The following is a 461,373-nucleotide window of genomic DNA, read 5'->3' as shown; positions in this document are numbered from 1 at the left end:
TGCGACTTTCGTCGCATACCCCGCACCGAGTCGGAGCGGCTCAGGGATGCAGGATGATCTTGGCGGCACCGGTGCGTCCATTGGCCAGTGCATGGAAGGCGTCGCCCCCCTCGCTGAGGGACCGATGCTCCACCCAGCTCAGCTCTCCCAGCGCCGACGCGTCCAACAGCGCTACCGCAGCATGCAGATCCTCGAGGCTGTAGGTGTAGGCGCCCAGAAAGCTGAGCTCCTTCAGGGTGATGGCACGGGTGTCGGTGACGCCTGCATTATCCTGAAGCCCCAGGTGCATGATCGCTCCGCCAGGACGGGTACAGGCCACCGCCATCTGGCGAGTCGGCCCCGCCCCCACGCAGTCGAAGACGGCCTCCACGGAGTTTTCGCCTGGCGCGGTTGAGAGTGGATCCAGCGCCTCGAGTCCCGCTCTTTCCGCCGTCTCGCGCCGCAGTGGGTTGAGGTCAGCGATGCGCAGGGAGCGCACCCCACGTCCGCGCAGTACCAGTGCGGTGATCAGCCCGATGGCTCCGGCACCGATGACCAGTACGCTGGACTCGGCCAACGGCCGATCGAGCACTCGCTCAAGACGGTGAATGCCGTGCAATGCCGTTGCCACGGGCTCGGTCATGGCCGCTACCTCGGCACTCAAGGTGGCAGGCAGCTCGATCAGGCTGCTGTCGGCGATAGTGACCGACTCGGCAAAGCTTCCCGGCCGGTTCATGCCAATCATGCTGCGGTTCTCGCACAGATTCTGGCGCCCAGAGCGACAGTAGCGACAATGTCCGCACACAATCAGCGGGTTCATGGTGACTCGTCGCCCCTTCCAGGCACCTTCGACCACTCTTCCGGCCGCCTCGTGACCCAGAATCATCGGCGGAACACGGCGCGGATCATGGCCATGATAAGCATGCAGGTCCGACCCGCAGATACCGGTTGCTTCAACCTGCACCCGTGACTCGCCCGGCGCCAGGGGCTGAGGTTCCGCCTGCTGCAGCGCCATGCGCTCATGCCCGGTATAGAACAAGGCTTGCATCCTGTTTCTCCTGGTTTACTTGGCGGTGAAACCGCCATCGACATGCAAGATCTGCCCGGTGACATAGGCCGATGCCGGTGATGCCAGAAAGACTGCCGGCCCCGCGATGTCCTCGAGCCGCCCGTTGCGTCCAATGGCGGTCTGGCGTGCCAACGCCTCGGATCGTTCAGCGTCGCCGAATACCGGCGAGGTGAGTTCGGTGGGGAAGAAGCCAGGCGCCAGCGCGTTGGCGTTGACCCCATGCCGCGACCAGGCCTCCGCCATGGCGCGCGTCAGCTGGGCAATTCCCCCCTTGGCCGCGCCATAGGGGGCGCTGTCGGGAAAGGCGCGACTCGACTGCAACGAGGCCAGGTTGATGATGCGGCCGTAGCCTGCCCGGCGCATGCCAGGCACCAGGGCTCGGGACAGGAAGAACGGGGTTCCCAGGTGCAACTGCAGCGTCAGTTCCCAGGCGGCAAGATCGACCTCGCCCATCGGCTGGCGCAAGTTGACCCCTGCCGCATTGACCAGAATGGTGGGCTCGCCGAAGGGTTCAGCGGCACGCCGCGCCACCTCGTCCAGCCCATGCGGGTCGGCCAGATCGGCAGCAAGAGCGGCCGCCTGGCCGCCCTCCCGACAGATCTCATCAACACCGTCGGCCAACACCTCTGCTCGCCTGGCCGTCAACACGACCCGAGCACCACTCGCCGCCAGTGCTTCACCGATGGCGCGCCCCAGACCACTACTGCCCCCAGTGACCAGCGCCACCCGACCGGCTAGATGAAAGTCAGGACGCATGCTCATACCTCGTCTTCTACCGCCAGCTGGAAAGTCTCGTCGGGATAGTACTTGGCCAGACGGATGTCGCCGGTACGCGCGTGACCCTCCATGCCCTCACAGCGGGAAAGCCGCGCGGCGGTAGCGGCAACGGTACGCGTGGCCTCACGGCTCTGACGCTGGTAGGTCACGATCTTGAGGAACTTCTGGGCGCACAGCCCGCCGGTGTAGCGCGCAGCGCCCTTGGTCGGCAGGATGTGGTTGGTGCCAGAACACTTGTCACCAAAGGCCACCGACGCTTCCTCCCCCACGAACAGCGACCCGTAGCTGTTCAACCTCGCCATCCACCAATCCAGGTCCTCGACCTGCAGCTCCAGGTGCTCGGAGGCATAGCGATCGCTGACCTCGACCGCCTCTTCACGGCTGTCGCAAATAATGATTTCGCCGTAGTCGCGCCAGGCGGCATCCGCGGCCTTGCGCTGGGTGTCAGGCAACGCATCGATACGTGTCTGGATCCGCGCATCCACCGCTTCGGCCAGACGTCGGGACGTCGTGAACAGCCAGGCGGGGGAATCCGGGCCATGCTCTGCCTGGCCCACCAGGTCCTCCACCACGATGTCGGGGTCGGCGCTGTCATCGGCGATGATGCCGATCTCGGTAGGCCCGGCAAACATGTCGATGCCACAGCGGCCAAACAGCTGGCGCTTGGACTCTGCCACGAAGCGATTGCCGGGACCGACAAGGATGTCGGCAGGCTTGCCGGTGAACAGACCAAAGGCCATGGAGGCAATGCCTTGAACGCCACCCATCTGCAGAATGACGTCCGCTCCGGCCAGATCCATGGCATACAGGATCGCCGGATGAATGCCGTTCTCGTCACGGGGCACCGAACAGGCCACCACATTCTTGACGCCAGCCACCTTGGCCGTCGCCACGCTCATGATCGCCGAGGCGATATGGGCGTAACGTCCCCCTGGTACGTAGCAACCGGCCGTTTCCATGGGAATCAGCTTCTGGCCGGCAAACAAGCCGGGCGACAACTCGGTCTCGAACCCTTGAATGCTGTCACGCTGGGCAGCGGCGAAGCGGCTGACTCGCTCGTAGGCGAAGTGAATATCCTGCTTGAGCTGTTCTGGCACCTTTTCCTTGGCCGCTTCGATCTGGTCACGGCCGACGATCACATCACCGCTCCAACCATCGAGTTCGCGACAGTACTCCCGCGCCTTGTCCTCTCCTCCCGCTTCAATCTCGGCGAGCATGCGCGACACCACCTCGCGGGTCTGGTCGTCGTTGCTGGAGGCATTCTTGTCGGCTTGCTTGTAGTAATGAATTGCCATGATGTTTCTCCTAGAGGTGATCGGCCAATGTGGATCACCGCGCCTGCCTGGGCATGCGCAGCTCCAAGTAGGTGCCACCGGCTCGGCCGTCTAAGCCAGTGGCGTTGCTCACGTTGTGACGCATCAAGTCGTTGCGCTGCGGTACGTCGCATCCAATGTAAGCGCTTACAAATGACGCCTTAAAAGAGGGAGGCACAGGCGTCCTCCCTCGTCCATGTCGCTGTACCGTTATCCCAGCGCCCAGGTGGACAGCCACGGCAGATAGGCAATCATCAACACGACGATCAACATGCCGAGCACGAAGGGCACCGCGTAACGGGCAATCGCCAGCACCGAGCAGCGGGTCAGTCCTGACACCACGAACAGGTTGAGCCCCAGCGGTGGCGTGATAAAGCCAAGCCCCAGGGTGGTGACCATCAAGATGGCAAAGTGGAAGTCGTTCATGCCGGCCTCCTGAGCGACCGGCAACAGCAGCGGCGCCAGGATGACGATGTTGGGAGTGGTCTCCATGACGCATCCCGCCAGTACCAGAATGCCGATCATCAGCAGGATCATCAGCCATGGTGCATCGGTGAGTCCGCTGATGCCGCTTACCAGCGTCTGGGGAATATCGAGACTGGCCAGGCTCTGCGCCAGCGGCAGCGATACCGCGATGATGGGCACGATGACGCCGCACACCCTGGCCGAGCTTTCCAGCATGCGCGGGATATCTCCCAGCGTCAGCCGTCCCTGGCGCAGACCGATGATGACCACTACCACCACGGCCACCGCGGCCGCTTCGGTAGGGGTGAAGATACCGGTATAGATGCCGCCCAGGATCACCACCGGCACAAACAGTGCCCAACGGGCATCCCATACGGTGTCGAGCCAGCGCTTCCAGGAAAATCGCTCTCGATCGCCTTCGAAGCCATAGCGCCGATTGAGCACCATATTGGTCGCCATGACCGAGATCATGACCATGACCCCGGGAATGGCCGCAGCCAGAAACAGCGTCGACGCCGACATGCCAAGTACCAGCCCCATGACGATGTAGGCAATCGAGGGAGGAATCAAAATGCCGGTACAGGCTCCCGAGGCGACCAGCGCACAGGCCGCCGGGAGCGGGTAGCCCCGCTCCACCAGGCGAGGAATGGTCATGCGGCCAACCGCCGCCGCGCCTGCCGCATCGGAGCCTGAGATACAGGCGAAAAAGCCGCAGCCCAGGGTGGTGGAGTTGCCAAGGCCCGTCTTGAGCCCTCCGACACTGGCCTCCGCCACATCGAGCAGTTTGCCGGACAGCCCTGAGCGCACCAAGGCGTCACCGGTGAGGATAAACAGCGGCACCGCAATCAGCGCGAAGGCATTGATCCCCTCGAACAGTGACTCACCGAAGACGGACAGTGGCAATGCCTCGGTGAAGGTCAACATGCCAAGCGTCCCGAGCCCTATGGCCACCCAGATGGGCACGCCAACCAGAATCATCACGACCAGGGCGGTCAGCGGCGCGTAGAAGGTCCAGTCAAGCGAGGCCGCAGCCTGCTGAAGTTCCATGAATTCCATGACGCATCACCTCAGTCGAAGAGCTTCTGGCCATCGAACACGGGATCACCGCGTTGCATCCGACGGACATCGGCCAGCATGCACTGGATCACCCGCCAGGCGATCAGCAGAAAGCCCATGGGAATGGCGGCGAGAAACAGCGCCTGGGACACCCGCAGGCCCGGCGTCACCGATCCGAAATGGATGGACGTCAGGACCGGTGCGACAGACAGGTAGAGCGCCCATACGGCCAGTACCAGCGTGCACACGTCGGTGATCCACCATCCCAATCGCTTCATCCTTGGGCCGCCCAGATTGATCAAGACGTCGATGCGAATATGGGCACGGTCACGCACCGCCGCCGCTGCGGCCAGCCAAGCAAGATAGATGAAGGCATAGCGGGCCAGCTCTTCGCCCCACACCGAGGAGTAGTTGAGGACGAAGCGGCGGATGACTTCCACCGCGATAGTCAGGATGATCAGCGCATAAAAGGTCAGCAGCAGCCAGCGCTCAGTGCGCCGATCGACAGCATCCCAGCGCAGTCTGAGCGCGTGCCAGCGGTTGTCCTTAGGCGTTGCTGTCGACGTAATAGCCATTTGACACCTCCGCAGCTTCCAGCAATGAATCAAAGGCTTCCAGTGAACCGGCCAGCTCGCGCTTGGTCGCATCCCAGGCCGCCAGCTGGTGGCCACACTTCTCCTTCCACTGGCTGCGCTCATCCTCATCCGGGATATAGACCTCCACTCCCGCCTGGCGCATCTGGTCGTAGGCATAGGCTCGCGCCGCCGGCACCTTGGCCAGATTCTCGCGGAAGGTCACATCGGCTGCTGCCAGCACGCTTTCCTGCAGTGCCGCATCCAGCCCATCGAACCAGGCCTTGTTGCAGGTGTAGACCTGGGCGTCGGGTACCGACTGGATAGTGGAGATGCTCGACAGCACATCGGTAAACCCGAACACCAGCAATGCCTGCACACTGGGATCCAGGGCATCGGCCACGCCCTGCTTGATGGCAGAGGAGGTTTCGCCCCAGGCCACCGGCGTGGGGTTGGCACCGGCCAGACGATAGACCTGCTGAAGAATCTGGGAAGACGGCACGCGGAACTTGATACCGGCAATGTCGTCGGGTACGCGCACGGGACCGTCTAGCAATCCCTCACGCACGGCAACGGTGCGCGGGTCGATACAGATATACGACAGCACCTTGAAACCGCGCTCCTCCACCTTGTGATGGACCACCTCACGCCATGCATCAGAAGTGACCAGGTTTACCAGCCGCTGGTTGTCACCGCACCAGTAGGGGATATTGATCAGGTCGACCTCGGGGGCAAAGGCGGAGAGGTTGGACAGCGAATGCTGGGCCATGGCGATGGTGCCATTCTGGACCTTGGTGATCAGACCTCCCCCGGCGCCCAGCTGACCACCGGGTGCCAACTTCACGTACAGGCGACCGCCGGAGAAGTTCTGCAGGTTCTCCTTGAGGTTGAGTTGCATGATGGGATACGCCCGGGATGCCCCCAGCGTGTAGCCGGTGGCCATGACCAGGGTCATCTCCGCGGCAGACTCACGCTCGGACTCTTCCTTGGCGGTGGCCGCCATGGCGCGCTCGGAGAACAGCGTTCCTCCCACCGCGCCGACAATGGCAGCAGTGAAGCCGAAACGCGCAACGCTGCCGAGGAAGTGGCGTCGTTCCGGCTGGCTGGGCGCTCCGTCGGCCGTGGTGTCGAAGTGGCGTGCAAGCATGATTATTGTCCTTGTTGTTGTGCGGTAGACGTCGCCTCCGCCTCCGCCTTCATGCCAGCCTCGAACTTGAGGCAGGCCGATACGAAGGTGGCGGTGGCAGCAGCGAGCAGAATGCCCTCCTCCGCCGCCCCCATGGTCCATAGGCCCGGCAGATAGCGTTGGATGGCAACGTTGATGAAGAACGCGGCGAATAAAAGAATGGCTAGCCAAAGCAGTGGCTTGGCAGCAGATGACGACCTGGACATAAGAGGCGGCTCCGGTCTTTCGTTGGCATTGTGTCGAGTGTTGGCCAGCGCTCCAAACGACGTCAGCAGGCATGGACACTCGGTGCTACACTTTGGTCAGATTATTTTTGTAAGCGCTTACAAAGCGTACTACTCAAGGTAGATTCCTCTATAGGACCTGTCCAGAAAAAAGTCCTCTATAGGACTAAAGGCCAAACCGGCTGTACCACCGAGCGAGGACACCAGATGAGTGAGCGCCAGCGAAGAACCCTATTGGAAGACGTCGCCCGGGAAGCCGGCGTGTCCACCGCGTCGGTATCGCGCGTGCTCAACCAGGCCCCCCACGTCAGCGAGCGACTCAAGGCCAAGGTCGAGTCTGCAGTGGCTCGGCTGGGTTACGTGCCGGATGGCTCGGCCCGGGCACTGGCATCGCGGCGCATAGGGGCAATCGGCGCGCTGGTGCCCACGCTCGACAACCCGATCTTCGGCACCATGGCCGACAACCTCGAGCGCCAGCTCAAGGGACATGACTGTCGCCTGCTGCTGGCGACCTATCGTTACGACCTGGATGACGAGCTGCAGGCACTGCGCACGCTGGTCCAGCATGGGGTCGACGGCATTGTGCTGATTGGCCACGAGCATCACGATCAGACATATGCACTGCTACAGCAACGACAGCTGCCCTTCGTGACCTCCTGGCAGACCTCAAGCACGGCCCAGGGGCCGTGTATCGGCTTTGACAATGCCGCAGCCGCCCGCCAGCTGGTCCAGCATCTGCTTGGCCTGGGCCACCGACGCTTTGGCATTATCACGGCCCCCTTCGGCCAGAACGACCGCGCCAGGGCACGTCTTCAGGGGTTTACCGACACCCTGACCGCCGCGGGATGCCCGGCACCTCAGATAGAGGTCGTGGACTATGGCATTGCTGAGGGCGCGGCGGCCTGCGCGCGTTTGCTGACGTCCGACCGCCCACCCAGCGCCCTGCTGTGTGGCAACGACACCCTGGCGTTAGGGGCCTTGCTGGAAGCACAGCGCCGTGGTGTCAGGGTGCCCAATGCCCTCTCCATCACCGGCTTTGATGACCTGCCCCAGGCGGCGTTCATGACGCCCGCCTTGACCACCGTCTCGGTTCCCGCCAAGGACATCGGCATCCAGGCGGCCGATGCGCTGATGGGGTGGATACGCCACGGACATCGACCAGCGGATATCACCCTGGAGGCGCAGGTGAAGCTGCGCCAATCCACGGGGCCTGTTCCTGACTAGTACATCCCTAGCCCCCGGAGAAGCTCCTGGCGATGTCTGAAAGCTCTGCCACCAACCCGGCGGGCAAGGAAATGCGGTCTCCACCCTGCTGCCGAAGCTGGCGGCGGCGGTCACCTGGCAAGCGCACCCCCGGCTGGTCGAGCATCGCCGCAAACAGGGTTTCACAACGCGACAGCACGTTGGGCGCAAAGCGAGCCGCATCGAACAGCAGGATCAGGTGGCCCACTTCGGGGGGCTCACCTTCGGCTTCAAAGAACGACCCCGCCTCAAACCCGAAGCGACTGCCGGAAAGGCCCGCGCAGAGCAGTTCGACCATCATCGCCAGGGCTGCACCCTTGGCATCTCCGGCGGGCACCATGCTGCCCTGAATGGCCAGATCCGGGTCCGTGGTCGGCAGGCCATCGGGCCCGACCGCCCAGCCCTCGGGGATAGGTTGCCCGGCCTTGCGGGCCAGCATGACCTTGCCTCTGGCCACCTTGGACAGGGACAGGTCGAGCACCATCGGTGGGCCAGAGCATCGCGGACAGGCGAAGGCAATCGGGTTGGTACCAAACAGTGGCTTGTGACCGCCCCAGGGCGCCATGGCCGAAGGTGCGTTGCTGAAGGCCAGTGCCATGAAGCCGTCCATGGCAGCGCTCTCCACCGGAGCGCCAGCGACGCCGAAATGGTGTGAGCGTCCGACGGAGACAGCGCAGACCCCCAACTCGGCAGCCACCTTCTGGCCTTCTTCAAGGCCGCGAGCCACCGCAGGAAAGGCGAGCCCCTGATCAGCATCTACCCGCACGACGGCTCCGTCTCGCGTCACCCGGGGCACCGCCCTGGCATTGACCTTGCCGGTGGCGGCTTGATCGAGATAGAACGGCAGTCGCGACAGGCCGTGAGACGGCAAGCCGTCGCGCTCGGCGTCCAGCAATGCTGTTACCGTCAGCGTCGCCTCGCGCTCGGCGAAGCCCCTGGCCAGCATTGCCTGCATGGCGAGGTGGCCGGCCTGCTCCCGGCTCAGCGCTGTGGTCTGCGGCAGCGTGCCCTCGCTGGGTTGTTCAGCTTGCTTCATGACACCTCCTCAGACGTCAGCATGATGGCCACGTTCTCTGCCGTCATCTGACTGATACGCTGATTGGATTCCTCCGTCACTCCGGCAATGTGCGGTGTCAGGATCAGGTTGGGCGCCCCCTCCAGCACCGATCCCGCCGCCAGAGGTTCCTGTTCGAAGACGTCCAGCATGGCGCCCGCCAGATGACCGCTCGTCAGCGCTTCCGCCAGGGCCGCTTCGTCGACCACGCCACCCCGCGCCGCATTGATCAGCACGGACTGGGGTTTCATGCAGAAAAGCCGCTCGCGATCCAGCAGGTGGCGCGTCTGATCCACCAGCGGTACATGCAGACTGAGCACATCGGCACGCCCGAGCAGATCGTTCAGCGTGTCGCACCGATCTATCGTCTGCCACACGGGGTCACTGGCCGGCACATGCGGATCGTAAGCCTGTACCTGCATGCCCAATCCCATGGCGAGTCGAGCGGTCGCCCGGGCAATCACTCCAAGCCCGACCAACCCCAGTACCGCGCCCTTCACCTCGCAGCCCATCAGTGCCTGACGGGGCCACTGTCCTTGCAGCATCGCCTCAGTGGACGCGTACGCCCGGCGTCTCAACATCAAGGCGCCGGTCACCACGTACTCGGCCACCGAATCGGCGTTTCCGCCCTGGGCGGGCTTGACCTCGATCCCGCGCCTTGCGCACTCGTCCAGGGCGATGTTGTCGAGTCCCACCCCGAGGCGTCCCACCACCTTGAGATGGGGGGCTGCCGCCAGCAGCGCACTATCCACCTGGGTGCGGTTGCGAACGATCAGCGCCTCGCACTGGCTGACGGCTTCCCGCAGTCGCTCGGGCTGATCGACCAGCTGAGGGTCCATCACCACGTCATGCTGTTGAGCGAGCCAGGCCACCGCCCGCTCGTCCATGAACTCCGAAATCACGATCCTGGCCATGACGATCTTCTCCTTGTTGCCTGCCCACCCCTGCTGCGGACATCTCGCCCGCCACAGGGGACGACAGGGTGTGGGTGGGGTCATGCCGCAAGCCAGCGTCCCGTAGGTAGTGGCACGTTGAGTACCACGGCGAAGAGCACATAGAAGAACGCCACCAGCAGACAGCCGGCCAACAGGTGTCCGGCCAAGCGCTTGAGCGTCCATTGCTGATACTGCGCCACCGCCATCAAGGCCACGAAGCTGCCAAGGCCAGTCAGCAGAAACCCGAGCCATGGCAGTGCCAGGGCCCACACCGACATGACCCCGACCAGCGCCAGGCGTCGAGGCCTGGAACCTCCCCCCGCCGGGCTCCCTGCGACCACCCCGCGCAGCAGTAACTGCGCCAGCCGCAGTGCGGCGGCTACCATCACCCCTGCAGAGATGACCGCAGGAAACACTGCGCCCAACTGGCTCATCTGGCGGGTTTCCCACAGGCAAAGGCCAGCGCCCACCATAAACAGCACGGGCAACAGCACCTCACTGGCGCGAGAGCGGGCGGCCGGTACGGCACGCATCGACTTGTCAGCCGTCATGACGACACCTCCTCGTTAAGGCTGTTGTTGCCTTGTCGCTTGGCGACGCGGCGCGCCTTGACCAACGGGTAGAAGACGCTCAACAGCGATAGCGCGATGATGGTCAGGCTGATCGGCCCTCCGAAGAAGGTGCCGACCACGGAGCCGCTGGCACGTCCCATCAAGAACCCCTGGACAAATCCCTGCTCGGCGATGGGGCCCAGAATCAGTCCCAGCACAATGGGTGAGGGCCGAAAGCCATAGCGGTTCAGCACCCACCCCACCACGCCCAGGCAAAGCATGATCATGACGTCGCTGGCGCTGTTGCGTATGGCGTAGGTCCCGATCACCGTCATGAAGGCAATGGTGGGTACCAGCAGCGCCTTGGGAATGGCGATGATCGACTTGAAGGCGTAGCGCCCGATCAACAGGCCCAATGGCAGCAACAGGCAGGTCGCCAGGAACAGCCCCGCCACAAAGGTGTAGGTGATGCCGGCGTTGGTGGTGAACAGCTCCGGCCCGGTACGAAATCCCTGCACCAGCAAGGCCCCCAGGATCACCGCATCCGGCGGCGTGCCGGGAATGCCCAGAACCAGCGTAGGAATGAACCCTCCGCCCACGGTGGCATTGTTGGCAGACTCGGTCGCCAGCACGCCCTGTGGGTTGCCCTTGCCGAAGGAGCCTGGGTCCCTGGCCACGCGACGCGCCTCGGAGTAGGACACCAGACTGGCGATGGAGCCACCGGCACCAGGCAGGATCGCCACGCCGGTGCCGATGGTCGCAGAGCGCAGCAGGTTCCACTTGCCCCTGATCGCCTCACCCAGGCCCTCGCGGAAGCGTACGCCGCGGGATGCGTCGTCGACTTTGAGGTGAGCGGCTGGGGTCGCCACCAGGTCGATCAGTACCGGAATACAGTAGAGTCCGATCAGCGCCGACACGGTCTCAATGCCGCCGAGCAACACTGGCATCCCGTAGGTGTAGCGGATATCACCACCAATCACCGCGACGCCGACCGTGGACAGCAATAGTCCCAGGCCAGCCCCCATGAAGCCCTTCAGGGTCGAGTCCTCGGACAGCGCAGAGATCAGGGTGAGCCCGAAGATCGCCAGCCAGAAGTACTCGACCGGGCCAAAGCTGAGAGCCACCTGGGCCAGCAAGGGGGCCAGCAGCAATAGCGCCAGCACCCCCACCAGCCCCCCCACCACCGAGGCAATGGTCGACAGGGTGACGGCCAGATCGCCATCACCCCGCTGCGCCATGGGATAGCCGTCGAAAGTGGTGGCAATCGCCGAGGGTGTCCCAGGCGTGTTCACCAGAATGGCGGAATAGGAGCCGCCGTAGATGGCGCCGGTATAGATGGCACCGAGCATGATCAGCGCGGATTCAGGTGCCATGCCGAAGGTGACAGGGACCAGCACGGCCACCGCCATGGTGGCAGATAGCCCCGGCAGCGCGCCGATCACGATGCCGGCGGTGACGCCCAGCAAGGCCAGCGCAAGATTCAGCGGCGACAGCGCGCCGAGAGCATGAGTGATGAGCTCCATGATCGTAACCTCAATCGATCAAGCCGAGTTCTCGTGCACTGGTCTCGTACTGGGCGCTCTGTTCCACCAGAAAATCCGCTACCTCATCATTGCCGACATCCAGCAGGACGAACCCCAGATCCTCCATTTCCTGGCGGAACTGCGGGTTCTGATTGATCTCGCCGAAGATCTGCGACAGCTTGGCCGTGACCGCGTCGGGGGTGCCAGCAGGCACCGCCATGCCACGGTAGGCACCGCCTACCATGTCGTAGCCCAGTTCCTGAAAGGTCGGAACATCGGGGAACAGCGGATGCCGCTCGTCAGCCGCGACCGCCAGCATGCGCACCTTGTCCTGATGATTGGCGGCGACCGTGGTGTAGCCCCACTCCGCCTGAACCTGGCCACCGAGCAGCGCGGTGACGGCAGCGCCGGTGCCCTTGAAGGGAATATAGGTGGTGGTCACGTCCGCCAGCTGCTGAAAACGCGTATTGGCCACGTCATTGGCGCTGTAGGTGCCGCTGCCCGAAAAGGTCACGGCGCCAGGGGCCTGGCGCGCCGCTTCGACCAGCTCTTCAAGGGTCTGATAAGGGCTGTCGGCATTGACCAGAATGGCATCCGGTGAATAGTGGAAGAAGGTGAAGTTATGGATGTCCTGGGTAGCGAATCCAGCATCCTTGCCCATGGGTTTGAGCACAATATGGGGCAGGTTGGTCCCCATGATGGTATAGCCATCGGCAGACATGTCATTGAGCTGCGACCAGCCGACCGCTCCGCCGCCTCCGGGCATGTACTGGATGACCAGTTGCTCGCCGGTCAGCTCCTGAAAGTACTTTTGCTGCAGGCGGGCGCTGATATCGGACTCGCCCCCGGGACCAAAGGGAATGACATACTGGATATCCTTCGACGGAAAGTCCTCGGCTTCCGCCATCGCCAGCGGAGCGACAAGGGAGGATGCTGCCAGCATCGCAGTCAGTGTGAAGGTAGTGGAAAGGCGCATGACGTGACTCCTGATATTGTCGTTATGGGGTGGTCAGGATCTGAGTGGCGAGCCCACATCGCTCGCCGTTCTTGCACAACTTTCTTTTCCAAACGCGTCGAACCTCCCGACCACTGCCGGGAGGACCTTGCACTAGCAGTGTCGCGGTCTCAGGCGCTTTCGTAGAGACGCGTCAACACGAACTCCCGATGACCCAGCGCTTCGGCGGCGGTATGTCGGCCGTTGGCCGTGCGCACCATCATCTCGAGCAGCTGATCACCCGCTTCTTCCATGTTGATCTCGCGCTTGAGGATGGAGGATACATCCACGTCGATATGCTCGCTCATGGTGCGCACCGTGCGCGGATTGGCGCAGATCTTGACGACCGGCAGGATGGGATTGCCGATCACGTTGCCCTGGCCGGTCGGGAAGAAGTGCACCACATAACCGGCAGCCGCGCACAGCGTGACCATTTCGGCGGCCGCGGACGAAGAATCCATGAACCATAGCCCTGGCTTGTCCGGGGTCTCGGCCTTGTCGAGCACACCATCGACCTTGCAGCGACGACCGATCTTCTGAATGTTGCCCAGCGCCTTCTCTTCGATAGTGGTCAGGCCGCCCTCGATGTTGCCCTTGGTCGGCTGGGACTCGGACAGGTCACTGGTCTTGTGACGATCAATCATGGCGCTGTAGCGATCGAACATGGCCTGGAACTGCTGGCGTACTTCCGGCGTTGCGCAGCGCTCGGCCACCAGGTGTTCACCACCAGTCAGCTCTGACGTTTCACCGAACACCAAGGTACAGCCCGCGTCATACAGCTTGTCGAACGCATCACCGACGGTAGGGTTGGCACCGCAGCCGGAGGTGGTGTCCGATTCGCCGCACTTGGTGGACACCCACAGCTCGCTGATGTCGCACTCTTCGCGCTGGATCTCGCTGGCGTACTGGACGAATTCCTTGGCCTTCTTGGAGGCGGCGCAGATGGTGTTGTGATCGCCATTCTGTTCGATCCAGAAGCCCTCCACCGGCTTGCCGGTGGTCTTGATGCCATCCACCACCTTGTTGGTCCAGCCCGGCTCGATGCCGATGACGATCACCGCTGCCACGTTGGGGTTGCAGCCTGTACCAATCAGCGTACGAAAGTGGAGATCCAGGTCAGCACCGAACTGCAGTCGGCCATAAGGGTGCGGCAGCGCCAGCGCGCCCTTGATGTTATTGGCCACGGCCTCGGCGGCAGCGTTGGAGATATCATCCACCGGCAGCACGATCACGTGGTTACGTACGCCCACCCGGCCATTCTCGCGACGATATCCCTGAAACTTGCGTCCCTTGATTTCCATGCTTACCACCTCTTGGTTTTGACGTTGTGGACGTGAAGGTGCTCACCCTGCTTGATCGGCTTGACCACCCGACCGATGTCCACCCCGTACTTGATCACGGTGTCGCCCTCGGCCAGATCTCGCGTGGCCAGCTTGTGGCCAATTGGAATGTCATTGCTGACGGCAAAGGTCACGGTCTGGTCCTGGTGCATCACCCAGCCGGTCAGGGTTTGCCCTGCCTTGATTCCCTCCACCACCACGACCCCGACGCTGTCGTCGGCATCGTGAACCACAAAATCGATGCTCATGCTGTGCTCTCCTGAACGAATGTTATTGACGTTGTGATATCGCCAGCTAACCGGACGGCCTGATCATGGCCGGGTGGTCTCGGGCGACGCTTGCCGCCCTCACAACTCATATATAGGACATAGAATATAGTACAGTCAAGTATCATCTACAGGTGGCCACCGCTATACTGTCGAGCAAGCACCGGACCTCGCGGAACGAAGAAAGGACATCCGATGGAACAACCCAACCTCAGCTATCGCCCGCTCTATCAGCAGATCAAGGACGTCCTGCTGCAACGCATCGTGTCCGGCGAATGGGCGCCCGGCACGTTTATTCCCAGCGAATCCGCGCTCGCCAACGAGTACAAGGTCAGCGTGGGCACACTACGCAAGGCACTGGACTCCCTGGCCAGCGACAATGTGGTCATTCGCTATCAGGGCAAGGGAACCGTGGTCGCCACCCACGATCAGGACAGCTCGCTATTTCGCTTCTTCCACCTCACACGACTGGACGGCACGCGATCCCTACCGACGTCGCGAATCCTGGTCAGAACGAAGCGCCAGGCAAGCGAACAAGAACGTGAGGCACTGGCACTCGCCCATGGCGCTGAGGTCATTCACATTCAGCGGGTACGAGAGCTCGAAGGCACCCCCGCACTGCTTGAGGATGTGGTGGTATGTGCCAAGCGATTTGCCACGCTGGATAGCCATCCGGAAACCCTGCCCAACACGCTGTACCAGCTGTATCAGCAGCGCTTTGGCAGCAACGTAAGCCACGCCGAGGAGCGCCTGTTTGCGGTGGCGGCAAGCAAGGATGAGCAGACCCATCTGGGCATTGCGGAAGGAACACCGATTCTGGAGATTCGGCGCATTGCCAAGGATATTCAGGACCAGGCACTGGAATACCGCGTATCCCGTTGCGAGACACGCCATCATTGTTATTTCAATGAGCTGTAGAGTGGCTAACAGCAGCTAATGGGCGGGTCAAAAAGACAAAAAAGGCCGGCATCATTGCCGGCCTTTTACGGTCTTGCTGCTTATGCCCCGAAAGGATTACGCAGGACGATGGTCTCGTTGCGATCCGGGCCGGTGGAGATGATGTCGATAGAGGTACCGACCTGCTCCTCAAGGAAGCTGATGTAGGCACGAGCGGCACTGGGCAGGTCTTCGACGCGTTTGACGCCGAGGGTGGACTCGCTCCAGCCGGGCAGGTCCTGGTAGACCGGTTCGACGGCCTCGTAGCCCTCGGAGTCCACCGGGTTGTCGAGCACGTCGCCGTCCTTGCTGCGGTAGCCGACGCAGACACGGATGTTCTCGAGGCCATCGAGCACGTCCAGCTTGGTCAGGCAGATGCCGGAGACGGAGTTGATCTGTACCGCATGGCGCAGGGCCACGGCGTCAAACCAGCCGCAACGACGGGCACGACCGGTGGTCGCACCAAACTCGTGGCCCTTCTCGGCCAGGTGACGGCCGTGCTCATCGAACAGCTCGGTCGGGAAAGGACCGGAACCCACGCGAGTCGTATAGGCCTTGGTGATACCCAGCACGTAGTCCAGGTACAGCGGACCAACGCCGGAGCCGGTGGCCGTTCCACCCGCGGTGGTGTTGGAGCTGGTGACGTAGGGGTAGGTGCCGTGGTCGATGTCCAGCAGCGAGCCCTGGGCGCCCTCGAACAGGATGTTTTCGCCATCCTTGCGCAGGTCGTGCACCAGGCTGACGGTGTCGGCCACCATCGGACGCAGCTCTTCAGCCATCTGCATGGCGCTCTCGAGCGTCGCCTGGAAGTCCACCGGCTCTTCACCGTGATACTTGGTCAGCACGAAGTTGTGATAGTCCAGCACTTCGCCCAGCTTGGAGGCAAACCGCTCGCGGTGCAGCATATCACCCAGGCGCAGGCCGCGACGGGCAACCTTGTCTTCGTAGGCCGGCCCAATGCCGCGACCGGTGGTGCCGATCTTGGCGATGCCGCGCGCTTTCTCGCGGGCCTGGTCAAGGCGCACATGGTAGTCGAGGATCAGCGGACAGGCCGGCGACAGGCGCAGACGCTCGCGCACGGGCACGCCCTTGCTCTCGAGCTCACGGATTTCCTTGATCAGCGCTTCAGGAGACAGCACCACGCCGTTGCCGATGACGCAGGTCTTGTCTTCGCGCAGAACGCCGGACGGAATCAGGTGGAGGACCGTTTTCTCACCGTCGATCACCAGCGTATGGCCGGCATTGTGACCGCCTTGAAAACGCACCACGGCGGAGGCAGATTCGGTCAGCAGGTCAACGACCTTGCCCTTGCCCTCATCGCCCCATTGGGTACCCAGTACGACTACGTTCTTGCCCATTGCTCTTCTCGTCTCTCTTGGTTGCGCCTTGGGGAAACACTGCACAGCTCGCGAATCGCGACTGGAGACAGCGTTTGCGTGGCGCCACTGTCGGTGTCAGCGCCAGACCCCGGCGCCCCGATTCGGCCTTCGTGAGAAGGCATCACCCTACTCTGGCGTTACGTGGTGAGGGGTTCTAGCACCCACTCCTGTCCTCTAGCGACCAGCTGCTCGCTGCAGTCGTGCCCTGGAGCACGCTGTCCCGGCAGGCCCTGGATCACGCGGCGGCCCTGTCGCCTAAGCTTCTGTACCGCCTCGTCGAGCCCTGGAGCGCCCTCATCAGCAGGCGCCCACACGCTGTCTCCGTCCGGATCCTTGGTGGCCAGGGTAGCCAGCAGCTTGAGGTCCATGGAGAAGCCTGTCGCCGGACGGGCGCGGCCAAAGGCACGACCGGTATCGTCATAGCGACCGCCCTTGGCCAGTGCCTGACCATATCCCGGCACATACGCGGCAAACATCATGCCCGTGTGGTACTGATAGCCACGCAGCTCAGCCAGATCAAAGTAGCAGTCTACCTCGGGATGCTCGCGCTGCACGCCCTGGTACAGGTCATAGAGCTTGTCGAGGGCATCATTGACGGCCTGTGGCGCCTCGGCAAAGGCTTCGCGGGCCTGGTCGAGGACCTCGGGGCCGCCGTGCAATTCGCCGAGGGTACGAAACATGGTGGCCAGCGCCGGATCGCTGACGGTGCGCGCGACCTCGGCCTCCAGCTGACCGGGTGACTTGAGCGCCAAGGCCGCGGAAATCGCATACTCCGCCTCCGCATCCAAGCCAGCCACTTCCACTAGATTACGGTAGATACCCACATGGCCCAGCGCCAGGTGAACTTCACCGGCACCCGAGGCCTCCAGGCTTTCCAGCGCCAGGCGCAGAATCTCGAGGTCAGCGGCCAGGCTGGCACTGCCGAACAGCTCGACACCGACCTGCACCGGGCTACGTCCGCCCTGATGCTTGTCGGCCTTGGCGCGCAGCACATTGGTGCAATAGCAAAGGCGTACCGGCCCCTCGCGTTTCAGCGAGTGCGCGTCGATCCGCGCGACCTGTGGCGTGACGTCCGCCGTCACCCCCATCATGCGGCCGGTGAGCTGGTCGGTAAGCTTGAAGGTCTGGAGATCCAGGTCCGTGCCGGTACCCGTCAACAGGGAGTCGAGAAACTCCACGGGAGGCGGCATCACCTGGTCGTAGCCCCAGAGATGAAAGAGGTCGAGCAGCGCCCGGCGCAGCTCCTCCATCCGGCTGGCCTGAGGAGGAAGCACCTCGTCCATGCCGTCGGGCAGAAGCCAGCGGTCAGCGATGGTCATGTCGATATCCTGCCTGGTCGATATCTTGCTGTGACGTTTTGCTTGTCCCGCACGCACGCCAAACCTCGCGCACAGGTGAATTCCGGTGATTCGTCTTGGGACAAGAATCAAGGACTTCGGCGTGCAGGCGAACGCGTTGAACTCAGCGATGTCGGGGAATGTCGGCCACAAAAAAACCGGGCCACGCCCGGTTGACGGATTCTATCACGTTTGGCCGCCAGTTGAACCCCGCAGGGGCGTCTTTCGCCCCTGCGAGTCGCAGCCATCTGATCTAGTTCACCACCCGAGGCGTACTGCCAGCATCGGGATTGGCGCTTTTCAGGTAACGGAAGAAGTCACTGGACGGGTCCAGCACCATCATGTTGCCGTCACCTTCCGCGAAGGAATCACGGTAGGCATTGAGGCTGCGCCAGAAGCGGTAGAACTCGGTGTCGCCCTGGTACGCCTGGGAGTAGATCGCGGCGGCTTCAGCGTCACCTTCACCGCGCAGTGTCTCGGCACGCTCGTTGGCCTGGGCCAGCAGCACCTGACGGCGACGATCGGCGTTGGCGCGAATACGCTCGGACTCTTCCTGACCCTGAGCGCGCCATTCCCGTGCCTCGCGCTCACGCTCGGAGCGCATACGGTCGTACACCGCGGAAGACACATCCTCCGGCAGATCGATACGCTTCACGCGAACGTCGAGAATGGCAACACCCAGCTCGTCCTGCATCAGGGTATCGAGCTCTTCGGTGGGGCCAGACATCAGCTCATCACGCTTTTCAGAGATGATCTGCTGCAGATTCAGCTGACCGAATTCGTTACGCAGGCTCTCGTCGACACGGGGCTGAATCAGGCGCACCGCCATCAGCTCATCCCCTGCCGTCGCCTCGTAGTAGCGGGTGGGGTTGACCACCTGCCACTTCACGTAGGAATCCACGATCACCGCCTTCTGTTCCTGGGTCAGATAGCGGCTGGCATCAGTATCCAGCGTCAGCACCCGGGTATCGAACTTGCGGATGGTCTGGGTGATCGGCACCTTGAAGTGCAGACCCGGCTGAATGTTTTCCTCGATGACTTCACCGAAGCGCAGCTTGACCGCACGTTCGGTCTCGTCGACCACGTACAGGCTGTTGCTGGCTAGCCAGGCCACGGCGGCCAGGCCACCGACGATGAGCAGGGATCGGTTATTGATCATTTAGCGACCCTCCCGCTGAATACCACTGTCGCGGCCGCTGCGACTGGAACTTGAATTGGCGCTCGAAGAGCCGCTCTCGGCGCGAAGGCGCTCCAGCACCTGCGGATCGAGCGAGCTGGCGCTTTCGGATGAGGACTGGCTGCTGCCGCCACGACCAAGGCGGTCCATCGGCAGTACCATCAACGGACTGTTCTGATCGACGTCCACCAGTACCTTGCTGGTCTGGCCGAGCACCTCGGAGATGGTGTCGAGGTACAGGCGCTCACGCATGATCTCTGGCGCATCACGATATTGGGTCAGCAATGCCGTGAAACGGTTAGCCTGACCGCGGGCCTCGGCAACCACCGACTCACGATAGCCCTGGCCCTGCTCAACGATACGCTGTGCCTGACCCTGTGCTTCCGGGATGATGGCATTGGCGTAGGCCATGGCCTGGTTGATCGTACGCTGACGATCCTCACGCGCCCGGATAACGTCATCGAAGGCATCCTGCACCGCATCGGGGGGCGAGGTGGACTCGACGTTCAAGGTCACCAGACGGATACCCGTGCCATAGTTGTCCAGGTAGGTCTGCAGACGACTGGCCACGGCGCTGCCGAGAATCTCACGACCGGAGGTCAGGATGTCGATCATGTCGGTGCCGCCGACCACATGGCGCAGGGCCGAGTCGAGGGCATTTTCCAGCGACAGCTCCGGATCACGCACGTTCAGCACGTAATCGCGGGGATCTGCGACCTGGTACTGGGCCGACATTTCCACGGACACGATGTTTTCGTCTTGTGTCAGCATGGACTGGGTCTGGCTGACAGAGCGCACGCGGGTCACGTTGACCATGCGCACATCGTCGATCAACGGCGGATTCCACTGCAGACCCGGCGTCACGACTTCCTGGAACTTGCCGAAGCGTAGAACCACGCCACGCTCGGACTGGTCTACCAGATAGAAGCCACTGGCCGCCCAGACAGCCAGACCGATAACGATCAGCAGGCCCGGCAGCGCAAAGGTGTTGCGCGGACGATTGCCGCCGCCCTTGCCACCGCTGCCACCGCCACGCTTGCCGCCTCGGCCACCCAGCATGCCATTGAGCTTGTCCTGAAACTTCTTCAGGGCTTCATCCAGATCAGGTGGTCCCTGGTTATCGCCGCCACGGTTGTCACCGCCGCGGTTACCGCCACCATTGCCGCCTCGACGCCCCCCGCCACTCCAGGGATCGTGCTGGTTGCCGTTGCCGCCACCAGGCTCATTCCAGGCCATACGTCGTCTCCACTCTGTGCCCCCGCGTCACGAGGCGCATCGATTGCGATCCTTGGGTCACGCTGCACAGACCTCTGCGCTCGACGTCCATCCAGCGTTTCCCTTGTGGCGTCGCCATCCGGGCGACGCTCTAGCCGACCCGTCTGACGGATCGGTTCACGCTTCCCAGACGTCACGCTCCTTGAGTGCGTCGGGAAGGTAATCATTAACACGCTCACCCAGGCGAGCCATCAACTGATTGAAATCGCGCCGCGGCAAGCGAATCTCCAGCTGAGTCCTGCCCTGTTCATCGAAGGACTCTTCCCGCACCGCGTTCACCTCGTGCAAGGCGGCGCGCAGCTTGCCCTGCTCCGGCGTCAGGGTCAGGGAAAAGTCGATGATGTCCTCAGCCAATCGCTCGGTCAGGGCCTGCGTCAACAGGTCCAGCCCCAACCCCTTCTGGGCAGACAGCCATACGGTCTGAGGCACACCATGCTCATCACGCTCGATGCGCGGCGAGCTGTCGAACAGGTCAATCTTGTTCATCACCTTCAGCGACGGCACATCCAGCGCACCAATCTCGTCGAGCACGGCGTCCACCTGGGTGACGTTGAGCTCACGATCCGGGTCCGCCGAGTCGATGACATGCACCAGCAGACTGGCCTCGGCAGCCTCCTGCAGGGTGGCCTGGAAGGCTTCCACCAGCTTGTGCGGCAGGTGCCGGATAAAGCCGACCGTGTCCGCCAGTACCACCGGCCCCACGTCCTCGACGTTCAAGCGCCGCAGCGTAGGGTCGAGAGTAGCGAACAGCTGGTCCGCCGCATAGACCTCAGACGCCGTCAAGCTGTTGAAAAGCGTTGATTTACCGGCGTTGGTATAACCCACAAGCGAGACGCTCGGGATTTCCGCACGAGAACGTGCCCGCCGATTTTGCGTGCGCTGACTGCGCACCTTGTCCAGCCGCTTGTGAATCGACTTGATCCGTGCCCGCAACAGGCGACGGTCAGTCTCGAGCTGGGTCTCACCCGGGCCACGCAGGCCGATACCCCCTTTCTGACGCTCAAGGTGCGTCCAGCCTCGCACCAGGCGCGTGGACATGTACTCCAGCTGGGCCAGCTCCACCTGCAGCTTGCCTTCATGGGTACGCGCGCGCTGAGCGAAGATATCAAGGATCAGGCCCGTGCGATCGAGCACCCGGCACTTGAGTGCCTGCTCGACGTTACGCTCCTGAGAGGGGCTGAGCGCGTGATTGAAGATCACCAGTTCCGCCTTGTGCACTGCCAAGGCCTCGCCGATCTCCTCCAGCTTGCCCGACCCCACGAAACTCTTGGGGTCAGGACGCTTCCGCGAGCCGGTGACGAGCGTCGCGGGCTCGGCACCCGCAGACCTCACCAGCTCGTGGAACTCACCGGGATCTTCGCGCTCCTTCTCGTCCTGGAAATCAATATGGACGAGTACCGCCGTTTCACCGGCGTCGGGACGTTCAAAAAACAATCAATACCTCACGAAATATCAGCTCTCCGGCTGCGCCGCAGGATCCTGGGCCGGCAGACGCACGTTGCGTGACGGCACCACCGTGGAGATAGCGTGCTTGTACACCATCTGGCTGACGGTGTTGCGCAGCAGGATGACAAATTGGTCAAAGGATTCGATCTGGCCCTGGAGCTTGATGCCGTTGACCAGGAAAATCGATACCGGAATGCGCTCCTTGCGCAGAATGTTCAGGTACGGGTCTTGAAGGGACTGCCCTTTGGACATGTTGCTCTCCCTGAAGGTGTCTTAGGGTTTTAGGTTATGGTGGCGCCCGCTCCTGCCTTCAAGGCGACGGACATCACAGTATTCTGCGGGACCCTGAAAGCGGCCACACGAAATCGTTATCTTACGCTAAGTCCCAGCGCTGCGCACGAGTTTCAGGAGCCGCTCGGCGGGCTTGCCCGCCAGCGGATCCACCCATGTCAGTTCAGGCCAACTCCGCAGCCAGGTCAATTGACGCTTGGCCAATTGACGGGTGGCGACGACGCCCCGGTGGACGAAGGTGTCACGATCAAATTCGCCGTCCAGGTACTGCCAGGCCTGACGGTAGCCGACGCTCTTCATCGAAGGCATCGACAGCGACAGGTCTCCTCGTGCCTTCAAGGCGGCGACTTCGTCGAGGAAGCCCGCATCCAGCATGAGCGAAAAACGGCGCTCGATTCGCTGGTGCAGCACCGAACGGTCGGCAGGAGCGAGACCTATGGACAACAGCCGAAAAGGAAAGGTTTCACGGCGCTGTTCACGCCACAGCTCACTCATTGGCCGACCCGCCAACGCGTAGACCTCCAGGGCACGCATCAAACGCTGGGGGTCGTTGGGATGGATCCGCGCCGCCGAGGCCGGGTCCACCTCAGCCAGACGCCGATGCAACGCCTCCAGCCCCTCACGCTCAGCGTCTTGCTGCAGCTGGCGTCGCACCTCGTCGTCCGCCGCCGGCAAGTTGGCCACGCCCTCGACCAGGCGCTTGTAATACATCATGGTGCCACCCACCAGCAGCGGCAGCTTGCCGTGGGCCGCGATATCGTGCATTTCGGCCAGGGCATCGTCGCGAAACTGCGCCGCGGAGTAAGACTCGGCAGGGTCACAGATGTCGATCAGGCGGTGCGGCGCCCGCGCCAGCTCCTGCGCAGACGGCTTGGCCGACCCGATATCCATGTCGCGGTAGATCATGGCCGAATCGACGCTGATGATCTCTCCGTCGAGACGCTCGCGAATGTCGATGGCCAGGTCGGTCTTGCCCGCCGCGGTGGGGCCCATCAGCAGCACTGCCAGCGGCCGCTGATCCACTGTCGCGGCCGCTTCTGCGGCCATGTCCTTGCTCATCATTGGCCTCGCAGGAACAGCTTGTCCAGATCCTTGAGGCTCATCTGGGTCCAGGTGGGACGGCCGTGATTGCACTGACCGCTGCGCTCAGTGCGCTCCATGTCCCGCAGCAGCGCATTCATCTCGGCGACGGTGAGCTGACGATTGGCGCGCACGCTACCGTGGCAGGCCATGGTCGACAGCATTTCGTTGATATGCGCCTCGATCCTGTCCGAGCGGCCATAGCGCTCCAGGTCAGACAGCATTTCACGCACCAGCGGCTCGACATCCGCATCGGCCAGCAGCGCCGGCACCTGGCGCACCAGCAGGGTCTCAGGACCGGCGGCATCCAGCTCCACCCCCAGTCGCACAAAGGCGTCACGCTCTCGCTCCGCGGTCTCCGCCTCGGCCCCGCTGACCGCCAGTGACACCGGCACCAGCAGTGGCTGGGCATCCAGCGCCCCACCGTGCACTTGGGTCTTCATGCGTTCGTAGACAATCCGCTCATGGGCGGCGTGCATGTCCACCAGCACCAGACCCTGGGCGTTCTGCGCCAGAATGTAGATACCGTGCAGCTGCGCCATGGCATAGCCCAGCGGCGGCGCCTGGGTGGCGTCTTCCTCGGGCATCTGCGGGGCGTTCATCCCATGCTGTCCGGCGACCTGGCCATCGCGAGGCATGCTGATCGGTTCAGGCCTGCGTCTTTCGGCCAGCGCTGTCTCGGCGGCCATCCCCCCTGCGCCTGGGGCACCAGGCTGCGGGTTCAACAGGCTCTCTTCATGCTCGGGATGGAGCTTGCGATAACCGTCCATGAACGCCCGCACCCGATCCGGGGTCACGTTCGACTCTCCCTCTTCCCTGCGCGGGTGCAGCGCCATGGGCTGCTGCTGCCAGGAGGGCGACGACGCCTCGGCTGACCTGGCCTGGGAGGATGCTGCAGCTGGTTCGCGAATCTCGCCGGTCTCCGGGTCAACGTCCAGGCCATCATCGCGCTTGGCGTAGCCCTGGTCGTGTCCCTCGGCGCCTCCATCGCGCTGGCCAGCACGAGCTTCTCCCAGCGCGCGATGCAGGCTCGAGAACAGAAAATCGTGCACCATGCGACCGTCGCGAAAACGCACTTCGTGCTTGGTCGGGTGAACATTGACGTCCACCACGGTCGGGTCGACGTCGAGATACAGCACGAACACCGGATGACGGCCATTGAACAGCACGTCGCGGTAGGCCTGGCGAATGGCGTGAGCCACCAGACGGTCTCGCACCACACGTCCATTGACGAAGAAGTACTGCTGATCCGCCTGGGCCCGCGAATGGGTCGGCAAGCCAACCCAGCCCCACAGCCTGAGACTGCCGGTGGCAATATCAAGCGTCAGGGCGTTGTCCAGGAAGTTCTTGCCCAATAGCGAGGACAGGCGTCGCTCCACCGAGTGATCGTCCCGTGCCACCGGCAACTGGTGGATCGTCTTCTGGTTGTGGCGAAGCGTCCAGCCGATATCAAAGCGCGATAACGCCTGACGCCGAAACGCCTCTTCCACATGATTGAATTCGGTTTTCTCGGTGCGCAGGAACTTGCGCCGGGCCGGCGTATTGAAGAACAGATCCCGCACCGCGACCGATGTCCCCCTGGGGTGCGGCGCCGGTGTCACGCGGGGTTCCATGCGGCGGCCCTCCGCCACCACCCGCCAGCCACCTTGGGGGTCGTCCTGTACATTCGAGGTCAGCTCGAGCCGTGACACCGAACTGATCGATGCCAGCGCCTCCCCCCGGAAGCCCAGACTGGCCACGCCTTCCAGCTCTTCCAGCGAAAGAATCTTGCTGGTGGCATGCCGCGACAGCGCCAGCGGCAGATCGTCCTCCCCGATGCCGGAACCATTGTCGCGAATGCGGATCAGCCGTGCACCGCCCGACTCGATATCCACTTCGATGCGCGAGCTTCCCGCATCGATGGCGTTCTCGATCAGTTCCTTGACCACGGACGCTGGCCGCTCGACCACCTCACCGGCGGCAATCTGGTTCGCCAGGCGCGGATCGAGGATCTGAATACGCCGGCGGGCATCCTGCTGTGCCTCCGGGTCGCTCAAGCGATGCCCACCGCCTGGGGTCTCGTCCTGAGCACCACGGCGGCCGACATCGTTGCTGGATACGTGCTGGGGATCATTCATGAACTGGGAATCCTCAATACCTGCCCCACACGAATCACGTCGCCAGACAGCTCATTGACCTGCTTGAGCGCATTCAACGCCACGCCATGACGCGAGGCGATGGCCGACAGAGTGTCGCCGGGCTGAATACGGTACTCGTTGGACGCCGTCGAGCGCCCCTGGTCACGCTGCCAGGCCAGCAGGCTGGCCGGCGGCGGGTTACGCTCGAAGTGCGCGCGAATCCCGCCGAAGACAGCGCTCATCATGCGCTGCTGGTAGGCGCCATCTCTCAGTCGCCGCTCTTCTTCCGGGTTGGAGATGAAGCCTGTCTCCACCAGCAACGAGGGAATGTCCGGCGACTTCAGCACCACGAAGCCAGCCTGCTCGACGCGGGGCTTGTGAAGATCGTTGATGCGACCAATACGGCTAAGCACCTCATCGCCGATCGTCAGCGAATCATTCAGCGTCGCTGTCATGGTCAGGTCCAGCAGCACCCCGCGCAGCACCTGGTCCTTGTCATCCAGCGACAGGCTGCCATCGACACCGCCGATGAGGTCGGACCGGTTCTCGGCAGCGGCCAGCCACTTCGCCGTCTCCGACGTCGCGCCACTCTGGGACAGCGCAAACACCGAGCTGCCGTGGGGCCTGGGGCTATTGAAGGCATCGGCATGAATCGACACAAAGAAGTCCGCTTTCTGCTCCCGGGCGATCAAGGTGCGCTGGCGCAGTCCGACGTAGTAATCGCCGTCACGAATCATCACCGCCTTGAAGCCGGGAGTGTCGTTGAACTGGCGGGCCAGGCGATCCGCCATCTGCAACACGACATCCTTCTCGCGGGTGCCACTGGGGCCCATCGCGCCAGGATCCTCGCCGCCGTGGCCTGCGTCCACCGCGATGATAATGTCACGCTTGGGGTGCGGCTGGGCGGCATCCACCACCGGCGCAGCGGCCACCGGATCGCGCCCTTCCGCCACCGCTACGGTCTTGGCACGTTCCGCGGCGATTTCCTGCTCACGGATCATCGACTCGATCGGGTCGATGGGGTCTTCCACCGCACTTTCGCCCGGATATTCGAGATCCACCACCAGGCGGTGGCCATACTGATTGTTCGGCGCCAGCGAGAAGTGACGCGGCTCGATGGCGCGGCTCAATTCAAGCACCACGCGCAGATCGTTGCCTTCGCGCACGCCGGTGCGCACAGCGCTGATCGCGCTGTTCGACAGGTCCATGCTGTTGGGATCGGCCGCCAGGCTGGTATCCCCCAGGTCGATGACCAGCCGGCGCGGGTTATCGAGCTCGAATACATTGGCGGTGGCCGCGGCAGACAGGTCAAACACCAGACGCGAATGGTCCGGCGCCGCCCACAGACGCATGTTATCGACGCTGGCGGCATGGGTCGCCGCGCAGACCACGGCAAGCCCCAGCCCCCCGACCAGAGTCAACAGCTGACGCATCATGCCTTGCCCCCTGCCAACCGCACGTCGCCGCTGATCTGCTGCGCCAGGCGTTCGAGCACCTCGCTGCCATAGGCGGTCAGCGCGCTGATGTGGGCCCGGCGCCCCCGGGGCTCCGCGTGGCTCAACGCTACCTCCAGGTCCGGCGGGGTCAGCCAGCCTTCACCGCGCTCGGCCCATTCGACCAGGCACAGGTTGCCCTCGGCGAACAGGTCCCTGCCACCAATGAATTCCAGCTCTTCAGGATCGCCAAGGCGATACAGATCGAAGTGATAGAGGGTAAGAGGCTCCTCACGCAGCGCCAGCTCGTAGGGTTCTACCAGCGTGTAGGTCGGACTCTTCACCGCGCCTTGATGGCCGTATGCGCGCAGCACGCCACGTGCCAGCGTGGTCTTGCCGGCGCCAAGCTCTCCCGACAGGTGGACACGCCCACGCCCATCCAGGGCTCGTCCCAGGCATTCCCCCAGTGCGACCTGGCGGTCTTCATCATCGAGTCGCAGCTGCATCTTCCTCGCCCATCGTCGGATTGACTAATTTTCGTGCACAGGATGCCAGATCGCTGGCCAACAGACCACGCTCGCCGCCCTCTCGCGCTGCCATATCCCCGGCCAGGGCATGCACCAGCACTCCCACTCTCGCGGCACGCTCGAGTGACCAATCGAGCGAGGGACCCTGGGCAACCAGGCCAGCAATGATGCCGGTCAGCGTGTCGCCCATGCCACCACTGGCCATGCCGGGGTTGCCGAAGGGACACAGCGCGAGTCCCTGGGAACCAGCGATCAGGGTGCCAGCCCCCTTGAGCACTACCACCCCGCCCCAGCGTTCACGCAGGGCCCGTGCGGCACCCGGGCGATCCGCTTCAATCTCGGCCACGCTGCACCCGAGCAGGCGTGCTGCCTCCCCCGGATGCGGCGTCAATATCCAGTCATCGCGGCGCTGACCGGAGAAGCGCGAGACCAGCAGGTTAAGCGCATCGGCATCCAGGACCAGCGGAATGGAGCGCCCCAGCGCGGTCTGCAGCACCGACTGGCCCCAGCTGCCCTGGCCAAGCCCCGGGCCTACCGCCAGCACCGTCAAGCGCTCCAACAGTTCGTCCAGTTCACTGGCATGGGTCACACCCCGCGCCATCACCTCAGGACAGCGCACCAGACTGGCACCGACATGCTCGGGAGCTGTCGCCAGCAGCACTCTGCCCGCTCCGACACGGGCACAGCACTGTGCCGCAAGTAGCGCAGCACCGCCCAGGCCGGGCGCACCGCCGAAGATGCCGGCGAAGCCCGCAGCGCCCTTGTGCATGTCACGCTCTCTCGGCGGCAGCGCCGACTCGATCAGGCCGGACTGCAGTCGCCAGGCGGTCGGCTCTATGTCGTCATGAGCTAGCGCATCGACACCCAGGGGCTCCACGACCACCTCGCCGGCCAACGCCGCGCCGCGGCCAGTGTGCAGGCCCAGCTTGTCGCCGATAAAGGTCACTGTCATCACTGCCTTGACGGCGAGACTCGGCTCGGCACCACCATCGGCGGTAATTCCCGATGGAATATCCACCGCCAGCACCGGCCGCCCACTGGCATTGATCGAGGCAATGCAAGCGGCGTAGTCGGCCCTGAGCTGTCCGGTAAAGCCGGTGCCCAACAGCGCATCGACCACTACCTCACCGTCCACCACGAGCTCGTCATTCCATTCAACAAAGGCCACGCCGGCATCATCTGCCATTTGCGCCGCACGCAAGGCGTCTCCTTTCAGCTGCCCACGTGGACACATCGACACCCGCTGCACCTGGCGCCCCTCGGTGGCCGCCAAGGCTGCCAGTACATGACCATCGCCACCGTTGTTACCGCCGCCACACAGCACGCTCAGCGACTTGGTGGCTGGCCAGCGCGCCTTCAACCAGCGCCAGGCGACACCGGAGGCGCGATGCATCAAGGCAAAGCCGTCGGTTTCTCCGGCAATCGCACGCCGGTCGAGCTCACGTACCTGTTCGGCGGTGTACAGCGGCGTCTGACCTGGCTCAGGCGTGCCGACGTCGACGTTATCCATGCGGTTCTCCCTACGATCCGGATGCTTTACCATGGCGACCCTTCTTCCAGTCTAAGCGGTTCCCGTGCTGAGCAAAGCTCGGTGGCCCGCCGCTACGCCATCTTGCCAGGGTTGTCCTCATTCATGTCCGCATCGTCTCCGCGCGCCGACGTCGATTTTCACGAGCTGGCAGCCCGCATTCGCACCTGGGGGCGCGAGCTGGGATTTCAGCAGCTCGGTATCACCGATGTGGACCTCAGCGAAGACGAGGCCTATCTGGAGCGCTGGCTGGCGGCTGGCTACCACGGCGAAATGGGCTTCATGGCCAAGCACGGTACCAAGCGTACCCGGCCTGCGGAACTGGAGCCCGGAACCATCCGCGTTATCAGTGTACGCCTGGACTATCTGCCGCCGGAGGTCGAGACCACCAAGGTGCTTAGCCAGCCTGACCGAGCCTACGTGTCACGCTATGCGACCGGGCGCGACTACCACAAGCTGATGCGCAAGCGCCTGCAGCGCCTGGCGAAGATGATCGAAGCAGAAGTCGGCACCTTCGGTTATCGCGCCTTTGTCGACTCGGCCCCGGTGATGGAGCGTGCCCTGGCCCGCAAGGCAGGTCTGGGCTGGTTCGGCAAGAACGCCATGCTGCTCAACCCCAAGGCGGGGTCGATGTTCTTTCTGGGCGAGCTGTATACCGACCTGCCGCTACCGCTGGATGCGCCCTTCGAGCAGGAGCACTGTGGCAGCTGCAGCGCCTGCCGCAGCGCCTGTCCCACTGGCGCCATCGTCGACGACAAGGTGGTCGACGCCCGAGCCTGTATTTCCTACCTGACCATCGAGCTCCATGGTGCCATTCCTGAACGCTTTCGGGCCGATATGGGCAACCGGGTGTTTGGCTGCGATGACTGCCAGCTGGTCTGTCCGTTCACCCGCTTCACCCGAGTCAGCCACGAAACGGACTTCGCCCCGCGTCATGACCTCGACAGGGTCTCGCTACTGAGCCTGTTCGGCTGGAGCGAGGAGGAGTTTCTCGAGCGTACCGCCGGCAGCCCGATTCGCCGCATCGGCTACGAACGCTGGCTGCGCAACCTGGCCGTGGGGCTTGGCAATGCGCCATGGAGTTCCGCCATCGAAAGTGCGCTACTGGTGCGCCTGTCCTACCCCTCCGAGCTGGTGCGCGAGCACGTGCGCTGGGCGCTGGATCGTCAGCGCCGTCAACGCCCAGCGCTGATTCCGACCCAGTAACCCGTGCCGCTGGCACGCCCTCGTGGTTGGCCGAGCACACCAGCGAATCAGGACGGCGTCGTCAAAGCCCCCTGAGCAATTCAGTCGTTGATGTTCGCCTTGAGGAATGTCTTGCGATAGTGCGCAAGCTCCGCGATGGATTCCTTGATGTCATCCATGGCCAGGTGCACGTTGCGCTTGGAGAATCCTTCAAGGGCCTCGGGGTTCCAGCGCTTGGCCAGTTCCTTGAGGGTCGAGACATCCAGATTGCGGTAGTGGAAAAAGGCCCAGAGTTCGGGCATTTCACGCTCCAGAAATCGCCGATCCTGGTGGATCGAATTGCCGCACATGGGCGAGCTGCCCGGTGCGACATGGGCCGCCAGAAAGGCCAGCGTCTGGCGTTCGGCCTCGGCGGTGTCGACGGTGCTCTTGCGCACGCGCTCCACCAGCCCGGACTCACCGTGGGTGCGGGTATTCCACTCGTCCATGCCGGCCAGCAGCGCCTCACTCTGGTTAACCGCGATGACAGGCCCCTCAGCGATGACATTGAGATCGCCATCGGTGATCAGCGTCGCCACCTCGATGATCCGCTCTCGCTGCGGATCCAATCCGGTCATTTCCAGGTCAATCCAGATCAGCAGATCGTTTCGCGGTGTGGTGGGAGCCTGTGCGGCAGATGCATCAGCCATGATCGTTTCCTTGCGTCGTAGGGCGCCCGCTGTCGGGACAGGGGGCGTCCGGGTAGGTACAATGCCGCCCATTGTACCGACCATCAGGTGCTCATGAGCAAACGCAAGTTGAGCCGTCAGCAACGCTGGCGCATCGAGAAGATCCAGGCCGAACGTGCCGAGCGAGCCGCCAAGAAGGCTGGCCGGGACGACGAGAAGTTGGCGGCTGGCGAATACGGCGCGGAACGCGACGGCCGAGTGATTGCTCACTTCGGACGCACGCTGGATGTCGCTGAGCGGGCCGGTGATACCCCGACTCGCTGCCATCTGCGAGCCAACCTCGAGGGGTTGGTCACCGGAGACCGTGTCATCTGGCGCGCCGGCGAGGACGGTAGCGGTGTGGTGGTCGCCAGGGGCGAGCGCGACAATGTGCTTGAGCGCCCGGACATGCGCGGGCTGCTGAAGCCGGTGGCCGCCAACATCGACCAGATCCTGATCGTCTTCGCGGTAGAGCCCGAGCCCCACGCCGGTCTCATCGACCGCTACCTGGTCGCCGCCGAAGCCACCGGCATTACGCCGGTGCTGGTTCTCAACAAGACCGATCTGCTGCCCGAGCAAGGCGGTGAACTGCGCGCGCTGCTCGACCGCTACCGCCATATTGGCTATCAGGTGGTCGCCACGACCACCGCTCACGCGGGTGGACTGGACGACCTGTATGCTCAGCTCGCCGACCGAACCTCCGTATTTGTCGGGCAAAGCGGGGTTGGCAAGTCCTCGCTGATCGATCGGCTGCTACCGGATGAGGAGCTGCGTATCGGCGCCCTCTCCGAGGACTCTCGCAAGGGCCGGCACACCACCACAACGGCCCAGCTCTATCGCCTTCCGCCACCCAGCGACAGCCTTGCCGCGGGAGAGCTGATCGACTCCCCCGGTATTCGCGAGTTTGGCTTGACGCACCTGGACGAGCGCCAGGTGACCGAGGGCTTTATCGAGTTCGCCCCCTACCTCGGCCTGTGTCGCTTCCGCGATTGTCGCCACCGGCAGGAACCGGGCTGTGCGCTGCTCGATGCTGTCGATGCTGGCGCTATTCACCCCGATCGCTTTGCCAGTTATCGTCGCATCGTCGATAGTCTGGATAGCCCGACCTAAATCCGCTGCCGCTATCGTCAGGATGATCCAGAAGGAGACCCCCATGAGCTCAGAAGACAATCTGCTGCCCCTGATCGCCGAGCCAGAGGACCTGGCGAGCGTGCTGGATCACGAGGATATTCTGGTGATCGACGTGCCGCTCAAGGCCGACAGCTACGCCCAGGGCCATGTCCCAGGGGCGATCTTCCTGGACCACCGCCGACTGCTGAAAGGCAGTGGCGACGTGCCCAACGACGTACCCGACGTTGAGGCCTTGTCAGCCCTGTTCTCGTCGCTCGGGCTGACCCGCGACACCCACGTGGTGGCCTACGACGACGAAGGGGGTGGCTGGGCCGGGCGCCTGCTGTGGACGCTTGAGCTGATCGGCCATCGCCGCTACTCCTATCTCAATGGCGGGATTCATGCCTGGCGGGCCGAGGGGCTGCCCCAGTCCACCGAGGAGCACGCCGCCACCCCCTCCGACTACCAGGCCGAGATCCTGAATCCGGAGGTCGCCATTGACCGGCTCGAACTGCAGGAGCGACTGGGCAGCGACCACTTCGCTATCTGGGATGCCCGCTCCGTTGGCGAGTTCGAGGGTACCAAAGGCGACAACAAGCGCCGTGGTCACCTGCCCGGTGCGGTCAACATGGAGTGGACGGACGCCATGGATCGTGAGCGCTCACTTCGTCTCCGCGACTATGCGGAGCTGATTACAGAGTTGGACGCCATGGGCATTACGCCAGACATGGAAGTGGTCACTCACTGTCAGAGCCATCACCGCAGCGGCTTCACCTGGCTGGTGGCCAAGGCACTGGGCTTCGAGCGCATCCGCGCCTATCCCGGCTCATGGAAGGAGTGGGGCAACCGCGACGATACGCCCATCGAGGGCTGACGCCGCCGCCTCATTGCGCCAGAGCCACCCGCACGTCTCACACGCTCAGGCTCACCGCCACGGCGACCTGAGCCTGTTCCAACCCGTTTATCCGGAGCCGTCATTTCGTGACCCTCGCCAAGCTGTTTGCCCTGATCCAGTACCCGATCCCCCAACACCTGCTGTCCAGGCTGGTGGGTCGTCTCGCCGACTGCCGTATCGGCTGGCTCAAGAACCTGTTGATCCGTGCCTTCATCAAGCGCTTCAACGTCGACATGAGCCAGGCCGTCGAAAGCGATCCTGGTGTCTACCCAAGCTTCAATGCCTTCTTCACCCGAGCGCTGACCGCCGACGCTCGCCCGCTGGAGGACGGACTGCTGTGTCCCGCCGACGGCACGCTGTCACAGTGGGGCGCCATTGATCGTGGCCGCCTGGTGCAGGCCAAGGGGCATCGCTTCAGCGTCTCCGAGCTGCTGGGGGGCGATCCGCTGTCCGCAGCGCGCTATCAGGACGGTAGCTTCGCCACCGTGTATCTGTCCCCCAAGGACTACCATCGCGTGCACATGCCGCTGGCGGGCACCCTGACCGAGATGGTCTACGTCCCCGGACGGCTGTTCTCGGTCAATGACGCTACTACCCGCCATGTGCCTGGCCTGTTTGCTCGCAACGAGCGCCTGGTCTGTCATTTTGATACCGAGCAGGGGCCGATGGTGATGGTCCTGGTCGGAGCGATGATCGTCGCCGCAATCGAGACCGTCTGGGCAGGTCAGGTCACGCCTCAGTCCGGCCGAGTCGAGCGCATACGCTTTGACCGCCCGGTACATCTGGAAAAAGGTGCGGAAATGGGGCGTTTCAAGCTGGGCTCCACGGTGGTGATGGCCTTTGCCGAAAAGGTCGACTTCGACGCCCTGCACGGCAAAGGGGGCAACGCCGTAGCGGTTCGCATGGGTCAGCGCCTGGGGGCACACCCCGGTCAGCAGGCAACTCCAGCACCGGAAGACGCCAGCGAGGCGAAGGCAGAGGACCAGCCCGGCGCGGCAACAGACGGCGCTGAATGATACTAAGGGAAGTGGCAGTGGCCCCGGTCAGCACCGGGGCGTGGCAAAGGCCATGACCTCATCAATACGCGACTTGCCGAGCGCCAGCTGAATCAGCCGGTCGAGGCCCAGGGCTACACCGCTGCCCTCGGGCATACCGGCCTCCAGGGCCGCCAACAGGCGCTGGTCGACATCCACCTCCGGCAAGCCCGCCTGGGCTCGAGCGCGATTGTCTTCGGCAAAGCGCGCTCGCTGCTCCTGAGCATCAGTCAGCTCATCGTAGCCGTTGGCCAGTTCGAGTCCCTGCAGGTACACCTCGAAGCGTGAGGCGACCCAGGCGCCATCCTCGGGATCCCGATGGCGCCTGGCCAGGGCTGCCTGGCTCGCCGGATAGTCCAGCACCACATCGATACCGTCACGGCCAAGCGTCGGCTCGATGACCAGGCTCATCAGCAGGTCCAGGCAGTCATCACGCTCCGCTGTGCTCATGTCCAGTCCGCCGGTCGCGGAGGCCAGCCTGCGCAGTGCATCCAGCTCGACCACGAAGGGGTCGATCGACAGCTCACGTGCAAACAGCGCTCGGTAGCGGTGACGACGGGTAGGGCCAGGATCGCCTGGCAGCAGGGTGCGAATCAGCTGCTGGGTCTCCTCGATCAGTTGATCCAGTGACCAGCCAGGGCGATACCACTCCAGCATGCTGAATTCGATGTTATGACGCCGCCCGACTTCACCATCACGGAAGCTGCGGGCAATCTGGAAGACAGGGCCTGCCCCTGCCGCCAGCAAACGCTTCATATGAAATTCTGGTGATGTCTGTAGCCACAGCGTTTCAGCACCCGCGGGAGTGCGGGCCTGGCAGGACAGCGAGGCCAGGTGCACATCGGTACTGCCAGCATGCCCCAGGATAGGCGTCTCCACTTCCAGCACATCACGCTCGGTAAAGAACACACGCACCCTTGCCAGCAGAGCCGCACGGCGCCGCAGCGTGTCCAGCGTGGCGGAAGGTTGCCAATCGTTCATGCTTGCCTACCTTGGGTAAAAGACGAAGGGCCACGCGATCGCGTGGCCCTCGTTTAGCTATCGATCACTGCAATCGATCACTGCAATCGATCGCTGCTGTCGATCGACGGCGTTCACCCCGCCTCAGGCGCGGGAGACGTACTCGCCCTTGCGGGTATCGATCTTCAGCACTTCGCCCTGGTTGATGAACAGCGGCACGCGGACCACCGCACCAGAGGACAGCGTCGCCGGCTTGGAACCGCCCTGGGCCGTATCGCCCTTCAGGCCCGGATCGGTCTCGACCACTTCCAGCTCGATGAAGTTGGGCGGGGTAACGGAGATGGCGTTGTCATTCCACAGGGTGATGGTGTAAACCACCTGCTCCTTGAGCCACTTGTCGCTGTCACCCAGTGCCTTCTTCTCCACCGCATACTGCTCGAAGGAACCATCGGTCTTCATGAAGTGCCACATGTCACCGTCGGTGTACAGGTACTCCATGTCCAGATCCATGACATCGGCGCTTTCCAGGGAGTCGCCGGACTTGAAGGTACGCTCCCACACGCGGCCAGTCATCAGGTTGCGCAGCTTGACGCGGTTGAAGGCCTGGCCCTTGCCGGGCTTCACATATTCGTTCTCGACGATGGCGCAGGGGTCGCCGTCGAGCATCACCTTCAGACCGCCCTTGAATTCGTTGGTAGAATAGTTCGCCATGAAATCTGTTCCCTTTTGGTGCCCGTCCCGGCCATCGGCCCCGGTCGGCACACGACTGACATTCCACGAGGGCCAGCCCCTCGCGCCTATCGATGGATGGCCCGCATGATAACCCGAAGCCCGTCGCTTTTGCATTGCTCTGCCCCGGATGAGCCGGACCTTCCCGCCCCCGGTGGCTGGCAGCGCCAGCTGGCCGGAGCCATTCGCGACCCTGCCGAGCTATGCCGCCGCCTTGGCCTGGATGCCAGCCTGGTGCCTGGGGCCGAGGCCGGCCACGCCCTGTTCGAGGTGCGCGTGCCCGAGGCCTTTGCCGCCAGAATGCGTCACGCTGACCCGCAGGACCCCCTGTTGCGCCAGGTACTGCCCCTGTCCGACGAACAGTCGACGCCATCAGGCTACGTCACGGACCCGCTGCAGGAGGCGCAGCACACCGCCAGACGCGGACTGATCCACAAGTACGCTGGCCGGGTACTGCTGATCACCAGTCCCGCCTGCGCGGTCAACTGCCGCTACTGCTTCCGTCGCCATTTTCCCTATCAGGACAATGCGCCTTCGCGCTCTCAGTGGGACGATACCCTCGACTACCTGCGCGACGATGTCAGCCTGCGGGAGGCCATTCTGTCCGGCGGCGATCCCCTGGCCGCCAGTGACCGCCAACTGTCCTGGCTGGTCGAACGGCTGGACGCCATCAGCCATCTCAAGCGCCTCCGGATGCACACCCGGCTGCCGGTAGTGATCCCCGATCGGGTCGACGGACCGCTGCTCGACTGGCTTGGCAAGACGCGCCTGCAGAAGGTAATGGTGCTGCATATCAACCACGCCAACGAGATCGACGACGCGGTGATTCGCGCCTGCCAGCGACTGGCTCGAAGCGGCGTCACCCTGCTCAACCAGAGCGTGATCCTGAAGGGCGTGAACGACTCGGTCGATGCCCTGGAGGCCTTGTCAGAACGGCTGTTCGAGGCGGGCATCCTGCCCTACTACCTGCATGCCTTCGATCCCGTGGTCGGCGCCGCCCATTTCGATGTCAGTGACCAGCGGGCCGATGCCCTGGTCGATGAGCTACGCACTCGACTCCCCGGCTTCCTCATGCCAACGCTGGTGCGTGAGATACCCGGCGAGGCCAGCAAGACACCGCTGTAATAACAACAGAAAAAGCGAACGGAAAGGAAAGCGAGGAAAGCGAGAAGGGAGAAGAGCAAGGAACAGGGATCGGTGACACCCGGGCGCCAGTGCCCGGGCCAAGGAAAAGGCCCCCGCCACAGGGAAGCTGCGGCGGGGGCCTCGTCATCGCGGCTGGCGGCGCTTAGGCTTAGGCTTAGGCTTAGGCTTAGGCCACGCTATCGGCGGTGACGTTGGGTGCCACCTCCTCGGTAGACAGGCAGCGGTTCACCGCGCTCATCACCCCCTTGATCGAGGCACTGGTGATGCTCTCGTCGGTACCAACCCCAAACACGGCTTCTCCCTTCACCCGCACTTCAACGTAGGCGATGGCTTCTGCGTCGGCGCCCTGGCCACGGGAGTGCTCGTGATAATCGATGATTTCGATGTCATGGCCCTCACCGCGCAATGCCTTGACGAAGGCCGCCAGGGGGCCATTGCCCTCACCGCTGATGGTGTGGCGCTGACCGTCCTTGGCGATGCAGGCCTCAAGCATGACCGTCGGACTGTCCGGCTCGGACGACAGACGGTGACTGACCAGGCTGTAGGGCTCGGTCTTGGCCAGGTACTCGTCGACGAAGGTCTGGTAGATCATCGCCGAGGTAATCTCCTTGCCGACCCGATCGGCCACCTCCTGCACCACCAGGCTGAACTCCATGGACAGCCGGCGCGGCAGTTCGATGCCGTGCTCCTGCTCCAGCAGGTAGCTGACGCCGCCCTTGCCGGACTGGCTGTTGACGCGGATCACCGCCTCGTAGCTGCGGCCCACGTCGAGCGGATCGATGGGCAGGTAAGGTACCGCCCAGACGCTGTCCGGATCTTCCTTGCGCAGCGCCATGCCCTTCTTGATGGCGTCCTGGTGAGAGCCGGAGAAGGCCGTGAACACCAGATCACCCACGTAGGGGTGGCGCGGATGCACCGGCAGCTGGTTGCAGTGCTCGACCTCGCGCATGATCGGGGTGATGTTCGAGAAATCGAGCCCCGGATGCACACCCTGGGTGTAGAGGTTCATCGCCAGGGTGACGATGTCGACGTTACCGGTACGCTCGCCGTTGCCGAACAGGGTGCCTTCGACCCGATCGGCGCCGGCCATCACCGTCAGTTCAGCGGCGGCCACGCCGGTACCCCGGTCATTGTGGGGATGCACGCTGACGATCAGGTGATCACGGTGCTCGACATTGCGGCAGAACCACTCGATCTGGTCGGCATAGTTATTGGGGGTCGCGCACTCCACCGTCGCCGGCAGGTTGACGATCATCTTGTTGTCGGCGCTTGCACCGTAGGTCTCGCGCACCGCATTTACGACTTCAACAGCAAAGTCCATCTCGGTGGTGGTGAACAGCTCCGGTGAGTACTGGAAGGTCCACTGGGTGTCGGGCGCCGCCTTCATCAGGTCGCGAATCTGGGTGGTGGCGTCAACCGCAATCTGGATGCACTCGGCCTTGTTGACGTTGAACACCACACGGCGGAACACCGGATCCGTGGCGTTGTACACGTGCACGATAGCCTTCTTGGCGCCCTTCAGGGCCTCGAAGGTGCGCTCGATCAAGTGCGGACGTGCCTGAGTCAGCACCTGAATGGTCACATCGTCCGGCACCTTGTTGTCTTCGATCAGGCTGCGCACGAAGTCGAAGTCAGTCTGGGACGCTGACGGGAAACCCACTTCGATTTCCTTGAAGCCAATCTTCAGCAGCAGGTCAAAGAAACGCTGCTTGCGTTCCTGGTCCATCGGATCGATCAAGGCCTGATTGCCGTCGCGCAGGTCGACGCTGCACCACTTCGGCGCGGCCTCGATACGCTGGTTGGGCCACTGCCGATCAGGCAGGTCCACGGCGACGAAGGGACGGTACTTGCTGGAAGGATCGTTGAGCATCATGGCGAATTCTCCGGATACGGGCTGTGTCTAGCGATCGTTGGTACGATCTTGCTCGCGGTATTGTCGAGCTATTGTTGGCAGGCCTGACATGCGCCTTATGGGCTGTGGCCAGGCATAAACGGCGACGCCCCGCTCACCAAAGGAGAGCGGGGCGTCATAAGTCGTAGCGCAGTGACATCAATATCGGCACCCACACAAACCGTGACGATCCTCGGCTCATGACGAGCACAGGCACCTGAGCGAGCAGGGGCATGCTGATCCATCACAGGACGTTCCATCCCAACGCTGTCAAGGGCTGGGCGGTCGGTGCCGGGGCGATTCGTGGAGGGGTAAGAGACACTGACTAACATGGTTCAACCTCGATTCGACTAACTCTTGGCAACAAGCTCCAGGCGATGAAGGCGGCTCGGGAAGAGCCAGGGCAGGCGCCATCGCCACGCGCATTTACACGCGTAGTAGTAGTCGTAGGTCGAGGAGTCGAAGTGTCATGTTCATGCGCCTAGAAAATCAGTCTTGGCTGCCCTTGTCAACCATTCCCCTGCATGACCCCGCCCGCAACGCAGCGGCCAAGCCCCCTGTCATCCCTCGCAGAAGCGTCGCCAGCGGTACGCGAGAACGACGCTTTTCTGCTGATTTGCTGACCTACCTCGCTGTCACGCATTTGTCCTCTACCCCGTCTAGAGTAAGTGTCAGGTCACAGGCCCCGATACGGCCGCAAGCCATGGACAAGGCGGCACGCCACCGGTTGTCTCCCGGCCGCGGCTTTACGGTCCCTACACCCTATCTGGACGATTTCGGGACGCCACGCCTCGCACCCATAGCCATTCAATCCCCCACGTCATTCCTACACTGCTGGAGACACAAGATGGTTGCGCTGAACCACAGCACCCCAGTTGCTATTACGCGATATCGCACACCAACCGCCCCCCTGGACCGCAGTCCCCACAGGCCCCGTCACGCCGTTCTGAGCACAGCCCTGTGCTTGAGCGTTGGCATCAGCCTGCTGACGATGGCCCTGTCTTCCTCGGCGGTGGCAGCATCCGACCCCACCAGCGCATCGAACTCTCTACCGGTCAGCGTCGGCCCGCGGCCCTACTTCCTGATCGACGACATGGATGAGGACAACGCTCAGTCCGCCGAGCTCAAGGCCACACTTCAGCAGTGTGCGTCGTCCCTGGACCAGCTTGAGCCCAGCGACTTTTCGATTGGCCATCGCGGTGCGCCTCTCATGTTCCCGGAGCACACGAAAGAGTCCTACCTGGCGGCGGCAAGAATGGGTGCAGGGGTGCTCGAGTGTGACGTGGCCTTCACCGAAGACAAGGAGCTGGTGTGCCGCCACTCCCAGTGTGACCTGCATGGCACCACCAACATTCTGGAAACCGAACTGGCCAGCCAGTGCAGCGTGCCGCCAGCCTTCAATGCCGATGGCACCCTGAGCAACGCCAGCGATATCCAGTGTTGTACCAGCGATATCACCCTGGCCGAGTTCAAGACCCTGGAAGGACGCATGGATGGCGTCGACACCAGTGCCGACACCCTGGAAGCCTATCTGGCCGGCAACCCCCGCTGGCGCACAGAGCTCTACGCCGATCGCGGCACCCTGATGAGCCATGCCGAAAGCATCGCGCTGTTCCAGCAGCTCGGGGTCAAGATGACGCCGGAGCTGAAGACGCCTAGCGTGGAGATGCCCTTCGACGGCATGAGCCAGCAGGACTACGCGCAGAAGCTGCTCGATGAGTACGCCGAGGCAGGCGTGGCGCCAGCCGACGTCTTTCCGCAGTCATTCGTGCTGGACGACGTGCGCTACTGGGTCGACAACACCGAGTTTGGAGATACCGCCGTCTATCTGGACGACCGCTATGACGTGGAAGGCTTTGACGTGACCGACCCCAGCACCTGGCAACCGTCCATGCAGGAGCTGGCGGATATGGGCGTCAAGATTCTGGCCCCGCCGATGTGGATGCTGCTGGCCGCCGGCGACGACCCTGACAAGCCCATCGTGCCATCGGTCTACGCCGAAGAGGCCAAGCAGGCGGGACTTGAACTGGTCGCCTGGTCCTTTGAGCGCTCGGCACCCTTGACCCGGGATGGCGCCTGGTACCACCAGACCATTGATGACGTGGTAGACAACGATGGCGACAAGATGGTCGCGCTGGACGTCATGGCCAGGGATATCGGCGTAAAGGCAGTGTTCTCGGACTGGCCCGCGGCGGTCACCCTGTACGCCAACTGCATGGCGGACGAGCTGGCGCTCTAGGCTCTCGGCAAGAAGATTAGCGCCCACCACGTAAAAACGGCCGGGTGGCAAGCCACCCGGCCAGAACGCCTTCCGTGGCGTTGGCGCCCCTAACGCCATTCCGAGGGTTCCATCCTAACGACCCTGCCTGGCTGCGGCGCTCCCCCATCGGCGGTACCCAGGCCCCCTCAGACGAGGGGACCAGCAGCGGCACTGCCATCTCGCCAAGTCCATCACCAGCCAGGGGCACTCCCTTGCGGCAAGCCATTCAGGCGAAGGACAAGCCCTGCGCCTCAGCAGTAATGCGGGTGCCGGCACGTCCCGCCACGATGGCCTCGATATCAGCGAGTGCTCCGATCACCGCCGTCTTGCCGCTGGCTCGCACAAACTCACAGGCCGCCTGCACCTTGGGGCCCATGGAGCCGCTAGCGAAGTCGAGTGCTTCCAGGCTGTCAGGATCGGCCTCCGCCACCCGCCGGCTCTGGGGCGTTCCCCACTCCAGATAGACACCGTCAACATCCGTGGCGATGATCAGCAGATCACTGGCGAGCTCTCGAGACAGCAGCGACGAGCACATGTCCTTGTCGATGACGGCCTCGATGCCCTGAAGCTTGCCGTCCTCAGCGTACACGGTGGGAATCCCACCGCCGCCGGCACAGATCACCACCGTGCCCTGCTCGAGAAGCCAGCGCAGTGGGCGAATCTCGAAGATACTTTTGGGCCTGGGACTCGGCACCACCCGGCGATAATGATCACCGTCCTTGGCCATGGCCCAGCCCTTGAGCTCCGCCAGACGGCTGGCCTCTTCCTTCGAGTAGATGGGACCGATCGGCTTGGTAGGATGAGCAAAGGCCGGGTCAGCGGCATCGACTTCCACCTGGGTCAACAGCGAGGCGAACGGCACCTCGCCAGGCAACAGATTGCCCAGCTCCTGCTCGATCATGTAGCCGATCATGCCCTCGGTCTCGGCCCCCAGCACATCCAGCGGGAAGGCATTGTCCTCGTCATAGGCCGCCCCCTGCAGCGCCAGCAGGCCTACCTGGGGCCCGTTGCCGTGGGCAATCACCAGCTCATTGCCCGATGCGATTCGCGCGATCTGCTCACAGGCGATACGAATGTTGGCGCGCTGGGCGTCCCCATTCATGACTTCGCCTCGTCGCAGCAGTGCATTACCGCCAAGCGCTATGGTGATACGCATACGCTACTCTCCCGGTTCAGGTTGGCGAGCGGCACCAGGCCACTCGCCAGGTTCAGCCCAACATCGACGCCAGCGACTCACACATCTCCCAGCGTCGACACCATTACCGCCTTGATGGTGTGCATGCGGTTTTCCGCCTGCTCGAAGGCAATGCAGGCCGGGGATTCGAACACCTCCTCGGTGACTTCAATACCGTTCTTGAGGACCGGATACTGCTCGGCGACCTGACGCCCCACCTTGGTGTCGCAGTTGTGAAAGGCGGGCAGACAGTGCATGAACTTGACCCGGGGGTTGCCCGACGCCGCCAGCAAGGCCTGGTTGACCTGATAGGGCAGCAGCTGGTCGATGCGCTCGGCCCAGGCCTCCACCGGCTCACCCATGGAGACCCACACATCGGTGTGAATGAAGTCGACGCCCTTGACCGCTTCCTGGGGATCTTCGGTCAGGCAGAGTCGTGCCCCACTCTGCTCGGCAAAGCGACGACAGTTGGCCAGGTGCTCTTCATCCGGCCAGAGCGCCCTTGGCGCGGCGATACGCACGTCCATGCCCAGCTTGGCGCCGATCAGCAGCAGCGAGTTGCCCATGTTGTTGCGCGCATCGCCCAGATAGGCGAAGGAGATCTCGTGTAGCGGCTTCTCCGCGTGCTCACGCATGGTCAGCACGTCAGCGATCATCTGGGTCGGGTGGTACTCATCGGTCAGCCCGTTGTACACCGGCACCCCAGAGAAGGCCGCCAGCTCCTCCACCACCTCCTGGCTGAAGCCGCGATACTCGATGGCGTCATACATGCGTCCCAGGACCCGAGCGGTATCACGCATGGACTCCTTGTGACCGATCTGGGACGAGGTCGGGTCGATGTAGGTCACATTGGCGCCCTGGTCATAGGCGGCCACTTCAAACGCACAGCGGGTGCGGGTGGAGGTCTTCTCGAAGATCAGCGCAATGTTCTTGCCCTTCAGCCGCTGGGTCTCGCAGCCGCTGTACTTGGCGCGCTTGAGATCACGGGACAGGTCCAGCAGGTAGCGCAGCTCGCGCTCGGAGTGATGCATCAGTGACAGCAGGTGACGATGGTGGATGTTGAACGCCATGAGTGTCTCCTTGACGGCTGCCTGGCAGCCGTCGATGGGAAGCCAAAAGAGAAAAAGACGGATCCGCTGACGTCAGCGATCGACGTCACAAGCCGGTATCAGTAGTCGACGGCATCGCGGGAAATGGGGCAGGTCATGCAGTGACCGCCACCACGTCCGCGCCCCAGTTCGCTGGCACTGATGGTGATGACCTCGACGCCCGCCTTGCGCAGCAAGGTGTTGGTGTAGGTATTACGGTCATAGCCGACCACCACACCGGGCTCGAGGGCGACCACATTGTTGCCGTCATCCCACTGCTCGCGCTCGGCCTCGTAACTGTCGCCGCCGGTCTCCACCACACGCAGCCTGGGCAGACCAAGGGCCTCGGCCACGACCTCGATGAAGCCTTGATTCTCGCGTCGCACGTCGATGCCACTGGGCTTGCTCTCGTCCGGGCGCAGGCTGAACGGCACGATATCCTTGACCACCTCCGGGAAGACCGTGACCAGATCGCGATCACAGAAGCTGAACACCGTATCCAGATGCATCGCGGCACGAGAACGCGGCAAGCCCGCCACGATGACACGTTCGGCTTCACCCGCCCGGAACAAGGCGCTGGCCACCTGGCCGATGGCCTGATGCGAGGTACGCTCCCCCATACCGATCAACACGACGCCGTTGCCCACCGGCATAACATCGCCACCTTCCAGCGTTGCAGCACCGTGGTCCTGATCAGGGTTGCCGTACCACACCTTGAAGTCGGCGCCGACAAACCTCGGGTTGAAGCGATAGATGGCTGACGTCAGCAAGGTTTCCTGACGTCTGGCCGGCCAGTACATGGGGTTGAGGGTGACACCACCGTAAATCCAGCAGGTGGTATCGCGAGTGAACAGGGTGTTGGGCAACGGCGGCAGCACAAAGCTCGAGCGCCCCAGATAGTCACGGAAGGTCTTGAGGGTCTCGCCACCATGACTCTCGGTGATATCCGCCCAGGACACCCCGCCGATCAGAAAGTCGGCGAGACGCCGAGGCTCAAGGTCGGTCAGCCAGGCGCGAACTTCATCCGCGAGACCATGGCCGACCAGGTTGGAGGTGATCTTGCGGTCCAGAATCCAGCGCACCGCGTCACGATTTTCCAGTGTTTCGGTCAGCAGATTGTGCATCTCGAGCACTTCGACATCACGCTCACGCATCTTGGTCACGAAGTCGAAGTGATCACGCTTCGCCTGATTGGTCCAGAGCACATCATCGAATAACAGCTCGTCGCAATTACTGGGCGTCAGCCTGAGGTGAGCAAGCCCCGGTGAACACACCATGACCTTGCGAAGCTTACCCACTTCCGAGTACACACCCAATCGAGAACCGCCTGTCTTCATCGCTTTTCTCCTTCCCCTATAAACAAGGGAATTCGTATCAGAAAGTCACTCTCCAGAACCTCTTTCACCTACTCTATTCGACTCCCCCTAGAGGCTTAACCACCCCTGATAAAGACCTGCCACTGCCAAGGCAAAAGCACCGACAGTCGCCATAAAAATGATCATCTCGTAGCGCTTGAAGACGGCCTCACCGCGCTCACGCTTAGCCCAGATAAACAGGATCGCGCCTGGCGCGTAGAGAAGCGCCGAGAGCAGCAGATACTGGATACCTCCCGCATACAGAAGCCAAAGGGCATACAGCGTGGCCAAGCCACTGATGCAAGCATCCTTCAGGCGATCTTCCGGGGAGCCCTCGTACCCCTCGCCCTTCAACGTCAGCATGAGGGCATAGGCAGCGGACCATAGGTAAGGCACCAGAATCATCGAGCTGGCGAGATACAAGAGACTGAGATAGGTCGACTCGCTGAGCAGCGTGAGCAGAAGAAACACCTGGATCAGGCCATTGGATAGCCATAGCGCCTTGACCGGCACCTTGTTGACGTTTTCCCTGCTCAAGGCCGCGGGCATGGTGCCGTCACTGGAAGCGGCACGAAGTATCTCGGCGCACAGTAGCGTCCACGACAGCAAGGCTCCCAATAGCGAGATCGCCAAGCCTGCGCTGATCAGGTATCCCCCCCAGGGTCCCACCACATGACTGAGCACCAGCGCCATGGAAGGGTTTTTCAGGCCCGCGAGCTCAGGCTGGGACATGATGCCCATGGACAGGACGTTGACCATGACCAACAGCAGCAGTACGCCGAGAAACCCGAGCACAGTGGCCCGCCCCACATCGCGACGCTCCCGAGCCTTCGAGGAATAGATGCTCGCGCCCTCGACGCCGATGAACACCCACACCGTCACCAGCATCATGTTGCGCACCTGATCCATCACGTTGCCAAGATCAGGGTTGGCCTGCCCCCAGATATCCAGAGTAAAGACGTCCAGCCGAAACCCAATCGACGCCAGCACGATGAACATCACCAGCGGAACCACCTTGGCGACGGTGGTCACGATATTGATATATGCCGCCTGCTGAATGCCCCTCGAGACAAGCCAGTGAACGCTCCATAGCAGCATTGAGGCGCACAGCACCGCGAGCGGCGTATTGCCATCACCGAAAGCGGGAAAGAAGAAACCGAGGGTACTGAAAAGAAGAACGAAATAACTGACATTTCCGAGCCAGGCGCTGATCCAGTAGCCCCAGGCAGAAGAGAAACCAAGGTAGTCGCCGAACCCCGCCTTGGCGTAGGCATAGATACCGGCATCCAGTTCCGGCTTTCGATTGGCCAGCGTCTGAAAGACGAACACCAGCGCCAACATGCCGACCGCCGTAATACTCCATCCGATCAGCATCGCTCCGGGAGACGCACTTGCCGCCATGTTCGGCGGCAGTGAGAAGATTCCTCCACCAATCATCGAACCAACGACCAGCGCAAGCAGTGCACAAAGCCCGAGCTTATGTCTGGGTGTTTCCATGGAGGCTTCCTCGAAGGAAAAAAGTTTGCCGATTCAGCCTACGCTCTTTTTTCTCCGCGATAACGCCCCAAACCGAGGTATTCCCTTCTTCGGTGACTCGTATCAACAGCGTGAAGTAAGACGAATTTATTCGACATCGATCATGAAATGCGGCTCCACAACACATCATTGATCTGCATGCCTGGACGGCAACGATAGCCACCTCATGTGACCACCACTTGGGTCAAGCATTGGGCACTTTCACGAACGTCCACTCCTCTGCCTCAGGACACCATAAAAGAGACACCTGCACCAGAAAGCCGCCCAAAGGACGTCGTGAACAGAACAACACACAGCATGAGAGAACGCGCAGAGAATACGAGAACGCGCCGAGACACGACGAACACGCAGGGAGAAAGCACAGGACAAACGAAAAAGAGGAGTCCGAAGACTCCCCTTTCGAGTGTGCTGGCATGGTGCCCCATCCAGCGTGATGTCCTTTCCGATCAGTCTTGGCCGGTCAGTCCTGCGCCAAATCCGCCTGGCGATAGCCGATCAGGTACAACACGGCATCAAGACCAAGGGTCGAGATACTCTGTCTCGCCTGGGCTCTGACCATGGGCTTGGCCCTGAAGGCAATTCCAAGGCCGGCTGCCGCCAGCATCTTGAGGTCGTTGGCACCATCTCCCACGGCGATGGTCTGCTCCATGGAGATGCCCTCGCGCTGGGCGATCTCGCGCAGCAGCAGCGCCTTGCGATCGGCGTCCACAATCGGCTCACGCACCTCACCGGTGACCTTGCCGTCCTCGATGACCAGCTCATTGGCGTGGATTTCATCGAAGCCGAGGCGTTGCTGGAGATAGCGCGCGAAGTAGGTAAAGCCACCGGACAGGATGGCGGTGCGATAGCCCAAGCGCTTGAGCTGAGCCATCAGTGTCTCGACGCCGTCCATTAACGGCAGCTCAGCGGCGATCTCGGCCAGCACGGACTCATCCAGCCCCTTGAGCTTGGACATGCGCTCGCGGAAGCTCTCCTGGAAGTCCAGTTCACCGCGCATGGCCCGCTCGGTGACCTCCGCCACTTCGTCATAGACACCGTGACGCCTGGCCAGCTCATCGATGACCTCGGCCTTGATCAGGGTCGAATCCATGTCGAAACACACCAGACGACGGTGGGTACGCCAGATCGAGTCCTCCTGCAGCGCGATATCCACCCCGTGGGCCGCGCCCAGGGCCAGGGCCTTCTCGCGCAGCGACTCGAGATCGATCTGTTCGCCGCGTAGCCAGCATTCGACGCAGCTGCCCTGGGCCGGTGCCTCGCCGTCCAGCGGCTCGCGTCCGGACAGGCGATGCATCAACTCCACCGTCAGGCCATGCTCTGCCGTCAGCGCGCCCACTTCGGCCAGGATGCCGGCAGGCAGTCGCGGCGCCAGCAAGGTCATGATCCAGCGCGGCTGACCCGCGGTCTGGCTCCAGCGATGGTACTCCTCGGCGCTGATCTGGATCGCCTGCACATCGAGCCCGAGCTCGTCGCCGGTGTGGGCCAGCGCACCTTCCAGGTCCGCCTCGTGATCCAGCGCCACCAGGGCCTCCAGCGAGACGATGCCAAAGGTCACGCTTTGGTTGATATCGAGAAGTCTTGCCCCGCTGCGGGCCAGCGCCTTGCCAAGTCCGGCCAGCTGGCCAGGACGAGCCTGGCCGGTGGCACGCATCAAGATTCTTCTGGTCATGTAGTCTGTCCTGTAACCTCACCGCCTTGTATGGGGTGGCGACAACGTGAACCCCCACCGAGGATCAGGCCTCGACGCGCTCCAGCCGATCAACCTTTTGCAGACCGCGCGGCAGCTTGCTGCCCCGACGCCCGCGTTCGCCGCGATAGTAGTCGAGTTCGCCATTCTTGAGCGATAGCTTACGTTTGCCAGCATGGACCACCAGGGTATCTCCCGGGGCCAACACGACCAGTCCACGCACGAATTCTTCACGCCGGGCGGCCCGGGCGCCAGGAATGTCGAGCATCTTGTTGCCCTTGCCCTTGGACATCTCCGGCAACTGCTCCAGCGGGAACAGCAGCAGCCGCCCCTCGTTGGATACCGTGGCCACGGTCAGCTCTTCGGCCGCCGGCAGCTCCACCGGGGGCAGCACGTTGCAGCCCTTGGGCAGTGACAGCACCGCCTTGCCGGAGCGATTCTTGCCGGTTAGGTCCTCGAGTCGCGCAACAAAGCCATAGCCGCCGTCGGAGGCCAGCAGGTAGCGGGAGTCGCCGGGAGCCAGCATGACCCCGGCCATATGCGCACCGGCCACCACGTTGACCTTGCCGGTCACCGGTTCGCCCTGGCCACGGGCGCTGGGCAACTGATGGGCCGGCAAGGTGTAGGCACGGCCGGTATCGTCCAGCAGTACCAGCGGCTGGTTGGTCTTGCCCCGGGCGGCCAGATGGAAGGCATCTCCCGCCTTGTAGGACAAGCCAGCCGGATCGATATCGTGGCCCTTGGCCGCGCGAATCCAGCCCTTCTCGGACAGCACCACGGTGACCGGGTCGGCACCGACCAGCTCGACTTCGGACAGCGCCTTGGCTTCGCCACGCTCGACGATGGGCGAGCGACGCTCATCGCCGTGTTCTTCCGCCGCCTGTCTGAGCTCCTGCTCAATCAGATCGGTCATGGCCTCGTCGCTGCCCAGCAGCTCCTCGAGCCGCTTGCGCTCCGCCTCGAGCTCACTCTGCTCGGTGCGGATCTTCATTTCCTCCAGCTTGGCCAGATGACGCAGGCGCAGCTCCAGGATGGCCTCGGCCTGACGGTCGCTGAGACCGAAGGCCTCGATCAGGGCGCTCTTGGGCTCATCCTCTTCACGGATGATCCGGATCACCTCATCGATATTGAGGTAGGCGATCAACAGACCTTCCAGCAGGTGCAGGCGATCGTTGACCTTGCCCAGCCGATGCTCCAACCGCCGGCGTACCGTGGTACGGCGGAAATCGAGCCATTCGCCCAAAAGCTCCGGCAGTGGCATCACCCGCGGACGGCCGTCGAGACCGATCACGTTGAGGTTGACCCTGACGTTCTTCTCGAGGTCGGTGGTGGCAAACAGGTGCGCCATCATCGCCTCGATGTCGACCCGATTGGAGCGGGGCTCGATCACCAGACGGGTCGGCTCCTCATGGGTAGACTCATCGCGCAGGTCGGCCACCATCGGCAGCTTCTTGGCCTGCATCTGGGCAGCGATCTGCTCGAGCACCTTGGCCCCGCTGACCTGATACGGCAGCGCGGTGATGATGACCTGGCTTTCTTCCTTGTCGAACTCGTAGCGGGCGCGCATCTTGACGCTGCCACGGCCACTTTCGTAGATCTTTCTGAGATCGGCGCGGGGAGTGATGATCTCCGCCTGGGTGGGAAAGTCCGGTCCCGGCAGGTGCGCCATCAGATCCGCCGTCGTCACCGAGGGGTTACGCAGCACCTGGCAGGTGGCCTCGACCACCTCGCGCACGTTATGGGGCGGAATATCCGTGGCCATACCTACGGCAATCCCGGTGCCGCCATTGAGCAGCACGTGGGGCAGCCGTGCCGGCAGCACCACCGGCTCATTCATGGTGCCATCGAAGTTGGGCGCCCAGTCCACGGTGCCCTGACCCAGCTCACTGAGCAGCACCTCAGCAAACTTCGACAGCCTGGCTTCGGTGTAGCGCATCGCCGCGAAGGACTTGGGATCGTCTGGGCTGCCCCAGTTGCCCTGGCCATCGACCAGCGGATAGCGATAGCTGAACGGCTGCGCCATCAGCACCATGGCTTCATAGCAGGCGCTATCGCCATGGGGATGAAACTTACCCAGCACGTCACCGACGGTACGCGCAGACTTCTTGTACTTGGCATTGGCGTTCAGCGACAGTTCACGCATGGCGTAGACGATGCGCCGCTGTACCGGCTTCATGCCGTCGCCAATATGGGGCAATGCCCGGTCGAGAATGACGTACATCGAATAGTCGAGGTAGGCCTTCTCGGTGTATTCGCGCAGGGACAGTCGCTCGACGTCGCCCTCCGCCACCTCAATGTCCAGAGTCATGTTCCCTCGTTCTCATCCTGGTCGCCGCATGCGACGACATGGTATTCCCAGGCGCAACCGGCGCCGCCCGCTCTGCCTCGGCCGGATCAGACGTCGATATCGGCCAGGTTGCCGTAGTCTTCAAGCCAGCTCTTGCGGTCCGAGGCGCGCTTCTTGGCCAGCAGCATGTCCATCATCTCCAGCGTGCCGTCGCCATCTTCCCGGGTCAGCTGCACCAGGCGGCGCGTCTCTGGCGCCATGGTCGTCTCGCGCAGCTGCAGCGGACTCATCTCACCCAGGCCCTTGAAGCGCTGAACATTGGGTGTCCCGCGCTTGCCTTCCAGAGAACGCAGAATGGCGGCCTTCTCGCTCTCGTCCAGGGCGTAGAAGACCTCCTTGCCCAGATCGATGCGGTACAGCGGCGGCATGGCGACAAACACATGGCCTGCGTCGACCAGCGAGGGGAAGTGGCGCACGAACAGCGCGCACAGCAGTGTGGCGATGTGCAGCCCGTCAGAGTCAGCGTCGGCGAGGATGCAGATCTTGTGATAGCGCAGCTTGGACAGGTCAGCGCTGGCCGGGTCGGCACCGATGGCCACGGCAATGTCGTGGACCTCCTGGGAGCCGTAGATATCATGGGAGTCGACCTCCCAGGTATTAAGGATCTTGCCGCGCAACGGCAGGATCGCCTGGGACTCGCGGTTGCGTGCCTGCTTGGCGCTGCCGCCGGCGCTGTCGCCCTCGACCAGGAATAGCTCGCTCATGGCAGGGTCCTGACCGCTGCAGTCGGCCAGCTTTCCGGGCAGTGCAGGACCAGAGGTCACCTTCTTGCGGGCCACCTTCTTGGAGCTCTTCTGGCGCCGCTGAGCCGCGCTGATGACCAGCTCGGCCAAGGCCTCTGCCTGATCCACATGGTGGTTGAGCCACAGCGAGAAGGCGTCCTTGACCACCCCGGACACGAAGCCCGCCACGGTGCGCGACGACAGCCGCTCCTTGGTCTGTCCGGCGAACTGCGGATCCAGCATCTTCACCGACAGCACGTAGGCGACGCGCTCCCACAGATCTTCGGCGGTCAGCTTGACGCCACGGGGCAGCAGGCTGCGGTACTCGCAGAATTCCTTAAGCGCGTCGAGCAGGCCGGAGCGCAACCCATTCACATGGGTGCCCCCCTGGGCGGTGGGGATCAGGTTGACGTAGCTTTCCATCAACGAGTCGCCGCCTTCGGGAAGCCACTGGATAGCCCAGTCCACCGCCTGCTCGTCGTCGGCAAAGTGACCGACGAAGGGCGAGCTTGGCAGGACCTCGTAGCCGTCCGTGGTCTGGGCCAGGTAGTCGCGCAGACCGTCCTCGAATTGCCAGGTGGTGGCGGTGCCATCGGCCTCGACCAGCTCCACCTTGAGCCCGGGGCACAGCACTGCCTTGGCGCGCAGCAGGTGCTTGAGGCGGCCCACGGCCAGATTGGGACTATCGAAATAGCTGACGTCCGGCCAGAATCGCACCACCGTGCCCTTGGCCCGCTTGGCCGCAGTACCGATGACGTGCAGATCCTCGACCTTGTCGCCGTGCTCGAAGGCCATGGCGTGGCGCTCGCCATCGCGCAGCACTTCCACTTCCAGGCGCCTGGACAGGGCGTTGACCACGGATACCCCTACACCGTGAAGACCGCCGGAAAAGCGATAGCTCGATGAGGAGAACTTACCGCCTGCGTGCAGGCGCGTCATGATCAGCTCGATCCCCGACACTCCGTGCTCGGGGTGCACGTCGATGGGCATGCCACGACCGTTGTCCGACACCTCGATGCCGCCATCATCGCGCACCACCACGCGAATCTCGTTGGCGTGCTCGGCGAGGGCCTCGTCGACACTGTTGTCGATGACCTCCTGCACCAGGTGATTCGGGCGGGAGGTGTCGGTGTACATGCCGGGGCGCTTGCGAACGGGCTCCAGCCCGGAAAGCACCTCGATCGAACTGGCACTGTATTGGGTCATGCGTGGTCCATCATCAGGATGACTGGAATCGTCTCTTTTCTGCCTTGGCGCCAGTCGCGAGGGCCTGCGCCTAATCCATCACCGGCGCCATCACGCCTGGTTCAAGGCGATGCCCGGCGTGGGCGAACACCGCTGGCAGGTAATCGGCCAGGGCATTGAAGCCGTGCTCCCCTCCGGGATGCAGCACCGCTCTGGCGCCGCGATAGGCCTCGAACGCATCGTGACTGTTCAATGTCTCGTCCTGGGTCACCAGCAGCAGCAGGTAACGCCATGGGGTCACGCTCTCGGGCGTCAGCTGGGCCACCTGGTCACGATGCCCCTGCTCGACCACGAAGCGTTCTCCGGTGTAGGCGTTCACAAAGTTCTGGCCCAGCATAGTATCGACCAGCCGCGCCGGGCGCACCGCCGGATTGACCAATACCGCCTTGAGCCCGTGTCGCTCGGCCAATATCGTGGCCAGAAAGCCACCCATGGAACTGCCCATGACCAGCGGCTGCGGCCCAAGACGCGACATCAAGGACTCACCCAGCGCCAGCGCATCGACGGCACGCGACGGCAGATCCGGGGTCTCGCAGGGCAGGTCCAGTGCGTCGCAGGCGGCCTTGACCAGGCGTGCCTTTGGCGACGCCCCGGCGCTATTGAACCCGTGCAGGTACAAGATGCCGGTGGCGACTGGCGACGTCTGAGGCGTCATGGGGCTCAGCATAACGGAAAACCTGTATAAATGGCCAGTTTGCTGACAGGACCGCCCCGCTGACCCACTGCGGGAGGCAGGGAGCCAGCGGGAACTGTCATCGCTTCAGCGCTCCCGCGAGGCCTGCCAGGTTGCCTCGATCAGGCCTCGGGTGGAATCGTCCATATCATCAAGACCCTGACGGCCTTCAATGATGTCACGGGTCTCGTTGGCGATCTTCTTGCCCAGTTCAACGCCCCACTGGTCGAAGGGGTTGATGCCCCAGATGGTCGCCTGCACAAACACCTTGTGCTCGTACAGCGCAATCAAGGCGCCCAGGGTCTCCGGCGTCAACCGCTCCAGCAGCAAGGTGGTCGAGGGCTGATTGCCACGATAACGCTTGTGCTCGGGCCGTGGGCCGTCCTCGGCAATGGCGTCATCACCCAGCATCAACACGCGCGACTGGGCAAAGCAGTTGGCCAGAGTCAGGCGGTGCTGACCCATCAGGTGCTCACGGGTGGCCGGATCCTCGACATCCTCGTAGCGCGCCAGGGGCGCAATGAAGTCACACTCCACCGCCTGGGTGCCCTGGTGCAGCAACTGGTAGAACGCATGCTGGGCGTTGGGACCGAGCTGTCCCCACAGCACCGGGCAGGTGGAATAGTCCACCGTGTCACCGTCATTGGTGACCGACTTGCCGTTGGACTCCATCTCAAGCTGTTCGAGATAGGCGGCGAAGTACTCCAGTCGGCCGTCGTAGGGCAAGATCGAGTGGGCGCGGATGTCCAGGAAGTTGTTATTCCAGATACCGGCCAGGGCCAGCAGCACCGGCAGATTGTCGGCCAAGGGCGCCTTCTGGAAATGCACGTCCATGGTATGGGCACCGGCCAACAGCGCACGGAAGCCCTCCATCCCGATCACCAGTGCGATGGGCAGGCCAATGCCCCCCCACAGCGAGTAGCGCCCGCCGACCCACTCCCAGAATTCGAGCTGGTGGTCACAGGCGATGCCCCACTCGGCCATCTTCTCGGGACTGGCGGATACGCCGATGAAGTGCTGACGCAGTACCAGCTCATGGTCGACGCCTTCCTGGCGCGAGCCCACCAGCCGGGACAGCAGCCAGTCCCGCGCCGTATTGGCGTTGGACAGGGTGTCGATCGTGGTGAACGATTTTGACGACAGCACGAATAGCGTGGTTTCAGGATCGAAGCGCGTCAGGTAGTCGACCAGCTGCGAGCCGTCCATGGTCGAGGCGAAATGGACCTCCACCGGATGAGTCCCCTGAGGACGATAGTCGGCCAGGGCGTGGGTCACCATCAGCGGCCCGAGGTCGGAGCCGCCCACCCCCAGGTTGACCACATCACGAATCGGCTTGCCGGTGGCGCCGCGCCACTGCCCCGAGTGGAAGCGCTCGACCATGGTGGCCATCTTGTCCAGGGTGGCATGCACCGCCGGCACCAGGTCTTCCCCCTCGACCACCAGCGACGCATCGGCGGGCAGGCGCAAGGCGGTATGCAAGGCAGGCCGATCCTCGCTGATATTGACCTTCTCGCCGGCCAGCAGACGCTGAGTGGCTGCCGGCACCCCTGCCTCCTCGGCCAGGTGCAGCAAATCCGCGAGGGTGTCCTGATCCCAACGCTGCTTTGACAGGTCCAGCTTGAGGCCAGCCGCTTCCCGGCTGAAGGTGGCGAAACGCTCCTGGTCCTGACGGAACATGTCGCACAGGTGGCGCTGTCCCACCTGTTGGGCCTTGTCCTGCAGGGACCGCCAGGCCTGGGTTTGGTCGATCGTCGGCATCTATCCTCTCCTTGGGCATAGTCTGGGGAGCGGCAGCCTTGGCTGCATCCATGTCACGTCTGCGACGGTTCCCCAGGTCAAAGGTGTAACGGGTCAGCGACGGCAGCTGCCTCATCGTGCAGCGCGGGCCCAGGACGCGTACAATCACAGCCCCCGAGCCCGACAACACTGGCAATCCATGAGTGACGCATCTTACCGTGACGCCATCTTTTCCACACCCCTGGACAAGGTAGCGCGCTTTTCGTTCGACGAGCGTGTCGTCGCCTGCTTCCCCGACATGATCCGCAGGTCCGTTCCCGGCTATGGCCAGATCCTTGGCATGCTGGGCGTGCTGGCCGAGCGCCATCTACGCCACGGCGCCCACGTCTACGACCTTGGCTGCTCGCTGGGCGCCGTAGGCCTGGCGCTGGCCGGCCAGCTTCCGCGGGACGCCTTCACCCTGACCGGTATCGACCTGTCCCCGGCCATGGTGGAACGGGCACGTCAGACCCTGGCAGAGGAGTGTCCCGAGCACGCCATCGAGGTCATCGAAGGGGACATCCGTCACATCGATTACCGCCCCAGCGGCATGATCGTGCTCAATTTCACGCTGCAGTTCCTGGCACCGGAAGATCGCAACGACCTGCTGGCACGGCTGTATCAGGCGCTGGAGCCCGGCGGCGTGCTGGTGCTGTCGGAAAAGATCAAGTCCGGCGACGAGCAGGACAACGCCTGGCTGGTGGAGCGCTACCATGATTTCAAGCGGGCCAACGGCTACAGCGACATGGAAATCAGCCAGAAACGCAACGCCCTCGAGAACGTGCTGATTCCCGATACCCTTGAGCAGCATCATCAGCGCCTGGCGGATGCCGGCTTCGGCCGCTCGCTGACCTGGTTTCAGTACCTGAACTTCGCCTCCATGATTGCCTTCAAGGAGGCTTGAGTGATCCCCGAGCATCAGCGTGATCTGTATCGCGCCTTCCTTGAACACTCCTTTCGCCATGCCGGCATGGGCACTTGGCTTGCCAGACTGCCCGAACAGTTTGCCAGCGGTCTGGACCGTCAGCGTCATGGTGACCTTCCCGCCTGGGAAAAGGCCGTGGCCAAGCTCCCGGCGCTACCGGACAAGCGCCAGGTCCACCTTGACCAGGACACCGTCGAGGTATCGCTTGAGCTGGATGAGAGCCGTAAGCGTCAAAGCGAGAACCTGCTTCGGGCGCTGATCCCTTGGCGCAAGGGGCCCTACCGGCTGGCTGGCATCACCATCGATACCGAATGGCGCTCGGACTGGAAATGGCAGCGCCTGGCGCCGCACCTGGCACCGCTGCGGGGCCGCAAGGTGCTCGACGTCGGTGGAGGCAATGGCTACCACGCCTGGCGCATGGCCGGGGCCGGGGCCGACTTCGTGCTGGTCATTGATCCATCGCCGCGCTTCTACTGGCAGTTCCAGGCCGTCAAGCACTTCGTCGGCGAGGCCGATGGCGGACGCACCCATTTCCTGCCGGTCGGTATCGAAGACGTCCCTGATCGGCTCGGCTTCTTCGACACGGTGTTTTCCATGGGCGTGCTGTACCACCGTCCATCACCGCTGGAGCACCTGATACAGCTACGGGATGCCCTGCGTCGCGGTGGCGAGCTGGTGCTGGAAACCCTGGTGGTCGAGGGCGATGAAACCCGCGTGCTGGTGCCGGGAGACCGCTACGCCGCGATGCCCAACGTCTACTTCCTGCCGTCGTCCAAGGCCTTGGTTGGCTGGCTTGAAAAGGTCGGATTCTGTGACGTGCGCGTTGTCGATGAGGGCCCCACCAGCCTGGACGAACAGCGCGCGACGGACTGGATGACCTTTCAATCACTGAATGATTTTCTTGATCCAGAGAACCCCCAACTCACCCGAGAGGGACATCCGGCACCACGGCGTGCGGTGATCATCGCCACCCGGCCAGCATGACCGACGGCAAGACGCCCTGCCGAGTCTATCGGCAGGGCGTCGTCATGCAGCACGCCATCGCGACTGCAGGTGTCAGACGAAGTCCAGCACCATGAAATGAGGGTTGTCGACCAGCACCTCCATGCGGGTGATGTCATCGAGCACCACCAGCCGGTCACCTCCTTCGGTGCGCAGCGACAAGCACTCCTCATGGTCCTCGTTGAACGAGGTGTCTACCGCTTCCCCCTGTTTTTCGACCCCACCCTTCAAGGAAAGCTTGACCGGAAAATGGTACAAGCAAGCAAGTTCAATATTATCGTAGAGATGGCAAGCCACCATGCTCATGCCCTCCCCTGTTGATCAACTCACTCAGGTGTTCACTCACCTAGGTAACAACTCACCTAGCTATCAACTCGCCTAAGTATTAACTCACCAGTGTCGAGATCTGTGGATCACGTTGAGATTGCCGATATGCGTCGCCCTGTCGATGCCGTGACATGTGACATATCTCACATGCGAGGCATCCTGCCTTTGGTCTAGCCCAGATACCAGCGCGGCACCATTTGGCTGCACAAACCGCGTTAGTTTCACCGAAAAGCACGAGCCTTGCCGCTCAGAAAGAGCGCTGGTATTGCGCCAGTTCGAGCTACCATTCCTGATCCAGCGGATGCTTCCATCGGCTATCCAGAACGGGCATCCAGAACGGCCATCCCCGCACATAACAAAGGCTCCTGCGTCAGCACGCAGGAGCCTTATTCGCACTGCCTTGACGGCGTCAGCGGTTCAGCAGGTCACGTACATCCTTGGCTTCCCAGTGGGGGAAGTACTTGCGAACCAGGGCGTTAAGCTCCAGCTCGAAACCTGCCCAGTCGACTTCCCCGACAGACGCACCCTCGGCACTGGCGGCACCCCGAATCATGCCGGCGCCGACGGTGACGTTGGTCAGACGATCGATGACGATAAAGCTGCCGGTGCCGGCAATCTTCGCATAGTCATCGATGGGCACTTCGGCTGTCAGCGCTACCCGGCAGCGAGCGATGGCATTGAGCTCAAGCTGCTGCGCCTGGTGACGCTCCAGGGTGTTGACGTCGACCTGGTAGTGAATCGCCTCGACCTGTCCGGACACGGCACGCCCGGCCATGCGGATATCGTATTGGCGACCAGGCACCAGCGCGTCGTCATGCATCCACACGATATCGGCGTCGAAGGCACTCGACAGGGTGATGTCGGCATCGGCTGCCACCAGCCAGTCGCCACGAGAGATATCGATCTCGTCTTCCAGGGTCACGGTGATCGCCTGCCCCGGATAGGCGTCATCCAGGTCGCCGTCGAAGGTCACGATGCGCTCGACCTTGCTGAGCTTGTTGGACGGCAACACCTTGACCGACTGGCCAGGGCGCAGGATGCCCGCCTCCAGGGTGCCCGCATACCCCCGGAAATCGAGATTCGGACGATTGACGTACTGCACCGGGAAACGCAGGTCACTTAGGTTCTGGTCGCGGCTGACTTCCACCGTTTCCAGCAGTTCGAGCAGGGCCGGGCCCTGGTACCAGTTCAGGTTGTCACCGCGCTCGACCACGTTGTCGCCCTTGAGGGCAGACAGCGGTACGAAACGAATGTCCGACGCCGACAGCTGCTCGGCAAAGGCCCGATACTCGGCGACGATCTCGTCGAAGCGCTCCTCGGCGTAGTCGACCAGGTCCATCTTGTTGACCGCGATGACCAGGTGCTGAATGCCCAGCAGGTCAGCGATAAAGCTGTGGCGACGGGTCTGGGTCTGCACCCCGTAACGGGCGTCGATCAGAATCACCGCCAGGCCCGCGGTGGATGCACCGGTGGCCATGTTGCGGGTGTACTGCTCGTGCCCCGGGGTGTCGGCAATGATGAACTTGCGCTTGTCGGTGGAAAAGAAGCGATAGGCCACATCGATGGTGATGCCCTGTTCGCGCTCCGACTGCAGACCATCGACCAGCAGCGCCAGATCCACCTCCTCGCCGGTGGTGCCCTTGGTCTTGGAGGCCTGGGTGATGGCCGCCAACTGGTCATCGAAGATCATCTTGGAATCGTGCAGCAGGCGACCGATCAGGGTCGACTTGCCGTCATCGACGCTGCCGCAGGTGATGAACCTGAGGAGGTCCTTGTTTTCGTGCTCGTGCAGATACTGCTCGATGTTGTCAGCAATCAGACTGGACTGGTGAGACATGCTGTACCCCTATGGGTGACCCGACGTCGCGCTGGACGTCCGGCCCTTGATCTGTCATCTGCGTCCTTGTCCCCGGTCACTGTCGGCCGGGGCAAGGCGCGTGGCTGCGTGCGGTCGGTGCCGTCGTCAGAAGTAGCCTTCGCGCTTCTTCTTCTCCATGGAGCCGGCCTGATCGTGGTCGATGGCGCGGCCGGAGCGCTCGCTGGTACGGGTCAGCAGCATCTCCTGGATGATCTCAGGCAGGGTCTGGGCCTTTGACTCCACCGCACCGGTCAGCGGGTAGCAGCCCAGGGTCCTGAAGCGCACCCACTTTTCCTCGGGCTGCTCGCCCTCGGCCAGGGGCATGCGGTCGTCGTCGACCATGATCTGCATGCCGTCACGCTCGACCACCGGACGCGGGGCCGAAAAGTACAGCGGCACGATGTCGATGTTTTCGAGATAGATGTACTGCCAGATGTCCAGCTCGGTCCAGTTGGACAGCGGGAAAGCGCGAATCGACTCGCCCTTGTTGATGCGAGCGTTGTACAGGTTCCAGAGCTCGGGGCGCTGATTCTTGGGGTCCCAGCGGTGATGCTTGTCACGGAACGAGAACACGCGCTCCTTGGCCCGGCTGGCCTCTTCATCACGGCGGGCGCCACCGAAGGCAGCGTCGAACCCGTACTTGTCCAGCGCCTGCTTCAGCGCCTGGGTCTTCATCACGTCGGTGTAACCGCTGGACCCATGGTCGAACGGGTTGATCCCGGCAGCCTTGCCTTCCTGGTTGGTATGGACGATCAGCTCCATGCCCGCCTCTTCGGCCATGCGGTCACGAAAGGCGATCATCTCGCGGAACTTCCAGGTGGTGTCCACGTGCATCAACGGAAACGGCGGCGGCCCCGGATAGAAGGCCTTGCGCGCCAGGTGCAGCATCACCGAAGAATCCTTGCCGATCGAGTACAGCATCACCGGGTTGGAAAACTCGGCGGCCACCTCACGGATAATGTGGATGGACTCGGCCTCAAGCTGCTTGAGGTGAGTCAGTCGCTTCGGCGTAAGAGAAGCCTGAGCGGCTCTCTCGCGGGCTGGTGCGGAAAGGCTGGTCATGACCGGGACACCTCGCATGACGGAAATAAGGAAGATGCCAGCGAGGATACTGCGAAGGGAATAATAACGTAAAAGAATTAATAACTATCTTTTTAGAACCATAAGAACTTTTGCCCGTACGCGCTCAACGACCATCTGCGCCCAATGACCTAATACGCCCAACGACCCTCTGCGCCCAACGACCCTCTGCGCCCAACGACCATCAGTGCCCAAGCAAGCGACACTGGACGTGGGCGCAGGTATGTCAGCAGCGCTTGGCTACAGCTCGACCCGTTCCACCCAGGTCAGCCACTCCCCCCCTCGCTTCAGGTCCACCACGCGATAGCCTGGCCGGGACGCCTCATCCACAGCGAACTCATCGCTGCCAGGCAGAAACTGATCCGAGGTAGCCGGACAGGCATACACCTCTACCTGACCATCAGGCAGTGCCCTGGTGCCATGGAAGGCCTGGTGCACATGACCGCACAGGACCATCTTTACCTGCGGATATCGTCCCACCACGTCCCAGAAGTCATCGGCATCCTCAAGCCCCAGGGCGTCGATCCAGGCACTGCCCACGACCATGGGGGGATGGTGCATGACGATCACGGTGGGACGAAGCTCCTGGCCTAGACGCTGATCGAGCGCAGCCAGGGCATCTTCGCCCACCCGGCCGCTGGCCTCGCCCGGTATCTGGGTGTTGAGCTTGAGCACTCGCCAGGCTCCCGCGTCGACCTCTGCCAGCACCTCTCGCTCTGCACTCATCAGCGCCAGATCATCATGATTGCCGGGCAGCCAGAACCACGGACAGTCCAGCGCTGCCAGACGCTCTGTGGCCAGGCGGTACGCGCCTTCGGATTCGTCCTGGGCGATGTCACCGGTCACCATCACCAGGTCTGGCCGGTCCAGATCCACTGCGGCGATGACCGCCTCGAGCTGGCGAGCGGGCAGGCCCCGTCGGGAGCGAGCCATGGGATCGGCATATAAGTGGCAATCGCTAAGCTGGATCAAACGCATGGCAGTGTCTCGACAGCCCAAACCAAGGAAAGCCCTCCGCCAGGAGGGCCAGCGCAGGGTCAGGGTATCGCAGACAGCGTCGAGCGCAAGCGATCGAGATCAGAGGTTGGGCCCGGAGCTGTGGTCAGGGCAGCTGAGGAAGGTCCAGGGAGTGGCCATGGGCCAAGCCGTGATCCAGCCATTCGCCGAGGAAGCGATTGATCTGCAGCTTTTCATCCGGCTGATGCATGTGCGCGTTGGGATAGCGATAGCGCCCATCGAAATGCCGCCGACGCTGAAAGTCGGTGACTTCTGCCATGCGCACGTCGTGGTACAGGTGCACCCGCATGCGCGGGCTGTCGATGACGCTGTCGAGAACGCCTTCCTGGGTCACGCGAACAATGGTGGTGTAAGGAGCCAACTCTTCGACGTGCAGACGCAGCGCGCCCAAGCGCCGCTCACCATTACGCAGCTCGACGTCGCGAATCTCGCCCTCCTCCAGGTCACCCAGAAGCCGAGACAGACGGATGTAATTGGCGGTGCACTCGCTTTGCAGGGTGCGCAAGTCCGTTACATAAGCGCTGCGATGGGTCACGTTACCTCCTTGCTCTCAACGATGCGCGTTCGGCAGCCAACCAATGGAAACCGATCAGGCACATGGCGTTATCGAGTCGTCCCTGGCCGAGAAGTTCCCAGGCCCGCTGGAAGGGCAACACATGCACGCGAATATCTTCATGCTCTTCATCAAGGCCATGCACCCCGCCCAGCCCACGGGTGTCGACCAGCCCGCAGAACAGCGTCACGCGTTCGTCGCAGGCACCAGGACTAGGATAGTAGCTATGCAGCAGGATGAGGTCACCGACCTCGCAGCCCGCCTCTTCCAACGCTTCGCGACGAGCCACATCTTCCAGCGACTCATCCTTGTCGACCAGTCCGGCCACGCATTCCAGCTTCCACGGGGTGTGGGGGTCTTGCAGCGCTCCCGCGCGAATCTGCTCCACCAGCACCACGCTGTCGCGCTCGGGATCATAAAGCATGACGCCCACCGCATCGTGACGACTGTGGACTTCCCTCACCACGGGCTCGCTCCAGCCGCCTTCGAACTTGCGATGGCGGTAGGTCAGCTTGTCCAGGCGGAAGAATCCCTGGTACAGGCAGTCCCGTGACACCAGCTCGACATCCTGAACGGTGAAGGGGGCATCAATGTGGCTCGTTTCCGGCATGGGGGCCTCCGCTGACAGATCGGCCCATTATCCGGATCGGTCATGGGCCCCACAAGGCGAGTCCAGGTGGGGCCTCCTGTCAAGGCGGAAAACAACAGGGAAGTCGGCGGGGTTCAGAGCTCGTTGAGCAGTGCGCGCGCCTCGGCCTTGAGCGCCTGGTCCGAGGCCTCGCGACCGGCGCGAACCGCGCCATTGATGGCCTTTTCGGCGTGCTGGCGGGCCTCGGCGTCGCGGCCTTCATCGGCCAGGTAGGCGGCATAGTAGTAGTTGACGTCCACCCCACCCGGGCGAATCGCCAGCGCGCGCTTGAACATCTCCTCGGCCTTGTCGTCATCGCCAAAGGCGACCGGCCAGCCCGGCGCGCGGTCGTACAGTGCTCCCAGGGTCACGTAGGCCGAGCCTTCGAGGCCGTTGGCATCCAGTGCGATGGCCCGCTCCAGCGCGCGGCGCGCTGCCTTGGCGTTGTCCAGCGCACCGAGCCCGCCCTTGGCCTTGGCCAGCGACGCCTCGATGATGCCCTCCCACACCAGCAGTTCGCTGACGTTGGGATTGGCCGAACTCAACGCCCGGGCCTCGGCGGCCAGCGCCGTCAACGGGGCTTCCTGGGCCGACAGGGCGCTCGAGGTGGTAACGCTCTCCCAGCGATTCTTAATCTGGTCGAGCTCACCCTGCCAGGCCAGCGCCACACCACTGGCGAGGCAAGCGGACAGGGTGACAAGCGTCAGCGCCGTTGTGGCCAGCAGCCGACGCGGACGTTGGCGCAAGGACACGGATGGAACATCAGGCGAGGTGGAAAACAGAGTTCGTGACATTTGGCGGCTCCGGATACTGTTATTGTGATGCACCCTGGTGCTGGGTGGTCATGGTGGGCGGCCGAACTGAGCGATCAGGCCCAGCATTCAGGCCGAGCACTGACCGGCTGGGGTGTAGCCCGATACGAGAAACCACATCGCGTTCTGGCGCCCTCCTCGAAATGTAACGAACGTTTGATTTATTCGCCAGTCGCATTCTGGCTGAACGCTCACTGCATCGCTCTCCCGGCCTTTCCCCACCACCCAAGGCGCTTGCGCGGCGGCCCAAGTCGCGGCACCCTCGTGGACCTTGTCTGTTTCAACGACTCACCGAGGATCGCCATGAAAGGCCGCAACATGACACGTTGGCGTGACCCGGCCAAGGACCCGCGCCAGGAACCCAAGAGCAACCTGATCACTCAGGAAGGCGCTGATCGCCTCAGGGGAATCCTTGACCACCTGAGCCGGGTCAAGCGACCACAGCTGTCGGCCAAGGTGGGGGAAGCGGCAGCGCTGGGGGACCGCAGCGAAAACGCCGACTACACCTATAACAAGAAGGAGTTGAACCGCGTCATCGGGCGCATTCGCTACCTGACCAAGCGCCTGGACGAGCTGCAGGTCATCGACCGACTTCCCGCCGACACCGACCGGGTGTTCTTCGGTGCCTTCGTCACCCTGGAGGACGAAGACGGCGAAGAGATGTCGCTGCGCATCGTCGGCCACGACGAGACCGATACCAGCAAGCGCTGGATCAGCGTAGATGCGCCCTTGGCCAAGGCCCTGCTGGGCAAGTCACTGGATGACGAGGTGACGGTGGCCGCGCCGGGCGGCGAGACCACCTGGTTGATCACCGAGATTCACTACCGCGCGCCAGGCAAGACCGCCGGCCGCTGACCGAAGCTCACAGGCGCTTCAGCGACGCACCGCGCGGTACACGCGAAAGCGTCCGTTGTCGGCCAGGATCTCGAAGCTACCGAAGGCCCGCTCAAGAGGGTCTGCATAGGGCAAGAAGGCGTTGGCCACGAGGATCAGCTGGCCGCCAGCATCGAGATGGTCCGGCGCCTGCTGAATCAACCGGGCCGCCGGGCCGTAGTCGATGGACCGCTCCTGGTGAAAGGGCGGGTTACTGACAATCGCTGTGAAGCGCTGGCCGTCCAGCGCCGAATAGACATCGCTTTCCAGCACCTCCCCCGTCAGCCCATTGGCCTTGAGCGTGCGCCGCGTGGCTTCTGCCGCAAAGGCGCTGACATCCACCGCCGTGACATCACGCCCCAGCTGCGCCATCCAGGCCGCCAGAATGCCGTCACCGCAGCCCATGTCCAGCACCTTGCCCTGGGGTAGCTGCTGCTCCAGCTGTTCGATCAGCAGTTGCGTGCCCTCATCAAACTTGCCGTGGCCAAACACCCCCGGATGACTCGACAGCTGCAGGCCCGCCGCCTCGAACGAGGTCCAGACCGCTTCAGGGTCCAGCGCCAGTGCGCTGGTGCGCGTCTCGAACAGCGAGCAGCGGCGTGCACTGTCGAGCTTGCGACAGCCCATGCCCAGCGCCGCCAGGACCTTGAGCACTCGCTTGATGCCCCCCTGGTGCTCCCCCACCAGCTGCAGCGGCGTGCCCTCGGGCAGGGTCCGGCACAACCACAGCAGCCACCATTCTCCCAAGGCGTGTGCCTTCGGCCAGAACAGTACCGCCCCCGGGGGTGACGCAGGCTCCGTACTGAAGGGCGACAGCGCCGAACGCTGGCGCGCTTCCCAGGCAGCCCGTACCGAGACGTCAGCGCTGACCAGACAGCCCTCCCCGGCCTCCAGCCAGCTATCTCGCGGCGGCGCGACCCACCACCAGCCACGATAGTCCGCGTCTTGACGCTCAAGCAGCTGGCATACAGCAGTGTCGGCACTCATGGTGTTATCTCCTGACGCTTGGCGTCTGCCGGCAAGGGGCGGCGAAAGGTGTAAAGCAGATAGCGCCCCAGGCGCCAGTGTGGATCCATCTGGCAATAGCGGTGTTCCAGCGCCACCAGCTTTTCCAACTCTCGATCGTCCTGCGGGGGGCGACGTAGATAGTCGTGGAACACCCGGATACCGGCCACGTCCTGACAGACAAGCCCTTCCTGCTCGGCCCAGTCGGTGACCTGAGCATGGGTCAGGGGAGAAATCGGTGTCAGCCGCTGGCGTTGGCCCTTGCCTTCCAGGCGATCTTCCAGCGCCTTGTCCAGGTTGCCCTTGACCACATTGGACAGCCTCAGCGCGTCGCGATTGAACACCATCAGTGACAGCTGGCCGCCTGGGGCTAACAACGAGGCCAGGTGAGAGATCGCCTCGCGAGGGTTGCCCAACCATTCCAGCACCGCGTGACATACCACCAGGGGCCAGGGACCCGGCACCTCGCTGGCCAGTTCCTGCAGCGGCAGCGGCTGATAGCTCGCCTTGTCGGCCACCAGCTCGCGACCGGCTGCGGCCTGCTCGATTCCCGCCTGGGCCCGCTCCAACATCTCGGCAGAGGGCTCAGCCAGCGTTACCTGATGGCCCCGTTGCAGGAACCACTGCGCCTGCTGGCCAAGGCCAGCCCCGACGTCTAGCACCGGCTGCTGCGCCAACTCGAGCATCTCGGGCAGCAGACGATCCAGCAGGGACAGGCGAAGCTCACCGCGCAGGTGGCCGTAAAGTGAGGCCGAGAACTTGTCGGCCAGACCATCGAAATGGCGGTCGCCACGGGGCGACAGCGAAGAGGACGCTGCGGGCGTATCGACCGCTGGCGACGAGCAGGTCGCCTCGGAAAGCGAAGCAGCGGGGCCGTGTGACGGTTGGGACATCGACAGAAACCAGTGAGATCGCACAAAAGGCGCATTCTACCGAGCATGGCAGGCGCTGGCACCCACCCACGCCCTTCACCGGGCAACTGCGGGTTTATCTTGTGGAGTCAGCCGCTTATAATGCCGCCCCAACGCCCTCTTAGCTCAGCAGGATAGAGCAGCCGCCTCCTAAGCGGCAGGTCGCAGGTTCGAATCCTGCAGAGGGCGCCACCACTGCATCCCGCGCCCCCGCTCCTTCCTCGCAAATTCTCGTAACGCCCCGCTCCGTCTGAATTTATCCTGCAAGCCAAGCCAGAACCCAATGCTCCGACCCCGTCGAGTCTTGTAGGGTCACATGTATGGTGACTGCTCTCCATACATAGAAGCTGTACGTGGACGCCAACATGGACGCTATAAATAAAGCGCTACGTTATGACCTAAAGACGACTGAAGGAGCTGGAGGCCACTCTGGCAAGCGCTTCAGCCTAAGGGCAGTTGCCAAGCACCCGGGCCCTATCAAAAGCGCTGCCCTGGGCGTCCTTGAGTAACCAGCTGTCCTGGCTCACCAGCGCCCAGTTGCCACCATCCCCCACCTCCCCCGTCCGCCACCCTGGCGCGCTGTCGACACCTCGCCCCGCCTGCGCGCTAAACCCGTCGGTTTTAATGCACTCATGCGCTGGCCGCCAAGACGCACCACCACTGAGCTCTGCCAGTAATAGAGGTTCACCAGAACTCATGCGGAATCATGCGAATTTATGCTGAGGATACGACGCGTTGGAGTAGCGTCAGTAGCGGAAAGGGTAAATCTGTGCCAAGTTCGCAACAGTATGGTTTCACACAGACCTGACTGGTCCAGATCCTGCTTACGACCCAAAGAGGCCATTTCTGATGGCGCATTTGTCATGCCAAGGTTCTTAGCGCGGATCTGACTCATAGCTCATAATCAATGAGACCAAGGGATAGCAATGGCTAGACAATCAAGCGGATTTAGAACCGTAGTTAAGATAGCAAAAACTATAGACCGAGCGGCAAAACAAGCAGAGCGGGATAGGCAGCGCCGTAACAGGGAAGTTGAGCGTGAATATAAAGCTCGACAGCGCCGTGCCGAGCAGGAAGTTCGTGCTAGAGCAAGGGCGGAAGCACAAGCGATTAAAGACGAATTTCAGACCGCAAAGGAGTGCTTTAAAGATCGGGCTGAGGAACGTCGTCTCGTAAAAGCAGACATCATCAGTGAATATATGAGGTGAAAAATGGATGTAACCATCATTGGCTCGGCACTAATTATATATTTCGCCTCATTGGGCATGGTGTATCTACTGACTAGAAAGCGAGCAAATAATAAAATTCAGCGCTACAAGAGCATCAGTGAAGCTATCAACACAGCCACAATCGAGCAACAGCAGGTAGAAAAAACACTCACGGATGTTCTTGAACGGCTAAAAAAGGCAAATAAAACCCTGCAAATCATTGATGCCGACACTAAAGACCTTCAAGCGCTCCGGAGTGATGCAACTAGCATTGCAGCCCAACTGAAAAAAGATAAAAAAGCCTTAGATGAGATTGAAGCCCTAATTTCGCAGCGCCAGGAAACTGTAGATGCAAAAGAGGCTTTACTTAATGGTCTTATGTCAAAATTAGACCTCTACAGCCGCTTGGATGAATACGTAGAATACGGGCACTTTGAAATGCCGGAGTATCTATTTGAAACGGGGGAGCGATTTTCCGCCGAGATTAAGATTCTTCGAGAAAAACAAAAGGCCATGATAAAAAATGGCACAGCCTTTACTCAGGAAGGAGAAGTCAGCCTCACGGGAGATAACCGTGTTGACAAGAAGATCATCGATGGCCAAATGAAGATGATCCTCCGGGCCTTCAATATTGAATGTGACATGCTTATAGGGAAAGTAAGCCCTTCAAATTTCGATCGTACTCTGGGTCAAATCGAAAAGCTGGCTAATGACCTAGAGAAGCTAGCAGCCTCCCTACGGTGTGGCATCAGCATTGATTACGTCACCTCAAAGTACGAAGAATGTGGAATTCAATATCAATACACACTCAAGAAAAAAGACGAGCAGGAAGAGCAGAAGCTCATCCGCGAGCAGATGCGCGAGGAAGCCCGTGCTGAAAAGGAATACCGTGATGCTTTAGCTGCGGCTCAGAAAGAAGAGAAACTCTACCGTGATATTCTAGAGAAAGCTCAAGAGGAACTAATTCAGAGTTCTGCAGAAGAGCGAGCCCTTATCGAGGCAAAAATCTCTGAACTTGAGCAGCGTCTCGCCGAAGCTGAAGCTAAAGAGCAGCGGGCCAAGAGTCTAGCCGAGCAAACCCGCCGTGGACATGTGTATGTCATCAGTAATATAGGATCTTTTGGTGAAAATGTGTACAAGATCGGCATGACTCGACGTCTGGACCCGATGGACAGGGTAAAAGAACTAGGTGATGCTAGTGTCCCATTTCCTTTTGATGTGCATGCAATTATCTATTCCGATGATGCACCTGCAATGGAAACAACACTTCATCGAAAATTCAGGAATCATCGTGTGAATGCTGTTAATCTTCGCAAGGAATTCTTCCGCGTAAGGCTTGATACGATTCGGGATGCTGTTGAAGAAATTGGTGGTGAAGAGGTCGGTTTCAAGAAAACGATTGTTGCAGAAGAATTCTTTGAAACAAATCGATTGCGTGAAAGCTCGGCTGCCTAATACTATGCGACAGGTATTCTTAACTGTAGCGCCAACAAGCTGCAATCGTGCCTAAGTGGCCGTGTCGGCACATACTGTCGGCACGCTCGCTCGTGTTATGCAGCATGCACGATGATTGGTACTATATAGCCGAGCCATATATTCTTATATAATTCAGTGTAATGGCCCACTCCTTCCTTGCAGATTCTCTTCGAGCCTCTCTCCTTTTGAACTTATCCCACCTGCCACACAGGCGCGCTATCCACATGTCCAGTTACACCCACGGTGTCACAAGAGCAAAGGCAATGTAGAGCTAATGCCATGCCGACTCAGCGCGCACCTAGGGTAGATACTTGATGTCAACATGCCGGTAGCAGGCTGATCATTTCGAAAAGTCTAAAGCGCCTGCTTCGAACCGCTGCCGTCCCATTAGGCCAGTTGTGCAAGGGCAAGCATCTGCCGACGCTTCAACATTCGCTGTAGTGCAGCTCGTGATAGCGTGGGACGAAAGAGTTCCCGCACCACCACGAGAATGTCGTCTAGTCCAAGGCGGAGGAACGCTGGTGCCGCGATGAGCGCCTCGTCTTGATTGCTATGGAGCGAGGCTTTTAGGTTGCGGCAAGACTGCGGACAACCGTAAACGTCATCCCGGTGACGCCGGACCGTCATGTCGCCCACACCATAGCGCTCTGCCAAGGTCGTGACAGTGATATGGGCAAGACCTGCCTGAATCTCTGCCCGGGCCTTTGGCACTGTTATCGCCGGTTTATGAAGTTTGATATTCACAGTCGCAGTCCTGGAGGAACCGAGGAAGAAACCTCCGGGCGACAATCAAAGGATAGCTTACTCTCAACAAAAGAATATCTAAGACGTACAAACTACTGTTAAAGCTTTTCCCGAGAAACAAGATTTTCATAGACTTGATGTAACATCAGGATGATGACATGAAGCGCACCAAGGATTGGACTAAGGTATCAAAACCCACTGCAAAAATTGAAAGAATGGAGGCTTTCTTTTCAAGCCATGGATTCACTCCTCATAGACATGACACCTACGCTCTAGGAGTGACCCTTAGCGGTATACACCGCTTTAGCTACTGCAAGTCCATGCGATATAGCATGCCAGGGAACGCGGTAGTCATACATCCTGACGAGTTACACGATGGTGAGGCAGGCACTGATGAGGGATTTCATTACAAAATACTATATATTTCGCCAGAGACAATTCAGCAAGTCCTAGAGGGTAAGCCTCTACCATTTATTCTCGGAGGCGTTTCGTCAGACCCTCGGATCGTCTCCGCTATTTCCTCGATGCTAAACAATCTTGACGCTCAATTAGATAGCCTGGAAGAAGATGATGGAATCTATGATATCGTCTGGGCGCTCAACGACATCTCCGGAAAAAAAACACAGCGAAAGAAACTCAATTACCGGGCCGCCAATCTAGCCAGACAATTCATGCTTGAAGCCTCCGCTGAAGATGTGACCATGGAACGCCTTGAACACGTCTCGGAGACAGACCGGTGGAGTCTGTCGAGAGATTTCCGAGCTCTATTTGGAACAAGTCCCTATCGGTTCGTGACTCTACGACGCCTCGATAGAGCCAGAAGCATGATCAGCGATGGAATGGCTTTGGTCGATGTCGCAGCAGCCTGCGGCTTCACAGACCAAAGCCATATGACGCACCACTTTTCCAAAGCGTACGGCTTGCCCCCTGGTCGGTGGGCGGATCTTATTCTCCGCAACTAGCTGCAGCGCCACTACAAAGCTGCACGATCATACAAGACGACTTCATATCCCAATCGCTAGAATCGCTCAGGCCCCTAAACCAGAGCCAGATGGAATGTAGGCAAGCCCTGGTCAAATTTTAGGCGTCAGTGAAAGGCCTTTTGTCATACCGATAAGGCGAAGGCTTTCAACATTTGAACATGCTATAGGAACATCCCATGAAACTAAAAAGCAACGTTAACCCCGTAGTGTGGACTGCTGGTGGAACCGTTGGCGGTACTATTACGCTACCACGCTCACGAATGCTTATTACTGGCACGACTATATGAATAATCCTCCCAATCTTGACATACCTAACGACCGGACCCGAGGGAAGATGTCGTCTTACAGACAACCTTTCCTCAGGAGCCTAGCCCCCGCTGTTGCCATTATTCCGGTGAGTATGCTTTTCGGTGTGATCGCTTATCGGGCAGACTGGAGCATGCTTGAGGTTTTTGCCGCCAGTTTTCTCGGTTTTACGGGTAGCGGGCAGTTTGCCGTATTACCGCTGGCAGAGTCCAATGCCAGCTTCGTGACCATGCTGATTATCTGTGCATCGATTAACAGTCGTTACTTTCCAATTGCCTTCACCACGACCAACAGGTTACCAAAAAGACCATTCCTCAGAGCATTTGTTTCACACATGCTTGGTGATGAAGCCTACGCTACCGAGAGAAGCACCGATAGTATTAAAGAAACCCTGATTATCAGGTTAACGATCTTCGTATTCTGGGTGTCCTCCGGTGTGATCGGTGCGATAATTGGAAAGGCCATTCCTAACGCGTGGCTAAGTGCCGATATCCACTTAGGATTTCCAGCCAGCGTTGTGCTTGTCTACCTATCAGTTTCACAAATACGGATGCGGGCATATGGTATTTACTCCATGCAGCTGGTGATGGTGGCAACCTGCATGTTATTAGCTGGCACCTGCTACTGGTGGTTAGGGCCAACCTATTTCTGGGTCCCTAGCGTCATCATGACAGCTGTTATCTTGAACAAATGGAAAAAACATGAATGACGCGGTCATCATGGCCATCGCGGCCCTATTTCTCACCAGTTTGCTGGTACGAGTGCTGCCAGCCACCTACAACTTCAGATTCTCTGATGGGGTAGTGAATTGGCTAGAGACGATTCTTCCTTCGGCTATTTTCCTTAACTTCATTGCGTACATTTTTTTGCAGGAGATGCAGATCGCCATCGGTCCCGCACTGTTTTCATTAAGCGTTACGGTAATGTTGGCTTATTGGAACCTTGGCGGACTTTTTGTTGGTGTGCTCGGCGGGTCCGTGTCGTACTATCTATTAACGGTACCGTAACCGACACAGCACCCTTGAATATTTGAGACGTAATATCTACCTTAGTTCTGTCTACATTGATTGGTCTATCATCGATGATAAAAGAAAAATCTGGATAGCCAGTCCTGCTTCAGCAAAAGCTACTTTTCAAAATAAAATCTTCTACAGGGAAAAGTAACGCTCCGACATTAGTCATTTTGCTCCTTAAGCTCGTAAGACATCGACGCAAAACGGATAATGCCCCCACCTTCAACCCTCTGTTTTCATATGAAAGCGCTCTCGATAGACCCCAGGGCTAAGTCCTACGCGTTGGCGAAACAGCCTCGTAAATGAGCTCACGTCGCTATAGCCAACCTGAACCACAATTTCCTCAACACTATGGGAGCTGCTATCGAGGAGCGCACGGGCTGTTTCCAGCCGCAACTCCTGCAGGTAGACCAGCGGTGTCTGGTTCATGACGGCGCGAAAGCGCCTGATCAGCGTTCTATCGCTGACAGCAAGTGCTTTTGCAAGATCCGTCATCCGCACACGTTTCGACATATGGCGTTGCAGCCACTGCTGAGCCCGGCTTACCAGAGCATCTGAGTGCTGCTTCCTCGCCAGCAAGGGGAGGTAGGGAATCTGACTCACCTGACTCACATCTATCAGCATGGTCTTCGCACATTGCGATGCGATAACAGGTCCGGCACAGCGCTCGATAACACGTATCGTCTGAATCAAGTACGACGCTGAGGCGCCTGCGCACATCAGGCGATCTTCTTCCGTCACTACGGACTGAAGCTGAAGGTCCACCTCTGGGAACCTCTCACGAAACTGGCGCTCAAGCCACCATGTGGTAGTGGCCACTCGCTCATTCAGCAGGCCTGTTTGTGCAAGAACAAACGTACCGGTGCAATTGGCTGCCACCCAGGCCCCTGCTTTCCATTGCTGCAACAGCCACTCACTTGCCCCCGCTTGCTGTGCGAGGAAGTGATCGAACTCACGCGAACCGCCGTAAAAAACGCTAGGCACGAACACCAGATCATAATGCTGCCGTGTGTCCAGCGGATACGTTTGCAAAGGCAGGCCATTGCTCGCGGTGACGGGGCCTCCCGCGGCTGAGACAAAGTCCCAGTGAAAGTAAGCCGACACCGGCGCCTGAGCAAGACGCAGATGGGAATTTGCCACATTCAGGATGTCGGCAAAGCCCGCCGCAGTCGATGCATAGCACTGATCAAGAGTGAGAATGGCTGCGTGGGGCATAGGATGTCGTAAATCGCATACTTTATGTCATTTTACACACTGTATGTGGATGCCATAGGCCTGTCCAATGTCGATGACCACCGTCGTATCCCATCTACCGGAACAGGACCCTTCCTCATGGAGCGAAGCGAAGCCATTCAGTGCAGTGTCCAGGACAGCATCATGCACATACGTATTGACCGGCCTGAAAAACGCAATGCGATCACCATGCCGATGTTCACTTCACTTACCGCAGCCCTGAAGGATGCCGAACAACGGGATGATGTGCTCTGCATTGTGGTAACAGGCAATGGTGAGAGCTTCTGCGCAGGACATGACTTGAAAGCCTTCGAGGAGTGGCCTCAACAGCCCGAAGACCCGGTGCCATGTTTTTTGCATGCCATCGCCAACGTGCGCAAGCCGCTAGTCATCGCTGCGCATGGCTCTGCTGCGGGGATAGGCGTCACCTGGCTTCTGCATGCTGACTGGGTCGTCACAAGCGCTGAAACGACGTTCAAGCTACCCTTTGTTGCCCTGGGCATCGCTCCCGAGGCGGCAAGCTCTATGCTGCTTCAGCGCGCCATAGGGCTTCCGCGTGCCAAGCGTTTGATCTTCGGTGGAGAGGCCTTCACAGGTGAAGAGGCGTATCAGTGGGGGCTCGTCGCAGAGCTATCACCGCCTGAAGAGCTGCAAGAACGGGCATTTGAGCGCGCAAGAGATTTCGCATCAAAGGACCCCATCATACTTCGGCGCATAAAGGACTGGTTGCATCCCGGCGATGAGTATCACCAGCGCATTGACCAGGAAGTGGAAGAAATCAATGCGGCGGTGGTTCGCAGGACGGCATCCAAAGAGCATTAGGGAGTCAGACACGCAACATTGAGGCGGACAATTCCCTCCCCCTGGGCTATCTCTTCGATATGGGGAGAACCCGGGTCCAAGGATGAAAAGTACACCTGGGAGTCAGTCGAGCGGGACTACCCTCGAGATAACTCCCGCACTACGTCCAAGCAAACGATAAAGGCGCGCCCCTCGGCACGCCTTTCACTGCGATTCTTCTACGGCTCCAGTTGATCAACGCTTAGCGCAAATCAGCCTTCGCAGCTTTCGCCCAACCAGCGGCCTTCCTGATGGATGGTGACCTGCTGGCCGTTATCCATGTCGATCACGCTGGCGAAGTGCTCGTCGCTGTGGAGGGTGATGTCCGCATCGAAGCTGGTGCTGCGTGCACCCGCGGTGCATGAGGCCTGGGCGTCGATGGCGTTGCCATCACGGTCGATGGTGATGCCCTCACAGCCAGATTCGGTCCAGTCCTTGCGCATGGTGGCGGCCAGGTCATCGGACTCTTCTGCGGTCATGCACTGGGTAGTGGTTCTTTCTTCGGTCATCTCGGCGGGCAGCTGTGCGCCTTCCATGCTCTGAGTGATCTCCCACTGGCCCGGCTTGAGATCTGCAGCCAGGGCGGTGGATGATACGGCAACGAGCAGTGTCGCAAGCAGAAGGTGACGTGACATGGATCCATCCTGTCGATAAGTGAAGCTCAGTATCCTATCAACGCCAAGGACACACTGCATAACTTACGGCGCTCGGCATCTCGACTGCTGGCGGTGCTCAAGATCCTTATTTTACCGCATGTAAACTCCGGTCTTTCCGCTCCGGAAGCGACCGACCTGTCATCGCTCGAGACATGTATTCAGCGTTTCCCTAAGACACTGTGAACACCGTGTTCGGCAGGATCACACTGCTAGCTCGACCGCGCCTTCTCTGGGCCTTCTCTGGGCCTTCTCAGGGGCTGCTCAGGGGCTACTCAGGGCCTGCTTATGCCAGGCTGACGGCGGCGGCACCTGCTGGAGCGATGACGTGGCTCAGCATGGAGGCCACCTTGGCGGAGTGGGACTGCGCCATGCGTGTCGCGGTTTCCTCGACGTAGGGTCCCATCTCGTGCGGGTCCAGCGCACGCTGCACCATTCCCAGGTACTCGGCCTGATCGGCACCATAGTCACGGTTGCCCAGGGCTACCTGGCCGACGCCGTAGTCACGGCCGAAGGCGCCGAGATAGATCGATGCCAATGAATCGCGCGCGTCACTCTGTTGGAGACCCGCCATGGCGGTTTCCATCGGCATGAAGCGGGCTTTGCCTCGGGCAGCGATACAACTGTCACAGGCCATGGCCAGCTCGTGACCACCGTAACGGGCAATCCCTTCTACCCGGGCGATGGTCACCTGGGGCAGTTGACCAATACGGGTCAACAGTGCCTTGAAGTCCTGATAGGCGTATTCATTGCGGACGTTGAACTTTCCATCCAGCTGCTGGCAGCTGCTGCCACCAATCTGGGCGTTGAAAATATCGGGATGACGCGACTGAAACACCACGACGCTGATAGTGACGTCCAGTTCCAGCTGCTGTACCACTGTGGTCAACTCTTCCAGTGCCAGCTCACTGGAGTGTTCGGTGGGCGCATCGCTGAAGCTGATCCAGGCGATGGCGTCGTCGATCTGAACATCTAGGGTGGCAAGCTTCTGGTAGCGCATGGGGTGTCTCCGCTGGCATGGTCGCTTGGCGATGTTGGCTTAGCGATACTGTTCTGTTGTCGTCGTTGTCTAAGCCAACTTAGCGCGCCGTTGGTCCAAGCAGAATAGCTACTTTCCGCTTTCAGAATTTAGATTTTCTATATAATGCCAGAGCACTTGATGTAAACGCTTGAAGCCGCGCGATAATACCCTCCCCCTCATCTTTCAGGAGTCAGCGCATGGATACCGACGGCTTGCGCCTGTTTGTCCTGGCGGCAGAAACGCTGAATATCAGCGCAGCCGGACGTCAGCTGGGAATCGCCCCCGCCGTAGCCAGTGCTCGACTGTCGAAGCTGGAAACCCAGGTGGGGGCCGACCTGCTGCACCGCTCGACCCGCAAGGTCTCGCTCTCACCGGAAGGTGCCGCCTTTCTGCCTTTTGCCAGGGAAATGCTGGCCCAGGCAGATGCCGGGCTTGAGGTGCTTGGCAAGGACAGCGAAGACGTGGTCGGCCGACTGCGTTTTGCCGCCTCCAGCACCTTCGCCCAGCAGTACATTGCTCCTATCCTCCCGGAGTTTCTGGAACGTTATCCGGGCATCAGCGTCGATCTCCGGCTCTCCGATACCCAGATGAACCTGATCGAGGGCGGTTATGACCTGGCCCTGCGCAACTATCCCATCGAGGACAGCAGTCTCAAGGCGCGCAAGCTGGCCGACGATCGCCGTATTCTGTGCGCCTCCCCCGGTTATCTGGAGCGCTACGGGATTCCCACGTCCCCCCAGCAACTGGCCGAACATAGCCTGTTGGTATTCCAGGACGGGGCGCCCCGCGCGCTGGCCAAGCATGGCGTCAGAACCCCCCACACCTTTCCCCCCGCCGGTATCAAGCCGCGGGTGTACTGCGATGACGGCGCCAGCATGAGATACGCCGCGCTGGCGGGAGTCGGCATCACCATGCATGCGCTCTGGAGCGTTCGCCACAACCTCGACCAGGGCAATCTCATTCGCGTGCTGCCGGACTACGAAGTGGACGATCGATCGGCCATCTGGCTGGTCTACCCAAAGTCCAGCGTGGTCACGGCCAAGGTCCGGGTGTTTATCGATTTTCTGCTGGAAAAGATCGGCGACCCGCCGGTCTGGGAGCGCTAACGACGGCGCGGGCTATGTCGTCACGGGCCAGCTTCGCGAAATGGAAGAAACTGATTCCGGCCTCATGGCGTTTTTCTGCCGTGGCGATTCGGACATCCTGAGCAGCAACTCACCCCCTGACTCAGGAGTCACACCATGCCCGCAACTACTCTCTCTGCCAGCACCCTCTCCGCCAGCACCCTCTCCACCAGCACCATGCACGCCATGGTCCTCAACAGCTACGGCCCCGACGCACCCTTTGAGCCGGCGACCCTGCCGCGCCCCACGGTGACACCGGGTCACGTGCTGGTGCGCGTCAGCGCCACCAGCGTCAACACTATCGACACCATGATCCGGCAGCTCGGCCAGGAAGAGCTGCCCATCGCGCCGGCCCTTCCCGCCGTGCTCGGCATGGACTTCGCCGGTACCGTGGTCGAGGTCGGCGAAGGCGTCACCGACGTTGCACCGGGGGATGAGGTCTACGGCTGCGCTGGCGGCCTGGGTGATCTGCAAGGCACCCTTGCGGACTACATGCTGGCAGATGCTCGGCTGATTGCCCGCAAGCCTGATCGCCTGTCCATGCGCCAGGCAGCAGCACTGCCGTTGGTGGCGATTACTGCCTACGAGGGTCTGACGCGGTCAGGCGCAGGTAACGGCCACAAGGTGCTGGTCCATGGCGGCGCCGGTGGTGTTGGGCATGTGGCAGTGCAACTGGCCAAGCACTTCGGCTGCGAGGTCTTCGCCACCGGGTCTGGCGCCGCCCAGCTGGCCCAGATCGAGGCCCTCGGCGCGACCGCCATCGACTTCAAGGAACAGTCCGTCGAGGACTACGTGCAGCGTTACACCGACGGCGCCGGTTTCGATGTCATCTTCGACACCGTCGGGGGGAGCAACCTGCTCAACTCCTTCAATGCCGTAGCGCTGAATGGTCAGGTGACCACTACCCTGTCTCTGGCAGAACTGGACATGTCGGCGGCGCACTTCAAGGGCGCATCGCTGCACGTGATCTTCATGCTGATTCCGATGATTCACAATGTCGGCCGCGAGGTTCATGGCACGATCCTGGCGCGCCTGGCAGAGATCATCGATGCCGGTGCACTGACCCCATTGGTCGATGACCACCGCTTTGGCCTTGGCGATGTCGGCCAGGCGTATGCTCATCTCACCTCCGGCAAGGCCGTGGGCAAGGTGGTGGTAGAGCTGGACGCCGAAAGCGACGCCTGATCGCCTCGCCAGGTGCCCCGGCCATCCATGCCTGGGCCACCGCGCGATCATTGCGTCCTGAAAGACAAAGGGCTCGCCTGATGGCGAGCCCTTTGTCTATGGCAAACGCGAGTGGCGACCTGTACAGCATACGCAGGGGCCAACCCCGGCTCCTGTCCTGTCACCGCTCCACTCTCTTGCTCTAGGAAAACCACCGCGCCAGCTTGGCCCGCGCCAGTTGTCGATGCTCTTCCTTGACGTAGGAGGCCACGGTGATCAGTGCCACCGCCAGCATGCCCATGTCGTCGGTGTAGCCGATCAGCGGGGTCAGATCCGGCAGCGCGTCGATGGGAGAAATAAAGTAGCCAAGCGCCCCATAGATGGTGGTCTTGGCCCACACCGGGGTGTCCTTGTCGCGAGCGGCGTAGTACAGCGTCAACGCCCGTGACAGGGTGACCTCGCCAGCGGCCTTGGCATAACGGCTGACCTTGGCCCAGAAACGTTCGTCCGAATAGTGTTCCGCGTGATCTGGTTCATCGGCCAGGATCACTTCTTGCCTGGTGTTGTCATTCATCTCATCAACCTCCTGATCAGCTACCGGCAGCCTGGCCTCATTCCGTGAGCCAAGCCAGCACTGCGTCAATGCCTGCCTGGACGAGTCGCTGGATAGCACGCCATTGAATGCCTTACCTGCACCGCATGGGCTGCGGGGTCTGCACCGCGGGCGCCGGGCACCGCTCGGCTAAGGTATGCAGCGCTTGCTTAGTGAAGCAGGACTGCCGCGGCGACTTCAATGGGTCTGCTGGGCGGGCACTGGCATCGATCTGCGTCCGCCCAGGGCTCATCCATTACCTGGGGTCCAGTATGACGCCAGCATAGCGCGATCTTCTTTAACCCCGGATAGATTGTTGTCGCAAACGAAAAAGTGTTTCGGCCCCAGGTGCCTTTTTCCCGTCAGCTTGCGACAGCACACTCGTGCCATGACCCTTCTGTTGATGCCTTACATAAGGCAGGAGCCACAATGAGCTTGCAACGTTTGACCCAGGGGCCTCTCACCATTGGTCTTGAGCTCCCCCTGGATAACGACTGGAGCCAGCCGGGCGAGGCGTCGAGACGACGGGACGATCGCCCCTTCGGCGTACCGGATCTGAGCGCTCACCTGGAGCGCGCCCAGCTGGCGGACCAACTTGGCTTTCGCGCGCTGTGGCTGCGCGATGTTCCGCTCTACGACCCCAGCTTCGGTGACGCCGGCCAGGTGTTCGAGCTGTTCACGTACCTGGGGTATCTCGCGGCATCTACCCGGCAGACCCTGCTGGGTACCGCGGCAGCCGTGTTGCCGCTGCGCATGCCGTGGCTGGTAAGGAAGGCCGCCGCCAGCGTGCAACACCTCAGCCACAACCGCCTGCTGCTGGGCGTCGCCAGCGGAGACCGCCCGGTGGAATACCCCTTGTTCGGTGTGCCGTTCGAGCAGCGAGGTGAGGCCTTTCGCGATGCGGTAGCGGTGCTCAAGGGCGACGCCGACCAGCGCCTTGACGCGGGACAGGCCCTGCTGCCGGAGGCAGAGCAGCCACCATTGCTGGTCGCCGGTCTGGCTCAGCAGCGCCCCGACTGGGTCGGGCAGCACATGGACGGCTGGCTGGCCTACCCAGGCACCCCCGACGACCACGTTCGAAGAGTCGACCTGTGGCGCAGGGTGGCCGGCGACAAGCCCTACGTCAGCTTCATCCACCTGGACCTGGCCGAGAACCCTGAGGAACCGCCACGCCGACATCGCTTCGGCCTGCGGGTCGGCAGCCAGGGCCTGATTCAAGAGCTGACGGCCATGCAGGCTGCAGGTGTCAACCACATCGGGCTTAACCTGCGGCGCACCCAGGCCCCGATCGAGGATACCCTGCAGCGCCTGGCTGCCGAGGTACTGCCCACCTTTCACCAGGACGCTGAGGCGTCGTCGTCTTCTACAACGCAACAGGATGTTACCCATGCCCCAGCATGACACCTTCATGGCCTGGACTTGGCACGAGCCAGGGGAGCCGCGGTCCCTCACCCTGGAAGATCACGAGATGCGCCCCGCCGAGGGCGGTGAGGTCATCGTCGATACCAGGGCCATCGGCCTGAACCCGGTCGACTGGAAATTCATCGCCATGGAAAGTCGCCTGTGGCAGCCCGGTCAGATTCCCGGTGTCGATGCGGCCGGCGTGGTGATTGACGCCGGCCCTGGCGTCGACCACCTGGCACCTGGCGACCGTATTGCGGTACACACCTCTCTGGCCGGGCCCGGCACCTTTGCCACCCGACTCAGGCTGCCCGCCCGTGCGGTCATGCGGCTTCCGGATGGTATCGACTTCATCACCGCGGCGGCGTTTCCGTGCCCGGTGTTGACCGCCTGGCAGGCCATCGAAAAGCTGCCCGTCACGACCGGTGCGCACCTGCTGGTGTCCGGCGGCTCAGGCAGTGTGGGGCGTATCATCGTGCAGCTGGCCAAGGCGCGTGGCTTCCACGTGATCGCCATGTCCTCTCCCGAACGTCATGAACTGCTGTACGCCCTGGGGGCCGATGAGGCCATCAGCTCACCCCATCAGCTGACGGCACCGCTCTTCGCCGTCATCGATACCGTGAACGGCGAGCACGCCCGCCAACTGTCACAGCATCTGGGCGCCAATGGCCATGTCGTATGTGTACAGGACCGCTTGGACGGCCCAGTGGCGCCGCCGTTCGAGCGCGCCCTGTCCCAGCATGAGGTGGCGTTGGGCGCGTTGCACATGACCGGCACCGACCAGGACTGGCAGGCGCTGGTCAACGCTGGAGAGACGCTGCTGAATCAGGTGGCCGAAGGCGCCCTGTCGCTGTCCGACGTGGCGGTGGATGAGTTTGATGCGCTGCCGACCCGCCTGAGCGAGCTCAAGCACGGCCCGCGGCAGGCAGGCAAGCTGGTCATCCGTGTAGACGGCTAGGCAGTAGACGGCTTAGCGGCGCAAGGGCTGGCGACAGAGCGTCGCCCGCCCCTTTCAGACGGTGCGGTCAGACGGAGCGGTCAGAGGGAACGTTCAGGCGGAGCGGTCCGCCACTGGGCCAAGGGGTCCGGCCGCCTTGCCGTACATCTCGGCAAAGCCTGGGATATACGCCTCCCACTTGGGGGGCGTGCCGACCATCTCGCGCAGAATCTCGATAAAGCGTCGGGTCCGCAACGGCATCTCGCGATGGGGATACAGCAAGGTGATGATGCCAAAGGCCGGTAGCGGCAGGTCGGTCATCAGCGGCACGATATTGCCCTCCTTGACCTCATCATTCATGGCAAAGGCTGGCAGCACGCCAATGCCCATCCCGGCCATCACGCCCCGTTTCACCACTTCCGCCTCACTGGTACGCATCTGGCTGTTGAGCGGCAGCTTCTGCTCTCGTCCCTGTTCGTCCAGATAGGGCAGGTAGTCCACCTGAAACTCGAGGGAGCTGAAGGTCAACGCGGGTAGCCGCGACAGTGTGGCGAGATCGCGGGGCTCTCCATGGCGCTCGATAAATTCCGGGCTTGCACCAATCAGCAGATGGTTCGGTGCCAGCGGCGAGGATACCAGCGTCGAGTCCTGAATATCCCCCACCCGCAGGACCAGGTCGTAGCCCTCCCCGATCACGTCGACCCGACGCTCCTCCAGCTGCAGGTCCACTTCGACGTCAGGATAGTGTTCGCGAAAGCGACGCATGGCCTCGAAGCCCAGGCAGCGACCAAGAATGCCGGGAGCACTGATCTTCAACCTGCCGCTGGGTGCCTGCTGCAGGTTCTCTGCCAGCGCCTGGGTGTTATACATCCATTCCCGCAGCTCGCGGCCCTGCTGCACCATGGCGAAGCCGGCCTGGGTCAACGACAGCGAGCGGGTAGAACGATTGAGCAGGCGGACGCCCAGCTCCTGCTCGAGCCTCGCGATATGCTTGGACACGACGGACCGATCCAGCTCACGCCGCTTTGCCGCCTCAGAGAAACTGCCAAGTTCCGCTACGTCTACCAGCAGCAGCAGTCGGCTGGGTTGGTCCATCGTGTCTTTCCTCGTGTGGGGGTTGGGAGCAGGGATCTCGGGGCTGGGATCTCGGCCTGAGACTGTGGGGGCGATTGATTCAGCATAAAACCGTGCATATGTGGCAACAATAATGTGCGACCAACCGGTCTAATACAACCCCCAATCAACGATTACACTGGCCAACCTTTTTTCGAGGAGTCGCCAGATGTCACATCTCAGCCCCCCGCGCGACCCCCAGGTGGCGTCGCAATCTCCCTCTCGCACCCTGCCCAGTGCCAGCATTCCCTCTGCTGGCCGTCTGTTTCTCGGGGTGCTGGGGATGGCCAGCCTTGGCCTGTTGCTGGCGGCTTGCCAGCCCAGCGAGGGCCAGTCGAACCAGAATGCCTCAGGCGCGGCCAGCGAGGCCCCCGCCGTCGAGGTCGTCGAGGCCGTGCGCCAGCCGGTCTCGAACTGGTATCGCTACACCACGCGCCTCGAGGCACCGGAGCGGGTCACCCTGCGTCCCCGGGTGACCGGCCAGGTCGCCGACATTCTGTTCGAGGAAGGCAGCCTGGTCGAACAGGCACAGCCCTTGGTGCGCCTGGACCTGGCACCCTTCGAGGCACGTGTGCGTGAGCTGGAAGCCCAGCTCGCCCGAGGCAAGGCAGAGCAGGTCCGGGCCAACGGCGAGGCCAATCGCGCCAATCAGCTGGTTGGCCGCAACCTGATGGCCCGCGAGGAAGCCGAAGCACGCCGGGCAGGCGCCCAGGCCCAGGGTGCACAGGTCGCGTCCCTGCAGGCCCAGCTCGACAGCGCGCGCCTGGACCTGGCACACGCCGAGGTCACCGCGCCGATCAGTGGGCGCGTCTCGCGTGCCGACCTGACCGTGGGCAACGTGGTCAGCGCCGGGCAAAGCGTGTTGACCACGATTGTCAGCACCGACCAGGTCGACGCCTACTTCGATATCGACGAACGCACCTGGAATCGCGACTTCGCGGCGGTGACAGCCGACCAGGGCTGGCCGGTGGAGCTGCAGCTCGCTGGCCAGGATGAGTTTGCCTTCGAGGGCCAGCTCGACTTCATCGACAACCAAGTGGATGAAGCCACCGGCACCCTGCGAGTGCGTGCCCGCTTCGATGCGGCGCATCCGTCCCTGCGTCCCGGCGCCTTTGCCAGGGTGAGACTCGCCGCTGCACGTGACCGCGAGGGTGTGCTGGTGCCCGACCGTGCCATCGGCACCGACCTGGACGCCAACTTTGTGCTGGTGGCTGGCGATGACGGCACCCTTGCCTACCGCAAGGTGACCACCGGTGCGCGTTTCGGCGCCTGGCGCGAGATCACCGAAGGCCTGGAGGGTGGCGAGCCGGTGGTCGCGGCAGGACCGTCGAAGTTTGGCCCCGGCATGGCGGTGTCTCCCCAGGTCATCGACGGGCCGGACCGCTCCACGCTGCAACAGCTGCGCCAGCGCACCGAGCGCCTGGCCCAGCGGCTGGGCGGTTCGTCCGGCGAGATTGCGGACACACAGCCAGCGCCGAGCGACGAGGGCCCTGCTGACGCGCTTGCCGCGGACAGTGCCGCGGGCGGCGATGAAGCACAGGAGCGTTCATGAATCTGTCGAGTTTCTTCATTCGCCGTCCGGTGTTCGCGGCGGTCCTGTCGATACTGATCGTGGTGGCCGGAAGCCTGGCGCTGGTCAAACTGCCGATCTCGGAGTATCCCGAGGTGGTGCCGCCCACGGTCGTGGTCAAGGCCAACTATCCAGGCGCTAACCCTGAAGTCATCGCCAAGACCGTGGCGACTCCTCTGGAGCAGGAGATCACCGGGGTGGAGGGAATGCTGTACATGGATTCCCAGTCCACCGCCGATGGCAACCTGACGCTGACCGTGACCTTCGCCCTCGGCACCGACCTGGACCAGGCCCAGGTCAACGTCCAGAACCGTGTTGCCCGCGCCACTCCCCGCCTGCCCCAGGAGGTTCAGGCCCTGGGCGTGACGACCGAGAAGTCATCTCCCAACCTGACGATGGTGGTCCATCTGACCTCACCCGACGGTCGCTACGATCAGCTGTGGCTATCGAACTTCGCGCGGCTGAACCTGCAGGACGATATCGCTCGCCTCGATGGTGTCGGTGATGTGCAACTGTTCGGTGCCGGCGAATATGCCATGCGGGTGTGGCTGGATCCTGACGCGGTGGCTTCCCGTGGCCTCAGCGCCAGCGATGTGGTGGCCGCCCTACGCGAGCAGAACCAGCAGGTCGCGGCGGGTAGCCTGGGCGCACAACCGGCGCCCAGCGAGAGCCAGTTCCAGCGCCTGCTCAACGTCAAGGGACGGCTGTCGTCACCGGAGGAATTTCGCGACATCGTGATTCGCGTGGACGACGATGGCCGCATTACGCGCCTGGGTGACGTGGCGCGGGTCGAGCTGGGGGCTGACCAGTATGCCCTGCGCGCTCAGCTCGATGGCAAGGACGCGGTCGCCATGCCGGTCTTCCAGCGCCCCGGCTCCAATGCCATAGCGCTGTCCGATGGCGTGCGCGACTACATGTCCGAGGCGGCCAAGGCCTTCCCCGATGGCGTGGGTTACGACATCGTCTATGACCCCACCGTCTTCGTGCGCGGCTCCATCGAGGCGGTGGTCCACACCCTGCTCGAGGCGGTGCTGCTGGTGGTGGTCGTGGTCGTGCTGTTCCTGCAGACCTGGCGCGCCTCCCTGATCCCGTTGATCGCGGTACCGGTCTCGCTGATCGGCACCTTTGCGGTGATGCAGTTGATCGGGGTATCGATCAATACCCTGTCGCTGTTCGGACTGGTGCTTGCCATTGGCATCGTGGTGGATGACGCCATCGTCGTGGTGGAGAACGTGGAGCGTAACATCGAGCTCGGCCACTCCCCCTACGAGGCGACTCAGATCGCCATGCGTGAAGTGACCGGTCCGATCATTGCCATCGCCCTGGTACTGACCGCCGTGTTCGTGCCGACCGCGTTCATCAGCGGTCTGACGGGCCAGTTCTACCAGCAGTTCGCCCTGACCATCACCATCTCGACGCTGATCTCGGCCTTCAACTCGTTGACCCTGTCACCGGCGCTGTCGGCCCTGTTGCTCAAGCCGCATGGGGCGAAGCCGGACTGGCTGACCCGGGTGATCGATGGCCTGTTTGGACGCTGGCTGTTCGCCCCGTTCAACCGTGCCTTTGCCGCCATGTCGCGGGGCTATACAGGTCTGATTCGCCGCCTGCTGCGCTTCGGTCTGATCGTCGGCCTCGGTTATCTGGCGCTGCTGGGACTCACCGGCAAGCTGTTCCAGGAAGTGCCGGGCGGCTTTATCCCCTCCCAGGACAAGCAGTATCTGGTGGCGATGGCCCAGCTGCCTGACGCGGCAAGCCTTGAGCGCACCAGTGAGGTCATCAGCGAAATGCAGGAGATTGCGCTGTCGACCCCGGGTGTCGCCCATACCGTGGCCTTCCCTGGGCTATCGGTGAACGGCTTCGTCAATGCCTCGAATTCGGGCATCGTGTTCACCCCGCTGGATGCGTTCGAGGATCGCCAGTCGCCGGAGCTGTCTGCCAGCGCCATTGCGGCTCGCTTGAACGCCCAGTTCAGCCAGATCGACGAGGCCTATGTGGCGGTCTTCCCGCCGCCGCCGATTCTGGGACTTGGCACCACAGGTGGCTTCAAGTTGCAGCTGCAGGACCGCGGCAACGTGGGGTTCACCGGCCTGTTCGACGCTACCCAGGCAGTCGTGGCAGCGGCCAACCAGGACCCGCGCTTGGCCGGCGTGTACTCCAGCTATCGGATACAGGTGCCGCAATTTGACGTGGAAGTGGACCGCGAGCAGGCGTTGGTGATGAATGTCTCGCTGGATGCGGTATTCGACACCCTGCAGATCTATCTGGGCTCGCTCTACGTCAATGACATCAACCGCTTTGGCCGCACCTATCAGGTACGCGCCCAGGCCGATGCCGAATATCGCCTGGATGCCGAGGCCATTCGTCAGCTCAAGGTGCGCAGCAACGACGGTCGGATGATCCCGCTGGGCAGCTTCGTCGACGTCAGCCCCACCACGGGACCTGACCGGGTGATGCACTACAACACCTTTGTCAGCGCTGATATCAACGGCTCACCCGCGCCCGGCATGTCCAGCGATCAGGCCAAGCAGGCCATCGAGGAAGTGCTGGCCGACACCTTGCCTTCCGGTGTGGACTACGAGTGGACCGAGGTGACCTATCAGCAGGTGCTGGCAGGTAACACCATGATCTACGTCTTCCCGCTGGTGGTGCTGCTGGTGTTCCTAGTGCTGGCGGCCCAGTACGAGAGCTGGTCACTGCCCTTCTCGATCATCCTGATCGTGCCGATGACACTGCTGTCTGCCATGGCCGGGGTGTGGCTGACCGGGGGAGACAACAACATCTTCACCCGTATCGGACTCATCGTGCTGGTGGCGCTGGCCTGCAAGAACGCGATTTTGCTGGTGGAGTTTGCCAGGGAACAGCAGGACCAGGGGCAGTCGCGCCTCGACGCCGTGCTGACCGCTTGCCGCCTGCGCCTTCGTCCGATCCTGATGACCTCGGTGGCCTTCACCGCGGGTGTTATCCCGCTGATGCTGGCTAGCGGCGCCGGCAGCGAGATGCGTCAGGCCATGGGCGTGGCGGTGTTCTACGGGATGATTGGCGTCACCGTCTTCGGCCTGCTGCTGACCCCGCTGTTCTACGTTGGCGTGCGCCGCATGGTGGAACGCAAGCGAGCCAACGCTAGCCCCAGCGCTCCCGCACTGGAGGGCGATGCCCCTCATCAGTGACCGCGCGCAGTGCGCGAGCACTGCAACGAGTTCCAATGCTGTTTCGATGACAGCCCTCTTGCCCCGGCCTACCCCAGCCGGGGCTTTTTTGGTCCATCGCCGACCAACGGTAAACAGGTAAGGCTTGGGACAAGGGGAACGCAGAACTGGCGGCGCGCCCACGAAAGCCCATGCCGGCCACCTCGGCGAGGCGGCCCACAAAGGATGTATCAGGAAGACCTGCTCAGGAAGACTGAATCAGGAAGGATAGATCAGTGCGGACGATCCTGGCGCAGGGCTTCAATGGCATCGGCCATATCCTCGGCGAGGGCGTGCACCGCAGCGCTGTCGACATCACGCTGAGCAAAGGCCCGCAGCCCCATCACTTCGGCCTGCATCCGGCGGCCGAGGCGCACCGGATCAGCCCCAGCGGGAAGCTCCTGGGCATCACGCGCTGCTTCAAAACGTTCGACAAAGCGCTGCTCCATCGCCACCAGCAGGGTCTCCGCCTTGGACAACGCCACCTGTTCACGCTCGCCCAGCTCCAGCAGACTCTTCATCAACATGCAGGCGCGGCTGGGCACTTCGCTGTCACGCAGGCCTCCCAGCTTGCGCAAATAGGCGGCAAGCCCGGACAGCGGTGACGGGTGCTCGGCCATGATGCGTTCCAGCTCTACCAGGGCCAGACGGGCATAGCGTTCAAGGGCTTCCTGAAACAGCGCATCCTTGCTGCCAAAGGTGGCGTAGATGCTGCCAGGACGCATGTCGAGCACCCGTTCCAGATCCTTGAGCGAAGTCGCATGAAAGCCTTTCTGCCAGAACAGGTGCAGCGCTCGTTCCAGTGAGTCCTGGCGATTATGCAGTGTGGCTCGCGGCATGGTGAATCCGATGTTCCCGGTCAGTGGCTGACCTTCAGAAAATTGAGTGTTCGCTCAAATTTTATCTTGAGTGATCGCTCAGGTATAGCTAGAGTGTGCCGGAACGGCTTTCAGCACGGTCTGCTGGCGGCCAATTTTGAGCAATCGCTCAACAAAACGGACTCAATGGCGCGTCAACGCTTTAGGCTGCCACGGCCTGCGCCCTGACCACAGACGCCATCACACAGGAGGCAACATGACTCGCTTCACTCTCCATGACAAGCAAAGTGCCCCAGCCGACAGCCAGGCACTGCTCGACAACTCCGTCAAGGCGTTCGGCATGGTCCCCAACCTGCATGCGGTCATGGCCGAGGCGCCGGGCCTGCTGGAAGGCTACCAGCAGCTGCACCAGCTGTTCCTGGACTCCAGTTTCGATGCGGACGAAACCACCGTGGTGTGGCAAACCATCAACGTGGAGCACAACTGCCACTACTGTGTGCCGGCACACACCGCCATCGCCAAGCAAATGGGCGTGGACGACGCGGTCAGCGATGCCCTGCGCAACGAGACCCCGCTGCCCAACGAGCGCCTCGAAGCCCTTCGCACCTTCACCCTGAGCATGGTACGCGAGCGCGGTTTCGTGGATGCCGATGCGGTCCAGGCCTTCCTGGATGCCGGCTACACCAAGCGCCAGGTACTCGAGGTCGTGCTGGCACTGTCACAGAAGGTGATGAGCAACTACACCAACCACCTGGCCGACACTCCAGTAGACGAACCCTTCGCCAAGTTTGACTGGCACAAGGCAAAGTAAGTCGTGACTAGGCAACGGGCCACCCTGCGATGCCCCCTTTGGCCCGTTGCCCATCACACTGCCCTCCTCGCCATCTGTGCTGCTCTCAAGGACCGATCGTCCATGATGCAGATCGCGCCTGAAACCGATAGCTTAGAGAAGAGACAGCTGAGGAATAGCGAGTCAAGGCAAGCTCGTCCATTGCAAGGAGGTGATATGAGTGATCACGCAATTCCCAAGGTGCTGGTCTTCGACGTCAACGAGACGCTGCTCGACCTGACCCACCTTGAACCACTGTTCGAGCGGCTGTTCGACGACCCTGGAATGCTGAGGGAGTGGTTTGCCCAGCTGATCCTTTACTCACAGACCATGACCCTGTCGGGGCTCTACACCCCGTTTGGACAGCTCGGCGCTGGCGCGCTGCAGATGACAGCCGATATCCATGACATCGCCGTTGAGCAAAGCGATATCGATGAGCTGGCATCTCGCATCGGCTCCATGCCCGCACATCCGGATGTGGCCCCAGCGCTTGAACGGCTGAAGGCAGCAGGCTTCCGCCTGGTGACCCTGACCAACTCTGCCCCGGGCGCCTCACCGTCGCCACTGGAAAGGGCCGGGCTGAGCGACTATTTCGAGCGCAGCTTCAGTGTCGAGCCGGTCAGGCAATTCAAGCCCGCCGCATCCACCTATGCTCAAGTCGCCCAGGAGATGCAGGCCGAAGGGCATGAACTGTGCCTGATAGCGTGCCATTTGTGGGACACCATTGGCGCCCAAGCATGCGGCTGGCAAGGGGCACTGGTCCTGCGTCCCTACAACGCTCTGCTACCGGCGCAGAACGTGCCGATGCCTGACTATGTCACCGATAACCTGTCACAACTGGCAGATCAATTGATTACTTAACCCTATGTTATATCTTGGTTTTTAAATTCGAAGCAATAACAGGACAGTGCGGACTCAATGAGTAAGTGCAATAGTCACTACACCGACGATTTGCTCCACCGCACGTTACGCGAACGATGCATCTGTAGCTGAAAAGACTTAAGGGTTTGCGCTGGCGTCGCCCGACGACTTCAGCGCTTCTCTCATTCAGCGCTTCTCTAGGCACCAGAGATAACCTGGCGTATTGATAGACGGCTATCGACAGGCGGCTATCGACAGAGCGATTAGCCCATATGTGACAATTGTCACCTCAAGATACCGCGACTGACTTTTTTCTTTTGCCTGGTCTTGCCAGATCTTCACGCTTTTCATCTCTCTCGTTTTTTCTTGCGCTGTTGCCCCCCTCTTTCTCTCTCCCCCTCTTTCTCTCCCGTGGCGCCTCTTACAGCGCCTCGCTTCTCCGACATCTGGTCTCCAAGATGCAGGTGTCCTTAGGGGCACTAGGAGCATTCGAAGCATTAGCGGCATTTACAATAAACCTACAAAGTGACAATGCCGTCGATCTCGTCAGTAAATACCGGGAAATAATAGGGTTAATCAACGAATCGGAGTCATTCTCACCTGTGGCCGTAGCGGAGATCTGGCTCAGCCGAGGTTTTCAGCACATAAAGTCAGCGAACGTTATCTATACTCGGCCTGGGAACAAATAAGAACCCATCGCTAGATTTCGTGATTCAGAGCAAGCGCTATCGTCAGGGAGACGTCAAGGTGTTCAAAAATCCTAAGTTGCCAACAGGCTCGGCCCACTGGTGCCACTGGCTGACAGCCAGTCTGGCGCTGTCCATGTCGGCCTCTGCCCTCGCCCAGGACGACAGTGCGTCACAGGAACAGGACTCCGAGAGTTCGGGCAAGCCGAACATTCTAGTGCTGTGGGGTGACGACATTGGCCAGTCCAACATTTCCGCCTTTACCCACGGACTGGTGGGCTACCAGACCCCCAACATCGACCGCATTGCCGACGAAGGCATGATGTTCACCGACTACTACGGTGAGCAGTCCTGTACCGCCGGCCGCTCCTCGTTCATCACCGGGCAAAGTGTGTTCCGCACGGGTCTGTCCAAGGTGGGCCTGCCGGGTGCCGAACAGGGTATCAGCGAAGAAGATCCGACCATCGCTGCCATGCTCAAGGCAGAAGGCTATGCCACCGGTCAGTTCGGCAAGAACCACCTGGGTGATCGCGACGAGCACCTGCCCACCAACCACGGCTTTGATGAGTTCTTCGGCAACCTCTACCACCTGAATGCCGAGGAAGAGCCGGAACATCCCGACTATCCTGGCGATCTGGAAATGGCAGACGGTCGCACCTTCCGTGAGACCTATGGTCCCCGCGGCGTGATCAAGTCCACCGCCGATGGTCAGATCGAAGACACTGGTCCGCTGACCAAAGAGCGTATGGAAACCGTCGACGACGAGACCTCCGCTGCGGCACTGGACTTCATCGAGCGCAAGACCGCTGAAGGCACCCCGTGGTTCGTCTGGTGGAATGCCACGCGCATGCACTTCCGTACCCACGTCAAGGACGAGCTGCGCGGCGTCTCCGGCCAGAACGAATACGCCGACGGCATGGTCGAGCACGACATGCATATCGGCCAGTTCCTCGAAAAACTGGACGAGCTGGACATCGCCGACAACACCATCGTGTTCTACTCCACCGACAACGGGCCGCACATGAACACCTGGCCTGATGCGGGCATGACCCCGTTCCGTGGTGAGAAGAACACCAACTGGGAAGGCGGCTGGCGTGTTCCGGCCATGGTGCGCTGGCCGGGCCACATCGAGGAGGGCGCGATTTCCAATGAAATCATGCACCACATGGACTGGATGCCCACCCTGCTGGCGGCGGTCGGCAACGACACCGTCAAGGAAGACCTGATGGAAGGTGGCGTCGAAGCCATCGGCCGGGAGTACAACGTTCACCTGGACGGCTACAACTTCCTGCCGCTGCTGACCGGCGAGACAGAAGAAGGTCCACGTAACGAGGTGTTCTACTTCTCGGACGACGGTGACCTGACCGCCCTGCGCTACGACGACTGGAAGCTGGTGTTCATGGAGCAGCGTGTTGAGGGCACCTTCGAAGTCTGGGCCAACCCCTTTACACCGCTGCGCGTGCCGCTGATGTTCAACCTGCGCCGCGATCCCTATGAGCGTTCACAGCTGACGTCCAACACCTACTATGACTGGCTGCTGGAGCACTCCTTCCTGCTGGTGCCGGCCCAGGCCTACGTGGGCACCTTCCTCGAGACCTTCAAGGACTTCCCGCCCCGCATGAAGGCGGCAAGCTTCAGTCTCGACCAGGTCATGGAGGCCCTCGAGCAACCCGCCAGCGTTCAGTAACGCTGCATTGCCAGGATACAGGCCGCTCCCCAGGGAGCGGCCTGTTGCGTCATGACAACCGATCGCACCAGCGACCTGCCCTTCATCGAGGATGCTTCGCCATGAAAAGCTTCATTACCACACGCGTGCTGCCTGCCTTGCTGGTGGCCGCCCTTCCGGCACTGGCTCAGGCGGATCCGCTGCCGTCCTGGAATGCGGGTCACAACAAGAGCGCTATCGTCGACTTTGTCGAGGCCGTCAGCGATCCCACCAGCGACGACTTCGTGCCGCAACAACAGCGCATTGCGGTATTCGATAACGACGGCACCCTATGGGGCGAACAGCCCGCCTACTTTCAGCTGATGTACGCGCTGGATCGCGCCAGCGAGGCAGAGCCGGAGCAGCTGACCAGCGAGCTGCACCAGGCCGCAGCCGAGGGCGATATCGAGACCGTTCTGGAAGCCGGCGAAGAAGGCATTCAAGCGCTGCTGTCCTTGTCCCACCAAGACGTCTCCCTCGACGAGTTCGAGGAAGATGTGTCCGACTGGCTGGCCAACGCCACCCACCCGGACACCGGTCGCTTCTACGCCGACATGATCTACCAGCCCATGCTGGAACTGTTGAGCTACCTGCGTGACAGCGGCTTCTCCACCTATATCGTCTCCGGCGGCGGACTCCACTTCATCCGCACCTTCGCCGAGGACGTCTACGGCGTTCCCCCGCAGAATGTCATCGGCAGCACAGGGGGCCTGGAGGTAAAGGATCTGGACAGCGACCCCAGCCTGTACAAGCAAGAGGGTGATACCTGGATCAACGATGGTCCTCTGAAAATCGTGTCGATCGAGCGTCATATCGGCCAGCGTCCGATCATGGCGGTGGGCAACTCCGACGGCGACGTGCCGATGCTGATCTGGACGACCCAGGGAGATGGTCCGCGTATGGGCGTGCTGGTCCACCACACCGACGCCGAGCGCGAAGTGGCCTACGACAGGGACAGCCATATCGGTCGCCTGGCCGACGGCCTGGACCAGGCAGAAGACCGCAGCTGGCAGCTCATCGATATGGCCAGCGATTGGCAGCGGGTCTATCCGCAAGCGCCCTGAGTGCCAGTTCCACGATGAAACACGTCATCCGTCGGTTCAACCAAACGACGGATGACGTGATGCACAGTCCCTATGTCTTGCGCCGTCGACCACTTTGCTCTAACATGCGCCCCCTCTTGACGTCACCGCTCGTGTGACGACTGTGCGCCCGTAGCTCAGCTGGATAGAGTACCTGACTACGAATCAGGTGGTCGGAGGTTCGAATCCTCCCGGGCGCGCCACTTTTTTACTTCTCCCTTATTTACTGCTCCCTTATCCCTCCTGCCATCTGCGCCGTGCCCTGCGTCTTTTCTCCTGCACCTTTTCCCGAACCGTTCTCCTGCACCTTTCTCTTAACCGTTATCCTGCTTCTGTCTCGTGCCCCCACGGGAACCGAGACAACACCGAGAGGAAGCCGAGAAAACTCGGAAACGTCGCGCCAGTATTGATGTACATCATTTGAGCCTCTAGCCCGGCCCGTGACAGCAAGAAAACTTACATTTTGCTACCAAAAAAGACATTCCCATTATTTACCGCTATCGAAGATAACCACGGCGAACGTGTCGATAAACATGCGACAACGTGCGACATGTCGAAAACTCCCTCGGCAGGAGCCACGGATAACTCTCCCCTCTGACGTAATGACGTCAGCTCGGACCCTCTTATACTGCGACAGGCAGTCGACAGGATATGACGCGTCATAGTAGTTACCAGGGTAAATATAGTCCCGACAATAGTTCCGACACGAGGCATACTGAATCATTCTTCAGGTCGCGATGCTTCGCTCACCGGGATCAATAACGACGATAAAACGAGATGTTAGCAACACAGCTGAACAGTAGCCTCAAGCTCGCTGATAACGCACTTTCTGACGTGCGGTAATCATCGCCACGCGAGGCCAAGCGGTGTCGGCATCCACGGTGGCCATATCGATGTGGTCGCGGAACGTGACCACTGTCTCAAGGATACGAGCACATGGGCGCAGCCAGTTACCTGCGGCAGAACCCTCTTCATACAAGCGCAGACGGTGATATCGCCTGCGCTCGGCAAAGCCTGTTCGGGCATCGCTACAACATGGTCTCGACGAGGCCGCTGCACGCCATTGGCAAGTGGTCGACATGGCCACGGACTGGCAAACCATCTACCCGGAGGTTCCATGAGTCTGCTTGAGGATATTCGGGGGCTCGAAGCCGCCGTTGGAGAGTCCATCGTTGGCCAGCGCGAGGTGATCCGACGCCTGCTGATCGGCCTGCTGGCGGGGGGCAACCTGCTGATCGAGGGACTGCCAGGCCTGGCCAAGACCCGCGCGGTCAAGGCCATGGCGCGCAACCTGGAGGCTGACTTCAGCCGTATTCAGTTCACGCCAGACCTGTTGCCCTCCGACGTGACCGGCAGCGAGATCTATCACCAGAGCGAGCAAGGCTCGGTGTTCCGCTTTCAGCCGGGGCCACTGTTCGCCAACCTGGTGCTGGCCGATGAGATCAACCGGGCCCCAGCCAAGGTGCAGTCCGCCCTGCTGGAAGCCATGGAAGAGCGGCAGGTGACGGTGGCGGGCAAGACGCACCTGATGCCGGAGCTGTTCATGGTGCTGGCGACCCAGAACCCCATCGAACAGGAAGGCACCTACCCGCTGCCCGAAGCGCAGATGGATCGCTTCATGATGCACGTGCGGGTGGACTACCCGAGCCGCGAGGAGGAAGTCGACGTCATCCGGCTGGTGCGCCAGGAAGAGCAGGCCAAGGCCGCCAGGGATGCCGCAGCGGAAGGTGATCGCCCCGTGGCGGCGACGCCGGCGCCGCTGGCCCAGTCAGCCATCTTCGCCGCGCGCCGCGAGATCGCCATGCTGCATGTGGCCGAGGCCATGGAGCAGTACATGGCGACGCTGGTAGATGCCACCCGCCACCCCGCCGATTTCAGCGAGGAGTTGGGCCGCGCCATTGAACTGGGTGCGAGTCCACGCGCGTCACTTGCCCTCGATCGCTGCGCGCGCACCCACGCCTGGCTCGAGGGGCGCGACTATGTGGATCCCCAGGACGTGCAGCAGGTGGCTCCCGATGTGCTGCGCCATCGAATTGCACTGAGCTTCGAGGCCCAAGGACAGGGCATGACCAGCGATGACGCCATCGCCACCCTGCTGGGCTGCGTCGCGCTGCCCTGAACCGTCCAAGGAAGGTCACCATGCGCAACCCACACACCGCCAGGAAGGCTGACCATCGCCCCGGCTCTGACCGGCGCGTGCACGTCGACCTGCAGCATCTGGCAGGCCTGGAGCCCCACGGCAACCGCCTGGCACTGCTGCCGCGACAACCCGCGCGCAGTGTGCTCAATGGCCGCCACGGCTCACGCCTGCGCGGTCGCGGCCTGGACTTCCTCGAGCTGCGTGACTACCAGCCGTCAGACGACGTGCGCAGCATCGACTGGCGCGTCACCGCTCGCACCGGTTCCCCCTACGTTCGGGTGTTTACCGAGGAGCGTGACCGTCCTGCCCTGCTGGTGGTGGATCAGCGCATGTCGATGTTCTTCGGCAGCCGCCATGCGATGAAGTCGGTGGTCGCCGCCGAAGCCGCCGCTCTGCTCAGCTTCGCGGTGCTGCATCAGGGAGATCGACTGGGAGGCATCGTGGTGACCGATGACGGTGTCGAGGAGTTCAGGCCGCGCCGCTCGCGTGCTCAGGTCATGCGCTTCTTGACCTCTTTGGCGAGTGCCAACCAGCGCCTGGAAGCCCGTCGTCCGGCCCCCTCGCCCACTTCTCTCGATCAGGTGCTGGTCTCGGCGTCACGCCTGGCGAGTCGCGATCACCTGGTCATTGTATTGAGCGACTTTGACGTGCCAGGGCCGCGCACCGAGGCCATGCTCAGCGCGCTGCGGCGCCATAACGATGTCATCCTGGTCGCGGTCAGCGACCCGCTGGCCGATGCCCTGCCAGACGACATGAGCTGTCTGGCCACCGATGGGCGCCAGCACGCGCGCCTGGACACCGCAGAAGCGGCCCAGCGTGAGGCGCTGGAAGGTGTCGCCCAGAGGCGCCGAGCCGCACTGGACGCCTGGTCGCGCAAGTTCGCCATCAGCCTGGTGTCACTGTCCGCCGGTGCGCCGACGCTGCCCCAACTACGCCGCCTGTTGGGGCTCGCTCCGACCCAGGACGACGGCCAGACCTCGGGCAAGGAGAGGCGGACATGACGCCGAGCGCTGACGTAAACGACATTACCCTGCTGTCGGATTTGATCGATCAGCTGTCACCGGCGCCGGAACCGGCGCCGATTGCCTGGGTCCCTCAGACCTGGGGCTGGGCTTTGCTGGCCGTGCTGCTGCTGGCCCTGCTGCTGTTTATCGGAGTGCGCCGGTGGCGTCACTGGCAGGCCAATGCCTATCGCCGAGACGCGCTGCGGGAGCTGGATCTTCGCCTCTCCCAGGAAGGCACCTCCGTCTTGGCGGAGGTGCTCAAGCGAACCGCCCTGAGCGCCTATCCCCGGGAGCGGGTCGCCGGGCTCAGCGGGGCCCGCTGGTGGCAGTTCCTGGACCAGACGCTGCCGACGACGCCCTCGCCCGCCTCTCGGCGTTTTGATGGTCCGCTGGGGCAGGAGCTGTCGGCAGGAGCCTATCGCGACAGCGCCGCTTCGCCGTCCGCGGCACTGACGCAGCTTGCCCGTCAATGGATACGCAAGCACCGCACGGATGCCCCGACGCCGCATGACGACCAGGGAGCCGACCAATGATGGAGCTGGCCAATCCCTGGGCCTTCGCCCTGCTGCCCCTGCTATGGCTGGTCCGCTGGTTACCCGCCTATCGCCGCCCCTTGGCCGCCCTGCGTCTGCCCTTCTTTGATCAGCTGGTGGAGGCGGCGGGCAGCACGAAGGCGGGCGAACAGCGTCGCTCTCCCTTGAGCCGTCTTTTGCAGCTCACGATCTGGGTGCTGATCGTGGTGGCGCTGGCGCGCCCGGAAAAACTCAGCGAGCCCATTGTCTGGCAGAGTGCCGCCCGCGACCTGATTCTGGCGGTGGATATCTCCGGCAGCATGGACGAACGTGACCTGGTCGACAGTGAAGACCAGCCGCGCCAGCGCCTGGCGGCGGTCAAGGACGTCATCCGCGACTTTGTTGCTGACCGCGAGGGCGAGCGTCTGGCGCTGATCGTGTTCGGCACCCGCGCCTACGTTCAGGCCCCGCTGACCGAGGATCTTGACACCCTCACGGCGCTGCTCGACCAGACCGAGGTGGGCATGGCCGGCCCCCACACCGCCTTGGGCGATGCCATGGGTCTGGCGATTCGGCAATTCGAGGCCAGCGAGGTGGAACAGCGCCTGTTGGTATTGCTCTCTGATGGTGCCGACACCGGCAGCAGGATGAGCCCGATCAATGCCGCCAACATCGCCGCCCAGCGTGACGTTCGGGTGGTCACCATTGCGATCGGTGACCCTGACGGCAGCGGCGAGAATCGGGTCGATACCGACACCCTCAAGGTCATCGCCGACACCACCGATGGTGCCTTCTTCACCGCCGCGGACCAGCAGGCCCTGGCCGCGGTGTACCAGCGCATCGATGAACTGGCGCCGCGCAAGGTGGCGACCCATAGCTACCGCGAACACCGCTCACTCAGTCACTGGCCGCTGGCGCTTGCCGGCCTGCTGGCGCTGCTGATGCTGACCCTGGATCGTCGTTCGCACGCGCCTGCTACGACCGCGCAACCCGCGTCGGCAAGACCAGAGGAGGACGCCGCATGAACGATTGGATGGCGGGTCTCGCTGACTTCCACCTGCTGCGTCCGTTGTGGTGTCTGCTGTTGCCGGTGGTCGCCGCGCTGTGGTGGTGGCGCCGTCGCATACCGGCCGACCAGCTGGGTGGCGGCCATGTTGCGCCACACCTGGCCGACGCGCTGCGCACCGACGGTAATCGCCGCAAGCACCTGTCACCGGTAGATACCCTGGCACTGCTGGCCTGCCTGCTGATCCTGGCGGCCGCGGGTCCTTCCTGGACCCGCCTGCCAAATCCGCTGGTGGCCCATAGCGCTCCCCTGGTGGTGGTGTTGAAGGTGACGTCGAGCATGGAGGCAACAGATGTCCCGCCCAGCCGTCTGGAGCGCGCCAAGCACAAGATTCAGGACCTGCTGAAGCGCAGGGATGGTGCCCGCACTGCCCTGGTGGCCTACGCAGGCAGCGTCCATCAGGTCGTGCCCCTGACCGACGACCCCACCTTGATGGCGCCCTACCTGGAAGGGTTATCAACAGATGTCATGCCGAGCGGTGGCGGCGATGCGGGCGCTGATGCATTAGCCCTTGCCAGTGATATCCTCGCCAAGGCACAGCAGGGCGACGGCAGCGCGGCGGGTTCGGTGTTGCTGGTAACCGATGCGCTGCCTGACGCGCCCAGCGCGGGCACGTCCACGCCTTCGCCAGACTCGCTGAACCAGCTGATCACCCTGGCCGTTCAGCCTAACGGTGCGCCGTCCCTTGGCGACATGGCGCCGGGCCCGCTGTTCGCCGATGTGCAAAGCGTCAACCTGAGCACCGACGACAGCGATCTGGACCAGATCGTGGCCAGCCTGGATGCGACGTACCAGCAGGCGCTCAACAATGACGAGCGACTGTCCTGGGAAGATCGCGGCGTGTGGCTGGCCTGGCCGGCGGCACTGCTGGCCTTGCTCGGGTTCCGGCGTGGCTGGCACCTGACGCTGGCCGGCCTGGTGCTACTGCCGAGCCTGTGGTTGGGTCCCGTCCCGCAGGCCTTCGCCCAGGAGGCCTCCCGCGCGGTGGACCAGCATGTGGCGACGCCGCTGGAGCGCGCGGCGCAATCTGTCGCCAATGCGTTTCTGACGCCGGACCAGCAGGGCCGCTGGTGGGCAGATCGTGGCGACTACGGCCGCGCCGCCGAACACTTCCAGGATCCCGCATGGAAGGGCTATGCGCTCTATCGCGACGGCCAGTACGACGCTGCTGCCGAGTGGCTGGGACGCCAGGACAGCGCCGACGCCGCCTTCACCCAGGGTCTTGCGCTGATCAAGAATCGTCAGTATCGCCCCGCCATCACCGCCTTCGAGACCGTGCTCGAACGAGATCCCGACTACCCAGAGGGTGAGCGCAACCTGGCCCTCGCCAGGGAAATTCTCGAGTACGTCGAAAAGACCCGGGAACAGTCTGACACCGGCGAGGATCAGGGAATCGGCGCTGACGACGTGGTCTTCGACAACAAGGAAGCCCGCGGTGAAGAAACCCAGACGCCCGTCGATGAGCCCAGCGGCCAGATCAGTGCCGAGCAGTGGATCGAGACTCTCGACAGCGACACCAGCGACTACCTGCGCCAGCGCTTCGCTATTGAGGCGTTGCAGGATGGCCAGGCGAAGATGTCGAGCGATACTCCCTTTCTGGACCTGGCAAGGACGACGCCATGACTGCCACGCAACGCTCAAGCGTGTCCTCCGCCCTGCTGCTGACGCTACTGCTCACCTCTGGCAGCCTGGCCATGACCGCCCTGGCGGCGCCTGAGCCTTCTGCAGACCCAGTGGCGGCATCAGCGAGCCCTGACGCCGCAGCGGACAGCGCGGACGCCAGCCAGACAGCCGCTACGCAGCCCCGCGTTGAGGCGAGTCTGTCCGAGGACAGCCTCGCCCCCGGGGAAAGCAGCGAGCTGCGCATCACCGTGCTGGTGCCCACCTGGATGCCAACACCGGTCGAATTCCCCACCCTCGACCAGCCTGGCCTGAGGGTGACCCTGGGCGAGCGCTCGACCACGCCCGTCAGCCAACAGGTCGACGGCAAGACCTGGTCTGGCGTATCGCGCCGCTATCAACTGACGCCGCTGAGTGTGGGACGCTTTGAGCTCGGCGGCGGCACGCTGGATGTCAGCGTTGCCACCCCAGGCAGCCAGCAGGCCAAGGTTCAGCAGATGGTCCTGCCGCCTATCAGCCTCACCGCGAGCCTGCCCGAGGCCGCCCGTGGGCTGGAGCCCTACCTGGCGGCGACGCGCATCGACCTGGAGCAATCCCTCGAGATCACCCGTGCCGATGGCGATAGCGAGACGCTGGATGAGATTGACCCGGACACACCCCTTGAGCTTGCCCCCGGGGACAGCATCCGCCGCACGGTAAGCGCCACCCTGGAAGGGGGCAGCGCCCTGTTGTTGCCCACGCTGCTGGAGGCACCAGACAGCAATGATTCAGCCAGCTTCGCTAACCTGGGCGTCTATCCCCAGGCGCCGCGCCTGGAAGAAAGCCGAGGCGGCGGTCGCCGCACCGACACCCTGACCTATGTCGCCGAAGCCGGGGGACAGACAGAGCTGCCGGGCGTCACGCTTCGCTGGTATAACCCGATAGAGCAAGAGCTCGATAGCACCAGCCTGGAGTCGGTCCCGGTGAGCGTTTCGGGTTCCGCCGCGATCGGCAGCCAGCTCAACAACCGTGCCCCCCTGCTGGTCGGCCTGAGCCTGCTGGCAGCGGTGCTGCTCGGACTGGCCGTCTGGCTCTATCGCCGTCTGGGACCCCGCGGACGCCTCTTGCTGGAGCAGCGCCGTCGCCGTCAGCAGGCACACAGGGAAGCCAACGGTCATGCAGACCGTGAACGACTCAAGCAGGCAATCGCTGGCCGCGACCTGGTCGCCTGCCGGCGCCACTGGCAAGCCCTTGGCAGCAAGTTGCCGGTCGACAGTCGCGCCCACCAGCAGGTGAATGATGCGCTGGATCGCCTGTGCAGACGAAAGCTGGGCCCGGATACCACGGCGTCGTCAGACCCTGACCCAGGCGTGGCTGAGGACTGGCAACGTCTTGAGCAGGCGCTCCCTCCCGTGCGCGAGCTTGCACGGCACACGCAGGGAGCCTCCCCCTTTTCCCCTGCTTCCATGAAGCCCTTGAACCCGATGGCAGAAGTGACTCGACGTAATGCATAGACCCCGTGGCTATTTCTCGACGCGCCCGCCCCTCATTGTCGCTCTGCTCGGCTGGAAACAGCGCTCTATCGGCCTGCTGGTGGGGCTGACGGTACTGGTGGCAATGTCAGGACTGGGATTTCCCCCCACAGCTGCGGCCAGTCAACCCCAGGGGACCTTGCCCACCCTCGCCAGTGCCACCCAGGGCTATGCCCCGGAAGGCAGCTGCGCCTCCTGTCACGAGGCCGAGACCCAGGCGTGGCAGGACTCGGACCACGGTTGGGCCATGCGCGAGGCCACTCCGGCCAATGTGCTTGGCGACTTTGATGATGCGGTATTCGAGGATGGCGAGGTAAAAGCGCGCTTTACGCGTGACGGCGAAACCTTTCTGGCGACCCTGGAAGGTCCCGGTGATCCCGCCGAGACCTTCGAGATTCTCTACACCTTTGGCTTCTCCCCACTGCAACAGTACCTGGTGGCTCAACCGGGAGGACGCTTGCAGGGGCTGACCATCGCCTGGGACTCACGCCCCGAGAGCGAAGGCGGGCAGCGCTGGTTCTCGCTCTACCCCGGCCAGGCCTTCACCCCGGACGACCCACTGCACTGGCGCGGGCGCTATCAGAACTGGAATGCCATGTGCGCCGACTGCCATTCCACCAACCTGGAAAAGCACTACGATCTGGAGAGCGACAGCTTCGCCACCACCTGGCACGAGCAGAGTGTGGGCTGCCAGAGCTGCCATGGGCCCGCCCAGTCACACCTGGATTGGGCCGAGCAGTGGAGCGCGGAGGACAACGCACTGGATGCAGCTCAAGCATCGGCTAATAACGGCGACAAGGGCCTGCCGCTATCACTGAGTGAGATGCCTGGGCCTGAGCTGGTCGAGCAATGCGCACGCTGCCACAGCCGTCGCCAGATGCTCGGCGCCGGGCCGGTTCACGGGGCTCCGCTGACCGATGCCGCTCTGCCCAGCCTGCTGAGCGACGGCATGTACCACGCCGATGGCCAGATCGAGGGAGAGGTCTATGTCTACGGCTCCTTCACCCAAAGCCGTATGTATCAGGAAGGGGTCAGCTGCGTCGACTGCCATGACCCACACACCAACAAGGTCAGGGTCGAGGGCAACGGTCTGTGCATGCAGTGCCACAACCCGTCACCCCCGCCGCGCTTTCCGACGATGAAGGCCGCTCACTACGATACGCCGGAGCATCACCATCACGAGCCCGGCAGCCCCGGCGCTCAGTGCGTCAGCTGCCACATGCCGGAAACCACCTACATGGTGGTGGACCCCAGGCGCGATCACAGCTTCCGCGTACCGCGCCCGGACCTGGCCGCCGCCACGGACAGTCCCGATGCCTGTACCCGCTGCCATGAGGACCTTTCCCCGGAACAGGCAGCCGACCAGATTCGCGACTGGTTCGGTGACCAGCGTCGGGCCGCCAGCGAATCCCACTATGGCGTGGCGCTGCAATCGGCCCGCCAGGGGCGTCCCGAAGCCCCGGACTACCTCAAGGCGCTGATAGATGACAGCGATACCCCTGACATTGTCAGGGCCACCGCCGTCGACGAACTGGCGCCATTTGCCAGCGAAGCGCTGCCCACCCTTGAACAAGCACTCAGCGATGACAGTGCTCAGGTCCGGGCTGCCGCCATCCCGGTGTTCGCCCAGGCGCCAGAACATGCTCGGGTCGAACTGCTGCTGCCGCTGGTCGACGACCCCCGCCTGGCGGTTCGCGATGAAGCCGTCAAGGCCCTGGCAGGGACCTCGTTGATGGTCATGCCCGAAGACCGGCGCGACGCCTTCCTCGAGGCGCGACGGGACTATGAGCGACGCCTGCGCGAAAACGCGGACCTGCCCGGCAATCGCCTCAACCTGGCGGTGCTGCTGGCACGTACCGCCCGTGAAGACGAGGCCGAAGCGCAGTATCGGGCGGCGCTGGAGATGGACCCCTACTTCCTGCCGGCCCGTGCCAATCTGGTGACTCAGCTCAGCGCTGAGGGCCGGCGAGAGGACGCCCAGGCGGTGCTGCGCGATGGCATCGATAGAGACGCCATGCCCGCGCCGGACCGTGGTCATCTGGCCTACCTGCTGGCCCTGTCGTTGTCGGAGAGCGGCAATATGGAAGAGGCGGTGGAGTGGCTGGAGAAAGCCGCCGAATGGCGCCCGGGACACGCCAGAACCCACTACAACCGCGGCCTTATGCTGGACCGTCTGGGCAGGAAGGACGAGGCCCGGGATGCGCTGATGCAAGGGCTTCGCCAGGCTCCCGGCGATGCCGACCTGCTGTACGCGCTGGTCTACGTCAACGCTACCAGCGGCCGAATCCCCGAGGCCTTGGCCGCACTGGCGGAGTTGCGAAGGCTGCGACCTGACGACCCCCGGCTTGGCCAGCTGGAGCGCCAGCTAAGGGCCAACTGACGGTCAGGCGTCGACAGACCTCATGAGCGAACAAAGCGAGCGAACAGGGTGAGCGAAAAAGGCGAGCGGAGACGACATACTCCGCCGCCTTGGCACGCGCCTCAGGCGCTGCTGGCATCGACCACCAGTCGGTTGCGGCCTTCCCGCTTGGCGGTATAGCTGGCCGCATCGGCTCGCTCGACCAGCGCCGCGACATCGACATCACCAGGGCGAAACTCGGTGATACCGAGACTGGACGTCACCCGATACTCGTGGCCTTCATGCACCACACAGGTCCCGTGAATGGCAGAAAGGATGGCCTCGCCGATGCGTCTGGCCTGAGCCAGGGAACAGCTTGGCAGAAGCACCGCGAACTCGTCTCCCCCCTGACGGGCAACATGATCACTGCTGCGCACACAGCCCGACACTTCCCTGGCGATACGCTTGAGCATCTCGTCGCCCAGGGGGTGGCCGCCTTCATCGTTGATCGGCTTGAAGCGATCCAGGTCGAACAGGATCAGCGCAGAGGGCGTCGACGTCTTGCGCCAGTCCACCATGGCCTCCTCCAGGCGCCGCTCGAAGCCACGCCGATTGAGTAGTCCGGTCAGCGGGTCATGCTCGGCCTCCCATTGACTCATGGCCTCCTGCTGGCGGCGAGCCGTGATGTCCTTGACGGTACCCACGAAACCGAAGATATCGTCGTCAATCGCCACCTGGCTGGCATGCACCTCAAGCCACAGCAGTTCTCCGTCTTCACGCCAGTAGCGATACTGACGCAGGAAGGTCTGACCAGACATCAGGCTGTAGCGCCACAGCTCGATGGCGGACTCGCGATCTTCTGCATGTATGGCCTGAACCCAGGCCGAACGGTCCATGTCATCCGGCGAACGCCCGGTCAGCTGCACCAGGGCATCGTTCACATAGGTGATACGGCCCTGGGTATCCGTCACGAACATGCCGATGGGGGAAGACGCCAACACCCCATCCAGAAAGGCTTCACGACCGCGCAGGTCGGCCAGCGCCTTTTCGCGTTCCACCTCGACGGCATTGAAGGCCGAGGCCAGCTGGACCAGTTCCTTCATCTGGGTATCCAGCACCACGCGACCGCGGGTGCCCTTGCCCACCTGGGCGATCTGCGACTGCAACTGATACAGCGGTCGCAGCAGCAGCCAGACCATCCATCCCAGCAACGGCAGCAGTAGCAAGGCAATCCCGATGCCCACCGCTCCCAAGCGCTCGAGTAGTCCTCGTAGCGGCGCGAGTACCTGGTTTTCCGGCAGGAAGACTCCCACCACCCAGTTGGCAGGCCACACCTGACGATAGGACTGGAAGGTCATCTCACCACTGAAAGCGGGACCGTAGCGCTCTCCCTGCCAACCATACAAAGCAAGGTCGAGGGCCGGATTATGATTGAGATCACCCTCGCGCCCCAATTCCCCCATTACCTGGCGTTGGTCCGGGTGGTAGAGCACCTGACCGGCGGCGGAGAATACCGCAGCGTAGCCGTCATTGCCGATTCTGACTCGACTCAGGCGGCGAAAGATGCCTCCAGCGTTGACTTCCACCACCCCCGCCAGAGCGCCCTCGAAACGCCCATCGTCGGACACCAGCGGTACCATGAGCAGAACCAGCGGCAGCCCGATGACGCGTCCATAGATGGGCTCACTGACGTAGGGGCGGCGCACCTCGCGCATAAAGCTGAAGTACTCCCGGTCACTGATATCAAGGCCCTGGCGCCCTGGCGTAGGCGGCCAGTCGGCGGCCACCTTGCCGGTTGCGTCCATCACGACCAGAGCATCGAACAGCTCGAGCAGGGCCCCACTATCGCGAAGCGCCTCACTGGAGGCGTCCAGCAGAGCCCGGTTATTACGCAGCGCTGCCAGTCGACCGAGCATATCGAGCCGGGTATCAATTTCCTCGGTCACCTCATCGGCGATCAGTCGGGTTTCGTAACGCAGGTGGGAAAAGTTGACCTCGCGAACCAGATCCTTCCCGGTGTACCAGCCCCAGACCAGCAGAATCGTGATCACTACCAGCCAGGTGGCTGCTAGACCGATCAACATTCTCACTTGTAGTGACAGCGTTGCCACGACACTGAACAGCTTGGCCACGAAGGTTGGTCCTCAGGATATGTCAGCGAGTTATCACATCCGTCGTGAATAACATAAATACTACTCCTAAACACTCATTTCCTATAACCGAAATAGAAAGGAATCATTGTTCCCATGAGACATCAGTCTCTATCTTTAAGACGTAGACCGTGATCAGTGAACAATGGAGACGCCTCATGACCCGCAAGACCATGACCACCAGCGCCGGAGCTCCCATCGGCGACAACCAGAACAGCCTGACGGCCGGTCCGCGTGGGCCCTTGCTGCTTGAGGACTACCAACTGCTGGAGAAGCTCGCCCACCAGAACCGCGAGCGCATCCCCGAGCGTACCGTCCACGCCAAGGGCTGGGGCGCCCACGGCACCCTGACCATTACCGGTGACATCACTCGCTATTCCAAGGCCAAGGTCTTCACTCCGGGCAGCCAGACGCCGATGCTGGCGCGTTTCTCGACCGTTGCCGGTGAGCAAGGCGCTGCCGATGCCGAGCGCGACGTTCGCGGCTTTGCGCTCAAGTTCTACACCGAGGAAGGCAACTGGGACCTGGTCGGCAACAATACGCCGGTCTTCTTTATCCGCGACCCGTACAAGTTCCCGGACTTCATCCACACCCAGAAGCGCCATCCCCGCACCAACATGCGCTCCGCCACGGCAGCCTGGGACTTCTGGTCACTGTCGCCTGAGTCACTTCATCAGGTCACCATGCTGATGTCGGACCGCGGTCTGCCCACCGATGTGCGTCATATCAATGGTTACGGCTCGCACACCTATTCATTGATTAATGCTGACGGCGAGCGCGTGTGGTGCAAGTTCCATTTCCGCACCGCCCAGGGCCACCAGCACTTTACCGATGCCGAGGCGGAGGAAGTGGTCGGCAAGAGCCGTGAAACGACTCAGGAAGATCTCTACAACGCACTCGAGAACGGTGATTACCCGCGCTGGAACGTCTTCATTCAGGTGATGACAGAAGACGAGGCCAAGCGCTGCCCCTTCAACCCGTTCGACCTGACCAAGGTATGGCCCCACGGCGACTATCCGCTGATCGAGGTGGGTCACTTCGAGCTCAACCGCAACGCCGATAACTACTTCGCCGAAATCGAGCAGGCCGCCTTCTCACCGTCCAACAAGGTGCCGGGCATCGGCTTCTCACCGGACAAGATGCTGCAGGCCAGGGTCTTCTCCTATGCAGACGCCCACCGCTATCGTCTCGGCACCCACTACGAGGCGCTGCCGGTGAACCAGCCGAAATGCCCGGTCCACCACTACCACAAGGATGGCCCGATGCGCTTCTTCGCCAATGGCGAGGAAAATCCGGACGCCTACTACGAGCCCAACTCTTTCGGAGGCCCTCAGGAAGACCCCAGCGCAGTCGAGCCGCCGCTGCCGCTGGACGGTGACGCCTGGCGCCACAACCATCGTGACGGCAACGACGACTACAGCCAGCCGCGGGCCCTGTTCGAGCTGATGAGCGACGGCCAGAAGCAGCGTCTGTTTGGCAACATCGCCCGTCATATGCAGGGGGTTCCAAGCGAGATCAAGGAACGCCAGCTGGGCCACTTCGAGAAGTGTCACCCGGAGTATGCTGCTGGCGTACGCGAGGCTATTGGCAGAATCGGGGACTGATCAACAGTCCTGACGACGCATTCACCACTAAAAGGACGGGCCCCGAGGGGCCCGTCCTTTTATTACTCTTTGCCACAACCGGCCCATCGGGGCTCAGTTGTCGAGCACAACCTTCAGCTCGTAGTTGTTGGGGCCATCCATCGAACTGCCGAACTTCTGTCCAGTGACGCGGATGTGGTAGGTGCCCGGATCCAGCTGGGTGGACAGGTCCACGTTACCGTTAAAGCCTTCACCAGCGCCTTCGGCAACAATGCGACCGGAGCCATCTGCCACTTCCATGGTCAGACGATAGGTGTCTTCATCTCCCGGCGGGAAGGTGGAGGTGGTGATGCGCACCTGGCTTGGCTCGGCCACGTTGAAGGACAGCACCTCACCACGGGCACGAATCTTGACGTCGGTCTTGACACTCTGTACCTGACGTTCGTCAGGGTTATTGCTGCGTGCTTCACTGCCGCTGACGCTTTCGGAGGCCCCGGCAACCGCCGCCGTACCGGCCACCGCAGCACCGCCGGCCGCTGCACTGGTGGCGCCAGCACTGGAGGCAGCCGCGCTGGAAGCCGTCGCGCTTGACGATGCAGCCGACGCACCGCTCGCCGTCGCGGAGGCAGAAGTCGCAGCGGCAGATTCGCCACCCAGGGTCACCACGGCGTCACGGCTGGTGACAAAGGCGCTCTGATTGCCGTCACGATCAGCCCCCACGAACTGCAGCCCGACTCCATCATCGACTTCGATCCGGTTACCCTGGCTATCCAGGCCCACCACGGCAATGCTGTAGCCATCGCCGGCGCGGCCGCGACGGCCAAAGCGGGTGCCCTTGACCTGCAGTTCATACTTGCCAGGAGTTAGGCGGCTTTCGAGCTGCAGCCCGCCTTCCTGGCCGTAGCCCTGACCACGAGCGATCACATTACCGGCATCGTCTTGCAGTACGGCTTCAATCTGGTAGGTATCCTCGTAGCCGGCGCTGACGCGGCTTTCGAAACGGTAGACACCCTCTTCCTCTACCTCGAAATCATGCGCGTGAGGAGTTCCGAACAGAAAGGTCTGGCTGCGCGCGTCGCTTTCCGGCTTGAAGAAGCCGGTCAGGTCGAGCTGACGATTCTCCTCGCGGAAGCGCTCGGTCATGACGCTATCGGATGCCTGGACGGTGGAGCTGGCCAGAGCAACGCCAAGCGCCAGCAGCGCCGCGGGTAGGGTGACGTCTTTCATGGATCCTCACATGCTTGCGGTAGAGTGCAGAAAAAAGCCGATCCCGGAGGATCGGCTTTCGTTTATAGCGTCACAACGCTAGGGGGGTCAAACCTGTTGGATTAGAACAGGTAGGTCAGACCCACGGCGTAGCCGTCACCCTGGTCGTTGTCACGGTCACGCCAGGCGCCTTCCACGTAGGTGTACATGGCGTCGGAGATGTTGTAAGTCACGCCGCCAACCACTTCGTTGAAGTTGTCGTCGTCGTTCTCGTCATCGTTGGCGCTGGCCAGGTCGCTGAAGCCGCTGCCGCCGAAGTCGATGTACTGGTAGGCGCCGTAGACATCGCCCATGCCGTTGCCGTAGCCGTAGCGGGCACCGATGGCGTAGTAGTCAGCGTCCTTCAGGAAGTCGTTGTCAGACTCGAAACGCTCGTACTTGAGGGCAACGCGCAGGCTATCCCACTGGTACTGCATGGTCACACCGTACTGGTCGCCCAGATCTTCGTCATCGATGGTGACGGTGTTCTGAGTGGTAGTGACGGTGTTGTCAGCTGCAACAGTAGTAGTGTTGTAGGTGACGGTCTGGTCTTCGATGTCGTAGATGCCCAGATCGTCGTACACACCAGCGATAGAGAAGCCACCGTAGGTGTACTTCAGACCACCGAAGAAGGAAGCTTCGCCGCCGTCAGACAGGTTTTCGTTCTCGGCGTCGCCCTTGTACTGGCTACCGACCGCGAACTGGAAACCGCCCCAGACCGGAGAGGTGTAGGTGATCTTGTCGCCTTCGGGATCGCCAGCAACAACGTCGGCGTCGTCAGCATCTTCACCCGGAGCACCCTTGAAGGTGTTGGAGTCAGAAGCGTCGAAGTATTCGTTGTTGGTGATCGGATCCTGGATCCAGTCATCCAGCAGGGAGTCGTAGGAACCGACGCGAGCGTCACCGAAGTTGCCCTTCAAGCCGATGTAGGCGGTGTCGCCTGCATCACGGCCAGCAACTTTCATCTCGTCGGCCTTGAAGTCGTCGATTTCGATCTTGGCGTAACCGATCAGACCGTTGTAGATGACGTGCTCAGCGGCGAAACCGAAGGTAGAACCGTTGTCGGCGATTTCGTCACGAGTCTCGCCGTCTTCGTCTTTAACGCCGGCGTAAACCAGCTGGACGTTACCGTAGATGTCGAGCTTGGTGCCGTCTTGGTTGTAGACGGTAGCAGCCTGGGCGCCAACGGCGGTGAAGGCAGCAGCACCAGCGATGGCAGTCGCTAACAGTGTCTTTTTCATTGCTGAGTTCCTTTTGACTAGCTTGCTGTTTCGATCGTTGCTGCGCTTGGCAGCCTTGGCTTGCCGGTCATTGCCGGCTCGTATTTCTGTCCTGACGGGTTCCTGGCAGGGAACCTGAACAGCGAGCCTGACAGCGGCGAAGCCTTGTTATAGTCCAATGCTCGCAAGGGCAACCATATACCGGGTTTCTCAGGAGCGCAACAAGAAAAAAACACTGTTTTCGTTCCAGCTGCCCATCGCTTCGACACCGATCCCTGCGAAAATGCTACCCGAGCAGAAACTGCAAAAGGCAGTTAACGAACAATGTTCGCCAACTGTTTACCGATTCTGCATAGAAAGCTGCATCGGGCGTAGCGCTAACATCATGCCCCGCTGATGTGACGCTTTCAAGTCAATGAGAGAGCAAACGGGTTGAACAGCCGGTCCTGCTATCAACGGCATTGGGCTACCATCGCAGCGACGCCAGCACCGGCGCGTCACTGCGTTGCGTTGTGTTGTGCTGTGTTTGTGCTTCACGGATAGGCTGGTGCTGGGCGGCAGGGGTCAGGCATTGCTCGACGGCTGCCGTCAGCGCTTCTTTAGCGGCTGCTGTTGTGACGCGCCAGCAGTTCATCCAGCTTTCGCTGAAGGCGCGTTTCCTCGCCATCCCCCTGACGATCCGGAGTGACGGCAGGTATATCGCTGTCTGCAGGACGAGCGGGCTTGGCGCTCACACTGTCAGTGTCCCGGTGGCCAGCGTGAGTCGACGCCTTGGCGGATGCGGAGGTGTCGCTGTTGCCGGTGCCTGAAGGCTTGCCGGAATCGGAACCCTTGTCGGAGTCTGAGTGGTTGTCGGAGCCTGAGGGCTTGTCGTTGCCGTGCCCCTTGTTGCGCCGACGGCGCGACATTGTGCCGCGCCCACGCTGCTCCGCCTGCAGTCGGTCCAGCTTGCGTTTGGCATGCTCCGCCGCCTGGGCATCGACCTGGCCGACCAGTTCGCCGTCCAGGCCAATCCGCTCCGCCCCTTCACGCACGGACTTGAGGTAGCGAGGCAGGTTCACATAGCAGGCCAAGGCCCGGCGGACGAGCTTTTCCGGCCAGGGTTCCCGGGCGGCCAGCTCCTCGTGGATGCCCACCTTAAGTGGCCGGGTGTGGCCCTTGAAGAAGGTCTGGTCATAACGACGATACCAATCACCCAGCAGTGCCTGGGGAGACGGCGCCTTGTCAAAGGCGAGGTCGCCCTGCACTCCCACCTCTGTATCAGGCTTTTCTGCGACCTGGTCATCGCTGTGACTGGACAGCGCAGCCGTGTCGGCCATCGCCGTTGGGGGGTTCTCGGTAGCAGTCACCTCGGCAGCAGTCGACTCCTGTGCCCTTTCATCTTTCACCGGCTCGCTGCCATGGCCCAAAGAGGCCGGGCTGTCCTGGCCGGGCTGGGACGCGATCGTCGGCGCGCTGGACGAAGCGCCCTGCTCTCGTTCATCGCGTGCAGGGCTATCTATGGCAGGGCTATCTATGGCAGGGCTATCGATAACAGGGCTATCGCCGACAGGACGTGGACGATGCTGCATCAGGGCAGCCAACCCCTGGGCTCGGCGCTGGGGGGGACGGAAGGCAGTAATGTCAGGTTCGTGATCCGGGTGCTCGACGCGGTCACGCAGTCGGGCATTGTGCGCCTCAAGCTCGCGATTCTGCTCATCGAGTTCGCGGTTTTCTTCCTTGAGCTCGCTATTTTCCTCGAACAGCGCGGTGCGCTCTTGGATCAACGACGCGCGCTCCTCAATCAGCGACGCGCGTTCCTCGATCAACGACGAGCGCTCCTCAAGTAGCGACTCACGCTGGGACGCCAGGGCACGATGCTCGGTTTCCAGGGTCTGCTGCGCTTGCCGCAGGGTGTCGAGCTGTGCTTCCAGATCACCCAGGCGCTCCCGTGCAGCGTTCAATTCGCTGGCCAGGCGCTGCTTGTCATCCAGCAGCTGGCGCTGGTCGCTGGACAGCTGCCGCTCGCGCAGGCGACCTTCACGCAGTCCGTCCAACAGCGACGCCGTTCGTTGCTCAAGCGCCTCCAACGGGTGTTCTGCGCGTGTCTCGCTCACGTCGACTCCTCCAGGCTCACCAGGTTACTGCGATGACGGGGCCGCTGATGTCAGCGCCCGCTATTGTCGGGATTATCGACACAGTCTGTGCCAGGCCCGGCGATGTGGCAATTGTCGCCTGTCTGCGACGATCGGCACCCACTCTATTTACCGGACGTTCAGGCTGACATGCCGTCTTGCGAGCGGGACCGCTCGTAGCGCACAAAACGATAGTGGGGCTGGCCTTCGGCGGGCGTACCGGCGTCGCTTGCCTGTTCGGTCCAATCGTCATCAAGAGCCGGGAAGAAGGCATCCCCCTCGATCTCGATATCGACCTCGGTCAGATACAGTCGCGACGCCAGCGGCATGGCCTGGGCATAAATCTGAGCGCCCCCCATCACCATGATTTCCTCAGCGGCCTCGATGGTGGCCTGCTGGTCTGCCAAGGCAATGGCGCTGGCCAGATCGTGACATACCCTGACGCCGTCATGGGCGAAGGTCTTGTCCCGCGTCACCACGATGTTGAGACGATTGGGCAGCGGGCGGCCAATGGACTCGAAGGTCTTGCGCCCCATCACCAGGGGCTTGGCCTGGGTCATGCGCTTGAAGAACTTGAGATCCTCCGGCAGGTACCAGGGCAGCTGGTTATCCACACCGATCACTCGGTTGCGCGACATGGCGGCGATCATGGCCACCGGCACAAAGGTGTCGAGCTCCGCGATCCGCTGGGCATCACGGTCAGGATGAGACTGTTCCGTCGTAGGCGCCTGGGTCATACCGCCACCTCTGCCTTGATATGGGGATGTGGTTCATAGTCTTCGATGGCAATGTGTTCGAAGCGGAAATCGAACAGGTTGTCGACGCTCGGGTCCAGCACCAGCCTGGGTGCGGACGTCGGCTGACGACTCAGCTGCAGCTCGGCCTGCTCCAGATGATTGAGGTAAAGGTGGGCATCTCCCAGGGTATGCACGAAGTCGCCGGGCTTGAGCCCAACCACCTGGGCAATCATCTGCGTCAGTAGTGCATAGCTGGCGATATTGAACGGCACGCCCAGAAAGATATCGGCGCTGCGCTGGTAGAGCTGGCACGACAGCTTGCCGTCAGCCACATAGAACTGGAACAGGCAGTGGCAAGGAGGCAGCGCCATCTCATCCACCAGGGCAGGGTTCCAGGCAGAGACAATCAGGCGACGGGATCCGGGATTCGTGGCGATCTGTTCCAGCAGCGTTTCGATCTGGTCCACATGGCCGCCCCGCGGGTCGGGCCAGCTGCGCCACTGATAGCCATACACAGGCCCGAGGTCGCCATCCTCATCCGCCCACTCATCCCAGATACGGACACCGTGTTCCTTCAGGTAGGCAATATTGGTATCCCCCTTCAGAAACCACAGCAGCTCGTGAATGATCGAGCGCAGGTGAAGTTTCTTGGTCGTCACCAGCGGAAAACCACGGGACAGGTCAAAACGCATCTGGTGACCAAAGATCGAGCGGGTGCCCACGCCGGTGCGGTCTTCCCGCTCGACGCCGTTGTCCAGCACGGCGCGCATCAGATCCAGGTACGGCTGTTCCAAGGCGGGCAGAGAGGCGGTTTCAGGGGCGACGACAGACATGGGCAATCACTCGTTGGAACGTTTCAAGACGAAGCTGGCCGGTCATTCTACTGACCGGCCAGCCGTGATACCAGAAGCGGCAGCGCTCGTCCCGAAAGCGATTCGTCAGCGCCGATCGTCAAGCAACAGGCGCGCCCTCATCCGGCGCTCGGGCTAAGCCTGGCATCCACTGGCTGACGACGGGACCAGGCCACCAGCAGCACACCAAAAACGATCATCGGCAGGCTGAGCAGCATGCCCATGGTGACCCAGTCGAAGGCAATGAAGCCTAGCTGGGGGTCGGGTCTGCGCACGAACTCCACCGAGAAGCGGAAGGCGCCGTAGCCCAGCAGGAACAGACCCGATACCAGGCCCCGACGTCTGGGCGTGGCCGACACCCACCACAGCACCACAAACAGCACCACGCCTTCCAACAAGGCTTCGTACAGCGACGACGGATGGCGCGGTTCAGGGCCATAGCCGGGAAACGGCATGCCCCAGGGCAGGTCAGTGACGCGCCCCGGCAGCTCGTGATTGATGAAGTTACCGATACGTCCTGCCCCAAGGCCGATCGGTACCAGCGGCGCGACGAAATCGGTCAGCGTGAAAAACGCCAGCTGCTTGCGACGGGCAAACAGCAAGGCTGCCAGCAGCACCCCGATCAGGCCGCCGTGGAAGCTCATGCCACCATCCCACACCTTGACGATCCACAGCGGATCCGCCAGCCACTGGTCCAGTCCGTAAAACAGCGCGTACCCCAGTCGTCCCCCTGCCACGACACCGATGGCGGCGTAGAACAGCAGGTCGCCCACATCGTCACGGGTCAAACCGATCCGATGCGCTCGGCGACAGCCCAGCCACCATGCCGCGACAAAGCCGACGACATACATCAGTCCATACCAGTGGACCTTGAAGGGACCCAGCGCGATGGCCACCGGGTCGATTTGAGGGTATGACAGCATGCTCGGTTATGTCCCTGATCAGTAAGAGAGTGAAATCGATATGGCGGAAGACTCATGTGACCGCGAAACCCTGCTCGGGTTCGCTACAGCAGGAAGCCGAGTCCGACTACCGTCAGCAGCAGTGCGAATGACAGTTTGAGCACCCGTGCCGGCAGCCGGTGGGCCAGGCGCACACCCAGCCTGGCGCAGGGGACGCTGGTCAGGGCAATGCCGAACAGGGCAGGCAGCATGAGAAAGCCTACCGCCCCCTGAGGTAGCCGAGGATCGCCCCAGCCCACCGCGACAAAGGTCAGGGCCCCGACCAGCGCAATCGGCAGGCCACAGGCAGCCGAGGTGCCCACCGCCTGGGTCATGGTGGCGCCACACCGAATCAGCCAGGGTACGCTCAGAGTGCCCCCGCCGATACCGAACAGTGCAGAAATCCCCCCGATGACGCCGCCAGCGACGATCATGCTGCGCCGCCCCGGCGCGCTGCTGCCGGCCTTGGGTGAGCGCCCCAGTACCAGCTTCAGCGCAACCAGCAGCAGGAACACCCCAAACAGCGTTCCCAGCATGCCGCCGGACAGGGCTCCCGCCACGAAGACCCCTGCGATGGCCCCCAGCACCAGCCCTGGAAGCAGGGCTACCAGCCAGTCGCGGCGAATGCTGCCGCGCCGATAGTGTCCCAGGGCCGAGGAAGAACCGGTGATGACGATACTTGCCAGGGAGGTGCCTACGGCCAGGTGCATGGAAATCTCCACAGGCACTTGCTGCAGTGCAAACACGGCCATCAGGCTGGGAACGATGATCAGTCCTCCGCCCACGCCATACAAGCCGGCAAGCGCCCCAGCGACCGCCCCGAGCGCCAGATAGGACATGATGGCCATGAGCATCAGGACAGCCTCGCGGATTGAGGCAGCCAGGTGTCGAGCAATTCGAGCAATGCCTGGGGACGATACGGCTTGGCCAGGAAGGCATCCATGCCGACCTCCTTGAAGCGCTGTTGGTCTTCATCGCTGGCATTGGCCGTCAGCGCGATCACTACCGCACGAGGGCGTTCCGGGTGAGCGGCCTCGACAGCGCGCAAGCGACGAGAAGTCTCGATACCGTCGATATCAGGCAGCACGATATCCATCAGCACCAGGTCCACCACATGGGCATCTAGCCACTCCAGGGCCTCTTCGCCGCGGGTTGCGGTAACCACGTCCACCCCACGGCGTTCCAGCACTTCGCGTGCCAGCATCAAATTGACCGGGCCATCGTCGACGATCAGAACTTTCGGTGCCTGGTGTCGCGGGGATGAATCCCGAGCGGCGCTTCTCTCTTCCTCGTCGCCCGCCTCCAGATTGTCCAGCAGCAGGCGTATATCGCCCAAGCGGCGCAGCAGCTCGCCGGAGGGCCTTGCCACGCCATCGACGGTCTCAGTGTCGGCTGCCTGACGGCTTTCCTGCTGACAGTCGGCCTGCGCCTGCGGTGAAGGGGTGCTATCTGCTTGCATCAGTGATTCCAGCTCGACCACCAGCGGCGCCAATGCCTTGCTCAGGTGGCTCAGATAGCTCGACTTCAAGCGCGATTCCTCGCGAGCACGGGATAGTGCAGCTTCCAGCCGGCGGCTTTCCTGCTGCCAATTGCTGACTTGATCGGCATGAATGATCGGCCCCAGGCCAATCACAGGGGGCGGAGCTTCCGCCACGGGAGGAGCGCTGGACTCGAAGGCATCCAGCAGCGTTTCGACTCGGTCAACGGGAGCGCCGGCAGCCTCAGCGGGCTTTCCTGTCCTCGTCTTGAGTACCTGATGCAGGCATGCCTCGACTCTGTCGAGCAGCCCGCCAAGATCCCGCTCCACCTCGGCTAGTCGATGCTTGAGCAGCACCAGGAACACCATGATATTGAGCGCGGTGCCCACCAGCAGCCCCGTGATCATCCACAGCGTCGTGCTCCAGCTGGATGCCGCCGGCATCAGCCAGTGCAGCGATAGCGCCAGCACCAGGCATAGCGCCAGCAGTACCCCCTGGGCAGCTGCCACTGGCCACAGGATGGGAATGACCAGCCTGCGCCACAAGCGTTCCTTGCCGTCGTCGCCTAGCATCATCCCTACCGTTATGTGAAGGAACCACGAGTTTACGTCGCCAGCTGCCGACTGTCATGGTGGCACAGACGACGACATAAACGCTGTCCTCGCGGATTCCCATCGGCGACATATGCCGCTACCCTGCATTGATGTGTCTTATCGCCCTGCACCACGCCCCAGCTGACAGCGTCCCCGATAGCCGGCACGCTGTTGTTCTCATCGCCAATCGCGATGAGCTACACGCTCGCCCGACCGCCCCGCTGGCGGCCTGGGACGACGCTCCCGGTCTGGTCGCAGGACGTGACCTGGAGGCCGGAGGCACCTGGCTTGGGGTGCACCGCCGCGGGCGCTTTGCCGCCATCACCAACGTCCGCGACCCCGACTTTATCCCCGAGCCTCCGGTGGCGAGCCGCGGCCTACTGGTGCGACAAGCACTGGAAACCGACGACCTAGAACACTGGCTGCACCGTCAACAGTGCGACCATGCCCTGGCATATGCCGGTTTCAACCTGCTGGTCGGTGATGGGGAACATCTCTGGCATCTGCGCCGGGATCGTCATGGCGCCACCCTTGACCGGGTCACGCCAGGCACCCATGGGCTGTCCAATGCGTCACTGGATACGCCATGGCCAAAACTCGAGAAAGTGACGCAGGCCCTGACTGACGATGTCATCCACCAACGGGTCGGGACACTTCCTCAGGCCCGTCGAGGGTTCAGTGACCAGCGGCGCCCGGAGGACGAGCGACTGCCCGACACCGGCGTCGGGCTCGACCTTGAGCGCTTCCTGTCACCTGCCTTTATCGTTGGCGATGACTACGGCACCAGGGCGACCACCAGCGTGGTGCTCGTGCGGGGCGATGTGAACAACGGCGTCGATGAGCACTTTGTCATCCACGAACAACGTTTTGGCCCTGGTGGCAGCTTCCTCGGGGAAACGCGGCTGACATTGCCCATCAGCCGCCGCTAACCCAGCGCAAGCCAGCAGGTACCCGGCACTGCGCCTAAGTATCTCGATCCCGTGGCGGCCTCAATCCCGTGGCGGCAGCAGATGGGCCAGCTGCCAATCTTCCATTCGCTGCGTCAGGTGGGCACGCACCTGGGCCGGGGTATCCAAGGCCAGCGTCTGCGTGACCAGCTCTGCCGCGTCCTGACGGGTCACGCGACGGATGGCAGCACGCACCCTGGGCAGGTTCGGGCCGTTCATGGACAGCACCCTGAATCCCATTCCCATCAGCAGCAGTGCTCCCGCAGGATCACCGGCCAACTCGCCGCACACCGACGTTGGCACACCCAGCTCGTCACTTTCTGCTGCCAGACGATACAGTGCCGACAGCACCGCCGGATGGCAGGAGTCATAGAGGTCCGCCACGCGTGGATTGTTGCGATCCACCGCCAGCAGGTACTGGGTCAGGTCGTTGCTGCCCACCGAGAAGAAGTCGACCCGAGCTGCCAGTGCCTTGAGCTGATACAGGGTCGCCGGCACTTCCAGCATCACCCCCAGGCGCGGACGACGCACATCGACGCCTTCTTCGCCCAGCTCGACGATGGCGCGCTCGATCAACCTCAGGGTGTCGTCCACCTCGTTGACGTTGGTCACCATCGGCAGCAGCAGCTCCAGGTTGTCGAGGCCTTGTGAGGCTCTCAACATGGCCCGCAGCTGCACCATCAACACTTCGGGGTGATCCAGGGTCACGCGGATACCGCGCCAGCCCAGGAACGGATTGGCTTCCTCGATCGGGAAATAGGGCAGATCCTTGTCGCCACCGATGTCCAGCGTGCGCATGACCACGGGCAGAGGGGAAAAGCTCTCCAACTGCTCGCGGTAGAGGCGTGTCTGTTCCTGTTCGCCGGGGAAGCGCTCGGTGATCATGAAAGGCACTTCCGTGCGATACAGCCCCACCCCGCCGATGCGCGTCTTCAATGACGCCACGGTATCGACCGTCAGGCCGGTGTTGACCATCAGGGTCATGGCATGGGCATCCGGCGTCACGCTGGGCAGGTCCTGCTCGTGCTCGAGCATGGCCGCCAGGGCCTTCTCCTCGTTGATCAGGCTCTGGTAATGGGCCACCAGCTCCGGCCCGGGCCGCACGAACACACGCCCGCGGTGGCCGTCCATGACAAGTGGGGCACCGTCCAGGCGAGGCAGCGGCAGGTCGACCATCCCCGACACCAGCGGAATGCCCATTGCACGGGCAATGATGGCCACATGGGAGTTGCTGGAACCCCGCACCGAAATCAACCCACCGAGGCGCTCCCGCGGGACCTCGCCCAGCAGGGCAACGCTGATCTCGTCACCGATAAGAATGGCGCCCTTGGGATAGTGCTCCGGCAGGCGTGGGGATTCCTCCTGGAGGTGCGCCAGCACGCGCCGCCCCAGGTCACGCACATCCGCCGCGCGCTCCCGCAGGTAGTCGTCATCCACGCGCTCCAGGTACTGCACGTGACGGCGGACCACGTCGGCCAGCGCCCCGGGCGCCCATTGCCCCTCGCGGATGCGCTTTTCGACTTCCTGGGATAACGCCGCCTCTCCCAGCATCTGCTGGTACACATCGAACAGCGCCAGCTCCTGGGTAGAGATACGATTGGCGAGGCGCTCGCCGGCCGCGCGAATCTCGTCACGCACCCGCGCGATGGCCTCCTTGAGGCGAGCGATCTCGTACTCCACATCGGTGGGAATCAGGTCAGGCACGCTATCCAGATCCGCCGGGGGTGACAGCACCACCGCTTCACCGATGGCCATTCCCGGGGATGCCGCCACCCCGACAAAGGTTGCCTGGACACCGGGAAAGGCCGGACAGGTCAGACCACCGGTGGCCAGCGCATGGGCCAGCACACCCGCCAGCTGAGCGCCCATGGTGACCAGAAAGGCCTCATCGGATTCGTCATAGCGTCGTCGTTCGGTCTGCTGCACCACCAGTACGCCGAGCATGCGCCGCTGGTGAATGATGGGAACGCCAAGGAAACTGGAGTAGCGCTCTTCGCCGGTGGCCTCGAAATAGCGGAAGCTGGGATGCGCCTGGGCATCTTCCAGGTTGAGAGGCTCTTCCCTGCGTGCAACGGTACCCACCAGCCCCTCGCCCACCGGAAGCGCCACCTGGCCCACGGCCTGGGTACGCAGGCCGATGGTCTCCATCAGGACCAGGGCTTCACGTTCGCTGTCGTAGAGATAGAACGAGCAGACATCGGTCTGCATCGCCTTGCGCGTGCGCCGAACGAGGGTCGCCAGCGCAGCGTCCAGGCTGCGCGCGCTGTTGACCTCTTGAATGATGCGTTGAAGGACCTTGAGCATGAAAGGCCTCACCCCTGTTCTTGTACTGGTCCGGTCAAGGGGCGACCGAACAATGATTGGGGACCATCTTGCCAGGTCAGCGGGCTCGCCGGACAAGATCGCCACACGCGCCGGATCATCCTTTCTCCAGCACCAGGCTCTGGGCACGGGGTAACAGTTCCCGTAACGCCCTGCGGTAGACCTCCCTCTTGAACGGCACTACCTGTCCTAGCGGATACCAGTAGCTGACCCAACGCCAGCCGTCGAACTCCGGCTTGGCGGTGCCATCTACACAGATGCGGTTTTCCTGACAGCGGATACGCAACAGGAACCACTTCTGCTTCTGTCCAATGCACACTGGGCGCGAGTGTGTGCGAACCATGCGTCGCGGCAGGCGGTAGCGCAGCCACCCCCTGGTGCAGGCCAGAATCTCCACGTCCTCGGCGGTCAGGCCGATCTCTTCATGAAGCTCTCTGAACAAGGCCTGCTGTGGCGTCTCATCAGACTTGATGCCTCCCTGGGGAAATTGCCACGCGTTCTGCCCTACCCGACGCGCCCAAAGCAGCTGCCCCAGGTCGTTGACGATGATGATGCCAACGTTGGGGCGAAAGCCGTCTGCGTCGATCACGGGCTTCACCTTTTTAATCGGTATTGACTGCATTCTTCCACAATGGCTTGAAGCGCATCAATACGACATCTCGAACCCCTGGCGACCTTCTGACATAATCGCCCCTTTTGCGGCCTCCCCGAACCACACGGCCATGGGTCCCTTGAGCGCTATCGTCGCGGGCGGATCCACCCACAATGCCGGGGCAGGAGGCCATGTCACGCATGCGCTGGGAGACACCGAGTGAGTCTGGCGATCTTCGATTTGGATAATACCCTGCTGTCGATCGACAGCGATCATGCCTGGGGCGAGTTTTTGCTCGAACAGGGCGCCGTGGACCCGGTGGCTTACCGCGAGGCAAATGATCGCTTCAAGGCGGACTACGATGCCGGACGCCTGGACATGATGGCGTTTCTCGAGGTGGCACTGAAGCCACTGGCGGACAATTCCATGGAGCAGCTGGCCGCCTGGCACCAGCAGTTCATGGTCAGCAAGATCGAGCCCAACATCCTGCCCCTGGCGGAGGAGCTGATCGCCCGTCATCGCACCCGCGGTGACACTCTGTTGATCATCACCGCCACCAATCGCTTCATCACGGCTCCCATCGCCGAGCGCCTTGGCATCGACGAGCTGATCGCCGTCGAGCCAGAAATCCAGGATGGCCGCTACACCGGTCGGGTCAGCGGCACGCCCAGCTTTCAGCAAGGCAAGGTCACCCGGTTGCAGCAGTGGCTCGATACCCGCGACGACACCCTGGACGGTGCCTGGTTCTACAGCGACTCCCACAATGACCTGCCGCTGCTGGAAATGATCGACCATCCTGTGGCGGTGGACCCGGACCCGGCCCTGCGCGAAGTCGCCGAGGCCCGCGGCTGGAAGATCATCAGCCTGAGAGACTGAACCGACCGGGCCTTTATCTCAGGGGGGCTGTCTCAGGAGCCCTGTGTCAGGGCCCCTGTCTCCGCCCCCTGCCGCTCTGGTTCCTGGTTTCTGGTTTCCGCCGACAGGCACGCCCTTCAGGCAAAAAAAAGCCCCATCGCGATGCGATGGGGCTTTTGCGTATCAGACAGTGCATCCAAGACAGTGCATGGCTGACGGGCACCGCCTGGGGCTGATCAGCCCAGCAGGTGCTCGACAGCAGCGCGCTCCTCGCGCAGCTCGTCTTCGGTAGCCTTCATCTTGCCACGGCTGAACTCGTCGACTTCCAGACCCTGGACGATCTCGTACTTGCCGTCCTTGCACACCACCGGGTAGGAATACATGATGCCCGGCTCGACGCCGTAGCTGCCGTCAGCGGGGATACCCATGCTGACGATGCCGTCGCTGCCCAGCGCCCAGTCGCGCATGTGGTCGATGGCGGCAGACGCTGCAGAGGCAGCAGAAGACGCGCCACGGGCCTTGATGATGGCCGCACCGCGCTGCTGTACGGTGGGGATGAAGTCGTTCTCGTACCAGTCACGCTCGACCAGATCGAATGCCGGCTTGCCATCCACCTTGCAGTGGGACAGGTCGGGATACTGAGTGGCGCTGTGGTTGCCCCACACGATCATGCTGTCGACGTCGGTGACGTGCTTGCCCGCTTTCTGGGCCAGCTGGGTCTTGGCACGGTTGTGGTCAAGACGCATCATCGCGGTGAACTGACCCGGATCGAGGTCCGGTGCGTTGCAGGATGCGATCAGTGCGTTGGTGTTGGCCGGGTTGCCCACCACCAGCACGCGGATGTCACGGCTGGCGCTGTCATTGATGGCCTTGCCCTGGGCCGAGAAGATGGCCGCGTTGGCTTCGAGCAGATCCTTGCGCTCCATGCCCGGTCCGCGCGGACGAGCGCCGACCAGCAGAGCAAAATCAGCGTCCTTGAAGGCCACGTTGGCATCGTCGGTGGCAACGATGTCCTGAACCAGCGGGAAGGCACAGTCATTGAGTTCCATCACGACGCCATTCAGCGCTTCCATGGCCGGAGTGATCTCGAGCAGCTGCAGGATGACCGGCTGATCCGGGCCGAGCATGTCGCCGGCGGCAATACGGAAAGCGAGAGAGTAGCTGATCTGACCGGCGGCGCCGGTGATGGCAATACGGACGGGGTCTTTCATTTTGGCTCCTTGGGATTGTCGCCGTGGAAGGCCCGGGATCGACAGGGACATCTCTCGGCCGTCACCGGCGGCAAAGGCTGCTGACGGTCACTGCGGTAGATGCCCTGACTGCCCAGGCGGCGTTCAGGACGCGGAAAATCTTATGCCTGCAGTGCACAAAACTCAATCGACCCGGTACGAATGGACCACAAACACCCCGACTTGACCGGCAGCATGACGCCGCCAATGGCAGCGGGGCGTGACCGGCGGCCACGCCATGGCCACGCTTCATGGGGTCAGGAAACACCCTCGGCAGGCGCGTGAGCGTCGTGCAGGCGCGATATCAACTGATCTTCCAGGCCAAAGCGCTCGGATAGGCCCTTCTTCAGGCGCTCGAGCCAGGCCGGCAGGCGCGGCAGGAACCGCTGACAGCGCACCGGGGTAGAGTAATCCTCGTCAAACGACAGCACCAGTTCGGTGGACATTTCGAGCCGTTCCAGCAGACGATCCGCGAGATTGAGGGCAGCGGTGTCATCGAAGGCACGGGCCTCTTCCCGCAGCTGCGGATAGACCTCGAAATGCCCCGCGCTGATGTAGTCCATCAACGTCTCGCTGAAACTGTCGATACGCTCCTTGGTGATGGTCTCGAGATCTGCATCACAGGACTGTTCGAGCTCGCTCAGCACCTCCAGCAGATGCTCGCGCTGCTCAAGCCAGCGATCGATCAGCTGATGGACTCCTCCCCAGCGTTCGCTGGCAGACTTACAATCTTCCAACATGGCGGCCTCCCTAGCGCTGCCTCACCACGAAAATGCGCGGATCAACAGACTCACTCCAGAAGACCGCCCTGTCAACGCATGCATGCCAAGTACCTGATTGGCCGTTGCCGATTCCCCCTGCTCGGCACAACAGCGCCGCTCAACTTCTCCTCAAGGGGACCGGGCGACGAGCGCTGTCAACCGTTCCAGCGATAGCCGGTAGAGCTTCTGCGAAGGGTCGTCAGCATGGCAATCGGCACCACCAGCAATACGACAAAGCCGATCAGCGTCCAACCGGGCAGCGACAAGCCCAGCAGCCGCCCACCCACTTCAGCGCACTCACCAGAACCGGTCAGGACCATGGACACCACCTGGGAAAGCGGCAGGATCTCCACCATGTAATCGAGGCCAGGCCCACAGCTGGGCACCTGATCAGCGGGCAACGATTGCAGCCACAGATGGCGCATGGCCAGCCCCGCCCCCGACAGTACCGCGATGGCCGCCACGATGCTGTAGACAGCCCCAGCAAGACGCCCCTCGGGCCCATGCAGCGCAGCAATGGCAAACACGACCCCCGCCGCGATGACCGCCACTCGCTGGAACACACACAGCGGACACGGCTCGAGTCCCACCACGTGCTCCAGCACCAGCGCTACCGCCATCATCATCACGCAGAACCCCAGCCCCACAAGGCTCCACTGCCGCAGACTCCATTCGCTCATTTAAGACGTTCTCCAGTCGGTGGCGTCATGTCCATCGGGGTCAGGGCACGGGTTTCTCGAGCCCGTGCAAAGTAATCTTCCAGAAAATCGGCAAAGGCCGTGCTGTCGTCCGCCTCGATGTCACGCTGCTGCTGATGCGAGGTCTCGACCAGCTCGTCCAGCATTCCCTGGCGCGAGCGATTGAGCGGTGTGCTCGCCAGCGTCTCGGCCTGCTCTCGAGCGATCGCCAGCATGGCATCGACGAACTCCTCGCCGGTCTCTTCCAGACGGGACAGCAGACGCGCTGACGGCGTCAGCGAAGGGTCGTCAATGCGCGGCGCAAAGGCATCGACGGCATCCAGGTGAGGACTGCCCTCCTCCAGCTGGTCGAGCAGCCTGGCGACCTCACGCATGTCGGCGATGATCCCATGGCTCCACTCGGCCATTTCTCGGACCTGCCCTCGGTCATTGAGTTCAAGTCCCGGCTTGCGCCCCTGCTCCACCACCAGACGACGATTGTCGTCCAGGTGATCGCACTCCTCATCTGAAATCCACGGGCTGTCCGACAGCAGGCACCAGACCAGGAAGGTATCGAGGAAGCGCGTCTGCTGCGCATCGATTCCCAGGGTCGCGAAGGGATCGATATCCAGGCAGCGCACCTCGATGTACTCGACGCCCCTGGCCTCGAGCGCCTGGCTCGGGGTTTCGTCGTGGCGCGTCACCCGCTTGGGCCGAATATCGCTGTAATACTCGTTTTCGATCTGCAGGATATTGGCGTTCAGCTGGTTCCAGCGTTCCCCGTCACGGACACCAAGGGCGGCGTAGTCTGGCCAGGCGGTGGAGATCGCGTGACGCAGCGTGTTGACGTAGTTCGACAGCGAGTTGAAGCAGATCTTCAGCTGATCCTGGACCTTGTTCTGATAGCCCAGATCCGACATCCGCAGGCTGGTGGCATAGCGCGATACCAGGGTGTTCTCACCCAGTCGCTCTAGACCTTTCGGCACGCTGCCATCGGGCAGGAAACTGGTATCGAGCGCCGGCGAGGCCCCAAACAGGTACAGCAGCAACCAGCTATGGCGGCGGAAATTACGAATCAGACCGAAATAGCGCGCCGAACGGTACTCGCCCATCGACATGGCTTCCTGCTCGTCCAGCGTCTTGAGCAGAGTCCACAGGTCATCCGGCAGGGACACATTGTAGTGAATCCCGGCGATCGACTGCATGATGCGTCCATAGCGGGCGTCCAAGCCACGCCGGTAGACGTGCTTCATGGTGCCGACATTGGACGTGCCGTAGTCAGCGATCGGCACGCTGTCATTGCCTTCCAGCCGGGACGGCATGCTGGCAGGCCAGATCCACTCCCCATCGAGCTGGCGATAGGTATAGCGATGGAGGTCGGCCAGAAATTCCAGGGCCTCATCCGGACGGCTATAGACCGGCGTGATGTACTCCAGCAGCGATTCGGAGTAGTCCGTGGTGATATGCGGATGGGTCAGTTTCGAACCCAGCGCCCGTGGGTGAAAGGTCGCCGCGATACGACCGCGGTCATCGACCCTTAGCCCCTCTTTTTCGATGCCTCGGCGCAGACGGCCGAAGCGTCGCGCAGCCGCGGGGCCGCGCAGTCGTTCGAGGAGCGAGGAAAGCTGAGTGGACAAGGTGAACACCCCGTGTCATGGAAGGGCCCGGGGGCCTGCTTCGTGTGGCGGCGACGGCAGCGGGCGCTACTGCGCCCGCCCTTGTGGTCGCCAGATTATGGCGATCCGTCGACAGGATTCAAGAACGCCCCTGCTTGGCCTTGAGCAAGGCGGCCCCCAGTGCGCCCATCGGCGCAGCGGAAGCGTCCTCCTTGCCGCCACCGTTGCCCCGCTGGCGGCGCCCCTGTCCAGGGTGGCTCTTGCCACCGCCTTCGCGACGACGAGGTGCCTGCCTGGAGTCGCCTGCCTCGGCGTCCGGGGTGTCATCCAAACGCATCGACAGTCCAATGCGAGCGCGCGGCAGGTCGACGTTCATCACCTTGACCTTGACGATATCCCCGGCCTTGACCACGCTGCGGGGATCTTCGACGAAGCGGTCGGACAGTGCCGAAATGTGCACAAGGCCGTCCTGATGGACGCCGATGTCGACAAAGGCCCCGAAGTGGGTGACGTTGGTCACGGTGCCTTCCAGCACCATGCCTGGCTCCAGATCCTTCAGCGTTTCGACGCCTTCACGGAACTGCGCCGCACGAAACTCCGGACGCGGGTCGCGACCCGGCTTGTCGAGTTCCGAGATGATGTCGCTGACGGTGGGCACACCGAAGCGCTCATCGGCGTAGTCGGCGGGTTTCAGCGACTTCAGCGTCGTGCTGTCACCGATCAGTCCAGCCACCTCTCGACCACTGCCAGCGGCAATGCGTTCGACCAGCGGATAGGCTTCCGGGTGAACCGCGCTGGCATCCAGCGGGTTGCTGCCGTTCATGATGCGCAGAAAGCCGGCACACTGCTCGAAGGTCTTGGGCCCCAGCCGGGACACGTCCAGCAGGTCGCGACGATCGCGGAAGACACCCTTGGCATTTCGCTGCAGCACGATGTTCTCGGCCAGCCCCGGATTGAGGCCCGCCACCCGTGACAGCAGCGCCGACGACGCGGTATTGAGGTCCACCCCGACCGCGTTGACACAGTCTTCGATAACCGCTTCCAGACTGCGGGACAGCTGCACCTGGGACACGTCATGCTGGTACTGGCCGACACCGATGGATTTCGGCTCAATCTTGACCAGTTCCGCCAGCGGATCCTGCAGACGACGGGCAATCGACACCGCACCACGAATGGTCACATCGAGATCCGGCAGCTCTCGGGCGGCATATTCCGACGCGGAATAGACCGAAGCCCCGGCCTCGGACACCATCACCTTGGACAGGCCAGGATCCTTCATCGCCTTCAGCAGGTCGCCGGCCAGGCGGTCGGTCTCCCGGCTGGCGGTGCCATTGCCTACCGCGATCAACGCCACATCGTGCTTCTTGACCAGCTTTGCCAGTTCGGCCAGAGAGGCGTCCCACTGATTGCGCGGTGCGTGAGGGAAGATGGTCGCCTGCTCGAGGAACTGCCCCGTCGCATCGACCACCGCCACCTTGCAGCCGGTACGCAGACCCGGGTCGATGGCCAGGGTCGACTTGGGCCCCGCCGGCGCGGCCAGCAGCAGGTCCTTCAGGTTGGCGGCAAAGACATCGATGGCCTCGCCTTCGGCACGTTCGCGCAGGCGCCCCATCAGCTCTGTCTCGAGGTGGGTATACAGCTTCACTCGCCACGTCCAGCGCACGACTTCGGCAAGCCAGCGATCCGCCTTGCGGCCCTCATCGGTGATGCTGACATGCTTGGCGATGGCTACCTGCGCAGGATGCACCGGTGCCTCGTCCTCTCCTGGCAAGCGCAAGGACAGCGCCAGCACGCCCTCGTTGCGGCCGCGGAACATGGCCAGGGCCCGGTGAGAAGGCACCTTGGCCAGAGCTTCATCATGCTCGAAGTAATCGGAGAACTTCGCGCCTTCCTGCTCCTTGCCGGCAATCACCCTGCTGGACAGCTCGCCTTCGCTCCACAGGCGCTCACGCAGGCGACCCACCAGTTCCGGGTCCTCGGCAAAGCGCTCCATCAGGATCTGCTTGGCGCCATCCAGGGCTGCCTTGGCATCCTCGATGGCGGGCGTCTCGCCTTCCGCCGGACGCAGGTAGGCCTGAGCCTCGTGCTCGGGGTCCAGGGTAGGATCCGCCAGCAGGGCGTCAGCCAGTGGCTCAAGGCCAGCCTCACGGGCAATCTGGGCCTTGGTCCGACGCTTCTTGCGATAGGGAAGGTACAAATCTTCCAGGCGCTGCTTGGTGTCGGCCGAGCGAATGCTGGCGGCCAGCGCGTCGGTCAGCTTGCCCTGCTCGTCGATGGCGGCGAGCACCGCTTCCCGGCGCTCCTCGAGCTCACGCAGGTAACCTAGCCGTTCTTCCAGCGTGCGCAGCTGAGTGTCGTCCAGTCCGCCGGTGACTTCCTTGCGGTAACGTGCGATGAAAGGCACCGTCGCGCCGCCATCCAGCAGCTCGACGGTAGCAGAGATCTGAGATGCCTTGACCGCGAGCTCTTCGGCCAGGCGGGCAATGATCTTGGCGTTAGCGTCCATGAAATCCTTGGCAATACGACGTCAATGATCCCGCCAAGGTATCACAAAGCGACTGTCGACGCCGCCGCTACCCACTGCCGAGGATCAAGGACAGAAACCCTGATGAAACGGGCGCCGGGGCATGCCGCCAATGGCTATCCGGTACACCCCGGCAGCCTCCCTGGCATGCGCCCAGTCGCCTCGATGGGAGGTCAGGCGGGCACGAACTTCAGCGCGACGCCATTGTTGCACCAGCGCAGACCGGTAGGATCCGGGCCGTCCTCAAAGACGTGACCATGATGACTACCACAGCGGGCACAGTGATATTCGGTGCGCGGCCAGAGAATCTTGTAGTCCGCGCTGGTCAGCAAATGCCCCTGCACATGGTCAAAGAAGCTTGGCCAGCCGGTACCGGAGTCATACTTCATCGCGCTGGTGAACAGCAGCAGGTCGCAGCCGGCACAGCGGAATTCTCCCTCACGCTTCTCATTGTCCAGAGGGCTTGAGCCTGCAGGTTCAGTGCCCTCCTCGCGCATCACGTCATATTGTGCCGGCGTCAGGCGCTCGCGCCATTCGTCCTCGCTCAGCTCCAGCGGCTCGATATCCGGGCTACGCGTCAAATCCAGCTCAGGGCGAGCGTTAGCCACGGCTGGCACCATACTGGCCAGGCCGCCAAGCCCGATAAGCGCCAAGAAGTTGCGTCGTTTCATTGTGCTGTCTCCTGCGTCAGGGTCGCTGCTCAGTCGCACCGATATCACTCGACCTTACAGCCGCACGGTCATGCCGTTGTCATTATCGACTCACAAAAAAAGGAGAAGGCCTTCGCCTTCTCCTCTCTCGACCGCGCCGCTTACCCAAGGTTCCTCTCTGGCAAGGTTCCTGCTGGCTGCGCCGGTGCAGCGTCTAGACCAGGCTCGGCCCGGCCTTGACGATGGCGTCGCTGACGCCGTCGAACTTCTTGAAGTTCTCGACAAACTTGGCCGCCAGCTCGTCGCGCTTGCGGTCGTAGGCCGCGAGGTCTTCCCAGGTCTGACGGGGATCCAGCAGACGCGACTCGACGCCGGGCACCGCCGTGGGTACAGACAGGTTGAGGCCGTCGATCTGGCGAGTTTCGACGTCGCGCAGTACGCCGGATTGAATGGCGTGGATGATGGCGCGTGTCGTGGGAATGGAGAAGCGCGAACCGCCTTCACCATAGGCACCACCGGTCCAGCCGGTGTTGACCAGGTAGACCTGGGCATCCTTCTCTTCGACGCGCTTGATCAGCAGGTCGGCATACTCGCGCGCAGGGCGCGGGAAGAACGGCGCACCGAAGCAGGTGGAGAACGTCGCCTCAAGGCCGCTGGAAGAGCCCATTTCAGTCGACCCTACCTTGGCGGTATAGCCGGACAGGAAGTGATAGGCAGCAGCTTCCTTGGACAGCACGGATACCGGCGGCAGGACGCCGCTCATGTCGCAGGTCAGGAAGACGATGGCGCTTGGCTCGCCGGCACGGTTTTCCGCCACACGCTTTTCCACGTGCTCCAGCGGATACGCCGCCCGGGAATTCTGGGTCAGGCTGTCGTCGGCGTAGTTGGGCTCACGACGGTCGTTGAGCACCACGTTTTCCAGCACGGTGCCGAACTTGATGGCATTCCAGATGACCGGCTCATTCTTCTCAGACAGGTCGATGCACTTGGCGTAGCACCCACCTTCAAAGTTGAACACGGTACCTACGCCCCAACCATGCTCGTCGTCACCGATCAGGAAACGCCCCGGATCCGCCGACAGGGTGGTCTTGCCGGTGCCGGACAGACCGAAGAACAACGTGGTCTCACCGTCCTCGCCAACGTTGGCGCTGCAGTGCATCGGCAGCACGTCGAGCTCGGGCAGCAGGAAGTTCTGCACCGAGAACATGGCCTTCTTCATTTCACCGGCGTAACGCATGCCGGCGATCAACACCCGGCGCTTGGCGAAGTTGATGATCACGCAGCCGTCGGAGTTGGTGCCGTCACGGCTTGGGTCACACACAAAGTGCGGTGCGTTGAGAATGGCCCACTCGTCCTTGCGCGAAGGGTTATAGGCCTCGGGACGCACGAACATGGTACGGCCGAACAGGTTGTGCCATGCCGTCTCCGTGGTCACCCGCACCGGCAGGTAGTGAGTCGGGTCGCTGCCCACGTGCAGCTCGCTGACGTAGCTGTCCTGCTCACCCAGATAGCCTTCCACTCGCGTCCACAGGGCATCGAAGCGCTCGGCGTCGAAGGGACGGTTGACGTTGCCCCAGTCGATCTTGGCGCTGGTGGACGGCTCATCGACGATAAAGCGGTCCTTGGGCGAGCGACCAGTGCGTTCGCCGGTCTTGACCACGAGGGCTCCGTGGGAGGCCAGACGGCCTTCGCCATTGGCCACCGCGCGCTCGATGAGTTCGGCAGTACTGAGGTTGACGTGAACGACGGGAGACTGCTGGGTGGTGGTCATAGGATTCCTGGGCCTTCGGCTTCTCTCTCGTGGACTGGCACCGCCTGGTCAGAGGAGCGATGCGTTGGATCCGGCGCGTCGGCTACGCGGTTAAACCGTCTTCTGCGATGACGTGGCATCGTCCGAGCAACGACACGGGCAGGATCGGCGGCGATTATGACAAAAAACTTCAGCGCAGGAAATGCCCATTTTTCAAGACGTTATTGTAGTTTAACTACAACATCATGAAGCTTTTCGGGCATTTCCTGTCATTTGACTACACGCCCTGTTCCGCTACGAGCAGCCGTGCCCGGTGCCGCCCCCCAAGGCCACAGCCTCAGTGCACCGTGGCAGTATCCGCGTCGGGATTCTCCAGCAGCGACTCCACATCGGCAGCAGTGAACACGTAGCGGGTGTGACAGAAGTGACATTGGGTCTCGATGTCGCCCTGCTCCGCGACGACGTGTCGCAACTCGTCTTCCCCGAGGGACAGCAGCCCCCCGGCAATACGTGCCCTTGAGCAGGTACAGCCGAAGCGCAACGCCTTGGCGTCGAAGACGCGCAGAGATTCCTCATGGAACAGCCGTGTCAGCAGCGTCGATGCCTCCAGGGACAGCAGTTCCTCGTCCTTGAGCGTTTCGCCCAGATGGCAGGCGCGATCCCAGGCGTCATCATCCTGATTCAATGATTCATCGGGCAACCGCTGCAGCAGCATACCGCCGGCGTTGACCCCGTCCGCTGCCAGCCACAGACGGGTAGGCAGCTGCTCCGACTGGGTGAAGTAGGCTTCCAGGCATCCCGCCAGGCTGGCGTGCTCAATGCCGACGATGCCCTGATAGCGGCGCCCCTCACGAGGGTCCAGGGTGATCACGATCTGGCCGTCGCCTACCAGCGAACGAAAGCCCTCCTGGTCTCCAGGCAGGGCCGCCCCCTCTGCCAGGCGAGCGATGGCCCGAAGCTCACCACCGGGGTTGGACTCGGCCATGAGCAGGGAAACGTCACCGCTGCCACGCACTTCGATGGTCATGGTGCCGTCGAGCTTGACGGTGTCGGTCAGCAGCGCGACGGCAGCCAGCAGCTCGCCGAGCTGACGATTGATGGCAGCGGGATACTCGTGCCGTGCCAGTACATCGGCGTAAGCCTGTTCCAGGCGAGTCACCTCGCCGCGCACATTGGTGTTATCGATGATGAATCGCTGAATCTGATCAATCATGTAAAGCGTCTCGGTAGGCGCGCCTCACAGGACGCGCTTAGAAAAAGAAGGATGGACCGTGCGTTCGGACATTTCGAGCTGACGCTCGACGGGGCAGGCTCAGGACCCGCCTTCGCGCTGAAAGCGCTTGATGTCTCTGCGGGCGCGTTTGTCCGGCCGCTTGTGGGGATGCTGAAAGACCTCGTTGGCCTGGCGGCGCTGCTCGGCCTCGCGCTCTCTGCGCTCACAGCTCTGCTCGGTCTCCTGATACAACAGCCTGGCCTCGGGTGCGCCACGACGCTGCTCACTGACCTGAACCACCTCGACCTCCCAGACATCCCACCCCTGGGGCGCACGAATGCGCATCCCGGGACTCACCAGCTTGCTGGTCTTGGCCTTGGCCCCATCGACTTCCACCTTGCCGCCCTCAATGGCCTTCTTGGCCAGCGCGCGGGTCTTGAAGAAGCGTGCCGCCCACAGCCATTTGTCGAGTCGAACGCTATCCACGAGAAACGCCTCCCGGGACCTCAGGCATGATCTCGGCAAAACGACCAAGCGCCACGAAATCCTTGAGCGTCTTCTCGGGCCGGCGGCTGTCCGGCTGACGAATCCCCAGCAGATGACGGATGCCGTACTCACGTGCACTTTCCAACACGTGAGCGTTGTCGTCGATGAACAGCGTGCGTTGACGGTCGAAGGGTTCGATCTCGTTCAGCGCATGCCAGAAGGCTTGCTCTTCCTTGGGTTCGCCAATATCGGCAGACGACACGATGGCATCAAGATACTCGTCGAGGCCGGTCAGCGGCAGCTTGAGCGCCAGACTCTCGCGGTCTGCATTGGTGGCCAGCACCACCCGCGGGTGGGCACTCTTGAGCCAGCCAAGAAAATCCAGCGCATCGCCACGCAGGCCGATAAGATGCTGTACCTCTCGCTTGAGCGCGACGATATCCACATCAAGCTCGCGACTCCAGTAAGACAGGCTGTACCAGTTGAGCGTGCCCTGCTCGCGGATAATGCGCTCGCGCACGACGTCCTGAGTCGCTTCATCCAGCTTATGCAGTTCCACATAACGACGCGGCAGGTGCTCGAGCCAGAAATGGCTGTCGAAATGCAGGTCCAGCAGGGTGCCGTCCATATCCAGCAATACGGTATCGATGGTGTCCCAATCGATCATTACGTCTCTCCAGCTCGTGTGCCGCCCGGTTGCCGTGACCCGGTCGATACCGCCAGGCAAAAGGCTTCCCGGAAGACCGTCAGCGTAACGTGTTAGTGTACCTCAAAGGCATTCGGGCTCGCATGCGCTCCGGCGCAGGCCGGACCCTGTGGCCAAGGCCAGGACGATCGACTCGGCCAGCACGAGAGCCCCCGCCTTCCCATTGACGCCAGGAGAAGCCATGGAAGACCGTACCCGGGAGAAACCCCACATTCTGTCGCGCAAGACCGTCGCCGAAAGCCGCCTGTTTCGCGTGGAGGAGCTCGACCTGCGCTTTTCCAATGGCGCCGAACGACGCTTCGAACGACTGCTGGGTAATGGACAGGGGATTGGCGCGGTGATGATCGTGGCCATGCCCGACCCTGAACATGTCCTGCTGATTCGCGAGTACGCTGCAGGGTTCGAGGACTACGTGCTGACCCTGCCCAAGGGCGTCGTCGACCCAGGTGAGGACATCGTCACCGCGGCCAATCGGGAGCTGATGGAGGAGTGCGGCGTCGGCGCGAGACGCATCGAACCGCTGATCGAGCTGTCACTGTCACCCAACTACATGCGACAGCGCATCCAGGTCATGCTGGCCAGCGACCTCTACCCCCAGCGCCTCGAGGGAGACGAACCGGAGCCGCTGATCGTCGAAACCCATGCCCTGGACAGTCTTCCCGCCCTGCTGGCCCGGGAAGACTTCCATGAGGCGCGTGCCATCGCCGCACTCTACATTGCACGGGACCGGCTGCGCGGCGATCAGCCTGACAACCGGCTCTGGTGAACGCTGCTGGAGGCAACCTCAGCGCCTGGCGTGCAGACGCCTCAAGTTGCTGTTGCCCTCTTTCAGACGTACCCAGCGCCCTTGACGATAGCTGTCGAGCCCCGCCTCAAGCAGCGTCATGACATCCACCGCCTGCTCTCCGGTGACGGGGGGCGGGTCGCCATGCAGCAGGGTCTGAGCAATGCCGGCGTAGAAAGCAGGGTAGTTGCCGGGCACCGACGGACAGGATTCGCTGATCAACTCAGGTTCCTCGGCACTGCCGCGGTTCAGCGTCAGCTGACCCGGAGAGTCGTCGACACCCCAGTTGTCGCTTGGCGCCATCCCCTGCTTCAGCCAGCCCTCCTGGGGATCCAGCCCGTAGACCGAATAGCTGCCCTCGGTGCCGTGCACCACGAAGCGCGGGCTCGCCTCGGCCACCAGGGAGCTGGCCTGCAGCGTCACCCTCAAGCGGTCGTACTCGAGCAGCGCAAGAAAGTCATCATCGACCTCTGCACCCTCTCGCGCCGTCGCCAGCTCCAGCAGGATCGCACGAGGCATTCCGAACAGCTCCCTGGCCTGGTCCAGCAGGTGGGGGCCAAGGTCGTACCAGATGCCGCCTCCCGGCTTGTGATGATCGCGCCAGCGGTTGGACACCGCCGGGCGATAGCGATCAAAGCGGGACGTGAACGACGTCACCCGCCCAAGCCGTCCTTCCTCCAGCAACTGACGCACCGTCAGAAAGTCACAGTCCCAGCGACGATTGTGAAAGACACTGAGCAGAAGTTCCGACCGGTCGGCCTGGGCCCGCAGCTGACGCGCTTCAGAAGCTGAAACGGTCACAGGCTTGTCCACTACCACGTGCTTGCCAGCCGCCAGCGCCGCCTTGGCCATGGCGTAATGCTGTTCATTGGGCGTCGCAATCACCACCAGGTCCACGTGGCGCACATCGAGCAACTCGCTGAGCTTGCCATGCACCGTGACATCCGGCAGGTCGTTCAACACCTTGGACGCATCGGAGCTCACCACCGCCGTCAACTCAAGTCCAGGCGCAGCCTGGATCAAGGGCGCATGGAACGTCCGTGACGCCATCCCGTACCCCACCAGCCCCACGTTAAGCGTCTGTGTCTTCATGTTCGGCCCCTGTGCCCGCGTTGCGCCCGTCTTGTCGAGGGCTTTATTGATCCGTCGATATCTATTGCTCCCAGCATGACCAAATCCTCGGAATTAATCGAGTTCCAGCACTCACGCTAGCCCCCGGGCGAACGCAGGACGCCGGTCGCCACCCTCCGAGGCAGCCCACTGGGGTAGAAGGCTCAGTAACGTTGAAGGCCGGCATCAGCCGGCCTTCGATCACCTCGAATACTTGCCAGCGGTCTGGATCAGGCGTCCAGCTTCTCGAGGTCGCGAACCGCGCCCTTGTCGGCCGACGTCGCCAGCAGCGCGTAGGCCTTGAGTGCCGGTGTCACCTTGCGCAGTCGCGTGATACGAGGCGTCCAGGCCTCCTTGCCACGCTCATCCTGACGCTGGCGGCGGGCGGCAAGCTCCGCATCATCCAGCAGCACGTTGATGGTACGGCTGGGAATATCGATGCGGATCAAATCGCCATTTTCGACCAGACCGATCGCGCCACCTGCCGCCGCTTCTGGCGATACGTGGCCGATCGACAGTCCCGAAGTGCCCCCTGAGAAGCGGCCGTCCGTCAGCAAGGCACAGGCCTTGCCCAGCCCCTTGGACTTCAGGTACGAGGTCGGATACAGCATTTCCTGCATGCCGGGACCGCCCTTGGGTCCTTCGTAGCGGATGACCACGACGTCGCCTTCCTTCACTTCACCGCCAAGGATGTGCTCGACCGCCTGATCCTGGGACTCCACGACGTGGGCCGGCCCTTCAAAGACCAGAATGCTGTCGTCGACACCGGCAGTCTTCACCACACAGCCGCTTTCGGCGATGTTTCCGTGCAGCACGGCCAGACCGCCTTCCTTGGAGAAGGCATGGGCGTAGTCACGAATACAACCGGTAGCGCGGTCGCCATCGAGACTCGGCCAGCGCGCGCTCTGGGAGAATGCCGTCTGGGTCGGGATGCCGCCGGGCCCGGCCTTGAAGAAGTTGACCACTTCCGCCGAGGGATTGCGCATGATGTCCCACTCGTCCAGTGCCTCGAGCAGGCTGTCGCCATACACGGTGGGCACGGACGTATCGAGCACGCCAGCCCGGTCAAGCTCGCCGAGAATCGCCATGATACCGCCGGCACGATGGACGTCTTCGATGTGGTACTTCTGGGTGTTGGGCGCCACCTTGCACAACTGGGGCACTTCACGGCTCAGACGATCGATATCCGGCATGTTGAAGTCGACGCCTGCTTCCTGGGCCGCGGCCAGCAGGTGCAGAATGGTGTTGGTCGAGCCGCCCATGGCGATGTCCAGGGTCATGGCATTCTTGAACGCCGCCTTGGAGCCGATGGCGCGGGGCAGCAGGTGCGCCTCGTCACCTTCGTAATAGCGCTTGGCCAATTCCACGATGCGCTCGCCCGCGGTCTCGAACAGACGACGGCGATCCGCGTGGGTTGCCAGCACCGTACCGTTGCCGGGCAGCGCAAGACCTAGCGCTTCTGTCAGGCAGTTCATGGAGTTGGCGGTGAACATGCCGGAGCAGCTGCCGCAGGTGGGGCAGGCGCTGCGCTCGACCTCGTTCAGGGTTTCCTCGTCCACCGAGTCGTCGGCGGCCATGACCATGGCATCGACCAGGTCGAGACCGTGATCCAGCAGCTTGGTCTTGCCGGCTTCCATCGGACCGCCGGAAACAAAGATCACCGGGATGTTGAGGCGCATGGCGGCCATCAGCATTCCCGGGGTGATCTTGTCGCAGTTGGAGATGCACACCAGCGCATCGGCGCAGTGGGCATTGACCATATACTCGACACTGTCTGCGATCAGGTCACGGCTGGGCAGTGAATACAGCATGCCGTCGTGGCCCATGGCGATGCCATCATCCACGGCGATGGTGTTGAATTCCTTGGCCACGCCGCCGGCTTTCTCGATCTCGCGGGCGACCAGCTGCCCCATGTCCTTGAGGTGTACGTGGCCCGGGACGAACTGGGTGAACGAATTGGCCACAGCGATGATCGGCTTGTGAAAGTCGTCATCCTTCATGCCGGTGGCGCGCCACAGGGCGCGGGCGCCGGCCATGTTGCGACCGGCGGTAGTGGTTCGGGAGCGATACTCTGGCATGGAATCCTCGTCATTTTTTGTCCACCTGTGGGGCCCTTGGCCGCCAGGCGGTGTCTCGTGTCCAGACCATCGATTCTGTCACGCCGGGGCAGCACTGGAAAGCCTTGCGCGGATACAACGCGTCGCCCCCGGCAAGACACCGGGGGCGAGTAGACATGCTGGAAGCAGCAAAGTGATTGACGTGCCGTTGATCGTCCTCGACACCGGACAAGCGCTGGCTACGAAGGCGCTGGGGCCTGTCAGACAGAGCCCCAGCGTCCTCGCTCAGTCCATCAACCGAACACGACCTTGGCCACGTCCTGATAGCGGCCGGCAAAGTGTACGGTCATGCCCTCCTTCAGATAGTCGGGCAGCTCGTCATAATCACGCCGATTGGCCTCGGGCAGAATGACTTCGAAGATCTCGCTGCGTCGAGCGGCGATGACCTTCTCCCGAATACCCCCCACCGGTAGCACCTGCCCCGTCAGGGTCAGTTCACCGGTCATCGCCAGATTGCGGTCAATCGGCTGCTGGCGGGCCAGCGACAGCAGCGCGGTAGTCATGGTCACCCCAGCCGAGGGACCATCCTTCGGGGTCGCCCCCTCGGGCACGTGCATGTGCACGAAGCTGGCGTCAAAGAATCCGGCATCCGCACCGTATTCGCTCAGGTGCCCCTGCACGTAGCTGTAGGCAATGTTGGCGGACTCCTTCATCACGTCCCCAAGCTGGCCGGTCAGCTTGAAGCCGCGATCCAGCCCATGCACCTTGCCCGCTTCGATGGATAGAGTGGCGCCGCCCATGGACGTCCAGGCCAGTCCCGTCACAACGCCCTGCCCCTTCATCACCTTTTCCTTACGGAACAGCGGCGCACCGAGAAATTCCTCCAGGTTCTTGAGCGATACCTTGACGGTTTCCTGGTCATTCTCGAGCAGCTTTACCGCAGCCTTGCGCACAATGCGGTGAAGCTGCTTCTCCAGCTGGCGTACTCCCGCTTCACGGGCATAGCCCTCGACCACCTGGCGCAGCGCCGCCGCTGTCAGGTTGATGCGCTTCTTCGGGATGTTGTCCCGCTTCAGCAGCTTGGGCCACAGATGATGGCGGGCAATCGCCTGCTTTTCCTCAGCGATATAGCCAGACAGCCGAATCTGCTCCATCCGGTCCAGCAGCGCCGGCGGAATCGAATCCAGCGTATTCGCGGTGCACACGAACAGCACCTTGGACAGGTCGAGGCGCACGTCCAGATAGTGATCGAGGAAGTCGACGTTCTGCTCAGGGTCCAGCACCTCCAGCAGTGCCGAGGCAGGGTCACCCTGGAACGACTGACCCATCTTGTCGATCTCGTCGAGCATGATCACCGGGTTCTCGACCTCGACCTCCTTGAGTGCCTGTACCAGCTTGCCCGGCATGGCCCCCACGTAGGTCCGGCGATGGCCCTTGATCTCGGCCTCGTCACGCATCCCGCCGACCGAGAAGCGGTAGAACTCGCGACCGAGTGCCTCGGCGATGGAGCGCCCGATAGAGGTCTTGCCGACCCCGGGTGGGCCGACCAGCAGCACGATAGAGCCCCCGACATCGCCCTTGAACGTACCTTCGGCAAGAAACTCCACGATCCGCTCTTTCACGTCGGTCAGTCCGTCATGATCGCGGTCGAGGACCTTGCGGGCATGGGCCAGATCAAGCTGATCCTGGCTCTGCTGGCCCCAGGGCATGGCCGTCAGCCAGTCCAGATAGTTGCGCGTGGTGCCGTACTCGGGGGAGCCGGTTTCCAGCACCGACAGCTTGCCCAGTTCGTCATCGATACGCTCTTGAACCCGCTCCGGCACCTCGCGCCCTTCCAGGCGAGCCCGGAAGGTATCCACATCGTTCTCGCGATCGTCCTTGGAGATGCCCAGCTCGCGCTGGATCACCTTCAACTGCTCACGCAGGAAGAACTCACGCTGACGCTCCTGCATCTGGGCGTTGACCTGCTCACTGATCTCGCTCTGCAGTTGCGCGACTTCAATCTCCTTGCGCAACAGCGGCAGCACTTTTTGCATGCGCGGAACCACTGGCAGCGTCGCCAGCACGTCCTGCAGCTCCCCCCCCTGCGCCGAGGTGATGGCCGCCGCAAAGTCCGTCAGCGGTCCAGGCTCGTGGGGGCTGAAGCGATTGAGATAGTGCTTGAGCTCTTCGCCGTAGAGGGGATTGATCGGCAGCAGCTCCTTGATGCCATTGATCAATGCCATGGCGTAGGCACGGGTCTCGTCGTCCTCGGTATCCACCGGCTCGCGGGGATACGACACCTCGACCAGAAATGGCGGCTTGCGCGACAGCCAGCGCTCGATCTTGAAGCGCCGGACGCCCTGGGCGATGAACTGGATCTGCTGATCCTCACCCTGCAGCTTGTGCGCTTTCACCGCCGTGCCGATGGTAGGGAAGTCTTCGGAGGACAGCTCTTCCACGCCCGCTTCCCCGACAAACGCAAGGCCTACGGTGTCGTGGGGGGTATTGGCCACCCTCTCGATGGTCTCGGACCAGCGCTCGCGGTTGATCACCAACGGCTGAACCTGGGCCGGAAAGAAGGGACGATTATGGATCGGCAGCAGGTACAACCGCTCCGGCAGACTCGCACTGGCAGGAATCACCGCATGGCTTTCAAGCTGGGACTGACTGTCATCGTCATCGTTCTGACCGTCGTCAGCAGCACCGCCAAGGGGAATCCAGTCCAGCTCATCAGACCGGGAATCACGATCATCGCTCATGGTCACCTCATCCTGAAGTTGGGGCCTTGCCCATATGCTACTCAGGAATGTGGGCGATCGACGCCAAGTTCAAGGCGTGGGGTGACAACCAAGCGCGTTAGTGCGTGCCGGTGCGACAACGCGGGGAGCCACCATCTGGCGTCAGCGGCCCAGCAGCGGCGGCAGCGGGCGTCCATTGATGCGCAGCTGGCCCTTGACCACATCGATGCCCAGCATCGACGTATCCAGCGGCAATCTCAGCCACAGCGCCACTACGGCAGGGGGTTCACGCCACTCGAAATCGCCGTCCAGGCGCTCCCGGAACTTGGCGCGCATCGAGGGATCATCCAGCGCCAGGGGACTCAACTGATCCAGCTCACGCGGATCAAACACGACAACGCCATCCCCATGCAGGCTCAGCCCGAGCATGGGGCTATCCAGATTGACGTCGACCAGGTCCAGTCGCGGGGAGTCCTTGAGCAGCTGAGCCAGCGCCCGATCCATGGCCGAATCCGCCGCGGCGTCGTCCAACGACACCGTGCCCAATGCCGTCTTGTGGCGCGCCAGCTCAACGACAGAGCGCAGCGCGTCGGCATTGATCCGGGACAGCTCGATGCTCAGCTCGCCATCCACCAGCATGTCGTTGCCGGAGCGAATTTCGCCAAGCGTCAGATTGCTCTTCAGCCTGAGTTCACTGTCATCCAACTGGGTGTCGGTCTGCAGCACGATCGAGGTGCCGTCCAGATTGACCTGCGGATGACGCAGGCTCAGCGCCTCGATGGTCAGACTGTCCTGCTGATTGAAGTGAAGCGCCCCTGGGGTGTAGGCATAGCGGCTCTGATACTGAAGCGGACCGACCTCGAGTCGGGCCTCACCATCACGCAACTGTACGGAATCGACGGTCATACGGGTTCGCCAGTCACCGTAGATGCCATCGAAGGCGATCCGCGCACCCGAGAAATGCAGCGAGCGGGGGCCGCTGCGAGGGGGCGACTGGCTGACAATGAAGGGCGCCAGCGCCAGCTCACCCTGGAGGGTACCGCCCAGGGTACGATAGTGGGCTTCCCAGCGCGGCGGGGCAGCGGGAATGGCATCGCCAAACAGCCGCTCGTCGGCCTCGCCGACATGCAGCTCCACAGTACCGATGACACTGGTATCGAGGACGCCGTGGCGCGCATCGTAGGGCAGCGACAGGTGCCAGGCGTGGCCGATGAGGGGGGCGATATGCAGTACGCCGGAAGAGCTCAGCCAGCCTTGCCGGACATCGCTGCGCGAGATGCGCAGGTCGCCCCTGGCTTCCAAGTCGGCCAGCGCACGCGCAAGCTCACGCTCGAACAGCAGGCTGGCGAGGTACTGAGCCACGGCCCAGGCCACCGCCAGCACCACCACTACGGGTACGATCCATCGTTCCTTGCGCATGTTCCTTCCTCTCAGCCAGCGAACGTCTTCCTCTGACGCACCGCTCGCTCAGTGCAACCAGAACCACAGGTGCATGGTGCACCAGGAGTAGACCCCCGCCAAGACGTCATCGACCATGATGCCAAAGCCGCCGGCAACACGCCGATCCGCCCAGCGAATCGGCCAGGGCTTGATGACGTCGAAGACCCGGAAGACAACAAAGCCCCACAGTGCCGCCTCCCATGAGAAGGGCACCGCCGCCATGGTCAACCAGTAGCCGACGAACTCATCCCAGACGATGCCGGAGTGGTCGTGGACACCCAGGTCGCGGGAGGTCTTGTCGCATAACCAGACGCCCCACACGAAGGTGATGGCGATCATCACCAGGTACCAACCGAGGGTCAGTTCTGACAATAGCCAGTAGAACGGAATGGCCGCCAGGGTGCCGAAGGTACCTGGAGCAAAGGGCGCCGCCCCACTGCCAAGCCCGAAGGCAAGAAAGTGGGTCGGCCGGTGCCAGACGCTAGCCGGTGCTTTGTTCACGATGTCCCTCCGTGGAAATGTTGCCAGCCAGCCCTGGATGGGATCTTCACGCCCTGTATGCCCGGCGTCTCGGTCAAATGACCGATCGGCGTCAGCTCGATGCCCAGAGCCAGCAGCGCAGCCTTCGCCTGGGCGACCCGTGACGGGGGCAAGGAGACCAGCAACTCATAGTCATCCCCGCCGCATAGCGCCGCCTCAATGGCGGCATCCTGGCCCAGCCTCGCGGCCAGACCGTCGGCCAGAGGCAGCGACGCGCTGTCCAGGACAGCACCGACGCCCGAGGCGCTGAGCACGTGATCCAGGTCAGCCAGCAAGCCATCGGACACGTCGATGGCCGCATTCGCCAACCCGCGCAGGACTTCACCGGCCTGCCAGCGCGCTTCGGGCAGCAAGTAACGCTTCAGCAGAGGCTGCTCCATATCTCGCGCTCCGCCTTGCCATGCGGCAAGACCGCCGGCGCCTCCGCCGAGGGCTCCGGTCACCGCCAGCACGTCACCGGCCTTGGCCCCATCACGGCGCAGTGCCTGCCCGGTCGGCACCTCGCCCATGACGGTGACACTGATGGCGCGCTGACCGCGGGTCACATCTCCGCCGACCAGCGCCATACCGGCGCTATCGCACACAGCATGGAAGCCACGAGCGAATTCTGCCACCCAGTCGTCGTTGGCGTCAGGCAGGGTCAATGCCATCAGACACCAGCGTGGTCTGGCGCCCATGGCCGCCAGATCACTGAGACTGACAGCCACGGCTCGATGCCCCAGCGCAGCGGCGGGCGCACCAGGCGGAAAGTGCTGCCCCTCGACCGACGTGTCGACGCTGACCACCAGCTCATGGCCCGGGGTGGGCTGCATCAGGCTGGCATCGTCACCGACGCCCAGGCTTACGCCGAACGCGTCAGCAGCCCCGCGTCTCGCCGGTGCCAGCCAGCGCTGGATGAGTTCGAATTCTCCGTACATCAGCAGCGACCTTCAGCGGCGACGGGCACTGACCTCGGCACTTCTCAGCTTGATCGCCAGCTTGTCGAGAATGCTGTTGATGTACTTGTGCCCATCCGTCGCACCGAACGACTTGGCCAGCTCGACCCCTTCGTTGATGACCGCACGGTACGGCACTTCCAGGCGCCGTGACAGCTCGTAGGCACCGAGACGCAAGATGGCCAGCTCGATCGGATCGATGTCCTCGAGACGACGGTCGAGCAAGGGAGCGATGTCCGCGTCGAGCTCCTTGCGATAGCGAGCGACGTTGTGCAGCAGCTCATGGAACAGCGCCAGGTCGGCGATTTCCATCACCTTGAGCCAGTTCTCATGGGTTTCCAGGTCATCATCCGGCACCTGGCTGCGGAACTCGGCTTCCACCGCGCTGATCGATTTCTCGGTCATCTGCCACTGGTAGAGTCCCTGCACCGCCAGCTCGCGGGCGGCACGACGGGATTGCTGAGCCTTGGTCGGCGCACGCTGTTCACGGCTCATGCGGAGGTCTCCTCGCCATCGTCACCAAAGTGGCGCAGCAGGGAGACCATTTCCATGGCGGCCATGGCCGCTTCGGTTCCCTTGTTGCCTGCCTTGGTACCGGCACGCTCGATGGCCTGCTCGATGGAGTTCACGGTCAGCACGCCATTCGCCACCGGCGTGTCAAAGTCGAGCTGAAGACGCGACAGGGCCGAGTTGCACTCGCCGGCCACGTGCTCGAAGTGAGGCGTGCCACCGCGGATGACGGCGCCCAGGGCGATCACCGCGTCGGGCTTGGCCACCTGCAACACCCGCTTGACGGCCAGAGGCAGTTCCCAGGCGCCAGGAACATGAACGATATCGATCATCTCCATGTCCACGCCATGGCGCACCAGGCTGTCCACAGCGCCTTCCACCAGAGAGTCCACCACATGGTGGTTGAAGCGGCCCACGACGATCACGTAGCGGCCCTGAACCTCGACAAAGCTGCCTTCGACTTGGGAGATAGGTTGCATCTTGAAATTTCCTGAATTCGCCGGCACCTGGCCGGCAGTCGGGGATAATCCCCTAATGGATAGCCGAATCCCCAGGTGATGCCTTGGGGCATCGCCTGGGAATCATCATGCGTCTAGATCAGTGGGCGACACGATGTCCACCACTTCCAGGTCAAAGCCTGACAGCGCCGAAAACTTCCAGGGGGAGCTAAGCAGGCGCATCTTGCCCACTCCAAGCTCGCGCAGGACCTGGGAGCCGGTGCCGATGGTCAGGTAGTTGCCCGACCCGTCCGACTCACTGCCGCGGGCAGTGCGGCGGCGCTCGAGAAAGACCTGCAGCAGGTCGTTGAGGTCCTGGCGGGAGCGCATGTCATCGAGTAGCACAAACACGCCGTGCTCGGCTCGCGCCACCTCTTCCAGGGCCTGATGCGCACGCCAGGATGCTTCTTCACCCTTGACCAGGCACATCAGGTCACGCATCTCGTTGGCCAGATGGACGCGCACCGTGGTCACGCCATCCGGTGTCGGGTGTCCCTTGACCAGCGCCAGATGGTGCACCTTGTGGATGCGGTCGGCAAAGACGTGGGCCGTCAGCTCGCCATAGGCAGTGCTGACCGGCAACCGCTCTACCTCCTCCACCGTCTGCTCGTTATGGATGCGGTAGTGGATCAGGTCGGCGATGGTGCCCATCTTGATGCCATGGGTCTCGGCAAAGCGCTCGAGCTCCGGCCGGCGGGCCATGGTGCCATCTTCGTTCATGATTTCACAGATCACACCGCTGGGGTCGCACCCGGCAAGCGCCGCCAGATCACAGGCCGCCTCGGTGTGGCCGGCACGCCGCAGCACGCCACCCGGCTCCGCCATCAGCGGAAAGATATGGCCCGGCTGAACGATATCCTCGGGGCGCGCATTGCGAGCGCTGGCCGCCTGCACGGTGCGTGCGCGATCCGCTGCAGAGATGCCGGTGCTGACGCCCTCGGCGGCCTCGATGGACAGGGTGAACTTGGTGCCGTAACCAGAACCGTTATCCTGCACCATCAGCGGAAGCTTGAGCTGCTCGCAACGCTCGCGGGTCATCGGCATGCAGATCAGGCCGCGAGCGTGAACCGCCATGAAATTGATATGGCTGGCCTCCACCTTCTCGGCCGCCATGATGATGTCACCTTCGTTTTCCCGATCCTCATCATCCATCAAGATGACCATGCGGCCTTGACGGATATCCTCGACGAGTTCGGCAATAGGGGCCAGGCCCCCGCTGGAAGACTGCGACATGTGTGCTCCCTGGATCTGAAGTGGCCACACGGCGACGGCGGCCAGAAACGGCCGTCAGGGTACCGTGGGACGCGCCTGGGCGCCAGTGGCGGCGAATGAGAGGGTATGCGGAGAACCACGTATCCACGCGGGCACCTGCACCCGGCCCCGTATCAGGGCGCTAGAATAATCAGGGCTCTAGGTCATCAGGGCTCTAGGTTATCAGGGCTCTGTCATTACCAGGGCGTTAGCTCAGCGCCCTGTGCAGGCAGGCAGCGCGGGGCGAGCCAAAATTCGCCAGTCCTGGCCCAAGGCGCGAATATCGATGATCTCGAGCGGTCGCTGATGAGCCATCTGGTCAATCCCGCTCAACGACATCAGTCCACGAGCCTCGGGTCCAAGCAGCGTCGGCGCCATGTAGAGGCGCAGCTCATCCACCAGACAGGCATCCATCATGGCACCGGCAAGGGTCGCACCGGTTTCGACCAGCAGCTCGTTGCATCCTTCTTCACGCCCCAGCCAGTCGAGCAGCGTCGGCAGATCTACGCGACCGTCCTCGCCGGCCGGCATTTCCAGTACTCGGGCCCCGCTGCGCTCCAGCGCTTCCCGGCGAGGAGATTCGACGCCTTCGACGCAGACCACCAGGGTCTGACCGGGCTCGCTCAGACAGGCAGCCGCCAACGGCATGCGCAGACGCGAATCGACCACCACGCGCAGCGGCTGGCGACGGGCAATGGTGTCAGCCTGATCGAGCCCCAGTTGCTCGGCTCGCACCGTCAGTCGCGAGTTATCGAAGATGATGGAGTCGACGCCAGTCAGAATCGCGCAGCTCTGGGCACGCAGGCGCTGCACATCGCGGCGTGCCGCAGGGCCGGTGATCCACTGGGACTCGCCGGAGGCCATGGCGGTACGCCCATCGAGGCTCATGGCCAGCTTCAGGCGCACCCGCGGGCGCCCCTTGGTCATGCGCGATACGAAGCCCGCATTCAAGGTCAGCGCATCGTCCTCAAGACAACCGACCAGCACCTCGATACCTGCCTCACGCAGCCTCTGGATGCCGCGCCCAGCGACCTGTGGGTTGGGGTCCTGCATGGCCACCACGACCCGGGCGACGCCCGCCTGGATCAAGGCATCGCAGCAGGGGCCGGTGCGACCATGATGAGAGCATGGCTCCAGCGTCACATAGGCGGTTGCGCCACGGGAGCGCTCACCGGCGCCGTTCAGCGCATGGATTTCCGCATGGGGCTCACCGGCACGCTCATGAAAGCCCTCGGCCAGCCACTCGCCGTCCTTGACCAGCACGCAACCGACACGCGGATTCGGCATGCTGGTGTAGCGGCCATGCTCAGCCAGGCGAAGCGCTCTCGCCATCCAGTGGGCATCATGGCCAGGGGCTGACGCCGGAGGTGCATCGTCGCGGCTCATGACGGCTCCTCATTGTCGGGGGTGAAGTTCGGCTCCTGAGCCAACCGGTCAATCTCGGCACGAAACTCGTCGATGTCCTGAAATCTGCGGTACACCGAGGCGAAGCGAATGTAAGCCACCTGGTCCAGGCGCTTGAGCGCGTTCATCACTTCCTCACCCACGACCCGCGCTTGGACCTCACGCTCCCCTCGGGCCCTCAGGTTCTGGCGTATGCGCTCCACCGCCGCTTCGATGGATTCCGCACTGACCGGGCGTTTTTCCAGAGCCCTCAGCATGCCCGCTCGCAGCTTGCTCTCGTCAAACACCTCACGGGAGCCATCGGCCTTGACGATCCGCGGCATCACCAGTTCGGCGGTCTCATAGGTAGTGAAGCGCTCCCCGCATCCCGCGCACTGCCGACGTCGACGCACCTGGTCGCCTTCGGCAACCAGCCGGGAATCGGTCACACGAGTCTCTTGAGCGCCACAGAAAGGGCAATGCATAGCGGGCAGTCCGGCAGGAGAAAATGTCGCCATAGTGTAACGGTTGCGGCCTTTTTCGCCCAGCGCAACCGTCCGCCAAGCCCTTTGCGCGATGCCAGTTGGCACGCCCTGTGCTTGATGTTGTGCATTATCCTGCCAATAAGACGTCGGGCACAGGCGCAACCTCCCGCCTCGCCCGCCCAAGGAGGACGCCATGGCCCCACCCCTCACAGCGATGGACGCAGACCGCTTCCAGCAGCATGCCAAAGCCTTGCTGACACCTCTGTATGGAGAACGTAGCGAGGAAGTGCTGCGCCGCCTGCTGCGCCTGATCGAAGCGCAGGGCGCCCGTCTTTCGCACCGTCATGGTGCAAGAAACGAACTGTGGAGTGAAAAGGATCAATGGCTGATTCTGTACGGTGATTCGCTGATCGATGAGCACGAATCACGCTCGGACAGCGGTCAGGAGACGTCGCCCAAACCTCCCCTGGCCGTGCTCGATGACTTTCTTCACAGCCGACTGGCTGGCGTGTTCAGCGGGGTTCACGTGCTGCCCTTCTTTCCCTGGAGCAGCGACGATGGCTTCTCGGTCATTCACTACCGCGAGGTCGACCCGGCCCTGGGCGAGTGGCGAGACATCAGGCGGCTGGCCAGCCGCCACGACCTGATGGTGGATCTAGTCTTGAATCATGTCTCAAGGGAGTCGCTGTGGTTTGCCGACTACCTGGGCGGCAACCTGCCCGGTCGCGACTACTTCATCGAGATGGACCCGGAAACGGATCTCAGCGACGTCGTCCGGCCACGCAGTTCTCCACTGCTGGTGCCGGTCAGTACCCGTCGGGGGGTACGCCATCTGTGGGCCACCTTCTCGGAGGACCAGATCGACCTGAACTTTGCCAACCCCGACGTGCTGATCGAATTCATCGGCATACTGCTGTTCTATCTTCAGCAGGGCGCGCGGATCGTGCGCCTGGACGCCGTCGCCTTCCTGTGGAAACGGCCCGGCACCCGTTGCATTCACCTTCCCGAAACCCACGCTGTGGTGCGTCTGCTTCGCGCCATCGTCGATCATGTGGCTCCCGGCACCTTGATCATCACCGAGACCAACGTGCCTCACGCCGAGAACATCAGCTACTTTGGCCTGGAGCGTGAGCACACACCACCGGATGAAGCCCATCTGGTCTATCAGTTCCCGCTGCCCCCACTGCTGCTGCATACCCTGACCAGCGGTGAGGCCGGCACCATCGCCCGTTGGCTGAACACGCTGCCCGAGCTTCCAGAGGGCTGCAGCTATCTCAACTTCACCGCCAGCCACGACGGCATCGGGGTACGACCGCTGGAAGGCTGGCTCGAGCAACACGAAATCGATGCTCTGGTTGGCTTGATGCAGCGCTTCGGCGGCTTTGTCAGCATGCGCCGCCAGAGCGACGGCAGTGACAGTCCCTACGAACTGAACATCACCTGGTTCGATGCCATGAGCGGCACCCGCCGAGGCCCCGACCCCTGGCAGGTCGAGCGCTTCTTGTTGAGTCAGCACCTGATGCTGGTCCTGAAGGGCATACCCGGGGTCTACATTCACTGTCTGACGGCTACCCAGAATGACCATGATGGCGTCGAGCGCAGCGGGCGCCTGCGCTCCATCAACCGCAAGCGCTGGCAGCGCCAGGAACTGGGGATGCTGCTTGACAGCCGGCACACGCCGACCCGTGAGGTATTCGTAGCCCTCACGCGTCGCCTTGAACTGCGCCGCCGAGAGCCTTGCTTCCACCCCGACGCCGCTCAGACGGTGGTGCCAACCGCGCCACAATTGCTGGCCATTCAGCGTGGGCCGATTGCCAGCGGCCGTCGCCTGCTGGCGATCCATAATGTTACCGACCGCCCGCAACCTCTGGCCATGGCGGAACTCGAACGTCCTGGCTGGGAGGACCTGCTGGAGGGCGGCGAATGGCGCCATTGCGATACCCTGGCGCCCTATCGCTCTCTATGGCTGGTGCGTCATGATTGAGCGTTCAGGAAACACTGCATCACTGCCTGCACCAACGATTCGCTGCGTTGCGCGCCCCTCGAACGCCTCACCTGTAGCGCAAAGGCTCCGGCGTCTGCGCTGCAGGCGCCTGGCGCTGCTCGGCTGATGACTGCAGCGTTTCCTTTATCCGTAACCCCACCAACCGGGCCGGCCACCGAACTGACCTCTCATCCTGTTGTCCCAGCTGGTGTCACAGCACTGGCCGCCCTACCACCGGGATGATCAGGTCACCTCTGCGCGCCCCTCCGACAACGACATGCGAGCCCGAACACCGATGAGTCAGGACACCCCCCGCCGCCCCGATGCCCCATCGCGCCCGCGTTACCCGCGATCCTTCATGACCCTTGCTGCGGTGGCCTTCGGTCTGCTGCCGCTATCCAGCGTCGAAGCCAAGGATTACCCCGCGCCTATCGAGGCCCTAGAGAAAGAAGGCCTGGAAGTGCATGGAGAATTTGATGCCCCTGGAGGCCTGGAGGGCTACGCTGCCAGCCACCGAGGCCAGCCCATGACAATCTTCGTGACTGCCGATGGCGAGCACGCCATTGTCGGCAACCTGATTGACGGTGAGGCCAACAACCTGTCGGAAGAGCCGCTGGAGCGACTGGTGCAAGGACCTCAGGATGAAGCGGTGTGGCAGGACCTGGCTGACAGCGCCTGGATCGCTGATGGCGACCCGGACGCGCCGCGCACGGTGTACGTCTTCACCGATCCCAACTGCCCATACTGCACCCGCCTGTGGCAGATGACCCGCCCCTTCGTGGAGAGCGGAGAGGTCCAGCTACGCCACGTCATGGTGGGCATACTGGATCCAGCGAGCCCACGCCAGGCGGTCACCATGCTGGCCGCGGACGACCCCTCTGCCGCCCTGGCCGCTCACGAAGGGGGTGATCCGATTACGCCGATGCGCCAGCTACCCCGCGACCTGGAACAGCGTCTACAGAGCAATCATGAGCTGTTCCGAGGCTTCGGCATGGTGGCCACCCCAGGCATGGTCTATCGCCATGATGGCAAGGTCGAAATGACTCAGGGACTGCCGGGACAGGCCCTGTTCGAGACCATCATGGGAAGCGCCAGCCCTTGAGGGGCTGGCACCAAAGCGGATCAGCTCTGTCATCACCGGGGCCTTGCCATGGCGAGGCCCCGTGACAGTCACTCTCCCTCCTAGACATCTCCGGCGTTGTCGGCTTCCACCGCCTGATAAAGGCGCTGTGGAAGATCCGGCAGCGCCGCTCTTACCCTGTTCCAACTGGGAATGAAGGGCTTCTCCCGGGGGTTGTCGAGGAAAGCATTTCCCGCCTCGATCAGATTCGCCGCAAACAGCTCTACGGCCTGCTCTTCGGCGTGGCGATCGAGACTCAGGCCATTCATGGTGGCATCGTGGTCGTAGGACTCGATCAAATCCAGAGCGAGTCGGTAGTAGGTCGCCTTCAGCGTGCGAAAACCCTCGGAGGAGAACCCCACCCCCTGCGTTGCCAGCTTGCGATACAGCGCCTTGGCAATATCCAGACTCATGCGGTTGAGCCCCGCACTGGCATCATCGGCAGAGACCGGCTGATGCTTATGATCGTAGACATCGGCAATGTCGACCTGACACAGACGGTTGGTCGAATGGTCACGGTGCACCTCGGACAGCACCCCGATCTCCAGTCCCCAGTCGGCGGGTATGCGCAGGTTGTCGAGCACCTCCGTGCGCATGGAAAACTCGCCTGACAGCGGGTAGCGATAGCTATCGAGATAGTCCAGATAAGGCAGCGGCCCGTGCATGATCTTCAGCGCCCGCAGCAGCGGCGTGACCAGTAGCCGGGACACCCGTCCGTTCAGCTTGCCTTCGGCGATGCGCGAGTAGTAGCCCTTGCAGAACGCGTAGTTGAAGCGTGGATGCGCCACGGGGTACATCAGTCTGGCCAGCAGCGAGCGGTCGTAGGTCAGAATATCGCAATCGTGCAGTCCCACCGCTGCTGTGCGCCCCGATGCCTGGACATAGCCCGCACAGAACCAGACGTTGCGCCCCTTGCCCGGCTGCTGTGGGGCAAGCCCCTCGGCAGACAGGTCGGCGTCGAGCTCGCGCAGGCGAGGTCCATCATTCCACAGGATGCGGTGGTGCTGGGGCAGGCGGGAGAAGAATTCCCGAGCACGCAGAAACTGATCGCGGTCGGCACGATCCAGGCCGATGACAATCTCGGACAAGTAGTCGGCACTCGACAAGGTCTCGACGATCGCATCCAGTGCCGGCCCTTCCAGTTCAGAATAGAGCGACGGCAGGATCAGCCCCAGCGGCCGCTGTCTGGCGAACTGCTCAAGGTCCGCCTCAAGCTCTTCGGCAGAACGACGCGTCAGGTTGTGAAAATCGGTAATGATGCCGTTCTGATGGAAATCGCTCATGCGTCGTCCTCTTTTCCGCCAAGATGGTGATGCTGATCGTCTGTCTGCACGCCCTGGTCTCCCCTGGCCGCTGCCTCGAGGGCCTGAGGGTTCGCTCCCCAGCAATGGGCTACCCCTTCGGCCCAGCCCCGTGGCCCCATCGCTTCACTGCGGTAGAGGTTTGGCTGATCCGGCCGGACATCCAGACCATGCTGGCCGCGAATGACCACCGCGGCGTCGGTTGCCTCCAGCATGGCCACGTCATTGGGGCCGTCGCCCAGGGACAGGGTGGTCGGTCGCTTGCCCTTCAACGCTTCGTAGCGCGCACACAGCCAACGCACCGCCTGGCCCTTGTCTGTGTCCCCCAGCACATGCCAGAAGCGTCCGCCACGGGTCATGCGCAGGCCATCGCCTGCCAGACCTTCGCGAAAGCGTTGCAACAGCGCATCGTCGTCCTCCCACAGCAGCGGCTCGCTGCCTTCGCGCAGGCGCGCCAGGCGTGCCTCCTGTTCATCCAGGCCGGTGAACGCCACGACGTCCTCCAACGCCATTTCACTCATGGTCAGAAAGCGCGCCGACAGACGCTCCCGCCAGATCGCCACGCGCCGACGAATCAGTCCGATATCGACACCCAGGGTGCGAATGACCAGGCCATCGGGGCCCACTGGCCCCTCGCGCCTGGCATGGCACCAGCTTTCGGGCAGGGCGATGACCGCTCCGTTCTCGGCAATAAAGGGCTGATCAGCAAGTCCCAGCGCCTGGCGCAAGCCAAGCAGCTCACTGCGCGTCTTGCTGGTCACCGGAATCACCCCGACACCGGCCTTGCGCAGCGTCTCGAGCCACGGCTGGGCAGGCGCCCAATCGTAGTCATGGTGGTCAAGTAGAGAGCCATCCAGATCGGTAAACAGAAGGCGGGGTTCAGCGCTGTCGCCCAGGCAGGGCGTGGCAGTGGCGTGCATGGCAGGGCCTTCGCATCAAAAGAGTTCACCTTGACTCATAGCAAGGGGTACGCCACCGCGTTAAGGAAGATAAATAAAACAGTCACATGCAAAAACATGTGCACAACGAAGCATCCACCGAGGTCAGGACAGGTGCACACCCAGGCACCAACATGGTGCAGCAGCAGCCGGCAGGCTTGGCCAGCCCCTGGATGAGCCTGCCGCCAGCATAAAAATGCCCCCACGAGCAGGGCTCATGGGGGCATTCCGTCGTGCAGGCTACGTCATCAGGCTACTGTTCCTGATGGTGCTTACCCTGCCGCTATCAGGCGTAGACCGGAAGACGAGCGCAGACTGCCTCGACCTTGGCTTTCACGTCCGCTTCAACGGCTTCGCTGGACTCACCGCTGGCCATGACGTCGAGAATGTCGCAGATCCAGCCGGCCAGGTCGCCGCACTCGGCCTCGCCAAAGCCGCGAGTGGTCACCGCCGGGGTGCCGATACGCAGGCCAGAGGTCACGAACGGGCTCTGGGGATCGCCAGGCACGGCGTTCTTGTTGACCGTGATATGAGCGCGACCCAGAGCGGCATCCGCATCCTTGCCGGTCAGGCCTTGCTTGATCAGGGAGAGCAGGAACAGGTGATCTTCGGTGCCACCGGACACCACATCGTAGCCGCGCTCGATAAACACCTTGGCCATCACCTGGGCGTTCTTGACCACCTGCTGCTGGTAGGTCTTGAACTCGGGCGCCATGGCTTCCTTGAAGCAGAGCGCCTTGGCCGCGATCACGTGCTCGAGCGGCCCACCCTGGCCACCAGGGAAGACGGCGGACTGCAGCTTCTTCTCGATGTCGGCATCGTTCTCGGCGGACAGAATCAGGCCACCGCGGGGTCCGCGCAGCGTCTTGTGGGTAGTCGTGGTGACCACATGGGCGTGGGGCAGCGGAGTCGGGTAGACACCCGCCGCCACCAGACCCGCCACGTGGGCCATGTCGACCAGCAGGTAGGCGCCCACTTCGTCAGCGATCTTGCGGAACTGAGCCCAGTCGATGATCTGGGAGTAGGCAGAGAAGCCTGCGATGATCATCTTCGGCTGGTGCTCGCGGGCCAGACGTGCCACTTCCTCGTAGTCGATACGTCCGGACTCGTCGATGCCGTACTGGACGGCATTGTAATGCTTGCCGGAGAAGTTGGGACGTGCGCCGTGGGTCAGGTGGCCCCCAGCGTCCAGGCTCATGCCGAGGACGGTATCACCCGGCTTGACCAGCGCCTGGAAGACCGCGCCGTTGGCCTGGGAGCCGGAGTGCGGCTGAACGTTGGCGTAGCTGGCACCAAACAGCTCCTTGGCGTAGTCGATGGCCAGCTGCTCGACAATGTCGACGTACTCGCAGCCACCGTAGTAGCGCTTGCCGGGATAGCCTTCCGCGTACTTGTTGGTCAGCTGGCTACCCTGAGCCTCCATCACGCGGGGGCTGGCATAGTTCTCGGAGGCGATCAGTTCGATGTGGGCTTCCTGACGAGCCACTTCCTTTTGCATGGCATCGAACAGGGCATCATCGAAACCGGCAATCTGCATATCACGGCTGAACATCGGCGGCATAACCTCGCGGCAGGGGAAAGACGACAGAGAATCGTATAAATCGGGCCGCCATAATAGCGCAGCCCATGACCGCTTTCACATGAAAGACCGTCATGAGCTGTTCCATGATTTCTCATCTTGGGGTTAGTTTTACTGAACCACGCCTGAACAGGCCGGTTATTTGTACGCCGACGACGTGGCCGCCGTCGGCGCAGCGACTCATCCTTCCCTTGCGATGCGCCGCTTTACCGCGATTACTCCACCGTGACCTGCATCGACAGCGCGTCCGGCAGACCCATCGGGTCTTCCTTGGCCAGTTTCTGAATATGCTGGCTGGGCGGAAGCTCGGTGGTGATCTGCATGCTGCTGGCTTCGCCCGCCATCATCTTGACGATACCGCTGAGCACCGCCCCGATCTGGGGCCCCATCATGATGCCGAAGCCTTCCGCCTGGGTCCGGAACTGCTCAAGCAGCGCGTCCTCCGAGACTCCCTGGGTCGCCGCGATCACCGGGGCAATCCGTCCGAAGACGCCGAGATCGCCGATATCGAGCGACACATCGCCGCCCTGCAGATCCAGCTCGGTCCAGTCGTTCAGGCCCGCGAAATAGGTCGCGGGGTCCTGGCCCTTGGGAAGATTGACGGGCAGGTCGCTATCGAAACCGATACGCAGGGCGTCACGGGCCGTCATGGTAAAGCGACTGGCCACCTGGCCATTGGATCCCTGTGCTTCCCAGGTGCCGTCCATGTCGGCATCCAGGGTCAACTGCCCGGTGCCTCCGGTCAGCACATTGGCGACCATGCGCAGCTGGGTGCGCTCATCCGCCGGCGCCAGCTCGATCATCTTCGCCAGGTCCAGGGCCAGTCCTTCCATGCGACCGCTGTAGGCCCCATCCGTCATGTCGCCATCCGCCACCAGGCTGGCCAAGGAGGCCACCACACGATCGGAATCCAGCGAGAAGTCGGACAGCTCAAGCGCGTCGACGGTCGGCGAATCGCCTTCCATTCCCTTCAAGCCGGTCAGGCTCAGCGACGGCAGGGCAAAGGTCCCGGTGCCCAGGTCTTCGTCCCCCTGGAACGCCCCCGTCAGGCCCGACAGCACCAGACTACCGATGGCATCCTGGCTGAGTTCAGTCGCTTCCAGGCTGTCGATATTGATCTGTCCGGGAAACTCGCCCCAGGGCAGGTCCGCGCCCACCGATCCTTCGCTCTGGTCCATGACCAGGCCTTCCAGACGTAGCCCCGCCAGGGGATTGTCCTGGCCCCAGGGCAGTTCACGCAGGTCCAGAACCGCCTGACCGGGCTCCTCGAAGCTTAACCGGGTGAGGGTCATGCTCGCGCCACGGTCAATCAGTTCCACCTCTTCCAGCACGACTTCGTCGGGCGACTCGTAGTCACCTTCGACCAGATAGCGAGCAACACTGAGCCGCTCTCCATCAGGGCCCGTCAACACCAGATCCTCGGCGCTGGTGGTGCTGCCGAAGAGTTCATCGGACACGTCACCGATCTCCAGCGTGCCCTCGCCTCCCAGCATCGTCTTAAGGTCCGCCTCAAGACGCTCGGCATCGGCCTGCGCCATACCGGACCCCAGCGCCAGCAGCAGCGCAAGTGGCGCCCCATGGCGCGGTTGAATCAGATACTTCATCGAGGTTCACCTCCCCTGTGAATTCGGTTATCAGCCTTTCAGCCATCTCAACAATTGGCTGTCGCAACGTCTGTGTCGTCCGACCGGTCCATCCGTCCGGTCGCCAGCAAGATGGGCCTGAGTGAATCACTGTAGCCTGTCGTCATGACCGCCGACAGCCTTGTTATGACGCCAACCCTGACGCCACACTGCTATCACACCACTCTTACACCTCTCGACGACACCTCTCGACCGACTCAGGCACCGTCGCTGTGGTACCCGGTAGACCCGAAGGGATAATCATGCCAAGGGCAGCCTGGCGGCAAGCCGCCGACTGACTTCCTGGATCACCTCCAGCCGCGCCCTGCGCTTGTCATTGGCGTCGATCAGCGTCCACTCGGCACCGGGCACATGAGTCTGGCTGAACATCTCGTCGATCGCCTGCTGGTAATCGTCCCACCGCTCGCGGTTACGCCAGTCCTCATCGGTCAACTTGTGGCGCTTGTGGGGCGTGGCGGCGCGAGCCTCGAAGCGGGCCAGTTGCTCATCCTTGTCGATGGCAAGGAACAGCTTGACCACTACCGCCCCGTGCTCCAGCAGACGCGCCTCGAACTGGCGTATTTCTTCGTAGCCTCTACGCCAGTCATCTTCCACGGCCAGGCCCTCCACCCGCTCGACCAGCACGCGGCCGTACCAGGAGCGGTCGAACACCGCGACCCTGCCATCCCTGGGGAGTCGCTGCCAGAAGCGCCATTGCCAGGGATGCAGCAACTCTTCCTCGGTCGGTGCCGCGATCTGGTGCACCTGATAGAGCCGGGCATCCAGGGCAGACGTCAGGCGGTGAATGCCACCGCCCTTGCCCGCCGCATCGTGGCCTTCAAACATGACCACCAGCGGGACTCGCTGGCGCGCGGCGCTGCGGGCCAGTTCCGCCAGGCGGGCCTGAGACTCGGACAGGCGTTCAACATAGTCGCGCTTCTTTAGCCGCGCAGGTGCTTCTCGCTGCACCAGCGCCGCCAGGGAGGGAGGCTGAACCGCCTCCAGCGCCGGTGATGGCTCCACTTCCAGGGCGGGAGGAGGCGTTGTCATGACGTTCTCGAGAAGCTTGGCCACCTGGGGCAGCAGCGAGCCGCCAGAACTGGCATCCAGCTCTATCCAGGGGCTGTGGCGGCGGTGGGTGCGCTTGCGCAGGTCCCGCGCCAATTCATCCAGCAGCCCGTGCTGAGCATGTCGCCGCCACTTGTCTTCGGTGACCTGCCAGCGAGTGGCCGGGTCTGCCGCCAGCATCTCGAGCCGTCGGCGTTGACTCTCGGCGTCGATCTGCAGCCACAGCTTGACCAGCTGCACCCCATCGGCCGCGAGCTCGGCTTCGAACTGGCGCATCTGCTCGATACGGTCACTGTAAGCGCCTTCGCCCAGCGCCCTGGAAGCCCGCGCGAGGACCGCGTCGCCAACCCAGCCGTGCACGAACACTCCCAGCCGTCCGCGCGTCGGCAGGCGATGCCAGAAGCGCCACCAGTAGGGACGACAGCGCTCCTCGTCTCCTGGCGCCAGGGCGTGCACCTCCGTCAGCCGGTTCTCCAGCCAGTGGTTGAGCTGATTGATCAGCTCGCCCTTGCCGGTCGCCGCATGTCCCGCAACCAGTACTAACACCGCCCGATCCGCCTGCTGAGCCAGGGTCAGTTGCGCAGACAGCAGGCCGAAGCGCAGCCGCTCTTCGGCCGACATCTTGTTGCTGGCCTGTCGTTTGTCCGGCTTGGCGCGCTTGCGCTTTACGCTCGCCCCTGAAGCGCTCTGCATACCATCGCCACTGGCTCCCTTCTCGGTCGTTCCCTGCGCAGACTTGCCCATGTTCACTCCTTCGCGGCGGTCGCGACCGCTGCGCTGATGTCGCTTGCCCAGGAACCACTGTGCGCCCTGCCCTGCTCGACAGCTACTCAGCGCTTCCCAACAGCCCAAGGCTTGCCGCAGGCGCTTGGCGCCGCAGGCCTCGAGACAACAGGTGCCCTACCGCCCCCAGGATCAACGCGCCAGACAACGGCACCACCAACCAGATCCATAGATGAAAGCGGGGAGGAAGGTCCAACCACAGCAGGTATAACGCCGCAGTGGCGACCTCGGCCAGCAGTGCGGCCATCAGTCCACTGGCCAAGCCCAGAACGGCAAACTCGGACCACTGCACGCGGTCCAGCAGCCGTCGTCCCGCGCCAAACACGCGCAGTAGTCCACTTTCGTGGGCCCTTACCGGCTGACTGGCAATCAGAGCGGCATAGAGCACGCTAACCCCCGCCAGCAGCACGAACGCCAATACCACCTCGACGGCGCGAGTCACCTGTCCCAGCACGTCGCGCACCTGGCCCAGCAGCGCATCCACATCCAGCAAGGTCACGCCGGGAAAGGACGCCACCAGCTGCCCCAGGTCAGCCTTGCGATCCGCCTCCAGATAGAAGGCGGTGATGAAGCTGTGTCCGAAACGCTCCAGCACTCCCGGCGGGAAGATCACATAGAAGTTGGGCTTGAAGCTGTCCCAATCGAGATCACGAAGGCTGGTGATTTCTCCGACCAGGGTGTCGGCCCCGATACTGAAGCTGAGTCGATCCCCAAGCGTTAGCCCCAGGCGCTCTGCCAGCTCACGTTCCACAGAAATGGGGGCTGTCACTGTCTCGGGAGACGACGCGGCTGGCTCCGCGTCCACCTGCGACAGCCAGTCATCTGCGTTGGCTGACGCGGCGAACCACTCACCAGCCACCAGCCGATTGCCGCTTGGCAGTGACGCTCGCCAGGTCAGGTTAAGCTCCCGGCGCAGCGCATTCTCTCCCTGAGCGTCGGCGGGGACGGCCTGCCGCGGGGGCTCGCCATTGATCGCCGTGATTCTTCCTCTGACCATGGGATAGAGGTCACTGGTGGTCTGGGCAATATCACCAAGCTGTCGTTCGAAGGCATCTCGCTCGGTCGGCTGGATATTGATCGCAAAGTGGTTGGGCGTGTCGTCGGGCAGTTGGGCCTGCCAGGTGGTCAGCAGATCCCCTCGCACCAGAGCAATCATGGTCATGGCAAAGAAGGTGACCGCGAAGGCGAGCATCTGTCCAAGACTCGCGGTGCGGCGACGGGCCAGCTGGCGGGCGCCGAGACGCAGGGCATTGGCGACGCTGTCAGGTCGGCCATGTTGCCACCGGGAGACGAGCTTCAGCACTCCGTCAAGTATCAGCCCGGCCAGCCCCCACAGCAGCGCCAGTGCCAGCATTCCGCCCACCAGCAGTCCTGCCGCCAGTCCCAGACTGCCAGAATACAGCCACAGCAATCCGCCAAAGGCCAGCGCTGCCGCCCCCAGCAGGGTCCAGCCGGAGGCCGGCAAGGGGTCAAGCTCACGCCGCAGGACCTTGAGTGCACTGACACGCTTCAATCGCAGCAGCGTCGGCCCGGCGAAGCCCGCCAGCACCGCGACGGCGGTCAAGATGCCAAGCCATAGCGGCAAGATGCCAGGAGGCGGCAGCTCCAGCGGCAGAAAGCGTTGCATCAAGGCGAGTAGCGCCGCCTGGCCTGCCAACCCCAACGCTGCTCCCAACGTACTGGCGACAACAGCCAAGCCCGCCAGCTGCAGCGCAAAGACACGGGTCAGGTCCTGCTGCGACGCGCCGAAGCAGCGCAGCAACGCGGCGGTATCCAGGTGTCGGTCCACATAGCGACGGGTTGCCATGGCAACCGCCACGCCAGCCAGCAGGACAGCAGCAAGGCCGGCCAGGCTGAGGTAGGTCTCCGCCCGCTCCAGGGCCGAGCCAAGACGCGGTCGATCCACACGCACATCGCGCACCTCGACACCTTCGGCGCGAAGCTGCGCCAGCCAACCGGACAGGGAGGCCACTGCATCAGGCGAACCGGCCGCCAGCATTTCGTACTCGATACGTGAGCCTGGCTGAATCAGGCCGGTGGACTCGACGTCATCGACGTGCATCATCACCCGGGGATTGAAACTGCCGAACCCGGCGGACTGGTCGGCCTCGCGTTCGATCCAGCCAGATACGCGAAAGCTCCCCTGCCCCAGGTCCAGCTGATCGCCAAGTTCGATATCGAGCAGGGTTTCGAGCCTGGGGGCCAGCCACACCTCTCCTGGAGCCGGGCCCGTGGTCAGTTCCTCGGTACCCTGGCCCAGGTCGACCCGTGACGCCCCGTAGAGGGGGTAATCCTGATCAACGGCCTTGATACTGACGGGTTGAAAGGCACCGTCACGACTGGCCATGGAGACCAGGTCGACCTGGTCGCTCAGCGTCATTCCTGCCGTTTCGAGGCGCTGACGCACCTCAGCGGTAAAGGGATCGGACTGCTCCAGCACCACGTCCCCGCCCATCATCTGGCTGGCCTGGCGGGTCAGGCCTCGCTCGAGACGATCGAGAAAGAAGCCCATCATGGTGGAGGCAGCCACCGCCAGGGTGAGTGCCACCAGCAGCGCGCGCACGTCCCCGGCCCGCAGATCACGCCGCAGCGAGCGCAGTGCCATCAGACACTGCCGCATGAACACCCGGGCATGACGGCTTCCCATCCCCTCGGCGGCTGACGCCGATGCTGTGCTGCTTGGCTGGTGGGAGCCTGCGCTCATGACGACACCTCCGCGGCGGGACCCAGCTGCGACAGGGGCATGTCGACCAGCTTGCCGGAGGCCAGCTGCAGGCAGCGATCGCAGCGCCGTGCCAGGGCATGGTCATGGGTGACCAGCACCAGCGTGGTTCGCTCGGAACGGTTGAGCTCAAACAGGGTCTGAATGATGCGCTCCCCGGTCTCGGGGTCCAGATTTCCCGTGGGCTCGTCCGCAAAGACCAGCTCGGGCCCAGTCACAAAGGCGCGCGCCAGGGCGACACGCTGCTGCTCGCCACCGGACAGCTGCTTGGGCAGGTGAGCAAGCCGCTCACCCAGGCCAACCCGCTCGAGCCACTGGCGGGCACGCTGCTCGGGGCGATCCAGCGGGGTTAGCTCGGTAGGCAGCAACACGTTTTCCAGCGCGGTCAGGGTCGGCAACAGCTGAAAGTTCTGGAACACGAAACCGACCCGGCCGTTGCGCAGCGCCGCTCGGCCGTCTTCATCGAGCGCGGTCAGTGACGTACCGAACATGTCGAGCTCGCCAGCACTGGGCGTATCGAGACCGGCGAGCAGCGCCAGCAGCGTCGACTTGCCGGCACCGCTTTGCCCGAGAATGGCCAGGCTTTCCCCGGACTGTACCTCAAGCTCCAGGTCGCGCAGGATAGTCAGTTCGCGACTGCCGCTGGCGACATGCTTGGACAGGCCACGCGCCAGAAGGACCGGAGCAGCAGCAGAGTTGACGGATTCACACGTGGGAGACAGCGACATGGTGATAGCAATTCCTCGGACGATGGCAAGAATAGGAGCGTCGTTCGCCGGCTCTTGCGTGAGGGCCACCAGGCGTAGGTGGCTGCCGGTCTTGTCGGGACTTGTGCTGGCGCTGCCCCTGTCGGGGGCACTATGGGCCCAGTCTGACACAGCACCACCGACTCTGCTGGTGGTCGGCGACAGCCTTAGCGCCGCCTACGGCATAGAGCGCGAACAAGGCTGGGTGGCCTTGCTGGCACAACGCCTCGATCAGCGCGCCGATGTCGTCAATGCCAGTATCAGCGGCGAGACCACCAGCGGTGGCGCCACGCGTCTGCCCGAACTTCTGCGACAGCATGACCCGGATTTGGTTCTGCTGGAGCTGGGCGGCAACGACGGCCTGCGAGGCCTGCCCCCGGCCCAGATGTCCGCCAATCTCGAGAGCATGATTGAACGTAGCCAACAGTCTGGGGCCGAGGTCCTGCTGCTGGGTATCGACATTCCCCCCAACTACGGTGATGCCTATCGTGAGGCCTTTACCGGTGTGTTCAGAGAGCTGTCGCAGCGTCATCAGGTGCCTCTGGTCCCATTCCTGCTCGAGGGGGTGGCGCTGACACCGGAACTGATGCAGGACGACGGCATTCACCCCACCGCAGAGGCGCAGCCCATCATGCTCGACAACGTCTGGCCGGCCCTGTCACCGTTGCTGGATGGCGCCGCCACGACCAGCGAAGCGGGAGACCCGGCGTCAGCGGAGACCTCATAGGCCAGTCCGGCATCAACGCCAGCGCAGGCGAATCGCTGCCTTGCCTCATTCGCTGTCTTGCCTCACTCATTGGCAGTAGCGACCGCTGGCGCCTTCTGCCACTGCTGCAGGCCGAGCCCTCCCAGAATCAGCACCAGCCCCAACAGGGTCGACGCCTGGATAGGCTCTCCGACCACCAGGTACAGCAGCATCAGCGATACCGGCGGCGACAGAAAGATCAAGTTGGACACCTTGGCCGTGCGCGAGACCCGCTGTATGGCCGCCTGCCACAGGACGAAGGCAATCCCCATCTCGAACAGGCCCACGTAGATGCCGGCGGCGAAGGACACCGTGCCATGCCATTCCATCCCTGGTCCCAGCACCAGCAGCACGGTCAGCACCGGCACCCCAACACTGAAGTTCTGCCATTGCGCCACCAGCGGAGGACGCTGATCGCGAGCATTGAGCAGCCAGTAAAGGGCCCAGAGCAGGGTTGAGGCCAGCGCCAGCGCGACCCCCAGGGGGTCGGCAAAATCCACATTGAATACCTGGCCGCGGGTGGCAATCACCCACACGCCGGCGTAGGCCACGAGTCCGGCTACCATGTCCATGCGGGTCAGGCGCTGCTTGAGGATCGGCACCGCCAGCAGCGCCATGGCCAGCGCCCAGGTGTAGTTGAGCGCCATGGCTTCCTGGCCGGGCAGTCGGTCATAGGCGGCGAACAGCACCAGGTAATAGGCCACCGGGTTCATCAGTCCTGCCCAAAGCGCCGTCTTCCAGCCCCTCTTCAGCGCGTGGCGAAGCTGACCGCGATAGATCACCAGCCCCCCCATCAGCGCCCAGGACACCAGCGCCGCCAGCCACATCAATTCCAGCGGGCTCATGTGCGTCAGGGCCAGCTTGAAGGCAGTGGCCACGGTGGACCACAGCGCTACGGCGCCCAGCCCAAAGGCCATCGCCTGTCGATCAGAAGTCATTGCAGTTCCTTGCATCATGGCGCAGCAGTGGCAGCGACAGCGGGGCTACGCAAGATCACACGCGAGACCACACGCGGACCACGCTGATCGCACTGCATTCACAGCAGCAGGCCGGTTTCCCATGGCCTTCGGTGATTAGGCGGGGCGCACCCGCGCCCCCCTGCTAGCGGTCGATATGTCCCAGGTCGCGCCCTGGGGCGATGGCATCCCGAACACGCTGTTTCAGCGACTTGATATCCGGGAAGCCGCCATCTTGCTTGCGCTCCCAGATTACCTCGTCATCAACATGGATCTCGAACTGCCCCCCATGAGACGGCACCAGGGTGACTTCTGCCAACTCCTCGCCAAAGGTGGACAACAACTCCTGAGCGTACCAGCCGCTACGCAAAAGCCACTGACATTGCGTACAGTAGATAATTCGGATTCGTGCCAAGTTCAGTCTCCCTGTTCAAGCACGTGGATACCTTTAGCATCTTATCAGCCAGGAACCCTCACATGGCCATAGGCGAGACCCAGACCCGACTCTACGAATGGCTGACCGGCGACGAGGACAGCCGGCTGTGCAAGGACATCCCCGACAGCGCCTGCAACGAACAGCCCCGCAACTTCTTCCTGCACCTGTTCGCCGCTCTCGGCAACAAGCTGGCCGACGAGCTGTCCAGCGCACGTCTGGTACTGCCCTGGCTGCTGGGCGCGATTGGCGCGCCGACCTGGATGGTCGGCCTGCTGGTGCCCATCCGCGAAGCGGGCGCCCTGCTGCCCCAACTGTTTGTGGCTGGCTTCATTCGCCTCAAGCCCCAGCGCAAATGGGTGTGGGTGGTCGGGGGCTTGCTGCAGGCGATCGCCGCCGCCGTCCTCGCGGGACTGGCACTGTGGGGGTCCGGCAGCCTGGGCGGCAGTCTGGTGCTGCTGACCCTGATCGTGCTGTCGCTGGCCAGGGGGCTCTCCTCCATCGCTACCAAGGATGTGCTGGGCAAGACCATTTCCAAGCAGCGGCGCGGCACGTTGATGGGCTGGAGCGGAAGCGTAGCGGGCGCAGTGACACTGGCAGCGGGTGCGGTGCTGGTCCTGTTCGATGACCGGCCAGGTCAGCTGGCCCTGGCCATTCTGCTCAGCGTCGCTGCACTTGGCTGGACGCTCAACGCCTTGTGCGCGGCGGCCATCGAGGAAGCCGAAGGGGCCACCGACGGCGGCGACAGCGTCTGGCACTCGATCAAGACCGGGGTAGCGCTGATGCGTGACGACGTCGCCTTCCGGCACTTCAACCTGACTCGGGCATTGCTGCTGTCCAGCGCCCTGGCACTGCCCTATGTCGCGCTCATGGCCCAGAACAATGGCAGCGCCGAGCTGGGTGGCCTGGGCCTGCTGATCCTGGTATCCGGTGTCGCCGGCATGGTCGCGAGCCCCATCTGGGGCAAGCGATCCGACGCTTCCAGCAGAACAGTGATGCGCGATGGCGCCATCGGCACCACACTCTGCTGTCTGCTGGGCGCGGGGCTGGCCTGGGCGCCGGCGGCCGTTGCCGCCAGTACCTGGCCCTATGCCCTGGTCTACGGACTGCTGGTCATCGTCCACTCCGGTATTCGGCTCGGCCGCAAGACCTACGTGGTAGACATGGCTGGCGCCGATGACCGGGCACTGTACATGGCACTCTCCAACACCATCACCGGTGTTCTGATGCTGGCCGTCGGTGCGTTCATCGGCGGCCTTGCCCAGTGGCTCGGCACGGGGCCATTGATGCTGGTACTGGCAGCCACGGCAGGCCTTGCGGCGTTAAGTGCACGCAGGCTCCCTGAAGTCGAGGAGTGACGAGGGGTTGCTTTGCTCTGGGTGACCCACAAGATGTCTTCGACAGACATTGATTTAAATGACATGCATCCCCATGCTAGGGACCCAACTATGCTGAAAGTGACACCACTTCCCTCGGCCTTCCGGGTGAAGCCCCCGTGCAGCCTTTAACAGGACGTCCCATGAAACGACCCAGCATGATCGACCCGGAACTGCTTGAACGCATCATCAATGCCTCTGAGGACGGGATCGTGGTGGCCGAAAAGGAAGGCGACGAACACATCCTGATCTACGTCAATCAGGGCTTTGAGCGTCTTACCGGCTACAGCGCAGACGAGATTCTCTACCGCGACTGCCGCTTCCTGCAGAATGACGATACCGACCAGCCTGGCCTCGATGCGGTCCGCGAGGCGCTGCGCGAGCTGCGCCCCTGCCGGGAAGTCCTGCGCAACTACAAGAAGGATGGCACCCTCTTCTATAACGAACTCTCATTGACCCCCGTCTTCGATGAAAGCGACGAACTGGTCTACTTCATCGGGGTCCAGAAGGACGTCTCGGAGCGCGTTGCAGATCACGAGGAGCTGGGACGCCTACGTTCAGCCGCCAGCAGCGCCTGACAGCCCATTGCTCTTCCCCTCTTGCACTTTTCTCGATTCGCGCTTATATAGCCAACAGAATCCAAGGATTCTGTTGGCGCTTTCCGGGTACCGGAAGCATGGAGTGATATGACGCGCCCCGGCGCTCTGGCCATGGGAGACTCCACATGAGCCGCGATTCCCTTCTCGATGATGCCTATCTCGACCTGTCCGATCAGGACGCGGTCAACGACGAAGACTACTCACGCAGTCGATCCTCAAGCCGCAGTGATACCCTGCGCGCCAGGCGACGAGTCGAAGCCCTGCTGGAAGAACGCCGATTGCGCCAGGCCATCGACGATGACTGGGACTACGACGAGGAAGAATAGGGCAAGTCTCTGACGCGCAAGTTGCCAAACGAGCCACCGAGGCCATAGGGATGCCGATCGGGCTTGCGCGTACTGCTCTTGCGTCTCTCTCGGTGGGGCTTGCATAAGCCCTTCCGCTGCCGGCAGGCGGTGAATCTTGGTTGGTGGCTGGCGTTCGCTGTGCTCCGGCTCTATCATCTGTGGCCAGCATTTTTTCCGCGAACCCAACTGAGGAAGCCGGACAACATGAGCGCTGACGACGTCCAGGTACGCCGACAGCCCTGCATGGCACCGCTTCCCAACTTTAGCGAGTTCCCATGGCGCAATACGTCTACACCATGAACCGGGTGGGCAAGGTCGTGCCCCCCAAGAAGCAGATCCTCAAGGACATCTCTCTGTCCTTCTTCCCGGGGGCAAAGATCGGCGTGCTCGGCCTGAACGGTGCCGGTAAATCCACCCTGCTGCGCATCATGGCCGGCGTGGATACCGAGATCGAAGGCGAGGCTCGTCCGATGCCCGGCCTCAACGTTGGCTATCTGCCGCAGGAACCCGAGCTCGACGACAGCAAGAACGTGCGCGAGACCGTCGAAGAGGCACTGGGCGAGATCAAGGACGCTCAGACTAAACTGGACGCCGTCTACGCTGCCTATGCTGAACCGGATGCCGACTTCGACGCTCTGGCCGCCGAGCAGGCCAAGCTGGAAAACCTGATCGAAGCCGCCGACGCCCACAACCTCGAGCGCAAGCTGGAAGTGGCCGCCGACGCTCTCAGGCTTCCACCCTGGGAGGCCAACGTCGGGCACCTGTCTGGAGGTGAACGCCGCCGCGTAGCGCTGTGTCGCCTGCTGCTGTCAAGCCCAGACATGCTGCTGCTGGATGAGCCGACCAACCACCTGGATGCCGAGTCCGTGGCCTGGCTGGAGCGCTTTCTCCACGACTATTCCGGCACCGTGGTGGCCATCACCCACGACCGTTACTTCCTCGACAACGTGGCCGGCTGGATCCTGGAGCTGGACCGTGGCCAGGGCATCCCCTTCGAAGGCAACTACTCCCAGTGGCTGGAAGCCAAGGAAAAGCGCCTCGAACAGGAAGCCAAGGCCGAGGCCTCTCGCCAGAAGGCGATCAAGCACGAGCTCGAGTGGGTGCGCTCCAATGCCAAAGGCCGCCAGGCCAAGAGCAAGGCGCGTCTTAACCGTTTCGAGGAAATGCAGTCTGGCGATTTCCAGAAGCGCAACGAGACCAACGAGATCTATATTCCGCCTGGCCCGCGCCTCGGCGACAAGGTCATCGAATTCCACAATGTAACCAAGCGCTTCGACGACAAGCTGCTCTACGAAGACCTGAGCTTCACCATCCCCCAGGGTGCCATCGTCGGTATCGTCGGCGGCAACGGTGCCGGCAAGTCCACCCTGTTCAAGCTGATTCAGGGCAGCGAGTCACCGGACGCTGGCGAAGTGGTCAAGGGTGACACCGTCGATATCGCCTACGTCGAGCAGATGCGTGATGCCCTCGACGACAAGCAGACCGTGTGGGAGGCGGTGTCCGACGGACAGGACATCCTCAACATCAACGGTTACGAGGTGTCTTCTCGCGCCTACGTCGGTCGCTTCAACTTCAAGGGCAACGATCAGCAGAAGTTCCTGCGTGACCTGTCCGGCGGTGAGCGTGGCCGTCTGCAGCTGGCGCAGACACTCAAGCAGGGCGCCAACGTGCTGCTGCTTGACGAACCGTCCAACGACCTGGATATCGAGACCCTTCGCGCCCTGGAAGAAGCCCTGCTGGCCTTCCCTGGCTGCGCCATGGTGATCTCGCACGATCGCTGGTTCCTGGACCGCATCGCGACGCATATCCTGGCCTTCGAGGGCGACTCGCACGTTGAATTCTTCGATGGCAACTACACCGAGTACGAGGCGGACCACAAGAAACGTGTCGGCGACGACACCCCGCACCGCATGAAGTACAAGCGCATCGACGCTTGATCTGACAGGTTGTTGACCTGACACCTCGACGCCACCGGTAGCTCCGGTGGCGTCGCTGTTTGTGACCGGCTCACGGCCTCTGCAACGCCCCCTGCCTTGAGCGCTCACTCCCCCTGAAACAGATAGCGCTTGCCAGCTCCCCCCTTCCGGCGCCATAAACGTCAGGGTAAATGCATCATTGCCTCGTCCTGACGCCGAGGTGATACCAAGGATCCGCCGGGACGCTTCCATGTCATCTGTCAGTCTGAATCCAGTGCGCCTGTTGCGTGCCTTCTACACCAGCATCGCCTATCTGCCGACACTATCTGCCTTGATCTATGGCGCACTCGGCCTGCTGGCATTGATGCCGCCCATCAGCGATACCTCCTTGCCCGACGTCATTCAGCGCTTGAGCCTGACCGCGCCAGGAAGTGCTCAATCGCTGCTGGCTGCGCTGCTGGGGGGCATGATCTCGCTGATGGTATTCAGTTTTTCGATGGTCATGTCCGTGCTCTCCCAGGCCGGCGGAAATTTCTCCCACAAGCTGGTCTTCGGCCTGGTGACCGAGCGCGCCAATCAGTGGGTGCTTGGCCACTATCTCGGCACCATCCTGTTCATCCTGATTCTGCTGATCGTCCCGGAGGTCGATGAAGGCGAGGCCGCCTGGCGATCACTGGCTCTGTACCTGGCCTGCGCCATGGTCCTGCATTGCCTGGCACTGTTCGTCTACTTCATCCATAACGCCTCGCAGTCGATCCAGGTCGACGCGGTGATCTCCGGCCTGCATGCCGCCACCCAGCGCAGCATGGAGCGCAAGCGTCAGACCGAAGCCTCAGACCCCTGGCGGTATCTGCCCGCCAGCGCCCCCGCTCAGGGGTCGTGGCATCCCCTCAGGGCCCAGATGACCGGCTACGTGCAGAACGCCAATCTCGAGCGCCTGGCAGCGCTGGCGGAGAGCATCGGTGGCACCCTGCACCTCGATTTTCGCTTTGGCGACTACGTGGTGGAAGGCACGCCGATCATGATTCTGGAATGCGACGATGCGCCCAACGAGGAGTGGTGCAGCGAGGTGCTTGCCACGCTGACCTACCTCGACGGCGAATCCATTGATGAGCACTTCGTGCACGGCATGACCCAGATGATGGAGGTCGCCATCAAGGCGCTGTCACCGGGTATCAATGACCCTGGGACCGCCAGGCTCTGCCTGCATAGGATGACGGATCTGCTATGCCGCTACATGTCCTGGCAACCCGCCAACACCTTGGTCGATGCCCAGGGCAGGCGCAGGGTCTGCTGGCCGGTGGAACGCTTCGATAGCCTGCTGCATCGCCTCTTCGTGCCCCTGCTGCACTACGGAGCAAACGACCAGAGCATTCTCCTGGGGCTGCTCAAGTCATTGAAGTCGCTATCGCTGTTTGCAGAACCTCATCATCTCGAGACCCTGCAACTGATGACACAAAGAGTTGGCCAGGCGCTGGCTCATGACAGCGCCCACCGCATGGACCTGACGTTCGTTCTCGAGCGGCTGGATCAAGGGGCCCACCGCCTCGACATGGCCCCGGTTCGGGACCAGTTGACGGCGCGACTGCATGAGATTGCGTGAGGCGAGGGCTGCCGGCCAGGGGCACTGTCCTGGCTAGCCTGCCTAGGGCTTCTACGAAAAGTGCCTGCGCTTGGTGATCCGGCGTTAAAAATCGCATCAAAATGCTCATTTACACCTCGTAAACTGCGCTTTCTCACCGATTTTTGCCTTGTCTAACCTTCGCTCGTCGACTTTTCGGACAAAGCCTATCGAATCAGTAGATCTTGGCCTCGCCCCTGGGCCTGGTCTTGAAACGTCGATGCATCCACAGATATTGCTCCGGGTGACGGCGAATCGCCTGTTCGATCACCTGATTGATCCGGGCCGCATCGGCAACTTCATCTCCGCTGGGAAAGTTATCCAGCGGTGGCAGGTATTCCAGACTGTAGGTCCGCTCGTCGGGATTGCGATGGAAGATCAGCGGCATCACCGGCGCCCCGGTCATCTTGGCGATCTTGGCGGTCAACTTGATCGACGCCGCCTCGACGCCAAAGAAGGGAGCAAACACGCTGGCATCGCGGCCGAAATCCTGATCAGGGCTGTACCAGACGTGGTGCCCCGTCTTGATCCGACGCACCACGCCACGCAAGTCATGGCGGTCGATGGCGGTGCCAAAGATGCCGTTGCGCGCCCGGGTCATGAAGCGTTCGAATACCGGGTTGTCATGGGGACGGTAGACCACATCGGCGGGGAAAAACAGCGAGTGCAGGGCACCGCCAAGATCCAGCGTGGAAAAGTGAATGCCGATGATCAGCGCGCCCTTCCCCGCCTCCTCGACCCGAGCCATATGCTGCTGGCCCTTGAACGTCACGCGGTGGCGCAGGTGCTCGGGATCGCGACACCAGCCCGTCGCGGTCTCGAAGATGCCGATACCGTTGGCCATGAAGCTGTCCTTGACCAGGCGGGCCTGGGCCGCCTCGTCCAGCTCGGGAAAGCACAGACGAATATTGGTCTCGGTGATCTGGCGACGGCGCTTGGCAAAGCGCCAGGCGGCAAGCCCCGTCAGGCGCCCAAGCCCGAGCTTGACCCGCCAAGGCAGCCAGGCACTGACACGCATGCCGGCAATCGCCAGGTAAGTCGGCCAGTAGCGGGGCTGGGTCCAGTAGCGTGGCTTGGTCGATGTGTCCTCTGACATGCGATCCCTCGTCGGTCGGTCCAGGCGACCAACGGAGGCAGGCCGTCAGTCGATATGGCCGCCATTGTAACGCCTGGGCACCCTGGGCAGCACCCCGGTCAGCAAGGTATAGCTGATGGTATCGCAGTAGGTCGCGACCTCATCCACGGAGAGCACAGTACCCGCCTGGCTGCGCCCCCACAGCACCACCTCGCTGCCGATATCGGCCTGAGGCATGTCGGTGAGGTCCACCGTCATCATGTCCATGGATACCTTGCCCGCCAGACGACAGCGCTGACCATCGACCAGCACAGGGGTGCCATCTACCGCGTGTCGGTCGTAGCCATCACCGTAGCCGCAGGCCACCACACCGATGCGAGTCGGCGCAGAAGTGACAAAGCGGCCGCCGTAGCCAACCGGTTCACCTGCGCCAAGTTCGCGCACCGCGATGATCTCGCTGCGCAGCGTCATGACCGGAGACAGCTGCTGGCTGGCGTCATTGGCCTGTTCGAGGGGATCGGAACCATACAGCATCACCCCGGGCCGGTTGATCGCCCCGTGGGCCTCGACGTGGGCCAGAATGCTGGGAGAGTTGGCCACGCACAGCGGAGCATCAAGCTGTTCCGCGAGCGCCATGATGATCTCTCGCTGCTGCGCGAAGTAGCGGTCGTCGCGACTATCGGCGGTGGCAAAGTGACTCATCAGATGCAAGTCCCTCACCACTTCAGGTGCCGCCTTGAGCGCCTTCCACACGGCGGCGGCGCGGTCGGGAGAAAAGCCGAGCCGATGCATGCCGGAGTCCACCTTCAGCCAGGTCATGACCGGCCTGGCCGGCCGCCAGGCCAGCACCGCTTCGAGCTGCCAGTCACTGTGAATGGCCATACCCAGCTCCAGCGACTCCACCAGCGCCAGCTCATCGGCGCTGAAGATTCCCTCGAGCAGCACGATAGGCTCGCGAATTCCGGCCTCACGCAGTGCCATGGCCTCCTCGATCGCCGCCACAGCGAACATCGGCGCCAGGCCCGCCAGCGCCTTGGCACAGGTCACCGCCCCGTGACCATAGGCATCCGCCTTGAGCACCGCCACACTCAGGCTGTCGGGAGCAAGCCCGGCCGCCAAACGGTAGTTATGACGCAAGGCGTCCAGGTCGATATGGGCGATGAGCGGGCGGGACATGGGGGCTCCGATGACAGGATTCAGGGATGGTTCGCCACCACATTATGCTCGATACTCGGAGCCATTTCATGGCATTAAACGCCATTAAATCCTGTGTGCCTAGCTGTTCTTTCTCAACAAATAGAGCTCTTTAGAAAAATCCCATAAAAAACGCCGGGAGTGCATCTGGAGTGATCCAGAGCAGCGCCCGGCGCTTGAGCAAGTCGGTTGATGTTTCCACGCCGCACTGGCGTTCACTGAGCGATCTCTTCGCTCAACCGCCGTCCATCCGGCGGCGTCAAGCGACTCGGCTTACTCGAAGATGGCGTCCAGGGACAGGCCCTGCTTGTCGAGCATGCGACGCAGCTTCTTGAGTGCCTCGACCTGAATCTGGCGCACTCGCTCCCGGGTCAGGCCAATCTCTTCACCGACCTGCTCCAGGGTTGCCGCCTCGTGCCCGCGCAGGCCAAAGCGACGTACCACGACCTCGCACTGTTTCTCGGTCAGCTCGGCCAGCCAATGATCGACGTGGGCCTTGACGTCGCCATCCACCAGCGTCGACTCGGGCCCCTGATCGTTGTCATCGGTCAGGGTCTCGATCAAGGGCTTGTCGCTCTCGCCGCCCATCGGGTAGTCGACCGAGGATACGCGCTCGTTAAGCCCCATCATCTTCTTGACCGTATCCACCGGCTTGTCCAGATGCTCGGCGATCTCTTCGGCGGTCGCCTCGTGATCCAGCTTCTGGGTCAGCTCACGGGCCGCGCGCAGGTAGATATTGAGTTCCTTGACCACGTGGATGGGCAAGCGAATCGTGCGGGTCTGGTTCATCAGTGCCCGCTCGATGGTCTGGCGAATCCACCAGGTGGCATAGGTCGAGAAACGGAAGCCGCGCTCGGGGTCAAACTTTTCGACAGCGCGAATCAGGCCGAGGTTGCCCTCTTCGATCAGGTCGAGCAGCGTCAGCCCACGGTTGAGGTAGCGGCGCGCGATCTTGACGACCAGGCGCAGGTTGGACTCGATCATGCGAGCCCGCCCCTGGGGGTCTCCCTTGCGCGCCAATCGCCCGAAATAGACCTCTTCCTCGGGCGTCAGCAGCGGGGAGAACCCGATCTCGTTCAGATAGATCTGGGTGGCATCCAGACTCTGGCGCGCGTAGCGATCCTCACGGCCCAGAGCCTTCTCGAAGGCCTCGGAATCGTCATCGGCGTCCTCGATGTCATCGGCCTCGTCTGTCACATCCTCGACAGCGTCATCATCGGCCTCGTCTACGGTATCGAGGTTCACATCCTGAAGGTCCCGTTCAAGCATGCTCATCGTATAACTACCCCGTGGTTGCGACCCGGCGTTGTCGTGAACCTCCACGATCAACGCCAAAGATTATTATTGTGTGACGCTCATCCGGGAGAAACGTGGAGTTTCTCAACGGGAAGGAAGATATTTCGTCGGATCCTGTGGTTGGCCATCCTTGCGCACTTCAAAGTGCAGGCGAACATCCTCGGCGTCGCTGTCTCCCATCGTGGCGATCACCTGACCGGCCTCGACGACGTCATTCTCGCTGACCTTCAGGCTGTCGTTATGGGCGTAAGCACTGAGATATTCGTCGTTGTGCTTGAGCAGGATGAGCTTTCCATAGCCCCTTACACCGCTGCCCGCGTAGACCACCTTGCCTGGACCCGCCGCTCTGACAGGTTGCCCCTTTTGACCGCCGATATCAATGCCAGCGGTGATGCTTGAACTTTCGCCAAATTGGCTGACCACCTGGCCATCGGCAGGCCACTGCCAGGGCACCTCGTCCACTGGCGTGTAGGTACGCGTGGTGCTGGCTGAAGCGCTACCGGAGCCGCTGCTGGACGCTTCCTCGGAGGCGGCTTGAGCAGTGCTGGAATCCGCTTCACTGGCCGAGCCAGATTGTGCAGATTCGCTATTTTCAGACATCTCACGCGCCTCTTCATCGGCGGCGGCCACCACCGACTCCTCGGCCTCGCGTCTGGCCCGCTCGGCCTGGTCACTGTCGCTCAGGCCTTCGGCTCCGGGGCTGTCATAGTCATAAACAGGACCCGGGCTGCCAGCGCTGGCTCCCGCCACACCGGCAGCGCCCTGCACGGCCGCTGACGATACCTGCTCAGCGCCATTGCTGACCGTTTCCGTGCTGCCGTCCGGCAACAGCCATTCGAGATCTTCACCAGAGGGCTGGCTGGCCGGAGTGGATTGGCCCAATGGCGTGGCCACGGCGCCCTCGTTGGCGCTGGCGACAGCACCGGTGGCCGCCATGCCTCCTGCCTGGGAGCCATCGGCGGACAGGCGCAGCGTCTGGCCGACGTCGATCCGATAGGGCGGTGTGATGTTATTGAGACGTGCCAGCTCACGAAAATCCATGTCATGCCGCCAGGCGATACCGTAGAGCGTGTCGCCGGACTGCACGGTGTACTGAGCCGGCACCTGGGCCGCTCTGGCCGAGGACAGGTCCTGGACCTGAACCGGTTGACTGGCGCCCTGCTGATTGGCACAGCCTGCCAGGGCCAAAGCCAGGCTGGAGATGACGAAAATCTTGTGCATCGTGTGATGTCTCCTTGTCGGCAGTCCGCTAGTGGCGGCCGGCGATAGTGTCTTTGCGAGTGGCTGAGGTGTCTCCGACCCTGGCGACGATGATCACCAGCAGCATGCCGAAGATAGCCAGCGCGGTCACCCCCACCAACTGCGCGGAGTCTCCGGTAACCGCAGAATAATCCCAGGGCGCCAGATAGCGGTAGTCCAGCGGTATGACCTGGCCATCGGATCCCAGCTGATAGCGGGTCAGCTCGCGCCACGGCCACAGAATCGGCAGTGAACCCACGATAAATCCTACCAGCAGTTGCAGCGTGGCCGTGTGATGACGTTGCAGCAGCCAGGACAGGACCCGGGAAAAGGTGAACAGGCCAATCAGACAGCCCAATGCGAACAGTCCCAGCAGCGGAATGTCGAATCCGCGTATCCCCTGCATCACGACATCGTAGAGGCCCATGCTCAGCAGCAGGAAGCTGCCGGAAACCCCGGGTAACAGCATGGCGCTGATGGCGATGGCACCGCCCACGATCAGCACCAGCGCCGGCGTGCCCAAGGCATTGACCAGCGGCATCAGCGACGGCAGAGCCTGGGCCAACACCAGCCCGAGCGCCAGCGGCAAGATGTGCCACCAGCGCCAGTCGGCAGGGTGCTTGCCCACCACCAGCGCGGAGGCCGCGACCAAGCCAAAGAAGAAGCCATTAAGCAACAGCGGGTGCGCGTCCAGCAGCCATACCACCAGGTGGGCCACCGTGATCAGGCTGGCCAGGATGCCCGCCATCAGCGGAAGCAGGAAGCTCAGGTTGAGATGAACCACCAGCCCCTTGAGGCCACCGCTACGCAGCGCACCGAAAGCGCTCGGGCCGAAACGCTTGATGGTGTGGATCAGTTCTTCATAAATACCGGTGACGAAGGCAATCGTGCCCCCCGAGACTCCCGGTACGGCATCTGCCGCCCCCATTCCCGCCCCTCGCAGGAACAGGCCAAGCGAATGTTTCAACGAATCACTCCTTCCAATAAGGGCACGAAGCGCACCGGCTCCAACCGTTCGTATTCATAGCGTTCTCCATGGCGGCGCACCCGCGTCAGCCACTGCTGTCCGTCCTGCCCCTCCAACGGAGCGATCAGTACCCCCTGATCGACCAGCTGTGACAGCAAGGGCTCCGGCAATTCGCTGGCACAGGCGGTCAACAGGATGACATCAAAAGGGGCCGCTTCCGGCCAGCCATGCCCACCGTCGGCCAACCGCAGCCTGGCGTTGTGGGCTTTCAGCAGGCGCAGTCGAGATGCCGCCACGCGATGCAGAGCATTGATCCTCTCCACCGACCAGAGTTCCTCGACAAGGCGCGCCAGGATCAAGGTCTGGTATCCCGACCCGGTACCTACCTCGAGCACCCGCCGGGGAGACTCCTGCAGCACCAGCTCGCTCATGCGCCCGACTATCCATGGCTGGGACAGGGTCTGACCGTGACCGATGGGCAGCGCCGTGTCCTCGTAGGCGCGGTGCGACAGCGCTTCATCAAGGAAAAGATGGCGCGGCTCGCTAGCCATCACCTCCAGCACCTGGGATGCACACACCCCTTGATCGCGAAGCCGCTGGACCATCCGGTCCCGCGTTCGCTGGGAGGTCATGCCGACGCCTTTGAGATCAGGTGAGCGCATCAAGCCAATCCTGCACATCGTTGCGCGCGGCGTGGCGCGTCAGGTCGGTCTGCAGCGGGGTAATGGACACGTAGCCCTGCGCCACGGCAGCAAAGTCGGTGTCATCGGCATCGTCTGCGTTGTCCCCGACAGGAGCAATCCAGTAGCGCACGCGGCCGCGGGGGTCTCGCGCCTCAATGGGACGCTCGGCGGGTCCACGATAGCCCATGCGGGTTACCCGGAAGCCCTTGATCTCCTCCCAAGGGAGATCAGGCACATTGACATTAAGCAAGCTGCGCGGCGGCAGAGACAGTTGCTCGAGCCCTCCCACCAGGCTCGCCGCGACCCTTCCCGCAGTGGCAAAGTGGTGCTCGCCGACCAGTGACATGGCAATCGCCGTCATGCCGAGGTTTCTGCCTTCCATGGCGGCAGCCACCGTGCCCGAGTAGAGCACGTCATCGCCAAGGTTTCCGCCATGATTGATGCCGGAAATGACCAGATCCGGCGTCTCGTCCCACACCCCATTGGCGCCAAGATAGACGCAGTCGGCGGGGGTCCCATCGACACTGTAGAACCCATCATGGGTCGGGGTCAGCGACAGCGGCCGCGACAGCGTCAGCGAGTTGCTGGCTCCACTGCGATCACGGTCAGGGGCCACGACCCTGAGCCTGGCGCAGGGCACCAGCGCGTCATGCAGCGCCTTAAGGCCAGGCGCATGGACGCCGTCATCGTTCGATAGCAGCAGTCGCCTCATGGGGTATCTCCTTGTTCGTCAGCGATGTTCCGCCCACCTGCGGTGGCCTCTGACGCAGTGCGAAACTGCAGGCTCGGGTGGGTCATCAACTCGCGCAACACGGCGGTGGCAAAGGCACCGGCGGGTAGCCGAAAGCTCAACCACACGGCCTCCCCTTCCCGCACCAGGCTGGCCTCACCAAGCATCACCCGCAAGGCCCTGCGCGATGCCTGCACGCCCGCCTTCTCCAGGCCCTGACACAGTGCGGGGGCGGCGCCAAGCACGTCCTTCTCCCACGCGCCGGCATCGGCCCGGGCGCGGCTTCCGCCGCGGCCCCACAGCACTGCAGTAGGATGAATGTCACCCTGGGCGAGCCGCAGGGACAGGTCATCATCCGACGGCCCCTCGCCACTACCTGAGTCGGCGCTCGCTGCGTGGCTGCCTGCTGGCGCGCTGTCTGCTGAAGTGGCTGCGAGCGCCTCGCTGGCGCCGACCTCGAACAGACTGCGGCTGCCTTCCAGCATCATCACGTCACCCGAGAGAACCTGACGCCACTCTCCCCGGCGCAGTCGTTCGGCGAGCTGGGCGTTGAACAGGTAGCTGCGCGCGGCGGACAGCAGCATGCCATCGCGATCATCACGCTTGCGCCAGCCTCGCGCCAGCACCGCCACGGCGCGGCTGAGGTTACGTCCCTCTGGACCAAAGCGCTGCGGGCCAAAGTAGTTAGGCACGCCATCCTTGATGACCGCGTCAAAGCGCGCCGCCAGCTGTGTATCCTGCACCACCGGCCCCGTCACCTTCAGTCGAAACCGGTTGCCGCGATGCACGCCACGCTTGAGCTTGCGCGGGTGACGGGCGCGCGCTTCCACCTGGTAGCCCTCGGCGGCCAGGCGCGCTTCCAGGTCGGCGGGAGCCTCCTTGCCGGGCAGGTGCACCGAGAACCACTGGCGCGTCACCGCCACCCGGTCCTTCATGCCGGCATACCCCACGTCACGGCGAGTGACGCCGCATAGATGGGCCAGGGACGAGGCGACCCGGGAGGTGGTGGCATCACGCTTGGCGATCCACAGCCAGAGATGTTCCCCCTGCCCTTCCGGCGCGAAGCCCAGGTCCTCCTCGACCAAGAAGTCGTCCGGCGTCTGCCGGTACTCACCCGGCTGGGGTGCACCCAGGCGATCATCCAGATAACGAGGCCACTCTGGCGGCCAGACAATGGCGTCGGTCATGGACGCTCCTGTCCCTGAGCCCGCTCCCGCTCTCCCTGCTGGTCGATACCGACCGCCTCGATTGCGGACAGCAGCACCACCGCCTCGGCGGCGATGCCCTCGCCCCGGCCGGTAAAGCCAAGGCGCTCTGTCGTGGTGGCCTTGACGTTGACGGCGGCGAGATCGATTCCCAGGTCTTCCGCCAAGTGCCCCCGCATGGCCAGGAGATGAGGCGCCATCTTGGGCGCCTGAGCCATCAAGGTGGCATCCAGGTTGGCCACCTGATATCCCGCTGCGGTCACTTCCTGCATCACGCGCCGGAGCAGGTCGCGACTGTCGGCACCCTTCCAGGCCGGATCGGTATCGGGAAACAGGTGGCCAATATCTCCCAGCGCACAGGCTCCGAGCAGCGCATCACTGACGGCATGGAGTAGCACGTCCCCATCGGAGTGAGCAACAAAGCCGTAGATAAACGGCAGGCGCACGCCGCCGATCATCAGATGGTCGCCGTCGCCAAAGCGATGTACGTCAAATCCGTGGCCTATCCGCAAAGGCAGTAGCATAGTCGATGAGTCTCTTACGTTTCCCGCGGCGCGCCCGCGCTGGAGAGCAACAGCTCTGCCAGACGCAGGTCCTCGGGATGGGTGATCTTGATGTTGTCGCGGCGTCCTGACACCAGCCGGGGCGAGAGGCCCAGCGCTTCCACCGCGGAGGCCTCATCGGTGATGCGCGCAACGCCGATGCCATCGGCGGACAGCGCCTGCCCCAGCGCGCGCTGCAACAGCGCAAAACGAAAGGCCTGCGGCGTCTGGGCCTGCCACAGGCCGCGACGATCTTCGGTGCCGGCGATGTGCCCCTGACCGTTGTCACGCTTGATGGTATCCGCCACCGGCGAGGCCAGCAGGGCACCCTCCGTAGCCTCCAGTGCCGCCTGATACAGATGCTTCAGGTCCTCGCTGCTGACACAGGGACGGGCCACGTCATGCACCATCACCAGGTCATCCGGTTGGCACTGGGTCTGGATCGCTGCCAGCGCATTGACCACGCTGTGCACCCGCTCGGCACCGCCTGGGACACGCTGCCAGTGTGGAAACGGCACCAGCGCTGGGTCGAACCAGGCATCCTCCGGCGACAGGCAAAGACACAGGTGGGCATCGGGAAAGGCCTGATACAGGCGTTCAAGGGTATGCGCCATTACCGGACGCCCGGCCACCTCCCGGTATTGCTTGGGCATATCGCCCCCGACTCGACGCCCGACGCCGGCGGCTGGCACGATCAACCACAGTCGTGGAGCGGCAGCACTCATTGGCTACTCGCTCCCTGCCCGCTGCCTGGCTCAGGCTGGGGAGACGGCGCGACGTCCGTCTCGACCCCGGGCACCCAGAAGAACTGCTCGTCGGTGCGCACCATCCCGACATCGCTGCGCGCACGCTCCTCGATGGCATCCAGACCGGTCTTGAGGTCCACCACCTCGGCGCTCAGCCGCGAGTTACGGTCACGCAGCGGCTGATTCTGGGCTTCCAGTGCTTCCACACGCCCGCTGACTTCATTCATTTCCATGACACCACCCTGGCCCAGCCACAGTCGATACTGAAGCAGGGCGAGCAGTGCCAGCAGCACTATCGCCAAGGTCTTGAGCATGAGGGTACCGTCGACATTCGATTCGGCGCCTAGTATGCCATCGCCCGCCCATCCGGGGCGAGCCGCAGGGCCATCCGGAGCGTGCGGCGGCTATCCTAGGTTCGATGTCGCCACAACACACCGCGGCCATAGCCACTCGCTACCGCAGCAGACGGATATGACAGGGAGTCGATATGCCAGGGTGCCGATACGACAGCGGCCGCCATATCATGGCGGCCGCTGGGTCACGGGTCCGACTACTGTTGCATCCGACTACCGTTACAGCTGGAACGGCATGCGGAAGGTCAAGCTGATGTCCGAGGCGTCATCGGTCATGCCGATGCCCAGGTTGGTGACCACCGAGGTGGAGTCGGACATGGCGTAGGTACCACCAATATTGAACACACCGATGTTGGCATCACTGCCGATGACGTCGGTCTTGCGACCGCCATCCGGGGTGATCTCGGTCTTGCGGATGTACTCATGTGAATACGACAGCGCAAGGCTCAAGCGCTCGTTCAAGGCAAACGCCGTACCAAAGCCCGCGCTGATGCTGTCCCCCAGGTCCACTTCGGCCTTCTGGTCTCCCTCGCCTGCCGAAATGTCGTCGAACTCTTCCTCGATATTGTAGGTGTACCCCAGGTTGGCAAAGACGATGGCGGGATCCAGGGTCTTCAACACCGAGACCCCAGCCGTCACGCCCCAGACCCCGTTACCGGTAGGCAACTCCTTGGGCACCGAGAGGTTACCCGCCGAGTCGACCTGCTCGATCTCGATCCCGTAGGGGTCCTTGCCGGTCGGTGCGCGCACTCCGAGACTCACCACCACGTCGGGCCGCTCCGTGGTCTCGGGCAGCAGGCGATAGGACAGACTCGCCGAGATGTCACCCAATCCGGCCTCGTCGACATCCTCCTCGACATTCTGTTCGGTGGAAAACTCGCCACCGATGGACTGGATGGTGGTCGTCCGATAGACGAAGGGCACGTTGATGCTGGCCTCCAGCCTGTCGGTCAAACCATAGCGGGTGTTGATATCCAGCGTGGTGATATGGGTCTCGACATTATCCAGATTGAGCTCGCCGAGGAAGATCGCATCGAGGGCCAGAAAGCCGCGTAGGGCCAGGCTGTCGCGATCAGAGTAGGTATAGGTGATGCCCGGCTCGATGGTCAGTCGGTCCGAGAACAGCGCGTGTTCCTCACGGAAGATATCCTGCACGCTGCGCGAGGCTTCCTGAGACTCCAGCGCCTGCTGCTGCTCGGCACCCACGGTCTGCTGGGCGAAAACCGGTGTCGCGGCACCGGCAAGCAAAAGGCCCGCCAGGGGCGGGCAGAGCGTCCTGTTGATGACGATATTCACGTCGTTCTCCTTGTCCCCGAAATGGTCGCTTGTCGTTCTTCACTCTTTCTCGAGGGGCTACCTGCAACCGGTCGTCTGGCGCGCCCGTCAGGGGGAGGCCTGGCCCACCTGCATGCCAGTACCAGCGTGCCTCCCGTGCTCCTCTCCCGGCAGGAGTTCCCTGTCACCCCTGCTCAAGCGTAGTTAATGTGTACGTTAAAAGAGTCTTAAATACCGCGATTCGGGCATTTATTGTCAACGCAAGGCGGCTGCCGCCTTGATTCCACTCAGCATGCCGGGCGTCGCACGATCCCCCACGCCGGACTGATTGCCCATATACAGCTGCAGCCGGGTGAGGTTTCGCACCTGCTGCAGGCTGCTGGACAGCTGAATCGCCTGACTAAGCCCACTGCCTGGCACGATGGCCTGACGAATGTTGCCCATGCCCGGCATGTCGATGGACACGCTCATGTCGTTGCCCACCGCGGACACCGCGATGGTGCTGCCAGCGACCTGGCGGGTTCGGGTACCTCCCCCACTCGCGCTGCTGGTGCTGAAGCTGGAGGCATCCAGCACATCGATCACCAGGTCATTGGCGGCCACGTTGAAGTCACCGCCGGCCTGGATCGACTGCACGACCCCGGAGGCATTGGCGGTCCCCTGGTCGACCACCCGGGCGCCATTGCCAAGTCGCGCCAGACCCGCTCGGCTTTCCACGACGGTGATCGTGGGTTCAAAGCTGACACTGGGCTGCTGCCGGCTGAGATCCCCCAACATGCGAGCGCCCGCGGCCAGCTGGTCACCGGCGGCGGTGCGCCACTCACTGACCATCTGCACGCCAAAGAACATCAGCCGCCCCTTGTCGGCAAAACGGCCTCGCTGCACGCCAAGCTCGTTATCCGAAAGCTGGCGTGCACTGGCGAAGCCTTCAAAGGTGGTGAAATCGGTGGTGGCGGCCTGTGCCGCCGGTATCGACAGGGACAACGCCAGCGCCAACAGCATGGCGCCCCTGCCTGCCCCTGTTCCCTTGTCCTGTCCCATCATGTTCGTGCCCCCTGATCGACGGCGCCTCACCACGCCGCAGAGCCTTGCCGCTTTGTGATCGTTGTTGTCAGAACAGCTCGGCGTGACGGAAACCGAAGTCGATCATCTGTTCGCGTGATACGGGAGAAAACACGTCCTTCATACGATGCGCCGTCAACGGCTGGCGCGGATCCAGCAAGGCGGTATAGCGGTCGAAACCGTCTCCCACCACCGCGAAAATGATGTTGTTCCAGGCGGCCAGGAAGTCGTCACGGGTCATTACCCGATTGCCCAACGCCGGATCGCCGATGTAGACGCGATCCCCGCTGGCCTTCTTCATGACCACGAAGTGTCTGTATCCGTTGAGGTCCAAAAGGACGATCACCGGTATCGATACCTGGTCCAGGGTGTCGCCATCGACTTCATAGCCGCGGCCCCTGAGACCCAGCGTCTCGACATAGTTCTTGAGATCCAGCAGAGAGAAGCCCTGCTGCTGCACCAGCTCCAGATCGGCCACCTCGAGCATGCCCGCCAGGACATCGTGCTCGGTGGTATCGGACATCTGGTAGGCGTACTTGAGAAGCGTGGCCAGTGACGCGGCACCACAGGAAAAGTCGGTGCGCTGCTCCACCAGGTTCTCGTAGCGACGTTCACGGATGGACTGGACGTCCTTGTTGATCACCGTCCCCGGCACAATGCCGCCCAGGCGGATGGTGGCGGCGTGCCCGTCGAGGGCGGGCAGTGCCAGGCCAAGGGCGATTGCCGTGGCCAGCGACCAGCGTGGCAGCGTCATGGTCGGTCTCCCTTCGTGCTGAACGTCGTGGTGAAAGAACCCCGGCCCGCAAGGGCCGGGGAGTATCACGCGAGTGATGTTGGCTTAGTTCTCGCCACCGCCACCACCCATGGAGGTGCCACCCATGCTGGAGGCAATGGACAGCGAGTTGCGCTGCATGTTGCCGCCGCCAGCGGCGATGTTGACGCCGATGTTGCCGGTGGCCCCGGCCAGGGCGTTGGTGCCGAGAGAGGCGTTGTTTTCCTGGTAGACCAGGCGCTGGCGTGTATCGATGCTGAAGCCAGCGGAGACGCCACCCAGGCTGATCCGGCCGCGCTCGCGGAAGCTCAGAGTGCCGCTTTCCTCACCCTCGAACTTGCCTTCGTTCTTCAGGCCGCCAATGGTCGGACCATTGTCGTCGAAGTCGATGTGGCCCCACAGCACCTCGCCACCAGAGTGTCCAGCGCCGCCCTGCCAGATTTCCGGATAGACGTCGTTGGTCTGTGCCCAGTCACCTTCGTAGGAGCCGCGACCGCCACCCACATAGCCACCGCGCAGTGCGGTCTTCTCGAGATAGGCAGAGGTGTTGGTCAGAGTCACGACTTCGCCGCCTGTCATAGAGGTGTTGCCAAAGCTGGCCTGGACGCCGCCGGATGTGGCATCGGCGCTGCCGCTGGCAGTGTTGACCGACGCGGCCAGACTGTTGTGCTGGGCGTTGCCGATACCGGCGGCCACGTTGACACCCACATTACCGCTGGCATTACGCAGCGCGTTGGTGCCCATGCGTGCATTGTTCGGGCTAGCGCTGATGTCGGTAGTGTTGTTGGAGGCGGACTGGAAGGAGAACGACGCAGACTGGCCGAACACGGTGGCGGCGTCAGAAGATGACAGCGCGGCATCGTTGGCCTGCTGGTTGTTGTCACCGGCCGCCACGTTGACGCCGACGTTACCCGAGGCGCCCTGGAGGGCACCGCTGCCCAGGGTGGCATTGTTCTTGGTCAGGCTCTGAGAGGCTTCGTTGTCGTCGCTGAACTGCTTGCTATCCACAGTCGCGCCAGAGTAGTTGGGATCATAGAAGATCGACCCGCCCAGGGCGCCCAGGCGCTTGTAGGTGTGGGAGTCGTTCTTGATATGAACGTCGTAGCGGTTGTTGACGTCGGAATCCATGTAGGAATCGGTGTCGAAACGGTTTTCCGCCATTGCCGCGGGCGCGGCCAGAAGTGCAGAGATGGCCAGAGCGAGCGGAGCTTTTTGGAAAGTTTTCATGGTCGTTCTCCTGAATGAACCGTACTGCCTATTCACTGCTGTTATTGACGTCACCCTTTGCTTCGTATCTTGACGCTATTGGTTGAAGCGAAAGCTGAAGCTATTGCGAGTGGCGTTCCCCGTGCCGGCTGACTGGTTGACTTGAATCACTCCTCTGGCCCCCGCAAAACTGCTCTCGTCAATGTCGAGATTGCGGGTCACGCCGTTGGAGTCACTGCCGTCCCCCCCGTTCAGCCCCTGCCTTGGAGCCAGCACCTGTTGCAGACTGTCGTCGCTCAGGCCGCTGACCGTGCTCCCCAGAGCCATGCCGAAGCTGTTGCTCTGAAGGTTGCCTACTCCCGCCGTCTGGTTGACGGACATCCATCCGGAAGATTGCCCAAAGGCCCCTTCTCTGATGGCCGTCCCTACCTCCATGTCGGCGAGTCGCTCGTCGATGCGCACCTGCTGCACCAGACGATTGTTGATCGTGGCAGCGTCACCGGTTGCCAGTGAGCCGCTGCTGGATTGAAGATTCTGACTACCGGCGGCCAGATTGGCCGACGTCACACCGCTGACACCGCTGAGCGCCTGTCCACTGATGACGCTGCTGTTTCTCAGCACCCCCAGGTCTTGCCCCCTGGCCGAATCCGGGCTGACCATCACCAGGCCCAGGGCCGTGGCGAACATCACCACCCGTGTCAGCCGCAGCGGTATGGAGGACAACTCTGACATCTCGGCTGAGGCGTCCATCGCAGGCTTTAGTTGTTGAGTCAGCATGCTCAGCGCCTCCCGCCGGTCAGGGGCGCCAGCGCCCCGGTGACGGTGTTGGCGATACCTGAGGTGGCTCCGATCACGCTGCCACCGGTGGATCCGCCGCCTACGGATGTCGCCACTCGATTGCTCGAGCCGACGCCACCACTGCCAAGATGGGTGCCGGTGCCTAGGGCGCGGTGCATCTGGTTCATGCCTTGCCCGACGCCGGCACTGATGCTCGCGGCCCGGGTATCGTCGAGAACGATGGCGGTGACGCCTCCCATACGGCTGTGGACGCTACCGGTCGCGCTGCGCGCCATATTGCTGCTGCGCATCAGGTCAGCCCGCGCTCGGATAGGGCCGCTGTCGCGATTGACGTATCCGAAGGGTGCTGTCTCGACTTCTCGCAGCACGATGATTTCACCCGGCTGGACCCCAGGGCGTAGCTCGGCAGCCTGACTCTGACCGGTCCCCACACCGGTCAGAGCCGCCACTGCTGCAGCTGCCAGCATCACACGCCACTGGCAGGCCACGGCCACGCCGCCCCCTTGCCCTGCTTCCATCCCCTGCCCTTCGTTGATTTTCAGGTGTCCCATGGTGATCACCAGTCCCGTTGCGTAGTGACGGTGGCGCTCTGCCGGTTGTTCAGGCCGTTGGCGACACGATGGCTGCTATCGCCGCCACCGCCCCCTGCGCCGCGCCCTGGACGCTCGTCCCAAAGAATGACGCCGTCAGCGTCTATTGCTGTGTCGGGAACAAAGCGTCCGCGAATCTGGTCCAGCGCTCCGTCATTGACGATGTGCTGTTCTATCGGAGTGGCGAATACCTGGGTCGCATCCGTCAGCGAGTTGTCGGACTGGGCCTGACCTGCCGCGGCTAGCGCAGCGGTCGCAATGATCGCGCTGGCTACGCAGCGAAACTGAATTCGGCCTTTCGCGATCATCTGGTTCATGTCGGCATCTCCTGCGGATGTTGATCCCTGCGCCCCTTTGCTCCTCGCCAAGTACAGAGCAAATGGCGTGCCAACTTTTAAACCATTGATATTTAATAACTTTTATATTCCACGCTGTCGGAAACTGTTAACTGGCTGATACAACGAGCCGAGACACCACCTGAAGGACCTGCACAAAATGAGATTTAATCCATTGTTTTTAAATGGATTTAAGGGATAAGTAACAGGACTGGTACAGCCTTGGGCGTGACCGAGCTCGCCGAGGCCAAACGCCAGGAGCTGAACAGGAAGGGAGTGCACGCGAACCCGCACAAATCGTAGGTTTCAGCGCACAGGAAAAAAAATCGACACACCGGTGAACAGGCTGTTGGCATGCGTTACGCCAACGTCGCCCCCGCGTCAGCAAGGGTGTACTCATGGGCAGCCGATATGCTGTCCAATGCCTTCCGAGAACCAAAAGCCATCGACAGGTAACTGTTTTTATTGGATAAAAAAAGAATCGAAGGACATGAGGCGGGATGCAATTATGCTGTTTCACTCACGATACAGTTTCTGTTTCGAGCCCCTTCAGGCTCACTTCAGCTCACTGCATGGCTTTCACTACCTGGCTTTCACTAGCAGGTTTTCACTACCTGGCTTTCACTACATGGCCGCCATTGGACGGCCTTCACTTCGCGACCTCCACCTGGGGGGCGGTATCAGCAGGTCAACCTCGGGAGAAAGTGGCTTGCCAGACACGCAAAGGCCCCGCCATCGCGGGGCCTTGCAGGGTATCGGCCCTGAGCCAGTGTCACCCTTGAACGCCGGGACAGTCATGTCGGCGCGGGGCATGGGAAAACGGCTAGACAGCGCCTGTGTGGCCTCACTGTCCACCGACATGGGGTTAAGGAATCGACAGCTTCAGGCGAGAAAAGGGGCACCGCCTCCCTAAGAGAAGGCGGCCTCCTGGGGCGGGGATCGGGAAATACCGTGCTTGTCGAGCAGGCGATAGATCGTCACTCGAGAGACTCCCAGCTCCTTGGCCGCGGCATTGACCCGGTACTTGTTGCGCCCCAGCGCCGAGAGCAGGGCATCCCGCTCGGCTTCTTCACGCACCTCTTCCAGGGTCATCTGGTGCCTGTTCAGGCCACGACGTTCGATCCCGAGGTCTTCCGGCTGAATCAGCCGGTTTTCGCACATCACCATGGCCCGCCGCACCCGGTTGATCAGCTCACGCACATTGCCCGGCCAGTGGTAGCGCTGCATCACCGACAGCGCCTCGCGGGAAAAGCCTTTCAGACAGGAGGCCTTTTCGCTGGAAAAGCGTTCGAAGAAGAACCGCGCCAGGATCTCGATATCTTCGGAGTGCTCCCGCAGCGCAGGCACCTTGACCTGGAGCACGTTAAGACGGTGGTAGAGGTCCTCGCGAAAGCGCCCCTCCTTGACCGCCAGGTCCAGATTGACATGGGTCGCCGCCACGATGCGCACATCCACGGGGATATCGTCGAGTCCCCCGACACGCTGGATGCAACGCATCTCCAGAAATCTCAACAAGTTGACCTGCAGCTCCAAGGGCAAGTCGCCAATCTCATCGAGAAACAGGGTGCCCCCGTCAGCGGCCTCGATGCGTCCAATCTTGCGCTGGGTGGCCCCCGTGAATGCGCCCTTTTCGTGACCGAACAGCTCAGACTGAATCAAATGCTCGGGCAGGGCTCCACAGTTGATCGCATGGAACGCTTCTCGTGACCTGGCCGAGCGCTCGTGGATGGCCTGGGCGGTCAGCTCCTTGCCGGTGCCGGATTCCCCGCTGATAAAGACAGGCGCATCGACCACCGCGACCTTGCGGATGGTCTTGAACAGATTCCACATGACCGGGGTCGTGCCGACAAACTCGTATTCGGAATCTTCTGCGCTGGTCGACATGCTCTGCTCTTCTCGATCGCGCTGCTGCAGGCGCGCCAGCTCTGACGCATGCTCCAGAAGAATCGACAGACGCAAGATATCGACCTGGGGTGACACCAGCGAATGGCTGAGATGGGCCATGATACGGCGCTTGTCGGCATCGCCTATCTGTTCTTCCGAGCCCACCGCAATCCAGGGCCTTTCGCTCTTGAGAATCAGCGGCTCCAGGTGCCTGAGATCATGGCTGGACAGATCCCCCAGCACCATCACTCCTACCTGGCAAGGATCATCTACCTGTAACCGGCAATCGGACAAGGGGGTGATCAGGGGATGCATCTGCCATCCACTGCTCTGCAAGCCTTTCAGCAGATGACCGGCGTCCCCCTCTGGATTGCCGATCCACCAACTGCACCGCGGCATCACATCCATCGTGTGTCCCCTGAACCCGACGCCTCGCCCAGCAGGCCATGATCACGGCAATCGCGCGATCCATGGCCCAATCGGCACAACCTTGACACGCTGCGCCGGCACCAGCCCCATGGACATCACGCTCGTTACCTTGCGACATCACGCCGGGTCGGTACTGCCGTCCGGTAAGTGACGGCCAAGATGGCCACTGGGTTGCCTGGATACGCTTCGTCGGTATGTCGTCGTTGTCTTACATTCTTATCGGTTGAATCATAGCACCGTATCACTCGCTGCCTCGAAACGGTAATCCACGCTCGGCAGCCTTGACGTAGCCGTCCACATGCAGGGCCTCTTCTCGACAAAAGCGCTGCACCGCGTCAGCAAGGCGCGGGTCGGCGATGTGATGCAGGGAGGTCAAACGCCTGGGGGCGAAGCCGCGAGCCACCTTGTGCTCGCCCTGGGTACCGGGATCGAAACACGTCAGACCTTGCTCCAGGCAATGTTCGATCCCCTGGTAGTAGCAGGTCTCAAAGTGCAGGCAGTCTGCCATGACCTCACTGCCCCAGTAGCGGCCATACAAGGTGTTGCCACCTTGCAGGCACAGCGCTGCGGCGACCGGGCGTTCGTCAACCAGCGCCTGAATCAACACCAAGCTGTCCGGCATATTGCGCCGTAGCTGCTGGAAGAAGGGTTCACTGAGATAACCGGCGCTGCCTCGCTCCAGATAGGTGATGCGGTAGCAGCGATAGAAATGGTGCATCGCGGTCTCATCGATGTCGCGACCCTGAAGCCGGCGCATGCGTATGCCCTGATCGGCGACCCGACGCCGTTCTCGCCGCACTTCCTTGCGGCGCCTTGAGGTCATGGCAGCAAGATAGCCATCGAAGTCGCCAAATCCCCGGTCGCGCCATTGAAACTGCTGTCCCTTCCTCGGGATGAGCTCAGGGCAGGCCTGTTGCCAATGAGCGATTTCATCGTCTTCGGCGAACAGCAGATGCCAGCTTGATAGGCTATCGTCGGCCTCCCACTGGCTGGCCAACAGCCTTATGGCGGCACCAGGGTCTTCGCCTTCGGCCAGGGCTAGCCTCGGCCCAGGAGCTGGGGTGAAAGGTATGGCGCTGATCGCTTTCGGATAGTAGCGACCTCCTGCTCGCTCCCAGGCATCGGCCCAGGCCCAGTCGAACACATACTCGCCCCAGGAATGCTCCTTGTAATACCAGGGCAACGCCCCGACGAGACGATCTCCTCGCCACAGGGTCAGGTGCGCGGGCAGCCACCCCGTTCCCTCTCCCACCGCCGCAGTCGCCTCCAGCGCATGCAGAAACTCATGGCGCGCAAAGGGATAGTCCGGCCCGACGACGGCGTTCCAGCGGTGGGCCGGTATCTCCGCCATGGCCGTCAGTCGGCGCAGCTCCAGCGCCGGTTCCTGATCGTTGCTGTTGGCCAGAGGGGGTATTGGCATCACAACTGCCTCCTAGCGCTTTGCGATTGCGCCACAGAGTGCCAGACTTTACGGCAGGACGCCGCTGCTCACCGGTAAAGGTGAGAAACCCACCCTTCACTCCCGTAAAATAACTACATATTCGACCAAAGCATTCGGTTAAAAGGGAGGAATGCGGTCAAATGTTTGGTAAAGTTACGTACCTGACCCGCATCAACACGTCTGAGGTTGACCATGGCTAGCCAGCAAGCTTCTTCGCTCGATCCCACTGTTGCCCGCGTTACCGAACGCATCCGCGAACGCTCTCGTGAGAGACGTGCGCTCTACGTGGAGCGCATGGAGGCCCAGCATCGTCGCGGAGTTCATCGTGCGGAACTGTCCTGCGGCAACCTTGCTCATGGCTTCGCGGCCTGCGGTAGCGAGGACAAGAATCAGCTGAAACTGATGAACAGCGCCAACCTGGGAATCATTTCGTCCTACAACGACATGCTGTCCGCCCACCAGCCGTTCGAAACCTTTCCCGAGACCATTCGGGAGAGCGCTCGCCAGATGGGGTCCACCGCACAATTCGCCGGCGGCGTGCCCGCCATGTGCGACGGGGTCACGCAAGGCCAGCCAGGCATGGAGTTATCACTGTTCTCCCGTGACGTGATTGCCATGGCGGCCGCCGTCGGCCTGTCCCACAACATGTTCGATGCCGCACTCTACCTCGGGGTGTGTGACAAGATCGTGCCGGGCCTGTTTATCGGCGCTGCGCGCTTCGGCCATCTGCCCACCACCTTCGTTCCCGCCGGCCCCATGCCAAGTGGCCTGCCCAACAAGGAAAAGGCGCGGGTCCGCCAGCTGTACGCCGAGGGCAAGGTGGGTCGCGACGAACTGCTGGAGGCCGAGTCCGAGAGCTATCACAGTCCGGGCACCTGCACGTTCTATGGCACCGCCAACTCCAACCAGCTGATGATGGAATTCATGGGGCTGCACCTGCCCGGGGCTTCCTTCGTCAACCCCGGCACCCAGATGCGCGAGGCGCTGACGCGGTTTGCCACCGAACAGACCATCCGTAACACCGAGCCCGGCGGCAACTACCGCCCCTTCTATCGGCAGATCGATGAACGCGCCATCGTCAATGCGATGGTCGGGCTACTGGCTTCCGGTGGCTCCACCAACCACACCATGCACCTGGTCGCCATGGCGGCTGCCGCTGGCATCACGATCACCTGGGACGACTTCTCGGAGCTGTCCTCGGCGGTACCCAGCCTGACGCGGGTCTACCCCAACGGCCAGGCCGACATCAACCACTTCCAGGCCGCAGGCGGCATGAGTCTGTTGATTCGCGAGCTGCTTGGCGCGGGCCTGATCCACGGCGACATTCCCACCGTGTTCGGCGACGACCTCACCGCCTACACCCAGGAACCCTTCCTGGAAGACGGCAAGCTGGTGTGGCGTGAAGGCCCATTGGAAAGCCTCGACACGGATGTGCTGCGTCCGGTGGCCAATGCCTTTGCCCCCACCGGAGGCCTGAATGTGCTGCAGGGCAACCTGGGCCGCGGCGTCATCAAGGTCTCGGCAGTGGAGCCCCAGCACCGCATCGTGGAAGCCCCGGTCAAGGTCTTCGAGGAGCAGAATGACCTGAAGGCGGCCTTCGATGCGGGGGAGCTGGACCGGGACGTGATCGTGGTGGTGCGCTTCCAGGGGCCAAAGGCCAACGGCATGCCCGAGCTGCACAAGCTGACCCCCTACCTCGGCGTGCTCCAGGACCGCGGCTACAAAGTGGCACTGGTCACCGATGGCCGTATGTCGGGTGCATCAGGTAAAGTGCCGGCAGCGATTCACATGACACCGGAAGCACTGGACGGTGGCCCCCTGGCGAAACTGCGCGATGGCGATATCGTCCGCCTTGACGCTGACAAGGGCGAACTGTCCGTGCAGCTCGATAATGCCGAGTGGCAGGATCGTCCGAAGCGCGTGGCCGAACTGGACCACTATCATGTGGGCCTGGGACGTGAACTGTTCGGCGGTTTCCGTCATCTGGCCATGGGCGCAGAGGAAGGTGCTGGCGTATTTGGCGGTTTCGAGGCCGACGACCTGGTGCGCCAGCAGCAACAGATTCACGACGAGGACGCCTGACCACGCCATGACACGTCAAGCGCTGATCGGGGATATCGGCGGCACCAACGCGCGCTTTGCGCTGGTGTCGCCGGACCACCCTGCCCCCCACCACATCATGACGCTTCCCTGCGCCGACTATCCGGGAGTGGTCGAGGCCGTTCAGGACTACCTGAGCCAGGCAGGTGCCAGCGGCCAGGATGCGCCGAAGGAAGCCTGTCTGGCCTTCGCCTGTCCGGTACACGCCGAACGGGTCAGCATGTCGAACAATCACTGGGATTTTCTCAAGAGTGATGTACGACGCGAGCTGGGGCTCGATAACTTCAAGGTCATCAACGACTTCATGGCACAGGCCCTGGGCGTCCCCCATGTCGCTGCCCATGAGCTGGTCAGCATTCAGACGGGTGACGAGGTCGAGCATGCCGCGCGCCTGGTGATCGGCCCGGGCACTGGCCTTGGCATGGCGGGTGTGTTCCCGGCGCGGCGTGCCTGGGTGCCCTTGCCCAATGAGGGCGGACACGCAAGCTTTGCCCCCACGGATGAGCTGGAGCTGGACATCTATCGCCACTTTCACCGCCGCTACGGGCGGGTCAGCGTGGAGCGCATCCTGTGCGGCCAGGGTCTGCTGGACCTGTACCGCGTGCTGGCCGACATGGACGGCCAGCCGGCACTGGCGTCATCTCCGGCGGAGGTGACCAGCGCGGCCAACAGCGGTGACCCTCTGGGGCGTGATACCATCCTGCGCTTTCTCAAGATCCTCGGTGATGTGTCAGGCGATGCCGCCCTGACCCTGGGAGCCAGAGGGGGCGTCTATCTGTGCGGAGGTATCGTGCCGAGACTGGTGGACTGGCTACCCCACAGTGGTTTTCTCAGCGCTTTCAGCAGCAAGGGCCGTATGCGCCCCTACAACGAAGCCATCTCCATACAGGTGGTCAAGGCCCCCTGGACGGGCTTGCTGGGCGCCGCCGAGGCGCTCCACAACGAGGAGGTCGAATGATTCCGGCAACGCTGCAGAGTTTGATCAATGACGTGCAAGGCCAGGGCCGTATCCACTGGGCCGGTCGTGAGGTCTGGGTGGCCAACGAGTCCTGGGGGCAGCTGGCGATCTCGCTCCAGGGGGCCCAGGTACTGCACTATCTACCCGCGCCCGACCCCGCGCGAGCCGCAGGCGCTTCTTCTTCCGCGTCCGGCCCCGCGTCAGCCGCTGACGGCGGTGTCGATAGCGGCGCGGATGACGCGCTAGTGCCCGGGGGTTGGCTGTGGGTAACGCCGACACCCCAGCAGGTGCCGGGTGCCATTCGCGGCGGGATTCCGCTGTGCTGGCCATGGTTTGCCGACGAGAACACGGCGGACGAGTCTGCCGATCGTTCTGGGCCGATGCACGGTCCGGCGCGCAAGGCTGACTGGCAGCTGGATGCGGTGGATGAGCACGAGGACGGCGTCGAGGTGCATCTGTCGCTGCCTCAGCGACTGCACAGCCAGCTTCATCCCCGCGCCGTGGTCCAGGCCAACGCCCAGCGCCTGCATGTCGAGCTGATCACCGAGCACCTGGGGGAAACCCCGGTCAAGATGACTGCCGCGCTGCATAGCTATCTGGCCGTGGATCAGGTCTTTGCCTGCCGCGTCGAAGGACTGGCTGGCGCCCGCTACCTGGACAAGCTCAAGGGCTTTGCCGAGAGCGAGCAGATCGGCGAGCTAGGCGTGCGCGAGGGCATTGACCGGATCTACCACTCCAACGCCGAGGTGGTGCTGGATGACGGCCACCGGCGCCTGCGCATCGCTCGTCAGAACAGCGACTCCGTGGTGGTGTGGAACCCGGGCGAGTCTCCCAACCCGGACACTCCCCTCGACGCCGCACGTCGCTTCCTGTGTGTGGAATCCGCCAACACCCGCCTTGACCCGGTGTGGCTGGTACCTGGAGGCCAGCACATGCTCGGCACCACCCTATCATTGGCCAACGACTGATCGCCGAGGAGCCTCCCATGACCCCTGTGATCGCCTTCGGAGAAGCGCTCGTGGATATGCTGTCCAGCCGGCTGGGCAGCAGCACGCAAGGTCCAGAGACCTTCACGCCCTACGCCGGTGGCGCACCGGCCAACGTCTCGGTGGCCTGCGCCCGCCTGGGTCTCACCAGTCGTTTTCTGGGCATGCTGGGAGACGACCACTTCGGTGACTTCATCGCTGCCGAGCTTCAGCACCACGGTGTCGATGTCAGCGGCGTTGCGCGCACGAAAGAGGCCCGCACCGCCCTGGCCTTCGTCTCACGTGATGACCAGGGTGAGCGCACCTTCGACTTCTATCGGCCGCCTGCCGCTGACCTGCTCTACCGCACGGAACACCTGCCCCAGGGCGTCTTTGCAGAGCCTGCCATCGTGCACCTCTGCAGCAACAGCCTGACGGATGAGGACATCGCCGAGACCTCGCTGGCCATCACCGAGATGGCCGCGCGAGCAGGCTGCCTGGTCAGTGTGGACGCCAACCTGCGCCATAATCTGTGGCCAAATCATCAGATCGACATAGGCCTGGTCACCCGCCTGCTGGACCAGGCGGACCTGATCAAGCTGTCGACCGACGAACTCGACGCCCTGCGTGGCGATCACCCCCGGGAAGACTGGTTGGCCGAACGACTGGCGGCCGGAGCACGCCTGATCGTGATCACTGATGGTCCCGGCTCGGTGGCAGCCCATACGATTCGCGGCGTGACTCACATGACACCGCCAGCGGTGACGGCGGTTGACACCACCGCTGGCGGCGATGCCTTTATCGGCGGCCTGCTGGCGGCCCTTGCCGACCACGACTGGCAGCAGCCCGACTGGGCCCAGGACGGCGCCTTTCTTGAGCGCGCCCTGACCCTGGCATGTCGCTGCGGCGCCCATGCCGTGACGCGCCCCGGTGCGTACTCGGCGCTGCCCCGGCGAGAAGATGTGATCGACTGAAGCGATCCGCTACGGTGACTGCCCGACTCCGGGGCCGTCGCCTGATGTTCCATGCGCGCAGCGTAGTGTCACGTCAGCGCATGGATGCAGATGCAGTGTTTGCTCAGGCCAGATCCCTGGCCTCGACAAGGTGACGCCCAGCCGGGGCCAGGACGGCACCGTCGACCAGCGCCTGGGCAATCCTTGATACCGGACTCGGGCGCCACTGCCTGGGCAGCAGCGGCCGCAGCAGACGCGACGCGGCCAGGCCCAGGCGCTCGCCGCGACGTACCTCGAGGCGCTGGCCATCGATCAAGCCAGGCCGCACTATCGTCAGGCTATTGAAGTCGAGTCCCCCTAGCGCGTCTTCCAGCTCACCCTTGACCCGGGAATAGAAGAAGCGTGAGTGGGGGCTGGCGCCCAACGCCGAATTCAGAGAGAAACGCTGGGCCCCTCCAGCTCGCGCCTGGCGGGCGAACCACAGCGGTAGTTCCAGATCGACCCAGCGAAAGGCGTCGCGAGATCCTGCCGCCTTGAGGGTGGTACCCAGGGCGCAGATGACGGCGTCGACGTGCCACCGTTCACCGCCTTGTTCGAGCTGGGCAAAGTCCACGACAGGACTCGTCAGGCAGGAGTGCTCGCGCTGCAGCGGTCTACGCACCGGCGCTACCACGGCACTGACCTGCGGATGATCCAGCAGCCTGCTCAGCACCTCCTGCCCCACCAGTCCCGTCGCTCCCAGTAACAGCACCTTCATGTCGCCGCCTCCGCCGCGTTGAGAATGCCCTGCATCTTGCCATGCCGGGACGATATCCGAAGCCATATCCGTGGCTATAGCGACATTGTGTGGACGAGCTCACGACGAAGCAAAAAAAATCCGGCCAGAGGCCGGATCAAGGACAGCACCAGCTGTCGAGAGAGAGCACATGGATCATCATCCAGTGCAGAGAGCTCAGTGGTGGAAGCGGTCAGCGGCTTCCTTGGCCAGGGCGCGAATGGCATCCCAGTCACCGGCATCGACCAGCGACTTCGGCGTCAGCCAGGAACCGCCAACGCACATCACATTCGGCAGTGCCAGATACTCGGAGGCATTGCCCAGATTGATGCCGCCGGTAGGACAGAAGCGCGCTTCGCCGATCGGGCCACCGAAGGCCTTGAGCGCCTTGACGCCTCCGCTGGCCTCCGCCGGAAAGAACTTGAAACGACGGTAGCCATACTGCCAGCCGGTCATCAGCTCGGAGATGGTGGCGACACCGGGCAGCATGGGCACCGGGCTTTCCACGCCATAGCGATACAGTGCATCCGTGGCGCCGGGGGTGACCACAAAATCCGCACCGGCCTGCTCGACCTGACGATACTGGGCCGGGGTCAACACCGTTCCGGCGGCGATGCTGGCCTGAGGCAGTGCCTTCTTGAGGCGCGCGATGGCCTCGATGGCGCAATCCGTGCGCAGGGTGACTTCCAGCACGCTGAGACCGCCTTCCACCAACGCACGCCCCATCGGCACAGCATCCTCGATGCGGTCGATGACGATGACGGGAATGACCTCTGCCTTGAGGCAGATGCTGTCCAGTTCAGTGGTACGAGTGGAGGGAAGCTGTTTTTCAATGGTCATGAGTGACTCCAGAATTCAGGGTGCCCAGTAGACGGCCAGCGGGCAGCTCAGGAAGGCGCGGATGGGCAGTTCCCGCACGTCGTCTCCGGCCATGGCGGAGGCCAGCACCGAACGCTTGTCGTCGCCGGTAAGATGCAGCACGTGGCGACGTGCATGGTGCAGTCGCTCGGCACTGAGGGTGATGCGAGCCTGAGGCTGACTGGGGGTGCGCACCGCCACGGTCAGTGCATCGGTGCTCAGGGCCAGGTCCAGCTCGCGGCTATCGGGGAACAGCGACGCGGTGTGCCCATCACCGCCCATGCCGAGGATGACCACCGACGCCGGCCAGGACAGACCGGCCAGCCGCTCGGCCACCTCTTCAGCGCCCTGCTCCGGGGTGGCATGGTCTGTCGTCAGCGACACGAAGTTGGCGCTTTGAGCGTGATTGACCAGCAGATGTTCACGCACCAGACGGGCATTGGCGTCATCTGCATCAGCCGCGACCCAACGTTCATCAGCCAGCGTCACGTCCACTCGTTGCCACTCCAGCGACTGTCGCGACAGCGCATGAAAGAAGGGCACCGGAGTCGAGCCCCCGGAGACCACCAGCAGAGCCCGCTGCTGCACCGCCAGGTCTTCACGCAACGCCGCCGCCACACTTTCGGCCAGCTGATGGGCCAGTTGCTCGCGCGGCGACAACTCGGAACCTTGTGCACTCATATCAGTAGTCCTCGTACCAGCTGCGACCATCCTGGGTGATCATGGCGATCGAGGCCACCGGCCCCCAGGAGCCCGCAGGATAGCGACGCGGCGGTTCATTGCGGTCTTCCCAGGTGGCGATCAGCTCGTCGCACCAGCGCCAGGCATGCTCGACTTCGTCACGCCGCACGAACAGGTACTGCTGCCCCTTCATCACCTCGAGCAACAGCCGCTCGTAAGCATCCGGAATACGGGCCTTGGGGAAGGCGCTGTTGAAATCCAGATGCAGGGGCCCCCGGCGCAAGCGCATGCCCTTGTCGAGGCCGCTGTCCTTGGTCAGCACCTCCAGGCGAATGCCTTCCTCAGGCTGCAGCCGGATGATCAGCTTGTTGGCGGCGATCGCGCGCTGATCCGGGTCAAAGATGTAGTGCGGTTGCTGACGGAAGTGGATCACGATCTGCGACAGCTTCTCCGGCATGCGCTTCCCGGTGCGCAGATAGAAGGGCACGCCCGCCCAGCGCCAGTTGGCCACTTCGGTCTTCATGGCCACGAAGGTCTCGGTGTAGCTTTGGGTATTGGCGCCCTCTTCCTCGAGATACCCCGGCACACCCTGGCCGTTGCTGGTGCCCGCCGTGTACTGGCCCCGCACCACGTCGCGACCAATCATGTCATCGGTAAACGGCTTCAATGCCTTGAGTACCTTGACCTTCTCGTCACGAATGGCATCCGCGTCCAGGTTGGCTGGCGGGTCCATGGCGATCAGGCAGACCAGCTGCAGCAGGTGGTTCTGGACCATGTCGCGGAGCTGTCCGGCCTGGTCGAAATAGCCCCAGCGCCCTTCGATCCCGACCTTCTCGGCCACGGTAATCTCGACGTGAGAAATATGGTTCTGGTTCCACTGGGTACCGAACAACGGGTTGGCAAAGCGCAGTGCAATCAGGTTCTGCACGGTCTCCTTGCCGAGGTAGTGATCGATTCGATAGATGCGCGACTCCGGGAATACCGCTCCCACCGCATCATTGACCTCACAGGAGGACTCCAGGTCGTAGCCGATGGGCTTTTCCACCACCACGCGGCTCTCGTCATCCAGGCTGCCACTGGCCTCGAGATGTCGACAGATATCTCCGTACAGGCTGGCACCCACGGCAAGATAGACCACCAGCGGGCGCTGCTGGGCCTGCTGCTTGCGCCAGTCGGCAATCGCCGTGTAGCCCTCCACCGTGGTGAAGTCGACGGTCAAGAAGGACAGGCGGTCCAGGAAGCGCGACACCACCTTGTCATCCAGCTCGCTGGCCTTGACGTACTCCTTGAGCGACGCATGAATGCGCTCCCGGAAGGCGTCGAGATCGATATCCTGGCGTGCCAGTCCCAGCAGCCGGGTATCCGGATGCAGCAGACCTTCACGATCGAGCTGGTAGAGCGCGGGAAACAGCTTGCGGCGAGACAGGTCGCCCAAGGCGCCAAACAGCGCCAGATCAATGTCGGTGCGCCCGGCGTCACTGGAGCGGGAGTGTCGTGTCATAACCGTCCTCGTGTGCTGGTAGACTCCTGACGGGCGGTGCCAAGGCATCTAATGGCTGAGTGACTCGCCGCAGGAATATCTAAGTTTACAAAAAAATAGTCGAAATTCCGCGGCGAGTACACACAATATTTTGTAAACTTACACAAAATTTGAGCTCGCTGCGCTTATACATTCGGTGTACATTGCGGGGACATCGAATGTGGATTGGATGTCGTCGGCGAGACAGCTAGGATAGCTGGCATTGTGTAGTTAAATCACCACATCCCCTGAGGGAGTCGCCCTGGCTACCCCTTCACCCCACCGTCCCATTCACCCACGCCGCTACGGAGCCACTGCCGACCATGGTTCGCCACGATCTTATCGAACGCATCCGCGCCCGCCTGGACGAGCTGAATCGCTCCGAACGCAAGGTCGCCGATGTCATTCTGGCCGACCCTGCCGCCGCGACCGGCATGAGTATCGCCAGTTTGGCTCAAGCCGCATCGGTCAGCGAGCCTACCGTCAATCGCTTCTGTCGCAACTTCGACGCCAAGGGCTACCCGGACTTCAAGATTCAGCTGGCCCAGAGTCTGGCAGGGGGCACCCCCTATGTCAGCCAGGCAGTGGAACCCGATGACAGCGCCGAGGCCTACACCGGCAAGATTTTCGGTGCCACCATCGCCGCACTCGATCTCGCCAGCCGCGAGGTCTCGCCCGAACGTATCGACCGCATGGTCGACTATCTGATCCAGGCCAAGCAAATCCATTTCTTCGGCCTTGGCGCCTCCGGAGCCGTCGCCCAGGATGCTCAGCACAAGTTCTTCCGCTTCAACCTCCCGGTCAGCGCCTACGTCGATGTGCTGATGCAGCGTATGGTGGCCTCGGCCTGCCACACCGGGGACGTCGTGGTGGTACTCTCCTACACGGGACGAACGCGAGAACTGGTCGATATCGCCGCCATCGCGCGGGAACATGGTGCCGTGGTGCTGGGCATCACCGCCCCGGATTCCCCCCTGGCTCGCCAGTGCACCGAAACCCTGACGGTCAGCGCCCCGGAAGACACCGATCATTACATGCCCATGACGTCGCGGATGGTGCAGCTCGCCCTGATCGACGTCCTCGCCACCGGGGTCACACTGCGACGCGGCGAGGACTTCCTTCACCACCTCAAGAAGATCAAGGACAGTCTGCGCGGCACTCGCTACAGCGTGGACGACTGAGTCGAGCCGCTGTCGCGGCATGCGGCTTGCCTCAAAGGGGTATTGGCACAACAATAGGCGCCCTGCCCCGCGGGAATGCCCTCGCGATGGCTGACCATGCACCTCATTGCTCAAAGGCTGCCCCATGCGCTCACTTGCTTCGCTGACGTCGTTGCTGGCTATCGCCACCGCCGGCCTGATTGGCCTGCCCTCCGTCGCCGCCGCGGACACCTTCCGCTTTACCGCCATTCCCGACGAAGACGAGTCGCGCCTGGTTGAGCGTTTTTCCAAGGTAGCCGACTATCTCTCCGACACCCTTGAGGTGGACGTGGAGTATGTGCCCGTCAAGTCCTACGGCGCCGCCGTCACAGCCTTCCGCAACGATCAGGTGCAGCTGGCCTGGTTCGGCGGACTTTCCGGGGTACAGGCACGACGCCTGGTACCTGGCTCCCAGGCCCTGGCCCAGGGCGTCGAAGACGCGGCCTTCGAAACCTATTTTCTGGCCCACGCCAGCACCGGCCTGGAACCCGCTGATACGCTCCCGGACAGCATCGAAGGCAAGACCTTCACCTTCGGCGCCAAGACGTCCACGTCAGGCCGCCTGATGCCCGAGCACTACCTGCGCGAGCGCTTTGATGCCGCCCCGGAAGAGCTGTTTACCCGGGTGGGCTTCTCCGGTGACCATTCGCGCACGATTGCGCTGGTAGAAGCTGGCACCTACGACATCGGTGCGGTCAATTTCAAGGTCTGGGACGCGGCGCTGGCCAACGGCGACGTGGATACGGACAAGGTCGACGTGATCTGGTCCACACCCAGCTACCCGGACTACCAGTGGACCCTGCGTGGCGACGCCGATGAGACCTTTGGCGCAGGCTTCACCGACAGAGTGCGCCAGGCACTGCTGAGCATGGATGATCCCGAGCTGCTCGAGAGTTTCCCGCGCTCAGGCTTTATTCCTGCCGACAACGACATGTACGCCCCCATCGAGAGCGTCGCCGAGAACCTCGGCCTGCTGCGCTGATGTCACAAGGCCCCAAAGACACTGCCGCGATGTCCGAGGCAGTGGACTTCACTGGCCTGAGCCTTGACGGCGAGGATCTCGGTCACGGACAGCAGATCGTGTTAAGGGATGTCCGGCTGCGATTGGAGCCAGGCCAACGAGTGGCGCTGCTCGGGGAGAGCGGCGCCGGCAAGTCCACCCTGCTGGCCACCTTGCGTCAGCGTCTGGGAGCGCACGCTGCCTGGTGTCCACAACACCATGGTCTGGTGCCCCAGCTCTCGGTCTACCACAACGTCTATATGGGACGACTGGAGCACCACTCGGCGCTGGCGAACCTGTGGAACCTGGTGCGGCCACTGGCCAGCTGCTGGAAGGACATCACCGCGCTGTGCCAAGCGCTAGGCCTCGACGGACTCGCCCGAAGACCGGTGGGCCGCCTTTCCGGCGGCCAGCGCCAGCGCGTGGCCATCGCCCGGGCCCTCTACCAGCAGCGGCCGGTGTTCATTGGTGACGAGCCCGTCGCCAGCGTCGACCCCCATCAAGCCATGTCCCTGCTCGACCGGATTGACGCCCAGCACACCACGACGGTCATGGCGCTGCACCAGCGGGAACTGGCCCTGAGCCACTTTGACCGAGTCTGGGGCTTGGCTGACGGACAACTCGTGCTGGACGCCCCCAGTCAGACCCTGAGCCTTGCAGACCTGGACGCCCTGTACCCTAGTGCGACGACCACACCTGGTGCGACCACCGCTGCCCATGAGTCCGTGACCCCATGATGGCCGGCGGTGACTCCCGTCCCGGTCTGCTCGCCGGCGACGGCATCGGCGCTCGGCTGACCCGGCATAGCCTGTGGCTGATCGCGCTGGCCCTGATCGCCATTCCGCTGGCGGACCTCGAGATTCTCAGCCGTAACCCCTGGGCGGAGCTGGGACGCATGGCGCTGGGCCTGGCGCTGCCGGATCTCGGTGCCATCGAAACGCCACTCCAGGCCATCGGCCTGACCGTCGCGGTGGCGTTCTGGGGAACCTTGAGCGGTGTCGTGCTCGGCTTGCCACTGGCATTGGTCTACTCGCGCTCGCGCTGGGTACGCGCTGCCTCGGCGGGTGTGCGCGCGGTGCACGAGTTGTTCTGGGCCCTGCTGTTCCTGCAGGTGTTTGGCCTGTCGGCGCTGACTGCCCTGGCGGCACTGGCGATCCCCTATGCTGGCATCTTCGCCAAGGTCTACGCGGAGATTCTGGAGCAGACCCCGCGGGCCGCCCAAGAGGCCCTGCCGGAGGGCACAAGCCGGCTGGCCAGGCTGGCCTATACCGAACTGCCGCTGGCATTCGCCCAGTTGGCCGCCTATACCCGCTACCGCTTCGAGTGCGCGCTGCGTGCCAGTGTCCTACTGGGCTTCGTCGGCTTGCCGACGCTTGGCTATCAGCTCGAGAGCGCCTTTCGCGAAGGCCGGTATCACGAGGCAGGGGCCCTGCTGTGGCTGTTCTACGCCTTGATCGCCACCTTGCCCTGGTGGGCCCATCGCCGCCTGCTGCTGCCGCTGGGTATCGCCAGTGTCACCCTGCTGGGACCATGGCCGGAGATCGATGGAGGGCTGCTGTGGCGCTTCGTCAGCCAGGATATCTGGCCTCGTGCCCTGCTGACGGGAGATATCAGCGGCCTTGTCGACTGGCTGATGAGCTTGCCTGCCCTGGTGACAGCGGTCGCCAATACCCTGCTGCTGGGCTTGCTCGGCACGGTGGGCGCTCTGCTGATCGCACTGGCGCTGTGGCCGCTGGCTTCACGTCACTTCGGCAACCCGCTGACACGGGGCGCAGGACGGGGCATTCTGATCCTGCTGCGCTCTACCCCAGAGCTGATGCTGGCCTTCATCTTTTTGCTGCTGCTGGGTCCGTCGTTGCTGCCCGCCTGGCTGGCACTGGCACTGCACAATGGCGCATTGATTGCCTTTCTGGTCAGCCGCCACGCCCATGCCATCGAGCCCGGCATGGCAGGGCTGCCGGCATCAGGACGGCTGGCCTACGAGCTACTGCCCCGGGTCTACCCAGGCATGCTGGCCCTGGTCTACTACCGGGCCGAAGTGATTCTGCGGGAGAGCGCGCTGCTGGGCATGCTCGGGGTGGCCACCCTGGGTGACATCATCGACGATGCCTTCCAGATGCTGATGTTCGACGTGGCCTTCGCCCTGCTGGTGGTGACGGCACTGCTCAATATCCTGGTCGACGCCCTGGCGAGGCGTCTGCGTCCCTGCGAGCCGCCCATCGACGATCCCTGCCTACGCTGACCTCATGCTGGAAACGACGACGCCGACCCAAGGGTCGGCGTCGTGGCTCACGATCTGCTGCACAACGGGCTGAACCAGTGTCGAGCTCAGCCGTTCACCGCAGGATGGCTCACCCCTTGATGGCAGCGGTCACGGTAATCTCGACCTTCAACTCGCCCGCCGGCATCGGCGCACAGACGCAGGTGCGAGCCGGAGCGTGACCTTCCGGTACCCAGGCGTCCCAGACCGCATTCATGGCCGCGAAATCCTCGCCTTCTTTCAGGTAGATGGTCGCGGTCAGCAGGTGCTCGCGATCACTGCCGACTTCGGCCAGCAGCTCGTCCACGCGCTCAAGCATGCTGGTGGTCTGGGCGGTGATATCGCCCTCACGCGCTTCGGGGCCGGCTACCTGGCCACACAGGTAGGCCACTCCCTGATGAATGACACCACGGCTCATGCGGGTCTTGGTGTCATGACGCTGAATGCTCATCGCGCTCTCCAAAAAAAGTGATATCGACTGTAAATTAGCAACAAGGAAGATGTTTCATCCGAGGTCTTCCCGGTAGTCTCGCCGGCTGCCTTGGGCCGGCGTTCAATATAGCCAACTTTCGCCTGCACGAGATAGCCCGATCGGGCGTTTTTGGCGGCACAACAGTGTCAGGTCTCTCTCATGAGGACGACTGAGTGATGACAGCCCGGCTGTCACCTTGTCTAAAACATGAGGGTTTACCAATGAAGCGTTCCATCATGATGGCAGCAGTGCTGTCGACCGCCATGGCACAAGCAGGAGTGATCGCTACCGCCCAGGCCGCCGACGGCGACATGGAAAAGTGCTACGGCATCTCACTGGCAGGCGAAAACGACTGCAAGGCAGGCCCAGGAACCACCTGTGCGGGCACCTCTACCGTCGACTACCAGGGCAATGCCTGGACGCTGGTTCCCGAGGGGACCTGTACCGGCATCGAGACCCCCCACGGCAATGGCAGCCTGAGCGAAGTCGAACGCCCCTGACGTCGAGTCAGACCTTCGACCACCGCGGGGCCAGTCGGACATGACCCCGCGGACTTCTTCCGCTTGAGGCCAGAAGCCACGTGGCTGAAGACCTCAGCTCGCCGTAAGGTGCCGACCGTCATCGACAGCTGGCGCCATGCAGGCGGCAAACGCCGCCAACGCGGAGTTCATCATGACGACACCCTCCACGCCCCCCGCCAAGACATCCTCGCTCACAGACTCGGTGTCGTCGGCCTGGACGCCGCCAGGGTCGTCCCGGGCGACGGCACTGGCCGCCAAGGCGAGCGCGCCAGCGGCGACCACCGGATTGCCGCTGCCACGGGCTGCCATGGGCATCGGCCTGAAGTTTCAGCATCTACAGGAACTTGCCGCGCTGGAGAGCGGGCCTGACTTTCTCGAGCTCCACGCAGAAAACTACATGAATGCGGGAGGCCCGGTACAGGAACAGCTGGCGGTGCTGTCGCGTCGCTATCCGCTATCGGTGCATGGTGTGGGGTTATCCCTGGGAAGCGCTGAAGGCATCGACCCGGAGCACCTCAAGCGCCTGACAACGCTGGTCGAGCAGCTCAAACCGGCACTGGTATCCGAGCACCTGGCCTGGAGCCGCCTGGATGGGCACAGTTACAACGATCTACTGCCCGTGCCTCTGAACCAGGAGTCTCTCAGGGTGATGCGCGACAACGTGGCACGCACCCAGGACAGCCTGGGGCGCCAGCTGCTGGTAGAGAATCCGAGTCTGTATGTCAGGCTGGATCAGACCATGAGCGAGACACAGTTTCTGCAGGCCCTGGTGGAGGCGACTGGCTGCGGGCTGTTGTTCGACGTCAACAATGCCTTTATCAGCGCCGCCAACCTGAATCGTGACCTGGACAGCTATCTGCAGGAAGTGCCCTGGCACGCGGTAGGTGAATGGCACCTGGCCGGCCATACCCAGGACAGCACCAGCGACCTCTATATCGACGACCACGGCAGCCCGGTGGCAGACCCGGTATGGCAACGTTATCGGCAGGTGGCCCGCCTGCGCCCGGAACTTCCCACCCTGGTGGAATGGGACAACAGAGTGCCACCGCTATCTCGTTGGCTGGAAGAAGTGGCCCTGGCACGACGCCATCATGCCAGCGCCCAGGATGCTCCACCCTCGCAACAGGCGAGGCCTTTACCCGCTAGCGGAGCCTTGCCATGAGCCGCCTACAGGACTGGCAGCGCCACTTCATCGACGCTGTGCGCCAACCCCACCGCCCTTCCTCGCCGATAGCCGATACCCCAGGCCTCGATGTCTATCGCAATAACATTCGCTCGAGTCTGATCGAGGCGCTCAAGGACACCTTTCCCCACGCACTGACCCTGCTGGGAGAGCGCTGCTTCGTCGGTGAGGCCTCACGCTTCGTCGCCCATCATCCTCCCAGGGACCCTCGTCTGGCCCACTACGGCGGTGACTTCGTCACTGCGCTCAGGCAGTCACCTGACGTGTCGCGCTATCGCTTCGTTGCCGATATCGCGGGTCTTGAGCATGCCCGACTCAGGGTCAGCCATGCCGCCGACAGTGTCCCACTGGAAGCCTGTGAACTGGGCGCCTGTCTCGACAGCGACAGCTGTCTGGTACAGGCCTTGCCCGCCAGTCGGTGCGTCTCTTGCGAGCACGATGTGGAAGGGCTATGGCAGGCCCTGGAAAGAGGAGAAGGCAGCGCTCCGCTAGGGTCACAGGGACCCAGACATTGGCTGCTGGTGCGCCACGGCCAACGCGTCCAGATGGCCCCCATCGATGACGTGACCGCAAACCTCCACCGGCGGCTTGATGGGACGACGTCACTGGCCCAGGCCCTCGGCGAAATGGAGCAGGAGCTGGCCGGGGGGCTACGTGCCAGCGACTCACTGGACGACCTGCTGGGGCGTGCCCTCGGCACACTGGTGGGTCAGGGGGCGCTATGCAAGCCCGCTGAGGCGTTTCACAAAACCGCTGAGGCTCTCCATCAACCCGCTGAGGCTTTTCATAAAACCGCTGAGGCTCTCCATCAACCCGCTGAGGCTCAACCACCCAAGGAAGCGTCACACAACGCCGGTGCAACACCGCCACTCGTCTGAGCCAGCCGACGTTCAGGTGTCGCTGACAGCGTCTTTCTCGACCGCCAATGAGGATCGCCATGAGCATTCATACCACCCTGCTGACCACCTACGGACAGGCCTCGCGATGGCTGGACCATCGTTCGCTTGATCTTGTTCTGGTCCTCATGCGACTGGTTGTCGGCACCGTCTTCTTTCAGTCCGCCCTGACCAAGGTGGACGGTGTTGGCCTTGCCGACAGCACGTTCTTCCTGTTCGAGCACGAATACGCGCTGCCACTGATCTCTCCCGTGCTGGCCGCCTATCTGGCGACACTGGCAGAGTTTTCCCTGTCGCTGCTGCTATGGGCGGGACTTGCTACGCGGCTTGCGGCCACGGGACTGCTGATCATGACGCTGGTCATCCAGACCTTCGTCTACCCAGAAGCCTGGGTCACTCACGGGCTATGGGCTGCCAGTCTGGCCACCCTGGTGCTACGCGGGGCGGGGCGACTCTCGCTGGATACGCTGCTGTGCCGACAGCTGTGCAAGCGGCCGGAGAGCGGGCAGCCGTAGCGTCAGCCACTGATGCCAAGAAGACGGGTCGGCAGGAGACAGGCTGGAAGGAGACAGAACGGAGGGAGACGGCAAGACGAACGACGGGAGCAGCCTTCAACAACAAGACTGCTCCCGGCTTCCTTCTGGGAACTTCTCTAGATACGTAGCGGCCTAGCGCGGCTCTCGTCCCAGAACGCAGCGCAGCTCTTGGTGCAGAACACAGCGCAGCTTTAAGTGCAGAAGTCAGCGCAGCAATAGCACCGGCAAGCTGGTACGTCTCAGTACGCTGGTCGTGGTGCTGCCCACCAGCAGGTGCCGAATACGCGAGTGGCCGTAGGCACCCATCACCACCATGTCGATAGCATGTTGCTGCTGGTAGTCGCACAGGGCCTCTTCGACGTCGCCCGCGTAGATGCCACCTTCGGCCTCATGACCGGCCTCTCGCAGGGTCGTCAAGGCCCACTCCAGCTGACTGCGATGGTCGCCGGTATCGGCTCCCACCATCACCACATGGCAGTCAATGCCATTGAACAGCGGGCTACGCGCCAGCAACTCAACCCCCTTGCGGGTGGTATTGCTGCCGTCGAACGCGATCATCACTCGCTTGGGCACGCTGAACGACTCAGGCACCATCAGGATCGGCCGGTGCAGTCCGCGAACTACCCGCTCCAGATTCGACCCAAGGTGTTCGCTGGCCTGTTGGGCGCTCTCGCCGCGCTTGCCGATCACCAGCAGACGAATCTCATTCTCAAGCTCGAGCACTGTCTCGACCAGGGTGCCATTACGCTGGCGACAGTGGGGCTCGGAGATGCCGGCCGCCATGACGCGATCCTTGGCCGCCTTCAGCATCAGCCGGCCATGCTCCTGGGCCACCTTGGCACGCCGCTCGTCCAGGCTCGCCAACTCTTCCAGCAGGTGTTCGCGGGCACCCAGTCCCAGATTTCCAGACAGGTCTGCCTCTGCTGTCTGAGGGTGATTGTCCACCACATGAAGGAAGGTCAGCGGCGCACCCAGGGCCTGACTGGCCCAGGCGGCTACGTCGCACACGCTTTCGGCAAACTGCGACCCATCGATGGCAGCCATCACCTGTTCTGTCATGATTCTCATCCTGCCTGGCGTTGATGGATAAAGGGCCCCGAAAGACGGCGAGGCGCCCCGATGTCCTTGCATGATGCCGCGTGGCAGCGCGACCCGTCTCGTCACTCTCTCATGCCACACGTCCTTGTGTCTCGGTGCCCCACCTATCGTGCAGCACCTGTCACCGTGATCAGTGTCCGCCCATCAGCTTTTCCACCGCTGCGGGATTATCGTGGATGGCATAGCGATCAACGATGGTCGCGCTGGCTTCATTGAGACCGATCAACTCCACCTCGGTGCCCTCACGACGGAACTTGATGACCACCATATCCAATGCCTGCACCGCCGTGATATCCCAGAAGTGAGCGCGAGATAGATCAATCACCACTTTCTCGACACTTTCCTTGAAGTCGAAGGCAGCGGAGAAGCGCTGGGAAGAGGCGAAGAAGACCTGTCCAATGACCCGGTACCGGCGCCCCTGACGCTCGTCACCTTCGAGTTCCTCACTGGCAACGTAGAGGAAGTTGCCCACCTTGTTGGCGAAGTTGAGCGCAGCGATCAACACTCCTACGAAGACCCCAATGGCCAGGTTGTGGGTCCACACCACCACGGCCACTGTCGCGATCATGACAACATTGGTCGACATGGGGTGTTTCTTGAGGTCGCGCAGAGAACTCCAGCTGAAGGTACCGATGGACACCATGATCATGACAGCGACCAGGGCGGCCATGGGGATACGCGACACCCAGTCGGACAGGAACACCACCATCAGCAGCAGGAAGATGCCTGCCAGAAAGGTCGACAGGCGACCGCGACCGCCTGACTTGATGTTGATGACCGACTGGCCGATCATCGCGCAGCCTGCCATGCCACCCAACAGGCCTGTGCCGATGTTTGCCATGCCCTGGCCCTTGCACTCACGATTCTTGTCGCTGGGGGTGTCGGTCAAATCATCGACGATGGTGGCGGTCATCATCGACTCGAGCAGGCCCACCACGGTCAGCATGATCGCGTAGGGGAAGATGATGCCCAGGGTCTCCAGGTTCAGCGGTACGTCTGGCCACAGGAACACCGGCAAGGTATCCGGCAACTCGCCCATGTCGCCGACCGTGCGGATATCCATGCCGCTGAGCAGATACACGGCGGTCAGTACCAAAATGCACACCAGCGGAGACGGCAGCAGCTTGCCGATGCGCGGAACGTAAGGAAACAGGTAAATGATGCCGAGCCCCGCTGCCGTCATCGCGTAGACATGCCAGGTGACGTTGGTCAGCTCGGGCAGTTGCGCCATGAAGATGAGAATGGCCAGGGCGTTGACGAAGCCGGTGACCACAGAGCGCGACACAAAGCGCATCAAGTCAGCCAGTCGCAGGTAGCCCGCCACGATCTGCAGTACCCCGGTCAGCAGAGTGGCCGCCAGCAGATATTGCAGGCCATGCTCTTTCACCAGGGTCACCATCAGCAGCGCCATCGCGCCGGTCGCCGCGGAAATCATGCCCGGCCGACCGCCGGCAAAGGCAATGATGACGGCCATGGAGAAGGAGGCATACAGGCCGATCTTGGGATCGACGCCAGCGATGATGGAAAAGGCGATGGCTTCGGGAATCAGCGCCAGCGCGACGACGATGCCGGACAGCACGTCGCCCCGAATATTGGAGAACCAGTCTTGTGTGATCGATCGCATCATGAGGCGGTCCAGGGGATGAGTGTGAAATGAGGCCGCGGTCAGCCGGCGCCAGCCGCTTCTCCACGAGGAAGCAGCGCTCTAGGCATGGTGCCTGGCGCTCGCTGATCGTGTCTGACGGGAAGTGGCGCAGTCTACCAGAAGCACACCCGCAAGGCGACGCCAGGCACGCTGCAAGGCCTGACCTGCACGGCATCGCCCATTGGCCAGCGGCGAAAAAAACCTGTAAGGATCGAGCAGGTGGTTCGACTTATGACAAAACGTCCAAGGAACGCGACATGGAAAAGTGCGCCCCGCCCAAGCCTAGCGAGCGTGATGGCCCTCCCCTGGCTGCGCTCAAGCAGAGCTTGTCGAGGCACGGTTGGCCCTTGCCCCAGCCCCCTGCATGCACGGACTCACTGCTGCAACCGCTAGCCGATACCGGTCTGGCACATTGGCACGTTCGATTGCCCCACAGCAGCGAAGACGGCGCCTGGCTGGCACGACTGCCCAAGCAGAGTCAGCTGGGTCTGGATGCCGCCAGCAACCTCAACTACCAGGTGGCCTGCTTCACCCGGGCGCAAGCCAGTGGCCATACCCCAAGACTCAACGACTGGCTACCCTGCGACGAGCTGTTGCCCAGGGGTGGCCTGGTAGTGGAAGCCATTGACGGCCGTTCGGCCAGGTTACCCAGCGACCTGCCCGCCATGACCACCGCCCTGGCCAGCTTGCACAGCCTGCCGCTGCCTGCCCTTGAGCAACGATCACCGTTGATATCACCTGCCGACCCCTGGCGGGATATGCTCGATGATGTGCGGGCCCAAGCTCGGCACCTGCCCGACGCCAACCTGAGCCGCCACAGCCTGCCGCTGATCGAAAAGGCCCTGTCACAGCTGCCCTCGCAACTCCCCGTCGCCAATGCCGCCGTGAGCCTCATCAGCTTCGACGCCCACCCCGGCAATTTCCTGATCACGCCAGAGGGCCGGGCAGTGCTGGTGGATCTGGAAAAGTGCCGCTACTCACTGCCGGGATTCGACCTCGCGCACATGAGTCTGTATACCTCTACCACCTGGGACCTGCACAGTCGCGCGGTGCTGTTCATCGAAGATCTGGTGGCGCTCTACCAGCGCTGGCGGGCGCGCATGACCGAAAGCGGGCGCGACACGCATTGGCGCAACCTGATGGCCTGTCGCCATGCCATGTGGCTGTGGTCACTGACCTGGTGTGCCAAGTGGCGCGCGCAGCAGCATCAGCAGATAGATCGTCGCCATCGCGGTGAAGACTGGTCCGCTCAGCTCAGCCAAGCCGCGCTGGTCGATCACGTGGCCGACCGCGTGGATCACTACCTGTCCGCCCCCATCATCCAACGAGTCACCGACGAGCTGGCGGAGCTGGCCGATGCGGGCTGACTCGACTCCAGCGTTTTCGCCCGCTCATTGCACAAGGATGCGATCATGACCCGCTTTGCGTCACGCACACCCCTATCCGCCGTTGTCCGTCGACTCGCCGTCACCATGCTGGCGCTGGCTCCGGTCCAGGCCACTCTGGCCCAAGAGACTCAAGCACCAGGCACTCTTGCCCAGAGCTCACCGCCACCACACCCGCTGCTCCAGCAAGACTGGAGCGACGTCGAGCAGCAGGCTGAGGGTCAGACCGTCTACTTCAACGCCTGGGGAGGCGATCCCAACGTCAATGGCTATCTCGATTGGGTGGCAGGTCAACTCGATCAGCGATACGACGTGGAGCTGGTGCACGTCAAGCTGGAGGACACTGCCGCCGCCGTATCCCGCGTGTTGGCGGAAAAGTCCGCAGGCAACGTCGACCAGGGAGCCATTGACCTCATCTGGATCAATGGCGAGAACTTTTCTGCCATGAAGGAAAATGGGCTACTGCTGGGCCCCTTTGCCCAGCGCCTGCCCAACTTTGCGCTGACCTCCCCCGACGCGAATCCCGAAATGACCACGGATTTCACCGTGCCGACTGACGGCTACGAGTCGCCTTGGGGAAAAGCACAACTGACGTTCTACTACGACAGTGACCGTGTCGACTCCCCCCCGCAGTCTCTTGATGCACTAATGCAATGGAGTCATCAACATCCAGGCCGCTTCACCTATCCGCTGGTCCCGGATTTCCATGGCTCCACGTTCCTCAAGCAGGCGCTTCTCGCATTGGTCGACGATCCCGCCGTGCTCTCCCGCCAAGCCAGCGAGGTTGATGCCGAGGCGGTCATGACGCCACTGTGGGACTATCTCGATGCCTTGCACCCGCAGCTGTGGCGTCAGGGACGTGACTTCCCCGCCTCCGGGCCTGCCATGCGCAGCCTGATGGGTGATGGCGAGCTGTCACTGGCGTTCACCTTCAACCCGGCGGAACCCGCGGCGGCGGTCAGCTCCTACCAGCTGCCCCCTTCGATCCGCAGCTACGTGCTGGAAGGGGGCACCATTGGCAACGTTCATTTCGTGACGATTCCGTTCAACGCCAGCCATGTGGCCGGCGCCATGGTCACCGCCAACTTCCTGCTGTCCCCGGAAGCTCAGGCGCGCAAGCAACAGCTGGATGTGTGGGGCGACCCCACGGTCCTCGACCTCAAGCGCCTGGACAGCGACCAGCGGGATGCCCTGACGCCCATGGATGACCAGCCTGCGCGCCTGCCCGTTGCCGAGCTGCAAAACACCTTGCCTGAACCCCATCCGAGCTGGATGGAAGCCGTCGAGGCCGGCTGGCTGGAGCGATATGGCACGCGTTGACCAGCGTATCCTGGCCGCCGACTCCTGGTTTGTGAGATTGACACGCTGGGCGCCTCTACTCACCGTGTTACTGCTTGTCGTGCCGGTCATGGTGGGCGTTGCTGGCGTCACGGCGCCAGCCTTTGGCTGGCTGCCTGCGCTGGGCGGGGAAAGCCTCAGCCTGGCGCCTTGGGTCGCGCTGTGGCACACCCCAGGCCTGGGCGAGATGATCACGATGAGCCTTTCCACGGGCTTGATCAGCACGGCGGTGGCGCTGATCATCGTCACCCTGTTTCTCGGGGCCTTCGCCGACAGCGCGGCCTTTGTCTGGCTCAAGCGCCTGCTATCGCCACTGCTGGCCGTGCCTCACGCGGCAGCGGCCATTGGCCTGGCCTTTCTGCTCGCCCCGTCGGGACTGGCCATGCGGCTCGTTTCGCCCGGTTTGAGCGGTCAACAGGTGCCGCCGGACTACCTGTTCCCCGGTGATCCTCACGGCATTGCCCTGATCGCTGGGCTGGTGGTCAAGGAAGTCCCCTTCCTGCTGCTGATGAGCCTGGCGGCGTTGCCTCAATGCCAGGCCCATCATCGCCGCCATCTGGCCCTGTCGCTGGGCTACTCTCCCGTCACCGCCTTTCTCAAGGGCGTCTTGCCGAGCCTGTATCCATTGATTCGGTTGCCGGTCTATGCGGTGATCGCCTTTGCTTCGTCCAACGTCGATGTCGCCATGATTCTGGGCCCTTCGACTCCGCCACCCCTGGCCGTCAGCGTTGTCCGCTGGCTAGGGGACCCGGACCTTTCCATGCGTTTCATGGCATCCGCGGCAGCGCTCACCCAGCTGGCGGTCACGCTGATGGCGCTCGGCATATGGTGGTGCATCGAGCACGCTATTCGCCTGCTGGCCACACCCTGCTTGACCGATGGTCAGCGCCACCTTGGCCAGCGTTTGGGAGTGGTGCTTGGCGGTGGACTGACCTGGCTCAGTGCGGGCCTGCTGTGTGCCAGCTTGCTGGGGCTGGTGCTGTGGTCTCTGGCCGCCTACTGGCCGTTTCCTGCCAGCTGGCCAACCCCGCTGACCCTGGCCAACTGGCGCGCTGCACTGCCGGGACTCCTGCCCGCTGCAGGTACTACGCTGGCCCTGGCAGTGGCTGCAACCCTACTGTCGACGATACTGGTCGTTGGCTGCCTCGAAAGCGAATCCCTGCATCAGCGCAGCATGGGCAAGGGCGCCACCCTGGTGCTCTACCTGCCACTGCTGGTACCGCCCGTGGCCTTTCTCTACGGCCTCGTTCAGCTCCAGGCTCAGCTGTTTCTGATGCCAGGATTTGTCCTGGTCGTGGTCGGCCACAGCCTGTTCGTATTGCCATATGTGTTTCTGTCCCTGGCCGAGAGCTACCGCCGCCTGGATCCCCGCTGGAGCCAGGTCGCTGCCAGCCTTGGCAAGAGCCACGCCAGCATCTTCCTGAGGGTACGCTTGCCCCTGCTGCTCGCGCCGATGGCGACCGCCATGGCGGTGGGTCTGGCCGTCAGCATCGGCCAGTACCTGCCGACCTTGCTGTTGGGCGCGGGCAGACTGACCACGCTGACCACGGAGGCGGTTTCTCTGGCGTCCGGCGGCGACCGCCGGCTGACCGCTATCTATGCCCTGGCTCAATTGGCACTACCCGCCATTGGCTTTGCCTTGGCCATTGGCCTGCCTCGTCTGTTGCATCGACGGCGGCGAGCCCTGTTGACCTGACTCCACACAACCCGCGAGACCGCTATGCCCGAACTACGAGACACCGCTGGTACGTCGCGCCGCCCGTTGATCTTTGACGGCGTCAGCATCAGCCTGCAGGAGACACCGCTCGTCTCTCTGTCGGCGCGCATCGACGCCGGAGAGGTCGTCAGCGTGATGGGGCCTTCTGGTGTGGGAAAGTCCACCCTGCTGGCGTTTGCCGCGGGCTTCCTCGCTCCGGCCTTTCACGCCAGCGGGGACGTTCGCCTGGGCGATCAGTCGATCACGTCACTGCCGACGTCCGCTCGTCGACTTGGCTTGCTGTTTCAGGATGCCCTGCTCTTTCCCCACCTTAGCGTTGCTGGCAATCTCGCCTTTGGCATGCCTCCGTCTCGACATCGCCGCCAGCGCCGAGAGGTCATCGATCAAGCCCTGTCGGACATCGGCCTGGAAGGTTTCGGCGAGCGCGACCCCGCCACCCTCTCGGGGGGCCAGCGTGCTCGCGTCGCCCTGATGCGTACGCTGCTGTCGCGCCCCCAGGCCATGCTACTGGACGAGCCATTCTCGAAGCTGGATGCCACCCTGCGCCAGGAGATGCGCGAACTGGTCTTTGGCCGCATACGGGAATACGGACTGCCTGCACTGCTGGTCACCCACGACCGGGCCGACGCCGAGGCCGCCGCAGGACCGATCATTGAGCTGTCGAGTGCCAGCACGGGACAGACCACCAGCACATGGCGGAGCGCACAGCATGCCCGACGCTGAGGCACTTGCCACGACGCCGCAACTCACCGTCATCATCCCCACCCTGAATGAGGCCAACATCATCACCGCTAGCCTTGACCGACTGGATGGCTGGCGCCGCGCAGGGGCCGAGATCATCGTCGTCGATGGTGGCAGCAGCGATGGCACCTGTGCGCTGGCGACATCACAGGCAGACCGGGTGATCTCCGCCGCTGCGGGGCGAGCCCGGCAGATGAATGCAGGCGCCGCCTCGGCTCGCTCGTCGGTACTTCTGTTTCTCCACGCGGACACTCAATTGCCGCCCGACGCCATGCCAGCGGTGTTGAAGGCCGTTGAAGCCCGTGCCTGGGGACGCTTTGACGTTCGCATACGCGGCCACTCGCCGATGCTGCCGATAGTGGCCGCCTGCATGAACCTGCGCTCACGACTGACGGGCATCGCCACCGGAGATCAGGCCCTGTTCATGCAACGCGCCACCTTTGTCGACCTGGGCGGCTTCCCGGACCAGCCCCTCATGGAAGACATCGAAATGTCCAGGCGACTCAAGCGTTCCTCCCGTCCCGCTTGCCTCAGGCTAAAAGCCACCACCGATGGACGTCGCTGGGAAAAAAGAGGCATCGCTGCGACGATCTGGCTGATGTGGCGGCTGCGCTTTCGCTACTGGCGTGGCGCCAGTGCTGTAGATCTCGCCAAGGAGTATCACCATGTGCGATGACAGCGCGCACTGTCAGGGGCCGGGCACCACCGATGGCGACCTGCCTGTCATCTCGATTCTTGCCAAGGCCCCACTGGCAGGACTGGCCAAGACACGCATGATCCCTGCACTAGGCCCAGAGGGGGCGGCGCGCCTCCAGCATCGATTGATCGAGCACACGTTGAAAGTGGCACTGGAGGCGACTTCTGCAAGTCGGATTACCCTATGGACAGCACTGGATCATCAACATCCCTGCTTTTTGCAGGCGCAGGATCGCTACGGTATTCGCCTTGCCCGCCAGCCCGACGGCGACCTAGGAGCGAGGATGTATGCGGCACTGGCCGCGACTGACGCCCCAAGCCTATTAATCGGCACAGATTGCCCGTTAATGGATAAGAAATTACTGAAAACTTGTCAGAAACGACTCAAACAGGTAGACAGCGTCTTTCTTCCCGCGGAGGACGGCGGCTATGCTCTGGTTGGAGTTCGCCGACATGACCCACGGCTCTTTGAGGGAGTCGACTGGGGCACGTCCGGGGTCATGTCCCAGACGCGTGCACGTCTGGCGGAGCTTTCTTGGACATTTGAGTGTCCAAGCACGGTCTGGGATCTGGATACCCCCCAGGACCTGGCTCGACTAGCCGACATGGAAGCCCTCTCGCTGGAGATTATGCCGTGACCGAAGACACACTCACTGACCGACACAAGAAGCTTGCCGCGGTTCGCCCTCGCTTGCTGTCCTTTGCACGCATGCACCTGCGCGACCATGCCGCCGCCGAGGATGCGGTGCAGGAAGCGATGATCGCTGCCATCGAGAAAAACGACAGCTTTTCAGGACGCTCCGGCTACGAGACCTGGGTCTTCGGCATCCTCAAGTACAAACTGCTGGATCAGATGCGCCAGCAGAAACGTCACGGTCGCTGGGAACCCTTTGACGAAGAAACGACGGATGATGCCATTGATCGCATGTTCCAGCAGGACGGGCATTGGACTCACGAGGCCAAGCCCCAGGCCTGGGACACGCCAGAGCAGGCATTCGAGAACGAGCATTTCTGGAAAGTATTTGACGCCTGTATGCTGGGCCTTCCTGACAACGTGGCACGGGTATTCACTCTGCGCGAATTAATGGGCCTTTCTACCGAAGATATCTGTAAGGAAGTGGGCATCAAAGAAAACAACGCATGGGTGATCCTGCACCGGGCTCGCCTCAAGCTTCGCGCTTGTATTGAAAAAGGTTGGAAGGAGGATGCGGCATGATGATGTGCAAGGCCGCTACCAAGCTGATGTCGAAGCAGCTGGATGCGCCCCTGACGACGCGAGAGAAGTTCTCGCTTCGTTTTCACCTGATGCTCTGTTCGGTCTGCCGTCGATGTGACAAGCAATTCGAGATGTTAAGAAAGGCGGGACGAGCCTATGGGGGGGCCTCCGCTGACAAGGCTGAACACCACTGCATGGCTAGCGAAGAGGACATGAAGAAGGTTCAGGAAGCGATTGCCCAGGCGGAAGAACGCCGCCAGGGATAATCGCCAGCCTATCCCCCGGCGGATCGCGTAGCGCTCGAGCTTCGACGGCTACAGAGAAAGCTTCAATGAACTACAGCAGAAGCTTCGACGACTACGGTATCAGCCCCGTTTGTCACACTCTTGTGAACCCCGCCTACAGGCTATCTCTCCTACCTGCTACCGAGACAGCCTGACGGCGGTATTCCGCATCACGCGTACCGCCAGCAATCAACCGCACGGATCTGCGCGCCGGCGACTGCTGGCTAGTCACCCGCCGCTTCCTGTGCCAGCCCCGACAAGGCTTCTGCGATCTGGTCGATGGGCAGTTCACAGTCACCTAGCCCATGCCGCTTTGCCAGGTAATGCGGGTCATTCCACTCGAGCACCAGGTGATCGTCCTGCTGGCGAACCACCATTTTCTGGGGCAGATCCAGTGCCGTGCTGCCGTGACACTGCATCAGGCGTGTCCCTACCTCGGGCTTGCCGAAGATGTAGGTGCGCGTCGGCGGCAGTTCAAGGCCTACACCCTCCGCATTAGCCTGGTGGTCTACCATCGCCATCAAGCCCATGCCACGCTTCTCCAGACCCTGCCTGAAGCGCGCATCGACATCTTCTACGCTGTCCTGTGACGTCAGGCTGGCCACACCCGACTCATCGATCTGGGACTCTGCCGCTACACTTCCTGATCCGGCCAATACCAGACCCATGATCAGGCCCCCGACCCACTTCCTGCTGTAGTGACGCTGCCTCATACGATGGTTTCCTTGTTCAACGAGTGACACTGTGAGCTTGCCCATTGCCAGCGTGGACGACGCAAGCTTGATCAACGTAAGCATGGACGAGGTAAGCATGGACAAAATAAGTGCCGCCCGACAAGTCGACATATGCCAATGACGCTGCGTGGTCGTGTAAGGATCGCGGAGTGCCAACCGACTCTGCAAAGCCTACCAACACTGCAGAGAAAGTAGGCTTTTGGCTAGCCATGTTTGCCCTACCGTCGCTATGGAGCCCGCCATCTATGCCTATATCCCACCGCCGTGCCTCTATCACGCTGCTATTGACCGCCTGTGGCGCCCTCTCGTTCGCTTCGACGCTCCAGTCAGCAAGCTTTTCGCCCCAGGTCTTGCTCTCCTGGCCAACCCGATCCTTCGAAGGCGAGACGTCGTATCGCGTAACAGCGCTAGAGGGCACCCAGGCACTTGAAGCACGTGCCAAGGGACAGGCGTCGGCCAAGTACCTGGAGCGTGAGATCGACCTGAAGGAGACACCTTATCTGCGCTGGTGCTGGCGCGTCTCGGGGGTCTATGCCAACGTCAATGAGCGCAGCAAGGCAGGCGACGACTACCCTGCCCGCGTCTATGTCGCCAGAAAGACCGGACTGCTTCCCTGGCAGGTAGAGTCGGTCAACTACGTGTGGTCATCGAACCAGCCCCGTGGTAACAGTTGGCCCAATGCCTTTACCGATAGAGCCATCCTGCTGGCCTTGCAGGGCGGTGACGAGAAGGTGGGTCAATGGGTGGCAGAAGTCCGCGACGTGGCCGCCGACTATCGCAGGCTGTTCGGCACTCAGCCCGACAGTATCGATGGGCTTGCCCTGATGAGCGATGGCGACAACGCAGGCGGTGATGCCACCGCCTGGTTTACCGGCCTTGAAATGAGCGCCTCGGCCTCACCGCCCAGCTGTCCGTAGAACAGCATTTATCATCGCTGAAACACCACCGTGCGGTTGCCGTTGAGAAACACCCGCCTCTGCAGATGCAGGGCAACCGCTCGTGCGAGCGTCAGACATTCGATGTCACGCCCTCGGGCGACCAGGTCATCCGCTGTATCGGCGTGGGTGACCGGCTCGACGCCCTGGCTGATGATCGGCCCCTCATCCAGGTCGTCATTAATGTAGTGCGCCGTGGCACCGACCAGCTTGACCCCTTTCTCGAAGGCCTGGTGATATGGCCTGGCCCCCTTGAACCCTGGCAACAGCGAGTGATGAATATTGATTGCTCGGCCGGCCAGACGCTCACTCATGTCGCTGGACAGTACCTGCATGTAACGCGCCAGGATCACCAGCTCAGCACCGCTATCCTCGATAATCTGCCACACCTTCGCTTCCTGCTCGGACTTGGTGTCCGCGCTGATCGGGCAATGGTGGTAAGGCAGCCCGTGCCATTCGGCCAAGGGCGCGAGGTCCGGGTGATTGGACACGATGGCCTTGATCTCGACCGGCAGCTGTCCGGTACGATAGCGATAGAGCAAGTCATTGAGACAATGATCTGCCTTCGACACCATGATGACCACCGGCGTCCGTCGATCAGGGGCCGTCAGCTCGAAGGTCATGGCAAACTCGGCGGCACGCTCGGAAAAACGTTGCTCAAAATCCGTGGCCGAAAAGCCCCCGTCAGCCGAGCCGGTGCTGGATGGCCCGCCCCCACCCGGGGGGCGAAACTCGGTGCGAATGAAGAACCGGCTGGAGCTGGCATCATCAAAGGACTGCTGCTCAGTGATATAGCACCCTTGCTCGCGCAGGAAGCGGGTCACCACGTCCACGGTGCCAAGGCGGCTTGGGCACTGGGCGGTCAGAATCCAGTTGGCAAGGCCCGTCGGGCGGTCAGTGCTCATGAACGCTCCCCATCAACGGCATCATCGACGTCACGCTCGACGCCGATGGCAAACTCCTCACCAGCATCCAGCAGCCACCGATAAACGTAGTCGACGAAGCTCGCCCGAACCACCAGCTCCCAGCCTTTGTCGTCAGGCCGCCTGAGGATCACGCTGGACTTGGCGAACACCGTCGTCACCCCCTTGCCAGGGGGAAAGTGACGCGGGTGAACGTCGTAGACGACCGATTTCATCAGTAGCTCGCGCATGGCGTCGTCATCCCCGCTCAAGGCGATCACCGTCTGTCCTGCACTGACATCGGTGAAGGCGACGCTGGCATCCCCCAGCACCGCGCGCAGACCGAGCTCGACCCGATGGGCATCACCCGGGGGCAGTATCGCCAGCCATTCATCCGGCGACAGCCATTGCAAAGACGCCGCGTCACCCTGCACCAGTTCGTGGGGACGCGCCGGCAGCGCCAGCCCCAGCACGCTGCGCACGGCTTCATCCAGCAAGATGGCCCCACCCCGCAGAATGAGGTGGTCGTGCCGGCGTTCTCGCATCACGACGCGAGACGCCGTCGATGGTGCCGGGACACCGACATGCTGATAGGACCAGGCCAACGGAGACGTCATGACCGATCTGCTGTGGGGATAGGCATCAAAGACATGCACAGTAGGCATCACTTCAGACATTCTGGCGCTCTCCCTTCGGATCGAGGAACACGGTAGAGACGATGCGCGCCTCGTGAGTCTTGCCATCCACACAGGGAAGATAGACGGTCTCGCCCAGGCGCTGATGACCTCCCTTGACCACCGCCAGGGCGAAGCCGGTCTCGAGGGTCGGGCTGTAGTAGCTTGAGGTGACGTGGCCCACCATGGGCATCGGCACCGGATGCTGGGGGTCGAGCACAATCTGCGCGCCCTCTTCCAGCACCACCTCGGGGTCGACGGGGCGCAGCCCTACCAGTTGCTTGCGATCTTGCCGCGCGGTATCAGTGCGGCTCAGGGCGCGCTGTCCGACCCAGGAGAACGGCTTGTCATAGCCTATCGCCCACTGCATGCCGAGATCTTCCGGCGTCACCGAGCCATCGGTATCCTGGCCGGCGATGATGAAGCCTTTCTCCGCCCGCAGCACGTGCATGGTCTCGGTACCGTAGGGGGTGAGGTCATACTTTTCGCCATGGGCAAACAGCGTCTTCCACACATGCAGGGCGGCGTGGGCCTGCACGTTGATCTCGAAGGCCAGTTCACCGGTGAAGGAGATTCGGAAGATGCGCGCTGGCACCCCGGCCACCCGGCCCTCTCGCCACTCCATGAACTTGAACGCCTCGCGATCCAGGTCGATATCCTCGACCACTTCGCTCATCAGCTCACGCGCCTTCGGTCCCGTCACGGTCATGGTCGCCCAGTGATCCGTAACCGAGCTGAAGGTCACGTCGAGATCCTGCCACTCGGTCTGGTGCCACAGCTCCAACCATTCGAGAACGCCAGCGGCACCGCCGGTTGTGGTGGTCATCAGGAAATGGTTGTCGGCCAGACAGCTGGTCGTACCGTCATCCATGACCATGCCGTCGTCCTTGCACATCAGCCCGTAACGCACCTTGCCCACGCCCAGCTTGGCCCACTTGTTGGTGTAGATGCGGCCGAGGAACTCGCGGGCATCGGGGCCCTGGATGTCGATCTTGCCCAGGGTCGAGGCATCGAGGATCCCGACGCCCTCGCGGACCGCCAGGCATTCACGCTTCACCGCCTCATGCATCGTTTCAGGCTGGCCATTGTGGCGCCGTGGAAAGTACCAGGGGCGCTTCCACTGTCCGACATCCTCGAACTCGGCCCCTCGCTCCACGTGCCAGGAGTGCAGCGCACTGTAGCGCTCAGGATCAAACAATGCTCCACAGTGGCGCCCCACCACCGCGCCGAAAGTGACCGGCGTATAGTTGGGCCTGAATACCGTGGTACCGACCTCGGGAATCGAACGACCCAGGCAGCGAGCGGCGATGGCCATGCCATTGATGTTGCCCAGTTTGCCCTGATCGGTGCCGAAGCCCATAGCGGTATAGCGCTTGACGTGCTCGATGGATTCAAAGCCTTCACGGGTGGCCAGCTCGATGCCGGCAGCGGTGACATCGTTCTGCAGATCCACAAACTGCTTGGGGGCACGCAAGGTCGGTTTATCGTGGGGCACCTGGAACAGCGCCACCGCCTCGCCCTGGCGCACTTCCGTCACTCTGGGAAGCCGGCCTTGCGAGCCAGCGTGGCTGTCATTGCCGTCAGTGCCGTCGCTGTCAGAACTGTGGTTGTCAGAACTGTGGCTGTCAGTACCGTTGCTGTCAGTATCATTAAGCGTCGTACCCTGACCGCCGACATCCAGGTTCGCCTCTGCCGCCGCCTGGCGACCCGCCTCCTGCCCCTCGGCCAGGGTGGCCGCCAGGGTAAAGGTGCCACCGGCACTGCCCGCCACCAGCATGCCCTGGGGCAAGCTGGGCACGAAGGCGATCAGGTCGTCGCGCCAGCTCGGCCGTGCCCCGGTATGCGACGCCAGGTGAATCACCGGGCTGAATCCGCCGGACGTCGCCAGCGTGTCGCAGGCCAGGGTCTCAGCGCTTCCGGCGAGGCCGAAGCCGTCGATATCGATGGCCGCCACCCGCACCGAGGCAACGCGCTGCTCGCCGCGTGCCTCGATCACTGCCGAGCCTGGCAGGATGCGGACACCTCGTGCTCTGGCCTGCTCGACCAGCTCTCCGTCAGGAGCAGAGCGGGCGTCCGCCACCGCGACCACCTCGCGGCCAGCGTCGAGCCAGTCAAGCACCGCACGATAGCCGTCATCGTTACTGGTGGACACCACCAGGCGCTGTCCCGGCACTACGCCATAGCGACGAATATAGGTCGACACCGCCGAGCACAGCATATTGCCTGGCACGTCATTACCGGCATACACCAGCGGTCGTTCGTGGGCTCCTGTGGCCAGCACCACCCGAGCGGCACGCACGCGATGCAGGCGTGAGCGCGCCTGGCGCCGCCCCTCGATTCGAGGAGCACAGTGCCCAAGATGTTCAGTGCGCCGCTCATGCAGCGTGACGAAATGATGGTCGTGGTAGCCATTGGCCGTGGTGCGGGGCAACAGGGTCACATCAGCACAGGCGGCGAGCTCTGCTACGGCCTCCTCGACCCAGGCGCTGGCCGGGCCATCATTGAGTCGCTCACGGCAATCCAGCAGCGAACCACCGAAGGATTCCTGCTCGTCACACAGGATGACCCGAGCCCCCGAGCGGGCAGCCTCCAGGGCGGCGGCAAGACCAGCAGGGCCCGCCCCAATCACCAGCACCTCGCAATGACGGTTGATGTGGTCATAGATATCCGGATCGGCTTCCATGGGGCTACGCCCCAGGCCCGCACTCTTGCGGATATAGCGTTCATAGGTCATCCACAGCGAGGCCGGTGCCATGAACGTCTTGTAATAGAAGCCAGGGGGCATCAGCTTGCCACCGACCTTGCCCAGCATGCCCATCAGGTCCCGCTGGACGCTTGGCCAGCCATTGGTGGAGCGAGCGTAGAGGCCATCGAACAGGGCCTGCTGGGTAGCCCGCACATTGGGCACCTGCTCGGCCTCATGCTGGCCAAGCTGGACCACGGCATTGGGCTCCTCGGCTCCGGCCGCAACGATGCCGCGGGGCCGCGCGTACTTGAAGCTACGATTGACAACATCGACCCCGTTAGCCAGTAGCGCCGACGCCAGCGTATCGCCCTGATAGCCGGTGTATGACTTGCCGTTGAAGGTAAAACGCAGGGGCACGCTGCGATCGATCAGCCCCCCTGTCTCGAGGCGGTTGAGCTGGCTCATGCGCGCACCTCCCGGGTATAGGAAGAATCGTGGGACGCGTCGTGGGATGAAGCGTGAGACGAGAGCTGGGACGTGGCACGGCCCGCGCCGCCTTGGCCGTCATCACCGGCGTCAGCTGGTGCCGTCTTGCCGTCAGGATTGGCCTGGGTGAATCGCGGCGCCTCTCCGATGCGGTAGGTCTCGAGAATCTCGTAGGTCTGGGTGTGACGCGTCATGTTGAAGAACTTGCGACAGCCGACCGCATGAACCCACAGCTCGTGATGAATGCCCCGCGGATTGTCACGAAAGAACAGATAGTCCCCCCAGGCTTCATCCGAGCACTGGGCAGGATCCTCGGGCCGCTGAATATGGGCCTGTCCCTTGGGGTGAAACTCTTCTTCCTCGCGCCACTCATTGCAGTGGGGGCAATGGATGTAAAACATGCAAACCTCCTGGACTCAGTGGGCGACACCCGCGGCGCCGTGCTCATCGATCAGGGCACCACTGTGGAAACGGTCGATGGAAAACGGTGCGGCCAACGGATGCATCTCGCCCTTGGCCAGACTGGCGGCAAACACATGCCCAGACCCCGGCGTGGCCTTGAAGCCGCCGGTACCCCAGCCACAGTTGAAGTAGAGTCCCTTGATGGGGGTCTTCGACAAGATCGGACAGGCATCCGGACAGGTATCGACGATCCCCCCCCACTGCCGGTTCATGCGCACCCTTGAGAAGATCGGGAACATCTCGACGATGGCCTGCAAGGTGTGTTCGATGGTGGAGTAGCTGCCGCGCTGTCCATAGCCGTTGTAGCCGTCGATCCCGGCGCCGATGACCAGGTCCCCCTTGTCGGACTGGCTGATGTAGCCATGCACGTGGTTCGACATGACCACAGTGTCCAGCACCGGCTTGAGTGGCTCGGACACCAGCGCCTGCAGCGGATGGCTTTCCAGCGGCAAGCGCAGGCCGGACAGACCGGCCAGGACACCCGAGTTGCCCGCGGTCACGCAGCCTACGGTGGTGGCCTCGATGTCACCACGGTTGGTATGCACCCCGAGGATGCGCCCATCGCGGATCTTGAAGCCGGTGACTTCGGTCTGCTGCAGAATATCCACACCCAGGGCGTCGGCACCGCGGGCATAGCCCCAGGCCACCGCATCATGACGCGCCACCCCAGCGCGGGGCTGCCATGAGGCGCCCATGACGGGATATCGCGCGTTTTTTGAACAGTCCATGATGGGCACAAGCTGTTGCACACCGCGGGCATCCAGCACCTCGCCATCGATGCCATTCAGCCGATTGGCATTGACCCGGCGCTGGATATCGCGCATGTCCTGCAGGGTGTGCCCCAGGTTGAGCACCCCTCGCTGGGAGAACATCACGTTGTAGTTGAGGTCCTGGGAAAGGCCTTCCCACAGCCCCATCGAATGCTCATAGAGGGCCGCCGCCTCATCCCACAGGTAGTTCGAGCGCACGATGGTAGTGTTGCGAGCGGTATTACCGCCCCCCAGCCAGCCCTTCTCGATCACCGCGACGTTACGTACCCCGAACTCCTTGGCCAGGTAGTAGGCGGTCGCCAGGCCGTGCCCGCCGCCGCCAACGATGATCACGTCATAGGCCGCCTTGGGAGTGGGGTTACGCCACTGTCGCTGCCAGTTCTCATGGTGGCTGATGGCATGGCGCGCCAGCGCAAATCCGGAATAGCGTTGCATGATGTCTCCTCAAGGATCTCTTTTTCCGCTCAGTGGCATCAGCCCAGTAACGTCAACCCAGTGCCACGGCCACTGCACCGCCAGCTCGCGCCTGGGGTTCCACTACCTGACTAGGCGGACTGCAGCTCGGATGGGTCGGCCATCGCGTAGACCGGGTGACGCGCACACAGCTCAGCGACCCGAGCTCGTACCTCGTCTTCGATGGCGGCGCTATCGTCGCCCCGGGTCAGGGCGTCCAGAACGTCACAGATATCACCGGCAAGCTGTGCACACTCCGCCTCATCGAAGCCCCGGGTGGTAACAGCAGGGGTGCCAATCCGCAGGCCCGAGGTAACGAAGGGACTTTGTGGATCGCCTGGCACGGCGTTCTTGTTGACGGTGATGTGGGCACGGCCCAGCGCCGCGTCAGCATCCTTGCCGGTAATGCCCTGGCGGATCAAAGAGACCAGGAACAGGTGGTCATCGGTGCCACCGGACACCACGTCATAGCCACGCTCAAGGAACGTCGACGCCATGGCTCTGGCGTTGGCGATCACTCGCTCTTGATAGCGCACGAAATCCTGGCTCATGGCCTCGCGGAAGGCGATCGCCTTGGCCGCGATGACATGCATCAGCGGGCCTCCTTGCTGACCAGGAAACACGGCGCCATTGAGCTTCTTGTAAAGCACCTCATCACCGCTGGCCGACAGGATCAGGCCACCGCGAGGACCGCGCAGGGTCTTGTGGGTCGTCGTGGTCACGACATGGGCATGGGGCAATGGACTGGGGTACAGGCCTGCCGCCACAAGACCGGCAACGTGGGCCATATCGACCAGTAGCCAGGCTCCGACACTGTCGGCGATGGTGCGAAAACGACGCCAATCCACCACCCGGGAATAGGCCGAAAAACCCGCCACGATCAACTTGGGACGATGTTCGCGTGCCAGGCGTTCGACCTCGGCGTAGTCGATGTGGCCCGTCGCTTCATCCAACCCGTACTGCACCGCCCGGTAATGCTTGCCAGAGAAGTTGGGCGCCGCACCATGGGTGAGGTGACCGCCATGGGCCAGACTCATGCCAAGTACGGTGTCACCCGGCGAGACCAGCGCCATGAAGGCGGCAGCATTGGCCTGGGCACCACTGTGGGGCTGAACGTTGGCATAGTCCGCCCCAAACAGGGCACAGGCTCGCTCCATCGCCAGGCGCTCGACCACATCCACGTGCTCGCAGCCACCGTAGTAGCGCTTGCCGGGATACCCCTCGGCGTACTTGTTGGTCAGTTGGCTGCCTTGGGCCTCCATCACCGCCGCACTGGCGTAGTTTTCCGACGCGATCAGCTCTACATGCTGCTGCTGGCGAACCTCCTCCGCGGCAACGGCCTCAGCTATCTGGGAATCGAATCGTGCAAGACAGAGCGACGTCCGCGATGAATGCGCCGTGAACAGATGGGACATGGGGTGCCTCCCGCTATGGCAAGCAACGGTTAAGCGACCGCACTCGCCTGATCAGATTTATCGTTGTCATTGCAGGCACGGGCCGGCAGTCTCACTCGCGAGGTCATCCTCGACCTCCAAGGTAAGCTGCTGCCACAACGCAATCGTTCTGAAAGCGACATCGACGTCTTCAACAAGGACATCTGTCACTCCCGCATGGGTGTCGGCGTTGTCGGCAAGGTCACCGCCTGCTGCCTGGTGCTGTCATTGAAGCCGACACGCCCCGGCGTGACTTGAACAAATGCGACAGCTTTATTGGACGCGGGTGACCGAGACGGTCTGTGTTTGCGAGAGGGTCAGGCTGGGTCGAGAAGGTCAGGCTGGGTCGAGACGCTCAGCCTTGGCCGAGACGAGTGCCAATATGCAGAAAGAAGGGGTCGACGCCGGCTTCCTCGCGCCCCTTGGGATCGCGGCGCAATTGGGAGGGAGACTGGCCATAGGCGGCGCGAAAATGGCGGGAAAAGTGTGCGGTGTCGGCGAAGCCACAGCGTTCACCGATATCGGTGATGCTGTGCTCGGTGAAGTACAGTAGCCACAGGCCATAGCGCAGTCGCAGGTCACGGGCGAACTTCTGTGGCCCGATGCCAAAGCTGTCCTGAAACTTGCGCTCGAGGCCGCGACGGGAGGCGCCTACGCGATCGGCCAGCTCATCCACGGAAATGACCTCCCCCAGATGCTGCTCCAGGATCGTCACCGCCCGGCGCACGATGCGGTCCTCGATACGCTCGAATACCACGGGCTGTGGCTGGCCATGCTCTCCGCCGCGGTGCCCATCCAGCAGCATGATGTTCAGACTCTTGCGCGCCCAGGCGCGGCCCAGATGACGCTCCACCAGGTACGCCGCCAGATCGGCCGCCGCGGCGCCACCCGCACAGGTCAGACGATCGCCATCATCCACATAGAGCCGATCGGCCACCGCATTGACCTGGGGAAAACGGCGCACCAGGTCCGCATGGTGATACCAGCTGACACAGCAGCGTCGCCCCGCCATCACGCCAGCCTGGATCAGTGACAGCACACCCGTGCAGACGCCGACCAGTGGCACGCCAAGCCGAGCCGCCTGACGCAGGTACTCTGACGCCGCAGGATCGTCCGTCGGTGAGCCGTCGAGCACTCCGCCAATGACCACCAGATAGTCGAACTGACGCGGGTCAAAAAAGGGCGTGGCAAAGGGTTCACAGGGTGAGATGACCGCACCGCAACTCGACGGTGCATCCTCCCCGTCTGCCGTAAGAAAGCGCCAGCGGCAGCGCAGTTGACGACTGCGGTCGCCCTCATCGGAAGCCAGCCTGAGGCAATCCACAAAGGCAGCAAAGGGCAACAACGTAAAACGACGCAGCAACACGAAACCTACCGACAGCGCCGGCGGTTGGGCCACCGACGTTGACACCTCAGACTCAGCCTCAGAGTCAGACAGGGGGGAGGAAGAATCGGTAGGAAACATATCGCTCGTATGCCAGCGGAGGTGGCTGACCAGCGTACCCGATTCCCCCCGACCGCCTCCACTGGGCGTGGATTTTGCTACTGGCACGCCTCGCTACCAGTCGACAGTGACATTGCCTCGGGGCCGACTGCAGCACGACAGAATGTAGCCCTCGGCCACGTCTTCGTCGGTGATGCCGCCGTTGTGGTCCATCTCCACCTCGCCTGCCACCAGCGGCACTCGACAGGTGCCACAGATCCCCATGCCGCAGGCCTTGGGAATGTGCAGCCCCAACTTGGCGGCCGCTGCGTGCACGGTCTCACCTGGCTGGATACGCACACTTTTCCCTGCAGCCGCGAACTCCACGCAGTGCATGTCCGCGACATCCAGCTCCTCGGCGAGCGCTTCGGCCTGCTCGGCCAGCTCGTGCACGTCCTCCTGAACATCCACCGGCGTCGCGCCAAAGGACTCCTCATGGTAGCGGCTCATATCAAAGCCGCGCTGAACCAGCAGCCGTCGCACCGCCGCCATGAAGGGGGTCGGCCCACAGCAAAAGACCTCGCGATCCATGAAATCCGGCGCCATCAACTCCAGCATGGCCTCTGACAGGAAACCGCGGTACCCGGCCCAGGACTGGTTCAGCTCACTGTCACGCTCGCACACGATGTGCAGCCGAAATTCAGGAAGTCGAGAGAAGATATGGTCGAGCTCTCGGCGAAAGATGATATCTCTGGGAGTTCTGGCACAGTGGACAAAATCCAGATCCACCGCCGCATTGGTGTCGAAAAACCAGCGCGTCATCGACATCAGCGGCGTGATGCCCACCCCACCTGACAGCATCAGCACCTTGTCGGCCGCATGATCGATACAGTTGAACTCGCCCACGGGGCCGTGCACCGCCAGTTCGTCGCCGACCTTGAGCGACTCATGCAGCCAGTTCGAGACACGCCCTCCCGGCACCCTCTTCACCGTGATCGAGAAGCTGTAGGGAACCGAGGGGGCACTGGCGATGGTGTAGGAGCGAAACACGCACTCATCGTCGATCTCGAGCTCCAGGGTGACAAACTGCCCCGGCTTGAAAAAGAACATGACCGGCTGCTCCGCCATGAAACAGAAGGTGCGCACGTCCCAGGTTTCCTGAATCACCTTGACGCAGCGCACCACGTGGCGTCCGTTGGACCAGGTCTGGGTCGTCACCGGGCTGAGAAAATTCGTCACCATGGCGTCGTCGCTCGCAGCTAGTGGTGGCTCTGATGACCGGGCAACGGCTACCGGCCAGGCTAATGAGGGAATTCTGCCCCTCGTCCTCCCGCCATCACTTGTCTAATCACGACATCAGCATGCTCGATTCCCCCGGGCATGCTCGTCACGGCAGCGATAGCGTCGCAACGGCATCATCTGGTGTCGTCGCCAGACAGCCCTGCTTCGAGCCCTTGTTCCAGACTGCCAGCACGCCACGCCCCACATGCCAGCCACCAGAGGCGTCCATCGCCCGTGACCTGCACGCGCACTGGGCCGTCACCCAGTACCCATTCGATGAGCAAGGACGACGTTCACCGCGAGCGTCTACCGCATGACCTGGAGAGCAACATGGACCCCATTGCATCACCCCGTCTGGGGGACCCTCTGGAAGAGGCCCGCCACTTCGCCCTGGAAACGGCCATGCATCATCCTCACGGATTTTCGCTGCCCCAGGCGTTCTACAACGATGACCGCCTGTTCAGACTGGACATGCGAACCATCTTTGAAAGGGAGTGGATCTTTGCCGGGATGAGCTGCGAAATCCCAGCGAAGGGGCAGTTCATGACCCTGGATATCGGCGACAATCCGATCATTATCGTGCGCGGAGACGGCGGCAGCCTGCATGCCTTCCACAACACCTGTCGCCATCGAGGCTCACGCCTGTGCGCCACTCAAAGCGGCAAGGTGGCCAAGCTCGTGTGTCCCTACCATCAGTGGACCTATGAACTCGATGGCCGCCTTCTGTTTGCCGGCACGGAGATGGGCGCAGACTTTCGCCTGGAAGACCATGGTCTGGCCCCTGTAGCCCTCACCGAAGCCGGTGGCTATCTGTTCGTCAGCCTGGCCAGCGAGCCACCGGATGCCAGCGATCTCAAGGCCGCCTTTGACAGCTACCTGAGCTTCTACGACATGGAAAATCTCAAGGTGGCGGTTACCACCACCATCGAGGAACAGGCCAACTGGAAGCTGGTGCTGGAAAACAATCGTGAGTGCTACCACTGCAACGGCTCACATCCAGAGCTGATCAAGACGCTCTACGAATTCGACGATACCGAGGACCCACGAGCGACCCCGGAATACCGTGCCCTGGTGGAGCGCAAGCAGCAGGAATGGGACGCGCTCGGCATCCCCTGGAAAATGCGCTGGGCAGGCGGCAAGCGCAATCGGCTGACCCGCACGCCACTGGTCGAGGGCACAGTGTCGATGACCATGGATGGACGTCCCGCCTGTTCAACGCCGCTGACCCACCAGGGAATCGAGGACATGGGGTCACTGCGTCTGCTACATCTGCCCAACAGCTGGAATCACTTTGTCGGCGACCATGCGGCGGTGTTTCGTGTGTTGCCGCTGGGCCCCCAGCGCACCCAGGTCACGACCAAATGGCTCGTCCACAAGGACGCGGTGGAAGGCGTCGACTACGACCCCGAGAATCTGCGGCGGGTGTGGGATGCGACCAACGCCCAGGACCGTCGCCTTGCCGAGGAAAACCAGCGTGGCATCAACTCACTCGCCTATCGGCCGGGACCTTACTCCCCCACCTACGAATACGGCGTGATCGACTTCATCGACTGGTATCGCAGCACCTTGACCACCAACCTCTCGGACACCCCGGAACTGAGCCTGGTACGCGCATGATCGAGGTATCCAGGACCTGACCAGCAGGCGGCCTGGCTAAGGCGGCCTGACTAAGGCCATCTGACTAGGGCCGCCTGACTAGGGCCGTCTGCTGTCCGTCGCCACCAGCGGGATAACCTCGCCACTCTCGGCGGCCGTTGGTGGCGTCAGATGTTCACGGCGCAACAGTGCATCAAGCTCACGAAACGGCACCGGTCGCGAGAACAGATAGCCTTGGAATGTGGCGCAGCCCAACTGCTTCAAGGTGTAGCAGTGTCGCGCGGTCTCCACGCCCTCGGCCAACACTTCCAGGTCCAGCTCTCGGGCCAGTGAGATAACGCTCCTGCACACGGCAAGGTCTGGCTCGCTATCGAGACAGTGAGCGACGAACCCACGGTCAATCTTGATCTTGTCGATGGGCAGCGACTTCAAGTAGTCAAAGCTGGAATAGCCGGTACCAAAGTCATCGATCGCAGCCGTCACGCCGCGGCGGGACAATTTTTCAAGGGTCTTGGCCACACCCGGCTTGTCTTCCAGCAGCATGCCTTCGGTGATTTCCAGCTCCAGCCAGTCCGATGGCAGCTGAATGTCATCCAACGCCTGGCACACACTGGACAGGAAGTCCTCACGGTGGAATTCCAGTGGCGACAGATTGACCGCCACCCTGCCTGGCGATAAACCCAGCTGTAACAATCGCTTGGCGTCCTGACAGGCTCTACGCAGAATCCAGCGGCCCAGCTCGATGATCTGGCCCGTTTCTTCCGCCAGAGGAATGAACTCGGCAGGCGATACCCAGCCCAGGTCCGGATGGCACCAGCGCGCCAGTGCCTCAAGTCCCGTGACACGCCCAGCACCATCCACCTGGGGCTGGTAAAAGACCTGCAACCGCTGCTGGTCCAGCGCCACCCGCAGTGCATTGCGCAGCATGACATGTCGACCGGAAGCTCCCTCCAGCGTACGCGAGAACAGCTGGCACTGGTTTCGTCCTCGCTGCTTGGCCTGGTACATGGCCAGGTCCGCCTGCTGGATCAACCGCTGAGAGCTCACTGCCGACTCACTGTCCAGCATCGCAATCCCGATACTCGCGGAGATATGCAGCTGGTGGCCATCCACGCGGAAAGGCTCATGCAACTGCTCAAGCAGCCGTTCGGCCACCACCACCGCTTCCTCTCGCCCACCAATGTCCACCAGCACCATGACGAATTCATCGCCACCGAGTCGTGCCAGGGTGTCCGAGCGGCGCTGTCCTCGCCCCAGCCGCTTGGCGACCTGCACCAGCACGCGATCACCGGTTTCATGGCCCAGACCGTCGTTGATCGGCTTGAATGCATCCAGATCCAGGAACAGCACGGCCAGCCCCTTCTCATGCCTCTGCGCAAGCGCCACATCATGCTCCAGTCGGTCTGACAGCAGCAGGCGGTTGGGCAGACCGGTCAAGGCATCGTGGGTGGCCTGATGGGCCAGCATCTCCTCCTGGGCCTTGCGCTGAGTGACATCGTCGACAATGCCGATGAAGTGGCTGACACCCTCACGACTGGCGTGTACCGGAGACAGGGTCATGTCATACCAGCGGCAAGCCCCCACGTCCTGCGTTGCCAGCACCGTGACGGAGCCGGCCTGCCGAGTCTTCATCCAATGACAGATTTCGCCTTCCGTTACCGGGTCAAGTCCCATACGCCGCGCCAGCTCACTGGCCTTGAGGCCGATCAAGTCAGCGTTGCGCGCACCCAGCATGCGACACACCGCGGCATTGACGTAGATGACCGGCCCGCCCCTGGCGATGGCATCGAAAATGACCACACCATTGGTGCTTTCGGTCAGACAGCGTTCCATGATCGAGAGCCTGGCCTGCTCCACCTGACGCTGAGTCACGTCGGTGAAGCTCGCAAACAGGCCTGCACAGGCCCCCTCGACCCGAATCTGCTGCAGCCTCACCAGGAAGCAGGAGTGCTGCGTATAGCACTCGAACTTTACCGACTGCTGGTGCCCGGACATGACCTCGTCGAAATGCTCATGCAGCTCAGACGGTGGCGTGTCGCAGCCCATCAACCGGCAGGCGATGTCACCAAAAGGCTGACCGATGGCAGTGGTTTCCGATGAGCCTGCCGACACCGAGACGGCGCCTACCGATGCATGCTGATTCAGGGCACGCTCTGCCGATGCATTCAACTCGGTGACCAGTCCCGAGCGACGTACCTGCAACATGGGATCAGCGCTCAGCCCGAACAGGGAGCGGAACTCCTGCTCTCTTGCCGCCAGGGACATGGCCTGACGACTGCGGATCTTGGCCAGGGAGATCCACACCATCAATTGGTAAGTCGCGAACAGCCCCAATGCCGCCAGCATCGCCGGTAGCAGGACGCCCACCAGCTTTAACGGCAGCGATGCCTGAATACGCAAGGTGCCGCCACCCGACATGGCGATGTCCTCCCGCATCAGCCCAGCAAGACGACCGTGCTCTACCCAGACCTCGCCGGGCCTATGCTCCACCAGCATGCTTTCATTCCAGCCGATCAGCGTCATTCTGGCTTCCAGCCCCTCACTCATGCGATCGAGCCATGGCCCCATACTCACCAACGTCACCAGCCTGGGGCCGAAGCTGCCAAAGCTATTGACCTCCAGCAGGGCGTCTCCCTCGGCGAGTATCCACCAGCGCATGGGTTCATCACGCCGGCGAGCGAGCCAATCGCGAACCTGAGGCATGTCGAGCAGCTCCGCCAGTCGGCTGTCGGCCGAGCCTGAGTCAGGACCAAGACGACGCAACACCTTGCCATCCTGCCACCAGACATAGTCAACGATCTCTTCGTGGCCTGAAGACCCTGTCGGTTCAGGCGACCCTCCGGCCTGGGTCAGCGGCATACTCCATTCGCTCCAGCCTTCGCTGTAGCGTTCCTGCCATTGCGCAATACGACTACCGAGGATGTCCAACTGGGAGGCGAGATTGTCACTGAGACTGCGTGAATAAAGGTGGTATCCCCCAAACGCCACCAGCAGACTGAGGCTGGTGCCTATCAGTCCAGCCCACACGGCACGAGGAGCAAGAACACGGAAGTTGATCACATCAGGGCGTGGCAGCAGCAGCAAGATCACCCCGAAGATGATGATCATCAGGGTCCCCAGGGGGCGCGTCTCGAACAATAGCTGCCGCCAGCGCGGCACGTCCTCGGCATCGCTGATCATCAACAGGGTCAAGCTGCCGCAAGCAATACTCATCCCGCCGAGGCACTGCAGCAACCAACGCTTCCAGCGATCCGAAGACTCAGTCTCCCGACTGTCCTGCCACACCGATACGGCCAACAGCATCAGCAGCAGCGAGGACATGCCCGGCTGGGCGGTCACTCGCCCCTGGTGTTCCCAGGCCTGGTCCAGCAGCCATAGCGCCTGGAACAGGCCATAGCCAAGCAGCAGCAACGCTGCTCCAAGTTTGATGACGCGCCGCTGCTGGATCAGCGCAATGATGCCAGCCGTCGCCAGCAGCGACGCCAGGGCCCCCGAGCGACTGAAGGTCAACAACTCGAACAGGAACAAGGCTGGGGATGGAGGCGCAATCAGCGCATGCAGAGCCACCAGCCCACCAAACGTCAGCAGCACCACCACCAGCAGCGTGGTCGCCAATCCCGCCCCTTCTTCCTTATGCCGATCCATCATTCGTCAACCTCGCTCGCGGCTGACTTTCCCGGCGATCCTGTCTGCTGGCTTCCTGCAAACGCCAGTATTAACTGCCATGGCGCCCCTGCTTCAGCGGATACGTAGCTTGCGCGTCGGAAAGTCCATCGTTATTTCTGCCTTTGCTAACTATCCTGCACAAGTTGGTGACGTCGCTCTTGGTAACAATATCGTAAACTCATGTAAGAATAATGCTACAAACTTTACAGTCACATCCTACTTGAGAGGAACAACGCCTGACGGCAGTGAGGCCCTATCACCGCGGTCGTGGAGCGTTGCTGTGAGCCGGCAGTCCTGTGGCCAGGAGCATCGAGCGCCTTGCAAGAGGCCATATGCAGGCGAAAAAGGCAGGTAACAACAGCAGAGACAAACAGTAGGTACTCACCATCGGTACAAACAACAGATAAAAAAGAGGGCAGGCCATTGGCCTGCCCCGTATCGGATCATCGTGACGTGCAGTTAGAGCATCACCAGTGACAGCAGATAGACCAAGGCCATCGCCGTCACCCCCTGCACCAGGGTCGCCAGGGTCTGGGCGCGATAGGCCAAGCCCACGCTCATCCGACTGAACTGAGACACTACCCAGAAGAAACTGTCATTGGCATGGGATACTGTCATCGCCCCTGCGCCGATGGCCATGACGGTCAGCACCCGTCCCATGTCACTCTCGAGACCGAGATCTCCCAGCATCGGGGCCACCAGGGCAGACGTTGTCACCAGCGCCACGGTAGAAGACCCTTGGGCAGACTTGAGCGCCGCAGACACGATAAAGGGCATGAAGATGCCAACCCCCAGTGCGGAAAGCGTTTGCCCAAGGTATTCACCCAGCGCCGTCGCCTTGAGCACCGCACCAAAGGCACCGCCGGCACCGGTGATCAGCAGAATTGGCGCGGCAGCGACAATACCTTCACCGATACGCTGGCTAAACTCTTCGATCTTGCTCTCACTCTTGAGCAGCATCGTGGACAGCAACAAACCGATGACTAGGGCGGTCAACGGCTGTCCCAGGAAGCTGAGCACGGTCAGCACATCACCCTCACCGAAAGGAGCCGCCGGCAGGCGCGCCACCGAACCGATGCAGATCAGCAGGATCGGGATAAAGATCGGAGCAAACGCCGCCATCGGGCTGGGCAGACGGCCGTAGCTGGCACGCAGCGCCTCCCAATCCTGATGGTGGTCGCCGTCCTCGAGGGCCGGATTGGCCACGTCCGGCTCGGTATGACGGAAGCGACGCGCCCACAAGGTGCCAGCCAAGGCGGCAACCGCGGCGACGAAGACCCCCACACCAATCACCAGGCCCAAATTCGCCTCGAGCCCAAGGTTGCCCGCGGCAGCAATCGGACCGGGAGTCGGCGGCACGAAGGTATGCGTGGCATAAAGCCCTGTTGCCAAAGCGACACTCATGGCAATGGGCGATGTCGTCAACTTGCGGGCCAGGGACTCTTTCAGCGAGTTCAGAATCACGAATCCGGAGTCACAGAAGACCGGAACCGAGACGATATAGCCGATAATCGACATGGTCAGCGTCGGAAAGCGATCCCCGAGCTTGGCGATGATCACATCCGCCATGGTGATCGCGGCACCACTCTTTTCCAGAATGATGCCGATGATGGTGCCCAACACAATGACCAGGCCGATATAGCCAAGGATGCCGCCAAAGCCCGATGTGATCGTACTGACCACCGAATCGAGTGGCAGCCCGTAGGCAAAGGCCGCGATAAAGGCCGACGCCAACAGCGCCAGAAAAGGGTGAACCTTTAACTTGCTGGTCGCGATCACGATGAACGCAATCACCAGCAGCAGGATGACAACCAGACTCATGGCGTCTTTGTCTCTCTATGTGGATGAATGGAAGACACCGCCAGCGGACGTGGCAAACGCTCACATCCCGCGACTCACGAGGTGTCCTGCTCCCTGAGGGCCCGGGACCTGCGGAGCTGAGGGGCCTGAGGCCTGACAACGGAAGATTTGATCCCAGTGGGCCAGCATTTCCCCGTGGGAGTATGCCTGATCCGGCCGCGGATAACGCCGTCATCTTGCACAAAATCCGCTGTAAATTGACCGCCCAGGTTGTGCGGATCACCAACTACCCATCATCGATGGACAGCTGAAGTCCCAGGTACAGCTCCACCAGGCCGGTGAAGCGGTGAGGAGAGATACCGGTGATGTCGTGGATCCGATCGAGACGATAACGCAAGGTATTGCGGTGTATATGCAGCGCGTCGGCACAGCGACTCAGATTGCCCTGGTGCTTGATCAGACTGTTCAGCGTCTTGAGCAAGCGCCCGCCGCTGTCGTTCTGGTGAATCAGGTCAATCGCAGAACGAAGCTCATGCCCTTGCCACCCATCCGCCAAGGGCGACAGCAGCACCGGCAGGTGAAGGTCATCGTAGTAGTAGGTCGTTCGCTGCGGGTAGTGCTGCTTGCCGACCTGCAACACCTGCTGGGCACTTTCCACCGACAGGTGCAGGTCCTTGGGGGCATCGAAGGCCCGCCCTACGGCGACCCTGACATCGTCGATGCCATGCCCCCGCAGTCGTTCCAGCAGGTCATTGATCCGCCGCTGTTCATCTGCCATGCCCTCCGCGCCGCCGGACGCCCTGCCGCGCCCCCGATTCATCATCGGCCGTGGCTGCTCTGTCGAGCTCTCACCCCTCGAGCTCTCATCCCTCGAGCACTCACCCCTCGAGCACTGACCCGCCGAGGACCGGCCTGACACAGGCTTGGAGCTAAGCGGCTTGAGGACGAGGATACGGTGCGACGACACCAGCGACACCAGGTTATCCCGCTGAGGTGTGGCCAGCAGCTCCATCAAGCGCTGCATATCGGTCAGGCGCGACGTGGGACTAGCGCGATCCAGCTCAATCAAAACCGCCACCCGAGGCACTCTTACATCAATGCCTAGGCGCTCGGCCCAATCCAGCAACTGGTCGGGAGCAAGCTCATTGTTGATCCAGGAAAGGATGAACCCTTCGCGGTGGCGCTTGGCCCATTCCAGTCGCGCCAGCATATCGGCTTGCTCCACCAGCATTTCAGCCGCGACCTTGACCAGTCGCGCAGACTGGCGGACCCGTTCCGGCTGGCCCGTGATGCCCAGCACACCGACCGTTTTGCCGGCACACTCCAGCAACAGGTTGATGCCAGGGCGCGCGCCCTTGAAGGCCGCCACGTCGGCATCACCGATTTCGAGCGCACTGCCACGTTTCAACGCCAGCACCGCTCCATCATGCAGCGTCCCCAGCCGAGCGGCATCGCCACTGGCGATGATGACCCCGCGTGCATCCATCACATTGATGTTGGCATCGAGGATATCCTGGGTCTTGTCGATGATCTGCTGTGCGAGCTCAGCGCTCAGAATCATGGGGCCACCTGCCACCGTTGGCGAATAGCCTCCATCTTCTCCGGCGCTTTAGCGGGCTGCAAGCCAGGTGTGAACGCTCAATGGGGGGCAACCAGTCCCCCTTCGTCGTTCAAGCCCATCAGGTGGGCATGGATGGCCTGATACACGGATGGCAGTACGATCTCACGCTGGCCCAGCAGCTCTGTGACCAGGGGCGCCAGCCCGGGCAGGCCGCCTTCACGGGCCTTGAGCCGCGCCATACGGGCGCAGGTCTCGGGACAGGCGTCTTCCGGCAATCTCAGCCCAAGAGCCACCAGGCGATCTCGAAAATCACGGCCATCCACCAGCTCGGCAATCATCATGTTCGTGCCCTCTTCTTCATCAGCTCGGCCACGGAAGCGAGGCATCCGGAGCGGATCGCAACGGCACAGGGCCCGCTCTCGCCGTCCAGACCCAGTACGAGCCCTCAGCCCTCAGCCCCAACAGGACCCTAGGACTCTACGGTATCAGCGACAGGCTCGGCGCGGGTCAGACGACACGCTGCATACTTGAACTCCGGAATCTTGCCGTAAGGGTCGAGCGCCGGGTTGGTCAACAGGTTCACCGCTGCTTCAACATAGCAGAAAGGCACGAAGACCATGCCGTCCGGCATACCGTCATCGAGCCGGGCCACCAAGGTGATGGCACCCCGCCGAGTGGAGATCGTCAGCCGCTCACCTGGTTGCATGCCCAGGCGTGCAAGCTCTCCCGCCGACAGGCTGGCCACCGCTTCGGGCTCGAGCTCATCAAGGACACTGGCTCGTCGGGTCATGGACCCGGTATGCCAGTGTTCGAGCTGACGCCCGGTAGACAGCACCGTCGGGTAGTCATGGTCGACAGGCTCGTCGGGGGGCATAGGTAGCGCCGGAGAGAACGTTGCCTTGCCAGTGGCCGTAGGGAAGGCGTCAGAGAACACCACATCGGCACCTTCGGCGTCCGGTGCCGAGCAGGGATAGGTGACCGCCCCTTCCTGTTCAAGGCGCTCCCAGCTGATGTTATCGAACGAGGCCATGCCCTTCTGCATCTCGGCGAAGACGTCACGGGGGTGCTGATACTGCCAGTCGAGCCCGAAACGTCGCGCCATTTCCTGAATGATCCACCAGTCCGGTCGGGCATCCCCTGGCAATGGCAGTGCCTGACGCCCCAACAGCACCTGGCGATTGGTGTTGGTCACGCTGCCGTCCTTTTCCGGCCAGCTCGAGGCCGGCAGGATGACGTCGGCGAACTGAGCGGTCTCGGTCACGAACAGGTCCTGCACGACCAGGTGCTCCAGGCGGGCCAGCGCTCCCCTGGCATGAGCCAGATCCGGGTCGGACATGGCCGGGTTCTCGCCAAGGATGTACATGCCACGAATAGTACCGGCGTGAATGGCATCCATGATCTCGACCACGGTGAGGCCCGGCTCGGGATCAAGGCCGTTGCTGTCCAGGCCCCATAATTCCTCGAAGGATGCCCGCACCTGGGCATCCGAGACCGGCTGATAGTCAGGCAGGACCATCGGAATCATGCCCGCATCAGAAGCCCCCTGAACATTATTCTGGCCACGCAAGGGGTGCAGTCCGGTACCTGGACGGCCGGTGTGGCCACACGCCAGCGCCAGGGAAATCAGGCAGCGCGCATTGTCGGTGCCGTGGGTATGCTGGGAGATCCCCATGCCCCAGAAGATCATGGCCCGCTCGGCGCTGGCATACTCCCTTGCCGCCGCCCGTATCTCCTCGGCGGGAACCCCGCACAGGTCCGCGACCGACTCCGGTGTCTGGCCTCGCACGGCATTGGCCAGCCGCTCGAAGCCCTCGGTATGGTCGCGAATATAGTCCTCGTCGAACAGCGCTTCCTCGATGATGACCTGCAGCATGGCATTGAACAGGGAAACGTCGGCACCGGGGGTAAACCGCAGCACCCGGTGGGCATGCGCTCCCATGGCCTGACCACGGGGGTCGATAATGATAAACCGGGTACCGCGCAGGGCGGCCTGCTTGAAGAAGGTGGCCGCCACCGGATGATTGACCGCTGGATTGCAGCCGGTAAGGATCACCACATCCGCCTGCAGCGCCTGCATGAAAGAGGCCGTTACCGCACCAGAACCGATACATTCCATCAGGGCCGCGACGGAGCTTGCATGACACAGGCGCGTGCAGTGATCGACATTGTTGCTGCCGAAACCAAGACGCACCAGCTTCTGGAACAGCCAGGCCTCTTCATTGGAGCACTTGGCGCTCCCGAAGCCCGCCAGCGCCCGCGGACCGTGGCTTGCCTTCAATTGCGTCAGGCCACCCGCCGCCAGGGCCAGCGCCTCTTCCCAGGACGCTTCGCGGAAATGGGTCAGCGGATTGGCGGGATCAAACGCCGGGTCCAGCCCCTTGGGCACGCCCTCACGGCGTATCAAGGGGCGCGTCAGGCGCGATGGGTGACGTGGATAATCAAAGCCGAAGCGCCCCTTCACGCATAGCCGCCCCTGATTGGCCGGCCCGTCACGCCCCTCGACAAAGGCGATGGCATCATCCTTGATGTGGTAGGTCAGCTGACAGCCAACGCCACAGTAAGGGCAGACCGAGTCGACCTGGCGATCGACATTGGCACGACTGCCCCTGCCGTGGTCGTCGACCATGGTCGCGGGCATCAGGGCACCGGTAGGGCACGCCTGGACACACTCTCCGCACCCCACGCAGCTGCTGTCGCCCATGGCATCGTCAAGGTCGAACACGACCTTGCTGGCAGCCCCACGATGGGCCATGCCAATGACATCGTTGACCTGTACTTCTCGACACGCCCGAACGCACAGGTTGCAGGTAATGCAGGCATCCAGATTGACGGTCATGGCCGGATGACTGGCATCGTGACCCGCCGCCCCTTTGGCTGGCGTCATCGGTGATGTGGGAGGTGAGACAAGGTGCCGCCCTTCGGCCCCATCGCACCGGCCAGGCGGGGTCGGTAAGTGCTCACCGGGGAGGCGATAGTCTGGGGCGTGTCGCACCACATCGCGGCGCCTGCGCGGATAGCGCGCCCGCGCCTGGGTGGCATCCACCGCCAGCCGCTCGGCCATTTTCCACAGCTGACTCGAGCGATCAGGGCTGTCTTCCTGGGCGGGCTGATCGCTGAGCAGCAGCTCCAGCACCCCTTCCCGCGCCAGGCGGGAACGCTCCGAGGTGATGCTCTTTACCACCATGCCTGGGCGTGCCTCGCGCAGGCAGCTGGCAGCGAGTACTCGCTCACCTTCAATTTCCACCATGCAGGCACGGCAGTTGCCATCAGCGCGGTAGCCGGGGGCCTCCTTGAAACACAGATGGGGGATCGTCTCACCGGCGCGCTTGGCCACCTGCCAGACAGTCTCGCCTGGGTAGGCGCTCACTTCGGCGCCGTCCAGCGTCAGCAGAAAGGCCTCTGGCAGGGCCTCGTCCGCGGCGGTGGAAGCGCCCGCGGTCTTGGTGACCTTGGTCATGATGTGGCTCCTTCCGCTGCGTCGCTGACAATGATGTCATGGCGGGAGAGGTCATCGCGGAAATGCCGCAGCAAGCTCAGCACGGGATTGGGGGCAGCCTGCCCGAGCCCGCAGATGGAGGCGTCCTGCATGATGCGCGAAAGACGTTGCAGGTCTTCCACCACCCAGTGCTTGCGCTCCAGCAGGCTCAGCATCTTCTCGCTGCCTACCCGACAGGGCGTGCACTGGCCGCAGGACTCATCGGCGAAAAACGCCAGCAGGTTCACGGCGACGGCGCGCAGGTCATCCTGATCGGACAGCACGATGATCGCCGCAGAGCCGATAAAGCAGCCTTCTGCCTGAAGGGTATCGAAGTCCAGGGGAAGGTCCGCCTTGGACGCGGGCAGGATGCCGCCTGAAGCGCCCCCTGGCAGGTAGCCGGCCAGCCGGTGACCGTCAGCCATGCCGCCGCCGAATTCCTCGATCAGTTCGTTCAGGCTGATCCCGGCGGGAGCCAGATAGACGCCGGGACGACGCACCCGTCCTGACAGCGAGAAGCTCCTCAATCCGCTGCGCTGGCGTCGTCCTTCCCGCGCGTACAGCGCCGCCCCTTCACGCCACAGCACCGGTATCCAGTAGAGCGTTTCGACGTTGTTGACCAGGGTCGGTCGACCGAACAAGCCCTGCTGGGCGACCAGCGGCGGACGGTGGCGCGGCTTGCCGGGCTTGCCTTCCAGGGATTCGATCATGGCCGACTCTTCGCCACAGATGTAGGCACCGGCCCCTCGGCGCAGTATCACCTGCCCAGGGTTGATCAACCCCTGGTCCTCGAGTTCAGCGATGGCCTCGCGCAGCACCCGATGCGCCCCCGGGTACTCGTCGCGCAGATAGATATAGACACCTTCCGCCTGAACCGCCCAGCAGGCCACCAGGGCGCCTTCCAGCATCTGGTGCGGGGCTCGCTCCAGGTAGTAGCGATCCTTGAAGGTGCCGGGCTCGCCTTCATCGGCATTGACGGCACACCAGCGAGGTCCGGGCTGTTCGCGCACGGTGCGCCACTTGCGGTGTGTCGGGAAACCGGCACCCCCCAGCCCGCGCAGGCCTGAGCGCTCAAGCAGCGTGGCCAGGTCCTCGAAATCGACCTGCCCCGCCTGGCATCCCTTGAGCAGCTCGTAGCCCCCTTCCTGCTGGTAGCTGGCCAGGGTCTGCCACACCACCGCCTCTGGGTGGGTACGCCCGGTATCCAGCAACACTTCCACCGCTTCCACGCTGGCATGCCCCAGATGATGATGCCCTACTTCCACTACCGGGGACTGATCGCAGCGACCCATGCAGGGAGCGCGGGTCACACGCACCTGTGCGGGATCCAGGCCGTCCGCCAGTGCATCAGCGAGCCGCTGTGAGCCCGCCAACTGACAGGAAAGCGAGTCGCACACTCGAACGGTCAAGGCAGCAGGCGCTGGCTCATCGTCGTGCACCACGTCGAAGTGGGCATAGAAGGTGGCTGTTTCATACACGGCCGCCATGGGCAGCGACATGTAGCTGGCCAGCGCTCTCAGCCACTCCAGCGCAAGATAGCCATTGGCATCCTGAATCGCGTGGAGGTGCTCGATCAACAGCTGTCGCTGGCGCAGCAGGGGTTGCTGACGCTCGTCCCCGAGCAGATGGCGCAGTGCTTCCAGCACCGAGGGAGTGGTCTGGCGCCCCTTGAGCGTCTTGCGGGTTCGCCTGGCAGGACTGGCGGTCACGGTTTCTGCGGTCATTGTTTGACTCTATTTATGTGGCGTTAAGGTCACCTGGTGACATGCTGGCACCAGCGGCTCTCAGCGTCCATTACCTTGTCGCGCATTAGTGACAGCTGCGCGACTAACCACACCTTCGGCATCAAGAAAGTCAAGAATCGCCGTCGCGCCCTCTGTGGCGGACACCTGCTCGAGTACCCGCCCGCTGCCCGACTCTGCCTTTGCCGCAGCTGCCTTGAACCGTTCGCGCGCATTGGCCGAGGTGACGATCTTCAGCCGCTTCGGCCTTGGCGTGGCAGGCATGAAGGGCCAGGTCGCGCCGGCGGGGTCTGTCGGCGGCTCTGCACCGCTGTCGAGCTGCAGCAGCTGCCCTCGCCGGGCCGGGCCGAAAGCGCTCTGGCGAGGCGCTGGTGCTGCTGCCTCGACCCCGAGAATGGCCGGGAGCCTGACCGCGATGCGCCGACGCTGGCCCCTTGGCAGAGCCTGCAGCACGACGGCCTGGGCCACGCCGGACGATATGGGCTCGATGGCCTCGATCGCGACCACCCCTGGCACCCAGCGCCAGCCCAGACGCTCGGCCAGGGCGATCGGCAACAGACCACTGCCCTCCCCCTGCTCGGCGTGCATGCCACACAGCACAAGTCGTGCGTCGGCGTCGACGGGTGCCCGCAACGCCTCATGCAATGGTGCAAGGGCATCCCCTGCTGGCGCCATATGCATCCAGCGGATGGAAGGTAGCCCCATGCCCAGATAGGCGCGCAGTGCTGTTTCGGTATCCTGTTCCGCCGGGCCAGCGTGCCAACAGGACAGGGTGGTATTGCCAGGCTTGCCCTTGTGCTGGAAGGTCAGCGCCATCTCCAGCGCACGCGCGTCTAGATCGGCCCGTCGAGGGCGCTGGGTCAGGCCATGACGGCCCAGCGACAGCAGCACGTCCAGGCATATCGACGCCGGCTCTACAGCTGCCGGGGCTCGCGGTTCAAGCGACATGGCGGCTCTCCTTGATACGGTCGGAAAGAAGCGAAGACATGTCGGGGCTCTCGGTAGGGTCTGTCGGCGACGATGCCTCTGGACCAACCCCCAGCTGCTGCCGGCTGTCCCTTTGTTCGACCAAGGAGGGTTCGACCAGGGAGGCCAACTCGGCCAGGATCGCATCGCCGTCACCGATCACCGAGAGGTCCGCACGCTTGACCATGTCGCAACCGCCATCAGAGTTGATGGCGATCACCTTCTCGCAGCGCTGAATTCCCTGCAGATGTTGAATCGCACCGCTGATGCCGACGGCCAGATAGACGCGGGCACTGACGAAGGTACCCGTGGCGCCCACCTGACGCTCTCGCGGCATATGCCCTTCATCCACCGCGACCCGCGAGGCGCCTTCGCTGGCCCCTAGCACCCTGGCCGCATGATGGAAGCCGTCCCAGTCACCGACGCCGTTTCCACCCGCAAGAATAAAGGGTGCCTCGGCCAGGGCAATCGCCGCCGGATCCACCGCCACGGCACCGAGATCTTGCATCGGCAGCGGTGCCTCCGGGTGATCGCAGGACGTTCGAGACAGCGGCCATTCACGGGCTTCGTGCCGGGTCGCCGTCACCGGCTCCGCGCATTGTGCGGCAGCCACCACCACACGCGGCAGCGGACGCGCCAGGTCCTGGCGGCCCGAGCCCGAGCGGCATAGGCAGGACCAGCCGCTGTCACTGGCGTCATCCGGCTCCACGCGCCACAGCCCGCAGGCAGGCCGCTCGCCCAGACGTACCGCCAGGCGGCGGCCCAGGTCTCCGCCCTCCAGGGTAGCGTCCGGGAACAGCCAGTGCCGCGGTGACAGCGCCCGGTCCGCCGCCAGACAGGCTGCAAGGCGATCCTCAGGGGAATATCCCGGCGCTACTGGCAGCACGATGACCCGATCTGCTCCGGCCTCGGCCAGCGCATCGTGCAGGGCGCTTTCGAGGGTTGCCGACGGCGATGGCAGCAACAACAGCGCCGTCACGGCAAGCGAGCTGCCGTCGATGTCAGCCCTGTCATCGGCCCTCTCATCGGCCCTCTCATCAGCCCTCTCATCAGCCAGTCGTCGGGCCAGGCCAAACACGTCGCGGTCGTGTTCGCTCAACCGACCTGAGGCGAGATCCGGCACCACGGCAATGACCCCCGCGGGATCGGCCACCACCACGTCGCGACGCTGATCTCGCTGCGTTGCTGTTCGACCCTGTTGTGGTCCGGCGGCGCCGACCAGAGCACCACTGCGATCAATCCGCCGCCGTCCGTTGGGACCCATGACGCCGACAAGGTGGGGATTGCGGCGCATGCGTCCGTTGGGCCCCATCCAGAATGCCTGGCCCTCACCGCCTTGACCGAGGGCCGCCAGCACGGCGAGATGCTCCGGGTGACGTCGATTGCGAGCAATCCCTTCCAGCCTGGGATCTCGGCGGCGGCGAACATCGTGTTGCTGATGCTGGGACGTCGAATGAACATCACTCATTGGCTTGCCTCCTCGACGAGTCGACCAGGATGCCCCGTCTGGCGCGGCCGCCGCCGAGCACCTGTGGCGATCGACGATGCCTCGGAAACCGATTCCTCGAAAACCGATTCCTCTAACACCAAGGCCTCAGCCACCAATTCGGCGATGTCCCGAACCTCCGCCTGGCGATCCACCACCCCCTCCAGCATCGCCGTACACTGGGGGCAGCCCACCGCTACCACATCGGCCTCTACCTCGGCCACGTCGGCCATGCGCATGTCGGGAATCCGCCGTTCACCAGGGATATCGGTGACCGGGGCACCCCCTCCTCCTCCGCAACAGCGTGAGCGAAAGCCAGAGCGCGCCATCTCGGTCAGCTCGATGCCCAGGGCAGCCAGCACCCGCCTCGGCGCATCGAACTCACCGTTGTAGCGCCCCAGGTAGCAAGGATCATGGTAGGTCACACGGGACCGCGGGCGTGGCGCTATCTTGAGCCTTCCCTGCTGCAACAGCTCATCCAGGAAGGTGCTGTGATGACGCACGCAATAGTGGCCGCCAAAGGCTGCGTATTCGTTGCCAAGAACGTGAAAGCTGTGCGGGTCACAGGTGACGATGGTCTGGAAGCCATAGCGCGACAGCGTTGCCACATTGTCCCTGGCCAGGCGTTGAAAGGTGGCCTCATCGCCGAGCCGTCGCGCCACATCGCCGCTGTCACGTTCTTCATCCCCCAGCACCGCAAAGTCCACCTGGGACGCCCGCAGGATCTTCACCAAGGCTCGCAAGGTACGCTGGTTACGCATATCGAAGGCTCCATCACCGAGCCACAGCAGAACGTCCACCTGGCCCAGTTCACGCATCAGCGGCAAGTTCAGGTCTGCCGCCCAGTGCATCCGCGAGTCCGGCGCGAAGCCCCCGGGATTGTCCGTCGCGATCAGGTTGTCGAGCACCGCCGCCCCCTTGCCCGGCGTGGCGCCATGTTCCAGGGTCAAATGGCGGCGCATGTCGACGATGGCATCGACGTGCTCGATCATCATTGGGCACTCCTCCACGCAGGCCCGGCAGGTCGTACAGGACCACAGCGTGTCCGCATCGACCAGCGCCCCGCCTGAGGTCACGACCATCGGGCCGCCAGGCTGGCCACGGTGCTCACCAAGTGGCTTGCCCGGATAGGGCGAGCCATGAAAGCCTGCGTCGCTGCCGCCGGTCATGCCAAGCACCATGTCCTGGATCAGTTTCTTGGGGTTGAGTGGCTGTCCCGCCGCGAACGCCGGACACACTGCCTCGCAGCGACCGCATTGCACGCAGGCATCGAAGCCCAGACGCTGATTCCAGGTGAAGTCCTCCGACGTTTCCACCCCGAGCGGAGCATCAGGGTCGTCAAGATCAAGCGGCTTTAGCCCCGTCGACCGCGGCGATACACCGTCGCGATCGCTCTGCCGGGTCGAGAAGCGTTCGGCACGCCGATGCCACGCCAGGTGCAGTGCGCCGGCAAAGGCATGTTTCATCGGACCGCCCCAGGTCATGCCGAGAAACATCTCGCCAAGCCCCAGCGCCAGCCCAGCCAGCAGCACCAGCGCCAGCGTCCCGCCGAGCACCCCCGTGAGCCACGCCGCAGGCAGCCAAGTGACCATCAGCATGATCAGAGACAGGCCTGCCACGCTGGCGGCAAATACCGTCAGACTCCTTGGCAGTCGCTGCCAGGGTCCGCGGGATAGCCGTGACGGCGGACGTCGACGGCGCCTGGCTACCCGCCGGGCACCGCCCAGCATGACCAGACTCATCACCAGCATCAGTCCTGTCAGCACCATCTCTCCGCCCGCGGGCAGGGGCGCCAGGGTCACCAGCAGCAATAAGCCTGCAGCAGCGACAAACCCGCCTGCGGTAGCCACATGGGTATGAGCAAACGCTTTGTCTCGCGCCACCACATGATGCAGGTCCACCAGGTAGCGACGGGGCATGGCAGCAAGTCCCCCGAGCCATGCCACTGGCGACGGACGACCACGGCGCCACAGCAAAAAGCGCCTGGCAGCCCCCACCAGCGCCAGCAGCAGAGCAGCAAGCACCAGCCCCGTCAGGGAACCGTAAAGAAGCGTCGCGGACATGGGTGGCCTCCTGAACAATGTGGTGAAGAAAAGCGGTGATGAAAGGCGGTGGTGAAGGGCGGCGAAGAAAGACGCTGAGGAAAGGAAGCGCCAGAGAGGCAACGAAAGATCGACAGAGACAGGGGCGAGGACCCGCCGACGGCCTCTGCCGAGGTGCCGCCTACACGTCCTTGCACAGGCGGAGGGCATCATAGATGGCGGCATGCACGTTACGCGGGGCGACCCCATCCCCCAGCCGGAACAGCACGTATCCACCCTTGTGCTCATCGGCCTCCAACTCCGCCAGACACGGCTGGGGCTGGGCGGCATACAGCGCCTCCAGATCCACCTGTCCACGGTTCAAGGAAGCGGCCTTCATCGCCAGGTACAGGGTTTCGTCGGGGCGTACCCCGTTTTCCACCACGATCTGATCGACTACCCGCTCTTCCTGCACACCGCTGTACTCGTTCTCCAGCACCGCGATCAGGTTGCTGCCCTCTCGGTACACCTCATGGAGCATCATGTCCGACGTCATGATGACCTCCTTTTCATAGAGACTGCGGTAATAGGTAGGAAAGGTGGTTCCCCCAACGGCGGCCCCCGGCTTGATGTCATCGGTGACGATCTCGACCTTGGCGCCCTTGTCGGCCAGGAAGTCTGCCGCGGACACCCCGGCGAATTCGCAGATACTGTCGAACACCAGCACGTTCTTGCCCGGGGTCACCTTGCCAGACAGAACGTCCCAGGTGCTGACGATCAGGCTTTCCTCGGCATCCGCGGAAAATCCCCAGGCCGGATACTGGTCGAGGAACGGTCTTCCCCCGGTCGCCAGCACCACCAGGTCCGGGCGCAGATCCTCGATGGTGGCCACGTCGGCCCGGGTTCCCAGACGCAGGTCGACCTTGAGGCGTGCCAGCTCGAGCTGATACCAGCGAGTGATGCCAGCGATCTGATCCCGCGCAGGTGCCTTGGCCGCAAGGGTGATCTGGCCACCGAGGCTGTCGGAGGCTTCAAACAGGGTCACCTGATGGCCGCGCTCGGCCAGTACCCTGGCGGACTCCATGCCTCCGGGGCCTCCTCCCACCACGACCGCGCGCCGTGTCGGTCCCTCGCTCGGCGTGATGATGTGCGGCAATCCCATGTATTCCCGCGAGGTCGCGGCGTTCTGGATGCACAGCACATCGAGCCCCTGGTACTGACGATCGATGCAGTAGTTGGCCCCGACGCACTGGCGTATCTGGTCCACCGCTCCCATCTTGATCTTGGCGATCAGGTGGGGGTCGGCAATGTGTGCTCGGGTCATGCCCACCATGTCCACATACCCACCCTCGAGAATGCGATTGGCCTGGGTCGGGTCCTTGATGTTCTGGGCGTGTATGACGGGCACGCTTACCACTTCCTTGATGCCCGCCGCCAGGTGCAGGAACGGCTCCGGTGGATAGGACATGTTGGGGATGACGTTGGCCAAGGAGTTGTGGGTATCACAGCCAGACCCCACCACGCCAAAGAAGTCCACCTGGCCCGTGGCGTCATAGAAGGCGGCGATGGCCTTCATGTCATCGTGGGTAAGACCGTCGGGATGAAACTCGTCGCCGCAGATGCGCATGCCCACCACGAAGTCGTCGCCGACCTCGGCGCGCACGGCCTTCAGCACCTCGAGACCGAACCGCATGCGCCCTTCAAAGCTCCCCCCCCATTCGTCCTCACGCTTATTGACCCTGGGACTCCAGAACTGATCGATCAGGTGCTGGTGCACGGCGGACAGTTCGACACCATCGAGGCCGCCCTGCTTGGCGCGACGAGCCGCCTGAGCAAAGTCACCGATGATGCGCCAGATTTCCTCCTCCTCAATGGTCTTGCAGGTGGAGCGATGGACCGGTTCGCGGATACCCGAGGGGGACACCAAGGTGGACCAGTGATGGCCATCCCAGCGGGAGCGGCGCCCCATGTGCGTGATCTGGATCATGATCTTGCCGCCGTGGCGATGGACCGCCTCGGCCAGGTTCTGGAAGTGCGGAATGATCCGGTCGGTGGACAGGTTGACCGAGCTCCACCAGGCCTGTGGGCTATCGATCGAAACGACAGAAGATCCGCCGCAGATACACAGGCCGCAGCCCCCTTTCGCCTTCTCTTCGTAGTAGCGCACATAGCGCTCGGTGGTCATCCCACCCTCGGTCGCATATACCTCGGCGTGGGCGGTGCTGACCACCCGATTGCGAATGGTCTGGCGGCCGATGGTGATCGGCTGAAAGATCGCGTCGAAGGCCATGAGAAGGCTCCTCTGCCTGAACGAGGACGACAGGAGTGGCGTATCCGATGGACACCTTGCCTGTGCGTTCTGTGGGAGATGTGGCGTGATGCCCAATCAGCGGGATTCGCGGCGGGAGCGGGCCCGCCGTGCGCCCCGCTCGGTCAGTCTCGACGAGGCTCTGGCCTCACCTCGAAACGACCGACGTCGCAACCCGGTTCGGCGGCGCTCTGGGTCTGTTCGGCACGGGTGCGCAGGGGGGATCCCGACGCTGCCAGAATCTGGTCCATGGCGCCGGCAAACCAGCCGGTGAACATGTAGTCGACCCGAGTTCCGGTCTTGCCCAGCTGCAACACAAAGGCACTGTGCTCCAGTCGCACCGTGGCGCTGCCTTCGGTCAGCGCTATGGCTTCAGTGACAAAGCGTCCCCAGCCACGCTGGGACAGGCGGCTCATGTAATGCTGAAAGACCGCCTCACCGCTCAACCCATGCAGCTCGGCTTCCTTCTCGCACCAGTGCCAGGCGCTCTTGTAGCCGGCGTGGTACAGGATGTCGGCGTAGACCTCGACCCCAAGGGCCTGTTCCACCGCGATGTGGTTGTTGATAAAAAAGTGGCGCGGCACGTAGAGCATCGGCAGGGCGTCGGTGGTCCAGACCCCGGTATCGGCGTCTACCTCGATAGGCAGCTCGGGAGCGATGGTCGTCACGGTAAAGTCCTCGGCAGCGGTCAGTGGTGTGGTCTTGGAGCTGTCGTTGTGGTTTTCGTTGTGGTGTTAGTTGTCGTTGTCGTCCGCAGTGACGATGGGACGGGGAGGTCTACTCTCCCCAGACATCTGCCAGTACCCGCACCCAGTTCTCGCCCATGACCTTGCGCACCTGGGTCTCGCTCAACCCATGGCGCAGCAGCGCCTCGGTAAGGTTGCCGAACTCGCCGATGGTGCGAATCCCCTTGGGATTGATGATCTCGCCGAAGGAGGTCAGACGACGGGCGTACCCCTTGTCGTGGGTCAGCCACTCGAAGAAGGCCTGATCCTGCCCCTGGGTAAAGTCGGTGCCGATGCCGATGGCATCTTCACCCACGATGTTCATGACGTAGAGAATGGCTTCGACGTAGTCATCGACGGTGGCATTCACCCCCGCCCGCAGAAACGGCGTGAACATGGTGACACCGACAAAGCCGCCGTGATCGGCGATGAAACGCAGCTCTTCATCGGACTTGTTGCGCGGGTGCTCCTTGAGGCCCGACGGCAGACAGTGGGAATAACACACCGGCTTGTTCGAGGCTTCGATGACTTCACGGGAGGTGTTGGCCCCGACGTGGGACAGGTCGCACATGATCCCGACGCGATTCATCTCGGCGACGATTTCGTGCCCAAAGCCGGACAGTCCGCCGTCCCGCTCGTAGCAGCCGGTTCCGACCAGGTTCTGGGTGTTGTAGCAAAGCTGGACGATACCGACGCCGAGCTGCTTGAAGACCTCGACGTAGCCGATCTGGTCCTCGAAGGCGTGGGCATTCTGAAAACCGAAGATGATGCCCGTGCGGTCCTCCTGCTTGGCTTTGCGAATATCGGCGGTGGTACGTACCGGGCGCACCAGATCGCTGCATTGCTCCATCAAGGTCCGGGTCGCCACGATATTGTCCACGGTCGCCTGGAATCCTTCCCACACCGAGACCGTACAGTTGGCCGCCGTCAGGCCGCCTCGTCGCATGTCCTCGAGCAGCTCTCGCTGCCACTTGGCAATGATCAGGCCATCGATGACTGTGGCTTCGCGGTGCAGCGAACGAGCGTCGATGGAACGAGTGTCGGATTGCGTCAGGGGGGAGTTCATCACGATAGCCCTTGCCCGGTGGACGAATGGACCGGACTCGAGCCGGCGTCATGGAGGCAGGATAGCGCTGCCGGAAGCGGCCACGACGCCTGATTGCGACGGCAAGAATTCCAAAAGCGTCACGTCATTCCGATAACGACAACAGCCCCCGACGCATGGCGCCAGGGGCTGTGCAGGAAGGATTATCTGGCGGGTTCAGCATGGCGGTCGGAAAGGACGCAAGGAGAGGGATTGAGAAGAGGTCTTGAGGAGGAAGCTTGAGGAGAGCGCTGACGCCATTCGGCCAGGCACTCCGTGCTTCCCTCACGCCAGTGATTCCCTAGCGCCAGAGATTCCCTAACGCCAGTGATGCCCTAAAGCTTATCGAGATACCTGAGCCCCAGGTTATTCATCTGGCGCTGAATCCAGGCGGCACGATTGGCGGTACGAGGCCCGGGACGAGAGGCGCTGCGTTCGAGGGGATTAGGCAGCACAGCCGCCAGACGGGCAGCTTGCACCGCATTCAGTTGGTCGGCACCGACCCCAAAGTAGTGCTGGCTGGCGGCCTCCAGCCCGAACACGCCGCGATCGAACTCGACGATATTGAGGTAGACCTCAAGGATACGTTCCTTGGGCCACAACAGCTCCATCAGGGTGGCGAACCAGGCCTCAAACCCCTTGCGCACCCAGTCACGCCCCGTCCACAGGAACAGGTTCTTGGCGGTCTGTTGGGTAATGGTGCTGGCACCGCGCAGCGATCCCCCGTTTCTGGCGGATTCCACGGCACGTTTCAGCTCCACCAGGTCGAATCCGTTATGCTCGGGGAAACGCTGGTCCTCCGCCGCAATCACCGCCAGCTTGGCGTTGTTCGACAGTTCGTCCCAAGGCCGCCACTGCTGCTGAATGTCCAGCGGTTCCCCTGAAAACCAGGAAGACACCTCTCGCTCCAGCATGACCATGGAGCCAAAGACCGGCACCACACGAAAGAACAGCACCAGCACAACGGACCCCAGCACAAAGGCAAGAGTGGCGCGAAGCAGAAGTCGTAGGATGGGGCGCCACCGGATATGCATGCCTTGAGCTCTGTTGAAGGACGTGCCCGCAGTATATCAAGGCATTGGGCTAGCGCGACAAATGCGGCGCAGGCTGCGGCGACAGCCTGGCCAAGGGGAGCGACAGACCAGCGAGACGAGCCTAGATGACACCCCGCTGGCATGCATCAAGCGTTTTCGGACTCAGGCTCTCTCGTGTTCAGGCTCGCCTGGACTCACCTCTCTTGGTCTCACCTCTCTGGGCCTCAACCTATCTTGGACGTGACCCGGAAGCTGCCATAGGTTGGCTCTCCCCGGGCTTCTTCCAGCGCCGACAGGGCGCGGGATACCGGTTCCTGCACCGCTCCCGACACCAGCGGGGGTGCCAGGGTGCCCGCCACGACAGGAGAAAAAGCGCTCCATCCCAGGCGCTCTTCGCGGGGAGGCAGCCCGAAGCACTCGCGGTAGCACTTCGAAAAGTGGGGCGTCGAGACAAACCCGCAGGCGGCGGCGATATCGATGATCGACATTGAGGTCTGCTTGAGCAGTTGCCGAGCCCGGTTGAGGCGCAGCCGCATGTAATAGCGTGAGGGTGAGCAGTGCAGGTTACGCTGGAACAGGCGTTCGAGCTGGCGCCGGGACAGGCTGACATAGCAAGCCAGTTCGTCCAGGTCGATGGGTTCCTCCAGGTTGTTTTCCATCAGGGCCACGATTTCCTGGAGCCTTGGCTGGGCGGTCCCCAGCATATGCTTGAGAGGCACCCGCTGCTGGTCCTGCTCACCACGCACCCGGTCGCACACAAACATGTCGGAAATCCCGGCCGCCAGCTCGCGCCCGTGGTCCCTCCCGATCAGCGTCAGCATCATGTCCAGCGGCGCGGTCCCGCCGGAGGCGGTACAGCGATCCCGGTCCATGGAAAACAGCTTGGACGTCAGGCCGATACAGGGGTACGCCTCTTGCAGGGCCGCCTGACATTCCCAGTGGGTGCTGACCTCATAGCCGTCAAGCAGCCCGGCACGTGCCAGCGCCCAGGCACCGGTACAGATGGAACCAAAACGCTTGAGATGTCGCGCCTGGGACTTCAACCAGCTGACATGGCCCTGGTGCACGTGACGGGTGGGTGCCACCCCACCGCACACCACGACCATATCCAACGACAGGGGGACGCTGAGCGACGAATCCGGGGTGACGGTCAGCCCGTCGCTGGCTTCCAGCGGCGCACCGTCGAGACTCAGTGTGAACCAGCGATAAAGCTCCTGGCCGGACAGCTGATTGGCCATGCGCAATGGCTCGATCGCCGACGCCAGCGAGATCAGGGTGAAGTGTTCCAGCAACAGGAAGCCGATGGTCTGGGGTCCTTCGTGGCCCCCCTGGGATACAGCCCGTCCGGGCTTGTTGGGCAAGCTCATGGTCACCTCCTCGACACGGTCGGTCTGCCCCTCGTCTGATCTGCTCCGCAGAAAGAGGCACCGCCGCGATCCATTATTGTTATGGCGGCATCATCTAGATGTCAGCACCGGCACTGAGCCTCGACATCGAACCCGGTTTTACATGACTTTAGGTCGTACCGACGTGTCATGACATCACAATAATCGCTATCGACATGCCCTTGACCAGTCGTCTGCGACAATGATGTCGCGAATAGCTACGTCAATGTCGCCATGGCGCCTAAAAGCGACGATCTCTTCGTCGCATGACGATTTTCGCGACATGCCTGGTTCCCAACGCGACCCCCTCGACCAATGGCGACTTTGCAAGGGGCGTCAATTGCGCCTGGCCATTCTTCGGCCAGATACAACGCGGCCCTCGTCACAGGACGAGGGCCGCGTTGTCCGCGCTCTTTCGCGTGCAGCTTGTCGCTGCTGTCAGCGCTTGGCGTAGAGCTTCTCCGCGTGGTAGCGCAGGTGGTCTTCGATGAAGGTCGCGATGAAGAAGTAGCTGTGATCGTAGCCGGGCTGACGACGCAGGGTCAGCGGATGATCGCGCTCAGCGCAGACGGCCTCCAGACGCTCCGGGCACAGCTGCTCGTCCAGGAAGTCATCGGCATCCCCCTGATCGATGAACAGGGGCTGGCGGGACGCCCCGCGCGCTACCAGTTCACAAGCGTCGTACTGGGTCCACTTGCTGGTGTCCTCCCCCAGGTAAGCCGTAAAGGCCTTGCGGCCCCAGGGGCACTGGGTCGGATTGACGATAGGCGAGAACGCCGAGACCGAGCGATAGTGGCCAGGCTTGCGTAGCGCCAGAATCAAGGCCCCATGACCGCCCATGGAGTGGCCGCTGATGGACTCACGCCCATTCAATGGGAAGTGCTGGCGTACCACCGACGGCAGCTCCTCGGTCACATAGTCGTACATCCGATAGTGAGCCTTCCAGGGCTCCTGAGTCGCATTGACGTAGAAGCCGGCACCGGAACCCAGGTCATAGCTGTCGTGCTCGCCAGGCAGGTCCGTCCCTCTCGGGCTGGTGTCCGGGCACAGGATGGCGATACCCAGTTCGGCGGCCAGACGATGCGCACCCGCCTTCTGCATGAAGTTCTCGTCGGTGCAGGTCAGCCCGGACAGCCACCACAGCAGCGGAACCTTCTCGGTCTCGGCCTGGGGTGGCAGGTAGATGGCGAAGGTCATCTCGCAGTCCAGCGCCCGCGAGTGATGACGATAGCGCTTGTGCCAACCGCCGAAGCTGCGGTTGGCGCTGACCAGTTCCAGATGCTCGCTCATGGACATGGCGAATCTCCTTCGACAATGATGCCCCGCCAGGCGGGGCCGTGAATCGACAAGGGCTCGCGCGAACCACAGCATCGCCATGGTGGCTCGAGCGCCTGTGGCAAAGCGCCGCTAGCCCGGCGTCGACCGAGCCAGCAGGCGTGGGCGTCAGTAATGCAGCACGGTACGGATACTCTCGCCCGCATGCAGCAGGTCGAAGGCCTCGTTGATCTTGTCGAAGGCCATGTTATGGGTGATGAAGTCGTCGATGTTGAGCTCGCCGTTCATGTACTGCTCGACGTAGCCAGGCAGCTGGCTGCGCCCCTTGACCCCGCCGAAGGCCGAGCCTTTCCAGACACGACCGGTGACCAGCTGGAACGGACGGGTGGAAATTTCCTGACCGGCTCCGGCCACACCAATGATGATCGACTCGCCCCACCCCTTGTGGCAGCACTCAAGCGCGGAGCGCATGACATTGACGTTGCCGATACATTCGAAGGAGTAGTCGACGCCGCCATCGGTCAAGTCAACGATGACCTGCTGGATGGAGTCGCTGTAGTCCTTGGGATTGACGAAGTCGGTCGCCCCAAACTGCTTGGCCAGCTCGAACTTCTCGGGGTTCACATCGATGGCGATGATACGGCCGGCCTTGGCCATCACCGCGCCCTGGATGACGGCCAGGCCGATGGCGCCCAGACCGAACACGGCAACGGTCGCGCCCGGCTCCACCTTGGCGGTGTTCAGCACCGCACCAATGCCGGTGGTCACGCCGCAACCCAGCAGACAGATCTTGTCCAGCGGTGCCTCCTGGGAGACCTTGGCCAGGGACACTTCAGGCACCACCGTGTATTCGCTGAAGGTCGACGTGCCCATGTAGTGGTAGAGCGGCTTGCCCTCGAAGGAGAAGCGGGTAGTGCCGTCAGGCATCAGGCCCTGGCCCTGTGTGGCACGCACGGAGCTACACAGGTTGGTCTTGCCAGAGCGACAGAACTTGCACTCGCCACACTCAGCGGTGTACAGCGGAATCACGTGATCACCCGGCTTCAGGCTGGTCACGCCCTCGCCCACCTCTTCGACAATACCGGCGCCTTCATGGCCCAGTACCGAGGGGAAGATGCCTTCAGGATCCGCCCCGGACAGGGTGAACGAATCGGTGTGGCAGACACTGGTGGCAACGATACGAACCAGCACTTCCCCCGCCTTGGGACCTTCCACGTCGATCTCTGTCAGGGTTAGCGGCTTGCCGGATTCCAAAGCAATGGCGGCACGTGATTTCATGGCAACATCCTCGAATAACGTCGATTAACGCAATAGGGCGCGTGTCCCCGAGCAGCGATGGTGGCACCAAGTGGCAGTGCCGACACGATATGGCCGGCCGCCACCGCTGACGGTAGTGGCATCAGTCTAGACCTCGCCACGGGCTGGGATAAAGCACGCAGACGACATAACATTGTTGCCATATAGCAATAATGGAGACGACCATGCACCCATGGGCCGGTATCGAAGCGTTCATTGAAGTCGTGCGGCTCTCGTCGTTCGCTGCCGCGGCAAGGCGCCTGGGCGTGTCCAGCTCCCACATCAGCCGCCAGGTCGCAGCGCTCGAAAGTCGCCTCGACACTCCCCTGCTCTACCGCACCACGCGTCAGATCAGCCTGACCGAGGCCGGGCGTCTCTACTACCAGCAATGCGAGGCGCTGGTAGACGGTTTTCGCGAGGCCGATGCGGTCGTAAAAGACTTTGAGGCCCAGCCCCGGGGGGAACTCGCCCTGACCTGCGCAACCACCTTTGGCGAGCGCTACGTGGCGCCGTTGATCAATGACCTGTTGATACAGTATCCGCAGCTGGGGGTACGCCTGCACTTTACCAACCGACAGGTAGACCTGATCGAGGAAGGCTTCGACATCGGCATACGCATGGGCACCCTGGAAGACAGCACCATGCTGGCGCGCCGACTGGCTGACCGACGCGAATACGTGGTCGGCTCTCCGGCCTACTTCCAGCGCTTTCCCCAGCCCCATGCCCTATCGGAATTGAAGCACCACCGCTGCCTGCATGGCTCACGTGATCGCTGGCGTTTCGCCGTCGACGGCATACCCCGGGAAGTGTCCATCAAGGGGCCGTGGCAGGGCAATTCAGGTCCGGCCCTGCTGGACGCCGTGCTCAAGGGCGTCGGCCTGGGACAATTGCCGGATTATTACGTCGAGCACCATCTGGCCAAGGGTGAGCTGGTCTCGGTGCTCGACACCTACCGACACAGTGATACCGGCGTCTGGGCCGTCACCCCACACCATCGCCAGCGCTCGCCCAAGGTGCGCGTCGTCATCGACTACCTGGCAGAACACCTGGCCAACCAGCTGCCACCCCGCTATCACAACCGCCGGGAAGTGGACGAGCCAAAGACACAAATCTAAAGTTACCCGCACAATGAAGAAGCCCGGTACTTTTACCGGGCTTCTTTAATGCCAATCATCAATACCAAAGTGCAGCTACTTGAAGTTCTTGCGCACCATACGCTGAATCTCACCTACGATTCCGCTTCTAAAACTCAGCACGCACAGTACGAAGATGGCACCCAGGATGACGCTGACCCAGTTCCCCAGCGGTGACTGCGCCAGCTGAGTCTGTAGGCTGACCACCAGGCCAGCGCCCACCAGCGGGCCAAACAACGTCCCGACACCGCCGACCAGGGTCATCAGAATCACCTCCCCCGACATGTGCCAATGGGCGTCGGTCAGCGATGCCAGCTGAAACACCACTGTCTTGGTCGCGCCAGCAAGCCCGGCAAGTCCTGCCGACAGCACGAAGGCCACCAGCTTGTAGGCGTCCACGTTGTAGCCCAGGGACACCGCCCGCGGTTCGTTCTCGCGAATGGCCTTGAGCACCTGCCCGAAGGGTGAATGCACCGTTCGCTGAATGATGGCGAAGCCGATCACAAAGATTGCCAGCACCACGTAGTACATCGCCAGGTTGTTCGACAGGTCGATCAGTCCGAACAGCTTACCCCGGGGCACACCGTGAAGGCCGTCCTCGCCGCCGGTAAATGGCGCCTGAATGTAGAAAAAGAACATCATCTGCGCCAGCGCCAGCGTCACCATGGCGAAATAGATCCCCTGGCGGCGAATCGCCAAGGCACCAAACAGGGTGCCGAGAATCACCGCAGCGACAGTGCCAACAATGATGCCGAGCTCCGGCGTCAGGCCCGGATAGCTCGACAGCAGGAAGCCCGTCACGTAGCCCCCTGTAGCGAGAAAGGCGGCATGACCGAAGGACAGCAGCCCCGCGAAGCCAAGCAGCAGATTGAAGGCACAGGCGAACAGTGCGAAGCACAGGACCTTCATCAGGAACACCGGATAGGCGAACAGGGGAGCCACCAGCGCCAGTGTCAGCAGCGCCACCAGCAGCACGCCCCTGCGGCGGCGGGCGGCGCGCGCCCGGGCCTTCCCCACCACCGGGGAAGCCGTTGTCGTCGTTGTGGTCATGTCACGCCTCCTTACCAAACAGGCCAGCAGGCCTGAGCATCAACACCATGATCATCACCAGGAAGATCACGGTATTGGCCGCTTCCGGGTAATACACCTTGGTCAGTCCCTCGATCAGCCCCATGGCGAGACCGGTGAGGATAGCCCCGAGGATGGAGCCCATGCCGCCGATCACCACCACCGCAAAGACCACGATCAGAAGACTCGATCCCATGGTCGGCGACACCGGGTACAGCGGCGCCGCGAGCACGCCGGCAAAGGCCGCCAGCGCAACGCCAAATCCGTAGGTCAGGGTGACCAGCAGCGGCACATTGACGCCGAACGCCTGCATCAGCGCCGGGTTTTCCGTGCCCGCACGCAGGTACGCCCCCAGCCGAGTGCGTTCGATGATGAACCAGGTTCCCAGGCATACCACCAGTGCCGCCACCAGCACCCAGCCACGATAGGTGGGCAGGAACATGAATGGCAGCTTGATGCCACCCGCAAGGGCCTCGGGAACCGGATAGCTGGCCCCAGAAACGCCGAACAGGTTGATCAGGCTACCCTCGAAGATCAGCGCCAGACCGAAGGTCAGCAACAGTCCATACAGATGATCGAGGTGAGCGATGCGCCGCAGCACGAGTCGTTCCAGCAGAGCGCCGAAGGCACCGACGACCAGTGGTACCAGCAGCAGCGCCAACCAGTAATTGATGCCCAGATACTGGGCTCCCAGTAGAGCGGCGAAGGCCCCCAGCATGTACTGGGCCCCGTGAGCAAAGTTGACGATTTTCAGAAGGCCGAAGATCACCGCCAAACCAAGGCTCAAAAGTGCGTAGAAGGCGCCGTTGATCAGCCCCAGCATCAGCTGGCCCATGAATACCGCCAACGGTACGCCAAAGATCATGGTCATGAGGACATCCCTCGAGAAGGGGCGGTAGCGAGACCGCCCCGGAATGATTCAGCGCTTCCTGGAAACACCGTGGCATCGTGCCAACTGACACGGTTTAGTTGCTGACCAGCTTGCAGGAGCTTTCCGACAAGGGGCGATAGGCGTCTTCGGCAGGGATGGTTGCCTTGATCTCGTAGAGATCCCACTCACTCTCGGAATCGGCAGGCGCCTTGACCTCAGCCAGATACATGTCATGGACCATGCGTCCGTCTTCGCGAATGCGTCCATTGCGGGCAAAGAAGTCATTGATGGGTGTCTCACCCAGCTTGGCGCGCACCGTGGCAGGATCATCGGTACCCGCCGCCTCGACCGCCTCGAGATACTGTGTGGTGCTGGAATAGATGCCCGCCTGAACCATGGTTGGCATCTTGCCGACCCGCTCGAAGTAACGCTCAGCCCATTCGCGGGAGGCGTCGTCCATATCCCAGTACCAGCCGGTCGTCAGCAGCAGTCCCTGGGTGGTTTCCAGACCCATGGCATGTACGTCATTGAGGAAGATCAATAGGCCCGCCAGCTGTTGCCCGGTCTGCGTCAGGCCAAACTGGCTGGCCGTCTTGATCGCGTTGACGGTATCGGAACCGGCATTGGCCAGGCCGACAATCTTGGCCCCAGAGCCCTGGGCCTGAAGGATGTAGGAGGAGAAGTCGCTGGTCGGGAAGGGGTGACGAACGCGATCAACGATGGTGCCACCATTGTCCGTGACGACCTTCTCGACATCGCTTTCCAGCGCATGACCGAAGGCGTAGTCCGCCGTCAGCATGAACCAGCTGTCACCGCCCTGCTCTACCACCGCCTTGGCCGTTCCGTTGGCCAGGGGATAGGTATCGTACACATAGTGAATATGGTTGGGAGTGCAGTGCTCGTTGGTGATGCTGGAAGCCGCAGAGCCTGAAATGATCGCCAGTCCGCCGGCTTCTTCCAGCACCTTGGTCACGGCGATAGAAACCGATGAGGCCACCATGCCGGCGACCAGGTCCACGTTTTCCTGATCGACCCAGCCACGCACGGTGTTGGCGCCCACATCGGCGCTGTTGCGGTCATCGGCATTGAAGATCTCGATAGGTGCATCACCGACGCTTCCACCGAAATCTTCCACCGCCATCTTCATGGCTTCAAGACCACCCGGGCCAGCCAGGTCGCGATAGGTGCCTGACATGTCCGCGAGATAGCCGATACGGATCTCGCCATCGCTGATTCCGTCCTGGGCCAGCGAGGGTGCGGCCATTCCCAGCATACCGGCGACCAGCAAGGTGTTGGCGGCAACGGCGCGAGCCAGCGGCAAACGGCGGAAAGAACGGGTCTGTGACATCATGGAAGGCTCCTGGGCCCATGGCCCTTGTTGTTGTTGAATATGTCGTTGTTGGATATGTTGCTGAACGTGTTGTAGAGCAGGTGCTGCGGCGTCGGTACTGACCGTCCACACAGCGCCGTCCGCGCTGGCGGCAACGGCCAGTGGGAACGGCTTCGCGAAGGAATGGGTGACGCGCCTGGCGAATAGCACGCTAGACCCCCAGCAGTGCATTGAGGTCGTCGCGCCGGGCGTCGAGATCGGCGGCTTCGATGGTATCGATGATGCGGCCGTGCTCCATGACGAAGTGGCGATCGGCTAGGGGGGCCGCGAAGCGGAAGTTCTGCTCCACCAGCACGATGGTCATCCCGCGGGATTTCAACGTCACCAGCACCTCGGCAAGCGCCTGATTGATGACAGGAGCCAGCCCCTCGGTAATTTCATCGAGCAACAGAATGTCGGCACCGGTGCGCAGGATGCGCGCCATGGCCAGCATCTGCTGCTCGCCACCGGACAGGCGGGTCCCCTGACTGCGCCGGCGCTCGTAGAGATTCGGAAACATCCCGTAGATATCGTCAAGGCTCATGCCACCGGAGCGTACCGTAGGCGGAAGCAGCAGGTTCTCCTCGACGTCCAGGCTGGCAAAGATACCCCGCTCTTCGGGGCAGTACCCCACGCCAAGGCGCGGTATGTGGTGGGGCTTCATGCCCAGCGTTTCCTGACCATTGATGACAATGGAACCGCTGCGCGAGCCGACCATGTTCATGATCGTCTTCAGCGTGGTACTGCGGCCTGCGCCATTGCGTCCCAGCAGCGTCACCAGTTCACCCCGCTTCACCCGCAGGTCCACGCCGTGCAGGATATGTGATTCACCGTAGAAGGCGTTGACGCCCGCCAGGCAGATCGCTTCATCGCTGCTGGTGCTGATCCCATGGGGGGAGCGGGTAGCGTTCATCACAGAGGTCATGTGGTGGCCTCCTCGGCAACGCTGGCTTCGCTGCCCATGTAGGCCTCGCGCACTGCTGGGTCCGCCGAGACGCTGGCATAGTCACCCTCGGCCAGCACAGCGCCCCTGGCCAATACCGTGATGCGATCGCATAACCGGCTGACAACACTCAGGTTATGCTCCACCATCAGCACCGTTCTGCCCGCCGAGACCCGGCGAATCAGCGCGACGATGCGATCCACATCCTCCGCCCCCATGCCTTGGGTGGGCTCATCCAGCAGCATGACAGTGGGCTCAAGGGCCAGGGTGGTGGCGACCTCCAGCGCTCGCTTGCGGCCGTAGGGCAGTTCCACCGTCAACACATCTGCGACGTCCGCCAGACCGACCTCCTCCAGCAGCTCCATGGCGCGCTGATTCAGCGGCTCCAGCGAACGCTCCGACTTCCAGAAATGAAAAGAGGTACCGAGCTTACGCTGCAAGGCGACTCGCACGTTCTCCAGCGCCGTCATATGACCAAACACGGCAGAAATCTGAAAGGAACGCACCAGCCCCAAGCGTGCGATTTCATTGGCACGCATGCGGGTGATGGGCTTGCCGCGGTAGAGGATATCGCCCCTGGTAGGCGGCAGAAATTTCGTCAACAGGTTAAAGACCGTGGTCTTGCCCGCTCCATTGGGGCCGATCAGAGCATGGATATGCCCCTCCGTGATCTTCAGATCCACGCCGTCCACGGCGGTAAAGCCTCGAAACGACTTGGTCAGGCCACGGGTCTCTAGCACGTACTGCTGGCTCATGTGGCGTCCTCGCCGGGACCGTAGCCCCTGTCTTGAGGTTGTTGTGGTTGTTCGACTCAGTACTGGAGACGCTTAACTTTACGTTTACGTAAGCTAGAAGAGACGTGCGTCCGACGCAATTCACCATGCGTTGAACTCGACCAAAGATGTATCCCACCGAATTTCAATAGGTTGCTTACTTAAAGCCCACAAGGTTTCCGCCCTGGCCCTCTGCGGCAGGACACAAAGCTTCGGTACGTCGCTGACACTAGGGCAAAAAAGCGCGGCCCGGGGAGACGATCCCCGGGCCGCTGCTGGCATACGAATGGTCAGGTGGACGTCAGCACTCGATGACGTTGACGGCCAATCCTCCCTTGGAGGTTTCCTTGTATTTCTCCTGCATGTCGGCGCCGGTATCACGCATCGTGCGAATCGCCTTGTCCAGAGACACGAAATGTTCGCCATCCCCACGGCATGCCATCAAGGCGGCATTGATGGCCTTCACCGCCGCAATCGCATTGCGTTCGATACACGGCACCTGAACCAGCCCGCCTACGGGGTCACAGGTCAGCCCCAGGTTATGCTCAAGGCCAATTTCAGCGGCGTTCTCGACCTGAGGAACGTTGGCCCCCATCACCTCGGCCAGACCGGCAGCCGCCATCGCGCAGGCAGACCCCACCTCCCCCTGGCAGCCCACTTCGGCCCCGGAAATGGAGGCATTCTTCTTGCACAGGATGCCAACGGCACCCGCCGTCAGCAGAAAATTGACGACGTCCTTCTCCGATGCGCCAGGCTGAAACTTCATGTAGTAGTGCAACACGGCAGGGATGATGCCAGCAGCGCCATTGGTAGGCGCGGTCACCATGCGCCCGCCGGCGGCATTTTCCTCGTTGACGGCCAACGCATACACATTGACCCAGTCCATCGCGGAAAAGGTCGAGGCGATCAGACCCACATCGTCAGACATGGCTTCCAGGCGACGATACAGCGAGGCGGCGCGGCGCTTGACGTTCAGCCCGCCAGGCAGCACGCCCTCTGCCTGGATGCCCTGGTTCACGCAGGCCTGCATCGCCTGCCAGATGTCCCACAGGCCCGCGCGCACCTCAGCCTCGCTGCGCCAGGCCTTTTCGTTCTCCAGCATCAGTTCACTGATGCTCAGACCATGCAGACGGCACAACGCCATCAACTCAGCGCCGCTGTTGAAGTCATAGGGCAGCGCCGTGTTATCGGCGTCCAGCGCGCCATCTTGTGCCTGGGCCTCGTCCACCACAAAACCCCCGCCGACCGAATAGTAGGTCTCGCGCCGGATGTCACCTGCGTGCCCCTTGGCGACCAGGGTCATGGCGTTGGGGTGATAGGGAAGACTCTCCTCATGCCAGACAAGATCACGAGCCCACAAGAAGGGCACGGCGACCTGCCCTCCCAGCATCAGGGTCTGGCTCTCCAGTAGCTCCTCGATGCATGGCCCGATCACCGCGGGATCAATGCGGTCAGGGCGCTCCCCCATCAGCCCCATGACACAGGCACGATCCGTGGCATGCCCCTTGCCCGTGGCAGAAAGTGACCCATAAAGGTGAATCTCGACCGCTGCGACCCGCTCCAGAGCGTCATCGCGTCGTAGCGCCTCGACGAAATCATGGGCTGCCTTCATCGGGCCAACGGTATGCGAGCTCGATGGGCCGATGCCAATCTTGAAAAGGTCGAAAACGCTGATGGCCATGAGGTGCCTCTTGAAAGTAGATTCGCGTCTTGAAGGGATGCTGGTAGACGACGATAGAACACTGCGCTGTCAGACGTTCCGATCAGTCTCGCTAAAGCGACAGGATGTCGTCGCATGCCATTATGGGTATGCTGGCTGCCAAAAAGCCCTGGGACAAGGCAGAATATCTTGTCTTCAATATAGCTCAGCTAAATCATAAGCCCACAAGAGCGCATCCATGAGCCGACTTCTCAATGCCCAGACCCATGCCTGGCTCAAAGGCTTTGCGGTCAGTGCAAGACACCTCTCGTTTACCCGCGCAGCAGAAGAGCTGCATGTCACCACCGGGGCGGTCAGCCAGCAGATCAAGCAACTGGAGGACAGGCTGGGATTCAAGCTGTTCCGGAGGTTGCCACGCCGGCTGGAGCTGACTGAGGAAGGCAAACGCCTGGCTGCCGTGGTCGATGACGCCTATCAGGCGGTCGGGCTCGAAGTCAGCCGGCTGCGCAGCGGTGTCATGAGCGGCGTGATCCGACTACGCTCGATCCCCTCGTTCCTGAACAAGTGGCTGATGCCGAGACTGCCGCGACTGCAGGCACGATTTCCGGATATCGAGCTGCACATCAGCTCGGAAGACAGCAACATTTCCCTGCGCGACGGGGATTTCGACCTGGCCCTGGACCTCAACGACGGCCACTATCCGGGACTATCGATCACCCCCTTGATGGAGGAGCGAATCTTTCCGGTATGCTCGCCCAGCCTGCTCAAGGGGCGCCCTGCCCTGCGTCGTCCAGAGGATCTGTCCTGGTATCCGTTGCTGCACGACATCACCGCCTGGCGCGGCAGCCAGGAGTACGGTGAATGGCGCCACTACCTGTCTGCCATCGGTGCGCCCTCGATCAATCTTGAAAGAGGCTATACCTTCAACCGAAATCACCTCACCATGGAGGCGGCTATCGCCGGCATGGGCGTCGCCATTGCCAGGGAAACCCTGATGACCAGCGAGCTCAAGAGTGGTGCCTTGATCGCTCCCTTCAAGTCACGGGTCGATACCGGCAAGCACTACGGCATTGTCCACGCACCGGGGGCGACCGATGATCGCCGGATCAAGGCCGTGCACGACTGGCTGGTGGAGGAAGCGCGGCGATAACGTGCAACGAGCGACAGCGCAAACGAGTCAAGAATACCTCGGGGAATTTCACACACACATGCAAAGCTGTAGGTATAATCCCCGCCTGATACACGCCTTACCTGGAGATTGAGAGGGATGCTAGATACCCCCCCATCCGCCGCGCCCACGATCAGTTTCCGCGCGACCTGCGCCAGAGCCCTGCTCTACCTCCTGGTCATCGGCGCCATGATGCAGGGCGTGCTGTGGGAAACCGGCCTGCCGGAAGAGATTCGTTTCAGCGAGACGGGCTTTACGGAAAGCATGCAGACGCTTTGGCTGACGATCAGCTGTCTACTGCTGGTGTATGCCCGGCAAGTGCTGGGCGGGCTACCGCGGGTGACGCTACTGATGTTTGGCCTGCTGGCCGCCGCCCTGATTCGTGAGCAGGATGCCTTTCTCGACGCCTATGTGTTCGACGGCGCCTGGCAGACGCTGGTAACGCTGCTGCTGCTGCCGATCCTGTATATCGTCCTGCGCGAGCGCCACGCCTTCGTGCGCGAATTCGAGGGCTACGTCGAGAGTTTTTCCTTTGGCCTGTTCGCCGCAGGCTTTCTCGGCACCTTTGCCTTCTCGCGGCTCTACGGTCGCAGCGAGATGTGGGAGTCGCTGCTGGCGGAGCGCTATATCCGGGTGTTCAAGGACGCCGCGGAGGAAGTGACCGAGCTCTTCGGCTATACCCTGCTGCTGTTCGCCATGATCGAGCTGGTGCTGTGGATTCGGCGTCGCCAGGCCAAGCAGGCCTGAGCCGCCGCGAGTCCCTACCCCGCACTACAGCCGCTACAGCCCCAGACGTCATGACAACGCCCGCTCATCGCGGGCGTTGTCATGTTGGTGGTACCCACATGAAGAGCGAGGGCAGGCGCCAACATCCGCATGGCGCGACAACCCCAGCAGATTGGCGAAGGGACACATAACCAAAACGCCCGCGGCATGTGCCGCGGGCGTCTTGTATGACGGCTGTCTGACCAAGGGCGTCGTCAACGCCCTCGGCCGACAAGGCGTGCGCTGAGCTTACTCGTCGAGGAAGGAGCGCAGCGGCTCCGAACGCGTCGGGTGGCGCAGCTTGCGCAGTGCCTTGGCCTCAATCTGACGGATCCGCTCACGGGTGACATCAAACTGCTTGCCCACTTCCTCGAGGGTATGGTCAGTGTTCATGTCGATCCCGAAGCGCATGCGCAGCACCTTGGCTTCGCGAGCCGTCAGGCCGCCCAGCACGTTGCGCGTGGCTTCCACGAGCCCTTCCCCGGTGGCCGAGTCGATCGGCAGCACCATGGTGGAGTCCTCGATGAAGTCGCCCAGATGCGAGTCGTCATCATCGCCGATGGGCGTCTCCATGGAGATCGGCTCCTTGGCGATCTTGAGCACCTTGCGGACCTTGTCCTCCGGCATCTCGAGACGTTCGCCCAGCTCTTCCGGGGTCGGCTCACGCCCCATTTCCTGCAGCATCTGACGCGATACGCGGTTGAGCTTGTTGATGGTCTCGATCATGTGCACCGGGATGCGGATGGTGCGTGCCTGGTCCGCAATCGAGCGCGTGATCGCCTGACGAATCCACCAGGTCGCATAGGTCGAGAACTTGTAACCGCGACGGTACTCGAACTTGTCCACCGCCTTCATCAGGCCGATGTTGCCTTCCTGAATCAGGTCCAGGAACTGCAGGCCACGGTTGGTGTACTTCTTGGCGATCGAGATGACCAGGCGCAGGTTGGCCTCGACCATTTCCTTCTTGGCACGGCGCGCCTTGGCTTCACCGATGGACAGGCGACGATTGACTTCCTTCACCTCGCTCACCGGCAGCTGGATCATCTCTTCCTCGAAGGCGATCTTGCGCTGAGCGCGCTGCACGTCGGCCTTCAGCGGCTCGAGGCGGTCGGCATAGCGAGCGTTCTCGGCCATGAAGTCGTCCAGCCAGTCCAGGCGCGACTCATTGCTGGGAAATGCCTTGATGAAGGCCTTGCGCGGCACCTTGGCCTGCTTGACCAGGAGCTGCATCACGGTCTTTTCCTGAGCCCGCACCTGCTCGACGCTGATGCGAACCTGCCCCACCAGACGCTCAAAGTGCTTCGGCACCAGCTTGATCGGCGAGAACAGCTCGGCCAGACGCGCCAGCTCTTCCTTCGCCTCGGGTGACTGGCGCCCACCGCGTTCGATAGCGGCATTGGCAATGCCGCTCTGCTCGCGGATCTGCTCGAAACGGGCACGCGCTTCCTCGGGATCCGGACCGCCGCCAGAGTCGTCCTCTTCGCCCGCGTCCTCGTCGTCATCCTCGTCGGAGCTGCTTTCCTGCTCCTCCACTTCCGGGACTTCCGCCTCGGCAACGCCGGGGATTCCCTCATCAGGGTCGATGAAGCCGGAAAACAGGTCTGACAGGCGTCCAGGAGCCTCTTCGTCCTGAGTGGCGTCGTAGGCGTCAAGAATGGACTCGACCGCGCCCGGCACGTAGGCCAGCGCCGACATCACCTCGCGAGTCCCTTCTTCGATGCGCTTGGCGATCTCGATCTCGCCTTCGCGGGTCAGCAGCTCGACCGTCCCCATCTCGCGCATGTACATGCGCACCGGGTCGGTGGTCCGACCGACGTCGCTTTCCACCGCTGCCAGCGCCGCTACCGCCTCTTCGGCAGCGGACTCATCGGTTGAGTGATCCGACATCATCAGGGTATCTTCGTCGGGAGCTTCCTCGACGACGTTAATACCCATGTCATTGATCATGCCGATGATATCTTCCACCTGGTCGGGGTCGGCGATATCTTCGGGAAGGTGGTCGTTGACCTCGGCATAGGTCAGGAAGCCCTGCTCCTTGCCGCGCGCGATCAACTCCTTCAGACGTGACTGCTGCTGCGCATTTCCAGCCATAGAAACCCTATCTCGACGAAGAAGAATGAAGCACCTGAAGCGCTAAGGTGGAGAAAACTCGGTAAGCCGGACAGTATAGCGGTTTTGGGGCCACTTCTGCCAGTCTGGAGTGTTTGCGCGATGTCTCAGGTGTGTTAGCTTATCTGGTTGCGCCCAATATCAGCGCCTAGTCCCTTAGATGGTGATAGTAGTTGAGAATTCAACCCTGACACCTTCTATACCTCCTATTCGTCGCCAGCAAAGCGTGAAGGCTTACCTCAGAAGGTAGACCAGTGACGCTGAGGGATCGTTCGCTGCGACGTCTTCAATCACGTGCGGCCAGCAGACTCATCAGTCGCGAGCGCTCCTCACTCGAGAGACGCTCCCCTGATTGCTGCTTTGCCAGCAACGTATCAATCTCCTGCTGTCGCGACGGGGTCTTGCAGGCCCGTTGAAAATAGCTCACCAGACCGTCCAGCTCCGCCGCCCTTGCCGGCCCAGGGATCAACAGCTCCTTGCGCGCCAGTGCGGCCAGACGCTCGCCGTCCTCACTGCCATGGAAGTGCATCAACAGCACCTGAGCACTGGAATACCCCCCAGCCCGCAACAGCTCGATCACGTCGCGACAGAGTCGCGCATCGTCGCCCTGACCGTCACACCACTCAAGCGACTCGGGGAGACGCTCCACCAGGCGCGGCTCGTGCACCAGCAGCTGCAGGGTACGGCCCATCAGGCCCAGCGCCGCGGAGGACTTTCTGCGCCGCTGCGGCGACTGGCCCTCATCAACAGCGGGCTCCATGGCGTCGTCGAAGGGCATCAGCTCGGGCTCTTCGGCAACCACGGGCGCCAGAAGCGCTTCAAAACGCGACTGTTCGACCCCGGTGCGTCGCGACAGCTCCGTCAGCATCAACGACTTGAGCACTCCCTGGGGCATCTTCTCGATGGCCGACAGCACTTGGCTGACGTAGCGTTCGCGCGACTCCAGCTGCGCCAGGTCACGCCCCTGGGCGGCGTGCTCGAACAGAAACTCCGACAGCGGACTGGCACACACCACGCGATCTTCGAACGCACTGGCACCCTCACGCCGCACCAGACTGTCCGGATCCTCGCCCTCAGGCATGAACAGGAAGCGCGCCTGACGCCCGTCGATCATCTCGGGCAACACGGTTTCCAGCGCCCTGGCCGCCGCCTGACGTCCGGCCTTGTCACCGTCGAAGCAGAACACGACTTCACTGACCAGGCGAAACAGGCGCCGCAGATGATCTGCCGTGGTGGCCGTACCCAGGGTAGCCACCGCATTATGGATGCCGTACTGCGCCAGCGCGACCACATCCATATAGCCTTCGACGATCAACAACCGTTCCAGTTTCGGGCTGGCCTGGCGGGCTTCGTACAAGCCATACAGCTCGCGCCCCTTGTGGAACACGGGGGTTTCGGGAGAGTTCAGGTACTTGGGCTTGGCATCCCCCATGACCCGACCGCCAAACCCCAAGGTCCGCCCGCGAATATCGCGGATCGGGAACACCACTCGATCGCGAAAACGGTCATAGCTGCGACCACTGTCTTCGTGGTGAACCAGCAGGCCATACTCGATCTGCACAGACTCATCGACGCCCTGCCCGCCGAGGTGCCGCTTCAGCGCCTCCCATTGGGCCGGCGCATAGCCAATGCCGAATAGCTCGCGGATCTCGTCTGACACCCCGCGCTGCTCCAGATACTCTCGGGCAACCTGGCCCTCCGGCATCTTGAGCCGCTCGCGAAAGTAGCTGGCAGACATTTCCAGCAGGTTGACGCCTTCCTTGCGCTTTTTTTCTCGCGCCTGGGCTCTGGGATCGTCGGCACCCTCTCTGGGCACCTCCATCCCCAACCTGGAAGCAAGCTGCTCGACCGCTTCCGGGAAGCGTAGCTTGTCGTACTCCATCAGGAAGCGCAGCGCGTTGCCGTGGGCACCACAGCCAAAGCAGTGATAGAACTGCTTGTCCGCGCTGACCGTGAACGATGGGCTCTTTTCCTGATGAAACGGACACAGACCAGAGTGGTTGCGCCCGGCCTTTTTCAGCTTGACGCGCTCACCCACCACCTCGACCACGTCCACGCGCGCGAGGAGGTCATCAATGAAGCGCTGGGGAATCTGGCCGGCCATAGTCTCCTCGACAGGAGCGGTATCCTGAGAAGAACAAGAATCGTCCAGAGGTCTGGACGGGACACCCTCATCGGATGTCAGAAAAACAAGCGGCCACCTCAATGGCGGCCGCTTGGCGTCCTCCTGAATCGAGAGCGGCGAACCACGCTCGACTCAAGTACGGATCAATAGAGCCGTTCGAAACGCTTGCGCTCACGCTGGAGCTTCTTGGCGTGACGCTTTACAGCGGCAGCGGCCTTGCGCTTGCGCTCGGCAGTCGGCTTCTCGTACTGCTCACGACGACGGACTTCAGACAGAACGCCGGCTTTTTCACAGGAACGCTTGAAGCGACGCAGAGCGACGTCAAACGGCTCGTTATCACGTACTTTGACAGAAGGCATTAAGCACTCACCTACCTTAGGTAACTTGAGTTCGGTTTGTACGCACACCTTCAAGGCCAATACCCCACGACACTTCGTTCGACTGCCTTAACTCATACAGGAAGGCAACGCTATCGCGAATGCCATAATCAGCAAGGAAACGAAACAGTGACGGGGGACAGCGAGCCCTGGATGCACGACCCAGTCTTGCAGCGGACGGTATTTTAGTGAGCGAAGCCGAGCCTTGCAAATTCTTTTTGGAAAGATAGCGCCTACCGGCCACCCAGCGCGCACCACGATGTGGACGCCACTCTGTCCATAGGATCAGGCGAAAACAGCGAGTTGCAGGACACAGGTTCGCCCGTGAGACGGCATCACGCTGGCCGCCGCCACACTTTCCCTCGCGCGCCCTCGCGCGCCCACTGTCGCAGCCACTCTCAAAACGGCGTAGAATCACGCCCCTTCCCGCTTTTGCTTCCCGAGTCGACCCATGCGAGTACTAGGCATCGAAACCTCCTGCGACGAGACCGGCGTCGCGCTCTACGACACCGAGTGCGGTCTGGTGGCCGACGCCCTGCACAGCCAGGTTGCCATGCACGCCGACTATGGCGGCGTGGTGCCGGAGCTGGCTTCCCGCGACCATACTCGACGCCTGCTGCCATTGATCGACCAGGTTCTGGAGCAAGCCGCTATCGGGCGCGAACAGCTGGATGCTATCGCCTACACGGCAGGCCCGGGGCTGGTAGGCGCCCTGATGGTGGGTGCCAGCACCGCACACGGCATGGCCCGAGCGCTCGATATCCCGGTTCTTGGTGTCCATCACATGGAAGGCCACCTGTTGGCCCCCATGCTCGAGGATGAGCCTCCGGCCTTCCCCTTTGTGGCGCTGCTGGTGTCCGGGGGCCACACGCAGTTGGTGGAGGTCGCCGGTATCGGCCAGTACCGCTTGCTGGGCGAGTCCGTGGATGATGCAGCGGGTGAAGCCTTCGACAAGGCAGCCAAGATGCTCGACCTCGACTATCCGGGCGGCCCCCGGGTCGCCGCATTGGCGGAAACCGGTGATCCGGGACGCTTCCAGTTCCCGCGTCCCATGACCGACAGGCCGGGACTCGACTTCAGCTTTTCGGGATTGAAGACCCACACCCTCACCACCATCCGCCAGCTGGAGAGCGCGGGACAGCTGGATGCACAGGCCCGTGCGGACGTGGCGCGTGCGTTCGAGGAAGCCGTGGCGGACACCCTGGCCATCAAATGTCGCCGTGCCCTCAAGCAGACTGGACTGAAGCGTCTGGTGGTCGCTGGAGGCGTCAGCGCCAATGTCCGCCTGCGCGCTCGGCTTGAAGACGCCACCGCCAAGCAGGGAGCCAAGGTGTACTACCCCCGCGGCCGTTTCTGTACCGATAACGGCGCCATGATCGCCTATGCCGGTGCGCAGCGCTTGCTGGCGGGCGAGCGGGACGTGGTAGGTCAGATGCAGGCCGTGCCGCGCTGGCCGATGGACCAGCTGAGCGCCCCTGCCTGATCGGGCCGGGCTTGGCCGGTCCAGGTCAGGTCAGGTCAGTCCCGACAAGAACAGGGCAGGATCATGCCCAGGCCAGCGCGCTAGCTGCCTCGGCGCCCTAACATGTCAAAGCCGCGTAAAAGCCGCGTCAAAGCCGCATCACAGCCGAGGCTCCTTGCCACGGCGCAGTCGATCTATATTGAGCGCATGCCGGGCCAGCACCAGCGCGGCAAACACCAGCACCACCCAGGCAAAGTCGGGGGACAGCCACAGGCTCAGCAACGGTGCCAGGGTGGCACTGGTCAGTGAGGCGACCGCCGCGGTATGCACCCGCCAGGCCAGCAGCCCCCATATCATGGCACATGACAGCGCGACACCGGGGGTCAGCAGCAGCATCACGCCAAAGGCACTGGCAACAGCCTTGCCGCCGCGAAAGCGATACCAGGCGGGATAGCAGTGCCCCAGCAGCACCCCCAGGCCCACCAGTCCGAGCCCCCAAGGCGTCAGCCCCTGGTGCATGCCCAACAGCAGCACGGGCCAGCCCTTGAGCGCATCGATGGTCAGGGTTGCCAGCGCCAGCACGGGCCCATGCAGCCGCAGCACATTGGAAAACCCCGGATTACATGACCCGCTCAAGCGCGGGTCAGCAAGCCCCGCCACCCGGCATACGGTGATCGCCCCCAACCAGGTTCCACTGAGATAGCCCAGCGCCGTCAGCGGCAGTAATACTTCTATGGTCGGACCCACAACGACTCCTGCGCCATGAGGACGCCTCGGTGCGCACATGGTAGCCCCATGCGCGCGATCATGCTGGCAGCGCCGCTGCACCAGCGACGCCGGGAACCGCGACAGTGTCCTGGTGGTGCCAGACGATTGGCGTCCGGCCAAACCTCCAGGGAAGTACCACGCAGGCCGCCCCCTTTGAAGGACCAGTTTGCCAGCCCGGGCTCGCTGTCGCCATCTGCGGCCTGTTTCGCGACCGCCTGGTCAAGTACAATTGGCCGCCTTGTTCATTCTGCGTTCCCGGCCACGACCGGGACACCACGACCGGGAAACATCATCGATGGATCAGGTGCTGATCGAAGGCCTTGAGCTGGACACCGTCATTGGCGTCTACGACTGGGAGCGCTCCATTACCCAGCGTCTGATAGTGGATCTCACGCTGGCGACGGATATCCGGGCAGCGGCCGCGGATGACGACCTGAGCAAGACGCTCGACTACGACGCCATCAGTCGTCGCATTGGCGTCTTCGCCTCGGAGCATGACTTCCAGCTGGTAGAAACCTTTGCCGAGCGCCTGGCGTCGCTGCTGATGCAGGAATACGGGATCAGCTGGCTGAGAATGACCTTGCGCAAGCCCGGCGCTGTGGCCAATGCCGCCTCGGTAGGCGTGCGCATCGAGCGTGGTACACCAGCGGGAGGACATTGATGCGACTGGTCACCCTGAGCCTGGGCAGCAATATCGAACGGGAGCACCACATCACGGTGTGCCTGGATGCCTTGGCCGACACCTTTGGCCAGTTGGCCGTTTCCCGCGTATTCGAGAGCACACCGGTGGGCTTCGAGGACGGCCGCAATTTCTTCAACCTGGTGGTCGCCCTTCACTGCGACTGGAGCGTCGGCGAGCTGCAAGCTTGGTGCAAGCGATTGGAGAGCGCCAACGGCCGCAGCAAGGACAGTCCAAAGTTCAGCCCCCGCACCCTTGATGTCGATATTCTTACCGTCGACTCGCTGACCGGGGAGGTCGACGGCGTGAGCCTGCCACGCGGCGAGATCCTGCACCACGCCTTCGTCCTGTGGCCGATGGCAGAGCTGCTTCCCGACCATCGCCATCCCGTCGTGGGGCGCCGGTATCAGGAGCTCTGGCAAGCGTTCGGCGACGGCAGCCAACAGCTGTGGCCCGTCGAGTTTCACTGGCGCGGAGAAGCGCTACCGCTGCCCTCCCGTTGAAGGATCAGCGCCCGCCCTGGTGAAAGCACGCCAGGCGACGTCGCCTCAGCTCCTGCCCCAGCTCCGCCCCTTTGAAGCCCTGATCAAGCAGCTCTCGCGGGGCAAGCGAGCGCGCCTGATCGACCCCACGCGCCAACCAGGCTGCCTGCTCGGGCACCTCCATGGCCAGCAACGACAGCAGGGGCGCGACTCGCTCGCTGCGCCGCCAGGCATCGATGCCGTCACACCAGGTCATGGCTATCCTGCTGGCCTCTTCTGAGCCTGCACCGTCGGCCAGCTGCGCCTTGAGCTCACGGGTCAGCGCCAGCTGGTGTCCCAGATCACGATACGGATTGGGCACCTTCAAGGCCTGTTCAAGCTGGCGACGCTGCTCAGCCGGCAGGGCCTCCACCAAACGACCCCAACGCCATACGGGCTGGCCCGCAAGGGCCGGGGGCAATGCGCTCATTCTCTCGCAGGCGCGCTTGAACTCGGCCGCTCCTGGCTGCACCAAGCCAGGCATCAGCCGTGACAGTGCACCGCATGAGTCCAGCGCTTCGAAGTAGCGCCGGGGCTCTGGCTCGCCCAGCGCCTTCTCGGTTTCCACCCAGACTCGCTCAGCCACCAGGTGATCCAGCTCGCCGCTGTCAGCCAGCTGTTTCATCAGCGCTTGCGTACTCTCGTCAATGGTAAACCCGAGGCCGGCGTAGCGAGCGAGAAAGCGCGCTGTGCGCAACACCCTCAGCGGATCTTCGACGAAGGCCTGACTGACATGACGCAAGCGCCGCTGCTGCAGGTCGCGACGCCCGTTGAAAGGGTCCACCAGGTGCCCATCGAGCGACTCGGCCATGGCATTGATCGTCAGGTCGCGCCGCCCAAGGTCCTCCTCCAGGGTGACATCAGGACTTGCATGCACCTCAAAGCCGGTATATCCGTGCCCGGACTTTCGCTCGGTACGGGCAAGGGCATACTCCTCATGGGTACGGGGATGCAGGAACACCGGAAAATCCCGGCCTACCGGCGTGAAACCACGCTCCCGCATCGACGCTGGGGTCTCGCCAACGACCACCCAGTCCGTGTCCTTGACTGGCCATCCCAGCAGCGCGTCACGCACCGCACCCCCCACCCGGTAACGTTCAAGACCGGCACAAGGGTCTGTGCTGCCGTGGTGCTTTCCCGGCATCTCAGGGGCCATGTTCAGCCCTTGCTGACGCGTTCAGGCAGAACGTGCTGCCACTGGGTGAAACCGCCGTCGAGGCTATAGACCTGGGTAAACCCCTGAGCGGCCAGCCAACTCGCCGCCTGCTGGCTGGAATGGCCGTGATAGCACACCACCACCAGCGGAGTATCCTTGGCGGTTTCCGCGACAAGCGGGCCCACGCTGTCATTGTCCAGGTGGCGGCTACCGGGGATATGCCCTTGGGCAAAGCTGCCCGGATCGCGAATATCGACAAGGCAAAGCTCACTGCCCTGATCCAGCCATTGTTGAAGGCGTTCGATATCGAGGTGCTCGAAGGTCGCCGGTGTCATGCAAAACTCCAGAAGGCAAAAGCAAGAGGCCCATGGGCAACGCCGCACATGAGCGTGGCGGATGCCGCACAACGGGCTTGGTATCGGTTATCGCGTGATCTGCTGGCGGCTCGGAACGCTGATTCGCTCTCCGCTTGCCATATCCAGCGCGGTCAGGCTGCCGCCCCAGACGCAGCCGGTATCCAGGGCCTCTGCCCTCACCCTGCGATCTGGCGCAGTGCCATTGAGCGCCGCCCAATGGCCGAACAGCAGCCACGGATCGTCGTCACGGGGATACTGAAACCAGGGGGAAAATCCCTCAGGGGCACTATCCAGGCCTTCCTTGGCGTCAAAATCGAGACGCCCCTCGGCGTCGATGAAACGCATCCTGGTGAGGGTGTTCACGATGGCCCGGTAGCGATCTACGCCCTCCTGATGGGGCTTGAAGCGTCGCGGCCGGTTGCCATACATCCGCGACAGGAAGTCGCCGGACTGCTCTCCCGTCAGCACCCAGGACACCTCTCCGGCGAGCCCCTCGGCCTGCTCCACCGACCACTGGGGCGGTAGCCCGGCATGGGTCATCACGGCCTCTCCGTCACGCAGCAGCAGCGGCCTGGCCTGGAGCCAGTCGAGCAGCGTATCGCGATCGGGCACTGCCAGAATGTCGTCAAGGGTGTCCTTGCGCTTGAGCGAAGCCCCACCTCGTGCCACCGCCAGCAGATGCAGGTCATGGTTGCCCAGCACCACCTTGGCAGCAGAACCGAGGGCCATGACGTCCCGCAGGCAATCCAGGGATCCGGGCCCGCGATTGACCAGGTCCCCCGCAAGCCACAGTTCATCACGACGCGGATCGAAGCTGAGCGCCTCCAGCAGCTCGACAAACTCCTGATGGCAGCCCTGCAGGTCTCCAATGGCGTATCGGCTCATGCGTCTCCCGCTGTCGTCAGACATTCAATGAATCTGGTTGGGCGTGGCCAGGCGGAACACCGAGATCGGCACCTCGAACGGTCGCTGGCTGGCCGTATCGACGCAGGTGTAGGCGCCTTCCATAAAGCCTACCGGCCCATCGAGTATCGCCCTGCTGGTGTACTGAAATGTCTGGCCAGGACCAATCATCGGCTGCTTGCCGACCACGCCCTTGCCACGCACTTCCTGCACCTGCCCGCTCGTCTGGGTGATCTTCCAGAACCGGGCCATGAGCTGGATATTACCGCTTGAGTGATTGTGAACCGTGACCGTATAGCTGAACACAAAGCGATCTTCCAGCGGCGCAGACTCGTCCTCACGAAAGGCCGGTGTCACGTCAACGCGCACGTCGGGGTGCTCGTTCATGCGGGTGTCTCCTCCCCAGTGTCCTGATCCCCCTGTGTGTCATGATCCGCTGAAGCATTACCTTGCTGCTGGTACACCGCATTGGCGATCGCGACAAACTCTGCCACCTCCAGGGTCTGCGGACGGCGACCAGGATCAATCCCAAGTTCGGCCAGGGCATCGCCATCAATGCGCCCCTTGAGGTTGTTGCGCAGGGTCTTGCGGCGCTGGCCAAAGGCCTCTCGCACGATATCGAACAGCAGCGTCTCATCCTGGGCCGGCGCGACCTTCTGCTGACGCGGGGTCATGCGCACAATGGCAGAGTCTACCTTGGGCCGCGGGACAAACGCCTCAGGGGGAACCACAAACAGTGACTCGACCTCGCAGAAATACTGCGCCAGCACCGACAGTCGGCCACGATCTCCGCCACCGGCGGGAGCGGCCAGACGATCCACCACTTCCTTCTGCAGCATGAAGTGCATGTCCTGGACCGCAGAGCCAGCGCGCAGCAGGTGTGAAATCAGCGGAGTCGATATGTTGTAGGGCAGGTTACCGACAACACGCAGCGGCTGTCCGTCGCCACGCAGCGCCTGGAAATCCATCTTGAGGGCATCGCCCTCATGGATCACGAACGCCGGGTGATTGAAGAACTGCACACGCAGGCCCGGGATCAGGTCGCGGTCCAGCTCGATAACCTCCAGGTGCCCTTCGGTCGCCTCCAGCAATGGCTCGGTCAGCGCTCCCTGACCGGGGCCGATCTCGACCACGCGCTCACCAGGGCGCGCGCCGATGGAGCGAACGATGCGGGAAATGACGCCATGGTCACGCAAGAAGTTTTGACCGAAGCGCTTGCGAGCCCGGTGCGCCGTAGGGCGGGATGACATGCTTGAATCCTTTATGAAACCAAGGGGAGCGCCAAATCAATATAGCGAGCGATGATAGGGCGCTGATGGCCAGAGCGCAAAGGCTGGCCAAGGTCGGGCTGGGGAAAACGGCCAGTTCAGCCCGCCTGGGCCAGGGCCCCCATCTGTTCGGCCAGGCTAATCGCCACTGCCAGGCTCTGCGGGCTGGCCTGCCCGGTCCCTGCCAGGTCAAGAGCCGTGCCGTGATCGACCGAGGTGCGCGCCAGCGGCAACCCTAGCGTGATGTTGGCGGCCTGACCGAACCCTGAATACTTCAGGACAGGTAGACCCTGGTCGTGGTACATCGCGAGCACGGCATCGACGCCGGCAAGGTGTCGAGGCGTAAACAGCGTATCCGCGGGCAGCGGACCATCGAGGCAGAACCCTTCGGCCCGCAGCCGCTCCAGCGTCGGGGTGATTACCTCTATTTCCTCACGCCCAAGGTGGCCACCCTCTCCCGCGTGGGGGTTCAAGCCACATACGGCGATGCGCGGAGCCTTCACCGCGAAGTAACGGGTCAAGTCCTGCGCCAGGATCCGCAAGACCCGCTCGAGGCTTGCCTGGGACAGGGCGTCGGCCACTTCTCGCAGCGGCAAGTGAGTCGTGGCCAAGGCTACCCTAAGGGGCGTCGGGAGCGTGTCACTGGCTGCTTCCACACGTCCATGCAAGGCGTGGTCGGTCGCCAGCATCATGACCACCTCCTCTACCCCGCATGCATCGCGCAGGTATTCGGTGTGGCCGGTAAAACCGTCATGACCGCCGTCGCAGATCACGCCCTTGTGCAGGGGCGCGGTGACCATTGCGGCAGCGTTGCCCGCCAGACACTGCGTCACCGCAAGGTCCAGGGTCGCCAGCACATAGTCAGCGTTGGCGGGATCGAGCACCCCGGGAATGCAGCGGGCTTTCATGTCCACCGGCCACACCGCCAGGCGCCCGACCCTGGGGCCCGGATGCGGCTGACCCGGCGCCGTGACGGCCACCTCGATGTCCAGCGCCAGCGCCTCGGCCCGCTCCCTCAACAGCACTGGGTCGCCAATGGCGACCCAGTCAGTGGCATCTGCCGCCGCCAGCATCAACGCGAGCTCGGGACCAATGCCCGCAGGCTCTCCGGTGGTGACTACGATAGGCGCTTTCACTTGCCGCTCACCTGTTGCGCTTTCACATCCACCTCATTGGCCTCTTCACGACGGTGACATTCGCTTGCTGACGCGCCTTCACCCCTAGTTCAGGCGCTTCTCGACGAAGGCTTCGCCACGAATTTCCTGCATCCACTTCTCCAGCTCATCACCCACCTTACGCTGGAAAATCGCCTGACGTGCCTGGTCGCGGGTAGCACCCACGCCTTCCTGCTGCAGGAAGCGCTCGACTTCAGCCTCGGAAATATTGACGCGGCTGGATACCTGAGCCTGCTGGACCTTCATGATCAGCATCTCGCGACGGATCTGGTCACGCACCTGGGCAAGGCTGGTGCCCTGTGACTCTAGTCGATCCGCAAACTGCTCCAGTGTGGCGCCATTCTGGTTGGCCACGGAGCGTACCTGGCGATTGAGCTCGGTCTCGTCGACACTCAGGTTCATGCGCTCGGCCAGCTGCACCTCGATTTCCTCGACAATCATGCGATCGAGAATCTGCTCACGCAGCGCCTGCTCCGGGGGCAGCGCCATGTCGCTGGTGCGCAGGCGTGCCATGGCCTGGTCGACACGTTCGTCCAGGTCCGATGCCATGATGGCGTCTTCATTGACCACAGCAACAATGCGATCCAGCGACTGACGGTAACCGTCCTGGGCATTGGCAGCCACGGTGGTCAGCGCCAGACAGGCGGCCAGCGCCACGGCGGCAAGGGGTCGGCTACGCATAATCTTGCTTCCTCGTTCACTCAGAAATTCGATGCGGCAGGCGTGTTAGAACCCGCCTGCCGCAGGATAGTTCGCAGGAGATACTCAGTTCAGGCCAGGACGATAGCCGGGCACCGCTGACTGGAAGTAGGTGTCGGCCTCGCCACCGAAGCCACCCAAGCCCTTGAGCACGAAGCGCAGGAACAGACCGCGATCCGTGGTGTCATCCTCGATATTGTTGGCCGTGTCCTCGTCCTCGATCCACTCGCGCCAGACGACCTGCACACCATAGCAGCAGTCGTTCCACTGCACACCCGCCATCTGGTCGAGGGCGCGATCATTGGTGTTGTCGTAGAGGACTCGCCCAATGATGTCGAAACGATCCGTGGCCTTGTAGGCAAACGACAGGTCGTATTCTTCCCTGTTGTAGTTACGGATGTCGTCGGCATCGTCCGCGTTGTCGAAGCCTTCCAGCTGCCAGCGGTAGCCAAGGTTGAGCACGTGGCCTGCATCGGCGCGATAGTGCACCCCGAGACCGGTGCTCTCGGTACGGCTCTTTTCATCGTCGTACAGCCACTGCCAGCGGGTGCTCCAGTTGTCGTTGATCGACCAGTTGATCCGTGTCACCCAGGGGGAACGGTCCCGCGTGGCATCGTAATAGTCGAACGACTCTTCGTCTCTGGGCAAGGTATCCGGGTCGCCAGCCATATCGATGTTGCGGTCCTCGAAGTAGGCTGCCTGACCCACACCGATGGAGAGGCGCTCACGGCCGCTCTGATCTTCCAGGAAGCGACTTTCCACGCCGTAGGACAGTCGGTTCAGGTCACCGAGCCGGTCACCCCCAGAGAAGCGGTAAGGCGACCACAGCTGCCCCCATGAAAACGACAACTCTTCAGTGTCGAAGTCGGGGAAGTCGCTCTGGTCCCTTTCCGGCACGTAAGCGTAGTTCAGGCGTGGCTCCAGGGTCTGGCGCCAGTCATCACCACCGAAGGCGAAATCACGTTCGAAGATCAGGCCAGCGTCGATGGTGGTGACCGGCGCCGTCAGCGACGGACTCTCGGTGTTATCGGTGATGCGGTCATCGTAATCGAGGTCATAGCTGGTGTGCTGCAAGGCCACGCGCGGCTCGAAGAAGCCCCAGCTCGGGTCAAAGCGATAGCCCACCGCAGGCGTCAGGTCGAGGCGTGCCCCCTTGACGTCCTCGCGCAGGGGAATGCGCCGAACCGTGTCCTCGTAGTCGTAGAAGCCGTTCTCATCGCCTTCGATATCACGCCAGAAGTAGGTCGCGTTGGAATTCCACTCCTGATAGAAGCCAAGGTCCTGGGACCAGCGACCGTTGGCCGTGAGGCTAGGCAGACGGTAGAACGGCTTGTCACCTTCGTCGACCGGATCATCAAGCAACTGATAGCCCTGGGCCTTGGCCTGGAGCGACCAGGTGTCACCCAGATAGTCGATCTGGGCCAGGCGAGGCATGTTGCTGGTATCGGCTTCGCCGAAGGTGCGCCCAAAGTCATCGAAATAGCGGCCATCACTGGCGGCCCCATAGCGCAAGCGATACGGAATCCGCGAACTGAACCGACCGTAATGGCTGTAGTCGAAGTACCAGCGCTCGTCCCCGTTCTCGAGCTCGGTGGTCGAATCGTCATCCCCGGCGGACTTGTCGTCGCCGATGTAGGCGCCCTCGACGGTACCCTGGTCCGAGGGAAACAGGTAACGGAACTCACCGCCCAGCAGCAAGCCGCTGTCCTGAATCCAGCGAGGGGTGATGGTGGCGTCATAGTTGGGCGCCAAGTTCAGATAGTAGGGCTGGGCGTAGTCCACGCCGCCGTCGGACACCCCGATGGTGGGCCAGAGAAAACCGCTCTGTCGGCGTTCATCGATCGGGAAGCGTACCCATGGCCAGTAGAACACCGGCACATCGCCGACTTCCAGGCGGGCATGCTTGGCCGTACCAAAGCCCTGATTGCGGTCCAGCAGAATGTCGTTACCGACCAGCCGCCAGGTGCTGTCACCGGGTTCACAGGTGGTAAAGCTGGCTTCTCGCAAGCGGAACACGTTGTCGCTGACGCGTTCCAGCTGAATGGCATCGCCGCGCAGGCGCGCCTCGTGGGCCACGTAATGGGCTGAGTCGATGGTCGCCTGATCGCTGTTCAGCGACACCTGGGCGCTGTCTCCACGTACCAGCAGGCCCTTGTCACGCAGGGTCAGGGGACCACTGGCATTGGCCAGGTCGCGCTCCGGTGGCACCTGGACGCGGGAGGCCTCCAGCTGGGTGTCGCCCTTGCGCAGGATAACCTCGCCATCCAGCACGGTATCGCCATCCGTGCCGTAATTGGCGGTGTTGGATTCGCTGTTGACCTGACCATCAATGGCCGGCGCAGGCAGTCGGTAGTCTGGCTCGACATAGTAGCCTCGACACACGGTCCCCGCGGGACGATCATCGCCCCAGGGCTGCCAATCCAGTTGGCCTGCCGGCAGGGAATCAGGGGGAGCCGCCCACAGGGGCGACGACACCAGACTAGTGGTGGCGAGGCCCGCCAGGGCCGTCCATGCGTATCGCTTGGCCATGTTGCACGCTGTCCTCGACGGGGTGAATCGGTATTATACAGGCCGCGGCCGGCCTGTAACGCCGATCTGCTCCAGCAGGAGTTGCGCCACAGCCGCCCATGATCCATGCACAGCATGCGGTGAGGCCAACGGAGCGTCAACCGACTTTGCCAACCGTCGCCCTTCCGCTATCAGGAGTTCTCTCAGCAATGTCCCAGGCCGAATGCCCCAGCCGACTCGAGCAACTGCGCCATTGGGCACACTCCCAGCACCCGCACGACCCTGGCGCAGGCCAACTGGTCCTGGCGGCAGGTGACGCCAGCTTTCGCCGCTACTATCGTCTGACCTTGAACGATGGCCAGACGCGCATACTGATGGACGCGCCCCCACCTCAGGAAGACGTCGCCCCCTTTGTCGATATCGCCCGTCGCTGGCGCTCCGCGGGACTGCCTGCCCCAGCCATCCATGCTGTCGACCCCCAGCAAGGATTCGTCGAGCTGGAAGATCTCGGCGACGAGCCGCTGCAGCTCGCTCTCGAACACGCCGATTCAGCCGCCACGCGCAGCCACTTCGACGCTGCCATCACCCTGCTCGAGCGACTGCAACAGCTGGCGCCTGACGGGCTGCCGCCTTATGACGAGGCGACCCTGGCACGAGAACTGGACCTGTTTCCCGAATGGTGTACCGGACGATGGCTTGAGCAGGACACCGACATCCCTGGCTGGCAGGCGCTGCGCCAGGCCCTGATCCGCGAAGCGCTGGTGCAACCTGTGGTCACGGTGCACCGAGACTTCGATGCCATGAATCTGATGCGCCACGCGGATGCGCTGTGGCTGATCGACTTTCAGGATGCGCTCGCGGGCCCCATCACCTATGACCTGATCTCACTGCTGCATGGCCGCTATCGACGCTTCGATGCAGCACAACGCCGACAGTGGTGCGACGGCTTTTGCGACAGGGCCATCGCCGATGGCCGCCTCACTGACAAGGTCGACCACGACACCTTCTGGCGCTGGACCAATGCCATGGCCGCCCAACGCTCGCTCAAGGTGCTGGGCATTTTCTGTCGGCTTACCCTGAGGGACGGGCGTGACGGCTATCTCCAGCGTCTGCCGCACTTCCTTGATCACCTTCAGGACAGCTTGGTGGAACTCGAAGGCCTGGAAGGCCAGGCCGACTTCCTGGCATGGACCCATCAAAGGCTGCGCTCGCAGCTGTCAGACCGGCTGCAAGGAAGCGCATCATGAAAGCCATGATCCTGGCCGCGGGCTTGGGCAAGCGCATGCGCCCGCTGACCGACCACTGCCCCAAACCGCTGCTTCCCGTGGCGGGCGAACCATTGATCGGCCATCACCTCAAGCGGCTTGCCGCCGTGGGCATTCGCGATGTGGTGATCAATGTCAGCTACCGGGCTGACCAGATCGTGGAGGCGCTCGGCGATGGTACCGATTACGGCGTATCGATTGCCTTCAGCCATGAGTCACAGCCATTGGAAACCGCCGGAGGCATTGCCAAGGCGCGACCGCTGCTGGGTGAGGCGCCCTTTCTGCTGATCAGTGCGGATGCCTTCTGCGATATCGACCCCGCCACCCTGTCCTTGGCAGAGGGTGATCTCGCGCATCTGGTGATGGTCAATAATCCGCCGCATCACCCACAGGGGGATTTTCACCTGACAGCCGCCGGCAGAGTGCAGGCAACGGGAGCGCCACGCCTGACCTATTCGGGCATCGCGCTCATCGATCCGCGACTGGTGAACGAGCTACCCGAGCCCTGTTATCCTGTGGCACCACTGCTTCGTCAGGCCATGGCAAGTGACCGGGTAGCCGGCACCCATCACCATGGCGAATGGGTCGATGTGGGCACACCGGAACGCCTCGAGGCGCTCAACCAGCGCTTGAGCTCCGGCCACCGCTCCAGCCGACCCTAAGGTTGTCAATCAGAGGGTTGTCACTCATAGGGTTGTCAACCACAGGGTCGGCCGCAACCGACGACACATGATGTTCCCTGCGCACCTTGGCGGTGCGCACCGACAGCAAAACAGAAGGAAGTCCCATGAAAGCCAGCGTCAAATGGACCAGCGGTCGCCAGTTCGTGGCCGAATCCGGTAGCGGCCACAGCGTGGTCATCGACGGACCGCCCGATCACGGTGGTCGCAACACCGGCCCGCGCCCGATGGAGATGCTGTTGATGGGCATGGGAGCCTGCACCTCATTCGACGTGCTGGAAATCCTCGAGAAATCTCGCGCACCGGTGGAAGACTGCGTGGCCGAGATCGACGCAGAACGTGCCGACAGCGTGCCCTCGGTGTTCACCAAGATTCACGTCCATTTCACCGTGACAGGCAACGGACTGAAAGAAAAGCAGGTGCAGCGCGCCGTCGAACTGTCCGCCGACAAGTACTGCAGCGCATCCATCATGCTGGCCAAGGGAGGCGTCGAGGTCACCCACTCGTACAGCATTGTGGAGTCGTGATCCGGCCTACTTTCTCTATCGCGAAAGCGCCCAACGGGCCTTGGTGAGAAGCTATAGAGAAGGGTACTAGAGCACCAAAGCATCAGAGTGCACGCCGAACACGACAATGCCCCGCCTCAAGCGGGGCATTCCGACCACGGCATACAGCCTGATAGCACCCCACGACACGCTGCGGAAAACAATGCCCCAGCGAGTGCTGGTGGGAGTTAGAAGCGATAGACGCTCTTGGTCATGACCTTGGACATCAAGGTCATACCGGCCTTTACCGGCCCAGGAAAGCGCGCACCGCCTGCCTCAAGCGCCTGCTGGGCATGATGCGCTTCATCGATTGCCATCTGCCGCAGAACAGCGCGGGAGCGACGATCACCCTCCGGCAACGTTTCCAGATGCTCGTCCAGATGCTTGCCCACCTGCTCCTCGGTCGCGGCCACGAAACCGAGACTGACACGATCACCAATGGCACCCGCCAATGCTCCCATGCCGAAAGATGCCGCGTAGAACAGCGGGTTGAGCCGACTGGTATCGGCATTCAGCTCGCGCAGGCGATCCTCGCACCAGGCAAGATGGTCGATTTCTTCCTGGGCCGCCTCTTCCATCTGGCCACGCACCTCCGGCAGCTTGGCCGTGAGACCCTGGCCCTGATAGAGAGCCTGAGCACACACTTCACCGGTGTGATTGATCCGCATCAGACCGGCCGCATGGTGGCGATCTTCGTGGCTCATCTCGCCGTCATCAACGCTGCTGTCTGCAGGCGTCGGACGTGAGGCTCGGGCCGCACCCGGCACCAGCGTGCGCAGCACATTATCGAACTGATGAATGGCGCGATCAGCGGGGGAAAGAGAGCGTGGCATACCTGCATCCTTGGGCGGCGGTAGGAAAGTCGAGTCGCTGAGGCACTATTCTACGCCAGCCCGAGCTCTACGCCAGCCCGAGCTCTACGCCAGCCTGAGCTCGACTTAAACCACTGCGCTATCCGCCCAGACATTGGCGGCGCCCCGCGCACGAAGGCGAGCGGCGCAACGAGCGGCGCCGTCCGGGTCATACCCACCGGACGGCGCCATGGAATGCACGGATGCGTCGATCGCTTGAGATGCCGGAAGAGTCTCCGTCAAGCGCCAGCTAGCCAGCCGGCCAAGTGAAGCGTCGACCGCCCATCACGTGCATATGAATATGATAGACCGTCTGTCCGCCGTCTTCATTGCAATTCATGACCACTCTGAAGCCGTCTTCGGCGAAGCCCTGCTCCTTGGCCAGGCGCGAGGCGATGAACGGCAATCTTCCCACTAGCGCAAGGTCATCCTCGCTGATGTCGTTCAAGGTGGCGATATGCTTTTTGGGAATGACCAGCATATGGGTCGGCGCCTTCGGATCGATATCGTTAAAGGCTAGAACCTGGTCATCCTCGTAGACGATATCAGCGGGAATCTCGCGATTGATGATCTTGCAGAACAGGCAATCCATGGCGGGCTCCGTGGGTGCTCATGACAACAGAGATAGAGTGCCGAGGTTACCGGGCATTATCCTCGCTGTCAGTCTTCCTGTGATCGACGGCTGACCCACGCCGTATGGGGATCGTTCCCAGCCCGCTTGCTGTGCAACGTTGAGCTTTGCGCCCAGGGCTCGCACGCGCCTCGCCCATCGTGGTTGCTGCTGTGATACAACCTACACATTCGATACTTCTTTGGAGTACCGCCGCACATGCATCATGCCGCCTTGCTGCTGATACTGCTGGTCCTCGTGACATTCGCGCTGCTGTCACGGCGCATTTCCGCGTCGCTGATCAGCCTGCCCATGGTGTTCATGACCACCGGCATGGTGCTCGGAATGATGACGCCCGACCTGGTCCCGGTGCACATCCAGCAGGAGCTGACCCAGGTTATCGCCGAGATCACGCTGATCATTGTGCTGTTTGCCGACGCATCGGTGGTCAAGCTGAAGTCGCTGCGCAAGGATCTGTCGATTCCCCTGCGCATGCTGTTGATCGGCATGCCTCTGACCGTGCTGCTGGGTACCCTGATGGCAAAGTGGGTATCCCCCGAGGCCGCCTGGGCCACCGCCATGCTGGTCGCTGCCATCCTTACTCCTACTGACGCCGCGCTGGGCCAGGCGGTCGTGTCGAGCCCCAGCGTGCCTGAGCGCATTCGGCAATCGATCAATGTCGAAAGCGGACTCAACGATGGCCTGGCGGTGCCGGTCATTCTGGCATCTGCCCTGATGGCAGCAGCGGCCACCGGTACAGACGTCGCCCATGCGCCAGACAACCTGCTGACCTTTGCCCTGCTGCAGCTGACGCTGGGCCCCCTGGTCGGCGTCCTCTTCGGCTGGGGGTTCGCGCGCATGCTCGACGCGGCCATTGATCGGGGAACCGTCACCGTGGTCTACCAGGGCATTCTGTTTCTGGCGGTGGCGTTCCTGACCTACCTGACCGCTGAATCCGTGGGAGGCAACGGGTTTATCGCCGTGTTCCTGGGTGGACTGACCTTCGGCAACCTGCTGCGCCACGAGACCACCTTCATCGAAGAGTTCATGGAAAGTGAGGGGCAACTGCTGACCATCGCCACCTTCCTGATCTTTGGTGCGGTGATGGTACCGCTGGCGTTCTCTCACGCCTCGTGGAAGACCGTGACACTGGCCCTGATGTACCTGACGGTCATCCGCATGCTGCCCATCTGGGTGTCGTTGACGGGTCTGGGGCTGTCGACCTATGAGAAGACCTTCCTCGGCTGGTTTGGCCCCAGGGGACTCGCCAGCATTCTGTTCGCCTTGCACGTCTACACCGAGTACCCGATTCCCGGCAGCAACGAAATCCTGGCCTGCGTGGTGTTGACGGTGATGATCTCGGTGGTGCTGCATGGCGTCAGCGCACAACCCATGGCGAAACGCTTTGCCAGGGGACGTGCTGCGAGCTCTCCAACGTCGGAGAAACCACATTGAGAGTGGCGGTGAGAGTGGCGGTGAGAGCGGCGGTGAGAGCGGCGGCCGTCAACGCATCCCCTCTCCCCCTCCAGAGGGTGCCCTGACACATCTCGCCTGCTGGCGACGGAGGTCATGACAGCCGGTCTGACTCACTGCTGTCCGGCGACGCGCTCAAGGGTGCTATCGAGCAGGTCGAACACCTCGGGGCTGGTACACTGGGCGACGTTGAAGCGAAGATAGCGACTGGCCTTGCCATCAGCACTGAAGACCTCTCCAGGCGCCAGCACCAGGCCCACGTTCAGGGCTTCCCGCGCGACCTCCTTGGCCAGCAGCCCGTTGGGCAGGCTCGCCCAGACAAACATCCCACCCGCTGGCTCGATCCACGGCTCAAGGCCTGACGACCTGAGCCGCAGGTTGACTCGCCCCATGGCGTCGCCCAGGCGCGCCCTGAGCAGGTTGAGGTGGCGTCGGTACGCCCCTTCTCTGACCAACTGCAGCACCAACTCCGCAGACAGAGCGCTGGCACCAAAGGAGGTGGCAAGCTTGAGGTCCACGAGTTCTTCGATCCACTCGCCGCGTGCCGCGATGTAACCGCAGCGCACCGAGGCCGACAGGGTCTTGGAAAAACTGCCCACCTGAAGCACCCGGTCCAGTCCATCCAGCGCCGCCAGCCGAGGCGCCTGCTGAATGTCGAAGTCGGCAAAGATATCGTCTTCGATGATCAACAGATCATGCTGTTCGGCCAGGCGCAGGACGCGATGGGCCACCGCCAGCGTAAGGCCGGCGCCGGTGGGGTTATGCAGCCCGGAGTTGGTGATGTAAAGACGTGGTCGGTGCCGCTCGAGGGCGTGGCCAAGGTGGACCAGATCTGGCCCCGACGGGGTGAAGGGAACTCCGATCACGGTGACGCGATGGGCCCGCAGCATGGCATGAAAGTTGAAGTAGCAGGGATCATCCACCACCACGCAGTCACCCGGCTCCAGCAAGAAACGACAGAGCAGGTCAATCGCTTGAGTGCCCGACTCCGCCAGCATGATCTGCTGTGGTGACGCCTCCACCCCGCGTTCCGCCAGGCGGCGCGACAGCACCTGCCGCAATGCCCCCAGGCCTTGGGGCGGAGCATAGTCGGTCAGCGTCGGCAGGGCGCAGGAGCGGCGAGCCAACTGCCTCAAGCCTCGCCGTATATCGTCATGCGGCATCCATTCTGCCGGCAACCAGCCACAGCCTGGCCGCCAGCGGGCCTGATCGCTTTCGAGCGCTTGCCGGGTCAGCCACAGCGGATCGACTTCACGGGCACGGGGAGGACCGAGCTCGGCCAGGGAGAGAGGTGGAAGACGATCCCCCACGAAGAATCCCGCCCCGGGACGAGAGTGAATGGCGCCCTCGCTGACCAGACGGTCGTAGGCGTCGACCACGGTAGAACGCGAAATCGACAGCGACTCAGCCAACGCCCTGATCGATGGCAGTCGAGCCCCTGGAGCCAGCTGACGCTGCGCCATCCGCCGATGCACCAGGGCCACCACTTGCTCTACCAGAGGAACGGCCGACCGGCGGTCAATATCAGACAGGTGCATCCTTCCCCCTCGACATAGCAAGATGCGTAGTGCAGACCAACGCCATCGGATCGATCCTCAGGGTGATCATTTCAGTCGACACGGCGGCGCACTGTATTGGTCACCGCACCATAACAGTTTTCCCAAACTGTACTGAACTGTATCTCGATACCGCCGACACTCCAGCCCAACCTAAGCAGATCATTTCGGCACGGAGCCTCGCGCATGTCTTCCCCCCACCTTGGATGGGCCTACGGCTTTCTTGGAATGGCCATCTTCAGCGGCTCGCTGCCGGCAACGCGCATCGCCGTCGGAGCCTTCGATCCCCTGTTCCTGACCTTCGCCAGGGCTAGTATCGCCGGTGCGGTAGCGCTGATGCTGCTGCTCTGCATCGGCGGACGTCGCCCAGCACTCGGCGAGCTGGCCTCGCTCGCGCTGATCTCGGGCTGCGTGGTGGTCGGGTTTCCGCTGTTGACCGCGCTGGCTCTCGAACAGGTCAACGCCGCCCACTCTCTGGTCTTCATCGGCCTGCTGCCGATGGCCACTGCCCTGTTCGGTGTGCTGCGCGCAGGCGATAGGCCACGCCCGGTGTTCTGGCTGTTTTCCCTCTGCGGCGGCGGCGTCATTGCCCTGTTTGCCCTGAGCCAGCATGGCTATGGCAACAGGTCGGGAGATCTGCTCATGGTAGGCGCTGTACTGGTCTGCGGGCTTGGCTATGCAGAAGGCGCACGTCTATCGAGACGCCTGTCTGGCTGGCGCGTCATTTGCTGGGCGCTGGTTCTCGCACTTCCCGTCATGCTGGCGCTGACAGGACTGTCTCGCCCGTCATCCTTTGCGAATATCGACATCGCTGCCTGGGGGGCCATGGGCTATGTGTCGCTGTTCAGCATGCTGATTGGCTTTGTCTTCTGGTACCAGGGGCTGGCTCAGGGTGGCGTCGCCGCCGTCGGACAGTTGCAGCTGCTGCAACCCTTTCTGGGACTGGGGCTAGCCGCCTGGTGGCTGCACGAAAGCATCAGCCTGATGATGCTGGTCACCTGTGCCATCGTGGTGCTGTGTGTCGCGGGGGCCAAGCGCTACGCGGCCCCCCTGGCGGCACGATGAACGCCGTGGTGAGGTGATTCAGCGAAAGCGACGCTGCGCCAGCAAATGGCGTACCAGTGGCCCCAGGATCAACTCCATCGCCAGAGACAAGCGCGAACCAGGCACGACCAGGGTATGGGGGCGACTCATGAAGGCATCTTGAATCATCGCCAACAGATAGGGAAAGTCCACCGTGGCGGGATCACGAAAGCGGATCACCACGAAGGACTCGGCATCGGTAGGAATGTCCTGCACCTCGAAGGGGTTCGAGGTATCCACCGTGGGCACCCGCTGAAAGTTGATATGGGTGCGCGAGAACTGGGGCAGAATATAGCGAACGTAGTCGTCCATGCGCCCAAGAATGGTGTCGATGACCGCTTCCTGGGTGTATCCCCGAGCATGCATGTCCCGATCAATCTTCTGAATCCACTCAAGGTTCATGGTCGGGGCAACGCCTACCAGCAGGTCGACATGCCGAGCGATATCCACCTCACTGGTCACCAGACCACCATGCAGGCCTTCATAGAACAGCAGGTCGGTGCCCGTCGGTAGCGGCTGCCACTCGGTAAAGGTACCGACCTGATAGCCAGCCTCGATCATCTTCTTGTCTTCGGCATGGATGTAATGGCGGAATGTACCCGAGCCACTATCCCCGTACTCCTGAAACAGCGTTTCCAGACGATCGAGCAAGTTGGCTTCGACGGCAAAGTGGGACAGCTCATCCTTGCGCTCGGGCTCCTCGCGGAAGATTCGCGCCAGCTCCTGCCGGGTATAGCGATGAAAGGCATCACCGTCGACGAAGGCCGCATGCACGTCTTCGCGCGCAAACATGCGTTCAAAGGTCCTCTTGACGGTCGTGGTACCCGCCCCGGATGAACCGGTGACCGCGATGACCGGATACTCCCTCGACATCAGCGCACCCTCTCCAGCGCAGCATGCACAGCATCGGGCACCGCCACCGGACGAGCCGCCTGGGGATCCACCACCATCAAGTTGATGCGGGCGGTAGCCACAAGGCGCTCGTCACGCTCTCGGCGAATCCGGTGGTAGACCGTGATGGCCTTGCGTCCCGGCACCGGAATCGCCGTGTCGATAACCAGGGCATCCGGCCAATGGGCTTCCGCCTGATACTGGATGGCCAAGTCCGCCGCCACGCTGGGGTAGCCCCCCAGGTCGCCCTCGTGCAGACCAAGTTCGGCCAGGGCGGCTGCCCTGGCCTCGTGCATCAGCGAAATCACCGCATCATGGCCAAGATGTTGGCCGTAGTTCATGTCGGTGATGCGCACCGTCAGCGGGTGGCGATGCACGATCGACTGCTCGGGGAAGTCGAGTTTCACACGTTCCATGCTCGCTCCTTGGAAATTGTTATTGGCCTGGCCACGGGGCGAGTCGGGCATGTTGCCCCATCAGCCCTGGCGAGCCATGGCGCGGTGGGCAATATCGGTTCGCCAGAACGCCCCATCGAATCCGACGCGATCCACGCCGCGGTAGGCAAGCTCGCGCGCAGCCGCAAGGTCATCGCCCAGCGCCGTCACGCACAGCACCCGCCCGCCAGACGTTACCACCTGACCGTCGCTGTCTGCGGTACCCGCGTGGAAAACCTTGAGCCCCAGCGCCTCGGCCTCATCACAGCCAGTAATCGCATCGCCCTTGCGGTAGCCTGCCGGATAGCCCTCGGCGGCCATGACCACACCAATGGCAGGACGCGGGTCCCACTGACACTCATGACCGTCAAGGCGTCCCGTGGCACCCGCCAGGCACAGCTCGGCCAGGTCACTGTTGAGGCGCATCATGATCGGCTGTGTCTCAGGATCACCGAAACGGCAGTTGTATTCGATGACCTTGGGTTCACCGGCTTCGCTGATCATCAGACCTGCATACAAGAACCCGGTGTAAGGGTGCCCTTCTGCGGCCATGCCTTGCACCGTAGGACGAATGACCTCATCCATGATGCGCGCATAGACCTCATCGGTGACCACCGGCGCGGGGGAGTAAGCCCCCATGCCGCCAGTGTTGGGGCCAGTATCCCCATTGCCAACGCGCTTGTGGTCCTGACTGGTGGCCATGGGCACGATGGCGGCGCCATCCACCATCACGATAAAGCTGGCTTCCTCGCCCTCGAGAAACTCCTCGATCACCACCCGTGCACCAGCGTCGCCAAAGGCGTTGGCTTCCAGCATATCGCGGATGGCGGCCTCGGCTTCTGCCTCGCTCATGGCCACGATGACGCCCTTGCCGGCCGCCAGCCCGTCGGCCTTGATCACGATAGGAGCGCCCTGCTCTCGCAGATAGGTCAGGGCCGGCTCGACCTCGGTAAAGGTACTGTAGGCGGCGGTGGGGATGGCGTGGCGTGCCAGAAAGTCCTTGGTGAAGGACTTCGACCCCTCGAGCTGGGCAGCGCCCTGGGTCGGACCAAAAATCGCCAGCCCTGCCGCGCGGAAGCGATCGACGACGCCCTCCACCAGCGGTGCTTCGGGGCCTACGATGGTGAGATCAATGCCTTCGCCTTGGGCAAAGGCAACCAGGCCATCAAGATCAGCCACGCCGATATCGACGTTGGTCAGGCCTGCCTCGCGGGCGGTACCCGCATTACCTGGCGCGACGAATACCGCAGAAACGCTGGCCGACTGAGCCACTTTCCAGGCCAGCGCGTGTTCGCGGCCACCGCCGCCGATGATCAGGACCTTCATCCGCTCAACCACCTATCATGTACCAAATGAGGCGGCATTATGGCAGAAAAAGGCCCGGCCCGCGCGATAACGTGCGGCACTGCCGCCCCCCGCTGGACGACTCAGGACGATCGTTCGTCGTCATCCGAACGGGTGGTACCTCCTTGACTGATGGTGTTCTGCCAGAAGCGCATATTCTCTTCCGCCAACTCCCGCATCAGCTCCATCGGGGAATGGCGCATGGCCTGCTGCCACTGATCCTGCATCTTCTTCTGCTGTTCCATCATCAGCCGCGTGCCCTGTTCCAGATAGCGCGCCAGCGGCAGCGGCTGGGACATGGCGTACACCCGAATCAGCTGCTGCAGCAGGTCATTGGAGAAGACCTCGGCGTCGCTGTCAGCCTGTTCCTGTTCGATGATGATCGACAACAGAATGGTACGTGTCAGGTCTTCGCCACTCTTGGCGTCCTCGACACGGAAGGGCACTTCTTCGAGAATCAGACTGCGCAGATCCTCGAGGGTCACATAGCGGCTCTGTTCGGTATCATAGAGCCGGCGATTGGCATACTTGCGAATCACACGCACGGCGCTGCTCCTTACATTCTGTGGGAAGCCACCTGACCGCCATCACGGTCATTCGGCTTCGTTCGCATCCATTTTGCACCGCGACACCGCCCTTGCAAGACAAACCGGCATTCGAGGCTCCATGAACCTGATTCTTCTCACCCAGGACGACGTCAATGACTCACGGCTGGCCAGGGTCCGCGACCCCAGACGCCTGGCACACCTGCGTCAGGTTCACCGCGCCCAGCAAGGTGACGTCATGACCCTCGGGATAGAGAATGGCCCGCTTGGTCGTGGAACGCTGCTTTCGTTGGACGAAGATGAAGCTTGCTTCGACGTATCAGGCCTGGACCAGGCACCTCCCGAGGCGCTGCCGGTGCATCTGGTGCTGGCCCTGCCTCGCCCGCGCATGCTGGCAAGAAGCATAGAGCATGCCACTGCGCTGGGGGTGAAGCACATCACGCTGCTGCATAGCCGGCGCGTGGAAAAAAGCTACTGGCAGTCGCCGGAACTCGATCCGGCTAAGATTCACCAGCACCTGGTGCTGGGATTGGAGCAAGCGCGTGATACTCGCATGCCCACGGTGGATACGGCGCGCGGCTTCCGTCCATTTGTCGAGGACCGGCTACCGACTCTGCTGGAGGGGCGGCGAGGCCTGCTGGCTCATCCAGGCATGCCGCAGGCATGCCCTCGAGGCATCGATGATCCGGTGGTGCTGTTGATTGGCCCCGAAGGTGGTTTCATCGACTGGGAGGTGGAGCAAATGCTGGCCGCCGGATGTGAGGGCATTCACCTGGGACAACGCATACTCAGGGTGGAAACCGCCGTGACTGCCCTGCTGGCGCGACTGTTCTAGTGGGCCGGCCCAGGTGTGAGCACACCCTGAGCCACCACCGCTGACGCCGGAATGACGGACCCTGGCAACGCACACAGGCATGGCAGCGGCAGCCGCCATGCCGTGACGTACTGGCCAGCAGACGGCGATCATTCAGCGTCCTGGTCCTCTGCGTCCTGGTCGTCGGTCTCTTCGGCCCTGCGATTGGTGCCGAACTCCCCTTCCCCATCGTGCTCGATCACCGGTGAATTCTCGTCACAGGTCGGCGCGATCAGGAAGGTTTCTCGCACATCGAGAAGGCCGAGCTCACCGATGGTGCGACGTCCCAGCAGCATCGGATAGTTCATTTCCTCGCGATTGCGCAGGCTGAACTGCTCTTCGTGAATGGTATCGCCCATGCACACCTTCATCAGCACGACCAGACGTTCGTCCCGGCCGCCGGCCCCACGTACCGTCATGTCACGATACAAAGGCCGCTCGAGCTCCTTCTTGAAGGTCTCGCCTGTCTCTTCATCTTCCAGCTCGAGCGCAAACCGTACCCAAGGCTCACCGTCCTTGTCGAACCGCTCGATATCTCGCGCATCCAGCGAGGATGTCAGCGCACCGCTGTCCAGCTTGGCCTTGACCTCCACGTCCCAGGGCTCCAGCGTCGCCTTCTCCACCCAACCAAAGACATCGGGTCCGTCATCAGCCAGGGCGGCGTTCATCGGCATCAAGGTCAACGGTAGCGCTGCCAGCGCCACGGCACGTATCCGGCTCGCACACCAGCGTTCAAGCGATTCCTTCATCCTGCAATTCTCCCTGTGATGCGGCGCTGTCAGCCAGCGCCGATGTGCCGGGTGCCCAAACCGTCGCTTGGGCACGTCTGAAGAGGATCAGCGATTCAGCTGTTCGAGCAGGCGCAGGGTGGCAAAGCCATCCGGAACCAGTCCCTGATCACGCTGCCAGGCTCGCAGACCCGCGCGAGTATTGGGACCCATGATGCCGTCAGGGGTTCCCACCCCGTACCCCAGAGCCTGAAGCCGTGCCTGCAGCTGGCGCACTTGGGTGCGACTCAGGGGCTGCTCGTCCCTCGGCCATCCTCCCTGAATGCCAGGCCGGCCTGCGATGCGCTCGCTGAGGGAGGAAACCGCCAGGGCATAGCTGGTGGCATTGTTGTAGCGAAGGATGGCACGGAAATTGGGACCCACCAGGAAGGCCGGGCCGCGGGCACCCGCGGGGGTAATCACCGAGGCCTCGGCAAAGGCCGGCAACTCGCCACCACCGAGCCGGCGCACCCCTTGTTGGCCCCACTCAGCGGCACTCTTGCGGGTGTCGAGCTCAGTCTGGGCGTAGTCGAAGCCAGTAGGCAGCTCGACCTCCACGCCCCAGGGCTGGCCGGGCTGCCATCCGGCACGATTCAGATAGTTGGCGGTAGACGCCATGACGTCTGGAATGCTGGCCCAGATATCCCGGCGACCGTCTCCATCACCGTCCTTGGCATAGGACACAAAGCTCGACGGGATAAACTGCGTATGTCCCATGGCTCCCGCCCAGGACCCTTTCATGCGCTGGGGCGTGATATCCCCGGCCTGGATGATCTTCAGCGCGGCCAGCAGCTCCCCGCGGGCAAAGTCTCGACGGCGACCGTCGTAAGCCAGTGTGGCCAACGCTTCCAGAGTGGAGAAATCACCAAAATTCTGGCCGTAGTTGCTTTCTATGCCCCAGATAGCCGTCAGCACTTCCACCGGCACGCCATAGCTTGACTGGGCACGATCCGCTGCACTGCGGTTGGCTGCCAACTTGTCACGCCCTTGGGTCACCCGCGCGTTTGACACGGCGGTATCAAGATATTGCCAGACCGGACGCACGAACTCGGGCTGCGAGCCGTCGAGCTCAATCACCCTGGGACGGTAACGCACGCCATCCAGGGCCCGCGCCAGTGTGTCTTCGCTGATACCTTCACTACGAGCCTGGCGACGGAAGTCGGCGAGCCACTGGTCGAAGGTACGACCGTCATGATCGTCAGCACTGGCGTCCTTGGCGGCGGGCGTTGCCGCGTCGCTGTCAGAGCTGGCACTCTCTGTCTCCGAGGCAGCAGGGCTGGCAGGTCCACTCTCTGGGGCGGCAGACGTCGTCTGGCAGCCGACCAAGGCGATAAGAAGAAAGGCGGGAAGCAGTCGCGTCGACATGTTGAAGGCAATCCTTGGCAATCAATGTGCAGGCATGATGACCCACTCCCCGCTGCGGCGCTAGATGCAAACGGAGGGAATCGGCGTCGACCACAGGAGGGGGCTGGGGCTGTCCTTCGATACCACCATGTCACCGCACTTCCCGCCCTTTCGTCCTGCCAGCGCATGGCTCTGATCGCTGCGAACTGAGACGCCGATGGTCCTTCTTCTCGTCCTCATGACACCCCCTGTCGCCGTTCAGGCTCGTCCTTCTCGAGCCAGTGTTGGACGTATCGCAACTCGGGGTCGTAACGCCAGACCTGATCATCCATGTCGAAGACCTTGGGCCGAGTGTCACGCCCCACGCCCGCGATGTACTTCCAGTTACCCCAATTACTGGCCACGTCATAATCCATCAGACAGTGCTCGAACCAGGCGGCTCCATGACGCCAATCTCCGCACAGATCGTGCACCAGATAGCTGGCCGCCCACTGACGCGCACGGTTGGATATCCAGCCACAATCGCGCAGTTCCTTCATGGCCGCATCCACCGCCGGCTGCCCCGTCTCTCCCTGCTGCCAGCGTGTGAACGCCTGTCCTGGCGATGGCGCCCGCTTGCCAAACAGTGCGCTCCCCTCCTGCCACGCCGCCCAGTGGAAGTATTCTCGCCATAGCAGCTCGCGATAGAAGTGCTTCGTCGAGGCATTGGCCCCGTGCTCCTGCTCCCAACGCGTCAGCGCGCCCAGCACCTGGGTGGCAGAGATACACCCCGTGGCCAACCAAGCCGACAGGCGTGACGAGAAGTCCGGCCCCACCAACCCGTTACGGGTGTCTTGATAGACACCGATCGCTTGCTGCTTCCAGAAATACTCATCAAGGCGGTCAAGTCCACTCGCTGCGCCGCCCGCATAGCCAAGGCCCAACGGGTCAGGGTGATCATCGAGCGCCGCTGCCGCCGGCGAAAGACGCTGCAGCGACGGCAGCCCGCGAGGCGCCCGATCGGGCCAGGCGGGCTGAGTGGCTGCCGCTGGTAGTGCCTTAGCAGATGGCTTGGCCTCGCCCAGCTTGCGCTTGAACGCGGACCAGCTGCCCGGAACCTCCTCCACTGCAATAGGCAAGGTTGCATGCGCCCAGAGCGTGGCGGTACTGAACGTGTCGAGCCGACAACCAGGATGCAATAGCTGTGACAGGCGCTGCACCTGTTGCTGCTCTTCGCTACCGGGATGCTCACCCACACGCACTGCCGAGGCGCCGATACGCTCGGCCAGGTTTGCCACCAGCGTCACCGGCTCGCCCACGGTGACCAGCAGATCGCTGCCACACTTGAGCAACTCGCCTCTCAGCTCCCGTAGGCTCTGCCACAGGAATCGCAGCCTGCGCGCCCCCATTCTGGGGATGTCCAGCGGCGCCTGAGGCTCAAGGAGGGCAGCGTCGATCACGTACACCACGAGCCGCTCGCTGATCCCTCCCGGCGATGCCAGCAGCGGGTTATCCGCCAACCTGAGCTCCCCGCGCAGCCAGACCAGATCTGTCTCCATGCCAACTCCACTCACCATCCATTACGTCGGCCGATAGCGGCCCCTTCCGCCTTCTGGCGCCAGGTATTCGATGGTCCAGCGCCATGAGGATCTCTAAAATATAGGACTTGTACACTTATCGTACAAGCCTGTAAGAGAAGACCGAGGTCGTTGAATCCGAACAGGGCAGCGGGGCGTCCATCTTTCGGGTAAAGTGGGGCGGCGCTTCAGGGTAAGGTGACCGCCACTCCAGGGGTACTCATAACACCTTGTAGTCGAACGGCTTTTACAGGCGCGTCAGGGCTTACCACGTTCAAGGACAGGCAGGATGACCAACAGATGACTTTGCTATGGATTCCCTTGCTACCGCTTCTCGGTGTGCTGGTACCCGCATTGACCGGATCTCGAGGCCGCTTACTCTGCACCCTGGCCACCGCTTGCCTTCCGGCAGTGGCGCTGGCCCTTACCCTCAGTTATCTGCCCGCCATCGAGGCAGGCAACATTCCCCGTGCAGGCCTCGAGTGGGTGCCGCAGATCGGCCTTGACCTGGCCTTCCGCCTGGACGGTCTGTCGCTGCTGTTCAATCTGTTGATACTGGGTATCGGCCTGCTGATCATCCTGTATGCCCACTACTACCTGGACGCCAGCGAGAACTACGCCAAGTTCTACGCCTACCTGATCCTGTTCATGGCCTCCATGGTCGGCATTGCCATGGCCGACAATCTGCTGGTCCTGTGGATGTTCTGGGAGCTCACCAGCCTGTCGTCGTTTCTGTTGATCGGTTTCTGGTCACACCGCTCCGAGGCCCGCAAGGGTGCGCGCATGGCCATGACGGTCACCGGTGCGGGCGGTCTGGCCCTGCTCGCTGGCCTGCTGCTGCTCGGCGACATCGTCGGCAGCCTGGATATGCAGGTCGTGCTAGACAGCGGCGCCACCATTCTGGCGGACCCGCGCTACCCCATCATGCTGGTGCTCGTGCTGCTGGGCGCCTTCGCCAAGTCGGCGCAGTTCCCCTTCCACTTCTGGCTGCCCCACGCCATGGCAGCGCCAACGCCGGTCTCCGCCTACCTGCACTCGGCCACTATGGTCAAAGCCGGCATTTTCCTGATGGCTCGCCTGCACCCGGCCATTGCCGGCAGTGAGCTGTGGTCGGCCATCGTGACCGTGGTCGGGATCGTCACCATGGTCTACGCGGCATGGTTCGCGCTGATCAAGGCAGACCTCAAGGGCATCCTGGCATTCTCGACTGTCAGCCATCTTGGCCTGATCACGGTACTGTTGGGGATCGGCAGCCCCATGGCGGTGCTCGCTGCGCTATTTCATATTCTCAACCATGCGACCTTCAAGGCCGCGCTTTTCATGTGCTCGGGCATCATCGACCACGAAGCGGGAACGCGGGACCTGGCCAGGCTGGGCAGGCTTTCCAAGGCCATGCCGATCACCTGCATCGTGATGAGTATCACAGGCGCTGCCATGGCAGGCTTCCCGCTGCTCAATGGCTTTATCTCCAAGGAGATGTTCTTCACGGAAACCCTGGACTCCCAGGCCTTTGGCGGTTTGAGCCTGGTGCTGCCGGTACTCGCCACCATCGGCGGTGTGCTGTCGGTGGCCTACTCGATCCGTCTGGTCCATGCGGTGTTCTTCGCCGAGCCTCGTCACGCTCCCCCCAAGGCTCCTCACGAGCCTCCTCACCTGATGCGCGCTCCGTCGGAGTTGCTGGCAACACTGTGCATCCTGGTCGGCCTGTTTCCCGCGGTGATGGCCACCTGGCTGCTGGCACCGGCGGTGGCCGCCGTTTTGCTTGAGCCCCTGGATTTTCACCTGGCCATCTGGCACGGCTTCAACCTACCGCTGGCGATGAGCATCATCGCCACGCTGGCCGGCCTGACAACCTATCTGCTGCACCGCAAGATCCGCCAGTTTGTGCGTGACTTTCCGCCCCGCGATGCCAGCCGCATCTTCGAGGGCGTGGTCCAGACGATCGGCGATCGCGCAGAACGCATCACCGAGTGGTTCGACAATGCGTCGCTGCAGCGCTTCATGACGCTGCTGTTAGGCGCCTCTCTGATCGCCGGCGCCGTGGGTCTGGCGCGCATGGATGCGCTCACGGGAGCCAAGGGCAATCAACCGGTCGACGGTGTCCTGCTGGTCGGTGCCCTGCTGCTGATCTTTACCGGCATCGGCACCGCCATCACCCACCGACACCGCCTGATCTCACTGCTGATGCTGTCGGTGGTCGGTCTGCTGGTATCCCTGACCTTTGCCCGCTTCTCTGCGCCTGACCTGGCCCTGACCCAGCTGTCGGTAGAGGTGGTGACCATGATTCTGCTGATGCTGGCGCTGTTCTTTTTGCCACAAAAGACGCCAAGAGAGTCGACTCCGGCACGAGCCTTGCGCGACCTGCTGCTGTGCATGGGGCTTGGGGGCGTGATTGCGGGTCTCAACTACACCGTTCTGACCCGCGATACGGAGAGTATTTCTCAATTCTTCCTCGACAACAGCGTGCCAGGAGGAGGCGGCCACAACGTGGTCAATGTGATTCTGGTCGACTTCCGTGGCTTCGATACCCTGGGCGAGATCACCGTCCTGGCCATCGCGGGACTGGCCATCTTCAAGCTGCTCAATCGCCTGCGCCTGTTCATGCCGCACAGTGACAGCGAAGGCCGGATCTGGGCACCCGATCGCTATCCGATGATCCTGACAACCATCTCGCAGACGGTGTTGCCGCTGGCGCTGCTGGTGTCGGTCTTCATCTTCCTGCGCGGTCACAATCAGCCCGGCGGCGGTTTCATCGCTGGCCTGATCACTGCCGTCGGGCTGCTGCTGGTGTATATGGCCAGGGGGGTTGCCTGGACCCAGCAGCGACTCGACTTCCCCTATCAGCCCGTCGCCATCCTTGGCGTCGGCGTGGCGGCATTGACGGGCTTCGGCAGCTGGCTGTTCGGCGCGCCCTTCCTGACATCGTCCTTTGGCCACTTCCACATCCCCTTGATCGGTGACATCGAGCTGGCCACCGCCATGCTGTTCGACCTTGGCGTCTATCTCGCGGTAGTGGGCGCCACTCTGATGATCCTGGCCAACCTGGGCAAGGTCACCACGCCTCACCGCCCGGCCAAGGAAGACCATGACCAAGGTTCGGTAGAGCAGGGATTGCACCGAACCGCTGCCCCCTCCGACGGCAAGGAGACCGTGTGATATGGAAATGCTCTATGCCATTACCACCGGCGTGCTCGCCGCCAGTGGCCTGTACCTGATGCTTCGCGGGAGAACCTTCCCGGTGGTGGTCGGCCTTACGTTGCTGTCCTATGCGACCAACCTGTTTCTGTTCTCCATGGGCGGGCTCACGGCGGGAGGCTCCGCCATCATCGACGGCAAGAGCCACTACAGTGATCCGCTGCCCCAGGCGCTGGTACTCACCGCCATCGTCATCGGCTTTGCCATGACGGCCTTCGCGGTCATCCTCGCCATGCGCGCCCGGGGCGACATGGGCAATGACCATGTCGATGGGCGCAAGGCCGAGGACAAGGAGGAGCGACGTTGATGTCCCACCTGATCGTGATGCCCATCGTCCTGCCCCTGGCAGCCGCGGTGGCACTGTTGATGACGCGCTTCGGCAACCCGTCCTATAAGCGTGTTCTGGGCCTGGTGACCACCTTTGCCTTGCTGTTGGTCAGCCTGCTGCTGTTGCGTCAGGCCGCCGCTGGCGACATTCACTACTATGCGCTCGGTGACTGGCAGCCACCCTTTGGCATTGTCATGGTGCTTGATCGCCTGTCTGCGCTGATGATTTTCGTGACGTCCCTCCTGGCCGTTGGCGCCGTGCTGTTTGCCTGCGGCGGCGACGACGAGAAGGGCAGCAACTTTCATGGCCTCTTCCAGCTGCAGCTGATGGGGATCAACGGCGCCTTCCTGACCGGCGACCTGTTCAACCTGTTCGTCTTTTTCGAGGTGCTGCTGCTCGCCTCCTACGCCCTGCTGGTGCATGGCGGAGGCAAGGGTCGCATCCAGTCCGCCGTGCATTATGCGGTCCTCAACCTTGCCGGATCGGCACTGTTTCTATTCGCGGTTGGGCTGCTCTACGGTGCCACGGGCACCCTCAACATGGCCGACATGGCCCAGGCGGTGAGCCAGCTACCCAGCGAACGCCAGGGCATGGTGGTGGCCGGCGCGCTGCTGCTGCTGGTGGTCTTTGGCCTCAAGGCGGCCATTCTGCCGCTGTACTTCTGGCTGCCACGGGCCTATGCCAGCGCTCCGCCTCCGGTCGCCGCCCTATTTGCGGTAATGACCAAGATCGGGGTCTACGCGATATTGCGGGTCTACTGGCTGATCTTCGGCGACCAGGCCGGCCCCCTCGAGGCATTGGAGCAGAGCTGGGTATGGTGGCTTGCCCTTGGCACTCTGGCGATTTCCGGCATCAGCGTGCTGGCGGCGCGTGACCTGCGCCTGTTGGTGGCCTACCTGGTACTGGTGTCGGTGGGTACCCTGCTGGCCGGCGTCGGCATGCGCTCCCCTGCTGCGGTATCGGGACTGTTGTTCTATCTGGTCCATACCACCCTGGTCACCGGTGGTCTGTTCCTGCTGGCCGACATGATCGGCACCCAGCGTGGCAAGGCAGGCACGCGCCTGGTGCGGGGCCGTGTCCCCCACAATGCCACGGCCCTCGGGCTGATGTTCGTCATCGGTGGTATGGCCGTGGCAGGCTTGCCGCCGCTGTCAGGCGCCTTTGGCAAGGTCATGCTGATGAGTGCTGGCGATAGCGACCAACGCCTGTGGTTCTGGCCTTTACTGCTGGGCACCGGGCTGTGTGCCATCGTGGCGCTGTCCCGGGCCGGCTCCACCCTGTTCTGGCGCAGTCAGGCCAGCGATGACGGAGAGCCGTTGTCGGCCTGGCAGTGGGCCGGCACTGGCTGGTTGCTGGCCGCCTCCCCCCTGCTGGTAGTGCTGGCCGGGCCCCTGGCAGGCTATACCGAAGCCACCGCCGAACAGCTGACCAATCCTGAACCCATGCTCCGCGCCGTGCTGATGCAACAGGGAGACGCTCCATGACCACCCGCTCTCGTTCGTTGTTGCCCACCCCGCTACTGAGCCTGCTGTTGCTGGTTGTCTGGCTGCTGCTGGTCAATGATGTCTCTGTGGGCCATCTGCTGCTGGGCAGCGTCCTGGCGGTGCTGATCCCCTGGCTGACCTACCCCTTCTGGGACTTGCAGCCCGGCGTCAAGAAACCCTGGAAACTGCTGCGCTTCTTCTTGAGGGTCATCGGTGACATTGTGGTGGCCAACCTGCAGGTTGCCTGGATCATCATCAATCCCTGGCGCCGCACTCGGCCGCATTTCGTCGAGTATCCGCTGATGCTCGAAGAACGCTTTACCATCACGCTTTTGGCCAGCACGATCACGCTGACACCGGGTACGGTCTCGGCGAACCTGCGCATGGATGGGAAGACGCTGCTGATACACGCGCTGGACGTGCGCGATGAGCAAACCCTCATCGACACCATTCGGGAACGCTATGAGCGGCCGCTGAAGGAGATCTTCGAATGATCGATATCGCGTTGACCATCAGCCTGACGCTGGTCTCCCTGGCGCTGTTGCTGAACCTGTACCGGTTGACGGTGGGACCTGACATGCCCGACCGGATTCTCGCGCTGGACACGATGTATGTGAACTCCATCGCGCTGATCATCCTTATGGGCATCTGGCTCAACACCAAGACCTATTTCGAGGCGGCGCTGTTGATTGCACTGCTGGGCTTCATCAGCACCATCGCAGTCTGCAAGTACTTGCTGCGCGGCGACATCATCGAGTAATTCAGGAGAGTCTTCATGCTATACGTGTTTCTCGAGGGCCTGATCTCGGTACTGCTGATCGCTGGCGGGCTGTTTGCCTTCATCGGCTCGCTGGGCATGGCCCACCTCAGGGACTTCTATATGCGCCTGCATGGTCCGACCAAGGCCACCACCCTGGGCATGGGCTGCATACTCGCAGGCTCGATGGTGTACTTCAGCGTCACTCAGGGCGGCCTGCACCTGCAGGAAATGCTGATTACCCTGTTCCTGTTCATCACAGCACCTGTCAGTGCCCACATGCTGGCCAAGACCGGCCTGCATCAGCGTCTTAACTACCTGGACAAGACCCGGGGCAAGCCCCTCGAGTTTCGGGAAGAGGAAGTCGGTGCAAAGCCGGTCCCCCACCCCGATCCGGAGTAGGCCAGAGCGGTCTGCTAAACGACAATGGGCAGCCAGATGGCTGCCCATTTTGCGATGGCGTCTAGGCTCTCATAACCATCCGGCCAACTCTCGCCTGACGATGCCCGCCAGCGCGTCGATGTGATCGTCGCGATCATTCAGGCAGGGAATATAGACAAACGTCTCTCCGCCGGCCTCGATGAAGGCATCCCGAATTTCCTGCTGGATTTCTTCCAGGGTTTCTACGCAATCGGCACTGAAGGCAGGCGACAGCACTGCAATGCGCTTATGGCCCTGGCGTGCCAGTTCGGCCACCTTGTCGACCGTTGCGGGCCCGACCCACTCCTCTGGACCAAATTTCGACTGGAAGGCGGTAACGACATCCTCTTCCGGCATGCCGAGCCGCTCTCGCAACAGCCGAGTCGTCTTCACGCATTGGCAGTAGTACGGGTCGCCTTCTGTCAAAAAGCGCTTGGGTACCCCGTGATAGGAGGCCACGATCCTGGTGGGCGGCTGGGTCTCCTGCGCCAGGCGCTCCCTCACCGAGGCCGCCAGAGCGTCGATATAGGCCGGCTCATCGAAGTAGGCCGACGCGGTCCTGATGGCCGGCTGCCACTTCCGTTTCATCAACTGGCGAAAGAACTGGTCGCACGCCGTCGCGGTGGTCGGTGAGCCATACTGCGGGTAAAGAGGAAAGAACAGGATACGCCGACAGCCCTTGTCCTCCAGCTCCTTGAGCGCCTTTTCTGTCGAGGGATTGCCGTAGCGCATGCCGAAACTGACCTCGATATTCTCCCCCACAGCGTCACGCAAGCGCACCGCCAGCTTGTCCGCCTGGTTGCGGGTGATCGTCAGCAACGGACTTTCGTCCTTCTCGGTGTTCCAGATGCTGCGATATGCCTCCCCTGAGGCAAACGGCCGACGGCTGAGGATCACCAGCTGCAACAGCGGCTGCCACAGCCAACGAGGGTAATCGACGACCCGCTGATCCGATAGAAACTCGCTTAAGTAGCGGCGCATGGACCAGTAGTCCGTATCATCCGGCGTCCCCAGATTGGCGACCAGCACCCCGATCTTGTCACGAGGAATGACAGGGTGGTCCGCTGGGGCATGTGGCGGACGGCGTACCTGCTCGGATGACGGGGAATCAGACTGATCCATGAAAATGGCTTCCTCTTGGCGGTCTCGGTAAGCAAAAAGACTAACACCAGCAGGTGTCAGGCTCGAATCAAGTGTTACTATAAAGAAGATTTGTACAACTGTTGGAAAACTTATGTCCAGATCCTTGATTCTGCTTGCCGGTGATCAGCTGAGCCACGAGCTGGCAGCACTGGAACACGCCTCGGATGACGACGTGTTCGCCCTCTGCGAGGTCGCCGAGGAAGGTCGCTATGTTCCCCATCATCCGCAAAAGATTGCGATGATGCTGTCGGCCATGCGCCACTTTGCTGCCAGCCTGCGTGACAAGGGATATCGGGTCCATTACAGCGCGCTCGATGACCCGGACAACGCCCACTCGCTGCTGCAAGAGGCCGAGCGGCTCGCAAAGCTCTATGACTGTCAGCGCATCGTGACCACTCGCCCGGGGGAATGGCGCCTGCTGCAGGCGATCGAGGAGCGTCGCAGCGACGTGCCCTGGGAATGGACTGAAGACACTCGGTTCTACTGCACCCCCGAGGCATTCGCGAAGTGGCTGTCAGGGCGTAAGCAACCCCGCATGGAGGCCTTCTATCGCGAGATGCGGCGCCATACTGGGCTACTGATGGAAGGCGACGAGCCGATGGGCGGTCAGTGGAACTTTGACAAGGACAACCGCAAGCCACTCGACCAGCGCCTCGATGTGCCATCACCGCCTGAGCATGGTATCGACGACACCACCCAGGCAGTGCTCGACCTGGTGGCAGAGCACTTTGGCGATCACTTTGGCGATCTTGACGGCTTCCACTGGCCGGTGACGCGGCGGCAGGCGCTGGTCGACCTGCGCCATTTCATTGATGCGCTGCTACCCGACTTTGGTGACTACCAGGACGCCATCAGCGATGACGACCCCTACCTCTTCCACTCGCGCCTCTCGGCGCCGATGAACCTGGGGCTGATAAGCCCGAGAGAGGTCTGTGAGGCAGCCCAGAATGCGTATCTTGAAGGCAAGGCCCCGATCAACGCGGTCGAGGGCTTCGTGCGACAGATACTCGGCTGGCGCGAGTACGTGCGCGGCGTCTACTGGTCTCAGATGCCAGACTACAAGCGCGGCAACGCCCTCAAGGCGACTCGTGGCCTGCCTCGCTTCTACTGGACCGGAGAGACGGACATGCGCTGCCTGCAGCGCGCTATCGCCATGACTCGCGAGAATGCCTACGCCCACCATATTCAGCGTCTGATGGTCACCGGCAACTTTGCCCTGCTATGCGGCGTCAGTCCGGAGGCACTATGCGACTGGTATCTCGCCGTCTATGCCGATGCCTGCGAGTGGGTCGAGCTGCCCAATACGCTGGGCATGGTGCTGCATGCTGACGGAGGCATCATGGGGTCCAAGCCCTACTGTGCATCTGGCAAGTACATTGACCGCATGTCGGATCACTGTCGCGACTGCCACTACGATGTAAAGAAGACCACAGGCGAGACGGCCTGCCCTTTCAACAGCCTCTACTGGCACTTCCTTGAGCGCCACGCCGACACCCTGAGCAACAACCACCGAATGAAGTTGATCTACGGTTCCTTGAGCCGCATGAGCGATGACAAGCGCACCGCCATGCGTGAGCAGGCGGAGTCCTTTCTCGCCACGCTGGAGCTCGAGCCGAGCTACGGCCAAGGCGAACATGTGGCAGGCTATCGTGCCCGGGGGTCATCATCTTGAAGCGCTTCGACGACATCATCCCGCCGGTCACCCTGTTCCACGACGGCGGCTGCCCGCTGTGTCGCCGGGAAGTCGCCTGGCTGCGCGGCCATCCCAGACGGGACCGTATTCGCTTCGTGGATATTCGCCATCCCGACTTTGATGCCGCGCAGTGGGGCAAGCGCATCGAGGACATGATGGGCAAGCTGCACCTTCTCGACGCAAGGGGCCACTGGATCGTCGGGATGGATGCCAGCAGAGCCCTGTACGCGACCTTGGGCTACCGGCGCTGGCTCTGGTTCAGCATGCTACCGGGAATGCGGCAGGCGCTGGACCTGGGCTATCGCCTGTTTGCCAAGCTACGTCCCTGGCTGGGGCGACACGGGTCTGGCTAAGACCAGACTGGCAACGTACAGACTGGCCAAGCGCGGTCTGGATAGGGTCGATCTGGATAGGGTCGGTCTAGATAGGGTCGGTCTAGATAGGGTCGATCTAGATAGGTTAGGTCTGAACAGTTTCGATCTGGAAGGGTTCGACCTGGAGAGGTTCGAACAAGACCGTCACGGGCCCTGGCTATCAGCGCCAGGGACTTGTATCGGTCAGAGGAAGGCAGGAACACCCTGGGGTGTCAGAACGTCAATGGTGGGGGTCGGGAGGCCAGCGTCAGAAGACCAGTGGCATGCGCGATGCCAGTGGCTGCGCATAGTGGGTCTCGCGGCCAATCACCTCGTCGTGAGCGACGTGCTGCACCAGGTAGGCTCGATGAATGCCTGCTCGCTTCAGCTCAAGGTAGACATCGTCCAGTGAACGGAACAGCACAGGCTTGCCGCGTCGGCAAAGCATATGACGCGCCCCTTCGACGTCTTCCAGCTCGACTTGATAGAAACGGCTACCCGCGTGGCTGATGACGCGGATCTCGAAGTTGTCGTGTCGGCCCACAAAGGCCTTCAGCTCCTGAAATTCCATAATATCTTTCGCCTCTTTTCATCCTGTAGTGGCGGCCAGCGTCTTGCCACCGCCTTGCTGATTAGCGCTATCTGTCACACCAGTCCATTCTCACCACCGTCTGGCGCGGGTCATCGTCTCACAGCCTGCTCGACACTAGCGCGATGGACGGTGCGACGGTTTGATCATGGCACAGCCTGACGATGGAGAGTGACATTCTGGTTACGCTAACAATAATTTCTCTGACCTGGATACACACCTGCCGTTCCCTGCGCGATGCAATCAAGCACGCTCCAGCAGAAGACAGCCCCATGCCGTCAAGAAACTCAGTAAAAAGAGAAGGCTAGAACGAAAGGTGACGCAGCAAGGGAAGCGCGCACAGCGACGAACGGACAGAGGGAAGAAGGAACAGAAGAAAGAGAAAACAGAAGACACCAAACCCAGAGATGCGAGAGGCGAAGGAACGAGCACACACCAGGCAAAGGCCACCCCTTCGGTGGCCTCGCGGGCAACCAGACGCCCAACAGGCCAGCCTGTCATGCGCTACAGCGTCACCCTACAGCTGTCCCGACGCCTACTGATACTCGGAAGGATCGATAGCCTTGCCCAGGGAATTTCTGTCGACCCAGTTCCCTGCCTTGGTTTCCTTGTAACGAAAGACCACCTTATCCCCTACAGCCACCGGAAGTTCGGCATCTTCTGTCTGATAACTGTAGTCGACGCCGTCCACCACCAGGTGGTAACGGTACAGATCGGGCATGCCCAGCCATTCCTTGAAAGGACCTTCACGTTCCACCGAAGTCAGCTCACCTCGGGCTTCCAGCTTGGGCGCGCGGCGCCGATTGCCGCGTCGAAATCCACCTGCCATGTCAGGGTCCTCCAGAGTCGGGTTACAAAGTGCAAGGGGCGGCATTATACGAGTCCACCGGTTCAGCTCAAGCCGCACCTCTTGCGCAGGGCCTATTCACCGAAGGTGTCGCCGTAGCTATCTGGTGCAAGATCCTCGAAACGGGTGTATTTGCCGATAAAGGCCATGTGAACCGCGCCGATCGGACCGTTACGCTGCTTGCCGATGATAAATTCGGCCAGCCCCTTGTTATCGGGGTTATCAGGATTGTAGACCTCATCACGATAGACGAAACCGATGAGGTCGGCGTCCTGCTCGATGGCCCCGGACTCACGCAGATCCGACATCACCGGGCGCTTGTTGGGTCGCTGCTCCAATGAACGGTTGAGCTGCGACAGGGCAATGACCGGGCACCCGAATTCCTTGGCCAGCCCCTTGAGAGACCGTGATATCTCGGAGATCTCACCGGTACGGTTGTCACCGAACCCTGGCACCTGCATCAGCTGCAGATAGTCGATCATGATCATCGCCAGGTTGCCGTGTTCGCGCACGACTCGACGAACTCGCGAGCGCATTTCGTTGGGGGACAAGGCTGCGGTGTCATCGATAAACAGCTGCTTGTCCTTCAGCAGGTTGACCGCGGAGGTGAGCCGCGGCCAGTCCTCGTCTTCCAGCTGACCGGAACGCACGCGAGTCTGATCGATACGACCCAGTGACGACAGCATACGCAGCATGATCGAGTCTGCCGGCATCTCCATGGAAAACACCATGACCGGCTTGTCGCTGGAGACTACCGCATGCTCTACCAGATTCATGGCAAAGGTGGTCTTACCCATGGAGGGTCGACCGGCCACAATGACCAGGTCAGAAGGTTGAAGGCCCGACGTCATGTCATCCAGGTCACGAAAACCCGTCGACAGACCGGTCATCTCGCCCTTCATATTGAACAGTTCGTCGATTCGATCGACGGCCTTGGTCAGCAGTTCGCTCATGCCGATGGGACCACCGGCCTTGGGGCGATCTTCGCTGATCTGGAACACCAGACGCTCGGCCTCGTTGACCAGCTCGTCAGCGGGACGACCGTTGGGGCTGAACGCGCCATCGGCGATCTGGTTGGCTGCCTGAATCAGTTTGCGCAGGGTGGCCCTTTCGCGAACGATATCACCGTAGGCGCGGATATTACTGGCGGAAGGCGTATTGCGGGCGAGCTCCGCCAGGTACGCCAGTCCACCCACGGTATCGAGTTGATCGCGAGCCTCCAGCGCCTCGGACAGGGTCACCACGTCCAGCGGGCGACTGGACTCCGCCAGCGCCACCATGGCGTTGAACACCAGACGGTGTTCATAGCGATAGAAGTCATCGGCGACCAGGCGGTCGGCGATGCTGTCCCAGGCCTGATTGTCCAACATCAGACCACCCAGCACCGATTGCTCGGCCTCGACCGAGTGGGGCGGAACCTTGAGCGCTGCGGCTTCCTGATCGATGGTCTGGACGTCACTCATCTGCTTGTCTCTCGCAACACATGTACTGCCGGTCGGTAAAGGGCTTCCAGTCTAGCCGATCTCCACCCTCTCGCAAGACCGTAGCTCCGCGGATCGCGGGCATAAAAAAAGGCGCGGGATATCACTCCCGCGCCCTTGCTGTTGCCGTGGGAGATGACCTTATTCGGCCACCACCACCACGCGCACAGCGGCGTCGACGTCAGCGTGCAGGTGCAGCACGATGTCGTACTCACCGGTCTGACGGATCGGGCCTTCCGGCATACGCACTTCGCTCTTGGCGACATCGATTCCAGCGCTGGAGATCGCTTCCGCCAGGTCACGCGGACCGATGGAACCGAACAGCTTGCCTTCGTCACCGGCCTTGGCGACCAGAGACAGCTCGATATCGTTGAGCTGCTCGGCGCGGGCTTCCGCCTCGGCCTTGCGCTCAGCGGCCTGGGCTTCAAGCTCGGCGCGCTGTGCTTCGAAAGCAGCGATGTTGTCCTTGGTGGCCGGCACGGCAAGGCCGTAAGGCACCAGGTAGTTACGGCCGTAGCCAGGCTTGACGGTGACCTTGTCACCAAGACCGCCCAGCTTGCCAATGTTGTCGAGCAGAATGACTTCCATCTCGTAAACCTCTATGTCAGTTGCTGTGACCTAGACGACCGCGGAAATCCGCGAAGGTGTCGATCAAGGCCACAACCAGCACGATGAGAATCATGGGCCAGGTGGTGATCAGCAGCAGATAGAACGCGACCAGCCACAACCCGTTCATTCCCTTACGTCCAACTACACCATGTGTCAGGCCGATGCCCGCCATCAGTAGCGGTATCCAGGCCAGCATGCCGATGCCAGGCAGTCCAAGCAGCGAGCCAGCAATCACCAGCACCACCAGCAGAATCAGCTCCCGAGGGCTGAGCCGCATGGCGTGGAACTCTTCCCGAAAACCACCGGGGTTGTAGAGTCCCGCCTGCCAGCTACGGGCCAGTGCCAGGCAAGCCACGGAGGCCAGCATGACAACCAGGCCGGTGACCCCGCTGATGACCAGCTCGGCCAGCTGTGTGGGGTCGACGCCCTGGGCCGCCAGCTCGTCGAGCATGGCCGCTACCTCGGACGAGCTCTGACGCAGCTGATCCAGCATCAGGGCGGTGTCCGCCCGGGGCAGAAACACCCCGATCTGGATCATCGCCGCGCCCGCCAGAGATCCCAGGATCAGTGCTTCGCTCCAGCGCATGCGAGAGCGCAGCACGACCGCCATCAACAGCGCCAGCAAGGTCGTCGCCAGAGGAATCGGATCCCCTTGCGTCCACCACCAGCCCGCAGGAACCGCTGCGGCAGCAATCACCGGCAACGCCGGCGCCATGCCCTTGCGCAGCGTCACCAGAGCGGCGATAGCGGCCCCGAACCAGAACAGCCAGGGCACCGCAGACGCCACCAGGGCGACCAGCGCCGCCTGGGGCGTCCCTTTCATCGACCATCGGGCGACAGGCAGCATCGGTTGATGACTTACTGGTGGCTGTCGGTGTAGGGCAGCAGAGCCAGGTAGCGTGCGCGCTTGATCGCGGTAGACAGCTGGCGCTGGTAACGGGCCTTGGTACCGGTGATACGGCTGGGAACGATCTTGCCAGTCTCGGTGATGTAGGCCTTCAGGGTGTCCAGATCTTTGTAGTCGATCTGCTTCACGCCTTCAGCGGTGAAACGGCAGAACTTGCGGCGACGGAAAAAACGTGCCATGGAAAGACTCCTTATACGTGCGTTGCAGAACTAGCGATGCGCGGCTTAGGCGGATTCAGCGGTGCGCGGCTTTTCTTCGCGACGGGCACGCTTCTCTTCCACCGGCTTCATCATCGGAGACGCTTCGGTGATGGCTTCCTTGCAGCGCACCACCAGGCTGCGGATGATGGCGTCGTTGAAACGGAAGATGTTCTCGATTTCCTCGAGAGTCTCGCCGCTGCACTCAACGTTCATCAGCACGTAGTGGGCCTTGTGGATCTTGTTGATCGGGTAGGCCAGGTGACGGCGCCCCCAATCTTCGAGACGGTGAACGGTACCGGAGTTCTCGGTGACGATGCTGGTGTAGCGCTCGACCATGGCCGGAACCTGCTCACTCTGGTCCGGGTGGACCATGAAGACGATCTCGTAGTGACGCATGGATTCTCCTTTCGGTTTGGCAGCTTCCGCAGGGGCCTGAGCGGGTGTCAAAAACATCGCTCGACGCCGGGGGAAGCAAGGAGTGAATAACAAATAACCTGTCCCGCGCAGAACGCACGGGCGCATGGATTCTACGGAGTCAAGCGGCGTGATGCAACCTGAACATCACTTTCCTCTCTTTTAGCCAGGGTGGCGAGGACAGGAGGTCTTGCTACCGCTTCTTTCTATCACCTCTTTCTACCACCTCTCTCCACCCTCCCTACCATCCCTATCTACCACTATCAGGACGATGAACGCTGTCGCACTGCCTCAAACAGGCAGATACCGGTAGCAACGGAGACGTTGAGACTGGAGACCGCCCCGGCCATCGGCAGCTTGACCAGCGTGTCACAGGCTTCGCGGGTCAAGCGGCGCATGCCCTTGCCTTCAGCCCCCATGACCAGCGCCGTCGGGCCGCGCAGATCCGCCTCGAAGACGCTGCCTTCGGCTTCGCCTGCCGTTCCAGTGATCCACACGCCCTCTTCCTTCAGCCGCGCCATGGCCCGCGCCAGGTTGGTCACCTGATACACCGGCACACTTTCAGCAGCACCACAGGCCACCTTGCGCACCGTGGCATTCAGCGGCGCCGACTTGTCCTTGGGCACCAGCACCCCATGCACGCCAGCGGCGTCGGCGCTGCGCAGGCACGCTCCCAGGTTGTGGACGTCAGTGACCCCGTCAAGAATAAGCAGCAGCGGCGGTGTTTCCAGCGGCCATGCCTTCAGCTTATGCCAGAGCGACTCCTCGCTCTCCGGTGCCAACGGCGGACAGAAAGCGACGACTCCCTGATGAGAAGCCCCCTGGGAGAGGCGGTCCAGCTCGTCTCGGGGCACCGCTTTGACACGTGCCCCACGCTGACGCGCCAGCTCGACCAGGTCGTGCAAGCGTCGGCCCGCTTCACCTTCCTGCAGCCACAGTTCGCGAGGGGATTCGCCGCGATCCAACATGGCCCGGACGGCATGCACGCCGAAGACGCCATCGAGACCTGCGGGCGCCGCGGCGCCAGAACCACCCCGTGGCTGACGCTGACGTTGACGCTTGGATTCATGCTTGGCCACGCAGGCCCTCCTGTAAACAGATCACGCTGGCGTTACCCCTTATTGCCATTGCCACGCGCATTGCGCCGAGGGCCACGACGACGACGCCCACCCTTCTTCTTCGGCGCCTCGGCCTCGGACGAGGCGCCATCCTTGCCACGCTTGCCGGCCTTGGCGTGACCGGTCTCGCTGGCCTTGCTCGCAGGCTCGCCACGACGCTTGCGCGGCGCGCGCCGAGGACGTGGCTTGTCATCGGCCATCTCGAAATCGATCTTGCGCTCATCCAGGTCGACCCGCGCCACCTGAACGGTCACTCCGTCGCCGAGACGGTAGCTGGTTCCCGTGCGCTCGCCCTTGAGGCGGTGCTTTTCCGGCTCGTAGTGGTAATAGTCGGAAGGTAATGAGGTGACGTGCACCAGCCCCTCGACGTAGACATCATCCAGCCGCACAAAGATACCGAACTGAGTGACGGAGGCGATGGTTCCGTCGTAGACCTCACCGAGCTTGTCGGACATGAACTCACACTTGAGCCAGTCCTCCACGTCGCGAGTGGCGTCATCTGCCCGACGCTCTGTCATCGAGCAATGCTCCCCCAGCTCCAGCATCTGCTCGAAGGTGTAGGGGCACCACTTGGTCGGCGGCTCCACCGGCGCACCCTCGGCCCGCAACACGGTATTGGTCTGGCGCGGACCGCGGATGACCGAGCGAATGGCGCGATGCACCAGCAGGTCGGGGTAGCGGCGAATCGGCGAAGTAAAGTGGGCATAGGCCGGATATGCCAGGCCAAAGTGCCCTTCGTTGTGCGGCGAGTAGACCGCCTGGCTCATGGAGCGCAACATCACTGTCTGAATGATGTCCGCATCGTCACGGCCCTTGATGGCTTCGGCCAGGTCGCGATAGTCCTGAGGCGTGGGCTCATCACCGCCACCTAGCGACATGCCGATCTCGTTCAGGAACAGCCTCAGCTTGTCCAGGCGTTCCGGCGATGGCCGCTCGTGAATCCGGTAAAGCGCTGGCAGGTCGTGCTTGTCCAGGAAGCGCGCGGTGGCCACGTTGGCGGCCAGCATGCACTCCTCGATGATCTTGTGAGCATCGTTGCGCGAGCGCGGCACAATCTTCTCGATCTTGCGTTCGTCGTTGAAGACGATCGCGGTCTCGGTGGTCTCGAAGTCGATGGCGCCCCGCTCGGTGCGCGCTTCCCGCAACAGCTGATACAGGCTGTACAGGTTCTTCAGCGACGGTACCAGCGCCTTGTACTGCTGTCGCAGCGCATCACCCTCTTCTCCGTCATCCTGGAGGATGGATGCCACCTTGTTGTAGGTCAGCCTGGCGTGGGAGCGGAAAACGGCCTCATAGAAGCGATAGCGACTGATCGCGCCGGTCTTGGAAATGTTCAGCTCGCAGACCAGCGCCAGTCGATCCACGTCAGGGTTCAGCGAGCAGAGCCCATTGGACAGCAGCTCTGGCAGCATCGGCACCACCTGCCCCGGGAAGTACACCGAGTTGCCCCGAGCAATGGCCTCCTGGTCCAGCGGGCTGCCGGGACGCACGTAGTGCGATACATCGGCAATCGCCACCAGCAGCTTCCAGCTTCCGGAACGCGTCTTGTAGGCACAGACAGCGTCGTCGAAGTCCTTGGCGCTTTCATCGTCGATGGTCACCAGCGGCTTGTCGCGCAGGTCGATGCGGTGAAGCTTGTCGTCTTCCGCTACCTCAGCGGACATGCTGGCGATCTGATCGGTGACATCCGGCGGAAACTCAGAGGGAATCTCGTAGCTTCGCAGCGCAATATCAATTTCCATCCCGGGGTCCATGCGCTCACCCAGCACCTCGATCACTTCACCGACAGGCTGGACCCGGGTCTCCGGCTGCTTGACGATACGCGCCGAGATGACCTGCCCGTCCTGCGCGCCAGCGCAAGCACTGTGGGGAATGATGACTTCCTGGGTAATGCGGTTGTTCTCGGGAATCAGCACGCCGAACTCAGGCGTGTTTTCCCGATAGACGCCAACGATCGTCTGGGTGTTGCGCGCGATGACTTCCACCACCGTCGCCTCGTCGCGACCACGACGGTCACGCCCGCTGACCCGCACCAGCACATGGTCACCGTGAAACACTCGGCGCATCTGCCGAGGAGGCATGACCAGATCAGGCTTCTTGCCATCATCGCGGATCAGGAATCCAAAGCCGTCGCGATGACCCAGCACCTTACCCTTGATCAGGTCCAGCTTGTCGATCAGCGCATAGGCGCCCCGACGATTGCGCAATACCTGGCCGTCTCGCTCCATGGCGGAGAGGCGCCGGCGTACCGCTTCTCGAAGGTCTTCATCATCCAGGCCAAGCTGATCGCTCATCGCCTCGTGGGTCGTCGGCGTACCGATTTCCTCGAGTCGATTCAACAGATATTCACGGGAAGGAGCAGGCTTGTCGTACTTATGGGCTTCGCGGCTGGCGTGTTCGTCGGCGTCGAGCGTCCAATGGTTCATGCGGAAGGCATCCTTGACAGGGGCGAGGACGGCAGGAGTGCGCCGCCACCCGGGCGCGAGCGTGCGGTCTTTTCGAAATTGTCTCTTAACATGCGCGCAGTATAGCGCCAGCAGCGCCGTCACCCAACCATAAGCGCCTCCGGATACAGAGCTCGCGCCATCAGTACGACGTTTTTTTCTCCCAGCAGCGACGCAAAAGGCTTGCAATATGCCAAAGTTTCGGTAACATACGCGCCACTTGCCCAGATGGCGGAATTGGTAGACGCGCTAGCTTCAGGTGCTAGTGTCCTTACGGACGTGGAGGTTCAAGTCCTCTTCTGGGCACCAAGATCCTTCGGGATCACGACGATGGAGATCGTCACGCTCTTTGATACATCGTTATCGGCAAAGCGCACGTGTTCGCCCAGGTGGCGGAATTGGTAGACGCGCTAGCTTCAGGTGCTAGTGTCCTTATGGACGTGGAGGTTCAAGTCCTCTCCTGGGCACCAACGATACATGCTGTGGCATGCATCGATGAACACAGGCCGAGCAGATAACGTAGATCACGAGCACACAACATGACATGCCCAGGTGGCGGAATTGGTAGACGCGCTAGCTTCAGGTGCTAGTGTCCTTACGGACGTGGAGGTTCAAGTCCTCTCCTGGGCACCAATGTCATGCAGTAACAGGATCAGACAGATCCAACAAGAATCCGCGCCCCGTCGCGGTTTTTTTGTGCCTACCGTTCAAGCACCCAGCGTGTTAGCACCCGGTCTTTAGTCCCTGGCCCGTCGCTCAATCGAAACGCGACGGCAACTCAGCCACCTGAGACAGCGCCCAGTCGCCCACCCCCGCACGAGCCTCCCAGGCCGCCTCTTCCTGCGGGCCCAGCCGCGGAAAGAAATTCAGTCCCGTGACCGCTTCCACCTCGTCGATGCTGACAAGATAGCGAGACAGCGATTCATCTCCACGCACGTTCTGGGGCATCACAAAAGCGACTGCCAGAGGAGTCTCTCCGGGCACCACCACCACCTTGTAGAAGCCGATTGGCACCTCCACAAAGCTGACGCGATCCAGCAATCGATCCAGGGAGAGATCGCTGACTCTGGTTTCTGCATAGACAGGCCCGGTGACGACCTGCAGGCGACCGAAGCGCGGCAGAAAATGGTCCATCACGACTTCTTCCAGGCGCTGCCATAGCTGACGGTTGAGGGCAGGCTTCTGCGGCATCATATTGCTCATCAGGAAGCTGTCATGCTGAGCCTGCTCCCCCCAGACCTTGGCCATGGCATAGTTGGGAGCCAGGTGCCCACGGTCATATCCACTGCCAGCGTAGCTGGTCGTGCTGACGGGCCACAGCGTTCGCCAATCCTGCTTGAAGCCGGGGCGAGGCCCCACCCGGTGATCCGCCGACTGCCGCAGTTCATAGCTCGCCCACAGCGCACCAACGCGCAGATCAGACCATCCCAGCAGGTACCCTTCATTACGCAGCACACGGGTGAACGCCAGCGTGGACGGTTCCGCCCACTCGGTCACCCCCATCCAGCTCATGCGGTCGCGATAGCCCTGCTCGGTGGAGTACCACAGGACAACCCCCAGCACGGCGATGGCCAGCGAGGCCAGGAAATGCCGCGGCCGAGGTATCAGACGATCAAGCGAGAGATCCACACACTTCCTTGTTGGCAATGGTCAGGACGAACAATGGTCAGGACGAACAATGATCAGCAGGGCCTGCCCTTACCAACCCAACGAAAACATGGTTTCCAGATCGTGGCGCGAGTGCACCTGAAGCGCATTGAGCGTTTCCGTGTCGGCAATGCCTTCTACTGCATTCAGGCGTCCAGTGACCAGCTCCGCCAGACTCTCGAAATCCCGTGTACGGGCAATGGCCACCAGATCATAGCGACCGCAGGTCGAATAGACCTCGCTGATCCCTTCCACCTCGGCCAGACGCTCGGCCACCGCCTTGACCTGCCCTTTCTCGGCATTGATCAGAATCACAGCATTCTGCATGATCACGCTCCTTTCCCATCGCTCCACGCCAACGACTCAGGACGCGGATGTTAAACATGGTGGTTTGGCAACGCAGTATATCAGCGCCTCCTCACCACCTGCACCGCCGACTGCGCGGACCGCTTTTTTCGCGGCGGATTGCCGCACTCACAACGAGACGATTCGCCAAGGCTCAACGGCTTAGCTAATCTTGCAAGACAGCGCCATCAAGAGCGCAGGAGCAGGCTGCCAAGGCATCCTGACTCACCAAGACCGGCCCATCGCGGGCCCGACCATGACCGTATGACGCTCATCTTCCGACAATGAGGAGTCCCCATGACCAAGCACAGCCGTCGTGCCTTCCTGCGCACCAGTCTGCTGGGCATCGCCGCTCTGCCGCTGGGTGCTGGTGTCCTGTCTCGCACTGCGCTGGCGCAGAGCCTGCCTCGCCTGAGTACCGACAATGCCCAGGCCAAGGCTCTGGGATACGTCGAAAAGGCCAGCGATGCCAGCGGCAATGCCGCCTACGAAGACGGAGAGCTCTGCTCGAACTGCATGTTCTTCAATGCCGAAACCGAGGGCTGCCAGCTATTCCCGCAGAATAGCGTCGCCCCAGGCGGATGGTGCCAATCCTGGACGGCCAAGCCATAAGGCTGCGTGCCGAGGTCCGGTACTAAGTAAGAAGAAAGAAGGCAGGCAAGAAAACACGCCGCCGCAAAGCATCGCTTTGCGGCGGCGTGTCGGTTATCTGCTGTCGGCGTCAGGCGGATTCTTCGCTGTCCGGCAGCGGCCACTGGTAACGCCGCACCACTTCATCACCATCGAAGGACTCCAGCTTGACCGGAAAGCCCCATAGCTGGTGAAGGTGTCGGATCACAGGGTAGACGCTACGCGCCAACGGACGCCGCTGATCCTGCACGTGCCTGAGTGTCAGCGAACGATCTCCTCGAATATCGGCCTCGAACACCTGAATATTCGGCTCCCTGAGTGACAAGGCGTACTGCGCGGACAGCGCCTCACGGACCCGCCGGTAGCCCCGCTCGTCATGAATCGCTGCCACCTCGAGCATATCCTCCTGATCATCATCGACCACCTGGAACAGCTTGAGCTGACGAATCACCTTGGGTGATAGAAACTGCTGAATAAAGGACTCGTCCTTGAAGTTGCGCATGGCGAAATTCAGCGTTTCGCGCCAGTCGCTTCCCGCAATGTCCGGAAACCACTCCCGGTCCTCGTCATCAGGAGACTCGCAGAGGCGCTTGAGGTCGGTGAAGATGGCGAAGCCCAGCGCATAGGGATTGATTCCGTTGTAGTAAGGGCTGTCAAAGGCGGGCTGACTGACGACGGCGGTATGGGACTGCAGAAACTCCAGAATCAGGCCTTCGTCCACGGCCCCTTCGTCGAACAGGCGATTCATCAGCGTGTAGTGCCAAAACGTCGCCCACCCTTCATTCATGACCTGGGTCTGCCGCTGAGGATAGAAGTACTGGGCCAGCTTACGCACAATTCGCACGACCTCCCGCTGCCAAGGCGCCAGCAAGGGTGCATTCTTCTCGATGAAGTACAGCAGATTTTCCTGTGGCTCGGGGGGATAACGCCCGCCACCGTGTAGCCCCAGCGGGTCATCGTCGGAAGACACAGGCGGCACCTCGATGCCGGCGTCACCCATGGGAATTGTCCGCCACAGGGTATTCACCTGAGCCTGGAGATAGTCTTCACGCTCCTTCTGCCGTCGAGCCTCCTCCTCCGGCGATACCGGAGACGGCCGCTTGTAGCGATCCACCCCATAGTTCTGCAGCGCGTGACAGGCGTCGAGCAACTGCTCGACGGCCTGCACACCGTGACGCTCCTCGCACTGACTGATGTACTTGCGGGCAAACACCAGGTAGTCGACGATCGAAGAGGCGTCGGTCCAGGTCCGAAACAGATAGTTGCCCTTGAAGAAGGAATTATGGCCGTAGCAGGCATGTGCCATGACCAATACCTGCATCATCAGGGTGTTCTCTTCCATCAGATAGGCGATGCAGGGGTCGGAGTTGATCACCAGCTCATAGGCCAGCCCCATCTGCCCACGACGATAGGCCTGCTCGACGGCCAGGAACTGCTTGCCGAACGACCAGTGATGGTAGCCCACAGGCATGCCCACGCTGGCGTAGGCGTCCATCATCTGCTCCGTGGTGATGATCTCGATCTGATTGGGGTAGGTGTCCAGTCGATACTCGTCCGCAAGCCGAGCGATCTCGGCCTCGAACTCGGTCAGGTCGTCGAAGCTCCAGTCCGAGCCGGTCGCAATGGGCTTGGCGTGACGTTTGGTCAAGGCGGTCATGGCAATTCCTCTTCGTCCAAGGCGCTGCTCGTCCAACATGCTTCGCTTGCAAGGGAGTCCGCTTGCAAGACACGGCTGTGGCTAGGGGCTTACCTGGCGAGGTGCTTCAACACACGGCACGCCCTTCACCGTGCTCCCCTTTGCCAGTCCCGCTGCCGCCGTAGGGCAGACCTGCGCCTGCCTACCCCCTTGCCGCACTGTCCGCACGGCGCTTGAACAAGGCCCGGAACACCGGATAGATGTCCCCGGGTTCAACAATCTGACGCATGGCAAAGCGGTCGGGATAGGCGGCCTCGACCCGCTCGTATTCTTCCCATAATGCCTGGTGAGCGTGAGGCGTGATTTCCACATAGGTGAAGTACTGCAGGCGCCCCATCAGCGATTTGGTCAGCAGCTCACGACAGTTGACCGAGTCATCGTCCCAGTTATCGCCATCCGACGCCTGGGCCACGTACAGGTTCCACTGGCCGGGGGGATAGCGCTTGTCGATGATCTCGTCGACCAGGGTGAGCGCACTGGAAACGATGGTGCCGCCCGTCTCCCGTGAGTAGAAGAATTCCTCCTCATCGACTTCCTTGGCGGCAGTGTGGTGACGCACAAAGACCAGCTCGACCCGCTCGTAGCTGCGCTCGAGAAACAGGTAGAGCAGCAGGAAAAAGCGCTTGGCGATATCCTTGTGGGCCTGGGTCATCGAGCCCGATACATCCATGACGCAGAACATCACGGCCTTGCTGGACGGCTGAGGCTGGTTGATCAGATGGTTGTAGCGAAGATCATAGGTATCGATGAAGGGAACCGCCTCCAGACGCCGCTCTAGGCGCTCGATCTCGGCCTTCAACTCCTGGATGCGAGCGGGATTCTTGAGCACGGGATCCTTGCGCTCCTCGACTTCCAGCGCTTCCTGAGCTTCCCGCAGCGCGCGACGAATCGGTGCACGCATGGCAATTCGACGGGCCTGAGCTTCTCGCATCGAACGCACAATGTTGATCCGAGCCGGCACGCCATCTCTCGAGACCCCGGCACGCACCGGGCGCACTTCTTCCACATCCACCAGCGGCTTGCGCTCCAGATGGGGCAACTCGAGGCCATCGAAGACAAACTCGAGGAACTCCTCCCGGGTCAGGGTGAAGGCGAACTCATCCATGCCCTCCCCCTGGTTGGAGGCGCCACCCTCTCCACTGCCATCGCCACCACCGCCCCCGCCGTCTGGGCGACGCAGGCGATCACCTTCCTGAAACTCGCGATTACCGGGTGCGACAATCGAACGTCGCCCACCGCTGCCGTGCTGGAACACTGGCTCGGAGATATCGCGACTGGGGATGGAAACCTTTTCGCCTCGCTCCATATCGGTGATGGAGCGACGGTTGACGGCCTCCTCGACGGAGCGCTTGATATGGGTGCGATAGCGGTCAAGAAAGCGCTGGCGATTGACCGCGCTCTTGTTCTTGGCGTTCGCTCGTCGATCGATGAAGTAGGTCATGGGACCTCCTGGGCGCAGTCGACAAGGGTGTCCGGCGCCGGGCCTGGCCCGGCGCCTTCACGGCTACTGCGACTTGCGCACTCTCAGGTACCACTCCGACAGCAGGCGCACCTGCTTCTCGGTGTAGCCTCGATCCTTCATCCGTGCCACGAAATCCTCGTGCTTCTTGATATCCGCAGAGGACGCCTTGGCATTGAAGGAAATGACGGGCAGCAACTCCTCGGTGTTGGCAAACATCTTGTGCTCGATGACACCACGCAGCTTCTCGTAGGACTGCCACCCCGGGTTCATGCCGTTGTTCTGGGCACGCGCCCGCAGCACGAAGTTGACCACCTCGTGACGGAAGTCCTTGGGATTGGAGATGCCCGCCGGCTTCTCGATCTTTTCCAGCTCATCGTTAAGCGACTGGCGGTCGAACAGCTCGCCGGTCTCGGGATCCCTGTACTCCTGGTCCTGAATCCAGAAATCCGCATAGGTGACATAGCGATCAAAGATGTTCTGACCATACTCGGAGTAGGACTCCAGGTAGGCGGTCTGAATTTCCTTGCCAATGAAGTCCACATAGCGCGGCGCCAGGTACTCCTTGATATAGCGCAGATAGCGCTCGAAGGTCTCCTTGGGCAGCTGCTCCTGCTCAAGGCGCTGCTCGAGCACGTACAACAGGTGCACCGGGTTGGCCGCCACCTCGTGATTGTCGAAGTTGAAGACCTTGGACAGGATCTTGAAGGCAAAGCGCGTGGACAGACCATCCATGCCTTCATCGACGCCGGCGCTGTCGCGATATTCCTGAATCGACTTGGCCTTGGGATCGGTGTCCTTGAGATTTTCACCGTCATAGACCCGCATCTTCGAGTAGACGCTGGAGTTTTCCGGCTCCTTGAGACGCGACAGCACCGAGAACTGGGCGAGCATGCGCAAGGTATCCGGTGCACAGGGCGCCTCATTGAGCGACGAATGCTCCAGCAGCTTCTTGTAGATGTTGATTTCCTCGGACACCCGCAGGCAATAGGGCACCTTGACGATATAGACGCGGTCGAGGAACGCCTCATTGTTGCGGTTGTTGCGGAACGCCTGCCACTCACTCTCGTTGGAGTGCGCCAGCACGATGCCATCGAAGGGAATCGCGCCCATGCCCTCGGTGGGGTTGTAGTTCCCTTCCTGGGTCGCCGTCAGCAGGGGGTGCAGCACCTTGATGGGCGCCTTGAACATCTCGACGAATTCCATCAAGCCCTGGTTGGCCCGGCACAATCCTCCGGAAAAGCTGTAGGCGTCGGGATCATCCTGGGAATACATCTCCAGCTGGCGGATATCGACCTTGCCCACCAGGGACGAGATATCCTGGTTGTTCTCGTCACCCGGCTCGGTCTTGGCGATGGCGATCTGGTTGAGGCGCGAGGGGTACAGCCTGACCACCCGGAACTGCGAGATATCACCGCCTGACTCCTTCAGCCGCTTGGCGGCCCAGGGCGACATCACGCTGCGCAGGTAGCGAGCAGGGATACCATACTCTTTCTCGAGCAGCTCTCCGTCTTCCTCGGGCGAGAACAGCCCGAGCGGAGACTCGTGCACCGGCGACCCCTTGATGGCGTAGAACGGCACACGCTCCATCAGCAGCTTGAGGCGCTCGGCCAGGGATGACTTGCCGCCCCCCACGGGGCCAAGCAGGTAGAGAATCTGCTTTTTCTCCTCCAGCCCTTGGGCGGCGTGACGGAAGTAGGCCACGATCTGCTCGATGGCCTCCTCCATGCCGTGAAACTCACTGAACGCCGGATACCGACGTATCACCTTGTTGGAAAAGATTCGCGCCAGTCTCGGGTCCTTGGCGGTGTCAATCACCTCAGGCTCACCGATGGCCTCCAGCATTCTCTCAGCCGCACTGGCGTAGGCGGAAGGGTCTTGACGGCAGAGTTCCAGATATTCCTGCAGGGACATTTCTTCCTGCTGGACGCGAGCGAAGCGGTTCTGCACGTGGTCGAAGATGCTCATCGATGCCTCCTGTGATGCCCGGGACTCGCTCTTGGCTCTCAGGCCTTTCCCGTCAGCCAGCGCCAGTCACGAGTGGGTACTCTCAGCGTAGAACAGCATTAGCCAAAAACGATGTGCAGGTCTTCAACGCTGAGCGTCCTTACCTATAAGAACTCTTGCCAGCAGAAGCGTTTCGTTGTCCAGACGAAATTCGGCGTAAGAGGGACCATGAACATGATAAGCGAGGTATTCACTAGCCGTGAAAGCGACGCCCGCCGCTTGATCACGGGGCTCGTCAGCGTCTACCGCGCCATCTTGCCGCAGCCTCCAAAATTGCACACAACGGCACACTTCTTAAGTAATTTTCATCACGCTTGCCTGGGGCGCGAGCCAGATCCTGATGGGCTGGCCCGACGCCACCAGAATGACGGCTCTAGAAGGACGCCGCCAACCTGACCCCCTGGTCAATGGCACGCTTGGCGTCGAGTTCGGCCGCCTCATCTGCACCGCCGATGATGGAGACAGCGACACCCGCCGCCTCGAGGGGCGCCACGAGTTCGCGCACCGATTCTTGACCGGCACACACCACGACCGTATCCACCTCCAACACACGCGGCTCGCCCTCGACGCTCAGGTGCAGCCCTTGATCATCGATATGCCGATACTCGCAGCCAGCCATTGCGGTCACACCTCGATGACGAAGGGATGCCCGGTGCACCCAACCTGAGGTGGTGCCCAACCCCTTGCCCGGCTTGGACGTCTTGCGCTGAAGCAAGTAGACCTGTCGTGGCGACTGCGGCCGGCGGGCCGGCTTCAGCCCCCCTGGCGTGCTGACCTCAAGATCCACCCCCCACTCGTCGCACCAATCCTGCAACGGGTCATCACCAGGAGCCGTATGGGTCAGCAACTCCGCCACATCGAAACCGATACCGCCAGCGCCTATGATGGCCACCCGGCGCCCGACACGCTGAGGAGCATCGATGGCCTCGGCGTAACTCATCACACTGGGATGATCACTGCCGGGCAACGCCAACGGTCTGGGTCTGACGCCGCTGGCCAGCACAACACGATCGAAGGCCAGGAGATCGTTGACACCCGCCTCGCAGGAGAGCCTGACGTCGACTTCCAGGTTGTCCAGCATCACCTGGAAGTAACGCAGCGTTTCGTCAAACTCTTCCTTGCCGGGAATGCGGCGCGCAAAATTGAACTGCCCACCCAGGATCGGCTGACGTTCGAACAGGGTAACCCTGTGCCCACGCTGCGCGGCACTGACTGCCGTGGCGAGCCCTGCAGGACCACCACCCACCACCGCCACGGACACTGGCTGGTCAGCGGGCTCAAGCGTCAGCTCCGTTTCATGACAGGCGCGGGGATTGACCAGACAGGACGTCAGCTTGCCCTGGAACGTATGGTCGAGACAGGCCTGGTTACAGGCGATACAGGTATTGATCTCGGCAGCACGCCCCTCCCTCGCCTTGCTCACCCATGCCGAATCCGCCAGCAGCGGACGCGCCATGGACACCATGTCAGCATGTCCGTCGCGCAGCACCCGCTCGGCCACATCCGGCATGTTGATGCGATTGGTGGTGATCAACGGGATCGAGACGGCGTCTTTCATGCGTCGCGACACCTCGGTGAAAGCGGCTCGCGGGACGCTGGTCACGATGGTCGGGACTCGCGCTTCATGCCAACCGATGCCGGTGTTGATCACGTTGGCACCGGCCGCCTCAACCGCCTGGCCCAGCGCAATGACCTCGTCGTAGGTACTTCCGTCCTCCACAAGGTCGATCATCGACAGCCGGTAGATCAACAGGAAACGCTCTCCCACCGCCGCACGGACGCGGCGAAGAATCTCCAGCGGGAAGCGACAGCGATTGTCGAAGCTGCCCCCCCAGCGATCCTCGCGCACATTGGTTCGGCGGCAAATGAACTGATTGATCAGGTAGCCCTCGGAGCCCATGATCTCGACGCCGTCATAGCCTGCCTGCTGCGCCAGACGCGCGCAGCGCACGTAGTCCTCGATCTGCTGCTCGACCTCATCGTCACTGAGCGCTCGCGGCTGGAAGGGGTTGATGGGGGCCTGCAGCGCCGAAGGGGCTACCAACTCCGGTGAATAGGCGTAGCGCCCCGCATGCAGAATCTGCATGCAGATGCGGCCCCCCTGTGCATGTACCGCCTCGACAACACCGCGGTGATCATCGAGCTGCTCAGCCGAGGTCAACTGCGACGCCCCCTGAAAAACGGCGCCCTCCGCATTCGGTGCAATGCCACCGGTCACGATCAGCGCCACGCCTTCGCGAGCACGTTCGGCGTAAAAGGCGGCCAGACGGGAAAACCCCTGCGGCGCCTCTTCCAGATTGGTATGCATGGAGCCCATCAACACGCGATTGGGCAATTCCAGGTGCCCCAGTCTCAGTGGGGCCAACAGGTGGGGATAGGCGGTCACGGCGCGGTCCTTGGCAGCCTTGGCTGCAATCTTGTTGTCGTGAGGTCCGGAGCTGGCACTGCATCAGGGCAACCAGTCTACGGCTATTTTCAAACAACTGTATGATAGCGAGTCAATCCTCGCCACCCCCAGAAAGGCAAAAAGCAGCGACACGATGCGAACCCCGCCAGCGCCATGGGCTAGCCCATAGCGTCAGTGTGGTGTAAACGCCTTGAGGGGACCCAAAACGAGAAAAGCCCCGCTGCAGAAGCAGCGGGGCTTTTCGGAATAACTGCCGGCAACGTGACCGGACTTTTTTCCAGCGTGTGCTGGGTCGAGCGAAATGGCGGACCGGACGGGACTCGAACCCGCGACCTCCGGCGTGACAGGCCGGCATTCTAACCAACTGAACTACCGGTCCGCGTGGTGGGTGATACCGGATTCGAACCAGTGACCCCCAGCATGTGAGGCTGGTGCTCTAACCAACTGAGCTAATCACCCACATCATTTCACACGGTGCGATGCCTCAAGTTTCCTGGAGCTCATCGACTTTGGCGTGTCATCGTGGCGGACCGGACGGGACTCGAACCCGCGACCTCCGGCGTGACAGGCCGGCATTCTAACCAACTGAACTACCGGTCCACATTGATGACGATTCGAGAAGTGACGTTGGCGGACCGGACGGGACTCGAACCCGCGACCTCCGGCGTGACAGGCCGGCATTCTAACCAACTGAACTACCGGTCCAACGTCTACAACTCTACGTGTCCAGCCATCACCAAGGTGATGGTGGGTGGTACAGGGTTCGAACCTGTGACCCCCAGCTTGTAAGGCTGGTGCTCTCCCAACTGAGCTAACCACCCCTGGTCACGTGGCGCTGCATTCTACAGAACATCGGGGGGATGTCAACGCGGCCAAACCATCTTTCTCGTTTTTTTTGTCGCCTATTTTGCCCGTGCATTCATCGACTTGGGCGGAAACGCAGGCGGCACAAGGGCTCACGAGATTCAGCGGCCCTCCGCAACGAGCCAAAACAGCCGTAAAAAAAATGGCGAGACCCATCCCCCTGACCGTAGCGGCATCAATTCACCTGCATCAACGTTGCTGCGCATTTTGCCGCGCGCTGCATCAGTTCGTCTCGTGTCACGCCGCTGGCACGCCGGGTCAGCCAGTCGTGATCACCGTCCTCCAGCCATTCGACGGTGGCCACCTCGGGCAAATCATAGCCTTGCACTTGCTCGAGGGTGCCAAACGGATCTCGGGTGCCCTGCAGCACCAGCGTTGGACACTTGAGGCGAGGCCAGTGCGCCAGGCGAAGTCGTTCGGGCTTGCCCTGGGGGTGAAAGGGATAACCCGCTACCACCACTCCAGGTGCCGTCTCCTCGGCCGCCAGCAGGGTCGCCACACGCCCACCCATGGACTTGCCCCCCAGCCATAGGCGGCCAGGCACGCTATGCGACAAAACGTCACGCCAGGTGCGCAGCTCATCGACCAGAACATCGACCTTGGGCGGCGGGCGCCGGCGCCCAAGCGCCTTCATCTGGCGCATGTAGGCGAATTCCACTGACAAGGTCGCCACTCCGGCGTCGGCCAGCGCCTTGCGCCAGGCGACCAGAAAGGGTGAATCGTGCCCAGCGCCTGCACCATGCGTCAAAAGAAGTAGGTCGTCACTGGCAGGGCCCGCCAGGATGCAGGGTCCAATGCCCTCCCATTGCCCGTGCTGTTCTCCGTGAAACGGGCTTTGCCGGCGCAATTCCTGACCAAAAATGTCGGATAAAAGATTTTCAGACATGGACAAATTTCCAAAGTTCACTGCCACCAGTGGCTAAGTGCCAGCCCTAGCCGTGCTGGTCTAGAATTCTGAATGGTTGTTGATCTGCATCATTCTGAGACTGCCGCTGGGTAGGCACTATGGCCGGGGGATCGTCCCCTTTACGCGATCGATGGGAACCTGATCATGAGCACAGCATTTGAACATCCGACCTACAACTACAAGGTGGTCCGGCAGTTCTCGATCATGACGGTGGTATGGGGCATCGTGGGCATGGCCCTCGGTGTCATACTTGCTGCCCAACTGGTCTGGCCGGAACTCAACCTTGGCTTGCCCTGGACAAGCTTTGGTCGGCTTCGCCCCCTGCACACCAACGCAGTCATCTTTGCCTTCGGCGGATCCGCGCTGTTCGCGACCTCCTATTATGTGGTCCAACGCACGTGTCAGGTAAGGCTGATCAGCGACAAGCTGGCTGCCTTTACGTTCTGGGGCTACCAGGCCGTCATCCTCTGCGCCGTCGCCACCCTGCCCCTGGGCCTCACCGAGGTCAAGGAATACGCCGAGCTGGAATGGCCCATCGACATTCTGCTCGCCGTCGTCTGGGTGTCCTATGCCATCGTTTTCCTCGGCACGGTCAAGATTCGCAAGACCTCGCACATCTACGTGGCCAACTGGTTCTTCGCCGCCTTCATCCTGACGGTGGCGGTGCTGCACATCGTCAACAGCGCGGCCATTCCCGTCACCGCCACCTACTCCATCTCCCTCTACTCCGGGGCCATCGATGCCATGGTGCAGTGGTGGTATGGACACAACGCGGTGGGCTTCTTCCTGACCGCCGGCTTCCTGGGAATGATGTATTACTTCGTGCCCAAGCAAGCCGAGCGCCCGGTCTATTCCTACCGTCTGTCCATCGTCCATTTCTGGGCACTGATCATGGTGTACATGTGGGCCGGCCCGCACCACCTGCACTACACCGCGCTGCCTAACTGGGCCCAATCCCTGGGCATGGTCATGTCCATCATCCTGCTGGCCCCCTCCTGGGGCGGCATGATCAACGGCATGATGACCCTGTCGGGCGCCTGGCATAAGTTGCGTACCGATCCGACGCTGCGCTTTCTGGTGGTCGCCCTGTCCTTCTACGGCATGTCGACCTTCGAAGGGCCGATGATGGCTGTGAAGACCGTCAATGCCCTGTCTCACTACACCGACTGGACCATTGGCCACGTCCACGCGGGAGCGCTGGGCTGGGTGGCAATGATCACCATCGGCTCGATGTATCACCTGATCCCCCGCCTGTTCGGTCAGAACGAGATGTACTCGGTCAAGCTGGTGGCAGTGCACTTCTGGCTGGCCACCATCGGCACCGTGCTGTACATCGCCGCCATGTGGGTCAACGGCATCCTGCAGGGCCTGATGTGGCGCGCCATCAATGCCGACGGCACGCTGATGTACACCTTCGTCGAGACCGTGGAGGCCAGCGGCCCCGGCTACATCGTGCGCCTGATCGGCGGTCTGTTCTGGGTGACCGGCATGCTGATCATGGCCGTCAATGTCGCGATGACCGTCAAGGGTTCCGCCAAGAGCGGTGCTCCCCTGCCACAGACCGCCTGAGTCAATGAAGGACCGAGACTGACATGAGACACGAGATCATAGAAAAGAACGTCGGCCTGATGGCGGTGCTGGTGCTGGTGGTGATCAGCTTTGGCGGCCTGGCCGAGATCGTGCCGCTGTTCTTCCAGAAGCAGACGACCGAGCCGGTGGATGGCCTCAAGCCACTGACCGCGCTGCAACTCGAGGGCCGTGACATCTATCGCCGGGAAGGCTGCGTCGGCTGCCACTCGCAGATGATTCGTCCCTTCCGGGCGGAAACCGAACGCTACGGCCACTACAGCGTGGCAGGCGAATCCGTCTACGAGCACAACTTCATGTGGGGCTCCAAGCGAACCGGTCCGGACCTTGCCCGCGTCGGCGGTCGCTACAGCGACGACTGGCACCGCGCGCACCTGTACAACCCGCGTGACGTGGTGCCTGAGTCGATCATGCCGGCGTATCCCTGGCTGTTCGAGAACACCCTGGATGGCGAACACACCCCAGCCAAGATGCGCACCCTCCAGACCCTGGGCGTGCCCTATACCGACGAACAGATCGCCAGCGCGACCAGCGATGTTCGCGGCGAACGGGAGATCACCGCGCTGGTGGCCTACCTGCAGCAGCTTGGCACAGTACTGCCCAACTCGGCAAAGAGCCCGTAACCATGGATATCGGAACCTTTCGCGGCATTCTCACCGGCATTCTGCTGGTCGCCTTTCTGGGCCTTGTGGCCTGGGCGTATTCCAGCCGTCGCAAGCGCGAGTTCGAACAGGCAGCCAACCTGCCGTTCGCGGATGACGACGAGCAACCGAACCGTGACCGCATGGCCGAGCAACAGGCCGATTCCCGAAAGGACAGGGGAGAAAAGAACACATGAATACACTCTGGGGTGATGCCCTCTCAGGCTTCTGGAGCGCCTGGATCATCGTCATCACGCTCGGCACGATTGGCTTCGCCTTCTGGCTGCTATGGGCCAATCGCAAGACCGACAAGCGCCCTGATGCAGACGGTACTGTCGAGACCACCGGCCATACCGCCGACGGCATTGCGGAATACGATAACCCGCTGCCACGTTGGTGGTTCCAGCTCTACGTTGCCACCGTGATCTTTTCACTTGGCTACCTGGTGCTGTATCCGGGCCTGGGCAATTTCGCCGGCGTGCTGGGCTGGAGTCAGGAAGGCCAGTGGGAGGAAGAAGTGGCCCAGGCCGAACAGCGCTTCACACCGATCTTCGAGAAGTATCAGGAAATCCCGGTGCCGGAGTTGATCAAGGATGCCGAGGCCATGCAGATTGCCGAGCGTATCTTCCTCAACAACTGCGCGATCTGCCACGGCTCCAATGCCAAGGGCGGCTACGGATTCCCCAACCTGACTGACACGGACTGGCTGTACGGGGGTGAGCCCGAGCACATTGTCGCCACCATCGAGAACGGTCGGAACGGACTGATGCCCTCGTGGCAGCAACTCGGCGCCGACAACATCGAGAACCTGACTCAGCATGTGCTATCGCTGTCCGGCCAGGCCGAAGATGCTGAGCGCGCTGACAAGGGGGGCGCGGTGTTCGGATCGGTGTGTGCGGCGTGTCACTCGCCTGACGGTACCGGCAACCAGGCGCTGGGAGCTCCCAACCTGACCGACGAGACCTGGTTGTACCAGGCACCGGGGCAGAGCCTGGCCGACTCGATTCGCCAGACGCTGCGTAACGGCCGCAATGGCCATATGCCTGCCCAGGCCGCCTACATCGGTGAGGAGCGCGTGCATCTGGTGGCGGCCTACGTCTACAGCCTGAGCCAGCCTGCCCAGTAATCCACAAGAGGGGGTCACCCCCGTATCCAGTGCGGCCAAGCGCCGCACTGGCCTCTCACCTACCTGACGATCGCTAGACTGACCGTCGGCACAACGACGAATGATCGGTCAGCGATGCGAGCCTGCCATGAGCGACAAGATACCCACCCACGATGTGACCGACAGCGCGGTATCCCACCACACACCCGAAGATTCCTCGTCACACAGCATGTACGAGAGCCGCCGTCATATTTACGTACGCGAGATGAAGGGCGTCTTTCAACGGGCCCGGCGTGCTGCCAACTGGGCGCTGATGCTGGGATTTCTGCTGTTGCCTTGGGTGCCATGGGGAGACCGTCCCGCGGTCTGGTTTGACCTACCGGGTCGCGAATTCCACATCTTTGCGGCGACCTTCTACCCTCAGGAGTTCGTGCTGCTGTCCTGGCTCTTGATCATCTGCGCCTTTGGCCTGTTCTTCATCACGGTGTTTGCCGGCCGGGTATGGTGTGGCTACACCTGCCCCCAGAGCGTCTGGACGTTTCTGTTCATCTGGGTCGAGCATCGTGTCGAGGGGCCACGCAACCGCCGCATCAAGCTGGACAAGCGCGCCCTTGATGCCGATAAGCTCCTGCGCAAGAGTGCCAAGCACGCGATCTGGCTGATCATCGCTGCCGCCACCGGCATCACCTTTGTCGGCTACTTCACGCCCATCGAGGGCCTGGTCGTCGACCTGGCCACCCTGTCAGCCAACGGCTGGTCCTACTTCTGGGTCGGCTTCTTCGTTGTCTTCACCTACCTCAACGCTGGCTGGCTACGGGAGCAAGTCTGTCTGTACATGTGTCCTTATGCCCGCTTCCAGTCGGTGATGTTCGATCGCGATACGCTGATCGTCTCCTACGATTATCATCGAGGCGAGCCCCGTGGCCCCCGCAAGCGCTGTGCCGACCCCACCGAGCAGGGACTCGGCCACTGCATTGACTGCGAACTCTGCGTCCAGGTCTGCCCTACCGGCATCGACATTCGCGATGGCTTGCAGTATCAGTGCATCACCTGCGCCGCCTGCATTGATGCCTGCGACAGCGTCATGGACAAGATGGGGTACCCTCGGGGTCTGGTTCGCTACACCACCGAGCATGCCCTTGACGGCAACAAGACCCATTTGCTCAGGCCACGCCTGATCGGCTACCTGGTGGCGTTGCTGGTGATGATCGGGCTGTTTATCTGGACCCTGGCCGACCGCACCCCGCTGGACGTCGACGTCGAGCGCGATCGGGCGCGGCTGTTTCAGACGCTAAGCGATGGGCGTATCGCCAACTCGTACGCCATCACCGTGCGCAATCTCGACAATCAGGCACACCGCTATCTGATCGAAGTCACCGGCATCGAGGGCCTGCAGAGCGATACCGAGTCACTCGAGGTACCCGCCAACGCGTCCCGGCAGCTGGTGATGACGCTGAGCGTAAATCCTGCTTTGATGGAACAGCGTAGCGCCGACATCAGCGTCCGCCTGCACGCTGAAGACGATCCCTCGGTCGCGGTGGAACGCGAAAGTCGATTCATAGGAGTCACCCCCTAATGTCTTCGTCCGATCCCCAGGTGCCGCCCTGGTACAAGCAGTTCTGGCCCTGGTTTCTGATTGCTTTGCTGCTGTCGTCGGTCACCTTCAGCATGGTCTACCTGGCGCTGTCGATCCGCTATTTCGATGGCTCGGTACCGGACGACTATTACAAGGAGGGGCTGGCGATCAATGTTCAGCTGGAAAAGCAGCAGCGCGCCGAAGCCCTTGGGCTGGCAGCCGATCTGCGGATCGATGCCACCACCGGGGACGTGGTCGTCCAGCTGCTCGGCGAAGAGCGCCCCGAGCGCCTGCAGCTGGAGCTGAAGTTTCCCACCGATGGCGACCGCGACCGCCTGCTGACCCTGAGCCATACCCGTAGTGGACAATATGTTGGCACCCTGGAGCGCAACCTTCGCTACCGCTGGTACCTGCAGCTCCAGCCATGGATCGAGGACGGCAGCGGCGATGATGCTGCCTGGCGCTTGACCGGCGAGGCCGAATTCCCGCGAGACAGCACCATTCATCTGACGCCAGGTCTGTGATGCCGGCTACCGATACTCCGCGGTCCTGCTACCACTGCGGCGCCACGGTGGAAGCAGGAGCCCCCTGGTCGATCACCATCGATCAGCAAGCGCACCCTCTGTGCTGTCCCGGATGCGAAGCCGTGGCTCACGCCATTGTCGACGGTGGCCTCGATAGCTATTACCGCTTTCGCACCGCCATGCCTGAGCGTCCCTCGGCCACGCCCGCGGACGCCGAACGCTACCAGGTCTTCGATGACCCCGGCCTGCAAGCCCGATTCGTGCGCCAGCGCGACGGGCATCAGGTCGCCACCCTGGCGGTGGACGGTATCACCTGCGCAGCCTGCGCCTGGCTCATCGAGCATCGCCTGAACGCTCTCGATGGTCTGGCCAGCAGCGCCGTCAATCTGTCGCAACATCGCCTGCAGGTGAGCTGGGACCCGAGCCAGCTGACGCTGTCACGCATTCTTGCCGAGATGGCGGCCATCGGTTACCCCTCGCAACCCTACGAACCCGACCAGGCTCAACTGCGTCTCAAGCACCAGTCGCGCCAGATGGTTCGCCGCTTGATAGTGGCAGCGGTAGGCATGATGCAGGTGCTGATGTTCTCGATCCCCCACTACGTTGACAGCGGGGACCTCAGCGCCGATTTCGACCAGCTGTTTGCCTGGCTATCACTGGCGCTGACGACGCCTGTCGTGCTGTATGCCGCTCAACCGTTCTTCCTGGGCGCCTTGCGGGACGTACGCTCGCGCATACTCGGCATGGATGTTCCCGTCTCCCTGGCCATCGGTGGCGCCTACCTGGCGAGCTGCTGGTCGGTGGTCAGCCAATCGGGAGATCGCTACTTCGATTCGGTCAGCATGTTCACCTTCTTCCTGCTGTTCGGTCGCTATCTGGAATCCCGCGCCCGCGCCCACTACGGGCGCCAGGGCAACGTTCTGGCCAGCGCCTTGCCCAGCGCTGCAGTGCGCGTCGAGGCCAATGGCGACGAACGGGTCATTCCCGCCAGCAAGCTCGAACCGGGTGATCGCGTGCGCGTCAGTCCTGGCTCACTGATTCCGGCTGACGGTGTCCTGACATCAGGCGTGGCACAGATCGACGAATCGCTGCTGACCGGTGAGTCGCTGCCCTCACTACGACGACAGGGCGATATCGTTCACGCTGGCACGCTGTGCATCGACAGCCCGGTGGAGCTCGACGTCCTGCGTGTCGGGGACGCGACCCGCGCAGCGGGCATCCTTGACCTTACCGACCGAGCCTTTGCCCATCGTCCGCGTATCGCCAAGGTGGCAGAGCAGGTGTCTCACCGCTTTGTCCTGAATCTGCTGATCATCACCACCCTGGTCGCCATGGCCTGGTGGTGGATCGACCCCAGTCGCAGCCTGTGGGTCACCCTGTCGGTACTTGTCGTCACCTGTCCCTGCGCCTTGGCACTGGCCACGCCTACCGCCTTGACCGTCGCCCACGGGCGTCTGCGTCGCGCCGGCGTGCTGGTCGCTCGCGCCGATGCGCTGGAAACCCTGGCCCGCCTCGACCGCATCATCTTTGACAAGACCGGCACCTTGACTCGAGGCCAGCTGCGCCTGGCCGAGCACCGACGCCTCACGGCAGACTGCCTTGCAGGCATCGACCCTCGTCAGCTGGCCGCTGCGTTGGAAGTCGGCTCGGAGCACCCGGTCGCCCATGCCTTCCGGCCCTGGCGCGACGCCCGAGTCACGGCCAGCGACATTCGCAACGTGCCCGGTCAGGGTGTCGAAGGTTACCTGGCTGGGCAGTGTTGGCGCCTTGGGCGCCCGGACTTTGCCCTGGCCAGCCAGCCCCCCCTCGACGTACCAGGCGACGGCCTGTGGCTGCTGCTGGCATGCGAGGGGCAGGCTGTCGCCTGGTTCCAGCTACACGACCAGCCCCGCACAGACGCCGCCATGACCCTTGCGGCTATCCGCGAAGCGGGTATCGAGATCGAGATCCTGTCCGGCGATCGACCCGGCAACGTTCAGCCACTGGCCGATCAGCTGGGGGTAGCGCAGTGGCACGGCAACGCCAGTCCCGAGGACAAGCTCACATTGGTCCGCAAGCGTCAGCAAGCGGGAGAGGTCGTTGCCATGGTGGGAGATGGCATCAACGATGTGCCCGTTCTGGCCGGGGCGGACCTCGCCATTGCCGTTGCTGGCGCCAGTGACCTGACACGCACTCGCGCCGACCTGATCTTGCTCGGCGAGCCGCTGGAGCGTATCGTCCAGGCTATCCATAGCGCACGCCAGACGCGCCGCATCATTCGCCAGAACCTCGCCTGGTCAGTGCTCTACAACGTCGTCGCGCTGCCCGCCGCCGCGTTGGGCTTCGTGCCTCCGTGGCTCGCCGCCATCGGCATGTCGATCAGCTCACTGCTGGTCATAGGCAATGCCCTTCGCCTGAGACGCGCGGCGCCGCCATCACCCTCACGTCTTGCCGTAGCGGCACATGCTCAATGAACATTCTCTATCTGTTGATACCGCTGTCGCTGATCCTGTTGAGTCTCGCGGTATGGGCGTTTTTCTGGGCGGTTCGCAACGATCAATTCGACGATCTGGAGGGTCCTGCCTATCGCATCCTGTTCGAGGACGAAGACCCGCCGACACCGAACCCATCCAGAAAGCCGGCAAAAGAGACGCCGGTCGATGACGCAATAGCCGACGAGCATGATTCCACGCCACCCCCTGGATCCTGAGCAGAACGCATGAACCCAGTAGGTCTAGACCTGCCGCCCGCGATGGCGGCTTTTGTCTTCGGGCTGCTTGGCGGAGCACATTGCATCGGCATGTGCGGCGGTATAATGAGCGCCCTGACCTTTGCCATTCCCCCGAGCATGCGCCACCCTGTTCGTGTAGGAATTTTACTACTTGGCTACAACTCGGGACGTCTGTTCAGCTACTGCCTGGCAGGCGCTATGGTCGCAAGCCTAGGCTCTGTGGTGGCGCTGGCACCGGGCATGCGGGACCTGCTGCAGGTGGTTGCCAGCCTGATGCTGATCACGATGGCGCTTTACATTGCCAACCTGTGGAAAGGGCTACGCTGGCTGGAGGCATTGGGCCAGCGCCTGTGGAGGTACCTGGAGCCAGCAGGACGTCGCCTGTTGCCAGTGGTCAAGCTACCTCAGGCGGTTGCACTCGGAGCCATCTGGGGCTGGCTGCCCTGTGGCCTGGTGTATTCCATGCTGGCATGGAGCATGGCCATCGCAGACCCTGTCCATGGAGCACTACTCATGCTCTGCTTTGGCCTGGGGACGCTGCCGGCACTGGTGACAACAGGGGTTGCTGCGCGCCAACTGCAGAGTTTGCTGGCACACCCTGCCACACGATTTATGGCAGCGGGCATGATTGTCGGTTTAGCCGTATGGAATATCCTACAAATTGTAGGAAATTGACGATCATCATATCGCCGTCAGATTATTGAGGCAAAAGAGGTATATGCACCTTTGACCCAATATCTGCGTGTAGAATAGCGACAATAGCATGCAGCAAGGGTAAGCCAGTTTCCTACATGCCCTGCTCATCATGAACCCCAGACCCACAGGAGCTGCGAATGAGTCCATCGGCCCAAGATCGACGGCGCCCCATGCTACATGAGACTCGTTGCGAGTCCTGCAGCTTGAGCTCCCTGTGCCTTCCGTTGTCGCTGGAGACCGCTGACCTCGAGCGCTTCGATTCCATTATCCGCCGTCATCCTCCGATCAAGAAGGGCACTCGCCTGGTCGAGCAGGGAGATCGCTTCACGAGCGTCTTCGCGGTTCGCTCCGGTAGCCTCAAGCAGATCACCACGGAGGGTAGTGGCGAAGCGCAGCTGACCAACTTCTTCTTGCCCAGTGAACTGGTCGGCCTGGATGGCATAGACGACGGCAGATATCCCGGCAGCGTGGTGGCACTCGAGACCACGACCGTATGTGAGATTCCCTTCGATCGCCTTGACGCCCTGACCCAGACGCTGCCGGAACTACGCGCGCAACTGTTCCGCACCCTCAGCAAGGAGCTGCGCGAGGATCGCCGCATGATGCAGCTGCTGTCGCGCAAGACCGCTGACCAACGACTGGCCTGCTTCTTCCTCGGTCTGTCGGACCGTTTCCGACGCCGCGGCTACTCGCCGTTCAGCTTCCGCCTGTCCATGTCCCGGGCAGATATCGGCAACCACCTGGGACTTGCCGTCGAAACGGTCAGCCGCATTCTGGGACGCTTTCAACAGCAGGACCTAGTGGCGGTCTCTGGACGGGAGGTCAATATCCTGGACCTCGCCTCACTGTCGAACCTGGCTGACACCGACGCCAGCTGATCCGCGGCGCTGACAGGGCCTGCGGCCGACAGCGACCGATAGACGTCGTGCCACGCCACGAGCCCAGCCCCCCCTTAGGTAGGGCGACGATATACCGGCTCCATCAACAAAAGAGGCCGCATCCCAGGATGCGGCCTCTTGCTATCTTATCGGGACGAGCGTTCAGACATTGAAGAGGGCCACTGCGTGATGTGGCCCTAGCTCGCTTCGCGCTTCAGCAGTGCCTTTTCAGCAGTGCCTTTTCAGCAAGGCATGTTCAGCATGGGCTTGTTCAGGGGAGCTTAGTCGGCGTCAACGATATCAATACGCCGAGCCTGGCGATGCGCCTGCACGGCCTCCAGACCTTCAAAGTCGAACAGCTCGCGGTCTGCCAGCTGCGAGGGTGCCACGTTGGTCACGGCCTTGAACATGCTCTCCAGGCGCCCTGGGTGCTTGGCCTCCCACTCTGCCAGCATTTCCTTCACCACCTGGCGCTGCAGGTTGGGCTGCGAACCGCAGAGGTTGCAGGGAATGATCGGAAAGGCCATGGCATCGCTGTAGGCCTGGATGTCCGCCTCGCGGCAGTACGCCAGCGGCCGGATGACAATGTTCTTGCCATCATCGGACAGCAGCTTGGGCGGCATGGCCTTGAGACTTCCCCCGAAGAACATGTTGAGGAACAGCGTCTCGAGAATATCCTCGCGGTGGTGTCCCAGGGCAATCTTGGTCGCACCGATCTCTTCCGCAAAACCGTACAGCGACCCTCGGCGCAGTCGCGAGCACAGCGCGCAGGTGGTCTTGCCCTCGGGGGTCTTTTCCTTCACCACCGAGTAGGTGTCACGCTCGAGGATGTGGTAGTCCACGCCAATGCTGTCCAGGTAGTCCGGTAGCACGTGCTCGGGAAAGCCGGGCTGCTTCTGGTCGAGGTTGACCGCCACCAGGGAGAAGTTCACCGGCGCATTGCGCTGCAGGCTGCGAAGAATCTCGAGCATGGTGTAGCTGTCCTTGCCGCCGGACAGGCATACCATGACCTTATCGCCTTCCTGAATCATGCCGTAATCGATGATGGCGTTGCCGGTCTGACGCCGCAGACGCTTCTGCAGCTTGTTGAACTCGCGCTTGGCCTTGGCCTGGGCGCGCTCGTCGTCAGCTGCCGGGGACGCGGCATCACGACGGTCGAGGACACGGGGATCAAACAGGGAGGCGGAAGCGGGCTGAGCAGACATGGGCAGGGCACATCACGGCTGAAAATGAAGACCCGCTAGTCTATCACTCACGTCCGCCACAGGCGAAGAAGTCAGCAACCACTCACCCCTGCGATTACGCTGGTTCACAACCGCGTGTCCTGGGCCAAGGTGCTTTTGACTAGCCGCCCTGTGACTAGCCGCCCTGTGACTAGCCGCCCTGTGAAGAGAGGACCTGTGACAAGACGACCTGTGGCTAGACGACTTGTAGTGCCAGCAGATAGCGCGCCACCACACCAAGCAACAGCAGCAAGATGCCGAAGCGTTGCCAGGCGTGCTCACTCACCGTCAGCGTCAGACGCTTCTCCCAGAACTTGACCATCCCCCACAGGTCACGGGTGCGGCGATAGTACTGGCAGTAAGCCACCATCACAGCCAACAGGCCAAGCGATAGCAAGGTCGGCTCAAGCAACATCATCAGACCATGAAGGCTCATGCAAAGATCTCCCCATTACGGTGACTACGGCACCTGACACGCCGCTCGTCCCAGGTCACGCGTCGTGACAGCGGCGTGGATGGAATCATCGGGACGACTCGGCCAGCGCGTCGGCGTCCAGCCGCAAATGCATCAGTGCCGTAGTGACGGCATCACCCAATGCGGTATGCCGTCCCATGATCGGCACTCCCAGGCGCTCTGCCAATTGTTCGAAAGTCGGCTGCAGCTCAAGTTCGGGGTGGCTGCGCCGCATCCGCTTGCGGTACTGCTGCGCCACATCGATGGTGGCGTTAGGCAACGAGAAGCCAAACTCCGCCTTGAGATAGCGATCGAGCATGGCCAGGTCAAAGTCGATGCACCACCCCACCAGCGGACGGTTGCCGATGAATTCCAGCAGCGTCTCGAGGGCATCACGCACCGGCATTCCCCCCTCAAGATCTACCCCACGCAGGCGGTGAATCTTGATGGAATCACCATCCAGGCTGGCCGGGGGCTCCAGGCGCAGATCAAGCGACTCGCTGGTCAACACGCGCCCATCGTGGATCCGCACTGCCGCAATCGACACCAGCTCGGCGCGACGCGTATCCAGGCCGGTGGTCTCGCAGTCGATGGACACCAACTCATCACCGGTGTAGGGATTGAACAGCCAGGCAAAATCGCCATCGGCTTGACGACGGCGGTCGGCCGCACGTCTGATCGCTCGCAGCATGGGGTACTCTCCTAAACGAAACCACTGACGCCAGGTCAGTTTTCCCTGAGGCGATGCCTCGACGCTCATGCATACTCCAGGTGATAACGATGGGACAGACTGCCCTTGAACTCCTTCACCAGATGAAGTGCCTCCCGCAACAGGTCACGCTCCAGGGAGTTGAGGGACTGCACCACCACGTTGTCGCTGGCCAGGAGATCATCGCGCTGGCACCTGAGCTGGGCCTTGAGCCTCAGCTCACTGAACAGTGACAGCGCCTCACCGAGGTCTTCCGCCACCTCTGCATCGAGGCGACCGAGCCTGGCCAGAGCGGACAGGCGATCGTGGGTCGAGGTCTCGCGCAGGCCAGCATCCAGCGCCATGGTGCGAACCCCATGAACGATCGGGAAGATGCCCCCTTTCTTGATGTCGATGCCGTGTGCGGGCTTCTTGAGCGAGCCGAACAGCGTCAATGGCGTAGAGAACCGCAGTACCGCGCGGGCCAGATGGGTCAGCAACAGCGCGTTGCCCCTGGTCTCCTCGATCAACACATCACGCAGGCGGTCCACCAACGCCATGTCACCTGCCACTCCAGCGACATCCACCAGAATCGCCAGGCTCATCAAGCTATTGCCATCCGGTTCCGCGACCCATCGCCGAATACGCCCGCGCCACTGCTCCAGCGTTCCTGTCCATTGGGGATTGGACACCATGATATTGCCGGGGCAGCGCGGATAGCCCAGGTCCATCAGCACCTCGGTAAAACGACGACTGTCCGCAGCCAGGTCCGGCCACTCGAGGTCGTCCGGGAGAATCAGCGCGTTGTCCTGATCCGTCTTGAGGATCTGCTCGCCCCTGCCCTCACTTCCCAGCACGACAAGACAGGCACGGTCGCGCTGAGGGCCGGGCATCGAAAACTGCCATGCCTTGCCAATAATGCGACCGTTAAGCGCTGACAGCATGCCCATGGCAAAGCGCATGCGAATTCCCTGCGCCATCAGTGCATCGATCAGCTCAGGCGTGCGCTGGCTGGCCTCGTTCAGTTCCGCCAGGCTGTCGGCCTGCTCCACCTGAAGACTGACCACATAGCTGCGACTGGAGAAATAGCTCAGCACATCGGTCAACTCGACCACGCCTTCCAGCGCGCCTTCGTGATAGACCACCACCCTGGCCACCTTGTGGCGGGTCATCTCGATCAGCGCTTCGAACAGGTACTGGTCCCTGTTGACGCTCACCAGTGCCAGGCCAGCGATACCTTCCAGGGCATCGCCCCCTCCCCGCTCCTGCATCACCAGCGCATCGAGCAGGTCGGTCTTGGTCAGCATTCCGGGGCCTTCCGGGGTATCCACCAACAGGCTGTCGGCGCCCTTCTCCTTCAGCGTGAGCACCGCCTGACGAATACTGATGGACGGGTCCACCAGCAGGGGTGGCCGCATGCATTCATGCACCTTGGCCAGCATGAAACCGGCCAGCGTCACGCCGCCATCGGAACGCCGCTCCGCCAGCAGCCGCGTCTTGCTGACCAGACGCTGGTGAAAGTAATCGGAGAAGTCCTCGGACTGTTCGCACAGCGAGAGGAACAACGCCCTGGGCATCAGGTAGCACAGGGTTTCCTGTTCGGCGACAAAACGATAGCGGCTCTGGCCGTTGATGACGCTGATCGCGCCAAACAGATCGCCACTGGTGTAGTGGCCAATGCGTCCCCCGGTGGAGGACTCGTTCATGTCCAGTTCGGCGACTTCGCCCTTGTGAATCACAAAGACGAACTCGCCGGCCTGTCCAGCCTCGAGAATCACTTCATCCCGCGCGTAGTACGCCAGATCAAGCCCTGCGCGAATACGCTCGCGTCCGGCATCATCCAGCAGCGCAAAGGGAGGTTCTGTGACGTTGATGTCGATCATCGTTCGCTCCGTGCTCAACCCCGGCTGTCCCGGGGCTGAGCAGGTTGGCGAAGAGGAGCCCACGGCGCTGGGCCCCTCGTCCCGTTCTAGTGTGCGTGGGCCACACCAGCGCCTCTTGGCACCCGCACGTTCTCGACCAGTTCCTGGATGTGTTCCGGCGGAGCGGCAGTTGCCCGCGATACCACGAACGCCACCACAAAGTGCAGGATCATGCCGAGCGTACCGATACCTTCCGGCGAAATACCAAACCACCAGATCGACGGATCCGTGTTGATGAACTTGGTATAGACGATATAGGTAAAGGTGAAGCTGAGACCCAGCACCATGCCGACGATGGCCCCCTCGCGGTTCATGCGCTTGTCGAAGATGCCAAGCAGAATGGCCGGGAAGAAGGACGACGCTGCCAAGCCGAAGGCAAACGCCACCACCTGGGCCACAAAGCCCGGAGGATTGATGCCAAAGTAGCCGGCCACCACGACTGCCACCGCGGCAGCGCCACGAGCAGCCAGCAGCTCTCCCTTCTCGCTGAGGTTCGGGTTGATCTGCTTCTTGATCAGGTCATGGGACACAGCCGCCGAAATGACCAGCAACAGCCCGGCCGCGGTCGACAGTGCTGCCGCTACACCACCGGCCGCCATCAGCGCGATCACCCAGGCTGGCAAGCCACCGATCTCGGGGTTGGCCAGCACGATGATATCGCGATCGATATACACCTCGTTGGCGCTGTCGGTGGGTGCATTGGTGACCACCCGCTGACCGTAGCTACCCGTGGAGGCTTCTTCCAGGGGACCGCTCTCGAAGGTGGGCTTGCCCTCGAACGGCGCGCCTGGCCCCATCTGCACCCTGCCATCGTCGTTCTTGTCGAGCCAGCCGATCAGGCCAACCGTCTCCCAGCTCTTGAACCAGCCAGGAACCTCCTCATAGCTTGTCTCGTTCACGGTCTCGATGATGTTGGTGCGAGCGAATACCCCCACCGCCGGTGCAGTGGTATACAGCAAGGCGATGAACACCAGGGCCCAACCGGCGCTGACCCGCGCATCACGAACCCGCGGCACGGTGAAGAACCGCACGATGACGTGAGGCAGACCTGCCGTACCACACATCAGCGCAGCGGTGATGAAGAACACGTTGATCATCGGCTGACTACCGTCGGTATAGGGCGTGATACCGAGATCTGTCAGCAGGCCATCGAGACGATCAAGGATGTATTGACCGCTATCGTTACCTGCTGCATCAACGAAGGTCGCACCGAGGCCGGTCTGGGGCAGCACGTGACCGGTCATCATGATCGACAGAAACACCGCCGGTACAATGAAGGCGGTGATCAGCACGCAATACTGAGCCACCTGGGTATAGGTAATGCCCTTCATTCCCCCCAGTACCGCATAGAAGAAGACGATGACCATGCCGATGACAACGCCGAGGTTCACGTCCACTTCGAGGAAGCGCGCGAAAACGATGCCAACACCTCGCATCTGTCCAGCCACGTAGGTGAACGAGACGAAGATGACGCAGATGACCGCTACGGTCCTCGCGATATTCGAGTAGTAACGGTCGCCGATGAAATCTGGCACCGTGAACTTTCCGAACTTGCGCAGGTAAGGAGCCAGCAGCATTGCCAGCATGACGTAGCCACCGGTCCAGCCCATCAGGTAGACGGAGGCGTCATAGCCCAGGTAGGCGATCAACCCTGCCATCGAAATGAACGACGCCGCGGACATCCAGTCAGCTGCGGTCGCCATGCCATTGGCTGCGGGATGAACACCTCCCCCCGCGACATAGAAGTCCTTGGTGGAGCCGGCCCGCGACCAGATCGCGATACCGATGTAGAGAGCGAATGACGCCCCTACAAAGAGATAGGTAAGCAGTTGTACATCCATGGAATCAATTCCCGTTCATTGACGTTATTTTGCGGGTTTCACTGTTCGTGGACGTCGTACTCTTCATCGAGTCGATTCATCTTCCAGGCGTAGAAAATAATCAGCACGATGAAGGTGTAGATGGATCCCTGCTGTGCAAACCAGAAGCCTAACTTGAAGCCAAAGAAGCGGATGTTATTGAGCACATCCACCAGGAGAATGCCGAAGCCATAGGAGACGACAAACCAGACGGCAAGACAGCCAAGAATGGTTCTAATATTTCGTTTCCAGTAGGCCTGTGCGCTCTTGTCTAGCATAAGGCTACCCTCAAGAAGTGGTTTGTTCGCCAAATGCCCTGTCAGGCAGAGCTAAAAGGCTCGAACAAAAGACTAGTCAAAAGGGCTTTTAGAGGAACGATAACTTTAGTCGAAAATCATAAATGCAGTGCACCATGTTATGAGAAACTTCTTTTAATTCAATAAAATAAAAACATTCAACAAATATTAGCCGTTGGTCTATCACTACAAAGGTGCATTCCACCTTAGTCGCGATTCTCTGCCTTATTTTCCGGTAATCGACGTTGGTCGATACCACAGAAATCCATCGAGTCTGTGATATTCGCCTCAAGAGACACCCTGCGCCCCCTGCCTGGCGGCCTTCCGATACCCTAGAATGGCAGCTGACATCGAGGAGGTGCCCATGTTTGCCGGTTGGCTGTTGATCGTCGTTTCACTTCTCTACATTGCCGTGCTGTTCGCCATTGCCTGGCGCGGCGACCGGCGTGCCCGGCATCAGGGCGCAAGCCAGCGGCGCCCGCTGGTCTACAGCCTGGCTCTGGCGATCTACTGCACGTCGTGGACGTTCCACGGCGCCGTCGGACAGGCCGCCACCTCAGGCTGGTCGTTTGCCAGCATCTTTGTCGGTCCGGTGCTGACCTTGCTGCTGTTCTGGCCTGTCCTGGCCAAGATGGTGCGCGTGGCCAAGCATCAGAACATCACCTCGATTGCCGACTTTATCGCCTCACGCTATGGCAAGACCCAGTCCCTGGCTGCTTTCGCGAGTCTGGTCGCATTGATCGGTACGCTGCCCTATATCGCTCTTCAGCTGAAAGCGGTGTCGACCTCCTTCGCGGTGCTGACCGACGCATCCGATATCACACGAGCCCCGCTATTCGGAGACACGGCGTTTTATGTGGCGGTGGTCATGGCGATCTTTGCCATCCTCTTCGGCACTCGCCATACCGATGCCACCGAGCATCATGAGGGCCTGATTCATGCGGTGGCCTTCGAGTCTCTGGTCAAGCTGGTAGCCTTTCTGGTACTCGGCGCCTATGTGACCTGGGGGATGTTCGACGGCCTGCAGGACCTGCTGACCCGCGCCGATATACACTTGCAACTCCAACGCCAGCTGGCCCAGCAGGACTTCGGCCAGAGTTTCTGGGCCCAGACCTTGCTGGCGATGCTGGCCATTCTGTGCCTGCCTCGACAATTCCATGTCACCGTGGTGGAGAACACCCACCGCGACGACGCCGCCCGCGCTCGCTGGCTGTTCCCGCTGTACCTGGTACTGTTCGCGTTCTTTGTACTGCCGCTGGCGGCGGCTGGCCTGACCACCTTTGCCGGCACTGACGTCGCACCCGATACCTACGTCCTGTCGCTGCCGATGGCAGCGGACCAGGGCTGGCTCACACTGCTGACCTTCATCGGTGGATTCTCGGCCGCCACCGGCATGGTGATCGTCGCGGCGGTCGCCGTCTCCATCATGATATCCAACGAAATCGTGATTCCTGCCCTGTTCCGCATGCGCTGGTTTGACACCAAGCCGCGGGACTACGGACGTCTGGTGCTCAGGGCTCGCCGAATCACCATCGCGGTGATCCTGGCGATGGCCTACGGCTTCTATCAGCTGATCGGTGAGTTCACCTCGCTGGCCTCGATCGGCATGCTCTCCTTTGCTGCTGCGGCGCAGTTCGCGCCGGCACTGATCGGGGGACTCTACTGGAAGCGTGGCAACCGTCTTGGCGTTATCGTCGGCATGAATGCCGGCTTCGCCATCTGGGCTTACACGCTGCTGCTGCCCGCCATGATCAACGCCGGCGTGCTCCCGGCTGACTGGCTCAGTGGCGGGCCGCTGGGGATTGCCTGGCTGTCGCCCACCTCGTTGTTCGGGCTGCATGTGGGCGATAACTTCACCCATGGCGTCATGCTGTCGCTGGGGATCAACCTGGTGGCCTACATCTTCGTGTCCCAGGTCACGCCCCAGCGCGTGGTGGAGCGCATTCAGGCCTCGCTATTCGTGGATAGCGTCGAAACCCGTCAGACCTCGGTCAACCGTCCCTGGACCGGTGCCACCACGGTGGGCGACCTCAAGGTGCTGTGTCAGCGATTCCTCAGTGCCGGCCAGGTTGACCGAGCCTTCAGCGACTACGCCCGTCGCAACGGCAAGGCACTGGAAGACAGCGCACGAGCGTCCATTGACGTGATCCAGTTCACCGAACGTTTTCTGGCATCCGTGCTGGGTGCGTCCTCCGCCCGTATCGTGGTCAATTCCGCCCTGCAGGGACGCGGCATCGGTATTTCCGACGTGATATCCATCGTCGATGAAGCGTCCCAGGTGCTGGAGTTCAACCGGGCCTTGCTTCAGGCCACCATCGAGAACATCAACCAGGGCATCAGCGTGGTCGATCAGAACCTGCGCCTGGTGGTCTGGAATCAGCGTTACCTGGAACTGTTTCGCTTCCCGGACCATCTGATTCGTGTCGGCGCGCCCATCGACCGTATTTTTCGCTACAACGCCCATAATGGCGAATACGGCCCAGGTGACCCCGAAGAGCATGTCGAGCTATTGCTCGACAACATTCGCGAGGGGCAACCACATCGCTACGTGCGCTACCGCCAGGACGGCAGCGTGCTGGAGGTCCAGGGCAATCCCATGCCCGGCGGAGGCTTCGTCTACACCTATCAGGACATCACCCAGCAGAAACGCACGGAAGAGGCGCTGATCCGTTCCGAGAACAACATCCGTATCTACACGGACAACGTGCCGGCATTGATCGCCTACTTCGACCGTGAGTGCCGCTACCTGTTTACCAACCGGGCCTACGAGCAAGCCTTCAGCATCAACCGCAACGAGGTGATCGGCAAGAAGGTCACCGACGTGATCCCGACCGACATGGCAGAGGAGCGCACGCCCTGGTTCAAGCGCACGCTGGCCGGAGAACGGGTCAGTTTCGAGGTCTCGCTGGACATCAGCGGTGAAGGGCTTCGCTACATGCTGGTGACCTACACCCCCCACTTCGGCGACAGTGGCGCCATCCTCGGTTTCTTCGCCCTGTACCAGGACATCACTGAACGCCGCCGAGCCGAGATTGCCCTTAAGGAAACCAACGAGACGCTGGAAGAGCGCGTGCGCTCCCGTACTCTGGCGCTGTCCGAGGCCAATTCGGCACTGCGCCAGGAAAACCGGGTCAGGGCCGAGGCGGAGCAGGCGCTGCGCCAGGCCAAGCAGGTGGCCGAGGATGCCAATGCCTCCAAGACCCGCTTCCTGGCGGCGGCCAGCCACGACCTGCTGCAGCCGCTCAATGCGGCGCGGCTGTTCACCTCGGCCCTGTCCCAGGACATGGGGGCCGAGGACATGAAGCGCACCATCGGCCACATCGACAGCTCGCTGCAGTCTGCCGAGGAGCTCCTCGGCACCCTGCTGGACATCTCGAAGCTGGATGCCGGGGCGCTGACGCCGCGTCGCAGCCACTTCGCCCTGACCGATATCCTGCGGCCCCTGCAGGCCCAGTTTGCGGTAATGGCCGAGGACCGCGGTCTTGACCTGAAGGTGGTGGGCTCACGCCTGTGGGTCGACAGTGACAGCCAGATGCTCAGGCGCATCATCCAGAATTTTCTGTCGAACGCGATTCGCTACACCCAGGAGGGCCGCGTGCTGCTGGGTATCCGGCGACGGGGCGAACGCCTGTTGATCGAGGTGTGGGACAGCGGCCCTGGCATTCCAGAGGCCAAGCAAGCGGAGATCTTTCAGGAGTTCCGCCGGCTGGACCAGGCTTCCCGACACAAGGAAAGCGAAAAGGGACTGGGACTGGGGCTGTCGATTGCCGATCGCATGAGCCGGGTGCTCGATCATCCCATCCGCGTGCGCTCCTGGGTCGGTATCGGCACCGTGTTCTCGGTCAGCGTGCCGCGGGTCGAGGCCAAGGCCGAGGTCGCCGAGTCGGACAGCAAGCCCTCACGCAAGGTCGCCAGCAAGCTCGATGGCAAGCGCATTCTGTGTATCGACAACGAGTCGCTGATTCTCGAGGGCATGAAGGCGATGCTGTCGGGCTGGGGCTGCGAGGTCTTCACCGCCACCTCCATCGGCGGCGCCAAGTCGGTACTGCGACACCTGGATGGCGACCCTGATGCCATCCTGGCCGACTACCATCTGGACAATGAAGTCACTGGACTGATGGCACTGGATGCCCTGAGCGAGCGCCTCGAAGGAGAAGTACCCGGCATCGTGATTACTGCAGACCGTACCGAAGAGGTGGCAGAGGAGGTCCGTCGCGGTGGCTTCCAGCTGCTGCTCAAGCCGGTGCGGCCCGCGGCCCTGCGTGCGCTGTTGACGCGGACCCTGCAGGCCAGCCAGGCCCCTTCATGAGGTGCAGCAACGTGCAGGCAGCCTTGCCGCCGACATCCTTGACGGCGTTTGCCTGCAGACACATGGTGCACCAGCCCCGCGCGATAACCCCGCGGGGGCTGGTCTCAGGTACCGCAGAAGGTTCTGAGCACGCGTTCGTCTCGCGTCGGGGGTGCCATCAGCCAGGCCTCGCTTGGCGCCTCATGGGGGCGCGTCACGGCGGCCAGCAATGACTCAAAGACGCTCAAGTCATCGTCGTCCACCGCGGCCCGGATGGCCTTCTCGACCAGGTGGTTGCGCGGGATCACCAGGGGATTGGCAGCGCTCAATCGCTGCCTCAGGGTTGGCGCGTCCACACCCTGTTGCTGCAGCCGCTGGCGCCAACGCGGCAGCCAGTCGTCAAGGCGATGACGTCGCTCGAATCCTTCGGCCAGGGTCTCGTCACCATCTTCCAGTGCGGCCGACAGACGGGCGAAGCCAAGGGTAAAGTCGGCATTACCCTCCTCCATCGCCTTGAGCAGATCCTCGCCCAGGGCAAGATCATGGTCATCTGACTGGTCGTCTTGGCTATCGAGCCCCAGCTTGGCGCGTAGCACGGCGGTCCAGGCAGCATCATGCTGTTCGGCAAAGTTCTCGATCGACGCCGTGGCCAGCTCAACCGCGCGCTCCTGGTCGTCATCGATCAACGGCAGTAGCGTCTCGGCCAGGCGCGCCAGGTTCCACTGGGCGATGGCGGGCTGATTGTCCCAGGCATAACGGCCTCGCTCGTCGATGGAACTGAACACCCGGTGGGGATGAAAGGCGTCCATGAAGGCGCAGGGCCCGTAGTCGATGGTCTCACCGGAGATCGCGCAGTTGTCGGTGTTCATCACGCCATGGATGAAGCCAAGCCCCTTCCATTGGGCGATCAGACTGGCTTGACGCTCCACCACCGCGTCCAGCAGCGCCAGCGCCCTGCCTCCTTCCGTACTCTCGGCCGGTTGGGGCGCACTCTCGGCCAGATGTGGCGCACTTTTGGCCAGGTGCGGATAGTGACGCTCAATGCAGAAGTCCACCAACAGAGACAGGGCCTCGGTATCCCGCCGCGCGGCAAAATACTGGAAAGTGCCCACGCGGATGTGGCTGGTTGCCACCCGCGTCAGCACCGCTCCCGGCTCCACCATCTGACGCACCACGGAATCGCCGCTGGCCACTGCTGCCAGTGCCCGTGTGGTAGGAACCCCCAGGGCGGCCATGGCCTCGGATACCAGGTATTCCCGTAGAACCGGCCCCAACGGGGCGCGGCCATCGCCTCCACGGGAGAACGGCGTGCGCCCGGCTCCCTTGAGTTGCACCTCCCGCAGCGTGCCATCCCGGTGCGTGAGCTCACCCAGCAACAGGGCACGGCCGTCTCCGAGTTGAGGCACGAAGTTACCGAACTGATGGCCAGCATAGGCAGTCGCCACAGGGCGGGCCCCCTCCGGCACCAGGTTGCCTCCCAGCACCTCGGCAAGCTGGTGATCATCCAAGGCATCCAGGTTCAGCCCCAACGCCTCGGCCAGGGGGCGATTGAACGCCAGCAAGCGTGGTGACGATACCGGCGTCGGTGACATCTCGGCTCGCATGCGATCCGGCAAGGACGCATAGCGCGCGGAAAAAGCGGGAAACATGACATACCCTCAGGCTAGCAATGACGCTGGGACCACCCTCGACCCCAGACGCGCCGTCGTCAAGCCTAGGACAGACGCTTCGTGGTGGAGAGGATCAGCAAGACAGGCCGCATTGTGCTTGATCACTGGCCAGACTCACCAGCAGGATCAGCGATCCGCGGTGGCTTCAAGCTTGCGCACACTGGATACGAAGTCGCTGAAACGCTCGCCCTGAATCAGCACGTGATCGCGCAAGATGCGCTCAGCGGCCTCCGCATCGCCAGCCGTAAGGGCGTCCAGCACAGCGCGATGCTCCTCCAGCGAACTCTGCATTCTGGAGCGCACCTGCAGCTGCAGCCGACGATAGGGTTTCAGCCTTTGCTTGAGCGACTGAGCCTCCTCGGCCAGGAAGGCGTTGTGACTGGCCGCATAGATAATGCTGTGAAAGGACTCGTTCTCATAATAGTAGGCGTCGCTGTCGCCGGTCTCGCTGGCTCTCTGGCAGCCCTCGAAGGCGGCCTGCAGCGCCTCAAGTTCCTCCGGGGTCATGCGCCGGGCGGCAAGACGGCCACACATGCCTTCCAGCTCCGCCATCACCTCGAACATCTCGATCAATCGCTCAAGCCCGAGCCGTGCCACAAAGGTGCCCTTCTTGGGATAGACGGTCACCAGACCACTGGCTACCAGCTGCTGGATGGCTTCTCGCACCGGCGTGCGCGATACCTTGTAGGCCTCGCACAGGGCCTCGGGGTCCAGGCGCTCACCCGGCGCGCGTCGACCGTTGATGATGTCGTCCTCTAGAGAGTCTCTCAAGCGCTGAGCGTTGGAGGTCTTGTTGCTCATGTCAGCATCCTCGCCGGCAAGCCTAACTCTGCCAGTTCATCGATTCATCGGCCCAACCGCCACCTTGGTCTAAGCCTGCCGCATTGACAGGAATATACCTGAGGGCTATTGATGTATACATCATAGCAAATGAAACATTTTTTACACCCTTTATCACCCGCCGTCCGCGGCACCCATCGCCACAATAACAACTCCTCAAGGAGACACCATGACACGCCACGCCTCCCCCGCTCATCCCGCTCGCTCGGCTGATTGCGATTGCACGACTCAGGACGCTCGCTCACTCCAGCAGGCTCGACCACGCTCAGGCACCAAAGCGCTGACGGTCGCCGCTTGCGTTGCCCTGTCGTCACTGGCCGTCAGCGCCTCGGCCAGCGCGGAAACCACGCTGCGGGTCTCTCACCAGTTTCCTGGCGGCCAGGGAGATGTCCGCGATGAAATGGTGCAACTGATGGCCAAGGAAGTGGAAGCTGCCGACGTTGACCTGGCCCTGCAGGTCTACCCCGGCCAGTCCCTGTTCAAGGCCAAGGAACAGTGGGGCGCCCTGGTGCGCGGTCGCCTCGACATGACCTCACTGCCGCTGGACTATGCCAGCGGGCGCCATCCTGAGTTCTCTGCCACGCTGATGCCTGGCCTGGTGCGCAATCATGAACGCGCCCAGCGACTCAATGACTCGGCGTTCATGGACATGATCAAGCAGGTCATCCAGGACGCCGGTGCACGGGTGCTGGCCGATGCCTGGCTGGCCGGTGGATTCGCCTCCAACAAGCAGTGCATCACCTCACCTGACACGGTGGCGGGGCAGACCATGCGCGCAGCAGGCCCGGCCTTCGATGAAATGCTGGCAACCGCGGGTGCTTCCATCGCCTCGATGCCATCGTCAGAGATTTACACCGCCATGCAGACCGGTGTCCTGGACGGTGCCAACACCTCGTCAGGCTCCTTTGTGTCCTACCGCATCTACGAGCAGGTCAGCTGCCTGACAGCACCGGGGGAAAACGCCCTGTGGTTCATGTACGAGCCGATCCTGATCTCGGAGCAAAGCTGGAGTCGACTCGATGAGGCCCAGCAGCAGGCGTTGCTCGAGGCCGGTGAAAAGGCCGAGGCCTACTTTGCGGAACAGGCCGCCCAGCTGGATCAGACCATGGTGGACGTGTTCGAGGAAAATGGCGTGGACGTCGTGCAGATGTCCCAGGCGGACTATGACGCCTGGCTCGAGGTGGCCAAGGAGAGCGCCTACAAGAGCTTTGCCGAGAACGTGGACAACGGTCAGGCGCTGATCGACGCCGCTCTGGCCGTGGAATGAGCCGAGCAAGGCGCGGCGTGATGCCGCGCCTTGCTGCTCGTTGTCGTCATGTCACCTCGGAGGCTCCATGTCCCATACTCACTCTCCACCCCACGTCGAGGCCGCGACTGCTGCCTTGTCACGCCGCCACAGCGCCGGCCCCATCGGCGCGTTCTGTCGTGGCATGGACAGGCTCTCCATCGCCTTCGCCGTTGTCGCGGCGGCTGCACTGCTGCTGGGCGTGCTGGCCGTCTGTCATATGATCTTCGTGCGCTATCTGCTTGGCGAAAGCACCACCTGGCAGACCGAATTCGCCATCTTTTCGATCACCGGCGCCATGCTGCTGGGTTCCCCCTATGTGCTGCTCACCGGTGGCCAGGTGGCAGTCACCGTGCTGCCCGACGCCCTCAAGGGAGGCCTGAAGAGTGCCATGAACCTAGTCGCTGCGCTGTGCGGCCTGGGGTTCTGTATCGCCCTGGCCTACGGCTCGTGGCTGTATCTGCTTGAGGCGTTCCACGGCGGCTGGACCACCGGCACGGTATGGAACCCTCCGCTGTGGCCAGCGCTCGTTCCGCTGGCCCTCGGCTCGACCCTGCTGGCAATCCAGTATCTGGCAGACATTCTGGGAGGAGCGCGCTGATGGACCCCGTCACCAGCGGTATCCTTATTGTCACCGCCCTATTCGTGCTGATGGCCATCGGCACCCCCATCGCCTTCGCCCTAGGCGGGGTCTCATTGGCCGCCCTGGTGCTTGATCAAGGCATGGGCGAGCTGACCTACTTCGGCGAGACCTTCTTCGGCAGCCTGGCCTCATTCGGCTTCGTCGCGATCCCCATGTTCATCCTGATGGGGGCGGCCGTGGCATCGTCCCCCACCGGACGAGACCTCTACCGTTCACTGGATCTGTGGCTCGGCAAGGTGCCCGGTGGACTGGCCATCTCCAATATCGGCGCCTGCTCGATCTTCGCAGCGCTATCAGGTTCGTCTCCGGCCACCAGCGCAGCCATCGGCAAGCTGGGCATTCCCGAGATGCGCAAGCGCGGCTATCCGGATGGCGTCGCCGCGGGGTGTGTCGCAGCAGGGGGTACCCTGGGCATCCTGATTCCGCCCTCGGTCACCATGATCGTCTACGGGATTTCCACCGAGACGTCGATCGGCCGCCTGTTCATCGCCGGCGCCTTGCCCGGTGTCATGCTGGCGCTGCTGTTCATGGCCTGGACCCTTATCGCCTGCAAGCTGGCCGGTGGCTATCACGCCCCCAACCCAGTAGCGGAAGCCGCTCGCGAGCTCAAGGACAAGGTCGCCAGTAACGTCGAGCACAACCTCAAGGCACTGGTACGGGTACTACCCTTCCTGGTCGTGGTCAGCGGCATCCTGTTCGCCCTCTACGGTGGTGTCGCCACGCCCTCAGAGGCCGCCGGAGCGGGTGCCTTCCTGTGCCTGGCACTGGCCATCGTGGTCTACCGCATGTGGCAGGTGAAGCCGCTCACCACCATCATGCGTGACGCGCTGCGGGAAAGCGTGATGATCATGCTGATCATTGCCTGCGCCGAGATCTTTGCCTATGCGCTGTCGTCGCTGTTCATTACCCAGACCGTGGCCGAGGCCATCGCCAGTCTTGAGGTCAATCGCTGGGTGCTGATGGGCATCATCAACGTCTTTTTGCTGGTGGCCGGCTTCTTTCTGCCTCCAGTGGCAGTCATCGTCATGACGGCGCCGATTCTGCTGCCCATCATTCTGGCGGCCAACTTTGATCCCTACTGGTTCGCGGTCATTTTGACCATCAACCTGGAGATTGGCCTGATCACCCCGCCGGTAGGCCTCAACCTGTTCATCATCAAGGGGATAGCCCCAGATATCGCGCTCAAGGACATTCTGCTCGGTAGCCTGCCCTACGCTCTGTGCATGGTGCTGGGCATCATCCTTCTATGCATCTTTCCGGGCATTGCCACCTGGCTGCCGGACCTGATCATGGAAACCGCCGGCTGATCGGCTCGGCCCCAACGAGGTGTTTCTGATGAACTTCAGCTTTCTGCAGGAACTGTTGTCCAACATCACCCAGCGCGACGCCCTGCTGCGCAGGCGTAGCGATGGCCCACCGCTGGACCATTCCCAGGTCATCGACGCCTGTCATCGACTGCTGGCAAGCGACGGCGAAGCATCGAGCATTACCCTCGCCTGCCAGGCCCTGGATGCCTATGGGCGCCTGGGCGACGAAGAGAAGACCCGCTTCTTCCTGACCCTGACAGAGGAGTTCACCGCAGACCCCGACGCCGTGGATCGCGCCTACCAAGACTACCGTGTCGAGCGCGGCAACATGGCACTTCAGCGTTTGTTCGAGGCCTGCGAGCCCAGACGGCAGGAGCTGCTGCGTCGCCTCAACCTCACCACCGGCGGAACCCATGATCTGGTGCGCATGCGCGAGGATCTGCTGCCCAGGCTCAAGGACAACCCGGATCTCAGGGCGCTCGATGATGACTTTGCCCACCTGTTTGCCTCCTGGTTCAACCGGGGTTTTCTGGTCCTCAAGCGCATCGACTGGAACACCCCGGCGGCAGTGCTGGAGAAAATCATTCGCTACGAAGCGGTACACGAGATCTGCGACTGGAATGATCTGCGCCGCCGCCTGGATGCTCGAGACCGACGCTGCTTTGCCTTCTTTCACCCGGCCATCGGCGACGAGCCGCTGATCTTCGTCGAGGTCGCCTTGACCAAGGGTATGCCAGAACGCATCCAGCCGATTCTCGATGCCAACCACGAGGCCATCGAGGCGGAAGATGCCGATAGTGCCGCCTTCTTTGGCATCAGCAACTGTCAGGTGGGGCTGCGCGGCATCTCCTTCGGTAACTTCTTGATCAAGCAGGTGGTGCAGGAGCTGAAGGCCGAGCTGCCCAGGCTCAAGCATTTCGTCACCCTCTCTCCTGTGCCTGGATTTCGCGCCTGGCTGGACGCCGAGCGCCAGCGGGAAGATGGCCGGCTGGACGATGACACCCAGACGCTGCTCAAGGAGCTCGATAGCGAAGGGTGGGAGACAGACCCGGAGCGCGCCAAGACCCTGGGCGAGGCCATCCGCCCCCTAGCGGCCCACTACCTCACGAAAGAGCGCAACCCCAAGGGGCTGCCCCTCAACTCGGTCGCTCGCTTTCATCTCGGCAATGGCGCCGAGCTTCACCGCATCAACTGGCTAGGCGACACCTCGCGCCGCGGCCTGGCCCAGTTCGGCGGCCTGATGGTCAATTACCTTTACGTCCTCGATGACATCGAGGGCAATCACGAACGCTACTCCAGCGAAGGCAAGGTCGCCTGCTCTTCCCAGGTCAAGGACCTGCGTCGACGAGCACGCAAGCATCTCAAGGGAGATCCCGTCACATGAACCACAACCTCTTTGCCACCTTTGAAAAACGCATGCACGAGCGTGGCGATGCCCCCTTCATCACCACCCGGGAAGGTCGGGATTACCGTTACTCGGACGCCCTCGACATGGTGGCACGGCTGGCTGGCGCGCTGGTCGAGCTTGGCGTCGGCCCGGGGGACAGAGTCGCCGTGCAGGTCGACAAGAGCCCCGAAGCCATTTTGCTCTACCTGGCCAGCCTCAAGGTCGGCGCCGTCTACCTGCCGCTCAACACCGGCTATACCAGCGAGGAAATACGCTATTTTCTCGGAGACGCCGAGCCCGCGCTGTTCGTGTGCCGTCCGGCCTCGCTCGACGCCGCCACTCAGGTCGCTTCATCCTGCGGCGACGTACGTGTGGTGTCGCTGGGCACTGCCGCCGACGGCGGACTGATGGACGTGGTCGCCGCGGCCTCACCCGTCACCGACTGCCTTGAGCGCGACGCCAACGATCTGGCCGCCATCCTGTACACCTCCGGCACCACGGGTCGTTCGAAGGGGGCCATGCTCAGCCACGGCAACCTTGGGTCGAATGCCGAGGCGCTGGTGTCTGCCTGGCGCTTTAGCGCAGACGACCGCCTCATCCATGCCCTGCCGATCTTCCACACCCACGGCCTGTTCGTGGCCTGCAACGTGATCCTGATGGCCGGTGCCAGCATGCGCTTCCTGCCCAAGTTCGATGCGGATGTGGTGTTCGAGGAAATGGCACAGGGCACCACCATGATGGGTGTGCCGACCTTCTATACGCGCCTGCTGAAGGATCCCCGACTATCCCGTGAAACCACCGCCAATATGCGCCTGTTCACCTCTGGCTCGGCGCCGCTGACCGCCGACACCCATGAGGCCTTCGAGGCGGCCACGGGCCATGCCATTCTCGAACGCTACGGCATGACCGAAACCAACATGAATACCTCGAACCCTTATGACGGCCAGCGTATCGCCGGCACCGTCGGGATGCCCTTGCCGGGGGTCGAGGTACGCATTACCGATCGCGAACGCAAGCATCATGACGCGCTGCCCCAGGGCGAGATTGGCATGCTCGAGGTGCGTGGCCCCAACGTGTTTCAGGGATACTGGCGGATGCCGGAGAAGACCGCGGAGGAGCTGTTGGACGATGGCTTCTTCATCACCGGCGACCTGGCGTTGATCGACGAGCGAGGCTATGTGCAGATCGTTGGACGGGACAAGGACCTGGTGATCTCCGGGGGCTACAACGTCTATCCCAAGGAGGTCGAGGGCCATATCGACGAGCTCGGCGGCGTGCTCGAATCAGCGGTCATCGGGCTACCCCACCCGGATCTGGGCGAGGGCGTCACCGCCGTGGTCGTCCCGGCAGAAGGCGCCACACCGCAGGAAACCGAGATCATTGCCGCGCTGGCCGACAAGCTTGCGCGCTACAAGCAGCCGAAGCGGGTGTTCTTTGTCGACAGCCTGCCACGCAACACCATGGGCAAGGTGCAGAAGAACCAACTCAGAGAGCGCTTCAAGAATACCTACGCGGCCAGCTCATAGGCGCCATCTGTTCCCCTATGCTCGTTCATTCATAACACCCCACAACGGCGCCCCATTGGGCGCCGTTGAGCGTTCGCGGGAGTCTCGGCGCCCATATATACTCACACCCACCAACGTTGTGGAGACCCTCCATGCAGCCTATGGTGCGTGCTGCTGCTCTGACCGGCTATCCGACCCTGCTCAGCGAGTTGGGAGGCAGTGCCCATCAGGCGCTGGCTCGCCTGTCCTTGCCTGGCGACTACCTTGACCGCCCCGACCGCCTTATTCCGGTGGCGACCAAGATCGACTTGCTCGAGCTGGGCGCTCAGCTCAGCGGCTGTCGCCATTTCGGCCTGCTGCTGGGACGCCACCAGAACATTTCCATGCTGGGCATGGTGGGTCTGCTGATTCAGCAGTGCGACACCCTGCGTGAGGCCATGGTCACCATTGCCGATCAGATCGGTCGGCATGTACAGGGCCTTGAGGTCAGACTGGAAGAGCGCGACGACCAGGCCCACTATCACTTCACCTATCGGGTTCCCGGCTACATCAGGCCATCACGCCAGCATAACGACAACACCCTGATGGGGGCCTACAACATCCTCACCTTCCTGTATGGCGAACCGATCAAGCTGCGCGCCGTCTACCTGTGTGGCGAAGAGCCCAAGGACCTGGAACCCTACACCCAGCAATTCCATGCCGCCCTGCGCTTCAACCATCCGGAGAACACCCTGGTCTTCGACCGGCATTGTCTTGACCACGCGATTGCCGGGGGCAGCCCCGCGCTGCGCAGACTGATCAACTCCTTGCTGCATCGTCACCGCTGGGACGATATCGAAAGCAAGGTGGAGTGGATCATCACCAACCTGCTGCCGCTGGATCAGGTCAGCCTGGAGGCGGTGGCCACGGCGCTGGATGTCCCACCGCGCACGCTGCAGGACCGGCTGCTCAAGCGAGGCCTTAGCTTTCAGCACTTGCTGGACCGGGTCCGCATGCGCAGCGCTCAGGTGTATATGCTGGACACCCACCTTAGCCTCACCGAGATCGCCGACCTGCTGGGCTATAGCCAGCTCAGCGCATTGACTCGCAGTTTCAAGCGCGTCATGGGCGAGAGTCCTGCCCAATGGCGACGAAAGCATAAGGCTGAAACGGCCAATATTGCGTCATTTGTCAAGTAACACGCGCCTTCGGTCAATCTGTGGCCTCCCGCCTTCACTATGCTCGGGCATGACAATAACGAGACGAGCAGGGGGACCCGGCCATGTCTGCCAGCGAGCAAGCGCACTTCGACTTCGACCAGATCATCATCGGCACCGGCTTCGGTGGTTCCGTCAGCGCCCTGCGCCTGTCGGAGCAGGGACATCGGGTCTTGATGCTGGAAAAAGGACGGCGCTGGAAGGACCAGGAGTTCTCGGATAACTCCTGGAATCTCAAGAAGTTTCTATGGGCTCCCAAGCTTGGGCTGACAGGCAACCTGCAGATCAGCCTGACCCGCAAGATCACCGCCCTGCATGGCGTCGGGGTGGGCGGCGGCTCACTGGTCTACGCCAATGTCCATCTGATTCCCAAGGATGAGGTCTTTGCCGCCGAATCCTGGACCCGGGTGCATCACGACTGGAAAGATCGCCTGATGCCCTACTACGGGCTGGCCCAGCGCATGCTCGGGGTCACCAAGAGCCACTACGAGAATGCCGCGGATCACGCCCTCAAGGAAACCGCCAGGCGCATGGGCCGTGAGGCCACCTACCAGACCGTCAACACGGGCGTGTTGTTCCCTGAAGACCCCGCCGATGGCAGCGGTGCCGGACGTGGCGACCCCTACTTCTCCGGGGACGGCCCCACACGTAACAGCTGTCGCTATTGCGGTGGCTGCACCATGGGCTGTCGCCACAACGCCAAGAACACGCTGGTCAAGAACTACCTGTGGTTTGCCGAGCGTAACGGCGTCGAGATTCGTGCCGAGAGCGAAGTCACCCGTATCGAGCCGCTGGCCAACGATCGCGGAGAGCGTGATGGCAGTGCCGGCTACGAGATCACCGTGCAATCCTCGACCGCCCGCTTCGCCAAGAAGCCCTATCGACTGAGGTGCCGAGGGCTGGTGCTATCCGCCGGGGTGTTCGGCACCATCCCCCTGCTGCTCAAGGCCAGGGATCAGGACAAGACACTCCCCCGGCTATCGTCGCGGCTGGGACGGGAGGTGCGCACCAATTCCGAGACCCTTATCGTCAACACCGCCCGGTTTGCCGATGGGCAGGGCCAGCCCCAGGAAATCTGCCATGGCCCGACCATCACCTCGATGTTCGACCCTGACGACGAGACCCGCATCGAGATCAACCGCTTTCCTCGCTACGGTGACGCGACCTTTGCCCTGCAGAGCGCCGTGCCGCTGACCGACGCCCAAGGCCAGGTGCCACGCTCTGTCAGCATGTTGATCAACATCCTGCGCCAGCCGCTCAAGACGCTGCGCATGCTCAACCCGGTGGGCAAGTCCCGCCACTCGATCATCTTTCTGGTGATGCAGACGCGGGATACCTACGTCCACCTGAAAAGCCATCGTCCCTGGTATAGCGCCTTTGCCCCAGGCTGGTCGGTCTACCAGGACAAGGGCGATCGGGCCCTGACCAATTACTTTCCCATCGCCCACGAGGCCGCTCGGCACTATGTCGCCGCCGCTGGCGGCGGCGATGCCGGCAATGTGGCTACCGAGGTCCTGTCCGGTGCTCCCAGCACGGCTCACCTGATGGGCGGCGTCGGCATCGGTACCGATGCCGACAACGGGGTGGTCGATGACCGTGGCCACGTCTTTGGCTATCACAACCTGCGCGTCATCGACGGCTCGCTGATTCCCGGCAACCTGGGGGTCAACCCGTCGCTGACCATCCTCGCCCTGGCCGAGTACGCCTGGGCCAACGCCCCTGTGTTTGATCAGGCGCGGGCCGCCAGCGTTCGGCGCGTCCATTTTTCAGCTCCCCTGCCGGGTTCCAGCTCATCCCTGGACGGTAGCGGGGACCTGCACGACCTCATCGCCAGCGACGGCGCCAGCCCTTCCCCTACGACGAGCGAACACGCCGGAGCCGACCTATGAACGCGCCACTCGCCTCCCACGACGATGCGACCCAGGATGACCTGAACGCGGCCTTCACCCTGCAGCGGCAGGCCTATTTGGCAGACCCTGTGCCCGACTATCAGGCACGCGTGCAGCACCTGCGCGCCCTGGCCAGGATGATCCAGGACCACCAGGAGGCCATTGTCCAGGCGATCAGCGACGATTTCGGCAATCGCGCTCGGGAAGAAACCCTGTTCTGCGAATTTGTGGTGGTACTCAGCGACATCAAGGATGCCATCAAGCATCTCAAGTCATGGATGCGGCCCCAGCGTCGACGGGTCGATCACAGTCTCTACTTTGGCGCCCGCAACAGGGTCATCCCTCAGCCGCTGGGGGTGGTCGGCGTGCTGGTACCCTGGAACTTCCCGCTCAACCTGAGCCTGGCCCCGCTGATCGGCATCTTTGCCGCCGGCAATCGCGCGCTGGTCAAGATGTCGGATCGCTCGCCTCGCCTGACCCAGCTGCTGATCGATATCTGCCCAAGCTACTTTGCCGCGGACAAGCTCAGATTCTTCGCCGATGATGGCATGCTTGGGCCACATTTTAGCCGGCTGCCCTTCGATCACCTGGTCTTCACCGGCTCCACCGCCACCGGACGCAAGGTGATGGCCAACGCCGCCGAGAACCTGACACCTGTCACCCTGGAGCTGGGGGGCAAGGCTCCGGCGATACTCGCCCCGGATTTTCCATTGGAAGAGGCCGTCAGACGGCTGCTGTTCGTCAAACTGCTCAACGCAGGGCAAATCTGCACCACGGTGGACTACCTGTTTGTGCCTGAAGGGACGCTGGATGCCCTGGTGGATGCTGCCAAGGCCATCGTTCACCAGCGTTACCCCGACCTGGCAAGCCCGGACTACACCTCGATCATCGACGAGACCTCCTATCAGCGTCTTCAGGCCACCCTGGACGATGCCGAGGCCAAGGGCGCGCGAGTCATTCGGCTGTCACAACAGGGCAGTGATCCGGCCACGCGCAAGTTCGCCCCCCACCTGGTGCTGGACGTGGCTGATGACATGCAGATCATGCAGCGCGAGATCTTCGGCCCGCTGCTGCCCGTGATGACCTACCGCGAGCCACAGGAGGTCATCGACTACATCAATGCTCGGCCTCGCCCTCTTGCGCTCTATCCCTTCTCCCGGGACACGACGCTGGTGGATCGCTATATCGAGCGTGTCCAGTCGGGAGGGGTCTCGGTCAATCATGCCTTGCTGCACGTCGGTCAGCATGACCTTCCCTTTGGCGGCATCGGCGACAGCGGTATGGGCCACTATCACGGGCGCGATGGCTTCATCACCTTTTCGAAACTGCGCCCGGTGTATCGCCAGGGCCCCTTCGACAGCATGAAACCGCTGATACCGCCCTACACCAAGACCACCCACAAGGTCCTCAAGCTGATGCAATGGCTGGCGCGCTAGGGATGACCCCATGCAGCGCAGGCTTGTGATGACGGTATTACCTGCCCCGTCGAAACGATCTGGAGCCCCGACATGACCACCGCTGGCATCCCTGAGCTGCCCTCCTACCTCGCTCACATCCAGGGCTTCCCGTTGATCCGGGACCGAGGCGACATCGAGGCCATCGAGCAGACGCCCTGGGAATCCCTGGGCCTGCCCGAGAGCACGCTGGATGTGATTGCCGACAGCGCTCGCCGAATGCCCGACGCTGTCGCCCTTCGCTTCGTCATGCAGCCCGATGACGACAGCAGCCACTGCTATCGCTACCGCGACTTTCTCGCCCGCACCCTGCAGGCGGCCAATGCCTTTCATGCCCTTGGCATCGACCGGGACGCGGTCGTCTCGTTCCTGCTGCCAAGCCTGCCGCAGACCCACTTCACCCTGTGGGGGGCGGAAGCCGCAGGAGTGGTCAATCCGATCAACCCGATGCTCGAGCCCGAGCACATTGCCGGCATCATGAAGGCCGCGGGCACCCGCGTTCTGGTTGCCCTGGCCCCCTTTCCCGGCAGCGACATCTGGGCCAAGGTCGAGGCCATCAGGGACCAGGTCCCTACCCTCACCAAGGTCCTGTATGTGGACGCCGCACAGTTTCTGCCCGAGGCAGAGGCCGTCGCCTTGCGTCAGACGCTGCCACTCCCCGATGAGGACTGGTGTGCCGACTTCGACGCCTGCCTCGAGCGTGCCCCTGATGACCACCTGGTCAGCGGACGCCGGATTCGTGCCAGCGACCGTGCCTCGTTGTTCCATACCGGGGGCACCACCGGGCTGCCCAAGCTGGCGCCTCACAGCCACGCTAACGAGGTGGCCAACGCCGCCATGATGCAGATGCTGTTCCGCCATGCCGATGATGCGGTGATCCTGTGCGGGCTGCCGCTGTTTCATGTCAACGCGGTGCTGATCACCGGGCTAGGCCCGCTGATGATCGGCGCTGAGGTGCTGTTGGCAACGCCGGCAGGCTTCCGCACGCCAGGGCTGGTCGAGGGCTTCTGGTCACTGGTGGAGCGTTACCAGGTCACCTTCTTCAGCGCGGTCCCGGCGATCTACTCACGGCTGCTTGAGGTCCCCTTTGGTGACGCCGATGTGTCCAGTCTCACCAGCGCACTCAGCGGTGGTGCGCCCTTGCCCCGAGCGGTTCACGGGCACTTCGAGGAGTTGACGGGGATCGTCCTGATCGAGGGCTTCGGCATGACCGAGGGCACCTGCGGCAGCATGGCCAACCCCCTGGCAGGCGAACGCCGCACCGGGTCCGTCGGCCTGGCCCTGCCCTACACCGGCGCCCGAGTGGTCACGCTGGACGACCATGGCCGCTACCTGCGTGACTGCGAGGTCGACGACATCGGCACCCTGGTGATCCGAGGCCCCAACGTCTTCGCTGGCTATCGCCAGCCCGAACAGAGCCGTGGCATCTGGGTCGAGGAGGGCTGGTTCAACACCGGTGACCTGGCCCGCCAGGATCGGGATGGCTACATCTGGATCACCGGCCGCGCCAAGGACTTGATCATCCGAGGCGGCCACAACATCGACCCACAGCTGATCGAAGATGTCCTCTACCGTCACCCCTCGGTACAGATGGCTGCCGCAGTGGGCAAGCCCTGCGACCGGGTCGGTGAACTCCCGGTGGCCTATGTCAGCCTGCAGCCAGGTCGAGAGGTCGGCGAAGAGGCCTTGCTCAGTCACTGCCAGGCGCACCTGGCAGAGAAGGCCGCGATCCCCAAGAACATCTGGTTCATGGACACGATCCCGCTGACCGCCGTGGGCAAGGTGTTCAAGCCTGCGCTGCGCCAGGATGCGGTCGCACGGGTCTACCAGTCGGTCGCCGATACTCTGCTCGGCGCGGGGGTGGCCCGGATCAGCGCTCGCCAGGACGCCGCCCTTGGGCTGGTCGCCGATGTCCAGCTGCCCGACAACGTTGACGCCAGCGAGCTTGAACAGCGACTGGCAGCCTACCCGATTCCCTGCCTGTGGCGTCGCTATCCTGCCCGGGAATAGCCACGACATGACGGTATCGCAGCTCCCATAACGATAACGACAAGACCAAGAGGCGAACCATGCCACTCACTTCTGCAGCGCATGCCAGCGGCATGCGCCGGACGGCCCTGTGCCTGTCCTTGGCCACCCTGCCGGGCCTCCTGTGCGTCCCTGACGCTGACGCCCTGGAGGGCGACATGGGCGAGATTCACGCCAAGCTTTCCGGCTCGCTCAGTGTCGGCGCCATCTGGCGTGCCGAATCTTCCGACCAGGACTTTCTGTTCCAGGGTAACGCCGAGGCGGCCGACTCTGGCGCCAGTGGCTACAACCCCACGGGGGCACGCAACATCGATGATGGTCGTGCCAACTATGCCGATCGCGAGCTGGCCTCCACGCCGGTGATCCTGGCGACCCAGCTGGATCTCGACTATCGCAACGTCGGTGCTCGGATTGCCGGCAAGGCCTGGTATGACATCCATCAGGAGCACCACAGCGTCCCGTTCGGCAGTCTGGCCAATGGCTACGAGCGCAACGAACCCCTCGATGACCACCGCTTTCATCGCCTGTCACGCTTCAAGGGCACGACGTTCACCGAAGCCTACGTCTACGGGGACTTCGCCCCTGCGGGCCACGACCTCCATCTGACCCTCGGCGACCAGTACCTGCCCTGGGGAGAGAGCAAGTTCTTCATCAACGGGGTCAATACCATCAATCCCTACCGCCCGGCGGCGCTGCGCATGCCGGGTGACAACCTGCGCCTGGCGACCACCCTGCTGTCGGCAGAGCTGGCCCTGACACCACGCTGGGAGCTGGGGGCCTTCTACCAGCTCGACTGGGACAAGTCGGTGCTCGATGGCTGCGGCACCGCCTTCAGTTCTTACGACTACATCGCCGATGGCTGTGGTGGTGCGGTCCCCCGGGGGCCCAATGACCGGGCAGGCTACCAGGGAGATTTGTATGTCGACCGAGGACCGGACGATACGCCGGAGGATGAAGGCCAGTTCGGCTTGCGCCTGAGCTATTCGCCCAGCGCGGATACCACCTTCTCCGGCTACGCCATGAATATCCACTCCCGCCGCCCCTACGCCAGCGTCATCTCCGACAGCTACACCGGCCCCGATGACAACGGCCTGTCGCCGGGCTGGCGCCCGCCGACCGACTCAAGCTATGACCGCTCACGCAACATGCAGTACTTCGCTGACTACCCAGAGGATATCCAGGTCTTCGGGTTGGGCTTTCACACCAAGTTCGGTCAAGCCACGCGAGTGTTCGGCGAGTACAGCTTTCGTCATGACCAGCCGTTGCAGCTGGCCACCGCAGACCTGATCGCGGCCTTCATCGCCGATCCTGAATTCCTGTCCGGCGCCATTGGCCAGGACATCACCCTGGCTCAGGCCGCCCGCGACACCGCAGCAGGCGATGTCTTTCGAGGTTTTGACCGCTACGACGTGTCCCAACTGACCCTGGGCGCTATCCAGCCGGTACCGGACGTGTTGGGTGCCAAGGCGCTGGTGCTGGTGGGCGAAGCCGGCATGAAGTATGTCCACGACCTGCCCAGCCTGGACGAGCGTCGCTATGCCAAGGGCGATTTGTTTGGCACCGACCTGGCCCAGGGCAGCGAAGCGGGTTGCACCATCGCGACCGCCAACCCTGCCTACAAGGGTCGCGGCTGCTCCGGGGACGGCTACGCCAGCGATTTTTCGTGGGGCTATCGTCTGCGCGGTCAGCTGATTTACCCCAATGTGCTGCCGGGGCTGACGCTGACGCCCTACGCCCTGTTTGGCCATGACGTTTCCGGCTGGTCCTATGACCTCAACTTCGTCGAAGACCGGCTGTTCGGCAGCCTTGGCCTGCAAGCGGACTTCCAGGAGCGCTACCACGCCGAGGTGAGCTGGAGCGGCAGCGGCAACACCCCCTATGCAGATACCGACTTTGACTATCTGACGGCGAGCCTCAGGGTCGACTTCTGACCGTTGGCGCCAGCACTCAGGACCACGACAACCATCACCCTACACAAGACCAAAAGAGGATATCGTCATGATGTCTCGCTCCCTGCGCCGCACCCTGCTGGCCTCAGCCGTTGCCTTCGCCAGCTACATGCCCTGCGTTTACGCGGCGGACGCCATTGCCCCCAAGCCCGCCAGTGATGCCACCATCGCCGCCCATCAGGCCGTGCTGGACTCTCTCGATTTCTCTGACCGGGCCGACTTCGACGATGCCGGACGCGGACTGATCAAGGCCACCCCGGATCTCAAGATCCAGGCTGACGACGGTCACGTGGTCTGGGACGTCGCGATCTACCAGGAATTTCTCGACGGCGAGGCGCCCCACAGCGTCAACCCGAGCCTGTGGCGCCAGGCACAGCTCAACAATACCCCCGGTCTCTACGAAGTGGTCGATGGCATCTACCAGGTGCGCGGCTTCGACCTCACCACCATGAGCGTGATTCGTGGCGACACCGGCTGGATCGTGATCGATCCGATGACCATGACAGAGCCCGCAGAGGCCGCCATGGCACTGGTCAATCAGGAGCTTGGCCAACGACCTGTTACTGCCGTGATCTACACGCACTCTCATCCCGACCACTTCGGCGGGGTCAAGGGGGTGATCAGCCAGCAGCAGGTGGATGCGGGGGAAGTAAGGGTCATCGCCCCCGAACATTTCACCGAACACGTCGCCAGTGAGATGGTGCTGCTGGGCAACACCATGAGCCGACGTTCTCAGTACATGCACGCCATGGGCCTGCCGAGAGGGCCTCGTCAGCAGGTCGACAACGGCCTTGGCAAGGGCGTCGCCAGGGGCACCTTCACCCTGATCGAGCCCACCGAAGAGATTACCGCCAGCGGCCAGACGCTGACCGTCGATGGTGTCGAGGTCGAGTTCCAGCTGACGCCCTCCACCGAAGCCGATGCCGAGATGATGTTCTACTTTCCCCAGCACCGCGCGCTGATGGCGGCAGAGAACCTCAACGCCTCGATGCACAACATGCTGACACCACGCGGCGCCAAGGTGCGCGATGCCCTGGCCTGGGCCGGCGCCCTGGATGACACCCTCAGCCTGTTCGGGAGTCGCTCGGATGTGGTGTTCACCTCCCACTACTGGCCGCGCTGGGGCCAGGACAATGTTCGCAACTACATCGAGAAGCAGCGCGATGCGATCAAGTACCTGCACGACCAGACCCTTCGGCTGGCCAACCTGGGCTACAAACGCGATGAAATTGCCGAGGCCATCCAGCTGCCGGATAGCCTGGCGCAGGAGTGGTTCAATCGCGGCTACTACGGCACCGTCACCCATAACGTGAAGGGCATCTACCAACGTTACCTGGGCTTCTGGAGCGGCAATCCCGCCACACTGAACCCGCTGCCTCCGGTGCCGGCGGGACAGCGCTATGTCGAGGCATTGGGTGGCGCCGACGCCGTGCTGGCCCTTGGCCAGTCCGCCGTTGAGCAAGGCGACTACCGCTGGGCGGCGATGCTGCTCGATCATCTGGTGCAGGCCCAACCGCAACTTGCCGAGGCCCGTGAGCTACAGGCGGACGTCTTCGAACAGCTCGGCTACCAGACCGAGTCGGGCCCCTGGCGCAACATCTACCTGACCGGAGCCCGGGAACTGCGCAACGGCATCGACACCGCCAATGCGGTCACCACCGCCTCCCCGGACATGATCGCTGCGCTGCCGATCGAGCAGGTCTTCGACCTGCTGGCGGTTCGTCTCAATGGTCCCCGCGCAGCCGCCACGCGCCTCGCTATCGACTGGCACTTCAGTGACAGCGATCGCCACTACCGGTTGAGCCTGGCCAACGGCGTCCTGCGTCACCGTCGCGACGCCACCGGTGATGACGCCGATCTGAGCCTCACCCTGTCACGAGATGTGCTGAACCGTGTGCTACTGCAGCAGACGTCCCTGGGCGATGAAATCGCCGCAGGGCGTGTGACCCCACAGGGTGACCTGCAAACATTGCAGACCCTCTTTGCCCTGATGGATACCTTCAGCCCCACCTTCCCGATTGCCACTTCCGCCATCCCCGCCAACGCCTCAGAGGCTGCTTCTGCCAGCGACTAGCAGCGTAATGACAACGCAACAACAGTCACGAGGTGCAAACGCCCGGGCGGTCACCCGGGCCTTCATTTGGCGAGCGGGAGAGAAAGCATGTTCAAGCAACGTCATATCGTCATCACCGGAGGCTCCTCCGGGCTTGGGCTGGCACTGGCCGGCAGACTGCTGGATAAAGGCGCCCGCGTCACTTTGGTGGCGCGCCAACGGGCGCGTCTGGAAAGCGCCCAGCGTTCACTCATCGCCGCACGGCCCTCCGCCGTGGTCGAGATTGAGGCTCTGGACGTGACCGATGCGGCCGCTACACGCAGCGGCATGGACGCCATTGCCGCCAGAACAGAGGGCATCGATGGCCTGATCAACTGCGCCGGCATCCTGCGCGAGGGCTACTTCGAGACCTTGACCGACAACGACTTTCGCGAGGTCATGGAGGTCAACTACTTCGGACCGCTCAACGCCACCCGGGCGGCATTGCCCCATCTGGTCGCCGGCAGCAACAACGACACCAGCACCGGCGCGCCCACGGCCTGGCTGATCAATATCGCCTCGGTGGCTGGCCTCACGGGCGTCTTTGGCTATACCCCCTACTGCGCCAGCAAACACGCCCTGGTGGGTTTGACCGAATCGCTCTACTACGAACTCTCGCCGCGTGGCATTCGCGTCCAACTGGCCTGCCCCGGCGAATTCGACTCCCCGATGGTGGATCAGCTCGAACAGGGCCGCACCCCGGAAAACCGCGCCCAGACGCTGTCCATTCCCAAGGCCAGCGTCGACGCCATCGCCGACGACATCATGGCTGGGCTGGCCCAGGGCGACTTCCTGATCGTGCCGACCCGCAAGGCGCGCCTGGCGACCCTGGGCATGCGACTGCTGCCGAGCCTGTCGCGCAGGCTGATGAGGCGCACCGTCGAACGGGTCTATCAGGGCCCCGACGACGGCCTGCAGCGACAGATCGGTTAGGTCGTGCGCCTCAACGCTGGCGAGGGTCAGGTGGCTGCGGCCTGTGCCTCCACAAAGGTTTGATGGTCCTGAGCCACGCAGCGGGCATAGCTCAGGGACAGGGTACTCACCATTTCCACGACGCTGTCCAGCTGGCCGTCAACCTGGCGACCGACCGCACGGGCAAAGCGCCCAGGGTCGTCAGGCGTGAGCGCCGCTGCTCCGCGTAGATGCTCCCGAGCCAGAATCGCTCCCCACTGCTTCACCAGCTGCCGATACGCCTTGCCGCTATCGAGCTTGTGGGTCGGAAAGTCCTCTTTATAGGGAGATCGCTCACGCACCGAGAACACCTTGTCACCCAGGTGCAGCCACCCCAGATAGATGTCGGGGTGTTCGGCAATGGCTCGAAAGGCGGCGGCGTGACGGGCGCCTTCGTGGGGAAAAGTGGCTTTCCAGGCTCGCTTGCCGGCGCTGCTCATGAGTACCAGTCCTGCTGGCCCCGGCTGCTCCTTGACGTCGAGAATGACATCGTCGTGCTCGTGATCCTTGCCTCCCTCGATCAAGACGTAGTAGCGCTCGAGGCCCAGCGACCCGGTACCGGCATCGATCCGCCTGGCGGTATCCTTGACGGAAAAGTGCGCATCCCCCGCGTCACTCAGCTCACCTTTCAGGGTACTGCGGTACTCTTCATTGATGGCCTTGCGCAGCTGACTATCCAGATGGGCAGGCAAGTTGATCAGCTTGCCTTCACGCTGCAGCCTGCGCCCGGTTTCCTCCTGCACGGTCCACTTGTCGAGCATCTTGGCCCGACTTTTCTTGCGTTCCACCTTCTGCATGAAGGGCTTGAGCGGCCCCTTGGCGGTATCGACACTGACATGCCCCGGCGACTCTCCCGCGCGATACGTCGCCAGGGTCTTGTGGTAGCTGAGCACCAGATGCTTGAGACCACGCCTCAATGTCTTGCGCGAGACGCCATTCTCCTCGGCATCCAGCACCAGGCTGATGGACAGGCGCCACAGGTCATACTGATAGTCCCCGATCAGCGCATCGTCGAAGTCGTCCATGCCATATCGCACGCGATCGTCATGGTGGCCATAGGCGCCGAAGTTGTAGGCGTGGGCATCGCCCTGCAACCATGTCTGCGTGTCCACCTGGCCACCGAAGAGAGAGAAGCGCCAGTCGTGCCAGACATCCGCCCAGTAAAGATGATTGGTGCCCCGAAAGAAGGCGTAGGGAGACGCCGCGATCTTGGCGTACTTGGTGCGCTGGTCATCCGCATCAAGGTGCGCGTTGGCCGTGTGGATGGCCTCCATGACCTGACGCGGTCGATGGTGGCGAGTCAGGGGAAGTGACATGCCAGTCTCCTCAGCAGCTGACAGACGTCATCGGCAGACGATGCCGTCCAGAGAGTTTTCAGAGAGTGCCGCTTTTGGCCAGTCCTGGCCTCAAGGCGCGAATAGACGCGTCATCAAGCATACCTTTCGGAAGCCGGACATGCCGTCTCACCAGCCAACGCCGACCAGGCGCCGGGGCGACACGCTCGACAACCCCGTCGTCAGTGGTGGGCGCCCCCTGCCCTCAGAGGACAGAGGCACAACGCACCGCGCTCGCCCATGGCTGGCGTTACGTGGTAATGATGGGCAGACGGCGGACGTCGAGGGGCAGGCGGTCTTCGTAGAAAGCGCGATCCCGAGGTATGGCGGGCCAGTAACGGTCATACCGGGCGACCTGGGCATTTCCTCAATAGGGATGACACCCGCCCCTGACACCGTCATCTTTTACGGCCACTGTGGAGACTCGATCATGCCAAGGCGCGCAACGCCCATCCAGGCTGACCCGCAAACCCGTTACGCCGGCTTTGCTGGCATCGACGTCTATCATCCTCCCGCCAGCAGCGCTCTGGGCGCTGTCGTCATCGCGGCAAGCGCCCGGGGCATCGCCAGAATTGACTTTATGGAGAGCGCCGCGGCAGCGACGATCACGCCCCGCGCCACGCCCTTGACGGAGGTCTGCCGTGAACAGCTGACAGAGTTCTTTGCCGGACAGCGTCAGCAGTTTGATCTACCGCTCGAGCCGCAGGGCACCGAGTTTCAGCGCCAGGTGTGGCAGGCACTGGCCGCCATTCCCTTCGGCGAAACGCGAAGCTACGGACAACTTGCCGAAGGCCTGGGACGCAAGGGTGCCCAGCGAGCGGTGGGGGCGGCCAACGGGCGAAATCCGATTTCGATCGTGATTCCCTGCCATCGGGTCATTGGCAGCGACGGCAGCCTGACCGGCTATGCTGGTGGGATGGGGCGCAAGCAGTGGCTGCTCGCCTTCGAAGCGCAGGAAGTGCCGCTGACGCTGTGCTGAGGGCAGCTAGCATAGACTCCGCCAGCCCGCCGCTCAGCGGACAGATATCACCTTGCCGGACGGAGAAAGGTCTCAGGACTCGACATTGGCAGACGCGATTCGCGGATCGAAGACCAGGTGCGCACGAATGGCCTGGACGTCATCCAGCGGGTGCTCGTAGCTCCACACAGCATCCTCATAGCGTTGCCCATCGACATCGACATGGAAGTAGCTGGCATCCCCCTTGAAGGGACAGTGCGTGCGCGTCTCGCTGGGCGTCAATCGTGTCATGTCCACATCAGCCCGAGGAAGATAAAGCCTCGTTGGATAGCCAGGTTCGTTCAACTCGAGCGCGTGCAGGGTGTCGGCGACCACCTCGCCATCAATATCCACTCGCACGCGAGTAGTCAGGGGATAGATCGCAATACGCTGTCGTGGTGCATCCATCGGCATTCTCCTGTGATTGATTAACCCGCAATCCCGCTGGCCAAGTGACGCCTCGCCGTCTTCCACTGGTAACTCACCGGGTGCCCTTCATCGACCGTGCCGATACCCGTATACGTGTGTTATCTCGGCGGTGCCACGCCTTTCGTTCTGACTATCACTAGAGCCTAGTACTGAGGATCATTAGAGCTTAGTGCTGACGGTGATTAGAGCCTAGTTCTGCCCGTCATGAGACCGTGTCCACGATGACTGCCATGGTCGCGGGCTCTGTAGGGACTATCTCGCTGCTATTGGGTGCTTTCTCAAGGAAAAAACTTACGTTCTCACGCAGCTATCCTACTGCGAGCGGCCCTGTTGACGTCTTTTTCTTGAGCTTCCCTCACCCAAGAATGAGAGGGGGCCGCTAGTGTCAGCCGCCCTTTTCATCACACCATCGCATCACACAATTGCATCACCCTATCGCTTCACACTATCCCGCTCTTTTCGGCAGATTATCATGCTGTGAGAATTCAACTCGGTCCGCGTTATGCTGCCTCGGTCGTGGTTCCCATGACGTTTCCCTATTGACCAAAAATCAACGAAGACTCATTTAGTGGAATCCAATGTCAGGGTTTTCTATCCTAGGCCCTCGTGGCGCCATTTTCGGGCCACGAATCTGGCACTACCTGACGCGCTCAGGCGCTTTCATGACGATAACATCTGGCGCATTTCAGCCGGTCAGACCCACCGGTGCGCCGCCCAAGGAAACTTTCATGCCCCCGTTCGCCCGCACATCGCTTGCCCTGGCCCTGCCTCTGCTGACCGCCGCCTGCGCCAGCATGTCCACCAGCAAACCCGCTGTCGCTCAATCCCTCGACTGGACCGCGACCCCCGTCTACACCACCCTGACGCTGTCTGCCGGCTTCCAGCCGGATCCTCAGACGGTCAGCGTCATGGCTGGCGGCGATACACGTGCAAGCGTTGTCAGTGCCGACTGTGCGGGCTTCGTCAATCCCACTGCTCCGGACGTGGACATCAATTACACCGCCGGCAGCTATCCGCTGAAGATCGCCGCCAGTGCCTCCAGCGATACGACGCTGGTGGTCTATGATCCTGCCGGTATCTGGCACTGCAACGATGACGCCAGCGGCACCAATCCCGCCATTGTGTTGCCCAATCCGGCAAGCGGTAACTACAACGTGTGGATCGGCACCTATGAGTCGGGCGGCCGACTGGTGCCGGCGGAACTGCAAATTTCCGAGTCTGTGAGTTCGAACACCGCGGCTGCCAGCCCTTCTGCCAGTGCCTCCAACGATTACATTGGTGGCGATATCGAGTGGGGGGATGATGGAAGCCAGTGGAGCAATGACGGTGAGTGCGATGATCCGCGCTTCCTGGGCCCGGGCGCTGCCGCCGGCAACATCGACGCCGACCGCTTCCACGACGCCAGCGACTGCCGCAGCCTGTACGAACAGGGCCAGCTCTACTTGCGCTAAGAGAGTTCAGACGCGCGGATGACGCCTGCCGCCCTTCGCGTTCAGGACTCACCGCGTAAGGCCCTTTGCCCGCGGGGTGCATGCGAAGTGCTACATGCCTTCACATGCACCTCATTTCGCGGCGGGTCCTGCGGTGGTGCCATGGTGATCCATCGCGGCCAACGAGACTCTGCGTGTGTTTACCACATGGGCATTCATCGCATGGTCATGGGAAGACGATACGCTGAACCGACCTTTTTCCTTCGGTGAACCCATGCACCACGATCGCCCCTCTTCACGCCGCCGTTCTTCACACGGTCGCGGTCCGGATCACTCCTGTCCGGACACCCCGTGGCAAGATCATCCTGCTCCAGGATATCGGGAGATTTTCCTGACGTTTCTTGGCCTGGGGCTGACATCCTTTGGCGGGCCTGTCGCTCACCTGGGCTACTTTCGGCAGGTCTTTGTCAAACAGCGTGGATGGCTTTCTGATACCGCTTACGCGGAGCTGGTCGCGCTGTGTCAGTTCTTGCCGGGCCCTGCCAGTAGCCAGGTGGGGCTGGCCATCGGGCTGATGCGCGGAGGACTGACCGGGGCGCTGCTGGCCTGGCTCGCCTTCACACTGCCTTCTGCGCTGGCGATGATGGCATTTGCACTGGGTGCTGGCAGCATGGACGGCGCCATCGGCGAGGCGCTGATTCATTCGCTCAAGCTGGTGGCCGTCGTCATTGTCGCTCACGCGATCCACGGCATGGCGCGTCAACTGTGTCCCGACCTGCCCCGTGCAGGCATTGCGCTGGCTGCCCTGGCGGTCATGCTCGCCATGGGTGGCATCAGTGCACAGGTGGCCGTCATCCTGTTCGGGGGCCTGTGTGGCATCTGGTGGCTAAGCGCCGACGTTCCCTCAGCCTCTACCACTTCCCTGGCGGCGCCCCTTGCTGGCTGGGTCAGTGCGCTGGCACTTTTGCTTGGCGCCGTGATGCTGGTGGCCTTGCCGATCCTGGCGGCAGGCACCGACGCCCTATGGGCCGACCTTGCCGACAGCTTCTACCGGGCGGGGGCTTTGGTCTTTGGCGGCGGCCACGTCGTGTTGCCGCTACTCGACGCCGAAATGGTGGGCAAGGGGCTGGTGTCAGAAGCGGACTTTGTGGCGGGGTACGGCGCTGCCCAGGCAGTCCCGGGGCCTCTGTTCACCTTTGCGGCCTATCTGGGCACCGTGGCGGGAGGCATGAGCCTATGGGCCGGTGCTCTTGCGCTGGTCGCCATCTTCCTTCCTGGCGCCCTGCTGGTGGTGGGCCTACTGCCACTGTGGCAGCGCTTGGGCCAGCACGCTCGTTTGAGAGCGGCGATGAAGGGAGCCAATGCCGCCGTCGTCGGACTGCTCGGTGCGGCCTTCATCGATCCTATCTGGCGAAGTGCGATCGATTCGCTGGTCGACATCGCCACCGTGGCGGCAGGTTTTATTGTGCTGAAGCGCATCCCTGTGTGGGCGCTGGTGCTTCTGTTTCTGGCCCTTGGTCTGGTTCGGGGATCATGGAGCTTGCTGCTGCAGGGGTAGTCCAACAGCACGCTGGCTCTGACTCTGGCTCTGGCTCCGACCCTGGCGTCACTCAGAACATACCCCCTGTCCCAGCGCATCCTCTCCCAGCGCTGAGGGCAACCGCCCTCAGCAGGTCACGCCCGCGTGCTCCTGCTTGAGTCGATAGAAGTCCTCGACGATCTCCTCCATGGCGCCAGCGTCGTAGGGGCAGAGCCCGCTCACCACCAGCTTCTTGCCACCACGCCCGATCACCTCACCCGCCGCCTCAATGGCAAAATCGAGATGCACATCGCCACGCTTGCCAATCACTTCCAGCCGCGAGTCAAGCAGCCGCAATGCTGGCATCTGGGCATCCAGTCGATCCAGCGAGAAGCCCATGCTGTCGTAGATCACCAGCGGACGCTTGGGATTGAACATGACGCCGCAGTCTTCCATCAGCGGCTTCAGGTAGTGAGGGAAATTCTTGCCCGAAAAGGCGACATAGCAGCGCGTGAAGGCTTCAACCACCTGCTCGTCGAAGGTCACCTCACCACGCCGCTCTACCTCGAGGTAACACTTGCCATCACCGTCCTGCACCCGGATGACGCGATCACCATGCTCGATGAAACTGAGCGGGCGGTCGGCGCCCACCATGGCCAGGAACCGGAAATTCATGTGCTGCGACAGACCAAATCGCTTCAATACCAGGGCGAACAGCAGATCTCCGGGGACACAGAACCGACGGGCGCCCGGCGTGTGGATCGGATTGAAGTCACCGGCGATACACTTGGCAAAACGGCTGGCCTGTTCGGCAGACACCAAGATGCAATCGTCGATACAGGAATGATACTCATCAAGAAACATGGGACGGACGCCTGGCTAAAACTGGAGTGGGAAAGGCCGGCTCAGCCCTTCTGGCCCGCATGATGCCATAGATCCCCATCAAATGAGCAGGTCCGTGAATGCTTCAACCGATCCACGTCAGTTGCGCCAGCGTCGCGTTTCTTGTCCTGCCCGCCACTTCATGACACTTCTTTGCCGACATGTGACCCCTTATGGCTGCACCGGCTACCTCCAGGTCACGGCACCAACGCCCCCTACCAAAGGTGCAGCACAGCGCGCCTTTGGCAGCATATTGCGGTGCAAAACGCTGTGATAGGCTCGATGGCGATTTCTCCATCTTTCATTCATTTTCAGGATGCCATCGTCATGTACACGACTGATATTGGCTTACGACGACCACGTCGCTGGCCGCTGCTGATCGCCATGCTCCTGGCGGGCCTCACACTGGCAGGCAACAGCCTCGCTGTTACCGGAGAGCTTGATCTCACCAGCTCCACCACTGGCTTCATTGCGGTAGCCATCTTCGTACTGGCCTATGCACTGGTCATGGCCGAAGAAAAGCTGCATATGCGCAAGTCCAAGCCAGTATTGGTTGCTGCGGGCTTGATCTGGGCGCTGATTGGCTGGACCTACGTTCAGTCCGGCATGCCTGACGCGGCAGAGCATGCCTTCCACGTCACCCTGCTGGAATTTTCCGAGCTGATGCTGTTCCTGCTGGTGGCGATGACCTACATCAACGCCATGGATGAACGCAGGGTATTCGACGGGCTGCGCTCGTGGATGGTGCAGAAGGGGTTCAGCTATCGCACCCTGTTCTGGCTGACCGGCGGCCTGGCGTTCGTGATTTCCCCCATCGCCGACAACCTGACCACCGCGCTGCTGATGTGTGCAGTGGTGACGAAGGTGGCGGAAGGCGACAAGAAGTTCATCAATCTGTGCTGCATCAATATCGTGGTGGCGGCCAACGCGGGAGGGGCCTTCAGCCCGTTCGGCGACATCACCACGCTGATGGTCTGGCAGGCCGGACTGATCGAGTTTCAGGAGTTCTTCGACCTGCTGCTTCCCTCGCTGGTCAACTTCCTGGTGCCGGCGGTGGTCATGAGCTTTTTCATCCACAACCGTACCCCGGACAGCCTGGAAGAGACGGTCGAACTCAAGCGTGGCGCCAGACGTATCATCGTGCTGTTCCTGCTGACGGTAGCGACTGCCGTGGCCTGCCATACCCTACTGCACCTGCCGCCGGTGCTGGGCATGATGACCGGGCTCGGCTACCTCCAGTTCTTCGGCTTCTACCTGCGCAAGAGTCTGCCGAAGTCGTTGGACCGCAAGCGCACTGCCTATACCCAGAAAGGTGACTGGAAGAAGCTCGAACAGCTCGGCAGTGTGGTGCCCTTTGACGTCTTCAACCGCGTGGCGAGGGCCGAGTGGGATACGCTGCTGTTCTTCTACGGCGTCGTCATGTGCGTCGGTGGCCTGGGCTTCATGGGCTATCTCGGTCTGCTCTCCGACGTGATGTACCAGCAGTGGGATGCGACCTGGGCCAATATCGCGCTGGGCATCATCTCGGCGGTGGTCGACAACATTCCCGTGATGTTCGCGGTGCTGACGATGGAGCCGGACATGTCTCACGGCCACTGGCTGCTGATCACGCTGACCGCAGGCGTCGGCGGCAGCTTGCTGTCGATCGGGTCTGCTGCAGGGGTCGCACTGATGGGCCAGGCTCGCGGCTACTACACCTTCATGGGCCACCTGCGCTGGGCGCCGGTGATTGCCCTCGGCTACGCCGCCAGCGTTGCCGTGCACCTGTGGCTCAACCAGGCTAGCTTCGCCGTTTCAGGCTGAACCCGCTATCCGAGGCGAGGACCAACGCAGGTGCTGGGAGCGCTTGCGTTGGTGGCATAAACTCTTTGCTACCTCTCTTTTGCCGCACATTGGCTCTCCTTAGGATAAGCTTGTTAAAGCACAATACAGACGCATGACATGCGTAAAGACATAAGGCTATCCGCTCTTGCATGGCGCTGCCGTCGCCTATACCGCGCAGGCGCCATGACGCAAGGAAGCCAAGCAGGGAACTCAGACCTTTATGACACCGTGGATGCCACTCTCCAGGCGACATCTGCCCGCTAGCGGGGCGATCGAGAGGCTGCATTGATGCGCAAGGCTGCTCTTCGCCTCCTGTTCTGCGTATGTACGGCTCTGCTGACAGGAGGGCTCGTCGGCACGACCGCGTGGGGAAAGCCCCCGACTGACGTCGCCGTCATCGCACACCCTGGCGTCGCCCTGCAGGAGCTGGACCGAGACACGCTCAGGGCGATCTTTGCCATGCGTCTTCGCACCTGGCCCGACGGCCATGCGGCGGAAGTTTACGTACTGGCCAACGACGACCCGGTTCACGGGGCCTTCGTCAAACAATGGCTCTCCGTCTATCCCCACCAACTGCAGTTGGCATGGGACCGCATTGTTTTTTCCGGCACTGGCCAGGCACCCCACCGCGTGCGCAGCCAGCGGGACATGATTGACACGGTGGCGTCCACCCCAGGTGCCATCGGCTACATCGAAAGGGAGTACCTGGATGAGCGCGTCCAAGCCATCAGCAGGGATTAGCGAAGCGCTATCAGCTTGCCGCGAGCCATTTTCGCCTGGCATCCACGGCGGCCACTATCATGCCATGGGGCGAGTGCCTCAACGCCATGGCCTACTCCGCGTATCGCCGGCCCGGCTAGGCCTGTTGGCGACGCTGGTGCTGGCCTGCCCGGCCAAGGCACATGCCAGCCCGTTGGATACGGTTCAGGTTCATGGTTTCCTCAGCCAGGCGCTGGTCATCACCGACGACAACAACATGTTTGGTGACAGCAGCGACAGCGGCGGCAGCTGGGACTATACAGAGCTGGGCATCAACGCATCGATTCGGCCCACGGAGAACCTGCTGCTCGCAGCACAGGCATTGAGTCGTCGCGCCGGAGGGATCGACAATGGCTCCATCGAGCTCGACTACGGGATCGCCGACTGGCAGCTGCTGTCCAACACAGAGCGCACCTTCGGCGTACAACTTGGGCGCTTCAAGAACCCTTTCGGCTTCTACAACCAGACCCGTGACGTTGCCTTCACTCGCCCCAGTATTCTGCTTCCCCAGTCGATCTACTTCGATCGCACGCGTTCGCTGGGACTTTCCGCCGACGGACTGAAGCTCTACCACGAAGAGCGCATCAACGATGGCGTGATTCATACCCAGCTCGGGGTCGGCCAGGCCCAGGTCGACGATGACGTCGAAGAGGTCCTCGGCCTGGATGTCCTGCCGGGCTCCTTCGACGCCGATACCTCGCTGGTGGGTCAGGTCCGCTATGAACATGATGGTGGACGCATGGTGTTCGCCTTGAGTGCCGCGTCCGTCAAGGCCGACTATGACTCTCCCGGAGCCTTTCCCGGAGACGGCAAGCTGGACTTCCAACCCTGGATATTTTCCGCGCAATACAATGCCGAGCAATGGAGTCTGACGGCGGAGTATGCCCTGCGCGATGTCGAGCTGGCCGGGTTCAATGCGTTCGAGGACAACAAGAACCAGGGCGAAAGCTGGTACGTGCAGTACCGTCGCCGTTTTCTCGACGACTGGCGCTGGCTGATTCGCTACGACAGCCTGGTCAACGACCGCGATGACCGTAACGGCAACGACTACGAACGCGAGGGCCGTGGGCCGAGCTATTCCCAGTACGCCAACGACTGGACCTTCGGGTTGCAGTGGCAGCCCCATAGCCGCGTCATGCTGGCGGGGGAGTACCACCACGTGGACGGCACTGCCTGGCTACCGGTGCAGGACAATCCGGACCCGCGTGATACAGAGCGCAGCTGGGACATGTGGCTCTTTCAGCTGTCGTTGAGGTTCTGATGTCACGTGCTTCCGATAGCCGATCCCAGCGCTTGCGCCTGGGCTTGACCTGGCGTGTGGTGACGCTGACCAGCCTATTGCTGGTCGCCCTGGCGGTGCTCTTCACGTACCTCTCCTACACCAACCTCACGCGGCAGTTTACGGCCTCTCGCCAAGAACAGATCGAGCGCCAGCAACGAGAGCTCGAATTTGCCATCCGCCGCTCGGAGAACGGCTTGCAGCAGCTGGCGGGACTCATTGCCGCGTCTCCTGACCTGGGTCCCGCACTACGCCGCCCTACTCTGCCCTTGTCGGCTGCCGAGCTGTCACCGGACCTGGCATCGCTGTGGCCTTCACTGCAGCTGGAAGCCGGCGTAGAGCGCATGCTGGTGTATGACGACCAGGCCGGCCTGGTCATGGCGCTGGGAGGTGAACCGGACCAACAGGCGCCCTCTCGCTACACGCGCTGGATGACCACCGTCATGCGTGAGGAACGCCCCTTATCCCCTCTTGAGTGTGCCCCCCAGTGCCGCCAGTACGCCGTGGTCCCCGTTCTGGCCGATGGCGGCAGTTCCGGGGCTTTGCTGCTATCGCGTTCCCTGGCCGACGTGACCCGCCAGACCCGCGATATCTCGACCAGCGAAGTGGCGCTGATCAGCCTTGTGGCCAGCGACGACCAAGGGCCAGGCAACCAGGCCGAGCGACAGCTGCCTGACTGGCAAGGGCGCGTGCAGGCCGTGACCAATGCGCCCCACAGCCTGGCGCTGCTCAGGCAGGCAAGTCGCAAGCGCTCGCTCGAGGACCTGGCGCGAACGCCACTGCGCATGCAGCAGGACGGCCGCCATCTCGAGCTGTCGGCTGTGCCGCTGACCTCATCTTCCGGAACACGTGCGCCCGCCTACTTTGTGCTGATGTCCGACATCACCACGCAGATTCATGCCATCCAGCTGGACACCCGCACCCAGATGATCGCAAGCCTGTTTGGCTGGCTATCGGCGGAACTGCTGCTGCTGGCGATTCTACTGCGGCCAATGGCCCGCCTGCGACGCGTGGCCTCGGTGCTGCCGTTACTAGCTCGAGGCGGCTTCTCCCAGGCGCGTGATGCGCTGCCGCTGGCGCCACGCCGCCTACCGGACGAGATCGATGTGCTGGAAGCCAGCACACTGACCCTCGCCGACCATCTTGAGCGCCTGCAACAGCAGGTCAGCCAGCGTGGCGAAGAGCTGGCTCGCCGGATCGAGGAGCTGGCCCGGGAGCGAGACTTCATCAGCAGCCTGATCGATACCGCCCAGGTCTATATCCTGACCCAGGACGAGGAAGGACGTATCGACATGATCAACGCCTACCTCGAACAGCAGCTGAGCTGTCCGTCTCGCGAACTGCTCGGACGCCGTTTCGACGACATCTTCGATGCTGCGCTGGAGGCCTCCACGCCAGGCTCGTCCCGACTGCAGGAGGAGCGGACCCTGACCCTGCCCGATGGTGAGCTACGCACCATCATCTGGTACCACAGCCCCCTACTGGGCCGCGACAGCACGTCTCTGGCACGGATTTCGGTCGGCCTTGATATCACTGAACGCAAGGCGGCCGAGTCTCGCCTGACCTGGCTCGCCGAACGCGATCCGCTCACTGAGCTTTACAATCGACGCTTCTTCCTCGAATCCCTGCGGCGTGCACTGAGCCGTGGCGAACACGGTGCAGTGATGCTGCTGGACCTGGACCAGTTCAAGGAGGTCAATGAACTCAGCGGTCATCACGCAGGCGACCGCATGCTGCACACCGTGGCCCGGTTGCTGCAGCAGGAGTATGCCCACCGTGGGGTGATCGCACGTCTCGGGGGAGATGAGTTTGCGTTGCTGCTGAATGGCGTGGACGAGGATCATGCCATACGCATTGCCCAGCACCTGAACCAGCTGTTCGAAAGCCTCGGCTTTGTTGCCGAAGGCCGCCGCCACAGGATCACTGCCAGCATCGGCATCGTCCCCTTCCCCAGTGAAGGGGCCACACCTGCAGACCTGATGGCCAGCGCCGACGTGGCCATGTACAAGGCCAAGGCCAGCAACCTCCAACGCTGGCACCTGCTGGCCACGCTGGAGAATGCTCGTGACGAGTTGAATGAGCGCGTCTACTGGGTCGACCGTATCCGCCGTGCGCTGGTCGACGGCGACTTTGTGTTGATGGTGCAACCCATCGTCAAGCTTGAAGACCGCTCCATCCGTCACTATGAGGTGCTGCTGAGGTTGCGTGATGACGATGGCAGCCTGATCTCTCCCGCTCGCTTTATCCCGGTGGCAGAGCACTCCGGTCAGATCGTTGCCATCGATCGCTGGGTGCTGCACCACTGCGTGCACGCCCTGGCACGCCTTGACGGCATCAGCCTGGCGGTGAACCTGTCCGGCCAGTCACTGCATGACGAGGGTCTCAAGCAATTCCTGGCGGACTTGCTTGAGACCAGCCAGGCGGATCCCCACCACCTGGTGCTGGAAGTCACCGAAACCGCTGCCGTGACCGACTTTTCGACGGCACGAGGCGTACTGCAGAGCGTTCGCGACCTGGGCTGCCGTACGGCGCTGGATGACTTCGGGGTGGGCTTCTCGAGCTTCCACTACCTGGGTCAGCTGCCCGTCGACTACATCAAGATCGATGGCTCCTTCATCCGTAGCCTGGCCACCAGCCCCGATAGTCGTGTCATCGTCAAGGCGGTTTCCGACATTGCCACCGGCTTCGGCAAGCAGGCCGTCGCCGAGTTTGTGGATCAGGAGGCCCTGATCCCTCTGCTGTCGTCTTACAACATTGCCTACGGCCAGGGCTATCACCTGGGCCGCCCGGTGCCGTTCGAAGAGGTCTTCGACTTCAATCCAGTGAACAATACGCATCACGGGAAATAGTGCATATTAAAGGGACCTTAATAACAAGGGGAGGAGTGCATCTTGAGCGGGTATGCCACCTCCCCGCGACAGGCAGGAACCGACAACAGGGAGGTCACCGTCCATGCCAGCAGATGAGGCGCACAGTTCGACGCAGCGGCAACGCTTGCTAGAGCAATTTGCCGATCAATTTCGCGTCATCCTTGTACGTACCGCCGAGGACCGTGAGCGGGTCTATTCTCTGCGCCACGATGTGTTTCTGCGCGAGCTGAACTACGCGTTGCCTGGCAGCCATGACGCCAATCAGGAGCACGATGACTTCGACGATCAGGCCTTGCACTGCCTGGTCGAGCACCGGGCCAGTGGACTCGCTGCCGGGTGCGTGAGACTGGTGTTTCCGCCGCCGGATCGCCCTGACCACCTGCCCGTCATCGATGCCACTCGACATGTATTCAGCAACCGAGAGCTTCACCCCCAGCAACATCAAGGCCGCGACGTCGCAGAGATCTCGCGCCTGGCCATATCACGGCTCTTCCGAGCCCAGGCAGCGGACGAAGACATCCAGCTCGCCCAGTTCCCGCCAGAGGAGCGTCGCGCCTTTCCGCTGATCGTCACCGGTCTGTTTCTCAGTGCCCACGCGCTGGCAGGGCTTACCTCTCGTCGCCATCTGTATGCCTTGATGGAACCGCCGCTGGCAAGGCTTTTGACCTTATCCGGGTTTCGCTTCCAATCCGCCAGCGACACCATTCAATACTGCGGGGTCAGGCGCGCCTACTATATCGACAATGATCTCGCCGAGCGCGAACGCAACCCCCTGCTCGACCCTCTCTACTACCGCCTGCGTGATTCACTGAGCCGCCAGCTGCCCGCCGCTGCGGAGCCATCCCACGGCCCCGGAGGGTTATGGTACCGATCCTTCGACTGCCTCTCGTAAGCCTGTCTCGCGTACACCTGGCTCACCAGCGCCACAGGCCACTGCGGTATCTCCTTCCTCCAGCGTCAGTGAAGGTCCCGGGTAAAGACTACCGGTCCAGCCCAGGGTCATGATGGCCAGCACATTGCGATGCTCTCCACTGGCCAGATCTAGGCTGCCGTCGGTGCCTGGCAGGATTCCCGTGGAGGGATCACGACGCTCCAGCAGGATGGCATGCAGCGTCTCCACCAGTGGGTGATCCGCACGTCCCCCGAGCTGCAGCGAGAGCGCGACCTCGGCCACGATATCCGTCTTGACCTGGGCGAGTGCAGAGGACTGGGACACCAGTGCTTCCACCGCCCAGTCGACCGACCGATGTTGGGCAGTGCGCTGATAGTAGCGACTGGCGGCGATCACAAAATGCGTCAGGCCGTAGAGCCAATTGTGGTAGTCGGCGGAAGACAGCTCGGCGATCCGCTCCTCCGGGTACAGCGAGCGAAAGGCCGACGCCACGTCGTCACGTAGATCGACGATACCCAGCTCAGCGAGAAACGTCGCCTGATTGGCGACCTGGGCCGCATAGACAGAGATAACCTCGGGGTCGGTCAGGAAGGCGTGCCAGTCGACCTCGTCAAGCGCCCGCTTGAGTGACGCGTACTGGCCAGAAGGAACACGCTCCAGTAGACCGTGATACTGAGCCTGGGTCAGCCGAAACAGGATCCCCATCGGCAACATCATCTGTGGATAGTCCGCCAGCATCGTCTTGCGCCGCCGCTGCTTGGCCCGAGTCTCGGGATAGCCCTCGAGCAGCTGGCGATTTCGTGCGCGCAGCGCCGCAGGATCCTCCACCGTGGCGGCGTCACGCGCCAGCTGTTGCAGCAGGCGCAGTGCATACTGACGATTCCAGCAAAGATAGGCGGTATCCCCGGTCAGTCGCCACAGTCGCTGCGCATAGTGACGCTGCTTGTCATTGGGCAGGGAATCCAAGGCTCCATCGTAGCTAGCACGAATTTCCCCCGCCGCCTGGCGTGAGCGGGCTTCCAACAACCGCTCAGTCTGGACAGGGGACAAGGCGTCGGCAGGTGCGTGGCTAGCAGGTGAATCGTCAGCTAAGCGTGTGGATACATCGCCAGCATCATATGCCGACGCAGGGGCCGCCCAGGATAACCCTACCAGCACCACATACAGCAACCTTCGCTGCAGTCGCCGACACCTCTGCCACTGTCCCATTGCGCGCCCCCTTGCCCCGGTAACGTCGGCACACCCCCTGTGCACGCCATACGGCGCTTTTCAGACAGGCGGTGCGTTTCTGGCAAGATAGTTGATCACGCCGTCAACGACACTTGCCTAGGGTTTGTACGAAAAGTCGACGAGCGAAGGTTAGACAAGGCAAAAATCGGTGAGAAAGCGCAGTTTACAGGGGGTAAATGAGCATTTTGACCGGGCTGGCGTACCAGCTGATTTTTAACGCCGTATTACCGAGCGCAGGCACTTTTCAGACAAGCCCTAGTGGCCGTCGTCCTCATCAGGCCACAGCCGTGCCGCCTTGCGACGGGACACCAGGCGAACGCGCATCTTGGGGCGTGCCGGTGCAGGACTCAAAGGCGCTTGAGGGGGAGCCGTAGAGGCATCGCGCCGTTGCTCGTGCGCTAACGAAGCTTCAGCCGCTGAGGACGTGTCATCTGGGGGGGAGGCTGACGCAGACGGCTCGATCACGACCCACGCCACCAAGGGCAGCGCCAGCTGCCAGCGGATGGCGGCAAGCCTCAAGCCTAGGGTGGTGGCCAGGGACAGCACGATCCCCAGCATTGGCAGCTCGAGTCGAGTTAACACCACATATACGACCCCACCGGCAATGGCGGCGGTGGCGTACACCTCGCGACACAGCACCATGGGCACGCGACGCGCCAGCACGTCTCTGACCATGCCGCCTGCGACACCGGTAAACAGCCCCATCAGAACAGCGACCAGCCCCGAGGTGTCCAGCAGCAACGCCTTGTTGGCGCCGATGATGACAAACAGCGCGAGGCCGAAGGCGTCTGCTACCGGCAGGACCACCCGGTGGAGGCGGTGGATGTAGTGAAAGCCCACCAGGGCGCCCATGACGGTGGCCAGAATGACCCAGAGATAGACAGGATCACGCACCCAGAAAACCGGAGCCACGCCGAGCACCAGATCGCGCAGCGTGCCTCCGCCCACGGCGGTGACGGCGGCCAGCACCAGCATGCCGATGGGATCCATGCGCGAACGGCATGCCAGCAAGATACCCGAAAGCGCGAACACGACAGTGCCCGCCAGATCAAGCGCATAGACCAGCTGTGTATCCACTCCTTAGATCCCCTGACACGATTGCCTAACCATCAACTCGGAGCGTACACCGAGCGCGCCCGCTCCAGATGCGCCTGCATCTCGCGAATGGCGGCCCCTTCATCGGCCTTCTTGAGTGCCGCCAGGATGCGCTCGTGCTCTTCCAGCGTCACGTGCTCGCTGCCCTTCCAGTGAATCAGCGAGGTGTGAAACCGGGCCAACCATTCGAACATGGCGCGACTGACGGCGACGAAGATGGGGTTCCCGGTAGACTCGGCGATGGCGACGTGAAAGTCCATATCCGCCGCGATGAAGGCCTTGATGTCTCGGTTGAGCGCTCGCCTCTGCTGGGCAACCAGCGCTTCGAGGCGCGCCAGGTCCTTCGGTGCCAGCTTGCGCGCCGCCCTCGCCACCATGCCGACCTCAAAGAACTTCCTGGCCTCTTTCAGGTGATCCAGCGTTGCCGGCTCAGTCGCCAGCAGGTGCATGGCGGTCAGTTCGATCTGCGCCAGCATGCCGTCGGCGCTGGGGGTCAGTACCTTGGGCCGCTGCCCATGGTGAATCGCTACCAGGCCGAGGCGTTCCAGAGCCTGCACGGCCTCCCGAATAGCCGGTCGCCCTACCCCAAAGGACTCCATCAGCTCACGCTCGGAGGGCAGGCTGTCGCCTGGCGCATACGCTCCCTCCAGCAGCTGTTGATACAGCCGGTCAAACACCTCGTCGGACAACTTGCGGCGAGAAATCTTCAACGAGTCGCTCATGGCTCATTTCCTGCACTGTCTGGGCTCGTGGATCGCCTCCATGACGGGGCGCGAGCGTGACACTCGACCAAGGTCGTGTTTGACACTATCGGTCACTTATATTGTCATCATACCAGTTGCACGACGACTTGCCTCCTTCCTCATTCGAACAGGTTACCTGACCATGACCAGCATTGCCTTGATCGGCGCCGGCGGCAAGATGGGCGCCCGCCTCTCCCGCAACCTCTCGTCCTCGGACTTTGAAGTGCGTCATGTGGAAGTCAGCGAGCAGGGGCGCCAGCGCCTTCGCGATGAATTGGGGATCGAGTGCGTCGACAGCGGCGAGCAGGCGGTGAAGGGGGCAGATGTGGTCATCCTGGCCGTGCCCGATACATTGATTCAGAAGATTGCCGCCGACCTTTCGCCGTCCATCGCTCCTGGCACCATGGTGATCTGCCTGGACGCCGCTGCACCGTTTGCCGGTCACCTGCCGGATCGTGACGACCTGGTCTACTTCGTGACCCATCCCTGCCATCCGCCGATCTTCAACGACGAGACCACGCTGGAGGCCAAGCGCGACTATTTTGGCGGCAGCCATGCCACCCAGCACATTGTCAGTGCCTTGATGCAGGGTGACGAACAGCATTTTGCCCTCGGCGAGTCCGTGGCCCGCACCATCTACGCTCCAGTCGGACGCAGCCATCGGGTCAGCGTTGAACAGATGGCCCTGCTCGAGCCCGGTCTGTCCGAGACCGTCTGTGCCACACTGCTATCGGTGATGCGGGAAGCCATGGATGAAGTGGTCGCCCGAGGCGTCAGCCACGAGTGCGCGAGAGACTTCCTGCTCGGCCACCTCAATATCCTGGGTGCGGTGATCTTCGACGAGCAGCCAGGTGCCTTCTCCGATGCCTGCAACAAGGCCATCGAGAACGGCAAGCCGATGCTGATGCGGGACGACTGGAAGCGTGTCTTCGAGCCTGACGCCATCGCCGACAGCATTCAGCGCATCACCTGACGCCCACTCCCGCGTCCCGCTGATCAAGGAGCCCCTGGCATGAGCCGTATCGAAGCCCGCTATCTGATCGAGACTCCGTTCGACGTGGCCCATGCCTGCGACGTCATGGCCGGGGAGCAATCCTGCGGCACCTTTACCCGGCTGGCCGCGGAGACCGACGAGTTGCGCGAGCGCCATGCCGCCAGGGTGGAATCCATCGAGCTGCTCGACAGCGTCACGACGCCGTCCTTGCCCATGCCGACACGCCCCCAACCCGACGGCACGCGCTATCAACGGGCTCGAGTGACGCTGTCCTGGCCGCTGGAGAATCTGGGGCCTTCGCTGACCACGCTGATGGCCACCCTGGCCGGCAACCTGTATGAGCTGAAGGAATTCTCGGGTCTCAGGCTCGAGAGCATCCAGCTGCCGGATGCCTTTGCTGGAGCGTATCCTGGCCCTCAATTCGGCATCGCCGGCACTCGACAGCTGACCGGCATTGGCCAGGGCCCGCTGATCGGCACCATCATCAAGCCCAGCGTGGGGCTGGACCCACAGGCCACTGCCAGCGTCGTCCAGCAGCTGCTGGATGGCGGGATCGACTTCATCAAGGACGACGAGCTTCAGGCCAATGGTCCCCACAACCCATTGGAGGCTCGCGTCGATGCCATCATGCCGCTGGTCCATGCCCATCAGCAGAAGACCGGTCGCAAGGTCATGGTGGCGTTCAATATCACCGGCGAGATCGACGACATGCGTCGCCACCACGACCACGTGCTGGCCGCTGGCGGCAGCTGTGTCATGGTGGCGCTCAACGCGGTGGGTCTGGCCGGCGTCAGCCACCTGCGCCGTCACTGTCAGCTGCCGATTCATGGCCATCGTGCCGGCTGGGGCATGTTCAGTCGCGACCCACTGCTGGGGATGGACTTCGCCGCCTGGCAAACGTTCTGGCGCCTGGCGGGGGCCGACCACCTTCATGTCAATGGCCTGGCCAACAAGTTCTCGGAGTCTGACGCAAGCGTTGCCGCCAGTGCCAGGGCCTGCCTGACCCCACTGTTTCCCGCTGCTGGCCCTGCCCATACGGTGATGCCGGTGTTCTCCTCCAACCAGACGGCCTGCCAGGCGATCGATACCTGGCGTGCCATGGGCGGCTCCAGCGACATGATCGTCACCGCTGGGGGTGGCATCATGGCACATCCCGGCGGTATTGCCGCCGGCGTCAGGAGCCTGCGTCAGGCCTATGACGCAGCCGCCCAGGGGGTTTCCCTTGCCGAGCATGCGCGCGAGCACCGCGAACTGGCCCAGGCCCTGGAGACCTTCTGCCCATGAGCGAGCTGCTGCTGAGCTACTACGGTGACGATCTGACCGGCTCCACCGATGCACTGGAAGCCCTCGCCAGCCACGGCGTGCCCAGCGTGCTGTTCACCCGCCGCCCCAGTGACGAGCAGCGAGCGCGCTTCGCCCACTGCCAAGCCCTGGGGCTCGCCGGCACCAGCCGCAGCGAATCCAATGACTGGATGCGCCGCGAGCTCAAGCAGGCCTTCCACTGGCTGGCCCAGCAAGGCGCCGAGCTGACCCACTACAAGACCTGCTCGACCTTCGACAGCAGTCCCGAGGTGGGCAGCATCGGCTGCGCCATGGAAGTGGGCCGCAGCGTCTTCGGCGACAACCCGATTCCGCTGGTGGTCGGCGTGCCACAGATGCGCCGCTACACCGTCTTCGGCGAACTCTTTGCCGCCTACCAGGACCAGGTCTATCGGATTGACCGACACCCCGTCATGGCGCGTCATCCGGTGACCCCCATGCGAGAAGCCGACCTGCGCCGCCACCTGGGGGAGCAGACAGCGCTGTCGATTGGACTGATCGCCGCGCCAAGCCTGACTCACCCAGATATCGACGACCATGTGGATGAAGCGATGGCGGCGTCATCCGCGGTGCTCTTCGACGTGCTCGAGCCACACCACCAGCAGGCGGTGGGCTACCAGCTGTGGCGGACGCGCCCTGGTGTCACAGGGACCTCTGGTGGCGGCCTCGTGGTGGGCTCTTCAGGGGTGGAATACGCCCTGCTGCGCGAATGGCAGCGCCAGGGCACGCTAGCGGGGCCAGCAGCATTTGCACCGCTACCCTCGGTGGATCGGATTGCGGTGGTCTCTGGCAGTGTCTCGAGTACCACGGCTCGGCAGATTGACTGGGCCCGACGGCACGCCAACTTTCACACCATTGAAGTGGATGCCAGGCGCCTGGCCGATCCAGTCTCCTGCCAGCAGGTCATGGCCAGCGCGGTGAGCGAGGCCCTTGAGGCATTGAACAAGGGGCGCAGCATCATTGTGCATACCGCCATGGGCCCCGACAGCCACGACGACAGCCTGACGGCGGAATCCAGCCGCCACCGCCTTGGCAAGTCATTGGGCGAGATGCTCAGGCAACTGGTCGATGACCAGGGACTGAGCCGCGTCTGTGTGGCGGGTGGCGATACATCGAGCCACGCCATCGCCGCGCTGGACATCCACGCCCTGACCGTTCGGCTGCCGCTGCCGGACACCCCTGGCTCGCCGCTATGCCAGGCTCACAGCGACGATCCTCGCTACCACGCCCTGGAGGTGGCCTTCAAAGGCGGCCAGATCGGGGGCGACGACTACTTCGAACGCCTGCGGCGGGGCAGCCACATCGCCGACCACGAGCATTAGTCCGGTCGTGCCAGCGCACGGCCACCAAGCGTCATCCCGCAAAGAGGAAACAACAATGACGATGTCCCAACGCCACGCTCTCTCGCTTCATCCTGCTCAACAGCGCTCTCGCCCGGCACTTCTCGGCACCACGGCGCTCAGGCCATGTCTGCTGGCGGTGGCCACCGCTCTGTTCTCGCTACCGGCACTGGCCGCCCAGACCATCACCGTGGGTCACACCACATCGGACAGCTCGCACTATTCCGAGGGCATCGATGCCTTCAAGGCTACCCTGGAGGAGCTGTCCGGGGGAGAGTTCACCGTCAATGAGCAATCCTCCGGCGCGCTTGGCGGCGAACGCGCCATGATCGAGGGGCTGCAGATCGGCACCATCGATGCCGTCGTCACCTCCACCGGCCCCCTCGGCAACTTTGTGCCGGAGACCTATGTGCTCGACCTGCCGTTCCTGTTCAAGGACTATGCCCATGCCCGCTGCGTGCTGGATGGCGAGGTGGGCCAGGACCTGTTGGACAAGATCGGCGAACATGACCTCGTGGGACTCGCCTGGACCGAAAACGGCTTCCGCCACATGACCAACAGTCAGCGTGATATCAACACTCCGGAAGACGCCCAGGGGCTGAAGATTCGCACCATGGAAAACGAGATGCACATGGCCGCGTTTAACGAGATGGGCGTGCACCCCACGCCGATGGCCTTCCCGGAGCTGTTTACCGCACTGCAACAGGGCACCGTCGACGGCCAGGAAAACCCCATTTCGGTGATTCTCACCGGTAACCTGTGGGAAGTGCAGGACCGTCTGTCGCTGACCGGCCATGTCTATTCGCCGGCCATCATGCTGGCCTCGCCAATCCTGTGGGACGGCCTCACCGACGAACAGAAGGGCTGGTTCATGGAAGCCGCCCACGCCGGTGCCGAAGCGACCCGCGCCATGGTCTCCCGACTCGAGACCGAGGGCGTGGAAGAGCTCAAGGCCAAGGGCATGACCGTGGTCGAGGACATCGACAAGGCACAGTTCCAGGCAGCCGTCGAGCCGTCTTACTCGGTCTATACCGATGAGTACGGCTCCGAGATGCTCGATCGCATTCGCGCCAGCGACTGCGGCAACTGATCTCGCGGGGTCGTCCGGGGTGACTCGGACGCGCCTGGCCAGCTAGCGCCTGTCGCGGGCTCGCCAGGCGCTCCCCGTGGCCGACTCCCTGTCACTCGAGATGAGGAACGTCTCATGCTGGATCTGTTCTTCCGCTTCGAGCGCGCCGTTTCCCAGATCGCCCTGTACGCAGCGGTGCTGATGCTGGTGGCCTCGGTCAGTCTTGGCTTCTACCAGGTGCTGACGCGCTTTGTTTTCGATGCGCCGTCTACCTGGTCCGAGGTGATGGCCCGCTCCACCATGATCTGGTGCGTCTTTATGGGTGCTGCTGCCACCTTCCGCGGCGGCTACATGATGGCCGTCGAGGTGATCTACAAGCTGGTGCCGGCCCCTGCGCTGAAGGTGCTGGAAAGCGTGATTGCCCTGTGCTGCATGATCGTGCTGGCGATCCTGGTGATCTATGGCTATCAAATGACCCTGCGGGTACAGAACCAGATGCTCTCTGGGGTTGGCATTTCGATCGCCTGGATCTATGCCGCCATCCCGATCGGCGCGGCCTTCTCGCTGCTGTCGGTGATCACTCGCCTGGTCGCCCAGTTGACCGGGCGCGAGACGATCGGCGTGGCCGACGCCGAAGCCCCCCTGGCACCGCCGGCGACGCCTCCCTCTGCATCCACCACCTCGACCGCCAGCGCTGCCGACGAGGGGAGGAAGACACCATGAATGCTGCCATTGGCCTGTCGCTGATCATCCTGTTTGCCCTTGGCGTACCGATTGCCGTCTCGATTCTGCTGGCGTCGGTCATCGGCATCGAATTCTTTACCCGCTTCCCGCTGCTGATGGTGCCCCAGCAGATGTTTGTCGGCATCGACAACTTCCCGCTGATGGCGATTCCCTTCTTTATCCTGGCCGGCAACCTGATGGCCGCCGGTGGCATTTCCCAGCGCCTGGTCGACCTTGCCAAGTCCATCGTGGGGGGCCTGCAAGGCGGCCTGGCCATGACCTGCGTGTTGACCTGCATGCTGTTTGCTGCGGTATCGGGCTCAAGCGTGGCCACCACCTTTGCCATTGGTTCGATCCTGATCCCGGCGATGGTCGCCCATGACTATCCGCGCCCCCTGGCCGCCTCCATTCAGGCGTCCTCGGCGGAACTGGGGGTACTGATCCCTCCGTCCATTCCGCTGATTCTCTACGGCGTCAGCACCGACACCTCGATTGGGCGGCTGTTTATCGCGGGGATCGGGCCGGGGTTGCTGATCGGATCGGCGCTGCTGCTGTTTCTCTACGTCTTCTGCAAGCTCAGAGGCTATGGCCTGCGTGACCGCGAAGATCGTGCCTCATTTGGTTCCTCGCTGCGGCGCGCCTGGGCGGCCTTGCTGATGCCGGTGGTGGTGATCGGCGGTATCTACGGTGGGGTCTTCACCCCCACCGAGGCCTCTGCAGTGGCGGTGTTCTATGCACTGATCGTCGGCGGGCTGGTCTACCGTGAACTTCCCCTGCGCGAACTGTTGCCGATTCTGCGCCAGAGCGTCATCTCTACCGCCACCGTGATGCTGATCATCTCTGCCGCCGCTCTGTTCAGCTTCCTGATCAGCCGCTCGGGACTGCCTGGGGAGGTCGCCGCCTGGGTCACCCAGGTGTTCGAGAGCCCGGTAAGCTTCCTGCTGGCGGTCAACGTGATGCTGCTGGTGATCGGCATGTTTGTCGAAACCTCGGCAGCCATTCTGGTGCTGGCTCCTATCTTCACGCCTATCGCCGTGCAGTACGGCATCGACCCGGTGCACTTCGGGCTGATCGTGGTGGTCAACCTGGCGCTCGGCATGTTCACCCCGCCGCTAGGCGTCAATCTGTTCGCCGCCTGCGCCGTCGCCAAACTGTCCATCGACCAGCTGATTCCGTGGCTCGCGCGCTTTGTTCTGGTCGTGCTGGCCTGCCTGATGGCCATCACCTACCTGCCCTGGATCTCGTTGGGCCTGGTGGACCTGCTGTACTGACACCCTGTACCTCGCGTTAGCCCGCGTCGCCCGGCGCGGGTCCTCTCATCCCTGCGGAGACCTTCATGAACACACTTCCCGTCCAGCCACCGTCCGGCGCTCTGATTGGCGGTCAATGGCATGCCACCAGCGAGACACTCGAGGTCTTGCGTCCCGCCAGCGGCGACCCGATTGCCCGTATCGCCGCCAGCACTGCCGACGATGTCGATGCCGCGGTGGCGGCCGCCCGAGCGGCATTCGCCGGGGAGCTGGGTAGCTGGGCAAGCTGGTCTGCCCGGGCACGCAGTGAATGGCTGTACCGCTTCAGCCAGGCCATCGACGCCGATGCCGACCATCTCGCGGCACTTGAATGCGCCGATACCGGCAAGCCCATCAGTCAGGCACGGGGCGACATCGCCGCCTGCGCGCGCTACTTCCGCTTCTATGCAGGCGCGGCGGACAAGCTTCACGGCGAGACGATTCCCTTCGACCCTGACTACGCGGTGATGACGCTGCGGGAACCCTACGGCGTCTGCGCCCAGATCATCCCCTGGAACTATCCCGCCCAGATCTTCGGACGCTGCGTGGCGGCAGCGCTGGCGGCGGGCAATACCTGCGTGTTGAAACCCGCCGAGGATGCCTGCCTCAGTGTGCTGCGACTCGCCGAGCTGGCCGTGGACACGGGCCTGCCAGACGGCGCCCTCAACGTGGTCCCGGGCCTCGGTCGCGTCGCCGGCGCTGCCCTGGCAGAGCATCCCGATATCGATCACCTGTCCTTCACCGGCTCCCCGGATACCGGCACGCTGGTCACCCAGGCGGCGGCGGTCCACCACGTCCCGGTCACCCTGGAGCTCGGTGGCAAGTCGCCCCAGCTACTGTTCGCCGACGCGGATCGCCAGAGCGCCCTGGACGCCGTGGTGCGAGGCATCATTCAGAATGCCGGTCAGACCTGTTCAGCCGGCAGTCGGCTGCTGGTCGAAGCCAGCATTCATGACGAGGTGGTCGACGCCCTGGCCCGCCGCTTCGAGGCGCTGGTATGCGATGCCGGCGAGCAGGACCCGGACTGTGGCGCGCTGATCAATGCCCGTCAGCGAGACAAGGTGATGACCTTGATCGAGGCAGCGACAGAGGACGGTATCCAGATCGCTGCCCGTGGCCGCCTTGCCGACGATGCCCCTGCTGGCGGCCACTTTGTCGTGCCTCACCTGCTGACACAGGTCCCCGAAGGCCACGGCGTCAGCCGCGAAGAGTTGTTCGGGCCGGTACTGGTAGTGCAGCCGTTCGCGGATGAAGCCGAGGCGGTACGTCTTGCCAATTCTACCGACTTCGGCCTGTGCGCTGGCGTATGGACCCGTGACGGCGGCCGCCAGCTGCGCCTGGCCAAGGCCATTCGCTCCGGCCAGGTGTTCGTCAACAACTACGGCGCTGCAGGGGGCATCGAACTGCCGTTCGGCGGCGTCGGCAAGTCCGGGCACGGCAGGGAAAAGGGCTTCGAAGGCCTCAAGAGCTACACTCGACTGAAGACCGTGGCCATTCGCCACGGATGAGCCACGGAGGCGTCGCCTCTGTGCCGCCTCATGACAGCTTCATCTACCATAAGGAACCGGGAATGACCTCTTCTGTTCATGTAGGCCTGATCGGCGTTGGCCTGATGGGCCATGGCATCGCTCAGAGCCTGCTGCGCCAGGGACATCGGCTGAGCTATCTGGATCACCCAGGCAACCAGCCCTGCGACGACCTTCAGACGGCAGGCGCCACGCCACTGGAAACACCGCGAGACGTGGCCTCTGCTGCAGAGCTGGTCATCCTCTGCGTCACCGGCACCCCCCAGGTGGAAAGCGTACTGTTCGACCCCCATGGGGTTCTGGAAGGACTCAAGCCCGATCAGATCGTCGTCGACTGCTCCACCGCCATTCCCAGCTCCACTCAGGCGATTGAAGCTCGCGTGCGGGAGGCAGGGGGCCGCTTCGTTGACGCCGCCATGACACGAACGCCCAAAGAGGCCGCAGAGGGGCGACTCAACCTTATCGTAGGCGCGGACAAGGCGCTGTTCGACGAGTTGACGCCGCTGTTTTCGGCGTTTGCCGAGCACATCACCCACGGCGGCCCCGTCGGGGCAGGCCATACCCTGAAGCTGCTGCACAACTTTGTCTCCTTGGGATTCACCGCCGTGCTGGCCGAGGCCAGCGCCGCCTCGCAGCGGGCGGGCATCGACAACAGCGTGCTGCTGGAGGTACTGGGCAACGGTGGCGGCGGCGGTGTGGTGCTGGAGCGGCTGCGACCGTATCTGGTGGACGCCGATCCCTCGGGCTTTCGTTTCAGCCTGTCGAACTCGCTCAAGGATGTGGGCTACTACCATAGCATGAGCAAGGACCTGGGAGCCTCACGCCAGATGGGCCAAGCCGTCCATCAGCTTTATGCCGATATCGTGGCCGAGGGCAACGGCGAACGACTGCTGCCTGAGCTGATCAGTCTGCTGGCCGACGCCTCGACTCAGCGAGGGGACTGAGGGGCCACCAGCGCGGCCAGCGCTTTCGACGCCCGCTTTCCACACCACTGACAATCGCCAGGAGCCTCCATGAAGATCCAGCGCATTGATACCTTCCGTCCGAAGGCTCGGCCCTCGCTGATCTGGGTACGTCTGCACACCGAGGACGGGCTGATCGGCCTGGGAGAAAGCTGGTTTGGCTGCGACGCCATCGAAGCCGACATTCATGGCCGCCTGGCGCCCCTGCTGCTGGGCGAGGACGCCCGTCGTATCGAAGCCCTGCACCGCAAGATGCAGCCCTACGTGGGCTTCACCGGCACCAGCGCCGAAACCCGCGCGCTGTCTGCGGTCGACGTGGCACTGTGGGACCTGGCGGGACAGCGGGCAGGCTTGCCACTGCACGACCTTCTGGGGGGCAAGAGCCGTGACCGGGTGCCGCTCTACAACACCTGTGCGGGACCCGACTATGTGTCCCAGTCTGCCGACGTACGGCCGGGAAATTTCGGTCTGGGCAGCGGGGCCGCAGCGGCATCCGTTCAGGCCCGACCGCGTTACGAGGATCTACAGGGATTTCTCGAACGCCCGGCTGAGCTTGCCTCGGAGCTGCTCGACATGGGCATTTCGGCGATGAAGATCTGGCCCTTCGATTTCGCCGAAGGCGCCCACGATGGCATGACCATCTCGCCCCAGGATCTCAACCGCGCCCTGTGGCCGTTCGAGGAAATCCGCCGAGTCCATGGCGATCGCATGCGTCTCAAGGCCGAGCTGCATGGACTCTGGAGCGTGAACGCCGCTGGTCGGATTTGCCGTGCGCTGGCGCCTATCGATCCCGATTGGGTTGAAGACCCGCTGTGGATGGATCGCTTCGATCCGTTAAGCGAACTGGCCGACATCGGAATACCGCTGGCAGGAGGAGAAACACTGGGCGGACTCGGCCAGATACGTGACCTGCTGCAGCGGGGCCGTATCCACACGCCGATCATCGATGTCACCTGGGGCGGAGGCATCACCTTTGCCCGCAAGGCCGCCGCCCTGGCGGAGGCAGAAGCGCGACCGATCGCCTTCCATGACTGTTCCGGCCCGATCACCCTGGCCGTTTCCACCCACCTGGCCATGGCCCTGCCCAACGTGGCCGAACAGGAGTTCACCCGCGCCTTCTACTATGGCTGGTACGGCGACTGCATCGACGGGCTCCCCCCCATCGAAAACGGCATGATCCGCGTCAGCGGCGAAGCGGGACTGGGGGTGAAGTTGAAGGTAGATACCGAAGGCGCGGATAACGCTGTCAGCTGTACCACCAGCCAAGGCTGACGCGACATTTCAGACTCGCCGGACACTCGAGCGCCCTCCATGTCACGTTACCAGTCGGCCAACCATTTCAACGGCCTGTCCAGCACGCCTCATTCTGCTAAAGCACACTCTCGCATTTTCAACGTTGCCCTCTAGTCGACTGGTCTATAGTATCGCCGCAACGCTTTTAAAATGTCTTTCATGTGCTGCTGAACGCGCCAGGACAGGCGGTCACGCCCTGACCAAGGTAAAACGCGGTACACGACGGCGCCCATAACAACAACGTATCCAAGACCGCTCGACAGACCAGCAACGAGACTGCGAGGACCCCCTACCCATGACCAGCTTCACCCTTAACGGCGAGGCGGTAAGTGTCGAGGTGGATCCACAGACCCCACTGCTGTGGGTGCTGCGCGATACCCTTGGCCTGACCGGCACCAAGTTCGGCTGCGGCATTGCCCAGTGTGGCGCCTGTACGATCCACTTCAACGGCTCTGCCACGCGCAGCTGCGTGCTGCCGCTGGCCGCCGCGGAAGGTGCCGAAATCACTACCATTGAAGGCCTGGATGCCGACGGCAACCATCCGCTACAGCAGGCCTGGCGGGAAGAGCAGGTGCCCCAATGCGGCTACTGCCAGTCAGGCCAGATCATGCAGGCAGCCGACCTGCTCGCACGCAAGCCCTCCCCCAGCGACGATGAGATCACTCAGGGCATGAGCGGCAACCTGTGTCGTTGCATGGCCTATGTGCGTATTCACCGAGCGGTCAAGCGTGCAGCGAACATGGCGCAGGCCGGTGTACAGCGCTGGGAGCCCCCCACGGGTGAAGCCAGCGATAGCGTGGAGGGCAACCAGCATGCCAAGGCCTAACGATCCACAGGTTGGCGATGTCCACGGCCGTGACCCGCAGCAGCGTTCATCCATCAGTGCCTCAGGCATCAGCCGTCGGGGCTTTTTGATCGGCACCCTTGGCTCGACAGCGGTGCTGGCGTTTGGCCTTCCCGGCATTGCCCTGGCCCAGGACGCAACCGATACCGCCCTCAAGGAAGGCCAGTACGAGCCAACCTTGTGGTACGCCATCGATAGCAACGGCCAGGTCACACTGCACTGCACCAAGGCCGAGATGGGCCAGCACGTGGGAACCAGCCTGGCACGTCTGGTCGCCGAGGAGCTTGAGGTCGACCCGGCGACCATGCGTATCGAGTACGTCGACAGCGACCCCAAGTGGGGATACATGATCACCGGTGGCAGCTGGTCGGTGAATCACAGTTTTCTGCCGCTCTCCCGCGCGGGTGCCGCTGGCCGCGAAGCGCTGATCGACGCCGGCGCTCGTCTGCTGGATGTGGACCCCGCACGCTGCCACGCCCGCAATGGTCAGGTCATCTGCGACAATCAGCGGATCAGCTACGGCGAGATCGTTGCCAGCGGCACCCTGTCGCGTAGCTACAGCGCCGAAGAGCTGGAAGCGATTGCCCTGAAACCCGCCAGTGAGCGACGCGTACTGGGCAGCCCCGGTAGCGCCCAGGACATCCCCGACAAGACCACCGGAGCCGCCCTCTTCGGGATCGATGCCAAGATCGATGGCATGGTCTACGCGCGCCCGGTGCTGCCACCTGCCCGTTTTGGTTGCCAGGCCGTCTCGATCGATGACAGTGCTGCAGCAACGATCCCGGGCTATCAGCAGACGCTGCGCCTGGAGGATCCCTCAGGCCTATGCCAGGGCTGGCTTGCGGTGGTTGCCGACAGCTTTTCGGCGGCCATGCGTGCGACCGATGCGCTCAAGGTCGAGTGGGACGTCGGTCCCGCTGCCGCCATCAGTGAAGCGGACATACAGCAGGAAGGACGACGTCTGACCGAGGCGCCGACCCGTGACAATGGTGCTCTGTTTGTGGACAGCGGCGACCTGGCATCCGCCTTTGAGCGTGCCGACGCCGACAGCGCGACCCTGGTCGATGCCACCTACACCACCGCAAGCGTTCTGCATTTCCAGCTGGAGCCAGTGAATGCCACCGTGGTCGAGCGCGACGGGCATTGGCACATCCATTGCGGCAACCAGCAGCAGTCCGCCTCAGTGCCGCTGGTGGCCAAGGCGCTGGAGGTCGACGACAGCCAGGTGACCTTCCATCAGTATTACCTCGGCGGTGGTTTCGGGCGACGTCTCTATGGCGACTATGCTGTTCCGGCGGCGCTTGCCGCCAAGGCGCTGGGCAAACCGGTCAAGATGGTGTTTACCCGCCCCGATGATAGCCGTCTCGATTGCGTTCGCTCGCCGTCGGTGCAGCGCCTGCGCTCAGCCGTCACGGCAAGCGGTGAGATCCTGGCCAGTGAGCATGCAGCTGCGGCGGGATGGCCCACCGCGGCGATCGCGCCCGGCTTTCTGGGCGAGTTCGTCGATGGTGGCGGCAAGCTAGACTCCTTCGCCATCAGCGGAGCGGACCACTGGTACAGGGTCGCTGCCCAGCGGGTGTGGGCTCAGCAGAATCACAAGGCCCACGAGGCCTTTGTCCCTGGCTACCTGCGTTCGGTGGGGCCGGGCTGGACCACCTGGGCAGTCGAGAGCCATATGGATGAACTGGCCCAGGCGGCAGGGCTCGACCCGGCCCGCTTCCGCCTGGCGCTGCTCCAGGCGGAAGGGCGCAACGCCGGGGAAGCGCCGAACAGCGTGGGTGGCGCCGAACGCCTGAAGGCGGTGTTACAGCGCGCGCTGGAGAAGTCGGGCTGGAGCGAACGCGATACCTTACCGGAGGACACAGGGCTCGGCGTGGCACTCAGCTTCGGCCAGGAACGCCATATGCCAACCTGGGTGGCCTGTGTCGCCCGCGTCAAGGTAGATCGGAGCAGCGGCGACGTCTCGGTTGAAAAGCTGACCTCGGTCGTGGACGCCGGCACCCTGGCCCACCCGGATGGCGCCATGGCCCAGCTGGAAGGGTCACTGCTGTGGGGCCTGTCCATGGCACTGCACGAAGGCACCGAGTACGCAGAGGGGCAGCCCAGCGATCTCAATCTCAACAGCTACACCCCGCTGCGTATGCATCAGGTGCCAGAGCTGGATCTTGAGTTCATGATCAACGACCACACGCCGGTCGGGCTCGGTGAACCCGGCACCTGCGTGGTGGCGCCCGCCATCGGCAATGCTGTCGCGCATGCCTGCGGTGTGCGTTTACGTGATCTTCCGATGCGGGCACAAACCCTCAAGACACGACTCGGCAACCGCGCCGATGCCCAGATGACGAGCTGACAGCCGCAAGGGAGCCCTCCGGCCAACAACGGAGGGCTCCCCCCGAACAGGACACGCAACCCATGCAACATCTGGATCTAACGGTGGTGCGTCGTGCCCTTGAGTGGCTGCACGACGGACGCGAACTGTGGCTGGCCACGGTGCTGTCCACCTATGGCTCTTCCCCTCGTGAGCCCGGTGCCTGGCTGATTGCCACCCAGGACGGCGAGCATGTCGGCTCGCTATCTGGCGGCTGTGTCGAAGACGACTTTCTTGAACGCCTGAGTCGTGGTGAGTTCCACCAGCCGGTGACCCGCGTGCGCTACGGCGCAGGAGACGACGTCGACTATCCCGCACCGACATTACCCTGTGGAGGCGTGCTGGAGGTGTTGATCGAGCGCTTTGCGCCTGACGAGGCAGCCGTGACCCACTTCACTGCACTGGCAGCAGCACTGGAGGGCAAGGGTCCGCTGCGACGACGGGTCTCGTGGTCGACGGCAGAGCGGCAACTGCTCGATGACGATGGCATCGGCGACCGCGTGCAGCTGCAGGAGATCGAGCAGCAAGCCTTACTGCGAGTAGGCCCCAGCGCCCGCCTGGTGCTGGCAGGCGTCTCACCGGTTGCGGTGTTCTGCGCCCAGTTCGCCCTGGGTCTGGGCTTCGAGGTCATCGTCTGCGACCCGCGGGAGGGCAAGCTGGAAGAGCTTGTCGAGGCTCTGGGCGAATCCGCAGCACGCATCGACACCATCGCCCGGCTTCCCTCGCGCTTCATCGCCGAAGGCGGATGCCACGCGGCGACCGCCGTCGTAGCGCTGACCCACGACCCGCGCATCGATGACCTGGCGATGATGGAAGCCGTGCACTCCCAGGCGTTCTATATCGGCGTAATGGGATCGCGGCAGACCTCCAGCGCACGCGCAGCGAGGCTCGCCCGCAGCGGTGGTCTCAGCGAGGCCGACATCGCGCGGATCCATATGCCGATCGGTCTGCACCTGGGCAGCAAGACCCCTGCAGAAATCGCGCTGGCGGTGATGGCAGACGTGATCAGGGTACGTCGTGGCAAACCACGTGATGGGCTTTAAGCCGCTGTCACAGCCGATAAACCGGAGGAGCCTCAGACGATGACCACGCTGTGGTGCGTGATGGCTGCTGCAGGCAGCTCGCGCCGATTTGGCAGCGCCGACAAGCGCCTTGCCCGCCTGAGCGACAGCCGCACACTGCTGGCCGCAAGCCTGTCCGCCAGCGCCGCCCTGTCGGCCAGACGACTGCTGGTGATCGGTCCCCGTGACACCCTGGCTGGCTTGTCCGTCCCCGCGTCCCCCGGACTCGAAGTACTGACCCTGGCAAAGACCAGCCGCAGCCTGGGGGATAGCCTGGCCCAGGCGTTCAACTGGCTGGAACACCATGCATCAACGGCCGAGGCAGCGGCGGTGTGGCTCGCCGACATGGCCTGGGTGACACCGGCCAGCTGCCATCGTCTGACATCGCAATCCCGGCGGGATCGCCTGGTCAGGCCGACGTATCAGGGCCAGCCGGGACATCCAGTCATCATTGGCCGCGACTTCTGGGGCGAGATGGGAAGCCTGCATGGCCAGGAGGGGGCCAGATCCGTACTCGCACGCCACCCACAGGCGCGGGTGGACATTGCGGTGGACGACCCGGGCGTGGTGCGTGACCTGGACCGTCCGCAGGACCCTCGCTAGCGCCTTCGACCTGATCCGCGCTAGCGCGCCCTGGTGTGTTCCGCCATAAAGGCATCGACAATGGCGTCAAAGTCGCTATCGCCTACAAAGCCAAGGGCATCTGCCTTGGCCGTGCGGAAGCGACCCGGCCAGCTGGAGACGATGGCATTCACCCGCTCGTCCGGGCGAAAGCTCACCCGAGCCCGCGCTTCGGCGCCGCCCTTGCGTTCGAGGGCGTCCAGCATCTCGGCCACGCTGACGGTGATACCCGGCAGCATAAAGGCGCGGAAATCGCCCAGGGATTCAGCAGCCACCGCTGCCCCATGCACCAACGCCTCCACTACCTTGCCCGGCGACATCACAAAGAGCTCGAGCTCTGGGGACACGGGACACACGGCGTCTTCACCATTGAGAGGCTCACGTAGGATACTCGACGCGAAGCTCGACGCCGCCGCGTTGGGCCGCCCCGGGCGAATCACGATCGTCGGCAGACGCAGGACCAAGCCATCGACCAGGCCTCGGCGGCTGTAATCCTGGATCAACAGCTCGCACATCGCCTTCTGGGAACCATAGGAGCTTTGCGGCCGTAGCGCGGTCATGTCATCGAGCACGTCGGGCAGCTCGCCGCCATATACCGCCACGGAGCTTGCCATGATCACCCGGGTCTCGCTCATCCCGCGCTGATGGCAGCCTTCGAGCAGGCGACGGGTGGCATCAAAGTTGACCGCTTGACCGAGGGCAAGGTCCGCCTCGGCAGCGGAGCTGACAACCGCCGCCAGGTGATAGATCACCTGTGGGCGGCCTTCCAGCAAGGCATCCCAGGCACCGTCCTCGGTCAGGTCTCTGGCGGTCGTGGTGATCGCCACTGCCCCTTGCGCGGTCGGGTGGGGCGGCGTGCTCTGGTCGACCAGGGTCAAGCGGGTCAGTGGCTCGCCACGACACTGCCCGGCCGCCAGCAGCGCCTGGGTCAGGCGCTGGCCAAGAAAGCCTGCCGCACCAGTAATCAGAATATGCATCAGGGCGTCTCCTCAGCGTGTCCAGCGATGATCCCATAGGGGCGCGCCCAGCCTAGTCCTGCGACAGTGCCCTCTCTGGGGCGGTATTCGCAGCCGACCCAGCCGTCGTACCCTTGGGCGTCGAGGTGCTCGAGCAACGCGCCGATATTCAACTCACCCTGGTCAGGTTCGTGACGTTCCGGCACCCCGGCAATCTGCACATGCCCCACCTGAGCGAACTGCTGCTCCAGGGTACGCATCAGATCACCCTGCATGATCTGGCAGTGATAGAGGTCGAACTGCAGGCGCAGGTGCGGCGATCCTACGCGTCGAATCACCTCCCGCGCCAACGCCTGGTGCTGCAACAGGTAGCCCGGCATGTCGCGCCCATTGATGGGTTCGATCAGCAGCGTGCGCCCGTCCTGGCCACAGCGCTCAGCGGCGTGGCTCAGGTTATCGACGTAGGTCTTCAGGTAGGCGTCGCGGGTGGCGGGGTCGGCGTTGTCGGGCAACAGCCCGGCCATGGCGTGCACCCGCGGGCAGTCCAGCGCCTGCGCATATTCGAGAGCACGTTCCAGTCCGTCGCGAAACGCCTGCTCCCGACCCGGTAGGCCAGCCAAGCCGCGCTCGCCGGCCTCCCAGTCGCCTGGGGGCAGATTGAACAGCACCTGGGTGAGTCCCTGGTCATCCAGTCGAGCGCGCAGCTCGCTTGCTGGGAAGTCATAAGGAAACAGATACTCGACACCGCGAAAGCCGGCCTTGGCGGCGGCGGCAAAACGGTCGAGAAAATCGTGCTCCGTAAACATCATGCTGAGATTGGCGGCCAAGCGAATCATCGGGCGCTCCTGCTGCTGTCGTTGTCGTTATCGCTGTCATCGCCCCGGCACCCTGCAACTGGCACCTCACATCTGATCTGGCGCCCATAACGGGCACCGGGGCGGCAGACTCAGTCCCGCGGGAAGCGCGCCTCCAGCTCGGCGACCTGCTCCGGGGTCAGGCCTCGGGGATTCTGCCCGCGCAACAGCAAGAATAGCTTGGCGGTCTCCTCGAGCTCTTCGGTGGCGTACACCGCCGCCTCCAAGGACTTGCCGGCCACCACCGGCCCGTGGTTGGCCAGCAGTACCGCGCTATGCTTGCCCGCCAGTCCCCTGACAGCATCTCCCAGCGCCGGATCTCCCGGTACATGGTAGGGCACCAGCGGCAAGCGACCGACACGCATCACATAGTAGGCGGTCAGCGGTGGAATGCAGTCGCAGTGATCGACGTCCGGCAGGCAGGATACCGCCACCGAATGGGTCGAGTGCAGGTGCACGATGGCCTCGGACTGGGGCCGCTCGGCGTACATCGCCATGTGCAGAAAGCTTTCCTTGGTCGGCTTGTCGCCGCCGAGCCACTCGCCGCTTGCTGACAGCGTCGAAATGGTCGCTGGGTCCAGGCGTCCAAGACAGGCGTTGGTCGGCGTCATCAGCCAGCCCCCATCGTCCAGGCGCACGCTGATGTTGCCACTGGAGCCCATGGTCAGCCCGCGGTCGAACAGTGACTTGCCGTAGGTGGCGATCTGTTCACGCAGGCGGTTGACGTCGCGAGTGCTCATCGGGTCGCCTCCTCGAGCACGGCAAAGCCGCGGGTAAAGATATCGATACCCCCAAAGTTGCCCGACTTCAGCGCCAGCGACAGCGTTCCTGCTGCCACACTGGCCTGGGTCCAGGGCACGCCAGCATCGATCTGTGGGCCAATTCGCAGCCGATCCAGCGACAGCGCCGACACCACCGCGCCGGAGGTCTCGCCCCCCGCGACCAGCAGACGGCCAACGCCTTCCGCCACCAGGGTGGTCGCCAGTGAGGCCAGGGCCCGCTCGACCAGTTCACCGGCCCGGGCCACCCCTAGCTGCTGCTGAGCCGCCTTGACGCGATCAGGCGCCGCGGAGGCATACACCAGCACGGGCTCGTCGGGGGACTCCGCATGCTGTCGGCGCACAAAGTCGAGCGCCTCGGCGATGGGCTGGTCACCCTGCGCCAGGGACAGTGGGTCCAGGGCAAATCCTGGGCGATGCTCGAGAAAGTGCTCGACCTGAGCGAGGGTTGCCCGCGAACAGCTACCCGACAGCACCAGTGACCGCCCCTGGGCCGGCGCCAGTCGCGCCGCATCCTCAACCGGTGCCAACCAGCCCTTGCGCCGATACTCTGCCGGCAACGCCTGACCAAGGCCGGACCCACCGGTCACCAGGGGCAGCTCTACGGTCGCTGCGGCCAGCACGTCCAGATCATCGTCATCCAGCGTATCGCAGATGACGTGGCGCACTCCGCTGGCATCGAGCTCACCCAGGCGACGGCGGCATGCCTCGGCGCCAGCGCGAATGACCGCGTGGGAAACGAGCCCTACCGGATGCGAGGTCTGGGCCCCCAAGACCCTGACCAGGTCGGCATCGGTCATGGGATTGAGCGGATGATCCTGCATCCCGCTGTCGTTGAGCAGGCGATCTCCGACGAACAGATGTCCTTGGTAGACGGTGCGCCCCGTGGTGGGAAAGGCCGGAACCATCACCGTCTGCCGCCCGCCAAGACGCTCTAGCAGGGCATCGGCGACAGGCCCGATATTGCCCTCGGCGGTGGAGTCGAAGGTCGAGCAGTACTTGAAGAAGACTTGCCGCACGCCCTGCCCGCGCAGCCAGTCCAGTGCCGCCAGGCTGTCCTTGAGGGCCTCATCGAGTGCACAGCTGCGTGACTTGAGCGCCACGACAACGGCGTCGACGCCCTCGGGCAGGGGCTTGCCGGTGGGGTCCCCCAGTATCTGGACGGTGCGCATGCCCGAGCGCACCAGGTTATTGGCCAGATCGGTGGCTCCCGTGAAATCGTCGGCAATAGCGCCGAGTACCAGGCTCATGCGAGATCCTCTTTAAAACCATCAAAGTGACAAACGCGAGGGGCAGAGACAGCGGGAACAAGCGCGCTGCTCACAACGACGGAACCGACCGTCACTGCGCCGACTCGTCATTGGCGGCAGGCAGCGCCACGCCCCCCGTTGCAGCATAGACCTTGACCACCGCTGAATCGTCCTCGCGCCCCAGTCCCATGCCGCTGGCAGCGGTAAACTGCTGCAGCGCGCTGGAGGCCACAGGCATCGCCAGACGCAGCTCACGGCCGGTGTCGTGCACGATGTTCAGGTCCTTGACGAAGATGTCGACCGCCGACAGCGGCCGGTAATCCCCGTCGAGGATGTGGGGCACGCGATTTTCGAACATCCAGGAATTGCCCGCCGACTGGGTGATCACCCGGTAAAGCGCGCGACCATCGATGCCCATCCTGAGCCCCAACGCCATGGCCTCGGCGGCGGCGGCGATATGCACGCCGGCCAGGTGCTGGTTGACCAGTTTCACGCTTGAGCCCGGGCCGGGAACATCGCCCAGGTGATGCACGGTAGCGGCCATCGCATCGAGTACCGGTGCAGCCTTGGCGAAGGCCTGGGGCGTCCCGGATGCCATCACCGACAGCTCCCCCGTGGCCGCCTTGGCCGCACCACCGCTGATCGGCGCATCCAGCATCAAAAGCCCCGCCTGATCCAGCCGCTGACCCAGTGTCTCGGCCACGCTGGGCGCTACCGTCGCGCACTGAATCACCAGACTCCCCGCGGCTAGCTGGGTCGCCAGCCCGTCGTCTTTGCCATCGCCAAACAGCACCGACATCACTTGATCGGCATTGACCACGACCAGCAGTATCACGTCGCAACGCGCGGCCAGCGCGGAGGCTTCCGCCACACATTGGCCCCCTTCGTCCTCGAAGGTCTTGCGCGACGCGGCAGACACATCACAGCCGACGACCTCGAGACCTGCGCGCTTGAGGCTTCTGGCGATGCCCATCCCCATGGCACCGAGTCCGACCACACCGCACACAGGCAATCCTGAAGACGCGTCGCTCATGTTGCACTCCCGAGAAGTTGTCGTGGCGAATGACGTTGAAGTTTAAATGTTAGCGCTAACATTTTTAGTCGAGAGCCCTCTCAAGCACAAGTGTCAGACGCATCACATCGACCATGGTCTAATCCCAGTGCCGGCGTCTTAACCGCCATCCTCAACAGCCTTCAGGGGCAGGCCGACCTTCCCGAACCGCACAGCCATGCCCGGCCCTCTCGGCGCGAGGAACAGCACTCAGGTCCTCAAGACGACCGGTTCGGCATAAAATAGGCATAGGTGGCCATAAGACTGGCATAGCCATAAGCAGCGCCCAACAGGGAGAGCATGATGAGTGAGCCACAAGGCGGCGACCGGCGACGGCGCAAGGGACTTGATAACCCCACCCTGGACGACGTCGCGCGGGAAGCGGGGGTATCGGCCATCACCGTCTCCCGCGCCATCCACCGTCCCGACAGCGTGCGCGAGGCCACCCGCGAGAAAGTGGAAGCGGCTATCGCCAAGGTCGGCTACGTCCCCAATATGGTCGCCGGCACCCTGGCGTCGGCCAGCTCACGATTTATTCCTGTCATCGTGCCTTCGCTGTCCAACGTGGTGTTCGTCGAAGTCATCCAGGGACTTCAGACCGTCTTCGACCAGCACGGATATCAGATGCTGCTGGGCAATACCGACTACAGCATGGAGCGCGAAGAGGAGCTGATCCGCACCTTCCTCGGCTGGTCTCCCACCGCCCTGGTGACCACGGGCCTGCGTCACCGGGAGGGCTTGAGTGAGCTGCTCAAACGCTTCCCCCGCCCGCTGGTGGAGATCATGGAACTGGGCCAGGCAGTGGACATGAACGTGGGCATGGACCATCAACGGGCCGGCGCCACCATGGCCGACCACTTGCTGGCCCAGGGCTACCGCCACATCGTGTTTGCCGGCACTCGACTCGCGCATAACTATCGCGCCGCCCAGCGCTACGAAGGCCATCGCTCACGCCTGGTCAGCGAAGGCCTGGATGCCCCCTTGATGGAATGGCAGCAGGACAGCCACTACGACCTCGGCGGTGCAGCGCTGGACGAAATACGCCGCCAATACCCGCAGGTCGAGGCCATCCACTTCATCGATGACGTAATGGCATCCGGTGCCTTGCTGGAAGCACAGCGCCAGGGCCTGCGCGTGCCCGACGACATCGCCATCGCAGGTTTTACCGGACTGCCCTTCGCACGTGCCCTGATTCCCCGCCTGACGACCATTGTTTCCCCCCGCGAAGCCATCGGACGCCTGGCCGCCCATCAGATCATCGATCGCCTGGAGGGTCGCCAGCCAGAGGCCTGCATCGACGTCGGCTTTACGCTGCAACAAGGCGAAAGTACATGAATAAATGAGAGATATACGTTCATATAAACCACCAAAAGGGCTCACCTGCTAACAAACCCCGCCACCCTCAATAACGCCCTCTCCGAAGACTCGCACCAAATCCCTTTTGACATAAAGCGAATAGAAGAAACATAGACCCATGCCTAGGCACCAGAACAAGCAAGCGCTTTGACTAACTCCGTCATACCGACCAAACATAAGATAGGCTAAAGATCATTTGAACGGCGTCGGTATGCCCACCTCTCTCCTTCTTGACGCCACTGGTATTGCCAAGTCCTTTTCTGGCGTGCCCGCCTTGCACGATGGCCGCCTGAGCTTGCGCGCAGGCAGCGTACATGCCCTGTGCGGCGGCGATGGTGCCGGCAAGTCGACGCTACTCCACGTGCTGATGGGCGTCCTGCCGGGGGACGCAGGGACACTGCGAATCGACGGCCGAGAGACCTTCTTCCGCTCACCCCATGACGCCCTGCAGGCCGGCATCGTCATGATCAGTGGCGACAACCTGGTGATCGACGATGGCTATACGGTGCAGTAGAGGCCAACACGCCACTACCAGCTTGCCAGAGTCCGCAGTCGCACTTGTGCAGGCCACTTTTTAGACGACATCTTATGGCAAGACATCTTCTGGAAAGACCTCTTATGACAAGGCCACCTGTGGCAAGACCTACAATAGCAAGGTGGCAACTCGCGCTAAAAAAGCCGGCACCTACTCCCCCGCCAGCGCCTCGCTGGCCGAGATATCTTCGGTGCGCGTGGCTTCATCAAGGCGAATGATGGTGTGGGCGTTGGTGGCGCTGGTCGCCAGGGTGTCGATGACGCCGGTTCGCAGGGCACCAAGGATACCCACCGCCTTGGTATGTTCGCTGGCAATCGCGATGACGTCAGGGATCCGGGTCAGATCCTGGATGTTGAGACCGACCACACGACCTTGCATCGGCGTTACCGACGGGCGTCCATGAATGTCGATAAAGTCATACCCCATCATGTCGCCGACGGTGCCAGATAGGCGCGCCTCGGCGATTTCCTGCGGTGTGAACCAGCCCATGCGCACCATGTTGCTGTTCTCGCTGACGTCGCCGACACCGATCAGGGCGGTGTCAGCGCGGCGAGCGCGGTCCAGGGTCTGGCGCACCGTAGGGTTGTCGTAGAGGGCATCACGCAGGGTCGTATTCTGCACCAGAGCGGGCGCATACAGCGTCTCGCTTTCGCCGCCAAACTTGCTGGCCAGACGACGGCAGATATGATCCGGGTTCATGTACTCGCCAGCCCTCAGCGAGCCACCAATGGCACACACAAACGAGACATTGAGCTCCCCCTCACCGAACACGTTGTCGGCCACGGCGCCCACGTTGCGCCCCATGCCGACCGCGACGATATGGCCGTCGGCCAGGGTCCGTGAAAGATGATCGGCGACCAGACTGGCCACCGATGAGCGCTGCACGTCGGGGTCAGCGTGATCCAGCGCCACCAGCGCTCGCTTGATGCCGAAACGTCGCTTGAGCTCCTGTTCGATCTCTACACTCACTGCAGGATGTTGACGCACACGCACATCGACGATGCCTTCAGACTGCGCACGCTTCAACAGACGCCCCACCCGCACGCGAGATAGACCAAGCCGGTTGGCGATGACCTCCTGGGTCTCTCCTTGCACATAGTAGAGGGTCGATATCTCGGTCATCAGCTCGATATCGGCGGCGTCCTGGCGATCGATCATCGCGCGTATCCCTGGTTGTCCATGGTGCCCCGCCCCCGGGGCGAGGGCAGGAGCACACTTTAGCATATCGCCGAAGCCCCCGGTCATATCGACGCGGCATGGGGCGAGGACCACACTATGGACAGCGACGCAGCAGCGGCGCGATCGCGGTAATGATCAGTGACAGCGATACCGCGCCAGGGTCTGGCGTCCCCAGACTCTTCTCTGCCAACGGACGCGCCCGCCCCACCTTTGGCAGCAACTCAGCGGTGGCATCGGCGGACTGCCGCGCCACTGCCGCCGCCTGATCCCAGGCCTCACTGACGCCCAGCGTCGATGCCTCGTACAGCGCGCTGGCGAAAGGCACCAATACATCCACTAGTGTCTTGTCCCCAGGCCTGGCCTTGCCGAACTGCATGACGTTTTCGCTCGCCGCCGAGACACCAGTGGCGAGACGCTCAGCACTCAACGGAGCATGATCACCGAGGGCATCGCCCAACGAGGTCAAGATCACCCCCCAGATCGCACCCGAGGTACCGCCACCGCGATCAGCCCAGGCGTCAGCAGCTATCCTCAACACGGTCTGCGCACCGGCACCCTGCTCATGCGCACCGCGCGCCGCCTCAAGCCCGGCAAGACTGCCACGCCGCATACCGATACCGTGATCACCGTCACCGGCCACGGCGTCGATACGCCCCAGCTCGTCGCCATTGTCATCCACCGTCTTGACCAGCACCGCCAGGGCCTCGACCACCCGCTTCGCCAGCTGGCGCGAGGCGTCGCTGGCCGGAGGAACCTCGCGCGCCTGGATCGGCACCACCTCAGCGGCATCACGCGCCTTGGCGGGCACCAAACTGCCCTTGCGATAGGCCGCACAGTTGGCTGGCGCCCGCCACAGACGCTCCATCTCGTCATCCAGCCAGAACAGCGTCAACGACACCCCCGCCATATCGAGACTGGTGACCAGCTCACCCACATCCGGCTCGACGATGACCACGCCGGCCTGACGCAACAGCTCATCGACGCGCCGATAGACCACGAACAGCTCTTCATACTTGATCGTGCCCAGGCCATTGAGAATCACCGCCGCTCGCCCACCGCCAGCGCTGATGCCCTCGGGCAGCTCAGACAGCACCCGCTCGACCAGGGTCTCGGCCAGGCCGTCGGCACTGGGCACATCCCTCTCGCTGATACCCGGCTCACCATGGATACCAAGCCCCAGCGCCATGCGCCCCTGAGGCACATGAAAGAGGGCGTCCTCGGCGCCTGGCAAGGTGCAACCATCGAAGGCCACCCCAAACGACCGGGTACGCCGATTGGCCTCTTGCGCCACCCTAACCACCTCTACGAGATCGGCTCCGGCCTCCGCCGCCGCCGAGGCCGCCTTGAATACCGTCAGGTCGCCGGCGATACCACGGCGCTTGTCGATCTCGGTCAGGGAAGCACTGGAGATGTCGTCAGTGACCAGCACGATCTCGCAGGGAATTCCTTCCTGAATGAGTCGCTCTCGCGCCTGGCCAAAGTGCAGCACATCACCGGCGTAGTTGCCGAAGGTCAGCAGGACGCCGCCACCGTTATCGGCCGCCTTGGCCACGCTGTATACCTGCTGAGCGGAGGGTGAGGCAAACAGGTTGCCCATGGCCGCGCCGTGGGCCAACCCCTGGCCGACCAAGCCGGCGAAGGCCGGGTAGTGGCCACTGCCACCCCCGATCACCACCGCCACACTGCCGGGTGCACTGCGGGTCGACCGCACCACACCGCCGGGCACCGCCATAAGGATCTCTGCGTGTGCCGCTACCAGACCCAGGCGGGCCTGCTCGGAAAAGTCACTGGGTTCGTTGTAGAGACGTGTCATACGTGTGTCCTGACGCCATGTTGGGACCTTGCAGGGCGACACCTTCTGACGATCCGCGCCGCCACAAAGACCAATTCCAGCTCATCTCTCCACTGCACCGCCGTGAGTCGCTTCATAGGCGGCAATACGCTCCACCTTCTGCGCCGATGCACCGCCAGGAAAGCTCTTGGACAGAAACGTCGACACGATATCCTTGGCCAGCTCCGGCCCCACCACCCGCGCCCCGATGGTCACGATATGGGCATCATTGCTGGTTCTCGCCTTGCCTGCCGAATAGGTGTCGTGGGCCTGGGCGGCGCGAATACCCGGCACCTTGTTGGCCGAAATCGCCACGCCGATACCGGTACCGCACACCAGCACCCCGCGATCAAATCGCCCTGCCTTGATGGCCTCCGCCACCTCGATCGCCACGTCCGGGTAGAGGATCGGCTCGGCATTGAAGGTGCCGAAATCCTCAACCTGATGCCCCAGCTCCCTGATATGGGCAATCAGCACCTCCTTGAGCTCGTACGCCGCCTCATCACCGCCGACCGCCACCCTGAGAGATGAGCCTGAATTCACCATGAGCGTTCTCCGATAGTCGATAGCGCGCCCGACACCCGACGCCGAGCCGTGTTTTCACCCTATCACCGACCGACCATTTGTAAAGATATCGATCAAAAGATCATCCTTATCTTACCTTTTATCGTTTCACATCTGTGATTCAAGATCTCAGCAACTCCCTGGATACTTAGGGACTCTGTCCGACAAAAGGCATAAAAGGCCGGCAAATGCCCCTTTGGTCGCATATCCAGATCAGGCGCCATTGCGCATAGCCTGTGATATCAGACCGAACATTAGTTCATCATGTGTTCAAGAATTTTCTACGCGCTCGCTATGACGCTCCGCCGCGGGGCCGAGGCTCCACGCTGGCCAAAAAGCCAGGCGTGGAACGTTAGGGAAACGCTGAATACATGTTTCGAGCGATGACAGGTCGGTAGCTGTCGGAGCGGAAAGACCGGAGTTTACATGCGGTTAAATGAGGATCTTGAGCACCGCCAGCAGCCGAGATGTCGAGCGCAGTCATTTATGCAGTGTTTCCTTAGAGGCGCATGCCTCATCACTGTGGACACTGGCCGTCGCGAGGGCGGATGAGTAGAATATGCTGCCCCGCAGCACATGCGGTGGGGACGGTGCTCGCACCGTCATTAAACGGGGGTCATCGTTCCCTTCAGGGCGATAACCCAACAAAGGAAAACACGGCCTGCACGGACACATCGCTGCGTTGCGTGGCTCCACTGCCTCACCTGTACTGCATAGGCTCTGGGTGGTGCGTGGGGAGCGCCCTACGCTGCATTGTGTACGGCTGGCTTATCCAGCGTTTTCCAAGGTTCTCAGGGCGGGGTGAAAGTCCCCACCGGCGGTGATGGCCATGGTCTTTCAGGAAGGATGGGAGACCCCAGGCACAAGCCCGCGAGCGCCCTTTCGATGACCGATGGACACCCATCATGGTCCGCGAAAGGGGTCAGCAGATACGGTGAGATTCCGTAGCCGACGGTGATAGTCCGGATGAAAGAGAACGGCAGCCAGTGACCGTAACGCCCCATGGCGTCACTCGGCGCGGGCGCCTACTTGCCCTGATTCTGGTGTTTCAGGAGATAACCATGAATCAGTCCCACTCCCCCTCCAGCGCTAGCCACATGGCGAGCCAGGAAGTCCCACGCATCGCCTTTATCCAAGCGAGCTGGCACAGCGATATCGTCGCCCAGGCCCGCGAGGCGTTTGTGTCCACCCTGGCCGACGAACACGGTATTGCGGCGTCCCAGGTCGATGTTTTCAGCGTGGCCGGCGCTTACGAGATCCCGCTTCAAGCCAAGATGCTGGCGAAAAGCGGTCGCTATAGCGCCATCATCGGCGCAGGATTTGTCGTCGACGGCGGCATCTATCGCCATGATTTTGTCGCCCAGGCGGTCATCGACGGCATGATGAAGGTACAGCTTGATACTGAGGTGCCGGTATTGTCGGTGGTGCTGACCCCCCACCACTTCCACGAGCACGCGGTGCACACCGCCTTCTACCACGAGCACTTCATCACCAAGGGTCGCGAGGCCGCCCACGCCTGCGCCATGACCCTGGACAACCAGCGGCAGCTACGCTCACTGTTCACTTGACCAGGTGATAGGGACACGATCACCTGAAGGGGAGCCTGCTGGCTCCCCTTTATTTGTCTAGCCGAGCCCTACTTCTCTCATCGAGCCTCAGGTGCCTGGCCACCCAACGTTCGCCCCCACCGCAGCCCATAAAAAACCAGATCCGCATCCCATCGCGGCTCAGGCCTGAACCACGCTCGGAGATGCCGAAGAGGTACCAAGGCGAATCAGCTCCCCCGCGATCCAGCGCTCGACCGCATTGATCTCTTCCTGATTCATCACCAGGTAGAGCTTGGTGCGGCGCTCGAGAATATCGGACCCACGGCGCGCCCACTCATGCTGGACCAGATAGCGCGCCTCGCGCTCATAGAGATCCGCGCCCAGATGTTCGCCAAGGTCCACGTAGCTGGCAGCGTCGCCAAGCACACGATAGGCCAAGGTGCCGTAAAGCCGAGCGTAGCGGTTGAGGGTGGCGGCCTCGAGCCAGGGATAGTCCCGTGCAAGGGTATCGATAAAGGCCGCGACGTCGGCGCCGGGGATATCACCCCCTGGCAGGGGGACGTGTTCGTTCCAGCGCTTGCCCATCTCAGGGAAGTACGGCGCCAGCTTGTCGAGGCCGTGTTCGGCCAGCTTGCGGTAGGTGGTGATCTTGCCACCAAAGACCGACAGCAAGGGCACCTTGCCATCCATGTCGTCGGTGTCAAAGACGTAGTCCCGGGTCACCGCCGAGGGATTCTCCTGGGCATCATCGAACAGCGGGCGAATACCGGAAAAACTCGTCAGGATATCGTCCTGGGTATAAGGCGTCTTGAAGTAGCGATTGACCACGCCCAGCAGGTAGTCGATCTCACCCTGGTCGATGGCGACCTGGTCAGGGTCACCTTCGTAGACGATGTCGGTGGTTCCGACCAACAGCTTGTCGCCCTCGTAAGGGTTGACGAAGATGACTCGCTTGTCGTCATTCTGCAGCAGGTAGGAATTGGCGGTGGCGTAGCGCTTGGGTAGCACGATATGGCTACCTTTTACCAACTTGACCCTGTCCTCTCCCCCTTGAGTGAAGGAGCCCTTGAGCACCTTGTCGACCCAGGGGCCGGCGGCGTTGATCACCGCCTTCGCCTGCAGTCGCATCAGCTCGCCGGTGTCACTGTCGGTCAATTCCACCTCCCAGCGATCCTCAAGCCGTACCGCCCGGGTACAGCCCATCCGGGTGTAGATCCTGGCGCCCCGAGCCTCAGCATCCTGGACATTGAGCACCACCAGACGTGCGTCGTCGACCCAGCAATCGGCATACTCGAAGCCCTTGGCGAAGTCGTCCTTGATGGCCGCCCCCTCTGGGTCGCGATTCATACGGATACTGCGACTGCCGGGCAACAGATCGTCCTTGCCACCAAGATGGTCGTACAGAAAAAGTCCGCAGCGCACCAACCACGCAGGTCGCTGATCAGGACTATGGGGCAGCACGAAGCGCATCGGCCAGATGATGTGCGGCGCCTTCTTCAGCAGTACGCTTCGCTCGCGCAGCGCCTCGCGGACCAGTCGAAACTCATAATACTCGAGATAGCGCAGCCCCCCGTGCACCAGCTTGCCGCTGCGCGACGAGGTGCCCTGGGCCAGGTCATCCTTTTCACACAGCGCCACGGAAAGCCCACGTCCAGCGGCGTCCTGGGCAAAGCCCGCGCCATTGATGCCCCCGCCGATCACCAGCAGGTCGAAGAATGGCAAGCTGTCTGTTGCGGTTGTCATGAACGTCTCCTCGGGTACGGGCCCCGTGATGCTGAATCAGGTGTCGGCGCGAACGCGCTCGAAATGGCGCCAGAAGCCATCGGCACTGGCGTAGGAGCGGCGATAGACGCCATAGAGCCGCTCATAGAGGTTGTGCAGATCCGGGTCGGGCATCACCCGGTCTTCGGCGAGGAAGGGCGTCACCCAGGTCGCGCAGGCATCGGCCAGGTCACGGTGGCGGCCCAGACACAGGCTGGCGACCATGGCCGCGCCGGCGGCACCGGTTTCACCGCGACTCAGGGTGCGCACCGGCACCCCCATCACCGATGCCAGGATGGTGCACAGAGTGCGACTCTGGGCGGCGCCACCGGTCAAGCGCAGTTCTTCCGGGTGGGCCTCAAGGGCGTGGTAGCAATCCCGGGCGGCAAAGGCGACGCCCTCATAGATGGCTCGAGCCATGTGCAAGTGCGTGCATTCAGCGCTGAGGCCGAGAAACTGGGCCCGGGCCCGCGGGTTGAAGAAAGGGCCTCGCTCGCCATTGGTGCAGATGAAAGGGTGGTAGATCAGTCGTCCTGGTTCGGTGGCCGCAAGCGCCTTGTCAAGGCGGGGCAACAGTCCATCGGTGGACATGGGCGCCTCGCCCAGGGCCGTGAGCATCTCGTTCATGCCCTTGATGAACCATTCCAGGTTGAGGGTGGCCGCCATGTTCGAACACAGCTGGACCCAGGTGTCGGGGGCAACGCAGGGCATGGTGTAGCAGGACTGGTTGCTCAATACGATATCGCGAGCGTCTTCACGCACGCACAGATGGGCGCCGGTGGTACCGATGATCGAGCAAGCCACCCGCCTGCCCGGCTCATAGACGCCAGCGCCCAGCGCGGTTGCCAGCATGTCCACCGGCGCCAGCACCACCGGCACCCCGGGACACAGACCCAGCGCTTGCGCGAGCTGCCCGTCGAGCGGCGCATGGTGTCGACTGCCGTCAACGATCGGCGGCAGCTTGTCACGCATCTCGGATAAGCCATAGGCCGCCAGCACTGCCTCACTGTAGTGGCCGCCCTTGACGTCACCGTAGGTCCACAGCGCCTCGGCGGGGTCTGTCGCCCTCTGGCCAGTCAGACAATAGTAGAGCCAGTCCTTGCAGTGAAAGACCGTCGCCGCGCGCTCGAGCTGTTCCGGGTGGTGGTCCTTGAGCCAGCGCAGCTGGCCGCTCTGGATCGACTGATTGAGTCCGGTACCGGTGAGTCGATAGCTATCGGGGCCCGCGCGGGAAGCCCGCCAGTGGGAGACGATGTCGCTGGAGCGGTTGTCCAGCCACAGCATGGCGTCCCCCACCGGACGACCGGCGTCATCGATCAACCAGGTGCCATCCCCCTGGCCCGTCACGGCGATGGCGCCCAGGCGATCTGCCAGTTCAGGGTGTTGCCTGAACAGCTCATCCAGGGTGGTGCGCGCCGCCCGCCAGGTGTCGTCAAGCCCCTGCTCGACCGCCCCTCCCGGACGGTGGTGCACCTGGTTGGCGCACTGCGTCTTGGCCAGCTCACGTCCATCGCCAGCAAAGGCAACCGCCTTGATCACCGACGTGCCCGCATCCAGCCCCACGATGACATCGCGGCGCTCGCTGCGAAGGGCGTTGTGGGAGGGGGCGTTGTGGGAACGGGGGTTATGGGAGGGAGTGTTGCCGGGGGAAGCATGGTGAGAGGGAGCATTGTTATTGTGCATGGACCACCTCTTGTAGGCGTGCCGCCATTCTTATGGGTGTACCGCCGCTCTCAAGGCTGTAGCACCACGGTTCATGGATGTAGCGCCACTTTTGATGGATGCGGCATAACTCTTGATGGAGGTCGCGACAAAGGGACGGTCACATAGCGCGGTCTTGATGGCGACGGCTAGGTCTCCCCGCCGTCCTGGCGCAGGCCTGCCACCAGTTGCCGGGCGACCTCTTCGTCAGTGATCAGCCCCTTGAGCAGACCGCTGGCCAGCACGGCCCGGGTCGCCTCGATCTTCTGCGCTCCCCCTGCCACCGCCACGATGCGATGCCCACGCAGCTGCGCCAATGACAGGCCGAGGGTGCGCCGATTGATCTCGCTATCGAGCTCTCGTCCATCGCGGCTCAAGAATCGCCCGAGAATTTCCGCGCTGGCGCCGTCCTTGCGCAGACTGGCGGCGTCTTCGGCATTGATCTCGCCCAGCTCCATCAGCAGCGAATGGCCCTGGTCCGGCACCGCGCCGATCCCCACCATGGTCAGGTCGGCCTGTGCGGCGATGGCCATCACATCCTGGACACTGCGCTGGCTCATCAGCACATCGCGATGGTCCACGGTGTCGGCGAACAGCGGCACCGGCAGCAGGTAACCCTCCCCCCCGGTCTTGTCCACCAGTCGATGGATGACGTCATAGGGATTCAGCGCCATCTTGTGCACCACGCTGCCGAGCACCGGCACCATGCGCACACCACGACAGTCCAGCGTCGGCAGGCAGTTCACCATTTCCGACAGGCTGCGCCCCCAACCGAGTCCCAGCGTGCTGACCTGCTTCGCCTCCAGGCGAGCCTTGAGGTAGTGGGCGGCGGCCCGGCCCAAATTGACCTCGGGACGAATGGCATCATGCTCCGGCGACGGCACCACGATGCAGTCCTCAAGTCCGGCGAGCCGCTTGAGCTCGTCCTCCAGCTGCAATAGCGCCGCCGGTGACCCTTCGATAAACACCTGGACGGCGCCCATGTCGTGGGCCAACGCCACCAGGCGATGCACCTTCATGCGCGACACCTGCAGGCGCTCGGCAATCTGCGCCTGGGTGTAACCCCCCACGTAGGACAGCCAGGCGGCACGCAGAGCGAGATCGGCTTCGGTGTGACTGGCAGGTGGCGTCTTCACGGTATCGGCTCTCTTCATCGGGTCATCAGTGGGGGGGGTGAGCGGGGGTACTGCCACCGCCACGCCGGACGCGGCAAGTGACGTCTCGAGATAGCAAAACGTCGTCTTTGAAATTTTTTTCGGTGGCTGTTAAATATCACGTTAGCGAAACGTTAGTGAATCCACAGCCGACCGTCAACGCCCGACCAAGGTCGTAGAAGGCCTCCCTCCACCATGCTTCGCCACACCACAACTCCAAGAGCCTGCCATGCTGAAGTTCGCGACCAACCTCACCTTCATGTTCACCGAAAAGCCCTTTCTCGAGCGCTTCTCGCTGGCCCGTGCGGCGGGATTCCGACGGGTGGAATTTCATCATCCCTACCCGTTCTGCGAACGCCTCGACGATATTCGCTACGCGGCCAGGGAGGCCGGCGTCGAGATACTTCACTGCAACCTTCCGGGGGGCGACTGGGACTCGGGAGAGCGAGGCATCGCCGTGTGGCCAGAACGCAGGAATGAGTTTGCTGACGGCGTAACAACCACTCTGGAGATCGCCAGAGTACTGGGCATACACCAGTTGAACTGCCCGCTTGGCTATCCACGAGACGATCAGGCCACCGACGAAGCCCAACGTACGCTGATCGACAACCTGCGCTATGCGGCCGACACCTGCGCGGCCCAGGGCGTGCGACTTCTGGTAGAACCGCTCAACCCGATCACCCACCCTGGCTATCCCCTGGTCACCACGCGGGACGGTGTGGCGCTGCTCGGAGCAGTGAATCACCCCAACCTCAAGCTGCAGTACGACATCTATCAGATGCAGCGCTCCGAAGGAGAGCTGATCGAGACGCTACGTCGACACCGCGAACATATTGGTTTCGTGCAACTGGCCGACAACCCGGGGCGAGGTGAACCGGGCACCGGTGAGATCCACTACCCGTTCCTGTTTCGCGAGCTCGAGAAGATGGCATTCGACAAGGTCATCTCGCTGGAATACACCCCCAGCACGACGACTCAGCAGTCGCTTGGCTGGCTCAAGGACTACGGTTTGAGCCTGGATGCCTGAGCCTGTGATAGAGACAAAGACAACGCCAACGAGGACAGCCCCATGACGACCCCTTTCTGGATCGGGACCAGTTGGAAGATGAACAAGACCCTGGGCGAAGCGGCCCGCTACGCCCAGGAGGTGGCAGGCACCGAGGTATTCCATGACCCGCGGTTGCAGGGTTTCGTCGTACCACCCTTTACTGCCTTGGCCCAAGTCTGCAGAGACTTGACGAGTAGCCCGCTGAAGGTCGGTGCCCAGAACATGCACTGGGCCGAGTCTGGCGCCTATACCGGTGAGATTTCACCGCTGATGGTGGCCGATACCGGTGCCGACCTGGTAGAGCTGGGACACAGCGAGCGCAGGGAACATTTCGGCGAGAACGACAGCGACCTCAACCGCAAGGTCCACGCCGCCCTGGCCCATGGCCTGACTCCGCTTTTGTGCGTCGGAGAGACGGCTCGGGAAAAAGCGCTGGGTAGCGCCTCCGAGACCGTCATCCGCCAATGCAAGATGGCCCTGGCCGGCGTCACCGGCCCAGACCTTGATCGCGTGCTGATCGCCTACGAACCGGTCTGGGCCATCGGTGAGGGCGGCGTTGCGGCCAGCGCCGATGACGCCGCCTGGATGCACCGCCAGATCCGCGCTGCCCTGCCCGCCAACTCCCGCGGAGAACCTCTGACCGTGCTCTACGGTGGCAGTGTCAATCCAGTTAACTGCGAGGCGCTGGCCGCACGGGAGGAGATCGGCGGGCTGTTCATTGGTCGCAGTGCCTGGCGCGCCGAAGGCCTGGTCCAGATTGCCGAGAAGGCGCTACGCTCCCGCTTCGGCGAAGCCGGACCCGACAGACCGTCTAGCCCAGGTCGCGGCGCATGATGGTCACGCGCTCCCCCAGGTAGTCGACATCCTCGACGGCTTCCCATCCGCCCCGCCGATACAGCGACTGCTGGTCGGGTGTGTAGAGGTGCAGCCGTGCGATGCCGTGCTCACGGGCTTCCTGTTCGACGCGTCGAACCAGGGCCGAGGCGATGCCCTGACCACGCTGCTCTGGCGGCACGAACACCGATGCGAGCCAGGGGCCCAGCTCCCGCCGAATACTCATGTCATCCGGCGACAGGCTGGCGGTGCCCAGTGGCTGGCCGCCCGCCATCGCCACGAATACCGAGGGGACCCCGTCGGGGCCGCACAGCTCGGCGGTGGCTTCGCGCCAGCTCTGCAGAGTGGCGTCCTGATGCTGGTGCCCCCAAGCGCCGAAGGTCCAGCCAGCGACCTGATCGAGATGTGGCGAGTCGGCCCGCAGCCGCTCGATGACGTAATGGCTCACCTGCTCACTCCCTGTGTGTCGTGTCCCTGGCCCGCCCTGGGGGCCGGGTCCTGTGACGAAAAACATGATGCGTGCCGCCCTGGGGATTCACTCAGCCCCGGCGCCTCGCCCACTATCGATGCGCGAAGCGCTCAAGCTGCATTTCCCCAAGCCGGCTTAGCGTACGCTGAAACGCAAAGGACAGGTAACCGTGGGAGTACAGTGATGGCATCGGCACGGCTGCCTCAATGACCAGCGGCACACGTCGGTCATAGCACTCGTCCACCAGCGCAATGAAGCGCCGCACGCTGTCGTCCTTGATGCTCAAGGGTGGCAGCTCATGCTCGCCTGCCGATACCTGCTCGCTGGCATCTTCGGTGCCGCGAGCCAGGGCACGTGGCCGGGTAGACGGGGAACCCGCGGATGGCGCTTGCTCAGGCTCTTGCTCGGTAGCCAGACAGGGCACGGCGCCCAGCAGCAGTACATCGAAGCGGTCGCATAGTTCGATAAAGTCCAGTGCCGATAGTGGCGCCTCACACAGCTGTGCGAAATCCCCATACAACACCCGCTGGGCGGCCCCACGAAGGCACAGCGCTCGTCCGCGCAGCTCCAGCGAGCAGGAACGTGCGTGCTCGCCGGAAAGTGCCACAAACTGCTGCGGCAACACGCTGCTTTCTCCCGGCTGACGTACAAAATAGCGTTGATGGGGCGCCCCAGGGTGGTGGCGATGGTCCTGACCTCCATCGAGCTCCAGCACCTCGAGATGCGCCTCCATGGTCGCGATGGCTGGCAGCAGTCGCTCCCGATTGAAACCGCCGGGGTAGAGCCCCGACGGCGGCTGATTGGACGTTGCCACCATCACCAGACGCCGCGCCAACAGGCGCTCGATCACCCCTCCCAATAGAATCGCATCCGCAATGTCGTCGACGTATACCTCATCGAGGCACAGCACCCGCACCTGTGCCGCCAGTTCATCGGCCAGCAGTGTCAACGGGTCTGGCTGGCCCCTCAGTTGAAACTGGCGCTGGTGCACCCAGCGCATGAAGTGATGAAAATGCCAGCGTCTGGCAGGCACCGGACAGCGCTCGACAAACCGATCCATCAGCCAAGTCTTGCCGCGGCCCACCGGCCCCCACAGATAGCAGCCCCGTGCAGGTTGTTCGTCCCGCAACGCCTTGAGCAGTTGATCGAGGGAGGCGATCGCCCGAGTCTGAGCGGCATCGGCAACGATCTGACCGGTATCGACCCATCTCGCGTAGTCTTCAGCCAGTGGCGATACGCCTTCTGCATCAGACGAAGCCCCCGCCAGCGCCTTCTGGCAGGAGGGTGCGACCCTCTCCATGTCCTGTCCTCCCTTGCCGTGGACCTGACGCCACGTGGTGGCTTCAGCCGGGTATTGGCTATCTCGATTCCTGCCGCGTACCGCTACTCCCAAAGGGCGAAGGTTGCCGATGGGAATGCAAGCCCAGCTGGACTATAGTGGCGCGTCACTGTTCCCGCGTCGATCTTCAGGCTAGCGACCATGTCATCCACACCTCACAGGCTCCGATTATCGCCACGCTTCCAGCGTCGGATCTGCCTGTTGGCCGTGGCCGCCATGCTGATGCTGTTCGTCGGCCCCTTGGCCAGTCAGCTGCAGCGACTGCTGGAGCCTCCCGCGGCCTCTTTGCACCATCACCACCATGCCCATGGTGGCGCACTGACGTCGGACGAAACCGCGGTCCAGACCGAGAGCACATCACTGGATGCGGGCCATCACCATCTCGCCGCTTGCGGTTATTGCGTGCTGTTCGCTCAGGTGCCAGCGCTGTCGATGATAGCGGTGACGGCACTCGCCGGCGCCGCCCCCCGCGCCCCACCTGGCCCGTCAACGGTCAGGGTATTCCTGCCGCTGCTACAGCGATACACACTACCGACACCGCGCGCCCCTCCCGGTCGTTCCGTCCGCTGAACGAGGCATCGCCCTCTCCTGGCCATGGCTGCCTGTCACGGCCTCCACCGGATTTCACGAGAACGACCATGACAACGCGAACCACCCATGCTGGACCGGCGCTCAAGACGCTGGTCATTCGGCTGCACTTCTATATCGGCCTGCTGGTCGGCCCCTTCATCTTCTTTGCGGCGCTGACGGGCACGCTTTATGCGCTCACTCCGGCCCTGGAGCAGGTGCTCTACAAGGAAGCACTGACCACCTCATCGTCCTCTGGCACACCTACCCTGCTGTCCCGCCAGGTTGCCGCGGCTCAGGACTATCTGGGGGTCGATACGACTCCCAGTGCGGTTCGCCCCGCACCGGAGCCGGGTACCACGACGCGGGTGATGTTTGCCGACCCGCTGCTCGGTGCCAGTGAACACCGCGCTATCTTTATCGACCCGCATAGTCTCGAGGTGCGTGGCGACATGACGGTCTACGGCACCAGCGGTGTCCTGCCCCTGCGCCGGATCATCGATCAGATCCACCGTAGCCTGATGCAGGGAGATCCTGGCCGCCTGTACAGCGAACTGGCCGCCTCTTGGATGTGGCTGGCCGCCCTCGCTGGCCTCGCCATCTGGGCGCTGACCCCATCGCCCAAGGTGGATCCAGGCAAACAGTCCGCGACCGCCCGCCGCTTGCGCACCCGTCGTCGCCATAGCGTGCTGGGCCTGTTTCTGCTGATCGGCCTGCTGGCACTGTCGGCGACCGGCATGACCTGGTCGAAGCACGCCGGTGACAACTTCTTCACGGTCCTCAAGGCGGCCGGTTGGGGCACCCCAAGGGTGTCACAGTCCTTGGACGGGCACGCGTTACACCAAGCCGACGCCCACGCGGATCATGGCATGGCACAGGCCGGCGCTGCCGAGCGCTTGGCAGACTTCGACATCGTCGAAGCCACCGCCAGAGAGGCAGGGCTGGACGCCGGCAAGATCGAACTGCTGGTGCCGGGCCCGAATCAGGCCTGGAAGGTGCGGGAGATTGATCGCAGCTGGCCTTCACAGGTCGATGAGGTGGCGGTGCATCCGTCACGCTTCACGGTGCTGGATCAGGTCAGCTTCAGTGACTACCCGCTCGCCGCCAAGCTGACCCGCTGGGGCATTGACGGCCATATGGGCATCCTTTTCGGGCTGCCGAACCAGCTGCTGCTGGCGGCCCTGGGCATCGGCATCATGACCATGGTGGCCTGGGGATACGCCATGTGGTGGCGGCGTCCCTCGGCCAGCAACGGCCAGACCTTGTGGCCGGCGCTGCTGGCGCTGCCCCTGCCCGCCATGGCCCTGGTGATCGTCACCGGCATGCTGCTCGGTCTGGCGCTGCCCGTCATGGGAGCGAGTCTGGTGCTGTTTCTCGCCGTAGACGCCGTGCGCTCACTGCGCTTCGCCCGACAACGCGCCAACGCCTGAAGCAAGCACAAGGGCGGCCCGCGGGTCGCCCTTTTTCATGGTTTACCATGCCACCACTCAGGCAAGCGCTGGATACGCCAGCCGAGTGTCATGAGGCGCAGGCATTGATGCCGTGTTTCCTCAGTGGGTCTGCTGCTTGCCGCGCAATCGCTGCAACCCCGTCCACACGGCGACCAGCACGGCGCCCACCGCCAGCCCGAACAGCCCATTGCCCAGCATGGGTACCAGCCCGTGGAGAATCGCATCGACTCCCGGCAGGGCAACGTCGGTCTCGGCCAGGCCCTCGATCCAGTGGCCCACCATCGGTACACCGTGAGCCAGAATACCGCCACCGACCAGGAACATGGCCAGGGTTCCGAAGATCGATAGCCCCTTCATCAGCAGGGGAGCACCGCGCAATAGTCCCTTGCCGAGCCTCTGAGCCAGACCACTGTCACTCTTGGTGAGGTGCAGGCCCAGGTCATCGAGCTTGACCAGACCTGCCACCAGGCCATAGACCCCTACGGTAATCAGCAGCCCGATGGCGATCAGCACGGCTATCTGCTGAGTGAGAGGAGCCGCCGTCACCGTCCCCAGGGCGATCACGATGATCTCCGCCGACAAGATGAAGTCCGTGCGAATCGCGCCTTTTATCTTGTCTCGCTCGAACGCCTGCATGTCCACATCATTGTCGGCCAGGGCGGCAAGGCGAGCGTCGTGCTCATGCTGGTCATCCTTCTTGTGCAGAAACTTGTGCGCCAGCTTCTCTGCGCCTTCAAAGCACAGAAAGGCGCCACCCAGCATCAGCAACACCGTCACCAGCCAAGGGACAAAGGCGCTGATCAACAGCGCCCCCGGTATCAGAAAACACTTGTTGAGCAACGAGCCCTTGGCGACCGCCCAGACCACCGGCAACTCGCGCTTGGCGGCGACACCGGTCACCTGCTGAGCATTAAGGGCGAGATCATCCCCCAGCACTCCGGCGGTCTTCTTGGCCGCCACCTTGGTCATCACCGAGACGTCGTCGAGCAGGGTGGCGATATCATCGATCAGGGTTAACAGACTGCTTCCTGCCACTGGGGCTCCCTCCTTGGCGTGGGGTATGGTGAATAGCCTCAGCATAACCGTTGATCTTCTCTTGCGCTGCAGCAATCGCCTGGGAGCCCTGTGCCATGTCAGCAACCACTGCCGATCTCGCCACGCTGCTAGGGCGCCTGCCCGTGGGCTACAGCGACGCACTGTTTCGCGGCCAGCGCTATGGCGTGACGCTCAAGATCTACAACGCGGGGCGCTCGCTCAAGCTGCTGGCTCAGCAACTCGGCGGTACTGACATGGTCAGCTTGAATGCCTACCTGACCGGATCGGAATGGCGCCTGAAACCCTGCGAGATGAGCGAGCGCAAGGTGCTCGACTTTCTTGCCGAAGCACAGCCGCTTCCTCGCATCGAGCCTTGAGTCGCCGCATCCCCTAGGCTTTGTCCGAAAAGTCGACGAGCGAAGGTTAGACAAGGCAAAAATCGGTGAGAAAGCGCAGTTTACGAGGTGTAAATGAGCATTTTAAGCCGATTTTTAACGCCGTATCACCAAGCGCAGGCACTTTACGTACAAGCCCTAGCCTGCGGGAGCCAGCCATCACCAAACCTTTAACCACCTCGAATGACCCCACCCATCCTGCCCACATGAGGTAGCGACCCGCCGCCTTGCACGGGAAAAAATGAACGTTCGTTGACGTGAGCCAGCTCTCACGCCCGGACCCTTCATTGTGGGTACCCCCTCATGGTGGGTATCACCGGCTGGACAGCCCCATGCCCGTAGTCATGCTCGTTGTCGGTACTCGCCCCGAGGCCATCAAGATGGCCCCGGTCGCCCTGGCGATCCACTCTTCCGCCATCCTCTCCCTGCATCTTTGCGCCAGCGGTCAGCACGACGAAATGCTCGACCAGGCACTGTCGCTGTTTGACCTTGTGCCAGACAGCAACCTGGCGGTCATGACCCCCTCTCAGACGCTCAATGGCCTGATGCAGGCCTTGCTGGGACGGCTGGACAGCGTCATGGCCGAGGTGATGCCCGATCTGGTGATGGTGCATGGCGACACCGCCACCTGCTTCGCGGCCAGTCTGGCTGCCTTTCAGCGCAAAGTGCCGGTGGCTCACGTCGAGGCCGGGCTGCGCACCGGCAACATCGACTCACCCTGGCCAGAAGAGGCCTATCGCAGCATGGTGGCGCGTATCGCCCGCCGCCATTACGCGCCAACCCCGTCCGCCAGGGACAACCTGCTGCGCGAACAGGTGGCGCCAGGCAGCATTCTGGTCACCGGCAATACCGTGATCGATGCCCTGATGTGGATGAAAGACAGCCTCGATGCCCACGGCTATCGGCCGTGGCCGGACAGTCCCTTGGCACGACTACGCCCCGGCGCCCGGCGGGTGCTGATTACCGGGCATCGCCGGGAAAATCATGGTGAAGGCATTCGCACCATCTGCCAGGCCATCGCTGAGCTGGCCGGGCGCTATCCCGATACCGACTTCGTCTATCCGGTGCACCTGAACCCCGCCATCAAGGACGTGGCCGAGCGTGAATTGGCCAATCTCCCCAACGTGCACCTGACTCCCCCCCAGGACTATCGCGACTTCGTCTGGTTGATGGGGGGCGCCCCCCTGATCCTGACCGACTCTGGCGGACTTCAGGAGGAAGCTCCCGCCCTGGGAGTACCGGTGCTGGTCATGCGCGAACATACCGAGCGCATCGACGCCCTCGATGCCGGGACCGTCATGCTGACCGGCAGTGCCAGCGACGCCATTGTGGCCGTTGCCTCGCGCCTGCTCGACACTCCTGAGGAGCGCCAGCGGATCGCCCAGATCCCCAATCCCTATGGACAAGGCGACGCCGCCGACAAGATCGTCCGCGACATGGAGTCCTGGCTGCTGTCGCGTCGGGCAGATGTCGAGGCCAGGCATGGCTGAACTACCGCCCGACCTGACGCTGTGGTTGCTCGACGCCTCGCTGCACGCCCTGTTCGCGCTGAAGTACGTTGCCATCACCCTGTGCCTGATGATGCTGGCGCTGGGGATCGATGACCTGTTTCTCGACATCGTCTACTGGACGCGGCGCAGCTGGCGCTACTGGTCCATCTATCGCAACGTGCCCTACGCCGATGAGGAGCGGCTGTATCAGGCCCGCGAGAAGCCGCTGGCGGTGATGGTCCCAGCCTGGCAGGAAGTCGGCGTGGTCGGCCAGATGGCTCAGCTGATGGCCAGCACGATGGACTACGAAAACTACCAGATCTTCGTCGGCACCTATCCCAACGATCCGGACACCCAGGCCGAAGTCGACGTGGTCTGCCAGACCTTCTCGAACGTCCACAAGGTGGTCACGGTGCGCCCGGGCCCCACCAGCAAGGCAGATTGTCTCAACAACGTGATCGAAGCCATCGCACGCTTCGAGCAGGCGGCCGGTATCGAGTTCGCCGGCTGCATCCTGCACGATGCCGAGGATGTGATCTCGCCGATGGAACTCAGGCTGTTCAACTATCTGCTGCCGGCCAAGGACTTGATCCAGGTGCCGGTCTACCCGTTCAGGCCCCGCTGGTATCAGCTGTCCGGGGGCCACTACATCGACGAATTCTCCGAGTATCACGGCAAGGATGTACTGATCAGGGAGGCCATGTGCGGCCAGGTCCCCAGCGCTGGCGTCGGCACCTGCTTCAGTCGCCGCGCCTTGGCACGCTTGAGAGAGCTCAACGATGGCATCACCTTCGACATCTGGAGCCTGACCGAAGACTACGACATCGGCTTTCGCCTGCACGAGAGCGGCCTTTCCTGCATCTTCGTTCGCTACAGCATCGAGCGCGACGACCTGTCACCCCGGCGCGAGCATGCGCCGGGGCAGTCGCTGCGAGAAAGCAAGGTGATCTGTGTGCGCGAGCACTTTCCCACCGCCCTGGCGGCGGTGGTTCGCCAGAAGTCCCGCTGGATCACCGGCATCGTCTTCCAGGGCTATCAGCATCTGGGCTGGAGCCGGACCAACTGGCGCCTCAACTACTTCCTCTGGCGCGACCGGCGCGGCCTGATCGCCTACCCGCTGGCATTGGTGGCGACGCTATTGCTGCTGATCATGTTCGGCCTATGGCTCTATGCCGCCCTGGTGGAGGACGCCTGGCGCTTTCAGTCCATCGTCGGCGGCTCCCTGCTGGAGGTACTGCTGTCCATCAACGGTGTGTTGCTGGCCAACCGTGCCTTCCAGCGGTTCTACTTCGTCAAGATCTACTACGGCTGGCGCCAAGGCCTGCTGTCCTTTCCCCGCATGCTGTGGAGCAACGTGGTCAACTTCCTGGCCAACGTTCGGGCCTGGAAGCTGTTCTTCACCCGCGCACGTCACCGCACCTTTGCCTGGGACAAGACCACCCACGACTTTCCCCATATCGATGGCGCCCAGCAGGTGTCGCTGCAGACGCTTTTGCTGGAAGCGGAGCTGATCGCCGACGCTACGCTGGCGGCTACCCTGGAGGAGGTCGGACCACGCCGACTGGCGCGTGAACTGGTCATCCGCGGACAGCTGCCGGGAATGGCCCTGGCCGAGGTCCAGGCCCGCTATCGCGGCCTGGAAACGACCGCGTTGCATCCGCTCAAGGTACCCGCTGCACTGGTCGAGGTGCTGCCTTCCCATGTCGCCATCCGCTACGCCGTGCTTGCCATCGGCGAGCAGGACCAGCAGCTGATCCTGGCCACCGAAACGGTATTGAGCCCGGTCGCCCTTGGCGCCATCAGCCGACGACTGCAGCGCCCGGTGGTCCAGCGTCTGGCCGCGGTGGGAAGAGTCTCGCTGGGCCTGCGCCACTGGTACCTGGGAGGTCTCGATGAGGACACCCAAGCCAGTCTCCAGCAATGGGACGAGGCGACTGCCGACGGTAACGCGCGGCTGGATGCCTTCTGTTGTCACCAGCCCATGCTCGGCGAGCTGCTGCTGGAACACGAGCTGATTGCGCCGACACTGTTCGGCCAGGCCATGATCGACTTCGACCCTGAGCAGAGCCGCCTCGGCGACTTCCTGATCGCTCGCAAGATGATCGATGACACCACCCTGGCACGCGCGCTGGCCCTGCAGCAGCAGCATCGTCGCGCTGCCATGGCGGCCGTCGTGGAGGCCCCCGCGTGAACCCCCAGATAAAGCGGTCAAGCAACCGACTGAGCCGATGTCTGAGGCGCCCTTGGTGGCTTGGCATAGTGTTGATCGTCTGCCACCAGGCCCAGGCACTCAGCGAGTTTGACGAGTTTCGCAGCTACCCCTACCTCGACCGGGCCTACCGCGCCGCAGAAGCCAGGGACTGGGCCGAAGTACAGCGACTGATGGAGCATCTGATCGGACAGGTGCCTGGCAATATCGAGGCATATCGCCTGCTGTCTCAGGCGCTGGAAAAACAAGGCAACCTGGACGGCGCCGTGGCGGCGCTGGGGGCGCTGGACGCAAACCTGGCCGCGGTGCAGATCAATGCGCTGCGCCGCGACTGGATCGCCGACGGCCATGCCAGCGCCGACCAGGTCGACCAGTGGCTGGCCGAGACTTCTGGGGCGGCACGCAGCGAGCTATGGCGTACCCGGGGGGACTACCTGCGCGCCACCCGCGGGGCCCCGGAGGCACTTGCCTGGCTGCGCTCCGTCCAGGCCAAGGACGACGGCCTGGCGCTGGACCGCTATCGCGCCACCCTGGCAGAGCGGGTCCAGGACTGGGATCAGGTGATCGATGCCCTGGTGCCCCACGCGCTGGAAAACGTGCTGGAAGAAGACGACTGGCGACGCCTGGCGATTGCCATGGTCCAGTCCGACAACGAGAAGGGCGTCAACGCCATGGTGGCGGCCCTGCCCGATGGTGATATTCGGCGCTTCGTGCTCAAGGCGGGAGCGGATCGTGCCATTGCCCTGGGCTATCCGGAGCCCGCCCAACGCTGGCTCAAGACCCTTGAGGACAGCGGCCAGCTACTGCCCAGCGACGAGGACAAGCTGCTGCAGACGTCCTTGGCACTGGGCGACACCGCCAAGGTCAGGGAGCTGGCACCTCGTCACGACATGGATTGTCTGACGCTGGTCGACTGGCTTTCCCATCAAGGCGACCCCGACGCCCTGGCGACCTTCGCCGAGTGCGATCCCGCCGACAATCCCGAAAGCTGGCTGGTACTGGCCGATCGGCTCGATGCCATCGCCCTGCTGGAGACCACAACACTCCCCCGGCAGTGGCAGGCGCGGCAGGACGCGGTGTTACTGGATCGCTATCGTGCCGACGGCCATCTGACCAAGGCACTGGCGCTACTGCAGCGACAACCCCAGACCGCTGCCACCCTTCGCGAGCGCGCCGAACTGACCAAGCGCTTGTCGCGCCCACTCGCCGCCGCCGAGCTGTGGGAACGCCACTATCTGCTGAGCGGCGAAACCCGCTCGCTGGACCAGGCAAGCTACCTGTACCTGTCCTCGGATCACCCCCTGGCGGCCAGGCAGATCCTGCAGCAGGCCCTGCTCGCCGCCCCTGACCGGCTTTCACCCCAAGCCCTCGATCGCCTGGCCTTCCTGTACCGCGAAGACACCGCCAAGATACCCGACGGCACCCTGGCCATCCTGATCCAGCAGCCGCGTCTTGGCAGCATGGCGCGGGAGGGGCTGCTCGAACAGCTTGCACGCCAGGATCGCTGCGCTCTGGTTAAAGAGTTCGCCGTCTCACCGTCCCCTCCCTGGGGGCCATTGGGCATCTGCTCGCGAGATAGACCGGGCCAGGCCGCCCGCTATTTTCAACGCGCGCTGGCGCAGCGCCTGGAGCAGCAGGCCCCCATCGGCGACGTCAACCAGGCGCGCAAGCGGCTTGCCTATGCCCTGTTTGCCGCTGGCGACCCCTCCGCCGCCTGGCGCGAATGGCAGGCGGTCGAGGTCAACCTGCTGGAACAGCAAGATCGCCTTGCCGGCGCTCGCAGCGCGCTGGCCAGCGGTGACACCGAGGAGGCCTGGCGCTGGTGGAATGCCAGCAGCGCCAGCGCCGAGCATAGCCTGCTCGGGGCGCGCATTGCCCTGGCCAACGGCGAGCCACCGACATCACTGGCCCTCGCCACAGATGCCATCAGCCAGGCAGCGCCTGCGGATTCGGCCACTTTCGAAGGTGCCAGCCAGCTCGCCCAACAGGCCGGCGACGATGTCCTCGCCCGCCGCTGGCTTGAGCAGGCCCAGGCCGCAGCGCCGGATTCACCAAGACTCGCACGGGAACTGGGGCTGACATTGGCATCCAGCGACACCCAGATATCGCGCCAACAGGCGATACCTCTGCTGGAACGTGCACGCCACGCCTATCCCGAGGATATCGTCAGCGCGAGCACCCTGGGGGATCTGTACGCTGCCGTCGGCGACAACGCCCGCGCGCTAACCCGTCTTGAGCAGGCCATCGATCTGCAGCCCCTGGACCTTAGGGTGGGAGACGACAGCGCCGAGCGCATGGCTGAACGCCGCTATCGCCAGCGCCGCCAGCACGAAAGCCTGACTCGGCGCGACCGCATCACCCTGTCCTCAAGCTGGTCTCCGGCGAGCCCGACACCCGGTATCCGCAGCGACAGCGAGGATGACAGCGCCAGCGGCCACGATATCAACACCCAGATCCTGCAGTGGGATCATGCCCTTGGCCACGATCCGCTCAGTCAGGGGCGCCAGCTGGCGGGCTACGTGCGCACTATCTTCGGCGGCGATGACCGGGATGACTATGGGCGAGGCCGCTCTCTGGGCATGGGCCTGCGGGCCAAGCCGCTAGCCCGTCACAACATCAATCTCTACGCCGAGGTGTTTGCCGAGTCCCAGAAAAACGATGACCAGCATACGGACATCGACCTGCTGCTGCGCGCCAGCGGCTCCTTGCTCGACCAGGGTGGCTACAGCAATGAATGGCGGCCTACCGAGGACCATTGGCACGAACGCTCGCTCTATCTGGACGGTGCCTGGTGGACCCAGCGCGGCGACGTGCAACTGTTCAGTCGTTACCGCCAGGGCTACACCCTCAAGCTGCCGACCGACAGCGCTCAGACCCTGATGCCCTACGCCAGCCTCCAGGCCACCAGCCATGACACCGATGGCTGGGACGAGGATGTGCGGGTCGCAGCGGGCCTGCGCTGGGAGCTGTGGTACGACGAGGATCACTACAACGCCTTTCGCCGGAAACTCAGCGTCTCGACGGAGTATCAGCAGTCCCTGGGCGGCAACCTCTACGATGGCCGGGACGGCTGGATGATTCACCTGGAATGGAGCCTGTAACACGAGGCCTCGCCCTTGATCATGGGAGTACCTGCCATGTCCTTTGTTGCCACAGTCGCTGAGCCGCTAGCGTCGATCGCCCACCCTCCACGCCCACGCGCCAAGGCACGAGCCGGGCACTCTGTGGTGATCGCCGCCGTGCTGCTGACAAGCCCGCTAAGCGGTGTCGCCAGCGCTCCCGCAGACGATTTGGTCGGCTATGCCACAAACCATGCCGCAGCCCATGCCGCAGCCCATGCCAGCGCCTACTCCACTCCTATCCTGTTCTATCAGCCCCAGAATCACGATGAGCTGCTGACCCGCGAGCGCTGGCAAACGTTATGGCAACAGGCCGCCGATCATGGCGTCGATACGCTGATCGTGCAGTGGACCCGCTATGGCGACGATACCTTCGGCGGTGCCGAAGGTTGGCTGGCCGACGCCCTGGTGGAAGCAGAGCGCCAGGGGCTCGAGCTGATCCTCGGTTTGCACCAAGACCCGGCCTACTACGATACGCTGCCGGACAACGCTCGCTTTGCCCACTACTGGTATCAGCTGCTGGCGAGGTCCGCCGCACAGCAGCAAGCGATTCTGCAGCAGTGGCCGTTGACCCCGGTGGGCTGGTATCTGCCGCAAGAGCTCGACGACTGGCTGTTTCGTGACCCTGGCGTGCGCGATGAGCTGGTGTCACAGCTGGCCAGCGCCAGCACGGCCTTGGCCGGCCCGCTTCACTTGAGCATGTTCAGCGGCGGCTTTGTCACCCCACAGGTCTATACCGCCTGGGCCGAAGCGATCAGTGACAGTGGATGGCAGGTCTGGTGGCAGGATGATGAAGGCACGCGCAATCTCGACCCCCTTGTGCGCAGCGACTACCGCCATGCCTTGAGCTGTCGTGTCGGTATCGTGCGTGAAGCCTTTTCACGCACCAGTGGTGCTACCGAACCCTTCCACGCGATTCCCACGCCGCCCCGTCGTCCGGCACGGGACTGCCACCCTGACGCCGTGTTTTCGCTGCGCTATATGCCCTGGGCCCAGGATCTTCTTTAAGGCCTTGAAGAAAGCCTTCGATGCTTCGTGTGGTCGCTCGTGGACGGGCCCCTGACACACGGTAGCGGCTCAGCCAGTAGCGATATTAAAGAAGACCCTACCGGAAGGTAGGGTCGAAACATGCGATCGATCTAGAGCAGCCAACAGTACACGCACGCTCATTTAAGCCGATCGCGCCTTAGCCGGCTGCTCCCTGGAAGGGATACACCGGCCCCAGCTCAAGGAGGGAGGTCAGTTCGTCCAGAGCTGCCAACGTCTCTTCGGCAAGCCGTGGATCGGCCAGATCCTCCGGGGCCAGCCGCTCGCGGTAGTGGCGCTTGACCCAGGCCACCAGGTCTTCGTACAACGCATCGTCGAGCAGCACGCGACCGGTCAGCGCTGCACGCTCGGCTTGGCTCAGCACAACGCGCAACCTCAAGCACGCAGGACCTCCGCCATTGCGCATGCTCTGCTTGACGTCCTTGACCACCACTTCACTGATGGGGTTGTTGCCCGCCAGCAGATGATCCTGGATGCAGCGCCATACCGCTTCCCGCTCCTGGCATTCGCCTGGCACGACCAGGGTCATGCTGCCATCGTCGTTGGACAGCAGCTGGGAATTGAACAGATACGACGCGACGGCATCTTCCAGGCTAACCGCCTCCAGCGGTACACGCACGGGAATCAAGGGCGTCGACATCTTGTCACGCAGCGCGTCCAGGGTGCCCTGTTCGTCACGGAACGCCAGCTCGTGGTACAGCAGCACCGGGCCATTGCCCACGGCAATCACATCATTGTGAAAGACCCCTGCATCGATGGCATCAGGATGCTGCTGGGCATAGACCACCTGATGGTCGCCCAGCCCGTGCTGGCGGGCGATGGCCTGGCTAGCCTCCAGGGTCTGGCGGGCAGGGAAGCGGCTGGGTTCGACCCCATCACCGCCAAAAGCCTGGCGCCCATACACGAACAGATGCACGCCCGGCTCGCCGTGTTCGCCACACAGCCTGGTGTGATTGGCCGCCCCTTCATCGGAAAACGCCGGGGTCGCCGGCAGTACCGGGTGATGGGCAAAGCGGGTCGGGTCGGCGAAGATCGCGGCCAGCACCCGTGCGGTGGTTTCCGGCTCCAGAAAGCGATGGAAGCTGGACTGCAGATTGGCCGGGGTAAAGTGCACGCGCCCATCCGCAGCGTCACCGCTGGGGGTCACCGTACCGGCGTTGGCCGTCCACATGCTGGAGGCAGAGCAGACCGCGCGCAGCAATTGCGGGGCCTGTTCCGCCGCCTGGGCCAGCACCTCGGCGTTGTCACCGGTGAACCCCAGCGAGCGCAGCGCGCCCAGGTCCGGGCGCTGCTGCGGCGGCAATACGCCCTGGGCGTAGCCAGCGTCTTTCAGGGCCTTCATCTTGGCCAGGCCCTGCAGCGCTGCCTCACGGGGGTTGGACACCAGGCCCCCGTGGGACATGGACGCCACATTGCCGTGGGCCAGGCCGGAATAGTTATGGGTCGGGCCGACGAGGCCGTCAAAGTTGACCTCGACCACGTCTTGTTGACTCATATCCTTCACAGGCTCACCCCCGGCGGCAGCTTATCGGGCAGGTTCAGCGCTTCACTCTCCACTGAAGCGACCGGGTAGGCGCAGTAGTCGGCAGCGTAGAACGCACTGGGACGATGGTTACCGCTGTCGCCGACCCCGCCAAACGGTGCATCCCCGGACGCTCCCGTCGTCTGGCGGTTCCAGTTGACGATGCCAGCGCGGATGCGCAGCAGGAAGTCGTCCCAGTCGCTGCGCTCGCCGCCGATCAGGCCGGCAGAAAGCCCGTAGCGCGTGTCATTGGCCAGGGCGATGGCCTCATCCCAGTCGCGGTAGCGATAGACCTTGAGCAGCGGCCCGAAGTGCTCTTCATCGGGCACCTCGACGCCGGTCACGTCAACCAGCCCCGGAGACAGCAAACTGGTGCCCTCCTCGAGCTGACGCATCCGTGCCAGCACCTTGCCACCTCGTGCTTCCAGATCCGCCTGGGCCGCCAGCAGTCCCTCGGCGGCCGCTACGCTGACCAGACCGCCGTAGAAAGGCGCGTCTTCAGCAAAGGGCTGTGCCACCCGCAACCGTCCCATGGCCTCCGTCAATGCCGCCAGCAAGCTGTCCCCAGCACTTCCTTCGGGCACGATCAGGCGACGGGCACAGGTACACCGCTGACCGCCGGACAGAAACGCGGACTGCAAGATGGTCAGCACGGCGGCGTCTTCATCCGGTACATCCTTCACCACCAGCGGGTTGTTGCCGCCCAGCTCCAGCGCCAGCACCTTGCCCATCTGGCCGGCAAACTGCTGATGCAGCAGCCCGCCGACCTTGGCACTCCCCGTAAACAGCAGGCCGTCGATGCCGGCGTTCGCCGACAACGCCTGCCCCACCGGGGCAGCGCCCTGCACGAGATTGATGACGCCTGCAGGCAAGCCCGCTTCAAGCCAGCATTTCAAGGTCAGATCGGCGGTCAGCGGCGTCTGCTCGCTGGGCTTGAAGACCACCGTGTTGCCTGCCAGCAAGGCGGGCACGATATGGCCATTGGGCAGGTGGCCTGGAAAGTTGTAGGGACCAAACACCGCCATCACACCATGGGGACGATGGCGCAGCACGGCGCGTGCATCTCCCAGGTCACGCTCGCGCTCACCGGTGCGCTCCTCACGGGCGCGGATGGACAGCGCCACCTTGCCGATCATGGCGCCAACTTCGGTGCGTGCCTCCCAGATCGGCTTGCCGGTCTCGTGGGCAATGCTGGCGGCCAGATCTTCACGATGGTTTTCCAGCACGCCACGGAAACGCTCGACCAGCGCCTCACGCTCGGCCAATGGCGTTCTGGCCCAGGCAGCGAAGGCGCGCCTGGCGCAGGCCACCGCTTGCTCCACCTGTTCGGCGCTGGCCGCGGCACCCTGCCACAGCGTCGCTCCGCTGATGGGATCACGCTTGCTGAAGGTCTCTGCATCACCAGACACCCACTGACCGTCGATGAGCAATTGTTGGGTGGGTTGCATCACGCCTCCTCGTCGGAATTCAGCACACGCAAGGTATCGCCGGAGCTGACCTCCAGCCTGCGTGCTTCGTTGTCATTGAGTACCAGGATGCCGGCGTCGTCGGGCCCTCGTCCGACCCAGGCGGCGCGGAAGTCGGCCATGGACGTGGTGGCCGCCAGCCACTGGGGACGTTCGCTGCTGACAGCATCAGGATCGACTTCCACCCGCACATGGCGGGACAGCCGAACGCCCTTGACGTCGTCGATATAGGCCTCGACGGTGGGCCCCCCGTCGAAGATGTCGATATAGCCTTCCCAGCGCAGTCCCTGCTTCTTGAGCATCGCCAGCGCTGGTCGCGTATGTTCGTGGACCTGACCGATGCAGGCACGCGCCTGTTCGGACAGGAATGGGGTGTAGATCGGAAACTTGGGCATCAGTTCGCCGATAAAGCTCTTCTGACCCAGACCGGTCAAGCGATCCGCTTCATCGAAGTCCATCGGGAAAAAGTTGGCGCCCAGGCACTCCCAGAAGGCACTGCGACCGTTGTCGTCGAAGCGTCCGCGCATCTCGGCCAGGACCTTTTCCGGAAAGCGGTCGCGAAACTCCGCCATGAACAGCCAACGCATCATCGACAGCAGCGCACCGTTGCGCTGATGGCGGCGGTCCGCGCCCCTGAACTCGGGGCGCAGAAACAGTGACGCCACCTCGGCGTCGCCGGTGTGATCAGAGCTCAGAAACAGCGTATCGACGGTGCGATGCAGGTCGAGCTGCTTGGAGGAATGCGCCAGGGTGCCGACGCGATAGTGATAGAACGGTACCTCGCGCCCCACCTGGCCCTCGATGGCACAGCAACCGGCCAGGCGACCGCTCTCTTCGTCCTCCAGGACAAAGAAGTAGAGCCGCTGATCCACCGGGGTCTGCTCATTGAAGGCGCTGCTGGCAGAGGCGATCTTGGCGGCCAGGAACTCGCGATTATCGGGCAGGGAGGTGAAGCCGACGCCGGTCTCCCGGGCCAGCGCCTGGAGCTCGTCCAGGTCCCCTTCCTTGATCGGACGCATGCGCATTACAGCTCTCCCTCGTCATATCCCGGGTCGAGGCCATCAGCCGACAGCGCCAGGGGCGCGGCCAGCACCGCACGACCTTCTTCGACCCCCAGCAGCTCGGCATGGGCCGGTGACAGCATCAGCTGACCTGTGGGGGACAGCGCGTAGCGGGCCACCGTGCAGCAGAAGCCATCCAGGCGCTGATTGGCCACCATGGCCGGCTCGGCGTCGGGAAGGGTGTGCTCGGGACGAATGCGCACCGGGTGCCAGGCCGCGCGCCGAAAACTCTCCAGCCGAGCACGATCGCCCTTGATCACGGGACCTGCATCGAACAGGTCCACATGGCGGGAGCGCAGGAAACCTTCAGCCAGCATTTCCTCGAGCGCGTCTTCATGGGCAGGATGCTCGCGACCGATGGCCGCGCGAGCCTTGGGCGTCAGCATGGCCAGGTAAAGCGGGAACTGGGGCATCACCTCAGCGATGAAGCTCTTGGAGCGCACGCCGGCGATGTAGTTGATTTCGTGATAGTCACGCACGAAAAAATGACGGCCCACGCTGTTCCAGAACGGCGACGCACCGTCCTCGTCCAGATAGCCGGGGAAGGCCATCGCCAGCACGTCGGCGAACCGCTCCGGGTACTGGGCAATGAACATCAGCCTGGCACGCCGGAGCAGGCTCTCCGCACTGGTGCCCTTGTAGCGCGGGTCCAGCGACAGGGCACACAGCAGGCTGGCATCGGACACTTCGTGGGACAGCGCCAAGGTCTGCACCTCACGCCTCACATTGAGCTGCTGCGAGGCGTGAATCAGCGTCTCCTGGCGATAGGTGTAATAGGCCTCGTTAGCGCCGGCCAGGGCACGAATGGTGGCCGTGCCCACGACGTCGCCACGTTCCTGGTCTTCGAGTACGAAGGTGTAGTGCTCGTCTCCCGGCACTTCGACCTCCGACGCGAAGGCCCGCTGGGAGCGCGCAATGCGCTCCTCGAGACGATCGCGGTGGGCCGGCAGATTGGTCAGGCGCGGCTGGGCACTGCCTGCCAGACGCTCCAGCGCCGGCAGGTCACCAGGCCGCACAGGGCGAACAGCCAACATGGGATGCCCTCCTGTCGCAGCTTGCTCAAGATCCGATGACATAGTCTGTGGCAGGGGCCTGCTCACGATGCGCTCACCAGACGAGCGATGGCACGCTCCAGGCGCTCGAGGCCCTCGACGATGTCTGCCTCGGGGATCACCAGTGACGGCGCCATGCGCAGCACATTGGGTCCGGCGATCAAGGCCATCAGGCCCTCTTCAATGGCCAGCGGCAGAATGTCCTTGGCACGGCCTTCGTACTCCGGCGCCATCTCGGCACCGATCAGCAGCCCCATGCCGCGCACTTCCTTGAACACGCCGTGCTTGCGGTTGATGGCTTCGAGGTGCTCGCGGAACAGCTCATGACGCTTGGCGACGCCACCCAGCACCTCCGGCGTATCGATGTGGCGGATCGCGGCCAGGGCCACGGCAGACGCCAACGCGTTACCGCCATAGGTCGAGCCGTGGGTGCCCAGCACCAGCACCGGGGCCACGCGATCGGTCGTCAGCATGGCGCCCACGGGGAAACCACCGCCCAGGCTCTTGGCGCTGGTCAGGATATCGGGGGTGATACCGTAATCCATGTAGGCATAGAGAGAGCCCGAGCGACCCACGCCAGTCTGCACTTCATCAAATACCAGCAGCGCATCATGCTGATCGCACAGATCGCGGAGTCCCTGCAGGAATTCCTGAGTGGCCGGAACGACACCGCCTTCACCCTGCATCGGCTCGACCACGATGGCACAGGTGTCATCCCCTACCAGCTCGCGGACGCTGTCCAGGTTGTTGAACTCCGCATGCAGGATGCCGCCCGGGACCGGACCAAACCCCTGTGAGTACTTGGGCTGGCCACCTACGCTGACGGTGAACAGGGTGCGTCCATGGAAGGACTGGCGGAAGGAAATGATCTTGTCCTTGTGCTCGCCGTGGGTGTCATGGGCCCAGCGACGCGCCAGCTTGAAGGCCGCTTCGTTGGCCTCGCCACCGGACGAACACAGGTATACCTTGTCGGCAAAGGTGCGCTCGACCAGCTCCCGGGACAGCTCGAGCGCCGGTTCGTTGGTATAGACGTTGGACAGATGCCACAGCTTGTCAGCCTGAGCCTTGAGCGCATCCACCAGCACCGGGTGGCAGTGACCGAGAGAGTTGACCGCGATACCGCCGGCAAAGTCGATGTACTCACGCCCCTCCTGGTCCCACAGGCGGCTGCCCTCGCCGCGCACCGGGATGACCTTCTGGGGCGCGTAGTTGGGCACCATGTACTGATCAAAGTCGGCACGGCTCGGGGTGTGGCTCATCGGTGATCTCCGCTGTCATGGGTGGTTGCCGTCGCGAGACGGCTGAGCATGTAATGCGCGAAATCGCAAAACATGCAATCAATCGATCACTCGAGTATAGGGACGCCATCGCAGGAAGGCTTTCAGCAATGGGACCGGCTTTTTCACAAAGCACAGCCACGTCCGCGCAGCACCGTCACCCTCGACAACCCACAGCCGCGTTTCTTCTGCATGCTTCGGCCTAGCGCCTCGTCTAGTCTGTAGACAGCCAGTCTTCCACTACTCAGTGAATCCTCATGATCAACACCACTCGCTGGAATCGTTGGCGCTACTCGCTGTATGCGCCTGTGTATGACGTGGTCGCCGAAAGAGCCTTTCGCCGGCCGCGCCGTCAGGCACTGGCCCAGGTGCGCTGGCAATCCGGCATGCGGGTATTGCTGGTGGGAGCGGGCACCGGGCTCGACCTGCCGTGGCTACCACGAGATATCGAGGTGCACGCCAGTGACCTGTGCCCCGCCATGGTCAAGCGACTCAAGGTCAGGGCCAATCACCTTGGGGTGGATGTGGAAGCACGAGCAATGGACGCAGAGCAGCTGGATTACCCGGATGGCTATTTCGATGTGGTGGTGATGCATCTGATTCTGGCGGTCATGCCGCAACCGGACAGGGGGCTGGCCGAGGCCTATCGCGTGCTGGGCGGCGATGGACAGCTGTGCATCATGGACAAGTTCCAGGACGACGAGCGGCCTTCCGGGATGCTGCGACGCAGCCTCAACCTGGCGACCACGACCATCGCCACCGATATTACCCGCCAGGCCGCACCTCTGCTGACAAAGGCAGGCTTCGTCATTGAACAGGACACTGCGGTCCTGATGGGCAAGGTATTTCGCGCCCTGCTGGCCTGCAAGGCGCCACCCACATCATCAACAGACCCGGCAGGCATCCTGCGCTGAGCTGTCACGCTGCCGTTGACGGCGCCACTGCGCCGGCGTACCCGCTTCGAAGCGCTGCCATAGGCGCCTGAGCTGGTGTTCGTCCGACACGCCCACCTTTTCGGCAATGGCTGCGAGGCTAAGCGATGATTCCTGCATCAGCTGGCGGGCCAGCTGAAGGCGAATTCTGGCCAGATAGTCCAGTGCGCTCATGCCGGTCAGCTCGACGAAGCGGCGCCGCAGGTGGCGCTCTCCCATGGCGGACTCCCTGGCCATACGCGACATGGACCACGTATCAGCCGGGGCAGCAGCGATGCGATCCTGAAGCCGGTGGATACGCTGATCGACATGATTTCTCCCCGTCAGCCACACACCAAGCTGGGGTTCCTGGCCGCTACGACGAAGATACAGCACCATATCCCTCGCCACCGTTACCACGATGTCGTGTCCGACGACTCGCGTCAGCCAATGCAACATCGTATCGATCCCGGTGGAAATGCCAGCGCTGGTAAACAGCCCACGGTCCTCGGTGAATATGCAGTCCTGCTGAACGAGAGCCCTGGGTGCCAGACACCGCAGTCTGTCGAGGAGTTGATGATGGGTGGTACAACGGCGGCCATCCAGCAAGCCTGCCTGGGCCAACAGTAGCGTACCCGAACACACGCTCATCACGGCACGAGCCTGGGGCGCCACTGACCGCAGCCACCCCACCACCTCATCCTGAGCATCGGCTTCCATGGCGGCGCGATACTGGCCAGGCACCAAAAGCAGGTGGCAATCCCCCAGGGAGTCGGGCAGCGGCGCTATACCCGACAACGATAGCGGCCCCATCCAGTCAAACTGAGAACGGGGCCCAATGAAGTCGATCTCAAAGGGTTGCTTGATCGATGCACTGCGTAACACCTGCCATGGCCCCACGAGGTCGAGGGGCACCATCCCAGGTACCAACACGATACTCACTCGAAGGGGGCCATTACCGGCGGCACGAGTTTCCATCATTCTCCCTGGCACCCCACTCCTCTTGTCATATGGCTCGTTCACAGATGGCCGCTGGTCAGGCCAGCTCACAGCGCTCTTTGCGCAAGGCACTTACCGGCACCACACGGGCAAAGCGCCCATCCAGTACCAGTTCCGTACGCTCACGAATCTCTGCTGCGGAGAACACTCGTCCTGCTCGAGACATCGAGAACGTCAGCGTCGCCTCGGCGACGAACACCACATCATACCCAAGATCAGCCCCCACTCGAGCCGTCGTCTCGCAGCACTGCTCGGTACGGATGCCACTGATCCAGAGCGTCGTGATTCCCCGCCCACGAAGCCAGCGGTCCAGTCCGGTATCGGTAAACGCGTTGTGCGCGGTCTTGTAGAACGTGGCGTCCGCAGGATCATCAAAGCCCAGCAAAGGTTTGACGAACCCCTGATCTGGATCGAAGGCTCCACCGCTCCCGGGTGCGAGATGGAAGATTCTTACGAGGGGTATGCCTGATGCCTTGGCCAGGTCGATCAATTCGCGCTGGGCGTCAGGCCAGCGCCCCAGTTCTTGCGGGTTCCAGTAAGGACGCTGGGGAAAAGACGCTTGAACATCAATAAGCAGTAGTGCAGATGACATGGAAAGACTCCTGGTCCGCAGAATGAGAGAAAGCAATGGGTGTACAGCTACGATAAGTGGCCCCATCCACGGACCGAAGTGCCAAAGCGGTCACACCGGTGGCAAATTCGGACATGATCATCAACGCCCACCACCACTACGGCCACCACCACTACGGCCACCCGCCCCTACGCACCAACCTATAAAGCGCTAATCTATGTGGCACTCACCAACAAAAAAGGCCCACCCAAAAAGGTGAGCCTTTGTCATCACGTCATGCCACCAACCGCTGGCACTGTGACGATGTTACATATTGGCTTCCTGGAAAGCCTCGACGGTCTCTTGCAGCAGTGCCTTCAGATCGGCAACTTCCTGCTCCAAGGCAGCAATTTTTTGCTCCTGCTGCGTGGCTTCCGATTGCTGCTGAATCGCCTGCATGCGCTGCTGCAGCGTATCGGAATCCATCGCCTGCGCTGAACCCACTGCCATCATGGAGGCCAGGAGTGCAGCTGCCATCATTTTGATCTTCATGTCTTTCTCCTCGTCTTTGTCGAACGTCCTTCGACCTGGTTCCCTGTCCATTACCCATGAAGGCCGGTAGGCACTGCTGCAAGGCAATGGTAGGACATCGTCTTGATGATTAGCGGAGCAACGTGACCTGCAGGGCGTTTCACTAGAGCAAGACAGGAAAGGAATGCCAACCATCCCGTCGCGTCCAAGACACGCACCCTCCACGAAGCCCAATGAAAAACAGTGTTCAAAAACTCGTTGAATCAATCTAATAGGGGGGGTATTACAGTTAGCAACCTGTGTTTATTCGAAAGACTAAACAAGCACAATTTTTAAACTTTATAGGACATTTCCACGTCGACACTATCCCGCCCTACGTATGAAAAAACCTAATACCTATCTGACGTCTGGTGCGGGACGGTGCCGGCAAACCAATGGCTGACCAGCGCCGCAGGCCGCAGCTTATATCGTGCTGCAAACCTGCGGCGCTGACCATCATGCAGGATTACTGGGACTCATTGAGACTGTCCACGGTCATCTGAAGAAGGTCCTTCAGCTCTGCCACTTCCTGTTCGAGGGCTTCGACCTTCTGCTCGTCGGAGGCCGCCTCACTGCGCTGTTCAATTTCCTGCATGCGCTTCTGCAGAGTCGCTGAGTCCATGGCAAAGGCGCTACCCGCGGCCAGCACAGACACCATCATGACAGCAAAGATCATCTTGGTTTTCATGTCACTCTCCTCGACTTTCCTATTGTGGCCGACCGCAGAAGTCTGGCCTATTGAGGGATCCACCTCGGTGGGGGACCCGATGCTTGCCTATCGTTGACTTGTCTTTTTTCAGAAGATTCAGCAAAGAAGCGACAAGTCACTGGTGCAATATGATGCTTCAGCGCATTTGCCAACTGGGTGTCTACATCCATTCGCGCCCACCTCAGTTCACTTGTTGCTCATGTCCTTTCATCCCGATCCGCTTTCGCCCCGGTTCGCTTTCATCCCGGTCCACTTTCATCCAGGTCCACTTTCACCCCAGTCGGCGGATGCTCGATATACGTTCTTATGATTTTCCAGCAAACAAAGTGCGAATCTACGACTCAAGAAAATAAACAAAAACATCACGTTATGAGCAGGAAGACCAGAAAAACTGACCGAATCTAAACGTAACATTTTGTTAACCGATAACAGAAAATCTAATTCGCATCTCACATATTGGCAATTGCAGATATGTTCATAAAATCATTTCGGCACAATTTTTCTGTAAGATACTGAACATAGCGGCGTAAAAACATCTCGCATTACGTCGGCAGCTATGGGCTTTCCTTTCACGCATGGTGGACTCGCATGAAAGTCATGCGCCAGCAGCACTGCTCGTTGCTGCTGGCGCATCATTGGCCTTTATGCTGATTCGGCAGCCAGGTGATCGTGTTTGGCGCTCGCCTCTTCACTTACCGCTTTCCAGGCAGCCCCGGTGATGGCAAGGGAAGCCCCGAGAAGAACCAGGTCCTTCGCCAGGAATCCACCGAACAGCGATGGGAAGGCCAAGGTATCACCCGACAGACTGCTGACATGCAAGACACCAGGGGTGGTCAGCAAGAACGTGCTGGTCGTCAGGAAGATGACGCTTGCAAGCGCTCCCCCCACCAGTCCCGCTTTCTTGGAAATGGGGTATGCCGCAACAAGCAAGCCAACGACAATTTCTGCCGTACCAATAGCCGCCGACACCTGATTGACACTCGCAATGCTGTACAACCAGGACATCAACGGAGAGCTGGCAACGATGCCCTGAATAGCGGCCGCTTCATCCGGGTGATACTTGAAGAAACCGATCCATAGAAGGATCGCGACCACACCGTACAGCGCAATATAGAAGCCAGCACGAGAAAGGGTATTGTGATTCATGTCTCACTCTCCATCTTTACTTTTTTCGTCATTTTTCATGAATAGATGGCAGACGCACCCTCATCTTTCCTCTATTCATCTTCCGATCTACTGCTACCACCTTCTACCGAAACAGCCACCATCGCTTTCCATACACCGCATGATGTCCGGAGGCACTCTCTGATAGAACGTCATCCTTTTTCTCAGCTTCTACTCAGCTATGGCTCCGGCACCTTGCTGTCTTTTCTCTCTGTGTACGATACATGCGATTTACTTACACTACTGTTGAGAACTACGCTCATTCGATTTTTCTGATCTGCATGAAGACGTGGTATATCGCTCTGAGTCTCCATCACCTGACACCTTCTCTGCGTACTCTCCGCACTCTCTGTGGCCATACCATCACGCCTCATGGTGAGGTCGCTTCTGTCGACTACATCACCGTTTCCTTACGTCACCTCACCCAAATAACTTTGCCAAAACGAGCATGCAACATGTCTTCACCGTCCTTTCCCATCGATGCTGAACCTCGAGCAGCCAACACAAACAACGAGGACGTGGGGACCTCAACCTCACCGTTGAGCTGACATGCTGTGGAAGCTGATGGTGGGGAGAGAAAGGCAATGACACGACAGGCAGGGAGGGAAGGAGGGAGGAAGGCAGAGAGCCAGGGAAAAACGAAGAGAGGAAGCGCAGGTGCACCTACGGGACGTAGACTGCCGCGCCTGGCTCACGTGAGCAGCCGGGGTAATCCGTGCTACCGCAACATGCCACCGCACATCGATTCCGCTCGATGTCGGCAACGCATTCAGGTCGAACCCATGCAGGTCGAACCCAGCAACGGTGAGCGATGCAGGTCAAAAGGGGGGGACGTTCAGGGGAACGGTCAGGGAACGTTCAGGGAGCTATGCAGATACAGGGAAGGTGCGGCTAACCCAATAAACCGTATCGAGTCAGTGGCTAGCCCAGTCGCTCTTCCCTGGGGGTCATACCGAAGTGATTGCGATACGCCGTCGAGAAATGCGCCGCTGATGAGAAGCCGGTCTGAAGCGCGATTTCACCGGCAGGCTGATCACTCTCGCGCAGCATGCGGCGAGCCTTCTGCAGACGCAGATCGAGGTAATAGCGACTCGGCACCGACTTCAGGTACTTCTTGAAAAGTCGCTCCAGCTGACGCCTGGAGATGCCCAGATGTTCGGCAAGTTCGTGAGTCGACAGCGGCTCTTCGATGTTGGCTTCCATCAGCTGCACGGCCTCGACCAGGCTGGCCGGCGCATGGGCGAGACGCGAGCGCAGGGGAATCTGCTGGGGTTCATCACCCATGCGGATCCGCTCCATCACGAAATATTCCGAAATTCGTGATGCTAGAGCGGCACCATGATGACTTTCGACCAGGGTGATCATCATGTCCATGGCCGCCGTGCCGCCACCACAGGTCATCCGGTCACGATCAATCTCGAACAGCTGTTGTGACAACCGCACCCGGGGGTGAGCCGCCGCGAAGGCCTCGAACCGTTGCCACGGCAGCGTGGCCTGGTAGCCATCCAGAAGCCCCAGCCGCGCCAGCGCTTCGGTGCCCCCGCCGATGCCGCCGAGCAACACGCCAGAAGCCGCCAGGCGTTTGAGCCAGACCGCCAGATCGTCGGGGATCCCCCCAGGCAGCTTGGCAGGCCCGCACACCAACACCATGTCGGGGTGAGTCTCCACCTCTGCTAGCGCTTCCCGGGGCAGCACGGTCTGCTGCGACGCACTCGTCACCGCATCGCCGCCGCTGGAGTAACTGGTCAGTCGATAGAGGGTTCGGCCGTGAAGCAGGTTCGCCACATGCAGCGGCTCGGTGGCACAGGCATGCGCCAGCAGCGAAAATCCAGGCATCACCACGATCCCTACTTGGCGCAGCAATTCGGATGAGCGTGATGGGTGGGAAGACGGCGGCATGAACCTTCTCGACGAGAATATGCGAGCCATAGTCTACGCCACTCACGCCATGGATTCAGCGCCCATGTCCGTTGTGCATGGGCCACGCCTGCAGCGAAGACGCATCAGTGACACGACGACAACGGGCCGCGACCTCTCGGTCACGGCCCGTTGGCAAAGGCGAGTCTGTCAGACGCCGGCTCGCTCAGTGCTGGAGCGACGGGGCCGACATTCAGGGCCTTTTGGGCGGATTAGAGCTGAACGACGTCGAAGCTGACGTCCGGATTGACGTCGGCGTCGTAGTCCACATCGCTACGCTCGAAACCGAACAGCTTGAGGAACTCGTGCTTGTAGCCAGCGTAGTCAGTGATATCGAACAGATTGTCACTGGTCACCTGCGGCCACAGATCCTTGCATGCCTGCTGGACGTCATCACGCAGTTCCCAGTCATCCAGACGCAGGCGGCCGACGTCATCCGTGGTGGCTTCCCCACCGTAGAGGCGCTCCCCGAACAGGCGGTTGAGCTGGTCGATGGTGCCTTCGTGGAGGCCCTGCTCCTTCATCACCCGATAGACCATCGCAATGTACAACGGCATGACCGGGATGGCGGCACTCGCCTGGGTCACTACCGACTTGAGCACAGCGACGTTGGCACCACCTCCAGACTGTTTCAACTCACCATCGATGGCGGTGGCTGCACGATCCAGGTCTTCCTTGGCCTTGCCCAACGCACCATGCCAGTAGATCGGCCAGGTGATCTCGGTACCGATATAACTGAAGGCAACACTGCGGGCACCAGGAGCCAGTACATCGGCCTCGCTCAATGCCTGCATCCACAGTTCCCAGTCCTGACCGCCCATGACATCGATGGTATCGGCGATTTCCTGCTCGCTGGCAGGCTCGACCTCGGCTTCGATGATGGTGTCCTTGTTGGTGTCGATAGCGGTGGCGCGGTAGGTCTCGCCAATGGGCTTGAGGCTGGAACGCTTCAGCTCACCGGAGTCCGGCATCTTGCGCACGGGAGACGCCAGCGAGTAGACCACCAGGTCCACCTGCCCCATGTCCTGCTTGATCAATTCGATCGCCTTGGCGCGGGCTTCGTGGGAGAAGGCATCACCATTGATCGACTTGCTGTAGAGGCCTTCCTGCTTGGCGAACTTGTCGAAGGCCGCAGCATTGTACCAACCCGCCGTACCGGGCTTCTTCTCGGTGCCGGGCTTCTCGAAGAACACACCGAGGGTATCGGCGCCATAACCAAAGGCAGCAGTGACGCGTGCCGCCAGGCCGTAACCGCTGGAGGCACCGATCACCAGCACTTTCTTGGGCCCCTTGGATGACGCCAGGCCACGTGCGCGGGTTGCCTCGATCTGCTCGAGTACGTTTTTCTCGCAACCGACAGGATGGGTGGTGGTGCAGATGAATCCGCGTACCTTGGGCTTGATGATCACGACAGACCTCTTTATTGCTCGTGGCTCCCGTAGGAGAGCCATCCAATGTGTAATGCGTGGTGGCGATATTCTAGCGGCACACGGCGATCCTGTCCGCCTTTGCAGACGAAGGGCCTCACGGGCGGGGCTACTGAGCGGGGCTACTGAGCGATACTTGCTCGACGGCGGCGGCTCGGGCAGGATGCAGTCCATCGCTTGAGGAGACCACCGATGGATGCCCAGACTCTGGTCGATGAACGCGGCGAGCTATGGCTCGCATTGGCCCCGATGTGGCTGGAACGGGAACCGCGAGAATCCGACTACGCGAGAATGGTAGAGGTGATAGAACGTGACGGCATCGCGCTCAAGGACTTGGAATGGGTCTTCCGCCTCGAACTCGCCCCCGTACTTTCTCGACAGCAAATGTCGGTCGCCGGTGAGTGGCGCAAGTTCGACGACTACCAGTTGATGCGCCGCCTGGTCGCCCACAACCTCCGACTGACCGGCTGGCGCCGTAAGTTCTGGGCCCTGTTCTCAGGCTTGACCACCATGATGGTGCGTCACCGCTACAACGCCCTGGTGGAGCATCTGGTGGTCAGCCGAGGAGAAGCGCGCTAGGGCCAGCGGCCGGTCTCAGGCCACAAAGCCTAACCCTCACGTCTCGTCGAGGGCCCGTTCCAGATCCGCCAGCATCGCCGCGGCACCATCCCGCGGCCCGAACCTCTTCAGCACGCGCCCGTCTCGCGCCACCAGAAACTTGGTGAAATTCCATTTGATAGCGCGCGTTCCCAGCCAGCCCGGAGCATCGGCTTTCAGGCGCTGAAACAGAGGATGGGCACCGCGTCCATTCACCTCCACCTTTTCCATCAGGGGAAAGGTGACACCAAACTGACGCTCACCAAAGGCACAGAATTGGTCGGCAGACTCTGGCGACTGCTTGGCAAACTGGTTGCAAGGAAACCCCAGCACCGTGAAGCCCCGTTCGCGATGCTCGCGATACAGCGCCTCCAGTTCGCCCAACTGAGAGGTAAAACCGCACTGGCTTGCCACATTGACGACAAGCAGCACCTGCCCCCTCAATGCACGCAGATTGAAAGGCTCACCTTGATGGGTATGACACTCGACGTCATGCAGGCTCATGGGCTGAACTCGCGCTCCTTGTCTTCACGATGACACGCCTTAACGGCTCTCGCCAGAGACGCAGGCTCACCGGCGAAGTCGCCTTCATCCTTGCGCTTCCTGCTTCAACAGCAGGGCCAGCGCGAGGTGCGTGTCCGGTGTGGCCTCAGCCAGTTCGATGGCCTCTCCAGGCGGCATCCAGGTGACGCTGGCGACCTCTTCCGGCTGTAGCGCCAGAGGACCGTCCCAGGTCACGCAAAAGACACTGCCAAAGATGCGATATCCCTGGTCATCGTAGCGAAAGCTCAGGCAAGGCGTCAGCGGGACATGACAGATACCAAGCTCCTCTGCCAGTTCACGACGGGCAGACACGTGGACGGCCTCACCGGCCGCCACCACGCCACCTGCAGCGAGGTCAAGACCACCGGGAAAGGCTTCCTTGGTCAGTGTCCGTCGCTGGACGCACAGCTCCCCCGCGCCATTGCGCACCACAATGTAGGTCGCGCGATGCCAGAAGCGATAGCGGCGCATGTCGGATCGCCAGGCGCTTCCACAGGGGCGATCGCGGGCATCCACAATCTGCACTCTCTCGCGCGCGATAACCGGCGCCGGCACGTCACCCGCCGGAGCCTTCAGCGATGACGCCACCGGCAGCTCAGGTGAGGCAACCTCACTCATCACAGGACTCCGCCATTAAAGCGTCAAGCCTAACGATCCGCGCCCGCGACGTCACCCTCCGCCCAGTCTTCGATACCTGCCAGGGCGTTTGATAACTGGAAGGGCCTTAGCCCAGCAGCACGCGAACCGCCAGTCCCAGCAAGAGTACGCCCGTCACCCGATTGATCCAGTGAGACCGAGCCTGCAGCCAAGGCAGCACACTGGAGTGAGACAGGCCAAGCGCTACCAGCACGTACCAGCCGCCGTCGATCACCATGGCCGTGACAACGACGATACTTCGCTCAAGCACGGACATGTCAGGACTGACGAACTGACTGAGCAAGGCAACAAAGAACAGGATCAGCTTGGGATTACCCAGGGCCACCAGCAAGCCTTCCCGAGCGGCGGTCAGGTGGCTCGCCGTGCTGGGCTGTGGTCGCAGTGCCCCCGCCTGGCCCGCGCGCAGTGCCTTGATGCCAAGCCAGGCCAGATATACGGCCCCCGCCAGCATCACCACGCGGAACCCCTGAGGATGTCGTTCGATGACCTCGCCCAGGCCCCAGACGGTCAGCAGTGCGTAGAGGCCTACACCCAGAGCGTGTGTGATCGCCGCCACGACACCGGCGGCCCTGCCACTGCCCAGGGTATGGCGGAGTACAAGTGCCAGGCTGGGGCCGGGGGACATGGCTCCCATGGCACAGATGGCTGCCAAAGAGAGCCAAAGCGATAACGGCATACTTTCTCCTCAATTACTTCGACGCCTGGCTCGCACAATCTATGCAGACTTACGCATTCAAATGCTTTTTCTTACAAAACCAAGCATACAATCACGAAAAACCTCACTCTAGGGATGGTGAAGTTCAGGATATATCGTTATTTACAAACGTATGAGCTTCGATAACGATACTCATGCACGTCCTACAAAAAAAATGATCATCATCCATCATTGCAAGGGAACAGGGAGGGGACGATGTCTGCCTCGCAACAAGCTTCAATCGTCAGATTGATCACGCACCCCAACGTGCAGTCCCAGCTATTTACCCACCACCTGAGCCAGGTGCTGGATTGCGAGGTCAGCACATTGGCACCCGAAGCGGTGCCCTCTCTGCAGGCCGAGCTCGCCCGCACACCTGATCAAGCACAACTCTGGCTGCTGGATGCCGACCAGCTATCGCTCAGCGATATGCACCACTGTCACGAACTAAAGGCACAGTACCCAGAGATCCTGCTGGCTGCGTTCAACCTGGCCGACCAGGAGCAGGCCGCTGAACTGCTGGCGTCACTGCATTTGCAAGGTATCTTCTATCGCCGTGACGAACTCGACAACATCTGCAAAGGCATCATCCAACTACTGGATGGCGCGCTGTGGATGTCTCGCCCGCTGCTCCAGCAGATGTTCGAATACTTCCGTCGCCAACAGTTCAACACCTACCGCCCGGTCGCTGGCCTGACGCAACGCGAGCTGGAAATCCTTGGCTTCATTGGCAATGGCGCGTCCAACCAGGATATCGCCAGCCAGCTGTTTCTCAGCGAACATACCGTCAAGTCGCATCTTTACAATATCTTCAAGAAGATCAAGGTGCACCACAGAACCGAGGCCGCCCAGTGGGCACGCAAGCACCTCGGTATTCCACCGCCTATGAGCAAGGGCAACCAACGCGATCGCCAGGCCCACCCTTGATGCCATTCTCTAGCCCTTTCCTGTCACGCCTGGGCTAGCGGGAAAAGGTGCCGGGAAAAGGGCAACCGGTGACAGATAGCGGGCAAAGGTGCAGCACTCCCCCGCGGGGAAGCCGCGGCACCGGATCGGCATCATCGATGAAACTGACGCTCACGCTCTGGCTGCCACAGAATCTGCTCCAGTTGCCAGCGCTTGGTACGCCCCGTTAGTGGGGTGACCTGCCATTGCTCTCCCACTCGGCGGGTCAGCAGTTCAGCTCCCAGCGGCGCCATCACGGACAGTCCGTCGGCGGTTGCCGACAAGGCATGGGGATATACCAGGGTCCGCACCAGCTGACGGTCTTCGTCGAGATCGCGCAGTACCACTTGGCTATTCATGCTGACGACATCATCGGGCATCTCGTCAGGGTCGAGAATCTCGGCGCGCTCCAGCAGCACCTCAAGCAGATCGGCTACCGCACGATCCTTGTCATCTGCATCATCGATCAGACGCTGAAGTCGCTCTGCGTCAAGACGATTGGCTAGCCTCAACGACATCCTTGTCACCTCACTGGTCTCTTACAGGCCTTTAGGGGCGTCACCCCGTCGAGGTGACCGCCACGCAACAAAAAAGCCCTCCCCGATAGTGGGAAGGACTCGATCACCTGAAGCATACGACACTGGCAGTAAACAAGAAACTGCTTATATGAAAAAGACAGGCCAGTTGGACATCCCCCTTGCAGGGTCCGCATACTGCTGGCCTCGACGCCTTTTCTTCATTCATACATCAGAGCCACGATGCCCTCCACGCCTGACGCCTTCGACACGCCTCCAGAAAACTTGAACCAACTGCTCGACCAACTCAGCCAAGCCAGTGCCGAACGCGATCAGCTGTCCCTCGCCGAAGTGATGGACGCCGTCGGTCGCCGCAGCTTTGCTCCCTTCCTGCTGGTCGCAGGCCTGGTTACCCTCACCCCGTTGATCGGCGATATTCCCGGGGTGCCGACGCTGATGTCGCTGCTCGTGGTGCTGGCGGCGGTACAACTGTTGGCAGGCAAGCAGAGCGTGTGGCTCCCAGCGTGGCTCGCCAGGCGCAAGGTAGCCACCACCAAGGTCGAGCGCACCATCACCCTGCTGCGCAAACCTGCTCGCTGGGTTGACCGGCTGATCAAGCCCAGACTGAGGCTGCTGACAGGCCGCGTCGCACGCTATCCCATCGGTCTGGCCTGTCTGGCCATCGCCCTGGTGACGCCCCCGATGGAGCTGATTCCGTTCAGCGCGACCTTGGCTGGTGCTGCCCAAAGCATGTTCGGCCTGGCGCTGCTCGCCCGGGATGGGCTGATGGCGCTGGCAGGCTACGCCTTTACCCTATCCACCGCCTGGGTCATTGTGCTGGCCATCTAGGCCGCTGGACGTGCCGGTAGTGGGACGCCGACGGTGATCGAGCGGGTCCTGCGAGGCTTCCTACTTCGCGTTGCCGCCCTTCCTGTGCTGAGCTTCTTGTGCCGCCCTTACTGTACTGAGCTTCCTGTGCTGACCCTCCTGCGCTGACCGCGCTGAGGACAGGGCTGAGCTGACCAGGATCAACTCCGCCATCAGCAGGGTGCGATACGCTGGCGAAGCCGGCCAGGGACGTGCGGCATTGTGCTTAGCGATGGCAGGGATGCCATCCACCCATCTCTTGACGCTTCCTCCTCCAGCCCCTGGTTCATCTGCAAGCAGGTCTCTGCTTCATGGCTCTGATGCAAGGCTCTGGTGCATGTATCCACTGCACGGATGGCTACCGCGCTGCTGCTACGAGTTTCCAACAGGCGTGATCATCCCGCCCATATTGCGTTCTTAGTAAAGCCTGCGTCCTGCCATTAGGCCGCGCTGCTGCCGTTATTACGGCCCAGCAGCGGTCCCTGATTCACTGCGCACCAGAGCGCCGAGTCAGCACATGTGAGGATTGATATACTTGGCCATCATCACAAGGCGGCGCCATGGATATCCCACATCAGCGGCTGGTCTACTTTCAGGTCACGATCGAAGCAGGGTCGGTGCGACAGGCCGCCGCGCGCCTGGATATTGCCCCGTCGGCAGTCAGCCGCCAGCTGTCACTGATCGAGGATGCGTTGGGCGCTCCGCTGCTGGAGCGCTCGCGACAAGGAGTGGTGCCGACAGCGGTCGGCGAAATGCTGCTGGATTACTGTCGCCGGCGTTCAGCCCTGGACGACACCTTCAGCGAACAGCTCGACGCCTATCAGCGTCTCGAGACCGGCCACCTGTCGTTGACCGTGGGCGAGGGGTTTGTCGGCGACCTGCTCGACACGCCCCTGCGAACCTTTACCGAGCGCTATCGTGGCGTGCGCCTGGACGTGAATACGGGTAGCACCAGCGAGATCATCGAGGCGGTGATTCAGGACGAGGCCCACCTTGGGCTGATGTATCACGAGCGCGTTCATCCACAGCTGCGCTTCTGGCACTCCAGCCAGCAGCCCCTGGTGGCGCTGGTGTCGCCGTCCCACCCGCTCGCTGGCGCTCGTGAGGCGCTGACCATTGCCACCCTCAGTGATCACCCCATGGCCCTGTGGCGTACCGGCCACGGGGTACGCCAACTGGTGGATGAAGGCTTCAGAGAAGCCGGGCTGCGGCCTCAGGTCAACATGCAGACCAACTCGCTTTCGGTGCTGCTGCACGCCGCACGCTCAGACCTGACGCTGACACTGCTCCCCGCCTTTGCCGCTGCGCGAGAGCTGGAGGACGGCAGGCTGGTGGCGCTGGAGGTGGATAGTGAACGCTTTCGCCAGGCCCGAGCCCATATCGTCACACGAGTAGGACGACGGATGCCTCGGGCCGGACTTCAGCTACTTCGCCATCTGGAGCGCTGGATGCGAGCCTTTTCCTCACGCGTCCCGTAGAGCTAGTAACAGCAGGGCCTCGGCATCAGCCAACCCCATTGCCATACCCCATGGCAACACTCGCGGCATCGGCCGTTTCCACCCAGACGCTTTGAGCGACCGTGTATTCCTTGAGACCTTCGACGCCACTGGAACGCCCGAAGCCGCTGTCGTCGAAACCACCAAACGGCGACATGACGTTGATCGCCTTGTAGCTATTGATCCAGACCGTACCCGCACGCAGGCGGCCCGCCACCCGATGAGCGCGGGCGGGGTCCTGGGTCCACACCGCTCCCGCCAGGCCGAAGCGAGTGGCATTGGCCAGACGCACCGCCTGCTCCTCGTCATCGAAGGGCATGACCACCACCACGGGGCCGAACACCTCCTCCTGGGCAATCGTCATGTCATCGCTGACATCGGCCAATACGGTTGGTGCCAGGAAATAGCCCTGAGCCTCCTCCGGAAGTCCCGCCGGTCGCGTGCCACCACACAGGACTCTGGCCCCCTGACGACAGGCATCGTCAATCATGCTGGTGACGTGACGGTATTGCCTGGCATTCTGGACCGGGCCCATCTGAGTCGACGGCTCAACCGGCAACCCGACCGTTATCTGCGCTGCGGCTCGCGCCAGCCGGGTGCAGACGGCATCGAACACCTCGCGCTGCACCAGCAGCCGCGACCCTGCCACGCAGCTCTGCCCCGCTGCGGCAAAGATGGCCGCCTGAGCGCCGGCCACCGCATCATCGAGCCTGGCATCGGCAAAGACGATATTGGCGGACTTGCCGCCCAGCTCCAGCACGCTGGGCACCAGGCGCTCGGCACCGGCCTGGGCGATCCGACGCCCGCTGTCAGGAGAGCCCACGAACACCAGCTTGCTGATGCCGCGATGCCCGGTCAGTGCTGCTCCGGTCGTCGGGCCGATGCCATTGACGATATTGATCAATCCCTTGGGCAGTCCGCTGCTCTCCAGCAGCTTGGCGATCACCACTGAGGTGAACGGCGTCATCTCGGACGGTTTCAAGACAACGCCATTACCTGCCGCGATGGCCGGCGCCACCTGCCAGGCGCAGGTGAACATGGGCGCATTCCAGGGCGTAATCTGGCCCACCACCCCGTACGGCACGTGCCGAACATAGTTGAGATGGGAGGTCGGCACGGGAATCACTTCCCCATGCTGCTTGTCACACCAGCCTGCGTAGTACTCGAACATCTCGCGGACCTTGACCACCTCTCCGCGACAGTCCCGGATGGGTTTGCCCGCCACCACGCTTTCGAGCTGTGCCAGCGTCTCGTCGTAGCCACGCAGCGCCCAGGCAGCCTCGGTCATTCTGCGGCCTCGCTCACTGGCACTCAGCGACATCCACTGCTGTTGGCCACGTGCCGCCGCTGTCACGGCCTGTGACACCAGCTCACTGCCGGCATCCCGGTAAGACAGCAGCGCTTGCCCCGTTACCGGGTCGATCAATTCGATGGCCTCGCCCTGCCCCGCCACCAGCTCGCCGCCCACCCAGTTGCTCAGCGGCGTATCAGCCTGCATGTCGAAGGCCTTGAGCAGGGAGTTCAGGCGCTCGAGCGCCTCCATGGTCAAACGATTCATTGCGCGTCCTCCTGGGAACCGTCAGCGTCCTGAGCCGAGGCAAGCCCCAGCACGCTATCGGTAATGCGGTTGAAATCAGCGTGGTCGGGTAGCCCGTCCGGGTCGGCATGCCAACGCGCGACAACCTGCTCCAGCAGGGTAAGCGGCAGCCCGAGATCAGCGGCCGCATCGTGGGCCAAGCGCAGGTCCTTGCGCATCAGCCCAGTGGTGAAGCCTGAATCGAAGGAATCGGACTGGATCCACTTAGGAAAATTGACCTCGCTGACGGCACTGCGTCCTGACCCGCTATTGAGCCCTGCCAGGCAGGCAGCCGGGTCGACACCCGCCTTGGCCGCCAGGGCGACCGCCTCGGCGGTGGTCAGCAGGTGCGCGGCACACAGATAGTTGTTGGCCAGTTTGACCACATGGCCGCTGGCTGCCGGGCCAACGTGGGTATAGCGGGCCGACATGGCATCCAGCATTGGCGTTAGCCGCTCGATGGTCGATGACTCTCCCCCCAGCAGCATGCCCAGACTGCCCGATGCCGCTCCCGCTGGCCCACCGCTGACCGGAGCATCAAGCCACTCCAGTCCCGCCTCGACCACCCGTGGTGCCAGCTCCCGCGTCACCGCCGGGTCGCTGGTAGAGGTGTCGACGATGACGCTGCCCTTGGGCGCCAGCGACAGCAGTCCCGGCGACGCCATGAGCACCTGACGTACGTGGTCTGACGTGGGCAGCGACAGCAGATAGACGTCTGCCGCTGGCAGGCTGTCCGGAGCGGCCACCGACAGCCCGCGGGATTCCAGACGTGCCCGTGCGTCGTCGCTGACATCAGTACCTGTCACATGAAAGCCCGCGGCATGCAGGGTCATGGCCATATTGCCACCCATCTGGCCGAGGCCGATCACGATAATGTTCATGCGTTCTCCTTGTTATGTTGTCGAACAAAGCCCTTGCGCCAGATCTCGGGCACGCCGGGGGTGGGCCATGCCGTAAACGGCATGGCAACATCACGCTATTGCAGGGAGACGAGCGCAGTAATGTATCCAGTATTGCCTTAAGACTGGCCCAGCAGGGTGCGTACCAGCGCACACCAGTAGGCCACCCCCAAGGGGGATAGCTCGTCGTTGAAATCGTAGTGAGGGTTATGCAGTGCCGCGCTGTTCTCGCCATTGCCGAGCCAGATGTATGCCCCGGGGCGCTGCTGCAGCATGAAGGCGAAGTCTTCCGACGCCATCGAGGGCGGCAGGTCCCGATGCACCTGGCGAATGTCCGGCAAGGCAGTCAGCACGTCGGCACAGCGCTGCGCATGGTCGGGGCTGTTGAAGGTGGCGGGATAGCGCGACTGGTAGTCGATGTCTGCGCTGAGACCGTGAAAGGTCGCGGTGGCCTCGATGGCCTGCTTGAAGCGGGCCTCGAGCCGCTGGCGCAGTTCAGGATCAAAGCAGCGCACGGTACCGCACAGCTCCACCGCCTCAGGCATGACGTTGTAGGCATCTCCCGCGTGGAACTGGGTCACGCTCATCACCGCCGTCTGATGCGCCGGCGTCTCGCGACTGACAATACCCTGCAGCTGGTTGACCAGCTGACAGGCAGCCAGCACGACATCCTTGCCCAGGTGCGGCATGGCGGCGTGACAGCCGTGCCCTGTCAGGGTAAGGCGAAACACATCGAAGGCGGCCATGACCGCCGTGTCGTGCACCGCGGCTTCGCCGACCGGCAATCCTGGCCAATTGTGCACGCCGTAGACGGCCTGCATCGGGAAACGCTCGAACAGCCCTTCCTCTACCATGACGCGCCCACCGCCCTCATTCTCTTCCGCGGGCTGGAAGATGAAGTAGACCCGGCCTGCAAAGTCGGGAGACTGCGCCAGGCAACAGGCCGCCCCCAGCAGCATGGTGGTGTGGCCATCATGACCGCAGGCATGCATCTTGCCGGGAATACGTGAGGCATGGGGGGCATCACTGGCCTCGTTGACATCCAGAGCATCGATGTCAGCCCGCAGGCCAATCGCGCCATCACCGTCATGACGGCCGTCTACCCAGGCCACTACCCCGGTCCCGCCCCCCAGCCCCGTCACCATCTCGATACCTGCTTCTGACAGGATCTCGATGATGCGAGCGCTGGTGCGATGCTCCTCGAAGGCGGTTTCCGGTTGGCGATGGAAGGCATGACGCCATTCACGCAACAGGTCTGGGGTCACTGTGGTCATGCTGGGTCTCCTCGTTTGCGTTACAGAAGCGCCTGGGCCACCAGCGCAGAGCCGACAAAGGTGCCGGTAAAGACCAGCAGCGACACGATGATCAGCTTCCAGCCCACCTGACGGAACATGGTGAATTCACGGGGGGACAGGGCCAGACCGGCATATGCCAGCACCGGCGTCACGATGGCCAGGAAGCTGACCGCGGAAAGCTGCTCGACGATCCAGCCGCTGCCGGGGAACCAGGGCAGCGTCATGGCAATACTGACCAGCGAGACCCAGGCCACACCGGGCAGGTAGAACGGCGCAAACCGCGTGATGAGCAGTCCCAGCATGGTCATGGCGTACAAGATCAGCATGCCCGGCAGCGCCTCGAGCAGTGGCGCACCATTGATGGTATTGCTGATCCAGCCCACCGCGCAGACCACCGCCATGACGATCGCTGTCTGGCCCAGGCGGCGTTCGGGACGCTCATCGTCGCTGACGCTGGGTGCCGGCTCGGCTTCCACGGTGGCCCTTGCGCCAACCGAGGTCGCCGCCCGAGAGCCCGAGCACCACTTGAAGATGCGCTCGGCCATGGGCAGGGCGATGAACAGTGAGATATACAGGCCGGTGGCATAGGTCAGCAGATTGCTGGCGCCAGCGAAGGCCAGCAGTTCATCCTTGAGCTCAGGCAAGGCACCGGCAATCGCCCCGGAACAGGCAGCGACCATACTGCCACTGCCGACGCCGCAGGCCATGGCCAGTGCACGGGGGTCGAAAATGTCGAGAGTGGTCAGATAGCCGGCCATCAACGCAAACCACAGGGTGCCGAACATGGTGCCAACGACGTAGACCCCCATGACACCGATGCCCTCAGGGCCTTTCAGACCGTACTTGTCCGAGATGATGGCGATGTTGGGCTCGCGCGCGATGGAATAGGTCGCGCCAATGGCCTCGCGGCCCATCTTCAGCACCAGCACCGCAAACGGCATGGCGATCAGCATGGTGCCGAGGTTGCCAAGCTCTTGAAGGATCAAGGCTGGTCCCGCGCTGAGAATCTGCTCGATGGCTGGCCCGATGGTGGAACCAAAGCGCGCAATGAACGGCATGATCGAGAGCAGAATGATCGGCGCGGCGGCCTCGCTCAGCGTGACCGGAACCAGGCGGGACGTGGCAGAAAACAGATGAGGGTTCAGCAGCAGACCGATGATAAACGCGTAGAACAGAGGCAGCAGCAGTAGGGTACCGGGCCCAAGCGGGATCTTGATGATACCGACCGCTTCTGAAATCAGCGCGGCAACTGCCACGATGGCATGCAGACGCCAATCGACAAGGAGCGAAAGCTTCATGGAGATGTCCTGTTGTTGTAATTACCGTTGTCATTGCTGATGTCAGCGCTATCGCAACGCACAACGATCACGAGAGCACTGAACCGGGCCGGCAGCCGCCAACCCCAGTCAGTCCGAGTATTGAAGCAGGTCACGATCTAATAAAAGGGGATTTGTGTGCTGTTTTTTAGCTCACGTGAGACCACCCCACTTTCATAGCACTCCCACAGCACTCCCACAGCACTCCCACAGCACTCTCACAACACTCTGCTGGCGCCACTAAATAGCTTTTAATGATCCAAAAGACAAAATAACTATATTTTCGCTATTCACTCGCAGCTCTTAGGGTAAATGCCATCGGATGGCAAACCGCGGCAGCTCACGTGGCTCCCTCGATACCTAACCGCAATGACTGACAAGGGCTCGAACGATGACAACAAGAACGAGTGACAATACCGACACCCTGGTAGTGGGTGGTGGACAAGCTGGTATCGCGATGAGCGAGCACCTCAGCCAGCTTGGTGTACCGCACCTGGTGCTCGAGCGCTCGCGGATCGCCGAAGCCTGGCGAACCCGACGCTGGGACTCCCTGGTCGCCAATGGCCCTGCCTGGCATGACCGTTTTCCTGGCAAAGCCTTTGATGGCATCGGGCCAGATGACTTCGCCAGCAAGGACGACGTGGCCGCCTACTTTGAAGCCTACGCGCGCATGATCAACGCACCTCTGCGGACTGGCGTCGAGGTTCAGCGGGTCACTCGCCACCAGGGACGCCCCGGCTTCAGCGTCGAAACCTCCCAGGGCACCATCGACGCCAAACGCGTTGTCGCCGCCACGGGCCCCTTCCAGTGCCCGGTCATTCCGTCCATTGCGCCGGATGACGAGGGTCTTTATCAGATTCACTCTGCCGACTATCGACGTCCAGAGCAGTTGCCTGCCGGCGCTGTGCTGGTCGTGGGCGCCGGATCCTCCGGCGTCCAGATCGCAGAAGAGCTTCACCAGCAAGGAAGGCGGGTGTATCTCTCGGTGGGCCCCCATGATCGCCCTCCTCGGCGCTATCGCGGACGCGACTTCTGCTGGTGGCTGGGGGTACTGGGGGAGTGGGATGCCGAGGCCATGAAGCCAGGCACCGAACACGTCACCATCGCCGTGAGTGGCGCCGGCGGCGGCAAGACCATCGACTTTCGCTCGCTGGCCCACCAGGGCATCACCCTGGTGGGGCGAACGCGAGACATCACCCATGGGGTTGTCAGCTTCGAACAGGACCTGGCCGATAACCTGGCCCGCGGCGATGCCAATTACCTGGCCATGCTGGATGATGCGGATGCCTATCTGACACGCAACGGCATGGACCTGCCGGAAGACCCGGACGCCAGACAGATACCGGCCACGCCAGCATGCGTCAGCACTCCGCTGGCATCGCTCGATCTGGGCGCTGAAGGGGTCACCTCGATCATCTGGGCGACAGGCTTTAGCGTCGACTATCGCTGGCTTGAGGTGGACACCTTCGATGCCCAGGGGCGCCCCCTGCATCAGCGCGGCGTCTCCCGCGAGCCCGGCGTCTATTTTGTGGGACTGCCGTGGCAATCTCGGCGCGGCTCAAGCTTTATCTGGGGCGTATGGCACGACGCCAGACACATCGCCGAGCATATCGCCACGCAACGCAAGTACCTGGCCTACGACGAAGACCGCCGTCAGCATGAACAGGCGTCGTCAGCGCTCCCGGCATCTCCCTGCGCCTCCCGTGACCTGAGGATCAGCTGATGCCGACACACACGCGTATTCGCATGTTCAATACCAAGGACACCTATCCCAACCAGACGCTGGACAACGATCTGTGTCAGGCAGTGAAGGCGGGAAACACGGTCTATGTGCGCGGACAGGTAGGCACCGATTTCGAGGGCCAGCTGGTGGGGCTCGGGGACCCCGGCGCCCAGGCACAGCAGGCCATGCGCAACGTCAAGCAGCTGCTGGAAGAAGCCGGCTCCAGTCTTGACCATATCGTCAAGACCACCACCTATATTACCGACCCTCGCTATCGCGAGCCGGTGTATCGCGAGGTGGGCCGCTGGTTGAAGGGGGTGTTTCCCATTTCCACGGGGCTGGTCGTGGCCGGTCTCGCTCAACCGGAATGGTTGATGGAAATCGACGTGATTGCGGTCATCCCTGACACGCAGGAGTCTCAGCCATGACGTTTTCCATTGCCGGCTACTGCAGCGACACCGGCCAGTTCGGCACCGCGATCAGCTCATCCAGTATCTGTGTCGCCAGCCGCTGTCCCTTTGTCGCGCCTGGCAAGGGCGCGGTGCTGTCGCAGAATGTCACCAATCCTGCCCTGGGCCAGCTCGGCGTGGCATTACTGGAAGAGCGCCTGGACGCTCAGGCTGTGCTGCAGCGACTGCTTGAACAGGAAGCGTTTCCCGAGTGGCGCCAGCTGCTGGTCCTTGATGCCAACGGCCATAGCGCCGTGCACAGCGGGGCCGAAACCCTGGGCATCCATGCCACGCGGCAAGGACACCACTGCGTTGCCGGTGGCAATATGCTGGCAACCACTGAGGTCGTGAGCGCCATGGTGGATGCCTTTGAAGCGCACCGTGGCGAGCTGGCCGAGCGTTTGCTGGCGGCGATGGAGGCCGGGCAGGCCTCTGGGGGAGAGATGGGGCCAGTGCACTCTGCAGGACTGACCGTGACCGACAAGGCTAGCTGGCCTAGCGTGGACCTTCGCGTGGATTGGCACATTGCCCCGCTCACCGAACTACGCATGATCTGGGAGAACTACCGCCCACAGCGCGATGCCTATCTGCAGAGAGCGGCAGCGCCACAGGAGTCACCCTCCTACGGCGTACCCGGTGACCAACGCTGATAACACGGGCCATGACAGCGGATTGGGACACATCAGGGGGGCACATCTGGCGCCCCCCTTTCTTCCACTCACCTGTCTTTTTATGAGCCGCCTTTTCGATCCATCAACCGCCTTTCTGGCAATGAACCCAACCTGCTGTTGGCAAACCTGCGAGGTCTAGCATGGCTCAAGATGCTGTTGTCGAGTTGCTCGCCGAGCTGGTGGCCATCGATACCACCAGCCACCGTTCCAACCTGCCCTTGATCGCCTTTGTCGAGGACTACCTCTCTCGGCACGGGGTAGACGCGAAGCGGATCACCGATCACAGCGGTCACAAGGCCAACCTGTACGCCACCATCGGACCGTCGGATCTGCCGGGATTGATGCTGTCCGGGCATACCGATACGGTCCCTGTCACCGGTCAGGCATGGACCCTTGCCCCCTTCGCACTGACCGAGCAGGACGGGCGCCTGTACGGCCGCGGGACCACCGACATGAAGGGCTTTCTCGCCGCCGTGCTGGCGGCGGTCCCTGCCATGGTCAAGGCCGACCTGGCGATGCCCTTTCACCTGGCGTTTTCCCACGACGAAGAGGTCGGCTGCCTGGGCGTGCGAACCCTGCTCGCCGACCTCGCCCACCAGCCAGTACGGCCTGCTGCATGCCTGGTGGGCGAACCCACTTCCATGCGCCTGGCCACCGCGCACAAGGGTAAGCTGGCGCTGCGCGTGCACCTGCACGGCAAGGCATGCCACTCGGGGCTCGCTCCACAAGGCGTCAACGCCATCCACGCCGCCGCCCACCTGGTCACCTGGCTGGAGGCGAAGGCCGCCACCAAGGCCTCGGAGGGACCTTTCGACACGCGCTTTTCGATTCCCTATACCACCCTCCAGGTAGGCACCATACAAGGGGGAACGGCCCTGAATATCGTGCCCCAGGACTGCCAGCTGGATCTCGAATTTCGCAACGTACCGGCGGACTCCACGGAAACGCTGCTCGGGGAACTCATGGAGGTGGTCACCTCGCTGGAAGCCAGAATGCAGCAGGGCCACCCCCAGGCCAGCATCCGCGTGGAGCCACTGAGTGACTATCCGGGCCTGTCCATGACCGATGACGACGCCCTGGTCGGCTTCATTCTCGATGTACTGGAAGACCGCCGCCTGGAGCCCATTGGCTACGGCACTGAGGGTGGCCTGTTTCAGCAGGAGCTGGGCATCCCGACCATCGTCTGCGGCCCCGGCAGCATGGCCCAGGGCCACCAACCCGATGAGTTTGTCACCCGTGAGCAGCTGGCTCACTGTGAAGCCTTCCTGGCGCGACTGATCCGCGCGATGCAAGACCCCCAGGTCCACGCCCGGCTGGCAACCTCAGGCTGAGCCGGCTCTTCACACAGCCCCAGTCACACAGCCCCAGCCACACTGCCCCAGCACCCGCGCGAACGCAGGCGTCGATCCCGAGGCCAGCGCTGTGGGAAGATGGGGTTTTCTCAGCCATGACAACAGACCATGCGCCCCTTCACCCTCAAGCAATTGCGCTACTTCGTGGTGGCCGGCGAGCTATCGAGCGTCACCCAGGCGGCCAGGAAACTGCATGTATCCCAGCCGTCCATCTCCGCTGCCATCCATCAGATCGAAGAGGCCACTGGACTGCAGCTGTTTGTTCGGCACCACGCCCAGGGGCTGTCGTTGACCCCCACCGGCAGACAGCTGCTGACTCGGGCGCGCCAACTCCTGCGTGACGCCGAGGGGCTGGAAAAATTCGCCGCATCGCTAGGAGAAGAGGTCGGTGGCGAGCTTCGTCTGGTCGCATTCCCCACCTTTGCCCCGCTGTTCTTGCCACAGCTGCTGCGCCAGTTTGCGGACAGGCACCCTGCCGTCAGTCTCTATTGTGACGAGATGACTCAGGTCGACATCGTCAATGGTCTGCAGCAAGGCGACTATGAGTTGGCGTTCACCTACGACCTGGAGATTCCCGACGACATCGCCTTCATTCCCCTCTACCGCTTCCCTGCCTACGCGGTAGTGGCTGAGGATCACCCCTTGAGCGAGAAGGATCGTATTGGGCTGGCCGAACTGGCCACCTACCCGATGGTGCTGCTGGACTGGCCGCTAAGTCGCGAGTACTTCCTGTCGATATTTTCCCACCACCAGCTGCTGCCCCATGTCGCTCACCGTGCCAAATCCATGGACATGCTTCGTGGCCTGCTCGCCAATGGCTTCGGCTTTTCCCTGTTCAACACCCCCATGAGTGCCTTCAGCGCCGCCGACAACGCTCGCCTCAAGGCGTTGGCGCTGGAGGACGATGCCCAACCTCTGACCATGGGCCTAGCCTGTCTGCGTGGCCTGAGACTCTCTCCCGCGGCAGACGCCATGCGGCAACTGGCGCAGGAGATCGACACTATCACTGATGTGTTCGGAGCAAGCAGCACTGTCACGTCGCGCACCTGAGGGCATTAAGGGCTAGCGCCTACGTCCGCTGCCTGCGTCCGCTTCC

398 protein-coding genes, 10 tRNA genes and 1 riboswitch are annotated in these 461,373 nt (G+C 62.6%); of the genes, 161 read left to right on the top strand and 247 right to left on the bottom strand.

Features of this window, described 5'->3' with window-relative positions; all coding sequences use genetic code 11:
* Positions 1-40: 40 nt before the first annotated feature.
* From KUV45_RS09770 to KUV45_RS09740, 7 genes are all read right to left on the bottom strand, one after another.
* Positions 41-1,027: an alcohol dehydrogenase catalytic domain-containing protein gene (locus KUV45_RS09770; RefSeq protein ID WP_222162867.1), complete on the bottom strand. Its 987-nt coding sequence runs from the start codon at positions 1,025-1,027 to the stop codon at positions 41-43.
* A gap of 15 nt (positions 1,028-1,042) precedes the next feature.
* Positions 1,043-1,810, bottom strand: a complete 768-nt coding sequence (locus tag KUV45_RS09765) for an SDR family NAD(P)-dependent oxidoreductase (protein ID WP_222162866.1) — start codon at positions 1,808-1,810, stop codon at positions 1,043-1,045.
* Positions 1,807-3,120: a histidinol dehydrogenase gene (gene hisD, locus KUV45_RS09760; protein WP_206940920.1), complete on the bottom strand. Its 1,314-nt coding sequence runs from the start codon at positions 3,118-3,120 to the stop codon at positions 1,807-1,809. Before hisD ends, KUV45_RS09765 begins: the two co-directional genes overlap by 4 nt.
* A gap of 228 nt (positions 3,121-3,348) precedes the next feature.
* Complete coding sequence (locus KUV45_RS09755) at positions 3,349-4,659, bottom strand: TRAP transporter large permease (protein WP_206940921.1); 1,311 nt, start codon at positions 4,657-4,659, stop codon at positions 3,349-3,351.
* 11 nt (positions 4,660-4,670) lie between these two features.
* Entirely contained in the window at positions 4,671-5,234 is a 564-nt protein-coding gene (locus KUV45_RS09750; protein ID WP_222162865.1) for a TRAP transporter small permease, read from the bottom strand.
* Positions 5,206-6,378 carry a TRAP transporter substrate-binding protein gene (locus tag KUV45_RS09745; protein WP_222162864.1) on the bottom strand — a complete coding sequence of 391 codons (1,173 nt, stop codon included), beginning with the start codon at positions 6,376-6,378 and terminating at the stop codon, positions 5,206-5,208. Before KUV45_RS09745 ends, KUV45_RS09750 begins: the two co-directional genes overlap by 29 nt.
* Before the next feature lie 2 nt (positions 6,379-6,380).
* On the bottom strand, positions 6,381-6,623 hold the full coding sequence (locus KUV45_RS09740) for a hypothetical protein (RefSeq protein WP_206940926.1): 243 nt from the start codon (positions 6,621-6,623) through the stop codon (positions 6,381-6,383).
* Between the two features lie 225 nt (positions 6,624-6,848).
* Here KUV45_RS09740 and KUV45_RS09735 point away from each other — a divergent pair, with 225 nt between their 5' ends.
* On the top strand, positions 6,849-7,865 hold the full coding sequence (locus tag KUV45_RS09735; protein WP_222162863.1) for a LacI family DNA-binding transcriptional regulator: 1,017 nt from the start codon (positions 6,849-6,851) through the stop codon (positions 7,863-7,865).
* A 7-nt stretch (positions 7,866-7,872) separates the two neighbouring features.
* Here KUV45_RS09735 and KUV45_RS09730 read toward each other — a convergent pair whose 3' ends face one another.
* From KUV45_RS09730 to KUV45_RS09700, 7 genes are all read right to left on the bottom strand, one after another.
* Positions 7,873-8,919 (bottom strand): Ldh family oxidoreductase, encoded by a 1,047-nt coding sequence (locus tag KUV45_RS09730; RefSeq protein ID WP_222162862.1) that lies wholly within the window; start codon positions 8,917-8,919, stop codon positions 7,873-7,875.
* The gene (locus KUV45_RS09725) at positions 8,916-9,851 is read right to left on the bottom strand and encodes a hydroxyacid dehydrogenase (protein WP_222162861.1); all 936 of its coding nucleotides are present in this window, start codon (positions 9,849-9,851) and stop codon (positions 8,916-8,918) included. The genes KUV45_RS09730 and KUV45_RS09725 overlap by 4 nt, the downstream gene beginning before the upstream one ends.
* 80 nt (positions 9,852-9,931) lie before the next feature.
* Positions 9,932-10,423, bottom strand: a complete 492-nt coding sequence (locus KUV45_RS09720) for a tripartite tricarboxylate transporter TctB family protein (protein ID WP_222162860.1) — start codon at positions 10,421-10,423, stop codon at positions 9,932-9,934.
* Positions 10,420-11,946 (bottom strand): tripartite tricarboxylate transporter permease, encoded by a 1,527-nt coding sequence (locus tag KUV45_RS09715; RefSeq protein WP_222162859.1) that lies wholly within the window; start codon positions 11,944-11,946, stop codon positions 10,420-10,422. Before KUV45_RS09715 ends, KUV45_RS09720 begins: the two co-directional genes overlap by 4 nt.
* 10 nt (positions 11,947-11,956) lie before the next feature.
* Entirely contained in the window at positions 11,957-12,922 is a 966-nt protein-coding gene (locus tag KUV45_RS09710) for a tripartite tricarboxylate transporter substrate binding protein (RefSeq protein WP_206940938.1), read from the bottom strand.
* A 149-nt stretch (positions 12,923-13,071) separates the two neighbouring features.
* Complete coding sequence (locus tag KUV45_RS09705; protein WP_206940942.1) at positions 13,072-14,241, bottom strand: UxaA family hydrolase; 1,170 nt, start codon at positions 14,239-14,241, stop codon at positions 13,072-13,074.
* 2 nt (positions 14,242-14,243) lie between these two features.
* Positions 14,244-14,528 (bottom strand): UxaA family hydrolase, encoded by a 285-nt coding sequence (locus KUV45_RS09700; protein WP_206940944.1) that lies wholly within the window; start codon positions 14,526-14,528, stop codon positions 14,244-14,246.
* Between the two features lie 213 nt (positions 14,529-14,741).
* Between KUV45_RS09700 and KUV45_RS09695 the strand changes: the two genes are divergently transcribed.
* Positions 14,742-15,464, top strand: coding sequence for a GntR family transcriptional regulator (locus tag KUV45_RS09695; RefSeq protein ID WP_222162858.1), 723 nt, complete (start codon positions 14,742-14,744; stop codon positions 15,462-15,464).
* An 80-nt stretch (positions 15,465-15,544) separates the two neighbouring features.
* Here the strand turns inward: KUV45_RS09695 and KUV45_RS09690 are convergent, their stop codons facing one another.
* The 11 genes from KUV45_RS09690 to KUV45_RS09640 all read right to left on the bottom strand — a co-directional run bounded on the left by KUV45_RS09690 (position 15,545) and on the right by KUV45_RS09640 (position 29,054).
* The gene (locus KUV45_RS09690; protein WP_206940948.1) at positions 15,545-16,840 is read right to left on the bottom strand and encodes an adenylosuccinate synthase; all 1,296 of its coding nucleotides are present in this window, start codon (positions 16,838-16,840) and stop codon (positions 15,545-15,547) included.
* Positions 16,841-16,998: 158 nt separating this feature from the next.
* Positions 16,999-18,180, bottom strand: coding sequence for an ATP phosphoribosyltransferase regulatory subunit (locus tag KUV45_RS09685; RefSeq protein WP_222162857.1), 1,182 nt, complete (start codon positions 18,178-18,180; stop codon positions 16,999-17,001).
* A 271-nt stretch (positions 18,181-18,451) separates the two neighbouring features.
* Positions 18,452-19,357, bottom strand: a complete 906-nt coding sequence (hflC, locus tag KUV45_RS09680) for a protease modulator HflC (protein WP_206940952.1) — start codon at positions 19,355-19,357, stop codon at positions 18,452-18,454.
* A complete protein-coding gene (hflK, locus tag KUV45_RS09675; protein WP_222162856.1) occupies positions 19,358-20,611 on the bottom strand; it encodes an FtsH protease activity modulator HflK in 1,254 nt (417 codons plus the stop codon).
* Positions 20,612-20,767: 156 nt separating this feature from the next.
* Positions 20,768-22,084, bottom strand: coding sequence for a ribosome rescue GTPase HflX (gene hflX, locus KUV45_RS09670; RefSeq protein WP_206940964.1), 1,317 nt, complete (start codon positions 22,082-22,084; stop codon positions 20,768-20,770).
* A gap of 18 nt (positions 22,085-22,102) precedes the next feature.
* A complete protein-coding gene (gene hfq, locus KUV45_RS09665) occupies positions 22,103-22,348 on the bottom strand; it encodes an RNA chaperone Hfq (protein ID WP_045993095.1) in 246 nt (81 codons plus the stop codon).
* 126 nt (positions 22,349-22,474) lie between these two features.
* Positions 22,475-23,434 (bottom strand): tRNA (adenosine(37)-N6)-dimethylallyltransferase MiaA, encoded by a 960-nt coding sequence (gene miaA / locus KUV45_RS09660; RefSeq protein WP_222162855.1) that lies wholly within the window; start codon positions 23,432-23,434, stop codon positions 22,475-22,477.
* Between the two features lie 11 nt (positions 23,435-23,445).
* Positions 23,446-25,584 (bottom strand): DNA mismatch repair endonuclease MutL, encoded by a 2,139-nt coding sequence (mutL, locus tag KUV45_RS09655; protein WP_222162854.1) that lies wholly within the window; start codon positions 25,582-25,584, stop codon positions 23,446-23,448.
* Positions 25,581-27,020, bottom strand: coding sequence for an N-acetylmuramoyl-L-alanine amidase (locus KUV45_RS09650; protein ID WP_206940971.1), 1,440 nt, complete (start codon positions 27,018-27,020; stop codon positions 25,581-25,583). Before KUV45_RS09650 ends, mutL begins: the two co-directional genes overlap by 4 nt.
* Positions 27,017-27,523 carry a tRNA (adenosine(37)-N6)-threonylcarbamoyltransferase complex ATPase subunit type 1 TsaE gene (gene tsaE / locus KUV45_RS09645; RefSeq protein ID WP_222162853.1) on the bottom strand — a complete coding sequence of 169 codons (507 nt, stop codon included), beginning with the start codon at positions 27,521-27,523 and terminating at the stop codon, positions 27,017-27,019. Before tsaE ends, KUV45_RS09650 begins: the two co-directional genes overlap by 4 nt.
* Positions 27,504-29,054 (bottom strand): NAD(P)H-hydrate dehydratase, encoded by a 1,551-nt coding sequence (locus KUV45_RS09640; RefSeq protein WP_222162852.1) that lies wholly within the window; start codon positions 29,052-29,054, stop codon positions 27,504-27,506. Before KUV45_RS09640 ends, tsaE begins: the two co-directional genes overlap by 20 nt.
* Before the next feature lie 123 nt (positions 29,055-29,177).
* Here KUV45_RS09640 and queG point away from each other — a divergent pair, with 123 nt between their 5' ends.
* Positions 29,178-30,278, top strand: a complete 1,101-nt coding sequence (queG, locus tag KUV45_RS09635) for a tRNA epoxyqueuosine(34) reductase QueG (RefSeq protein ID WP_222162851.1) — start codon at positions 29,178-29,180, stop codon at positions 30,276-30,278.
* A gap of 80 nt (positions 30,279-30,358) precedes the next feature.
* On the opposite strand, the gene orn is transcribed toward queG, so the two are convergent.
* Entirely contained in the window at positions 30,359-30,946 is a 588-nt protein-coding gene (orn, locus tag KUV45_RS09630) for an oligoribonuclease (protein ID WP_222162850.1), read from the bottom strand.
* Between the two features lie 93 nt (positions 30,947-31,039).
* On the opposite strand from orn, the gene rsgA reads away from it, so the two are divergent.
* The 3 genes from rsgA (at position 31,040) to asd (ending at position 33,985) form a co-directional block, all read left to right on the top strand.
* Positions 31,040-32,074, top strand: coding sequence for a small ribosomal subunit biogenesis GTPase RsgA (gene rsgA / locus KUV45_RS09625; RefSeq protein ID WP_206940990.1), 1,035 nt, complete (start codon positions 31,040-31,042; stop codon positions 32,072-32,074).
* A gap of 43 nt (positions 32,075-32,117) precedes the next feature.
* Positions 32,118-32,948, top strand: coding sequence for a sulfurtransferase (locus KUV45_RS09620; protein WP_222162849.1), 831 nt, complete (start codon positions 32,118-32,120; stop codon positions 32,946-32,948).
* Positions 32,949-33,055: 107 nt separating this feature from the next.
* Positions 33,056-33,985: an archaetidylserine decarboxylase gene (asd, locus tag KUV45_RS09615; protein ID WP_222162848.1), complete on the top strand. Its 930-nt coding sequence runs from the start codon at positions 33,056-33,058 to the stop codon at positions 33,983-33,985.
* 27 nt (positions 33,986-34,012) lie between these two features.
* Here asd and epmA read toward each other — a convergent pair whose 3' ends face one another.
* Together epmA and efp are read right to left on the bottom strand one after the other, a co-directional pair.
* Positions 34,013-34,984 carry an EF-P lysine aminoacylase EpmA gene (gene epmA, locus KUV45_RS09610; RefSeq protein WP_222162847.1) on the bottom strand — a complete coding sequence of 324 codons (972 nt, stop codon included), beginning with the start codon at positions 34,982-34,984 and terminating at the stop codon, positions 34,013-34,015.
* Between the two features lie 123 nt (positions 34,985-35,107).
* On the bottom strand, positions 35,108-35,674 hold the full coding sequence (gene efp / locus KUV45_RS09605; RefSeq protein WP_206940998.1) for an elongation factor P: 567 nt from the start codon (positions 35,672-35,674) through the stop codon (positions 35,108-35,110).
* A 105-nt stretch (positions 35,675-35,779) separates the two neighbouring features.
* On the opposite strand from efp, the gene epmB reads away from it, so the two are divergent.
* On the top strand, positions 35,780-36,817 hold the full coding sequence (gene epmB / locus KUV45_RS09600) for an EF-P beta-lysylation protein EpmB (RefSeq protein WP_222162846.1): 1,038 nt from the start codon (positions 35,780-35,782) through the stop codon (positions 36,815-36,817).
* A gap of 187 nt (positions 36,818-37,004) precedes the next feature.
* Here epmB and leuA read toward each other — a convergent pair whose 3' ends face one another.
* On the bottom strand, positions 37,005-38,711 hold the full coding sequence (leuA, locus tag KUV45_RS09595) for a 2-isopropylmalate synthase (protein WP_222162845.1): 1,707 nt from the start codon (positions 38,709-38,711) through the stop codon (positions 37,005-37,007).
* Between the two features lie 982 nt (positions 38,712-39,693).
* Between leuA and KUV45_RS09590 the strand changes: the two genes are divergently transcribed.
* Entirely contained in the window at positions 39,694-40,968 is a 1,275-nt protein-coding gene (locus tag KUV45_RS09590; protein ID WP_224851997.1) for a glycerophosphodiester phosphodiesterase family protein, read from the top strand.
* A 247-nt stretch (positions 40,969-41,215) separates the two neighbouring features.
* Here KUV45_RS09590 and arcC read toward each other — a convergent pair whose 3' ends face one another.
* The 9 genes from arcC to pgi form a co-directional block, all read right to left on the bottom strand.
* A complete protein-coding gene (arcC, locus tag KUV45_RS09585) occupies positions 41,216-42,145 on the bottom strand; it encodes a carbamate kinase (protein WP_222162844.1) in 930 nt (309 codons plus the stop codon).
* Between the two features lie 77 nt (positions 42,146-42,222).
* The gene (locus tag KUV45_RS09580) at positions 42,223-43,233 is read right to left on the bottom strand and encodes an ornithine carbamoyltransferase (RefSeq protein ID WP_206941006.1); all 1,011 of its coding nucleotides are present in this window, start codon (positions 43,231-43,233) and stop codon (positions 42,223-42,225) included.
* Positions 43,234-43,331: 98 nt separating this feature from the next.
* Complete coding sequence (gene arcA / locus KUV45_RS09575) at positions 43,332-44,588, bottom strand: arginine deiminase (protein WP_222162843.1); 1,257 nt, start codon at positions 44,586-44,588, stop codon at positions 43,332-43,334.
* A gap of 87 nt (positions 44,589-44,675) precedes the next feature.
* On the bottom strand, positions 44,676-46,103 hold the full coding sequence (arcD, locus tag KUV45_RS09570) for an arginine-ornithine antiporter (RefSeq protein ID WP_222162842.1): 1,428 nt from the start codon (positions 46,101-46,103) through the stop codon (positions 44,676-44,678).
* A gap of 499 nt (positions 46,104-46,602) precedes the next feature.
* A complete protein-coding gene (gene serB / locus KUV45_RS09565; RefSeq protein WP_222162841.1) occupies positions 46,603-47,811 on the bottom strand; it encodes a phosphoserine phosphatase SerB in 1,209 nt (402 codons plus the stop codon).
* Between the two features lie 64 nt (positions 47,812-47,875).
* Complete coding sequence (gene parC / locus KUV45_RS09560) at positions 47,876-50,137, bottom strand: DNA topoisomerase IV subunit A (protein WP_222162840.1); 2,262 nt, start codon at positions 50,135-50,137, stop codon at positions 47,876-47,878.
* Positions 50,138-50,223: 86 nt separating this feature from the next.
* Positions 50,224-52,104 carry a DNA topoisomerase IV subunit B gene (gene parE / locus KUV45_RS09555; protein WP_222162839.1) on the bottom strand — a complete coding sequence of 627 codons (1,881 nt, stop codon included), beginning with the start codon at positions 52,102-52,104 and terminating at the stop codon, positions 50,224-50,226.
* Positions 52,105-52,174: 70 nt separating this feature from the next.
* On the bottom strand, positions 52,175-52,810 hold the full coding sequence (locus tag KUV45_RS09550) for a YqiA/YcfP family alpha/beta fold hydrolase (RefSeq protein ID WP_222162838.1): 636 nt from the start codon (positions 52,808-52,810) through the stop codon (positions 52,175-52,177).
* Positions 52,811-52,903: 93 nt separating this feature from the next.
* The gene (pgi, locus tag KUV45_RS09545) at positions 52,904-54,574 is read right to left on the bottom strand and encodes a glucose-6-phosphate isomerase (protein WP_222162837.1); all 1,671 of its coding nucleotides are present in this window, start codon (positions 54,572-54,574) and stop codon (positions 52,904-52,906) included.
* Positions 54,575-54,752: 178 nt separating this feature from the next.
* Here pgi and cmoA point away from each other — a divergent pair, with 178 nt between their 5' ends.
* Together cmoA and cmoB are read left to right on the top strand one after the other, a co-directional pair.
* Positions 54,753-55,496, top strand: a complete 744-nt coding sequence (gene cmoA, locus KUV45_RS09540; protein ID WP_206941022.1) for a carboxy-S-adenosyl-L-methionine synthase CmoA — start codon at positions 54,753-54,755, stop codon at positions 55,494-55,496.
* A complete protein-coding gene (cmoB, locus tag KUV45_RS09535) occupies positions 55,497-56,501 on the top strand; it encodes a tRNA 5-methoxyuridine(34)/uridine 5-oxyacetic acid(34) synthase CmoB (protein WP_222162836.1) in 1,005 nt (334 codons plus the stop codon).
* Between the two features lie 72 nt (positions 56,502-56,573).
* Here cmoB and KUV45_RS09530 read toward each other — a convergent pair whose 3' ends face one another.
* From KUV45_RS09530 to KUV45_RS09500, 7 genes are all read right to left on the bottom strand, one after another.
* Entirely contained in the window at positions 56,574-56,825 is a 252-nt protein-coding gene (locus tag KUV45_RS09530) for a Rho-binding antiterminator (protein WP_224851996.1), read from the bottom strand.
* 430 nt (positions 56,826-57,255) lie between these two features.
* Complete coding sequence (gene cysN / locus KUV45_RS09525) at positions 57,256-58,683, bottom strand: sulfate adenylyltransferase subunit CysN (RefSeq protein WP_206941025.1); 1,428 nt, start codon at positions 58,681-58,683, stop codon at positions 57,256-57,258.
* 126 nt (positions 58,684-58,809) lie between these two features.
* Positions 58,810-59,766: a sulfate adenylyltransferase subunit CysD gene (gene cysD / locus KUV45_RS09520; RefSeq protein WP_222162835.1), complete on the bottom strand. Its 957-nt coding sequence runs from the start codon at positions 59,764-59,766 to the stop codon at positions 58,810-58,812.
* Positions 59,767-60,024: 258 nt separating this feature from the next.
* On the bottom strand, positions 60,025-60,762 hold the full coding sequence (locus KUV45_RS09515) for a metallophosphoesterase (RefSeq protein ID WP_206941029.1): 738 nt from the start codon (positions 60,760-60,762) through the stop codon (positions 60,025-60,027).
* Between the two features lie 124 nt (positions 60,763-60,886).
* Positions 60,887-61,336 (bottom strand): DUF1249 domain-containing protein, encoded by a 450-nt coding sequence (locus tag KUV45_RS09510; RefSeq protein ID WP_206941031.1) that lies wholly within the window; start codon positions 61,334-61,336, stop codon positions 60,887-60,889.
* 1 nt (position 61,337) lies between these two features.
* On the bottom strand, positions 61,338-61,964 hold the full coding sequence (locus KUV45_RS09505) for an NUDIX domain-containing protein (RefSeq protein WP_206941033.1): 627 nt from the start codon (positions 61,962-61,964) through the stop codon (positions 61,338-61,340).
* Between the two features lie 113 nt (positions 61,965-62,077).
* The gene (locus tag KUV45_RS09500) at positions 62,078-62,776 is read right to left on the bottom strand and encodes a hypothetical protein (RefSeq protein ID WP_224851995.1); all 699 of its coding nucleotides are present in this window, start codon (positions 62,774-62,776) and stop codon (positions 62,078-62,080) included.
* A 321-nt stretch (positions 62,777-63,097) separates the two neighbouring features.
* Between KUV45_RS09500 and greB the strand changes: the two genes are divergently transcribed.
* Positions 63,098-63,649, top strand: coding sequence for a transcription elongation factor GreB (gene greB, locus KUV45_RS09495; RefSeq protein WP_222162834.1), 552 nt, complete (start codon positions 63,098-63,100; stop codon positions 63,647-63,649).
* Between the two features lie 18 nt (positions 63,650-63,667).
* On the opposite strand, the gene KUV45_RS09490 is transcribed toward greB, so the two are convergent.
* Both KUV45_RS09490 and KUV45_RS09485 read right to left on the bottom strand, forming a co-directional pair.
* Entirely contained in the window at positions 63,668-64,654 is a 987-nt protein-coding gene (locus tag KUV45_RS09490) for a methyltransferase (protein ID WP_222162833.1), read from the bottom strand.
* Positions 64,651-65,565, bottom strand: coding sequence for a methyltransferase domain-containing protein (locus KUV45_RS09485; protein ID WP_222162832.1), 915 nt, complete (start codon positions 65,563-65,565; stop codon positions 64,651-64,653). The genes KUV45_RS09490 and KUV45_RS09485 overlap by 4 nt, the downstream gene beginning before the upstream one ends.
* A gap of 133 nt (positions 65,566-65,698) precedes the next feature.
* On the opposite strand from KUV45_RS09485, the gene KUV45_RS09480 reads away from it, so the two are divergent.
* The 3 genes from KUV45_RS09480 to KUV45_RS09470 all read left to right on the top strand — a co-directional run bounded on the left by KUV45_RS09480 (position 65,699) and on the right by KUV45_RS09470 (position 68,246).
* A tRNA-Arg gene (locus KUV45_RS09480) sits at positions 65,699-65,775 on the top strand.
* A 734-nt stretch (positions 65,776-66,509) separates the two neighbouring features.
* Positions 66,510-66,791, top strand: coding sequence for a hypothetical protein (locus KUV45_RS09475; RefSeq protein ID WP_222162831.1), 282 nt, complete (start codon positions 66,510-66,512; stop codon positions 66,789-66,791).
* Between the two features lie 3 nt (positions 66,792-66,794).
* Positions 66,795-68,246, top strand: a complete 1,452-nt coding sequence (locus KUV45_RS09470; RefSeq protein WP_222162830.1) for a DUF4041 domain-containing protein — start codon at positions 66,795-66,797, stop codon at positions 68,244-68,246.
* 408 nt (positions 68,247-68,654) lie between these two features.
* On the opposite strand, the gene KUV45_RS09465 is transcribed toward KUV45_RS09470, so the two are convergent.
* Positions 68,655-69,011, bottom strand: a complete 357-nt coding sequence (locus KUV45_RS09465; protein ID WP_222162829.1) for a hypothetical protein — start codon at positions 69,009-69,011, stop codon at positions 68,655-68,657.
* 158 nt (positions 69,012-69,169) lie between these two features.
* Here KUV45_RS09465 and KUV45_RS09460 point away from each other — a divergent pair, with 158 nt between their 5' ends.
* The 3 genes from KUV45_RS09460 to KUV45_RS09450 all read left to right on the top strand — a co-directional run bounded on the left by KUV45_RS09460 (position 69,170) and on the right by KUV45_RS09450 (position 71,307).
* Positions 69,170-69,973 carry an AraC family transcriptional regulator gene (locus KUV45_RS09460; RefSeq protein ID WP_222162828.1) on the top strand — a complete coding sequence of 268 codons (804 nt, stop codon included), beginning with the start codon at positions 69,170-69,172 and terminating at the stop codon, positions 69,971-69,973.
* Between the two features lie 355 nt (positions 69,974-70,328).
* A complete protein-coding gene (locus KUV45_RS09455) occupies positions 70,329-71,009 on the top strand; it encodes an AzlC family ABC transporter permease (RefSeq protein ID WP_222162827.1) in 681 nt (226 codons plus the stop codon).
* Complete coding sequence (locus tag KUV45_RS09450; protein WP_222162826.1) at positions 71,002-71,307, top strand: hypothetical protein; 306 nt, start codon at positions 71,002-71,004, stop codon at positions 71,305-71,307. The genes KUV45_RS09455 and KUV45_RS09450 overlap by 8 nt, the downstream gene beginning before the upstream one ends.
* A 228-nt stretch (positions 71,308-71,535) precedes the next feature.
* On the opposite strand, the gene KUV45_RS09445 is transcribed toward KUV45_RS09450, so the two are convergent.
* Positions 71,536-72,528 (bottom strand): GlxA family transcriptional regulator, encoded by a 993-nt coding sequence (locus tag KUV45_RS09445; RefSeq protein WP_222162825.1) that lies wholly within the window; start codon positions 72,526-72,528, stop codon positions 71,536-71,538.
* A gap of 117 nt (positions 72,529-72,645) precedes the next feature.
* Here KUV45_RS09445 and KUV45_RS09440 point away from each other — a divergent pair, with 117 nt between their 5' ends.
* Positions 72,646-73,368: an enoyl-CoA hydratase-related protein gene (locus tag KUV45_RS09440; protein WP_222162824.1), complete on the top strand. Its 723-nt coding sequence runs from the start codon at positions 72,646-72,648 to the stop codon at positions 73,366-73,368.
* A 230-nt stretch (positions 73,369-73,598) separates the two neighbouring features.
* Here the strand turns inward: KUV45_RS09440 and KUV45_RS09435 are convergent, their stop codons facing one another.
* Both KUV45_RS09435 and KUV45_RS09430 read right to left on the bottom strand, forming a co-directional pair.
* Positions 73,599-74,021, bottom strand: coding sequence for a DUF3617 family protein (locus tag KUV45_RS09435; protein WP_222162823.1), 423 nt, complete (start codon positions 74,019-74,021; stop codon positions 73,599-73,601).
* A gap of 304 nt (positions 74,022-74,325) precedes the next feature.
* The gene (locus tag KUV45_RS09430; protein WP_222162822.1) at positions 74,326-75,039 is read right to left on the bottom strand and encodes an enoyl-CoA hydratase/isomerase family protein; all 714 of its coding nucleotides are present in this window, start codon (positions 75,037-75,039) and stop codon (positions 74,326-74,328) included.
* A 218-nt stretch (positions 75,040-75,257) separates the two neighbouring features.
* Between KUV45_RS09430 and KUV45_RS09425 the strand changes: the two genes are divergently transcribed.
* Both KUV45_RS09425 and KUV45_RS09420 read left to right on the top strand, forming a co-directional pair.
* Positions 75,258-76,166, top strand: a complete 909-nt coding sequence (locus tag KUV45_RS09425) for a LysR family transcriptional regulator (protein ID WP_222162821.1) — start codon at positions 75,258-75,260, stop codon at positions 76,164-76,166.
* Positions 76,167-76,301: 135 nt separating this feature from the next.
* Positions 76,302-77,369 carry a zinc-dependent alcohol dehydrogenase family protein gene (locus tag KUV45_RS09420; protein WP_224851994.1) on the top strand — a complete coding sequence of 356 codons (1,068 nt, stop codon included), beginning with the start codon at positions 76,302-76,304 and terminating at the stop codon, positions 77,367-77,369.
* 181 nt (positions 77,370-77,550) lie between these two features.
* Here KUV45_RS09420 and KUV45_RS09415 read toward each other — a convergent pair whose 3' ends face one another.
* Positions 77,551-77,922: a YkvA family protein gene (locus KUV45_RS09415; protein ID WP_222162820.1), complete on the bottom strand. Its 372-nt coding sequence runs from the start codon at positions 77,920-77,922 to the stop codon at positions 77,551-77,553.
* A gap of 447 nt (positions 77,923-78,369) precedes the next feature.
* On the opposite strand from KUV45_RS09415, the gene KUV45_RS09410 reads away from it, so the two are divergent.
* The gene (locus tag KUV45_RS09410) at positions 78,370-79,341 is read left to right on the top strand and encodes a TIGR03571 family LLM class oxidoreductase (protein ID WP_222162819.1); all 972 of its coding nucleotides are present in this window, start codon (positions 78,370-78,372) and stop codon (positions 79,339-79,341) included.
* A complete protein-coding gene (locus KUV45_RS09405; RefSeq protein ID WP_222162818.1) occupies positions 79,328-80,299 on the top strand; it encodes an alcohol dehydrogenase catalytic domain-containing protein in 972 nt (323 codons plus the stop codon). The genes KUV45_RS09410 and KUV45_RS09405 overlap by 14 nt, the downstream gene beginning before the upstream one ends.
* Before the next feature lie 93 nt (positions 80,300-80,392).
* On the opposite strand, the gene KUV45_RS09400 is transcribed toward KUV45_RS09405, so the two are convergent.
* Positions 80,393-81,373: a LysR family transcriptional regulator gene (locus tag KUV45_RS09400; RefSeq protein ID WP_222162817.1), complete on the bottom strand. Its 981-nt coding sequence runs from the start codon at positions 81,371-81,373 to the stop codon at positions 80,393-80,395.
* Between the two features lie 187 nt (positions 81,374-81,560).
* Between KUV45_RS09400 and KUV45_RS09395 the strand changes: the two genes are divergently transcribed.
* Both KUV45_RS09395 and KUV45_RS09390 read left to right on the top strand, forming a co-directional pair.
* The gene (locus KUV45_RS09395) at positions 81,561-82,943 is read left to right on the top strand and encodes an efflux RND transporter periplasmic adaptor subunit (RefSeq protein WP_222162816.1); all 1,383 of its coding nucleotides are present in this window, start codon (positions 81,561-81,563) and stop codon (positions 82,941-82,943) included.
* On the top strand, positions 82,940-86,128 hold the full coding sequence (locus KUV45_RS09390; RefSeq protein ID WP_222162815.1) for an efflux RND transporter permease subunit: 3,189 nt from the start codon (positions 82,940-82,942) through the stop codon (positions 86,126-86,128). Before KUV45_RS09395 ends, KUV45_RS09390 begins: the two co-directional genes overlap by 4 nt.
* Positions 86,129-86,379: 251 nt before the next feature.
* Here KUV45_RS09390 and KUV45_RS09385 read toward each other — a convergent pair whose 3' ends face one another.
* Complete coding sequence (locus KUV45_RS09385) at positions 86,380-86,985, bottom strand: TetR/AcrR family transcriptional regulator (protein WP_206941066.1); 606 nt, start codon at positions 86,983-86,985, stop codon at positions 86,380-86,382.
* Positions 86,986-87,220: 235 nt separating this feature from the next.
* On the opposite strand from KUV45_RS09385, the gene KUV45_RS09380 reads away from it, so the two are divergent.
* The 12 genes from KUV45_RS09380 (at position 87,221) to KUV45_RS09325 (ending at position 102,360) form a co-directional block, all read left to right on the top strand.
* Positions 87,221-87,775 (top strand): carboxymuconolactone decarboxylase family protein, encoded by a 555-nt coding sequence (locus tag KUV45_RS09380; protein ID WP_206941068.1) that lies wholly within the window; start codon positions 87,221-87,223, stop codon positions 87,773-87,775.
* 195 nt (positions 87,776-87,970) lie between these two features.
* Positions 87,971-88,654, top strand: coding sequence for a haloacid dehalogenase type II (locus KUV45_RS09375; RefSeq protein WP_222162814.1), 684 nt, complete (start codon positions 87,971-87,973; stop codon positions 88,652-88,654).
* Between the two features lie 822 nt (positions 88,655-89,476).
* The gene (locus tag KUV45_RS09370; RefSeq protein ID WP_206941072.1) at positions 89,477-91,027 is read left to right on the top strand and encodes an arylsulfatase; all 1,551 of its coding nucleotides are present in this window, start codon (positions 89,477-89,479) and stop codon (positions 91,025-91,027) included.
* A 101-nt stretch (positions 91,028-91,128) separates the two neighbouring features.
* Complete coding sequence (locus tag KUV45_RS09365; RefSeq protein ID WP_222162813.1) at positions 91,129-92,109, top strand: HAD family phosphatase; 981 nt, start codon at positions 91,129-91,131, stop codon at positions 92,107-92,109.
* Between the two features lie 144 nt (positions 92,110-92,253).
* Positions 92,254-92,330 (top strand) — tRNA-Arg (locus KUV45_RS09360).
* A gap of 914 nt (positions 92,331-93,244) precedes the next feature.
* Positions 93,245-94,246: a MoxR family ATPase gene (locus KUV45_RS09355; RefSeq protein WP_222162812.1), complete on the top strand. Its 1,002-nt coding sequence runs from the start codon at positions 93,245-93,247 to the stop codon at positions 94,244-94,246.
* A 20-nt stretch (positions 94,247-94,266) separates the two neighbouring features.
* The gene (locus KUV45_RS09350; protein ID WP_222162811.1) at positions 94,267-95,268 is read left to right on the top strand and encodes a DUF58 domain-containing protein; all 1,002 of its coding nucleotides are present in this window, start codon (positions 94,267-94,269) and stop codon (positions 95,266-95,268) included.
* On the top strand, positions 95,265-95,804 hold the full coding sequence (locus KUV45_RS09345; protein ID WP_222162810.1) for a DUF4381 domain-containing protein: 540 nt from the start codon (positions 95,265-95,267) through the stop codon (positions 95,802-95,804). The genes KUV45_RS09350 and KUV45_RS09345 overlap by 4 nt, the downstream gene beginning before the upstream one ends.
* Positions 95,801-96,808: a VWA domain-containing protein gene (locus tag KUV45_RS09340; RefSeq protein WP_222162809.1), complete on the top strand. Its 1,008-nt coding sequence runs from the start codon at positions 95,801-95,803 to the stop codon at positions 96,806-96,808. The genes KUV45_RS09345 and KUV45_RS09340 overlap by 4 nt, the downstream gene beginning before the upstream one ends.
* Positions 96,805-98,472, top strand: coding sequence for a VWA domain-containing protein (locus tag KUV45_RS09335; RefSeq protein ID WP_222162808.1), 1,668 nt, complete (start codon positions 96,805-96,807; stop codon positions 98,470-98,472). The genes KUV45_RS09340 and KUV45_RS09335 overlap by 4 nt, the downstream gene beginning before the upstream one ends.
* The gene (locus tag KUV45_RS09330; RefSeq protein ID WP_222162807.1) at positions 98,469-99,962 is read left to right on the top strand and encodes a BatD family protein; all 1,494 of its coding nucleotides are present in this window, start codon (positions 98,469-98,471) and stop codon (positions 99,960-99,962) included. The genes KUV45_RS09335 and KUV45_RS09330 overlap by 4 nt, the downstream gene beginning before the upstream one ends.
* Positions 99,955-102,360 carry a tetratricopeptide repeat protein gene (locus tag KUV45_RS09325; RefSeq protein ID WP_222162806.1) on the top strand — a complete coding sequence of 802 codons (2,406 nt, stop codon included), beginning with the start codon at positions 99,955-99,957 and terminating at the stop codon, positions 102,358-102,360. The genes KUV45_RS09330 and KUV45_RS09325 overlap by 8 nt, the downstream gene beginning before the upstream one ends.
* Positions 102,361-102,461: 101 nt before the next feature.
* Here KUV45_RS09325 and KUV45_RS09320 read toward each other — a convergent pair whose 3' ends face one another.
* Entirely contained in the window at positions 102,462-104,450 is a 1,989-nt protein-coding gene (locus KUV45_RS09320) for a diguanylate cyclase domain-containing protein (protein ID WP_308126703.1), read from the bottom strand.
* A gap of 176 nt (positions 104,451-104,626) precedes the next feature.
* On the opposite strand from KUV45_RS09320, the gene KUV45_RS09315 reads away from it, so the two are divergent.
* On the top strand, positions 104,627-106,072 hold the full coding sequence (locus KUV45_RS09315) for a catalase (RefSeq protein ID WP_222162805.1): 1,446 nt from the start codon (positions 104,627-104,629) through the stop codon (positions 106,070-106,072).
* A 93-nt stretch (positions 106,073-106,165) separates the two neighbouring features.
* On the opposite strand, the gene KUV45_RS09310 is transcribed toward KUV45_RS09315, so the two are convergent.
* From KUV45_RS09310 to KUV45_RS09275, 8 genes are all read right to left on the bottom strand, one after another.
* A complete protein-coding gene (locus tag KUV45_RS09310) occupies positions 106,166-107,278 on the bottom strand; it encodes a hypothetical protein (RefSeq protein WP_222162804.1) in 1,113 nt (370 codons plus the stop codon).
* A 101-nt stretch (positions 107,279-107,379) separates the two neighbouring features.
* Entirely contained in the window at positions 107,380-108,537 is a 1,158-nt protein-coding gene (locus tag KUV45_RS09305; RefSeq protein WP_222162803.1) for a porin, read from the bottom strand.
* 578 nt (positions 108,538-109,115) lie between these two features.
* Positions 109,116-110,612 (bottom strand): ProQ/FINO family protein, encoded by a 1,497-nt coding sequence (locus tag KUV45_RS20380; protein ID WP_224851993.1) that lies wholly within the window; start codon positions 110,610-110,612, stop codon positions 109,116-109,118.
* Positions 110,613-110,770: 158 nt separating this feature from the next.
* Complete coding sequence (locus tag KUV45_RS09295; protein ID WP_224852007.1) at positions 110,771-111,280, bottom strand: dihydrofolate reductase; 510 nt, start codon at positions 111,278-111,280, stop codon at positions 110,771-110,773.
* Between the two features lie 83 nt (positions 111,281-111,363).
* Entirely contained in the window at positions 111,364-112,200 is an 837-nt protein-coding gene (locus KUV45_RS09290; RefSeq protein ID WP_206941097.1) for a thymidylate synthase, read from the bottom strand.
* A gap of 137 nt (positions 112,201-112,337) precedes the next feature.
* Positions 112,338-113,141, bottom strand: a complete 804-nt coding sequence (gene lgt / locus KUV45_RS09285) for a prolipoprotein diacylglyceryl transferase (RefSeq protein ID WP_206941099.1) — start codon at positions 113,139-113,141, stop codon at positions 112,338-112,340.
* Positions 113,142-113,224: 83 nt separating this feature from the next.
* Positions 113,225-114,013, bottom strand: a complete 789-nt coding sequence (locus tag KUV45_RS09280; RefSeq protein WP_206941101.1) for a sulfite exporter TauE/SafE family protein — start codon at positions 114,011-114,013, stop codon at positions 113,225-113,227.
* The gene (locus KUV45_RS09275) at positions 114,013-115,209 is read right to left on the bottom strand and encodes a response regulator (protein ID WP_222162801.1); all 1,197 of its coding nucleotides are present in this window, start codon (positions 115,207-115,209) and stop codon (positions 114,013-114,015) included. Before KUV45_RS09275 ends, KUV45_RS09280 begins: the two co-directional genes overlap by 1 nt.
* Positions 115,210-115,340: 131 nt before the next feature.
* On the opposite strand from KUV45_RS09275, the gene KUV45_RS09270 reads away from it, so the two are divergent.
* Complete coding sequence (locus tag KUV45_RS09270; protein WP_222162800.1) at positions 115,341-116,159, top strand: NRDE family protein; 819 nt, start codon at positions 115,341-115,343, stop codon at positions 116,157-116,159.
* Positions 116,160-116,219: 60 nt separating this feature from the next.
* On the opposite strand, the gene ptsP is transcribed toward KUV45_RS09270, so the two are convergent.
* Entirely contained in the window at positions 116,220-118,481 is a 2,262-nt protein-coding gene (ptsP, locus tag KUV45_RS09265; RefSeq protein WP_206941114.1) for a phosphoenolpyruvate--protein phosphotransferase, read from the bottom strand.
* A 115-nt stretch (positions 118,482-118,596) separates the two neighbouring features.
* Complete coding sequence (locus tag KUV45_RS09260; RefSeq protein WP_206941116.1) at positions 118,597-119,088, bottom strand: RNA pyrophosphohydrolase; 492 nt, start codon at positions 119,086-119,088, stop codon at positions 118,597-118,599.
* Positions 119,089-119,310: 222 nt separating this feature from the next.
* On the opposite strand from KUV45_RS09260, the gene KUV45_RS09255 reads away from it, so the two are divergent.
* Complete coding sequence (locus tag KUV45_RS09255; RefSeq protein ID WP_206941118.1) at positions 119,311-119,967, top strand: HAD family phosphatase; 657 nt, start codon at positions 119,311-119,313, stop codon at positions 119,965-119,967.
* A 215-nt stretch (positions 119,968-120,182) separates the two neighbouring features.
* Here the strand turns inward: KUV45_RS09255 and KUV45_RS09250 are convergent, their stop codons facing one another.
* The 10 genes from KUV45_RS09250 to yrfG form a co-directional block, all read right to left on the bottom strand.
* Entirely contained in the window at positions 120,183-121,157 is a 975-nt protein-coding gene (locus tag KUV45_RS09250; RefSeq protein ID WP_206941120.1) for a malate dehydrogenase, read from the bottom strand.
* 275 nt (positions 121,158-121,432) lie between these two features.
* The gene (gene rsd, locus KUV45_RS09245; RefSeq protein ID WP_206941122.1) at positions 121,433-121,915 is read right to left on the bottom strand and encodes a sigma D regulator; all 483 of its coding nucleotides are present in this window, start codon (positions 121,913-121,915) and stop codon (positions 121,433-121,435) included.
* A 176-nt stretch (positions 121,916-122,091) separates the two neighbouring features.
* Positions 122,092-122,616, bottom strand: a complete 525-nt coding sequence (locus KUV45_RS09240; protein ID WP_222162799.1) for a disulfide bond formation protein B — start codon at positions 122,614-122,616, stop codon at positions 122,092-122,094.
* Positions 122,613-124,259 (bottom strand): glutamate--cysteine ligase, encoded by a 1,647-nt coding sequence (gshA, locus tag KUV45_RS09235; RefSeq protein ID WP_374107027.1) that lies wholly within the window; start codon positions 124,257-124,259, stop codon positions 122,613-122,615. The genes KUV45_RS09240 and gshA overlap by 4 nt, the downstream gene beginning before the upstream one ends.
* 109 nt (positions 124,260-124,368) lie before the next feature.
* Positions 124,369-126,735 carry a Tex family protein gene (locus tag KUV45_RS09230; protein WP_222162797.1) on the bottom strand — a complete coding sequence of 789 codons (2,367 nt, stop codon included), beginning with the start codon at positions 126,733-126,735 and terminating at the stop codon, positions 124,369-124,371.
* 191 nt (positions 126,736-126,926) lie between these two features.
* The gene (gene msrB, locus KUV45_RS09225; RefSeq protein WP_222162796.1) at positions 126,927-127,424 is read right to left on the bottom strand and encodes a peptide-methionine (R)-S-oxide reductase MsrB; all 498 of its coding nucleotides are present in this window, start codon (positions 127,422-127,424) and stop codon (positions 126,927-126,929) included.
* Positions 127,425-127,617: 193 nt separating this feature from the next.
* Complete coding sequence (locus tag KUV45_RS09220; RefSeq protein WP_206941133.1) at positions 127,618-129,174, bottom strand: phosphoenolpyruvate carboxykinase; 1,557 nt, start codon at positions 129,172-129,174, stop codon at positions 127,618-127,620.
* A gap of 316 nt (positions 129,175-129,490) precedes the next feature.
* Positions 129,491-130,366, bottom strand: coding sequence for an Hsp33 family molecular chaperone HslO (gene hslO, locus KUV45_RS09215; protein ID WP_206941135.1), 876 nt, complete (start codon positions 130,364-130,366; stop codon positions 129,491-129,493).
* A gap of 99 nt (positions 130,367-130,465) precedes the next feature.
* Positions 130,466-130,852 carry an RNA-binding S4 domain-containing protein gene (locus KUV45_RS09210; protein ID WP_222162795.1) on the bottom strand — a complete coding sequence of 129 codons (387 nt, stop codon included), beginning with the start codon at positions 130,850-130,852 and terminating at the stop codon, positions 130,466-130,468.
* Positions 130,845-131,519 carry a GMP/IMP nucleotidase gene (yrfG, locus tag KUV45_RS09205; protein ID WP_222162794.1) on the bottom strand — a complete coding sequence of 225 codons (675 nt, stop codon included), beginning with the start codon at positions 131,517-131,519 and terminating at the stop codon, positions 130,845-130,847. The genes KUV45_RS09210 and yrfG overlap by 8 nt, the downstream gene beginning before the upstream one ends.
* Positions 131,520-131,739: 220 nt before the next feature.
* Between yrfG and nudE the strand changes: the two genes are divergently transcribed.
* Positions 131,740-132,324, top strand: a complete 585-nt coding sequence (gene nudE / locus KUV45_RS09200) for an ADP compounds hydrolase NudE (protein WP_222162793.1) — start codon at positions 131,740-131,742, stop codon at positions 132,322-132,324.
* Between the two features lie 18 nt (positions 132,325-132,342).
* On the opposite strand, the gene KUV45_RS09195 is transcribed toward nudE, so the two are convergent.
* The 11 genes from KUV45_RS09195 to nrdR form a co-directional block, all read right to left on the bottom strand.
* A complete protein-coding gene (locus KUV45_RS09195; RefSeq protein ID WP_206941144.1) occupies positions 132,343-133,434 on the bottom strand; it encodes an oxidoreductase in 1,092 nt (363 codons plus the stop codon).
* A gap of 248 nt (positions 133,435-133,682) precedes the next feature.
* Entirely contained in the window at positions 133,683-135,530 is a 1,848-nt protein-coding gene (gene ilvD, locus KUV45_RS09190) for a dihydroxy-acid dehydratase (protein ID WP_206941146.1), read from the bottom strand.
* A 272-nt stretch (positions 135,531-135,802) separates the two neighbouring features.
* A complete protein-coding gene (gene lon / locus KUV45_RS09185) occupies positions 135,803-138,250 on the bottom strand; it encodes an endopeptidase La (RefSeq protein WP_222162792.1) in 2,448 nt (815 codons plus the stop codon).
* 141 nt (positions 138,251-138,391) lie between these two features.
* The gene (locus tag KUV45_RS09180) at positions 138,392-139,648 is read right to left on the bottom strand and encodes a DUF945 family protein (protein ID WP_206941150.1); all 1,257 of its coding nucleotides are present in this window, start codon (positions 139,646-139,648) and stop codon (positions 138,392-138,394) included.
* 48 nt (positions 139,649-139,696) lie between these two features.
* Positions 139,697-140,170 (bottom strand): phosphatidylglycerophosphatase A, encoded by a 474-nt coding sequence (locus KUV45_RS09175; protein WP_206941153.1) that lies wholly within the window; start codon positions 140,168-140,170, stop codon positions 139,697-139,699.
* Entirely contained in the window at positions 140,167-141,126 is a 960-nt protein-coding gene (gene thiL / locus KUV45_RS09170) for a thiamine-phosphate kinase (RefSeq protein ID WP_222162791.1), read from the bottom strand. The genes KUV45_RS09175 and thiL overlap by 4 nt, the downstream gene beginning before the upstream one ends.
* Before the next feature lie 12 nt (positions 141,127-141,138).
* A complete protein-coding gene (gene nusB, locus KUV45_RS09165; RefSeq protein WP_206941158.1) occupies positions 141,139-141,639 on the bottom strand; it encodes a transcription antitermination factor NusB in 501 nt (166 codons plus the stop codon).
* Complete coding sequence (gene ribE / locus KUV45_RS09160; RefSeq protein WP_206941160.1) at positions 141,636-142,133, bottom strand: 6,7-dimethyl-8-ribityllumazine synthase; 498 nt, start codon at positions 142,131-142,133, stop codon at positions 141,636-141,638. The genes nusB and ribE overlap by 4 nt, the downstream gene beginning before the upstream one ends.
* Before the next feature lie 105 nt (positions 142,134-142,238).
* Positions 142,239-143,384 carry a bifunctional 3,4-dihydroxy-2-butanone-4-phosphate synthase/GTP cyclohydrolase II gene (ribBA, locus tag KUV45_RS09155; RefSeq protein ID WP_206941162.1) on the bottom strand — a complete coding sequence of 382 codons (1,146 nt, stop codon included), beginning with the start codon at positions 143,382-143,384 and terminating at the stop codon, positions 142,239-142,241.
* 231 nt (positions 143,385-143,615) lie between these two features.
* Positions 143,616-144,788 carry a bifunctional diaminohydroxyphosphoribosylaminopyrimidine deaminase/5-amino-6-(5-phosphoribosylamino)uracil reductase RibD gene (gene ribD / locus KUV45_RS09150; RefSeq protein WP_206941164.1) on the bottom strand — a complete coding sequence of 391 codons (1,173 nt, stop codon included), beginning with the start codon at positions 144,786-144,788 and terminating at the stop codon, positions 143,616-143,618.
* The gene (gene nrdR, locus KUV45_RS09145; protein WP_206941173.1) at positions 144,785-145,270 is read right to left on the bottom strand and encodes a transcriptional regulator NrdR; all 486 of its coding nucleotides are present in this window, start codon (positions 145,268-145,270) and stop codon (positions 144,785-144,787) included. The genes ribD and nrdR overlap by 4 nt, the downstream gene beginning before the upstream one ends.
* A gap of 193 nt (positions 145,271-145,463) precedes the next feature.
* On the opposite strand from nrdR, the gene KUV45_RS09140 reads away from it, so the two are divergent.
* Positions 145,464-147,254, top strand: coding sequence for a sugar phosphorylase (locus KUV45_RS09140; RefSeq protein WP_224851992.1), 1,791 nt, complete (start codon positions 145,464-145,466; stop codon positions 147,252-147,254).
* A gap of 196 nt (positions 147,255-147,450) precedes the next feature.
* Complete coding sequence (gene dsbG / locus KUV45_RS09135; protein ID WP_261315897.1) at positions 147,451-148,356, top strand: thiol:disulfide interchange protein DsbG; 906 nt, start codon at positions 147,451-147,453, stop codon at positions 148,354-148,356.
* A gap of 80 nt (positions 148,357-148,436) precedes the next feature.
* On the opposite strand, the gene KUV45_RS09130 is transcribed toward dsbG, so the two are convergent.
* The 8 genes from KUV45_RS09130 to KUV45_RS09100 all read right to left on the bottom strand — a co-directional run bounded on the left by KUV45_RS09130 (position 148,437) and on the right by KUV45_RS09100 (position 159,115).
* Positions 148,437-149,657 carry a glycosyl transferase gene (locus KUV45_RS09130; RefSeq protein ID WP_222162790.1) on the bottom strand — a complete coding sequence of 407 codons (1,221 nt, stop codon included), beginning with the start codon at positions 149,655-149,657 and terminating at the stop codon, positions 148,437-148,439.
* Positions 149,654-150,595: a mannosyl-3-phosphoglycerate phosphatase gene (locus tag KUV45_RS09125; protein ID WP_222162789.1), complete on the bottom strand. Its 942-nt coding sequence runs from the start codon at positions 150,593-150,595 to the stop codon at positions 149,654-149,656. Before KUV45_RS09125 ends, KUV45_RS09130 begins: the two co-directional genes overlap by 4 nt.
* 304 nt (positions 150,596-150,899) lie before the next feature.
* Positions 150,900-152,165: a serine hydroxymethyltransferase gene (glyA, locus tag KUV45_RS09120; protein WP_222162788.1), complete on the bottom strand. Its 1,266-nt coding sequence runs from the start codon at positions 152,163-152,165 to the stop codon at positions 150,900-150,902.
* Positions 152,152-152,280: a hypothetical protein gene (locus KUV45_RS20300; protein ID WP_261315895.1), complete on the bottom strand. Its 129-nt coding sequence runs from the start codon at positions 152,278-152,280 to the stop codon at positions 152,152-152,154. The genes glyA (KUV45_RS09120) and KUV45_RS20300 overlap by 14 nt, the downstream gene beginning before the upstream one ends.
* A gap of 127 nt (positions 152,281-152,407) precedes the next feature.
* Positions 152,408-153,796, bottom strand: a complete 1,389-nt coding sequence (locus KUV45_RS09115; protein WP_206941181.1) for a hypothetical protein — start codon at positions 153,794-153,796, stop codon at positions 152,408-152,410.
* 279 nt (positions 153,797-154,075) lie between these two features.
* Positions 154,076-155,626, bottom strand: coding sequence for a polyphosphate kinase (locus KUV45_RS09110; RefSeq protein WP_222162787.1), 1,551 nt, complete (start codon positions 155,624-155,626; stop codon positions 154,076-154,078).
* 82 nt (positions 155,627-155,708) lie between these two features.
* Positions 155,709-158,285 (bottom strand): ABC transporter permease, encoded by a 2,577-nt coding sequence (locus KUV45_RS09105; RefSeq protein WP_222162911.1) that lies wholly within the window; start codon positions 158,283-158,285, stop codon positions 155,709-155,711.
* An 80-nt stretch (positions 158,286-158,365) separates the two neighbouring features.
* The gene (locus KUV45_RS09100; protein WP_222162786.1) at positions 158,366-159,115 is read right to left on the bottom strand and encodes an ABC transporter ATP-binding protein; all 750 of its coding nucleotides are present in this window, start codon (positions 159,113-159,115) and stop codon (positions 158,366-158,368) included.
* A 91-nt stretch (positions 159,116-159,206) separates the two neighbouring features.
* Between KUV45_RS09100 and KUV45_RS09095 the strand changes: the two genes are divergently transcribed.
* Positions 159,207-159,860 carry an arylesterase gene (locus tag KUV45_RS09095; RefSeq protein WP_308126702.1) on the top strand — a complete coding sequence of 218 codons (654 nt, stop codon included), beginning with the start codon at positions 159,207-159,209 and terminating at the stop codon, positions 159,858-159,860.
* A gap of 62 nt (positions 159,861-159,922) precedes the next feature.
* On the opposite strand, the gene KUV45_RS09090 is transcribed toward KUV45_RS09095, so the two are convergent.
* Complete coding sequence (locus KUV45_RS09090) at positions 159,923-160,816, bottom strand: DMT family transporter (RefSeq protein WP_222162785.1); 894 nt, start codon at positions 160,814-160,816, stop codon at positions 159,923-159,925.
* Positions 160,817-160,979: 163 nt separating this feature from the next.
* Positions 160,980-161,249, bottom strand: a complete 270-nt coding sequence (locus tag KUV45_RS09085; protein WP_206941189.1) for a SelT/SelW/SelH family protein — start codon at positions 161,247-161,249, stop codon at positions 160,980-160,982.
* A gap of 62 nt (positions 161,250-161,311) precedes the next feature.
* On the opposite strand from KUV45_RS09085, the gene KUV45_RS09080 reads away from it, so the two are divergent.
* From KUV45_RS09080 to KUV45_RS09060, 5 genes are all read left to right on the top strand, one after another.
* Positions 161,312-162,625: an MFS transporter gene (locus KUV45_RS09080; RefSeq protein ID WP_222162784.1), complete on the top strand. Its 1,314-nt coding sequence runs from the start codon at positions 161,312-161,314 to the stop codon at positions 162,623-162,625.
* A gap of 161 nt (positions 162,626-162,786) precedes the next feature.
* The gene (locus KUV45_RS09075; RefSeq protein WP_222162783.1) at positions 162,787-163,221 is read left to right on the top strand and encodes a PAS domain-containing protein; all 435 of its coding nucleotides are present in this window, start codon (positions 162,787-162,789) and stop codon (positions 163,219-163,221) included.
* A gap of 146 nt (positions 163,222-163,367) precedes the next feature.
* Positions 163,368-163,568, top strand: a complete 201-nt coding sequence (locus tag KUV45_RS09070) for a PA3496 family putative envelope integrity protein (protein WP_206941195.1) — start codon at positions 163,368-163,370, stop codon at positions 163,566-163,568.
* A 296-nt stretch (positions 163,569-163,864) separates the two neighbouring features.
* The gene (ettA, locus tag KUV45_RS09065; RefSeq protein WP_206941197.1) at positions 163,865-165,526 is read left to right on the top strand and encodes an energy-dependent translational throttle protein EttA; all 1,662 of its coding nucleotides are present in this window, start codon (positions 163,865-163,867) and stop codon (positions 165,524-165,526) included.
* A gap of 229 nt (positions 165,527-165,755) precedes the next feature.
* A complete protein-coding gene (locus KUV45_RS09060; protein ID WP_206941199.1) occupies positions 165,756-167,108 on the top strand; it encodes a DUF2254 domain-containing protein in 1,353 nt (450 codons plus the stop codon).
* Positions 167,109-167,301: 193 nt separating this feature from the next.
* Here KUV45_RS09060 and lpxL read toward each other — a convergent pair whose 3' ends face one another.
* The 20 genes from lpxL to KUV45_RS08960 all read right to left on the bottom strand — a co-directional run bounded on the left by lpxL (position 167,302) and on the right by KUV45_RS08960 (position 186,927).
* Positions 167,302-168,222, bottom strand: a complete 921-nt coding sequence (gene lpxL, locus KUV45_RS09055; RefSeq protein WP_222162782.1) for an LpxL/LpxP family Kdo(2)-lipid IV(A) lauroyl/palmitoleoyl acyltransferase — start codon at positions 168,220-168,222, stop codon at positions 167,302-167,304.
* A 45-nt stretch (positions 168,223-168,267) separates the two neighbouring features.
* Positions 168,268-169,377 (bottom strand): alanine racemase, encoded by a 1,110-nt coding sequence (alr, locus tag KUV45_RS09050; RefSeq protein ID WP_222162781.1) that lies wholly within the window; start codon positions 169,375-169,377, stop codon positions 168,268-168,270.
* A gap of 291 nt (positions 169,378-169,668) precedes the next feature.
* Positions 169,669-170,664 (bottom strand): RNA polymerase sigma factor RpoS, encoded by a 996-nt coding sequence (gene rpoS, locus KUV45_RS09045; RefSeq protein WP_206941780.1) that lies wholly within the window; start codon positions 170,662-170,664, stop codon positions 169,669-169,671.
* A 111-nt stretch (positions 170,665-170,775) separates the two neighbouring features.
* A complete protein-coding gene (locus KUV45_RS09040) occupies positions 170,776-171,912 on the bottom strand; it encodes a peptidoglycan DD-metalloendopeptidase family protein (protein WP_222162780.1) in 1,137 nt (378 codons plus the stop codon).
* A 28-nt stretch (positions 171,913-171,940) separates the two neighbouring features.
* The gene (locus KUV45_RS09035; protein ID WP_222162909.1) at positions 171,941-172,858 is read right to left on the bottom strand and encodes a DUF368 domain-containing protein; all 918 of its coding nucleotides are present in this window, start codon (positions 172,856-172,858) and stop codon (positions 171,941-171,943) included.
* A gap of 35 nt (positions 172,859-172,893) precedes the next feature.
* Positions 172,894-173,559 carry a protein-L-isoaspartate(D-aspartate) O-methyltransferase gene (locus KUV45_RS09030; RefSeq protein WP_206941207.1) on the bottom strand — a complete coding sequence of 222 codons (666 nt, stop codon included), beginning with the start codon at positions 173,557-173,559 and terminating at the stop codon, positions 172,894-172,896.
* Entirely contained in the window at positions 173,546-174,292 is a 747-nt protein-coding gene (surE, locus tag KUV45_RS09025; protein ID WP_222162779.1) for a 5'/3'-nucleotidase SurE, read from the bottom strand. The genes KUV45_RS09030 and surE overlap by 14 nt, the downstream gene beginning before the upstream one ends.
* Positions 174,289-175,497 carry a tRNA pseudouridine(13) synthase TruD gene (truD, locus tag KUV45_RS09020; RefSeq protein WP_222162778.1) on the bottom strand — a complete coding sequence of 403 codons (1,209 nt, stop codon included), beginning with the start codon at positions 175,495-175,497 and terminating at the stop codon, positions 174,289-174,291. The genes surE and truD overlap by 4 nt, the downstream gene beginning before the upstream one ends.
* The gene (ispF, locus tag KUV45_RS09015; RefSeq protein WP_308126704.1) at positions 175,494-176,027 is read right to left on the bottom strand and encodes a 2-C-methyl-D-erythritol 2,4-cyclodiphosphate synthase; all 534 of its coding nucleotides are present in this window, start codon (positions 176,025-176,027) and stop codon (positions 175,494-175,496) included. The genes truD and ispF overlap by 4 nt, the downstream gene beginning before the upstream one ends.
* Before the next feature lie 26 nt (positions 176,028-176,053).
* Positions 176,054-176,782 carry a 2-C-methyl-D-erythritol 4-phosphate cytidylyltransferase gene (gene ispD / locus KUV45_RS09010; RefSeq protein ID WP_222162776.1) on the bottom strand — a complete coding sequence of 243 codons (729 nt, stop codon included), beginning with the start codon at positions 176,780-176,782 and terminating at the stop codon, positions 176,054-176,056.
* A complete protein-coding gene (ftsB, locus tag KUV45_RS09005) occupies positions 176,779-177,117 on the bottom strand; it encodes a cell division protein FtsB (protein ID WP_206941219.1) in 339 nt (112 codons plus the stop codon). Before ftsB ends, ispD begins: the two co-directional genes overlap by 4 nt.
* Positions 177,118-177,375: 258 nt before the next feature.
* A complete protein-coding gene (locus KUV45_RS09000) occupies positions 177,376-178,452 on the bottom strand; it encodes a transporter (protein WP_224851990.1) in 1,077 nt (358 codons plus the stop codon).
* 234 nt (positions 178,453-178,686) lie between these two features.
* Positions 178,687-179,475: a hypothetical protein gene (locus KUV45_RS08995; RefSeq protein WP_222162775.1), complete on the bottom strand. Its 789-nt coding sequence runs from the start codon at positions 179,473-179,475 to the stop codon at positions 178,687-178,689.
* Positions 179,476-179,542: 67 nt separating this feature from the next.
* Positions 179,543-180,247: a C39 family peptidase gene (locus KUV45_RS08990; RefSeq protein WP_206941223.1), complete on the bottom strand. Its 705-nt coding sequence runs from the start codon at positions 180,245-180,247 to the stop codon at positions 179,543-179,545.
* Positions 180,248-180,331: 84 nt separating this feature from the next.
* Positions 180,332-181,492 carry a hypothetical protein gene (locus tag KUV45_RS08985; RefSeq protein ID WP_222162774.1) on the bottom strand — a complete coding sequence of 387 codons (1,161 nt, stop codon included), beginning with the start codon at positions 181,490-181,492 and terminating at the stop codon, positions 180,332-180,334.
* 75 nt (positions 181,493-181,567) lie between these two features.
* Positions 181,568-182,248, bottom strand: coding sequence for a hypothetical protein (locus KUV45_RS08980; protein ID WP_222162773.1), 681 nt, complete (start codon positions 182,246-182,248; stop codon positions 181,568-181,570).
* 2 nt (positions 182,249-182,250) lie between these two features.
* Entirely contained in the window at positions 182,251-182,820 is a 570-nt protein-coding gene (locus tag KUV45_RS08975; RefSeq protein WP_222162772.1) for a hypothetical protein, read from the bottom strand.
* 5 nt (positions 182,821-182,825) lie between these two features.
* Positions 182,826-183,176, bottom strand: a complete 351-nt coding sequence (locus KUV45_RS08970; RefSeq protein ID WP_206941231.1) for a hypothetical protein — start codon at positions 183,174-183,176, stop codon at positions 182,826-182,828.
* A gap of 927 nt (positions 183,177-184,103) precedes the next feature.
* Positions 184,104-185,477: a sigma-54-dependent Fis family transcriptional regulator gene (locus KUV45_RS08965; protein WP_224851989.1), complete on the bottom strand. Its 1,374-nt coding sequence runs from the start codon at positions 185,475-185,477 to the stop codon at positions 184,104-184,106.
* Between the two features lie 271 nt (positions 185,478-185,748).
* Positions 185,749-186,927, bottom strand: a complete 1,179-nt coding sequence (locus tag KUV45_RS08960) for a GNAT family N-acetyltransferase (RefSeq protein ID WP_206941233.1) — start codon at positions 186,925-186,927, stop codon at positions 185,749-185,751.
* Between the two features lie 213 nt (positions 186,928-187,140).
* On the opposite strand from KUV45_RS08960, the gene edd reads away from it, so the two are divergent.
* The 4 genes from edd to KUV45_RS08940 are packed head-to-tail and all read left to right on the top strand — an operon-like array spanning position 187,141 to position 191,945.
* Positions 187,141-189,030, top strand: coding sequence for a phosphogluconate dehydratase (edd, locus tag KUV45_RS08955; protein WP_206941235.1), 1,890 nt, complete (start codon positions 187,141-187,143; stop codon positions 189,028-189,030).
* Between the two features lie 7 nt (positions 189,031-189,037).
* Positions 189,038-190,006: a glucokinase gene (gene glk / locus KUV45_RS08950; RefSeq protein WP_222162771.1), complete on the top strand. Its 969-nt coding sequence runs from the start codon at positions 189,038-189,040 to the stop codon at positions 190,004-190,006.
* On the top strand, positions 190,003-190,974 hold the full coding sequence (locus KUV45_RS08945) for a D-hexose-6-phosphate mutarotase (protein ID WP_222162770.1): 972 nt from the start codon (positions 190,003-190,005) through the stop codon (positions 190,972-190,974). The genes glk and KUV45_RS08945 overlap by 4 nt, the downstream gene beginning before the upstream one ends.
* Before the next feature lie 17 nt (positions 190,975-190,991).
* Positions 190,992-191,945 carry a carbohydrate kinase gene (locus KUV45_RS08940; protein WP_222162769.1) on the top strand — a complete coding sequence of 318 codons (954 nt, stop codon included), beginning with the start codon at positions 190,992-190,994 and terminating at the stop codon, positions 191,943-191,945.
* Positions 191,946-192,048: 103 nt separating this feature from the next.
* On the opposite strand, the gene KUV45_RS08935 is transcribed toward KUV45_RS08940, so the two are convergent.
* The 4 genes from KUV45_RS08935 to zwf all read right to left on the bottom strand — a co-directional run bounded on the left by KUV45_RS08935 (position 192,049) and on the right by zwf (position 195,739).
* The gene (locus KUV45_RS08935; protein WP_206941243.1) at positions 192,049-192,681 is read right to left on the bottom strand and encodes an oxidoreductase; all 633 of its coding nucleotides are present in this window, start codon (positions 192,679-192,681) and stop codon (positions 192,049-192,051) included.
* Between the two features lie 195 nt (positions 192,682-192,876).
* Positions 192,877-193,539: a bifunctional 4-hydroxy-2-oxoglutarate aldolase/2-dehydro-3-deoxy-phosphogluconate aldolase gene (locus tag KUV45_RS08930; protein WP_206941245.1), complete on the bottom strand. Its 663-nt coding sequence runs from the start codon at positions 193,537-193,539 to the stop codon at positions 192,877-192,879.
* A 15-nt stretch (positions 193,540-193,554) separates the two neighbouring features.
* Entirely contained in the window at positions 193,555-194,238 is a 684-nt protein-coding gene (gene pgl / locus KUV45_RS08925; RefSeq protein ID WP_222162768.1) for a 6-phosphogluconolactonase, read from the bottom strand.
* A gap of 1 nt (position 194,239) precedes the next feature.
* Positions 194,240-195,739 carry a glucose-6-phosphate dehydrogenase gene (zwf, locus tag KUV45_RS08920; RefSeq protein WP_222162767.1) on the bottom strand — a complete coding sequence of 500 codons (1,500 nt, stop codon included), beginning with the start codon at positions 195,737-195,739 and terminating at the stop codon, positions 194,240-194,242.
* A 341-nt stretch (positions 195,740-196,080) separates the two neighbouring features.
* Here zwf and KUV45_RS08915 point away from each other — a divergent pair, with 341 nt between their 5' ends.
* The 4 genes from KUV45_RS08915 (at position 196,081) to KUV45_RS08900 (ending at position 200,198) form a co-directional block, all read left to right on the top strand.
* Positions 196,081-196,938 (top strand): MurR/RpiR family transcriptional regulator, encoded by an 858-nt coding sequence (locus KUV45_RS08915; protein WP_222162766.1) that lies wholly within the window; start codon positions 196,081-196,083, stop codon positions 196,936-196,938.
* A gap of 124 nt (positions 196,939-197,062) precedes the next feature.
* Positions 197,063-197,938, top strand: a complete 876-nt coding sequence (locus KUV45_RS08910) for a putative selenate ABC transporter substrate-binding protein (RefSeq protein WP_206941253.1) — start codon at positions 197,063-197,065, stop codon at positions 197,936-197,938.
* A gap of 29 nt (positions 197,939-197,967) precedes the next feature.
* Positions 197,968-198,693 (top strand): ATP-binding cassette domain-containing protein, encoded by a 726-nt coding sequence (locus tag KUV45_RS08905; protein WP_222162765.1) that lies wholly within the window; start codon positions 197,968-197,970, stop codon positions 198,691-198,693.
* Positions 198,690-200,198, top strand: a complete 1,509-nt coding sequence (locus KUV45_RS08900) for an ABC transporter permease (protein WP_224851988.1) — start codon at positions 198,690-198,692, stop codon at positions 200,196-200,198. Before KUV45_RS08905 ends, KUV45_RS08900 begins: the two co-directional genes overlap by 4 nt.
* Before the next feature lie 109 nt (positions 200,199-200,307).
* Here the strand turns inward: KUV45_RS08900 and KUV45_RS08895 are convergent, their stop codons facing one another.
* Positions 200,308-200,667, bottom strand: a complete 360-nt coding sequence (locus KUV45_RS08895) for a RidA family protein (RefSeq protein ID WP_222162764.1) — start codon at positions 200,665-200,667, stop codon at positions 200,308-200,310.
* A 242-nt stretch (positions 200,668-200,909) separates the two neighbouring features.
* Here KUV45_RS08895 and KUV45_RS08890 point away from each other — a divergent pair, with 242 nt between their 5' ends.
* The 4 genes from KUV45_RS08890 (at position 200,910) to KUV45_RS08875 (ending at position 203,803) form a co-directional block, all read left to right on the top strand.
* On the top strand, positions 200,910-201,188 hold the full coding sequence (locus KUV45_RS08890; RefSeq protein ID WP_206941259.1) for a DUF2282 domain-containing protein: 279 nt from the start codon (positions 200,910-200,912) through the stop codon (positions 201,186-201,188).
* 172 nt (positions 201,189-201,360) lie between these two features.
* Positions 201,361-202,371, top strand: a complete 1,011-nt coding sequence (locus tag KUV45_RS08885) for a DUF692 domain-containing protein (RefSeq protein ID WP_224851987.1) — start codon at positions 201,361-201,363, stop codon at positions 202,369-202,371.
* Complete coding sequence (locus tag KUV45_RS08880) at positions 202,368-203,270, top strand: putative DNA-binding domain-containing protein (protein WP_222162763.1); 903 nt, start codon at positions 202,368-202,370, stop codon at positions 203,268-203,270. Before KUV45_RS08885 ends, KUV45_RS08880 begins: the two co-directional genes overlap by 4 nt.
* Positions 203,271-203,329: 59 nt before the next feature.
* On the top strand, positions 203,330-203,803 hold the full coding sequence (locus KUV45_RS08875) for a DoxX family protein (protein WP_222162762.1): 474 nt from the start codon (positions 203,330-203,332) through the stop codon (positions 203,801-203,803).
* A gap of 225 nt (positions 203,804-204,028) precedes the next feature.
* Here KUV45_RS08875 and KUV45_RS08870 read toward each other — a convergent pair whose 3' ends face one another.
* Positions 204,029-204,883, bottom strand: coding sequence for a universal stress protein (locus tag KUV45_RS08870; RefSeq protein WP_222162761.1), 855 nt, complete (start codon positions 204,881-204,883; stop codon positions 204,029-204,031).
* 169 nt (positions 204,884-205,052) lie between these two features.
* Positions 205,053-206,549 (bottom strand): SulP family inorganic anion transporter, encoded by a 1,497-nt coding sequence (locus KUV45_RS08865; RefSeq protein WP_206941266.1) that lies wholly within the window; start codon positions 206,547-206,549, stop codon positions 205,053-205,055.
* A 275-nt stretch (positions 206,550-206,824) separates the two neighbouring features.
* Here KUV45_RS08865 and KUV45_RS08860 point away from each other — a divergent pair, with 275 nt between their 5' ends.
* The 8 genes from KUV45_RS08860 to KUV45_RS08825 are packed head-to-tail and all read left to right on the top strand — an operon-like array spanning position 206,825 to position 213,926.
* The gene (locus KUV45_RS08860; protein ID WP_222162760.1) at positions 206,825-207,934 is read left to right on the top strand and encodes an aminoglycoside phosphotransferase family protein; all 1,110 of its coding nucleotides are present in this window, start codon (positions 206,825-206,827) and stop codon (positions 207,932-207,934) included.
* Positions 207,935-207,979: 45 nt separating this feature from the next.
* Entirely contained in the window at positions 207,980-209,272 is a 1,293-nt protein-coding gene (locus tag KUV45_RS08855; RefSeq protein WP_224851986.1) for an ABC transporter substrate-binding protein, read from the top strand.
* The gene (locus KUV45_RS08850) at positions 209,259-210,986 is read left to right on the top strand and encodes an ABC transporter permease (RefSeq protein ID WP_222162759.1); all 1,728 of its coding nucleotides are present in this window, start codon (positions 209,259-209,261) and stop codon (positions 210,984-210,986) included. Before KUV45_RS08855 ends, KUV45_RS08850 begins: the two co-directional genes overlap by 14 nt.
* A gap of 24 nt (positions 210,987-211,010) precedes the next feature.
* A complete protein-coding gene (locus KUV45_RS08845) occupies positions 211,011-211,730 on the top strand; it encodes an ATP-binding cassette domain-containing protein (RefSeq protein ID WP_206941269.1) in 720 nt (239 codons plus the stop codon).
* Positions 211,717-212,424 carry a TIGR04283 family arsenosugar biosynthesis glycosyltransferase gene (locus KUV45_RS08840; RefSeq protein WP_222162758.1) on the top strand — a complete coding sequence of 236 codons (708 nt, stop codon included), beginning with the start codon at positions 211,717-211,719 and terminating at the stop codon, positions 212,422-212,424. The genes KUV45_RS08845 and KUV45_RS08840 overlap by 14 nt, the downstream gene beginning before the upstream one ends.
* Positions 212,414-213,082: a TIGR04282 family arsenosugar biosynthesis glycosyltransferase gene (locus KUV45_RS08835; RefSeq protein ID WP_222162757.1), complete on the top strand. Its 669-nt coding sequence runs from the start codon at positions 212,414-212,416 to the stop codon at positions 213,080-213,082. The genes KUV45_RS08840 and KUV45_RS08835 overlap by 11 nt, the downstream gene beginning before the upstream one ends.
* The gene (locus tag KUV45_RS08830) at positions 213,079-213,660 is read left to right on the top strand and encodes a sigma-70 family RNA polymerase sigma factor (RefSeq protein WP_206941272.1); all 582 of its coding nucleotides are present in this window, start codon (positions 213,079-213,081) and stop codon (positions 213,658-213,660) included. The genes KUV45_RS08835 and KUV45_RS08830 overlap by 4 nt, the downstream gene beginning before the upstream one ends.
* Entirely contained in the window at positions 213,657-213,926 is a 270-nt protein-coding gene (locus KUV45_RS08825) for a zf-HC2 domain-containing protein (RefSeq protein ID WP_222162756.1), read from the top strand. Before KUV45_RS08830 ends, KUV45_RS08825 begins: the two co-directional genes overlap by 4 nt.
* A 242-nt stretch (positions 213,927-214,168) precedes the next feature.
* Here KUV45_RS08825 and KUV45_RS08820 read toward each other — a convergent pair whose 3' ends face one another.
* The gene (locus tag KUV45_RS08820) at positions 214,169-214,657 is read right to left on the bottom strand and encodes a DUF302 domain-containing protein (protein ID WP_222162755.1); all 489 of its coding nucleotides are present in this window, start codon (positions 214,655-214,657) and stop codon (positions 214,169-214,171) included.
* Between the two features lie 266 nt (positions 214,658-214,923).
* Between KUV45_RS08820 and KUV45_RS08815 the strand changes: the two genes are divergently transcribed.
* On the top strand, positions 214,924-215,595 hold the full coding sequence (locus tag KUV45_RS08815; protein WP_222162754.1) for a DUF3047 domain-containing protein: 672 nt from the start codon (positions 214,924-214,926) through the stop codon (positions 215,593-215,595).
* An 11-nt stretch (positions 215,596-215,606) separates the two neighbouring features.
* Here the strand turns inward: KUV45_RS08815 and purU are convergent, their stop codons facing one another.
* The 6 genes from purU to glyA (KUV45_RS08785) form a co-directional block, all read right to left on the bottom strand.
* Complete coding sequence (gene purU, locus KUV45_RS08810; protein ID WP_222162753.1) at positions 215,607-216,518, bottom strand: formyltetrahydrofolate deformylase; 912 nt, start codon at positions 216,516-216,518, stop codon at positions 215,607-215,609.
* Positions 216,515-217,192, bottom strand: a complete 678-nt coding sequence (locus KUV45_RS08805) for a sarcosine oxidase subunit gamma (protein ID WP_224851985.1) — start codon at positions 217,190-217,192, stop codon at positions 216,515-216,517. Before KUV45_RS08805 ends, purU begins: the two co-directional genes overlap by 4 nt.
* Positions 217,185-220,340: a sarcosine oxidase subunit alpha family protein gene (locus KUV45_RS08800; protein WP_222162752.1), complete on the bottom strand. Its 3,156-nt coding sequence runs from the start codon at positions 220,338-220,340 to the stop codon at positions 217,185-217,187. Before KUV45_RS08800 ends, KUV45_RS08805 begins: the two co-directional genes overlap by 8 nt.
* Entirely contained in the window at positions 220,337-220,762 is a 426-nt protein-coding gene (locus KUV45_RS08795; protein WP_222162751.1) for a sarcosine oxidase subunit delta, read from the bottom strand. The genes KUV45_RS08800 and KUV45_RS08795 overlap by 4 nt, the downstream gene beginning before the upstream one ends.
* Positions 220,763-220,777: 15 nt before the next feature.
* On the bottom strand, positions 220,778-222,028 hold the full coding sequence (locus KUV45_RS08790) for a sarcosine oxidase subunit beta family protein (protein ID WP_222162750.1): 1,251 nt from the start codon (positions 222,026-222,028) through the stop codon (positions 220,778-220,780).
* A gap of 110 nt (positions 222,029-222,138) precedes the next feature.
* Positions 222,139-223,461, bottom strand: a complete 1,323-nt coding sequence (glyA, locus tag KUV45_RS08785) for a serine hydroxymethyltransferase (protein WP_222162749.1) — start codon at positions 223,459-223,461, stop codon at positions 222,139-222,141.
* A gap of 63 nt (positions 223,462-223,524) precedes the next feature.
* On the opposite strand from glyA (KUV45_RS08785), the gene KUV45_RS08780 reads away from it, so the two are divergent.
* Positions 223,525-223,737: a hypothetical protein gene (locus tag KUV45_RS08780; protein ID WP_222162748.1), complete on the top strand. Its 213-nt coding sequence runs from the start codon at positions 223,525-223,527 to the stop codon at positions 223,735-223,737.
* Between the two features lie 97 nt (positions 223,738-223,834).
* Here the strand turns inward: KUV45_RS08780 and KUV45_RS08775 are convergent, their stop codons facing one another.
* From KUV45_RS08775 to KUV45_RS20295, 3 genes are all read right to left on the bottom strand, one after another.
* A complete protein-coding gene (locus KUV45_RS08775; protein WP_224851984.1) occupies positions 223,835-224,878 on the bottom strand; it encodes a GlxA family transcriptional regulator in 1,044 nt (347 codons plus the stop codon).
* Positions 224,879-225,037: 159 nt separating this feature from the next.
* Positions 225,038-226,144: a hybrid-cluster NAD(P)-dependent oxidoreductase gene (locus tag KUV45_RS08770; RefSeq protein WP_206941290.1), complete on the bottom strand. Its 1,107-nt coding sequence runs from the start codon at positions 226,142-226,144 to the stop codon at positions 225,038-225,040.
* A gap of 145 nt (positions 226,145-226,289) precedes the next feature.
* A complete protein-coding gene (locus KUV45_RS20295; protein ID WP_261315894.1) occupies positions 226,290-226,412 on the bottom strand; it encodes a hypothetical protein in 123 nt (40 codons plus the stop codon).
* Between the two features lie 101 nt (positions 226,413-226,513).
* Between KUV45_RS20295 and KUV45_RS08765 the strand changes: the two genes are divergently transcribed.
* Positions 226,514-227,800 (top strand): aromatic ring-hydroxylating dioxygenase subunit alpha, encoded by a 1,287-nt coding sequence (locus tag KUV45_RS08765; RefSeq protein WP_222162903.1) that lies wholly within the window; start codon positions 226,514-226,516, stop codon positions 227,798-227,800.
* A 78-nt stretch (positions 227,801-227,878) separates the two neighbouring features.
* Here KUV45_RS08765 and KUV45_RS08760 read toward each other — a convergent pair whose 3' ends face one another.
* From KUV45_RS08760 to KUV45_RS08685, 16 genes are all read right to left on the bottom strand, one after another.
* Positions 227,879-231,427 (bottom strand): EAL domain-containing protein, encoded by a 3,549-nt coding sequence (locus KUV45_RS08760; protein ID WP_222162746.1) that lies wholly within the window; start codon positions 231,425-231,427, stop codon positions 227,879-227,881.
* A 477-nt stretch (positions 231,428-231,904) separates the two neighbouring features.
* A complete protein-coding gene (locus KUV45_RS08755) occupies positions 231,905-233,266 on the bottom strand; it encodes a GntP family permease (RefSeq protein WP_222162745.1) in 1,362 nt (453 codons plus the stop codon).
* 265 nt (positions 233,267-233,531) lie between these two features.
* Positions 233,532-234,806: a sugar diacid recognition domain-containing protein gene (locus KUV45_RS08750; RefSeq protein WP_222162744.1), complete on the bottom strand. Its 1,275-nt coding sequence runs from the start codon at positions 234,804-234,806 to the stop codon at positions 233,532-233,534.
* Between the two features lie 77 nt (positions 234,807-234,883).
* Complete coding sequence (locus tag KUV45_RS08745; RefSeq protein WP_222162743.1) at positions 234,884-235,147, bottom strand: hypothetical protein; 264 nt, start codon at positions 235,145-235,147, stop codon at positions 234,884-234,886.
* A gap of 128 nt (positions 235,148-235,275) precedes the next feature.
* Positions 235,276-238,263, bottom strand: coding sequence for a formate dehydrogenase subunit alpha (fdhF, locus tag KUV45_RS08740; RefSeq protein ID WP_222162742.1), 2,988 nt, complete (start codon positions 238,261-238,263; stop codon positions 235,276-235,278).
* Complete coding sequence (locus KUV45_RS08735; protein ID WP_222162741.1) at positions 238,260-240,005, bottom strand: NADH-ubiquinone oxidoreductase-F iron-sulfur binding region domain-containing protein; 1,746 nt, start codon at positions 240,003-240,005, stop codon at positions 238,260-238,262. Before KUV45_RS08735 ends, fdhF begins: the two co-directional genes overlap by 4 nt.
* Before the next feature lie 60 nt (positions 240,006-240,065).
* Complete coding sequence (locus KUV45_RS08730; RefSeq protein ID WP_222162740.1) at positions 240,066-240,971, bottom strand: electron transfer flavoprotein subunit beta; 906 nt, start codon at positions 240,969-240,971, stop codon at positions 240,066-240,068.
* The gene (locus KUV45_RS08725; protein ID WP_222162739.1) at positions 240,961-242,457 is read right to left on the bottom strand and encodes an electron transfer flavoprotein subunit alpha/FixB family protein; all 1,497 of its coding nucleotides are present in this window, start codon (positions 242,455-242,457) and stop codon (positions 240,961-240,963) included. Before KUV45_RS08725 ends, KUV45_RS08730 begins: the two co-directional genes overlap by 11 nt.
* A complete protein-coding gene (locus KUV45_RS08720; RefSeq protein WP_222162738.1) occupies positions 242,454-244,538 on the bottom strand; it encodes a DUF3483 domain-containing protein in 2,085 nt (694 codons plus the stop codon). The genes KUV45_RS08725 and KUV45_RS08720 overlap by 4 nt, the downstream gene beginning before the upstream one ends.
* Positions 244,539-244,698: 160 nt before the next feature.
* Positions 244,699-246,786, bottom strand: a complete 2,088-nt coding sequence (gene dgcA / locus KUV45_RS08715) for an NADH:flavin oxidoreductase (RefSeq protein WP_222162737.1) — start codon at positions 246,784-246,786, stop codon at positions 244,699-244,701.
* Between the two features lie 143 nt (positions 246,787-246,929).
* Positions 246,930-247,472 (bottom strand): 4-vinyl reductase, encoded by a 543-nt coding sequence (locus tag KUV45_RS08710; protein WP_222162736.1) that lies wholly within the window; start codon positions 247,470-247,472, stop codon positions 246,930-246,932.
* A 109-nt stretch (positions 247,473-247,581) separates the two neighbouring features.
* A complete protein-coding gene (locus tag KUV45_RS08705) occupies positions 247,582-248,595 on the bottom strand; it encodes a dipeptidase (RefSeq protein WP_206941307.1) in 1,014 nt (337 codons plus the stop codon).
* A 353-nt stretch (positions 248,596-248,948) separates the two neighbouring features.
* Positions 248,949-249,647: a monofunctional biosynthetic peptidoglycan transglycosylase gene (gene mtgA, locus KUV45_RS08700; protein ID WP_222162735.1), complete on the bottom strand. Its 699-nt coding sequence runs from the start codon at positions 249,645-249,647 to the stop codon at positions 248,949-248,951.
* 224 nt (positions 249,648-249,871) lie between these two features.
* Positions 249,872-251,014 carry a GlxA family transcriptional regulator gene (locus KUV45_RS08695; protein WP_222162734.1) on the bottom strand — a complete coding sequence of 381 codons (1,143 nt, stop codon included), beginning with the start codon at positions 251,012-251,014 and terminating at the stop codon, positions 249,872-249,874.
* Between the two features lie 456 nt (positions 251,015-251,470).
* Positions 251,471-252,328, bottom strand: coding sequence for an S-formylglutathione hydrolase (gene fghA, locus KUV45_RS08690; RefSeq protein ID WP_222162733.1), 858 nt, complete (start codon positions 252,326-252,328; stop codon positions 251,471-251,473).
* A gap of 147 nt (positions 252,329-252,475) precedes the next feature.
* Positions 252,476-253,585 (bottom strand): S-(hydroxymethyl)glutathione dehydrogenase/class III alcohol dehydrogenase, encoded by a 1,110-nt coding sequence (locus KUV45_RS08685; RefSeq protein WP_222162732.1) that lies wholly within the window; start codon positions 253,583-253,585, stop codon positions 252,476-252,478.
* Positions 253,586-253,788: 203 nt separating this feature from the next.
* On the opposite strand from KUV45_RS08685, the gene KUV45_RS08680 reads away from it, so the two are divergent.
* Positions 253,789-254,718, top strand: coding sequence for a LysR family transcriptional regulator (locus tag KUV45_RS08680; RefSeq protein ID WP_206941312.1), 930 nt, complete (start codon positions 253,789-253,791; stop codon positions 254,716-254,718).
* A 75-nt stretch (positions 254,719-254,793) separates the two neighbouring features.
* On the opposite strand, the gene KUV45_RS08675 is transcribed toward KUV45_RS08680, so the two are convergent.
* The 6 genes from KUV45_RS08675 to KUV45_RS08650 all read right to left on the bottom strand — a co-directional run bounded on the left by KUV45_RS08675 (position 254,794) and on the right by KUV45_RS08650 (position 261,441).
* Positions 254,794-255,786 (bottom strand): branched-chain amino acid ABC transporter permease, encoded by a 993-nt coding sequence (locus KUV45_RS08675; RefSeq protein WP_222162731.1) that lies wholly within the window; start codon positions 255,784-255,786, stop codon positions 254,794-254,796.
* A 1-nt stretch (position 255,787) separates the two neighbouring features.
* Positions 255,788-256,675, bottom strand: coding sequence for a branched-chain amino acid ABC transporter permease (locus KUV45_RS08670; protein ID WP_206941315.1), 888 nt, complete (start codon positions 256,673-256,675; stop codon positions 255,788-255,790).
* Between the two features lie 94 nt (positions 256,676-256,769).
* Complete coding sequence (locus tag KUV45_RS08665; RefSeq protein ID WP_206941793.1) at positions 256,770-257,948, bottom strand: ABC transporter substrate-binding protein; 1,179 nt, start codon at positions 257,946-257,948, stop codon at positions 256,770-256,772.
* Between the two features lie 268 nt (positions 257,949-258,216).
* Entirely contained in the window at positions 258,217-258,969 is a 753-nt protein-coding gene (locus KUV45_RS08660) for an ABC transporter ATP-binding protein (protein ID WP_374107025.1), read from the bottom strand.
* Positions 258,966-259,742, bottom strand: coding sequence for an ABC transporter ATP-binding protein (locus KUV45_RS08655; RefSeq protein WP_206941317.1), 777 nt, complete (start codon positions 259,740-259,742; stop codon positions 258,966-258,968). Before KUV45_RS08655 ends, KUV45_RS08660 begins: the two co-directional genes overlap by 4 nt.
* Positions 259,743-260,061: 319 nt before the next feature.
* Positions 260,062-261,441, bottom strand: coding sequence for an L-serine ammonia-lyase (locus KUV45_RS08650; RefSeq protein ID WP_222162730.1), 1,380 nt, complete (start codon positions 261,439-261,441; stop codon positions 260,062-260,064).
* A gap of 217 nt (positions 261,442-261,658) precedes the next feature.
* On the opposite strand from KUV45_RS08650, the gene KUV45_RS08645 reads away from it, so the two are divergent.
* Positions 261,659-262,570 carry a LysR substrate-binding domain-containing protein gene (locus KUV45_RS08645; protein ID WP_206941321.1) on the top strand — a complete coding sequence of 304 codons (912 nt, stop codon included), beginning with the start codon at positions 261,659-261,661 and terminating at the stop codon, positions 262,568-262,570.
* Positions 262,571-262,687: 117 nt separating this feature from the next.
* Positions 262,688-263,335: a hypothetical protein gene (locus KUV45_RS08640; RefSeq protein WP_206941322.1), complete on the top strand. Its 648-nt coding sequence runs from the start codon at positions 262,688-262,690 to the stop codon at positions 263,333-263,335.
* A 267-nt stretch (positions 263,336-263,602) separates the two neighbouring features.
* Here the strand turns inward: KUV45_RS08640 and rpoD are convergent, their stop codons facing one another.
* From rpoD to rpsU, 3 genes are all read right to left on the bottom strand, one after another.
* Positions 263,603-265,444, bottom strand: coding sequence for an RNA polymerase sigma factor RpoD (rpoD, locus tag KUV45_RS08635; protein ID WP_206941323.1), 1,842 nt, complete (start codon positions 265,442-265,444; stop codon positions 263,603-263,605).
* Positions 265,445-265,748: 304 nt separating this feature from the next.
* Positions 265,749-267,566: a DNA primase gene (gene dnaG / locus KUV45_RS08630; RefSeq protein ID WP_222162729.1), complete on the bottom strand. Its 1,818-nt coding sequence runs from the start codon at positions 267,564-267,566 to the stop codon at positions 265,749-265,751.
* Between the two features lie 164 nt (positions 267,567-267,730).
* Entirely contained in the window at positions 267,731-267,946 is a 216-nt protein-coding gene (rpsU, locus tag KUV45_RS08625; RefSeq protein WP_013333229.1) for a 30S ribosomal protein S21, read from the bottom strand.
* Positions 267,947-268,415: 469 nt separating this feature from the next.
* On the opposite strand from rpsU, the gene tsaD reads away from it, so the two are divergent.
* Positions 268,416-269,447 (top strand): tRNA (adenosine(37)-N6)-threonylcarbamoyltransferase complex transferase subunit TsaD, encoded by a 1,032-nt coding sequence (tsaD, locus tag KUV45_RS08620; RefSeq protein WP_206941325.1) that lies wholly within the window; start codon positions 268,416-268,418, stop codon positions 269,445-269,447.
* Positions 269,448-269,585: 138 nt separating this feature from the next.
* On the opposite strand, the gene plsY is transcribed toward tsaD, so the two are convergent.
* A complete protein-coding gene (plsY, locus tag KUV45_RS08615) occupies positions 269,586-270,173 on the bottom strand; it encodes a glycerol-3-phosphate 1-O-acyltransferase PlsY (RefSeq protein WP_224851983.1) in 588 nt (195 codons plus the stop codon).
* Positions 270,174-270,489: 316 nt separating this feature from the next.
* On the opposite strand from plsY, the gene folB reads away from it, so the two are divergent.
* Complete coding sequence (gene folB / locus KUV45_RS08610; protein ID WP_206941327.1) at positions 270,490-270,855, top strand: dihydroneopterin aldolase; 366 nt, start codon at positions 270,490-270,492, stop codon at positions 270,853-270,855.
* Positions 270,855-271,376 (top strand): 2-amino-4-hydroxy-6-hydroxymethyldihydropteridine diphosphokinase, encoded by a 522-nt coding sequence (folK, locus tag KUV45_RS08605; protein ID WP_222162727.1) that lies wholly within the window; start codon positions 270,855-270,857, stop codon positions 271,374-271,376. Before folB ends, folK begins: the two co-directional genes overlap by 1 nt.
* Positions 271,377-271,380: 4 nt before the next feature.
* Here the strand turns inward: folK and KUV45_RS08600 are convergent, their stop codons facing one another.
* The 8 genes from KUV45_RS08600 to KUV45_RS08565 all read right to left on the bottom strand — a co-directional run bounded on the left by KUV45_RS08600 (position 271,381) and on the right by KUV45_RS08565 (position 279,480).
* A complete protein-coding gene (locus KUV45_RS08600; RefSeq protein ID WP_224851982.1) occupies positions 271,381-272,550 on the bottom strand; it encodes a polynucleotide adenylyltransferase in 1,170 nt (389 codons plus the stop codon).
* A 2-nt stretch (positions 272,551-272,552) separates the two neighbouring features.
* The gene (gene glpE, locus KUV45_RS08595) at positions 272,553-272,885 is read right to left on the bottom strand and encodes a thiosulfate sulfurtransferase GlpE (protein WP_222162726.1); all 333 of its coding nucleotides are present in this window, start codon (positions 272,883-272,885) and stop codon (positions 272,553-272,555) included.
* Between the two features lie 87 nt (positions 272,886-272,972).
* Entirely contained in the window at positions 272,973-273,791 is an 819-nt protein-coding gene (locus KUV45_RS08590) for a symmetrical bis(5'-nucleosyl)-tetraphosphatase (RefSeq protein ID WP_222162725.1), read from the bottom strand.
* Between the two features lie 24 nt (positions 273,792-273,815).
* Positions 273,816-274,196 (bottom strand): Co2+/Mg2+ efflux protein ApaG, encoded by a 381-nt coding sequence (gene apaG, locus KUV45_RS08585; protein WP_206941334.1) that lies wholly within the window; start codon positions 274,194-274,196, stop codon positions 273,816-273,818.
* On the bottom strand, positions 274,193-275,059 hold the full coding sequence (gene rsmA, locus KUV45_RS08580) for a 16S rRNA (adenine(1518)-N(6)/adenine(1519)-N(6))-dimethyltransferase RsmA (RefSeq protein ID WP_206941336.1): 867 nt from the start codon (positions 275,057-275,059) through the stop codon (positions 274,193-274,195). The genes apaG and rsmA overlap by 4 nt, the downstream gene beginning before the upstream one ends.
* 116 nt (positions 275,060-275,175) lie before the next feature.
* Entirely contained in the window at positions 275,176-276,213 is a 1,038-nt protein-coding gene (gene pdxA / locus KUV45_RS08575) for a 4-hydroxythreonine-4-phosphate dehydrogenase PdxA (RefSeq protein ID WP_222162724.1), read from the bottom strand.
* Positions 276,214-276,297: 84 nt separating this feature from the next.
* A complete protein-coding gene (locus KUV45_RS08570; protein ID WP_222162723.1) occupies positions 276,298-276,933 on the bottom strand; it encodes a SurA N-terminal domain-containing protein in 636 nt (211 codons plus the stop codon).
* An 84-nt stretch (positions 276,934-277,017) separates the two neighbouring features.
* Positions 277,018-279,480 carry an LPS-assembly protein LptD gene (locus tag KUV45_RS08565; RefSeq protein WP_222162722.1) on the bottom strand — a complete coding sequence of 821 codons (2,463 nt, stop codon included), beginning with the start codon at positions 279,478-279,480 and terminating at the stop codon, positions 277,018-277,020.
* A 188-nt stretch (positions 279,481-279,668) separates the two neighbouring features.
* Between KUV45_RS08565 and KUV45_RS08560 the strand changes: the two genes are divergently transcribed.
* The 3 genes from KUV45_RS08560 to KUV45_RS08550 all read left to right on the top strand — a co-directional run bounded on the left by KUV45_RS08560 (position 279,669) and on the right by KUV45_RS08550 (position 281,931).
* Positions 279,669-280,706, top strand: coding sequence for an aminoglycoside phosphotransferase family protein (locus KUV45_RS08560; RefSeq protein WP_222162721.1), 1,038 nt, complete (start codon positions 279,669-279,671; stop codon positions 280,704-280,706).
* Entirely contained in the window at positions 280,703-281,386 is a 684-nt protein-coding gene (gene murU / locus KUV45_RS08555) for an N-acetylmuramate alpha-1-phosphate uridylyltransferase MurU (protein ID WP_222162720.1), read from the top strand. Before KUV45_RS08560 ends, murU begins: the two co-directional genes overlap by 4 nt.
* 125 nt (positions 281,387-281,511) lie before the next feature.
* Positions 281,512-281,931: an OsmC family protein gene (locus tag KUV45_RS08550; protein WP_222162719.1), complete on the top strand. Its 420-nt coding sequence runs from the start codon at positions 281,512-281,514 to the stop codon at positions 281,929-281,931.
* Between the two features lie 206 nt (positions 281,932-282,137).
* On the opposite strand, the gene coq7 is transcribed toward KUV45_RS08550, so the two are convergent.
* Together coq7 and KUV45_RS08540 are read right to left on the bottom strand one after the other, a co-directional pair.
* A complete protein-coding gene (gene coq7 / locus KUV45_RS08545) occupies positions 282,138-282,782 on the bottom strand; it encodes a 2-polyprenyl-3-methyl-6-methoxy-1,4-benzoquinone monooxygenase (protein WP_206941349.1) in 645 nt (214 codons plus the stop codon).
* Positions 282,783-283,050: 268 nt separating this feature from the next.
* On the bottom strand, positions 283,051-283,392 hold the full coding sequence (locus KUV45_RS08540) for a histidine triad nucleotide-binding protein (RefSeq protein WP_206941351.1): 342 nt from the start codon (positions 283,390-283,392) through the stop codon (positions 283,051-283,053).
* A 237-nt stretch (positions 283,393-283,629) separates the two neighbouring features.
* Here KUV45_RS08540 and KUV45_RS08535 point away from each other — a divergent pair, with 237 nt between their 5' ends.
* On the top strand, positions 283,630-284,865 hold the full coding sequence (locus tag KUV45_RS08535; protein ID WP_222162718.1) for a sodium:proton antiporter: 1,236 nt from the start codon (positions 283,630-283,632) through the stop codon (positions 284,863-284,865).
* A gap of 131 nt (positions 284,866-284,996) precedes the next feature.
* Here the strand turns inward: KUV45_RS08535 and KUV45_RS08530 are convergent, their stop codons facing one another.
* Positions 284,997-286,421, bottom strand: coding sequence for a PLP-dependent aminotransferase family protein (locus tag KUV45_RS08530; protein ID WP_222162717.1), 1,425 nt, complete (start codon positions 286,419-286,421; stop codon positions 284,997-284,999).
* Between the two features lie 204 nt (positions 286,422-286,625).
* Between KUV45_RS08530 and KUV45_RS08525 the strand changes: the two genes are divergently transcribed.
* Positions 286,626-287,504, top strand: a complete 879-nt coding sequence (locus KUV45_RS08525; protein ID WP_222162716.1) for a DMT family transporter — start codon at positions 286,626-286,628, stop codon at positions 287,502-287,504.
* A gap of 18 nt (positions 287,505-287,522) precedes the next feature.
* Here the strand turns inward: KUV45_RS08525 and KUV45_RS08520 are convergent, their stop codons facing one another.
* The 4 genes from KUV45_RS08520 to phaR form a co-directional block, all read right to left on the bottom strand.
* On the bottom strand, positions 287,523-288,395 hold the full coding sequence (locus KUV45_RS08520; RefSeq protein ID WP_206941357.1) for a phosphoribulokinase: 873 nt from the start codon (positions 288,393-288,395) through the stop codon (positions 287,523-287,525).
* Positions 288,395-288,829, bottom strand: coding sequence for a thioesterase family protein (locus KUV45_RS08515; protein ID WP_222162715.1), 435 nt, complete (start codon positions 288,827-288,829; stop codon positions 288,395-288,397). Before KUV45_RS08515 ends, KUV45_RS08520 begins: the two co-directional genes overlap by 1 nt.
* Positions 288,830-288,889: 60 nt before the next feature.
* The gene (gene purD, locus KUV45_RS08510; RefSeq protein WP_222162714.1) at positions 288,890-290,173 is read right to left on the bottom strand and encodes a phosphoribosylamine--glycine ligase; all 1,284 of its coding nucleotides are present in this window, start codon (positions 290,171-290,173) and stop codon (positions 288,890-288,892) included.
* Positions 290,174-290,274: 101 nt separating this feature from the next.
* On the bottom strand, positions 290,275-290,736 hold the full coding sequence (gene phaR, locus KUV45_RS08505) for a polyhydroxyalkanoate synthesis repressor PhaR (RefSeq protein ID WP_206941360.1): 462 nt from the start codon (positions 290,734-290,736) through the stop codon (positions 290,275-290,277).
* Between the two features lie 121 nt (positions 290,737-290,857).
* Here phaR and KUV45_RS08500 point away from each other — a divergent pair, with 121 nt between their 5' ends.
* Positions 290,858-291,571 carry a 16S rRNA (uracil(1498)-N(3))-methyltransferase gene (locus tag KUV45_RS08500; RefSeq protein ID WP_206941361.1) on the top strand — a complete coding sequence of 238 codons (714 nt, stop codon included), beginning with the start codon at positions 290,858-290,860 and terminating at the stop codon, positions 291,569-291,571.
* Between the two features lie 128 nt (positions 291,572-291,699).
* Here the strand turns inward: KUV45_RS08500 and KUV45_RS08495 are convergent, their stop codons facing one another.
* From KUV45_RS08495 to KUV45_RS08485, 3 genes are all read right to left on the bottom strand, one after another.
* On the bottom strand, positions 291,700-292,263 hold the full coding sequence (locus KUV45_RS08495; protein ID WP_222162901.1) for a RimK/LysX family protein: 564 nt from the start codon (positions 292,261-292,263) through the stop codon (positions 291,700-291,702).
* A 162-nt stretch (positions 292,264-292,425) separates the two neighbouring features.
* A complete protein-coding gene (locus KUV45_RS08490) occupies positions 292,426-293,721 on the bottom strand; it encodes a lytic murein transglycosylase (RefSeq protein WP_222162713.1) in 1,296 nt (431 codons plus the stop codon).
* 215 nt (positions 293,722-293,936) lie between these two features.
* A complete protein-coding gene (locus KUV45_RS08485) occupies positions 293,937-295,238 on the bottom strand; it encodes a DASH family cryptochrome (RefSeq protein WP_222162712.1) in 1,302 nt (433 codons plus the stop codon).
* Between the two features lie 318 nt (positions 295,239-295,556).
* Between KUV45_RS08485 and KUV45_RS08480 the strand changes: the two genes are divergently transcribed.
* From KUV45_RS08480 to KUV45_RS08455, 6 genes are read left to right on the top strand one after another with little or no spacing between them, the layout of a single operon-like run.
* Complete coding sequence (locus KUV45_RS08480; protein ID WP_222162711.1) at positions 295,557-298,412, top strand: monovalent cation/H+ antiporter subunit A; 2,856 nt, start codon at positions 295,557-295,559, stop codon at positions 298,410-298,412.
* 1 nt (position 298,413) lies between these two features.
* Entirely contained in the window at positions 298,414-298,758 is a 345-nt protein-coding gene (locus tag KUV45_RS08475) for a Na+/H+ antiporter subunit C (protein WP_206941365.1), read from the top strand.
* On the top strand, positions 298,755-300,263 hold the full coding sequence (locus KUV45_RS08470; protein ID WP_222162710.1) for a monovalent cation/H+ antiporter subunit D: 1,509 nt from the start codon (positions 298,755-298,757) through the stop codon (positions 300,261-300,263). Before KUV45_RS08475 ends, KUV45_RS08470 begins: the two co-directional genes overlap by 4 nt.
* Positions 300,260-300,757, top strand: coding sequence for a Na+/H+ antiporter subunit E (locus KUV45_RS08465; RefSeq protein ID WP_206941367.1), 498 nt, complete (start codon positions 300,260-300,262; stop codon positions 300,755-300,757). Before KUV45_RS08470 ends, KUV45_RS08465 begins: the two co-directional genes overlap by 4 nt.
* Positions 300,754-301,023 (top strand): K+/H+ antiporter subunit F, encoded by a 270-nt coding sequence (locus KUV45_RS08460; protein ID WP_206941368.1) that lies wholly within the window; start codon positions 300,754-300,756, stop codon positions 301,021-301,023. The genes KUV45_RS08465 and KUV45_RS08460 overlap by 4 nt, the downstream gene beginning before the upstream one ends.
* A gap of 15 nt (positions 301,024-301,038) precedes the next feature.
* Positions 301,039-301,422 (top strand): Na+/H+ antiporter subunit G, encoded by a 384-nt coding sequence (locus KUV45_RS08455; RefSeq protein WP_206941369.1) that lies wholly within the window; start codon positions 301,039-301,041, stop codon positions 301,420-301,422.
* 69 nt (positions 301,423-301,491) lie between these two features.
* Here the strand turns inward: KUV45_RS08455 and hemH are convergent, their stop codons facing one another.
* Entirely contained in the window at positions 301,492-302,562 is a 1,071-nt protein-coding gene (gene hemH, locus KUV45_RS08450) for a ferrochelatase (RefSeq protein ID WP_222162709.1), read from the bottom strand.
* Between the two features lie 112 nt (positions 302,563-302,674).
* On the opposite strand from hemH, the gene KUV45_RS08445 reads away from it, so the two are divergent.
* Entirely contained in the window at positions 302,675-304,255 is a 1,581-nt protein-coding gene (locus KUV45_RS08445; RefSeq protein WP_222162708.1) for a cryptochrome/photolyase family protein, read from the top strand.
* The gene (locus KUV45_RS08440; protein WP_222484207.1) at positions 304,252-304,629 is read left to right on the top strand and encodes a thiol-disulfide oxidoreductase DCC family protein; all 378 of its coding nucleotides are present in this window, start codon (positions 304,252-304,254) and stop codon (positions 304,627-304,629) included. Before KUV45_RS08445 ends, KUV45_RS08440 begins: the two co-directional genes overlap by 4 nt.
* 268 nt (positions 304,630-304,897) lie before the next feature.
* On the opposite strand, the gene KUV45_RS08435 is transcribed toward KUV45_RS08440, so the two are convergent.
* The 9 genes from KUV45_RS08435 to rnr all read right to left on the bottom strand — a co-directional run bounded on the left by KUV45_RS08435 (position 304,898) and on the right by rnr (position 313,220).
* Complete coding sequence (locus tag KUV45_RS08435) at positions 304,898-305,200, bottom strand: DUF6482 family protein (RefSeq protein ID WP_206941373.1); 303 nt, start codon at positions 305,198-305,200, stop codon at positions 304,898-304,900.
* A gap of 553 nt (positions 305,201-305,753) precedes the next feature.
* Positions 305,754-306,047, bottom strand: coding sequence for a hypothetical protein (locus KUV45_RS08430; RefSeq protein WP_206941374.1), 294 nt, complete (start codon positions 306,045-306,047; stop codon positions 305,754-305,756).
* Between the two features lie 92 nt (positions 306,048-306,139).
* Entirely contained in the window at positions 306,140-307,528 is a 1,389-nt protein-coding gene (dnaB, locus tag KUV45_RS08425; RefSeq protein ID WP_206941375.1) for a replicative DNA helicase, read from the bottom strand.
* A 159-nt stretch (positions 307,529-307,687) separates the two neighbouring features.
* Positions 307,688-308,134, bottom strand: a complete 447-nt coding sequence (gene rplI, locus KUV45_RS08420) for a 50S ribosomal protein L9 (protein WP_206941376.1) — start codon at positions 308,132-308,134, stop codon at positions 307,688-307,690.
* 16 nt (positions 308,135-308,150) lie between these two features.
* Positions 308,151-309,002, bottom strand: coding sequence for a hypothetical protein (locus KUV45_RS08415; protein ID WP_222162707.1), 852 nt, complete (start codon positions 309,000-309,002; stop codon positions 308,151-308,153).
* 11 nt (positions 309,003-309,013) lie between these two features.
* Positions 309,014-309,241 (bottom strand): 30S ribosomal protein S18, encoded by a 228-nt coding sequence (rpsR, locus tag KUV45_RS08410; RefSeq protein ID WP_016853668.1) that lies wholly within the window; start codon positions 309,239-309,241, stop codon positions 309,014-309,016.
* Between the two features lie 45 nt (positions 309,242-309,286).
* Positions 309,287-309,658 carry a 30S ribosomal protein S6 gene (gene rpsF, locus KUV45_RS08405; protein ID WP_206941380.1) on the bottom strand — a complete coding sequence of 124 codons (372 nt, stop codon included), beginning with the start codon at positions 309,656-309,658 and terminating at the stop codon, positions 309,287-309,289.
* 281 nt (positions 309,659-309,939) lie between these two features.
* On the bottom strand, positions 309,940-310,662 hold the full coding sequence (gene rlmB / locus KUV45_RS08400; protein ID WP_222162899.1) for a 23S rRNA (guanosine(2251)-2'-O)-methyltransferase RlmB: 723 nt from the start codon (positions 310,660-310,662) through the stop codon (positions 309,940-309,942).
* A gap of 125 nt (positions 310,663-310,787) precedes the next feature.
* Complete coding sequence (gene rnr / locus KUV45_RS08395) at positions 310,788-313,220, bottom strand: ribonuclease R (protein WP_222162706.1); 2,433 nt, start codon at positions 313,218-313,220, stop codon at positions 310,788-310,790.
* Between the two features lie 240 nt (positions 313,221-313,460).
* Here rnr and KUV45_RS08390 point away from each other — a divergent pair.
* The 3 genes from KUV45_RS08390 to KUV45_RS08380 all read left to right on the top strand — a co-directional run bounded on the left by KUV45_RS08390 (position 313,461) and on the right by KUV45_RS08380 (position 313,871).
* Positions 313,461-313,547, top strand: a tRNA-Leu gene (locus KUV45_RS08390).
* 74 nt (positions 313,548-313,621) lie between these two features.
* Positions 313,622-313,708, top strand: a tRNA-Leu gene (locus tag KUV45_RS08385).
* A gap of 76 nt (positions 313,709-313,784) precedes the next feature.
* Positions 313,785-313,871 (top strand) — tRNA-Leu (locus KUV45_RS08380).
* 123 nt (positions 313,872-313,994) lie between these two features.
* Here KUV45_RS08380 and KUV45_RS08375 read toward each other — a convergent pair.
* The gene (locus KUV45_RS08375; RefSeq protein WP_224851981.1) at positions 313,995-314,867 is read right to left on the bottom strand and encodes a DNA/RNA non-specific endonuclease; all 873 of its coding nucleotides are present in this window, start codon (positions 314,865-314,867) and stop codon (positions 313,995-313,997) included.
* A 69-nt stretch (positions 314,868-314,936) separates the two neighbouring features.
* On the bottom strand, positions 314,937-315,212 hold the full coding sequence (locus KUV45_RS08370; protein WP_206941383.1) for an Lrp/AsnC family transcriptional regulator: 276 nt from the start codon (positions 315,210-315,212) through the stop codon (positions 314,937-314,939).
* A gap of 315 nt (positions 315,213-315,527) precedes the next feature.
* On the opposite strand from KUV45_RS08370, the gene KUV45_RS08365 reads away from it, so the two are divergent.
* Complete coding sequence (locus tag KUV45_RS08365) at positions 315,528-315,842, top strand: high-potential iron-sulfur protein (RefSeq protein ID WP_206941385.1); 315 nt, start codon at positions 315,528-315,530, stop codon at positions 315,840-315,842.
* 109 nt (positions 315,843-315,951) lie between these two features.
* Here the strand turns inward: KUV45_RS08365 and KUV45_RS08360 are convergent, their stop codons facing one another.
* The 10 genes from KUV45_RS08360 to KUV45_RS08315 all read right to left on the bottom strand — a co-directional run bounded on the left by KUV45_RS08360 (position 315,952) and on the right by KUV45_RS08315 (position 325,179).
* Complete coding sequence (locus KUV45_RS08360) at positions 315,952-317,517, bottom strand: SpoVR family protein (RefSeq protein ID WP_206941386.1); 1,566 nt, start codon at positions 317,515-317,517, stop codon at positions 315,952-315,954.
* A 181-nt stretch (positions 317,518-317,698) separates the two neighbouring features.
* Positions 317,699-318,997: a YeaH/YhbH family protein gene (locus KUV45_RS08355; RefSeq protein ID WP_222162705.1), complete on the bottom strand. Its 1,299-nt coding sequence runs from the start codon at positions 318,995-318,997 to the stop codon at positions 317,699-317,701.
* 63 nt (positions 318,998-319,060) lie between these two features.
* The gene (locus tag KUV45_RS08350; protein ID WP_206941388.1) at positions 319,061-320,983 is read right to left on the bottom strand and encodes a PrkA family serine protein kinase; all 1,923 of its coding nucleotides are present in this window, start codon (positions 320,981-320,983) and stop codon (positions 319,061-319,063) included.
* Between the two features lie 412 nt (positions 320,984-321,395).
* The gene (locus KUV45_RS08345) at positions 321,396-323,408 is read right to left on the bottom strand and encodes an NADPH-dependent 2,4-dienoyl-CoA reductase (protein ID WP_222162704.1); all 2,013 of its coding nucleotides are present in this window, start codon (positions 323,406-323,408) and stop codon (positions 321,396-321,398) included.
* Positions 323,409-323,731: 323 nt separating this feature from the next.
* A tRNA-Asp gene (locus tag KUV45_RS08340) sits at positions 323,732-323,808 on the bottom strand.
* Between the two features lie 3 nt (positions 323,809-323,811).
* Positions 323,812-323,888 (bottom strand) — tRNA-Val (locus KUV45_RS08335).
* A 64-nt stretch (positions 323,889-323,952) separates the two neighbouring features.
* Positions 323,953-324,029: transfer RNA gene (locus tag KUV45_RS08330), tRNA-Asp, on the bottom strand.
* A gap of 28 nt (positions 324,030-324,057) precedes the next feature.
* A tRNA-Asp gene (locus tag KUV45_RS08325) sits at positions 324,058-324,134 on the bottom strand.
* Between the two features lie 40 nt (positions 324,135-324,174).
* Positions 324,175-324,250, bottom strand: a tRNA-Val gene (locus KUV45_RS08320).
* A gap of 218 nt (positions 324,251-324,468) precedes the next feature.
* A complete protein-coding gene (locus KUV45_RS08315) occupies positions 324,469-325,179 on the bottom strand; it encodes an alpha/beta family hydrolase (RefSeq protein ID WP_222162703.1) in 711 nt (236 codons plus the stop codon).
* A 165-nt stretch (positions 325,180-325,344) separates the two neighbouring features.
* Between KUV45_RS08315 and ccoN the strand changes: the two genes are divergently transcribed.
* The 10 genes from ccoN to fnr all read left to right on the top strand — a co-directional run bounded on the left by ccoN (position 325,345) and on the right by fnr (position 334,917).
* Positions 325,345-326,769 (top strand): cytochrome-c oxidase, cbb3-type subunit I, encoded by a 1,425-nt coding sequence (gene ccoN / locus KUV45_RS08310; RefSeq protein WP_222162702.1) that lies wholly within the window; start codon positions 325,345-325,347, stop codon positions 326,767-326,769.
* Between the two features lie 23 nt (positions 326,770-326,792).
* A complete protein-coding gene (gene ccoO, locus KUV45_RS08305; RefSeq protein WP_222162701.1) occupies positions 326,793-327,410 on the top strand; it encodes a cytochrome-c oxidase, cbb3-type subunit II in 618 nt (205 codons plus the stop codon).
* 2 nt (positions 327,411-327,412) lie between these two features.
* Positions 327,413-327,625, top strand: coding sequence for a cbb3-type cytochrome c oxidase subunit 3 (locus KUV45_RS08300; RefSeq protein WP_206941393.1), 213 nt, complete (start codon positions 327,413-327,415; stop codon positions 327,623-327,625).
* On the top strand, positions 327,622-328,554 hold the full coding sequence (gene ccoP, locus KUV45_RS08295; RefSeq protein ID WP_222162700.1) for a cytochrome-c oxidase, cbb3-type subunit III: 933 nt from the start codon (positions 327,622-327,624) through the stop codon (positions 328,552-328,554). The genes KUV45_RS08300 and ccoP overlap by 4 nt, the downstream gene beginning before the upstream one ends.
* Positions 328,555-328,681: 127 nt before the next feature.
* A complete protein-coding gene (ccoG, locus tag KUV45_RS08290) occupies positions 328,682-330,109 on the top strand; it encodes a cytochrome c oxidase accessory protein CcoG (protein ID WP_224851980.1) in 1,428 nt (475 codons plus the stop codon).
* Positions 330,109-330,633, top strand: coding sequence for a FixH family protein (locus tag KUV45_RS08285; RefSeq protein ID WP_222162699.1), 525 nt, complete (start codon positions 330,109-330,111; stop codon positions 330,631-330,633). Before ccoG ends, KUV45_RS08285 begins: the two co-directional genes overlap by 1 nt.
* Entirely contained in the window at positions 330,633-333,086 is a 2,454-nt protein-coding gene (locus tag KUV45_RS08280; RefSeq protein WP_222162698.1) for a heavy metal translocating P-type ATPase, read from the top strand. Before KUV45_RS08285 ends, KUV45_RS08280 begins: the two co-directional genes overlap by 1 nt.
* Positions 333,083-333,322, top strand: a complete 240-nt coding sequence (gene ccoS / locus KUV45_RS08275; protein ID WP_222162697.1) for a cbb3-type cytochrome oxidase assembly protein CcoS — start codon at positions 333,083-333,085, stop codon at positions 333,320-333,322. Before KUV45_RS08280 ends, ccoS begins: the two co-directional genes overlap by 4 nt.
* A 9-nt stretch (positions 333,323-333,331) precedes the next feature.
* Positions 333,332-334,018 carry a sulfite exporter TauE/SafE family protein gene (locus KUV45_RS08270; protein WP_222162696.1) on the top strand — a complete coding sequence of 229 codons (687 nt, stop codon included), beginning with the start codon at positions 333,332-333,334 and terminating at the stop codon, positions 334,016-334,018.
* A gap of 158 nt (positions 334,019-334,176) precedes the next feature.
* Entirely contained in the window at positions 334,177-334,917 is a 741-nt protein-coding gene (gene fnr, locus KUV45_RS08265; RefSeq protein ID WP_206941404.1) for a fumarate/nitrate reduction transcriptional regulator Fnr, read from the top strand.
* Between the two features lie 281 nt (positions 334,918-335,198).
* Here the strand turns inward: fnr and ttcA are convergent, their stop codons facing one another.
* The 6 genes from ttcA to KUV45_RS08235 all read right to left on the bottom strand — a co-directional run bounded on the left by ttcA (position 335,199) and on the right by KUV45_RS08235 (position 341,341).
* Positions 335,199-336,122 carry a tRNA 2-thiocytidine(32) synthetase TtcA gene (gene ttcA / locus KUV45_RS08260; RefSeq protein WP_224851979.1) on the bottom strand — a complete coding sequence of 308 codons (924 nt, stop codon included), beginning with the start codon at positions 336,120-336,122 and terminating at the stop codon, positions 335,199-335,201.
* Positions 336,123-336,336: 214 nt separating this feature from the next.
* Positions 336,337-336,576, bottom strand: coding sequence for a hypothetical protein (locus KUV45_RS08255; RefSeq protein WP_224851978.1), 240 nt, complete (start codon positions 336,574-336,576; stop codon positions 336,337-336,339).
* Between the two features lie 85 nt (positions 336,577-336,661).
* Positions 336,662-337,285 carry a 3'-5' exonuclease gene (locus KUV45_RS08250; RefSeq protein WP_206941407.1) on the bottom strand — a complete coding sequence of 208 codons (624 nt, stop codon included), beginning with the start codon at positions 337,283-337,285 and terminating at the stop codon, positions 336,662-336,664.
* A gap of 65 nt (positions 337,286-337,350) precedes the next feature.
* Positions 337,351-339,165: a DUF294 nucleotidyltransferase-like domain-containing protein gene (locus tag KUV45_RS08245; protein WP_222162695.1), complete on the bottom strand. Its 1,815-nt coding sequence runs from the start codon at positions 339,163-339,165 to the stop codon at positions 337,351-337,353.
* An 86-nt stretch (positions 339,166-339,251) separates the two neighbouring features.
* Positions 339,252-341,045, bottom strand: coding sequence for a sodium:solute symporter family protein (locus KUV45_RS08240; protein ID WP_206941409.1), 1,794 nt, complete (start codon positions 341,043-341,045; stop codon positions 339,252-339,254).
* Positions 341,046-341,083: 38 nt separating this feature from the next.
* Positions 341,084-341,341, bottom strand: a complete 258-nt coding sequence (locus KUV45_RS08235) for a DUF4212 domain-containing protein (protein WP_206941410.1) — start codon at positions 341,339-341,341, stop codon at positions 341,084-341,086.
* 382 nt (positions 341,342-341,723) lie between these two features.
* Here KUV45_RS08235 and KUV45_RS08230 point away from each other — a divergent pair, with 382 nt between their 5' ends.
* The gene (locus KUV45_RS08230) at positions 341,724-345,668 is read left to right on the top strand and encodes a NahK/ErcS family hybrid sensor histidine kinase/response regulator (RefSeq protein ID WP_222162694.1); all 3,945 of its coding nucleotides are present in this window, start codon (positions 341,724-341,726) and stop codon (positions 345,666-345,668) included.
* Positions 345,669-345,772: 104 nt separating this feature from the next.
* Here the strand turns inward: KUV45_RS08230 and KUV45_RS08225 are convergent, their stop codons facing one another.
* Both KUV45_RS08225 and KUV45_RS08220 read right to left on the bottom strand, forming a co-directional pair.
* Positions 345,773-347,296 carry a YdiU family protein gene (locus KUV45_RS08225; RefSeq protein WP_222162693.1) on the bottom strand — a complete coding sequence of 508 codons (1,524 nt, stop codon included), beginning with the start codon at positions 347,294-347,296 and terminating at the stop codon, positions 345,773-345,775.
* A gap of 147 nt (positions 347,297-347,443) precedes the next feature.
* Positions 347,444-348,118 carry a GntR family transcriptional regulator gene (locus KUV45_RS08220; RefSeq protein WP_222162692.1) on the bottom strand — a complete coding sequence of 225 codons (675 nt, stop codon included), beginning with the start codon at positions 348,116-348,118 and terminating at the stop codon, positions 347,444-347,446.
* Positions 348,119-348,326: 208 nt separating this feature from the next.
* On the opposite strand from KUV45_RS08220, the gene dctP reads away from it, so the two are divergent.
* The 12 genes from dctP (at position 348,327) to KUV45_RS08160 (ending at position 365,825) form a co-directional block, all read left to right on the top strand.
* Entirely contained in the window at positions 348,327-349,424 is a 1,098-nt protein-coding gene (gene dctP / locus KUV45_RS08215; RefSeq protein WP_222162691.1) for a TRAP transporter substrate-binding protein DctP, read from the top strand.
* Positions 349,425-349,491: 67 nt separating this feature from the next.
* Positions 349,492-350,043 (top strand): TRAP transporter small permease, encoded by a 552-nt coding sequence (locus tag KUV45_RS08210; protein WP_206941415.1) that lies wholly within the window; start codon positions 349,492-349,494, stop codon positions 350,041-350,043.
* A complete protein-coding gene (locus KUV45_RS08205) occupies positions 350,043-351,392 on the top strand; it encodes a TRAP transporter large permease (protein ID WP_206941417.1) in 1,350 nt (449 codons plus the stop codon). Before KUV45_RS08210 ends, KUV45_RS08205 begins: the two co-directional genes overlap by 1 nt.
* 28 nt (positions 351,393-351,420) lie before the next feature.
* A complete protein-coding gene (locus tag KUV45_RS08200; protein WP_222162690.1) occupies positions 351,421-352,776 on the top strand; it encodes a malonyl-CoA decarboxylase in 1,356 nt (451 codons plus the stop codon).
* Positions 352,773-354,305: a malonyl-CoA synthase gene (locus KUV45_RS08195; RefSeq protein ID WP_222162689.1), complete on the top strand. Its 1,533-nt coding sequence runs from the start codon at positions 352,773-352,775 to the stop codon at positions 354,303-354,305. The genes KUV45_RS08200 and KUV45_RS08195 overlap by 4 nt, the downstream gene beginning before the upstream one ends.
* Before the next feature lie 131 nt (positions 354,306-354,436).
* Complete coding sequence (locus KUV45_RS08190) at positions 354,437-355,462, top strand: AraC family transcriptional regulator (protein ID WP_206941420.1); 1,026 nt, start codon at positions 354,437-354,439, stop codon at positions 355,460-355,462.
* A gap of 83 nt (positions 355,463-355,545) precedes the next feature.
* The gene (locus tag KUV45_RS08185) at positions 355,546-357,369 is read left to right on the top strand and encodes a GMC oxidoreductase (RefSeq protein ID WP_261315893.1); all 1,824 of its coding nucleotides are present in this window, start codon (positions 355,546-355,548) and stop codon (positions 357,367-357,369) included.
* A complete protein-coding gene (locus tag KUV45_RS08180) occupies positions 357,366-358,805 on the top strand; it encodes a coniferyl aldehyde dehydrogenase (protein ID WP_222162688.1) in 1,440 nt (479 codons plus the stop codon). Before KUV45_RS08185 ends, KUV45_RS08180 begins: the two co-directional genes overlap by 4 nt.
* 72 nt (positions 358,806-358,877) lie before the next feature.
* Positions 358,878-360,833 (top strand): acyl-CoA synthetase, encoded by a 1,956-nt coding sequence (locus KUV45_RS08175; protein ID WP_222162687.1) that lies wholly within the window; start codon positions 358,878-358,880, stop codon positions 360,831-360,833.
* Between the two features lie 59 nt (positions 360,834-360,892).
* On the top strand, positions 360,893-362,782 hold the full coding sequence (locus tag KUV45_RS08170) for a DUF1302 domain-containing protein (RefSeq protein WP_222162686.1): 1,890 nt from the start codon (positions 360,893-360,895) through the stop codon (positions 362,780-362,782).
* Positions 362,783-362,849: 67 nt separating this feature from the next.
* Entirely contained in the window at positions 362,850-364,874 is a 2,025-nt protein-coding gene (locus KUV45_RS08165) for an alkyl/aryl-sulfatase (RefSeq protein ID WP_224851971.1), read from the top strand.
* A gap of 87 nt (positions 364,875-364,961) precedes the next feature.
* Complete coding sequence (locus KUV45_RS08160; protein WP_206941425.1) at positions 364,962-365,825, top strand: SDR family oxidoreductase; 864 nt, start codon at positions 364,962-364,964, stop codon at positions 365,823-365,825.
* 26 nt (positions 365,826-365,851) lie between these two features.
* Here the strand turns inward: KUV45_RS08160 and KUV45_RS08155 are convergent, their stop codons facing one another.
* Positions 365,852-367,159, bottom strand: coding sequence for a DUF2252 domain-containing protein (locus KUV45_RS08155; RefSeq protein ID WP_222162685.1), 1,308 nt, complete (start codon positions 367,157-367,159; stop codon positions 365,852-365,854).
* A gap of 448 nt (positions 367,160-367,607) precedes the next feature.
* On the opposite strand from KUV45_RS08155, the gene KUV45_RS08150 reads away from it, so the two are divergent.
* Complete coding sequence (locus KUV45_RS08150) at positions 367,608-368,156, top strand: methylated-DNA--[protein]-cysteine S-methyltransferase (protein ID WP_224851970.1); 549 nt, start codon at positions 367,608-367,610, stop codon at positions 368,154-368,156.
* 72 nt (positions 368,157-368,228) lie between these two features.
* On the opposite strand, the gene KUV45_RS08145 is transcribed toward KUV45_RS08150, so the two are convergent.
* A complete protein-coding gene (locus tag KUV45_RS08145; protein ID WP_206941431.1) occupies positions 368,229-368,582 on the bottom strand; it encodes a DUF427 domain-containing protein in 354 nt (117 codons plus the stop codon).
* Positions 368,583-369,331: 749 nt separating this feature from the next.
* Between KUV45_RS08145 and KUV45_RS08140 the strand changes: the two genes are divergently transcribed.
* On the top strand, positions 369,332-370,054 hold the full coding sequence (locus KUV45_RS08140; protein ID WP_222162683.1) for a hypothetical protein: 723 nt from the start codon (positions 369,332-369,334) through the stop codon (positions 370,052-370,054).
* Positions 370,055-370,307: 253 nt separating this feature from the next.
* Positions 370,308-371,591, top strand: coding sequence for a chromate efflux transporter (gene chrA, locus KUV45_RS08135; RefSeq protein WP_222162682.1), 1,284 nt, complete (start codon positions 370,308-370,310; stop codon positions 371,589-371,591).
* A gap of 108 nt (positions 371,592-371,699) precedes the next feature.
* On the opposite strand, the gene KUV45_RS08130 is transcribed toward chrA, so the two are convergent.
* A complete protein-coding gene (locus KUV45_RS08130; RefSeq protein ID WP_206941436.1) occupies positions 371,700-372,416 on the bottom strand; it encodes a DUF3581 family protein in 717 nt (238 codons plus the stop codon).
* Between the two features lie 345 nt (positions 372,417-372,761).
* Here KUV45_RS08130 and nhaD point away from each other — a divergent pair, with 345 nt between their 5' ends.
* The 5 genes from nhaD to KUV45_RS08105 all read left to right on the top strand — a co-directional run bounded on the left by nhaD (position 372,762) and on the right by KUV45_RS08105 (position 380,058).
* A complete protein-coding gene (gene nhaD / locus KUV45_RS08125; RefSeq protein ID WP_206941438.1) occupies positions 372,762-374,237 on the top strand; it encodes a sodium:proton antiporter NhaD in 1,476 nt (491 codons plus the stop codon).
* Positions 374,238-374,546: 309 nt separating this feature from the next.
* Entirely contained in the window at positions 374,547-374,999 is a 453-nt protein-coding gene (locus tag KUV45_RS08120; RefSeq protein WP_224851969.1) for a hypothetical protein, read from the top strand.
* Complete coding sequence (locus tag KUV45_RS08115) at positions 374,968-376,278, top strand: hypothetical protein (RefSeq protein ID WP_224851968.1); 1,311 nt, start codon at positions 374,968-374,970, stop codon at positions 376,276-376,278. Before KUV45_RS08120 ends, KUV45_RS08115 begins: the two co-directional genes overlap by 32 nt.
* Positions 376,278-379,145, top strand: a complete 2,868-nt coding sequence (locus tag KUV45_RS08110; RefSeq protein ID WP_222162681.1) for an EAL domain-containing protein — start codon at positions 376,278-376,280, stop codon at positions 379,143-379,145. The genes KUV45_RS08115 and KUV45_RS08110 overlap by 1 nt, the downstream gene beginning before the upstream one ends.
* 103 nt (positions 379,146-379,248) lie before the next feature.
* Positions 379,249-380,058, top strand: a complete 810-nt coding sequence (locus tag KUV45_RS08105; RefSeq protein ID WP_206941442.1) for a PEP-CTERM/exosortase system-associated acyltransferase — start codon at positions 379,249-379,251, stop codon at positions 380,056-380,058.
* Here the strand turns inward: KUV45_RS08105 and KUV45_RS08100 are convergent.
* From KUV45_RS08100 to nanR, 3 genes are all read right to left on the bottom strand, one after another.
* Positions 380,026-381,081: a DUF3541 domain-containing protein gene (locus KUV45_RS08100; RefSeq protein ID WP_222162680.1), complete on the bottom strand. Its 1,056-nt coding sequence runs from the start codon at positions 381,079-381,081 to the stop codon at positions 380,026-380,028. The genes KUV45_RS08105 and KUV45_RS08100 overlap by 33 nt on opposite strands.
* Before the next feature lie 462 nt (positions 381,082-381,543).
* A complete protein-coding gene (locus KUV45_RS08095; RefSeq protein ID WP_224851967.1) occupies positions 381,544-382,365 on the bottom strand; it encodes a trimeric intracellular cation channel family protein in 822 nt (273 codons plus the stop codon).
* A 32-nt stretch (positions 382,366-382,397) separates the two neighbouring features.
* The gene (nanR, locus tag KUV45_RS08090) at positions 382,398-383,105 is read right to left on the bottom strand and encodes a transcriptional regulator NanR (RefSeq protein WP_206941446.1); all 708 of its coding nucleotides are present in this window, start codon (positions 383,103-383,105) and stop codon (positions 382,398-382,400) included.
* 163 nt (positions 383,106-383,268) lie between these two features.
* On the opposite strand from nanR, the gene KUV45_RS08085 reads away from it, so the two are divergent.
* The 13 genes from KUV45_RS08085 (at position 383,269) to KUV45_RS08025 (ending at position 398,518) form a co-directional block, all read left to right on the top strand.
* Positions 383,269-384,099 (top strand): phosphogluconate dehydrogenase C-terminal domain-containing protein, encoded by an 831-nt coding sequence (locus KUV45_RS08085; RefSeq protein WP_206941448.1) that lies wholly within the window; start codon positions 383,269-383,271, stop codon positions 384,097-384,099.
* A 39-nt stretch (positions 384,100-384,138) separates the two neighbouring features.
* Entirely contained in the window at positions 384,139-385,404 is a 1,266-nt protein-coding gene (locus KUV45_RS08080; protein WP_222162679.1) for a ribulose-bisphosphate carboxylase large subunit family protein, read from the top strand.
* The gene (locus KUV45_RS08075; protein WP_222162678.1) at positions 385,401-386,762 is read left to right on the top strand and encodes a four-carbon acid sugar kinase family protein; all 1,362 of its coding nucleotides are present in this window, start codon (positions 385,401-385,403) and stop codon (positions 386,760-386,762) included. The genes KUV45_RS08080 and KUV45_RS08075 overlap by 4 nt, the downstream gene beginning before the upstream one ends.
* A gap of 55 nt (positions 386,763-386,817) precedes the next feature.
* Positions 386,818-387,870, top strand: a complete 1,053-nt coding sequence (locus KUV45_RS08070) for a TRAP transporter substrate-binding protein (RefSeq protein ID WP_206941454.1) — start codon at positions 386,818-386,820, stop codon at positions 387,868-387,870.
* A 114-nt stretch (positions 387,871-387,984) separates the two neighbouring features.
* Positions 387,985-388,572, top strand: coding sequence for a TRAP transporter small permease (locus tag KUV45_RS08065; protein ID WP_222162677.1), 588 nt, complete (start codon positions 387,985-387,987; stop codon positions 388,570-388,572).
* The gene (locus KUV45_RS08060; RefSeq protein WP_206941456.1) at positions 388,569-389,843 is read left to right on the top strand and encodes a TRAP transporter large permease; all 1,275 of its coding nucleotides are present in this window, start codon (positions 388,569-388,571) and stop codon (positions 389,841-389,843) included. The genes KUV45_RS08065 and KUV45_RS08060 overlap by 4 nt, the downstream gene beginning before the upstream one ends.
* A 65-nt stretch (positions 389,844-389,908) precedes the next feature.
* Positions 389,909-391,369, top strand: coding sequence for an aldehyde dehydrogenase family protein (locus tag KUV45_RS08055; RefSeq protein ID WP_222162676.1), 1,461 nt, complete (start codon positions 389,909-389,911; stop codon positions 391,367-391,369).
* A 62-nt stretch (positions 391,370-391,431) separates the two neighbouring features.
* On the top strand, positions 391,432-392,331 hold the full coding sequence (locus KUV45_RS08050; protein ID WP_222162675.1) for an NAD(P)-dependent oxidoreductase: 900 nt from the start codon (positions 391,432-391,434) through the stop codon (positions 392,329-392,331).
* 69 nt (positions 392,332-392,400) lie between these two features.
* Complete coding sequence (locus tag KUV45_RS08045; RefSeq protein ID WP_222162674.1) at positions 392,401-393,621, top strand: mandelate racemase/muconate lactonizing enzyme family protein; 1,221 nt, start codon at positions 392,401-392,403, stop codon at positions 393,619-393,621.
* A gap of 316 nt (positions 393,622-393,937) precedes the next feature.
* Positions 393,938-394,468, top strand: a complete 531-nt coding sequence (locus tag KUV45_RS08040) for a (2Fe-2S)-binding protein (protein ID WP_222162673.1) — start codon at positions 393,938-393,940, stop codon at positions 394,466-394,468.
* Positions 394,455-396,836 carry a xanthine dehydrogenase family protein molybdopterin-binding subunit gene (locus KUV45_RS08035; protein ID WP_222162672.1) on the top strand — a complete coding sequence of 794 codons (2,382 nt, stop codon included), beginning with the start codon at positions 394,455-394,457 and terminating at the stop codon, positions 396,834-396,836. The genes KUV45_RS08040 and KUV45_RS08035 overlap by 14 nt, the downstream gene beginning before the upstream one ends.
* Positions 396,837-396,898: 62 nt before the next feature.
* Positions 396,899-397,897, top strand: coding sequence for an XdhC family protein (locus KUV45_RS08030; RefSeq protein ID WP_222162671.1), 999 nt, complete (start codon positions 396,899-396,901; stop codon positions 397,895-397,897).
* Positions 397,898-397,936: 39 nt separating this feature from the next.
* The gene (locus KUV45_RS08025) at positions 397,937-398,518 is read left to right on the top strand and encodes an NTP transferase domain-containing protein (RefSeq protein WP_222162670.1); all 582 of its coding nucleotides are present in this window, start codon (positions 397,937-397,939) and stop codon (positions 398,516-398,518) included.
* A 20-nt stretch (positions 398,519-398,538) separates the two neighbouring features.
* Here the strand turns inward: KUV45_RS08025 and denD are convergent, their stop codons facing one another.
* The 5 genes from denD to ltnD all read right to left on the bottom strand — a co-directional run bounded on the left by denD (position 398,539) and on the right by ltnD (position 403,408).
* Positions 398,539-399,513: a D-erythronate dehydrogenase gene (gene denD, locus KUV45_RS08020; RefSeq protein ID WP_222162669.1), complete on the bottom strand. Its 975-nt coding sequence runs from the start codon at positions 399,511-399,513 to the stop codon at positions 398,539-398,541.
* A complete protein-coding gene (gene otnI / locus KUV45_RS08015) occupies positions 399,513-400,328 on the bottom strand; it encodes a 2-oxo-tetronate isomerase (protein ID WP_222162668.1) in 816 nt (271 codons plus the stop codon). The genes denD and otnI overlap by 1 nt, the downstream gene beginning before the upstream one ends.
* A gap of 110 nt (positions 400,329-400,438) precedes the next feature.
* Positions 400,439-401,086: a 3-oxo-tetronate 4-phosphate decarboxylase gene (otnC, locus tag KUV45_RS08010; protein WP_206941471.1), complete on the bottom strand. Its 648-nt coding sequence runs from the start codon at positions 401,084-401,086 to the stop codon at positions 400,439-400,441.
* Positions 401,083-402,375 carry a 3-oxo-tetronate kinase gene (gene otnK, locus KUV45_RS08005; protein WP_222162667.1) on the bottom strand — a complete coding sequence of 431 codons (1,293 nt, stop codon included), beginning with the start codon at positions 402,373-402,375 and terminating at the stop codon, positions 401,083-401,085. Before otnK ends, otnC begins: the two co-directional genes overlap by 4 nt.
* A 91-nt stretch (positions 402,376-402,466) precedes the next feature.
* Positions 402,467-403,408: an L-threonate dehydrogenase gene (gene ltnD / locus KUV45_RS08000; RefSeq protein ID WP_222162666.1), complete on the bottom strand. Its 942-nt coding sequence runs from the start codon at positions 403,406-403,408 to the stop codon at positions 402,467-402,469.
* Between the two features lie 321 nt (positions 403,409-403,729).
* On the opposite strand from ltnD, the gene KUV45_RS07995 reads away from it, so the two are divergent.
* Together KUV45_RS07995 and KUV45_RS07990 are read left to right on the top strand one after the other, a co-directional pair.
* Complete coding sequence (locus KUV45_RS07995; RefSeq protein ID WP_222162665.1) at positions 403,730-404,761, top strand: LacI family DNA-binding transcriptional regulator; 1,032 nt, start codon at positions 403,730-403,732, stop codon at positions 404,759-404,761.
* A gap of 232 nt (positions 404,762-404,993) precedes the next feature.
* Positions 404,994-405,296, top strand: coding sequence for an ATP-binding cassette domain-containing protein (locus KUV45_RS07990; RefSeq protein ID WP_222162664.1), 303 nt, complete (start codon positions 404,994-404,996; stop codon positions 405,294-405,296).
* Positions 405,297-405,467: 171 nt separating this feature from the next.
* Here KUV45_RS07990 and KUV45_RS07985 read toward each other — a convergent pair whose 3' ends face one another.
* From KUV45_RS07985 to KUV45_RS07975, 3 genes are all read right to left on the bottom strand, one after another.
* The gene (locus tag KUV45_RS07985) at positions 405,468-406,475 is read right to left on the bottom strand and encodes a sugar-binding transcriptional regulator (protein ID WP_222162663.1); all 1,008 of its coding nucleotides are present in this window, start codon (positions 406,473-406,475) and stop codon (positions 405,468-405,470) included.
* A 115-nt stretch (positions 406,476-406,590) separates the two neighbouring features.
* A complete protein-coding gene (locus tag KUV45_RS07980) occupies positions 406,591-408,309 on the bottom strand; it encodes a dihydroxyacetone kinase family protein (protein WP_222162662.1) in 1,719 nt (572 codons plus the stop codon).
* 81 nt (positions 408,310-408,390) lie between these two features.
* Positions 408,391-408,873 carry an RpiB/LacA/LacB family sugar-phosphate isomerase gene (locus KUV45_RS07975; protein ID WP_222162661.1) on the bottom strand — a complete coding sequence of 161 codons (483 nt, stop codon included), beginning with the start codon at positions 408,871-408,873 and terminating at the stop codon, positions 408,391-408,393.
* Between the two features lie 801 nt (positions 408,874-409,674).
* Positions 409,675-409,873, top strand: a riboswitch (FMN riboswitch).
* Positions 409,874-409,952: 79 nt separating this feature from the next.
* Between KUV45_RS07975 and KUV45_RS07970 the strand changes: the two genes are divergently transcribed.
* A complete protein-coding gene (locus tag KUV45_RS07970; RefSeq protein ID WP_222162660.1) occupies positions 409,953-410,459 on the top strand; it encodes a 6,7-dimethyl-8-ribityllumazine synthase in 507 nt (168 codons plus the stop codon).
* A gap of 159 nt (positions 410,460-410,618) precedes the next feature.
* Here KUV45_RS07970 and KUV45_RS07965 read toward each other — a convergent pair whose 3' ends face one another.
* The 3 genes from KUV45_RS07965 to KUV45_RS07955 all read right to left on the bottom strand — a co-directional run bounded on the left by KUV45_RS07965 (position 410,619) and on the right by KUV45_RS07955 (position 415,036).
* Positions 410,619-412,181 (bottom strand): glycerol-3-phosphate dehydrogenase, encoded by a 1,563-nt coding sequence (locus tag KUV45_RS07965; protein ID WP_222162659.1) that lies wholly within the window; start codon positions 412,179-412,181, stop codon positions 410,619-410,621.
* Positions 412,182-412,217: 36 nt separating this feature from the next.
* On the bottom strand, positions 412,218-413,882 hold the full coding sequence (locus tag KUV45_RS07960) for an FGGY-family carbohydrate kinase (RefSeq protein WP_222162658.1): 1,665 nt from the start codon (positions 413,880-413,882) through the stop codon (positions 412,218-412,220).
* Between the two features lie 167 nt (positions 413,883-414,049).
* A complete protein-coding gene (locus KUV45_RS07955) occupies positions 414,050-415,036 on the bottom strand; it encodes a sugar-binding transcriptional regulator (RefSeq protein WP_222162657.1) in 987 nt (328 codons plus the stop codon).
* 247 nt (positions 415,037-415,283) lie between these two features.
* Between KUV45_RS07955 and KUV45_RS07950 the strand changes: the two genes are divergently transcribed.
* Both KUV45_RS07950 and KUV45_RS07945 read left to right on the top strand, forming a co-directional pair.
* Positions 415,284-416,081, top strand: coding sequence for a hydroxypyruvate isomerase family protein (locus tag KUV45_RS07950; RefSeq protein WP_222162656.1), 798 nt, complete (start codon positions 415,284-415,286; stop codon positions 416,079-416,081).
* A gap of 42 nt (positions 416,082-416,123) precedes the next feature.
* Positions 416,124-416,936 carry a triose-phosphate isomerase gene (locus tag KUV45_RS07945; protein ID WP_222162655.1) on the top strand — a complete coding sequence of 271 codons (813 nt, stop codon included), beginning with the start codon at positions 416,124-416,126 and terminating at the stop codon, positions 416,934-416,936.
* Here KUV45_RS07945 and KUV45_RS07940 read toward each other — a convergent pair.
* Both KUV45_RS07940 and zapE read right to left on the bottom strand, forming a co-directional pair.
* Positions 416,914-417,384, bottom strand: a complete 471-nt coding sequence (locus KUV45_RS07940; protein WP_222237691.1) for a GNAT family N-acetyltransferase — start codon at positions 417,382-417,384, stop codon at positions 416,914-416,916. The genes KUV45_RS07945 and KUV45_RS07940 overlap by 23 nt on opposite strands.
* A gap of 112 nt (positions 417,385-417,496) precedes the next feature.
* Complete coding sequence (gene zapE / locus KUV45_RS07935) at positions 417,497-418,705, bottom strand: cell division protein ZapE (protein ID WP_222162653.1); 1,209 nt, start codon at positions 418,703-418,705, stop codon at positions 417,497-417,499.
* Positions 418,706-418,885: 180 nt separating this feature from the next.
* Between zapE and KUV45_RS07930 the strand changes: the two genes are divergently transcribed.
* Both KUV45_RS07930 and KUV45_RS07925 read left to right on the top strand, forming a co-directional pair.
* Positions 418,886-419,314, top strand: a complete 429-nt coding sequence (locus KUV45_RS07930) for a DUF2946 domain-containing protein (protein WP_222162652.1) — start codon at positions 418,886-418,888, stop codon at positions 419,312-419,314.
* 68 nt (positions 419,315-419,382) lie between these two features.
* Entirely contained in the window at positions 419,383-420,741 is a 1,359-nt protein-coding gene (locus KUV45_RS07925; protein WP_222162651.1) for a PepSY domain-containing protein, read from the top strand.
* A 120-nt stretch (positions 420,742-420,861) separates the two neighbouring features.
* Here KUV45_RS07925 and KUV45_RS07920 read toward each other — a convergent pair whose 3' ends face one another.
* Positions 420,862-421,797 (bottom strand): DUF808 domain-containing protein, encoded by a 936-nt coding sequence (locus tag KUV45_RS07920; protein ID WP_222162650.1) that lies wholly within the window; start codon positions 421,795-421,797, stop codon positions 420,862-420,864.
* Positions 421,798-421,892: 95 nt separating this feature from the next.
* Here KUV45_RS07920 and KUV45_RS07915 point away from each other — a divergent pair, with 95 nt between their 5' ends.
* The 5 genes from KUV45_RS07915 to KUV45_RS07895 all read left to right on the top strand — a co-directional run bounded on the left by KUV45_RS07915 (position 421,893) and on the right by KUV45_RS07895 (position 430,018).
* Positions 421,893-422,174: a hypothetical protein gene (locus KUV45_RS07915; RefSeq protein WP_222162649.1), complete on the top strand. Its 282-nt coding sequence runs from the start codon at positions 421,893-421,895 to the stop codon at positions 422,172-422,174.
* 350 nt (positions 422,175-422,524) lie between these two features.
* Positions 422,525-423,682, top strand: a complete 1,158-nt coding sequence (gene wecB, locus KUV45_RS07910) for a non-hydrolyzing UDP-N-acetylglucosamine 2-epimerase (protein WP_222162648.1) — start codon at positions 422,525-422,527, stop codon at positions 423,680-423,682.
* Complete coding sequence (locus KUV45_RS07905) at positions 423,675-425,873, top strand: glycosyl transferase family protein (RefSeq protein WP_222162647.1); 2,199 nt, start codon at positions 423,675-423,677, stop codon at positions 425,871-425,873. The genes wecB and KUV45_RS07905 overlap by 8 nt, the downstream gene beginning before the upstream one ends.
* Positions 425,874-425,941: 68 nt before the next feature.
* Positions 425,942-428,992, top strand: coding sequence for a hypothetical protein (locus tag KUV45_RS07900; RefSeq protein ID WP_222162646.1), 3,051 nt, complete (start codon positions 425,942-425,944; stop codon positions 428,990-428,992).
* 36 nt (positions 428,993-429,028) lie between these two features.
* Complete coding sequence (locus KUV45_RS07895; protein WP_222162645.1) at positions 429,029-430,018, top strand: DUF4434 domain-containing protein; 990 nt, start codon at positions 429,029-429,031, stop codon at positions 430,016-430,018.
* Between the two features lie 178 nt (positions 430,019-430,196).
* Here the strand turns inward: KUV45_RS07895 and astB are convergent, their stop codons facing one another.
* The 5 genes from astB to KUV45_RS07870 all read right to left on the bottom strand — a co-directional run bounded on the left by astB (position 430,197) and on the right by KUV45_RS07870 (position 436,417).
* Positions 430,197-431,552: an N-succinylarginine dihydrolase gene (gene astB, locus KUV45_RS07890; protein ID WP_206941492.1), complete on the bottom strand. Its 1,356-nt coding sequence runs from the start codon at positions 431,550-431,552 to the stop codon at positions 430,197-430,199.
* Positions 431,553-431,557: 5 nt separating this feature from the next.
* On the bottom strand, positions 431,558-433,027 hold the full coding sequence (astD, locus tag KUV45_RS07885; protein WP_222162644.1) for a succinylglutamate-semialdehyde dehydrogenase: 1,470 nt from the start codon (positions 433,025-433,027) through the stop codon (positions 431,558-431,560).
* Complete coding sequence (astA, locus tag KUV45_RS07880; RefSeq protein WP_206941494.1) at positions 433,027-434,070, bottom strand: arginine N-succinyltransferase; 1,044 nt, start codon at positions 434,068-434,070, stop codon at positions 433,027-433,029. The genes astD and astA overlap by 1 nt, the downstream gene beginning before the upstream one ends.
* The gene (locus KUV45_RS07875) at positions 434,070-435,140 is read right to left on the bottom strand and encodes an arginine N-succinyltransferase (protein ID WP_206941495.1); all 1,071 of its coding nucleotides are present in this window, start codon (positions 435,138-435,140) and stop codon (positions 434,070-434,072) included. Before KUV45_RS07875 ends, astA begins: the two co-directional genes overlap by 1 nt.
* Positions 435,141-435,202: 62 nt before the next feature.
* Positions 435,203-436,417, bottom strand: coding sequence for an aspartate aminotransferase family protein (locus KUV45_RS07870; protein ID WP_206941496.1), 1,215 nt, complete (start codon positions 436,415-436,417; stop codon positions 435,203-435,205).
* 275 nt (positions 436,418-436,692) lie between these two features.
* On the opposite strand from KUV45_RS07870, the gene KUV45_RS07865 reads away from it, so the two are divergent.
* On the top strand, positions 436,693-437,349 hold the full coding sequence (locus KUV45_RS07865) for a class I SAM-dependent methyltransferase (RefSeq protein ID WP_222162643.1): 657 nt from the start codon (positions 436,693-436,695) through the stop codon (positions 437,347-437,349).
* Here KUV45_RS07865 and KUV45_RS07860 read toward each other — a convergent pair.
* The 7 genes from KUV45_RS07860 to fabV form a co-directional block, all read right to left on the bottom strand.
* Positions 437,320-438,324, bottom strand: coding sequence for a GlxA family transcriptional regulator (locus KUV45_RS07860; RefSeq protein WP_224851966.1), 1,005 nt, complete (start codon positions 438,322-438,324; stop codon positions 437,320-437,322). The genes KUV45_RS07865 and KUV45_RS07860 overlap by 30 nt on opposite strands.
* 58 nt (positions 438,325-438,382) lie before the next feature.
* Entirely contained in the window at positions 438,383-438,937 is a 555-nt protein-coding gene (locus KUV45_RS07855; RefSeq protein WP_222162641.1) for an isochorismatase family protein, read from the bottom strand.
* Between the two features lie 285 nt (positions 438,938-439,222).
* Positions 439,223-439,447: a hypothetical protein gene (locus KUV45_RS07850; protein ID WP_206941501.1), complete on the bottom strand. Its 225-nt coding sequence runs from the start codon at positions 439,445-439,447 to the stop codon at positions 439,223-439,225.
* A 484-nt stretch (positions 439,448-439,931) separates the two neighbouring features.
* Positions 439,932-440,153, bottom strand: a complete 222-nt coding sequence (locus KUV45_RS07845) for a hypothetical protein (RefSeq protein WP_206941503.1) — start codon at positions 440,151-440,153, stop codon at positions 439,932-439,934.
* Between the two features lie 663 nt (positions 440,154-440,816).
* Positions 440,817-441,320, bottom strand: coding sequence for a DUF417 family protein (locus KUV45_RS07840; protein ID WP_222162640.1), 504 nt, complete (start codon positions 441,318-441,320; stop codon positions 440,817-440,819).
* 939 nt (positions 441,321-442,259) lie between these two features.
* Positions 442,260-443,237: a GlxA family transcriptional regulator gene (locus KUV45_RS07835; RefSeq protein WP_222162639.1), complete on the bottom strand. Its 978-nt coding sequence runs from the start codon at positions 443,235-443,237 to the stop codon at positions 442,260-442,262.
* Between the two features lie 230 nt (positions 443,238-443,467).
* On the bottom strand, positions 443,468-444,664 hold the full coding sequence (fabV, locus tag KUV45_RS07830) for an enoyl-ACP reductase FabV (RefSeq protein WP_222162638.1): 1,197 nt from the start codon (positions 444,662-444,664) through the stop codon (positions 443,468-443,470).
* A 210-nt stretch (positions 444,665-444,874) separates the two neighbouring features.
* Here fabV and KUV45_RS07825 point away from each other — a divergent pair, with 210 nt between their 5' ends.
* Positions 444,875-445,261: a hypothetical protein gene (locus KUV45_RS07825; protein ID WP_206941511.1), complete on the top strand. Its 387-nt coding sequence runs from the start codon at positions 444,875-444,877 to the stop codon at positions 445,259-445,261.
* Between the two features lie 36 nt (positions 445,262-445,297).
* Here KUV45_RS07825 and KUV45_RS07820 read toward each other — a convergent pair whose 3' ends face one another.
* The 3 genes from KUV45_RS07820 to KUV45_RS07810 all read right to left on the bottom strand — a co-directional run bounded on the left by KUV45_RS07820 (position 445,298) and on the right by KUV45_RS07810 (position 447,155).
* On the bottom strand, positions 445,298-445,783 hold the full coding sequence (locus KUV45_RS07820; RefSeq protein ID WP_222162637.1) for a glutathione peroxidase: 486 nt from the start codon (positions 445,781-445,783) through the stop codon (positions 445,298-445,300).
* Positions 445,784-445,867: 84 nt separating this feature from the next.
* Positions 445,868-446,440 (bottom strand): NUDIX hydrolase YfcD, encoded by a 573-nt coding sequence (gene yfcD, locus KUV45_RS07815; RefSeq protein ID WP_222162636.1) that lies wholly within the window; start codon positions 446,438-446,440, stop codon positions 445,868-445,870.
* Between the two features lie 106 nt (positions 446,441-446,546).
* Positions 446,547-447,155: a LysE family translocator gene (locus tag KUV45_RS07810; RefSeq protein WP_222162635.1), complete on the bottom strand. Its 609-nt coding sequence runs from the start codon at positions 447,153-447,155 to the stop codon at positions 446,547-446,549.
* 234 nt (positions 447,156-447,389) lie between these two features.
* Here KUV45_RS07810 and KUV45_RS07805 point away from each other — a divergent pair, with 234 nt between their 5' ends.
* Positions 447,390-448,100, top strand: coding sequence for a response regulator transcription factor (locus KUV45_RS07805; RefSeq protein ID WP_222162634.1), 711 nt, complete (start codon positions 447,390-447,392; stop codon positions 448,098-448,100).
* A 131-nt stretch (positions 448,101-448,231) separates the two neighbouring features.
* Here KUV45_RS07805 and KUV45_RS07800 read toward each other — a convergent pair whose 3' ends face one another.
* Complete coding sequence (locus tag KUV45_RS07800) at positions 448,232-448,636, bottom strand: GreA/GreB family elongation factor (protein ID WP_222162633.1); 405 nt, start codon at positions 448,634-448,636, stop codon at positions 448,232-448,234.
* 240 nt (positions 448,637-448,876) lie between these two features.
* Between KUV45_RS07800 and KUV45_RS07795 the strand changes: the two genes are divergently transcribed.
* Both KUV45_RS07795 and KUV45_RS07790 read left to right on the top strand, forming a co-directional pair.
* A complete protein-coding gene (locus KUV45_RS07795) occupies positions 448,877-449,482 on the top strand; it encodes an exopolysaccharide biosynthesis protein (RefSeq protein WP_206941523.1) in 606 nt (201 codons plus the stop codon).
* A 578-nt stretch (positions 449,483-450,060) separates the two neighbouring features.
* Positions 450,061-450,978, top strand: coding sequence for a LysR family transcriptional regulator (locus KUV45_RS07790; protein WP_206941524.1), 918 nt, complete (start codon positions 450,061-450,063; stop codon positions 450,976-450,978).
* Positions 450,979-451,003: 25 nt separating this feature from the next.
* On the opposite strand, the gene KUV45_RS07785 is transcribed toward KUV45_RS07790, so the two are convergent.
* From KUV45_RS07785 to KUV45_RS07770, 4 genes are all read right to left on the bottom strand, one after another.
* Positions 451,004-452,554: an aldehyde dehydrogenase gene (locus KUV45_RS07785; protein ID WP_222162632.1), complete on the bottom strand. Its 1,551-nt coding sequence runs from the start codon at positions 452,552-452,554 to the stop codon at positions 451,004-451,006.
* A complete protein-coding gene (locus tag KUV45_RS07780) occupies positions 452,551-453,453 on the bottom strand; it encodes an NAD(P)-dependent oxidoreductase (protein WP_222162631.1) in 903 nt (300 codons plus the stop codon). The genes KUV45_RS07785 and KUV45_RS07780 overlap by 4 nt, the downstream gene beginning before the upstream one ends.
* Positions 453,454-453,590: 137 nt before the next feature.
* On the bottom strand, positions 453,591-454,745 hold the full coding sequence (locus KUV45_RS07775) for a M20 aminoacylase family protein (protein WP_222162630.1): 1,155 nt from the start codon (positions 454,743-454,745) through the stop codon (positions 453,591-453,593).
* A 20-nt stretch (positions 454,746-454,765) separates the two neighbouring features.
* A complete protein-coding gene (locus KUV45_RS07770; RefSeq protein ID WP_222162629.1) occupies positions 454,766-456,064 on the bottom strand; it encodes a DUF3100 domain-containing protein in 1,299 nt (432 codons plus the stop codon).
* Between the two features lie 409 nt (positions 456,065-456,473).
* On the opposite strand from KUV45_RS07770, the gene KUV45_RS07765 reads away from it, so the two are divergent.
* From KUV45_RS07765 to KUV45_RS07745, 5 genes are all read left to right on the top strand, one after another.
* The gene (locus KUV45_RS07765; protein ID WP_222162628.1) at positions 456,474-457,805 is read left to right on the top strand and encodes an NAD(P)/FAD-dependent oxidoreductase; all 1,332 of its coding nucleotides are present in this window, start codon (positions 456,474-456,476) and stop codon (positions 457,803-457,805) included.
* Positions 457,805-458,233 (top strand): RidA family protein, encoded by a 429-nt coding sequence (locus KUV45_RS07760; RefSeq protein ID WP_206941530.1) that lies wholly within the window; start codon positions 457,805-457,807, stop codon positions 458,231-458,233. Before KUV45_RS07765 ends, KUV45_RS07760 begins: the two co-directional genes overlap by 1 nt.
* Complete coding sequence (locus KUV45_RS07755) at positions 458,230-458,904, top strand: DUF1028 domain-containing protein (protein WP_222162627.1); 675 nt, start codon at positions 458,230-458,232, stop codon at positions 458,902-458,904. Before KUV45_RS07760 ends, KUV45_RS07755 begins: the two co-directional genes overlap by 4 nt.
* A gap of 161 nt (positions 458,905-459,065) precedes the next feature.
* On the top strand, positions 459,066-460,256 hold the full coding sequence (argE, locus tag KUV45_RS07750) for an acetylornithine deacetylase (RefSeq protein WP_222162626.1): 1,191 nt from the start codon (positions 459,066-459,068) through the stop codon (positions 460,254-460,256).
* Between the two features lie 129 nt (positions 460,257-460,385).
* Positions 460,386-461,327: a LysR family transcriptional regulator gene (locus tag KUV45_RS07745; RefSeq protein WP_222162625.1), complete on the top strand. Its 942-nt coding sequence runs from the start codon at positions 460,386-460,388 to the stop codon at positions 461,325-461,327.
* The last annotated feature ends 46 nt before the right edge of the window (positions 461,328-461,373 follow it).

The sequence above is a fragment of the Halomonas sp. DP3Y7-2 genome, assembly GCF_019800795.1.
Classification (GTDB): Bacteria; Pseudomonadota; Gammaproteobacteria; order Pseudomonadales; family Halomonadaceae; genus Halomonas; species Halomonas litopenaei_A.
Note: the sequence above shows the minus strand (reverse complement) of the source record. Positions and strands in the feature narration are given on the sequence as shown.

Bases quoted from the DNA above. Each gene is read 5' to 3' on its own strand.
- KUV45_RS09770 (WP_222162867.1), bottom strand. From the start codon at position 1,027: ATGCAAGCCTTGTTCTATACCGGGCATGAGCGCATGGCGCTGCAGCAG.
- KUV45_RS09765 (WP_222162866.1), bottom strand. From the start codon at position 1,810: ATGAGCATGCGTCCTGACTTTCATCTAGCCGGTCGGGTGGCGCTGGTC.
- hisD (WP_206940920.1), bottom strand. From the start codon at position 3,120: ATGGCAATTCATTACTACAAGCAAGCCGACAAGAATGCCTCCAGCAAC.
- KUV45_RS09755 (WP_206940921.1), bottom strand. From the start codon at position 4,659: ATGGAATTCATGGAACTTCAGCAGGCTGCGGCCTCGCTTGACTGGACC.
- KUV45_RS09750 (WP_222162865.1), bottom strand. From the start codon at position 5,234: ATGGCTATTACGTCGACAGCAACGCCTAAGGACAACCGCTGGCACGCG.
- KUV45_RS09745 (WP_222162864.1), bottom strand. From the start codon at position 6,378: ATGCTTGCACGCCACTTCGACACCACGGCCGACGGAGCGCCCAGCCAG.
- KUV45_RS09740 (WP_206940926.1), bottom strand. From the start codon at position 6,623: ATGTCCAGGTCGTCATCTGCTGCCAAGCCACTGCTTTGGCTAGCCATT.
- KUV45_RS09735 (WP_222162863.1), top strand. From the start codon at position 6,849: ATGAGTGAGCGCCAGCGAAGAACCCTATTGGAAGACGTCGCCCGGGAA.
- KUV45_RS09730 (WP_222162862.1), bottom strand. From the start codon at position 8,919: ATGAAGCAAGCTGAACAACCCAGCGAGGGCACGCTGCCGCAGACCACA.
- KUV45_RS09725 (WP_222162861.1), bottom strand. From the start codon at position 9,851: ATGGCCAGGATCGTGATTTCGGAGTTCATGGACGAGCGGGCGGTGGCC.
- KUV45_RS09720 (WP_222162860.1), bottom strand. From the start codon at position 10,423: ATGACGGCTGACAAGTCGATGCGTGCCGTACCGGCCGCCCGCTCTCGC.
- KUV45_RS09715 (WP_222162859.1), bottom strand. From the start codon at position 11,946: ATGGAGCTCATCACTCATGCTCTCGGCGCGCTGTCGCCGCTGAATCTT.
- KUV45_RS09710 (WP_206940938.1), bottom strand. From the start codon at position 12,922: ATGCGCCTTTCCACTACCTTCACACTGACTGCGATGCTGGCAGCATCC.
- KUV45_RS09705 (WP_206940942.1), bottom strand. From the start codon at position 14,241: ATGGAAATCAAGGGACGCAAGTTTCAGGGATATCGTCGCGAGAATGGC.
- KUV45_RS09700 (WP_206940944.1), bottom strand. From the start codon at position 14,528: ATGAGCATCGATTTTGTGGTTCACGATGCCGACGACAGCGTCGGGGTC.
- KUV45_RS09695 (WP_222162858.1), top strand. From the start codon at position 14,742: ATGGAACAACCCAACCTCAGCTATCGCCCGCTCTATCAGCAGATCAAG.
- KUV45_RS09690 (WP_206940948.1), bottom strand. From the start codon at position 16,840: ATGGGCAAGAACGTAGTCGTACTGGGTACCCAATGGGGCGATGAGGGC.
- KUV45_RS09685 (WP_222162857.1), bottom strand. From the start codon at position 18,180: ATGACCATCGCTGACCGCTGGCTTCTGCCCGACGGCATGGACGAGGTG.
- hflC (WP_206940952.1), bottom strand. From the start codon at position 19,357: ATGATCAATAACCGATCCCTGCTCATCGTCGGTGGCCTGGCCGCCGTG.
- hflK (WP_222162856.1), bottom strand. From the start codon at position 20,611: ATGGCCTGGAATGAGCCTGGTGGCGGCAACGGCAACCAGCACGATCCC.
- hfq (WP_045993095.1), bottom strand. From the start codon at position 22,348: ATGTCCAAAGGGCAGTCCCTTCAAGACCCGTACCTGAACATTCTGCGC.
- miaA (WP_222162855.1), bottom strand. From the start codon at position 23,434: ATGGCCGCAGAAGCGGCCGCGACAGTGGATCAGCGGCCGCTGGCAGTG.
- mutL (WP_222162854.1), bottom strand. From the start codon at position 25,584: ATGAATGATCCCCAGCACGTATCCAGCAACGATGTCGGCCGCCGTGGT.
- KUV45_RS09650 (WP_206940971.1), bottom strand. From the start codon at position 27,020: ATGATGCGTCAGCTGTTGACTCTGGTCGGGGGGCTGGGGCTTGCCGTG.
- tsaE (WP_222162853.1), bottom strand. From the start codon at position 27,523: ATGCAGCTGCGACTCGATGATGAAGACCGCCAGGTCGCACTGGGGGAA.
- KUV45_RS09640 (WP_222162852.1), bottom strand. From the start codon at position 29,054: ATGGATAACGTCGACGTCGGCACGCCTGAGCCAGGTCAGACGCCGCTG.
- queG (WP_222162851.1), top strand. From the start codon at position 29,178: ATGTCCGCATCGTCTCCGCGCGCCGACGTCGATTTTCACGAGCTGGCA.
- orn (WP_222162850.1), bottom strand. From the start codon at position 30,946: ATGGCTGATGCATCTGCCGCACAGGCTCCCACCACACCGCGAAACGAT.
- rsgA (WP_206940990.1), top strand. From the start codon at position 31,040: ATGAGCAAACGCAAGTTGAGCCGTCAGCAACGCTGGCGCATCGAGAAG.
- KUV45_RS09620 (WP_222162849.1), top strand. From the start codon at position 32,118: ATGAGCTCAGAAGACAATCTGCTGCCCCTGATCGCCGAGCCAGAGGAC.
- epmA (WP_222162847.1), bottom strand. From the start codon at position 34,984: ATGAACGATTGGCAACCTTCCGCCACGCTGGACACGCTGCGGCGCCGT.
- efp (WP_206940998.1), bottom strand. From the start codon at position 35,674: ATGGCGAACTATTCTACCAACGAATTCAAGGGCGGTCTGAAGGTGATG.
- epmB (WP_222162846.1), top strand. From the start codon at position 35,780: ATGATAACCCGAAGCCCGTCGCTTTTGCATTGCTCTGCCCCGGATGAG.
- leuA (WP_222162845.1), bottom strand. From the start codon at position 38,711: ATGATGCTCAACGATCCTTCCAGCAAGTACCGTCCCTTCGTCGCCGTG.
- arcC (WP_222162844.1), bottom strand. From the start codon at position 42,145: ATGCGTATCACCATAGCGCTTGGCGGTAATGCACTGCTGCGACGAGGC.
- KUV45_RS09580 (WP_206941006.1), bottom strand. From the start codon at position 43,233: ATGGCGTTCAACATCCACCATCGTCACCTGCTGTCACTGATGCATCAC.
- arcA (WP_222162843.1), bottom strand. From the start codon at position 44,588: ATGAAGACAGGCGGTTCTCGATTGGGTGTGTACTCGGAAGTGGGTAAG.
- arcD (WP_222162842.1), bottom strand. From the start codon at position 46,103: ATGGAAACACCCAGACATAAGCTCGGGCTTTGTGCACTGCTTGCGCTG.
- serB (WP_222162841.1), bottom strand. From the start codon at position 47,811: ATGACCAGAAGAATCTTGATGCGTGCCACCGGCCAGGCTCGTCCTGGC.
- parC (WP_222162840.1), bottom strand. From the start codon at position 50,137: ATGACTCTGGACATTGAGGTGGCGGAGGGCGACGTCGAGCGACTGTCC.
- parE (WP_222162839.1), bottom strand. From the start codon at position 52,104: ATGACCCAATACAGTGCCAGTTCGATCGAGGTGCTTTCCGGGCTGGAG.
- KUV45_RS09550 (WP_222162838.1), bottom strand. From the start codon at position 52,810: ATGCTGAGCCCCATGACGCCTCAGACGTCGCCAGTCGCCACCGGCATC.
- pgi (WP_222162837.1), bottom strand. From the start codon at position 54,574: ATGCCGACGATCGACCAAACCCAGGCCTGGCGGTCCCTGCAGGACAAG.
- cmoA (WP_206941022.1), top strand. From the start codon at position 54,753: ATGAGTGACGCATCTTACCGTGACGCCATCTTTTCCACACCCCTGGAC.
- KUV45_RS09530 (WP_224851996.1), bottom strand. From the start codon at position 56,825: ATGAGCATGGTGGCTTGCCATCTCTACGATAATATTGAACTTGCTTGC.
- cysN (WP_206941025.1), bottom strand. From the start codon at position 58,683: ATGTCTCACCAGTCCAGTCTGATTGCTGACAACATCGAGCAGTATCTG.
- cysD (WP_222162835.1), bottom strand. From the start codon at position 59,766: ATGACCAGCCTTTCCGCACCAGCCCGCGAGAGAGCCGCTCAGGCTTCT.
- KUV45_RS09515 (WP_206941029.1), bottom strand. From the start codon at position 60,762: ATGCGTTTGATCCAGCTTAGCGATTGCCACTTATATGCCGATCCCATG.
- KUV45_RS09505 (WP_206941033.1), bottom strand. From the start codon at position 61,964: ATGCCGGAAACGAGCCACATTGATGCCCCCTTCACCGTTCAGGATGTC.
- KUV45_RS09500 (WP_224851995.1), bottom strand. From the start codon at position 62,776: ATGTCACGAACTCTGTTTTCCACCTCGCCTGATGTTCCATCCGTGTCC.
- greB (WP_222162834.1), top strand. From the start codon at position 63,098: ATGAAAGGCCGCAACATGACACGTTGGCGTGACCCGGCCAAGGACCCG.
- KUV45_RS09490 (WP_222162833.1), bottom strand. From the start codon at position 64,654: ATGAGTGCCGACACTGCTGTATGCCAGCTGCTTGAGCGTCAAGACGCG.
- KUV45_RS09485 (WP_222162832.1), bottom strand. From the start codon at position 65,565: ATGTCCCAACCGTCACACGGCCCCGCTGCTTCGCTTTCCGAGGCGACC.
- KUV45_RS09475 (WP_222162831.1), top strand. From the start codon at position 66,510: ATGGCTAGACAATCAAGCGGATTTAGAACCGTAGTTAAGATAGCAAAA.
- KUV45_RS09470 (WP_222162830.1), top strand. From the start codon at position 66,795: ATGGATGTAACCATCATTGGCTCGGCACTAATTATATATTTCGCCTCA.
- KUV45_RS09460 (WP_222162828.1), top strand. From the start codon at position 69,170: ATGAAGCGCACCAAGGATTGGACTAAGGTATCAAAACCCACTGCAAAA.
- KUV45_RS09455 (WP_222162827.1), top strand. From the start codon at position 70,329: ATGTCGTCTTACAGACAACCTTTCCTCAGGAGCCTAGCCCCCGCTGTT.
- KUV45_RS09450 (WP_222162826.1), top strand. From the start codon at position 71,002: ATGAATGACGCGGTCATCATGGCCATCGCGGCCCTATTTCTCACCAGT.
- KUV45_RS09445 (WP_222162825.1), bottom strand. From the start codon at position 72,528: ATGCCCCACGCAGCCATTCTCACTCTTGATCAGTGCTATGCATCGACT.
- KUV45_RS09440 (WP_222162824.1), top strand. From the start codon at position 72,646: ATGGAGCGAAGCGAAGCCATTCAGTGCAGTGTCCAGGACAGCATCATG.
- KUV45_RS09435 (WP_222162823.1), bottom strand. From the start codon at position 74,021: ATGTCACGTCACCTTCTGCTTGCGACACTGCTCGTTGCCGTATCATCC.
- KUV45_RS09430 (WP_222162822.1), bottom strand. From the start codon at position 75,039: ATGCGCTACCAGAAGCTTGCCACCCTAGATGTTCAGATCGACGACGCC.
- KUV45_RS09425 (WP_222162821.1), top strand. From the start codon at position 75,258: ATGGATACCGACGGCTTGCGCCTGTTTGTCCTGGCGGCAGAAACGCTG.
- KUV45_RS09420 (WP_224851994.1), top strand. From the start codon at position 76,302: ATGCCCGCAACTACTCTCTCTGCCAGCACCCTCTCCGCCAGCACCCTC.
- KUV45_RS09415 (WP_222162820.1), bottom strand. From the start codon at position 77,922: ATGAATGACAACACCAGGCAAGAAGTGATCCTGGCCGATGAACCAGAT.
- KUV45_RS09410 (WP_222162819.1), top strand. From the start codon at position 78,370: ATGAGCTTGCAACGTTTGACCCAGGGGCCTCTCACCATTGGTCTTGAG.
- KUV45_RS09405 (WP_222162818.1), top strand. From the start codon at position 79,328: ATGCCCCAGCATGACACCTTCATGGCCTGGACTTGGCACGAGCCAGGG.
- KUV45_RS09400 (WP_222162817.1), bottom strand. From the start codon at position 81,373: ATGGACCAACCCAGCCGACTGCTGCTGCTGGTAGACGTAGCGGAACTT.
- KUV45_RS09395 (WP_222162816.1), top strand. From the start codon at position 81,561: ATGTCACATCTCAGCCCCCCGCGCGACCCCCAGGTGGCGTCGCAATCT.
- KUV45_RS09390 (WP_222162815.1), top strand. From the start codon at position 82,940: ATGAATCTGTCGAGTTTCTTCATTCGCCGTCCGGTGTTCGCGGCGGTC.
- KUV45_RS09385 (WP_206941066.1), bottom strand. From the start codon at position 86,985: ATGCCGCGAGCCACACTGCATAATCGCCAGGACTCACTGGAACGAGCG.
- KUV45_RS09380 (WP_206941068.1), top strand. From the start codon at position 87,221: ATGACTCGCTTCACTCTCCATGACAAGCAAAGTGCCCCAGCCGACAGC.
- KUV45_RS09375 (WP_222162814.1), top strand. From the start codon at position 87,971: ATGAGTGATCACGCAATTCCCAAGGTGCTGGTCTTCGACGTCAACGAG.
- KUV45_RS09370 (WP_206941072.1), top strand. From the start codon at position 89,477: ATGTCGGCCTCTGCCCTCGCCCAGGACGACAGTGCGTCACAGGAACAG.
- KUV45_RS09365 (WP_222162813.1), top strand. From the start codon at position 91,129: ATGAAAAGCTTCATTACCACACGCGTGCTGCCTGCCTTGCTGGTGGCC.
- KUV45_RS09355 (WP_222162812.1), top strand. From the start codon at position 93,245: ATGAGTCTGCTTGAGGATATTCGGGGGCTCGAAGCCGCCGTTGGAGAG.
- KUV45_RS09350 (WP_222162811.1), top strand. From the start codon at position 94,267: ATGCGCAACCCACACACCGCCAGGAAGGCTGACCATCGCCCCGGCTCT.
- KUV45_RS09345 (WP_222162810.1), top strand. From the start codon at position 95,265: ATGACGCCGAGCGCTGACGTAAACGACATTACCCTGCTGTCGGATTTG.
- KUV45_RS09340 (WP_222162809.1), top strand. From the start codon at position 95,801: ATGATGGAGCTGGCCAATCCCTGGGCCTTCGCCCTGCTGCCCCTGCTA.
- KUV45_RS09335 (WP_222162808.1), top strand. From the start codon at position 96,805: ATGAACGATTGGATGGCGGGTCTCGCTGACTTCCACCTGCTGCGTCCG.
- KUV45_RS09330 (WP_222162807.1), top strand. From the start codon at position 98,469: ATGACTGCCACGCAACGCTCAAGCGTGTCCTCCGCCCTGCTGCTGACG.
- KUV45_RS09325 (WP_222162806.1), top strand. From the start codon at position 99,955: ATGCATAGACCCCGTGGCTATTTCTCGACGCGCCCGCCCCTCATTGTC.
- KUV45_RS09315 (WP_222162805.1), top strand. From the start codon at position 104,627: ATGACCCGCAAGACCATGACCACCAGCGCCGGAGCTCCCATCGGCGAC.
- KUV45_RS09310 (WP_222162804.1), bottom strand. From the start codon at position 107,278: ATGAAAGACGTCACCCTACCCGCGGCGCTGCTGGCGCTTGGCGTTGCT.
- KUV45_RS09305 (WP_222162803.1), bottom strand. From the start codon at position 108,537: ATGAAAAAGACACTGTTAGCGACTGCCATCGCTGGTGCTGCTGCCTTC.
- KUV45_RS09295 (WP_224852007.1), bottom strand. From the start codon at position 111,280: ATGATCGCCGCCATGTCGCGCAACCGAGTGATCGGTGTGGATAACCAG.
- KUV45_RS09290 (WP_206941097.1), bottom strand. From the start codon at position 112,200: ATGTCTGTCGTCGCCCCTGAAACCGCCTCTCTGCCCGCCTTGGAACAG.
- lgt (WP_206941099.1), bottom strand. From the start codon at position 113,141: ATGCTGTCATACCCTCAAATCGACCCGGTGGCCATCGCGCTGGGTCCC.
- KUV45_RS09280 (WP_206941101.1), bottom strand. From the start codon at position 114,013: ATGCTCATGGCCATCATGTCCTATCTGGCGCTCGGGGCGGTCGCTGGG.
- KUV45_RS09275 (WP_222162801.1), bottom strand. From the start codon at position 115,209: ATGCTAGGCGACGACGGCAAGGAACGCTTGTGGCGCAGGCTGGTCATT.
- KUV45_RS09270 (WP_222162800.1), top strand. From the start codon at position 115,341: ATGTGTCTTATCGCCCTGCACCACGCCCCAGCTGACAGCGTCCCCGAT.
- ptsP (WP_206941114.1), bottom strand. From the start codon at position 118,481: ATGCTCAAGGTCCTTCAACGCATCATTCAAGAGGTCAACAGCGCGCGC.
- KUV45_RS09250 (WP_206941120.1), bottom strand. From the start codon at position 121,157: ATGAAAGACCCCGTCCGTATTGCCATCACCGGCGCCGCCGGTCAGATC.
- rsd (WP_206941122.1), bottom strand. From the start codon at position 121,915: ATGTTGGAAGATTGTAAGTCTGCCAGCGAACGCTGGGGAGGAGTCCAT.
- KUV45_RS09240 (WP_222162799.1), bottom strand. From the start codon at position 122,616: ATGAGCGAATGGAGTCTGCGGCAGTGGAGCCTTGTGGGGCTGGGGTTC.
- KUV45_RS09230 (WP_222162797.1), bottom strand. From the start codon at position 126,735: ATGGACGCTAACGCCAAGATCATTGCCCGCCTGGCCGAAGAGCTCGCG.
- msrB (WP_222162796.1), bottom strand. From the start codon at position 127,424: ATGAAACGACGCAACTTCTTGGCGCTTATCGGGCTTGGCGGCCTGGCC.
- KUV45_RS09220 (WP_206941133.1), bottom strand. From the start codon at position 129,174: ATGACCACCACCCAGCAGTCTCCCGTCGTTCACGTCAACCTCAGTACT.
- hslO (WP_206941135.1), bottom strand. From the start codon at position 130,366: ATGATTGATCAGATTCAGCGATTCATCATCGATAACACCAATGTGCGC.
- yrfG (WP_222162794.1), bottom strand. From the start codon at position 131,519: ATGATCGATTGGGACACCATCGATACCGTATTGCTGGATATGGACGGC.
- nudE (WP_222162793.1), top strand. From the start codon at position 131,740: ATGGAAGACCGTACCCGGGAGAAACCCCACATTCTGTCGCGCAAGACC.
- KUV45_RS09195 (WP_206941144.1), bottom strand. From the start codon at position 133,434: ATGAAGACACAGACGCTTAACGTGGGGCTGGTGGGGTACGGGATGGCG.
- ilvD (WP_206941146.1), bottom strand. From the start codon at position 135,530: ATGCCAGAGTATCGCTCCCGAACCACTACCGCCGGTCGCAACATGGCC.
- lon (WP_222162792.1), bottom strand. From the start codon at position 138,250: ATGAGCGATGATCGTGATTCCCGGTCTGATGAGCTGGACTGGATTCCC.
- KUV45_RS09180 (WP_206941150.1), bottom strand. From the start codon at position 139,648: ATGCGCAAGGAACGATGGATCGTACCCGTAGTGGTGGTGCTGGCGGTG.
- thiL (WP_222162791.1), bottom strand. From the start codon at position 141,126: ATGTACGGAGAATTCGAACTCATCCAGCGCTGGCTGGCACCGGCGAGA.
- nusB (WP_206941158.1), bottom strand. From the start codon at position 141,639: ATGAGCCGTGAACAGCGTGCGCCGACCAAGGCTCAGCAATCCCGTCGT.
- ribE (WP_206941160.1), bottom strand. From the start codon at position 142,133: ATGCAACCTATCTCCCAAGTCGAAGGCAGCTTTGTCGAGGTTCAGGGC.
- ribBA (WP_206941162.1), bottom strand. From the start codon at position 143,384: ATGTCGCAGTCTTCCAGCGGGGGCCTGGCCCCTATTGCCGAACTCGTC.
- ribD (WP_206941164.1), bottom strand. From the start codon at position 144,788: ATGAGCCGCGACGATGCACCTCCGGCGTCAGCCCCTGGCCATGATGCC.
- nrdR (WP_206941173.1), bottom strand. From the start codon at position 145,270: ATGCATTGCCCTTTCTGTGGCGCTCAAGAGACTCGTGTGACCGATTCC.
- KUV45_RS09140 (WP_224851992.1), top strand. From the start codon at position 145,464: ATGGCCCCACCCCTCACAGCGATGGACGCAGACCGCTTCCAGCAGCAT.
- KUV45_RS09130 (WP_222162790.1), bottom strand. From the start codon at position 149,657: ATGAGCGATTTCCATCAGAACGGCATCATTACCGATTTTCACAACCTG.
- KUV45_RS09125 (WP_222162789.1), bottom strand. From the start codon at position 150,595: ATGCACGCCACTGCCACGCCCTGCCTGGGCGACAGCGCTGAACCCCGC.
- glyA (WP_222162788.1), bottom strand. From the start codon at position 152,165: ATGTTCAGCCGTGATATGCAGATTGCCGGTTTCGATGATGCCCTGTTC.
- KUV45_RS20300 (WP_261315895.1), bottom strand. From the start codon at position 152,280: ATGGAACAGCTCATGACGGTCTTTCATGTGAAAGCGGTCATGGGCTGC.
- KUV45_RS09115 (WP_206941181.1), bottom strand. From the start codon at position 153,796: ATGAAGTATCTGATTCAACCGCGCCATGGGGCGCCACTTGCGCTGCTG.
- KUV45_RS09110 (WP_222162787.1), bottom strand. From the start codon at position 155,626: ATGGGCAAGTCTGCGCAGGGAACGACCGAGAAGGGAGCCAGTGGCGAT.
- KUV45_RS09105 (WP_222162911.1), bottom strand. From the start codon at position 158,285: ATGCGGCAGTGTCTGATGGCACTGCGCTCGCTGCGGCGTGATCTGCGG.
- KUV45_RS09100 (WP_222162786.1), bottom strand. From the start codon at position 159,115: ATGTCGCTGTCTCCCACGTGTGAATCCGTCAACTCTGCTGCTGCTCCG.
- KUV45_RS09090 (WP_222162785.1), bottom strand. From the start codon at position 160,816: ATGACTTCTGATCGACAGGCGATGGCCTTTGGGCTGGGCGCCGTAGCG.
- KUV45_RS09080 (WP_222162784.1), top strand. From the start codon at position 161,312: ATGGCCATAGGCGAGACCCAGACCCGACTCTACGAATGGCTGACCGGC.
- KUV45_RS09075 (WP_222162783.1), top strand. From the start codon at position 162,787: ATGAAACGACCCAGCATGATCGACCCGGAACTGCTTGAACGCATCATC.
- KUV45_RS09070 (WP_206941195.1), top strand. From the start codon at position 163,368: ATGAGCCGCGATTCCCTTCTCGATGATGCCTATCTCGACCTGTCCGAT.
- ettA (WP_206941197.1), top strand. From the start codon at position 163,865: ATGGCGCAATACGTCTACACCATGAACCGGGTGGGCAAGGTCGTGCCC.
- KUV45_RS09060 (WP_206941199.1), top strand. From the start codon at position 165,756: ATGTCATCTGTCAGTCTGAATCCAGTGCGCCTGTTGCGTGCCTTCTAC.
- lpxL (WP_222162782.1), bottom strand. From the start codon at position 168,222: ATGTCAGAGGACACATCGACCAAGCCACGCTACTGGACCCAGCCCCGC.
- alr (WP_222162781.1), bottom strand. From the start codon at position 169,377: ATGTCCCGCCCGCTCATCGCCCATATCGACCTGGACGCCTTGCGTCAT.
- rpoS (WP_206941780.1), bottom strand. From the start codon at position 170,664: ATGCTTGAACGGGACCTTCAGGATGTGAACCTCGATACCGTAGACGAG.
- KUV45_RS09040 (WP_222162780.1), bottom strand. From the start codon at position 171,912: ATGCACAAGATTTTCGTCATCTCCAGCCTGGCTTTGGCCCTGGCAGGC.
- KUV45_RS09035 (WP_222162909.1), bottom strand. From the start codon at position 172,858: ATGGGGGCGGCAGATGCCGTACCGGGAGTCTCGGGGGGCACGATTGCC.
- KUV45_RS09030 (WP_206941207.1), bottom strand. From the start codon at position 173,559: ATGCGCTCACCTGATCTCAAAGGCGTCGGCATGACCTCCCAGCGAACG.
- surE (WP_222162779.1), bottom strand. From the start codon at position 174,292: ATGAGGCGACTGCTGCTATCGAACGATGACGGCGTCCATGCGCCTGGC.
- truD (WP_222162778.1), bottom strand. From the start codon at position 175,497: ATGACCGACGCCATTGTCTGGCCGCCAGAGTGGCCTCGTTATCTGGAT.
- ispD (WP_222162776.1), bottom strand. From the start codon at position 176,782: ATGAGTGCTGCCGCTCCACGACTGTGGTTGATCGTGCCAGCCGCCGGC.
- ftsB (WP_206941219.1), bottom strand. From the start codon at position 177,117: ATGCTCAAGACCTTGGCGATAGTGCTGCTGGCACTGCTCGCCCTGCTT.
- KUV45_RS08995 (WP_222162775.1), bottom strand. From the start codon at position 179,475: ATGATGGGACAGGACAAGGGAACAGGGGCAGGCAGGGGCGCCATGCTG.
- KUV45_RS08990 (WP_206941223.1), bottom strand. From the start codon at position 180,247: ATGACGCTGCCACGCTGGTCGCTGGCCACGGCAATCGCCCTTGGCCTG.
- KUV45_RS08985 (WP_222162774.1), bottom strand. From the start codon at position 181,492: ATGAAAACTTTCCAAAAAGCTCCGCTCGCTCTGGCCATCTCTGCACTT.
- KUV45_RS08980 (WP_222162773.1), bottom strand. From the start codon at position 182,248: ATGCTGACTCAACAACTAAAGCCTGCGATGGACGCCTCAGCCGAGATG.
- KUV45_RS08975 (WP_222162772.1), bottom strand. From the start codon at position 182,820: ATGGGACACCTGAAAATCAACGAAGGGCAGGGGATGGAAGCAGGGCAA.
- KUV45_RS08970 (WP_206941231.1), bottom strand. From the start codon at position 183,176: ATGAACCAGATGATCGCGAAAGGCCGAATTCAGTTTCGCTGCGTAGCC.
- KUV45_RS08965 (WP_224851989.1), bottom strand. From the start codon at position 185,477: ATGCCGCGGTGCAGTTGGTGGATCGGCAATCCAGAGGGGGACGCCGGT.
- KUV45_RS08960 (WP_206941233.1), bottom strand. From the start codon at position 186,927: ATGCCAATACCCCCTCTGGCCAACAGCAACGATCAGGAACCGGCGCTG.
- edd (WP_206941235.1), top strand. From the start codon at position 187,141: ATGGCTAGCCAGCAAGCTTCTTCGCTCGATCCCACTGTTGCCCGCGTT.
- glk (WP_222162771.1), top strand. From the start codon at position 189,038: ATGACACGTCAAGCGCTGATCGGGGATATCGGCGGCACCAACGCGCGC.
- KUV45_RS08945 (WP_222162770.1), top strand. From the start codon at position 190,003: ATGATTCCGGCAACGCTGCAGAGTTTGATCAATGACGTGCAAGGCCAG.
- KUV45_RS08940 (WP_222162769.1), top strand. From the start codon at position 190,992: ATGACCCCTGTGATCGCCTTCGGAGAAGCGCTCGTGGATATGCTGTCC.
- KUV45_RS08935 (WP_206941243.1), bottom strand. From the start codon at position 192,681: ATGAAGGTGCTGTTACTGGGAGCGACGGGACTGGTGGGGCAGGAGGTG.
- KUV45_RS08930 (WP_206941245.1), bottom strand. From the start codon at position 193,539: ATGACCATTGAAAAACAGCTTCCCTCCACTCGTACCACTGAACTGGAC.
- pgl (WP_222162768.1), bottom strand. From the start codon at position 194,238: ATGAGTGCACAAGGTTCCGAGTTGTCGCCGCGCGAGCAACTGGCCCAT.
- zwf (WP_222162767.1), bottom strand. From the start codon at position 195,739: ATGACACGACACTCCCGCTCCAGTGACGCCGGGCGCACCGACATTGAT.
- KUV45_RS08915 (WP_222162766.1), top strand. From the start codon at position 196,081: ATGGTTCGCCACGATCTTATCGAACGCATCCGCGCCCGCCTGGACGAG.
- KUV45_RS08910 (WP_206941253.1), top strand. From the start codon at position 197,063: ATGCGCTCACTTGCTTCGCTGACGTCGTTGCTGGCTATCGCCACCGCC.
- KUV45_RS08905 (WP_222162765.1), top strand. From the start codon at position 197,968: ATGTCCGAGGCAGTGGACTTCACTGGCCTGAGCCTTGACGGCGAGGAT.
- KUV45_RS08900 (WP_224851988.1), top strand. From the start codon at position 198,690: ATGATGGCCGGCGGTGACTCCCGTCCCGGTCTGCTCGCCGGCGACGGC.
- KUV45_RS08895 (WP_222162764.1), bottom strand. From the start codon at position 200,667: ATGAGCATTCAGCGTCATGACACCAAGACCCGCATGAGCCGTGGTGTC.
- KUV45_RS08890 (WP_206941259.1), top strand. From the start codon at position 200,910: ATGAAGCGTTCCATCATGATGGCAGCAGTGCTGTCGACCGCCATGGCA.
- KUV45_RS08885 (WP_224851987.1), top strand. From the start codon at position 201,361: ATGACGACACCCTCCACGCCCCCCGCCAAGACATCCTCGCTCACAGAC.
- KUV45_RS08880 (WP_222162763.1), top strand. From the start codon at position 202,368: ATGAGCCGCCTACAGGACTGGCAGCGCCACTTCATCGACGCTGTGCGC.
- KUV45_RS08875 (WP_222162762.1), top strand. From the start codon at position 203,330: ATGAGCATTCATACCACCCTGCTGACCACCTACGGACAGGCCTCGCGA.
- KUV45_RS08870 (WP_222162761.1), bottom strand. From the start codon at position 204,883: ATGACAGAACAGGTGATGGCTGCCATCGATGGGTCGCAGTTTGCCGAA.
- KUV45_RS08865 (WP_206941266.1), bottom strand. From the start codon at position 206,549: ATGATGCGATCGATCACACAAGACTGGTTCTCCAATATTCGGGGCGAC.
- KUV45_RS08860 (WP_222162760.1), top strand. From the start codon at position 206,825: ATGGAAAAGTGCGCCCCGCCCAAGCCTAGCGAGCGTGATGGCCCTCCC.
- KUV45_RS08855 (WP_224851986.1), top strand. From the start codon at position 207,980: ATGACCCGCTTTGCGTCACGCACACCCCTATCCGCCGTTGTCCGTCGA.
- KUV45_RS08850 (WP_222162759.1), top strand. From the start codon at position 209,259: ATGGCACGCGTTGACCAGCGTATCCTGGCCGCCGACTCCTGGTTTGTG.
- KUV45_RS08845 (WP_206941269.1), top strand. From the start codon at position 211,011: ATGCCCGAACTACGAGACACCGCTGGTACGTCGCGCCGCCCGTTGATC.
- KUV45_RS08840 (WP_222162758.1), top strand. From the start codon at position 211,717: ATGCCCGACGCTGAGGCACTTGCCACGACGCCGCAACTCACCGTCATC.
- KUV45_RS08835 (WP_222162757.1), top strand. From the start codon at position 212,414: ATGTGCGATGACAGCGCGCACTGTCAGGGGCCGGGCACCACCGATGGC.
- KUV45_RS08825 (WP_222162756.1), top strand. From the start codon at position 213,657: ATGATGATGTGCAAGGCCGCTACCAAGCTGATGTCGAAGCAGCTGGAT.
- KUV45_RS08820 (WP_222162755.1), bottom strand. From the start codon at position 214,657: ATGAGGCAGCGTCACTACAGCAGGAAGTGGGTCGGGGGCCTGATCATG.
- KUV45_RS08815 (WP_222162754.1), top strand. From the start codon at position 214,924: ATGCCTATATCCCACCGCCGTGCCTCTATCACGCTGCTATTGACCGCC.
- purU (WP_222162753.1), bottom strand. From the start codon at position 216,518: ATGAGCACTGACCGCCCGACGGGCCTTGCCAACTGGATTCTGACCGCC.
- KUV45_RS08805 (WP_224851985.1), bottom strand. From the start codon at position 217,192: ATGTCTGAAGTGATGCCTACTGTGCATGTCTTTGATGCCTATCCCCAC.
- KUV45_RS08800 (WP_222162752.1), bottom strand. From the start codon at position 220,340: ATGAGCCAGCTCAACCGCCTCGAGACAGGGGGGCTGATCGATCGCAGC.
- KUV45_RS08795 (WP_222162751.1), bottom strand. From the start codon at position 220,762: ATGTTTTACATCCATTGCCCCCACTGCAATGAGTGGCGCGAGGAAGAA.
- KUV45_RS08790 (WP_222162750.1), bottom strand. From the start codon at position 222,028: ATGCAACGCTATTCCGGATTTGCGCTGGCGCGCCATGCCATCAGCCAC.
- glyA (WP_222162749.1), bottom strand. From the start codon at position 223,461: ATGTCCCATCTGTTCACGGCGCATTCATCGCGGACGTCGCTCTGTCTT.
- KUV45_RS08770 (WP_206941290.1), bottom strand. From the start codon at position 226,144: ATGGTGACGAATTTTCTCAGCCCGGTGACGACCCAGACCTGGTCCAAC.
- KUV45_RS20295 (WP_261315894.1), bottom strand. From the start codon at position 226,412: ATGGACGCCTCTGGTGGCTGGCATGTGGGGCGTGGCGTGCTGGCAGTC.
- KUV45_RS08765 (WP_222162903.1), top strand. From the start codon at position 226,514: ATGGACCCCATTGCATCACCCCGTCTGGGGGACCCTCTGGAAGAGGCC.
- KUV45_RS08760 (WP_222162746.1), bottom strand. From the start codon at position 231,427: ATGATGGATCGGCATAAGGAAGAAGGGGCGGGATTGGCGACCACGCTG.
- KUV45_RS08755 (WP_222162745.1), bottom strand. From the start codon at position 233,266: ATGAGTCTGGTTGTCATCCTGCTGCTGGTGATTGCGTTCATCGTGATC.
- KUV45_RS08750 (WP_222162744.1), bottom strand. From the start codon at position 234,806: ATGATTCTGAGCGCTGAGCTCGCACAGCAGATCATCGACAAGACCCAG.
- KUV45_RS08745 (WP_222162743.1), bottom strand. From the start codon at position 235,147: ATGATGATTGCCGAGCTGGTGGATGGCCGTGATTTTCGAGATCGCCTG.
- fdhF (WP_222162742.1), bottom strand. From the start codon at position 238,263: ATGACCAAGGTCACCAAGACCGCGGGCGCTTCCACCGCCGCGGACGAG.
- KUV45_RS08735 (WP_222162741.1), bottom strand. From the start codon at position 240,005: ATGACCGCAGAAACCGTGACCGCCAGTCCTGCCAGGCGAACCCGCAAG.
- KUV45_RS08730 (WP_222162740.1), bottom strand. From the start codon at position 240,971: ATGTCGCTTGAACCGCGAGCCCCGGCAGCTGTAGAGCCGGCGTCGATA.
- KUV45_RS08725 (WP_222162739.1), bottom strand. From the start codon at position 242,457: ATGAGTGATGTTCATTCGACGTCCCAGCATCAGCAACACGATGTTCGC.
- KUV45_RS08720 (WP_222162738.1), bottom strand. From the start codon at position 244,538: ATGTCCGCGACGCTTCTTTACGGTTCCCTGACGGGGCTGGTGCTTGCT.
- dgcA (WP_222162737.1), bottom strand. From the start codon at position 246,786: ATGGCCTTCGACGCGATCTTTCAGCCGATCACCATCGGCCGCCAGACC.
- KUV45_RS08705 (WP_206941307.1), bottom strand. From the start codon at position 248,595: ATGAACTCCCCCCTGACGCAATCCGACACTCGTTCCATCGACGCTCGT.
- mtgA (WP_222162735.1), bottom strand. From the start codon at position 249,647: ATGCATATCCGGTGGCGCCCCATCCTACGACTTCTGCTTCGCGCCACT.
- KUV45_RS08695 (WP_222162734.1), bottom strand. From the start codon at position 251,014: ATGAGCTTGCCCAACAAGCCCGGACGGGCTGTATCCCAGGGGGGCCAC.
- fghA (WP_222162733.1), bottom strand. From the start codon at position 252,328: ATGTCCATGAGCGAGCATCTGGAACTGGTCAGCGCCAACCGCAGCTTC.
- KUV45_RS08685 (WP_222162732.1), bottom strand. From the start codon at position 253,585: ATGAAATCACGTGCCGCCATTGCTTTGGAATCCGGCAAGCCGCTAACC.
- KUV45_RS08680 (WP_206941312.1), top strand. From the start codon at position 253,789: ATGCACCCATGGGCCGGTATCGAAGCGTTCATTGAAGTCGTGCGGCTC.
- KUV45_RS08675 (WP_222162731.1), bottom strand. From the start codon at position 255,786: ATGACCACAACGACGACAACGGCTTCCCCGGTGGTGGGGAAGGCCCGG.
- KUV45_RS08670 (WP_206941315.1), bottom strand. From the start codon at position 256,675: ATGACCATGATCTTTGGCGTACCGTTGGCGGTATTCATGGGCCAGCTG.
- KUV45_RS08665 (WP_206941793.1), bottom strand. From the start codon at position 257,948: ATGCTGGGAATGGCCGCACCCTCGCTGGCCCAGGACGGAATCAGCGAT.
- KUV45_RS08660 (WP_374107025.1), bottom strand. From the start codon at position 258,969: ATGACCTCTGTGATGAACGCTACCCGCTCCCCCCATGGGATCAGCACC.
- KUV45_RS08655 (WP_206941317.1), bottom strand. From the start codon at position 259,742: ATGAGCCAGCAGTACGTGCTAGAGACCCGTGGCCTGACCAAGTCGTTT.
- KUV45_RS08650 (WP_222162730.1), bottom strand. From the start codon at position 261,441: ATGGCCATCAGCGTTTTCGACCTTTTCAAGATTGGCATCGGCCCATCG.
- KUV45_RS08645 (WP_206941321.1), top strand. From the start codon at position 261,659: ATGAGCCGACTTCTCAATGCCCAGACCCATGCCTGGCTCAAAGGCTTT.
- KUV45_RS08640 (WP_206941322.1), top strand. From the start codon at position 262,688: ATGCTAGATACCCCCCCATCCGCCGCGCCCACGATCAGTTTCCGCGCG.
- rpoD (WP_206941323.1), bottom strand. From the start codon at position 265,444: ATGGCTGGAAATGCGCAGCAGCAGTCACGTCTGAAGGAGTTGATCGCG.
- dnaG (WP_222162729.1), bottom strand. From the start codon at position 267,566: ATGGCCGGCCAGATTCCCCAGCGCTTCATTGATGACCTCCTCGCGCGC.
- rpsU (WP_013333229.1), bottom strand. From the start codon at position 267,946: ATGCCTTCTGTCAAAGTACGTGATAACGAGCCGTTTGACGTCGCTCTG.
- tsaD (WP_206941325.1), top strand. From the start codon at position 268,416: ATGCGAGTACTAGGCATCGAAACCTCCTGCGACGAGACCGGCGTCGCG.
- folB (WP_206941327.1), top strand. From the start codon at position 270,490: ATGGATCAGGTGCTGATCGAAGGCCTTGAGCTGGACACCGTCATTGGC.
- folK (WP_222162727.1), top strand. From the start codon at position 270,855: ATGCGACTGGTCACCCTGAGCCTGGGCAGCAATATCGAACGGGAGCAC.
- KUV45_RS08600 (WP_224851982.1), bottom strand. From the start codon at position 272,550: ATGGCCCCTGAGATGCCGGGAAAGCACCACGGCAGCACAGACCCTTGT.
- glpE (WP_222162726.1), bottom strand. From the start codon at position 272,885: ATGACACCGGCGACCTTCGAGCACCTCGATATCGAACGCCTTCAACAA.
- KUV45_RS08590 (WP_222162725.1), bottom strand. From the start codon at position 273,791: ATGAGCCGATACGCCATTGGAGACCTGCAGGGCTGCCATCAGGAGTTT.
- apaG (WP_206941334.1), bottom strand. From the start codon at position 274,196: ATGAACGAGCACCCCGACGTGCGCGTTGACGTGACACCGGCCTTTCGT.
- rsmA (WP_206941336.1), bottom strand. From the start codon at position 275,059: ATGTCATCCCGCCCTACGGCGCACCGGGCTCGCAAGCGCTTCGGTCAA.
- KUV45_RS08570 (WP_222162723.1), bottom strand. From the start codon at position 276,933: ATGCGTAGCCGACCCCTTGCCGCCGTGGCGCTGGCCGCCTGTCTGGCG.
- KUV45_RS08565 (WP_222162722.1), bottom strand. From the start codon at position 279,480: ATGGCCAAGCGATACGCATGGACGGCCCTGGCGGGCCTCGCCACCACT.
- KUV45_RS08560 (WP_222162721.1), top strand. From the start codon at position 279,669: ATGTCCCAGGCCGAATGCCCCAGCCGACTCGAGCAACTGCGCCATTGG.
- murU (WP_222162720.1), top strand. From the start codon at position 280,703: ATGAAAGCCATGATCCTGGCCGCGGGCTTGGGCAAGCGCATGCGCCCG.
- KUV45_RS08550 (WP_222162719.1), top strand. From the start codon at position 281,512: ATGAAAGCCAGCGTCAAATGGACCAGCGGTCGCCAGTTCGTGGCCGAA.
- coq7 (WP_206941349.1), bottom strand. From the start codon at position 282,782: ATGCCACGCTCTCTTTCCCCCGCTGATCGCGCCATTCATCAGTTCGAT.
- KUV45_RS08540 (WP_206941351.1), bottom strand. From the start codon at position 283,392: ATGGATTGCCTGTTCTGCAAGATCATCAATCGCGAGATTCCCGCTGAT.
- KUV45_RS08535 (WP_222162718.1), top strand. From the start codon at position 283,630: ATGCATCATGCCGCCTTGCTGCTGATACTGCTGGTCCTCGTGACATTC.
- KUV45_RS08530 (WP_222162717.1), bottom strand. From the start codon at position 286,421: ATGCACCTGTCTGATATTGACCGCCGGTCGGCCGTTCCTCTGGTAGAG.
- KUV45_RS08525 (WP_222162716.1), top strand. From the start codon at position 286,626: ATGTCTTCCCCCCACCTTGGATGGGCCTACGGCTTTCTTGGAATGGCC.
- KUV45_RS08520 (WP_206941357.1), bottom strand. From the start codon at position 288,395: ATGTCGAGGGAGTATCCGGTCATCGCGGTCACCGGTTCATCCGGGGCG.
- KUV45_RS08515 (WP_222162715.1), bottom strand. From the start codon at position 288,829: ATGGAACGTGTGAAACTCGACTTCCCCGAGCAGTCGATCGTGCATCGC.
- purD (WP_222162714.1), bottom strand. From the start codon at position 290,173: ATGAAGGTCCTGATCATCGGCGGCGGTGGCCGCGAACACGCGCTGGCC.
- KUV45_RS08500 (WP_206941361.1), top strand. From the start codon at position 290,858: ATGAACCTGATTCTTCTCACCCAGGACGACGTCAATGACTCACGGCTG.
- KUV45_RS08495 (WP_222162901.1), bottom strand. From the start codon at position 292,263: ATGCCGATGAACGCCGCCCTGGCTGATGACGGACCCGATGTCTTTGGT.
- KUV45_RS08490 (WP_222162713.1), bottom strand. From the start codon at position 293,721: ATGTCGACGCGACTGCTTCCCGCCTTTCTTCTTATCGCCTTGGTCGGC.
- KUV45_RS08485 (WP_222162712.1), bottom strand. From the start codon at position 295,238: ATGGAGACAGATCTGGTCTGGCTGCGCGGGGAGCTCAGGTTGGCGGAT.
- KUV45_RS08480 (WP_222162711.1), top strand. From the start codon at position 295,557: ATGACTTTGCTATGGATTCCCTTGCTACCGCTTCTCGGTGTGCTGGTA.
- KUV45_RS08475 (WP_206941365.1), top strand. From the start codon at position 298,414: ATGGAAATGCTCTATGCCATTACCACCGGCGTGCTCGCCGCCAGTGGC.
- KUV45_RS08465 (WP_206941367.1), top strand. From the start codon at position 300,260: ATGACCACCCGCTCTCGTTCGTTGTTGCCCACCCCGCTACTGAGCCTG.
- KUV45_RS08460 (WP_206941368.1), top strand. From the start codon at position 300,754: ATGATCGATATCGCGTTGACCATCAGCCTGACGCTGGTCTCCCTGGCG.
- KUV45_RS08455 (WP_206941369.1), top strand. From the start codon at position 301,039: ATGCTATACGTGTTTCTCGAGGGCCTGATCTCGGTACTGCTGATCGCT.
- hemH (WP_222162709.1), bottom strand. From the start codon at position 302,562: ATGGATCAGTCTGATTCCCCGTCATCCGAGCAGGTACGCCGTCCGCCA.
- KUV45_RS08445 (WP_222162708.1), top strand. From the start codon at position 302,675: ATGTCCAGATCCTTGATTCTGCTTGCCGGTGATCAGCTGAGCCACGAG.
- KUV45_RS08435 (WP_206941373.1), bottom strand. From the start codon at position 305,200: ATGGAATTTCAGGAGCTGAAGGCCTTTGTGGGCCGACACGACAACTTC.
- KUV45_RS08430 (WP_206941374.1), bottom strand. From the start codon at position 306,047: ATGGCAGGTGGATTTCGACGCGGCAATCGGCGCCGCGCGCCCAAGCTG.
- dnaB (WP_206941375.1), bottom strand. From the start codon at position 307,528: ATGAGTGACGTCCAGACCATCGATCAGGAAGCCGCAGCGCTCAAGGTT.
- rplI (WP_206941376.1), bottom strand. From the start codon at position 308,134: ATGGAAGTCATTCTGCTCGACAACATTGGCAAGCTGGGCGGTCTTGGT.
- KUV45_RS08415 (WP_222162707.1), bottom strand. From the start codon at position 309,002: ATGCTGCCTGTCGCCCGATGGTCGATGAAAGGGACGCCCCAGGCGGCG.
- rpsR (WP_016853668.1), bottom strand. From the start codon at position 309,241: ATGGCACGTTTTTTCCGTCGCCGCAAGTTCTGCCGTTTCACCGCTGAA.
- rpsF (WP_206941380.1), bottom strand. From the start codon at position 309,658: ATGCGTCACTACGAGATCGTCTTCATGGTCCACCCGGACCAGAGTGAG.
- rnr (WP_222162706.1), bottom strand. From the start codon at position 313,220: ATGAACCATTGGACGCTCGACGCCGACGAACACGCCAGCCGCGAAGCC.
- KUV45_RS08370 (WP_206941383.1), bottom strand. From the start codon at position 315,212: ATGCAGAATGCTGTGATTCTGATCAATGCCGAGAAAGGGCAGGTCAAG.
- KUV45_RS08365 (WP_206941385.1), top strand. From the start codon at position 315,528: ATGACCAAGCACAGCCGTCGTGCCTTCCTGCGCACCAGTCTGCTGGGC.
- KUV45_RS08360 (WP_206941386.1), bottom strand. From the start codon at position 317,517: ATGACCGCCTTGACCAAACGTCACGCCAAGCCCATTGCGACCGGCTCG.
- KUV45_RS08355 (WP_222162705.1), bottom strand. From the start codon at position 318,997: ATGACCTACTTCATCGATCGACGAGCGAACGCCAAGAACAAGAGCGCG.
- KUV45_RS08350 (WP_206941388.1), bottom strand. From the start codon at position 320,983: ATGAGCATCTTCGACCACGTGCAGAACCGCTTCGCTCGCGTCCAGCAG.
- KUV45_RS08315 (WP_222162703.1), bottom strand. From the start codon at position 325,179: ATGTCTGAAAATCTTTTATCCGACATTTTTGGTCAGGAATTGCGCCGG.
- ccoN (WP_222162702.1), top strand. From the start codon at position 325,345: ATGAGCACAGCATTTGAACATCCGACCTACAACTACAAGGTGGTCCGG.
- ccoO (WP_222162701.1), top strand. From the start codon at position 326,793: ATGAGACACGAGATCATAGAAAAGAACGTCGGCCTGATGGCGGTGCTG.
- KUV45_RS08300 (WP_206941393.1), top strand. From the start codon at position 327,413: ATGGATATCGGAACCTTTCGCGGCATTCTCACCGGCATTCTGCTGGTC.
- ccoP (WP_222162700.1), top strand. From the start codon at position 327,622: ATGAATACACTCTGGGGTGATGCCCTCTCAGGCTTCTGGAGCGCCTGG.
- ccoG (WP_224851980.1), top strand. From the start codon at position 328,682: ATGAGCGACAAGATACCCACCCACGATGTGACCGACAGCGCGGTATCC.
- KUV45_RS08285 (WP_222162699.1), top strand. From the start codon at position 330,109: ATGTCTTCGTCCGATCCCCAGGTGCCGCCCTGGTACAAGCAGTTCTGG.
- KUV45_RS08280 (WP_222162698.1), top strand. From the start codon at position 330,633: ATGCCGGCTACCGATACTCCGCGGTCCTGCTACCACTGCGGCGCCACG.
- ccoS (WP_222162697.1), top strand. From the start codon at position 333,083: ATGAACATTCTCTATCTGTTGATACCGCTGTCGCTGATCCTGTTGAGT.
- KUV45_RS08270 (WP_222162696.1), top strand. From the start codon at position 333,332: ATGAACCCAGTAGGTCTAGACCTGCCGCCCGCGATGGCGGCTTTTGTC.
- fnr (WP_206941404.1), top strand. From the start codon at position 334,177: ATGAGTCCATCGGCCCAAGATCGACGGCGCCCCATGCTACATGAGACT.
- ttcA (WP_224851979.1), bottom strand. From the start codon at position 336,122: ATGTCTGCTCAGCCCGCTTCCGCCTCCCTGTTTGATCCCCGTGTCCTC.
- KUV45_RS08255 (WP_224851978.1), bottom strand. From the start codon at position 336,576: ATGAGCCTTCATGGTCTGATGATGTTGCTTGAGCCGACCTTGCTATCG.
- KUV45_RS08250 (WP_206941407.1), bottom strand. From the start codon at position 337,285: ATGCTGCGAGCGATCAGACGTGCGGCCGACCGCCGTCGTCAAGCCGAT.
- KUV45_RS08245 (WP_222162695.1), bottom strand. From the start codon at position 339,165: ATGATCGACATCAACGTCACAGAACCTCCCTTTGCGCTGCTGGATGAT.
- KUV45_RS08240 (WP_206941409.1), bottom strand. From the start codon at position 341,045: ATGGATGTACAACTGCTTACCTATCTCTTTGTAGGGGCGTCATTCGCT.
- KUV45_RS08235 (WP_206941410.1), bottom strand. From the start codon at position 341,341: ATGCTAGACAAGAGCGCACAGGCCTACTGGAAACGAAATATTAGAACC.
- KUV45_RS08230 (WP_222162694.1), top strand. From the start codon at position 341,724: ATGTTTGCCGGTTGGCTGTTGATCGTCGTTTCACTTCTCTACATTGCC.
- KUV45_RS08225 (WP_222162693.1), bottom strand. From the start codon at position 347,296: ATGTTTCCCGCTTTTTCCGCGCGCTATGCGTCCTTGCCGGATCGCATG.
- KUV45_RS08220 (WP_222162692.1), bottom strand. From the start codon at position 348,118: ATGAGCAACAAGACCTCCAACGCTCAGCGCTTGAGAGACTCTCTAGAG.
- dctP (WP_222162691.1), top strand. From the start codon at position 348,327: ATGACACGCCACGCCTCCCCCGCTCATCCCGCTCGCTCGGCTGATTGC.
- KUV45_RS08210 (WP_206941415.1), top strand. From the start codon at position 349,492: ATGTCCCATACTCACTCTCCACCCCACGTCGAGGCCGCGACTGCTGCC.
- KUV45_RS08205 (WP_206941417.1), top strand. From the start codon at position 350,043: ATGGACCCCGTCACCAGCGGTATCCTTATTGTCACCGCCCTATTCGTG.
- KUV45_RS08200 (WP_222162690.1), top strand. From the start codon at position 351,421: ATGAACTTCAGCTTTCTGCAGGAACTGTTGTCCAACATCACCCAGCGC.
- KUV45_RS08195 (WP_222162689.1), top strand. From the start codon at position 352,773: ATGAACCACAACCTCTTTGCCACCTTTGAAAAACGCATGCACGAGCGT.
- KUV45_RS08190 (WP_206941420.1), top strand. From the start codon at position 354,437: ATGCAGCCTATGGTGCGTGCTGCTGCTCTGACCGGCTATCCGACCCTG.
- KUV45_RS08185 (WP_261315893.1), top strand. From the start codon at position 355,546: ATGTCTGCCAGCGAGCAAGCGCACTTCGACTTCGACCAGATCATCATC.
- KUV45_RS08180 (WP_222162688.1), top strand. From the start codon at position 357,366: ATGAACGCGCCACTCGCCTCCCACGACGATGCGACCCAGGATGACCTG.
- KUV45_RS08175 (WP_222162687.1), top strand. From the start codon at position 358,878: ATGACCACCGCTGGCATCCCTGAGCTGCCCTCCTACCTCGCTCACATC.
- KUV45_RS08170 (WP_222162686.1), top strand. From the start codon at position 360,893: ATGCCACTCACTTCTGCAGCGCATGCCAGCGGCATGCGCCGGACGGCC.
- KUV45_RS08165 (WP_224851971.1), top strand. From the start codon at position 362,850: ATGATGTCTCGCTCCCTGCGCCGCACCCTGCTGGCCTCAGCCGTTGCC.
- KUV45_RS08160 (WP_206941425.1), top strand. From the start codon at position 364,962: ATGTTCAAGCAACGTCATATCGTCATCACCGGAGGCTCCTCCGGGCTT.
- KUV45_RS08155 (WP_222162685.1), bottom strand. From the start codon at position 367,159: ATGTCACTTCCCCTGACTCGCCACCATCGACCGCGTCAGGTCATGGAG.
- KUV45_RS08150 (WP_224851970.1), top strand. From the start codon at position 367,608: ATGCCAAGGCGCGCAACGCCCATCCAGGCTGACCCGCAAACCCGTTAC.
- KUV45_RS08145 (WP_206941431.1), bottom strand. From the start codon at position 368,582: ATGGATGCACCACGACAGCGTATTGCGATCTATCCCCTGACTACTCGC.
- KUV45_RS08140 (WP_222162683.1), top strand. From the start codon at position 369,332: ATGCCCCCGTTCGCCCGCACATCGCTTGCCCTGGCCCTGCCTCTGCTG.
- chrA (WP_222162682.1), top strand. From the start codon at position 370,308: ATGCACCACGATCGCCCCTCTTCACGCCGCCGTTCTTCACACGGTCGC.
- KUV45_RS08130 (WP_206941436.1), bottom strand. From the start codon at position 372,416: ATGTTTCTTGATGAGTATCATTCCTGTATCGACGATTGCATCTTGGTG.
- nhaD (WP_206941438.1), top strand. From the start codon at position 372,762: ATGTACACGACTGATATTGGCTTACGACGACCACGTCGCTGGCCGCTG.
- KUV45_RS08120 (WP_224851969.1), top strand. From the start codon at position 374,547: ATGCGCAAGGCTGCTCTTCGCCTCCTGTTCTGCGTATGTACGGCTCTG.
- KUV45_RS08115 (WP_224851968.1), top strand. From the start codon at position 374,968: ATGAGCGCGTCCAAGCCATCAGCAGGGATTAGCGAAGCGCTATCAGCT.
- KUV45_RS08110 (WP_222162681.1), top strand. From the start codon at position 376,278: ATGTCACGTGCTTCCGATAGCCGATCCCAGCGCTTGCGCCTGGGCTTG.
- KUV45_RS08105 (WP_206941442.1), top strand. From the start codon at position 379,249: ATGCCAGCAGATGAGGCGCACAGTTCGACGCAGCGGCAACGCTTGCTA.
- nanR (WP_206941446.1), bottom strand. From the start codon at position 383,105: ATGAGCGACTCGTTGAAGATTTCTCGCCGCAAGTTGTCCGACGAGGTG.
- KUV45_RS08085 (WP_206941448.1), top strand. From the start codon at position 383,269: ATGACCAGCATTGCCTTGATCGGCGCCGGCGGCAAGATGGGCGCCCGC.
- KUV45_RS08080 (WP_222162679.1), top strand. From the start codon at position 384,139: ATGAGCCGTATCGAAGCCCGCTATCTGATCGAGACTCCGTTCGACGTG.
- KUV45_RS08075 (WP_222162678.1), top strand. From the start codon at position 385,401: ATGAGCGAGCTGCTGCTGAGCTACTACGGTGACGATCTGACCGGCTCC.
- KUV45_RS08070 (WP_206941454.1), top strand. From the start codon at position 386,818: ATGACGATGTCCCAACGCCACGCTCTCTCGCTTCATCCTGCTCAACAG.
- KUV45_RS08065 (WP_222162677.1), top strand. From the start codon at position 387,985: ATGCTGGATCTGTTCTTCCGCTTCGAGCGCGCCGTTTCCCAGATCGCC.
- KUV45_RS08060 (WP_206941456.1), top strand. From the start codon at position 388,569: ATGAATGCTGCCATTGGCCTGTCGCTGATCATCCTGTTTGCCCTTGGC.
- KUV45_RS08055 (WP_222162676.1), top strand. From the start codon at position 389,909: ATGAACACACTTCCCGTCCAGCCACCGTCCGGCGCTCTGATTGGCGGT.
- KUV45_RS08050 (WP_222162675.1), top strand. From the start codon at position 391,432: ATGACCTCTTCTGTTCATGTAGGCCTGATCGGCGTTGGCCTGATGGGC.
- KUV45_RS08045 (WP_222162674.1), top strand. From the start codon at position 392,401: ATGAAGATCCAGCGCATTGATACCTTCCGTCCGAAGGCTCGGCCCTCG.
- KUV45_RS08040 (WP_222162673.1), top strand. From the start codon at position 393,938: ATGACCAGCTTCACCCTTAACGGCGAGGCGGTAAGTGTCGAGGTGGAT.
- KUV45_RS08035 (WP_222162672.1), top strand. From the start codon at position 394,455: ATGCCAAGGCCTAACGATCCACAGGTTGGCGATGTCCACGGCCGTGAC.
- KUV45_RS08030 (WP_222162671.1), top strand. From the start codon at position 396,899: ATGCAACATCTGGATCTAACGGTGGTGCGTCGTGCCCTTGAGTGGCTG.
- KUV45_RS08025 (WP_222162670.1), top strand. From the start codon at position 397,937: ATGACCACGCTGTGGTGCGTGATGGCTGCTGCAGGCAGCTCGCGCCGA.
- denD (WP_222162669.1), bottom strand. From the start codon at position 399,513: ATGCATATTCTGATTACTGGTGCGGCAGGCTTTCTTGGCCAGCGCCTG.
- otnI (WP_222162668.1), bottom strand. From the start codon at position 400,328: ATGATTCGCTTGGCCGCCAATCTCAGCATGATGTTTACGGAGCACGAT.
- otnC (WP_206941471.1), bottom strand. From the start codon at position 401,086: ATGAGCACTCGCGACGTCAACCGCCTGCGTGAACAGATCGCCACCTAC.
- otnK (WP_222162667.1), bottom strand. From the start codon at position 402,375: ATGAGCCTGGTACTCGGCGCTATTGCCGACGATTTCACGGGAGCCACC.
- ltnD (WP_222162666.1), bottom strand. From the start codon at position 403,408: ATGAGCGACGCGTCTTCAGGATTGCCTGTGTGCGGTGTGGTCGGACTC.
- KUV45_RS07995 (WP_222162665.1), top strand. From the start codon at position 403,730: ATGAGTGAGCCACAAGGCGGCGACCGGCGACGGCGCAAGGGACTTGAT.
- KUV45_RS07990 (WP_222162664.1), top strand. From the start codon at position 404,994: ATGCCCACCTCTCTCCTTCTTGACGCCACTGGTATTGCCAAGTCCTTT.
- KUV45_RS07985 (WP_222162663.1), bottom strand. From the start codon at position 406,475: ATGATCGATCGCCAGGACGCCGCCGATATCGAGCTGATGACCGAGATA.
- KUV45_RS07980 (WP_222162662.1), bottom strand. From the start codon at position 408,309: ATGACACGTCTCTACAACGAACCCAGTGACTTTTCCGAGCAGGCCCGC.
- KUV45_RS07975 (WP_222162661.1), bottom strand. From the start codon at position 408,873: ATGGTGAATTCAGGCTCATCTCTCAGGGTGGCGGTCGGCGGTGATGAG.
- KUV45_RS07970 (WP_222162660.1), top strand. From the start codon at position 409,953: ATGAATCAGTCCCACTCCCCCTCCAGCGCTAGCCACATGGCGAGCCAG.
- KUV45_RS07965 (WP_222162659.1), bottom strand. From the start codon at position 412,181: ATGACAACCGCAACAGACAGCTTGCCATTCTTCGACCTGCTGGTGATC.
- KUV45_RS07960 (WP_222162658.1), bottom strand. From the start codon at position 413,882: ATGCACAATAACAATGCTCCCTCTCACCATGCTTCCCCCGGCAACACT.
- KUV45_RS07950 (WP_222162656.1), top strand. From the start codon at position 415,284: ATGCTGAAGTTCGCGACCAACCTCACCTTCATGTTCACCGAAAAGCCC.
- KUV45_RS07945 (WP_222162655.1), top strand. From the start codon at position 416,124: ATGACGACCCCTTTCTGGATCGGGACCAGTTGGAAGATGAACAAGACC.
- zapE (WP_222162653.1), bottom strand. From the start codon at position 418,705: ATGGAGAGGGTCGCACCCTCCTGCCAGAAGGCGCTGGCGGGGGCTTCG.
- KUV45_RS07930 (WP_222162652.1), top strand. From the start codon at position 418,886: ATGTCATCCACACCTCACAGGCTCCGATTATCGCCACGCTTCCAGCGT.
- KUV45_RS07925 (WP_222162651.1), top strand. From the start codon at position 419,383: ATGACAACGCGAACCACCCATGCTGGACCGGCGCTCAAGACGCTGGTC.
- KUV45_RS07915 (WP_222162649.1), top strand. From the start codon at position 421,893: ATGTCAGCAACCACTGCCGATCTCGCCACGCTGCTAGGGCGCCTGCCC.
- wecB (WP_222162648.1), top strand. From the start codon at position 422,525: ATGCCCGTAGTCATGCTCGTTGTCGGTACTCGCCCCGAGGCCATCAAG.
- KUV45_RS07905 (WP_222162647.1), top strand. From the start codon at position 423,675: ATGGCTGAACTACCGCCCGACCTGACGCTGTGGTTGCTCGACGCCTCG.
- KUV45_RS07895 (WP_222162645.1), top strand. From the start codon at position 429,029: ATGTCCTTTGTTGCCACAGTCGCTGAGCCGCTAGCGTCGATCGCCCAC.
- astB (WP_206941492.1), bottom strand. From the start codon at position 431,552: ATGAGTCAACAAGACGTGGTCGAGGTCAACTTTGACGGCCTCGTCGGC.
- astD (WP_222162644.1), bottom strand. From the start codon at position 433,027: ATGCAACCCACCCAACAATTGCTCATCGACGGTCAGTGGGTGTCTGGT.
- astA (WP_206941494.1), bottom strand. From the start codon at position 434,070: ATGCGCATGCGTCCGATCAAGGAAGGGGACCTGGACGAGCTCCAGGCG.
- KUV45_RS07875 (WP_206941495.1), bottom strand. From the start codon at position 435,140: ATGTTGGCTGTTCGCCCTGTGCGGCCTGGTGACCTGCCGGCGCTGGAG.
- KUV45_RS07870 (WP_206941496.1), bottom strand. From the start codon at position 436,417: ATGAGCCACACCCCGAGCCGTGCCGACTTTGATCAGTACATGGTGCCC.
- KUV45_RS07865 (WP_222162643.1), top strand. From the start codon at position 436,693: ATGATCAACACCACTCGCTGGAATCGTTGGCGCTACTCGCTGTATGCG.
- KUV45_RS07860 (WP_224851966.1), bottom strand. From the start codon at position 438,324: ATGGAAACTCGTGCCGCCGGTAATGGCCCCCTTCGAGTGAGTATCGTG.
- KUV45_RS07855 (WP_222162641.1), bottom strand. From the start codon at position 438,937: ATGTCATCTGCACTACTGCTTATTGATGTTCAAGCGTCTTTTCCCCAG.
- KUV45_RS07850 (WP_206941501.1), bottom strand. From the start codon at position 439,447: ATGAAGATCAAAATGATGGCAGCTGCACTCCTGGCCTCCATGATGGCA.
- KUV45_RS07845 (WP_206941503.1), bottom strand. From the start codon at position 440,153: ATGAAAACCAAGATGATCTTTGCTGTCATGATGGTGTCTGTGCTGGCC.
- KUV45_RS07840 (WP_222162640.1), bottom strand. From the start codon at position 441,320: ATGAATCACAATACCCTTTCTCGTGCTGGCTTCTATATTGCGCTGTAC.
- KUV45_RS07835 (WP_222162639.1), bottom strand. From the start codon at position 443,237: ATGCCGCCGTCTTCCCACCCATCACGCTCATCCGAATTGCTGCGCCAA.
- KUV45_RS07825 (WP_206941511.1), top strand. From the start codon at position 444,875: ATGGATGCCCAGACTCTGGTCGATGAACGCGGCGAGCTATGGCTCGCA.
- KUV45_RS07820 (WP_222162637.1), bottom strand. From the start codon at position 445,783: ATGAGCCTGCATGACGTCGAGTGTCATACCCATCAAGGTGAGCCTTTC.
- yfcD (WP_222162636.1), bottom strand. From the start codon at position 446,440: ATGAGTGAGGTTGCCTCACCTGAGCTGCCGGTGGCGTCATCGCTGAAG.
- KUV45_RS07810 (WP_222162635.1), bottom strand. From the start codon at position 447,155: ATGCCGTTATCGCTTTGGCTCTCTTTGGCAGCCATCTGTGCCATGGGA.
- KUV45_RS07805 (WP_222162634.1), top strand. From the start codon at position 447,390: ATGTCTGCCTCGCAACAAGCTTCAATCGTCAGATTGATCACGCACCCC.
- KUV45_RS07800 (WP_222162633.1), bottom strand. From the start codon at position 448,636: ATGTCGTTGAGGCTAGCCAATCGTCTTGACGCAGAGCGACTTCAGCGT.
- KUV45_RS07795 (WP_206941523.1), top strand. From the start codon at position 448,877: ATGCCCTCCACGCCTGACGCCTTCGACACGCCTCCAGAAAACTTGAAC.
- KUV45_RS07790 (WP_206941524.1), top strand. From the start codon at position 450,061: ATGGATATCCCACATCAGCGGCTGGTCTACTTTCAGGTCACGATCGAA.
- KUV45_RS07785 (WP_222162632.1), bottom strand. From the start codon at position 452,554: ATGAATCGTTTGACCATGGAGGCGCTCGAGCGCCTGAACTCCCTGCTC.
- KUV45_RS07780 (WP_222162631.1), bottom strand. From the start codon at position 453,453: ATGAACATTATCGTGATCGGCCTCGGCCAGATGGGTGGCAATATGGCC.
- KUV45_RS07775 (WP_222162630.1), bottom strand. From the start codon at position 454,745: ATGACCACAGTGACCCCAGACCTGTTGCGTGAATGGCGTCATGCCTTC.
- KUV45_RS07770 (WP_222162629.1), bottom strand. From the start codon at position 456,064: ATGAAGCTTTCGCTCCTTGTCGATTGGCGTCTGCATGCCATCGTGGCA.
- KUV45_RS07765 (WP_222162628.1), top strand. From the start codon at position 456,474: ATGACAACAAGAACGAGTGACAATACCGACACCCTGGTAGTGGGTGGT.
- KUV45_RS07760 (WP_206941530.1), top strand. From the start codon at position 457,805: ATGCCGACACACACGCGTATTCGCATGTTCAATACCAAGGACACCTAT.
- KUV45_RS07755 (WP_222162627.1), top strand. From the start codon at position 458,230: ATGACGTTTTCCATTGCCGGCTACTGCAGCGACACCGGCCAGTTCGGC.
- argE (WP_222162626.1), top strand. From the start codon at position 459,066: ATGGCTCAAGATGCTGTTGTCGAGTTGCTCGCCGAGCTGGTGGCCATC.
- KUV45_RS07745 (WP_222162625.1), top strand. From the start codon at position 460,386: ATGCGCCCCTTCACCCTCAAGCAATTGCGCTACTTCGTGGTGGCCGGC.